The following is a 427,352-nucleotide window of genomic DNA, read 5'->3' on the forward strand; positions in this document are numbered from 1 at the left end:
CGGCTGCCCAGGGCCAGGGCGAGCCTGAGCCCGAACTCCACCGCCTTCTTATTGGGCACGGGCAGGGCCCCGGGTAACCCCAGGCACACGGGGCAGGTATGGGTGTTGGGCGGGGCGCCGAAATAATCGGCCTGGCACCCGCAGAAGGCCTTGGTCCGGGTCTTTAAGTGCAGGTGGACCTCGAGGCCGATGGCCGCCTCATACATGGCCTAGAGTTTACCAAGCCCCATGGGTGCTTAAGGGCGCTTGCTCCCCTCCTGCACCCCGGCCAGGCGCATGAACTCCTTGGGGTCCACCGCCCGGGAGAGGCCCAGCTCGTAGGTGATGAGCTTGCGCCGGTAGAGGTCGGCCAGGCAGGCGTCCATGGTGATCATCCCGTACTGGCCGCCCGTCTGGATGACGCTCCTAAGCTGGTGGCTCTTGCCCTCCCGGATCAAAGCCCTTACCGCAGGGGTGGCGATCATGAGCTCGTAGGCCAGCACCCGACCGCCCCCGAAGGCCTTGGGCAGGAGCTGCTGGGTGAGGACGGCCACCAGGTTGTTGGAAAGCTGCACCCGCACCTGCTCTTGCTGATTTTCCGGGAAGACGTCGATGATGCGGTCGATGGTCTCCGGGGCGGAGTTGGTGTGCAGGGTGCCCATGACCAGGTGCCCGGTCTCCGCGGCGGTGATGGCGGCGGCGATGGTTTCGTAGTCCCGCATCTCCCCCACCAGGATCACGTCTGGGGCCTGGCGGAGAACGCTTCTAAGCGCCTTGTGGAAGCCGTGGGTGTCGGAGCCGATTTCCCGCTGGTTGACGATGGCCTTCTTGTGCTTGTGGAAGAACTCTATGGGATCCTCGATGGTCACGATGTGCACCGGCTTGCGCTCGTTGATGTAGTCGATCATGGAGGCTAAGGTGGTGCTCTTCCCCGACCCGGTGGGCCCCGTGACCAGGACCAGGCCCCGGGGGCTTAGGGCGATCTCGGCGATGTTCTTGGGCAGGCCCAGCTCCTCAAAGCCCTTGATGGTGGCGGGCACCACCCTTAAGACCCCTCCCACGCTTCCCCGTTGCAGGAAGACGTTCACCCGGTAGCGCCCTTTTCCCGGGAGGCTGAAGGAGAAGTCCAGCTCCTTTTCCTCCTCAAAGATCCGCTGCTGCTTCTCGTCCATGAGGGCGTACATCAGCCGGCGGGTGTCCTGGGGGGAGAGGGTCTCGTACTCCGTGGGGTGGAACTCCCCGTCCACCTTGATCATGGGGGGAAGGCCCACGGTGATCACCAGGTCGCTGGCCCCCCGCTCCGCCGCCAGGGTCAGAAGATCCACGATATCCAGTGCTTTGGCCATAGCTGACTCCTTTACTCAATGGTACGCGCCAGGACCTCTTCCAGGGTGGTGATTCCCTGGAAGGCCTTGTAGATGCCGTCTTCCCGCAGGGTTTTCATACCCTTTTTCCTGGCGATCTCCTTGATCTCGGTGGCCGACTTGCCGGCCACGATGGCGTGGCGGATCTCGTCGTCCACCACCAGGAGTTCGTGGATGGCGTAGCGTCCCTTGTAGCCGGTGCCCCCGCAGCGCTCGCATCCCATCCCCTTGTAGAGCTTGGCCCCTTGGATCTCCTCCTGGGAAAGGCCCAGGCGCCGCAGGACCTCGGGGTCGGGTCTCACCTCCACCTTGCAGTGGTCGCAGATCCTCCGCACCAGCCGCTGGGAAAGAACCCCGATGAGGGCGGCGGAGATGTTGAAGAGCTCCACCCCCATCTCGTCCAGGCGGGTGATGGCTTGGGCGGCGTCGTTGGTGTGTAGGGTGGCGATGACCAGGTGGCCGGTCAGGGCGGCCTCGGTGGCGATCTTGGCGGTTTCCGAGTCCCGGATCTCCCCCACCATGATGATGTCCGGGTCCTGCCTGAGGAAGGCCCTGAGGGCCCGGGCGAAGGTGAGCCCCGCCTGCGGGTTCACCTGGGTCTGGTTGATGCCGGGGATCTCGTACTCCACGGGATCCTCGATGGTCTGGGTGTTCTTGTCGGGGGTGGCGATGCGCTTGAGGATGGAGAAGGTGGTAAAGCTTTTGCCGCTTCCGGTGGGCCCGGTGATGAGGAAGATGCCATAAGGCTTTTGGATCACCTCCTGGAAGCGCTCAAAGACCCCGGGGGCGAAGCCCAGGCCTTCGATCTCGGGGATGTCGGCGGCCTTCTTCAGAAGGCGCATCACCGCCTTTTCCCCGTAGACCGTGGGCAGGGTGGAGAGGCGCAGGTCCACGTCGATGGCCCCTTCCCGGTAACGCACCCGGCCGTCCTGGGGCAGGCGCCTTTCCGCGATGTTGAGGCCGCCCATGATCTTGACCACGCTGATAATGGAGTTTAGGGCCCCCTTGGACAGGGTGGTGTACTGGCGCAGGGTGCCGTCGATGCGGAGGCGCACCAGCACATCGAACTGCCGGGGTTCGATGTGGATGTCGGAGGCATCCTGCAGGTAGGCCTCCCGGATCACCTGCTTGACGAACTTCTGGGCGGCGCTTTCGTCCAGCTCAGGGGTGACGGCCTCCTCCTCCTGGTACCCCTTGGAAAGCTCCTTGGCAATCTCGCCCAGCTCCTCCTTGCCGTAAAAGCGTTCGATGAGCTTGGTGATGGCGGCCTCCGTGGCCACCGCGGGCGCCACCTCATAGGCCAGGCCCTTGCGCTTGAGGGCCAAGCGCACGTCGTCCAGGGCTAGGATGTTCCTGGGGTCTTTCATAAGGAGAACCAGGGTCTTGCCGTTTTCCACATGGTGGGGGAAGACCCCGTACCGCCGGGCCAGGTCTTCGGGGAGGAGGAGGGCGGCCCCGGGGTCCGGGGGGTTCTCCTCGGGGTTGATGTAGGGGTAGCCCAGCTGGGCGGCCACCGCCTGGGCTAAGGCCTCGGGTTTGAGCTTGCCCGAGGCCACCAGGGTGTCCTCGAGGCGGCCCCCACCCTGGCGTTGCTTCCTCAAGGCCTCCTCCACGTCCTCGGGCCGGGCCAAGCCCAGCTCCACCAGGATCTCTCCCAGGGGCTTGGCCTTGGGCAGGCGCCTTTGCACCTCGAGGGCCTCCCTTAAGTCCTCGCGGCTCAGGCGCCCCTCCTGGACCAGGACCTCCCCCAGGCGGCTTTTTTCCGGGTAGGCCTGGTGGAAAAGGGCTTCCCACTCCTTGGGAAGGGTGAGGAAGAAACGGGTGGGGCGCCCAAGGAGCTCCGCCACCGCCTCCTTGTGCCGGGGATCGGCAAGGACCACCTCCACCTCCCCGTTTCTGAACCCCACGGGCACGGCGCTATAGCGCAGGGCATCCGAGCGCAGGAGAAGGTTGGTGGCGGCGGGGTCGGGGGATAGGCCCTGGGTGGAGGGGAGAAACTCCATTCCCTTCTGCTCGGCCAAAACCCGGTAGAGGACCTCCTCGGGTAGCCCCTTGCGCACCAGGATGCGGCCCAGGAGATCCCCGGTCTTTTCCTGCTCCACCAGGGCTTCCTCCAGGGTGTTCCGGTCCAGGAGGCCCTTCTCCACCAGAAGCTCGCCCACCTTCAGCTCCTCCCGGCTGGGGCCGCTGGGGGGAGGGGGTAGGGGCAGGTTGAGTTCGGGGTAGTTCTTGGCTAGGGCATAGAGGAAGGCGCTTTTGGTGGCCTGGTAGGGTTCCACCACCATCCCGGTGAGGTCCTCCACCTCCTCGAGGGCCAAGGTGTCCAGGGGGTTCACGAAGGCCACCCGCACCACCCCTGCCTCCTCGTCCAGGGCAAAGGGGATGGCCTGGAGCTCCTTGGCCTTCTCCGCCGGCAGGAGGGCCTTCACCTTGGGAGGGATCTCCAAGGTGTGAAGCTCCACCAGGGGGATGCCGAAGTGGTCCTCGATGGCCTGGGCGATCCGCCGTTCCGAAAGCAGCCCCGAGTCCACGATGACCTCGGCCAAGGAACCCCCCACCTCCCGGTGTTTCTCCAGGGCCATCTGCAGCTCCTCGTCGGTGAGGAGGCCGGCATCCAATAGGATGGCACCTAGCCGTTTGTCCCCGATGGTAAGCACGCTCATCCCAATCCTCCCCATGGCCTTCTGAATGGAGTCTCCAGCATCCGTATGAAACGGGTGTAAAAGAATTCCCTCTCCCGCAAGGGGGGTACCAAAACGGTGTAGGCTCCCACCAGGTTGCCCCCCAGCACGTCGGTGAAGATCTGGTCTCCCACCACCGCCACCTGCTGCGCCGGGAGGCCCAGGGCTTTTAAGGCCCTGCGGAAGCCCAGCCAAGGCTTGAGGGCAGGGGCGTGGCCAGGGAGGCCCACCCTTTCCTGGATCCGGGCGAAGCGGTCGGGGAGGGCGTTGGAGAGGAGGTAGACAGGAACCTCAGCCTTTAGGGCCTCCAGCCAGGCTTGGAACTCGGGCAGGGGTTCCTCCTCCCCGTAGGGCAAGAGGGTGTTGTCCAGGTCCAGGATCACTCCCCGAAGGCCTCGCTCCTCGAGCCACTTCGGGGTTAGGTGGAGGAGGGAGGGCAGGACCGCTCGGGGGAAGAGCATAGCCTTACCCTATTGTGGCATGGTGGTATGAACAAGCCCCTAACGGGGGAGCATGACGAGCCCCCACATCCGTCCCGTTTTCCCCCGGTCACGGCGGTGGGAGAAGAGGGTGGGTTCGCAGTGGGTGCAAAGGCCTACCCGGTAGATCCTTTCCCGGGAAAGCCCCGCCCTTTCCGCCTGGAGAAGAAGGGCCCTTTCCAGGTCTAAAAGGTACTTACCCGGGGCTTTGGGATCTGGGGTAAGGGTATTTAGGCCCGCTTGGGCAAACCTCGTTGCCACCTCCTCTCCCACCTGGTAGCACCGGCCCCCGATGCCGGGGCCAATGGCCAGGTGGACCCCCTTGGGATCCAGGCCCAAGCTTTCCAGCCGCTCCAAGGCCCGGGGGAGGATCCCCCCACCACTCCCCGCCAGCCCGCATGGAGGGCCGCCACCGCCCCCTCGGGGTGGTAAAGCAAAAGGGGGTAGCAGTCCGCCACCCCCACCCGCAGGAGGAGGCCCGGCGTGCGGGTGAGGAGGCCATCCCCTTCCCAAACCCCAGGGCCTTCCACCAGGCGGATTTCCGTGCCGTGCACCTGCTTGAGCCCCGCCACGGGGGGGTGGCCGAAGGCGGCCAGCACCCTTCGTTGGTTTTCCTCCACCCGCTTGGGGTCGTCCCCGGTGGCGGCGGAGAGGTTGAGGCTGGCGAAGGGGCCTTCCGAGACCCCGCCCAGACGGGTGGTGAAGCCGTGGGGCACCGGGAGGGGAGTGGTGAGGAGGGGAACCATGCCTCTATTGTGCCCTGGGGTTCCGCAAAACGTGCCCTTACCCCTATTCTTCACAGACTCAGGTGTATATCATAGCCTCATGAAGACGGACCGGAACCAGCTCCGCTTCAACCAGGTTCTCCTCACCCTTCTTCTCCCCCTGGCGGCGCTTTGGGACCTACCCCTTCTGGTCTATCTCCTCTTCCTCCTCATGGTGAGCCAGCACACCTCTTGGGATCTGATGGTGGCCCTGAAGCGGGCCCTAGGCATCCCGGCCAGGCTGGTGGAGGAGGACCCCAGGCCCCACCGCTTCGCCCGCACCTTGGGGGCGGTGTTTTTGGGGCTTGCCTCCCTCTTCCTCCTTCTCGGGCTCAAGGGGGTGGGGTACGCCTTGGCCCTGTTGGTGGCCCTATTGGCCTTCATTAACCTGGCCTTCGGCTTCTGCCTGGGTTGCTTCCTCTACCTGCACCTGCGTTACGCCCGGGCCCTTATCACCGGGAAATAGCCTCGAGAAGGCGCACCATCTCGATGGCGGTGAACACCGCCTCGGCTCCCTTGTTCCCCGCCTTACCTCCGGCCCTTTCCTGGGCTTCCTCCGGGGTGTTGGTGGTGAGGACGCCGAAGACGATGGGCTTTTCCGTTTGCAGCATGGCCTGCATGAGGCCAGAAGCGGCCTGGGCGGCCACGTACTCGAAATGGGGGGTTTCCCCCCGCACCACAGCCCCCAAGGCCACCACCGCATCCACATCGGGGCGCAGGGCCAGGCGCTTGGCCACCAGGGGTAGCTCAAAGGAACCCGGTACCCAGGCCACCAGAACCTCGGCGGGGTCCCCGCCCAGGCGGGCGTAGGCCTCGAGGGCCCCTTCCAGGAGAAGCTTGGTCACCCGTTCGTTGAAGCGGCCCACGGCGATGGCCAAGCGCACCCCTTTGGCGGTGAGGATGGGGGAGAGGATCTTGGGCTTCATGGTCCCAATATACTTTGGGGGTGGAGCGGTATCTCCTGGTGGCCTTGGGTGGGGCCTTGGGCTCCGCCTTGCGCTACGGGCTTGGGGCCTGGGTGCAGGCCCTTACCGGGCCCAGCTTTCCCTATAGCACCCTCTTGATCAACGCTTTGGGCAGTTTCCTCATCGGTGTGGTGATCCGCCTATCCCTGGAGGGGGCCCTGTCTGGGGAGGGGCGCCTCTTCCTGGCGGTGGGGGTGTTGGGGGGGTTTACCACCTTTTCCACCTTTAGCTACGAGACCTTAGCCCTCATCCAGGACGGCGAGGCGTGGAGGGCCTTTTTATACGTCTTTTTCAGCGTCTTCCTGGGCCTTTTCCTGGTGCTTCTGGGCTACCGCCTGGGCGGGGTCCTGGTAGCCTAGGGGTATGAAGCTGGAAGGGGAGGCCAAGCTCCTGCGCATCTTTGTGGGGGAGTCGGACCGGCACGGGGGGAGGCCCCTCTATGAAGCCCTCGTCCTCGAGGCCAAGCGCCAGGGCCTAGCCGGGGCCACGGTGTTCAAGGGCTTCATGGGCTTCGGTGCCCACTCCCGCATCCACACCGCCAAGGTGCTCCAGCTCTCCGAGGACCTGCCCGTCATGATCGAGATTGTGGACACCGAGGAGAAGATCCGGGCTTTTCTTCCTGTTTTGGATGGCCTGCTTAAGGAAGGGCTGGTCACCTTGGAGAAGGTGGAGGTCATCCGCTACCGAAGCCGGTGATCCAGGGCGCTTTCTTTCCCCGGGGGCTGGTCTAGCCTAAAGGCATGGAGAGGATTCCCCCGGGCCAGGTGGTCACGGAGCGGTTCCCCATCCTCACCTATGGGGAGGAGCCCAGGGTTTCCCCCGAGGAGTGGCGGTTTTCCCTCTTCGGCCTGGTGGAGGAGCCCTTTACCCTCACCTTCCAGGAGCTCCTCCGCCTGCCCCAGGTGGAAGTGGTGCGGGACTTCCACTGCGTGACCCGCTGGAGCCGCCTGGATGTGGCCTGGCGGGGGGTGCGGGTGAAGGACCTTTTGCTGAGGGGCAAGCCCAAGCCCCAGGCGGTGGCCGCCTTGGTCCACAGCTACGGGGGCTACACCACCAACCTCTTCCTGGAGGATCTCCTGCGGGAGGAGGTCCTCCTCGCCCACACCCTTTTCGACAAGTCCTTGCCTGTGGAGCGGGGTGGGCCGGTGCGCCTGGTAGTGCCCCACCTCTACGCCTGGAAAAGCGCCAAGTGGGTGCGGGGCATTGAGCTTCTGGACCACTTGGAGCTGGGGTTTTGGGAAAAGCTGGGCTACCACTTCCGGGGCGACCCCTGGCGGGAGGAGCGCTTTCAGGAGGGTCCCATCCCCGCCGCAAGCCTGCGGTTCCAAAGCCGGAAAGGAGGGAGGGAAGGATGACGGCTCTAGAGCAAGCCCGCCTGGATGTGGAGGAGGCCTTGCGCCGCTACTGGGAGTGCCTGAAGGCGGAAGAGGAGGAGTACGCCGAGGACTACGAGCGGGTCACCTTCATGGAGTACGAAGCCCCTGCCCCCGATCCCTGCGCCGAGGCCTTTTCCCGGCTGGTGGCGGCGGTGCGAGCCTACGAGAAGGCCTCGGGGCGGCGGGAAGACCTGGACCTGGGGGCGTTGCGGAACCAAGTCTACGAGGCCCTAGATAAGGGGTAGGCTTGGGCCTTGCCTCCTTGGAAGTAGTGGGCCTCTTGGTATCCGAGGTTGAGGAGAAGATCCACCGCCTCCTTGAAGGCATACCCCACTTGGGGGGGCTGGTGGGCGTCGGAGCCCAGGACCACCCCGATCCCGAGCTCCCGGGCCCGCCGTAGGAGGGCGGGGGCCGGGTAGATCTCCTGGGCCGGGTTCCGGAGCCCGGCGGTGTTCACGTCCAGGAGAAGCCCCTCCTCCGCTATAGCCCCAAGGGCGGGTTCGGCCAGCTCCACGAGGGCTTCCTCCGGAAGGCGGTGGCCGAACTTCTTGGGCAGATCCAGGTGGCCGATGGCGTGGAAGAGGCCGCTTTTTGCGGCCTTTTCTACCTCCTGGAAGTAGGCCTGGAAGATTCCCTTCAGGTCTCGCCAGGTGTACTCCTCCTGGTGGTCGGGATGGTCCAGGGGCCAGGCCCCCAGGTAGTGGACGCTGCCGATCACGTAGTCGAAGGGGTAGCCCTTAAGCAGGGTCCGCACGAACTCCTCCGTGCCCTCGTGGAAGTCCGCCTCGAGGCCGATGCCCACGTAAAGATCCGGGTGATCCTCCCGGATTTTCTCCAGGGCTAGGAGGTAGAAGGGCAGGGCCTCGAGGCCCATGCGGCTCATGGGATCGTACCAGGAGGGCATGGGGCTGTGGTCGGTGAAAACCAGGCCCTTCAACCCCGCTTTCCGGGCGTAAAACAGGTACTCCCCCGGGGCCCCCTGGGCATGGCCGCAAAGGGGGGTGTGGACGTGGCTATCCACCATGTACCGATTCTATCCGAAGAAGGGCTCCTTCCCAGGTGTAGGCGACCACCCTTTGCCCCAGGGCCTGGGACAGGTCCAGGGAGAGGAAGGGATCCTCCAGGAGCCCTCCTTCCAGCGGAGGGAGGGTGGTCACCTCCTGCACCAGAACGGTCAGGGCTGGAGGAAAAAGGGCGGGATAGCGTTCCAGGATGGCTTCCACCCGGAAGGCTTCAGCCCAAAGCCGCTTCAAGGCGAAAAGGGCCTCCTGTGGATTCCAGGCCAGGCGGTAGGTTCCCTCCCCTGCCCGGCGGACGAGGAAGGGCCCCTTGCCCTCGAGGGTTTCCAGGAAGGCCTCAGCCCGCTCGGGGAGGAGGTAGCTTTCCCGCACCGCTCGTTCCGCCTCCTCTGCCGCCAGCCGCAACCTTTCCTCGTCTATGCGCACGCCAAAGACTCCCTGAAAAAGCCTCCCGATGCGTTCGGCAAGGTTGTTGAGGCGGGCAAACTCCTCCCAAAGCCCCCCTACCCAGGTTCCCCCCACGGGGAAACCCAGCTCCTGGGCCTGCCTCAGGAGGAGAACCTCCCCCTGGCCTTCCGCCTGGGCCAAGGGGATTAGTCCAGGGTTCGCCATAGGTACCAAGCCAGATGGCTACGGTAGGGCCGGAAGGGCTCACCAAAAGCCGGAAGCCCCAGGGCTTCCACAGCGAAGAGGGCCTTGGCTGCCCGGCGTAGACCCAGGTCCACCACAGGCCAGACGTCGGGCCGCCTCAGGCCGAACATGAGGAACATATCCACCGTCCAGGGGCCTATGCCTCGTACCTGTAGAAGCCTCTCCTTTACCGCTTCGTCCTCCAGGGAGTCCAACCCAACCAAAAGCCCTTCCAGGCTCCTGGCGGCCAGGTCCCGAAGGGCCCGGACCTTGGCGTGGGAGAGCCCCACCTGACGGAGGATGGTGGGGGGTACCTGGAGGAGGGCTTCGGGATAGGGCTTTACCCTGGACCAGAGCCGGGCGCTGATGGCGGCGGCCGCTTTGCCCGAAAGCTGCTGGGCCACGATGCTTTCCGCCAACACCTTGAAGGGTTCTTCCCGGGGTGCCCCATGGGGTAGGAAGGGGGCAGGGCCGAAGCGGCCGTAGAACTCCGCCAGGACCGGATGCTCAAACAAAGCGCACCCCTTCGGCCCGGGTCACCTTGCCCTGGTAGAGGAAGGTGATCTGGCGCAAGGCCGCCTGAAGGTCGAAGGGGGTAAGGGCGCTGGTGGCGTCCTCCGGGAGGACCACCCGGTACCAGCGAAGGGCGGCGGAGCCTGCGGTGTGGAGCACGCAGATGTTGGCCACGGTGCCCGTCACCACCACGTGCTTTACCCCCCAAAGGTGCAGGTAGTGGTCCAGGGGGGTGCCGTAGAAGGCGTCGTAGCGCACCTTCTGGATGATCAGGTCCCCCGGCTCGGGGCGGAGGTCCTCCAGGATCTCCGCCCCCCAGGTGCCCGCCACCGCATGCCGGGGCCAGATCTGGAACTCGGGGTCGTCCTCCCGGTGCCAGTCCTGGGTGTAGACCACCCTTGCTCCTGCCTGCCGCGCCCTTTCCAGGAGGAGCCGGATGGCCGGGACGCTTTTGGGGGCATCGGGCACGAACAGGGCGCCTTGAGGGTGGGCGAAGTCGTTTTGCATGTCCACCACGATCAAGGCGGTTTCCCTGGCGGGAAGCTCCAGGCCTTCCACCTTGGGGACTTCCGGAACCTCTACCATACCCTTATTTTGCCACCTTGACCAGGGGGAGGGGAGGGGCTACACTCTAGCGCATGAAAATACGGGACCTCCTAAAGGCGCGCAAGGGGCCCCTTTTCTCCTTTGAGTTCTTCCCCCCCAAGACCCCGGAAGGGGAGGAGGCCCTTTTCCGCACCATGGAGGAGCTCAAGGTTTTCCGGCCCGCCTTCGTTTCCATCACCTACGGGGCCATGGGGAGTACCCGGGAAAGGAGTGTCCTCTGGGCGAAGCGGATCCTGGGCCTAAAGCTAAACGCCCTCGCCCACCTCACCGTGGCCGGGCAAAGCCGGAAGGAGGTGGCGGAGGTCCTGGACCGCTTCGTGGAGGCGGGGGTGGAGAACATCCTGGCCCTTAGAGGCGATCCCCCCAAGGGGAACGGGCCTTTAGACCCCATCCCGAGGGGTTCCGCTACGCTTCCGAGCTGGTGGCCCATATTCGCGCCCGCTACGGGGAGGGGCTCTCCGTGGGCGGGGCCGCCTACCCCGAGGGGCATCCGGAAAGCGAGAGCCTCGAGGCCGACCTGCGCCATTTCAAGGCCAAGGTGGAAGCGGGGTTGGACTTCGCCATCACCCAGCTTTTCTTCAACAACGCCCACTACTTTGGTTTCCTGGAAAGGGCCAGGAGGATGGGCATAGAAATCCCCATCCTCCCCGGCATCATGCCCATCACCAGCTACACCCAGCTCCGCCGCTTCACCGAGGTCTGCGGGGCCAGCATCCCCGGGCCCCTTCTTTCCCGGCTGGAAAGGTATCAGGAGGATCCCAAGGCCATCCTGGAGATCGGGGTGGAACACGCCACCCGCCAGGTGGCGGAGCTTTTGGAGGCTGGGGTGGAGGGAGTACACTTTTACACCCTAAATAAAAGCCCGGCCACCCGCATGGTTCTGGAGCGCCTGGGGTTCCGGCCCTGGGCCGATAAGTCGGAGGGCGAGAGCCCCGGAGGGCCTTAAGACGGTGTGCCTAGACCTCCACCCCCTCTCCCAGGGTGGCCAGGCCCACCTCCTGGCCCCTTAGGGCGAGGAGCTTGCCCAGCTCCAAAAGCTTCTCTTCCTCCCCGTGTACCAAAAGCACCCGGGGCTGGCCCTCGAGCCAGTCCAAGAGCTCGTCCTGCCCCGCATGCCCCGAGAAGCCGCCCAGGGTGTGGACGCTGGCCTTTAAGGGCACCTCCTGCCCCAGGAGGCGGATGCGCTCGGGCCTTTGGATGATCTCAGCTCCCAGGCCCCCTCGAGGCTGGTAGCCCACGAAGACCAAGGCGTTCTTGGGATCGGAAAGGCCGTGCTTCAGGTGGTGGAGGATCCGTCCCCCGGTGAGCATGCCGCTTCCCGCGATGATCACCATGGGGCCGGGCTCGCGGTTTAAGGCCTTGGATTCCTCCACGCTTTCCACCACCCGAAGCCCCCGGGGACGGAAGGGATTCTTCCCCGCCAGGAAGTAGGCCTGCACCTCCTCGCTAAAGTAGCGCACCAGCCGGGGATAAAGGTCAAGGACCCGCTCGGCCATGGGGGAGTCCAGGTAGATGGGGACCTCGGGCAGGCGGTGGCCGTTTTCGTAGAGGAGGAAGAGGATTTCCTGGGCGCGCTCCACGGCAAAGGAGGGGATGAACACCTTGCCGCTTTGGCTCAGGGTTCCTTCTAGGACTTCCAAAAACTCCTGCACCGTGGCGGCAAAGGAGCGGTGGGGCCGGTCCCCGTAGGTGCCCTCGCAGAGGATCAGATCCGCCCTGGGAGGCAGGGAGGGATCGGGGAGGACGGTCTTTTGCCTGTTACCCAGGTCCCCGCTATAGACCAGGGTCTTCCCCTCCCCCTGGGCCACCACGAAGGCGCTTCCCGGAAGGTGTCCCGCCTGGCCGAAGGTAAGGGTAAGGTCCCCCAGCCTGAGCCATTCCCCAAACTCCAGGAGGCGGATGTGGCGGAGGGCTTCCGCCACATCTTCCTCGTCGAAAAAGGGGGTTTCCATGACCTTTAGGGCGTCCTGGAGGACGATCTGCATCAACAAGAAGGTGGCCTGGGTGGCGTAGACCGGCCCCCGATACCCCTCCCGGAAAAGCTTGGGGAGACGGCCCACGTGGTCCAGGTGGGCGTGGGTGAGGACCACGGCGTCCACCGCCTGGGGGTCAAAGCCTAAGGGGGCGTGGTTCTTCTCTTCCTCACGCCCCTGGAACATGCCGCAGTCCAGGAGGACCCGCCTGCCCTCGGCCAAGAGGAGGTGGCAGCTTCCCGTGACCTCCCGCGCGGCCCCAAAAGGTACGATGCGCATGCCTTTATCTTGACACTCACCTGTGGGTGTGCTAGCCTATTCCCTCGGACAGGGTCCTATCCCCCGTCCTGCCACCCTAGCTCAATAGGCAGAGCACCCGACTTGTAATCGGGGGGTTGGGGGTTCAACTCCCCTGGGTGGCTCCAAGCGGGCGTGGGCAGGTGCCCGAGCGGCCAAAGGGGACGGTCTGTAAAACCGTTGGCGCACGCCTTCGCTGGTTCGAATCCAGCCCTGCCCACCAAAGGTGTGCCCAGCACACCCCCATGCGGGAGTAGCTCAGTTGGTAGAGCATCGGCTTCCCAAGCCGAGGGTCGCGGGTTCGAGTCCCGTCTCCCGCTCCACGAGCTCGCGTAGCTCAGCAGGTAGAGCACACCCTTGGTAAGGGTGAGGTCGCCGGTTCGAGCCCGGCCGCGAGCTCCATCTTTTTGTCTGCCCTGGGCTTAAGGCCCCCAGGGCGGCTTTTGCGTGCAAGAAAGAAGGAGGAACCATGGCCAAGGGCGAGTTTATCCGTACGAAGCCTCACGTGAACGTGGGGACGATTGGGCACGTGGACCACGGGAAGACGACGCTGACGGCGGCGTTGACGTTTGTAGCGGCGGCGGAGAACCCGAATGTAGAGGTTAAGGACTACGGGGAGATTGACAAGGCGCCGGAGGAGCGTGCGCGGGGGATTACCATCAACACGGCGCACGTGGAGTACGAGACGGCGAAGCGGCACTATTCCCACGTGGATTGTCCTGGGCACGCGGACTACATCAAGAACATGATCACGGGTGCGGCGCAGATGGACGGGGCGATTTTGGTGGTATCGGCGGCGGACGGGCCGATGCCCCAGACGCGGGAGCACATTTTGCTGGCCCGGCAGGTGGGGGTGCCGTACATTGTGGTGTTCATGAACAAGGTGGATATGGTGGACGATCCCGAGCTGTTGGATTTGGTGGAGATGGAGGTTCGGGATTTGTTGAACCAGTACGAATTTCCTGGGGACGAGGTGCCGGTGATTCGCGGGAGCGCGTTGTTGGCGCTGGAGCAGATGCACAAGAATCCCCAGACGAAGCGCGGGGAGAACGAGTGGGTGGACAAGATTTGGGAGTTGTTGGACGCGGTGGACGAGTACATACCGACGCCGGTGCGGGACGTGGACAAGCCGTTCTTGATGCCGGTGGAGGACGTGTTTACGATCACGGGTCGTGGGACGGTGGCGACGGGACGGATTGAGCGTGGGAAGGTGAAGGTTGGGGACGAGGTGGAGATTGTGGGTTTGGCTCCTGAGACGCGGAAGACGGTGGTGACGGGAGTGGAGATGCACCGTAAGACGCTGCAGGAGGGGATAGCTGGGGACAACGTGGGTTTGTTGTTGCGGGGCGTAGGGCGGGACGAGGTGGAGCGGGGGCAGGTGTTGGCGAAGCCTGGGAGCATTACGCCGCACACGAAGTTTGAGGCCTCGGTGTACGTGTTGAAGAAGGAGGAGGGTGGGCGGCACACGGGATTTTTTTCTGGGTACCGTCCGCAGTTTTACTTTCGGACGACGGATGTGACGGGGGTGGTGGAGTTGCCCCAGGGGGTGGAGATGGTGATGCCTGGGGACAACGTGACGTTTACGGTGGAGCTGATCAAGCCGGTGGCGTTGGAGGAGGGTCTCAGGTTTGCCATTCGTGAGGGTGGCAGGACCGTGGGGGCCGGCGTGGTCACCAAGATCCTGGAGTAGGCTTGGGGGCAGCTAGCCGCCCCTCGGGGAAAGGAGGTGAGCCATGGCCAGCGAAGTCCGCATCAAAATCCTCCTGGAGTGCACCGAGTGTAAGCGCCGCAACTACGCCACCGAGAAGAACAAGCGCAACACCACCACCAAGCTGGAGCTGAAGAAGTACTGCCCCTGGTGCGATAAGCACACGGTGCACAAGGAAGTGAAGGTCTGATGTTTACCCGGATTGTTCGCTACTTCCAGGAGGCCCGGGCCGAGCTCGCCCGGGTCACCTGGCCCACCCGGGAACAGATCGTGGAGGGTACCCAGGCCATCCTGGTCTTTACCGTGGTGGCCATGGTGATCTTGGGGTTCTACGATCTTGTCTTCCGGTTCCTGATAGGGCTTGTGCGATGAGCATTGAATGGTACGCGGTCCACACCTACGTGGGGCAGGAGGAGAAGGCCAAGGCCAACCTGGAGAAGCGGGTTAGGGCCTTTGGCATGGAGGACAAGATCTTCCAGGTCCTCATCCCCACGGAGGAGGTGGTGGAGCTCCGCGAGGGGGGCAAGAAGGAAGTCGTCAAGAAGAAGCTCTTCCCCGGATACCTTTTCGTGCAGATGGACCTGGGGGACGAGGAGGAGCCCAACGAAGCCTGGGAGGTGGTGCGGGGCACCCCGGGTATCACCGGCTTCGTGGGGGCGGGCACCCGCCCCGTGCCCCTCTCCCCGGACGAGGTGCGGCACATCCTGGAGGTTTCCGGCCTTTTGGGGAAGCGGGAGGCCCCCAAGGCCCAAGTGGCCTTCCGGGAGGGCGACCAGGTCCGGGTGGTCTCCGGCCCCTTCGCGGACTTTACCGGCACCGTGACCGAGATCAACCCGGAGAAGGGGAAGGTCAAGGTCATGGTCACCATCTTCGGGCGCGAGACCCCTGTGGAGCTGGACTTCTCCCAGGTGGTCAAGGCCTAAAAGGCGTCTGTACCCCCAACTTGGGGGGAGCCTAGGAGGGAAAAATGAAGAAAGTCGTTGCCGTAGTCAAGCTGCAGCTGCCCGCGGGCAAGGCCACGCCCGCGCCCCCCGTGGGCCCGGCCTTGGGCCAGCACGGGGCCAACATCATGGAGTTCGTGAAGGCCTTCAACGCGGCCACCGCCAACATGGGGGACGCCATCGTCCCCGTGGAGATCACCATCTACGCGGACCGCTCCTTCACCTTCATCACCAAGACCCCGCCCGCCAGCTACCTCATCCGCAAGGCCGCGGGCCTGGAGAAGGGGGCCCACAAGGCGGGTCGGGAGAAGGTGGGCAAGATCACTTGGCAGCAGGTGGTGGAGATCGCCAAGCAGAAGCTTCCCGACATGAACACCACCGACCTCGAGGCCGCCGCCCGCATGATCGCGGGCTCGGCCCGCTCCATGGGGGTGGAGGTGGTGGGCGCGCCGGAGGTGAAGGATGCCTAAGCACGGCAAGCGCTACCGCGCCCTTTTGGAGAAGGTGGACCCCACCCGGATCTACGCCATTGATGAGGCCGCTCGGCTGGTGAAGGAGCTGGCCACGGCCAAGTTCGACGAAACCGTGGAGGTCCACGCCAAGCTGGGCATTGACCCCCGCAAGTCCGACCAGAACGTGCGCGGCACGGTTTCCCTCCCCCACGGCCTGGGCAAGCAGGTGCGGGTTCTGGCCATCGCCAAGGGGGAGAAGATCAAGGAGGCCGAGGAGGCCGGGGCCGACTACGTGGGCGGGGAGGAGATCATCCAGAAGATCCTGGATGGCTGGATGGACTTCGACGCCGTGGTGGCCACCCCGGACGTGATGGGGGCGGTGGGCTCCAAGCTGGGCCGGATCCTCGGTCCCAGGGGCCTCCTCCCCAACCCCAAGGCGGGCACCGTGGGCTTCAACATCGGGGAGATCATCCGCGAGATCAAGGCGGGCCGCATCGAGTTCCGCAACGACAAGACCGGGGCCATCCACGCCCCCGTGGGCAAGGTGAGCTTCCCGGAGGAGAAGATCGCCGAGAACATCCGGGCCTTCCTCCGGGCCCTCGAGGCCAGCAAGCCCGAGGCGGCCAAGGGTACCTTCTTGCGCTCGGTCTACGTGACCAGCACCATGGGGCCCAGCATCCGCATCAACCCTCACTCCTAAGCGCTTTTAGGCCAAGGGCCAGGGGCCAGCTTGACCCCTGGCCCTTGGCCCTTTAAACTCAGTTATGGCACCCCGGGCGCCTAAGCGCCCAGGCCAAAGACAGCGGGGGGCTAAAGGCCTTAAACATCCCGCCGAGGCGCTTGCAGGGGGAGCGTTTCTCGATAAGCCCAAACAAGTCGGCCGGGGTTCCCCTGCCCCGAAAGGGAGGAAGGCGTGCCAAACAAGCGCAACGTTGAGCTTCTTGCCGCCCTCAAGGAGAACCTTGAGCGGGCCCGTGGCTCCTTCTTCCTGGTGAACTACCAGGGGCTCTCCGCCAAGGAGACCCACGCCCTGCGCCAGGCCCTCAAGGAGAAGGGGGCCCGGCTTTTCGTGGCCAAGAACACCCTGATCCGCATCGCCCTCAAGGAGCTTGGCCTGCCCGAGCTGGATGGCCTCCAGGGCCCAAGCGCCGTGGTCTTTTATGGGGACCCGGTGGCCGCGGCCAAGGCCCTTTCGGAGTTCTCCAAGAAGAACCCCAAGGGCATCCCCGAGGCCAAGGGCGGGCTTCTGCAGGGCCAGGTGCTCACGGCCAAGGACGTGGCCGCGCTGGCGGAGCTCCCCACCATGGACGAGCTCCGGGCGGAGCTCGTGGGCGTGTTGCAGGCCCCCATGGCGGAGCTTGTGGGGATCTTGGGCGGTGTGGCCCGCGAGCTGGTAGGCATCTTGGAAGCGTACGCGGAGAAGAAGGCGGCGTAGGAGGTAGAAGATGGCTTTGGACATTGAACGCATCAAGGAAGAGCTTTCTCAGGCTACGGTTTTGGAACTCAAGCAGCTCATCGACGTCCTCAAGGAGACCTGGGGCGTGACCGCGGCGGCCCCCGTGGCCGTGGCCGCGGCGCCTGCGGCGGCGGCTGCGGCGGCTCCCGTGGAGGAGAAGACCGAGTTTGACGTGATCCTCAAGGACGCGGGGGCCAAGAAGCTGGAGGTCATCAAGGAGCTTCGCGCCATCACCGGCCTGGGCCTCAAGGAGGCCAAGGACCTGGCGGAGAAGGGCGGCCCCGTCAAGGAGGGGATCGCCAAGGCCGAGGCTGAGGAGATCAAGAAGAAGCTCGAGGCCGTGGGCGCGGTGGTGGAGCTGAAGTAAGCCCCCGCCCCACGGGGTGCCCCCCAGGCCCCTTGGGCCTGGGGTTTTGTTTCGGGGTTACAGGGTGCGGGCGGGGACCGGGGTAGCATGGGGCTCATGAACGGGCTTCCCCGGGTGGTGGTGGGCCTTACGGGGGCCAGCGGCATGCCCTACGCCCTGGACCTCCTCGAGGCCCTAAGGGGCCTGGCGGAGGTGCACCTGGTGGTTTCCCAGGGGGCCAAAAGGGTCTTGTGGGAAGAGATGGGGCTTAGCCCCAAGGACCTCTACCCCTTGGCGAGCCGGGTCTACAAGGACAGCGACCTGGGGGCCCCCATCGCTTCGGGCTCCTTCCCCACCCGGGGGATGGTGGTGGTGCCCTGCTCGGCCACCACCTTGGGCAAGGTGGCCCTAGGCTTGGCGGACACCCTCCTCACCCGGGCGGCTTACGTGCACCTGAAGGAACGGCGCCCCCTGATCCTGGTGCCCCGGGAAACCCCCCTGCCCCTGCCCACCTTGAGGGCCATGGTGGCGGTGGCCGAGGCGGGGGCGGTGGTTCTGCCCGCAAGCCCTGGCTTCTACCACCGGCCCAGGGAGATCCGGGACCTTTTGGGCTTCATCACCCAGCGCATCCTGGACCACCTGGGCTTAAGGGGCCACCGGGCTCCCCGCTGGGGAGAGGGGGACTAGGTTCCGTCTGCCAAAACCCGGCGGAACAGTCGGGCCGAGGCTGGGCAGGCCCCTTGGAATTCTTGGGAGACAAGCAAAGGCGGAGGAGCTTTTTGGCGCGGCACCTCGACAGAGCCTTCCCGAATAAGCAGTACGGGGATAGTTTGGGTAAGGGCGTAGGCTTCCTTAAAGCCCCTCTTCTTCACCTCATTGATCGCAAAGCGGAGAAGGCACAGCCCTAGTCCCTGTCCTCGGAACTCCTTGGCAACCCCTAAGGACCGGAGGAGGGCGAAGGGAGGGTAGCCCTCATAGCCCACAAGGCCCAGGGGGTGTCCCTCCTCCTCCAGGAGGAAGAGGCGGGTTGCTTCCAAGCCTTCCAAGGGGAGGTGGGCTTCTTGGAGAAGGGCCCGGGCTGTTGCCCACTCTCCAGGAAGAAGTGGGCGGATCATGGTTCCTCCTTAAGGGCCAAGTCTTTTAGGTACTGGGCCAAGGCCAAGACGGACTCTTGATTCAGGCGGTAAAAGACATGCCGCCCTCGTTTTTCTGCCCGCACCAGCCCAGATTGAACCAGCCTGGCCATGTGGTGGCTCACGGTGGGTTGGCTAAGCTGGAGGTAGGCCTCGAGGTCGCAGGCGCATACCTCTCCTGGCAGGCGGCAGCAGCTGGGTTCAGGATTGCGTAGGAAAGCCAGGATGCGCAGGCGCACCTCGTCGGCCAAGGCCTTGAAGGCCTGGGCCAAAGACCCTTCGCTAGGAGGATGAGCCGTCATGGTTTCACCGCTCGGACCACAGCTGGGTAGAATCCTCCCAAAGCTCCAGGGGGTTCCAGGGGATCAACTGAAATCTCGATGAAACCGGCTCTTTCCAGGAGGCTTTGGTAAACGGCCCAGACTTCTGCACCATCCCGACAGGCGGCCCAGCCTTCCTTGGAGAAGCCTTGGAGCCGGGAGCCGTGGCGTAGGACATCGGCCAGGACTAGGTGTCCCCCCTGCCGTAGCACCCGGAAGGCCTCGGTGAAAACCCGGGCCTTGTCTTGGGAGAGGTTCACCGCGCAGTTGGAGATCACCCGGTCCACGCTAAGGTCAGGAAGAGGTAGAGCTTCCATCTTGGCTAAGTGGAATTCCGCCCAGTGTATTCCCTGGGCTGCTGTTTGGGCGCGGGCATGGGCCACCATGGTCGGGGTCAAGTCCACCCCGATAGCGCGCCCTGTAGGCCCTACCGCCTTGGCAGCGGCCAGGGTCTCGTAACCGGGCCCCGAACCCAGATCCAGCACCACAAGACCCGGAGCCAAATCCACGTGGGGCAAAAGATGGCCGCAACCCAAGCCCTGGGAGCCGCAACAGCCCTGGGAGCTGCAACACCCGCCTTCTTCCAGTTGCCGGGTGTAGTAATCGATGAGGTAGCGTTCCAGTTCCATATCCAATCCTTACCTTTCCTAGGGGCAGCAGGCCGCACGGGCAGGGCAGCAGGGAGCGGGCAAGGCCGGCTCACCAGGGAGCTCGCGCAGGGATTCTTGGGCCTCTTTAAGAAGCCGGGCCTGGGTTGCCTCCTCCTGAAGGATCTTGATCCGCCTCTGGGCCTCTAAAAGGAGCAGGTCGCCGTTCAAAGGGTAGTGCATAGGCCTTCCTTTCCGTCCCCTTTGGGGACCTTTTCACCCTACCATATAAATCGAAACATGTCAATATCTCGATGAAAAGGACGACGGAGGGGTTGCGGATTGTATATGACGTTTTCCTGCATGCCTGCAGTGTTACGATAAAGAAGATGGTGACTACCCCTGAACAAAAGTTGGTGCTGGACACCGTGCGCCAGGTGGCCAAGGAGGTTCTCTACCCCCTAGCCCCGGAGTACGACCGGACAGGGGAATACCCCTGGCCCCAGCTTAGGGCCCTGGCGGAGCTGGGCTTTTTGGGCATGACCACCCCGGAGGAATGGGGAGGGGCGGGCCTGGACTCCGTAACCTGGGCCTTGGCCCTCGAGGAGATCGCCGCCGCCGATCCCAGCGTGGCCGTGGTGCTTTCGGTGACCAGCGGCCTTCCCCAGTACATGCTCCTTCGCTTCGGCACCGAGGCGCAAAAAAGGAGGTACCTGGTGCCCCTGGCCCGGGGGGAGTGGATCGGGGCCTTCTGCCTCACCGAGCCCCAGGCGGGTTCCGATGCCGCCAGCATCCGCACGGAGGCCAGGAGGGTGCCTGGAGGATTCGTGCTGAACGGCCTGAAAAGCTGGATCACCTCCGCAGGCCAGGCCCACCTCTACGTGGTTATGGCCAGGGGCGAAAAGGGCATCAGCGCCTTCCTGGTGGAGAAGGGCACCCCCGGTCTCTCTTTTGGTCCTCCGGAGGCGAAGATGGGTCTCCACGCCGCCCATACCGCCGAGGTTCGCCTCGAGGGGGTCTTCGTGCCCGAGGAAAACCTTCTGGGGGAGGAGGGGCGGGGCTTGGCCTACGCCCTGGCGGGCCTGGATTCGGGAAGGGTCGGGGTGGCGGCCCAGGCGGTGGGCATCACCCGGGGGGCCTTTGAGATCGCCAAGGCCTATGCCGATGAGAGGGAGCAATTTGGGAAGAAGCTCCGCGAACACCAGGCCATCGCCTTCAAGATCGCCGACATGCACGTGAAAATCGCTGCCGCCCGGGCCCTGGTCCTCGAGGCCGCCCGCAAGAAGGACCAAGGGGAGCGGTTCACCCTGGAGGCCAGCGCCGCCAAGCTCTTTGCGAGCCAAGTGGCGGTGGAGGTGACCCGGGAGGCGGTGCAGGTGCTTGGGGGGTATGGCTACCACCGGGACTACCGGGTGGAGCGCTACTACCGGGACGCCAAGGTGACGGAGATTTACGAGGGCACCTCGGAGATCCAGCGCCACATCATCGCCCGGGAGCTTTATCGGTAGTTGGCCTAGGGCCTTCCCTTTCTCATCCTCCCGCCTTAGGGTGGAAAGGGTATGGTTCGCCGCCTCCTTTCCCTCTCCCGGCCCCTCTACTGGCTTTACGAAAAGCGCCTCCTTAAGGAGGTGAAAGGAGGCCCAGTTCCCAGGCACCTGGGCCTTATCCTGGACGGGAACCGCCGCTACGCCAGGGCCTTGGGGTTATCCCCCGTGAAGGGGCACGAGTTCGGGGTCCAGAAGGCCTACGAGGTCCTGGAATGGTGCCTGGAGATGGGCATTAAAACCGTGACGGTCTGGGTCTTCTCCACGGACAACTTCAGGCGCCCCCCCGAGGAGGTGGAAACCCTCATGCGCCTCTTCGTGCGGGAGGCGGAAAGGATGGCAGATGACCACCGCATCCTGGAGCACCAGGTGAGGGTGCGTTTCATCGGGCGGCGGGAGGGATTCTCCGAGGAGGTACTGAGGGCCCTGGAGCGCCTCGAGGCCAAGACCCAGCACCACCAGGGCATGGTGTTGAACATCGCCTTGGGCTACGGGGGGCGGGAGGAGATCGTGGACGCGGTGAAAAGGCTCCTTCTGGAGGCTTGGGAAAGAGGCCTTTCCCCTAAGGAACTTGCGGAGAGGCTTACCCCTGAGGACATCGCCCGCCACCTCTACACCGCAGGCCTTCCCGACCCCGACTTCATCATCCGCACCTCGGGGGAGATAAGGCTTTCCGGCTTCCTCCTTTGGCAGTCGGCCTACTCCGAGTTCTACTTCGCCGACGTGCTCTGGCCGGAGTTCCGGAAGATCGACTTCTTGAGGGCTCTCAGGAGCTACCAGGCCCGCGAAAGGCGGTTTGGGCGTTGACAAAAAGGAGGGTTTCGTATACCCTTACAGGCAAGATGCTGGCCCTTGAGAAAAAACTCGGCCGCCGGGGGGTAGGGTAGCCCCAGAGGGTTCCTTATCCCCCGGCCCGAGTTCGGGCCGGTTTTCTTTTTGGGGAGGAGCGCATGCGGGAATGGAAGATTATAGATTCCACCTTAAGGGAAGGAGAGCAGTTTGAAAGGGCCGACTTTTCCACCCAGGAGAAGATTGAGATCGCCAAGGCCCTGGACGAGTTCGGTGTGGAGTACCTCGAGGTCACCACCCCCATGGCCTCCCCCCAGTCCCGTAAGGATGCGGAGGTCCTGGCCTCCTTGGGCCTGAAGGCCAAGGTGGTGACCCACATCCAGACCCGGTTGGATGCGGCCAAGGTGGCGGTGGAAACCGGGGTGCAGGGCATAGACCTCCTCTTTGGCACCAGCAAGTACCTTAGGGCGGCCCACGGGCGGGATATCCCCCGGATCATCGAGGAAGCCCGGGAGGTCATTGGCTACATCCGCGAGAAGGCTCCCCACGTGGAGGTGCGCTTCTCCGCCGAGGACACCTTCCGCTCCGATGAGCACGACCTTTTGGAGATTTACCAGGCCATCGCCCCCTATGTGGACCGGGTGGGTCTGGCGGATACCGTGGGCATCGCCACCCCCAGGCAGGTCTTCGCCCTGGTGCGGGAGGTCAGGCGGGTGGTGGGCCCCCACGTGGACATAGAGTTCCACGGGCACAACGACACGGGCTGCGCCATTGCCAATGCCTTTGAGGCCATAGAGGCGGGGGCCACCCATGTGGACACCACCATCCTGGGGATCGGGGAGCGGAACGGGATCACCCCTTTAGGGGGCTTCCTGGCCCGCATGTACACCCTGCAACCCGAATACGTGCGCCGGAAGTACAAGCTGGAGATGCTTCCCGAGCTGGACCGCATGGTGGCCCGGATGGTGGGGATAGAGATTCCCTTCAACAACTACATCACCGGGGAAACGGCCTTCAGCCACAAGGCGGGGATGCACCTCAAGGCCATCTACATCAACCCCGAGTCCTACGAGCCCTATCCGCCGGAGGTCTTTGGGGTGAAGCGCAAGCTCATCATTGCCTCCAAGCTCACGGGCCGGCATGCCATAAAGGCGCGGGCGGAGGAGCTTGGCCTGCACTACGGGGAGGAGGAACTCCACCGCATCACCCAGCACATCAAGGCTTTGGCGGATCAGGGACAGCTTACCCTCGAGGAGCTGGACCGGATTCTCAGGGAGTGGATCACGGCATGAGGCTAGAGGTTGTGGAACTCCTCTTCGCTGATGCCGGCTTGCTTCAGGATTTTGCGGAAAGTGCCCTTGGGAAGCTCCCCGCTGTGGAAGGGCACCACCACGATCCGGCCATCGGGGTGGGTGTAGAGGCAGTGACCGCCTTTGGCCATGCGTTCCGTGAACCCCAGGCGCTGGAGCTTTCGGGCTACTTCTTCCGGTCTAGGCGGCATCCACCCTCACCCCCACGGCCCGGACGTCTGGAGGCCAGGGACGGCCGGTTTCCCGCAGATGGGCGAGGACAAGTTCTAAAGCTTCTTTGGCATGGGCCAGGGCTTCCTCAGGGCTTCGCCCGAAGGAGTGGGCCTCGGGGATGGCGGGGAACTCCGCGATCCAGGTGCCCGGGGTTGCGGGGTCCTCATACACCAGGGCGGTGTAGGTCATACCCCCATTATAGGAGGCAAGGATGGGCCTGACCTTGGCAGAAAAGATTCTTTCTAAGAAGGTGGGCAGGGAAGTGCGGGCGGGGGAGCTCGTGGTGGTGGAGGTGGACCAGGTGATGGTGGTGGACTCCATCGCCGGGAGCTTCTTCAAGCGCCTGGCCTACCTGGAGGCTACCCCCCGGTACCCGGAAAGGGTTTCCATCGTCATCGACCACGTGGCCCCGGCGGCCAACCTCGAGGTGGCCAAGGCCCAAAAGGAGATCCGGGAATGGGGAAGGAAGCACGGCATCCGTGTCTTTGACGTGGGAAGAGGGGTCTGCCACCAGGTGCTCATTGAGGAGGGCCTGGCTCAGCCGGGCTGGATCGTGGTGGGCTCGGATTCCCACTCCACCACCTACGGGGCGGTGGGGGCCTTCGGCACGGGGATGGGGGCCACGGACATCGCCTTGGCGGCCGCATCGGGGCGCACCTGGCTGAGGGTGCCGGAAAGCGTCAAGGTGACCTTCCGGGGAAGGCTTCCTAAGGGGGTTACCGCCAAGGATGCCGCCCTCGAGATGGTGCGCCTCCTCACCGCCGAGGGCGCCACCTATATGGCGGTGGAGATCCACCTGCAAGAGGGGGCCGAGGCCCTGAGCCGGGGTGAGCGCATGACCCTGGCCAACCTCACCGTGGAGGCGGGGGCCAAGGTGGGGCTGGTGGTGCCCTCGGGGGAGATCCTGGATCTCTACCAGGTGCCCGACTGGTTCTACCCCGACCCCGACGCCCGGTACGTGCGGGAGGTGGAGATTGACCTCTCCCGCCTCACCCCCCGGGTTTCCGTGCCCTTTTACGTGGATAACGTCCACGAGGTGGCCGAGGTCCGGGGCAAGCGGGTGGACCAGGTCTTCATCGGCACCTGCACCAATGGGCGCCTCGAGGACCTGAGGGCGGCCGCCGAGGTGTTAAGGGGGAAGAGGGTGGCCCCCGGGGTGCGCCTTTTGGTGATTCCCGCAAGCTCCCAGGTTTTGGAGGAGGCCACCCGGGATGGCACCCTCCTCACCCTGCTGGAGGCCGGGGCCACCATCGGCACCCCTGGGTGCGGTCCTTGCATGGGGCGGCACATGGGGGTTCTGGCCCCAGGGGAGGTGTGCGTGTCCACCAGCAACCGCAACTTCCGGGGGCGCATGGGGGCTCCCGATGCCGAGATCTACCTGGCAAGCCCCCGTGTGGCGGCGGCCAGCGCCGTGGCCGGGTATATCGCCACCCCCGAGGACCTAGCCTCTTCGCCCCAGGAGGAAGCCCATGCCTAGGGTTTGGAAGTTTGGCGACCATATCAACACCGACGACATCCTTCCCGGCAAGTACGCTCCTTTCATGGTGGGGGAGGACCGGTTCCACACCTTCGCCTTCGCCCACCTGCGGCCCGAGTTTGCCCAGGAGGTGAAACCCGGGGACATCCTGGTTTTCGGAAGGAATGCCGGGCTTGGCTCTAGCCGGGAGTACGCCCCCGAGGCCCTGAAGCGCCTGGGCATCCGGGCGGTCATCGCCAAGAGCTACGCCCGCATCTTCTTCCGCAACCTGGTGAACCTGGGGATCGTCCCTTTTGAATCGGAGGAGGTGGTGGATGCGCTAGAGGACGGGGATAGGGTGGAGCTGGATCTGGAAACGGGGGTTCTGGTGCGGGGAGGGGAGCGCTTTGCCCTTCGTCCCCCGCCGCCTTTTCTCTTGGAGGCCTTGAGGGAGGGTTCCCTTTTGGACTACTACAAGAAGCATGGCCGCTTCCCGGGGGAGTAGACTGGGGTTTATGGAGGACCTGGAGATCACCTGCCCGGTGTGCGGCGAGGTCAGCGTGGTGCTGGCCGAGGATATGGAGACCCTGGAAGTAGGGGACGTGCTGGAGTGCGAAGCTTGCGGGGCCTTTTTGGAGGTGGTCTCCCTGGATCCCCTCGAGGTGGAGGTGACGGAGGAAGGCCTCGAGGCCTTCTTCGTGGACTGCCCCCGTTGCGGCTACACCTTTGAGGTATCCGAGGAGGATCAAGGCCAAGAGGTGGAGTGCCCGGAGTGCGGCTTCCGGTTCGTCCCTGACTGGAGCGAAGTGGACGAGGAGGACGAGGAATGGTAGCCACTTGCCCTGAATGCGGTGCTGAACTCAACCTGGAGAACCCCGAGCTGGGAGAGCTTGTGGTCTGCGAGGACTGCGGCGCGGAGCTGGAGGTGGTGGGGCTGGACCCCCTTCGCCTGGAGCCCGCCCCGGAGGAGGCGGAGGACTGGGGAGAGTGAGGCCATCCCCTTAGGGTAGGGAGCCTCGCGGCCCTGGGCCGGGCTTGGGCCCGGTCCGGGGGTTCCTGGAAGGGGGAAGAGCCATCGCCATGCTGGCCATCCTGTACGACCGCATCCGCCCCGACGAGAGGATGCTCTTCGAAAGGGCTGAGGCCCTGGGCATCCCCTACAAGAAGGTCTACGTTCCCGCCTTGCGCATGGTCCTGGGGGAGAGGCCCAAGGAGCTAGCGGGGGTCACGGTGGCCCTGGAGCGCTGTGTGAGCCAGACCCGGGGTCTGGCCGTGGCCCGTTACCTCACCGCCTTGGGCATTCCCGTGGTGAACCGGCCGGAGGTCATGGAAACCTGCGGGGACAAGTGGGCCACCAGCGTGGCCCTGGAGCGGGCCGGGCTTCCCCAGCCCAAGACCGCCCTCCTCACCGATGCGGAGGAGGCCCTGAGGCTCATGGAGGAATGGGGCTATCCCGTGGTGCTGAAGCCGGTGATCGGGAGCTGGGGAAGGCTTCTCGCCAAGATTACTGACCGGGAGGCCGCCGAGGCCATCCTGGAGCACAAGGAGGTTCTAGGAGGCTTCCAGCACCAGCTTTTATACCTCCAGGAGTACGTAAGGAAGCCCGGGCGGGACATCCGGGTCTTCGTGGTGGGGGATCGGGCCATCGCCGCCATCTACCGCCGCAGCCAGCACTGGATCACCAACACCGCCCGGGGCGGGCAGGCGGAAAACTGCCCCGTAACCCCGGAGATCGCCGAGCTCTCCGTGCGGGCGGCCCAGGCGGTGGGGGGCGGGGTGGTGGCCATCGACCTCTTTGAGTCGGAGCGGGGCCTTTTGGTGAACGAGGTGAACCACACCATGGAGTTCAAGAACTCCGTGCACACCACGGGGGTGGATATCCCGGGAGAAATCCTCCGGTACACCTGGGAGCAGGGGGGGACGGCTTCATGAGCGCCGAGAAAAAGACCTTGTCCATCGTGGGGGCCTCGGGGTATGCGGGAGGGGAGTTTTTGCGCCTGGCTCTTTCCCACCCCCACCTCGAGGTGAAGCAGGTGACCTCGAGGCGCTTCGCCGGGGAGCCCGTGGCCTTCGTCCACCCCAACCTGCGGGGCAGAACAAACCTAAAGTTTGTCCCTCCGGAGAGGCTGGAGCCCGTGGACATCCTGGTTCTCTCCCTGCCCCATGGGGTCTTGGCCCGGGAGTGGGACCGCTACGCTGGCTTGGCCCCTATCCTCATCGACCTCTCCGCCGACTTCCGCCTCAAAGACCTCGAGCTTTACCGCAAGTACTACGGGGAGCACCCTCGGCCCGAGCTCCTGGGCCGCTTCGTCTACGCCCTGCCCGAGCTCTACCGGGACCGCTTGCGGGAAGCGGACTGGATGGCGGGGGCGGGGTGCAACGCCACCGCCACCATCCTGGGGCTCTACCCCCTCCTCCGCGGGGGCGTGCTCAAGCCAGGGCCCATCTTCGTCACCCTCCTCATCTCCACCTCGGCGGCGGGGGCCGAGCCCAGCCCCGCCAGCCACCACCCCGAGCGGGCGGGCTCCCTCCGGGTCTACAAGCCCACGGGCCACCGCCACACCGCCGAGGTGGTGGAGCACCTGCCCGGCCGCCCTGAGGTCCACCTCACGGCCATCGCCACCGACCGGGTGCGGGGCATCCTCATGACCGCTCAGGCCTTTCTCCTGGACGGCTGGAGCGAGCGGGACGTGTGGCAGGCCTACCGGGAGGCCTACGGGGGGAGCCTTTCATCCGCATCGTCAAGCAGAAAAAGGGCGTGCACCGCTACCCGGACCCCCGGTTCGTCCAGGGCACCAACTACGCGGACATCGGCTTCGAGCTGGAGGAGGACACCGGGCGCCTGGTGGTCATGGCGGCCATCGACAACCTGGTGAAGGGCACCGCCGGCCACGCCCTGCAGGCCCTCAATATCCGCATGGGCTGGCCCGAGACCCTGGGGCTGGAGTTTCCCGGGCTCCATCCTTGAGGCTGGGGCAGAGTAGGTGCTAGCATATACGCCATGAAGCGGACCACCCTCTACTTGCCCGAGGAGCTGGACCTTCTCCTTTCCCAGCTGGCCCGGCGGGAGGGGCGTTCCAAGGCCCAGCTGATCCGTGAAGCTTTGGAGCGCTTCGCCGAGGCCAAGAGGGAGGGGGTCCTTCCCTCGTGGGTGGGGGTGGGGGAGAGTAGGGATCCGGGCTACATTGACCGGGACGAGGAGGAGCTCCTTCGAGCCCTGGAGGAGGAGGCTTGAGCCTCCTTTTGGACACCAGCGGCATCTTGGTGCTTCTGGACCGGAGGCATCCCTTACACCAGGTGGCGCGGGGGTTGCTCCGAGGGCAGCTTCTGGTGCCCATCACCGTGCTTCCCGAGGTGGATCATCTGGCTAGGAAGCACCTGGGGCCAGGCCCGGTGGAGCGTTTTCTCCAAGGCCTTTTGCGGGGAGAAGGCGTGCTCCTTCCTCTAGGTATGCCCGAGCTGGAGCGGACTTTGGAACTCATGGTCGCTCATCCCGAAGTGGGTTTCGTGGACGCTAGCCTGGTGGCCCTGGCCGAACGGCACCGGGTGCGGCGGGTGCTGACCCTGGACCGCAGGCACTTTCTGCGTTTTCGGCCCAAGGGGCTAGAGTACCTGGAGGTATTGCCGTGATCGTGGTGAAAGTGGGCGGTGCCGAGGGCATCGATTACGGGGCGGTGGCCAAAGACGCCGCTGCTTTGTGGAAGGAAGGGGTGAGGCTCCTCTTGGTCCACGGGGGAAGCGCCCTCACCAACCGGGTGGCGGAGGCCCTGGGCCACCCGCCCCGCTTCCTCACCCACCCTGGGGGGCAGGTGAGCCGCCTCACGGACAAGGAAACCCTGGACATCTTCCTCATGGTCTACTGCGGCCTCACCAACAAGCGGTTGGTGGAGCTGTTGCAGAAGGAAGGGGTGAACGCCCTCGGGCTTTCCGGGGTGGACGGGAGGCTTTTGGAAGGGCGCAGGAAGACCGCGGTGAAGTACGTGGAAGACGGCAAGGTGAAGATCCACCGCGGGGACTACACGGGCACCGTGGAGCGGGTGAACCGGGCCCTTTTGGACCTCCTCCTCGAGGCGGGCTACCTGCCCGTAATCACCCCTCCCGCCATCAGCTACGAGGGGGAGGCCATCAACACCGATGGGGACCAGGTGGCGGCCCTCTTGGCTACCGCCTATGGGGCCGAGGCCTTGGTCTACCTTTCCAACGTGCCCGGCCTTTTGGCCAACTATCCCGACGAGGCCAGCCTGGTGCGGGAGATCCCCGTGGACCGGGTGGAGGCCCCCGAGTACCTGGCCCTGGCCCAGGGGCGGATGAAGCGCAAGGTGATGGGGGCGGTGGAGGCGGTGCGGGGTGGGGTCAAGCGGGTGATCTTCGCCGACGCCCGGGTGGAAAACCCCATCAGGCGGGCCCTGGCCGGGGAGGGCACCGTGGTACGCTAGACCCATGGCGCGCTTCGCCCTGGTCCTCCACGCCCACCTCCCCTATGTGCGGGCCCACGGGATGTGGCCCTTTGGGGAGGAGACCCTGTACGAGGCCATGGCCGAGACCTACCTGCCCCTCCTGCGGGCCTTGGAGAGGCTTCACCAGGAGGGGGTGGAGGCCCGCTTCACCCTGGGCATCACCCCCATCCTGGCGGAGCAGCTGGCCGACGGCCGGATCAAGGAGGGCTTCCGCGCCTACGCCAAGGACCGCCTGGAGCGGGCCCAGGGCGACTACCTGCGTTACCAGGGGACAGACCTCGAGGCCAGCGCCCGCCACCAGGTGGCCTTTTGGGAACTTACCCTGGATCACTTCCACCACCTGAAGGGGGACCTCCTTGCCGCCTTCCGCCGGGCCCAGGACCGGGTCCAGGTGGAGCTCCTCACCAGTAGCGCCACCCACGGCTACTCCCCCCTTTTGGGCTACGACGAGGCCCTTTGGGCCCAGATCAAGACCGGGGTGGCCACCTACCGCCGCCACTTCGCCAAGGATCCCACGGGCTACTGGCTTCCCGAGATGGCCTACCGGCCCAGGGGCCCCTGGAAGCCCCCTGTGGAGGGGGCTCCGGAAGGGATCAGGCCGGGGGTGGACGAGTTTCTCATGCGGGCGGGGATCCGTTACACCTTTGTGGACGCCCACCTGGTCCAGGGGGGAAGGCCCCTGTCCCCTTATGGGGAGGCTTCCTTGCAGGTGGAAAGCGCTGAGGCCACCTACTACGTCCACGAGCTGGAGTCGGGCCTGAGGGTTTTGGCCCGCAACCTGGAAACCTCCTTGCAGGTGTGGAGCGCCGACTATGGCTACCCGGGGGAGGGGCTTTACCGGGAGTTCCACCGCAAGGACCCCATCTCCGGCCTCCACCACTGGCGGGTGACCCACCGGCAGGCGGACCTCTCGGCCAAGGCGCCCTACGATCCCGAGGCGGCCTTTCTCAAGGTGAAGGAGCATGCCGTTCACTTCGTGGATTTGGTGGAGCGGCTTTCCCAGGAGCACCCGGATGGGGTGATCCTGGCCCCTTACGACGCCGAGCTCTTCGGCCACTGGTGGTACGAGGGGGTGGCCTGGCTGGAGGAGGTGCTGCGGCTTCTTGCCCAAGGGAGAGGGGTGCGGGCGGTGACCGCTAAGGAGGCGGTGCAGGGCAAGGCCGTGCGCTCTGCCCTGCCCGAGGGTTCCTGGGGCCGGGGCGGGGACCACCGGGTTTGGCTCAACGAGGCCACCTGGGATTACTGGCGCACGGTGTACCGGGCGGAAGGGGCCATGCGGGAGGCGGTGCGCCACGGCAACCTGCCCTCCAGGGTGCTCCAACAGGCCATGCGGGAGCTTCTCCTCCTCGAGGCCTCCGACTGGCCCTTTTTGGTGGACACCGGGCAGGCGGTGGACTATGCCAAGGAACGCTACCGGGGGCACGCCGAGGCCTTCTTTCAGCTCCTCCGAGGGGTTTCCCTCGAGGAGCTTAAGGCCTTGGAGGAGCGGGATAACCCCTTCCCGGAGGCGGATCCCAGGCTTTACCTGGAGCCCAGCGCGGCGGTTCATGGGGGTGTAGGCTAGATCCGTGATCCGGCACGCCGTCTTGCAGTTTCGTCCGGAGAAGGCCAGGGTTAAGGAGAACCTGGACCGCTTGGCGGAGCGCCTCGAGGCCCTCCGTTCCCATGCCCCCGAGGTGGTGATCCTTCCCGAGGCCGCCCTGACGGGATATTTCCTGCAGGGAGGGGTGCGGGAGCTGGCCCTGACCCGCCACGAGCTTTTGGAGCTCCTTTCCGAGGTGCACCGGGCCGTGGGGTGGGAGGGGCTTTTGGACGTGGTGGTGGGCTTCTATGAGCGGGACGAGGGGGCCTATTACAACAGCGCCGCCTACCTCGAGCTTCCCCACCGCGTGGTTCACGTGCACCGCAAGGTCTTCCTGCCCACCTACGGGGTTTTTGACGAGGAGCGCTACCTGGCCCGGGGCCGGCGGGTGGAGGCTTTTAACACCCGTTTCGGCCGGGGGGCCATCCTCATCTGCGAGGACTTCTGGCACTCCATCACCGCGGCCATCGCCGCCTTGGACGGGGCCGAGGTCCTCTACGTGCCGGCGGCCAGCCCGGCCCGGGGTTTCCAGGGGGAACGCCCGGAGAACGTGGAGCGCTGGCGCACCCTGGCCCGGGCGGTGGCGGCAGAGCACGGGGTTTATGTGGTGCTCTCCAGCTTGGTGGGGTTTGAGGCGGGGAAGGGGATGAGTGGGGGAAGCCTGGCGGTGGGTCCGGAAGGGCGGATTCTGGCGGAGGCTCCTCTCTTTGAGGAGGCGGCCTTGCTCTTCGACCTGGACCCCGGGCGCATCCCCCCGGTGCGCTACGATAGCCCCCTGCTCTCGGACCTCGAGGCGGCCCTTCCCCTTCTTCTCCCGGACCTGGAGAGGGTGCTTGGAAAGGGGGGAGGATGAGGATCGTTCAGGCGCCCAAGGCCCAGGAAAGCCTGGAGCTCAACTGGCCCCTGGTGGCGGACTTCCTCACCCGCTTTATCCGGGAGGAGCTGGCCTGGCGGGGCTACGAGAAGGCCATCGTGGCGGTATCCGGAGGGGTGGACTCCGCCACCACCTTAGCCCTGGCGGTGCGGGCTTTGGGGCGGGAGGGGGTACACGCCCTCTTTCTGCCCCACCGGGACTCCAGCCCCCTTTCCCGGGAGCACGCCTACCTGGTGGGGGAAACCTTCGGGGTGGACCTAGAGGAGGTGGACATCACCCCCATGGTGGAGGGCTACGCCGCTCAAACCCCAGACCTCACCCCCCACCGCAAGGGCAACCTCATGGCCCGGGCGCGGATGATGGTGCTCTTTGACAAATCCCAGGCCTACCAGGCGTTGCCCCTGGGTACGGGCAACAAGACCGAGAGGCTTTTCGGCTACTTCACCTGGCACGGGGACGACACGCCCCCGGTAAACCCCTTGGGGGACCTCTACAAGACCCAGGTCTGGGGCCTGGCCCGCTTTCTTGGGGTGCCTGGGGCGGTGGTGGAAAAGGTGCCCACCGCAGACCTCATCCCAGGCCAGACGGATGAGGGGGACCTGGGAGTGCGCTACCTGCGGGCTGACGTCATCCTGGAGCACTACCTGAAGGGCTACCCCGATGCCTACATAGAGGGCCTGGGCTACACCCAGGAGGAGATAGGGCGGGTCAAGGAGCGGGTAAACCGCACCCACTGGAAGCGGGCCCTTCCCACCGTGGCCCTCCTTTCCTCCACGGCCATCGGGGAGTTTTACCTGAGACCCTTGGACTACCGGCCATGACCGACCTGGAGCTCAAGGCCTACCTGGAAAAGGCCCGGACCATCGCCGTTCTCGGGGCCCACAAGGATCCTTCCCGCCCCGCCCACTACGTGCCCCGTTACCTCTGGGAGAAGGGGTACCGCATCCTGCCCGTTAACCCTCGCTTTGCCGGGGAGGAGCTTTTCGGGATTCGGGCGGTGGCGAGCCTCGAGGAGATCGCCGAGCCCGTGGATATCCTGGATGTGTTCCGTCCCTCAGGGGCCCTTCTTGGCCACCTGCCGGAGGTCTTGGCCCTGAGGCCGGGCCTGGTGTGGCTGCAGACCGGCATCCGCCATTCGGGCTTTGAAGAGGCGTTAAAGGAAGCGGGCATACCCGTGGTGGCCGATCGTTGTCTCATGGTGGAGCACCGAAGGCTTTTCGGGGTCCGCTGATTATGGAGAAGTTTCAGGAAGCGCTGCTCGCCTGGTACCGGGAAAACTTCCGCTCCCTTCCCTGGCGGGGGGAGAAGGATCCCTACCGCGTCCTGGTGGCCGAGGTGCTCCTCCAACAAACCCGCACCGCCCAGGCCATCCCCTACTACCACCGCTTCCTCGCCCGTTTCCCTACCCTAAAGGCCTTGCGGGAGGCTTCCTTGGAAGAGGTGCTTAAGGCCTGGCAGGGAGCGGGCTACTACCGCCGGGCCCTTCACCTCCACCGCCTGGCCCAGGAGGTGGAGGCCCTGCCCCGAAGCTACGCCGAGCTTCTTAAGCTTCCCGGCCTGGGTCCGTACACGGCGGCGGCGGTGGCCTCCCTGGCCTTTGGGGAAAGGGTAGCGGCGGTGGACGGCAACGTGAGGCGGGTGCTTTCCCGGGTTTTTGCCCTGGAAAACCCTGCCCCCAGGCTGCTTCGAAACCTGGCCCAAGGCCTCCTGCCCCAAGGGGAAGCCCCGGGGGAGTGGAACCAAGCCCTCATGGACCTGGGGGCCACGGTGTGCCTACCCCGGAGGCCCCTTTGTCCCAAGTGCCCCATCGCCCCCTTGTGCCAGGGGCGGGCGGACCCGGGGCGTTACCCAGGGGCCAGGAGGCGAAAAGTGCGGGAGGAAGCCCTGGCGGCCCTGGTCCTTTGGGGGCGGGAAGGGGTTTACCTGGAGAGGCTGGAGGGGCGTTTCGCCGGGTTTTACGGGGTGCCCCTGTTCCCCCAGGAGGAACTTCCCCACAGGGTGCAAAGCTTTGGGGTGAACCCCCGCTTCGCTGGGGAGGTGCGCCACACCCTCACCCACCGCAGGCTGCGGGTGGGGGTGTACGTGGCTCCTTGGGATGGGGAAGGGGGGGCTTTCCGAAGGGAACGGCTGGTGGATCCGGGGGAAAAACCCCTACCCAAGCTCATGGAAAAGGTGCTCCGCCAGGCGCAGGCCTTCTTGGCTCATGAGGGCATACTCCCCTTCCCGCACGCAAAGGCCCACGGCGTAAAGCCCTTCCAGCCTGGTTAGACGGAAGGTGGCCTCCTCCCATTCCTCCGGATGGAAGGCGTGGTAGCTGACGGTGTAGCCAGGGGTTCCCGGGGTTTTGGGTACCTCCCTTTCTCGCTTCAGGAAGCGGAAGCCTAGGGCCTGGAGGTGGAGGAAGAGGTCCGGGTAGCTGGCCTCGGAGAGCCGGCCCGCCTCCTCCTCCACCTCGCCCATGCGGAGCCTGGCCCCGAGAAAGCTTCCCACCGCCAGCACCACATGGAGGGCCCTGGCCGGGGGGCCCTCCCACGTACCCACCCCCACCACCCTTCTCCCCTCGAGGAGGAGTTCCGTGGCGGTGGCCTGGAAAAGATGCAGGTTGGGCTGGTTTTCCAGGAGGTACTTGGCCCGGGCGTGGAAGGCCCAAAGCCGGGGATCGGCCGGGTCGTAGGCCTGGGCTAGGAGGCTCCCTTCTGGAAAAGGGGGCTTTGGGGGCAAAAAGGGCATCATCACCGAGTCCAGGCTCTGGGTGAGGAGGCCCACCCGCACCCCCCTTTGCGCCAAACGGTAGGCGGCCTCGCTCCCCGCGAAGCCCGCCCCCACGATGAGCACCTGGTAATCCTGCATGGCAGGCGAAAGGATTTAAAAAAGGCCCTCGAGGGGCCTTAAACCTAGCCCTTTGGGCTAGCGTGGCGGGCCGTGAAGGACTCGAACCTCCAACCCCCGGTTTTGGAGACCGGTGCTCTGCCAGTTGAGCTAACGGCCCCCGCCTTCCGGGATTGTAGCACACCCTCGGGAAAAGGCCAAGGGGCGCTTCCTGTAGAATGGGGCCATGCCCCGCAGGCTGGCCCTGGCAGTCCTATGTTTGCTTTTCCCCTGGACCCTGGCCCAGGTAAGCTCTCCCCAAGGGGGTTCTTTGGAAGGGCCTGCCCTCTCGCACACCGTGGCTCCAGGGGATACCCTGTTCTCCATCGCCCGGCGCTACGGCACCACGGTGGAGGAGCTCATGCGCCTCAATGGCCTGGATACCTTTCTCATCCAGCCAGGGCAGGTGCTCAGGCTTCCCCAAGGGGGGGAGCGCATCCACGTGGTGGCCCCCGGGGATACCCTTTTCTCCCTGGCGCGCCGCTATGGGACCACGGTGGAAGACCTCATGCGCCTCAACGGGCTTTCCACGCCGGGGCTTAAGGTGGGCCAGACCCTAAAGATCCCAGCCCCCAGGGGGAGGATGGATCCAGAGAGAAAGCCTCCCCGGAATCCCCTCCCTCGTCCCAGGGTGGAGGCCATGCCCGTGACCCGGGGGAGGTGGGCGAGGATTACGACCCGGAAAGCCCGCTTCTCAAAATCGTCCTCCGCTACCTGGGGGTACCCTACAAGTATGGGGCCAACTCGCCCACCTCCCTGGACTGCTCCGCCTTTGTAGCCCAGGTGTACGCCGAGCTGGGCATAGCCCTGCCCCGCACCACCCGGGAGCAGTTTCAGGCGCTTCCCGCCGCCGAGGCGTTGCGCCCGGGGGACCTGGTCTTCTTCAGCTTCGGGGGACGGGAGGTGGACCATGTGGGCATCTACCTGGGCCGGGCCCTTTTCGCCCACGCCTCTAGCTACGGGAGCCGGGTGGTGATCGAGAGCCTCGAGGCCCCCTTCTACCAAAAGGTCTATCGGGGTGCCCGGAGGGTGGCGCAAGAAGCCAGAAAATAGCCCTTAGGGCCAGTCCTTTATCTCCCCCCGGGCCTTCCGCAGGGCGGTGAGGAGGGCTTCTCCCGGGTTTCCTTCCCCTCGGAAGGCCTCGGTTTCCCGTTCCAGCCAGGCCTCCCCTTCCCGGAAAAGCACCCCCGGGCCTCCTTCAGGGCTTCTTGTAGGAGGGCCCCCAGGGAGTAGAAAGGGGCGCCTTGGGGCAGGTCGGGGTCGAAGCCCTGCCGGGAGAGGGCCCGGCCATAGGGCTCCTCCCTCTCCTCCATGGTTCCGCCCTGGGCGAAGTACCGCCGCAAAACCCTTCCCCAGTCCCCCACGCGGCTGTAGGGGGCCATGGCCTGGAAGGCGGCCTCGAGGTCTTCCGGGCTGTAGGGCCGGTAGCGGTTTTCGTGCACCACCAGGCTCCTCGGAAGCCGGGGCCTGGGGGGGCCTTCCTCATCCGGAACGCCCACCGCCAGGCCCACCGCGGGGATGACCCCTCTGGGAAGCTCCAGGAGGTGGATGAGCTCCTCCACCCCGTTCAGCACCCCTCCGATGAAGCAGACCCCGTAGCCCAGGGCCTCGGCGGTAAGGGCCAGGTAGCTGGCGGCTAGCCCTGCGTCCAAGAGGGCGAAGTGCAAGGCGGTTTTGGGCCAGAAGGCCATCCTTTCCCCCCGATGGGCGAGAAGCCTCTCCAGACGATGCACATCCGCCAGGAAAACGAAGAACTCCGCCGCCTTTTGGATGTGCTCCTGATTCCCGGAAAGCCTCGCCACCTCTTCCCTAAGCCCGGGGTCCGTGATCCGGATGGCGCTGTAAAGCTGGGCGCTGGCGTCGGTGGGGGCTCTTTGCAGGGCGAAGAGGAGCTTCTCTAAGTCTTCCTCGGGTATGGGCACCGGCTTAAAGCGGCGCACGCTGCGCCTCTGGGCCAGGATGGGAAGAAGGTCCACCGCCATCCTCCCCACTATAGGCCTAGCCAGGCCATGTACGCCCGCCAAAGGGCCTCCCCGAAGAAGAAGGCCACCACCCCTCCCAAGGCCAGGTAGGGGCCGAAGGGGATTTTCCGTTGCCGGAAAGCCAGGCCCACCAGGGCTCCGGCGAAGACCCCCAGGAACAGGGCCAGGAGGCTATAAAGCCCAAGCCAGGCTCCCAGCGCCCCCAAAAGCTTCACATCCCCATAGCCCATGGCCACGGGATCGGTTTCCTCCCCCTCCTCGTTTAGGGGTTTGAAGGCCCAGTAAAGCCCCCCTGCCAGGGCCAACCCCCCTGCCGCCAGGAGGGACTCTTTCAAGGTGCTCAGGAGGTCGGCCCCCAGGTAGGGGGCCAGGATCCAGGCCAGGGGCAGGAGGGAAAGGGTAATCCGGTCGGGAAGCACCACGGGTTTTCCCGTGCGCCCCGAAAGGGCCCAGGTGAGGAAGGCCAGGGCCATGCCCACCCCTGGGCCCAGGAGGGCCCCGAAAAGGGCCGCCATGTGCACCTGGTGGGGCCCCACGGGCACCTCCGCCCTGGCCTCGCGGAAGCGCCTCAGGAAAAGCCCTCCGTACCCCGCCACCAGCCCCAGGACCCCGGCGGCGATCAAGGCCCCGTCCAGGGCCTCGGCGAAGGGGCGGGGGAAGGAAAGAAGGTAGGCGGAAAGGAGCCCCAGGAAGAGAAGGCCGTAGGTGAGGGAATCGGGAAGCTCATAGGTGTCCAGGTCTATGAAGGAAAGGGCCACCAGGAGGGCCAGGAAGGCGAAGGTGAGGAAAGCCTGGGGCGAGGGAGGGTAAAAGAGGGCGGCCAGGGCAAAAAGCAGGCCCGTGAGGGCCTCCACCAGGGGATAGCGGGGGGATATGGGGCTATGGCAATAGCGGCACCGCCCCTTAAGGGCCAGGTAGGAGAACACGGGAACCAGGTCCCTAGGGGCCAGGCGATGCCCGCAATGGGGGCAGCGGGAGGGTGGGAAGACGATGGACTCCCCTTTGGGCAGGCGGTGGATGACCACGTTCAGGAAGGAGCCCACCACCAGGCCGAGGAGCAGGGCAACAAAGGGCCACATGGGGGCATTTTAAGGCCCGAACCCCGGGCCACCGACAACAGGCCCTGGGTTCCATTCCTGCCTACGGGGTTTTGCCGATCCCTTCACGCTCGGCCAAGGCCCTTCCGCAAGCTCCCTCCTGGGGAAGCCTGGGGGCACGGAAGGGCATTAGGCCTGCGGAGAGAGGTTTTCTGGCTCACCTGGGCGGTCGGTATCGTCAAAGAGAAGGGCGAAGAGGAAGAAGAGGAGTACCCCCAGCAAGGACCAGGCCCCGCCAAGGCCGAAGAGCCCCACGGCCAAAAGCCCCATCCCAAGGGTCAGGACCAATCTCATAAGGGTATTTTAACATACCAACACTATAGATAAGCAAAATCTTCATTTTGTGGGGAGGGCTGAGCCTAGGAGAAGTTTCATGGGCCTTTAACACCCTGAGGGGTAAGATGCTTTCGTGAAACCTGAAGCGGCCTATCAGCAGCTTTTGGAGTTTCAAAGGGAAACCGCCTACCTGGCTTCCCTGGGGGCCCTGGCGGCTTGGGACCAGCGCACCATGATCCCGAAGAAGGGGCACGAGCACCGGGCCAGGCAGATGGCCGCCCTGGCCCGCCTCCTCCACCAGCGGGCCACCGACCCCAGGGTTGGGGAGTGGCTTTCGGCGGTGGAAGGCTCCCACCTGGTGCAGGATCCCCTATCCGACGCGGCGGTCAACGTCCGGGAGTGGCGGCAAGCCTACGAGCGCACCCGGGCCATTCCCGAGCGGCTGGCGGTGGAGCTGGCCCAGGCGCAAAGCGAGGGGGAAAGCTATTGGGAGGAAGCCCGCCCCAGGGATGACTGGCAGGGCTTCTTGCCCTACCTGAGGCGCATCTTCCAGCTCACCAAGGAGAGGGCGGAGATCCTTGCCGCCCTTCCCGTGCCCCAAGGGGACCCGCCTTACGGGGAACTTTACGACGCCCTCCTGGACGGGTACGAGCCGGGGATGCGGGCGGCGGAACTGCAGCCCCTTTTCCAGGAGCTGAGGGAGGGGCTTCAGGAGCTTTTGGACCGGATCCAGGGTAGCAGCCGAAAACCCGACACCACCATCCTGCACCGCCCCTACCCCAAGGAGGCCCAGCGGGCCTTTGCCCTCGAGCTTCTTTCTGCCTGCGGTTACGACCTCGAGGCCGGCCGCCTGGACCCCACCGCCCATCCCTTTGAGATCTCCATCGGGCCCGGGGACGTGCGCATCACCACCCGTTACTTCGAGGACTTCTTCAACGCGGGTATCTTCGGCACCCTGCACGAGATGGGCCATGCCCTCTACGAGCAGGGCCTGCCCAAGGAGCACTGGGGCACGCCAAGGGGGGAGGCGGTCTCCTTAGGGGTGCACGAGTCGCAAAGCCGCACCTGGGAGAACCTGGTGGGCCGCTCCTTAGGCTTCTGGGAGCGCTTCTTCCCCCGGGCTAAGGAACTTTTCCCGAGCCTTCAGGACGTGGCCCTGGAGGACTTTCACCGGGCGGTGAACGCCGTGGCGCCCTCCCTCATCCGGGTGGAGGCGGACGAGGTCACCTATAACCTCCACATCCTGGTGCGCCTGGAACTGGAGCTTGCCCTCTTCCGGGGGGAGCTTGCCCTGGAGGACCTCCCCGGGGCCTGGGCGGAGCGGTACCGGGCCTACCTGGGGGTGGCCCCCAGGGACTTCAAGGACGGGGTGATGCAGGACGTGCACTGGTCCGGGGGGCTTTTCGGCTACTTCCCCACCTACACCCTGGGCAACCTCTACGCCGCCCAGTTCTTCCAAAAGGCCCAGGAGGAGCTTGGGGACCTCGAGGGCCAGTTCCGCCGGGGGGAGTTCCGGCCCTTCCTGGACTGGACCCGTAGAAACATCCACGCCGAGGGGAGCCGCTTCCGCCCCAAGGCCTTGGTGGAGCGGGTGACCGGCACGCCCCCCGGTGCCCGGCCCTTTTTGGCCTACCTGGAGAGGAAGTACCAGGCCCTTTACGGTTTCTGAGGGCGGGACCAGGTGGGGAGGAGGGCCAGGAAGAGGAGGACGCTGGCCGCCCAAAGCGCCCCCTCCCCTCGCCCCGCCATCTCCGCAAAGAACCCGGCCACGGCAGGTCCCACCGCCTGCCCTAGGGCGAAGGCGGCTGTGGAAAGCCCCATGGCCCGGGGCCAGGCGGAAGGGGGAAGGAGGGTGCGGAAGGCCTGGGTGAGGGCGGTGATCACCCCCAAGAAGGAGAGGCCGAAGAGGAGGGCGCTTAGGGCGGGAAGGTGCAGGGCCAGGGGTGGAAGGCTTCCCAGGAAGAGCACCAGAAGCACGTGGAAAAGCCCTTTTCTCCCCCCTACCCGCTCCACCCAGGGCCCCCAGACGGGTCCGGTCAGGAGGGCTCCCAGGCCCAGGAGGCCGAAGAGGACGAGGGAGTCCCCCACCACCGCCGCCACGAAGGTCATGTAGCCGATGTACCCCGCCCCGTAAAGGCCGTAGGCCAGGAGTAGGGGAAGGATGGGCCCCAGGCTTCCCTCGCCCTGGACGGGGGGTGGGGGTTCTTTCAGAAGAGGCCAGGCGAGGAGGGCGGGCAGGCCCAGCAGGAGGCTATACAGGCCCAGCCTGGCCCAGGCTCCCGTGGGCTCGGCGGCTCCCCATAGGAGCCACGGGGCCAGAAGAAGCCCCAGGCCCACGCCCCCATAGTAGATCCCCAGGGTTCGCCCGGAGCTGCCCAGGGCCATGAGGAGGGCCGCCCCTCCCACGAAGACTAAGGCGCCCAGAAAACCCTGGAGAAACCGCAGGCTGAAGACCAGGGGGAGGCTTTCCATCCCCGTGAGGGCCAGGATGGGGCCCTGAAGGAGAAGGGCCAGAAAGAACCCTTTCCGGTAGCCCATCCGGCCCAGGAGGCGGTGGCTGAAAAAGGCCCCCACCAGGTAGCCCAGGGTGTTGGCGCTTCCCAGGATCCCCGCTTGGGCGTAGGAGAGCCCCCAGGCGTTTTGCATGAGGGGCAGGACCAGGGCGTAGGCGAACCGCCCCAGGCCCAGGGCCAGGGCGGGTCCCAAGGCAAGGAGGACGAGCCTAATAGCCATGCAAAAGCCCCAGCTTTTTGGCCCGATGTACGGCCAGTTTGAAGAGGAAAAGCCCCAGGCCCAGGTAGAGGAGGCCGTTCAGGACGGCCAGAAGCAGGAACAGGGGGTCCAGGGGCGCTCCTTCCGCCAGCATGCTCCGGGCTAAGGCGGCCCCGGGAGCCATGGGCAAGAGGAGAAAAAGCTCTTGGCCCGGGGCTTGCAGGAGAAAGAGCAAGAGGAACTGGGAAAGGCCCAGAAGCTGGCCAATGCGCTTGTATACAAGGGCCAGGCTTCCCATGGCAAACCCGAGGCCATACCCCCCCAAGAGAACGGCCAGGAAGGGGAGAACCACCCAGGGATTAAAGGAGAGCTGGGCTCCCGTGAGGGCCATGAGCACCAAGGCGATGAGAACGACCAGGAGCCCCTGGATGAGGAGTCCGGAGAGGTTCCGCACCAGAAAAAGGGGAATCGGCCCATAGGGGGTAAGGAAGACCTGCTCCAGGGTGCCTGTCTGGGCCTCCTCGGTGAGGCCGAAGGAGAGGCTGCTATAGGAAAGCAGGGTGAAGGACCAGAGCAAGTAGCCCACTAGGACGGCTTCCAGCCTGCCTCCGAACTCCGCCCCCGGCCCGGCCAGAAACCGCGCCCCCAGGAAGAGGAGGTAGAAGATGAGGCTTAGGCTGACCACCGCTCCCAAAAGTTCCAGGGGGTAGCGGCGCAGGGCCAGGAGGTGCCGCCAAGACTCCGCCAGGAACAGGTCAAACATGGCTCACCACCTTCAGGAAAACTTCCAGGAGATCCGCCTCGGCCTTGGCCACCCGTTTCAGGGGGAGAGGCTTTACCGCTTCCAAAACCCGCCAGATGGCCTCCCCGTCGCCGCGGAAGAAAAAGGGGTTTTCGCCCTCTATGCCCAAGGCCCACAGGTGCTGGAGCACCTCGAGGGGGGGTGGTTTTTCCAGCTCCAACACGTAGTATTCCCCGGAGAAACGGGCAAGGAGGCGCTCCTTGGTCTCCTCCAGGATCACCTCGCCCCGGTGGATGATGGCCACCCGGTCGGCCAGGGCTTCGGCCACCTCCATCTGGTGGGTGGTAAGGAGGATGGCCTTGCCCGCCCGGGCCAGGGCCCGGATCTTTTGCTGCATCAGCAGGGCGGTTTCCACATCCAGGCCCAGGGTGGGTTCATCCAGCAGGAGCACCTCAGGGTCGTGGACCAGGGCTTGCAGGAGGGCCAGTTTCTGCTGCATCCCCCGGGAGAGGTGGCGCACCTCCGTGTGGGCTTTTTCCAGGAGTGCATACTCCTCCAGGAGTTTCAAGGCCCGCTTCCTGGTGGCGGCAAGGCGGAGGCCCCGGGCCACCCCGAAGTAGACCAGGTTTTCCAGGGGGGTAAGCCGCCAGTAGGTGTTGCGGTTCCCCTCCAGGACCGCTCCCAGGTGCTTCAAAGCGAGAGGTTCCCGGAAGGGGTTCTTCCTCAAAAGGCGCACCTCTCCCTCATCGGGAAGGAGAAGGCCCGCCAGCATCTTCACCGTGGTGCTTTTGCCCGCCCCGTTTTTCCCCAAGAAGGCCAGGATCTCGCCAGGGCGTAGGGTAAGGTGGACGTTTTTTACGGCCTCGAGGGTCCCGAAGCGCTTGTGCAGGCCCTGGGCTTCCAGGAAGGGGCGCTCCATCTTAGCCTCCTTTCCGGGTCCAGCGCTCCCCGTCCCGGTCCCGGTACTTGGCCATGGCCTTGAGGAAGGCTTCCTCCAGGTCGATGCCCTCCCGGTTGGCCAGGGAGATGAGGACGAAGAGGAGGTCGGCGAGCTCCATGGCCAGATCCCCTTCCTCCTCCCCTGGCTTGGGCTTCTTCCCATGGCGGTGGGCCAGGACCCGGGCCACCTCCCCGAGTTCCTCCGTGAGGCGGGCCAGCATCAGGAGGGGCGGAAAGTAGCCCTCCTTGAACTGGCTGATCCAGGCGTCCACCTGCCTTTGGGCCTCCTTAAGGGTGAGGGCCTCCATGGAAAGGAGCATACAATGGCCCCATGAAGGCCTTGGCCCTCATCGCCCACGATGCCAAAAAGGACGATATGGTGGCCTTTTGCCAACGGCACCGGGAGCTTCTTTCCCGCTTCCCCCTCCTGGCCACGGGCACCACGGGGAAACGCATCCAGGAGGCCACCGGCCTCGAGGTGGAGCGGGTTCTTTCTGGTCCCCTGGGAGGAGATATGCAGATCGGGTCCAGGGTCGCTGAGGGAAAGGTGCTTTGCGTGCTCTTTTTCCAGGATCCCCTCACCCCCAAGCCCCACGAGCCCGATGTGCAGGCCCTCATGCGGGTGTGCAACGTGCACGGGGTGCCCTTGGCCACCAACCTCGAGGCGGCGGAGGCCCTTGTTCCCTGGCTTGCTGCCCAGGCAGGCTAAAGGGTTTTGCGGTAGGCCAAGGCCTCGGCCACGTGGTTTTCCTCCACGCTCTCCGCTCCCTGCAGGTCAGCGATGGTGCGGGCCACCCGGAGGAGGCGGTCGTAGCTCCTGGCGGAAAGGAGCATCCGCTTGGCCGCTGCCTGGAGAAGGTGTTCCGCCCCAGAGGTTAAGCACACGTGCTCCCTTAGGGCCTTTCCCGCAAGCTCCCCGTTGGGCCTCCCCTGGCGGGCCAGCATCCTCTCCCGGGCCTTAAGGACCCGTTCCCGCACCGCCAGGGTGCTTTCCCCCTCGGGGGCGCGGGCGAGCTCAGCGGGGGTAAGGCGGGGCACCTCCACCACCAGGTCAAACCGGTCCAGGAGGGGCCCAGAGATCTTCCCCATGTAGCGCCCGCGGCTTGCCGGGGTGCAGGTGCAGGCCCTTTCGGGGTCCCCGTACCAGCCGCAGGGGCAGGGGTTCATGGCCGCCACCAGGAGGAAGTGGGCGGGGAAGGTGAGGCTGGCCCGGGCCCGGGAGACGGTCACCACCCCGTCCTCGAGGGGCTGGCGGAGGGCTTCTAAGGCGTCCCGGGAAAACTCGGGGAACTCGTCCAGGAAGAGCACCCCCCGGTGGGCCAGGGAGACCTCCCCCGGCTTGGGGATGGCCCCGCCCCCGATGAGGCCCGCGTAGCTCACCGTGTGGTGGGGGGCGCGGAAAGGGGGGGTGCGGAGGAGGCCCTTCAGGGCCTGCCCGGCGGCGGAGTGGATGCGGCTCACCTCCAGGGCCGCCTCCTGGGAGAGGGGGGGTAGGAGAAAAGGGAGGCGCCTCGCCAGCATGGTCTTTCCCGAGCCCGGGCTTCCCACCATGAGGAGGTGGTGGTAACCGGCGGCGGCGATCTCTAAGGCGCGCTTGGCCTTGGCCTGGCCCTTCACGTCCCGGAGGTCCAGGACCTCGAGGAGGGCCACGGGATCGTCGGGTTCCACCCTCCTGGGCTCCTCTTCTCCCCTCAGGTAAGCCACCGCCTGAAGGAGGGTTTCCACCCCGTAGACCTCCACCCCCTCCACCAAAGCGGCCTCCTTGGCGCTTTCTAAGGGCAGGAGGAGCCTTTTCCCCTCCACCAAAGCGCCCAGGGCCAGGTTCACCGCCCCTGGCACCGGGCGCAGGCTCCCGTCCAGGCCCAGCTCCCCGGCCACGGCCAAGCCGGAGAGGGCCTCGAGGGGCACCACCCCTTGGGCCGCAAGAAGCCCTAGGGCGATGGGCAGGTCGAAGTGGCTCCCCTCCTTCCTGAGCTCCGCCGGGGCCAGGTTCACCACCACCCGCGCCTGGGGGTAGGGGAAGCCCGCGTTCTTGAGGGCGGCCCGCACCCTTTCCCGGCTTTCCTCCACCGCCTTATCCGGCAGGCCCACCAGGGCGTAGCTGGGAAGCCCAGGACTGACGTCCACCTCCACGGTGACGGGAACCGCGTCCAGGCCGAAGAGGGCGTAGCTTCTGACCTGGGCTAGCATGGAAGGAGTTTACCACCTGGAGCGAAGGAGGGGCAGGTAGAGAAGAAGGGCCAGGAGAAGGAGCCCCAGAAGCCCCCCGAAGGCCCACCCGTAACCCCAGGCCCCCACCGCCACCCCCACCCCCCACTGTAGGAGGAAGGTGCCCCCGATGCCGAAGAGGTTCACCAGGGTGGTGCCGCGACCCACCAGGTGGCCTGGGACCAGGTCCCGGGCCTGGGTGAGGGTGAGGATGTTGAAGGCTCCGAAGAAGCCCAAGAGGAAGTAGGCGGGAAAGAGGAGTTTCAAGAGGAGAAGCACCAGTCCCAGGCCAAAGAGGGAGGCCGAGAGCACCAGCACCCGGGGGGTGCCGAAGCGGTCTGCCAGGTAGCCTGAGATCAGGAAGCCCAGAACCGCCATCCCCGAGTAGAGGAAAAGGAAGTTGCCCACCTGCACCGCGGAAAGGCCCAGGGTGTAGGCGTAGGCCCCGGCCCAAAGGGTCTGTAGGGCCAGGAAGCTTCCGGTGAACGCCAAGCCTAAAAAGGCCACCCGGAGGAGCCGGGTGTTGCCCAAGACTTCCCCTAGGCTACCCACCCCTTGGCCCCGGGGCCAGGGCACCCCCGGGGGGGTGTTCCGCACCCCCAGGTAGAGGAGAAGGGCCACCAGCACCACCACCCCCGCCCCCGCCAAGAAGACCCCTCTCCATCCCAAGACCTCCTTCAAAAGGGCCAGGGGCGTGGCTGCCAGAAGCCCTCCCGTGGCCCCTAGGCCCACCAGCAGCGTGGATACCGTGGCGTAGTTTTTGGGGAACCAGAGGCTGAAGGCCTTTAGGGAGCCCATGAGGGCCGCGGCCATCCCCACGCCGATCAGGGCCCGGCCCAGGGCCAGGGTGGGGAAGTTGGGTGCCAGCCCAAACACCACGCTCCCCAAGGCCGCCACCAAAAGGAGGGCTGGGGTGATGATCCGGGGGCCGTACCGGTCCAGGAGGCTTCCCAGGGGGAGTTGTACCGTGGCGAAGGAGAGGTAGAAGAGGCTGGTCATCAACCCCAGCTCCGCCGGACCCAGGCCCAGGTCCTGGGACAGGTCCTTAGCCAGCACCGCATTGGCTGACCGATAGAAGTAGGAGAGGAAGTAGCCTAGGGTGAAGAGGAGAAAAATCCGTGCTGCCATATCACCTCCGGTTCAGAGCCACTCCCAAGAGAATGAGGGTACCGCCCAGAAGGCCCTCGAGGCTCAAGGGCTCTCCTGCTAAGGGCCAGGCGAAGACCGCCCCCGCCACGGGCTCCAGCATGGCGGTTAGGGTGGCGCTCCGGGCGGGTACCGTGCGCACCCCCAGGAGGAAGAGCCCAAAGGGCACCACCGTGCCCAAGACCACCAAATAGGCCACCGCCCCCCAGTCCCCTGGGTCTAAGGTCCAAACCCGGGGAAGGTTGCCCAGGAGGATGGGGAGGGAGAGGAGGCTTCCCACCCCCGTGGCTACCCCCAGGCTCACCAGGGGAGGGGTCTTGAGCCCGTGGGAGAAGGCAGCGTAAAGGGCGAAGGAAAGGGCGGAGAGGAGTCCGTAGGCCACCCCTACGGGGTTGGCTGTGAAACCCTTGGGCCCCACCAGCACGTAGGCTCCCAAAAGGGCCACGGCCACCCCCAAAAGGGCCTTACCAGGAAGCTTTTCCCCCTTTAGCAGGGCGTAGAGGGTGAGGAGGGCGGGGGCCAGGTACTGGAGGAAGATCCCGGTGGCCACGGTGGTGGCGTGGATGGCCAGGTAGTAGAAGGCCTGGGCCCCGGAGAGGGCGAGCCCCACCCGGAGGAGCCGGGGCCACTCCTTGGTGGCCGGGGGAAAGCGGAGCACCAGGGGGAGAAGGAGAAAGAAGCTCAGGAGAAAGCGCAAGGGGATGAGGACCGAGGGGGAAATCTCCCCCATGAACCGCCCGGCCAGGGCCCCGCCCAGGCCCCAAAGGAGTGCGGCCAGGGCCACGTAGATCATCGCCGTGCCCCCACTACGGCCATACCCACCCCGATGAGGAGGACCAGGGCTCCCAGGAGCACCTGAACCCCGGGAAGCTCCCCAAAGAGGAGAAAGGCCAGGAGACTTGCCCCCACCGGTTCAAAGAGGATGGCCAGGGTGACCAGGACCGGGGGGATGTGCCGGGTGGCCCAGTTGAAGCTGGTGTGGCCCAAAAGCTGCGGCAAAAGGGCCATGAGGAGGATGTAGCCGTAGACCGCGAGAGGGTAACCCCCGTACCCTCCACCAAAGAGGTAGGGAAGAGGGAGGAGGAGGAGGGCTGCGGTGGTGTAGGCTACCCGCACATACTCCAGGATGGATAGGCCCCGCCTCTGGGCTTCCCGCCCCAGGAGGAAGTAAAGGGAGGCGGCCACCGCTCCTAAGAGGGCCAGGAGGTCCCCGAGGAGGGGATTGGTTCCCCCACCCCCTTGGGCATCCCCCAGGCCGATCAAAAGCCCACCCCAAAGGGCTATCCCAATCCCCAGCAAGGTCAGGCCGGAGGGAATCTCCCGGAAGAAAAGCCAGCCGAAGAGGGTAACCCAGACCGGGTTGGTGGTGACCAAGGCGGTGCTGGCCGCTACCGAGGTATAGGAGAGGGAGGTGATCCAAAGGGCAAAGTGCAGGGCCAGCGAAGCCCCGGCGGCCACCGCGTAGGAAAGCCCCCTTCGGCTGGCCAGAGGTCTTCGCCAGTCGGGGAGGAGGAGCAGGGCCGCAAGGCCCATCCGCCCTGCGCTCATCACCAGACTGAAGGCTAGGCTCCGGTCCCCGGAGGCCGCCAGGGCCAGGCGCACCAGGATGCTGCCGAAGCTGATGGCGAAGATGCCCAGGAGCAGTACGGAGGCGAGCTTGAGCCCGGAGGGCCGCATGGAGGCATTCTTCCATAAGGACTCGCTTCTGACCAGTGGGTCACCCTCGAGGCCAAGGACAGATGCCCGTGGCCCCATTGGTATACTGGCGCGGAAGGAGGTCCTATGGTGACCGTAGCGGTTCCCAAGGAAAGGGCTCCAGGGGAAAGAAGGGTGGCCCTGGTGCCCGAGGTGGTGGCCCGCCTGGTGAAGCAGGGGGCCAGGGTGCGGGTAGAGAAGGGTGCCGGGGAAGGTGCCTACTACCCCGACACCGCCTACCAGGAAGTTGGGGCAGAGGTGGTGGAGCGAGGAGAGCTCCTGAAGGATGCCAACCTGCTTTTCACCGTCCAGCCGCCTCCTGAGGACCTGATTGGGGCCTTGGAGCCCGGGGCCATCGTGGTGGGGTTTGTCCAGGCCCACAAGAACCTGGACCTGGTGAAGGCCCTAGCCGCCAAGAAGGCCACGGTCATCGCCATGGAGCTCATCCCCCGCATCACCCGGGCCCAGAGCATGGACGCCCTTTCCAGCCAGGCCACGGTGGCGGGGTACCTGGCGGCCATCCACGCCGCAAGGCTATCCCCCCGCTTCTTCCCCATGCTCACCACCGCCGCGGGCACCATCCGCCCCGCCAAGGTGATGGTCATGGGGGTGGGGGTGGCGGGCCTCATGGCCATCGCCACCGTCAAGCGCTTGGGAGCCCAGGTCTTCGCCTACGACGTGCGTAAGGCGGCGGTGGAGCAGGCCCTCTCCCTGGGGGCCAAGCCCATTGAGCTTCCCATCAGTGCGGAAGGGGAGGGTGGCTACGCCCGGGAGCTCACCGAGGAGGAGAAGCGCATCCAGCACGAGGCCCTTAGGGAGCATGTGGCGGGGATGGATGCCATCATCACCACCGCCCAGGTGCCGGGCCGCCGGGCCCCCATCCTTCTCACCGAGGACATGGTGGAGCGCCTGAAGCCGGGCACGGTGGTGGTGGACCTGGCGGCGGAATCGGGGGGCAACTGCGTGCTCACCCGGCCCGGGGAGGTGGTGGAGGTGAAGGGCGTGAGGATCTTTGGCCCCTTGAATCTGCCCAGCGAACTCGCCGTCCACGCCTCGGAAATGTACGCCAAAAACCTTTTGAACCTTTCCAGCCTGCTCATGGAGAAGGGTGAGTTCGCTCCCAAGTGGGAGGACGAGATCATCCAGGGGGCGCTTCTCATGAAGGAAGGCGAGATCCTGCACGGGCCCACCAAGGCCCTCGTGGGAGGTGCATGATGGAGTTTGGTTTCTGGTCGGCCCTGTACATCTTCGTGCTCACGGCCTTTTTGGGTTACGAGCTCATCACCCGGGTGCCTGTGATCCTCCACACCCCCTTGATGTCCGGGTCCAACTTCATCCACGGGGTGGTGGTGGTGGGGGCCATGGTGGTCCTAGGCCATGCGGATACCGGCTTGGAAAAGGCCATCGGCTTCCTGGGGGTGATCCTGGGGGCGGCCAACGCTGCCGGGGGGTATGCGGTTACGGTGCGCATGCTGGAGATGTTTGAGAGGCGGCCAGGCAAGGGGGGTGGTCAGTGATGGATCTCATCCAGGCGGCCTACTTCGTGGTGGCCATCCTCTTCATTGTGGGCCTAAAGCGCATGGCCCACCCCACCACCGCCAAAAGCGGCATCGTCTGGGCTGGGTGGGGTATGGCCTTGGCGGTTCTGGCCACCTTCTTCTGGCCGGGAATGCAGAACTTTAGCCTCATGCTCATCGCTCTTCTGGTGGGCTCTGTGATCGCCTGGTGGGCGGCCATCAAGGTGGCCATGACCGACATGCCCCAGATGGTGGCCATCTACAACGGCATGGGTGGGGGTGCGGCCGCCACCATCGCCGCGGTGGAGCTCCTGAAGGGAGCCTTTGACAACTTGGGCCTCATGGCCTTGGCCATCCTTGGAGGCCTCATCGGTAGCGTGGCCTTCACGGGAAGCCTCATCGCCTTCGCCAAGCTCCAGGGCATCATGAAAAGCCGACCCATCCTCTTCCCCGGGCAGAAGGTGGTGAACGCCCTGGTGCTTCTCATCACGGTGCTTTTGGGCTTCTCCCTGCTTTGGAACGATCCCACCTTAAGCATCGTCTTCTTCTTCCTCCTGGCCCTTCTTTTCGGCATTCTCATGACCTTGCCCATCGGCGGGGGAGACATGCCCGTGGCCATCTCCTTCTACAACGCCTTCACCGGTATGGCCGTGGGCTTTGAGGGCTTCGCTGTGGGGAACCCGGCCTTGATGGTGGCGGGGACCCTGGTGGGGGCGGCGGGTACCCTCCTCACCGTGCTCATGGCCAGGGCCATGAACCGCTCCGTGTGGAGCGTGCTGGTGGGGGGATTCGGCGTGGAGCAGGAGGCGGGGGAGGTCAAGGGAAGCCTCAAGCCCATCGACGTGGAGGATGCCGCCGTCATGCTGGCCTACGCGGGCAAGGTGGTCTTCGTGCCCGGATACGGCATGGCCCTCTCCCAGGCCCAGCACAAGGTGAAGGAGCTTGCGGACCTCCTAGAGAGCAAAGGGGTTGAGGTGAAGTTCGCCATCCACCCGGTGGCGGGGCGGATGCCCGGGCACATGAACGTGCTCCTGGCTGAGGCGGGGGTGGAGTACGACAAGCTCAAGGACCTCGAGGAGATCAACCCCGAGTTCCCCACCGTGGACGTGGCGGTGGTCATCGGGGCCAACGACGTGGTGAACCCCGCTGCCCGGCGCCCAGGAAGCCCCCTTTACGGCATGCCCATCCTGGACGTGGATAAGGCCAAGAACGTGATCGTCATCAAGCGCGGCCAGGGCAAGGGTTTCGCCGGGGTGGAGAACGAGCTCTTCTACGCCGACAACACCCGGATGCTCTATGGGGATGCGCAAAACGTCCTCACCCAGCTCACCCAGGCCCTGAAGAAGCTTTAGGAGTCCTTGGCCGGACCCCGGGGAAACTCCCCGGGGCTTTTCTTCTTGACGCTTCCCCGGGCCTCCTGCTATAGTGCCTAGTGCGGTCGGTCCGCGGTAGCTCAGCTGGTAGAGCGGCCGGCTGTTAACCGGTTGGTCGCAGGTTCGAGTCCTGCCCGCGGAGCCAGATGGGGGCCTCAGGGCCCCCTGGGTCTTTTATTTGGGGAGGGAAGAGGGTATAATCAGCCCTCGTGCGGCCTGCCGGGCCCGGAGAGGAGGTGGAGATGCGCAAGTACGAGGTGAACATCATCCTGAGCCCCAACCTGGACCAGAGCCAGCTCGCCCTGGAGAAGGAGATCATTGGGAAGGCCCTCGAGGCCTTCGGGGCCAGGGTGGAGAAGGTGGAGGAGTGGGGCCTTCGCCGCTTGGCCTACCCCATCGTCAAGGACACCCAGGGCTACTTCCTCTGGTATCAGGTGGAGATGCCCGAAGATCGGGTGAACAACCTGGCCCGGGAGCTTCGCCTGCGCGATAACGTGCGCCGGGTCATGGTGGTGAAAACCCAGGAGCCCCTTCTCACCAAGGCGTAGACTGTTCCCATGGCAAGAGGCCTGAACCGCGTTTTCCTTATCGGTACCCTTACCGCCCGTCCGGACATGCGCTACACCCCGGGGGGGATGGCCATTCTGGACCTGAACCTGGCGGGTCAGGATGCTCTCCTGGATGCTTCCGGCCAGGAGCGGGAGGTGCCCTGGTACCACCGGGTGCGCCTTTTGGGCCGGCAGGCGGAGATGTGGGGGGACATCCTGGAAAGGGGCCAGCTGATTTTTGTAGAAGGCCGGCTGGAGTACCGGCAGTGGGAGCGGGAAGGGGAGAAGCGGAGCGAGGTCCAGATCCGGGCGGATTTCCTCGACCCCTTGGAGGGGCGGGGCCGCGAGACCCTCGAGGACGCCCGGGGCCAGCCTAGGCTTCGCCACGCCCTGAACCAGGTGATCCTCATGGGCAACCTCACCCGCGATCCCGATCTGCGCTACACCCCCCAGGGCACGGCGGTGGTCCGGCTGGGCTTAGCCATCAACGAGCGTCGCCCGGGCCAGGGGCCGGACGGGGAGAGGACCCACTTCATCGAGGTTCAGGCCTGGCGCGACCTGGCCGAGTGGGCCGGGGAACTCAAGCGGGGCGAGGGGCTTTTGGTGATCGGCCGTTTGGTGAACGACTCCTGGACGAGCTCCACCGGGGAAAGGCGCTTCCAGACCCGTGTGGAAGCCCTCAGGTTGGAGCGACCCACCCGTGGGCCTGAAAGGACCGGCGGAGGCAGGCCCCAAGAGCCAGAGCGCTCTGTCCAGACGGGTGGGGTGGACATCGAGGAAGGACTGGAAGACTTCCCGCCGGAGGAGGATTTGCCGTTTTGAGCACGAAGAACGCTAAACCTAAGAAGGAGGCGCCGAAGCGCCCTTCCCGGAAGGCCAAGGTCAAGGCCAGCCTGGGGGAGTTTGACCTTAAGGATTACCGCAACGTGGAGGTGCTGAAGCGGTTCTTGTCGGAGACGGGGAAGATTCTTCCCCGCCGCCGCACGGGGCTTACCGCCAAGGAGCAGCGCATCCTGGCCCGCACCATCAAGCGGGCGAGGATTCTTGGGCTTCTTCCCTTCACGGAGAAGCTGGTGCGCAAGTAGGGGGTGGACATGAAGGTCATCCTGCTTGAACCCCTGGAGAACCTGGGCGATGTGGGCCAGGTGGTGAACGTGAAGCCCGGCTACGCCAGGAACTACCTCCTGCCCCGGGGCCTGGCGGTCTTGGCCACGGAGAGCAACCTGAAGGCCCTCGAGGCCAAGATCCGGGCCCAAGCCAAGCGCCTGGCGGAAAGGAAGGCGGAGGCGGAGCGCCTCAAGGAGATCCTGGAGAACCTCACCCTCACCATTCCGGTGCGGGCGGGGGAGACCAAGATCTACGGCTCCGTGACCGCCAAGGACGTGGCCGAAGCCCTTTCGCGCCAGCACGGCATCACCATCGATCCCAAGCGCCTGGTGCTGGAAAAGCCCATCAAGGAGCTGGGGGAGTACGTTCTCACCTACAAGCCCCACCCCGAGGTGCCCATCCAGGTGAGGGTGAGCGTGGTGGCCCAGTAGGTGGCTTGCCCGGCAGGCCGCCCCTAGGAGGCGAGGAGGTGGGGTCCCACCTCCTCTAAGCTTTTCACCCCTAAGAGGGCCAGGGTGAGCTCCAGCTCGGCCAGGAAATGGTCCAAGACCGCCCCCACCCCTTCCTCCCCTCGGAGGGCCAAGCCATAGACGTAGGGCCGCCCCAGCCCCACCGCCTTGGCCCCCAGGGCCAGGGCCTTGACCGCATCGGCCCCGGTGCGGACCCCGCTGTCCAGGAGCACCGGGACCCGGCCCCCACGGCCTCCACCACCCCGGGGAGGGCCTCGAGGGCCGCCACCTCCCCGTCCACCTGCCGGCCCCCGTGGTTGGAGACGTAGACCCCGTCCACCCCCAGCGCCACCGCCTGGGCCGCGTCCTCGGGGTGGAGGAGGCCCTTGAGGAGGAGGGGCAAGGGGGTGGTCTCCCGCACCCGCCGCACCTCCTCCCAGGAAAGCTCAGGGAAGGAATAGGTGGCCACGAAGCGGCGCACCCCTTTAAGAAGACGGGAAAGCTCCCGTACCCCTACTCTTGCTCCGGCCCGGCGCAGGGCTAGGAGGGCGCGGAGGAGGGCAAGGCTCGGGCGGGGGCGCAGGGTGGGCCCCTCCACCGGCTCCTCCAGGCTGGCCAGGAAGGCGGGGTCGCTCAGGTACTGGGCCAGGCCCTGCCCCTTGAGGAAGGGCAGGTGGCCCAGGTCCAGGTCCCGGGGCCGCCAGCCGAGTTGCACCGTGTCCACGGTGAGGACCACCCCCGCGCACCCCGCGGCCTCCGCCCGGCGGAGGAAGCTTCCCACCACCCGGGGATCGCTGGAGTGGTAGAGCTGGAAGAAGACGGCCGCTTCCGGGTTCGCCGAACGGGCCGCCTCCACCACCTGCTCCAGGGGGTAGGAGCTCTGGTTGGAAACCATGAAGGGAAGGCCCCTCTGAGCCGCAGCCCGGACCGCGGCCAGCTCCGCCCGGGGGTGGGCCAGCTCCAGGACCCCGATGGGGGCCAGGAACAGGGGGGCGGCCCAGCCCCTTCCCCAGAGGGCGACCTCGAGGGCCGGGGGCTTTGCCCCGCGGAGCATGCGGGGGAGGAAGCGGTAACGGTCAAAGGCCCTGCGGTTCGCCGCCATGGTGCGCTCCAAGCCCGCTCCGCCCGCCACGTAGGCCCAGGCCTCGGGGGACATCCGCCTGCGCGCCGCCTCCTCTAAGCCCTGTGGGTGGACGGGTACCGGGGGCCTCCCGCCCCAAAGCCCTTCCAGGTAGATCCGCTGCTGCACCCTTCTCCCGATCATGCTGCCCCCTTGGGATTTCGGGGAGATTCTACCCGCTTGGGCCGGAGATTGTAAACTGGGTGCAAATGGCCGGGAGCGTCCTCATCACCGGGGCCGGGAGCGGCATCGGCCTGGCCACGGCAGGCCTCCTTGCCGCTAGGGGGTACCGGGTTTACGGCGGGGTGCGCAAGGAGGAGGACGCAGAGCGCCTAAGGGCCCTGGGGGTGGAGCCTCTCCTCCTGGACGTGACCCGGGAGGAAGACCTTCTCCGAGCGCGGGAAGCCCTGCGGGAAGAGGGGCTTTTCGGCCTGGTGGCCAATGCGGGGGTGGCGGTGGCGGGGCCCTTGGAGCTGGTACCCCCCTCCGCCTTCCGGCAGGCCTTGGAGGTGAACCTCTTGGGGGTGCACGCCACGGTGCAGGCTTGCCTGCCCCTCCTGCGGGGGGGCCGGGGGCGGGTGGTCCTCATGGGCTCGGTCTCTGGCCTCTTGGCCCTCCCCCTCATGGGGCCCTACGCCGCCAGCAAGTTCGCCCTCGAGGCCCTGGCCGACGCCCTTCGGGTGGAGCTAAAGCCCTTTGGGGTACGGGTGATCCTTATCGAGCCCGGCTCCGTGGCCACCCCCATCTGGGAGCGCTCGGAACGGGCGGCGGAGGGCTACCTGCTCCCACCCCCTTCCGATACGGAGGAGGTCTACGGGCGCTACCTGGAGGTGGCCCGGAGGATGGCCCGGAGGAACGCGAGGCGGGGACTTCCCCCGGAAAGGGTGGCGGAGGCGGTGCTCCACGCCCTGGAAAGCCCAAGGCCCCGGGCCCGCTACCTGGTGGCGGGGCGGGAAAGGGCCTGGCAGACCCTTTTTCTGCGCCTGCTCCCCACCCCCTTGCGGGACCGGCTTCTGGCCCGGGCCTTAGGGGTCTGAGTACCCCGCCGTGGCTTGCGCCACCACGGGGGCCCCAGAAAGGCCCTAAGCCTCGCCTTTCCTCCTTATCCGCCGGGGTAACCCCCTGCCTTCTTAGGAGGCGAGCTCCGCGGCGGCCAGGAGCACCACGTGGCCGCCCCGCCGCTCCAAGCGGGCCTCGAGTGCCCGCACCGGGAGGTGTTGGCGCAGCACCTCCAGCACCTCGTCCAGTAGGCGCTCGGCCAGGGCGGGATCCATGGCCTCCGGCTCCAGTTCCAGGAGCATGTGCAGGCGGTTTTCCGTGCCCATGCTCCCCATCCTGCTCCCTGCAGGTCAGGGGCGGGTCAAGGGGCTTTGTGGCTCTTTCCAGACCCTGCTCGCCTGGGTGGCGTATGCTAAAGGACGTGGAGTTCTGGGTGGAGGACCTGGGCCTTTTGCCCTACCCCCAAGCCTGGGAGTACCAGAAAAGGGTGCACAAGGAGGTGGTGCGGGGCGAGCGCCCCCCCACCCTCCTCCTCCTGGAGCACCCCCGGGTGATCACCCTGGGCCGGAAGGCCACGGGGGAGAACCTGCTCTTCCCCGAGAGCTGGTACCGGGAGAATGGCTTTGAGCTCTTTTGGGTGGAGCGGGGTGGGGACGTCACCTACCACGGCCCTGGGCAGCTGGTGGGCTACCCCATCTTTCCCGTGGGCCGGGAGGTGCGCCGCTTCCTTCGGCAGATAGAGGAGGCCATCGTCAAGGTGGCGGCCAGTTACGGCCTAGAGGCCTACCCCACCCCGGGGTACGCGGGGGTCTGGGTGGGGGAGGACAAGCTCTGTGCCATCGGGGTGGCGGTGAAGGAGGAGGTCAGCTTCCACGGCTTTGCCCTCAACGTGAACACCGACTTAAACGACTTCTCCGTCATCATCCCCTGCGGGCTAAAGGGGAAAGGGGTTACCTCTCTGGAACGGCTTTTGGGCCGCAAGGTTCCCATGCCGGAGGTGAAGGACAGGGTGGTGCGGGCCTTCGCCGAGGTTTTCGGAATGGAGCCCCGTGTAAAGGAGGATCATCGTGAAGCCCAAGTTTGAAACCGTGGAGCTCCTTGCCCCCACCGGGGAGGTGGTGGAGCTCAAGGTGGTGAAGCATGGCCTAGCCCAGGCCCGGCCCGAGCCTGTGGACCGGAATAAGCCCGCCTGGCTCAGGGCCACCCTGCCCACGGGGGCCAAGTACCAGGCCCTGAAGGCCACGGTGAACGAGCTCAAGCTCCACACCGTCTGCCAGGAGGCCCTCTGCCCCAACGTGGGGGAGTGCTGGAGCCACGGCACCCTCACGGTGATGCTCCTGGGGAGCGTCTGCACAAGGGCCTGCAAATTCTGCGCCGTGGACACGGGGAACCCCAAGGGGATCGTGGACCCCGAGGAGCCCCAGCGGGTGGCCGAGGCCATCCGCAGGCTCCATATCCGCTACGTGGTCCTCACCAGCGTGGACCGGGACGACCTTCCCGATGGCGGGGCGGCCCACTTCGCCGCCACCATAAGGGCCATCAAGGAAAAGGCCCCTGGGGTCTTGGTGGAGGCCCTCACCCCCGACTTTCAAGGGGACCTGAAGGCGGTGGAGACGGTTTTGGACGCGGGTCCGGAGGTCTACGCCCAGAACCTGGAGACCGTGCGCCGCCTGACCCCCAGGGTAAGGGACCCCCGGGCGGGGTACGATCAGACCCTTAGGGTCCTGGCCCACGCCAAGCGCTACCGGCCCGACGTGCTTACCAAAAGCAGCCTCATGCTGGGTCTGGGGGAAACGGAGGAGGAGATCCTCGAGGCCATGCGGGACCTCCGGGCAGCCGGGGTGGACATCCTCACCCTGGGCCAGTACCTGCGCCCCACCCCGGCCCACCTGCCGGTGGCGCGCTACGTGCCCCCCGAGGACTTCAAAAAGTACGAGGCCTGGGGGTACGAGCTGGGCTTTAGAGAGGTCTTTGCCGGGCCCCTGGTGCGGAGCTCCTACCGGGCGGACCGGGTCTTCCTGGAGGCTACCTCCCGTCCATGAGCCGCCTCTTCCTCCTGGACCTTCTGGCCCTCCTCCTCTTCGCTGGAGCGGGGCTTCTTTCCCATGGCCTTTCCATCACCCTGGAGGGCCTGGCCCGGAACGTCCTTCCTATCCTCTTCGTCTGGCTTCTCCTTGCCCCCTTCCTCGGCACCTACCGCAGGCCCACCTGGGCTAACCTCCTCCTCCTCCTCACCTGGGCCCTCGCCTTCCCCGCGGGGCTTTGGCTTAGGCAGATGGTCCTGGGCGGGGGCTTTGGGGTGGGGTTTTTCGTCTTCCTGGGCGTGGCCATGGCCTTTGGCCTTCTCTTCCTCCTCCTCTTTCGGGGCCTCGCCAAGCTTTTGAAGTTCTGGTAAAACGGGAACATGGAGAAACTGGCCTTCCTCGGTCTTGGGGCCATGGGCTACCCCATGGCCGGCCATCTGGCCAAAAGGTTTCCCACCCTGGTCTGGAACCGCACCTTCGCCAAGGCCCTAAGGCACCAAGGGGAGTTCGGTTCCAAGGCGGTGCCCCTGGAAGGGGTGGCGGAGGCCAAGGTGATCTTCACCTGCCTCCCCACCACCAAGGAGGTGGCCGAGGTGGCGGAGGCCCTCCTGCCCCACCTGAGGCCCGGCACCTACTGGGTGGACGCCACCAGTGGCGAGCCCGAGGGAAGCCGGCTTCTGGCGGAGCGCCTTTTGGAACGGGGCGTGGTCTACCTGGACGCCCCGGTTTCCGGCGGGACGATAGGGGCAGAGAAGGGCACCCTCACGGTGATGCTGGGGGGGCCGGAGGCGGCAGTGGAGGCCGTGAAGCCCTACCTGGCCTATGCCCAAAAGGTGGTCCACGTGGGGCCCGTGGGGGCGGGGCATGCGGTGAAGGCCATCAACAACGCCCTCCTGGCGGTGAACCTCTGGGCGGCGGGGGAGGGGCTTTTGGCCCTGGTGCGGCAGGGGGTGTCCGCGGAGAAGGCCCTCGAGGTCATCAACGCCTCCAGCGGCCGCTCCAACGCCACGGAGAACCTGATTCCCCAAAGGGTGGTCACCCGGGCCTTTCCCAAGACCTTCGCCCTGGGCCTTTTGGTGAAGGACCTGGGTATCGCCATGGGCGTCTTGGACGGGGAAAAGGCCCCAAGCCCCCTCCTCCGCCTCACCCGGGAGGTGTATGAGATGGCCAAAAGGGAACTCGGCCCCGAGGCCGACCACGTGGAGGCCCTGAAGCTCTTGGAGCGCTGGAGCGGGGTGGAGATCCGGTAGGGATGAAGGAAGGCCTGCAGGCTGCTTGGCCCATTGCCCTGGGCTACTTCCCCGTGGCTGTGGCCTTCGGCGCCCTGGGGGCCCAGGCGGGGCTTGGCTACCTTTGGATTCAGCTCACCTCCCTCCTGGTCTTCGCCGGGGCCAGCCAGTTCGCCTTGGTGGGGCTTCTGGCCCAGGGGGCGCCGCCCCTTTTGGCGGCCTCCCTGGGTCTTCTCCTTAACCTGCGCCACGCCTTCTACGGCCCGGCCCTCAGGCCCCACCTTAAAGGAGGTCCCCTGGAAGCCTTCCTCCTCACCGACGAGGTCTTCGCCCTGGCCCTAAGGGCTCTCCCCGGCCTCCCCCCGGGGGAGCGGCGGGGCTACTTCCTGGGCCTGGGCTTAGGGGCCTACCTTTCCTGGAACCTGGGCACCTTCCTGGGGGCCTTGGGGGGGCAGGGGCTTCTCGCCTGGCCCGGAGTGGGGGAGGCTCTCGCCTTCGCCCTTCCTGCCCTGTTTCTTCTCCTGGCCCTGCCCCACCTGAAAAACCCCGCGGCCCTTCTCGCGGGCGGGGCGGCTTGGTCCCTCCACCTCCTGGGGCAGACCGCCTGGGGGCTCTTCCTGGCGGGGGTCATCGGGTTCTTCTGGCCGGGGAAGGGGGGAGGCCATGACCCTGGCCCTCCTCCTCCTGGCCCTGGGCACCTTCCTCCTGCGCTTCCTGCCCTGGCGGGGGGAGAGGAGGGTGCCGGCGGGCCAGGCGGGACCCGCCCTGGTGGTGGCCCTTTTCCTGGTTTCCGCCTTCTCCCCCCCGACTTCCCCGGAGTGGCTTCGGGCGGGGCTTGCCCTCCTAGGCACTTATCTGGGGCTTAGGCTCACCGGGAACCTGGGCGTGGCCGTCTTCCTGGGGGCAGGGCTTTACGGGCTTCTCGGGGCCCTGGGCTTTTAAAGGTCCGGTGGGGCTTCTGCCCCACCGGGAACGCCCAGGGACTCTGGGTTGGGTCAACGGTTCAGGATGTGGATGGCCTGCTTGTGGAGGGCCTCCGCCGCCTCCATGAGCCCCTCGGAGAGGGTGGGGTGGGGGTGGACGGTGAGGGCGAGGTCGGAAACCGTGGCCCCCATCTCCAGGGCCAAGGTGGCCTCGGCGATGAGCTCTCCCGCCTGGGGCCCCACGAGGAAGACCCCAAGAAGGAGGTCGGTTTCCTCATCCCCCACCACCTTGATAAGGCCCTCCGCCCCCCCTAGGGTAAGGGCCCGGCCGCTGGCGGAAAGGGGGAACTTCCCCACCTTCACCTTATAGCCCGCCTTCCTGGCCTCCTCCTCCGTGAGCCCCACCCCGGCCCATTCGGGTCCGGTGTAGACCACGCTGGGTACCTGGAAGTCGAAGAGGGCGTTTTTCCCGGCGGCGTTCTCGGCGGCCACCAGGCCCTCCCGCATGGCCTTGTGGGCGAGGAGGGGGGGACGGGCCACGTCCCCGATGGCGTAGACCCCGGGGGCCGAGGTTTCCATGCGGGCGTTCACCTGGATGAAGCCCCGTTCGTCCACCTTTACCCCGGCCTTCTCCAGGCCCAAGCCCTCGGTGCGGGGTTTGCGGCCCACGGCCACCAGGATTTTGTCCACCACGATCTCCTCTTGGTTTCCCCCCTGGGCGGGCTCCAGGAGCACGTGGAGGCCATCCCCCTTCTTCTCGTAGCCCACGGCCTTGGTGCCGGTGCGCACCCTAATGCCCTCCTTCTCCAGGGCCTTGCGCAGGAGGGCGGCGGTTTCCGGGTCCCCTGCGGGGAGGATTTCCGGCATGTACTCAATGAGGGTCACCTCCGCGCCCAGGCGGTGGTAGACCTGGCCCAGCTCGAGGCCCACCGCCCCGCCCCCGATCACCAAAAGGCGCCCTGGGATCCCCTCCTCCACCCTCAAGGCCCGGGTGGAGTCCCAGACCTCCTCGCCGAAGGGGAAGCCCTTAAGCTCCACGGGCTCGCTCCCCGTGGCGAGGATGAGGCTTTTCCCCCCGTAGCGCTCCCCGTTGACCTCGATCTCCCGGGGCCCGGCGAAGCGGGCGAAGCCCCGCACGAGCTCCACCTTGTTGCCCTTCAAAAGCCCGGCCACGCCCCCGGTGAGCCGCTTCACCACACCCTCCCGCCAGGCGCCGAGCTTGTTGAAATCCAGTTCGGGCTTAGCCTTCAGGCCAAAGTCCTTGGCTACATGCAGGTGGTGCATGGTTTCTGCGGCGTGCAAAAGCGCCTTGGTGGGGATGCAGCCCACGTTCAGGCACACGCCCCCCACCTCGGCGGCCTCCACTGCCAGAACCTTAAGCCCAAGCTGCGCCCCCCGGATGGCGGCGTGGTAGCCCCCAGGTCCGGTGCCAATCACGATGAGGTCGTAGGTCTTCATGGGGTCCATCCTACATTTCCAGAAGGAGGAGGTCGGGGTTCTCCAAAAGCCGGATCACATCCCGGGTGAAGGAGGCCGCCTCGGCCCCGTCCACCAGGCGGTGGTCAAAGGAAAGGGAGAGGTACATAATATCCCGGGCCTGGATGGAACCATCCGGCATTACCCAGGGCCGCTTCCGGATGGAGTGTACCCCCAGGATGGCGGCCTCGGGGACGTTGATGATGGGAAAGCTCATGAGGGCCCCCACGGAGCCGATGTTGGTGATGGTGAAGGTGGAACCCGTGACCTCCTCGGGGGAGAGCTTGCCTTCCCGGGCCCGGGCGGAAAGCTCGGCGATCTCTTGGGCCAGTTCCAGGATGTTTTTGCGGTCCACATCCCGCACCACGGGCACAATGAGCCCCCTTTCCGTGGCCACCGCCAGGCCCAGGTGGTAGTAGCGCTTGTAGACGATCTCCTGGCGCTCCTCGTCCAGGCTGGTACTCAGCATGGGGTACTTCTTCAAAGCCCGCACCACCGCCTTGAAGATGAAGGGGAGGTAGGTGAGCTTCACCCCCTGGCGCTCGGCCTCGGGTTTCAGGCGCTCCCGGAGGGCCACCAGTTCCGTGAGGTCGGCCTCGTCCACGTTCAAGGTGCGCACGGTGTAGAGGTGGCTTTGCCAGAGCCCCTGGGCGATGGTGCGGCGGATGCCCCTTAGAGGGATGCGCTCCTCCAGGTGCTCGTAGCCCTTGGGGGGGATGTAGCGGGGTGGGGGCGGGAAGCCCGAGGGAAGGGGTGCTGGGGCCTCCTTGGGGCTTAGGGGCGGGGGTGCGGCTTGGGCCTTAAGCTGTTCGGCATAGGCCCGCACGTCCTCCACCCGGATGCGGCCCATGGGGCCGGAGCCAGGGATGGCCTCGAGGGGAATCCCCAGTTCCCGGGCCAGCTTCCGGGCGGCGGGCACCGCCAGCACCCGGCCTGCCCTTCCCTCCTGGGGTCCCCGCCCGGGCTGTGGCCCGGGCGGGGTGCTTAGGAAGGGGTTCTTCACCGCCACCTGGGTGGTGTCCGGCTTGAAGAGGGAGAGATCCTCCTTTTCCTCCTTTGGGGGAAGCCCGGGCTCCACGATGGAGCGCTCCTCCACCGCTTGCACGGGCGGAGCCTCCTTTACCTCTTTCACCTCTTTTACCCCGGCCACGGCCTCCCCGGGTTCCGCCAGGAGGGCGATGGGGGCGTGGACCTTCACCACCTCCCCCTCCTTGGCCAGCTTTTTCAGGAGCACCCCCTCGTAGGGGGAGGGGAGCTCTACGGTGACCTTGTCGGTCATCACCTCCACGAAGGGCTGGTCCTTCTTGAGGTAGTCCCCCTCCTCCACCAGCCACTTGAGGATCTCGCCTTCCACCACGCTTTCCGCCAGTTCGGGCATGAGGATTTCCTTGGGCATAGGCCTCCTAGATCAGATCTGAAAATTCCTCGAGGGAAATCTGCGCATCTTTGAGAATGTGGGCTAGGGTGGAGGGCTTTATGGGGATGTGCGCAGGCACGATGACAATGATTCGCTTTTCTCCCAGCTGCCTCTCCATCCGGATATGGCTCCCCCGTTGGCGCACCACCCGAAAGCCCGCCTTTTCTAAAGCCTTGACCACCCGCTTGTAGGACAAGGAGGGGACCTTCAAATCTCTACCTCGGCCAGCTCAGCGTTCTCTGGCAGCTTTTCCTCTAGCGGTTCCAGGTAGAGGGCGATGGCCTCGCGGATGTTGGCTAAAGCTTCTTCCAAGGTGTCCCCCTCGCTAATACAACCGGGAAGGGCAGGCACGTAGACGGTGTACCCTCCCTCCTCGCTCTTTTCCAGGACCACCTTTAGCCGCATAAAACCTCCCTTCAGTCAGTAGTCTAACGCCCGTTTGGCGGCGTTCAGGATACGGGTGACGGTGGGCAGGTAGAGCTTGTCCTGGGCGTAGGGGTAGGGGGTGTCGAAGCCCGTCACCCGGATGGGAGGAGCGAGAAGCATGTCCAGGATGTCCTCGGCGAGGGTGGCCGCCACCTCGCTCACGAAGCTCGCGTGCCGGGGGGCATCGGAGACCAGCACGGCCCTTCCCGTTTTGGCCACGGAGTTCATCACCGCCTCGTAATCCCAGGGCATGAGGGTGCGGAGGTCTAGAACCTCGGCGGAAACCCCTGCCTTCTCCAGCTCCTCTGCCGCCTGGAGCACCTCGGGCATTACCGTGCCATAGCCGATTAGGGTAAGGTCCTTCCCCTCCCGCCTGATGGCGGCCTTGCCCAGGGGCAGGACGTAGTCCTCCTCCGGCACCTCCTCCTTCACCGAGCGGTAAAGCCTTTTGGGCTCCAGGAAGACCACGGGGTCCTCGTCGCGGATGGCGGCCTTCAGGAGGCCCTTGGCGTCGTAGGGGGTGGAAACCGCCACCACCTTGAGCCCGGCGGTGTGCACGAAATGGGCCTCGGGGCTTTGGGAATGGTGGTGCCCCCCCTTGACCCCGCCCCCAGAGGGCATGCGCACCACCAGGGGGGCGGTGAACTGCCCGCCGGAGCGGTAGCGGAGCTTGGCCACCTGGCTCACCAGCTGGTCGAAGCCGGGGAAGATGTAGTCGGCGAACTGGATCTCGGCCACAGGCTTTAGGCCGTGGGCGGCCATGCCCAGGGCGGCTCCCACGATGGCCGCCTCGGAAAGGGGGGTATCCATGACCCGATCGGGGCCGTACTTCTGCAAAAGCCCCTCCGTCACCAGGAAGACCCCGCCCCTCTTGCCCACGTCCTCTCCCAGGACCACCACCCGGGGGTCCTTGGCCATTTCCTCGTCCAGGGCCCGGTTCAGGGCCTGCACCATGGTCATGACGGCCATAACCCACCCCTTTAGAGCTCCTCCTTGAGGAGGGCCTCCTGGCGGGCCAGGTGCCAGGGTTTCTCGGCCAGGACGTCTTCGAACATCCATTCCGGGGGCACCGCTCCGGCCTCCTCGGCTTCCTTCAAGGCCCTTTCCAGCTCGGCGCGGATCTCCGCCTTCAGGTCCTCCTCCCACTCCAGGTTCCAAAGGCCCCGCTCCTCCAGGAAGCGCTGGAAGCGGAGGATGGGGTCGCGCTTGCGCCAGGCTTCCACCTCCTCCTTGGGGCGGTAGCGGCTGTCGTCGTCGGCGGAGGAGTGGGGGCCGTAGCGGTAGACCCTGAGCTCCACCAGGCTGGGGCCCTCCCCCATGCGGGCCCGTTCCACCGCTTCCCGCACCACGTAGTAGGAGGCCAGGACGTCCATCCCGTCCACCAGGTAGCCAGGGATGCCGAAGGCGTGGGCTTTTTCGGCGATGGTAGGGCTATGGGTCTGGCGGCGGTAGTCCACGCTGATGGCGTAGAAGTTGTTTTCAGCGATGAAGACGGCAGGGGCGCCCTGCACGGCGGCAAAGTTGATCCCTGCATACCAGTCCCCTTCGCTCGTAGCCCCGTCCCCGAAGGTGCAGACCGCCACCTGGCCCGTGCCCTGGAGCTTCATGCTGATGGCCGCCCCGGCGGCGGGAGGTACGTGGGAGGCGATGGGGCTGGCCACGGTGAAGTAATTGAGGGCCTTGGACCCCGGGTGCTCGGGCATCTGCCGGCCCTTGTTGGGGTCAGCCCGGGTGGCCAGCATCTGGCTGAAAAGCTCCTTGGGGGGGATGCCCAGGGCCAGGGCCAGGCCGTGGTCCCGGTAGTAGGGGAAGACCCAGTCAAAGCCAGGGCGGATGGCGTGGGCAATGCCCACCTGGGCGGCCTCGTGCCCGGCGGCGGGGGCGATGAAGCTGGTCTTGCCGGTGCGGATGAGGATGGTGTAGCGCTCGTCCAGCATCCGGGCCGCCAGCATGTCCCGGTAGAGGCGCTTAAGCTTCTCCTCGTCCAGATCCAAGGGGAAATCCCCCAGCCACTCTCCCTTTTCCCCGATGAGCCTTATGGGCTCAGGGGTGAAGGGCTGAAACCGGTGGGTGTCCTTTACCATAAACCCTCCTTTTCCGGCGCTTTTGGCGCCCTTAGAGCCTGCCCTGGGTAAGGGCCTGGGGCTCCTTTATCGGGGTGGGTGAGGTCCCACTTTCCCTTCGCCCTGAGTATACCCTGGCCCTAAAATGGGGAGGTGCGCCTTAGGGTGGTGGCGGTGGGCAAACCCAGGCTGGTTTACGCCCGGCTGGGGGTGGAAGAGTATGCGATGCGCATCCGGAAATATGCCCCCCTCGAGGTCCACTTCGTTAAAGAGGCCCAGGACCTCCTGCCCAAGGCGGAAGGCCACCGCAAGGTGGTCCTGGATGAAAGGGGAAAGCTCTTTACCACGGAAGGGCTTCTGGAGGAGTTGAGGCGCTGGGAGGGGGAACGGGTGGCCTTTTTGGTGGGGGGTGCCGAGGGGTACCCTAAGGGGGTACGTGAGGGGGCCGACCTCCTCCTTTCCCTTTCCCCCCTTACCCTGCAGCACGAGCTGGCCCTTTTGGTCCTGATGGAGCAGCTCTACCGGATCCTCACCCTGAGGGCCGGGCATCCCTACCATCGGCCATGACCTACGAGGCCTTTGTGGCGCTGGTGGAAAGGCTTTGGGCGGAGATCCCCGAGGCCTTCAAACGGGAGCTTCAGGGGGTGCACGTCCTTCCCCAGGCCAAGCCGGAGCCCGGGCTGAAGGGGGTGTGGCGGCTTGGGGAGTATCTGGACCCCGGTCCCCCTTCCACCTTCCTGGGGTTTGAGGGGCTCGGACGGCACATCGCCCTCTACTACGGTTCCTTCCAGAAGGTGGCGGGGCCAGGGTTTGACTGGGAGGAAGAGGTCTGGGAAACCCTCCTTCACGAATTAAGGCACCACCTGGAGTCCCTGGCGGGCCGGGACGACCTGGTGCGGGAAGACCTTAGGCGCCTGGCCGAGTTTCGCCGGGGCGGGAGGCCTGGGGGAGAAGGCCGCTAGCCTCTGCCTTTAAGGGGCGCCGCTCGGCAAACCCCCCCGCCAGGGGGTGGTAGTGGGCCACCTCGGGTTCCCCTTCCTGCCAGCAGAGAAAGACCACCTCTCCGCCCACCCGGCTGGGGAAGTCCACCAGACCCCGGTCCAAGTCCTTGAGGAACACCCCCAGGGAGGCCAGGTAACGGGTGTCGGCTTCCAAGGAGCCCAGGAGGAAGCGGGCCTCCTCCTCCAAGGCCCTTCGTTCCAGCCCGCGGGCCTCGGGAAGCCGGGCCTGCACCTCGGAGAGCTCCTGCCGGGTCCGCCGCATCTGGGAGAGGACCCGCTGGATCTCGGGCAAGAGGGCATCGGCCTCTTCCTTGGTGAAGATGCGGGCAAACATACCTAGCCTTATCTTATCACAAATGCTTTGGAAAATCTAAGCCTGAAATACTCAAGGATCGGACTCCTTGGTCCGGAAGGGGGACACGAGGGCCACCTCGCCCGCGCCGATCCTGACCCCCTCCACCTGGAGGCTGCCGTCGGGGAGGATGGCCTCCGCCACCCCCTCCACCACTCCCTTGGGGGTTTTGACCCGCACCCTTCGGCCTAAGGTGTAGGAGGCCTCCCGGTAGAGGGAGAGGAGGGTTTCTGGGCTTTCCAGAAGGGGGAAGAGGTTTTCCAGGTGGAGGAGGAAGCCCGAAAGCACCTCCCGTCGGGAAAGGGGGGAGAACTCCCTCAAGGCGGCGGCGCCCTCGGGGGCCCAGTCCACGTTCACCCCCACTCCCAGGAGGACGTAGGCCACTTCCTCCCCCTCGGCCTTGGCCTCCAGAAGGACCCCGGCCAGTTTCCGACCATCGGGGGCCAGAAGGTCGTTGGGCCACTTGAGCCCCCCCACCCCCACCGCCCGCCAAAGGGCCAGGCCGGCAAGAAGGGGAAGGAGACCCATGGAGGAGAGGGGAAGGGTGGGGCGGAGGAGGAGGGAGAAGGTGAGGCTTTCCCCTGGGCGGCTTTCCCAGGGCCTTCCCCGCCTGCCGCGGCCCCTTTCCTGCACCTCGGCCAGGACCAGGGCTCCCCCCTCGGCTCCTTCCTCCGCCCAGGCCCTTAGGACATCCTGGGTGCTGCCCACCCGCCCCAGGTAGCGGTAGGGCCGGCCGAGCCGCCCTTGGGGGTGGAAGAGGGGGGGAAGGGGAGTGCCGGGCCGGATGCGGTAGCCCTTTCGGGTCATCTCCACGGGGAAGCCCTCGGCAAGGAGCCTTTTCACCTCCTTGGAAACCGCCTGGCGGCTTACCTTTAGGCGTCGGGCCAGGGCCTCGCCGCTTTGGTAGTCCTCGGTGAGGAGGTCCAGAAGCCGGGCCATGGGGGTGGTCTTCAGGCCAGCTCCACCTGGGAGAGGTCCCCCAGGATCAGGCGGTGGGCCCGGGGGAGGCCATCGCGGTTTTTCACCTGGGCCCCCACCCCCAGGATGCTTTCCTGCAGGCGTAAGGCCACGTCTTCCAGGATGGCGTGGTCCTCGAGGATGGAGTACTCCACCTCCGAGCGCACCACCTTGGCCCCGGGCCCTAAGGAGGTGAAGGGCCCGATGTAGGCTCCTTCCACCACCGCTTCCTCCCCGATGAAGGCCGGGCCGATGATGGTGCTTTTCCGCACCCTGGCCCCCTTCTCCACCACCACCCGCCCGGTGAGCTGGCTTTCCCCCACCTCCCCCTCCACCCGGGGTTCCAGTTCTTCCAGGATGAGGCGGTTGGCGTCCAAAAGGTCCTGGGGGCGGCCGGTGTCCTTCCACCAGCCCTCCACCTCCACCCCCACCACCCTCTTCCCCCGGTCGATGAGGCCCTGGATGGCGTCGGTGATCTCGTACTCCCCCCGGGCGGAGGGCTTGAGCCCCTCGATGACCTCGAGCACCTCCGGGGTGAAGACATAGACCCCGGCCACAGCCAGATTTGAGGGCGGCTCCTTGGGTTTCTCCAGAAGGCGCACGATCCTTTCCCCTTCCAGCACCGCCACCCCGAACTGGCTGGGGTTTTCCACCCGCACCAGGGCGATCACCGCGCTCACCCCTGGGGTGAAGGCCTGGAGAAAGCGGGCGATTCCCTTCTGGAAGAGGTTGTCCCCCAGGTAGAGGACGAAGGGGCTTTGCCCCAGGAAGCCCCTGGCCACCGCCACCGCATGGGCCAGGCCCTGGGGCTCTTCTTGCAAGATGTAGCGCACCCGGTAGCCCGCAAGGGCCTCGCGGATGTCCTTCTCCGTTTCTGGGGAAACCACCACCCCGATCTCCTCTATCCCCGCTTGCAGGAGGTTTTCCAGACCGTAGTGGAGGATGGGCCTTCCCGCCACCCGGATCACGGGTTTGGGCCGGGTGTGGGTCAGGGGGCGAAGCCTCGTGCCCCGTCCGGCAGCCAGAATGAGTCCTTTCACGCTGCGAAGTATACCCCGTAAAATGGGGAAGGATGCCCAAGGCCTCCGTGCGTATGGCCTACGCCTACGACCGCCTCCGGGCCTACCCCCCGGAGGTGGCGGGCCGCATCGCCACCGCCATAGGGAATGCCCTAGGGGTGCGGGGGGAGGAGGCGGCGCTTTTGGAGCTTGGGGTGGGTACCGGGCGCATCGCCCTGCCCCTCATCGCCCGGGGATACCGCTACCTGGCCCTGGACAAGGATCCCGCCATGCTGGAGGTCTTCCGCCAAAAGGCGGCGGGAGTTATGCGCAAGGTGCGCCTCATAGAGGCCGATGTCCGGGCCATTCCCCTGCCCGACGAGAGCGTGCACGGGGTGATCGTGGTCCACCTCTGGCACCTCCTCCCCGACTGGCCCAAGGCCCTGGCGGAGGCCCTGAGGGTGCTGAAGCCAGGAGGGGTCCTTTTGGAGGGCTGGGATGAGATGGAGGCGGAGGAGGAGCGCCTGATCCAGGAAAGGTGGCGCTCCCTAGTGGAGGCGGAGGGCGTGGGGGTGGTGCGGGGCTTGCACAGAAGGCGGCTAGAAGAGGTGGAGGAAGCCCTAAAGCGGCTTGGCCTCAGGCCCAAGACCAAGCAGGTGGTCCAGTGGCGGGAGGCGCGCACCCTGCGCCAGGCCCTCGAGGCCCTGGAGGAAAGGCTTTACTCCTTCACCCAGCTGGTTCCCGAAGAGGTACACGAGCGCATCATGCCAAGGCTTTGGGCCTGGGCCGAAGGGGAGTTCGGCGATTTGGACCGCTCCTTCACCCTGGAACGGAGCTTTACCCTGCGGGCCACCCGCATGGCCTGATACCACCCCATCCCGGCAGGGCCACGCTTAAGCCCCTTCTTAAGGGATTTGCCTTCGTGGCCTGCTAGGCTTGAAGGATGAAGACCATCCGCATCCCCACCCCCAAGGAAGGTTTGGTGAACATCACCCGCCAGGTGGAGGAGGTCTTGGCCGGGCACACCGGCTTGGTCTACCTCTTCGTTCCCCACACCACCTGTGGCCTCACCGTGCAGGAGGGGGCGGACCCCGATGTGGCCCACGACCTTCTCGCCCGCCTGGAGGAGCTGGCCCCCAGGGTGCATCCCAAGGACCGGCATGCGGAAGGAAACTCCCACGCCCACCTGAAAAGCCTCCTCACCGGGGTGCACCTCCTCCTTCCCGCCGAGGGAGGGAGGCTTAGGCTTGGCCGCTGGCAGCAGGTTTTCCTAGCGGAGTTCGACGGACCGAGGATGCGGGAGGTGTGGGTCAAGCTCCTCTAGCCGGGCCCGCCTAGACCCAGCGCACCTCCTGCACGCTTTTCACGCCCTTTATGGCTTGGACCAGGGAGTCCCGTTCCCCGTCCTGCACGGTCAAGCGGAGGCGGATGCGGGCCAGGGGGCCCAGGATGCGGGTTTCCGAGCCCAAGGCGCTCTTGCCCGCTTCGGCCACCACCTGCATCACGTCCCTCAGGAGCCCGGCCCGGTCCTGGGCCAGGACCTCGAGGGTGGCCACCTTCCCCCCCACCCCCTCCCAGTAGGCCCCGATGACCCGGTCCGCCTCCGGTCCCTGGAGGATCCGGCGCAGGTTGGGGCAGTCCGCCCGGTGGATGGTGACCCCCCGGCCCCGGGTGACGAAGCCCAAGATGGCGTCCCCCTTCATGGGCTCGCAGCAGGAGGCCAGGCGGATGGGGGCCTGGAGGTCCTGCTCCAGGCGGATCCCCCACTCGTTCCTGGGGGGTGCCTTGGGCTTTTCCGGCTTGAGGAGCGCCTTGGGGTAAAGCTTTTCCGCCACCTGCTTGGGGGTGAGGCGGTTTAGGGCCAGGGCCAGGTAGAGCTCCTCGGGGGAGGGGGTGAGGCCCAGCTTCTTCGCCGCCTCCTCCAGCTGGCTGTCGCTGGGCTTGGGGAGGCTACGGCGCTTCAGGTAGCGCTCCAGGAGGTTCTGCCCCCTCTCCAGGGTTTCCTGGCGCTCCTGGGTGCGGAAGTACTGGCGGATCTTGCTCTTGGCGCTCCGGGTCTTGGCGAACTCCAACCAGTCCTTGGAGGGGTGGGCGTTTTTGGCGGTGAGGATCTCCACGATCTCCCCGTTTTGTAGCTCGTAGGAGAGGGGGACGATGCGCCCATTGACCTTGGCCCCCACCATGTGGTGCCCCACCTCGGTGTGGATGTGGTAGGCGAAGTCCACGGGGGTAGCTCCCTTGGGCAGGTTGATGATCCGCCCCTTGGGGGTGAAGACGAAGACCCTGCCCCCCAGCAGGTCCCGGGTCACCGCCTCCACGAACTCCCGGGAGCTAGAAAACTCCTGCTGCCACTCCTGGATGCTTTTAAGCCAGGAAACCCGCCTTTTTAGCTCCTCGGGGTCGGTGAGGCCCTCCTTGTAAAGCCAGTGGGCGGCGATCCCGTACTCGGCGATGCGGTGCATCTTTTGGGTCCGGATCTGCACCTCCAAGGGAAGCCCCTCCAGGGCGATGACCGTGGTGTGGAGGCTTTGGTAGCCGTTCGGCTTGGGCACGGCGATGTAGTCCTTAACCCGGCCGGGGATGGGCTGCCAGAGGGCGTGGACCAGCCCCAGGACGTGGTAGCAGACCTGCTTTTCCCTCAAGGCCCTTCCTTCCTCCGTGGGGGCGGGCTTGGGATCCAGGACGACCCGGACCGCCAAGAGGTCGTAGATCTGTTCCAGAGCCTTCCCCTCCCGTTCCATCTTCTTCCAGATGGAGTAGAGGTGCTTGGGGCGGCCCGTCACCTCCAGGCCTTGAAGCTGGGCCTGGAGGAGCTCATCCTTCCTCAGGGCTTCCTCCAGGGCCGCTATGGCTTTTCGGATGATCTGTTCCCGGGCCTCCTGGGTTTCCTGGATGCGGGAAAGAAGGGCGTGGTAGGCCTCGGGGTGGAGGTAGCGGAAGGAAAGGTCCTCCAGCTCCCACTTGAGCTGCCCCATTCCCAGGCGGTGGGCCAGGGGGGCGTAGATCTCCAGGGTTTCCTGGGCGATGCGCCTTTGCTTCTCGGGGGGCATGTGCTCCAGAGTGCGGAGGTTGTGAAGGCGGTCCGCCAGCTTCACGATGATGATGCGTACGTCCTCCGCCATGGCGATGAACATCTGGCGGAGGTCCTCGGCCCGCTTTTCCTCCCCCTCGAGGTTGGCCAGCTTGTAGAGCTTGCTGACCTTGGTCTCCCCCTCCACCAGCTTGCGCACCCCGGGGCCAAAGCGCCTTTCCAGCTCCTCCCCGCTTACCCCGCAGTCCTCCAGGGTGTCGTGGAGGAGGCCCGCCATCACGGTATCCGCATCCACGTGCAGGGAGGCCAGGATCTCCGCCACCGCCACCGGGTGGGTGATATAGGGTTCCCCGCTTCGCCTGAGCTGGCCCCGGTGGGCCTCCTCGGCGAAGAGGTAGGCCTCCCGCACCTTTTCCCGCTCCCCTGCCGGGAGGTAGTCTAAAAGGGGTGCAAGCTTTTCCCAAAGAGCCGAGACGGATACCACCCTTTTTCAGTGTAGCACCCCTAGGAGGTGAGCTCCAGGAGGAAGGCGGAGAGGCTGGTTTTTTCCAGCAAGGCCACCAGGGTGCGGCCCTTGCGGGGGGCCAGGACCAAGGCCTTTTCCTTAAGGAGGATGGCCGCAGGCCCCCGGGTCTGGCCCAGGCTTTTATCCAGCTGGTCCAGGGCCTGGACCAGGGCTTCCAGGGGTTCCCTGGGCAGGGGCAAAGCCTCCCCCAGGTAGCCCAGCACCTCCACCCCAGGCAGGCGCAAGGGGGAGAGTTCCGCCCCCAGCTCCTCTGGGGAAGCTACCTGGGACCCGGATGGCGTGGCCTGGGCTTGGGCCCTTCCTTGGTCGAAGACCCCCAGGAGGGCCTCGAGGTCCTCGCCTCTGATCTCCTGGAGCACGGCCTTGGCGGCTTCCCGCTCCTTTTCCAGCTCCCGCAGAAGGGCTTCCGCCTGGCCCAGGGTCTTCTCCACCTGGAGGAGGCCTTGGGGGCCCAGGCGGGGAAGCTTTTCCTGGGCGCTTTTCAGCACCGGCAAAAGGGCCTTTAGGCGGCGATTCGTTTCGCTCTGGAACCCCTCGAGGCGGGCGTAAGCCTGGAAGAAGGCGGTGAGGCGGGTGGTGAGCTCCTCCCGCTTCACCTCCATCCGCCGCTTTAAGGCCTCCAGGGCCCGGGCGATGGGGCTGGGGTCGGGGAGGGGCTTGCCCTTTTCCTCGGCGATGGCCCGCAAGACCCCCTCCCCCCCAAAGCCCCGGAAGCGCTCCGCCAGGGCCTGGAGGCGGGAGAGCTCCAGAAGGGCTTCCTGCCGGGCCTGGGCCTTGGCGTCCTCCAGGCTTTTCCGTAAGGATCCCAGGTCGGGAAGGCCTCCCTGGGCCAAAAGGGCCTCCGCCTCGGCCACCTTCTCCTTTAGGCCCAGGGCCAGGGCCTCGGGCTTTAGAGCCTCCAGGGCCTTGGCCGCCTCGGCGAGCTTGGCCCTTAGGGCGGCTTCCTCCCCCTGGGCCCTAAGGAGTTCGGCGTACCGGGCCCGCACCTCGGGAAGCCTCTGGGGAAGGGCTTCCATGGGGAGGGCCTGCAGTTCCTCCAGAAGGGGGCGGAAGGCCCCGCCCTTCTCCTTGAGCTCCTCCACCAGGGCTTCCTTTTCCTGGAGGAGGCGCTTTTCCTCCTCCGCCTTGCGCCGGGCCTCCGCCTCGAGGCGCCGGAGCTCCTCCTCCAGGGGAAGGAGGTCGGGGTAGCCTCCCTCCTCCAGGGTTTCCTCCGCCAGCTGCAAGGCCCGTTGCAGGGGGAGCTTGGCTTCCTCGGGCAGGGGAAGGAGGCGCAGGGCCTCCTCTAGCTGGATCAGGCGGGCCCGCTTCTCCGCCTTAAGGTTCCGCTCGGCCTCCTGGAAGGCCTCCTCCAGGGCTTTGAGCTTTTCCCCCACGGAGGTGCCCGTCTCCAGGAGGGCCTGGACCTCGGCGAGAAGGGGGCTTACCGTGGCCCTTTCCACCAGGGGAGCGAAGCGGCGTAGGAGCTCCTCCAGCCTGCGCCGCTCCTCCTCCACCTCCAGGGCCAGGATCCGCTGGCTGGCCTCCTGGGATAGGGCCTCGAGGTCCACCAGTAGCTCCCCTTCCAGCTCGGAAGCCTCCTCCACGGTGAGGAAGACGTCGGTGGGATGGGAGGGTGTTTCCACCCGGGGCGGGGTTTCTGAGGGGGTTTCCTGAGTTTCAAAGACGATCTCCGGCAGGGTAGGGGCCTTGACGGCGCTGGACTCCAGAAACTTCCGTAGCTCCAGGGCCAGGCTCCGGGCCCGCTCCACCTCCGCCTGGGCCAGGATGCCCTCCTCTTGCGCCCGGCGGAGGGTTTCCACCAGGCTCTCCAAACGCCGCACCTTGGGCCCTCCCAGGTGGTGCACCCGTTCCAGGGTCTCCTCCAGGTGGGCCAGGTCCTTGGCCTGGCGCAGGAGGGCCTCCTCCAGCTTCTCCTCCAGGGCCTCCAAAAGCTGCTCCCCCTCCGCCAAAAGCCCGGCGTCCGGGGTCTGGCGCAGGCGGTTGACCAGGGCCCGGAGGCGGGCCACCTCCGGCCAGTCCACATAGAGCCCGAAGCGCCTCAAGCCTTGTTCCAGCTTGGCCAGCCTGGCCCCCTGCCCTTCCATTTGGGCCAGGATGTCCTCCACCAGCCGCCTGGCCTCCTCCGGGCGCATGCGGGCCTGGAGCTCGCGGTAGACCAGGCCCTTCAGGAGGTGGGCCCCGTCCGCAGGGGTGAGCTCGGAAGGCCGTTTGCCCAGGCGCTTTAGCCCCTCCTCCAGCACCGCCTCGGCCCTGGTGCCCAGATGGGGGCGGATAGCCTCCAGGATGGTTTGGTAGACGTCCGGCATCCTTACGCTCCCTTCTCCAGCCTAAGGGGTTCGCCGAAGTAGAGCTTCTGGTGGGGATAGGGGATCTCTATGCCCTCACGGTCCAGGCGGTTTTTGATGCGGCGGCGGAACTCCCGGGCCACCGCCCATTGCTGGGCGGGCCTGGTGTTGAAGAGGACCCGGATGACCACGGCGCTTTGGTCCAGGTTCTGCACCCCCAGGACCTCCGGGGGTTCGGTGAACCGGTCCTGCCACTCCGGATCCTGGTGGAAGCGAGCCACCTCGTCTTGGAACACCGCCAAAACCCGGTCCAGGTCCTCCTTGTAGGCCACCCCCACGTCCACCACCGCCCGGCTCCACTCCTGGGTGAGGACCGTCACCTGGCGCACCTCGGAGTTGGGGATGAAGTGGACCCGGCCCTCCAGATCCCGGAGGACGGTGAGGCGCAGGTTGAAGCGCTCCACCTGCCCCCCCACCCCGTTGAGAAGCACGATATCCCCCACCCCGTACTGGTCCTCCAGGAGGATGAAAAACCCGTTGATGAAGTCCCGGATCAGGTTCTGGGCGGCGAAGCTGATGGCCAACCCCGCCACCCCCGCCCCCGCCAGGAGGGCGGTGACGTTGAAGCCCAGGTTGGAAAGGAGGAAGAGCCCCCCCAGGGTGAGGATGGCTATCTTCAGCACGGAATCCGCCACGGTCCTCAGGGTTCGGCGCCGTACCGCTTCCCGGGTGAGCTCCCCTTCGGGCTCGGGAAGCCTTGCGAGGAGGAGGGGCGCCAGGCGGTAGGCCACAAAGGTAAGGCCCACCACCGCTAAGACGGTTAGGCCCCGGCTTCCCAGCCACTGGGCGAGGGCCTTCCCCCAGGTGGCCAGGGGTTCCAGGGGCCAGGCGAGGGCGTGGGCCAGGTAGCTCAGGGCCAGGAGGACCACCACCCCCCACCAGAGGAAGCCCAGGGCCTGGAAGAAGCGGTCGTCCCGCTCCGTGGGGGTGAGGCGCCCCAGGGCGTTCAGGGCCCTGGCTCCGTAGAGGGCTAAAAGCCAGGCCAGAAGGAGGGCGAGGGCTGCGTGTAGGGCCACCATGGTGGGAGTATATCCCCGGGTATATTGGGGGCATGGGAGGTTACATTCCTGAGCCCACCTTCACCCTCGAGGGCTGGCACATCCTTCACGACTTCCGCCGCCTGGACCATGCCGCCTGGTTCGCCGCCCCCAAGGAGGAACGGCAGGCCGCCTGGGAGGAGCTTTCGGAAATCCTGGGGGAGTGGGAAAAGGTGGAGGCGGAGGGCAAGGGGTCCTTCGGCGTGTACCAGGTGATCACCCCCAAGGCCGACCTCCTCTTCCTGAACCTGAGGGAGAACCTGGACGCCCTCCTGGAGGTGGAGGCCAGGCTCAACAAGAGCCTCTTTGCCCGCTATCTAAGCCCCGCCTACGGGTTTTACTCGGTGGTGGAGCTGGGAAGCCAGACCGGGCCCCTGGACCCCGAGGCCCCCTACATCAAGCCCCGCCTGACCCCCAGGGTGCCCAAGACGGGCTACGTCTGCTTCTACCCCATGAACAAGCGCCGCCAGGGCCAGGATAACTGGTACCTGCTCCCCGCCAAGGAGCGGGCGGAGCTCATGAAGGCCCACGGGGAGACCGGGAGGAAGTACCAGGGCAAGGTCTTGCAGGTGATCAGCGGGGCCCAGGGCCTGGACGACTGGGAGTGGGGGGTGGACCTCTTCAGCGAGGACCCCATCCAGTTCAAGAAGATCGTGTACGAGATGCGCTTTGACGAGGTATCCGCCCGCTTTGGCGAGTTCGGGCCCTTCTACGTGGGCAAGCGCCTCAGCCAAGAGGCCCTGGCCCGCTTCCTGAAGGTGGGGTGAGGTATGCCGCACCTTTGGGGGTTTAGCCTCTACAGGCTTTTGCCGGAGTTCCGCCGCCTCGAGGCCGAGCATCAGGAACACCTGAAGGAGGAGTTCGCCCAGTTCCTAACCCGCTGGCAGGAAAAGGAGGGCTTCCTCCAGGTCTACAGCCTGGTGGGGCTTTCCCCCGAGGCCGATTTCCTCCTCTGGCAGGGGGCCTCGCACCCCAAGGCCCTCCAGGCCCTGAGGCGGGAGATGCACCGCACCCGCCTCATGGGGTTCCTGGAGCCCGTGGCCCTTTACCTGGGCCAAGGGGAAGGGGAGCCCTCGGGGGAGTTTTTGGCCCTTTTCCACTTTGGCCTGGAGGGAGGCCCGCCCGAGGGGGCGAGGACCTTCCAGGGGGAGGGGCTTTTGGCCCTCGAGGGGCCCTGGGAAGTGCTCTTCCCCCTGGCCCTGCGGGAAGGGGGGTACCTTGCCGCCCGGCGCACCCCCAGGGAGCTTTTGGACGAGCTTTAAAGGGAGGCCCAGAGGGCCAGGCCCCCGAAAAGGAGAAGGCCCAGAAGCAGGGTGAGGAGGGCCGGACGCCGGGTTTTGCGCAGGAAGAGGCTCAGGAGCAGGCCGGTGAGGCTCACCAGGGCCAGGAAGAGAGCGGAAAGGTCTATGACCCATTTCCAGGCTCCTGGGGTATCCCGGCCCTTGTGCAGGTCGTTGAGGGCCGCCACCAGACCGGCCTCCGTGAGGCTTAGGGTGTACGCCCCCGTCTTCAGGTCCACCTGGGCATCGGCTCCGTAGCCGGGGGCCCGGAAGGAAAGCCAGGCCTGGCCCCCGCTTTGGCCGTACTCGGAAACCCGCCCCTTAAGCCCGAGGGCCCGGAGGTCCTCGGAAAGCCTCAGCCAGTCCACGGCCTCTCCCTGCAGGTAAGGGGCACCGGGCAGGGTTCCGGTGAGCTTCCTCACCCGCCCTTCCCCGAACCACTCGGGGTGGTTCAGGGTGAGGCCGGTGAGGGCGAAGAAGAGGACCGCCATCAGGGCCAGCATGGAAAGGTAGAGGTGAAGGACCCGGGCCCAGGCGTAAAGGCGGGCCCTGAGGGGGCTGGCCCCGCTTTTAGGCTTTCCTGCGGTAATCAAGGCTCACCTCCCTAAGCTCCCCCCTTAAGGGGTAGGTTTTCTGGAAGGGCTTCTCCCCGATCTCCACCCTTTCCCGGAAGAGCTCGTAGGGGCCATGCTCCCGGGCGTATTCCACGCACACGTAATAGCCCCCCTGGGGCACGGCGCGGCCCCGGTCGTCCAGACCATTCCAGGCCAGGGTGTACTGCCCTGGGGGGCGGGTGGGGCCGGAAAGGGTGCGCATGGCCTCGAGGCTCCCCAGGGTGAAGTAGCGCCGGAGGGCGTTCCACCACCGCTCCCCCTTCCCCGGCATGAGGAAAAGCCCCAGGGTGCGGACCAGGTTCCCCTTCTCGTCCTCCACGTACACGGCCACGTAAGGGGCCCGGTAGCGGAACCCTCCTCCCTCGTAGGTGAAGCTGACCCTGAGCTCCATCCCTTGCGGCCAGGCCTTGCCTTGGGCCCTGGCCAACCCCAGGGCCAGGGCTCCGCCCAACACCCTTCGGAAAAAGCTTCTGCGGCTGTAATAGCGCTTAAGCATCCTTCCCTCCCCTAAGTCCGGGGCTCGGCACGGGGCCATCCGGGGTGAAGAGGATTCCCTCGGCTCCAAAGCGCCTGAGCACGGGAAACCCCTCCTTCCCCAGGAGGAAGAGGGCCTTGGTGAGGCCGTCGGCCAGGAGGGCGCTGGGGGCCATCACCGTGGCCTGGAGGGCCGTTGGGGGACTTGCCGGGGCTTTCCGGCGGGGGTCCAGGAGGTGGAGCCCCTTATGCCGTAGCCCGCTGGTGGCCACGCCCCCTTCCCTCAGGGACAGGATCCAGGCGGGCTTGGCGTTGTCGGGGCCCAAGGGGTCTTCCACCCCCACCTCCGCCCGCCCCGGCCCTTTGCGGGCCAGGTCCCCGCCCAGGTTCACCAGGGCGGCCCAGGCCCCCGCCCTAAGGGCGGCCGCTGCGGCCCGGTCGGCGATGTAGCCCTTGGCCAGGCCGTCCAGGTCCAGGGGGGCCAGGACCTCCACCTCCTCCCCGTGGAGGCGCAGGGCTTCCCCCCCGTGCCGGGGGGCGGGGTGAAAGGCCCCGCCCGTGGCTTCCTGGAGCCTGAGGGCCCAGGTGAGAACCTCCCGCACCTCCGGGCTTGGCCGGCCTCCCCCCTGGCGCACCAGGCGGGTGAGCTCGCTATCCCGGTGGCGGCTTAAGAGGCCCTCCAGCCTGGCCACCTCCTGCACCACCGCCGGGAAGACCCTGCGGACCCGCCAGGGCGGGGCGAGGACCTGGACCTCCAGGAAGCTTCCCAGAACGCCCTCCCATCTGGCCCCGTGCCGGCCCATGCCCTAAAGGGTAGGGGAGGGTGGTTAGGTGGGGGTTAGCCCAGCCCATAACCCCCGCCTAACCCATAGGGGGCATACTGGAGGCGTGCAGGTGCTCCTCCTCGAGGACGAGCCCCGCCTGGGCCGGGCGGTGGAAGGGGCGCTCTTGGCCCAGGGCTACGGGGTGCGCTGGGCCAAGGGGTTGGAGGAGGCCAGGGAGGCCTTCTTAGAGCTGGAGCCCGACCTCATGGTCCTGGACGTGCGTCTGCCCGAGGACCCGGATGGGGGCTTCCGCTTCGCGGAGGAGGTGCGGGGGGCGGGCTACCGGGGGCCCATCCTCTTCCTCACCGCTAGGGACAGCCTGGAGGACCGGGTTCTGGGCCTAGACCTGGGCGGGGACGACTACCTGGTGAAGCCCTTCCACCTGGAGGAGCTCCTGGCCCGGGTGCGGGCCCTGTTGCGCCGGGGGGCGGAGGCCAAGGGGAGCCGGGTGCGCCTGGGGCCCCTGGAGGCCGACCTGGCGGGGCGGGCGGTCCTTTACGGGGGCCAGCGGGTGGACCTCTCCTTGAAGGAGTTTGCCCTCCTGGAGGTCTTTCTCCTGCATCCGGGCCGGGTCTTCGCCCCGGAGGAGCTGGCGGAAAAGGTCTTTGGGGATGCGGAGAAGGTGGGGGCGGTGAAGGTGTACATCCACTACCTGAGGCAGAAGATGCATCCGCAGGTCATACGCACCGTCCCCGGGGGGTACCGGCTTGGCCATGAGCCTTAGGGCGCGGCTGGCCCTCTTCCTGGCCCTTTCCATCGGGGCCGCCCTCCTCTTCCAGGGGGGCTTGAGCTACCTGACCTTCCGGCGCCTCGTGGAGGCCGACCTGGACCGCTCCCTTCTCTTCTACGTGGGCACCCTTTCCGAGGGCAGGAGGCCCCCAAGGGGGGAGTTCGCCTTCCGGCTGGCCCAGGGGGAAGAGGTGCAGCAGAGCCCTAACTTTCCCCCCCTTCCTGCCCTCCCCCCTGGGGCCTACTGGCGGGAGGGGTGGCGGATCCTGGTCTTGGAGGTACCGGGAGGCACCCTCACCGTGGCCCGCTACGACCCGGGGGCGGTGGCCGCCCTGCGCAACTTCCGCCTGGCCCTCCTGGGAACCGGGGCCCTCCTCACCCTCCTCTTCGCCCTCCTGGCCTCGAGGCTGGCGGGGGCTGCCCTCCGCCCCCTTTCCCGCCTCACCGAGGTAGCCCAAAAGGTGGCGGACTCCGGGGACCTCTCCCACCGGGTGGAGGCCGGAGGCAGCGGGGAGCTGAAAGCGTTGGCGGAGAGCTTCAACCACATGCTGGAGCGGCTCCAGGCCTTCCTGGACCGGGAGCGCCGTTTCACCCGGGACGCGGCCCACGAGCTCCGTACCCCGGTGGCCGCCGCCTTGGCCCAGGTGGAGGGGGCGGAGGCGGGCTACCTGGACCAAGAGGAGGCCCTACAGGCGGCCAAGGAGGAGCTTCTGCGCATGAAGCGCCTGGTGGAAGCCCTTCTGGTCCTGGCCCGGGAGGGGCGGGTGGAGCGGGTAGGGCTGGACCTGGCGGCCCTGGCCCGGCAAGAGGCGGAGGCCTTCCGCGTGCCCTACCGGGGGCCGGAGGCCCTGCCCTTCTTTGGGGACCCCCTCCTCCTTTCCCAGGCCCTGAGGAACCTCCTGCAGAACGCCCGCCTCCACGGGGAGGGGCAGGGGGTGGAGGTGGTCCTCCGAGAAGAGGGGCAGGAGGCGGTCCTGGAGGTGCGGGACCAGGGTCCGGGGATGCCGGAAGGGGCCCTGGAGGAGGCGGGCAGGCCCTTCTTCCGGGCCTCGAGGCAGCCCGGGGAAGGGCTTGGCCTCTCCGTGGCCAAGAAGGTGGCCGAGGCCCACGGGGGGCGGCTGGAGCTTCTCCCCAACCGCCCCTCCGGCCTGGTGGCCCGCCTGCGGCTGCCCCTCTAGCCCTCCCGCAGGGCCGCGGGCACCTCCGGCAGGGGCCGGTTCCGCTCGAAGAGGTAGAAGGCCGCGGGCACCACGAAGAAGGTGAGCAGGGCCGAAACCAGGATCCCCCCGAACATCACCACCCCCAGCCCCTGCCCGAACTCCGCCCCAGCGCCCCGCCCCAGGAGGAGGGGCAGGCTGATGACGAAGACCGTGAGGGTGGTCATGACGATGGGCCGGAAGCGCAGGCGGGCGGACTCCACCAGGGCCTCCTGGAGGGGCATGCGGTGGATGCGCTCCATGACGAAGTCCAGGTAGAGGATGGCGTTCTTGGCCGAGAGGCCGATGAGCATGAGGAAGCCCAGGATGCCAAAGATGTCCAGGCTGCCCCCGCTCAGGAAGACGAAGAGGATAGCCCCGGCGATGGCGAAGGGTACCGGCAGGAGCAGGTACAGGGGGTAGCGGAAGGAGTTGAACTGGGCCCCCATGACCAGGTAGGCCATGAAGAAGGCCAGGAAGAAGAGAAAGGGCCCCTGCCCCTGGAGCTGGCGGGCCAGGGCCGCCTGGCCGAAGGCCGAGGCCTCCGTGAGCACCACTTGGCTGTCCAGGACCCCTGCCTCCCGCAGGCGCTCCGAGAGGCGTTCCAGGAGGACCGCCGCCGGTGGGGCCGTGGGGGCGGGGCTTAGGGTCAGCTGGGCCACGTAGAGCCGGTTCTGGCGCTGGATGGACACCGGGGACTGGGTGGGCACCAGGGTGCCCAGCTGGCCCACGGTCACCAGGCCGTTGCCTGCAGGGATGGGCAGGCTCAGGAGGGCCTGGGGGTCGGAGAGGAAGACCGGGTCCACCTGGACCTGGATGGGGTAGCTGATCCCCCCTAGCTGCACCTGCCCCGCCTGGCTCCCCTGCACCGCCACCTGCAGGGCCTGGGCCACCTGGCTGGCGGTGAGGCCCGTGCCCGCTAGCCGGGCGGACTGGGGGTAGAAGTTGAGCTGGAGCCCAGAGGCTGCGCTGACCGGGACCACCCCCAGCACCTCCGGGTCCTGCCCCAGCACCGCTAGGGCCTGGTTCAGCCGTTGCTGGAGCAGGGCCTGGTTGACCGAGGCCAGGTTGAGGCTCAGGTTGGTCCCCTGGAACCCGCCTCCACCCCCGCCCCCGGCCCCGAAGATCACGAAGCGCACCGAGGGCTGGTCGGCCAGGAGGGCGCGGATCTCCGCCTGGAACTGGGGCAGGAGCTGGAAGACGCTGGGCCTTTCCCCAAAGGGCTTCAGGCCGATGACCATCTGCGCCTGGTTCCCGGAGACCACGGTCTGCACGGTGTTCACCGCCGGCTGGGCCAGGAGGTAGCGCTCCACGCGGCCCGCCAGCTCGTTGGCCAGGCTCATGGAGGCCTGGGCGGGGAGGTTGAGCTGGGTGCGCACGTAGCCGGAGTCGCTCTGGGGCACGAAGTTGAAGGGCACCCTGGGGAGGAGGAGGAAGACCACCCCCAGGAAGAGGGCTAGGCTCCCCAGGAGGATCCAGGGGGCCCGTTCCAGGACCCCAGGGAGGGCGCGGGCGTAGGCCGAGCGCACCCGCTCCATCCCCGCCTCGGTGGCCCGGTGGAGGGAGAAGGTGAGGGCTTCCAGGAGGCCCAGGAGGGCCACCAGCAGGTAGCGTCCGAGCCCCAGGGCCAGGGGATAGAGGAGGAGGAGGGGAAGCCAGGCGGGGTGGGTCCGCAGGAGGAAGAGCCCCACCAGGACCAGGAGGGCCAGCCACGCCCCCTGTCGGAAGGCCCGGAAGCCGTAGCGCAGGTTCTCGGGCAGCTCCAGGAGGCGCCTTAGGGCCCCCCGCCAGGTGAGGGGTTCCGCGTCTGGGGTGTAGGCCATGCGCACGGTGAGGAAGAGGAGGGCCTCGAGCCAGGACATGGCCACCGCCGCCGCCAACCCCAGGGCGAACTGTTCCACGTACCGGCCGGCAAAGCCCCCGATGAAGCTCACCGGGAGGAGGACAGAGAGGAGGGAGAGGCTGGCCGCGGCCACCGCGGAGAAGACCTCACTGGCCCCCACCAGCACCGCCCGCACCCGGTCCAGGCCCAGGGCCCGGTGCCGCTCCACGTTCTCCGCCACCACGATGGAGTCGTCCACCACGATGCCGATGGCCACAATGAGGGCTAGGAGGGAAACCAGGTTGAAGCTGAACCCCAGGAGCTGGTACAGGATGGGGGCGGCCGAGAGGGAGATGGGGATGGCCAGGATCACGGTGAAGGCGGTGTTGAGCCGACCCAAGAAGAGAAGCACCACCACCGCCACCACTGCAGCGGTGAGGAAGAGCTCCCGGTAGGTGCGCTCCACCGAGGCCCGGATGGGCAGGGTGGTGTCGTTGCCGAAAAGGACCTGGTACCCGGGGGGCAGGCCCGCCTGGCGCAGGGCCTGCCGCACCCCGTCCACCACCGCCACCGCGTTGCTCCCCGAGGCCTGCTGCACCGAGACCAGGATCACCGGCTGGCCGTTGATGCGGGCGTACTGGCCCGCCTGGGCGTTCACCTCCACCCGCCCCAGGTCCCTCACCCGGATGCCCCGAGCCGCGTCCACCAGGAGTTCCCCCACCGCGGCGGGGCTTTGCGGCACGTTCTGGGTGGAGAGGCTCAGGGTGGTGTTCTGCCGGGTGATGCTGCCGATGGGGCTCAGGACCACCGCCCCGCTCAGGGCCTGGACCACCTGGCTCGGAGAGATGCGGTAGTAGGCCAGGCGGGTGGGGTCCAGGTAGACCCACACCCCCTGCTGAGGGCCCCCTTGCAGGCTCACATTGGCCACCCCGGCGACCTGCTGTAGCCGGGGGACCAGGACGTTTTGTGCGTAGGTGTAGACCTCCCCCAGGTCCCGGCCTGGGGCGTAGAGGCCGAACTCCACCACCGGCTGGGCGTTGGGGTCAAAGCTCTGCACCGCGGGGGCCGAGGCCCCGCTAGGCAGGAGCCGGGCGGCGGCGGACACCTGGGCCGCCACCTGGTTGGCGGCGCTTACCCGGTCGATGTCGGGGCCGAAGGCCACCACGATCCGGCTGAAGCCCAGGCTGCTGGTGGAGCTGATCTGGCTCACCCCGGCGATGCGGCTGATGGCGTTTTCCAGCACCTGGGTGATCTGCTGGTCCACGGTCTGGGGGGTAGCCCCCGGATACTGGACGCTCACCGCCACCACCGGCACGTTTACCGCTGGGAGGAGGTCCACCCCTAGGTTGCGGGTGGCCAGGAAGCCGAAGACCACCACTGCCCCGAAGATGCCGATGGAGAAGACGTAGCGGGCCACGGAGAAGCGCACTAGGGGGTTGATGCGGACCATCCTTCACCTCCCTCCGGGCTGGGGCCGGGACCCAGGGCGGCGGGGTGGGGCGGAGGAGCCTTCCCGGGTCTGCGGGCTTGGGGAGGCGGCTCCCACCACCGGGGTGCCGTCCAAGAGCCCGGGAGGTGGGTTGACCACCACCTGGGTCCCAGCGGCCAAGCCCGCCACCGCCACCCGGTCCCCCGCCTGGGCCAAGACCTGTACCGCCTGGCGCCGGGCTACTCCCTCCTCCACCTGGTACACGAAGAGTTGGGAGCCGTCGGACTGCAAGGCGTTCACCGGGATCAGGGGCCCCCGGGCCAAGGCCACGGTGTAGCTCACCAAACCCACCGTGTTTAGAGGCAAGTGAACCCCTTCTGGGGGCCGGGCCAGCAGGAGGACCAGGCCCCCGGAGGCCGTGCCCCCGGGATTTTGCTCCACCTTCAGGAGATAGGTCTGGGCCCCCAAGGTGAAGCGCACCTCGCTCCCCACCGGCAGCAGGTGGACCTCCTCCGGGGGCACGCCGAACTGGACCCGCAGGCCCTGGGCCAGGACGAAGGCCGTGGCCCCGGGGGCCAGGTAGGCGCCGGGGGTGGCGCTCACCGCCAGGAGGCTCCCAGCGAAGGGGGCGCGCAGGGTGGCGTTTTGCAGGTTGAGTTCCGCTTGAGCCACCTGGTTTCGGGCCTGCTCCACCGCCACCCGCAGGGCGGCCAGGGTTTCCTGCTCCGCCCGCAGGTTGTCCGCCAAGGCGCTTTGGGCGGCCTCGAGGTTGGCCTGGGCCTGGGCCAAGGCGGCCTGGGCCTGGGCCAGCTCGGTGTCCGAGGCTCCGCCCAGGGCCTTCACCCGCTGGGTGGCCTGGTAGTTCTGCTGCGCAGCCTGGAGGGCGGCCTGGGCTGAACGCACCTGGGCCTCGAGGCGGCTTCGGGCCTCCAGGGTGGTACGGGTCTGGGTGGCCAGGTTGATCTCTGCGGCCCGCAGGGCGGCCCGGGCGTTGGCCAGGGCCAGCTGCAGCGCCTGGGTGTCCAGCTGCACCACCGCCTCCCCCTGCGCCACCGTGTCACCCGGGTTTTTCAGCACCCGCACCACCGCTCCCCCCACCTGGGCGGGGACGTTGGCCTGCACCGCGGGCACCACCGTGCCCCCCACCTGCCGGGTGGCCTCCAGGGTGCCCGCCTCCACCAGGGCCAGCTGAACGGGCAGGGGCTGGCCGCTACCCGGGGCCCCCCGGGCGGCGAAGCCCCCCGGCCGCCCCTGGGCCGGGAAGGCGGGGTTGGGGGTGAGCCCAGGGGTGCTGGGGCCTCGAGGGGTTCCCTGAGCGGGGCCGGCTGCGGTTCCGGGGGCGGTGATCCGGCCCACCAGGATCCCTAGGGCCAGGACCAGGAGGATGAGGATCGCCGAACGGGCCATGGCTCACCTCAGCAGGCCGGTGAGGTCCTGCCCCGCGGCCAGGGAAAGGGCGATGAGGGCCCGCCAGTAACCGTCCTTGGCCTGCAGCAGGTTGTACTGGGCGGTGAGGACGGAAACCCGGTCGCTCTCCACTTGCAGGGCGGAGACCGTGCCCGCCCGGTAGGCCGCCTGGTCCTGTTCCAGCACCTTGAGGGCGTTGCTGAGGCTTTGCTGGGCCAGGGCGATCCCCCCGTAGGCCGCCTGGGCGGCCTGGTAGGCGTTGCGCAGGCTGGTGAGGGCGTTGCGCTGGGCCAGCTCGGAGGCCTTACGGTCGTTTTCCAGGGTGAGCTGGGCGGTCTTTAGGGTGAGGGCCGGGGTGTAGTCGTTGTCGGAGAGCTGGACCAGGAGCTGGTCGTACTCCACCGCCTGGGCCAGTTGGAGCACCTGGGGTAGCCGGAGGAAAAGGTCCTTCTCCAGGGCCTCTGGCTGGGCTTGGAGGATTGGGGGATCGGGGGGGTCGGCCAGGAGGACCGGTCCCAGGTCGGAAAGCCCTAGCTGGACGGCCAACTGGGCGGAGAGGACCAAGGTTTGGCCCTGGGCGGTGGCTAGGTTCTGCCGGGCGCTGTCCAGGGCGGCCTGGGCCCGGGCCACGTCCAAGGAGGTGGCGTTGCCCAGGGCCTGGCGGGACTTGGCCACCTCCAGGTTCCGCTCCGCCAGGGCCACCTGGGCCTTCAGCACCTCGATGTTCCTTTGGTTCTCGTAAAGGGCCAGGTAGGCGCTTACGGTGTTCTGCAGCACCTGCAGGCGGGTGTAGGCCAGGCTGGCTTTGGCCAGAGCCAGGGCCTGCCGGGCCTTGGTGAGGTCCAGGATTAGGGTATTGGGGTCCTGTTCCTTGGCCTGGAGCTGGACCTCGGCGTTCTGCAGGACGATCTGGGCAGCCTGTAGGCTGGGGTTGGCCTTGAGGGCCATCCCCAAGGCACCCTCCAAGGTGAGGGTGGGGGGCGGCCCGCCCTGGGCCAGGGCCCAGGCGCCAAGGGCCAAGACTGCCAAGAGCCGGGGGAGCGGGAAAACCTGCTTCATGGGGCTACCTCCTTCGCGTACGTTTCCAGGGTGAGCTGGGCCAGGGAACGCCGCAGGGCCAGGTAGGCCAGGTAGGCGTTCACCTGGGCGCTGGTCAGGCCATAGGCCGCCTGCAGCCGGTTGAGCTCCGCCTGGGCCAGATCCAGGGGGGCGATGAGCCCCGCTTCCAGGCGCTTGCGGGCGTCGCTCAAGGCCTGGTCTGCGGCCTCCAGCCCCTTTTGGGCGGCCTCCACCTGGGCCAAGGCGGCCAGGTAGGCTCCGTGGCGGGCGCGCACGTCCGCCTCCGCAGCGGCCAGGGTGGAGGCCAGGTTGGCCTGCTGGTAGGCCAGGTTCGCCCGGGCCGCCGCCACCTGGGCCTCCAGGTCCGGGGCCAGGAGGGGCAGGCTCAAGCTGAGGGAGGCTCCAAGCCCCTGGGCCCCGCTGGCCCCCGGCGCGTAGGTGGCGGAACCGCTCACCTGGCCCGTGCCCAGGTTGAGGTTGAGCCCCAGGCTGGAGCCGGGGTTGGCGGCGCTCACCTGGCCGTAGCTCAGGCTCAGGGTGCCTTGCGGGAGGAACCGGGCGGCCTCCGCGTAGGCCAGGACCTGGTGGGCATCCTCCAGGGCGTTTTGGGCCCGCAGGACCTCAGGCCGCTCGGCCACCGCCCGCAGGGCCTCCTCCAAGGGGGTGGAGGGGGAGGGGTAGGGGGAAGGAGGTCCTGGGGGGTGGGGGACCGGGAGCCTGGCCCAGGGTGGCGTAGAGGGCGGTCCGGGCCGCGGCCTCCTGGGTCTGGGCCTGGACCAAGGCCGCCTGGGCCTGGGCCAAGGCCTGGGCCGCCTGCTTGAGCCCCGTTTCGGAGAGGAGGCCCTGTAGGCGTTTGGCCTGGGCTACCCGATAGGCCTCCTGGGCTACGGCTAAGGCCCGTTGGGCCACCTCCAGGTTCTTTTCCGCCAGGTAGGCACCCCAGTACTGCTGGAGGAGGGTAAAAAGGAGGTCCATCTCCCCCGAGCGGCGGCTGAGGTCGGCCCGCAGGAGGGCCATGCGGGCCTGGCGGGCGCTTTCCTGGGCTGGGCCGTAGGGAAGGGCCAGGAGGTTGGCGCTCAGGCTTAGGCTCTCCCGGGTATTGGCCTGGCCCTGGAGGCTCTGGTAGGCCAGCCCCCCGCTCGCGGCCACCTTGAGGCCTAGGGCCGCCAGGGCCGCCTGGTAGCTGGCCTGGGCCTGGGCGTACTGGGCCTCGAGGGCCTGCCAGCCGGGGGATTGGGGAAGGAGCCGGAGGAGGGTGGCCAGGTCCAGCCCCTGTCCCCAGGCCAGGCCGATAAGGGGGACGAGGGTCCATAGAGCGCGCATACTTGCCCCCAGTCTAGTCGCTGCCGGTTAGCCAAGGGTTATACCACCCCACCCCGGCTTCGCCAGGGTGGGGCCCCGGTAGACCCCTTACCCGGGCCACCCCCCTTGGATCCTTAGGGGGCACGGTATAGCGGGAGAGGGTATTCGCCTCCTACCGCAGCCGTCTCAGGGCCTCCTTGATGAGCTCCTGGGCATTGGCCGAGGGGTGCTTGGCCAGGAGGTCCAGGACCACCCCCCGGGCCTGGCCCTCCTTAAAGCCCAAGGCGGTTAGGGCCAGGATGGCCTCCTCCGCCGCCTGGCTTTCCACCTTTTGCCCGGTGAGGAGGCTTGGGGGCACCTTGCCCTTGAGCTCCAAGGCGATGCGCTCGGCGAGCCTTCTTCCCACCCCGCTCGCTGCGGTGAGGAGGCGCAGGTCCCCCTGGGCCAGGGCCTGGGCCAGAAGCCTGGGGGTGAGGGCGGAGAGGAGGGAGAGGGCCACCTTGGGCCCCACCCCGCTCACGGAAAGGAGGAGCTCAAAGAGGAGGAGGCTTTCCTCGTCGGGAAAGCCATAGAGAAAGAGGCCTTCCTCCCGAAGCTGGAGGTGGGTGTGGACGCCTACCTCCTGGCCTTCTTTGAGGCTTTGCAGAAAGGTCTGGGGGGCCTGCACCAGGAAGCCCACCCCATGCACCAGAAGGAGAAACCCCCCTTCCTCCCTCTTCAGGACCGTGCCCCTGAGGTAGCGGATCATCGGCCCTGGAACCTAGGGGGGCGCTTCTCCCGGAAGGCCCTTACCCCCTCCTCGTGGTCCTGGGTGCGCCCGGCCTCCCCCTGGAGGATGGCCTCGAGGGCCAGGGCTTCCGTGAGGGAAAGCCGGTAGGTTTCCAAAAGGAGCTTCCGGGTGAGGGCGTAGGCCCGGGTGGGCCCCTGGGCCAGCTCCCGCGCCACCGCTAGGGCCTCCTCCAGAAGCCTTTCCCCCGGCACCACCCGGTGCACCAGGCCCAGGGCTTGGGCCTCCTCGGCGGAAAGCTTAGGGGAGAGGAGGAGGAGTTCCTGGGCCTTGGCCAGGCCCACGAGGCGCGGGAGGAGGAAGCTCATCCCCGAGTCCGGCACCAGGCCGATGCGGGTGAAGGCGGTGGCGAAGCTGGCCTCCTCCGCCGCCAGCCGGTAATCCCCCCAAAGGGCCAGGCTCATCCCCGCTCCCGCCGCCACCCCGTTCACCGCCACCACCAGGGGCTTCTCCAGCCCCGCCAGGGCCTCCACCACCCGGTTGTAGCGGCGGAGGTGGGCCTCGTAGTCGGGCTTTTGCTCCCCGAACTCCCCCAGGTCCTGCCCTGCGCTGAAGGCCCGCCCGGCCCCCGTGAGGAGGAGGACCCGGACCGCGGGGGTTTCCTGGGCCTCCTTTAGGGCCTGGTAGAGTTCGTCCAGCAGGGCACCGGTTAGGGCGTTCAGCTTTTCCGGCCGGTTCAGGGTGAGGATAAGGACGCCTTCCTGTCTCTCCTTCAGGACCATGGCCCCATTGTAAAGGTCCTAAAGCACCTACACCGCTTTTTGGTGTAGCGTAGATGAAGGGGGTATAGGCCCCCCTCTTGGGAGGTAGGATGGAGCTCACGTTGGAAAGCCAAGGCTACCTGGAGGCCCTCTACCGGGCCTATCTGGAGGATCCCTTCTCCCTGCCGGAGGAGTGGCGCCGCTACTTTTCCGCCCTCGCCCTGGAGGGGTCCCGAAGAGAACCCCTCGAGGATGGCCGACGAACCATCCCCGCTCCCCTGGCCGAGGCGGTGGACCTGGCCTTCCTCCTCAAGGTGGAGCGCCTGGTCCAGGCCTACCGGGAACTTGGGCACCAGTCGGCCCGCATCGATCCCTTAGGGCGGGAGCGGCCGAGGCCCAAGGAGCTTTCCCTGGAGGCCCACGGCCTTTCCCGGGAGGATCTCTTTAGGTCCCTTCCCCCCTTCTTCGGCGCCCCCACCCTGGGGGACCTCCTGGGCCGCCTGGAGGAGGTTTACCTGGGCCCGGTGGGGTTTGAGGTGGTCCATACCGAGCCCGAGGAGCGGGCCTGGCTTCTCTCCCGCATCGAGGCCCCCTGGCCCAAGCCTCCCCGCGAGGTGCGCCGGCGCATGCTGGAGCGCCTCCAGCAGGCGAGCCTCTTTGAGGCCTTCCTGCAACGCAAGTACCTGGGGGCCAAGACCTTCAGCCTCGAGGGCCTGGAAGGCCTGGTCCCCCTCCTCTTGGAGGCGGTGGAGGAGGCCGCCCGCCACGGGGTCAGGGAGGTGGTCCTGGGCATGGCCCACCGGGGGCGGCTCAACGTGCTGGCCCACGTGGTGGGCAAGCCTTTTGAGCGCATCTTCCGCGAGTTCGAGGAGATCTTTCCCGAGGGCTACTCGGGGGATGTGAAGTACCACCTGGGCTTCTCCAACGACCTCACCACCCCCTACGGGAAGGTCCACGTTTCCCTCAACTTCAACCCCAGCCACCTGGAGTTCGTGAACCCCGTGACCCTGGGCCGCCTTCGGGCCAAGCAGGACCGCTTCGGCGACCGGGAGCGGAAAAGGGGCCTGGCCATCCTGGTCCACGGGGACTCGGCCTTCATCGGCGAGGGCATCGTCCAGGAAACCTTTAACCTCTCCCAGCTCCCCGGCTACCGGGTGGGGGGGACCCTGCACGTGGTGGCCAACAACCAGCTGGGCTTCACCACCAACCCCGAGGAGTACACCTCCTGCCGCTACCCCACGGACATCGCCAAGATGGTGGGGGCTCCCGTCTTCCACGTGAACGCCGAGGCCCTGGACGAGCTCTGGTTCGTGCTGGGCCTGGCCCTGGAGTACCGCCAGCGCTTCGGCAAGGACGTGGTCATCGACCTGGTGGGCTACCGCCGCCGGGGCCACAACGAAACGGACGAGCCCACCTTCACCCAACCCCCCATGTACGCCCTCATCGCCAAGAAGCCCGAGCCCTGGAGGGTTTATGCGGAGAGGCTCCTTGCCGAAGGGGTGATGGCGGAGGGGGAGCTCAAAGCCAAGGAGGAAGCCTACCTGGCGAACCTGGAGAGCGAGTTCGCCCGGGTCAAGGCGGAGCCGGGCCCTGTGGTGCCCCACGGCCTTTCCGGTATCTGGCAGGGGTACGTGGGCGGGCCCGACCACCTGGTGCCCGAAGTGGACACCGGGGTGCCCCTGAAAGCGCTAAAGGAACTCCTTCTCCGCTTGAGCACCGTGCCCGAGGGCTTCCAGGTGCATCCCAAGCTGAAGCGGTTCCTCGAGGCCAGGAAGGAGATGGCCGAGAAAGGGCGCCCCCTGGACTGGGCGGCGGTGGAGGCCCTGGCCTTCGCCTCCCTGGCCGCGGAGGGGCACCGGGTGCGCCTCACGGGGCAAGATGCCCTAAGGGGCACCTTCACCCAACGCCACGCCGCCCTTTACGACTACCAGACGGGAAGGCCGTACATCTCCCTGCAACACCTGGCCGAGGGCCAGGCGGAGGTGGAGGTCTACAACTCCCCCCTCTCCGAGGCCGGGGTGCTGGGGTTTGAGTACGGGTATAGCCTGGACTACCCCGAAGCCTTGGTCCTCTGGGAGGCCCAGTTCGGGGACTTCGTCAACGTGGCCCAGGTCTACATCGACCAGTTCCTGGCCAGCGCCGAGGCCAAGTGGAACCGGCTTTCCGGCCTAGTCCTCCTCCTGCCCCACGGCCTCGAGGGCCAGGGCCCCGAGCACTCCTCCGCCCGGCTGGAGCGCTTCTTGCAACTCGGGGCTAAGGATAACCTCCAGGTGGCCTACCCCACCACCCCCGCCCAGTTCTTCCACCTCCTGCGCCGCCAGGTGAAGCGCCCCCTGCGCAAGCCCCTCGTGGTCCTCACCCCCAAAAGCCTCCTCCGCCACCCCGAGGTGGTGTCCAGCCTGGAGGAGCTGGCCCAGGGGCGCTTCCAGAAGGTGATCCCGGAAAGGGTCAAGGGGGCGAGGAAGGTCCTCCTCACCTCGGGGAAGGTCTACTACGACCTCCTGCAAAAGCGGAGGGAGCTGGGGGCGGAGGACGTGGCCATCATCCGGCTTGAGCTCCTCTACCCCTTCCCCGAGGAGGAGCTTAAGGAGGCCCTGGGTTTCTACCCCAAGAAGACCCCGGTGGTCTACGTCCAGGAGGAGCCGGTGAACCAGGGGGCCTGGTGGTACCTCTCCGCCCGCTTCTGCGGGGAGATCTACGGCCACCCCTTCGGCGTGGTGGCCCGGCCCGAGTCCCCAAGCCCCGCGGTGGGTTCCTCCAAGGTGCACAAGCTGGAACAGGAAAGGCTTTTGGAAGAGGCCTTCAAGTGAGGAGGTAAGCGGTGCAAGAGCTGAAAGTGCCCTCCGTGGGCGAGTCCATTGTGGAAGTGGAAATCGGCGCTTGGCTGAAGCGGGAAGGGGAGAGCTTTGCCCAGGACGAGCCCCTGGTGGAGCTCATCACCGACAAGGCCACCCTCGAGCTCCCCGCCCCCTTTGCGGGAACCCTCACCAAGATCCTGAAGCGCACCGGGGAGACGGCCCGGGTGGGGGAGGCTATCGCCCTCCTGGAAGCGGGGGCGCAGGTTGCTGCTCCAGCCCCCCAGGCCCCGGCGGAGGCGGCCAAGGCCCCCGAGTCCCTGGCCATGCCCGCCGCGGAGCGCCTCCTGCGGGAGGCGGGGGTGGCCCCCGAGGCGGTCCAGGGTACGGGCCTGGGGGGGCGCATCCTCAAGGAGGACGTGCTCCGCCACCTGGAGGCCCAGGCGGCTCCCGCCCCCGCGCCCACGCCGCCTCCTGCCCCCGCCCCCGCATCTGCTCCGGCGGCCCAGCCCCCCGCCGACCGCCCCTGGCGGGTAAGCGAGGCGGTGCCCATGACCCCTTTGCGCCGCCGCATCGCCGAGAGGCTCCTTTTGGCCCGGCAGACCACGGCCATGCTCACCACCTTCAACGAGGCGGACATGTCCCAGATCATCGCCCTCAGGAAGGAGCTGGGCGAGGCCTTCCAGAAGAAGCACGGGGTGAAGCTCGGCTTCATGAGCTTCTTCGTGAAGGCCGTGGTCCAGGCCCTGAAGGAGATCCCCGAGCTGAACGCCGAGATCCGGGATAACGCCATCCTCTACCACCGCTACTACGACATCGGGGTGGCCGTGGGCGGGGGCGAGGGACTGGTGGTGCCCGTCCTGCGGGACGCCGACCGCCTCTCCTTTGCCGAGATTGAGAAGCAGATCGCCGAGTTTGCCGAAAAGGCCCGCACCCGGAAGCTCAAGCCCGAGGAGCTCATGGGGGGCACCTTCACCATCACCAACGGCGGGGTCTACGGCTCCCTGAACTCCACCCCCCTCCTCAACCCGCCCCAGGTGGGCATCCTGGGCATGCACGCCATCCAGGAGCGCCCCGTGGCCCGGGATGGGCAGGTGGTGATAAGGCCCATGATGTACCTGGCCCTCTCCTACGACCACCGCATCGTGGACGGGCGGGAGGCGGTCACCTTCCTGCGCCGGGTGAAGGAGCTGGTGGAAAACCCGGTGCGTCTCCTCTTGGAGGTCTAACGTGGAGGCCTACGATCTTTTGGTGATCGGGGCGGGCCCCGGGGGGTACGTGGCCGCCATAAGGGCGGCCCAGCTGGGCCTCAAGGTGGGGGTGGTGGAGAAGGAAAAGGCCCTAGGGGGCACCTGCCTGCGGGTGGGGTGCATCCCCTCCAAGGCCCTTCTGGAAACCACCGAGCGCATCTACGAGGCCAAAAAGGGCCTCATCGGGGCCAGGGTGGAGGGCCTAACCCTGGACCTCCCCGCCCTCATGGCCCACAAGGACAAGGTGGTCCAGGCCAACACCCAGGGCATCGAGTTCCTCTTCAAGAAAAACGGCATCGCCCGCCACCAGGGAAGGGCCCGCTTCCTCTCCGAGCGCAAGGTCTTGGTGGAGGAAACGGGGGAAGAGCTTTCCGCCCGCTACTTCCTCATCGCCACGGGGAGCGCCCCCCTCCTCCCCCCTTGGGCGGAGGTGGACTTTGAGCGGGTGGTGACCTCCACCGAGGCCCTAAGCTTCCCTGAGGTGCCGGAAAGGCTCATCGTGGTGGGGGGCGGGGTGATTGGCCTCGAGCTCGGGGTGGTCTGGCACCGCCTGGGGGCTAAGGTTACCGTGCTGGAGTACCTGGACCGCATCCTCCCCACCATGGATGCCGAGCTTTCCCGGGCGGCGGAGCGGGTCTTCCGCAAGGAGGGGCTGGAGATCCGCACCCGGGTGAGGGTACAGGCGGTGCGCCCGGAGGGGAAGGGGGCCCGGGTGGAGCTCGAAGGGGGCGAGGTCCTCGAGGCGGACCGGGTGCTCCTGGCCGTGGGCCGCAGGCCCTACACCGAGGGGCTTTCCCTGGAAAGCGCTGGGCTGGCCACCGACGAGCGGGGCCGCATCCCCGTGGACGAGCACCTCCGCACCCGGGTGCCCCACATCTACGCCATCGGGGACGTGGTGCGGGGGCCCATGCTGGCCCACAAGGCCAGCGAGGAGGGCATCGCCGCGGTGGAGCACATGGTGCGAGGCTATGGCCATGTAGACTATTTGGCCATCCCCAGCGTGGTCTACACCCACCCCGAGGTGGCGGGGGTGGGCTACACCGAGGAAGAGCTCAAGGAGCGGGGCATCCCCTATAAGGTGGGGAAGTTCCCCTACTCCGCTTCGGGACGCGCCCGGGCCATGGGGGAGACCGAGGGCTTTGTTAAGGTCCTGGCCCATGCCCAGACGGACCGCATCCTGGGGGTCCACGGCCTCGGGGCCCGGGTGGGGGACATCCTGGCTGAGGCCGCCCTGGCCCTTTTCTTCAAGGCCAGCGCCGAGGACGTAGGCCGGGCCCCCCACGCCCACCCCTCCCTCTCCGAGATCCTCAAGGAGGCGGCCCTGGGGGCCTGGGAGCGGCCCATCCACCTTTAGGGGAGGGCTACCCTGACCTCGAGGTGGTAAGGCCCCAGGGTCCAAGTGCCTAGGGCTTGGTCCAAGGGTATCTGTAGGCAGAAACCTCCCCCGGCGTCCCGGAGAATGAGGAGCAGGCTCCGCAACGGCCGGAGTAGGGGTAGGGAGGCTTCCCCTTTCCCATCGGTCCACCGGACCAGGCCCTTACCGTTGGGTAGCCCGTTGGCAGCTACCGGCTGCAAGGTCACCCAGACTCCGGGTAGGGGGCGCTCTTCTTTCAGGACCTGGACCTGCACGATGCCATAAGCTACCGGTTCCCCAGGGGGTGTGGGTCTAGGTATCTGGCCCCATGCTACGGTCTGGAGGAGCAGTAGGGACAGCAACAGCGCTTTCTTGTTCATTCAACCTCTTGTAAGCCTGCCCGGGCCCCTTAGGGGCCCGGGTGAAGGTCTGCGTCTTATCTGCCTAAAAGGGCGTTCAAGCTGGCCGCCGCGTCCACCAACCCGTAGCCGTACTGCCCACCGGCCGCGTAATCGGGTTTGGCCGCCTGCCCGGTGAGGGTGGCGTTGGCTCCCCGCTCCAAGGCCAGGCGGATCTCCTCGGGGCTGGCTCCTGGTTTGGCCGAGAGGAGGAGAGCCACCACTCCGGTCACGTGGGGGGCAGCCATGGAGGTGCCTTGCAGGAAGGCATAGGGATCGCTGGGATTTTGCGCCACGGGCACCGTGGAGAGGATGGCGGCCCCAGGGGCGGCCACGGTTACGTAGGGACCGGTGTCCGAGAACCCCGCCCGCCGATTGTCGTTGCTGGTAGCCCCCACGCCGATCACCCCGGGGAGGAGGGTGCTGTAAAAGACGGGATACGAGGGTCGGTTACCGGACCGATAGGAGTTGCCCGCCGAGAACACGTAGACCACGCCCTTCTGGGTGCCGTATTCCAGGACGTCTAGGAAAGCCTTGCTCCTGGCCCCAGAACCCCAGGAGTTGTTCACCACCTTGGCCCCGCAGTCGGCGGCGTACTTGAGGGCCCGCACCAGCATGTAGTTGGTCCCGCCGAAGTACCCCAGGGCCCGTAGGGCCATGAGCTTGGCTTCGGGGGCTACGCCCACCACCCCTATGCCGTTGACGGCGGCGGCGATGGTGCCCGCCACGTGGGTGCCGTGCCCCCCGGAATCGGAGGGATTGGTGTCGTCGTCGACGAAATCGTAGCCGTTGGCCCCTGGGCAAGAGGGGTTGTTGGGGTTGGGGTTTTGCCAGAGGTTGGCGGCCAGGTCAGGGTGGGTGAGGTCGATGCCCTCGTCCACCACGGCCACCACCACCCCCTGGCCGCGGTATCCCTGGTTCCACACCTGCGGGGCGTTCACCCGGTACACGCCCCAAAGGTAGGGCACATTCTGGTAGCGGGTACCGTCCGGGCCCTGGGCCTGGAGGGGGTCTCCAGGCGGCACCTGCACGAAGTAGGGATCGGTGATGCTGCCGGTGTAATCCAGGGGGCGGAGACCCTGGGGGCCAGGCATCCCCAAGGTGCGGGCCATCTCCCGGCCCGGGTTTTCCACCCAGTAGTTGGGTTCGGCGTAGGCTACCCCCTCGAGGGCCGCATAGGCGGAGGCGTACTGGGCTTCCTGCCCCTCGGGAACCTTTATGCGGACCAAGGTGCCCCAGCCGGGGTCGGCGATCCGGTCCAAGACCTGGCTTTCCCCCAGGACCTGGAGGCCTTGGGTCTGGAGGCCCCCGGAGCGGTACTTGACCAGGATTTCCCCGGCCACGGCGGTCTGCCCCTGGATCTGGGTAAGGGTGGGTCCCGGGGTGGGGCGTTGGCCGGTGGGGTTGTTCTGGCCGCAGGCGGCCAGGAGAAGGGCGAACAGGGTTAGCTTCCAGATGCGCATGCCTCCTCCTGTATCACTGGACCGAGAAGGTGCGGGTTTCGCTCACGGATTGGCGGTAGCCCCTCTGGAGGAGGTTTTGGTAAGCCCCCTGGGGTACGTACCCTAGCCCTTCCAGGAAGGCTTGGGCCATGCGCCCCCGGGCTTGGTGGATGGTGCTTCCCCTGAAGCCTTTCAGCTTTGGGTAGTGAGCGAAGTCCACGTAAAGCCGGGCCTGGAGGGCGCTGGGATCCATGCCGATGTACTCCAGGATCCCCGTTTGGTCATCGGTGCTCACGTCCCAGGAGTAGACCCCCCCGCTGGACAGAGGGATAGGCAAGGCAATTTCGGTCTTGGGGGTGTAGCCAACCCAGACCAAGCTACCGCCTTGATCGTAGACCGAGACCACGTACACCTGTCCTCCAGGGACCGGGCTCCAGGAGAGGGTAGGGTTTGGCCCCAGGGTGGCCCCATCGTTGACCGCCAGTTTGGGGGTGTCCAGGAAGGAGGCGGTGAGGGCCTGGTTCAAGTTGGTCCCATCCCGCCACTGCTGGACCGAGGAAAGGTCCAGAACGCTCCCCGCGCTCGAGAGCCGCACCGCGAAGCTTTGCACCATGATCTGTTGGGACACATCGGTGGAGGGTAGGGCAAGGACCCGGAGGTTCTTGGTGGTTTGCCCTAGGAAGTAGTACTGACCCAGCTCGATGTCCCCCGAATGGATGGCGTGGGTGAAGGAGGCTGTGCTAAAGGAGAGGGCGTTCCAGCTAGGGCTCGTGGGGTTGAAGTTGAACCCGGTCAGGGCCCCATAGTCGTGGCTCACGGCCAAGGCGGTGACCTTAGGGTTGCTCTGGGGATCGAAGGCCTCGAGGGCCACGTTTTGGCCGGTGCTGGTCCCGTTCAAATAGACCCGCACCTCGGGGATGAGCTGGAACTGAGCCCAGAAGTATTCCGTGGCCATTTGACAGTTCCCGGTGTCCGTGCCCGTGTAGTTTCCAGCCCATAGGCTTCCCGAGGCGGCGTACAGGTTGTTGGTGGAGGTCACGGGGATTTGGTAGTCCCCCGAAGCATTGGTGGTCACCGTGCGCCCGCCGCCGTAGACCACCAGGCCGTCCTCGCAGGGCTGGGGAGGGTCGAAGAGCTGGGTGGGGCCCCTCGGGGTGGAGCTCACCACGGGTTGGTTGTTGAAGGTGACGTTGCCCGTGATGTGGCCCGTGCGGGCGGTATAGCCCGGAAGGGTTTTGGAGGCCGGGGCAGGGAGGTAAATGTTCATCTCCGAGGCGGCCCCATACGGGGAGCGGTAGGCGCTTAAAGGGACCTCCGCGAAGGTCAAGGCGGCCATACCCTGGCCTGCAGGGGGAATGACGGTGAGGGTGAAGGTCTGGGCGTTACCGGGTATTTGCAGGGAGAAGTGCCCATCCAGGCTGGTGGTGGTTTCCACCCTCCGGCTTCCCACCTGGGCAATTACCCTGGCCCCGTGAACGGGCTGCCCCCCGGCGCTGGGGCTGGTGAAGACATTTCCCTGAAGGCCCTGGGGCGGTGGCGTACAGGCCCAAAGGCCCAGCAAGCCTATGCCTATGGCTAAGAACCCGAGTTTTTTCATAATCTCTCCTTTCTTTACGGGGCAAACTTACCCGGACCGGGATGGCCTGTCAAGGAGGAGGTGCGGAGCCAGACGGGTTCCTGTATACTTATGCATGCCCCCCTCGAGGGGGTAGACTAGGGGTTGGCATGAAGATCGTCCTGGCATACTCCGGCGGGCTGGATACCAGCATCATCCTCAAGTGGCTCAAGGAAACCTACGGGGCCGAGGTCATCGCCTTCACCGCGGACATCGGCCAGGGGGAGGAGGTGGCGGAGGCCCGGGAAAAGGCCCTGAGGACCGGGGCCTCCAAGGCCATCGCCCTGGACCTGAGGGAAGAGTTCGTGCGGGACTTCGTCTTCCCCATGTTCCGCGCGGGAGCGGTGTACGAGGGGTACTACCTCCTGGGCACCGCCATCGCCCGGCCCCTCATCGCCAAGTACCTGGTGAAAATCGCCGAGGAGGAGGGCGCCGAGGCCGTGGCCCACGGGGCCACGGGCAAGGGCAACGACCAGGTGCGCTTTGAGCTCACCGCCTACGCCCTGAAGCCCAACATCCGGGTCATCGCCCCCTGGCGGGAGTGGCACTTTAAGGGCCGGCAGGAGATGATCGCCTACGCGGAGGCCCACGGCATCCCCGTGCCCGTGACCCAGGAGAAGCCCTACTCCATGGACGCCAACCTTCTGCATATTTCCTACGAGGGGGGGGTGCTGGAAGACCCCTGGGCCGAGCCCCCCAAGGGGATGTTCCGCATGACCCTGGACCCCGAGGAGGCCCCCGACGCCCCCGAGTACGTGGAGGTGGAGTTCCACCGGGGGGACCCGGTGGCGGTGAACGGGGAAAGGCTTTCCCCGGCGGCCCTTTTGCAAAGGCTCAACGAGATCGGGGGGCGGCACGGGGTGGGCCGGGTGGACCTGGTGGAGAACCGCTTCGTGGGCATGAAGTCCCGGGGGGTCTACGAAACCCCGGGGGGGACCCTCCTTTACCACGCCCGGCGGGCGGTGGAAAGCCTCACCCTGGACCGGGAGGTGCTCCACCAGCGGGACCAGCTCGCCCCCAAGTACGCGGAGCTCGTCTACTACGGCTTCTGGTACGCCCCCGAGCGGGAGGCCCTCCAAGCCTACTTTGACCACGTGGCCCAGGCGGTCACCGGGGTGGCAAGGCTCAAGCTCTACAAGGGGAACGTCTACGTGGTGGGGCGCAAAGCGCCCAAGAGCCTCTACCAGAAGGACCTGGTCTCCTTTGACGAGCTTGGGGGCTACGACCAGAAGGACGCCGAGGGCTTCATCCGGATCCACGCCCTGCGCCTTAGGGTGCGGGCCATGGCGGAGAAGGGGAAGGGGGAGCATGGCGCATAGGACCTGGGGGGGCCGCTTCGCCGAGGGGCCGGATGCGCTGGCGGCCCGCTTCAACGCCTCCTTGCCCTTCGACCGGGCCCTTTGGCGGGAGGACCTCTGGCAGAACCGGGTCCACGCCCGCATGCTCAAGGAGGTGGGCCTCCTCAGCGAGGAGGAGCTAAGGGCCATCCTCGAGGGCCTGGACCGCATCGAGGAGGAGATCCGGGCGGGCACCTTCCCCTGGCGGGAGGAGCTGGAGGACGTGCACATGAACCTGGAAGCCCGCCTCATGGAGCTCGTCGGCCCCCCTGGGGGCAAGCTCCACACCGCCCGTAGCCGCAACGACCAGGTGGCCACCGACCTGAGGCTCTTCCTCCGGGGCGCCCTGGACGAGCTCTTGGCCCTGCTCCTGGACCTGCGCCGGGTGCTGGTACAGGAGGCGGAAAAGCACCTGGAGCCCCTTTACGTCCTCCCCGGCTACACCCACCTGCAACGGGCCCAGCCCATCCTCCTTGCCCACTGGTTCCTGGCCTACCACGAGATGCTTTCCCGGGATGAGGGAAGGCTAAAGGACGCCCGGGAGCGCCTCAACGAAAGCCCCTTAGGGGCGGCGGCCCTGGCGGGGACGGGCTTTCCCATCGACCGCCACTACACCGCCAAGGAGCTTGGCTTCGCTAGGCCCATGCGCAACTCCCTGGACGCGGTGGCTAGCCGCGACTTCGCCCTCGAGGTCCTCTCCGCCCTCAACATCGGCATGCTCCACCTCTCCCGGATGGCGGAGGAGCTTGTCCTTTACAGCACCGAGGAGTTCGCCTTCGTGGAGGTGCCGGACGCCTTCGCCACGGGAAGCTCCATCATGCCCCAGAAGAAGAACCCGGACACCCTGGAGCTCATCCGGGCCAAGGCGGGAAGGGTCTTGGGGGCCCTGGTGGCCCTGTCCACCGTGGTGAAGGGCCTGCCTCTCGCCTACAACAAGGACCTGCAGGAGGACAAGGAGCCCCTTTTGGACGCCCTGGCCACCTACCGGGATAGCCTCAAGCTCTTCGCCGCCCTCCTCCCCGGCCTCAGGTGGCGGCGGGAGAGGATGTGGCAGGCAGCGGAGGGAGGCTACGCCTTGGCCACGGAGCTCGCCGACTACCTGGCGGAAAAGGGCCTGCCCTTCCGGGCGGCCCACCACGTGGTGGGCCGCCTGGTGCGCAGGCTGGCGGAGGAGGGAAGGCCCCTCAAGGACCTGACCCTGGAGGAGCTCAAGGCCCACCACCCCCTCTTCGCCGAAGACGCCCTGCCCCTCCTCCGCCTGGAAACCGCCATCCACCGCCGCAGGTCCTACGGGGGCACGGCCCCTGAGGCGGTGCGGGCAAGGCTTCTGGAGGCCAAGAAGGAGGTGGGCCTTGACTGAGGTGAAAGGACTCGAGCTCTCCACGGCGGCCCTGCCCGAGGTGCGCCCCAACGCGGGGGTGGAGCTCAGGAAGGCCAGGCTTTCCGATGTGGAGGCCATCTACTGGCTCATCCGCTATTGGGCGGAGAAGGGCCTGATGCTGGTGCGGAGCCACAGCCACCTCTACGAGAACATCCGCGACTTCCAGGTCCTCGAGGACGAGGACGGGCAGATCGTGGGCACCGTGGCCCTGCACGTCCTCTGGCGGGACCTGGCGGAGATTAGGGGCCTGGCGGTGCACCCCCAGAGGCAGGGCCAGGGCCTGGGGCGCTGGCTGGTCTTGGGGGCGGAGCGGGAGGCCCGGGACCTGGGGCTCCCCCGGGTCTTCGCCTGGACGCTGCAGGTGGGCTTTTTCCGCTCCCTGGGTTACCAGGTGACCACCCGGGAGGCCTTGCCCCCCAAGGTGTGGAGCGAGTGCAACGCCTGCCCCTTCTACGAGAACTGCCGGGAGATCGCCGTCATCAAGGGGCTTTCCCGGGGGGCCTTCGGGGGCTAGAATGGGTGGGATGGGCACGCTGACCCGCTACCTGGCGGAGGCCATGGCCCGGGCCCGCTACGAGCTCATTGAGGACGAGGAGCCCTACTACGGGGAGATCCCGGGCCTCCTAGGGGTCTGGGCCACGGGGAAGACCCTGCGGGAGTGCGAGGCCAACCTCCAGGCGGCCCTCGAGGACTGGCTCCTCTTCCTCCTCTCCCGGGGCGAGGCCCCGCCCCCCTTGGGGGAGGTGCGCATTGAACTTCCTCATGGCGAAGCGGCTTAGGCCCCTTTCCCGTAGGGAGCTTATCGCCCGGCTTCGGGCCTTAGGGTTCGCGGGGCCCTTTGCCGGGGGCAGGCACGAGTTCATGGTGCGCGGGGAGGTGCGGCTGGTCCTTCCCAACCCCCACCGGGGCGAGATCGGGGTGGATCTCCTGAAGCGCCTCCTAAGGCAGGCGGGCATCAAGGAGGAGGAATGGCCGGAGTGAGGGAGCGCGCGGTTTTGGTCCTGGAGGACGGCACCGTCTATCACGGCTACGCCTTCGGGGCCCGGGGGAAGACGGTGGGGGAGGTGGTCTTCAACACCGCCCAGACCGGCTACCAGGAGATCATGACCGACCCCAGCTACCACGGGCAGATCGTGGTCATGACCTACCCCCACCAGGGCAACTACGGGGTGAACGTCTACGACATGCAGTCCAACCGCCCCTGGGTGAAGGGGTTCGTGGCCAAGGAGTTCAGCCGCATCGCCTCCAACCCCAGGGCCCAGCAGACCCTAGGGGAGTTCATGGAGTTCTACGGGGTGGTGGGCCTCGAGGGCATCGACACCCGGGCCCTGGTGCGCAAGATCCGCGAGGGGGGGGTGCTGAAGGGCGCCATCGCCCACGCCTCCCTCTACGGGGAGCCGGACCACGCCTTCACCCCCGAGGAGCTTTTGGCCCTGCGCCAGGAGGCCAAGGCTTGGACGGACATCGACGGCCGGGACATGACCCCCGAGGTCTCCACCCCTCTGCCCTACGCCTGGCCCACCCTGCGGTCGGGGCGGCGCATCGTGGTCATGGACTTCGGCATCAAACACGCCATCGTGGAGAACCTGGCCCAGCTGGGGTTTGAGATCCTCGTGGTCCCGGGCAAGACCCCTGCCAGCCAGATCATGGCCCTGGAGCCCCACGGCCTTTTCATCAGCAACGGCCCTGGCGACCCCTCCATGCCCCGCTACGCCCACGAGACCATCTGGAAGCTCATGGGGCTTTTGCCCACCTTCGGCATCTGCCTGGGCCACCAGCTTTTGGCCCTGGCGGCGGGCGGGCGCACCTACAAGATGAAGTTCGGCCACCGGGGGGCCAACCACCCGGTGAAGAACCTCCTCACGGGGAAGATCGAGATCACCAGCCAGAACCACGGCTATGCGGTGGACATCGACTCCCTGAAGGAGTTCAGGCCCACCCACATCAACCTCAACGACGGCACCCTCGAGGGCATGGCCCATGCCCGCTACCCCGTCTTCTCCGTGCAGTACCACCCCGAGGCCGCCCCCGGCCCCCACGACGCCCTCTACCTCTTCCGCCGCTTCCTGGAGGAGGTGGAGGCCTTCCACGGGGTCACGGGGCTGCCCGTGGAGAAGCAAAGGGCAGACGGGCACGGAATCTAAACCACCCCACCCGGACGAAGTCCGGGTGGGGACCCCGGGAAAAGGGCGAGCCCAGCTTCTCCCTAAGCGGTTCGGGGGGGCAACCCTTTCCCTGGCAGGGGCCTTGGGTATCCTTTCGTCGGGGCCCCCACGCGGACTTTGTCCGCGTGGGGTGCTATCAGTAGTCCATCCCTCGGATGTTTCCCTCCTCGTCCACGTCGATCCCCAGAGCCTGGGGCACCTTGGGGAGGCCGGGCAGGGTTTCGATCCCGCCCATGTAGACCACCACGAAGCCCGCCCCAAACCGGCACCTCAGGTCCGTGACCCGCACCCTAAAGCCCAGGGGCCTTCCCCGAAGCTTGGGGTTGTCGGAGAGGGAGGTGGCTGCCTTGGCCATGACCACGGGGAGGGTCTCGCACCCCTCCTTCTTGGCGGCCTTGAGGGCCTTCTTAGCCTCCTCGCTCCACTCCACCCCCTCCGCCCCGTAGACCTTCTGGGCGATGGTGGCCACCTTTTCCTCCAGAGGGGCCTCGAGGGGGTAGAGGGGGCGGTAGGCGTGGGGAAGCTCCAGGGCGTGGAGCACCTGTTCCGCCAATTCCAGGCCCCCTTCCCCGCCCCTGGCGTAGACCTCGCTCACGGCAAAGGGCAGGCCCCGCTCCTGGGCGAAGGCCTGCACCAAAGCGATCTCCTCGAGGGCGTCCGTGGGGAAGCGGTTTAAGGCGATCACGGGCTTATAGCCGAAAAGCTCCACGTTCTCCACATGCTTTTCCAGGTTGGCTAGGCCCCGCTGCACCGCCTCCACGTCCGGCATCTCGTAGGCGTCCTGCCCCCCGTGGTAGCGGAGGGCTCGGATGGTAGCCACCAGCACCACCGCCTCGGGGACCAGCCCTGTAGTGCGGGCCACCACGTTCATGAACTTCTCCATGCCCAGATCCGTGGCAAACCCCGCCTCCTGCACCACGTAGTCCGCGAGGCCTAAGGCGAAGAGGCTGGCCCTCAGGGAGTTGGTGCCGTGGGCGATGTTGCCGAAGGGCCCCATGTGGACGAAGGCGGGGTTGCCCTCCGCCGTCTGCACCAGGTTGGGGAGAAAGGCCTGCCTGAGGAGGGCCGCCATGGCGCCCACCGCCCCCAGGTCCTCGGCGTAGACGGGTTTGCCCTCGTAGGTGAAGCCCACGCGGATCTTGCCCAGGCGGCGCTTCAGGTCCTTGAAGTCCCGGGAGAGGGCCATGAGGGCCATGACCTCGCTGGCCACGGTGAGCTCGAAGCTTCCTTCCCGCGGCACCCCGTGGGCCTTCCCCCCAGGCCCAGGACGATGTGCCTTAGGGCCCGGTCGTTCATGTCGATGGCCCGCTTGAGTTCGATGCGCCGGGGGTCAATCCCGAGGGCGTTCCCCTGGTGCAGGTGGTTGTCCAAAAGGGCGTTCAGGAGGTTCACCGCGCTGGTCACCGCGTGGAAGTCCCCGGTGAAGTGGAGGTTGATCTCGTGCCGGGGCTCCACCCGCGCCCTTCCGCCTCCCGTGGCCCCGCCTTTCACCCCGAAGACCGGGCCCAAGGAGGGTTCCCTTAGGGCCAAGGCTGCCTTCTTCCCCAGCCGCCAGAGGGCGTCCACTAGCCCGATGGCCGTGGTGGTCTTGCCCTCCCCCGCCGGGGTGGGGGTGATGGCCGTGACCAGGATGAGCCGACCCTTGGCCTTAGGGGGCTCCCCCAGCACCTTGGCCATGTAGGGGCCGTAGGGGTAGAGCCGGTCCTTGCCCAATCCCAGCTTGGCCGCCACTTCCTCAATGGGTAGGAGCGCTTCCTTGACGATCACGGGGTAAGCTTACTCCGCCTTTCCAGGGAAAGAAGTCCCGCCTTGCAGGCTCAGGTTCCAAAGCCTTTGCATCAGCTGGGGCAAGGGGACAGCCAGGACGTCCGGGGAAAGCGGATAGGCTTCCTCCCCGGGGTAGACCACAAAGGCCGCCTGGGGCCTGAGGTCCATCAGGGCCTGATGGAAGCCCCGGGAGGGCTTGGGTACCAGGCTGCGCTTTACCTCCACGGCCCACAGGGTCCCCGTGGGGCAGAGGAGGAGAAGGTCGATTTCCGCCCCCGCATGGGTGCGGTAGAAAAAGCCTAGGGCCCCTTCCGGTGCTACCCGCAGCAGGTTTTCCACCACGAAACCTTCCCAGCTGGCCCCCACCACGGGATGGCCCAGGAGGATCTCCCGGTCGTGGATGCCGAGGAGGGCGTGGACCAGGCCGCTATCCCGGAGGTAAAGCTTAGGGCTTTTTACCAGCCGTTTGCCCACATTGGCCTCGTAAGGGGGAAGCCTCCTTAAGAGGTAGAGATCCACCAGGTGGTCCAGGTAGCGGCTTACGGTTCTGCCATCCAGCCCCAGGTTGCCCGCCAGGCGGGAGAGGTGGAGGGTTTCCCCCTGCAGGTGGGCCAGCATGGTGAGGAGCCGGCGTAGGGTTTCTGTCGGCAACCTGCCGCCCAAGGCGGGGATTTCCCGTTCCATGTAGGTGCGGAGGAAATCCTGCCGCCAGCGAAGGCTTTGGACGTCGCTGGGTGCCAAGAAGCTTTCCGGGAACCCCCCCCGGAGCCAGAGGCGCTCCAGCTCCTTGGGGTCTACCTCTAAGGGATCCAGGGGGGAGAGCTCCAGGTAGCTGGCCCGGCCCGCGAGGCTCTCACCCGCTTGGCGGGACACTTCGGGGGATACAGACCCCAGGAGGAGGTAAAGGCCGGATTTCCTCCCGGCTCGCCTTGCCCGGTCCACCAGGCCCCTGAGAACGGGGAAAAGCTCAGGCATCCGGTGCACCTCGTCCAGGATGACCAGGCGGTCCAGATGGTCCTCGAGGTAGAGCTCCGGGGCCGCAAGCTTCCCCCTATCCCTTTCCGACTCGAGGTCCAGGTACAAGGCTCCAAGCCGATCCCCCACCGCCAAAGCCAGGGTGGTCTTTCCCACCTGCCTGGCTCCCGTGAGCACCACCACGGGTACCTGGCCTAGGCGCTCCTCGAGGACCGGTTGCAGGCGGCGGGGGATCACCCTTGAAAATATAGCATCGTAATGTCAAATTTTCAAGGATAAGCCTGCCCTAGGGGAGGGCGGGAAACCCGCGGTTGCCTCCCGAAAGGAGAAGGGCCAGAACCTGAGGGAGCCTTTCCCCATGCTCCAGCACCGCCGCCAGGGGCAGGGCCCCGGTGGGCTCCACCACCTGCTTGGTGCGGGTGAAGAGGAGGCCCTCGGCTTCCAGGATGGCCGCCTCGCTCACGGCGAGGATGGCGTCCACCTTCTCCTTCAGGATGGGAAAGGTGCGCTGTCCCAAGGCCAGGGTCCTTACCCCGTCCGCCCGGGTCCTGGGGGCCCCGGGCAGGCGCACGATCTTGCCTTCTTCCAAGCTCCTTCTGGCGTCGTCCGCACCCTCGGGCTCCACCCCCAGGACCAGGGTGCTTGGGGAGAAGGCCTTCACCGCGGTGGCCACCCCGGCGAGGAGCCCCCCTCCCCCCACGGGGACCAGGACGGCCTCCGGGAAAAGGCCCATCTCCCCCGCCTGGGCCATGAGCTCCAGCCCGGCGGTGCCCTGGCCGGCCACCACCAGGGGGTCGTCAAAGGGGTGGATGAAGGCGTAGCCGGTTTCCTCCTGGAGGGCTCTCGCCACCTCCTCCCGGTTTTCCACCGTGACCCCCTGGTCCACCACCTCCGCCCCGTAGGCCCGGGCCGCCTCCTTCTTGTAGGGGCTTGCCTCCTCGGGCATGACGAGGAGGGCCTTCACCCCCAGGATCCGGGCGGCGTAGGCCACCCCTTGGGCATGGTTGCCGCTACTCACCGCAAGAAGCCCCTTGGGGTTTTCCAGGGTGAAGGCCTTGGAAAGCGCCCCCCGGGCCTTGAAGCTTCCGGTCTTTTGCAGGTGCTCGGCCTTGAGGAGGAGGCGCTTGCCCAGTAGCTCATCCAAGAGCCTCGAGGTGAGGAGGGGCGTGCGGTGGATGTGGGGGCGGATGCGCCGGTAGGCGGCATGGATCTCGGCAAGCTCCACACCTCTTTATACCGCGCCCGGGTGGACACGCCCTTCGCCCCGCGCTAAAGTGGTAGGGGTATGGACTTCCTTTACACCTTGGTCATCCTTCTTTACCTGGGCGTGGCGGGGCTTTTGGTCTACCTGGTCCTGGTGCAGGAGCCCAAGCAAGGCGCCGGGGACCTCATGGGGGCTTCTGCGGACCTCTTCTCCGCCCGCGGGGTCACGGGTGGTCTCTACCGCCTGACCATCCTCCTAGGGGTCATCTTCGTGGCCTTGGCTCTCCTCATCGGCCTCTGGCCCCGTTGACAAAAGCCTTCCCCCTCGGTACCATAGGCGTTGCCTGGGGCCGTGGCGCAGTTGGGAGCGCGCCTCAATGGCATTGAGGAGGTCAGGGGTTCGAATCCCCTCGGCTCCACCAGGAACCCCCTGGGGAAACCCAGGGGGTCAGGCTTTTAACGGAGGGCCCGCAGGCCCAGGAGGAGGAAAAGGAGGTTCGCCCCCCAGGCCCCCAGCTCTGGGGGGAGGACCCCTATCCCCGCCAAGGAGCGGCCCAGGAAGAAGGCCCCGTAGTAGGCCAGGGCCAGCACCACGCTTAAGCCCAGGGCGAGCCCGGTGCTCCGCCCATACCTGAGGGCCATGGCCGCGGCCAGGAGGACCAGGACCAGGTTGGCCAGGGGCAGGGCCAGCTTGGAGTGGAACTCCAGCCGGGCCCGCCACTTCTCCAGGGGGGCGAGGAAGGGGTCTTGCATCTTGGCCCAGGCCTGGGAAAGGCTGTCCTGTCCGAAGCTGAAGGTGTCGGCGTAGTCGGCGATGGCCCGGGCCCGGGAGAGGTCCGACTCCACCTCCAGGACCTTCCCCCGGCTCACCGCCCGGAAGACCTTCCGGGTCTGGGCCAACAGGTCCTTGGCGGTTTCCAGCCCCGGCACCGCCTGGAAGTCCACCCGGTAGAGGCGGTAATCCTTTAGGGTGATCACCCGGTCCTCCCAGCTTCCCCGTTCGGCGAAGAGGAAGGTGCCCTCCTCCCCCTGGAAGGAGGCGATGCGCACCCCCACCATCTCCTTCCGCTCCATGTCGAAGTCCTCGAAGTAGAGGCTCCGCCCCTTGCCGATGGGGATCTGTAGGCCCTTGAGGCGAAAAAGCCCAGCCCCTTGAGTGTGGATCTCGTCCCACCAGGCCACCCGCACCTTTTCGTTGTAGTGGGGGACCAGCCTCTCCTGGAGGTAAAGGGCTACCCCGCTCAGCAAAGCGCCTATTCCAACTAGGGGCAGGGCCGCCCGCCAAAGGGGAATCCCCCCGGAGAGGAGGGCGAACTGGGCCCCTTCCGCGGAGAGCCTGCCGAAGACCAGGACCGTGGTGGTGACCAGGGCGATGGGGAAGACCTGCACCAGAACCCCGGGCACGTGGTAGGAGAGCCAACGGGCCACCTTGGGAAGGGGCACCCCCTCCAGCCACCGGGCCCCGGCGTAGAAGAAGCCAAAGAGGTAGACGGCGGTGAGGAAGAGGAGGGCCAAAAGGAGAACCGGGAGGCTTTCCTTCAGGATGTGGCGGTAAAGGGTCATGGAAGGCGGCTGGCGTACTGGGCTAGGGGGCTGGCGTTAGGGGACACCTTGGTGCTGGCCTGGACCTTCCCCGAGGCGAAGCGCAGGTAGAGGCGGGCGCTGGGTCCTTGGCCCCTCAGGGTGGCCTTCCCCTCCTGGTAGGTGAAGCTTCCCAGGGCCAGGGCTTCCCGGTCCTTCAGGTTCACCACCAGGGTCTCCGCCTGGAGCCTGGGGCTTTCCGCCTGCACCCGGCCCTTCAGGACCACCACCTCCTCGGCGAAGAGGGCCAGGGCCTTTTCCGCCTTCAAGCCCCTGAAGTCGGGGTTGCTGAAGGTGAGGCCGGTAAAGCGGGCTTCCTGCTTGGGGATGTCGTGTTCCAGGGACTGGGCCAGAAAGGTTTCCTTCTCCGAAAGGAGCTCGGCTCCCCGGGCCCGCACGAAGCTTCCCTCTTTGTACTCAATATAGGCGGCCTTTAGGCGCAAGCCGTTTTCGTTGTCCACCAGGATCCCACCCTGGGGCAGGGTGGTGACCCCGGTGTCCAGGTTCACCCGCTGGGCCCCGAAGGGCTCCACGCTAAAGGCGGCGAAGCGGGCTCCCAAGGAAAAGCCCAGGAAAAGACCCAGGGCCAGAAGGAGGCGGTTACGGCCCTTCATAAGGGGCAATTTACCAGAGGATTTTGAGGAGCGGCTTAGGGTTTCCTTGGCGTATATTGTTCCCCGTGCGCTGGTTGCTCTGGGCCCTGGCCTTGGCCCCTCTTTTCCCGCCCCTGGCCCTTTTGGCCCCCTTATGCGTGGGGTACCTCAGGCGGCTACCCCCTTGGGCCCTGGGCCTTTTGGCTGTCTATGCCCTTTCCCTCCTCCTTCCTGCCGTCTTTGCCCCAGAGCCCCTGGCCTTCCCCTTGGCCTTGGGCCGGGTCCTCTACGTCCTGGGGCTGGTGGGGGCGGGGGTGGCCCTTTTCCGCCAGCTCAGGGAGCCCTCCCGGGCCCTCCTGCCCTTGGGCTACGGGCTTTTCCTCCTCTATGGGAGCGCCTTCTTGGCCTCCTACCTGGCCTTTGGGGACCAGGCGGTGGGGCAGAGGCTCATGCACCCCTTCCACAACCCTGTGGGTTTGGGATTCTTGGGCGCCTTGGGTGTGCTTCTTGCCGTATACGTGCGCTACCCTTGGCCCTTCCGCCTCCTCCTAAGCCTTTTGGGGGGTGCGGTCCTCCTCCTTTCGGGAAGCCGCGGGGGGATGCTGGCCCTCCTTTTAGGGAGTGCGGGGGGGCTTCTTTTCCGGGGGCGGGGGCTTTGGGCTTTGGGGCTGGCGGGGTTCCTCCTCTTCGCCGCCCTTTCCCTGGACACCCCCATCTCCGAGCGCTTCTTCCAGGCCCACCTCTCGGGGCGGGAGGGGCTTTGGCTTCGGGCCTACGAGGTCTTCCAGGCCCACCCTTGGACGGGGGTGGGGCCTTATGTGCTGGGGGATTACCTGAAGGGGACGCTTTTTGGGGACTGCTTCCTCTTTCCCCTCATCGAGGCCAAAGGCCTCGCCTGCCCGGACTGGCTCAGGCCCCTTGGGGGTCTTTGGACCTTCGCCCACAACCACCTCCTCCAGGCCCTGGGGGAAAGCGGGGTCCTGGGGGCGGTGGGCCTCCTCCTCCTGGTGGGGGGTTTTTGGCGGGGGCCTGGGGGGAGGGGCTCCTCTTCTCCCTCCTCCTGGCCTTTGCCGCCATGGGGATGACCGACAACCCCTTCAGCGTCCCCAGCCCTTTCCGGGGGGAGATCTTCTTCTTGGTGGGGGGGATGGCCCTGGCCCGGGGGGTGCGCCTTCCCGCCGCCTTGGGCTTCGCTGGGGCGGTGGCCCTCCTCTGGGCCTTGCCCTTCCTCTACCTGGCCACCCGGCCCCCGCTGCCCCCTCCTGCCCTCCTCTACGCCGCCATCCCGCCTGGGGAGGGGATGGGCTTCCTGCGCCTTGCGGGGGCCGAGGGGTACCGGGTGCAGGTGTGGCTCTGCAGGGAGAAAGCCTGCCAGCGCCTGGGGTGGGAGTGGCCGGGGGAGCAGGTGGTGGGCTTTCCCTTCCCCAAGGATCTTCCTTCGGGAAAGTACCGGCTTCGGGTCCTCCTCTTCAGCCAGCACCGCCTGGCCCAGCGGCCTCTTTACCTTTGGGAAAAGGAGGTGGTGCGGTGAAGCCCTTAGCGCTGGTGGGCGGCGGATTCCTCTTCGCCTTGGGGGTGGGCCTTGCCCTGTGGAGTCTTTCCCAAGCCTTTTCTGTAAGGCCTATAGAGGGCGAAGCTTGCGTGCCGGGTCCTCTGCCAGAAAGGGGGGAACTTTGGTCCAACGGGGTGTTGGAGATTCCCCTTTGCCGCGAAGCGCAGGTGGGGCTTCTCCTCGAGGGCACCCTGGCCCAGGGGAAGGGGCCCTACGCCCTGGTGGTGGAGGGGAGCCGGGTGCTCTGGCAGGGGGAGGTGCGGGGGGTAGAGGAGGTCTGGGTGAGGACCACCGGGAAGGGCACCCTGGCCTTGGCCTTCACCAACGACTTTTACCAGCCCCCCGAGGACCGGAACCTCTTCCTGCGGGCCTTGCGGGTGGAGCCTTAGCGGAGAAGGGTCAGCAGGGCCAACACCACCTAGCCCCCCCACCTCGGGCATGGCCTCGGTCTACCGTAAGGAAAGACCAAAGGAGAGGCTCTGCCCCGTGGCCTCATCGTACTGTCCCCGGAGGACGTTCTGCCAGCGCACCTCGTAGGCGAAGCAGCCGTCGTAGAGGCGGAGGGTGAGGCCCAGGCGGGTGAGGCCCTCTCCATTGATCCCCACCTCGGGGGCGAGCCAGAGGGCCTGGCAGCAGGCCCGGTCGGGGAGGGGCATGGCGTAGGAAAGGCGCACCTCCTCCAGGCTCCCCCGCACGTAGGCCAGGCGGAAGTTCCCCAGGGCCTCGTCCCGGTAGCTCCCCTCCAGGCGGTCCAGGCGGTTCCCCAGGGGGTTTTCCAGGGTGTAGCCCAGGCCCCAGGGGCCTAAGGCCCCCTCCAGCCGGAGGCGCTGGAACTCGTCCCGGTTCTCCCAGGTGAAGGGCGGGGTGGGGGTGAGGGGCTCCAGGCGTCCGGCGTAGCCCGCCCGCAGGAGGAAGTCCCCCTCCCGGTAGGAGGCCTCCAGGCTTCCTCCCACCGCTAGGTAGGGGCTGTACCCGGCGAAGGGGTAGAGGGCCAGGAGGGCCTCGGGCTGCAGGGTGAGGGCCCAGGGGCCCTCCCTCAGGGTGTGGCGGTAGGCCCCTTCCAGGCCCAGGGTGAAGCCCTGGCTCCTTCCCGTTTCCGCGTAGCGCAGGAAGGGCCTTAGGGTGAGGTCCTCCAGGCGGAGGGTGGGGGCGTAGCGGGCCTCGAGGCGGGGGGTGTCCGCATCCGGGGGGCTTGGGCTATAGCCCAGGAAGAGGTCCTCCGCCCAGGCCCAGACGCCCGGGGCGTAGCCCAGCTGGAATGCCGCCCCCACCCGGCCCTCCCGAAGGCCCAGGCGCAAGGCCTCCTGGGGCGACCCCAAGCCCGTGGCCAGGAGGGTGAGCCGCCTTTCCCAGCGGCCGATCTCCTCCCCCGGCCGGGGCAGGGGGAAGTCCTGGAGGCCCACCGTCCAGCCCCCGGCCTCCGAGCTGGAAAGGACCAGGGGGCTTTGTAGCTCTGGCCGGTGGTTGGCGTTGGCGGTGGCCTCCCCCAAGGGGACCTCGAGGGCCCAAAGCCCCAAGGTGGCCTCCCCCCTAAGCTCCCCCGTGGCCACCCGGAAGGTGGCCTCCTCCATGCGGAGGCGCACGTCCTCCCCGCAGGGGCAGGGGGTGGCGAGGAAGCCCCTCAGCCTGGCCTCCTCCCGGGTGAAGGTGGCTTCCGCCGCCCGCACCCGGTAGGCGGGGCTTTCCAGGAGGACGCCCTCCCCCTTGAGGGGGGTCTCCAGGCTAAGCCGCCGCACCTCCGCCTTGAGCCTCCCCTGGCTCAGGCGCACCCCCTGGAGGGCCTTCCCCTGCAGGGCCTCCGCCTCCACCCGCCAGCCCTCAGCCTCTCCTCGTAGACCCTCCGCCTGGAGGCTTCCCTCCGCCTCCAGGTACCGGATGGCGGGGGCTTCCAGGTAAAGCCCCTCCCTTTCCAGGCAGGCCCGGCCCTCAAAGACCAGGACCTCGCCGTCGTAGCTCATCTCCTCCCCGCCCAAGAGGCCCTCCTCCGTTTCCAGGGTGTAGGGCCTCTGCCCGCAAGGGCCTGCCAGGGTAAGGCCTAGACCCAAGGCTAGGACGAAAAGTCGCTCCCTCATCACAGGATGAGTTTAGTGGGGGGTTCTTCCTGGGACGAACGGGTATGGGTATCATATGTTTGGGTGAGGGGGTGGAATGGGGTCGCAGATGGGTATAACGCAGGGCCTAATAGGGGGGTTTCGTACCCGGGAAGCGGTAGCGGAAGTAATCGGTCGAGATTGTATGGACCTTTCTTTTACGGTCAGGGAATCCAGAGGCCCTGTGCTACTTAGAGCTTTCTGATGGAGAAAACAGGGGTCGAGGTTGGGAAATTGCGTCTCAAATTTTGGAGCACCGGTGCTGTTGTCCGCGACGCAATTAGCCTGTATGCGCTATTGTTGTTTAATTTCGTAATTCCCTTAATTACTTTACCGTATCTGTCCAGAGTGCTTGGGCCTCAGGTATTTGGGTTACTTACCTTTTTTCAGGCTTTTGCTCTATGGGCCTCTGTAGTGATTGAGTATGGTTTAAACTTATGGGGAGTAAGAGAGGGAGGCAAGGCAAGGGAAGATAGCGCTGAGTTAGGTCGGTTAGCTGCTGGTATTTTGGCGGCGAGATTGGTTTTATTGGCTGGTGTACTCACTATTTCCATCCCAGTTGCATTTTTTATCCCAATTTTTAAAGATAATCTCGTATACGTCATTTGGTCTCTGATTCAGGCGATTGCCTTTGGTTTTAGTCCGTTTTGGTATTTCCAAAGTACGGGAAAGATAACGCAGGCAGTAGCATTGGAATTTTGTTTCCGTTTGATAGCGACTACTATGGTTCTTCTGTTCGTAGACGCGCCACAGAAAGGATGGTTGGTTTTGGCGCTACAGGGAGGTTTTGGAATGGTAACGACTCTTATACAGTTGGCTTGGGTACACCGTGAAGTAAAATTGCCCATCCTTTTTTCGTTATTTGGCCTCTCTCTACAAATCCTGGCGAAAGGTCGGGGTGTATTTTTGCTAAGGTTGCTGCAAGTTATCTATAGTTCGAATCCTGTTTTTCTACTGGGTATTACCGCCGACCCCTTGGTTTTAGGCTATTATGGGGGAGCCGATAAGCTTTATAAGGCCCTTTTGAGTGTGCTAACACCCGTTGTTCAAGCAGTATATCCACGAGTCGCAGACTTCACATATAGCAACCCAGGGAAAAATCATGTGATCCTTAGACAAACCAAATGGTTACTAGGCATGGCTAGTTTTGTTTTGGCTGGAATAGTTTTGGCCAATGCACACTTGCTGATAGCTGTTTTCTTGGGTCACGCTTATATGCCCTCCATAGCAATTCTTCGGATTTTATCGCTTAGTATACCTTTAAATGCTTTTAATAGCGCATTAATGATGTTTCATCTTTTGCCACATGGGATGGAAGTCATGGGTGTGCGTGCCTTACTCCTCGGAGTGGTGGTGCATGTAATCGGGATACTTGGCCTTGGATCCTTGTATGCGGGGGTAGGCGCAGCATGTACTGTCGTGAGCGCTGAGTTACTTGTTTTTACCACTTTATGGCTTTGCTTGATTAAACGACGTTGTATGAGATGAGGAGGTGAGTCATTGTACGGCGTCTTTGTTCGTTGGCTGTTTGGTGTATGGGTCCTCCTTTTGCTGCAAGCGGACCTCAAGGTGACGGTGCATCCTTATATTCATTGGTGGGCATCAATAGTGATCTTGCTGCTCGCGCTTCCATTACTTGTTAGATTGCCCTATGCCCTACGTCACTGGATAAAGATCTTTGCTATATCTTGGGCCGGGTTTCTTATCCTTAGTGTTTTTTTGTCAAGCCTTGTTTCTGACGAGCTCTTGTATGGCTTAGTCCAGGCTATAAAGCTTACTACTATACTGATGTTTGCATTCCCGCTATTTTTGGGAAATGAGGGGCTGTGGCGAATAGGCATTTCTGTTTTCCCAATAGCGGTAATGACTAATCTTCTGTTTATTGTGCTTGGCTTAACGTTAAGTCCTGAGTTTGCAGGAGTTATGACGGGGGACGGCCGCTGGGGTACATTGCTGAACTATCCAGGTTCTCTGTGGCGAGTTGGAATGCTAGTTATTGTATGGGCCATGTATGAGGTATGGAATGGTCAAAAGAAGCTCTACTGGGGGCTCGTTCTCCTCGGGGCTTTAGCCCTTATTTATCTGGATAATTCACGCACTGGGGCGATTTTGGCTATCTTGGCTTTTTTATACACGATTTTCGTGCTTTCTTTGGAGAGGAAAACGCCAGGCACTGGGCTTGTTTTCGGCGTATTGATAGGTGTGAGTTTGCTTACCTGGAGCATAGCAAGTAGGGAACTTGGGGTAAGCGGACTATTGTTGCAGCGTGCGGCTGAATCGTTGAATATCGCTCTGTCTAGGGGCTTTGAAGATGTTGATCCGACCCGGTACAAGATGATCCAGGTAGCACTTCAGCGAATAAAGGAAACCGGCTTGCTGGGAGGGGGGATTGGGACTACTCGTGCGGAAACAGATGAGGGTCCCATGGTGGTCCACAATACGTACTTGCAGGTCTGGGCAGATTTGGGCTTGATGGGATTCTTATCATATGTGGGATTAGTAGTTGGCTGGATCTTGTGGATTCCTCACTTCTTTATACGTGTACAGGCGATCCCCAATATTTCCGACAGAGCAGTAATGTATAATGCCCTGTTCCTCCTTCTGTTTTATGCGATATCGGGGCTATTTCACCCTTTGAGCACTGAGTGGTCAGAGTGGATCACGTTTATCCTGCCCTATGCGGCCTTTGCCACCATATTTGAAAAGAGAGGAGGCAGAACATGAGAGGCACTGTGCCCTTTAGCGTTGTTATTACAACATATAATCGCTCCCGTTTAGTTAGCCGTGCGATCCGATCTGTCATTGAGCAAGGCTATACATCGGTAGAAATTCTTGTAGTGGATGATGGGTCGACCGATGAAACACCCAAGCTACTGAAAGAAAGTTTTCCACAAGTTAAATACTTTAGACAACAACCAAATCAAGGGCCGGGACCTGCGCGAAATCGGGGTATAAGGGAGGCAACGAATCCTTGGGTGATCATCCTGGATGACGACGATGAGCTTCTAGCGGGAGCACTTTTTTCGGTAGAAGCAACGCTAATGGCCTATAAGTTTGTGGACGATGTACATGCTTTTCCTGTTTTACAGTTCGCTTGCAGTAATGGGTGGATTGATGAACCATTTAGGCTAATAACGCTTGATGATTATCTTAAAGAGCGTATCAAGGGTGATTTTGTGCCGGTGATAAATCGTAAACGCTTCCTTTCACTTGAACTCGCGTATCCCTCATTGAGGATCGGAGGTGAACATCTTTTGTGGTGGCGTATTGCCAAGGAATACGGAATTCCTACTTGGAGTTTAGCAATTGTTAGAGTGAATGCAGATGCTGATCTGCGCCTTACTTCGCCTCATAATCAAATTTCTCGTGCTATAGAGTATGGACAGTTGCAAGAGATGACCCTGTCACAATTTGGAGAGGAGTTGCTGAGCAGGTCCCCTAATATGTATTACCGCAAAATTCTCGGGGCGGCGACTTATTTTCTCCTTGCCGAAAATAGAGCTTTAGCACGAACTTACTTGAAACGGGCCTGGTCCCTTAAGCCTGGTCTTAAGGCGATTGCTTTGTGGCTTCTCACCTTTGCTCCAATAAACCTTGTGCGAGGGATATTCGTTGCATACAAAAATAAGGGAGGGATTAAGTGAGAGTGTTACATGTTATTAACTCGTTGCAGATAGGTGGGGCCGAAGCCTTACTTGTGGAGCTTGCTTCACGGTTCCGGAAACGCGGGATAGAGGTGGATTTATATGCGCTAACTGTAACCGGGAGTTTCCTTGAGAAAAGAGCCGAGCAGCTGGGGCTTCCAACCTACTTTTCTCCCGTTTCATCTGTGTATTCACCCCAACAAGTAGTGGCCTTAGCTAAGCATCTACAATTTCAAAAATATGATTTGGTCCACGCCCATCTTTTCCCTGCTCAGTTGTGGGTATCTGTTTTATGGAAATGGATGGCAAATGCTCCTTTGATTACTACTGAACATAGCACTTACAATCGGCGCAGAAAGTATGGTTTCTTTCGTCTGATGGACAGGTGGATGTACCAACCATATAGGGCTATTGTGGCTGTAAGTCAAGCCACCGCGAACAACTTGTCCAAATGGGTACCCGAAATAGCTCACAAAATACGTGTTATATATAATGGTATAGACACTTCTCATTTTTTAGCTACAGAACCGGCGGATTTGCAAGCCCTAGGTGTGAAGCGACCAGTCATAATCTGCGTAGGGCGCTTGGAACGGCAAAAAGATCAAGCCACTCTGTTAAAGGCTCTAACACGCATGGATAAAGTGCATCTTCTTTTAGTGGGAGATGGTTATATGAAGGATGAACTTCAAGCTCTCACAAGGCGTCTTGGCATCAACCATAGAGTGCACATCGTGGGTAGGCGAGGAGACGTTGCTGCTCTGTTGAGGTCTTCCGACGTTTATGTACAACCCTCTCAATGGGAAGGTTTTGGTTTAGCTACAATAGAAGCTATGGCTGCAGGGACACCGGTCATTGTCAGCAATGTTGAGGGTCTCAGGGAGGTTGTTGGTAATGCCGGCTTGTACTTTGAGCCAGGAGATGTACAAGGTTTAGCGGAAAGAATAGCGCTCGTTCTAAATGACCCCGCTTTCCGTCGTGAGTTATCGACTCGCGGAAGAGAGAGGGCTAAACTTTTTGACATAGACAGTACTGCTGAGCAATACAGCAAACTCTATCACGATCTCGTAGAAAGTTATTTGTGATCCAATTACTCAAAACTTGCACCTCCCGAATACCCTGCATGAACACCCCCTTCCCCCCGCAGGCGGGGGCCAAAGACCCAAAGCTCCCAGCTCGGCCATGAGGACCCGCAAGACCACCTCCGGCAGCAGCAGGCGCGCCGCTGCCCACCCAGCCTCCCGCCAAGAAAGACCTCTCCCGTCTGGAGCTAGCCTCACCCAGTGGGCCAGCAGGTAAGCCAGGAAGGACAGCACCAGAAACCGATGCACCCCCAAGGCCGTCCGCTGCCCAAAACGCCCCAGGGAAAACTCGCTCTTTACCGTGCGGAAGAAGTGCTCAATGGTAAACCGCCGCCGCCCCCACACCAGCACAGTCCGTGGCCCCGCAGGAAAGGTGGCCACCACGTACCGCCACTCCCACCCTCCCCCGGGTAAGGGATAGCGGTACCAGCTCACCCACACGGGAAAGGGAAGTCCCCGCAGATGCACCCGACTCCCCTGCCGTCTGAGCCCAAAGAGGGGAAGCCCCTCCCGCGTCTTTCGGTCCCGCCGCATCCCCACCACCGCTTCCAGACCCAACCCCCGCACCCCCACAAGAAACCGGGCGGTGCCGAAGGCAGCATCGGCCACCACCCGAAGGTGGAAGGACTTGCGCATCCAGGGGGGCAGGGAGGCCAGAAGACGCAGGGCAAGGAGGGAAAGGGCCTTCTCCCCCTTCCCCCGCCACACCCGGTAGGCCCAGGGGATGCGCAGCTCTCCCAGCACCAGATAGAGCACCACCAGGTGGAGCCCCCACTTGCCGTGGAAAAAGGAGAGGGGCAAGGCGGGGAAGAGGCCCCGCTTCTCCAGGGTGACCAGGTCCAGGACCACCAGGAGCCTGGGCTTGGGCCCCCGCCTGGGCCTGGCCCGGTGGAGGGTTTCCTGGGCCTTCTTGCGAGCCAGGCGGATGAGGGCGCGGGTGGGCCAGGGATAGCGGTTGAGGAAGCGGGAGAGGGCGGAAGGGGACTTGGTCTTGCTGTGCTGGGGCCTGGCCTTGCCGTGGCCGGTGAGAAGGAGGAGAAGAAGCGCTTTGAGGGATTCGCGGAGGTGGGGGGTTGGCAGGAGGGCCAGGAGGGTCCAGAGTAGAGAATGGGCCGTTTGGGTCATGGCACCCTTCATCCGAAGGGAACCCGGCGGCCCTTTTCAAGTGGTCCCCTGGCGCATGGGTATGCGGGGGGTGGATAAGTGCAAGTTTTGAGATTAGCTACCTAAGCGATTTGCTCTGTGATGCCTGGGACACGCGCCCTCTAGACTAGGCACCTAGCAGATGTTAGGCTGGAGGCCAAAGGGGAACAAGATGAAGAGGGCCAAACCACTACCGCCGCAAGTAAAGTTTCAGATCGCCCTGGAAGTCGTGAAAGGGAAGAAAAGTGCGGTGGAGATCGCTCGCGCATACGGCATCCACCCCAACACCGTCTACAAGTACCGGGGTCACGGGCAAAGCCCGTAGCTTGTTGAGCTCATGGCCAAAGGAGCCTCTCTCTTTTCCGAGAAGACCCCGGAGAAGGAGTACGAGAAGAAGATCCGCGAGCTGGGTCAGCCCCGAAGGGGCTATCTTGGGCAGTTGATCGGCAATCCACATTCCGCACCCCTCCCACCTTCCCGTAGGATTTCGGGGTGGCAGAGACTCCCGACCTGCACGTGTACGACCTCGGCCACCTGGGCTTGGTGGCCGGCATCCTGGACCGCATCGGACTGGTATCCCTGGTGGACAGGCGGGTAGGTCCCCGCCCGGGGGAGAAGGTGAGCACGGGGGTTGCCCTGAAGGCCGCGGTCCTCAACGCCCTGGGCTTCCTCTCCTCCCCCCTTTACCTCTTCGGCCACTTCTGGGAGGGCAAGCCCACGGAGTGGCTCTTGGGGAAGGGCATCACCCCGGACCTCCTCAACGACGACCGCATGGGGCGGATGCTGGACAGCCTGTATGCGGTGGGGGTGACGGAGCTCTTCCTGGAGGTGGCCAAGGAGGCCCACCGGGCCTTTGCCTTCCCGGTGCGGGCCTTGCACGTGGACACCACCAGCTTCCACGTGCACGGGCGGTATGAGGGAACGGGGGAGGAGGAGGCTATCCACCTGGTGCGGGGGTACAGCCGGGACCACCGGCCGGACCTCAGGCAGTGGGTGATGGGCCTGGTGTGCGCGGACACGGGGGGCATCCCCCTGCTCTTTGCTCCTGAGGACGGGAACGCTGCGGACCGCAAGACCCTGGTGGACCTGGTGTCCCGGTACCGGGAGGCCTTGGACCTGGGGGAGGTGGTGGTCCTGGACGGGGCGGGCTACACCCGGGAGAACCTGAAGGCCCTGGGGTCTTTCCCTTGGATCCTGCGGGTGCCGGCCACGTTGCGGGAGGCCAAGGCCTTGCTTGGGGAGGAGTTTCCGGAGGGGGCGTGGGTTTCCCTGGACCCGGGGTACCGGGGGCTGGAGGTGGAGAGGACCTACGGGGGCGTACGGCAGCGGTGGGTGTTGGTGGAGAGCGCGGCGCGGGGGGAAGAGGAGAGGGGCAGGCTGGAGGAGCGGATAGGGCGGGCGCAAAGGGAGGCGGAAGGGGTCCTGCGGAGGCTTTTGGCGCGGCGGTTTGCCTGCGATAGGGATGCCCGGCGGGCTTTGGAGGAGGCGAGCCGGGGGCTGGCCTACCACCGCCGGGTGTACCTGGGGGTGCGGGAGGAGCGGCGGAGGGGAAAGGTGGGGCGCCCCCGGAAGGGGGAAAGCCCTTTGGGGGTGGGGTACCGCCTTTGGGCGCGGGTGGAGCGGGACGAGGGGAAGGTGGCGAAGGCGAAGCGGGGGCTGGGGAGGTTTCTCCTGGCCACCAACGTGCTGGAGCGGGAGAGGCTCCCTTTGGGGGAGGTGCTTGAGCGGTACAAGGGGCAGACGCGCACGGTGGAGCGGGGGTTCCGCTTTCTAAAAGACCCCATGTTCTTCACGGGGAGCACCTTTTTGAAGCGGCCGGAGCGGGTGATGGCTTTGGGGATGGTGATGGCCCTGGCGCTGCTGGTGTACGCCTTGGGGGAGTGGGAGCTGCGGCGGAGGCTTGAGGAGGAGGGGGAGGGGGTGCCGGACCAGAAGGGGAAGTCCACGGCGAGGCCCACCTTGCGGTGGGTGTTCCAGCTCTTTTTTTGGTTGCGTCTGGTGGTCCTGGAAGGACGGGTGGCGGTGCTGAACCTCAAGCCCCATCACGAGCGGGTGGTGCGCCTCTTGGGGGTGGAGCGATATTACCTCCTGCAGTGAGAGGGGTGCGGAATGTGGGGAAAGGGAACCCAAGCCCTTTGAGCTGCAGAACCTACGCTTCGCGTGACGTACGCCGACTTCACCCTGCTTCCTTACGGGGGCGGCAGGGTGTGGTTCCTGCCCATCCTGGGTCAGCCGTAGGCTACTTTGCCCATGCCACCCACGCGGTCCTAGCCTGGGGGATGGGGCCTTCCCCTACGGCGGCCCTGGCCCTGGGGGTGTGGGAGGGGGCCAAGGAGTGGATCCGGGGGAAACGGGCCGGGAGCCCCGGGCTCTCATCCAACACGACCAGGGGGGCGTTTCTGAGCCATGAGTGGGTGGGGAAGCTTCTTTTGGAGGACGGGCAGAGGGTGTCTTAGAGGCTGTCGTAAAAGTCTCCCACCTCCCCTTACGCGGCCCTCGCCAGCCGCTTCACCAGCAAGCGTAGCATGCCCAAGTACAACCACGCCTCGCTGACGGAAGGATGCTGCTCGTAATCCTTGCTCAACCTCCGGTTCCTCCCCAACCACGCAAACGTCCGCTCCACCACCCACCGCTTGGGCAACGGCTTAAAGCCCTCTACCCGGGGAAGCTCCGGCACCTCCTCCCCCTCCCGCACCCACACCCCCCGCACCCCGGCGTAAGGATGGGCCACCACCTCCAGCTCTAACCCCAGGGCCTCCAAAAAGCCCCTTAGGCCCCGGTAGCCCCAGTCCCCATACACCTTCCTCACCCTCGGCCACAGACCAAGGTCCATCCCCTCCAAAACCGCTTTCCCACCCCACTTGTCGTACCCAAGATTCGCCCCTTCGGGGCGGACCGTTGGCCGGGTGAACGTATGCCCGGAGCATCCTCCCCCCGGTATCCACCACCACTTGGCGTTTCCGCCCCTTCACCCTCTTGGCCCCGTCGTTGCCTCGGGGCCCCCCTTTTCCGTGGTCTTCACCGATTGGCTGTCCACCACCAGGGCGCTGGGAGAGGCATACCGCCTTTCTCTTTCCCGGTCCCGCCGGACCAGGGCCTGAGCTGCCCTCTCCCAAACCCTTTCTTTCTGCCACTTGCGGAAGTAGTGGTAGACCGTGGACCAGTGGGGTAGGTCATGGGGCATGGCACGCCACTTAATGCCGTTTTCCAGAACATACAGGATAGCGTTGACGATTTCTCGGCGAGGCACCTTGGCGGGGCGACCCCCGGGCTTGGGGGCGGGGATCAGGGGCTCAAGGATGGCCCATTCCTCATCGCTGAGGTCGCTGGGGTAAGATGTGCGTGTCCTCTGCACCCTTCAAGGATACAAGACTTTTACGACAGCCTCTTATAGCCTGATGGGGCCACGGGGGAACCCGGTGGTGGAGTTCTTTTTCTCCCGCTTTAAGGGGAGAACCGGGACCTCTTCCTGGGGCTCGAACACTTGAGGAGCTGAGGGGGGTGATAGCGGCGCGGATCAGGTATTACCACGAGGGGCGGCTGCACTCGGGGCTGGGGTACCGGATCCCGGGGGAGGCCTTGCGGGAGGCTCTGGGGGCTTCACGTGGCAAAGAGGCAGGAAGTGCTCAAGATTAGGGGCGCAATTCACAGCCGAAGGCTAGGTTTTTGGGGAGGGTGAGGAACTGGATAGAGACGCGTTTCAGCGTGATGGTGCGTTCCCTGGGGCTTGGCCGGGTTGAGGCTCGCTCCTACTGGGGGCTGGTGGCGAGGGTGAACCTCATCCGCTTTGGGGTCCCTACACCCCAAATGAACACCCTGGCCCACAACCTCATCCGGAGTCGGGTTCTGCTCAAGGTGGCAGGGGTGGAGCTTTGAGGTAGCAAACGGAGGGATGGGGCTTGGTATTATTTACGTGGTCACCCTTGCCCTTCGTGAGGGTCGAGGAGTGCCATCCAAGGAATCCAAACACTCGCAAGCGCAAGCAGGGAGCGCATAAAACGGCAAATTTGACCTGGTGGGCGGCGTGTCATGGTAGCTGAAAAGAATCTGCTCCTGACCCTAGCTTTGGTTAACTCTTATACCCCCTCCCTTCTCCGCTTCCGGGGTCCCCTACTTCGGGAGTTAGTTCGCCGGGGGGTTAAGGTGTGGGCTCTGGGACCGGACTACACCCCGGAGGCCAGGGCAGGGGTGGAGGCTTTGGGGGTGTTGCCCGTGGATTATCCCCTGAGCCGCACGGGGTTGAGCCCCCTCGAAGACCTCCGCTCTTTTCTGTCCCTCCTCCGCTTTTTCCGCCGGGAGCGTCCGGAGGCGGTTCTCACCTGGCAGGCCAAGCCCAATGCCTACGGCATCCCGGCTGCAGCCTTGGCCGGGGTCCCCCATAGGGCGGCGGTGGTGGAGGGCTTGGGGTATGCCTTCACCCCGGGCGAGGAGAACTTCAAGAAGCGGCTTCTGCGGGAGGTGCTTTCGGTTCTTTACCGCATCAGCTTTGCCCTGGCCCACAAGGTGTTCTTCCTCAACCCGGACGACCTCGAGGAGTTCGTGGCCCGGGGCCTGGTGCGTAGGGAAAAGGCGGTCCTCCTGGGGGGGATCGGCGTTCCCCTGGAGGAGTGGCCACCGGCCCCGCCCCACCTGTATCCCCCCACCTTTACCCTCATTGCCCGTCTCCTGAAGGAAAAGGGGGTGCGGGAATTCGCCGAGGCGGCCCGCAGGATGAAGGCCAGACACCTGAACCCGGAGGCGCGCTTCCTGCTCATCGGCCCTCTGAACACCATCCCTGGGGCTATCCCAGGATATTCAAGAGGAAGATTCCAAGGGTGGTAAGGCTGGAAAAGGAGCTAAGGCGAAATCAACGCTATGAGGTTGCTTTATGTCGTCACGCGACCTGAGCCCGGGGGAGCCCAGGTGCACCTCCTAGAGCTTCTGAGAGCTTTCCGTGATATGGCGGAGCTGCACCTGGGTGTGGGGGTAGAAGGGAATGATTTTTTGGTACGGAAGGCCCGGGAGCTTGGGGTGGAGGTGCATCCCTTGCGGCACATGGTGCAGCCCATACGGCCCGATAGGGACGCACTGGCCTTCCACGAGGTGGTGAGCCTGGTTCGCCGCCTACGTCCCAACCTCCTCCACGCCCACTCCTCCAAGGCGGGGTTCCTGGGCCGGCTAGCCGCGCGGGCGGTGGGCGTGAAAAGCGTGTTTACTGCCCACGGCTGGGCTTTTACCGAGGGGGTGAGCCCTGGGCGGAGGGTGCTGGCCCTTACCCTAGAGAGGGTGGCCGGGAGGGCAACAGACATGGTGATCGCCGTATCCGATCGGGACCGCGAGCTGGCTCTGAGGTACCGGGTGGTGCCCCCGGAGCGGATCCAGGTTATCTGGAATGGGGTACCGGACTCGCCCTTAAGGGCGGACCCTGCCCGCGAGCCCCCAAGGGTGGTGATGGTGGCCCGTTTTGCTCCCCCAAAGGACCACGCCCTGCTCCTTCGGGCCCTTTCTGATCTTCGGCACCTGCCCTGGGCCTTGGACCTGGTGGGGGATGGGCCGCTTCTTCCCCAGGTGCAGAAGCTTGCCCAGGAGCTGGGTCTTGGCGAAAGGGTGCGGTTTTGGGGTAGCCGGCCGGATGTGGACCGCTTGCTCGCCGAGGCGCAGATCTTCGTGCTGGCCTCCCATTGGGAGGGGCTACCCCTTTCGGTCCTCGAGGGCATGCGGGCTGGGCTTCCCGTGGTGGCCTCGGACGTGGGGGGGGTTCGGGAAGCGGTGGTGCACGGCGAAACGGGTTTCTTGGTGGAGCGGGGTAGCCGGAACCAGCTTAAGGCACGGCTGGAAGCCTTGTTCTCCGACCCAGCCTTGCGGGTGCGTATGGGGTCCGCAGGCCGGGCCCGCTACGAGGCCCATTTCCGCTTGGAGAAGATGCTGGAGCGCACCTGGAGGGTCTACGTTCAGGTGTTGGGGCATGGTGGGGATCTTTGAGTTAGGGTGAAATCTATGAGCGTGTTGGAGCTTTCCTTATCGCGCAGGGGTTCTACGGCGGCAAGTGGGCTTGTGTGGCCATGGGTCCTGGCCTTGGCCCTTGTTCCCTCGGGGCTGGCCGCTTTGCTCGTCTTCGGCTTGCCCCCGTGGCCAGGGGAAATAGGGGTGCAGGTCGGCCTCGCCTACCTGGCCCATGCTTTGGCCTTCAGCGCTACCGTGCGCACCCTTCGCTACCCTGGCCGGGAGGAGTGGGGGGTGGCGGCCTTGTACCTCTTGCTCTTTTCCTTGGCCCTCCTGGGGGTTTTGGCCATGGGCAGGCTGTACTACTCCCGGAGCTTTATCCTGCTCTCCACCGGGCTAGCCTTCGGGGTCCTACTTCCTTACCTCCGCTACCTGCCCCCTCGGCGGCTGGCCTTGGTGCCCGGGGGGTGGCGGATGTTTTACCTCAGGTAGCAGCTGGGGACGTGAGGCCGATTCCCCAGCTGGACTGGGAGAGGGTGGAGGCGGTGGTGGCGGATCTTCACCGCCTCTCCCCTGCGGCCTTGCCCCTTTTGGGGGAGGCGGCCTTGAGGGGCATTCCCATCCTGCATGCGGCCCCGGTGTACGAGGGGTATACGGGAAGGGTTCTTTTGGAGGCTCCGTATGCGGAGGCGTTGGCGGCGGGTGGGCCTCGGGGGTTCTACCCCCTCTTCAAACGCATCTGGGAGCTTGGTGCGGTGTTGCTCTTTTCTCCCTTGATCCTCCTTGGCTTGCTCCTGGTGGGCCTCCTCGTCTATTGGGACTTGGGGCGCCCTATCCTTTTTGCCCAAGAACGCGTGGGGTTAGGGGGGAGGCCCTTTAGGGCCTACAAGTTCCGCACCATGAAAGGGGCACCGCGGCAAGGAGTGTATGCAGGGGAGGAGGCCAGCCGCATCACCCCTTTGGGGCGGATTTTGCGCAGATACCGCTTGGATGAGCTTCCCCAGCTTTGGAACGTCGTAAGGGGGGAGATGAGCCTCATTGGCCCACGGCCCGAGCAGAAGGTGTTGGCAGAGGCCTATGCCAGGGAAATCCCCCTCTATGCCCTACGCCATGCTGTTCGTCCTGGCCTTACCGGATGGGCTCAGGTACACCATGGGTACGCGGAGGGGTTGGAGGGGGCGAGGGAGAAGCTGAGCTATGACTTGTACTACATCAAACACCTCTCCTTTTGGCTTGATATGCGCATCGTGGTCCGCACCCTTTGGGTGCTCCTCACGGGCTTTGGGGCCAAGTAGGGTATATTGGGGCCGTTATGACGGAGGCGTCTACCCAGGAGCTTTCCCTTAGGGACATTGTAGAAACCCTGAAGCGTAACCGGGTTTGGATTCTATCCTTACCCGTGATTTTTGGAGCGTTAGCCCTCATCTACGCCTTCTTCATCGCCGAGCCCCGCTACGCCTCCACCGCCACGGTGAACGTGGCCCCAGTGCAGGTGCAGGCCCAGCTGGAGCAGCGCATCCAGGTGCAGGGGCAAAACCTCCTCACCTTTGAGGGCCTAAGGGCTTTGGCCTTCTCCGAGGAGGTGACCAAAGAGGTGTGGGAGGCCCTGAAGCGGGAGGGCAAGCTCCCCACTGCCTGGCAGGACCAGGGGGGCACCCCAGGCCTAGAGCGGATGGTGAAGGACTTCAAGATCAAGAATGAGTCCGCCAGGCAGCAGGTGGCACCCCAGGGCCAGGTGCCCCCGGTGGTGGCCTCCCTCACGGTGGAGGCCCCCGCCCCCGAGGTGGCAGCCCGGGCGGCCAACCTTTGGGCGGAGGCGGTGACCAAGCGGGTGAACCGTAGCTTGCCTTCCAGGCTGGAAGAGAGTCTCCGGACTCTGGAAGAACAAGTCGCCTCAGCGGAAAGGGTTTATCGGGAGGCGCAGGCCCGTTGGGAGGCTTTTCAACGGGGGAATACCTTAGAACAAGACATGGCTGAGCTTTATTTCTTGCAGGGTTTAGCACCCTCTGGACAAACGTTAATTTTGCTGAATAGCCAGCTTTATGGGGAACGCTTGCGCCTTCAGAGAGATTTGAACGATCTTGAGATTGAGTTAAGGGTGGCAAAAGATGTGGAGCGGCCTGGGCTGCTTGCAAGAAAATCGGCCCTTCAAGATCGCCTTGCCCAGGTGGAAAGCCGGATCAATCTCCTCAAGGAGCGGGTGGCCCGGGCCCAGGTGGAGCAGGACCGGCTCAGCCAGGCCTTGGAGCTGGCCAAGAACGCCTACCTGGCCCTCGCCCAGAAGAAAACCGACCTGCAGATCGAGCTGGCGAGCTCCCAGAACTCCTTGGCCCAGGTCATCGCCCCGGCCTATCCGGTCTACGAAAAGGTGGCTCCCAAGCGGGGCCTCATCTTGGCCTTGGCGGTGGCCCTGGGGCTCATGCTGGGGGTGATGGCGGCCTTCGTGGCGGAAGCCCTGAGAGCGCCCAAGCCGGAGGCGGCGGGGTAGCCTGGGGGGCCTTGCTTGAAGGAAGGCCCAGGGTTGGGTATAGTGGAAAGCCGGTAGCCCCTTCGGGGGCTTTTGGGAAGGGGAAGCCATGTTCGCGATCGTCAAGACCGGCGGCAAGCAGTACCGGGTGGAGCCCGGGCTGAGGCTTCGGGTGGAGAAGCTCGAGGCCGAGCCCGGAAGCGAGGTCACGCTTCCCGTCCTCCTCCTGGGGGGCGAGAAGGCGGCGGTGGGGGCTCCCGTGGTGGAGGGGGCCAAGGTGGTGGCCGAGGTCCTGGGCCACGGCAAGGGCAAGAAGGTGACCATCTCCCGCTTCAAGGCCAAGGTGCAGTACCGCAGGAAGAAGGGGCACCGCCAGCCCTACACGGAGATCCTCATCAAGGAGATCCAGGGGTGAGCCATGGCACATAAAAAGGGTTTGGGTTCCACCAAGAACGGCCGCGACTCCCAGGCCAAGCGCCTCGGGGTCAAGCGCTACGGGGGCCAGGTGGTGAAGGCCGGGAACATCCTGGTCCGCCAGCGGGGCACCCAGTTCAAGCCCGGGAAGAACGTGGGCATGGGCCGGGACTTTACCCTCTTCGCCCTGGTGGACGGGGTGGTGGAGTTCCAGGACAAGGGGCGGCTAGGCCGCTACGTGCACGTGCGTCCCTTGGCGTAGGCCCAAGGGGCGGTCTGGATGTTCCGGGATGTCCTGACGATCACCGTCGCCGCCGGAAGGGGTGGCGACGGTGCCGTTTCCTTCCGGCGGGAGAAGTTCGTGCCCAAGGGGGGCCCGGACGGAGGGGATGGGGGGCGGGGGGGGAGCGTCTACCTCCGGGCCAAGGGGAGCGTGGACTCCCTTTCCGAGCTTTCCAAGCGCACCTATAGGGCCGAGGACGGGGAGCACGGCAAGGGAAGCGAGCGGCACGGACGGGCCGGGCAAGACCTTTACATAGAGGTGCCCCGGGGAACCCGGGTCTTCGATGCGGACACCGGAGAGCTTCTTGGGGACCTCACGGAGGAGGGCCAGGTCCTCCTGGTGGCCAAGGGGGGGGAGGGAGGCCGGGGGAACCCGCACTTCGTCACCCCTACCCGCCAGGCCCCCCGCTTTGCGGAGGCGGGGGAAGAAGGAGAGAGGCGCCGTTTGCGGCTGGAGCTCATGCTCATCGCCGACGTGGGTCTGGTGGGCTACCCCAACGCGGGCAAGTCCAGCCTTCTCGCCGCCACCACCCGGGCCCATCCCAAGATCGCCCCTTACCCCTTCACCACCCTCTCCCCCCACCTGGGGGTGGTGGAGGTGGGGGGAGAGGAGGGGGAGCGCTTCACCCTGGCGGATATCCCCGGGATCATCGAGGGGGCCAGCCAGGGGAAGGGCCTGGGCCTGGAGTTCTTGCGCCACATCGCCCGCACCCGGGTGTTGCTCTACGTTCTGGACGCCGCCGAGGAGCCCTTAAAAACCTTCCGCACCCTGCGCAAGGAAATGGAGGCCTACGACCCCGCCCTCCTCAGGCGGCCCGGCCTCATCGCCCTGAACAAGGTGGACCTCCTCACCCCCAAGGAGGTGGAGGAGCGGGTGGCGAAGCTGGCCCAGGAGGGGCTTCCCGTCCTCCCGGTGAGTGCCCTCACGGGGGAGGGTTTGGCGGCGCTGAAGGAAGCCCTTTTGAGTCTGGTGAAGGCCACCCCGGCTCCCGAGCTTCCCAGGCCGGCCCCCAGGGCTTTTGTGGAGGCCGGGGTGGAGGTGGTGCCCTTGGAGGAGGGGGTGTACGAGGTGCGCTCCCCCGCCTTGGAGCGGTACCTGGGTCGGCTCAAGGGGGATCTTTCCGAGGCGGCGGGTTACCTGCAGGAGGTCTTTCGGCGCCAGGGGGTGGAGGCGGCCCTTAAGGCCAAGGGGGTGCGGGCGGGGGATATCGTGCGGATTGCGGGGCGGGAGTTTGAGTACATCCCGGGGTAAAGGCGGCTTGACGATGGGGGTTGAACCTTGCGCATAGGCCTTTTTGGCGGGAGCTTTGATCCCATCCACCTGGGGCACCTTTTGGCGGCGGCGGAGGCCCGGGCGGCCTTGGGGCTGGACCTGGTCCTCTTCGTGGTGGCGGCCCGCCCCCCCCACAAGACCCCGGTGGCCCCGGCGGAGGCCCGCTACGAGATGGTCCTCCTGGCCACGGCGGAGGAAAAGGGGTTTTGGGCCTCGAGGCTGGAGCTGGACCGGCCGGGCCCAAGCTACACCGTGGACACCCTAAGGGAGGCCAGGAGGCTTTTCCCGGAGGATGAGCTCTTCTTCATTACCGGGGCCGATGCCTACCGGGATATCCTCACCTGGAAGGAGGGGGGGAGGCTTCCCGAGCTGGCCACCCTGGTGGCGGTGGCCCGGCCCGGCTACCCCCTCGAGGGGATGCCGGTGCCCGTGGTGCCTTTGCTGGTGCCCGAGGTGGGGATATCCAGCACGGAGATCCGGAGGCGGATCCGGCAAGGAGAGAGCATCCGCTTTTGGGTGCCCAGGCCCGTGGAGGTGTACCTTGAACGGCACGGACTCTACCGCTGAGCTGGAGGAGAGGGTAAAGGCCCTGGTCCGACTGGAAAGGTGGGCGCACATCCAGAGGGTGGCGGCCCTGGCCCGGGAGATCGCCCTTAAAAACGGTCTGGATGGGGAGCGGGCTTACCTGGCGGGGCTTCTCCACGACGCCGCCCGGGACCTGGGGGAGGAGGAGCTCCTTAGGCTGGCCCCCCCGGAGAACGAGGTGGAAAGGGCCCATCCCCTTTCCCTCCACGGCCGGGCGGCCCGGGTTTTGGCCGAGGCCTGGGGGGTAAAGGACGAGGAGGTTCTGGAGGCGGTGGAGGGGCACGTGTACGGGGTGGACCCCCAAAACGGCCTGGGCATGGCCCTCTACATCGCCGACATCTCCGAGCCCGGCCGGGGGGTGAACGGGGAGATCCGGGAGCTGGCCCTTTCGGGGAGGCTCCTCGAGGCGTACCGGCTGGCGGTGGGGAACAAGGTGGCCTACCTCACCGCCAAGGGCATCCCCCTGCACCCCAAGACCCTGGCCGTGTACCGCCGTTTGCAGGATGCGCCCTAGGCTTTCCCTCCTCCTCCTTTCCCTGGCCCTGTTCGCCCTCGGGGGGTGCTCTCCTGGCCGCGGCCAGGGGAGGAGGAGGGAATGCGGCCCAGGAGGGCTGGGACCTTGCCCGAGATGGGGGTGGTGGTGGCGGCCCGGGACATCGAGTACTGCGGCTACCACACCCCATGCGGCCCCGGAAGCCGTACGGACACCATCTTCTACGTGCGCCTAAGGGGAGGGGAGGCCCGGGCCTTGGCCATTCCCCGGGACCTCTATAGCCCTCTGGTGGGGGGCAAGATCAACGCCGCTTACGCCCGAGGCGGGGCGGAGCTTTTGAAGCAGGCGGTGGCGGAGGCCATGGGCCTGGTGGTGGAAAGGCACCTCATCCTCACCCTGGAAAGCGTGGCCCGGGTGGTGGACGCCGTGGGGGGAGTGGAGGTCTACCTGGAGCGCCCCATGCGCTACACCGACCGGGCAGCGAGGCTTTTCATTGACTTCCCTGCGGGAAGGCTTCACCTAAACGGGGAGGAGGCGGTGAAGTACATGCGCTTCCGCCACGACGCCCTGGGGGATTACGCTCGGTTGGACCGCATCAAGGGGGTGGTTTCCCAGGTGCTCAAGAAGGCCCAGAACCCCCGCACCTGGCCGGCCTTGGCCTTGGCCTTGCGGGAGGCCTGGCGGGAGCTGGACACCGATCTGTCCCTGGAGGAGGTTATGGCTCAACTTCCGGGGGTCCAGGGCCTGCGGCTTTCCGTGGCCACCCTGCCCACCCGGGAGGGGAAGGGGACCTTCCTCCTGGTGGATGAGGAGGCCCGGGCCCAGGTCCTGGCCCAATGGATGGGGATGGCCCCGCCCTCCTCCCCGCCTCAGGTTCCCGTGCGCCTGAGGGGGGAAAGGAGCCTGGTCCTTTGGGGCCAAACCCTTCTCGCCCGGGAGGGGATTGAGGCCCAGGTGGAGGAGGCGGAGGTGGCGCAGAGCGCGGTCTACACCAAGGACCTCGAGGCCGGAAGCTACTTCGCCGAGCTCTTCCACCTGCCCCTTCTGGCGCCCCACGGGCCGGTTCCCGGGGTGGTGGTGGAGCTCGGGCGGGACCTGGTACAATAGGGCTAGATGGTAAAGACCCTCGAGGCAGTGGAGTTGGTAGCGAGGATCAAGGATCTCCTTTGGGAAAAGAAAGCGGAAAGGGTGGTGGCCCTGGACCTCCGGGCGGTGTCCGAGAGCCTGGATTACTTCGTTCTGGCCAGTGCCACCAGCACCCCCCACCTCCAGGCCCTGGAGCGCCACCTCCAGGAGAAGCTGGAGGCGGAGGGGCTTCGCCCCAGGCCCACGGAGGGGCAGAGCCCCCGCTGGGTGGTCCTGGACTATGGGGAGGTGGTGGTCCACCTCATGACCCCCGAGGCCCGGGAGTATTACGACCTGGAAGGGTTCTGGGCCGACGCGGAGCGGGTGTAGCTACACCTTCGGCGGGGCCAGGGGCCCCATGATGAACCGCTGGAAGGCCAGGTAGAAGCCCAGGTACACCAGGAGCTGGAACCAGAAGCTCTGGGCCACGCTCAGGCCCAAGGCTCCCGCCAGGAGGATCAGGGCCACCGCCGCCATCATCACCAAGGTGGTGCGGAGGAAGACCCCGGGAAAGTATTTAAGGGCCTCTCGAAAGGTCTTGGGCCGCCTTTCCTCCCATTCCTTCAGGGCTTTCTTCTTGAGCTTTTCCTCTCGCCGTTTCTTGCCCACGGGGAAAGTATACTGAGCCCCGTGAAGGTGGCGCACACCGTGGCCGAGCTAAGGCAGGCCCTTCCCCGGGAAGGGGTGGGGTTTGTCCCCACCATGGGCTACCTCCACCGGGGGCACCTGGCCCTGGTGGAAAGGGCCCGAAGGGAGAACCCCTTTGTGGTAGTCTCCATCTTCGTGAATCCCCTGCAGTTTGGCCCGGGGGAGGACTACCACCGCTACCCCCGGGACCTGGAGCGGGACCGGGCCCTTTTGGAAGCGGCGGGGGTGGACCTCCTTTTTGCTCCCAGCGTGGAGGAGATGTACCCTAGGGGCTTTGCCACCCGGGTTTCCGTGGAGGGGCCCCTCACCGCCTTGTGGGAAGGGGAGGTGCGCCCCGGCCACTTCCAAGGGGTGGCCACGGTGGTGGCCCGCCTCTTCCTCCTCGTGCGCCCGGAGCGGACCTACTTCGGGGAGAAGGACTACCAGCAGCTTCTGGTGATCCGCAGGATGGTGCGGGACCTGGGGTTCTCCCTCGAGGTGGTGGGGGTACCCACGGTGCGGGAGGAGGACGGCCTGGCTCTTTCCAGCCGCAACGTCTACCTCTCCCCGGAGGAGCGCGGGAAGGCCAACCTCCTCTACCGGGCCCTTTTGGCCATGCGGGAGGTGGCCCGGGCGGGCGGGAGCGTGGCCGAGGCCCTGCGGGCCGGAGAGGGGGTTTTGGCCGAGGTGCCCGAGTTCCGCAAGGACTACCTGGCCCTGGTGCACCCGGAAACCCTCCTTCCCCTTTCCGACTGGATGCCGGGGGCCCGGGGGATCGTTGCCGGGCGTTTTCCCCAGGTGCGCCTCATCGACAACCTGGAGGTCCATCCATGAGCGAGGCGTCTGCGTCCGAGGGCAAGCAGAGCCTTTTGGAGATGCTCAAGGCCATGGTGCAGGCCCGGGCCTCGGACATCCACCTGCAGGCGGGGGCCCCGCCCGTGATCCGGGTGGACGGAAAGCTCCGCCCCTTCGGCAACCGCCCCCTCACCCCCAAGGACACCGAGGCCATCGCCAAGGTCCTCCTCACCCCGGAGCAGCTGGAGGAGCTGGAGTACCGCAAGGAGATGGACTTCGCCTACACCATCCCCGGGGTGGCCCGCTTCCGCTGCAACCTTATGCGGCAAAGGGGGAGCTTCGGCCTGGTCATGCGGGTGGTGGCGGAGGTCATTCCCAGCTTTGAGGCCCTGGGCCTTCCCCGGGAGGTGATGGAGGGGCTGGCGGGTAAGGAGCGGGGCCTGATCCTGGTCACCGGGCCCACGGGGAGCGGCAAGAGCACCACCCTGGCGGCCCTCATCGACCACATCAACCTGCACTACGCCAAGAACATCATCACCATCGAGGACCCCATCGAGTTCCTGCACCGGCACAAGAAGAGCCTGGTGGTGCAGCGGGAGGTGGGGCTGGACACGGATAGCTTCTACTCCGGGGTCAAGTACGCCATGCGCCAGGACCCGGACGTGATCCTCATCGGGGAGATGCGGGACAAGGAGACGGTGGAGGCCGCCCTCATGGCCGCCCAGACCGGGCACCTGGTCCTCTCCACCCTGCACACCCTGGACGCCTGGCGCACCATCAACCGCATCATCGAGTTCTTCCCCCTGCACGAGCACCAGCAGGTGCGCATCCTCCTGGCGGAGTCCTTGCTTGGCATCCTTTCCCAGCGCCTTCTTCCCCGGGCGGACGGGGCGGGGCGGGTCTTGGCCCTCGAGGTCCTCATCGCCACCCCCTACGTGCGGGAGCTCATCAAGGACGAGGACAAGACCCCCCAGATCAAGGAGGCCATGATGGAGGGCTCCATCCACGGCATGCGCACCTTCGACCAGCACCTGGTGGAGCTCTACACCGGGGGGCTCATCTCCCTGGAGGACGCCCTTTCCTCCGCCACCAGCCCCCACGAGTTCCGCCTCCTCCTCACCAAGGCCACGGGCCAGGCCTACTGAGGCCGCTTTGGGGCCTGGGCGATGGCTTGCCCTTTCCGGAGCTTCCGCCCTGGCGCAGGCCGCGGCGACCCACTTGGGCGGGGTAGGTGGGGCTTTCCATGTTTCCATGAGCGGCCGGGGTAGAATCCCGGGCGGAGGCGCTTGTGTTGGTGACCGGTTTGGAAATCCTGAAGCCCACATTCCGCACCCCTCTCACTCCAGGAGGTAATATCGCTCCACCCCCAAGAGGCGCACCACCCGCTCGTGATGGGGCTTGAGGTTCAGCACCGCCACCCGTCCTTCCAGGACCACCAGACGCAACCAAAAAAAGAGCTGGAACACCCACCGCAAGGTGGGCCTCGCCGTGGACTTCCCCTTCTGGTCCGGCACCCCCTCCCCCTCCTCCTCAAGCCTCCGCCGCAGCTCCCACTCCCCCAAGGCGTACACCAGCAGCGCCAGGGCCATCACCATCCCCAAAGCCATCACCCGCTCCGGCCGCTTCAAAAAGGTGCTCCCCGTGAAGAACATGGGGTCTTTTAGAAAGCGGAACCCCCGCTCCACCGTGCGCGTCTGCCCCTTGTACCGCTCAAGCACCTCCCCCAAAGGGAGCCTCTCCCGCTCCAGCACGTTGGTGGCCAGGAGAAACCTCCCCAGCCCCCGCTTCGCCTTCGCCACCTTCCCCTCGTCCCGCTCCACCCGCGCCCAAAGGCGGTACCCCACCCCCAAAGGGCTTTCCCCCTTCCGGGGGCGCCCCACCTTTCCCCTCCGCCGCTCCTCCCGCACCCCCAGGTACACCCGGCGGTGGTAGGCCAGCCCCCGGCTCGCCTCCTCCAAAGCCCGCCGGGCATCCCTATCGCAGGCAAACCGCCGCGCCAAAAGCCTCCGCAGGACCCCTTCCGCCTCCCTTTGCGCCCGCCCTATCCGCTCCTCCAGCCTGCCCCTCTCCTCTTCCCCCCGCGCCGCGCTCTCCACCAACACCCACCGCTGCCGTACGCCCCCGTAGGTCCTCTCCACCTCCAGCCCCCGGTACCCCGGGTCCAGGGAAACCCACGCCCCCTCCGGAAACTCCTCCCCAAGCAAGGCCTTGGCCTCCCGCAACGTGGCCGGCACCCGCAGGATCCAAGGGAAAGACCCCAGGGCCTTCAGGTTCTCCCGGGTGTAGCCCGCCCCGTCCAGGACCACCACCTCCCCCAGGTCCAAGGCCTCCCGGTACCGGGACACCAGGTCCACCAGGGTCTTGCGGTCCGCAGCGTTCCCGTCCTCAGGAGCAAAGAGCAGGGGGATGCCCCCCGTGTCCGCGCACACCAGGCCCATCACCCACTGCCTGAGGTCCGGCCGGTGGTCCCGGCTGTACCCCCGCACCAGGTGGATAGCCTCCTCCTCCCCCGTTCCCTCATACCGCCCGTGCACGTGGAAGCTGGTGGTGTCCACGTGCAAGGCCCGCACCGGGAAGGCAAAGGCCCGGTGGGCCTCCTTGGCCACCTCCAGGAAGAGCTCCGTCACCCCCACCGCATACAGGCTGTCCAGCATCCGCCCCATGCGGTCGTCGTTGAGGAGGTCCGGGGTGATGCCCTTCCCCAAGAGCCACTCCGTGGGCTTGCCCTCCCAGAAGTGGCCGAAGAGGTAAAGGGGGGAGGAGAGGAAGCCCAGGGCGTTGAGGACCGCGGCCTTCAGGGCAACCCCCGTGCTCACCTTCTCCCCCGGGCGGGGACCTACCCGCCTGTCCACCAGGGATACCAGTCCGATGCGGTCCAGGATGCCGGCCACCAAGCCCAGGTGGCCGAGGTCGTACACGTGCAGGTCGGGAGTCTCTGCCACCCCGAAATCCTACGGGAAGGTGGGAGGGGTGCGGAATGTGGGCTGAAGAAGGCGCGGGCGGAAGGCTACGGCGTGGGGGCCTTCAACACCAACAACATGGAGCTCACCCAGGCCATCCTCGAGGCCGCCGAGGAGGTGGCAAACAGTTGACTTTTTACCTTAACTCAAGTTGCCACCCATTCCTTGCCCGAGACTTGGGGACTCGGAAAAAATAGTGGCCGCTATGCTGCAACAGGCTATAGCGGCCTTCTGCATTATAGGTCAGCCCGCAGGGCTACCTTGCTGACGCGCTCAAGGCCATAGGGCACAAAGATGACCCCCAGACCAAGGTGCCCACCAGCGCCATCCTCACCCTAGCCATCCTGGCCGCCTTGGAACTAGGCGGCAAGCACAACAAAGCCCTGGCCTTGGCCAAGGAGCTCCGTCTCTTCAGCCATATCCCCTCCCCCAGCCGCTGGAACGTAGCCTTACGGCTGACCAACCGCCGCCTCCATCGGGCAAAGGTCTATCTCCTCCCTCTCCTCCACCTGCTGTCCCAGGTTTGGAAAAGGCTCCATACCGCCCAGAGCTATGCCTTGGATACCTTCCCCCTCCCCGTCTGCGAAAACATCCGAGCCCCGAGGTCCCGCTTGGCCCCGGGGAAGGTCTACCGGGGCTACATCCCCAGCAAGCGGGTCTACTTCCACGGCTATAAGCTCCACCTCCTGGTGGACGACGGCAAGTTTGTCCATGAGGTGAACCTGACCCCGGGAAGCCTTCACGACCTCGTCTCCCTACTCCTCCTTCCCCTGGATCTTCCCCAGGGAGCGGAGCTCTACTTGGACCGGGGGTACGAGAGCCACCTCTATGAAGACCTCCTCCGGGAGGCGCAGGGGGTGGTTCCCATGGTGATCCACAGGAGGAACAGCCGGCGGTACGTGCCCTGGTTGCAGTACCTGGCCATCGTGGGGCGGAGGGTGGTGGAGACGGTGGGCAGCATGCTCCACCATCTCTTTCCCCGCCGCATCCATGCCGTCACCCCGGAGGGCTTTGTCCTGAAGGTCTTCCTCTTCGTCCTGGCTCACAACCTCAGGCTCATCGCACAGAAAATCGCCTAGGTGGCAACTTGGGTTACCTTACTTAGGCTACATTCGCCTTAGCCTTGGAGCCAATACTCCTCACACCCCTCCAGGTCTACAGGCTTTACGGCATCCATCAAAACACCCTCCTCAAGTGGGAGCGCCACGGGCTCATCCGCCCCCTGCGCACCCCAGGAGGCCGGAGGCGCTACCGCCGAGAGGACGTGGAAGGCCTTCTGGGCCTAGAGGAAGCGCGCCGTCTGGCTCCCCAGGTGGTGCTCTATGCTCGGGTGTCCACCCGCAAGCAGGAAGCCTACCTCCAGAACCAGATCGCCCGACTGGAAGCCTGGGCCAAAGGCCAGGGCTTGCGCTACGAGGTGGTGGCCGAGGTGGCCAGCGGGGTAAACGAGAAGCGCCGGGGGCTTCTCAAGGTGTTGAACCGGGTGAAGCGGGGCGAGGTGGAGGCGGTGGTGGTGGAGTACGAGGACCGTCTGGCCCGGTTTGGGCTGGAGTACCTGAGGCTCTACTTGGAAGCCTTTGGGGCCCGGCTGGTAGTGCTGAACGGGGAGGAGCGCCCTGAGGATCTCCAGCGGGAGCTGGCCGAGGACCTGGTGGCCATCGTTTCCTCTTTTGCGGCCCGGGTGTATGGGCGTAGGGGCTCGGTGTCGCGGATGCGAGCGGGGAGGAAGCGCCGTGAGGGAGAAAGGTGACGACTCCCCGCTCTGAAGAGCGGGGCTTCTCGGTTCTCATGGAACGGCCCTCGCCGTATCCATCCCCGAAGGCTCCGCCCGAGCCCTGGCCAGGATGTTCTGTGCGGCGGCCACGTCCCGATGCAGGGGAGTCCCACAGGCGGAACAGGTATACTCCCTGACCCACAGGGGCCTCTTCTCCCGGTGGCCGCACACCGGACAGTCCTGGCTCGTATACTTGGGGTCTACCCCCACGACCCGCCTACCAGCCTCTTCCGCTTTGTAGGCGAGGACAGAGAGGAACTGTGCCCAGCCCGCATCCAGCACCCCCTTGGCGGTGTGGCTTCGGGCCAGGCCGAGAACGTTCAGATCCTCGTGAACAATGGTGCCATATCGGTTGACCAGCCCCCTGGCCACCTTGTGGTGGAAGTCCTTGCGCTGGTTGGCGATCTTGCGGTGAAGCTTGGCCAGTTCCCTCTTCGCCTTCCTCCAGCGGGAGCTGCCCCTCTTTTTCCTGGAGAGCCCCCTTTGCTTACGGGCAAGCTTCGCCTGGGCCTTCTGGTAGTGCCTGGGCGCTTCCACCATTTCGCCCTCGGAGGTAACGAGGAAGTAAGGGTTGGTACCAAGGTCTATCCCGATGGCCGTGTGGTTTTCAGGAAGCGGTTGCGGCTCCACTTCGGAGACGAAGATTATGTACCAATGTTCCCCTTCCCGCTTGACCGTGGCGGTCTTGAGCCTCCCCTCCAGCGGGCGGTGAAGTTTCACCTTCACCGAGCCGATGCCGTGAATGAACACCCGCTTCCCGCCCTCCTGCACCTTGACCCCAGTACTCCCGGCCTGGGGGAAGGTAAAGCTGTCGTAGCGCCCCTTCCCCTTGAAGCGGGGATAGCTCAAAACTTGCACTTATCCACCCCCCGCATACCCATGCGCCAGGGGACCACTTGAAAAGGGCCGCCGGGTTCCCTTCGGATGAAGGGTGCCATGACCCAAACGGCCCATTCTCTACTCTGGACCCTCCTGGCCCTCCTGCCAACCCCCCACCTCCGCGAATCCCTCAAAGCGCTTCTTCTCCTCCTTCTCACCGGCCACGGCAAGGCCAGGCCCCAGCACAGCAAGACCAAGTCCCCTTCCGCCCTCTCCCGCTTCCTCAACCGCTATCCCTGGCCCACCCGCGCCCTCATCCGCCTGGCTCGCAAGAAGGCCCAGGAAACCCTCCACCGGGCCAGGCCCAGGCGGGGGCCCAAGCCCAGGCTCCTGGTGGTCCTGGACCTGGTCACCCTGGAGAAGCGGGGCCTCTTCCCCGCCTTGCCCCTCTCCTTTTTCCACGGCAAGTGGGGGCTCCACCTGGTGGTGCTCTATCTGGTGCTGGGAGAGCTGCGCATCCCCTGGGCCTACCGGGTGTGGCGGGGGAAGGGGGAGAAGGCCCTTTCCCTCCTTGCCCTGCGTCTTCTGGCCTCCCTGCCCCCCTGGATGCGCAAGTCCTTCCACCTTCGGGTGGTGGCCGATGCTGCCTTCGGCACCGCCCGGTTTCTTGTGGGGGTGCGGGGGTTGGGTCTGGAAGCGGTGGTGGGGATGCGGCGGGACCGAAAGACGCGGGAGGGGCTTCCCCTCTTTGGGCTCAGACGGCAGGGGAGTCGGGTGCATCTGCGGGGACTTCCCTTTCCCGTGTGGGTGAGCTGGTACCGCTATCCCTTACCCGGGGGAGGGTGGGAGTGGCGGTACGTGGTGGCCACCTTTCCTGCGGGGCCACGGACTGTGCTGGTGTGGGGGCGGCGGCGGTTTACCATTGAGCACTTCTTCCGCACGGTAAAGAGCGAGTTTTCCCTGGGGCGTTTTGGGCAGCGGACGGCCTTGGGGGTGCATCGGTTTCTGGTGCTGTCCTTCCTGGCTTACCTGCTGGCCCACTGGGTGAGGCTAGCTCCAGACGGGAGAGGTCTTTCTTGGCGGGAGGCTGGGTGGGCAGCGGCGCGCCTGCTGCTGCCGGAGGTGGTCTTGCGGGTCCTCATGGCCGAGCTGGGAGCTTTGGGTCTTTGGCCCCCGCCTGCGGGGGGAAGGGGGTGTTCATGCAGGGTATTCGGGAGGTGCAAGTTTTGAGATAGCCGGGCTTCTGTCCCTGTTTTACCCGCCGGAAGAACCCCTGGAAGGCCCTGTCCACCCGCTGGATCACCTCCTGGAGAACCTGGGAGTGGATGCCTTTGTACTCCGGCAGGTCCCTGCGGATCACGGGAAGATGGCGCTTCTGCTCGTAGAAGCCCACCGCCTTGCCCGCCTTGCGGTAGGCATCCCTACGTTCCTGCAAGGCGGCGTTGTAGAGCTGGCGGCAGAGCTCCAGGGTGCGCTCCAGGTCCCGGGCCTGGGGCCTGGTGGGGTAGAGGCGGTACTTGAAGGCTTTAAGCATCGTCGCCCTGGTGTTTGCGCTGGGACTCGATGTAGCGCTCTATCACCGTAGCCGAGATGTTCCCGGCGCTGCCCACGTAAAAGGAAGGCGTCCACAAATGACCGCCGCCCTCGCCCCGTCGCAGCTTCGGAAACTCCTTCAGGATGCGCCGAGCCGATACGCCTTTCAGAATCTTCGCCACGTCCGAGGGCGACCACTTGGGCGGTGCGGACACGAAGATGTGGACGTGGTCGGGCATGATCTCCATTCCCAGCACTATCCAGTCCCGCTCGGCGCAGATTTCCCGCAATACCTGCATCAGCCTTTCGCGCACCTCGCCAAAGAAGACCTGCCTGCGATACTTGGGGGTGAACACCAGATGGTAGTTCAGATTGTAATGCGAATGGCGTGTGGTGCGTTCTTCAGGCACGTGTATATGATAGCACATCCGCAATTATGCTATGTCCGCCTCCGGCGGACGTGGGGGAGTCCATGTATCCCCGGTTTGAAAACCGGGGGATTATAGCTCCCCCACGCCCCCTCTTTTCTCTAAGGACGTCTACACCGGCCTGGAGGCCCTTCTCGTCTTCCCCGACCACGGGGACTACGTGGCCACCCTCGACCTCATGCGCCGCTTCTCCTCGGCGGTGCGCTACGGGTACAAGAGGCTCCTTGAAGGTGAGGACCGCAAGGAGCTCAAGCGGGAAGATGGCCCCCTGTGCACCCTCTTCCACCTCAACACCCGCTACGCCGACGACGCCCTCCTGAAGGCCCAGGCCCTCCTCACCGCCCAAAGGGAGCTGGGGGAGAACCCCCGCAAGGTGGTCTTCGGGGGGAGGAGGCTCTTTACAGACCTGGCCCGCCTCAAGCGGAGCAACCTCCCGCTCTATGAGCGGAAGAAGGCGGAGTGGAGGGAAAGGCGCAAGGGCACCCTCTACGCCCGTGGGGACCGGAGCAAGGGCGGCAACCTCAACCTCCGCCTCGTGGTGCGGGAGGGAAGCCTTTGGCTCCGGGTCAACCTGGGAGACCGCTACGCCTGGGCCCTGGTGAAGACCTCCCACCCTAGGCTCCAAGAGCTTCTGTCCCGGGTGTATGCGGAGCAGTCCTACAACGTGGAGCTTTCCTTGCGGGAGGGGAAGGTCTACGCCCTCTTCTCCTGGGAGGAGGAGCTTCCCCCCCTCTCCCTCACCCCTGAGGGGGGCGTCCTGGCCCTGGACGTCAACGCCGACCCCTACGGGCTGGCCCTGGCGGTGGTGAACCCGGACGGGAGCCTGAGAAGGCACCTCACCCTGTCCCTGGAGGGAGTAGACCAAGCCCCCAACCGGGGGGCCAAGGAGATCTTCCTCTGGCGGATGGCCCACCAAATCGTCTCCCTGGCCCAGGAGGAGGGGGTAGCGATCGCCACGGAACGGCTGAAGCATCTCCCCAAAGGGAGAAGAGGGGACGGCTCCGGCAGAAGATTCCGCCGCCAAGCCCACCGCTTCGCCTACCGCTCCCTCCTGGGGAAGGTGCACGCCTTGGCCCGGAAGCGGGGCATCCAGAGCCTGGAGGTGAACCCCCAGGACACCTCCACCATTGGGATGCTGAAGTATGCCCCCCTCCTGTCCTTGTCCAAGGACGTGGCCGCGGCCTACGTGATTGGCCGGAGGGCCTTGGGGTTCAAGGAGGAGATCCCCAAACCCCTGAAAGCCCTCCTCCAGGACCCCTCCTTTCACGACCGCACCCGCCGCTTCTACGAGGGGCGGATAGCCCAGCTCAAGGAGCGGTACCGTGAGGAGAAGAACCCCTACCTCAAGCGCAGGCTCGGGCGGGAGCTTGCCCAGATGAAGAGAGCTCTCACCACCCTTCCAAGCCTTCAGGGTGGGCCAGGCGGCCCTGTGGGGGCTACCGCGGGAAGGAACCCCCAGGGCATCCACGCCTGGCGAGCCCTGAGGGTAGGCCTTTTCCTTCCCCTCCTTGGGCAGAAGGTACCGAGGGATCTCTCCCCTCTCAAGCCCATCCTGTTGGGATCGTGGGAGGGGTGGAAGGGAGGCTCAGACCCTCATCCTGGTGGGGGGTCGGCTGCTGCGGATGCCCACCTACGTGTGGGGGTGGGTAGTGGTGGCTAGAGTTGACCAGGTGAGGAGCCCGGTGATCCTGGCCCTCTCCGAGGGGGCCATGAAGTACGGGGGCCGGGCCCTGACCCGCATGGTGGTGGCCCTGGCCCAGGAGGCCCGGGTGTCCGTGGCGGTCCACCTGGACCATGGCTCGGGCTACGAGAGCGTGCTAAAGGCCCTCCGGGAGGGCTTCACCAGCGTCATGATCGACAAGTCCCACGAGGACCTTGAGACCAACGTTCGGGAGACCCGGCGGGTGGTGGAGGCGGCCCAGGCGGTGGGGGTCACGGTGGCGGCGGAGCTTGGCCGTCTGGCCGGCATCGAGGAGCACGTGGCCGTGGATGAGAAGGACGCCCTCCTCACCAACCCCGAGGAGGCCCGCCTCTTCATGGAGCGCACCGGGGCACACTACCTGGCGGTGGCCATCGGCACCAGCCACGGGGCCTACAAGGGGAAGGGGCGGCCCTTCATCGACTTCCCCCGCCTGGAGCGGATTGCCGGGCTGGTGGAGGCCCCCCTGGTCCTGCACGGGGCAAGCTCCGTGCCCCCTGAGCTCATCGAGCGCTTCCGCGCCGCCGGGGGGGAGATCGGGGAGGCAGCGGGCATCCACCCCGAGGACATAAGGAAGGCCATCGCCATGGGCATCGCCAAGATCAACACCGACACCGACCTACGCCTGACCTTCACCGTCCTCATCCGGGAGGGCCTCCAGAAGAACCCCAAGGAGTTTGACCCCAGGAAGTACTGGGCCCGGCCCGGGAGGCGGTGAAGGAGGTGGTGAAAAGCCGCATGGAGCTCTTCGGCTCCGCGGGGAAGGCGTAGCCGCTAGGGCCAGGCCACCCGCACCCCGGGGAAGTGAAGGGGCTCCGCCTCCTCCCCGGGGAGGAGCACCCGGTGTTCCGTGTAGAGGCCCTCTTTGGGGGCGCGGAAGATATGGAGGCGATTTCCCTGGAGGTCCAGAAGCCACACCTCGGGGATGCCCGCTTGGGCGTAGAGGGGGAGCTTCACCTCCCGGTCGTACTCCAGGCTGGCATCGGCCACCTCCACCAGGAGGAGGACGTCCTCAGGGGTGGGAAGGCTTTCCCAGTAGTCCTTGGGCTTGAGAAGGGCGATATCGGGCTGGGGCTCGGAGCCCGGGGGCAGGCGCACGGGATTTTGCGGCCAGACGCGGGCTTGATCCCCCAGGGCCTGGGCGAACCGGGTCACCAAACGGGCTACCACCTCGGCGTGCCTAGGACCAATAGGGCTCATCTGGTACACCTCCCCATCCAGAAGCTCCACCCCCGCGACCCCTTGGAAGAGGCGCTCGAACTCCTCGATGCCAAAGCGGTACCGCTGGGCCATGGCCTTAGCGTAGCATGGGCCCATGAACCCCGTTTTCTTCATCCGGGAAAAGCGCGAAGGGGGAAAGCATCGCCGGGAGGACCTCGAGGCCTTCCTCCTGGGCTACCTGCGGGAGGAGGTGCCGGACTACCAGGTGGCGGCCTGGCTCATGGCGGCCTTTTTGCGGGGCCTGGACCCGGAGGAAACCCTCTGGCTCACGGAGACCCTGGCCTACTCCGGGAAGGTGCTGGACCTCTCGGGCCTGCCCCACCCCGTGGACAAGCACTCCTCGGGAGGGGTGGGGGACAAGGTGAGCCTGGTGGTGGGGCCCATCCTGGCGGCCAGCGGGTGCACGGTGGCCAAGATGTCGGGCCGGGGCCTGGCCCACACCGGCGGCACCATCGACAAGCTGGAGTCGGTGCCGGGCTGGCGGGGGGAGATGACCGAGGCGGAGTTTTTGGCGCGCGCCCGGCGGGTGGGCCTGGTCATCGCCGCCCAAAGCCCCGACTTGGCCCCCCTAGACGGGAAGCTCTACGCCCTCAGGGACGTGACCGCCACGGTGGAGAGCATCCCCCTCATCGCCAGCTCCATCATGAGCAAAAAGCTGGCCGCTGGGGCGAGGAGCATCGTCTTGGACGTGAAGGTGGGCCGGGGGGCCTTCATGAAGACCCTGGAAGAAGCCCGCCTCCTGGCCAAGACCATGGTGGAGATCGGCCGGGGGGCGGACAGGCGGGTCCGGGCGGTGCTCACCAGCATGGAGGCCCCCTTGGGCCGGGCGGTGGGGAACGCCATAGAGGTCCGGGAGGCCATAGAGACCCTTAAGGGGAAGGGGCCGCAAGACCTCCTGGAGGTGGCCCTGCGCCTTGCGGAGGAGGCCCTTAGGCTGGAAGGCTTGGACCCGGGCCTGGCCCGGGAGGCCCTGGAGAGCGGGAGGGCGTTGGAGCGGTTCCGGGCGTTCCTCGAGGCCCAGGGGGGGGACGGGCGGGTGGTGGAGGACCTTTCCCTTTTGCCCCTGGCGGAGGAACACCCCTTCCTGGCAGAGGACGAGGGCGTGGTGGTGGAGGTGGACGCCTACCGGGTGGGCCTGGCCGTCTTGGCCCTGGGGGGCGGGCGGAGGAAGAAGGGGGAGGCCATCGACCACGGGGTGGGGGTCTACCTCCTGAAGCGGCCCGGGGACCGGGTGGCCAGGGGCGAGCCCCTGGCCCTGGTCTACCACCGAAGCCGGGGCTTGCAGGAGGCGTTGGACCACCTGCGCGCCGCCTTCCGCCTGGGGGCGGAGGCCAGGCCCCTGCCCCTGATCCTGGACGTGGTCTGAAGGCCCCCCTGGTATACTCCTCAGGATGAAGCGGCGGCCCGTGCGCTACACCCTCCTCCTGGCCCGAAGCGGCGGGGGGAGCCGCGCCCTTTCCCTGCCGGGGTGGGCCCTTCTCCTCCTCCTCGCCCTCCTGGGCTTGTGGACCGGGGCCAACCTCTACTTTTGGCAAAAGAGCCGGGAGGCCCGGGCCCTCGAGGCCCGCCTCCAGGCCCTTTCCCAAGAGGCCCGGAGGCTTTCCCTGGCCCTGGAGGCGGAGAGGGCCAAAAACGGCACCCTCACCGAGGAGGCCAGGCGCACCCAAAAGGAGCTGGAGGCCCTCAAAAAGGCCATCGAAGAGCTCCGCCGCCGGGCGGGGCTTTCTCCCCTAAATGCCCTTCCTGTGCGCTACCAGGAGGGCGGGAAGGGAGGGGCTTCCTCCCCAGAGGAGGCCCTGGCCCTCTGGGGGGAGGTGCGGGCGGGGGTTCTGGACCTGCAGCACCAGCTTAAGGAGGTGGCCCCCGCCCTGGAGCGGACCCTGGAGGTGGAGCAAAGCCTCCCCCGGGGCCTGCCCCTAAGGGGGTACGAGGGGATCACCTCCTTCTTCGGCATGCGGAAAAACCCCTTCGGCCTGGGGTACGAGTTCCACGACGGCCTGGACTTCGCCGCCCCCTACGGGGCCCCCGTCTACGCCACGGGAAGCGGGGTGGTGGCCCGGACGGGGTGGATGGGGGCCTACGGCCTGGCGGTCCTCCTGGACCACGCGGAAGGCTACCAGACCCTCTACGGCCACCTCTCCCGGCTGGCGGTGCGCCCGGGGGAGCGGGTGGAGCGGGGGCAGGTCCTGGGCTACGTGGGTTCCACGGGCCGCTCCACGGGGCCGCACCTGCACTACAGCGTCTATCGCCAAGGCATTCACGTGGACCCCAGGCCCTACCTTTCCCCTTCCTGGGCCTCCCGGTAAAATGGGGCGGATGTTTGGCCGCAAGCAGGGGGGAACCCTCACCTATCTGGGGCCGGACACCGAGGTCCTGGGGGACCTGAAGGCCAAGGGCCAGGTGCGCATCGATGGCCTGGTGAAGGGCTCGGTTTACGTGGAAGGGGAGCTGGAGGTGGGCCGCACCGGCCGGGTGGAGGGAGAAAGGGTGGAGGCCCAAAGCGTCCAGATCCACGGGGAGGTGAAGGCCGACCTGGTGGCGGAGAAGGTGGGCCTTTCCAAGACGGCCCGCTTCACCGGCACCGTGCGGGCCCAGGCCCTGGACGTGGAGGCGGGGGCGGTCTTCATCGGCCAGAGCCTGGCGGGGGAGACCAAGGCCCTCGAGGCTCCCAAGGAGGTGTAGCGTGGCCCTAGAGCGGCTTTTCCGAAGAAAAAGGCCCAGCGGGGGAAACCGGGACGTCCCCGAGCTCTGGACCAAATGCGAGGCCTGCGGGGCCCAGCTCTACAAGAAGGAGTTCCGGGAAAACCTCTACGTCTGCCCCAAGTGCGGCCACCACCACCGCATGCCCACTTCCGAGCGGGTGGCGATGCTGGCCGATGCCGGCACCTTCCAGGAGACCACGGGGCTTAAACCCCTGGACCCCTTAGGCTTCGTGGACACCAAGCCCTATGCGGAAAGGCTCAAGGCCTACCAGGAGGAAACCGGCCGCCAGGACGCCATCCTGGGGGGTACCTGCGCCATCGGCGGGGTGCCGGCGGTCCTGCTGGTCATGGACTACGCCTTCGCCGGCGGGTCCATGGGGAGCGTGGTGGGGGAGGAGATCGCCCGGGGGGCGGAGCGGGCGGCGGAGGAGGGAAGGGCCTTGGTGATCGTGGCCGCCTCGGGCGGGGCCAGGATGCAGGAGGCGGCCCTTTCCCTCATGCAGATGGCCAAGACGGTGATGAGCCTGGACCGCCTTTGGGCAAAGCGCCTTCCCTACGTTTCCATCCTCACCGACCCCACCACCGGGGGGGTTACCGCCAGCTTCGCCGCCTTGGCCGACGTGATCTTCGCCGAGCCGGGGGCCCTCATCGGCTTTGCCGGGCCCCGGGTCATCCGCCAGACCATCCGCCAGGAGCTTCCCGAGGGCTTCCAGCGCGCAGAGTTTTTGCTGAAGCACGGCATGGTGGACCGGGTCACGGACCGCAGGCGGCTCAAGGCCGAGCTGGTCCGGGTTCTCCGCCACCTGCACCCTGGGGTACCCTATGGCGCTGGAGTTTGAGAAGCCCATTCTGGAGCTGGAAAGGCGCATCGCCGAGCTCAAGGAGACCGCCCGGTCCACGGGGGTGGACCTCGAGGCGGAGATCCGCCTCCTGGAGGAGCGCCTGGCCCGGCTCAAGCAGGAGATCTACGGCAACCTCACCGCCTGGCAGAGGGTACAACTGGCCCGCGCCCCTGGACGGCCCACCACCTTAGACGTCCTGGAGAAGGCCTTCCAGGACTTTTTAGAGCTCCACGGGGACCGGGCCTTCGCCGACGATCCCGCCATCGTGGGGGGGCTCGCCTATTTGGAGGGGCAGAAGGTGGTGGTGGTGGGCCACCAGAAGGGGCGGGACACCAAGGAAAACCTCTACCGCAACTTCGGCATGCCTCACCCCGAGGGCTACCGCAAGGCCATGCGCCTCATGGACCTGGCGGACCGGTTCGGTTATCCTTTCCTCTCCTTCATCGACACGCCGGGGGCCTACCCGGGAGTTTCCGCGGAGGAGCGGGGCCAGGCCTGGGTCATCGCCCAGAGCCTCCAGCGCATGAGCCGCCTTAAGGTGCCCGCCATCGCCCTCATCCTGGGGGAGGGGGGCAGCGGGGGGGCCCTGGCCATCGGGGTGGCCAACCGGGTCCTCATCATGGAAAACGCCTGGTACTCGGTGATCAGCCCCGAGTCCTGCGCCGCCATCCTCTGGCGGGATGCCAAGGAGGCCCCCAAGGCCGCGGAGGCCTTGAAGCTCACCGCAAGGGACCTCCTGGCCCAGAAGGTGGTGGACGCCATCATCCCCGAGCCCGAGGGCGGGGCCCACAAGGACCCCCTTAGGGCCATCCAGAACATCAAGGAAGCCCTTCTCAAGACCCTCGAGGAGCTCAAAGGGCTTTCCCCAGAGGCGCTCTACCAGGACCGCTACCGCCGCTTCCGCACCCTTGGGGCCTACGCCGAGTCTTAAGGGGCCTTGTCCCTTTTCCCTCAGGCTTTTCACAGGGAAGCTTTAGCCTGAGGGCGGAGGTGAGGAGCATGCGGAAACTCCTTTTGGCCATCCTGGGTTTGGGGGCGGTTTTAGCCCAGCAGATAAGCCCCCAGGGGATCATCGTGAATCCCGTGCCCACCGACCTGCAGGTCAAGGTCTGGGTGGACAAGGACCCCGGGAAACGGGGAGGGGCGGTTTATCAGATCGGTGAGCCCATCTTCATCTACGTGAACGTGAACCAGGATGCCTACGTCTACCTTTTCAACATCAACGCCGACGGCAAGATCGACCCCATCCTGCCCAACGCCTTCGAACGGGGTAACTTCCTCCGGGCCGGGGAAACCCGGCGCTTTCCCCCGGAAGGGGCCCGCTACCGCTACACGGTGACGGGTCCCGAGGGTGAGGACCGCATCCTGGCGGTGGCGAGCAAGCGCCCCCTTTCCCTGGGGGAGATCCTGGATGTGGAGCGCAACCAGGTGCGGGTCCAGGGGGCGGAGGGCTTAGCCCGGGCGCTTTCCATCGTGATTGAGCCCATCCCCGACAAGGACTGGGTCACAGACGTGGCCCGCTACTTTGTGGGCCGGGTCACGGCTCCCCCTCCCACCCCGGCTGCGGCCACCCTGGTGGTGGACTCGAGGCCTGCCGGCGCCGAGGTCTACCTGGATGGGCGGCTTTCCGGGCGCACCCCCGTTAGCCTCCAGGTGAACCCGGGCCGGCACGAGGTGGAGCTTAGGCTTTCCGGCTACCAGCCCTACCGGGTCACGGTGAATCCCAGGCCTGGGGAAAGGGTCCAGGTCTTCGCCCAGCTGGTGTCGGAGCCCAGGCAGGGGACCCTGGCCGTTACCTCCAGCCCTTCCGGGGCGGAGGTGTACGTGGAAGGAGCCCTCAGGGGCCGCACGCCCCTTTCCTTAAGCCTGCCCGAGGGGCGGTATGCGGTGGAGCTTAGGCTTTCCGGCTACGAGCCCTACCAGGCCACGGTCCAGGTGCGAAGGGGCGAGACCACCCGGCTGGACGTGCGCCTTAACCCTATCTCTCGCACCGGCACCCTTCTTCTTGAGTCCAGCCCCACAGGAGCCGAGGCCTACGTGAACGGCGCTTTCCGGGGCCGCACTCCCTTAAGGGTTACCCTCGAGGCCGGTCTCCATGAGGTGCGGGTCCTGGCCCCCGGCTACGGGGAGTACCGGGCCCAGGTGGAGGTGCGCCCCGGGGAGTCCGTGAGGCTTTACGTGGAGCTCGTGCCGGTGCGGGCGGTGTTGGAGCTTTACCTGAACGTGGAGGCCCGGGTCTTCCTGGATGGGGAGGAGGTGGGGGTGGCCAAGGGGGGCTACCTGCGCCTCGAGGCGCCCTTCGGCGAACACGAGCTCACCCTGGTGGCCCCCGGCTACCGCACCCTGGTGCAGGAGATCCGCGTCACGGGCAATCAGGTGCTGCGGCTTACCCTCAGGCCCCTTTAGGGCCGGGGGGTGGCGATGCCGAAGGCAGGGTAGGGGCCCTGGGGGGTCATCCCCCCTAGGCCCCTTTCCACCGGGCCAGGTAGGAGAAGAGGACCAGGTACACCCCCACGGCCAGAAGGGCGGCCAACCAAACCCAAAGCCAGCCTCCCCCCAGAAGGGCCGCCAGCCAGGCCAGAAGGCCCAAGAGGGCGAAGGCCAAGCCCGCCTGGCGATGGACCCTCTGCCACACCTCCGGGTCTTCCAGGGTCCAGGGGGTGCGCACCCCGGCCAGGTGGTTGGGGGGCAGGCGGGGAAGGAGGAGGCCCAGGACGAGAAAGACCAGGCCCACCGCCCCCAGGAGGGCCCGCGCCACGGGGAAGGGGCGGCCCTGGGCGTGGCTCCAGGCGGCGTAGAGGAAAGCCCCTTGCAGGAGGGTGAAGGTCCAGACCACCGCCGCCAGAAGCCAGGGCCAGACCTTGGGGGCTTGTCCTCGGAGCTTGGGGTCTAGCCTCGGGGCCAGGGCCAGGAAGGGGTAGAGGAGGGTGAGCACGAGGGGGAGGAGGAAGACCTCCATCCGGCTTCCGTAGCGGGTCACCTCCCCCTGAGCGTTCCAATGGGCGGGGATCCTCTCCGGGAGCTGCGAATAGACAAAAAGGGTGAGGGCCCAGATGAGGAGGAGGCCCAGGGGAGCAAGCCATTTGGCCATGCCCTCAGGGTAGCATGGGGGGGTGGAAGCCATCGTCCTGGGAGGCGGCGAGGAGGCTTGGGCACGGAAGTACGGGGTCCGGAGCAAGGCCCTGGTGCCCTACCGGGGAAGGCCCCTGGCGGAGTGGGTGCTTTCCGCCTTGAAGGAGGCGGGGCTTTCCGTGGTCTACGTGGGGAAGAACCCGGGGCTAAACCCCTCTCCTCGCTTGACCTTGCCGGACAGGGGAAGCCTGCTTGGGAACCTGGAGGCAGCCTTAGAGCAGGTGGAGGGACGGGTCCTGGTGGCCACCGCCGACCTTCCCCACCTCACCCCGGAGGCGGTGCGCTTCGTCTTGGAGAAAGCCCCGGAGGCCGCCTTGGTCTACCCCATCGTGCCCAAGGAGGCGGTGGAGGCCCGCTTTCCCCACACCCGGCGCACCTACGCCCGCTTGCGGGAGGGGGTGTTCACCGGGGGGAACCTCGTCCTTCTGGACAAGGGGCTTTTCTACCAGGCCCTGCCCCTGGCCAAAAAGGTGGTGGCCCTGAGGAAAAGCCCCTTGGCCCTGGCACGGCTCATCGGTCTGGATATCCTTTTTAAGCTTCTCCTGGGGCGGCTTTCCCTCCCCGAGCTGGAGGCGCGGGCGAAGAGGATTTTGGGGGTGGAGGCCAGGGCCCTCCTCACCCCCTATCCCGAGGTGGGGGTGGATGTGGACCGGGAGGAGGAACTGGTAAGCTAAGCCCATGCGCACGGTGAAGGAACTCCGGCTGGCCGGGCTTTTCGCTTATCTGGCCGCCTTGGTGCTGGGCCTTCTCTTCTCCTACCTCCTGCACTCCCTTCTCGGGGGTGGGGGCAGGCTGGGGTGGGAGAACTTTAACTTTACCGGCCTCCTGGAGGGGCTGGGGTTTCTCCTCTTCTTCACCTTCGCCCTCTATGTGGCCAAGAAGGCGGTGCGGGTGCCCTGCACCACCCTGCTCACCGCCGGCCTCCTCTGGCCCATCCCGGCCCGCCTTCTGGCGAGGCCCCTGCCCCGGGTGGAAGCCCTCGAGGCCTACGAGGGCCGGGGGGTGGCCCTGCTGGTGCACGAGGGGCGGCCGGTGGGGCTGCTGGGCCTCTCCGACCACATCCTTCCCCTGGAGGAGGTGCCCAGCGTGGAGGCCGAGGTGGCGGTGAGCGAGCTTTCCCCCCTCTTCCTGCGGCAGCCCTTGGTTCTGGTGGTCAAGGGGGAGGAGGTGGTGGGGGCCATCTCCCGGGAGGCCTTCTTCCGGCACCTGGGGGCCTAGAGAAAAGAGGGGCGTGGGGGGGCTATAATCCCCCGGTTTTCAAACCGGGGATACATGGACTCCCCCACGTCCGCCGGAGGCGGACATAGCATAGTGGGCTGCGGATGCGCTAGCATATACACGTGCCTGAAGAACGCACAGCTTACGGGGATGGCGCCGAGAATGCGTAAGGCTTTCAAGTACCGCCTCTACCTCAAAACTTGCACTTATCCACCCCCCGCATACCCATGCGCCAGGGGACCACTTGAAAAGGGCCGCCCGGTTCCCTTCGGATGAAGGGTGCCATGCACCAGACGGCCCAAGCTCTACTCTGGACCCTCCTGGCCCTCCTGCCAACCCCCCACCTCCGGGAGTCCCTCAAAGCGCTTCTTCTCCTCCTTCTCACCGGCCACGGCAAGGCCAGGCCCCAGCACAGCAAGACCAAGTCCCCTTCCGCCCTCTCCCGCTTCCTCAACCGCTATCCCTGGCCCACCCGCGCCCTCATCCGCCTGGCTCGCAAGAAGGCCCAGGAAACCCTCCACCGGGCCAGGCCCAGGCGGGGGCCCAAGCCCAGGCTCCTGGTGGTCCTGGACCTGGTCACCCTGGAGAAGCGGGGCCTCTTCCCCGCCTTGCCCCTCTCCTTTTTCCACGGCAAGTGGGGGCTCCACCTGGTGGTGCTCTATCTGGTGCTGGGAGAGCTGCGCATCCCCTGGGCCTACCGGGTGTGGCGGGGGAAGGGGGAGAAGGCCCTTTCCCTCCTTGCCCTGCGTCTTCTGGCCTCCCTGCCCCCCTGGATGCGCAAGTCCTTCCACCTTCGGGTGGTGGCCGATGCTGCCTTCGGCACCGCCCGGTTTCTTGTGGGGGTGCGGGGGTTGGGTCTGGAAGCGGTGGTGGGGATGCGGCGGGACCGAAAGACGCGGGAGGGGCTTCCCCTCTTTGGACTCAGACGGCAGGGGAGCCGGGTGCACCTGCGGGGACTTCCCTTTCCCGTGTGGGTGAGCTGGTACCGCTATCCCTTACCCGGGGGAGGGTGGGAGTGGCGGTACGTGGTGGCCACCTTTCCTGCGGGGCCACGGACTGTGCTGGTGTGGGGGCGGCGGCGGTTTACCATTGAGCACTTCTTCCGCACGGTAAAGAGCGAGTTTTCCCTGGGGCGTTTTGGGCAGCGGACGGCCTTGGGGGTGCATCGGTTTCTGGTGTTGTCCTTCCTGGCTTACCTGCTGGCCCACTGGGTGAGGCTAGCTCCAGACGGGAGAGGTCTTTCTTGGCGGGAGGCTGGGTGGGCAGCGGTGCGCCTGCTTCTGCCGGAGGTGGTCTTGCGGGTCCTTATGGCCGAGCTGGGGGCTTTGGGTCTTTGGCCTCCGCCTGCGGGGGGAAGGGGGTGTTCATGCAGGGTATTCGGGAGGTGCAAGTTTTGAGCTACCCCACCAGGCCCCAGGCCCGGGACCTGGAGCGCACCCTGGAGCTTTGCCGCCAGCTCTACAACGCCGCCTTGCAGGAACGCAGGGATGCCTACCGCAAGGTGGGCAAGGCGGTGGGCTTCTACGAGCAGAAGCGCCATCTTCCCGTGATCCGCAGGGACCTGCCGGAGTACAAAGGCATCCACTCCCAGGTTCTCCAGGAGGTGATCCAGCGGGTGGACAGGGCCTTCCAGGGGTTCTTCCGGCGGGTAAAACAGGGACAGAAGCCCGGCTATCCCCGCTTCAAGGGGAGGAATCGCTACGACAGCTTTACCTTCCCCCAGGCCGGGAGTACTGGGGTCAAGGTGCAGGAGGGCGGGAAGCGGGTGTTCATTCACGGCATCGGCTCGGTGAAGGTGAAACTTCACCGCCCGCTGGAGGGGAGGCTCAAGACCGCCACGGTCAAGCGGGAAGGGGAACATTGGTACATAATCTTCGTCTCCGAAGTGGAGCCGCAACCGCTTCCTGAAAACCACACGGCCATCGGGATAGACCTTGGTACCAACCCTTACTTCCTCGTTACCTCCGAGGGCGAAATGGTGGAAGCGCCCAGGCACTACCAGAAGGCCCAGGCGAAGCTTGCCCGTAAGCAAAGGGGGCTCTCCAGGAAAAAGAGGGGCAGCTCCCGCTGGAGGAAGGCGAAGAGGGAACTGGCCAAGCTTCACCGCAAGATCGCCAACCAGCGCAAGGACTTCCACCACAAGGTGGCCAGGGGGCTGGTCAACCGATATGGCACCATTGTTCACGAGGATCTGAACGTTCTCGGCCTGGCCCGAAGCCACACCGCCAAGGGGGTGCTGGATGCGGGCTGGGCACAGTTCCTCTCTGTCCTCGCCTACAAAGCGGAAGAGGCTGGTAGGCGGGTCGTGGGGGTAGACCCCAAGTATACGAGCCAGGACTGTCCGGTGTGCGGCCACCGGGAGAAGAGGCCCCTGTGGGTCAGGGAGTATACCTGTTCCGCCTGTGGGACTCCCCTGCATCGGGACGTGGCCGCCGCACAGAACATCCTGGCCAGGGCTCGGGCGGAGCCTTCGGGGATGGATACGGCGAGGGCCGTTCCATGAGAACCGAGAAGCCCCGCTCTGAAGAGCGGGGAGTCGTCACGCGGTTGACAAAGGGCTTTCTCCCCTAAAATAGGGGGGAGCGGTAGCTCGGGAGGTGAAGGATGCCGCACGTGATCTGTGAACCCTGCATCGGCGTAAAGGACCAGTCCTGCGTGGAGGTCTGCCCCGTGGAGTGCATCTACGACGGGGGGGATCAGTTCTACATCCACCCCGAGGAGTGCATCGACTGCGGGGCCTGCGTACCCGCCTGCCCGGTGAACGCCATCTTCCCCGAGGAGGATGTTCCCGAGCAGTGGAAGTCTTACATTGAGAAGAACCGCAAGCTGGCCGGCTTGGGCTAGGGGCTTGGGTCCAAAATGGGCTTAGGGTTTGGGTGCGCCCCGCCTGGGCTCTCGCCCGGGCGGGGCGCTAGGTTATAGCTCCCGCACGTACCAGCTCAGGGTGGGGCCCCCGTCCTTCACGTGACGGAAACCCTGGGCCTGGAAGAAGGCCTTGGCCCGGGCGTTGTTGCCGTAGACCACCGCATAAAGCCGCTCGGCCCCCGTCAGGTGGTGGAGGAGGTGTTCCAGGGTCCTTCGCCCCAGGCCCTGTCCCTGGCGGTCTTCCCGGATGAGGAGGAGGCTTAGGGTGGCGTCCTCAGGCTCAGGGTAGCGGAGCTTGTAGTCCAGGTAGCCCACCGCCTCCTCCTCCAGGAAGAGAAGGAAGGCCCGGCGGCGCTCGTCCTTCTCCAGGGTGGCCAGGTCCCGGGCCACGTCCTCGAGGGTCGGGGGTTCCATACCGATCAGGGCGAAGTACCCGGGGCTTCGCAGGAAGAGCTGGTGCAGGAGGGGAGCATCCTCTGGGAGCACCGGGTGTAGGCTCAGGTTAAGGGTCCGCATCCCTCCCATGCTACCGGCTGGGGTCTGAGAAAGAGGTGATAGGTTCCCCAAAAGGAAACCGCCGTGGGGGGGACCCACGGCGGTCCGGGTTGCCCTTTACCTGCGGGCCGGCTCCACCACGGTGACGTTCACCGCCTGGGGGCCCTTGCCGTTCTTGCCCGGCTCCACGTCAAAGGTGACGATGTCGCCCTCGTTCAGGGTGCGGAACCCCTTGGCGTTGATGGCGCTGAAGTGGACGAACACGTCCGTGTCGCCCTCGCGCTCAATGAAGCCGTAGCCCTTCTCCGCATTGAACCACTTTACCCGACCCTTCTGCATACCGCTCCTTCTCTTCCGAGCCCCAAGGGCTCGTATCCGGGGCCTTAGGGGTTGCTTTAGACCCAAGGGGCCACCCTATAGCGACCCGGAATGCTTCACTATACCACGAGGGACCTACTTGCGGAAGAACCCCCGTAACCTTTCAAAGAAGCCTTCGGGAGCTACTTCCTCCCCCACCTCCTTGGCGTAGGCCCTGAGGAGCTCCTTGGCCTTGGAGCTTAGGTGTTGGGGCACGGAAAGTTCCACCACCACCCGAAGGGCTCCCCGCCTGGCCTCCCCCGGGTAGGGAAGGCCTTCCCCGGGAAGCTCAAAGACCTCCCCGTGTCCGGTGCCCGGGGGGATCTCCAGGGGGATGGGACCCGAGAGCCCCGGGATCTCCACCCTAGCACCCAAGGCCGCTTGGGCCAGGCCGAGCTTGAGCCGGTAGACCAGATCCGCTCCTTCCCGCTCCAGGTGGGGGTGGGGGCGAACCTTCAAGCGCACGTACAGGTCCCCGGGCCCACCGGGCCCCAGGTTGCCGTAGCCCGGTACCCGCAGGAGGTGATTCTCGTCCATGCCCGGGGGGATCCTGACCCGGGTTCTTTCCTCCCGCGCTACCCGGCCCCGGCCCCGGCAGACGGGGCAGGTTTCCGCCAGGAGGTGGCCCTGCCCCTTGCAGTGGGGGCAGGTGGAGCGGGTGACGAAGGCTCCGAAGAGACCCTGGCGGTAGCTTTCCAACACCCCTTTTCCCCCGCAGGTGGGGCAGACCACACGCTTCCCTCCTTGGCCGCCGCAGGCCTCGCAGGGAATGAGGCGGGCGTAGGCCACCTCCACCTCCTTCCCCTTGAGGAGGTCTTCCAGGTCCACCTCCACCTGGGCCTCGAGGTCCTCCCCCCTGGGGGCGGTGCGCCCCGTGCGGAAGCCAAAGACCTGGGCGAAGAGGTCAAAGAGGTCCTCGGTGCGGAGCTCCGGTGCCCCTAAAAGCCCCCTGTCGTACTGGGCCCGTTTCTCAGGGTCGGAGAGGACGGCATAGGCCTCGTTGATCTCCTTGAAGCGCTCCTCCGCCTCCTTGTCCCCGGGGTTGCGGTCGGGGTGGTACTGGAGGGCAAGGCGGCGGTAGGCTTTCTTGATCTCCTCCTGGGTGGCCTCCCGGCCCACCCCCAGGATGGCGTAGTAGTCCTTCATCCAGGTAGCACTTTACAAGGAAAGGGGCCTTGGGCTAAAGTGGGCCTCAATGAGGCTCCTGCGAGCTATCCGGTAGGGGGCCCCTTCCTTCGGGAAGGGCCCCCCCGGTATCGCCGCGGGGGTTTTTCTTATGCCCGCTTCTGGCGGGAGTAGAGGAGGCAAGATGCTGCTTCTGACCCCTGGACCCACCCCCATCCCTGAGCGCGTGCAAAAGGCTCTCCTGAGGCCCATGCGGGGCCACCTGGACCCCGAGGTGCTGGCGGTGAACCGGGCCATACAGGAGAGGCTTGCCCGGCTCTTTGACCCTGGGGAAGGCGCCCTGCTGGCGGCTTTGGCGGGCTCGGGGAGCCTGGGCATGGAGGCCGGCCTCGCCAACCTGGACCGGGGCCCAGTCCTGGTGCTGGTGAACGGGGCCTTCTCCCAGAGGGTGGCGGAGATGGCTCAGGTGCACGGCCTGGAGCCCACGGTTTTGGAGTTCCCTCCGGGCGAGCCCGTGGACCCGGAAGCGGTGGCCAAGGCCCTAAAGGCCAGGCGCTACCGCATGGTGGCCCTGGTCCACGGGGAGACCTCCACCGGGGTGCTGAACCCGGCCCAGGAGATCGGGGCCCTGGCCCAGGAGGCCGGGGCCCTTTTCTTCCTGGATGCCGTCACCACCTTGGGGATGCTTCCCTTCTCCATGCGGGCCATGGGGGTGGACTACGCCTTCACGGGTAGCCAGAAGTGCCTCTCCGCTCCCCCGGGCTTGGCCCCCATTGCCGTGAGCCTCGAGGCCCGTAAGGCCTTCACCGGCAAAAGGGGCTGGTACCTGGACCTTGCCCGGGTGGCGGAGCACTGGGAGTGGGGCGGCTACCACCACACCACCCCGGTCCTCCTGCACTACGCCTTGTTGGAGGCTCTGGACCTGGCCCTGGAGGAAGGGGTGGAGGCCCGGGAGCGAAGGGCGAAGGAGGTTTACGCCTGGCTTCTTGGAGAGCTAAGAGAACGGGACTTCCGCCCCTACCCCAAGGCCAGCCCCCTGCCCACGGTGCTGGTGGTGCGCCCTCCTGAGGGGGTGGAGGCGGACCGCCTGGTCAGGGCCCTTTACGCCCAGGGGGTGGCGGTGGCCGGGGGAATCGGGCCCACCCGGGGGCAGGTCTTGCGCCTCGGCCTCATGGGGGAGGGAGCCCGGCGGGAGAACTATCAGGTGTTCTTGGAAACCCTGGATAGGGTTCTGGCCCTAGCGTAGGAAAAAGTAGGCGTAGACCAGGGCCAGGGCCATACGGTAGTAGGCGAAGGGTCTGAAGCCGTGGCGCTCCACGAAGGAAAGCATCCAGCGCACGGTGAGGAGGGCGGTGACCAGAGCGGCGAAAAAGCCTACCCCAAGGAGCGCCCCTCCTTCTTGGGAAATCGCCGGAGCGCTTTTCAGGAGGTCGTAGCCCACGGCGGCCAGCATGGTGGGAAGGGCCAAAAGGAAGCTGAACTCCGCCGCCGCCTTGCGCCTCAAGCCCAGGAGGAGGCCCCCCAGGATGGTGGCCCCGCTCCGGCTGGTGCCGGGGAAGAGGGCCGCCAACCCCTGGAAGACCCCAATCCAGGCCACCCGGGAAAGGGGTAGCTCCAGCACGTCTCCATGGCGGGCCCTTTCCGCCAGGCGGTCGGCCAGGAGGAGGACCAGGCCCACGGAGAACAGAAAGAAGACCACGATGCCATCGTTTCCCAGGATCCTCCCCTTGATGAGGGGGTAGAGGAGGAAGCCCATGACCGCGGTGGGCAGGAAGGCTACCCCGATCCTAAGCCAGAGGGCCCGGTCCACCGCGAAGCGCCTTCCGTAAAGGAGGAGGATGGCTAGGATGGCCCCCAGCTGGATGGCGATGAGGAAGGTCTTGAGGAAGGGATCCTCTTGAATGGGCAGACCCAGGAGGTGGAAGAGGAGGGTCAGGTGGCCGGTGGAGGAGACGGGCAAAAACTCCGTGAGCCCCTCCACCACTCCTAAGAGAAGGGCTTCCCAAAGGCTCATGGGGCCCATGCTACCATGGGAACCGTGGAGGTTTCCGTCCTAATCCCCGCCGCCGGCAACGGGGAGCGGCTGGGCCTTGGGCCCAAGGCCTTCCTGCGGGTGGGGGGGAAGACCCTCCTGGAGTGGGCCGTGGATGCCTTCCGGGAGGCGGCGGAGGTCCTGGTGGCCCTGCCCCCAGGGGCTGAGGCCCCCAAGGGGCTTCGCGCCACCTTTTTGGAGGGGGGCAGAAGCCGGCAGGAGTCGGTTTCCCGCCTCCTGGAGGCGGCGAGCCTCCCCTTGGTCTTGGTCCACGACGTGGCCCGGCCCTTCGTGAGCCAGGGGCTGGTGGGGCGGGTCCTCGAGGCCACCCGGACCACGGGGGCGGCGGTGCCGGTTCTGCCCCTTCCCGACACCCTCATTCGGCCGGAAGGGGAGGGGTATGGGGAGGTGGTGCCCCGGGAGGCCCTGCGCCTGGTCCAGACCCCCCAGGGCTTCTTCACCGCCCTCCTCCGCGAGGCCCACGCCTACGCCAGGAAGCGGGGGCTTTCCGCCACCGACGACGCCCAGCTGGTGCGGGCTCTGGGATACCCCGTAGCCCTGGTGGAGGGGGAGAGGGCCGCTTTCAAGATCACCTACCCCGAGGACCTGCCTCTGGCAGAGGCTCTGGCGAGGGTATGGAACGCCTAGCGGTGGCCAAGGTGAACCTGGGCCTCTCCCTCCTGGGGAGGCGGCCGGATGGCTACCACGAGCTCCACACCCTCTTCGCCAGCCTATCCTTCGGGGACTGGCTTTTCCTGGAGCCCATCCCCGAGGGAATCGAGTTCCACGGGCGGTATGGGCGAAGGAACCTAGCCTACCGGGCGGCAGCGGCCTACCTGGAGGCGGCGGGCTGGCCTGGGGGGGTGCGCATCGTCCTGGAGAAAGCCTTGCCCGAGGGGGCGGGTCTTGGCGGGGGGAGTTCGGATGCCGCCCAGGTGCTTCTGGGCCTCAAGGAGCTCTATCCGGCGGAGGTGGACCTTTTTGCCCTGGCCCCTTCCCTGGGGGCCGATGTGCCCTTCTTCCTCCAAGGGGGGGTGGCGGAGGCCCGGGGGGTGGGGGAGAGGCTTAGGCCCCTTTCCCTTCCCCCTTTGCCGGTGGTGGTCTTCTCCTTGGGCCTGCGCCTTCCCACCCCCAGGGTGTATGCGGAGGTGAAGCCCCACGATTTCGGGCCCGAGCTTCCGGTTTCGGAGATCCTCGAGGCCCTGGAGAAGGGGGAGGAGCCACCCTATTGGAATAGCCTCGAGGGCCCTGCCTTCCGCCTTCATCCGGAGCTGAGGGAGGTGAAGGCCCGGCTTAAGGCCTTAGGCTTGAGGGGGGTTTTGATGTCGGGCTCGGGGAGTGCCTTCTTCGGCCTGGCGGAGGACGAGGCCCAGGCCAAGAAGGCGGTGGAGGCCCTGCGGCATAGCGGTTATGCCCGGCACGGAGTTCTGGGGGGAGGGTATGGGGTTATTTAGGGAGCTTTTTGGGTGTTGCCCGGATGCCTTGGAGGAGATCAAGTCCTTGCCCCTCCGCTGGGACGAGGAGCGGTTCAGCTTCTGGCTTAAGCAGGATTTCCCCTTCGTGGAAGCCCTGTACCGCCTTCAGGTGGGGCTTCTTAAGGAGGCGCCCCATCCCCACCGGGCTCCTTTGGTCCAGGCCCTCATGGCCACGGTGGAGGAGCTGGACTGGCTTCTTTCCCAGGGGGCGGATCCCAGGGAGCCGGTCCACCCGGTGCGGCAGGAGTACATCGCCCTGCTCCAGGAGATGGAGGGGTTTCCCTACCCTTACCGCCTGGTATTCTTCTACTTCCTGAACCGCCTATTCCTGGAGGCCTGGAACGCCCACGTGGAGAGGGATGGACCCTGGCAGGAGCTTGCCGAGCATTGGTCGGCCCCTGAGTTCCAGGCGGTGCTTTTCGACCTGGAGGTCATGGCCCAGGGCCAGGTGGAGGGGCTGGATCCAGGGGTCCTGGAGCATTACCTGGCCCGCATCCTGGAGATGGAGAAGAAAACCTGGAGCCTATTGCTGTGAAAAGGGCGTTCCCGGGGCTCCCACCCTGGCAAGGCCAGGGTGGGGTGGTGTTAGTTCAGCTCTTCGCCCCAGGCCTCCTCGAAGAGGCGCTTAGCCTCCTGCACGGTGATCTCCAGGGTCTGGGAAACCTCCTCCGCCAAAAGGTAGATGGCCCGCCTGAGGGCCTGGCGGTCCAGGTCCGGTAGGCCCCGTTCCAGCTCCCAAGCCCTGAGCTGCCCGGCCATCTGGGCGATGCGGTAGGGGTTCCCGTCCGCCAGGATCTCGCTGGTCTTGCGGTGCCGGGCGGCCCACTGTTTGGGCAGGGGCATGCGCCCGTTCTTTAGGAGGTCTAGGATGACCGGCACCTCCTCCGGGGCTAGGGCCTTGCGCATGCCCACGCTTTGGGGAGCCTCCACGGGTACGTAGGCCTTGGAGCGGGAACCGGGAAAGTCCACCTGGTAGTAGGCCCGGCTGATGCCGCTCACGCTTCGCTGGGCTATGCCCGCCACCACGCCGACCCCGTAAGGGGGCAAGACCACCTTGTCGCCGGGACGGAACTCTTTCACGGCGCGACTCCTTTCCGGAACACCTCCATGAGGTGCTCCAAATAAGCCTCCACCTCCAGCTGGGGAGTGCACCCCAAGGCCGCGATCACGTGGGCGGTGGCCCTGGGGGAAAGCTCGGGGCGCACGGCCCCTTCTTCCTGGCCGCTTCGCACCAGCTTCTCCAAGAGGTCCAGGTAGTGCTGGTGAAGCCCCTTGAGCCAGGGGGTGGGGTCCTCCATGGCCTCCCGGGCTACCGCCGCCCACAGGCCCCGCCACTCGGCGATCCAGGCCAGGCGCTTCTTCAGGAGCTCCTCGAGGCGCACAAAAAAGGGCGCCTCTTGGCGCACCACCTCCTCCACCTCCCGGTAAAAGGCCCAGGTGCGTTCCTCCACCAGGCTTTTCAAGAGGTCTTTCTTGTCGCGGAAGTAGAGGTAGATGGTACCCTTACCCACCTCCGCCCGCCGGGCCACCTCCTCCATTTTCAGCCCGGAAAGCCCCATCTCCCGGAGGATTTCCAAGGTGGCCTCGAGGATGGCCCTCTTTTTATCCTTGGAGAGCGCCCCCGGGGGGATACCATCGCGGCCACGCCCTTAAGTCTACCACACCACCCTTTTCCTTTCATGAGGAGGGGATTACCCTAAAGGTATAGGAGGTCAGGTATGCGTCAGGGCTTTTTCGCCTTGCTGACCGCCGATCCCCTTCGGGGGGCCTTGCGCCCGGTGGAGGCCAGGCTCCTGGAAGAGGCCCGCGGGGAGGCCCTTTTTCTCGTGCCCTATCCTCTGCGGGACCTGGCGGAGGCCTGGCGGCTGGCCTACCGGAGCCTGGGCCTGAGGCGGGGGAGGGTCCTCTACCTCAGGCGGCGGGAGGAGGCCTTTGACCCCAAGATAGCCCAGGCGGTGGCGGCGAGCCCCCTGGTGCTTCTGGCCGCCGAGGGGTTGCCGGAGTTTTTGGATCTCATCCGGGGAAGCCTCCTTCTCCAGGCCCTTTTGGAGGTCCACCGCCAGGGGGAGGGGTGGTGGCCTTGGGGGAGGCGGCGGGTCTTTTGGGCGAGGCGGCCTTTTACTCCCTGGAGGGGGAGGTCAAGGCCGCCTTGGGCCTGGCCCTCTTGAGGGGTCTGGTCTTCCTTCCCCGGGTGGAGGAACGGGGGCGGTTCCTGGCCCTTTCCCGCCTGGTGGCCGACAACCCCGACCTGGTGGGGTTAGGCCTTCTGGAGAACACCGCTCTCCGCCTCCTAAAGGGCCTGGGAGAGGTCTGGATGGGGGGGGTGACCCTGGTGGATGCCGGAGGGGCGGAGTACACGGGCCGGGGGGTGAAGGGGCTCAAGGTGGACGTGCTCTCGGCGGGGGAGCGTTTTTCGCTTCCGGCCCTTTAAGATAACCCTATGCCCTCGGGGCGGGTGCACGAGGCCATAAACCTGACGGCCCTGGGCGGGGGGGCGGTGGTCTTCCTGGCCTATGGGGGCTCCCCGGAGGACCCCCGGGGTTTGGCCTTCGCCCTGGCCTATCTGGTGGGCACCTTCCTCCTTTCCCCCGACCTGGACCTGGCGGAGAAGGGCTCGCGGTCCCAGCGCCGCTGGGGCCTTTTGGGCCTTTTCTGGCGTCCTTACGGCTGGCTTTTCCGCCACCGGGGGCTTTCCCATACCTGGGTGCTGGGGCCCTTGACCCGCCTGGGGTACCTGGCGGGGCTCCTTTTGGCCCTGGGGTACCTGGCCCAGGGGCTGGCCCAATACCTGGGGATGGGGTTTTCCTTTAAGCTTCCCTCCTGGCCCTGGGAGGTCTGGGGGTTGGCCCTTTTGGGCTACTACCTTTCCCAGTGGCTCCACCTGGTGGCGGACGGCATCTGGCCCGACCACGACCTTAAGCGCTTGCGGCGGCCAAGGTGAGGTGGTTTACATACCCATCCCCGCTAGGGTAAACAATGGAAGCATGCTAAGGCGATGGATGGGGTACCTTTTGCTTTTGGGCCTGGTCCTTGCGGTGCAGCCGGGCCAGCGCATGCCCGAGTTCGCCCTTCTGGATCCCAAGGGTAACCTCGTCACCCCCGCCACCATGAAGAAGCCTGCGGTCATCGTCTTCTGGGCCAGCTGGTGCCCAGTGTGCAAGGCGGAGTTTCCGGGGCTTCACCGGGTGGCGGAGGAGACCCGGGTGCCCTTTTACGTGATCAGCCGGGAGCCCAAGGACACCAAGGAGGTGGTGCTGGAGTACATGAAGGCCTTTCCCCGGTTCATTCCCTTGCTGGCCTCGGATAGGGACAAGCCCCACGAGGTGGCCAACCGCTTCAAGGTCCTAGGCCAGCCCTGGACCTTCGTGGTGGATGCCGAAGGCAAGGTGGTGGCCCTATTCGCCGGGCGGGCCGGGCAGGAGGCCCTGCTGGATGCCCTCCTCCTGGCCGGGGTGGAGCTGCCATAGCTCCGCCCGGCGCACCTCCCCTTGGGGGCTGAGGCGCAGGAGGAAATCGGCCTCGAGGAGCCCGGGGTCCCCCCACTCCGCCAGGAGGAGGCGGGCTTCCTCCCGGGCCGCCTCCAGCTGGGGCAGCAGGGCTCTTTGGTCCTTCAGGCGGTAGAGGTCGGCGTGGACCAAGGGGCCTTCCGGGGTGGGGTAGGTGTGGATGAGGGTGTAGCTGGGGCTGGTCACCCTTCCCTTGAAGCCCAAGGCCTCGGCCAGAAAGCGGACGAAGGTGGTCTTGCCCGCACCCAAGGGCCCCTCCAGGATCACCAGGGCCCCTGGGGGGAAAAGGGCCAGGGCTTCCCGGGCCAGGGCCTGGGTGTCCTCGAGGGTCTTGAGGGTGCGCTCTAGGAGAAGCCGCATAAAGGAAAAAGGCCCCGCAGGGCCTCTTTGGTGCCGGGAGCGGGACTTGAACCCGCACGCCCTTGCGGGCACCACCCCCTCAAGATGGCGTGTCTACCAGTTCCACCATCCCGGCAGGGTGCGCCTTACGCGCAAGCCTTAGTTTAGCAAAAGCCTTCTCCTTGTCAAGGTTTGCCGGGGTTTGGGACATTTGTCCCTTCCCCTTTCCGCTAGTGTACCCATGAGAAGACCTTGCTAAAGGGTAGGCACGGGTAGGGCCCATTCGCTTATGAAAAAACCCACGCCCCTTGATTGACCCCTTGCTCCTTTGCCCGTAGCCTTGGCCCTTAAGACCGGAGGTGGCATGCGGCGGCGCAACCGATGGGTAAAAACCTTCTTCTGGGGAACGGTTCTGGGGGTGTTCGCGCTACTGGTGGTGGTGTTTTCCGGGGTGGCGGTGGGGGCCTTTGAGTACCGCACCTTTCCCGTGGAGCAGCCCGTGCCCTTCAGCCATGCCGTCCACGCTGGAGGGTTAGGGCTCTCCTGCCGCTACTGCCACTCGGCCGTGGAACACGCCGCCTACGCCGGGCTTCCCCCCACGGAAACCTGCATGACCTGCCACACCTTCATCAGGCCCGATAGCCCCAACCTGGCCCTGGTGCGGCGGAGCTGGGAAACCGGGGAGCCCGTGCGCTGGAACCGGGTCATCAACCTTCCGGACTTCGTCTATTTCAACCACGGAGCCCATGTGGCCAAGGGGGTGGGGTGCGCCGAGTGCCACGGACGGGTGGACCAGATGGCGGTGGTCCGCCAGCCCCAGGCCTTCACCATGAAGTTCTGCCTGGATTGCCACCGCCAGCCCGAAGCCCGCCTGAGGCCCAAGGAACAGGTTTTCAACATGGCCTACACCCTGGATCCCGGGCTGGGCAAGAAGCTGAAGGAGATCTACCAGGTGCGTTCGGCCGAGGCCCTTACCAGCTGCAACACCTGTCACCGCTAGGAGGCTTCATGAAGGAACGGCGCGGTTATGAGGAAGCTTTGGAGCTGGAGCTCTTCCGTGAGGAGTTTCCCTTTGGTCCCGTAACCCGGCGGGGATTCTTGGCCTTGGGGCTTTTGTCCCTTGCGGCCTGTACCCCGGTGGTGCGGCGGAAGGGGACACCCTACGTGCGCCAGCCGGAATGGGTGGTGGAAGGAGGAGAAGCGGAGTTCGTCACCGCCATCGCCCATGCCGGTTTTGTCGAGCCGGTGCGGGTAAAGGTCTACCAGGAAAGGCCCCTCTTCCTGGCGCCTTTGGAAAGGGCCATGAGCCCCTACCCCCTGGCGGGTCTTTACGCCCTATACGACCCGGCCCGCCGGGGCAAGGCCCCGGACTGGGATGGGTTTTATGCCGCCTGGCGGCGGGCTTTGGCGGAGGGGGAAACCCTTCTGGTCCTGCCCCGCACCACCTCCCCCAGGCTCGAGGGCCTATTGGAAAAAGCCCAACTCCGTTTCCCCAACCTGCGGGTGGCCCGGTTTGAGGCCTGGAGCCTGGAGAACCTCTACCTGGGTGCGGAGGTGGCCTTCGGGCAAAGGGCCTGGCCCGTCTACGCCCCGGAGAAGGCGGAAACCGTACTCCTCCTGGACGTGGAGGCGCACGAGCATCCGGCGGGATACCTCTGGTGGGAGGCCTTAAGCCGCAGGCGCCTTCCACCCATGAACCGCATCTATGCGGTGGAAAGCGGGGCCAGCCTTCTGGGAAGCATGGCCGACCACCGCCTGGCCTTGAAGCCCAGCCAGGTGGAGGCGTTTATCCTGGCCCTGGCCCAGACCCTGGGGGTGGTTCAGGGAAGTCCGGCCTCGGACTACGGAGGATTCCTTTCCGCCCTGGCGGAGGACCTTAAACGGGGTGGGGTGGTCCTGGCTGGGCCCCAGCTCTCCCCGGGGGCTCAGGCCCTGGTCATGGCCATCAACCGGGCCCTTAAGGCCCCGGTGCGCCATGTGGAGCCTCCGGAGAAGGAGGCGGCCGCGCCCAAAGCCTTTCAGCAGGCCGAGGGGGCCGAGCGCCTGGTGTGGGCGGCGGAGGGTCCCTTGCCCAGCCTCTCGGGCAAGGCCTTTGCTGCGGCGCTTTCCTTGTATCCCGTCAAGGCTGCCTTCTGGAGCCTTCCCTTGGCCCATCCCCTCGAGGCCTCGGGCCAGCACCGGGATGCCGAGGGCCGGCTCTGGCCCAGCCAGGCCCTCATCCAGCCCCTGTGGGGTGGGAAAACCCTGGAGGAGGTGCTGGCGGGGCTCTTGGGGGAGGAGCTTTCCGCCCTTTCCCCCGAGGAGAAGCGGGCCCTGGCGGAGGGGGGGCCCTTGGCGGAGGCCCGGGAGGTGTCCGTGGAGGTGCGCCCCGGCCTGGAAGGCCGCCTTCCCCCTTTGCGGAAAGAGGCTCCTTGGGAACTCACCCTCCGCCCCGACGCCAGCCTTTACGACGGGCGCTACCGGGACAACCCCTATTTGCAGGAGCTTCCCAGGCCCCTAAGCCGCCTGGTCTGGGACGGGGCGGTGCTCTTAAGCGAGGAGGATGCCGAGGCCCTGGGCCTTCTTGCGGACATCCGGGCCCGGGAGCGGCGGGCGGATCCCAAAAGGCCCCTCCTACGGGTTAAGGCTGGGGAAAAGGAGGCCCTCCTTCCCCTCTGGCCCCTTCCCGGCCTGCCCCAGGGGAGCGGGGTGGCTTCCCTTTCCCACTTCTTCCACCCCGAGGGGGTGGTCTGGCCCATGGAGGTTTCCCCCACGGGCCGGGATTACCCCTTGGTTTCCACCCAGTACCACGGGTACCTGGGGGAGGTGGAGGCGGTGAAGGTGATGGAGGAGGCCCAGGCCCTCGAGGCCGAGCCGGAGAAGGAGAAGCGGATCTCCTTCTACCCCCCCTGGCCCCAAGGGGAACACGCCTGGGCCATGACCGTGGACCTAAGCCGGTGCCTGGGGTGCGGGCTTTGCACCCTGGCCTGCCAGGTGGAGAACAACATCCCCGTGGTGGGCAAGGAGGAGGTCGGAAAGGGTCGGGAGATGCACTGGATCCGCATCGACCGCTACTTCGCCGAGGAGGGGGTGGTGCACCAGCCCGTGATGTGCCAGCACTGCGAGAAGGCTCCCTGCGAGGCGGTCTGTCCGGTGGCGGCCACGGAGCACTCCGACGAGGGGCTGAACCTCATGGTCTACAACCGCTGCGTGGGCACCAAGTACTGCTCCGCCAACTGCCCCTACAAGGCGAGGCGCTTCAACTTCTTCCCCTATGGGGAAGCCTTCGTGGGCAAGGGGGACCCCAAAAGAGCCCAGGAAAGCCCCCTGGCCCTCCTCATGAACCCCGAGGTGACGGTGCGGAGCCGCGGGGTGATGGAGAAGTGCACCTACTGCGTGCAACGCATCGAAAGCACCCGGGCCAAGGCGGCCATGGAGGGGCGGAAGATTCGCACCGGGGAGATCCAGACCGCCTGCCAGGAGGTCTGCCCGGGGAAGGCCATCCACTTCGGGGACCTTTTGGACCCTGAAGACCCCATCCAAGCCCACCGGAAGGAGGGGCGGCACTACGCCCTTTTGGAGGAGGCCAACACCTGGCCCCGCACCACCTACCTGGCCCACCTGAAAAACCCCAATCCCAAGCTGAAGGAGGGGAAGCATGGCGCATAAGGAACCCCATCCCGACCACGACCTGATCCAGGGGGAGTGGACGGAGAAGACCTTGGTGGAAAAGCTTCTGGAGCCGGTGGAGAAGCCAGCCCCCAGGCCCTGGAGGGTGGTCTTGGCCGTGGGGGGGGCCTTGACCCTGGCCTGGCTCTACGCCATCTTCGTCACCTTCGTCCGGGGCCTTGGCACCTGGGGCATCAACCAGCCCGTGGCCTGGGGGTTTGACATCGTGCACTTCGTCTGGTGGATCGGCATCGGCCACGCCGGAACCCTGATCAGCGCCATTCTGGTCCTCATGCGCCAGAACTGGCGGGACTCCTTGAACCGGGTCACCGAGGCCATGACCCTGTTTGCCGTGCTGGCGGCGGCCACCTACCCCCTCATCCACATGGGCCGGCCCCAGCTCTTCTACTGGGTCATGCCCTACCCCACCCACATGGCCCTCTGGCCCCAGTACAAGAGCCCCCTTTCCTGGGACGTGCTGGCCATCATGACTTACCTCACCATCTCCACCCTCTTCCTCTACCTGGGCTTGATCCCGGACCTGGCCCTTTTGCGGGAGAGGAGCAAGGGCTGGCGGCGGAAGCTGTACGGCTGGCTCTCCCTGGGCTGGACGGGGAATGCCGTCCACTGGCAGCGCTATAGGGCGGTCTATGTGCTCCTGGCGGGCCTCGCTACCCCGGTGGTGATCTCCGTGCACTCGGTGGTGAGCATGGACTTCGCCTATGGGCTGGTGCCGGGCTGGCACCTCACGGTCTTCCCCCCCTTCTTCGCCGCCGGGGCCATCTACTCGGGCTTCGCCATGGCCCTTACCCTGATCATCCCCCTCAGGAAGTGGTACCGGCTGGAGGGGGTGATCACCGACCGCCACCTGGACTGGATGGCCAAGGTGACCCTGGCCTCGGGCCTCGGCGTGGCCTACATCTACCTCCTGGAGATCTTCATCGCCTGGTACGCGGGGGAGCCCGCAGAGTGGGCCCAGCAGCTTTGGCGCATGACCGGCCCCTACGCTCCCTACTACTGGGCCATGATGCTCATCAACGTGGTCCTTCTCCAGACCCTCTGGTTCCCCCGCTTCCGAAAAAACCTCACCTGGCTTTTTATCTTCTCCATCCTGGCCAACGTGGGCATGTGGCTGGAGCGCTTCGTGATCGTCATCATCAGCCTGTCCCACGACTTTTTGCCCGGGAACTTCCACCTTTACTACCCCACCTGGGTGGACTGGACCCTCTTCCTCGGGACCATCGGCTTCTTCCTCTTCGGCCTTTCCCTTTTCATCCGCATCTTCCCCCCCATCGCCGTGGCGGAGATGGTCCACCTGTTCCACCGCCTGAGAAAGCACTAGGAGGGGCCCATGCTGTATGGACTCATGGCCTACTTTGACTCGGCGGAAAGGCTTTTAGAGGCCTTAAGGGTGCTCAAGGGAAGGGGATACCGCCACCTCGAGGCCCTCACCCCTAACCCCGTGGAGGGGATCGAGGAGGTCCTGGGGGGGGATGGGCGTATACCCTGGATCGCCTTCGGCCTAGGGGTTTTGGGGGTAGGCCTGGGGCTTTTCCTCCAGATCTACACCACCCTGGACTATCCCCACAACGCCGGGGGCAAGTCCCTTTTGGGCTGGCCCGCCTTCATCCCCGTGACCTTTGAGCTCACCATCCTCACCATCACCGTGGGAATCTTTCTCTTCCTCCTCTACATGAACGGCCTTCCCCTGGCCGCCCATCCCGCGGTGAAGGCCAAGGAGTACGTGCGGGTCCTTCTGGACGAGTACGGGGTCTTCGTTTACGCCACGGACCCCCGGTTCGACCTGGAGAGCACCAGGGCCCTGCTTCGGGAACTGGGGGCGGAGGTGGAGGAGGTGCGGCGTGACTAGGTGGCTTCTTCTCCTGCTCCCCCTCCTTTCCGCCTGCGGCTGGATGTGGAACCAACCCAAGGTGAAGCCGTTTCGGGAAGCACCCCTCCAGGTCCAGGTAGCCCCGGAACGGGTGCGCTTCGGGGAGAACCTGAACCTGGAGGTGCGCACCGGGCTCAAGCCCGAAGGGGGGTTCGCCGACAATCCCTACGCCTTCACGGACGGGGAGCTTTTGCGGGGCAAGGTCCTCTACCGTTCCTTCTGTGCCATCTGCCACGGGCTGAACGGGGAAGGGGATGGGCGGGTGATCCCCTTGGGGATGCCCAAGCCCCGCTCCTTCCTGGACCCGGCAGTGAAGGCCATGCCCGAGGGCTACTTTTACTTTGCGGCCACCAACGGCTTTGGCCGCATGCTCTCCTACAAAAGCCGTATCCCGGAGAGGGAACGCTGGCTCATCGCCCGCTACATCAAGCGGTGCCTGCAGGAGGAGGCCTGCCCTCTGGAGGTGATCCATGCAGAGGTCTATTGAGGCAAGCCGTTCGGGTTTCCTGTTCCTGGGCCTGGTTCTTTACGCTTTAGCCTTTTTCTTTGGGGCTCCGGCCGCTTACTTTCCCTTCGCCTTCTTCCTTCTCCTTTCCTTGGGGGCGCTTCTGGTGCTCCTCCTGCACAACGCCCTTACGAGCCGCTGGGGCGTGCCCCTGGAGCCTTACCTGTACCCCTTAGCCCGCCTCCTTCCCCTCATGGGGCTTCTGGGCCTGCCCTTCTTCCTCTTCCTGCCGGACCTTTTCCCCTGGGCCCGGCCCGGGGCCGCGTTGGATCCCATTCTGGCCCACCGCTCGGGGTACTTGAACGCCCCTTTCATGCTCCTTCGCTACGTCCTCTTCTTCACCCTCTTTTCCTGGATCCTCCTGAAGCTGAAACCCGGGGAGCACCGGGCGGAGGTGGGGGCCTGGGGGCTGCCCTTGGCCTTTGCCGCCGCCACCTTCCTCACCTATGACCTCTTCATGGCCCTGGAGGCCCATTTCTACTCCGCCTCCTTTGGGGCCATCCTCCTTCTTTCCGCAGCGGTTTTGGCCCTGGCCGTGGCCGTGGCCCTGGCGGCCCGCAGGGGAACGCCCGCCCTCATGGGCCAGGCCCAGAACCACACCAACCTCCTTCTTGCCCTTTCCATCATCTGGATCTACGTGGAGGCCACCACCTTGATCATCATCTGGGGAGGGGACCTGCCCCATGAGGTGGAGTTCTACCTGAAGCGCCTGGAAGGCCCTTGGGGCACGGTGGCCGCCCTGTGGGCGGTGGGGGGGTTCTTCCTGCCCTTCCTTTACCTGCTCACCAACCTGCCCAAGCGGGAGGCCCGGTATCTCCTGCCCGTGGCCCTTTGGATCCCCCTCTTCCGCCTTCTCCACCTGGCCTGGTACGTGCTCCCCGCCCTGGGGCGGGGGGTGGGGATCGGGGAGGTGCTGGGCTTCCTGGGTCTTGGCCTCTTCGTCCTCCAGCGCCTGCGGAACCCCTCCTGAGGATGCTCTAAGCTAGGGATGCCCTTGCCTGCGAGGACGGGGCATTTGCACCTACCTTCACAAAAGGGATGGGTGCATCTTGGACTTAGGGGTACACGGTAAGGGTACCCGGGAGGTGGAAGATGGCGACGAAGGTTCTGGTTCTGGGAGGCGGCTCGGGTGGCCTGGTGGCGGCCAACAAGGTGAAGAGGCTCCTGGGGAGGGAGGTGGAGGTCACCCTGGTGGACAAGAGCGCCTACCACGAGTTCATGCCCGCCTACCCCTGGGTGGCCTTCGGCATGCGGGAGCCTGAGCAGGTGCGTAGGCCCCTGGCCAACCTGGAAAAGCGGGGTATTACCTACCTGCAGGCCACGGTGGAGGCTTTAGACCCCGCCAACAACCGGGTGAAGACCAGCGCCGGGGAGCTTTCCTACGACTACCTGATCGTTTCCCTTGGGGCGGAGGCATTGCCCTCTCCCGCCCAGGATGGCCACGCTCCCTGGAGCCTCGAGGGGGCCTTGAAGCTGAGGGAGGCCCTCAAGAACTTCAGGGGGGGCCGGGTGGTGGTGGGGGTTTCCTCCCCCTACTACCCTTGCCCTCCCGCGCCCTATGAGGTGGCCGGGCAGGTGGAGTTCGCCCTCAAGGTCAAGGGGATCCGGGATAAGAGCACGGTGGAAGTCTTCCACCTAAACCCCCTGCCCCTGGCGGGCATGGGTCCGGTGATCTCGGGGAAGGTTATGGAGATCCTCCGCTCCAAGGGCATCGCCTTCCACGGGGAGTTTGAACCCGTTTCCTTTGAAGGGGGCAAGGTTAAGGCCAAGGACGGGCGGGAGCTTTCTTACGACCTCCTTATCCTCACGCCTCCTTTCGCCCCCAACCGGGTGGTGCGGGAATCCCCCCTGGCGGGGCCCCAGGGCTTCCCCGAGGTGAACAAGATGACCTTCCGCTCCACCCGGTTCGCCAACGTCTTCGTCATCGGGGACACGGTGAACCCCTCCCTCATGCTGCCCCCCGCTGGGGTGGTGGCCCACTTCCAGGGGGAGTACGTGGCCGGGGTCATCGCCTCTGACCTCAAGGGAGCCTATATCGGCGAGCCCTTCAACCCCGTGGCCATGTGCATCATGGACTTCGGGGATAACGCCCTTCTGCCCCAGTGCTCCTTTGAAAAGCTTCTGGCGGGCACGGGGATGCCCTCCTGCGGCGTGATGGCCGTGGGCAAGTGGGTCCGGATCACCAAGATGCTCTTTGAGGGCTTCTGGTTCGCCACCTTGATCGAGTAGGAGGGGCCATGGAGAAGACGTTTACGGTGGAAGAAAGGCTGGCCCGCATAGAGGAGGTCCTGGAGAAGAGCGGCCTCTCCCTCCTGGCCCAGGTGGGGGCCGGGGAGACCCTGGCGGAGAACCTGGGCCTCCTCATGGAGCCCAAGAACCTGCAGCTGGTTTCCCTGCTGGCCCGCTTCCTGGATCAGGCGGAGGCCTTGGAGCGGCTGGCGGATACCCTGGAGAAGCTGGAACAATCCGGGGCCTTGGCCTTTTTAGGCCACCTCTCCGAGAACTTCGGGGAGGGCTTGGGGATGCTCATGGAGCCCCAGGTGCTCAGGCTTTTCTCCCACGGGGCCAATGTTCTGGACATCCTTTCCCGGATAGAGCCCGCCGCCATCGGCATGATGGCCTCGGCCTTGCAACGGGGCCTGGGAGAGACCTTTACCCCCGAGGTGATGCGGGATCCACCCCGGGTGGGCTTGGCGGGGATTCTGAAGCAGCTTTCCGACCCGGAGGTGCAGAAGGCCCTGGGGGTGCTTTTCCTCCTTCTCAAGGCCCTGGGCAAGGCCTTCGGACACCTGAACGAGGACATGAAGGCCCTGGAAGGCCTCATGGCCAAGATGATGCCCAAGAAGTAAGGACAAAGTGGGCATCGGTCGGCTCCTTGGGGTCCCCCTTGCGGCGCAAGCCGCAAGGGGGTGTTAGGCCAGGGTCACCCGGTCCCGGCCCGCTTCCTTAGCCCGCAGGAGGGCGTAATCGGCCTTGAGGATCCAATCCTCCAGCTGGGTTTTCCCTTCCGGCACCTCCCCCCCAGCGACCCCTGCAGAGAGGGTGAGTGGGTAAGGGATGGGTTCTACCCTTTCCCCGCGGAAGCGCTGGCGGATGCGCTCCACCACCTCCTTGGCCGCCTCGCGGTCGGCTCCGTAAAGGAGAAGCAGGAACTCTTCCCCACCATAGCGCACCGCCAGGTCCTCCCGGCGCACGCTGGCCAGGAGGATGCGGCCTAGGAGCCTGAGCACCTCGTCCCCCACGGGGTGGCCGTAGGTGTCGTTCACCCGCTTGAACCGGTCGATGTCCAGCATGACCACGCTCACCGGGGCCTGGTAGCGCCGGGCCAGGGCCAGGAGCTTGGGGAGCTCCGCCTCGAGGCCCCTGCGGTTCAAAAGCCCGGTGAGGGGATCCGTGAGGGCCAGGGTGCCCCACTCCACCTGGCGCAGGACTTGCCGGATCCGCTCCCCCAGGAGGGAGAGGAAGCCGGGGGGCACGGATTCCTCCAAAGGACTTTGCAGGTAGAGGTAGGCGGTGTCCCCGTTTAAGGGGATGGCCAGGGAATGGGGGGTGCGCTCCCCCACCAGGCCCCGCCTTCCCCGCACCTCCAGGCCCACGGCCTGGGGCAGGAGGTGGCGGGTGGCTTCGAGGGCCCCCATCAGCACGGCTTCCGGGCTTAGGGTCTGGGTCACCCGGGGGGAAAGGCGGGCGAGCTCCTCCAAAAAGCGGGTCCAGCGGAGCCTTTTTTCCTCCGTGCGGCGCCACCCCAGGTGGTTGGCGTAAAGGAGGCCCAGGCTTCCCACCAACCCTCCGTAGAGGGCCATGACCCACACCCCCCACGGGGTGGGATCGTTGAGGAGAAGGGCGGGCATCAGGAAAAGCCCCCCCAGGGCCAGGGCCTGTCCCAGGAAGGGGGTCTTTTCCGACATTTCCTCCATCACCCCAAGGGCCAGGAGGAGGTAGCCCAAGGTCCAGAGGAGGTGGACAGGGTGGCCGGTGGGGTAGGTTCCTTCCGCCTTCAGGAAGGCGTAGGCCATGTCCACCACCAGGAAGAGGAGAAGCCCCACTCCCCAGAGGGCCCGTCCCCCCAGAAGGCGTTCCCGGAACAGGGTTTCCAGCCTGGGCAGAAGGAGAAGGAGGAGGAGGGCATCCCACACGGTGCAGATCCGGTCTATGCCCAGTTCCGGCTTCAAAGCAGAGGCCAGGCCCAAAAGGGCCAGGGGCACCAGAAGGAGGCTTAGCCGGGGTTTCTCCCCCGGGATCTTGAGAAGAGCCCAGGTTAAGGCGGCATAGCCCACCAGGTAGGGAAACTCCAGGTACAGGCCCCGGGGTAGGCTCTTCAGATCCTCCAGGGTCCAAGCCAGGTCCCCTAGGCCAAGGAAAAGAAGCCCTAGGCCCCAGGATTCCTGCCGGTGCCTGAGAAGGAAAACCCCCCCTCCCAGGGCCACCAAGGGGGTGAGGAAGCGCTCGCTCCAGGGGGCGGTGGGGGGGAATAGACCAAGGAATAAAAGGAGAGCAAGAAGCCCTAACCCATAGGCGGCCACGGCCCCAGTTTAGCCCAAGGCTGGTTCAGGCGGGTGCGCTTTGGCCAGGGCCTCGAGGGCTTCCCTAAGCGCCTCTATCCCTTTCAGGAACTCTTCCACCTCTATGTGCTCGTGGGGGGTGTGGTCCAGGGTGGAGTCCCCGGGGCCGTAGGCCACCATGGGTACCTTCCAGTGGGGGGCCAGGACGTTCATGTCGCTGGTCCCGGTCTTCAGCTTGAAGACGGGTTTTCCCCCAGCCTTGCGAATCCCTTGCCTTAGGGCCCGGGTAAGGGGGGTGTCCTTGGGGCCCAGGTAGGGTACTTCCCGGCCGAAGAACTCCAGCTCAATGGTGGGGGGGGCGTAGGCGCTGAGGTGGCGGATGGCCTCCTCCGGAGGGAGTCTCGGGGGGAGGCGCAGGTCGAAGAACAGCTCCGCCACCTGCTTGAGCTCTGCGGGCTGGATACGGAAATCCCTTAGGGTGTACTGCACCTGGTCAAAGGCCTTTTGCCCCACGTTCATGGCCTCCGCCCAGGCCTTGATGGCCACGAAGTAGCTGATGAGCTCCTCCGCCGCGTTGGGCTCGTGGTAAGCGGAGTGGAAGTTGTCCTTTTCCCGCCTGGCCTTCACCAGAAGCCTTCCCTTGTAGCCCAGGGTGATGCCCTCCCAGCCCGAGGGTTCCCCGATGATGACGTAGTGGGGCTTGAGCCTGGGGGCCACGAAGCGGGCCCCCTTGGAGCTAGGGGCCTCCTCCTCCGTGGCCCCCACCAGGTGCACGGTGAGGTGTTCCCTTGCTTCCTCGGAAAGCCCGGCGGCGGCGAGGATCATGGCCACAAAGGGGCCCTTGGCGTCCACCGCTCCCCGGCCGAAGAGCTTGCTGCCCTCCAGCCTGACGGGCACCACCCCGGGCACGGTGTCGATGTGCCCCAGGAGGACCACCTGGATGGGGCCAAGGCCCACCTGGCCCCGGGCGTTGTCCGCCTCGTCCACGAAGGCCTTGAGGCCCAGCGCCTCCATTCCCTCCGCCAGATACTCCGCCACCAGGCGCTCCTGCCCTGAAGGGGAGGGGATCTCCAGGGCCCCTTTGAGGAACTCAACGGGGTCCAAGGCGTTTGCGCTCATGTCATTGGGTTAGCACCGCCCGCACCGCCTCCACCACCCGTTCCAGGTCGGCCTTCTCAATCACCAAGGGAGGCAGGAAGCGGATCACCGTGGGTCCGGCTTGCAGGGTGAGCACCCGGTGTTCCTTCTCCAGGCGCTCGATGTAGGGGGCGGCCTTTTCCTTGAGCTCGAGGCCCACCATGAGCCCAAGCCCCCGCACCTCGCGGATCTTGGGGGAGGGGATCTCCCTCAGCTTTTCCATGAACCAGGGGCCGAGCTCGGCGGCCCTCTCCCATAGCCGGGTGCGCTCCAGGTAGCGCAGGGCAGCCACTCCGGCGGCCATGGCCAGGGGGTTCCCCCCGAAGGTGGTGCCGTGGCCCCCCTTGGGCATGCTTTTCGCCACTTCCTCCCGCATCACCGCCGCCCCGATGGGCACCCCACCTCCAAGGGCTTTGGCCAGGGTGAGGATGTCGGGCACCACCCCGTAGTGCTCAAAGGCGAAGCGCCTGCCCGTGCGCCCCATGCCGGTCTGGATCTCGTCCAGGATCAGCAGGGCCCCTTTTTCCCGGGTAACCTCCCGGGCAGCCTCCAGAAACTCCTGGGTGGCGGGGCGCACCCCTCCTTCCCCTTGCACGGGCTCGAGGATCACCGCTGCGGTTTCCTCGTCCACCGCCTTCCTCAGGGCCTCCACATCGTTAAAGGGGATGAACTCCACGGGGCCCAAGAGGGGCAGGAAGGGTTCCCGGTACTTGGGCTCCCAGGTGACGGAAAGGCTTCCCAGGGTGCGCCCGGAGAAGCCCCGCATGGCGGCCACCAGCTTGCGCCTTCCCGTGTGGGCCCAGGCGAACTTGATGGCCGCCTCGTTGGCCTCGGTGCCGGAGTTGGTGGGGAAAACCCGATTGAGCTCGGGGGGAAGGAGGCTTACCAGGGTGCGGTAGAACTCCCCCCGGGTGGGGGTGGGCAGGGTCTGGGGCATGGAGAGGAGGGTTTCCGCCTGCTTCTTGATGGCCTCCACCACCTCGGGGTTGGCATGGCCCAGGTTGGCCACCCCGTAGCCCCCCACGCAGTCGAGGTACTCGTGGCCCTCGGCATCCCAGACCCGAGCCCCCTGCCCCCGTACCAGAAGGAGGTCGTGCTTGGTGTAGACCCCGGAGTCCAGGGCCTTCTCCGCCTCCAAAAGCGCCCGCCAGTCTTCCTTGACCATGCTCCCTCCCAAAAAAAAGCCCCCGGGCGGGCCCGGGAAGCCAGGCTTCCCAGGCCCCATCAGGTTTTGCCCCGGGCGGCCATCTCCCCTTCAGGGTAGGGGGGCGGGACCACCTTGTCAACGGATAGACTGGGGAGGTGCTGGCCTATGTGGGCTTGGGTTCCAACCTGGGGGACCGGGCGGGCTACCTCCTGCAGGCCCTTTCCCTCCTTTCCCGGCTCCCCGAGACTCGGTTTTTGCGCCTTTCCCCCGTGTACGAAACCGAGCCCGTGGGCCCACCCCAACCCCCCTACCTGAACCTGGTGGCGGAGGTGGACACGGGGCTCTCCCCACGGGCTTTCCTGGAGGGCCTCCTGGGGATAGAGCAAAGCCTGGGGCGGGAGCGGAAGGAGCGCTGGGGCCCGAGGACCATAGACCTGGACCTCCTGCTCTACGGGGACCTGGTCCTGAAGGAAGTGGGCCTCGAGGTGCCCCATCCCAGGCTCCACCAGCGGGCCTTCGTCCTGGTGCCCCTCTGCGACCTTGTCCCGGAAGGGCACCACCCGGTGCTCGGGCGCACCTTTGCCGAGCTCCTCGCCCCCCTGGACCGAAAGGGGGTGCGCCCCTTTGTGCTATAGTGGGGGCATCGCGGATCCAAGCCGCGCAAAGGGAGAAGGAAAGTGGAGCTAGAAGCAGGAAGTGTGGTAGAGGGCCGCGTGGTGCGGGTTACGGATTTTGGTGCCTTCGTGGAGCTCCCGGGGGGCGAGCAAGGCCTGGTGCACATCTCCCAGATCGCCCACGAGTTTGTGAGGAACGTGCGGGACTTCCTCAACGAGGGGGATATCGTCCAGGTGATGGTGAAGGGCCGGGACGCCAAGGGGCGCTTGGACCTTTCCATCAAGGACCTCACCCCCGCCCCGGAAGGGGCTCCGCCCCCCAGGCCCCGGCGCCTGCCCAAGCAGTCCCCCGAGTTTGAGAACAAGCTCAAAAGCTTCCTCCGGGGCACCGGGGGTTTCGGCGGCAAGGGGGGCAAGAAGGGCGGCAAGAAAAAGCGTTAACCCCAAAGGGTTCCCCCGGGGGTGTATGCTCCCGGGGTTTTGCTTTAAAGTGGTGGGGTATGGCGAAGCCCGTAGAGGTTACCGACGCCAACTTTGACCAGACCCTAGGCGGACACCCCTTGGTCCTGGTGGACTTCTGGGCGGAGTGGTGCGCCCCGTGCCGCATGATTGCGCCCATCCTGGAGGAGCTGGCCAGGGAGTACGAGGGGAAGCTCTTGGTGGCCAAGCTGGACGTGGACGAAAACCCCAAGACGGCCATGCGCTATCGGGTCATGAGCATTCCCACGGTGATCCTCTTCAAGAACGGCCAGCCCGTGGAGGTCCTGGTGGGGGCCCAGCCCAAGCGCAACTTTGAGGCCAAGATCCAGAAGCACCTGCCCCCCAGCGCATGAGAATTGCCCTGGATGCCATGGGGGGGGACCGGGCCCCCGAGGTCACGGTCCAGGGTGCCCTCTTGGCGGCCCATGAGGGGGTGGAGGTCCTCCTGGTGGGGGAGGAGTCCCGTTTGCAGGAGGAGCTCGCCCGCCACCGCGCCTCCCTCCCCATCCACCACGCCCCCGACTGGATCCGCATGGCGGAGCACGCCACCGAGGTGAGGAAGCGCCGGGAAAGCTCCATCATGGTGGCCATGGACCTCCTGAAGCGGGGCGAGGTGGGGGCGGTGGTGTCCATGGGCCACACCGGGGCCACCATGGCCGCGGCCCTCTTTACTCTGGGGCGGGTCAAGGGGGTGGAAAGACCTGCCCTCTTGGTGGAGTTCCCCAGCCAAAGGGGACGCACCTTCCTCCTGGACGGGGGGGCCAACGCCGACTGCCGCCCTTCCTTTTTGGTGCAGTTCGCCGCCATGGGCCTGGCCTACGCCGAGGCCAGCGGCCTTAAGGACCCTAAGGTGGGCCTCCTTTCCATCGGGGAGGAGGAGGGGAAGGGCAACGCCCTGGTGCTGGAAGCCTATCCCCTCCTGAAGGCCGCGTTGGGGGAGCGTTTTTACGGGAATGTGGAGGGGCGGGACATTTTCTTGGGTACCGCGGAGGTGGTGGTCACCGACGGCTTCACCGGAAATGTGGCGCTGAAGCTCGCCGAGGGGGAGGCCAAGGTGCTCCTCGGCTGGATCAAGGAGGCCCTCACCTCCAGTCCCTGGGCCAAGCTGGGGGCGCTTCTGGCCAAGGGGGCCCTGCGCAAGGTAAGGGAACGGGTGGACCCCGCCCAGTACGGGGCCATGCCCCTTCTGGGGGTGGAGGGAGCGGTCTTCATCGGCCACGGCTCCGCGGATGCCCTGGCGGTCAAAAACGCCCTCCTCCGGGCCAAGCGCCTGGTGGAAGGGGGCCTTATGGATCGGGTGCGGGGCGCTTTGGCCGCCCTACACGTCTAGGATCACCTGGGCCTTCCATACCCCGTTTTCCCGGCTCACCTGCAGGCCGTGGAAGGTGGCGCTTTTCACCTCCCCCTGGAAGCCAAACCTTTCCTGGAAAGGCTCCCCCCAGAGGGTGGCGGAAAGGCGGTAGCCTCTGGCCTCCCTGTGCACCCGTACCCGCGCCCTCCCGGGCACGAAGCCTTTGGTTTGAATCAGGTAGATGAGCTCATTCAGGAAGCGCACTAGGAGGGTTTCCAAGTCCTCCGCCTCCAGGGAAAGGCGCCTGCGCCGGCTTCCCCCTTCTGGGGGAAAGAGGAACATCACCTGGAGAAGCCCTTTCAGGGCGGCTTGGAAGAGACCCTCGAGGCTTTCCGCCTCCAGAAGGAAGCCCACGTCGGCGGTGTGGTCAAGAGGCTTCACCACCATGGCCCCTCCTGGGTGCCTTTCGTTCCGGGTAGGTGGAAGGTTTCCGTCCAGAGCCTTTCTGGATGCCTTTCCATGAAATCCAGCAGGGACAGGGCCTGGGTCCGGTGCTGGGCCAGGGCCTTGAGCTTTCGGGCTAGGGCCCATTCGGGCAGGCGCAGGCGGTGGGTCACGGGCCAGGGGCCTTCGGGCCGCACAAAGTACACCACCTGGCCTAGGCCCTCCGCCGCCCTGGTGGCGTAGCGGCTTGCCGCCACGTGGTCGGGGTGGCCGTTGATGCCGTCAGGGGGAAAGGTGAGGACATAGCGGGGCCTTTGGGCAAGAAGCCTTTCCCGGATGGCCGCTTCCGCCTCGGGATGGTCAAGGAGGCCTTTTCCCGAGGCTAGGCCGCGGGGCCCCTTCGCTGCCTCTTTAGGGCCCTCGTGCCCCAAGGGAGCCGCCTGGGGTAGGGCGTTGGGGAAGGAGAGGACCTCGAGGAAGTCCACCTCCAGGATCTCCGCTGCCCGCTCAAGCTCTCGGGTCCGCACCCGGGGCAGTTCCTCAGGGAGGCAAAGCCCCAGGGTTCTCCCGGCCTCCCCTCGGGTGAGGGTGAGGATTCCCGTCCTGAGGCCAGCCCTTTTGGCAATAAGAAGTACCCCACCGGCACCAAAGCTCTCGTCGTCGGGATGGGGGACCACCACCAAGAGGTCCAGCATGCCCCCATCTTGACAGAAATGCCCCCACCTGGTACATTCGATGTTGCGCCGGTTGGACCGGCGGGGGATCTTGAAAGCGCAGGAACAGGGCAAGGCACGAAATTCAACGCCTTCGGGCGTTAATTTTAGTTGGAGAGTTTGATCCTGGCTCAGGGTGAACGCTGGCGGCGTGCCTAAGACATGCAAGTCGAGCGGGCCGTGGGTTTGCTCACGGCCAGCGGCGGACGGGTGAGTAACGCGTGGGTGACCTACCTGGAAGAGGCGGACAACCTGGGGAAACCCAGGCTAATCCGCCATGTGGTCCTGTTCTGTGGGGCAGGACTAAAGGGGCGACCTGCTTCCGGATGGGCCCGCGTCCCATCAGCTAGTTGGTGGGGTAAGAGCCCACCAAGGCGACGACGGGTAGCCGGTCTGAGAGGATGGCCGGCCACAGGGGCACTGAGACACGGGCCCCACTCCTACGGGAGGCAGCAGTTAGGAATATTCCGCAATGGACGGAAGTCTGACGGAGCGACGCCGCTTGGAGGAGGAAGCCCTTCGGGGTGTAAACTCCTGAACTGGGGGCGAAAGCCCTGTGTAGGGGGATGACGGTACCCAGGTAATAGCGCCGGCCAACTCCGTGCCAGCAGCCGCGGTAATACGGAGGGCGCGAGCGTTACCCGGATTTACTGGGCGTAAAGGGCGTGTAGGCGGTTTGGGGCGTCCCATGTGAAAGGCCACGGCTCAACTGTGGAGGAGCGTGGGATACGCTCAAGCTAGAGGGTGGGAGAGGGTGGTGGAATTCCCGGAGTAGCGGTGAAATGCGCAGATACCGGGAGGAACGCCGATGGCGAAGGCAGCCACCTGGTCCATTTCTGACGCTGAGGCGCGAGAGCGTGGGGAGCAAACCGGATTAGATACCCGGGTAGTCCACGCCCTAAACGATGCGCGCTAGGTCTTTGGGGTATACCTGAGGGCCGAAGCCAACGCGATAAGCGCGCCGCCTGGGGAGTACGGCCGCAAGGCTGAAACTCAAAGGAATTGACGGGGGCCCGCACAAGCGGTGGAGCATGTGGTTTAATTCGAAGCAACGCGAAGAACCTTACCAGGCCTTGACATGCTAGGGAACCTAGGTGAAAGCCTGGGGTGCCCTGTGAGGGGAGCCTTAGCGCAGGTGCTGCATGGCCGTCGTCAGCTCGTGTCGTGAGATGTTGGGTTAAGTCCCGCAACGAGCGCAACCCCTGCCCTTAGTTGCCAGCGGGTTAGGCCGGGCACTCTAAGGGGACTGCCTGCGAAAGCGGGAGGAAGGCGGGGACGACGTCTGGTCATCATGGCCCTTACGGCCTGGGCGACACACGTGCTACAATGCCTACTACAGAGCGATGCGACCCAGTGATGGGGGGCGAATCGCGGAAAGGTGGGCGTAGTTCGGATTGGGGTCTGCAACCCGACCCCATGAAGCCGGAATCGCTAGTAATCGCGGATCAGCCATGCCGCGGTGAATACGTTCCCGGGCCTTGTACACACCGCCCGTCACGCCATGGGAGCGGGTTCTACCCGAAGTCGCTGGGAGCCATAGGGCAGGCGCCGAGGGTAGGGCTCGTGACTGGGGCGAAGTCGTAACAAGGTAGCTGTACCGGAAGGTGCGGCTGGATCACCTCCTTTCTAAGGAGCATGAAGCCCGTTCCTGCGCTTTCAAGACCCCGCGGTCCAAGCCGGTGCAACCCCCTACGGGGGGTTTTCTTTTTTTCCAGGAAAAAAACCGGCCCCCGCCCTAAGGCGGGGGGTTTTCGGGGAGAGGCTAGAATCCCCTCACGTTCAGGAAGGGCTCGGGGTGCGGATTCCCCGAGGTGTTTTGCCAGCTGGCGGTGCTTTCGGCGTTCTGGAGAAGGGCCTGCTTCACCTGGGCCGGGGTGTAGTTGGGGTAGCGGGAAAGCACCAAGGCGGCGGCCCCGGCCACATGGGGGCTGGCCATGGAGGTGCCGCTGATGGTGTTGTAGCTGGTGGTGGAGGAGTTCCAGGTGGAGAGGATGGAAACCCCGGGGGCGGCGAGGTCCACATCGGGGCCGTAGTTGGACCAGGAGGGCCAGTCGTCCTGGCTGTTGGTGGCGCTTACGGTGATGACCTCGTCGTAAGCGGCGGGGGTGTGGTTGGCGGCGTTGTCGCCCTCGTTGCCGGCGGCCACCACCACGGTGATCCGGTAGTCGCACACCGCCTTCTGGATGACGTTGTGGAAGGCGTTGGTGGAGCGGGTGCTGGGGCAGTACTGGCCATCCTGGTCGTCGGTGCCGCTTCCCCCAAGGCTCATGTTGATCACCTTGGGCTTGCCCCCGTTGTTGTGGCCGATCACCCAGTTGATGCCCTGGACGATACCGCTGGTGGAGCCGGACCCTGAGCCGGAGAGAACCTTCACTGCCCATAGCTCGGCGACGGGGGCCACCCCCAAGACGCCCACGCTGTTGTTCACCGCGGCCACCGTGCCCGCCACATGGGTGCCGTGGCCGTTGTCATCGTCGTAGGCCGTGCGGCACTTACCCCGGCACTTCACCACCGCATACCCCCCCATCAGGTTGGTGAGGTCCTCATGCCCCACCTTGATGCCGGTGTCCACCACGTACACGGAAACGTTGGCTCCTTTGGCGGTGGTGGTGGGGGCGCCGATGCGGTCCACCCCCCAGGGGATGGTCTGGGCGTAGGCTTTCACCTCCTGATCCGGGGTCAGGGCGTAGACCCTGGGGTCCTGGGCCAGGCGCTGGGCCTGGGCGGGGGTGAGGTTGCGGAGAATGACGGCCCCCAGGGCCTCGAGGCGGTCCTCCACGGGGATGGAAAGGCCGTGGGCCCTTTCCAAAACGGCAAGGCGTTCGGAGAAACGAGCGGGAAGCGTGGGCGAGGCCGTGGGCTCCAGGATGGCGATGTAGGTCTGGCCCGCTTCTCTAAGGGCCTGGGGTTGCACCGTGGCCTGCTGCTGGCAGGCGGCCAGAACCAGAAGGCTTAAAGCCAGGATGAGCTTCTTCATACTCCCTCCTTGCGGTACGCTGGCAACTCTATGCCCCGAGGCCTGGGGTTGTCAAGGCCTATAGTGGAAGGCATGGACTTTCTCCTGGCCCTTTCCCGCCCCCCTTTGGTCCTCGGGGTGGATCCCAGGCCCGAGCTTCACGGGCGTGAGCCCGTTGCCCACTTGAAGCGGTACACGGTGGAGCTTCTCGAGGCCCTGGCTCCCAGATTGGCTGCGGTTAAGTTCCAGCTGGCCTTCTTTGAGGTCCTGGGCCCGGAGGGGCTCGGGCTTCTTTTTGAGCTGGCCAGCGCCGCACGGGTCATGGGCCTGCCCGTGATCTTTGACGGGAAGCGGGGGGATATCGGTTCCACCGCCGAGGCTTACGCCCGAGCCTACCTCCTGCGCTTTCCCGGAAGCGCCCTCACCGTGAACCCCTACCTGGGCCTGGATACCCTTACGCCCTTCTTCCAGGCGGCCAGGCAAAGCCAGGGGGCGGTCTTCGTCCTGGTCAAGACCTCAAACCCAGGATCAGGGTTTTTGCAGGATCTTCTGGTGGAGGGAAGGCCCCTTTACCTCCACCTGGCGGAGGCCCTGGCCCGGGAGGGGGAGGGATACCGGGAAGGGGAGTGGAGCCGCGTTGGCATGGTGGTGGGGGCCACCTACCCGGAGGTGGTCTTGACGGTGCGGGAACAGGCTCCCCACGCTCCCTTCCTCCTCCCCGGCGTAGGGGCCCAAGGGGGAAGGCCCTTGAAGGGCCCTGGCCTTTTGAACACCGCAAGCCGCGCCCTTTTCTATCCGGGGGGCAGGCCGGATCTGGAGGGAGCCTTGCAGGCGGCGGAGGACTTCCATAGGGCTTTGGTAGAGTAGGGGGGATGGATGTCCTGGAGCTCTACCGCAGGACGGGGGCCCTTCTGGAAGGGCACTTCCTCCTGCGCTCGGGGTTGCACTCGCCCATCTTCCTGCAGTCCGCTGCCCTCCTGCAGCACCCCCTCTACGCGGAGGCGGTGGGGGAGGCCCTGGGCAAGCTATTTGAAGACGAGAAGGTGGATTTCGTCATCGGCCCGGCCCTAGGGGGGTGGTGCTCTCCTTCGTGGTGGCCAAGGCCCTGGGGGCCCGGGCCCTCTTCGCCGAGAAGGATGGGCAAGGGGGCATGACCCTGCGCCGGGGCCTCACCGTGAACCCGGGGGAGCGCTTTTTGGCGGTGGAGGACGTGGTGACCACGGGGGAAAGCGTGCGCAAGGCCATTCGGGCAGCGGAGGCCAGGGGAGGGGTTTTGGTGGGCGTGGGGGCCATCGTGGACCGGAGCGGGGGAAAGGCGGCCTTTGGGGTGCCCTTCCGGGCCCTCCTGAAGCTGGAGGTGCCCCAGTACTTCCCAGAGGCTTGCCCCTTGTGCCGGGAGGGGCTGCCCTTGGAGGAGGTTTGAGCGGTGAGGGCCTGGATGGCGCTTTGGGGACTCACCTTCCTCCTCGCCTGGGCCCAAGGGGCCCCGGAGGAGACGGCGCGGCGGGCGGTGGAGGGCTGGCTTAGGGGGGAGCTTTCCCCAAGGCTAGAGGAGGTTTTTAGGGCCCCTCCTGAAGAAGCCTCCAGGCTTCTGGAGCGCTACGCCCTTTTCCCCCCGCCTCCCAGAGGGCTTTCCGTGAACCTGGATAGCCCCCGGGTGGAGGGGAACCGGGTTCTCTTCCCCGCAGCCGTGGGAGAGGAGGTGGGGGAGGTGGTGGTGGTCCTGGAGGGGGGGAGGCCAAGCGGGTTTACTTCCGCCCTGAGGGGCTTGCCCTGCCCGGCTACCTCCTCACCCCTCTGGCGGGGTGGGGGTTCTTGCTCTTGAGCCTCTTTTGGCTCTTCCTCCTCTTCCAGCCCTCCCCCTTCCGGGCTTGGCTTCTGGAGGCTCTGGCCCTGATTCGGGTCCACCGGGGGCTTTACCTCTTCACCAACCTTCTCCTCTACGGCCTCTTCGCCCTGGGGGCCCTCTTGGCCTACGGGATGCCGGAGCTCGCCCAGGCCCTCCAGGCCCTCTTCGGGGGGGCCCTCGAGGCCATCGGCTTGGAAGGGGCGGTGGAGAAGGGCGTTCTGGTCCTCGCCGGGGTCATCTTCCACTGGAACTTCAGCCAGGGCCTCTTCCTCACCGGGTTGCTGCCCGCCCTCCTCCTGGGGGTTCCAGTCCTCCTCCTGAACGCTGGGCGCTACTTTGTCTTCGGCTTCGCCCTGTCCCCGGCGCTTCTAGGCACCGCCTTCTTGGTTCACCTCCCCACCCTTCTCCTGGAGCTCCAGGCCTACATCCTGGTCACCTTCGGGGGGCTTGTGCTCCTGGCCAAGACGGCGGGAGGGGAGGGGTATAGGAAGGGGCTTAGGGCCTTGCTCCTCACCTTCTACCTGGGGGCTCTATTTCTGCTTTTGGCGGCCTGGTATGAGGCCTGGGAGGTGCGCTTCCTGCTATGAAGGTGGCCATCCTGGGCGCTGGGGCCTGGGGCACCGCCCTTGGGGTGCTCCTGGCCTCCAAGGGCATACCCACGGCCCTCCTGGCCCGTAGGAAGGAGCAGGCGGAGGCCCTGCGGGCCATGCGGGAAAACCGGGACTACCTGCCCGGGGTGGCCCTCCCCGCTTACCTTTACCCCACCGCCGACCCGGAGGAGGCCTTGGAGGGAGTGGAGCTGGTCGTGGTGGCCCTGCCCTCCAAGGCCCTGGAGGACACCTTAAGGGCTCTGCCCCAGGCCCCGTGGTACCTTTCCGCCACCAAGGGGCTTTTCTTCAAGGAGGGAAGGCTTCACACCCCCAGCGAGGTGCTGGAGGCCTTGACCGGCAGGCCCGTGGCTGCCCTTTCCGGCCCCAACCACGCGGAGGAGGTGGCCCGCTTTCTCCCCACGGCCAGCGTGGCGGCGGGTCCCTTGGAGCTGGCCAAAAGGGTGCAGGCGCTTTTCTCCGGGCCCACCTTCCGGGTCTACACCAGCCAAGACCGGCGGGGGGTGGAGCTGGGTGGGGCCCTCAAGAACGTCCTGGCCCTGGCGGCGGGGATGGTGGACGGGCTTCGCCTGGGGGATAATGCCAAGGCGGCCCTGCTCACCCGGGGCCTGAGGGAGATGGTGCGCTTCGGCACCGCCCTGGGGGGGGAGGAGGCCACCTTCTACGGGCTTTCCGGCCTGGGCGACCTCCTGGCCACCGCCTACAGCCTCCACTCCCGCAACCGCGGGGCGGGGGAGAGGTTGGTGCGGGGGGAGGCCCTGGAGCGCCTCGAGGACCGGGGGGTGGTGGAGGGGCTTTATGCGGTCAAAGCCCTCATGGCCTGGCGGGAGCGGGCGGGGCTTGAGCTTCCCATCGCCGAGGCGGTGTACCGGGTGGTCTACGAGGGGCTGGATCCCTTGAAGGCCCTTTCCTCCCTCATGGCCCGGGAGCCCAAGGCGGAATAGCCGGCTTGGACCGCCCTGCCTGGCCTTGGGACCCTGGAAAATCTCTTTCGCAAGCCTCCTTTTTGGCCTGGTCAAAGGGCGGGGCTGGCGAGAAACCGTAGAATGGAATTGGGAATGTTAGCCCCCAAGCTTCCTAAAGCTCTGGAAGCCTACCTGGAGGAGGAGGCCCAGTCCTCGGTGAAGCGGGAGTACTTGCGGGGGCGCCTTTACGCCATGGCGGGGGCCAGCGCCCTCCATAACCGGGTGGCCCTCAACATCGCCGCCCGGTTTCTGGAGGCGGCCAGGCCCAGGGGGTGCCGGGTGTACATGAGCGACATGAAGCTTCGGATCCGGGATGAAGCCGTCTACTACCCCGACGTGATGGTGGTGTGCCAACCCGGGCCTCCCCACCCTTACTACGAGGAGGCTCCTTGCGCCGTGGTGGAGGTTCTTTCGCCCGCCACCGAGGTTCAGGACCGCCGGGAAAAACGGGCCCTTTATGAAACCCTGGACAGCTTGGAGGTCTACCTTCTGGTGGACCCCGAGGCCCGCCGCTTCACCCTCTACCGCAGGACCCCTGAGGGCTTTGCGGAGGAGGAAGGGGAAGAGGCCTTGATCCCCTGCCTGGACCTCGTGTTGCGGGCCGAGGAGGCCTTTCGCCTTTAGAGCACCTCGGCCAAAAAGCCCAGAAGGGCCGTGCGGAAGGCCTTGGGGTTTTCCAGGTTGGCCAGGTGCCCGGCCTCGGGAAGGATGAGCAGGCGGGCGTCGGGCAGGGCCCTGGCCATTCGCTTGGCCTCCTCCGGGGGGTTAGGGTGTCCTCCTCCCCCACCAGGACCAGGGCCGGGCGGCGCATCCCAGGGAGAAGGGGGGTGGAGTCGGGGCGCTCCGCCAGGGCCAGGAGGCTATGCGCCACCGCCTCGGGGCTGGCCTCCAGGATGAGGGCTTTGGCCCTCGCCACCACCTCGGGCTTCTCCTCCCGGGTGGTCTTGCCCAGGTGGCTTGGGAGAAGGGCCTCGGGGAGGAAGCCCACCCCTTCCGCCAGAACCCTTTCCTTTAGGGCATGGCGGTTCTTCCGGCCCTCCTCGGTGTCGGCTCCCGCGCGGGTATCCGCCAGCACCAGGCCCAGGAAGCGCTCGGGGGCCCTGCGCCAAAGTTCAAAGATGAGGTAGCCCCCCATGGAAAGCCCCACGAAGACGGCCTCCTCGAGGCCCGCCTCATCCATCTCCCCCAGCACCTTATCCGCTGCCTGGGAAAGGGATAGCCCTAGGTAATGGGGGGCCAGGACGGGAAGCCGCCCCCGAAAGTAGCCCATCTCCTCCTCCCACATCCGGGGGTTGTAGGGGAAAGCGTGCAGAAACACCACGCCTCGCATCTAGGCCTCCTTCACCGGTTCCCCCTCGAGGCCTAAAGCCTTGAGCCGGGCGATGAGGCTTGGGTCCTCCACCACCACATAGTTGCGCCCATCCTGGCTCTCCGCCCTAAGGAGCCCAGCCTTGGCAGCCTCCTTCCAGGCCTCCATGAGGTCGGGGTACTGGACCAGCAAGGGGGTCACCTTGTGGGCGGGGTAACGCCTCACCTTAAGGCCTCCTCGAGGGCGTGCCAGGCCAAGGTGGCGCACTTCACCCGCGCCGGGAGCTTGGCCACCCCCTGGAGGGCCAGGAGGTCCCCCAGGGCGGGGTCCGGGGGGGCTCCCTCCACCACCATGGCCTGGAACTTCCGGGAAAGCTCCAAAGCCTCCGCCACCTTCTTCCCCTTCACCAGCTCGGTCATGAGGGAGGCGCTGGCGGTGCTGATGGCGCACCCTTGACCCTGGAAGCGGATGTCGGCGATAGTGTCCCCTTCCAGGCGCACCATCACCTCCACCTGGTCCCCGCAGGAGGGGTTCATGCCCCCCGCCACCTTGGTGGCCCCGGGCAGGGGGCCGAAGTTCTTGGGGTTTTGATAGTGCTTGAGGAGGATCTCCCGGTAGAGCTCGTCAAGGACGCTCATGGATTCCCCCATTATAGCCAGGCCCGGTACTTTCCGTGGATGCGGAGAAGGGCCTCCACGAAGCGGTCCACCTCCTCAAAGGTGTTGTAGAGATAAAAGCTCGCCCGGGCCGTAGCCGCCAGGCCCAGCCTGCGGTGCAAGGGCTGGGCGCAGTGGTGCCCGGCCCTGACCGCAATCCCCTCCCCGTCCAGGAGGGTGGCCAGGTCGTGGGCGTGAAGCCGCCCCAGGGTGAAGGGGATGACCCCGCCCCGGTCCGGTCCCCTGGGCCCATAGACCTCGAGGCCCGGCACCTCCTCAAGCCGCTTTAGGGCGTAATCCAAAAGGGCCCGGTCGTGGGCGAACACCCGCTCCATGCCGATCTCCATGAGGTATTGGGCCGCCTCCCCCAGGGCGATGGCCTCGGCGATGGGGGGGGTGCCGGCTTCAAAGCGCTGGGGAGGGGGGGCGTAGGTGGAGCGGTCCACATAGACCTCGCGGATCATCTCCCCACCCCCCAGGAAAGGCATCATCCCCTCTAGGGCCTCGTAACGCCCCCAAAGCGCCCCGGCCCCCGTAGGCCCCAGCATCTTGTGTCCGGAGAGGGCGAAGAAGTCCGCTCCCAGGGCCTTCATGTCCACGGGCAGGTGGGGGGCGCTTTGCGCCCCGTCCACCACCACCAGGGCCCCAGTCTCCTTCGCCTTTTTGGCGATCTCCGCCACGGGGTTGATGGTGCCTAAGACGTTGGACATGTGCACCACGGAGACCACCTTGACCCTTTCCGTGAGGAGGGTATCCAGGGCGGAAAGGTCCAAGCGGCCCTCCTCGGTGAGGGGGATGGCCTTGATGCGGGCCCCCGTTAGCCCCGCCACCAGGTGCCAGGGCACGAGCCCTGCGTGGTGCTCCATCTCCGTGACCAGGATCTCATCCCCTTCCTTGAGGTTCCGTAGGCCCCAGGCGTAGGCCACCAGGTTCAGGGCCTCGGTGGTGTTGCGCACAAAGACGATCTCCCGTTCCTCCGCCCCCAGGAAGCGGGCCAGGCGGCGCCGGGCCTCCTCATAGGCCTCGGTGGCGGCCACGGAAAGGCGGTAGGCCCCCCGGTGGACGTTGGCGTTGAGTTCCCGGTAGTAGCGCTCCAGGGCTTCCAGAACCCGCCTGGGCTTCTGGCTGGTGGCGGCGGAGTCCAGGTAGACCAGATCCGGCCGCCCTGTGATCAAGGGAAAGTCCTCCCTTAGGGTGGTGAAGTCCATGCCTCCAGTCTAGTCCTAGGCGCCCAGGCGTGCCCGCCTTAAGAGAAGGACGTTGAAGGCCACCACCACGGTGGAGAGGCTCATGAAGAGGGCTCCGAGGGCCGGCGGGAAGAGGAGACCGAAGGGGTAGGCTACGCCCGCAGCCAGGGGCAGGGCGATGGCGTTGTACCCCGTGGCCCCGGTGAACAGGACCTCCATGCCCCTAGCCTAGGGGCTTGCCCCCGGAGGAAGGGTGGCCGGGGAGGGGGTTTCCCAACAGGACCACCCCCTCCCGGGCTGCCTCCCCCACCCCCCGATCTCCCCTTGCCGGGCTGCCCCTTCCTCGGGGGTGAGGGCCACGTACTCCACGTGGCGGAGGGGAAGGGCGCGGTGGAGGAGAAGCCTTTCCAGGTAGTCCATGTCCCGAGGCCGGGGAAACCACCAGGAGGTCCCAGTCGCTTTCCAGTAAGGCCTCCCCCCGGGCCCGGGAACCAAAGAGGAGGGCCAGGGTGATGGGCAGGGGGGCCTGGGCCAGGGGCTCTTGAAGAGACACCTGGGCTGGGGTCAGGTCCTTGCGGGCCTGCGCCAGGAGCCCTTCCGCCTCGAGCCGCATCCTACCCATCTTAGCCTGGGCCAAGGTCGGCCCGTTCCCCTCCGGATACCCTGGGTCCCGTGCGCGCGGTGGTGGTGGGGGCGGGGATCGGGGGGCTGGTGGCGGCCAGGCTCCTGCAAAGGGCGGGCCTGGAGGTGGTGGTCCTCGAGGCCCACACCTACCCCGGGGGCCTGGCGGGAGACTTCTGGCACCGGGGCTTCCGCTTCCCCGTGGAGCCCTACCCCGAGGGCTTCCCCCTCCTGGAGGTCCTCCTCCCCAGGGGGAGGCTCCTCCGCCCCGTGGGGCGGGATAGGGAGCGGGAGGCGCAAGGGGAGTTCTTCGGACCCCAGGTCCTCCCCTTCTGGCGCTGGCAGGGGGAGCGGGCGGAAAGGCTCAAGGCCCTGGCCCCCCGCCTTCCCTGGCCCCCGGAGGGGGAGGAGCTCGCCGCCCTTTTCCGCCTCCTCCCCGGGCTGTTTCCCCTCCTCCCCGACCTCTTCCGGCGGGTCTCCCGCCTGGCCCCCCCGGACTCCGATTTCCGCCTATTCCTCCAGGCCCAGCTCCTCATCGCCGCCCAGACGGAGGACCCCTACGCCCTCTACGCCGCCCTGGCCCTGGACCTGCCCCACCTGGGCCCCGTGCGGGTGCCGGGCGGGGTGGGGGCCCTGGCCCGGGCCCTGGCGGAAGGCCTCGAGGTGCGCTACCGGGCCCGGGCCACCCGGCTCCTCCTCCGGGGAGGGCGGGCCCACAGGGTGGAGGTGGCCTACGGGGGGAGGAGGCGGGGGGAGAAGGAGGTGCTCCGGGGGGACTTCTTCCTCCTCAACGTGCCCCCGGAGCACCTCCTCGGCCTCCCCGAGCGCGTTCCCAAGGACGCCTGGGGGGCTTTTGCCCTCTACGGGGTCCTGCCCTTCCGGGCGGCGCCCCCCTACTACCGGCAAAACGCCCGGGAGCGGCCCTTCGCCTTCCTCTCCCTCTTCCCGGAAGGGGAGAGAACCCTTTTCTCCCTCTCCCTCCACACCCCCCTGGCCCTCTGGGAGGACCTCGAGGGGGAGGCGTACCGGGCCCTCAAGGCCCGCTGGCAGGAGCGGGCCCTGGCCTTGGGGGAGGCGCTTCTCCCGGGCCTTAGGGAGGTGGAGCCCCTCTTCGCCGCCACCCCCCGCACCTACCGCCGCTTTGCGGGGCGGGCCTGGGTGGGGGGCTACCCCCAGACCCATCCTTTCCGCTTCCCCCGGGTGCGCCTCCTGGCCAACGTCCTCCGGGTGGGGGAGGGGGTCTTCCCGGGGCAGAGCCTGCCCGCGGCGGCCCTTTCCGGCCTGCGGGCGGCGCGCCTCCTCCTCCGGGCCCTGGGCCTGGGGGGCGAATGTGAGCTGGCTCCTGGTGCATCTCCCGGGGAACCTACCTACTGGTAGGTATGGACACCCGATCCCGGATCCTCCAGGCGGCCCGCCGGGCCTTCGCCGAACGGGGCTACGCCGCCACCCGCCTGGACGATCTGGCGGCGGAACTCGGGCTTACCAAGGGGGCCTTTTACCATCATTTTCCCAGCAAGCGGGCCCTTTTGGAGGCCCTTCTGGAAGACTCCCGCACTCGCGCGCAAGCGGCCCTGCAGGCACCTGGAAGCCTGGAGGAGCGCCTCCTCCGCTACGCCCTGGCTTACCGGGAGGGGGTGGAGCCCCTGGCGGCCCTGGCCACTGCTCACGGGGGGCGGGGAGGGGAGGAGGAGGCCCGCTTCCTGGCCCAGGAGGCCATGCGTCGGGAAATGGCCCACCTGGATGCCTTCTTCGAGGACCTGTATCCCGGGCAGGGGCGTTCCCTGGCGGCCCTCTTCAGCTCCCTGGTCCACGGAGCCCACATGCTGGAGAGGCACGTGGGCGGTTACCGTGCGGAGGAACTCTTGCGGGACTGGGTCCGGGTGTTTGTGAAAGGTCTGCCAAAAAGGGAGGGAGAGGTATGAGGAAGCTTTTGGCGCTCGCGGCGACGTTGGGTCTAGCCTTGGCCTTGAGCCCAGAGGAGGTGTGGCAGGCCCTACAGGTTCATGCCAAGGTGGCGGGCTATCTGGCCCAGGTTCGCCAAGGCCCGGTGGTGTATCAGGTGGCCTTCCGGCGCCCATGGGTGCGGATCGACTGGCTGGAGGGGCCGGACTACCTGAAGGGAAGCGCCCTCATCTCCGACGGCCAGCGGGCCTGGAGCCGTGCCCCTAAGGGGCCTTGGCAGGAAACCAAGGCCACGCCTCCCGATGATCCCCTCCAGCTCCTCTTCACCGGCTTCCCGGAGGTACAGCGGGACTACGCGGTACAGGACCCCAAGGAGGAAGGGGGCCTCTGGCGCTTCCTCTTGGTCAAGAAGACCCCCCCCAAGGACGACCGCCAGCCCGCGGCCTGGCGCATCGCCGTGAACCCTAAAGGGCACCTTCCCTTCCGTTATGAGGTCCTCTCCCCCTCGGGCAAGGTGCTGGCCCAAGCGGAGTACCTCAAGCTGGACCCCACCCCTCCGCCCCAGAGCCTCTTTGAGGTGAAGCCATGAGCGGCAGGCTCCTCCTGGCCCTCATGCTGGGCGTTTTCATGGGCGCCCTGGACAACGCCATCCTGGCCCCGGCCCTCCCTGCCATCGCCCAGGACCTGGGCACCGGGGTGGACCGGATCACCCTGGCCTTCTCCATCTACTCGGTGTTCTACGCGGTGGCCGTGCCTATCCTGGGAAGGCTTTCCGACCTCTTGGGCTACGGCCGGGTATATGGGGTGTCCATGGCCCTCTTCGCGGGGGGGAGCGCGCTGGCGGCCCTTTCCCAGAGCCTGGAGATGCTGGTGGCCGCCAGGGTGGTCCAGGCGGTGGGCGCGGGCGGGCTCTTCCCCGTGGCCCAGGCCATCGTGGGGGTGGTGGCCCCGGAGAAGCAGCGCGGGGCTTACCTGGGGCAGATCCTGGGGGTTTTCGCCCTGGGCAACGTCCTGGGCCCCAACCTGGGTGGGTTCATCGTGGAGCGGGCCACCTGGCACTGGGTCTTCTGGATCAACGTGCCCATCGGCTTTCTGGGGGTCCTCCTCCTCTCCGGGGCCGCCCTGCCCCGCCCCGCCGGGCGGGCCCCGCTGGACCTGGGGGGTGGGGTTCTGGTGGCCCTCACCTTTGGCAGCTTGGTGTTGGCCATCCAGGGCTTAGAGCGGCTGGACGAGCTGGGTTTCTTCTCCCTTCGCATCGGCGGGCTTTTCCTCCTGGCCTTGCTCTCGGGCTTGGCCCTTCTCCTCTACGAGCGGCGCCACCCGGCTCCCCTCCTGGACGTGCGCCTGGCCATGGCACCGGCCTTCTTGCCCCTCTGGCTCGTGTCCACCCTGGTGGGCTACGCCCTCTTGGGGGGTATCGTCTTCGCTCCCCTCTATGGCCAGGTGGCCTTCTATCTCTCCCCCTTCGCCTCGGGGGCTATCCTGAACGCCCTGGCCCTGGCCCTGGGGGCGGTGAGCGGGGCCGCGGGGGCCCTGGTGGGCCGGGTGGGGGGCAAGCGTCTGGTGGTGCTGGGGATGGGCCTCACCGCCTTGGGCCTCTTTGTGATGGCCTACCTGGCAAACGCCCTCTGGCTTCTCCTTCTCGGGCTCTTCCTCCTGGGCACGGGGCTGGGTTTGGTGCAAGGGCCCCTTTCCTACCTGGCCCTGGGCCTGGCCCCCGCGGGGAGCCAGGGCCAGGTGTCCAGCCTGGTGTCCCTTACCCGTAGCCTGGGGGCGGCGGCGGGGATCACCGTTTCCGGGGTCCTCCTCTCCCGGGGGAGCCGGGAGCTGGCCGCCCTGAGCGCGGGGAGCCCGGTGGGGTTCTCGGGGGGGACCGGGAACCTGGCCGAGGCCCCGGCCTTTGTGAAAAGCCTCCTGCAGAACACCCTAGGGGTAGGCGTTCTGGAGGGTTGGCGGCTGGCCTTCTTGGCCGCCCTCCTGGGCTTTTTGGCTGCGTTCTGGTTGAAGGAGAGGGCCCGGGGGGCTCCTGGGGGCAGGCCCGAGCCGGTGGGTTAGGGGGTGGCCATGCGGACCCTTGCCCGAGGCGCTGCCGTGTACCGTTCGGGGGACGGGGGGGATACCCTCTACCGCCTGGAGTCGGGGCTGGTGCGGGTGGTGGAGCTGTTGGCGGACGGCCGCTTCCTCACCCTACGGCACGTGCTACCGGGGGACAACTTCGGGGAGGAGGCGTTGGAGGGGAAGCGGTACCGCTACGCTGCCGAGGCCATGACGGAGGCGGGGGTGCGGGGGTACGACCCACAGGGGATGGGGCCCGAGGAGCTCCGGCAGGTGGCGCGGAACCTGGCCCGGCAGATGCGGCGGGTGCAGGCGTACGAGACCCACCTGCAGACGGGGGAGCTTCGGGCGCGGATTGCCCGGTACCTGCTCTTCCTGGTGGACACCCCGGCCTGCTTCCGGGACCAAGGGGGGCTTTATGTGGTGGTTTCCCACGAGGCCATCGCCCAGGCCACCGCTTCCACCCGGGAGTCGGTGTCCAAGGTGTTGTCCGACCTGCGGCAGGAGGGGCTCATCGCCACCGCCTACCGCAAGGTGTACTTGCTTCGGCTTGGAGCCCTCGAGGAGGAGGCCCAAGGCGCCTTGGAGGCCGCCTAGCGCCCCTCCAGGTAGTCCAAGAGGGCCCGGGCGGTCCGCCCCTCCCGTTCCGTGAGGAGGTCCAGGTGGGTGAGGTTGGGCAGGATTGCCGCGCGGGCGGGGGTGTTGGGGAAGGTTGCCCCCAGGCGGAAGTCCTCGGGCCGTGTCAGGAGCCCCCGCCCCGCCCCCAGGGCCAGGACGGGGTAGGGGAGGGGCCTGGGCTTGAGGTCTTCGGCCACCAAGGGGTAGCCCGCCACCTCCAGGAGGAGCCGGTAGGGGAAGTACCACTCGGAAAACCCGGTCTCCGGCCGGGCGAAGGCCAAGAGGAAGGCCCTGGGGTCCGTGGCCTCCCCCGTGTCCCACCACTCCACCAGCCTGCCCCTGGGCCCCCGCACGGTGAGGACCGGCCGCCCCTGGAGGAGGCCCAGGAGGCTAAACCCCTCCCGGGCCCAGGCCCGGCCCACGCTCACGCTGAAGATGGGGAAGAGGCTGTAGTGGTCGTCTACCCGCAGGAGGGCCCGGGCCTCCCGGGTGGCCCGGTAGGGGCCGAAGGGTACGGGCTCCAGGGGGCGCTTGGCCGCCAGGAAGGCCTCGGCCTCCGCCAGGGCCAGGTCCTGGGGCCCCAGGAAGGGCAGGCGGAAGACGGGGTCAGCCCGGCCCTGGAGGAGGTCCTCCAGCCCGGGGAAGCGGCCAAAGGGGGTGGAAAGCCCCCTCGCCAGGGTCTCCCGGTCCACCTCCCGGCCGATGGCCCCCTGGGCGAGCCGCAGGCTCCCGTCCAGGAGGACAAGGCCCCGGAGCTTCTCCCCGTGGCGGAAGGCGTAGAGGGTGGCGAGGCTCGCCCCCAGGGAGTGCCCCGCCAGGACCACGGGGGCCCGCTTGCGGGCGGCCTCCACCGCCAGGTCCAGGTCCTTCAGGTGCACCTCCAGGCCCCAGTCCCGGAGGGGGGAGAGGTCGGGCTCGGGGAGGCTTTGGTAGTAGGCCAGGGGGTCTTGGGCCAGGAAGCCCCGGCGGTCCTCGAGGCCGTTGGCCCGCCGTTCCCAGGCCCAGACCTCCAGCCAGGGGGCTTCCCGCCGCAGGTGCTCGGCCAGAAGGGCGAAGTTGGTGCTCCCCCCCAAAAGGCCCGGCACCAGGAGGAGCACCGCCTTCGGGGCCTCCGCCTCGTAGACCAGGGCGTAGCTCTGGTCCAGTTTCGGCCAGCCCGTGGGGGCTCCCGAGAGGGCCCGGTACTCCTGGGCCAGGGCCAGGCCCAGGGAGAGGAGGAGGGCGAGGGCCCGCATGCTCCCATCTTGCCAGAGGGGGCGGGAGGGGTTTGCGGGGGGGCTTACAGGCCCGAAAGGGCCCGGACTCCTAGGGTCCTGGCCCGCTCCAGGACCCGCAGCCGGTGCTGAAGCTGCCCCGAGGCGTAGGCGAAGAACTCCTCCGGGGTAAGCCCCAGGGGGGCCCCGTCGGGGTAAGCGGCGAAGAGCTCCCCCACCACCCCCATGGCCTCGGGGAGGAGGAGGGCCAGGCGGCCTTCCACCACCTCCCAAAGCCCGGGGTCTGCCTCCAAGTGGCGGGCGATGAGGTAGAGGCCGTAGGCGATGTGCCGGCTTTCGTCCTCCCTCACCCGGGCGATACCCTCCAGGGTCGCGGGCATGGCCCGCTCCGCCTCCCCAAGCCGTTCCGCCAGGCGGGAGAAACCCTGGTAGCCGGTTTCCGCCAATACCCCCTCCACCACCACGTTGTAGGTGAGGGCCGCCGTCACCTGGGCCTCGGGGTTCCCATCCTCCCAGAGGCGCTCCATGGCCTCGGGGAGGAGTTCGCCGAAGAGGCGGCGGTAGTGGGGACCGTGGTAGCGGGCCAGGCTTCCCTTGCGCCCCGCCACCTCCTCTAAGAAGCGGGCGAAGAACTCCACGTGCTTGGCCTCTTCCAGGAGGAAGGTGGTCAGGTACATCTCTTCCTCCAGCCGCCCTTCCCGGGCTATCGCCCCCAGGAGGGGCAGGAGGTCCAGGGTCACCGCCTCCTCTCCCCCTAGGAACAGGCTTGCCAGGCGCAAGAGGAGGTCCTGGCCCTCAGGAGGGAGCTGCAGGAAGGTCCTCCGGTCCTCTTGGAAGTCCAAGGCGGCAGGGTCCCAGAAGCGCCGTTTGGCCTTGTGGTAGAGGCGCAGGGGAAACCCCGCCTCGAGGCCCCTTTCCACCGCGCGGAAACCGACACGCATGCTTGCCTCCTTGGCCTCAGCTTACCTCGGCCTGCAAAAGGGCCAGGGCCCCCCGCCGCTCCAGGCGGGGGTGGAAACCTACCCCTTCCAAGAGGCCGAGGAGCGCTGCCTCCCCGGGGCGGAACAGGCCGAGGGTGGGTCCCGGGCCCAGGAGGAGCATCCCGAAAAGCCGCCCCCCCGGCCGGAGCACCCGCCGGGCTTCCCGGGCCGCCTCCAGGGGGTCTAGGAACTCGTTCCAGGTGGGGCCGATGGCCACCCCTCCGAAGACCCCTTCCCAAAAGGGGAGCCGCTCCCCGTGGCCCAGGAGGTAGGCCCCAGGCCGCCGCCACCGGGCCACCCGCAGGAAGGCGGGGGAGGGGTCCAGGCCCACCGCCTTTTCCCCCAGGGCCTCCCGGTAGACCCCGGTGCCCGTGCCCACGTCCAGGAAGGGCCCCCCGGTGGGCCCAAGCCAGTCCCGGAGCCGGGCGAGCTCCTCCCGGAAGGAAATCCTGCCCCCGGAGAGGAGGCCGGTGGAGCGCCGGCGCCAGGCGTCGTAGAAGAGGGGGATGGGGGGAAGGCGGTTGACGAGCCAGAGGTGGGGCCGTTCCCGCCCCGCGCGGAGGTCCAGGAAGCCTCCCCGGAAGGGGTAGCGGGCCCCGCAGGCGGGGCAGCGGGCCTCCCGCCCCACCTCCAGCCCGCCCCGGCACCGGGGGCAGGCCAGAAGGGGGCAGAGCCAGGGGGGAAGGGGTTCCATGGGACAAGAGGAAGTCCCCCGGAGGGCCCGGGGGACCAGCGGCCTCTGCTTAGCGGTTCCCGCCCAGGGTGGCCGCGTCCACCACCGGCACCACGGTGAGGGTGCCCCCCTGGACGCTCCCCACCGCGAAGACGGTGTAGGTCTTGCCGCTTTCCAGCACCACCCCGGGAAGCTCCAGGGCCACGGTGGTGGTCCCCGCCACCCGGACCTCGAGGTCGTACCGCCCCGCGGGCACCACCAGGTACTGGCCCGCCCGGGGGAAGGGGAGGTTGCTGAAGAGCACCGGACCCCCCTTCACCGCCACGTCCACCGCCGGGACATCGGGGGAGGTGTGCACCACCCTAACCCGAGCGTAGCCCGCCCGGGGGAAGAGGCCGGCTAGGGCGTCCGTGTAGACTTGGGGCCGGATCTGGGCCAGGAACCCGATGGCGGCCACGGTGTAATAGGCCCCATCCTTCAGGTCCAACTCGGCGTCGATCACCACCGGGGCGTCCTGTCCTGCAGGCACCACCTGCACCCGCACCTTGGCCGCGGGCAGGAGGAGGTAGGGGGTTACCTGTTTGAAGGCCAGGTTGGTGATGGCCCGCTGGCCGTTCACCAGGATGTCCACCGCTGGGGCGTCGGGGGAAAGGTGGGCTACCCGCACCATCGCCCCTTGGGCCAAGGCCAAGCCACCAACCGCGAGCGTTAGCAAAAAGCCGAGAAATCTTTTCATGCTTTACCTCCCGCTTTAAGTTTAGAGAGGGTTTGCCTGTGGAAATTTTGTCCAGCATACGAATATCCGGTTCCAAGGGGGGCAGTGGCCGAGGGGCCGTCCTCCAGTTCGTCCTCCACTAAAGGAGCCATTCCCCTCAAGCCGCCCTTTTCCCACGCTCATAAAGGGACGAGGCCTCCTTAAGGGAACCCTGCAGGAAGGGCAGTTCCCGCCTTGCGGTCAGCCCCTCCGGGGTGAGTACCAGGGCCTCCACGGGCACGGGTGCCTTTCTACTGGGCAGAAGCTTTTGGGAGTGGTAACAGATGTGGTTCACGAGGGGACATTTGGGGTAGGGGCCCCAAAGAGGCCAACCTTGGCTGGCGGGGAGGTAGGAGGTGGAGACGGTCTTTGGTGTGCTGAAGGCCGATGGGGTTGGTGGAGGCGGTGAGGAGACGCCCCCGTCCTGCCCGGGTGGAAGGCGGTCCGGAAAGGAGCGTGGGCTCATAGGCTTTTCCATCCCGAGCGCTGCCTCTACGGGTTCTTCCTTTTGTGAACCTCGAGGCGATTGGCCTTACCATGAGGGCATGACCGGGGTGGAAATGGACTACTGGACCAAGTGGGCTTTGGCCCTGGCGTACCCCTTGGCCTTCCTCCTTTTCGCCTCCAGCCTGGCGGAGTTCTGGGCCTGGCTGGACGAGAGGGAGCGCCGGGGGCGTTGAGGGAGAAGCGGGTTCTCTGGCCTAGAGCCCAGGTCCACAAGTGGCGGAGGAGGCCCTCTAGGCCTCACCAGGTTTTGGAAGACCCGTGGGCTCTGGTTCTCCTGCGCCGGGTGCTGGGGTTTTCCACCTCCTGGGGCAGCATTGCATCTTACCCGAGTCCGAGGTGCTCCCGGAGGCGGGCATCAAGGGCCTTCTTGAGGTGAGGGGGTAGGCTGCCCAAACCCCGCAGGATGCGCCTGCGGTGGATATGCCTCAGAAGCTGCACCTGGGCTTTGCTGTCTCGATCCAACCCCGTCTCTTGGGCGGGAAGGAAAAGCTCAAAGGGATACACCCGGATCACGTTGGAGGTAAGAGGCACCACCACTACCACGGGGGAAAGGGCATTGGCGATGTCGTTGGTCACCAGAATGGCCGGGCGAACCTTGGCCGCCTCTCCCGGCCTTCCTGGATCAAAATCCACCAGGAGGATATCGCCCCGTCTCAGCTCCAAGGAGATTCCTCCAAGGTTTCCCGCAGGCCCGAATCTATCCAGGGGTCTTCTTGGAAGTCGGGATCCTCAGCCAAGGCCCGGTAGCCTTCCCTTAGTTCGGACTCGCGCAGGCGCTTCAGGGCCAGGGCGAAGACCTCGCTCCGGGAAATGCCCAGTCGCTGGCGCACCTCCTCAGCGTATTGGGCCAGTTCTGGGCTCAGGCTCACCGTGAATCGCGCCAAAGTCTTCATACCAATCATCTTACTTCAAGAGCAACTGGACTTTCCCCTAACACCCTCGCTTCCCTTGTGAAAGTTGCTAGCCTGAGAAGAGGCTCGCATGGCCCTAGAGGAGCAAGATCTTCTCGAAGAATCGCATACCCATTGCAGGATCCAAGGTGACCCCGCGAGGGCGGAGGGTGCCCATGGCCTGGCCAACCGGTGCGCAAAGCTTAGTAGCATAGGGCCATGATCCTGACCACCACTTCCCTGGTTGAGGGGCGGCGCGTGGAGCACTACCTGGGCATCGTCTTTGGGGAGGCCATTGTGGGGGCCAATATCTTCCGGGACCTCTTCGCTTCCATCCGGGACATCGTGGGTGGGCGGAGCGGGGCCTACGAGGCGGAGCTTCGCCGGGCCCGGGAGCTGGCCCTGGAGGAGTTGGCGGAGAATGCCCGCCGCCTGGGGGCGGATGCGGTGCTCGGCATCGACGTGGATTACGAGGTGCTGGGCCAGGGGAACTCCATGCTCATGGTGACGGCAAGCGGTACAGCCGTAAAGCTGGCGCCGTGATCGTGGCGGTTGGTGAGGTTTGGCCTACAAAGCCAGGGGCAACGCCCCTGGCTTGCGGTTCCACGTGAAGAACAACCTAGCGACGGGGGCTCACCTTGCTGTTTAACCCTGTATTGCTGACCTGGAGTTTGCGGTTGCTCGCTCCTTGCCGCCGGGTGACCGTGTTCATAGCCCCCGTGACCACGATGTGCCTGACGCTTTGAATGTCCACCACGTTGCCTACGCCCCTGATCTCCACCCGCCCTGGGACTTCCCACCTCCCAGGAAGCGATCCCGGAACATCTCCGGGGTATGGCCCGCATGCCGGTCATGGGCCTGGGAGGGGGAGGCGGGGGGAGGATGGGGATGGGGGTGCATTAGCCCACCTCCAGCACCCCCATCATGCCCCGGTCCTCGTGCTCCACGATGTGGCAGTGGAAGACGGTCTTCCCGGGAAGGTTCCGAAGGGGAACCAGAAGGCGCACCACCTCCTTGGCCTTCAGGTTGACCACGTCCTTGAGGGCGCGGTAAGGAAGGGGCTTCCCGTTCACCGAGAGGACCTGGAAGGGGTGGGTGTGGAGGTGGAAGGGGTGGTCCATGTCCCCTTGGTTGTCCACCTCCCAGACCTCGAGGTCCCCCGCCCGTCCCTGGAAGTCCACCCTAAGGTGATCAAAGGTTCGGCCGTTGATGAAGAACTCCCCGGCCATCATGTCCTCCGTGAGGGTGAGGCGCCGGGTCGCCCTGGCCTGGTTGGGGTTGAGGGCGGGCAGTTTGGCCAAGGCCTTGGGCAGGGGGAGGGGTTTGGGGCGGGGCGGGGCCACCAGGGTGAGGAGGGTTTGCGGGCCGCTGGGGCTTGCCCCCATGGACATCCCCCCGTGGCCCATGTGCTCCATCCCGCCCATCATGTGGACCCCGCGCTCGTAGGGCAGGGCGAGGAGGCGGAAGGCCCCCTCCTTCTGGAAGCGCACCAGCACCTCCGCCCGTTCCCCGGGGGCCAGAAGGAGTTCGGGGACCTCATAGGGTTCCTCCAGGAAGCCCCCGTCGCTGGTGATGAGGTAAAGGGGGTGCCCCTCCAACTGGAGCCGGAAGTAGCGGGCGTTGCTGGCGTTCAGGAGGCGGAGACGCAAGGTGGCCTTGCCGGTCCGCAAGGTGGGGCGGGAGGCCCCGTTAACCAGGAGGAGGTTGCCCTCCTTGCCGTTGATCCAGTCCATGGGGGCATGAGGCGCAGGCCGGCCTCCCACAAGTTCCAGGTCCTTTAGCACCAGAAGGTGCTCCTCGGCTTCCCTTAGCTCAGGGATCCCGTCCAGCGGGCTTTCCACCAGGATGGCCCCCGCCAGGCCGGCGAAGAGCTGGGGGGCCACCCGCCCGTGCAGGTGGGGGTGGTACCAAAAGGTGCCCGCCAGGTCCTGAGGGACGGTGAAGGCGTAGCTCCAGGTCTCCTTGGGCGGGATCTCCAATAAGGGGTCGTCCACCTTGGGGGAGATGGGAAGCCCGTGCCAGTGCAGGTTCGTGGGCTCGGGGAGGAGGTTTTCCAGCTCGAGGCGAACCGTATCCCCGGGGCGTACCCGAAGGGTAGGCCCCGGGAAGCTGCCCCCGTAGGTCCAAAGCTGGGCCTCCCGTCCCAGCAGGGAAAGGGGAGTGAGGGCGGCCCTCAAGCGCACCTGCAAAAGGCTGTCCCGGCTTCGGAGCACCGGGGGCTCGGGAAAGGGAGCCTGGCCCCTGGCCAGGGGGGAGAGGAGGAGGCCTGCGGTGAGTTTTAAAAGGGTTCGGCGGTCCGCGTTCATACCTCCAGAGGGTAGGGGAGGTTTGTAAAGGAAGTATAAAGGTCCCTTTTGAACCCCCTAGAGTTTGGCCAGGGCTTTCTCCAGCCGGCTTCTGGCCTCTTCCACCACCGGTTTCAGGGCCTCCTGCTTTTCCTGAGAAAGGACCTGGAACATGCCCTTGGGGTCCTGGAGGAGGATTTCCACGCCTTCCCCGCCTTCCCTGAGCACGGCGTTGCAGGGGAGGAGGAGGCCGAGGTCGGGTTCGGCCTCGAGGGCCTTGGCGGCGAGGCTCGGGTTACAGGCTCCCAGGATCAGGTAAGGAGGCCTTTCCAGGCCCAGGCGGGCCTTAAGGGTGGCGGCCACGTCGATTTCCGTGAGGATGCCAAAGCCTTCCTCCTTCAAGGCGGCTTCTAGCCAGGCCCGGGCCTCGGCCAGGCTGGCCTTCAGGGTTTTCCTCAAGTCCGTCATGGTACCCTCCCTACCTAAAGTGTAGCGGAGCCCAAGAGAAAAGGCTTTTCGTGAAAGACATATTGAGCGGTTTATGGGGGTATGGGAGGTCCTAGGCCCCTGCCCGGGGCGAAGGCTGCGGGCAGGGGCCCCCTAGCCTTACTCCCCGAGGAAGAAGCCGTGCCAGGTGTGGACCCAGACCTCCCCCGTGTAGGCGTTCACGGAGAGCATGCCCTCCACCTCCTTGCGCCCGAAGTCAAAGGTGTAGTACCCGGGGAAAGCCCCGGCTTCCAGCACCTGGGCACCCGGGAGGTAGCCTTTCAGGAAGGTCTCGGCCAGCTTCCTGGCTTCCGTCAAGGGGAAGCGGACAGGAGGCTGCACGGGCCCGCCCATCATGCTGTAGCGGGTGTTCCACATCATGTTGGGGCCAGGTTCTGGGGAAACCACCCCCGTGTAGCGATCGGCGATGAGCTCAAAGAGCCCCTGCCCCTTCTCGTCCACCACCTGGGCGTAGTAGTTTTGGCTGAAGGCCATGAAGTCCTTAAGGCGTGCCCCCGGGTAGATGCGCCTGGCGTAGGCTTCCATCCGCGCTTTGGCCTCTTTCTGGGGGATGGGCCGGGCCTCCGGAGGGTAGACCCCCATCATGCCCATCATCCCCTGGCCGCCCATCATGCCGTAGCCCATCATTCCCGGACCGTACTGCGAGCCATAGCCCATCATCCCCGGACCAAAACCCCCCATCATGCCCTGGGTGAGGGCAAGGCCTAGAAGCATAAGGGCCAGAACTCCTAAAGTTAAACCGTAGCGTTTCATGCTCCACCTCCCTTTTCCAGTTCCTTGCGTAACCTTTTGTAGGTTTCCTCGTCCAGCTCGCCCCTGGCGTACCGGAGGCGCAGGGCTTCCAGAGCCGCATCCTTTCTCGGCTCCCCGCTTCCCCGTTCCCAGGCCCGAAGGCCCAGGTACAGGAGAAGCCCCAAGAGAGCCAGCACCAGGAGCATGTTGAGAAGCCCGAAGAACCACCCGAAACCCATGCTGCCCCAACCCATCATGCCCACGATCCACCTCCACCTGTACCCTAGGCCGGTATTGTTAAGCTGGCATAAAGGGGTTTTACCGGCGCTTAACGTTTGGCCCTTAAGCTGGTGGGCATGCGAAGAGGGCTGCTGGCGCTTGGTCTTGCTGTCCTAGGCCTGGTGGGGTTGGCCCTGGGAAGCGGGCTGCTGGAGGAGGTTTCCCGAAGCCTTTACCGAACGGCCAACACCCTGTACGCTCTCTTGGCTCCCTGGGTGGATGGCCTGAGGCGGGAGGTGGGGGTTCCTTGGCTTTCCGCTTTCCTACTGGGGGTCTTGGCGGCCTTTGCTCCCTGCCAGATCACCACTGGGGCCAGCGCCCTGGCCTACTTGGTTCCAGCCGCCCTCGAGGGAAGGGTCTGGCTCAGGTTTCTGGCCTTTCTTCTGGGGAAGGCCTTCACCTACCTGGTGCTCGCCGGGGTGGTTCTCTTCGTTTTGGGCGGGACCCTGGCCAACCCCGAGGCCATCTTCCGCCCGGTGCGGCTGGCCCTGGGGCCCTTTATGGTCCTGGTAGGCCTGGGTCTTTTGGGGGTGGTGCGCTGGCCCCTGGCCTGGGCAGCACCGGAGGACTGGGCGGCCCGGGTGGGGGCGTGAGGTGGGCTTCTGGGGCCCCTGGCCCTGGGTGGGGTTTACGGCTTGGCCTTCTGCCCTACCCTCTTCTGGCTTTTCTTCGGGCTTCTACTCCCTTTGGCCCTGGCTTCTTCCTTTGGGTTTCTCTTTCCCCTTCTCTTCGCCCTGGGGACGGGCTTTCCCCTGGGTTTTCTGCTCCTCCTTTTCACCCGCATGGGCCGGGGCCGGGCCCTCAAGGGGATGCGCCAAGTGAGAAGCCATCTTCTAAGGGGTGCAGGGGCAGTCTTCGTGGCCCTGGGGATTTTGGACACGGTGCTTTACTGGAACCTCTAGCATGGGAGGGTGCGAACAGTTGACCCCCAGCCCCCCTTTCCCCACCCCACACCAAACCCCGCTCCCAAATCCCGCCATTCCCTACAACCTCCCTTCGTACAGGGCAAAAGGCTTAGCCCCCTAGAATGTTCCCCAGGGGTCTAGACGTGAAGGGGAAGAAACGCAAAGGCAAGGGCAAAGGACCCCAGTCCTTCGTCGGCCTGGAAGCCCTCCTCGTTTTTCCTGACCACGGGGACCATGTGGCCACCCTGGACCTCATGCGTCGCTTCTCCGCCGCCTTCCGCTTCGCCTACAACAGGCTTCTGGAGGGAGAAAAGCGGGAGGATCTGAAAAAGGAAGACGGCCCCCTCTGCACCCTCCTCGGCCTCAACACCCGCTACGCAGATGACGCCATCCTCAAGGCCAAGGCCCTCCTGGCCTCCCAGAAGGAGCTTGGGGAAAACCCCCGCAAGGTGGTGTTCGGGGGCAGGAAGCTTTTCCGGCAACTCTCCCGGCTCAAGAAGAGCAACCTGCCCCTTTACGAACGCCGCAAACGGGAGTGGCGGGAAAGGCGCAAGGGGATGCTCTACGCCCGCGGGGACCGGAGCAAGGGGGGCAACCTCAACCTCCGCCTCCTGGTGCGGGATGGGGCTTTGTGGCTCCGCATCAACCTGGTACACCGCCCTGCCTGGGCCCTGGTGAAGGCCTCCCACCCCCGCCTTCACGAACTCCTCTCCCGGGTCTACGCCGGGGAGCCCTACAATGTGGAGCTCACCCTGCGGGAGGGGAAGGTGTATGCCCTCTTCACCTGGGAGGAGGAGCTTCCTCCCCTGGTGGTCAACGCCCAAAGCGGGGTTCTGGCCCTGGACGTGAACGCCGACCCCTACCACCTGGCCCTGGCCATCGTGAACCCGGATGGGAGCCTGCGGCGCTACCTGACCCTCTCCCTGGAGGGGGTGGACCGGGCCCCCAACAAGGGGGCCAAGGAACTTCTCCTGTGGCAAATGGCCCACCAGGTTGTTTCCCTGGCCTGGGAGGAGGGGGTAGCCCTGGCCACGGAGAGGCTGAAGCACCTGCCCAAAGGGAAACGGGGAGATGGTTCTGGCAAAACCTTCCGCCGCAACGCCCACCGCTTCGCCTACCGCTCCCTCCTGGGGAAGGTGCACGCCTTGGCCCGGAGGCGGGGCATCCAAAGCCTGGAGGTGAACCCCCAGGACACCTCCACCATCGGGATGCTGAAGTACGCCCCCCTTCTCTCCCTTTCCAAGGACGTGGCCGCGGCCTATGTCATTGGCAGGCGGGCCCTGGGGTTCAAGGAGGAAATTCCCAAACACCTCAAGGCCCTCCTCCAGGACCCTTCCTTCCACGAACACACCCGGCGCTTCTACGAGGGGAGGATTGCCGAGCTAAGGACGAGGAGCCGTCAGGAGAGGAACCGCTACCTCAAGAAAAAACTTGGGCGGGAGCTTGCCCAAGCGAGGAAGGCTCTCGCCACCCTGCAAAGCCCACAGGGTGAGCCTGGGAGCCCCGAGGGGTCCACCGGGGGAAGGAACCCCCGGGGCGGCAATCCCTGGCGAGCCCTGCGGGTAGGCCTTTTCCTTCCCCTCCTCGGGCGTAGGGTGCCGAGGGACCTCTCGGCCCTGAAGCCCATCCTGCATGGATCGTGGGAGGGGTGGAGGGGAGGCTTAGACCCCCATCCTGGTAGAGGGTCGGCCGCTGCGACTCCATTCCCACATGTAGAAGGGGGTAGTGGTGGCTAGGGTTGACCAGGCAAGGGGATGAAGAAGGGTTTAAGGGCTCGATTGTTCGCCGCCCTCCTTCCCCCCCTTTTCCGGGGGCACGTGGGCTTGAGCGAACCCTGGCGGAAGAAACTCCTGGGAAGCTTGGCGGGGAAGGTTTTGGAGATCGGCCCGGGGACGGGGGTTAACCTGGCCTATCTGCCGGATGGCGTCCACTGGATTGGCCTCGAGCCCAATCCCTACTTCCACCCTCACCTCCGGCGGGCCCTGAGCCTCAGGGGGCTTCCCGGGGAGGTTCTTTGGGGCCAGGCGGAGGCCATCCCCCTGCCGGAAGAGAGCGTGGAGGCCGTGGTGGCCACCCTGGTCCTCTGCTCGGTGGCGGATCCCAGGCGGGCTTTGGCGGAGATCCGGAGGGTGCTGAAGCCCGGGGGGCGCTTCGTCTTCCTGGAGCACGTGGCCGCCCCCCGGGGCTCCCCCTGCGCCGGGCCCAGGACCTCCTCTGCCCCTTATGGGGGGTTTTGGGGGACGGCTGCCACCCCAACCGGGAAACCCTGGCCCTCATCCAGGAAGCTGGGTTTGCCCGGGTGGAGGCGGAGGCCTTCGCCCTGCCGCTTCCCCTGGTGGCCCCTCATGTGGCCGGGGCGGCCTGGAAGGCTAAGGCGCCCTAAGGCGGAAGGTGGTGAGGCAGGTGGGGCTATTCCGGAAGGTGGTGATGGGGCCCGTGGCCAGCAGATCCCCCCGGCGGACCTCGAGGGTGTAGCGGCGGTTCCGGGGCAACCAGAGCTCAAAGAACCCGTCCTTCCCCGATCTGACCCGGGTCTTGAGCACCTCCTTCTCCCCCTCCAGCACCCGAACCTCCAAGACCTCCTCCTGCAGTTCCCCGGTGCAGCTGGAAAAGTAGTGGACCTGGCAGGGGTGGGTCCGGCTCACGTAGGGGGCCACCGCCAGGAGGAAGCGGTCCTTGAGGGCCACCTGGGCCTTGCGGCCATCCGGGAACTCGAAGAAGAAGGCCTCGGGGGTTACGTAGCTCACCACCCTTTGCCCTTCCTCCCGCCACCGCTTGGCCAGGGCCAGGGTCTCCTCAGGCCCCAGGCCTTTGAGGGCCTCGGGGCTAGGAGCCTGGGCCAGGCCTAAAGCCACGCCAAGGGCAAGCGCCAGAAGCTTCTTCATGGCTCCCACCCTAAGCCTTTCCCGTTAAGCCTGTGTAAAGGGGCAGGGTGAAGCGGAAAACGCTTCCCCGGCCCAGCTGGCTTTCCACCCAGATCCTTCCCCCCATCGCTTCCACCAGGCTCTTGGCGATGGTGAGGCCCACTCCGGTTCCCCCGTCCTGACGGCTGCGGGAAGGGTCTATGCGGTAGAAGCGCTCAAAGATGCGGGGAAGGTGTTCCTCGGGAATGCCGGGCCCGGTGTCCTCCACGCTGAAGACCACTGCCTGGCCTGTCCTTTCCGCTCCAAGCCTCACCCTTCCTCCCTCTGGGGTGTGGCGAAGGGCGTTGGAAAGCAGGTTGGCGAGCACCTGGAGGGTCCGTTCCGCATCGGCCCAGACCCGGGGGAAAAAGGAGGGGGCCGCCACTTCCAGGGCCACTCCCTTGGCCTGGAAGGCGGGGCGGAAGCGTTCCGCCGCCTGTTCCAGGAGGCCTTTGGGATCCAGGGGCTCGGGGTGAAGCTCCACAGCCCCCGATTCCACCTGGGAAACCAGGGAGAGATCCCGGATCAGCCGGCTCATGGCCCGCACTTCCTGCTGGATCCTTTCCGCTGCTTTTTCGGGCTCCATGACCCCGTCCGCCAGGGCCTCGGCGTAGGCTTGCAGGGCCGACAGCGGAGTCCTGAGTTCGTGGGCCACGGTGCCGATGAGCCCCACCCGGCTTTGTTCCACCCGTTCCAGGGCTTCGGCCAGGCGGTTGAAGTGAAGGGCCACCTCGCCGAGCTCGTCCCGTTCCAGGGAGGGAAGGCGCACCCGGTACTCCCCCTGGGCCATGCGGCGGCTTCCCTCGGCCAGAAGCCTGGCGGTGCGGGAGAAGCGCAGGCTGGCGAAGGAGGCGGAGAGGGCGGCCCCGGCCACGGAGAGGGGAAGGGCGGCGAGGAGGGCGGTGGTGAGGGTGGAGCGGAGGCCTTCCTCGAGGTCCCGCCTTAAGGCCTCGCCCATCATGAGTCCGCCCATCATGGATAGGGCGTGGTACATGCGTTCCACATGCCCCCGGTAGAAGGAGGGGGCCAGGGTCTCCGCCAGCAGGAAGAAGAGGAACAGGGCCAGGAGGGCCACCAGAAGGTGGCTGAGGAAGAGCTTAGCGAAGAGGCGCATCGCCTTCCCGGAAGCGGTACCCCACCCCCCGTACCGTTTCGATGAACCGGGGGTTTTCCGGATCGTCCATGAGCCTCTTTCTTAGGGCGACGATGTGCACGTCCACCACCCGGTCTATGCCCGGGAAGTCCGGTCCCCACACCTTTTCCAAGAGCCTTTCCCGGGTGAAGACCATGCCCGGGTGCTGGGCCAGGGTGAGGAGGAGGTCAAACTCCAGCTGGGAAAGGGGAAGGGGTTTGCCCTCCAGGTAGGCCTGCCGCTCCTTGGGAAGAAGGCGCAAGGGGCCATAGCTGAGTTCCTCCTTGAGGCCGGCCCGCCTTAGGAGGGCCTTGACCCGGGCCACCACCTCCTTGGGGCTGAAGGGCTTGACCACGTAGTCGTCGGCCCCTAGCTCCAGCCCCTTAACCCTTTCCTCCTCCTCCCCCCTGGCGGTCAGCATGAGGATGGGAAGCTCGGGCCTTTCCCGGCGCACCTCCTCCAGGACCTTGAAGCCGTCCAGCTTGGGCAGCATGAGGTCCAGGATAACGAGATCGGCCCGGGGAAAAAGCTCCAGGGCCTTTTCCCCATCCTTGGCCTCCAACACCTCAAACCCAGCCCCCCTCAGGTAGGCCCCCAAGACCTCGAGGAGGGCTGGGTCGTCGTCCACCAGGAGGACCCTCATGAGAGGTCGCGTTTCATGCGCTCGAAGGTTTCCCTGTCGATCTCCCCCCGGGCGTACCGCTCTTTTAGGATATCCAGGGCCTTGTCCCGTCTTTCCGGCACCAGGCTCCGGACCAGCCAGTAGACGAAGAGGCCCAGGAGGACGAACCAGAGAAGCCCGAAAAGGGGCCCCCACCAACCCATGTACCCCCAGTTGCCGCACCACCACATACCCATCACCTCCCGTTTCACCTTAGCCGGAGCCGGTTAAGCTCCGGTTAAGCTTTTCGGTGGGAATCTCCTCAGCCTCAAGGAGTTGGTGAGCACGAAGAGGCTGGAGAGGCTCATGGCCCCGGCCGCCAGCATGGGGTTCAGAAGAAGCCCGGTGAAGGGGTAAAGCGCCCCGGCCGCCACGGGGATGAGGAGGAGGTTGTAGGCGTAAGCCCAGAAGAAGTTGAGGTAGATGGTCCTTAGGGTGCGCCGGGAGAGGAGGATGGCGTGCACCAACCCCTCCAGGCTCGGCGAAAGCAGGATCACATCCCCGGCCTCCACCGCGATGTCCGTGCCCGTGGCCAGGGGGATGCCCACGTCGGCTTGAGCCAAGGCGGCGGCGTCGTTGATGCCGTCCCCCACGAAGATCACCTTCCGCCCCTGGGCCTGGAGTTGCCGTATGGCCTCCACCTTACCCTCAGGGCGTACCCCGGCCAGCACCTCCTCTATGCCCAAGGCTTCGGCCACCTGCCTGGCCGGGATGGGATGGTCCCCGGTGAGGAGGACGGGCTTGAGGCCCAGGGCCTTTAAAGCGGCCACCACCCTTGGCGCCTCCGGCCTCGGGGGGTCAAAGACCCCGAAGGCGGCCCAAAGCCTCTCCCCATCCGCCAGGTAAAGGGGAGTGTAGCCCTTTTGGGAAAGCTCCTGGGCCTCTTGGGGAAGGGGCACCCCAAGCCGCTCCATGAGGGCTGGACCCCCCAGGTAAAGCCTTCTCCCCTCCACCACTCCCTCGAGGCCTTCCCCGGGCAGGGCCCGCACCCCTTCGGCCTCAGGCAGGCTGAGATCCCTGGCTGCCTCCAGAACCGCCTTGGCGATGGGGTGTTCGCTTCCCCTTTCCAAGGCAGCGGCAAGCTTCAGGGCCTCCTTCTTTCCCAGGCCAAAGGGCAGGACCTCGGTGAGGGTAGGGTGCCCCCGGGTGAGGGTTCCCGTCTTGTCCAAGACCACGGTGTCCGCGCGGGCCAGGGCCTCGAGGGCCGTCCCCTTGCGGAAGAGGAGGCCTAACTGGGCTGCCCTCCCCGTGGCCACGGCGATGGCCGCCGGGGTGGCCAGGCCCATGGCGCAGGGGCAGGCGATAAGGAGCACGGAAAGAAGGGCCACGAAGGCGTAGGAGAGGCCAGGCCCCAAAAGGAGCCAGAGGCCGAAGGTGAAAAGGCCGATGAGGAGCACGATGGGCACAAAGATGCTGGCGATGCGGTCCGCCACCTCCTGCACCCGGGGTTTGTATCCCTGGGCTTCCTCCACCAGGCGGGCCATCTGGGCTAGGACCGTGGCTTCCCCCACCCGGCTTACCCGGATGAGGAGGGGGCCTTCCCCGTTCACCGTTCCCCCCACCACCTCATCCCCGGGCTTCTTGGCCTTGGGGATGGGCTCCCCGGTGAGCATGGCCTCGTCCACATGGCTCTGGCCCTCCAGCACCACCCCGTCCACGGGGATGCGCTCCCCAGGAAGCACCCGCACCCGGTCCCCGGGAATGAGGGCCTCGGCGGGGATCTCCTTTTCCTCTCCCCCCTGGACCACTCGGGCGGTCTTGGGCCTCAAGGAGAGGAGCTTGCGGATGGCCTCCGAGGCCTTCCCCTTGGCTTTTTCCTCCAGGTGCTTGCCCAAAAGGATCAGGGCCAGGATCACCGCCCCCGCCTCGAGGTAGAGATGGCGGCCCTCCTCGGGGAAAAGGGCGGGAAAGAGCAGGACCAAAAAGGAGTAAAGGTAAGCGCTTCCTGCCCCTAGGGCCACCAGGGTGCTCATGCCCAGAGAACGGTGCCGGATCTCCGCCAGGGCCTGGCGGAAGAAGCGCCGGCCGGCGTAGAGGACGGGGAGGGCGGTGAGGGCCTGGAGAAGGGGAGGGAAGTGGGGAAGGGGAAGAAGCATAGGTCCCATGGCCAGGAGAAGGGTGAGGAAGGCAAAGGGCAGGGCGATGAGGAGGTCCGTGGGGTAAGCGGGGGCCCGTTTTTCCTCCTGGGCTACCTCCAGGGGCTCGTAGCCCGCCTCCCGGATGGCCTGGCGCAGGCGGGGGAGGGTCACGGTGTCCGGAAGGTACTCCACAAAAGCCTTCTCCGTGGCCAGGTTTACCTGGGCAGAAAGCACGCCGGGAAGCTTTTTCAAGGCCCTTTCCACCCGGGTCACGCAGGCGGCGCAGGTCATGCCCTTTACCGGTATCTCCGCCTTGGCCACCACGGGCTCGTAGCCGGCTTCCTCCACCTGCTTCAGGACCTCTTTGAGGTCTATGCCTTCCTGGAGGCGCAAAAAGGCTTCCTCGGTGGTGAGGTTGACCCGGGCTTCCTCCACCCCGGGGGCGCGCTTGAGCGCCCTTTCCACTCGCACCACGCACGAGGCACAGGTCATGCCTTTTACCCCTACCTTCACTTCCAATGCCATAGCTTCCCCCCTAGCGGAAACCCGTTGCTTTCCACGGGCTGGTGCGTCCTTGGGCCTCTGCCCCGCCCTGGACCGGGTGGGATTAACGGTACTTCAGGGCCTCCATCAGCTCCTCCACGATTTCCTCCACGTCCCCCCGCTCATGGGCGGTGGCCACGTGGTCCCGGAGGTGGGCCCTTAGGACCATCTCCCCCACCCGGTCCAGGGCACCTTCCACCGCCTTAAGCTGCTTCAGCACGTCCACGCAGTACACGTGGGGATCCTCCAGCATGCGCAGGATGCCCTCGAGGTGGCCCTTGGCGGAGAGGAGGCGCCTTTGGGTCTCCTCCCGCACCTTGGGGTCCAGGTGAAGGGGGTGGCGGGGCACAAGGCCTCCTTAGCCCGCCAGGGCGGCCCGGTAGCCTTCCTCTTCCACGGCCCGGATCAGGGCCTCGAGGTCCGCCTGGCCCTCCACCAGGGCCTCGGCCCGTTCCAGGCTCACCTCGGCCTTCTCCACCCCAGGCACCTTCATGAGGGCCTTCTTGACCGCCATCACGCAGTGGTTGCAGGTCATGCCTTCTACCTTGAGCTTCAGCATCCCTTACCTCCCCCCACCCCTGGTGGGGTGGGTACTTTCACCCTAGCGCTTCTTCCGCCTGCCGTCAAGGATAAAGGCCCCAAGTCTTCCTTGGGGCCTGGTGGATGGGGTGGAGGTTTAGAGGTCCAGAAGGATGGTATCCCCCTCCAGCCTGGCGGGGAAGACCTTCACCGGTTTGGGAGCGGGGAGGGTTTGCCGGCCCGTCCTCAGGTCGAAGCGGGCCCCGTGCCGGGGGCAGACGATCTGGCCGTCTTCCACCTCCCCCTCGTGGAGGGGGCCGTCGTCGTGGGTGCAGATGTCCTCCAGGGCGAAGACCTCCTCCCCGGTGTAGAGGAGGAGGATGGGCTTCCGGTGCTCGGGCCTTTTGACGACCAGCCTGCCATTTTCCAGATCGCTCAGCTTGGCCACCGGGGTCCACATGGCCTTTAGATTCTAACCTTTTCCTCTATTACCGCCTCGAGGTGGGCCCTTAAGGCCTTGAGAGGAATGCGGCTCAAGACGTCCGCCAGGTGGGCCTTGACCAAAAGCTCCTGGGCCAGGGTGCGGGGCAGGCCCCGAGACTGCAGGTAGAAGAGCTGCATCTCGTCCACGGGGGCGGTGGTGCTTCCGTGGGTGCAGCGCACGTCGTTGGCCCCGATCTCCAGCTGGGGGATGGAGTCCACCCGGGCGGTGGGGGAGAGGATGAGGTTGCGGTTGGCCTGGTAGGCGTCGGTCTTCTGGGCTCCCCGCTCCAGCCGGATGAGGCCGGAAAAGACCGCCCGGGCCTCGTCCTTCACCGCTCCCTTGTAGAGGAGGTCCGAACGGGTGTGGTGCTCCACGTGGTGCTGCAGGGTGTAATGGTCGAAGTGCTGGAGGCCGTGGCCGAAGTAAAGCCCCAGCATCTCGCTTTCCGCTCCCGGGCCCAAGAGCTCCGAGGCCACCTCGCTCCGGGCGTAGCGCCCGCCCAGGTTCACCACCAGGTCGTTTAAGGCGGCATCCCGCTCCAAAAGGGCCCGCTGGCGGTGGAAGTGCCACACCCCCTTGCCGAAGGTCTGCACGTGGGCGTGGCGGAGCCGGGCTCCAGGCCGCAAGACCATCTCCGTGGCGGAGAGGTGCAGGGTAGGGGGGAGGTCTAAGGAGAGGTACTCCTCGATGTAGGCGGCCTTGGCGTTGTCCTCCAAGAAGATGAGGCTCCGGCCCGCTGAGGCCTTGCCCCCTTCCAGCACCTTGAAGACCCCCAGGGGCTTTTCCACCTCCAGCCCTGCGGGCACGTAGAGGAAGGCCCCGTGGGTGAAGAAGGCGGCGTTTTCCGCGGCGAACTTGTCCTCCACGTAGACCCCCCGGAAGAGGGTGGCCTCCACCTTGCTGGGGTGGGTTTTCAGGGCCTCGGCCAGGCTGGTAAAGACCAGGCCCTTGGCGGAAAGCTCCTCCGGCACCTCGGCGTAAACCAGATCCGGGCCCACGAAGACCAGGAAGCCGGAAACGTCGGTCTTCTCCAGGCGGCGCTTCACCGGTTCGGGAAGCCCGTCCCGGGAGAGGCTAAGCCCCTTGGGGGCCTCCACTTCCTGCTCCAGGGGAGCCTCGGAGAGGTCCGTGTAGCGCCAGGCCTCGTCCTTCTTGCTGGGATAGGGGAGGCGGGCGAAGGCCTCGAGGGCTTTTAGCCTTTTCTCCAGCACCCAGGCGGGCTCGCTCAAGGCCCGGGAGATGGCTTCCACCTGCGTTTTGTCCAGTACCTGCATGAATCCTCCTAGCGCAAAGGTTAAGACCCTTGACGGAAGCCCTTAGCCTACGGAGCCCTCCATTTCCAGCTCGATGAGCCGGTTCAGCTCCACCGCATACTCCAGGGGCAGTTCCTTGGCAATGGGTTCGATGAAGCCCCGCACGATGAGGGCTGCGGCCTCGTCCTCCTTGAGGCCCCGGCTCTGCAGGTAGAAGATCTGCTCGTCGTTGATCTTGGACACCGTGGCCTCGTGGCCCACGTGGGCGGTGTCCTCCTCGATCTCGATGTAGGGGTAGGTGTCGGTGCGGCTCTCCGGGTCGATGAGAAGGGCGTCGCACTCCACGTTGGCCTTGGCTCCCCTGGCCCCTTCCAGCACCTTCACCAGGCCCCGGTAACTGGCCCGACCCTCCCCTTTGGAGATGCTCTTGGAAACGATGGTCCCCGAGGTGTGGGGGGCTCCCAGGATGATCTTGGCTCCGGTGTCCTGGTGTTGGCCGGTCTTGGCGAAGGCGATGGAGAGGATCTCCGTGCGGGCCCCGGGCTCCAGGAGGTAGCTGGAGGGGTACTTCATGGTGACCTTGGAGCCCAGGTTGCCGTCCAGCCACTCGTGGAAGGCATCCCCGTAGACCAGGGCCCGTTGGGTCACCAGGTTGTACATGTTGGTGGACCAGTTCTGGATGGTGGTGTAGCGGCTCCGGGCTCCCCGCTTCACCACGATCTCGATGACCCCGGTGTGCAGGCTTTCCGTGGAGTACATGGGGGCGGTGCAGCCCTCAATGTAGTGCACCTCGGCCCCCTCGTCCACGATGATCAGGGTGCGCTCAAACTGGCCGAACTCGGGGGTGTTGACCCGGAAGTAGGCCTGCAGGGGAAGCTCCACCTTCACCCCCGGGGGGATGTAGACAAAGGAGCCCCCGGACCAGGCGGCGGAGTTCAGGGCGGCGAACTTGTTGTCCTCTGGGGGGACCACCTTGGCGAAGTACTCCTTGAAGAGGTCCTCGTACTTCTTCATCCCCTCCTCGATGGCCACGAAGATGACCCCCTGCCGCTCCAGCTCCTCCTTCACCCGGTGGTAGACCATCTCCGAGTCGTACTGGGCCCCCACCCCGGCCAGCACCTTGCGCTCGGCCTCGGGGATGCCCAGGCGCTCGTAGGTCCGGCGGATCTCCTCGGGGATCTCCTCCCAGCTCTTGGCGTCCCGGGTTTCCGCGGGCTTCACGTAGTAGACCAGGTTGTCCAGGTCCAGGCCCGAGAGGTCCGGGCCCCAGGTGGGCATGGGCTTCTTCTGGAAGATCTCCAGAGCCCGCAGGCGGAACCGCAGCATCCACTCGGGCTCCCCCTTGTGGTAGCTGATGGCCTCGATCACCCTCCGGGTGAGGCCCCGCTCGGCCACAAAGACCGGCTTGACCTCGTCCACGAAGTGGTACTTGTACTCTTCGCCCAGGGTCTTCAGGTCCACCTCGCTCATGCTTCCTCCTTCACCCTTTCCCGGAGCCACTCGTAACCCTTGGCCTCCAGCTCCAAGGCCAGCTCGGGGCCGCCCTCCGCCACCACGCGCCCGTCCATCATCACGTGCACCCGGTCGGGGACGATGTAGTTCAGAAGGCGCTGGTAGTGGGTGATGACCAGGGCGCCGAAGCCAGGCCCTCGCATGGCGTTCACCCCCCGGGCCACTACCTTGAGGGCGTCGATATCCAGGCCGGAGTCGGTCTCGTCCAAGACGGCGTAGGTGGGTTCCAACACCAGAAGCTGCAGGATCTCGTTGCGCTTCTTCTCCCCGCCGGAGAAGCCCTCGTTGAGGTAGCGGGAGAGGTAGCCCTCGTCCCAGTCCAGAAGCTCCAGGGCCCGCTTCACCTTAGCCCAGAACTCCGCCACCCCCACCTCCCGGCCAAGCCTCGCCTGCAGGGCCAAGCGCAGGAAGTTGGCGATGGTGACCCCCGGCACCTCCACGGGGTACTGGAAGGCCAGGAAGAGGCCCTTCCTCGCCCGCTCGTCCGGGGAGAGATCCAGGATGCTTTCCCCGTCCAGGAGAATATCCCCCCGTTCCACCGTGTACTCGGGGTCCCCGGCCAGGATCTTACCCAGGGTGCTCTTCCCGGCCCCGTTGGGGCCCATGAGGGCGTGCACCTGGCCCTTGGGGACCACCAGGTTCACACCCTTAAGGATGGTCTCGCCGTCAATGGAAGCCCAGAGGTCGCGGATTTCCAGCTGGTTCATCGTTCTGCCTCCTGATGCCGGGTCGGGTTCTTACTGCGACCCATTCGCAGCAAGAGTATAACCCCTCCACCCCCTAAAGTATAGTGATTTAGTCGGGATTTGCCAGGTGGAAGCCCAGGGCCTCGGGGAGGGCCAGGGGAGTGGAGGGAAGGCGCCTTTGCAGCTCGGGGCAGAAGCGGCCCAAAGCCCGGCCCAGCTGGAAGCGGAAGGGCTTGGGGAGAAGGCTTTTCCTCATCTCCGAAAGCTTTTGCCAGGCGGCCTCCTTCTCCCCCAGGCCCAGCAGGGCCAGCACCTCCACCGCCCGGGCCTGGGCTAAAAGGCCGGGGTCCTCCAGGGGAGGCAGGGCCACCACCTGGGCCAGGGCCTCCCCCAGGTTGCCCTCGCGGACCAGGGCTTCGGCGTAGCTCAGGCGGGCCTGGGCCCTGAGGTAGGGGTTTTCCACATCCAAAAGGGGCTTCAGGAGGGCCTTTCCCTCGGCGGGGGAAAGGAGGAGGGCCAGGAGGCTTGCGGTGTCCAGCCTTAGGGCGGTGTAGCGATCCGTGGCCTCCCAGGGGATTTGCTCCAGGAGGTCCTCGAGGAGACGCTGGGCCGTGGGGGCGTGAAGCCCCCCCAGGAAGGGGGCCCGGTAGGGCTGCCCTGCCTCCAAAAGGAGGTAGGTGGCCCCCAGGCGGAAGAGGGTGCGCAGATGGCGGTAGCGGGCTTCCTTGGGCCTCTCCTCCGTGGAGCGGAAGTAGGCCTCGGCGGGGACCAAAAGGTTTAGGGCGGCAAAGGGACGGCCGCGGGCCGCCTCGAGGATCCCGGCCTCGCTTTCCACCCGAGCCCGGGTGAAGGGGTCCTCCGCCTCGGAAAGGGCCTTCTCAATGGCCTTCCCTGCCTCCTCGTACAGGCCCAGGCGCCGGAGGAGGGTGGCGTAGCGGGCCCGCACCCGGGCCACCTCGTCCTTGGGGGCACCCCCCTCCTCCAGGGCCTTGAGGCCCTCCTCCATGCGCCCCTTGGCCTCCAGGCTTCCTAAGCGCATGAGGAGGTCCCCCATCTGGTAGCGGGCCCTCCCCAGGAGGAGGGGGTCATGGCCCACCCGGGAGAGGGCCTCTAGGGCCTCCCCATAGCGGCCCAGATCCTTGGCCACCAGGCCCCGCCACAGGTACACCCGGTCCTGCAGGAAGGGGGCCACGGGAAGCCCCTGCGCTTCCTCCACAAAGCGGGCCGCCTTCTCGTAATCCCCTTTCCAGCGCTCCACCGCCGCCATGACCAAAAGCCCCTCCGCCTGGGCGGTATCGTCCAGGAGCTTGAGGTCCTCCTTGGGGGGAGGAGTTCTTCCGCCTCCCGGTACAAGGCGGCGTCCGCCTTGGCCTCCGCCCCCTTGATGCGGGCCCAGGTGCGCAAGGAAGGGTTTTGCGCTTCTGAGAGCACCCTGAGGGCTTCCTCCGCCTCGGGGTGGGCGTACTGGCCCAAGACGGCCCGGTAGCGCACCACCACCGCCGCCAGGGCCTCGAGGTCCTGCCGGGGCCAGGCTTTGGCCTCCTCCCAAAGGCCGGGGAGGAGGGCTAGGCGGGCGGGATCTTCCTGGAGGAGAGCCAGGAGCACCCTGGTCTCCCCCGCCTTCCGGGCGTGGTAGAGCTTGCGGAAGAGGTTTTCCTTGGGAAAGAACTCCAGGGCGAGGCGGTGGAGTTCCTTGGGAGCCTCCTCGGGGAGAAGGCTTCGGAGGGAGGGGCGCACCAGGCCTTCCCCTACCCAGTCCAAAAGGGCCCGCTCGGCTTGGGAAAGCCTTTCCAGGGGCCTGCCCAGCGCCTTTTCCAGGAGTTCCAGGGGGAAGGCGGGGTCGGCTTCAGGGCTGAAGGCGGAGAGGGCCAGGACCAAGGGCCTCAAGGCGGGGTCGTCCTGGAGTGGGGTTTTGGGGTCGTGTTTGGCGGCTTCCAGGAGGACCAGGCGGGAAAGCTCCCCGAAGTTGCGCCCCGCCTGGTTCACCAGGGCCTCCAGCCTTTCCGGGGGCAGGTGGGGGAGCCTCTCCCGCACGAAGCGCCGGGCCTCCTCGCGGCTTGGGGGGAGAGGGGCTGGTAGGGCAGGGTGGGGGGCGGCTCGCTCAAAGCGGCCAGGTAGGGGATGCTGAGCCCCTTCAAAAAAGGCTCCAGCCAGGCGGCGAGGCCCTTGTGCGTGCCGTCCGGACCCCTTAAGGGAAGGCCCTCGATGGTTCCCTCCACCTCGGCCCGGAGGAGGAGGGGGCGGCCTTCCCGGTTCAGGGCCTTGGCCAGGAGGGTGAGCGCCTCTCCTTCCAAGGCCCCCTGCAGGATGTAGGGCTGGGTGGGGGAAAGCTGGGCCAAAAGCGCCCGCACCTCCTCCGCCACCCCTAGGGCTTCCGCCAGGGGGATGAGGGCCTGGGCCAGCTCCCCTCCCAGGTTGAGGAGAAAGGGCTCCTTGCCCGGCAGGGCGGAGAGGGCCCGGGAGAGGGCGGAGAGGAGGACGCCCTTGCCTGTGGCGGGCCCCCCCACCACCACCATCCGGGGGCGTCCCCCGCTTTCCAGCTCTTTGAGGAAGCGGCGGAAGATGCGGCGCTTGTCCCGGCCCAGGGCTTTCCGGGCGCTCTCTAGGAAAAGCTCCGCCGGCGGGGGCGGGGGGGTGAGCCCCGCTTCCCGGTAAAGGTCGGCGATGACCCCGTAAAGGCGCTCCTTCTCCTCGGGGCTTCCCAGATCCTTGTAGAGGATGTTGCGCACCGTGCCCGCACGCCCGCCCCGCTCGGCCATGAGGGCTTCCAGCCAGCGCAGCGAGCCCCGCTTGCCCCGGTGGTCCCGTCCCCGCAGGTGGGGCCGGAGGCCCTCCAGGTAGCGAAGCCAGGGTGTAGTGCCCTCAGACATATGCACTACACTATATCGCTTTGGTGTGGGATATGTCTACATAGAAAAAGCGGGGCAAATGGAAAACCGCCCCCGGTTTCCGGGGGCGGTAGGGGAAGAGGCTCAGTGCACGGGTTCGTTGAACTGGGCCTCCTCGGTGGAGCCCTTGAGGGCCAGGGTGGAGGCCTCCCCTTGGGTAAGGGCCAGGACCACCTCGTCGAAGTAGCCCGCCCCCACCTCCCGCTGGTGCTTCACCGCGGTGAAGCCCTGGGCCTGGGCCAGGAACTCCTTCTCTTGGAGCTCCACGAAGGCGGGCATGCCCCGGGCCTTGTAGCCCTTGGCCAGCTCCCAGGTGTAGTAGTTGAGGGTGTGCCAGCCCGCCAGGGTGATGAACTGGAACTTGTACCCCATCGCCCCCAGCTCCCGGTTGAACTTGGCGATGGTTTCGTCGTCCAGGAACTTCTTCCAGTTGAAGGAGGGGGAGAGGTTGTAGGCGAGGAGCTTATCCGGGAACTCCCGCTTCACCGCCTCGGCGAACTTCTTGGCCTCCTCCAGGTCGGGCTTGGAGGTTTCCATCCAGATGACATCGGCGTAGGGGGCGTAGGCCAGGGCCCGGGCGATCCCCGCCTCAATCCCGTTCCGGACCCGGTAGAAGCCCTCGGGGGTGCGTTCCCCGGGCAGGATGAAGGGCCGATCCCGCTCGTCGATGTCGCTGGTGATGAGGGTGGCGGCCTCGGCATCCGTGCGGGCGATGATCACCGTGGGCACCCCCAGGATGTCCGCCGCCAGCCGGGCGGCCTGCAGGGTGCGGATGTGCTGGGCGGTGGGCACCAGAACCTTGCCCCCCAGGTGGCCGCACTTCTTCTCGGAGGCCAGCTGGTCCTCGTAGTGGATGCCGGCGGCCCCCGCCTCGATCATGGCCTTGGTGAGCTCAAAGACGTTCAGGGCTCCTCCGAAGCCCGCCTCGGCATCGGCCACGATGGGCACGTACCAGTCCCGGGTCACCTTGCCCTCGGAGCGCTCGATCTGGTCGGCGCGCATCAGGGCGTTGTTGATGCGCTTCACGATCTGGGGCACGGAGTTGTAGGGGTAGAGGGACTGGTCGGGGTAGGTCTCGTAGGCCAGGTTGGCGTCGGCGGCCACCTGCCAGCCGGAGAGGTAGATGGCTTCCAGGCCGGCCCGCACCATCTCCACCGCCATGGCCCCGGTGTAGGCCCCGAAGGTGTGCACGTAGGGTCGCTCGTGCAGAAGCTGCCAGAGCTTCTCCGCTCCTCGCTTGGCCAAGGTGTGCTCCACCCTCACGCTGGGGCGAAGCCGGACCACGTCCTCAGGCCGGTAGTCCCGCTTCACTCCCTCCCACCGGGGGTTGGTGGCCCAATCCCGCCGAAGCTCCTCCGCCTCCTGCCGCATCTCTGGGGTCAGCACACTTAAGGGATCCATCCCTCACCTCCCAAGCCCAGTCTGGAGCCAGGAGGGATTACAGTGTAGGGTGTAAGGCAAGGGGCTTAACACCCCTTGCCGGTGTGTTCCTCCCCTAACTACACTGCTTCACTTCACCTGCTGGGCGGCGATGAGGAGGGGGTCCCAGACGGGGCTGTAGGGTGGGGCGTAGGCCAGATCCAGGCTCAGGAGGTCCTCCACCGTGCCCCCCTGGTGCAGGAGGGCGGCCAGGGCGTCAATGCGCAAGGCCCCGTGCCCATGGGCCACCACCGCTCCGCCCAGGAGCCTTCCCGTCCCTTCCTCGTAGACCATCTCCACCCAGAGGGGCTGGCTTCCCGGGTAGTAGTGGGCCCCGTCCCGGCTTTGGATGAAGACCTTCCTGGCCTGGAAGCCCTCCCTTAAGGCCGCTTCCTGGGAAAGCCCGGTGGTGGCCACCGCCAGACCGAAGGCCTTGAAGATGGCGGTGCCCACCACTCCGGAGAAGCGGGCCTCCTTCCCAGCGATAACGCTTCCGGCGGTGCGGCCGTGCTTGTTGGCCACGTCCCCCAGGGGAAGCCAGTAGGGGCGCTTCAGCACCTGGTGGAAGCTTTCCGCCACATCCCCGGCGGCATAGACTCCTTCCAGGTTGGTATGCATCCTCTCATCGGTGGCGATGGCCCCTGTGGGGCCTAGGGCTACCCCCATGGCCTGGGCCAAAGGGGTGTTGGGCTTGATCCCCGTGGCCACCAGCACCAGGTCGGCAGGCACCACGCCTTCCGAGGTCTCCACCGCCTCCACCCGGCCCTGGCCCCTTAGGGCCTTTACCTCCACCCCGGTCCAGACCTCCACCCCGTGCCGCTCCAGCTCCTCCTTAAGGAGGTTCCCCACCTCCTGGTCCCAGTGGGGTAGGGGACGGTCCTTGAGTTCCAGGAGGGTCACCTCCAGGCTCCGTTTGCGGAAGGCCTCGGCCACCTCGAGGCCGATGTACCCGGCCCCCAGGATGGCGGCCCTTTGGGCTCCTTCCAGGGCCTTGAGGAGGCTTTCCCCATCCTCCATGCTCCTTAAGGTGTAAACCCCTTCCTGCTCCGTGCCCGGGATGGGGGGAAGGCTCGGCCTGGCCCCCGTGGCCAAGACCAGGTAGTCGTACCGGTCCTGGAGGGTGCGTCGCTCTCGGTGGTCAAAGATGGTAAGGGTCCTGAGCTCCGGGTCCACGTCCACCACCTCGTGGTGGGTGCGGATCTGGATGCCTTGCTTGTGAAATTCCTCCGGGGTCCGGGCCACCAGCTTTTCCAGACGGGGGATCTCCCCGGAAAGCACGTAGGGCAGGCCGCAGGCCCCATAGGAGACCCAGCCCGATTTCTCGTAGACCACCACCTCGAGGTCCGGGTTTTCCCGCTTGGCCTTGGCGGCGGCAGAGGCCCCCCCCGCCACGCCACCCACAACCACCATGCGCTTGCCCATGGGGGGTATTTTGCCACAGGTAGGGTGGGCAGGATGTCCCGGGGGAAGGGCAGGGGCTACCGCGAGGCCTTAGGTATCTCCTGCCGCACCAACCGGCCGCCTTTGAGGTACAGGATCCGCTCCGCCCGGCTGGCCAACTCCAGGTCGTGGGTGACGAGGATTAAGGTCCGCTCCCGTCCCGCCTCAAAGAGGAGGGAGGCCACCTGCTCCCGGGACTCCGCGTCCAGGTTGCCCGTGGGCTCGTCGGCGAAGAGTACGGGCGGGTTTAGGGCCAGGGCCCGGGCCAGGGCCACCCGTTGTTGTTCCCCGCCGGAAAGGCGGCTGGGCAGGTGGTGGGCCCTTGCCAGAAGCCCTACCCGTTCCAGGAGCCCCAAGGCCCTTTCCTTGCGGGCTTTGGGGGGAAGGCCTGCCAGGAGGAGGGGGAAGGCCACGTTTTCCCAGGCGGTAAGGGTGGGGATCAGGTTCCACTGCTGGAAGACGAAGCCCATGTGCCTGAGGCGCACCTCCGCCCGCGCGTCTTCGGAGAGGCGGTGGAGAGGGGTTTCCTCCATGTAGACCCCGCCCTCCGTGGGCAGGTCAAAGCCCGCCAGGAGGTTTAGCAGGGTGGTTTTGCCGCTGCCCGAGGGACCCACCACCGCGGTGGCCCCGGGGGGAAAGGCGTAGGTGAACCCCTCGAGGGCCACCACTTCCCTATCCCCTTGGCGGTAGCGCTTGGCAAGGTTTTCCGCTCTCAGCATGGACACCCCCTACACCCGCCCCAGGGCTTCCACCACCGGGATACGGCTGGCGTGGTGGGCGGGAAGGAGGCCGGCGAAAAGCCCTAGGCTCAGGGCCACCAAGAGGGAGAACAGGGCAAGCCTAGGGGTGACCGCAGAGAGGGCCAGGCCCACCTGGTCCAGGGTGTAGAGGTTGATGGCGTAGGACACCGCCCCGCCCAGGGCCAGGCCTCCCAGGCCGCCCAGGAGGGCCAGCAAGAGGGCCTCGAGGACCACCAGCCGGAAGATGAAGCCCCGCTTGGCCCCAAGGGCCCGCATCACCCCGAACTCCCGCGTGCGCTCGTACACGGACATCATCACCGTGTTGGCCACCAGAAGCCCCCCCACGATGAGGGCCACCAGGCTGATGCCGAAGCGCACCAGGTCGCTGATGCGCAAGGCCCTTTCCGCAAAGCGCATCACGTCCCCCGTGGTCTGGGCCTTGAGACCGGGGACCGCCTTTTCCAGTTCCCTGGCTACCTCCTCGGCCTTTTGGCCGGGGTTGAGGGCCACCAGGACGGCGCTGTAGTTCTCCGTACCCAGCACCGCCTGCAGGGCGGAGAGCGGCACGAAGATCAGGTTGTCCGCCAGCCCCCCGCTTTCCTCCAGGACGCCTTCCACCTCGAGGGTGACCTTGGGGGAGAGGCGCAGGGGGTTACCCAAGGCCAGCTGGCTCCGCTTGGCCACCTTCCCGCCCACCACCGCCCCCTTTGGGGTGGGTACCAGGCGGCCTTCCTTGGCCTTCACCCCAGGGTAGAGGAGGTCCGGCCCCACCCCTTGGGGCAGGCCCTGGAAGAAGAAGGAGGTCTGGGGGTCAAACCCGCCCCGGCTTAGGAAGAGGGTGGGCACCAAGGCCCTTACCCCTAAGGCCCGGCCCGCTTCCTCCAGGGCTTGGAGCTGCGCAGGGGTGATCTCCGGGTAGGCCCCGAAACCCAGGCCCTCCGTGCCCTCAGGTACCACCTGGATGGCAGGGCCCACCCGGGAAAGCTCTTGGAATAAAGAGCGCCTTAAACCCTCCCCGAAGGAGAGGAAGAGAACCATGCTGCTGGTGGCGATGAGGACTCCAAGGAAGGTGAGGAGGCTCCGCACCGGGCGGGCTAAGAGGTTGCGTAGGACCAGGTGGAAGATCTCCACGAGCCCAAGCTTACCCTTTGGGTACCGCTTGGGTGTGGGGGAGGCCACAGGTGAAGCCACTCCTCCGGGCGCAGTCCGGTGGGGAAGCTGGCAACGGCATACCCCACTTCCCCTGGCCCAAGGAGGCCAAGAGAAGAGGGGCTTCCGCTTGGGGCACTAGAGGAGCCGTTCCACGAAGCGGGTTTCGATCTCTTCGATGAATACCCTAGGGTCCACCTTCTTCCTTTCCGGGTGCTCGTAGTAGGCCTTCTCCGCTTCGGCGAAGTTCTCGTGCCCCACGAACCAGAGGAAATCCCGGTCCGAGAGCCAGTAGGCCCCGAGCACCTCAAAGCCCGTGATGCGGCGCAAAGGGACGATAGCCTCTAGGAACACCTTTTGAAAGGCTTCCCTTGCACCTTCCTTAAGCCGGTAACGGCGCATCTGGACGGTCATGAGTTCAGTCTACCGCCTATAATCAAAAGCATGCGTACGGCGGAGATTCGGGAGAAGTACCTATCTTTTTTTGAGGGCAAAGGGCACCTGCGCCTGCCCTCCTTCAGCCTTATCCCCGAGAACGACCCTTCCCTCCTCTTCACCTCAGCGGGCATGGCCCCCCTAAAGCCCTACTTCCTGGGGGCTAGGCCCATCTTCGGGGGCAAGGAGTGGCGAAGGATCACCACCTGCCAGAAGTGCCTTAGGGTGGGGGATATCGAGAACGTGGGCCGCACGGGGCGGCACAACACCTTCTTTGAGATGCTGGGCAACTTCTCCTTCGGGGACTACTTCAAGAAGGAGGCCATCCTCTGGGCCTGGGAGTTCCTCACCGACCCCAAGTGGCTGGGCTTGGACCCGGAGAGGCTCTGGGTCACGGTCTACGAGGACGACGACGAGGCCTATGCCATCTGGCGGGACCTGGTGGGGGTGCCGGAGGAGCGGATCGGCCGCTTCGGGGAGGACGAGAACTACTGGCCGGGCGGGGCCATCACCCACGGGCCCAACGGGCCCTCGGGCCCTTGCTCGGAGATCTTCTACGACCGGGGGCCCGCCTTCGGCACCCCGGACGAGACCGGGCCCAACACGGGAAGCGGGGACCGGTTCGTGGAGATCTGGAACCTGGTCTTCACCCAGTACGACCGCCAGGGGCCCATCCCCGGTCCCGGCATCCTCAAGCCCCTGCCCCAGAAGAACATCGACACCGGCATGGGGCTTTACCGGGTGGCAGCCATCCTGCAGGATGCGGAGGACTTCTACCGCACGGACACCTTCTACCCGATTATCGAAAGGGTGGCCCTCTATAGCGGTAGGCCCTACGAAGGCAAAGCCTCGGTGAGCCACCGGGTGATCGCCGACCACATCCGGGCGGTGGTGGCGGCCCTTTCCGATGGGGTTACCTTCTCCAACACCGGCCGGGGGTACGTGATCCGCAGGTTGCTTCGCCGGGCTCTCCGCCACGGCTACCTTTTGGGCCTTCAGGAACCCTTCCTCCACCGCCTGGCCCCGGTGGTGGCGGAGCTTCTTGGGGACTTTTACCCGGAGATGCGGGAGAACCTCCCTGCGGTGGAGAGGCAGATCCGCCTCGAGGAGGAGCGCTTTCTGGAGACCCTGGAGGGGGGGCTTAGGCGGCTTGATGCCCTGCTTTCGGACCTTAGGCCCGGGGAGGTGCTTCCGGGGCAGGAGGCCTTCCGCCTCTACGACACCTACGGTTTCCCCCTGGACCTCACGGTGGAGATCGCCGCGGAAAGGGGCTTTGGGGTGGACACCGAGGGCTTCCAAAGGGCCATGGAGGAGCAACAGGAGCGTTCCCGGGCGGCCATGGCCTTTGAGCGGGAGATCTTCAAGAAGAGCGCCCAGGTCCTGGAGGAGCTCTATGCCGAAAGGGGGGCCACGGAGTTCTTGGGCTACGGGACCCTGGAGGCGGAGGGCACCGTCTTGGCCCTTCTGGCGGGGGACCAAAGCCTGGAGGAGGCAGGCCCTGGGACCGAGGTCCAGGTGGTCTTGGACCGGACCCCCTTCTATGCGGAAGGAGGGGGGCAGATCGGGGACTTCGGCCACCTGGAGTGGCCCTCGGGCCGGGCCAGGGTGGAGACCACCCTCAAGACGGAAAAGGGGATCTTCCTGCACCGGGCTAAGGTGGAGGAGGGCAGCTTGCGGGTAGGGGAAAGGGTGCGGGCGGTGGTGGACCCCGCCCGGCGGGACACGGAGCGCCACCACACCGCCACCCACCTCCTGCACGCCGCTTTAAGGGCGGTCTTGGGCCCCCACGTGCGCCAGGCGGGGAGCCTGGTGGCCCCGGACCGCCTGCGCTTCGACTTCACCCACCCCGAGGCCCTCACCCCGGAGGAGCTGGAGCGGATCGAGCTTTTGGTGAACCGCTGGATCCTGGCCGATTTCCCCGTCACCTGGCGCTACCTGCCCCTGGAGGAGGCCAAGCGGGAAGGGGCCATGGCCCTCTTCGGGGAGAAGTACGGGGAGGTGGTGCGGGTGGTGCGGGTGGAGGGAAGCCCCCTGCCTGGGGTGGAGTCCAAGGAGCTTTGCGGGGGTACCCACGTGCGGCGCACGGGAGAGATCGGGGCCTTCCTCATTCAGAAGGAGGAAGCGGTTTCGGCTGGGGTGCGTCGGATTGAGGCGGTGGCCGGGGAGTGGGCCGTGCGCTTCGCCCGCGGGGCTTTGAACCGCATAAGGGCTTTGGCCGAGAGGCTTTCCGTGGGCGAGGCCAACCTGGAGGAGCGGTTGGAGAGGCTCTTGCAGGAGCTCAGGGCCAAGGAGAAGGAGGTGGAAAGCCTCAAGGCCCGCCTGGTGCAGGCGGAGCTTAAGAGGGAGGTCGCCCTCTCGGAGAAGGGGGGCTTGCGCTACGGGGTGCTGGAGCTTTCCGGGGTGGATATGGCCGCCTTGCGCCAGGCGACGGACGACCTGGTGCAGCGGGGAGCGGATGTGGCCCTGGTCCTGAGCGGGGGACAGGCGGTGCTGAAGCTTTCCCCAAAAGCCCAGGAAAGGGGCCTCGAGGCGGGAACCCTCTTCCGGGCCCTCACCGAGCGGGCGGGAGGCCGGGGGGGCGGAAAGGGAGCCCTGGCCCAGGGGGCGGGGCTTTCCCCAGAAAAGGCCCGGGCGGCCCTTCCCGACCTCCTCCCTTGAGGGAGGCCCCTGGCCTCGCCAGGGCGTCTGGCGGGGGACACCCTCCCCCGGTAAAATGAGCCCATGGCCATGTTGCTGAGCTTGGTGGCGGTGGCCCTTTCCTGGGCCCTTTTCGGTCTTACCTTGGGGCGGTACCGGGGGCGCCCTTCCCTTCACAACGCTCTCTACTCCCTGGGCCTCCTTCTCTTTGCCCTGGCGGTTTCCGCCGAGTTTCTGTCCAAGCTTCTGGGTGCCTGGAATCCCTTCCTCTATCGGCTTTGGTACCTCACCGGGGCCATGCACGGGGTCACCTTTTTGGGACTGGGAAGTCTGGCCCTTCTGAACCCTAAGGCGGCCCGGGGGCTTCTTTGGGTGCTCCTGCCCTTTATCCTCTATGGGTTTTATCTGGTGGCCTCAGCGCCTTTGGACTTCTCTCAGCTTCCTGCGCCCTACGCTCCCTCGGGCAAGGCCTTCCCCGAGCCGAGCCTCGCTTCGCCCAGGCTTTGGACCATTCCCTTTAACCTCCTGGGCACGGCGCTGATGGCTGGGGTGGCCCTCTACACCACCCTCCTCTTCTGGCGGAAGAACCCCTTGCGGGCCCAGGGCACGGCCCTCATCTTCCTGGCGGCCCTGGTGTTGGCCTCCACCAGCACCCTAAACCGCTTTGGGGTGGTGGGCCTTGAGGAGGCGGGAAGGGCCGTTGGAGTTGCCCTGCTCTACCTGGGGGTAGTCCTGGCGGACCGCAGCGTGCAGTATGCGTCTGGGCGCGCTTGACGTGGGAGAGGCCAGGATCGGCCTGGCGGTGGGGGAGGAGGGAAGCCCCTTCGCTTTCGGCCGGGGTTATCTGGTGCGGAAGAGCCTAGAGGAGGACGTGGCCGCCCTCCTGGACTTCGTGCGCCGGGAGGGGTTAGGGAAGCTTCTGGTGGGCCTTCCCTTGCGCACCGACCTCAAGGAAAGCGCCCAGGCCCAGAGGGTCCTGCCCCTGGTGGAGGCGCTTAGGGCCAAGGGAGTGGAGGTGGAGCTCCTAGACGAGCGCTACACCACCCAGGCGGCGGCCCGGCGCCTGAAACACGCCCCCAAACGGGTCCGCCGGGAGAAGGGCCGGCTGGACGAAATGAGCGCGGTGATCCTGTTGGAGGGCTACCTTGCGGGAAGGCTCTAGGCGCTGGCTCTGGCGGGGGGTGGTGGCCCTTTTCGTCACCTTCGCCCTTCTGCTCTTCTACGCCCTCTGGCTTTTGGGCCCCACGGGGAAGGAGGCCACGGTGCGCATTCCCCGGGGGGCCACGGGTCAGGAGGTAGCCAGGATCCTGGAGGAGGCCGGGCTTTTGCGCTCTGGTTACCTCTTTTCCGCCTATCTGCGTTTCTCCGGCAGGGCCAAGAGGCTGGTTCCTGGGGTCTATCGCCTAAAGGGGGACGGGGCCTTCCGCCTGGCTAGGGCCCTTACCGGAGGAGAGAAGCCCCTCACGGTCACCCTCACCTTCCCCGAAGGGGAAAGGGCGGTGGACTACGCCAAAAGGCTTTCCCAGGCGGGCCTGGATGGGGAGGGTTTTTTAAGGATTGTCCAGGAGCCTGGTGCCCTGCGCCCCCCGTACGTGGAGGGCAGGTCCCTGGAGGGCTACCTCTTCCCCGCCACCTACACCTTTGACCTCCTGGTTGCCCCCGAGGAGGTGGTGCGGGCCCTCCTGGGCCGCTTTGAGGCCGAGCTCACCCCCCCGGTGAGGCGCCTTTTGGAGGAGCGGGGGCTTTCCGTCCACGCCTGGGTGACCCTGGCCTCCATCGTCCAGGCGGAGGCAGGAAGCCAGAAGGAGATGCCCTACATCGCCGGGGTTTTCCTGAACCGCCTGGAAAGGGGCATGCCCCTCCAGGCCGACCCCACGGTGGCCTACGCCTTGGGCAAGCGCCTGCCTGAGCTTTCCCGCAAGGCGGGGGACTTCGGGGTAGACTCCCCCTACAACACCTACCGCTACGGGGGACTCCCCCCAGGCCCCATCGGCAACCCTGGGCGGGCGGCCCTTTTCGCTGTGCTTCATCCCGTGCGCACCGACCCCAAGGGACGCCCCTACCTTTACTTTTTCCACGCCAAGGGGCAGCTTTTTCTCAACACCTCTTTCGAGGCCCACCTCGAGGACCTCCGCCTGCACCGCTATTCCTCCCCGTGACGCAAAAGCCTGAGCTGGGCGTAGGCGAAGAGGAGGGTGAGGAGGAGGATGACCACGGTGATGGCGGCGGCGTATCCCAGCCGGAAGTTTTCGAACCCCGACTCGTAAAGGTAGTAGCCCAGGACCCGGGTGGCCCCATAGGGCCCGCCCCGGGTGAGGAGGAAGACGGCAGAGTAGGACTGCAGGGAGAGAATGGTGCCCACCACCACCAAAAACGCCACCGCCGGGCGCATGAGGGGAAGGACTACGTAGCGGAAGGCTTCCAAGGGGCCTGCCCCGTCCACATAGGCGGCCTCCAGAAGGGACTTGGGGATGGCCTTAAGCCGGGCCGAGGCCACCAGGACCCCATACCCCAGGTGCCGCCACAGGGTGAAGAGGACCACCATGACCAAAGCCCAAAACCCCTCCCGGTCCCAGGGGGGGATGGGCAGGAACTGGGCCAGGGCCCCGTACTCGGGGGTGAAGAGGGTGTACCAGCTCAGGGTGGCCCCCCCCAGGGTGACGAGCCCGGGCAAGAAGAGAAGGCTTTTGGCAAAGCGCTCGTAGGGTGCCTCTTCCAGGGCCACCGCCAGGGCGATGGAAAGCCCCACGAAAAGGGGCAGGGCCAGGAGCATGAACTTCAAGGTCACCCAGAGGCTTCCCCAGAAGGCGGGATCTTGGAAAAGATCCCGGTAGTTTTTGAGCCCCACCGGCTTGGGTTCGGAAAGTCCCGACCAATCCCAGGTGGAAAAGCGAATCACATCCAAAAAGGGGTAGAGGATGAAGACCCCCAGGGTGAGGAGGGCGGGAAGGGAGAAGAGGAAAAGGGGAAGGCGCTGCACGGGTTACCAGAGGTAAAGAAGGCTCAGTAGGAAGGGATACCGGTCGGAGGCGGAAACCTCCAGGGCCAGAGGTTCCAGGTAGAGCCTGAACCCGGCTCCCCAGGCCAGGTGGAACCCGTTTTGGTACCCCAGGCCCAGGGTGCCCGACAGGACTCCGCCGGGCACCTCCACGCTGGCCACGGGCCCTAGATGCACCCCAAAGGGATACCTCAGGTCCAGGCCCAGACCCACCGAGGTGTAGAGGTCGGCCAGGACTAGCCCAGGGAAGAGGTTGGCCTTGAAGAAGGTGAAGACCTCAGGGTTCTGGGAGACGAGGGCCTGCAGCTCCAGCCCGGTGTCGATCCCCAAGGGGCTAAAGGGCAAAAGGGCGCTTCCTTGCAGGTAGACGCCCTTATCGGGGGCATACCCCAGGCCCAGGGTGTTTTCCGGGTAGGCGGGGACCTGGGCCAGGGAGAGGCCAAGAAGCAAGGCCAGAAGAGCTAGGGTGCGCTTCATACCCCTTCCATCCTAGCAGAGGCCGGTTAGCATGGTGTCATGCTCGTGGGCTTTTCCCTGGGCGGGGAAGAGGGTTTGCTTCCCATTCGGGAGACTCCCCTCCTCATCCTGGTGGGCCTCACCGGGGTGGGGAAAAGCACCCTAGTGGAGGCCCTGGGCCTACCCCGCCTCCCCGACCGCCGGGAACTGGTGGACCTTTACGTTCTTCCCCGCTACGGGGCCAAGCCCCCCATCCCCCGGGAGGTGCGCTTCCAGCTCACCCGCCGCTTCCGGGAGGAGTTCCCTGGGGGGGTGGCGGAGGTCCTGGCCCGGGGGTTTGTGGAGCCCCGCTTCCCGCTCCTCTTTGATGGGCTAAGGGGGGAGGCGGAGGTGGCCTATGCGTTAGAGCATCTGCCCAAGGCGCTTTTCGTGGTCCTTCAAGCCCGGGAGGCCACCCGGCTCAAAAGGCTTCTTTCCCGCCAGGATGCCTTTGACCGGGTGGAGCTACGCCCGGAGGAGAGGGCGGAGCTCGAGGCCCTGGCGGAAGGGGTTTTGTCCCCGGAAGAGCTGGAGGAAGCCTTGGCCCTGGCCCCTTGGGAGGAGGTCTTGGCCAAGCTGAAGATCGTGGCTGAGGAAAAGCGGAACTACGATCCCTTAGGTCCCTTGCGCCTCCTTGAGAACCATCCCCAGGCCCTCATTCTGGACACGGAGAGGCTTTCCCTGTCGGAAGAGGTGGAGGCGGTTAAGGGCTTCCTCAGGCAGCTTGGCCTCTAAAATGGCCTCATGGCGACCATCCGCAACCTCAGGCTGGTTCCTTTCCGCATCCCCTTAAGGGCCCCCTTGCGCTGGGGTAAGGCCTCGGAAATGGAGGCCATCGAGCATGCCCTTGTGCAGGTGGAGCTCAGCGATGGTTCCCTGGGCCGAGCGGAGGTGGCCATACGGCCCACCATCTACGGGGAGACCTTGGGGAGCGTAAGGGCGGGGCTAGAGTACCTGAAGCCCAGGCTTCTGGGCCTCGAGGCCGACGACCAGGAGGGGATTCGGGGCGTGCTGGAGGCCTTCCCCTGCAACCTGGGGCTGAAGGGAGCCTTAGACATGGCCATCTGGGAAGCCTGGGCGAGAAGCGAGGGGGAGGAGCTTTCCCAGGTGCTGAAGCCCGCCAAGCACCGGGTGCGGGTTTCCTACATTCTGGGCATGGCTTCCGAGGAGGAGATGCTTTCCGATGCCCGCCTGGCCTACGAGGCGGGGGTGCGGGTCTTCAAGGTGAAGGTGGGCCGGGACCTCGAGGGGGATACCCGCAGGATCGCCCGCCTCAAGGAGGCTTTCCCCGACGCCGAGCTTTACGCCGACGCCAACGAGACCCTCTCCCCCAAGGATGCGGAAGCCTACCTTCTCGCCTGGAAGGAGATGGGCCTCCTCTACGTGGAAGAGCCCCTGCCCACCGAGGAGGTGGAGGCCAGGAGGAAGCTAAGGGAGAAGAAAATCCTCCCCCTCATCGCCGATGATTCGGCCATGACCCCCAAGGACCTCCGCCGGGAGCTCACCTTGGACACCTTTGACGTCCTGAACCTCAAGCCCGCCCGCACCGGCATCACCTGGACCCTGGAGATGCTTTCCCTGGTCCGGGAAAAGGGCAAGCGGGCCATGGTGGGCAGCCAGGCGCAGAGCTCCTTTGGCGCCTACCAGTCCGCCCTCCTGGCCTTCCAGCAAGGGGTGACCGAGCCCAATGAGCTGGCCTTCCACCTGAAGGCGGAAGGGGGCTTCTTTCCCTTCCCTCCCTTCCGCGAGGGCTGGCTCTACTTTGAGGATCTGGTGGAGGGGCGCTTTGACGAGGAGGCCTTCCGCCGCTACGCCCTAAAGGAGCTCTAGGGCCTCCTGGAAATCCCGTAAAATGCCCTGTGCCCCTGCTGCAAGAAGAGTTTCCCCCCCATGCCCCGTGAGAAGGGCGTAGGTGGGGATCCCCGCCCCCACGGCGCTCCTCACCCCGGAAGGGGAGTCCTCGAAGGCCAGGGCCTCCTCAGGAGCGATTCCCAACCGTTCCAGGGCCACCCGGTAGGGGAGAGGGTCGGGCTTACCCCGGCCCACCTCCTCCGCCAGGACCAGGAGGGGCGGGTGGAGGCCTAGGGCCTCCAGCACGTGGTGGGCGTTGGCCTTGGGGGCGTTGGTCACCACGCCCCAGGCGAGGCCCTTAGCCTCAGCCTTGGCCAGGAGCTCGTGAAGCCCGGGGGTGGGCTTCAGGTTCTGGGCCAAATCCCGGAAGCGGGCCTCCTTGGCCTCGATGAGCTTCTCCGCCGCCTTCCCTTCCAGCCCCAAGAGTTCGCGGACGATCTCGGGGTTAAGCCGGCCCGAGATGCGCTCGCGGTAGAACCCGGGGCCCACTTCAAGGCCGTAAGGGGCCAGGACCTCCCGCCAGGCCAGGAGGTGGAGGGGGTCGGTGTCGGCCAGGGTGCCGTCCAGGTCAAAAAGCAGGGCTTTAGGCATGCACTGCCCTCCGCTCCAGGCCCGAGATCAAGAGGAAAAGGGCCGAGGCCAGAAGGAGAAGTCCATAGGGAATCCCCGCCGTGGGCAAAAGGGCAAACAAGGCGGGAATCAGGGTGCTACCCGTGGCCCCCGCATAGAGCAACCCGCCCAGGGCCCGGTGGCCGAAGCGGGCCTGCACCAGGGCGAAGAGGGTGGAGAAAAGGGGGCCCAGGAGGAAGCCCACCAGGGGAAAGAGGAGGGCAGTCGGGGGTAAGAGGTTGAGGAAAAGGAGGACAAGGACCCCAAGGAGTAGGGTTCTTAGGGCCACCAGGGGATTCCCTGCCACCCGCTTGGCCAGAAAGAAACGGCCCAGGGCCAGAAAGAGCCAGTACAGGGAAAGGAGCACCCCACCCAAGGCCGTGGGATGGCCCAGGTGCTCCAAATAGACCCGGTTCCAGGCGGCCAGAGCTCCTTCTAGGCCCGTGTAGACCGCCACCAACAGGAGGAAAGGCCAAAGCCCTCGCCCGCGTTCCTTAGGTGCCTGGGTTACTGCTGGCGCCTGCCAAAGGAGGAGGGCACCCACCCAGGCCAGAAGGCCCGCCAGGGTGAGGACCCCAGCATAGGGCAATAGGGTGAGGGCAAAGGGGGTGAAGACCGCTCCCAGGCCGAAGGCCACGTTCACCCGGTTCAGGAGTCCCACTCGCCTCCTGGGGTCAAGCTCCCCCACCAGGCTGTTCCCGTGGACGTTCATCACCCCTTCCCCCAGGCCCAGGAGGCAGGCCAAGGCGATCACCCAAGGGAAAGACGGGGCGAAGGCCACCCCCAGGAGGGCCAGGCCCACCAGGAGGAGGGCGGCGGGGAAGAGGGGGTGGCGCCTTTCCCCTTGGGCCAGGCGCACCCCCAGGAGGAGGCCCAGGAGGAGGGCGGCGAAGAACCAGGAAACCTCCCCCTCTACCCCGTACCGCTCCCGCCACACGGGCAGGGCCGCCCCGGGCAGGGCCACGATGACCCCCACCAGGAAAAGCGCCAGGAAGGAGCCCCAGAAAAAGCGCACGTCCGTTATTCTTCTCCTAACTGACCCTTTGGTCAATAATGGAGAGGATGGAGGAGGCCCTGGAAAAGGCTTTGGCGGGCGAGGGGTACTTTGCCTTTCCTGGCCTTCTGCTGGTGCGGGGGCCCGACGCTCTTTCCTTCCTTCAAGGCCAGGTTACCCGGGATCTCAGAAGGCTTTCTGGACCCATGGGGGCTTTGTTCCTCAACCACCGGGGGCAGATAGAGGAGGCGGCCACGGTGTTTTCGCACCCGGAAGGCTTTCTTCTGGCTCCCTGGGGTACCTTGGAGGGCTTAAAGGCCCGGCTGAAGCGTTACATCGTCTTTGACCAGGTGGAGCTTCTGGAACTCCCCCTTTACCGGCGCCTCCATGCCGATGGGCGGGAGGAGGTGACGGAGGGCGGGGAAGGGGCCTACCCCCTGGAGCTTTACCCCCTCTACACCCTCCTAAAGGGCCTTCCCCTCCTCTCCGACATCCGCGGGGAGCTGCCCCAGAGCGTGGGGCTTCTCCACCTGGTGGACTACGGCAAGGGGTGCTACGTGGGCCAGGAGATCATGGCCCGCCTCGAGGGGAAGGAGGTGCACCATTGCCTTGTGGGCCTAAGGGGGCTTTCCCCTGCCCAAGAAGCCCCCTTTGACCTCCTGCTGGAGGGGCGCACGGTGGGGGAGGCCAAGCGGGTGATGGAAACCCCCTTCGGGGTTTTGGGCCTTGCCGTGATGCGCAAGGAGGTGCCCCTAGGGGCGGTGGTGGAAGGAGGTGGGGGACGCTTTCTCCTGGAGCCCCTGCCCTTCAAGGAGGCCACATGGAGCGGGCGGAGATCATCGGGGTAGGCACGGAGCTCATCTACGGGGAAACCCTGGACACCAACACGGCGGAGATCGCCAGGAGCCTCGAGGCCTACGCCCTCAAGGTGGAAAGGACTCTTAGGGTGGTGGACGAGCCCCTTCCCTTGGCCCGGGAGGTGGGCCAGGCTTGGGAACGGGCGAGGCTTTTGGTGCTTTCCGGGGGCCTGGGCCCCACCCCTGACGACGTGACCCGGGAGGCGGTGGCCGAGGCCTTAGGGGAGCCCTTGGTGTTGGACGAGGAGATGCTTTCGGAGATTGAGGCCATCTTCCGGGCCCGGGGGCGGAGCATGCCCGAGGCCAACCGCAAGCAAGCCTTGAGGATCCCCTCGGCCACCTGGCTTAAAAACCCCAGGGGCACCGCTCCCGGCTGGTGGGTGCGGAAGGAAGGGAAAGACCTAATTCTCCTGCCTGGGCCTCCCCCTGAGTGGCGGCCTATGTGGCAGGAGGTCCTGCCCAGGCTGAACCTCCCCCGCCGCCCCTACGCCAAGCGGGTCCTGAAGACCTGGGGCATCGGGGAGTCCGAGATCGTGGAAAGGCTCGGGGAGCTCTTCCAGCGGGAGGCAGAGGTGGAGGTGGGCACCTACCCCAAGCTCCAGGGGGTGGAGGTGGTGATCCGGGGCCGGGAGGATCTGGTGGCGGATCTTTCGGAGAAGATCAGGAAGCGCCTTTTGAAGGAAGTCTGGGGCGAAGGGGAGCTCACCCTGGCGGAAGCGGCCAAGCGCCGTTTGGAGCTGGAAGGGGCCACCCTTGCCACCATGGAAAGCCTCACCGGGGGGCTTCTGGGGGCGGAGATCACCCGGGTGCCGGGGGCGAGCCGCTTCTATTTGGGGGGCGTGGTATCCTATTCCGTAGGGGCCAAGGCCCGCTTCGGTGTGCCGGAGGAACTCCTCGCCAAGACGGTTTCCGCCGAAACGGCCAAGGCCATGGCGGAGGCCGCCCGGGGGCTTTTCGGGTCCACCTATGCCCTTTCCACCACCGGGGTGGCGGGGCCGGACCCCTTGGAAGGCGAACCTGTGGGCACGGTCTACGTGGCCCTGGCGGGGCCTAAGGGGACGGAGGTGCGCCGCTACCGCTTCCCCGGGGACCGAGAGGTGGTGCGGCTCCGAAGCGTTTATGCCGCCTTGGCTTTACTCCTAACATGAGGCTCTTCTACGCGATCTTCCTTCCTGAAGAGGTGAAGCGGGCCTTGGTGGAGGCTCAGGAGCGGGTGGCCCGCTACAAGGGGTGGAAGGAGGTGGCCCCCCACCAGCTCCACCTCACCCTGCTTTTCCTGGGGGAAAGGCCAGAGGAGGACCTGGAGGACCTTTTGGCCCTGGGGCACCGCCTTGGTCGGCTTTTTTCCCCCTTCACCGCCCGCATCCGGGGCACGGGTTACTTCCCCAACGAGGGCACCCCGAGGGTCTGGTTCGCCAAGGCGGAAGGGGAGGGATTTGCCCCCTTGGCGGAAGGGCTTCGGGAAGGGGTACGGGAACTCCTGGGGGAGGAGGCGCTTCTGGCAGGGGGGGATAAGCCCTTCAAACCCCACATCACCCTGGCCCGGCGCAAGGCCCCGGCCCCACGGGTGCCCCCGGTGGTCTTCGGCGTGGAGTGGCCGGTGGCGGAGTTCGCCCTGGTGCGCTCGGAGCTTAAGCCCAAGGGGCCCGTCTATACCATTTTGGAAAAGTTCCCTTTGCGAGGTGACCATGGACGAGAACAAGAGGAAAGCGCTGGAAAACGCTCTTAAAACCATTGAGAAGGAGTTCGGTAAGGGCGCGGTCATGCGCCTAGGGGAGATGCCCAAGCTCCAGGTGGATGTGATCCCCACGGGCTCCTTGGGCCTGGACCTGGCCCTGGGCATCGGGGGTATTCCCCGGGGAAGGGTGATCGAGATCTACGGCCCCGAGTCCGGAGGGAAAACCACTTTGGCCCTCACCATCATCGCCCAGGCCCAGAAGCAGGGGGGTGTGGCGGCCTTCGTGGATGCGGAGCACGCCCTGGACCCCCTCTACGCCCAAAAGCTCGGGGTGAGGGTGGAGGACCTTCTGGTCTCCCAGCCGGACACCGGGGAGCAGGCCCTGGAGATCGTGGAGCTTTTGGCCCGCTCGGGAGCGGTGGATGTCATCGTGGTGGACTCCGTGGCCGCTTTGGTGCCCAAGGCGGAGATCGAAGGGGAGATGGGGGACCAGCACGTGGGCTTGCAGGCCAGGCTTATGAGCCAGGCCCTGCGCAAGCTCACCGCAGTCCTTTCCAAGAGCAACACCGCCGCCATCTTCATCAACCAGGTGCGGGAGAAGGTGGGGGTGATGTACGGCAACCCCGAGACTACCCCCGGCGGCCGGGCCCTCAAGTTCTACGCCAGCGTGCGCCTGGATGTGCGCAAAAGCGGTCAGCCCATCAAGGTGGGGAACGAGGCGGTGGGGATCAAGGTCAAGGTGAAGGTGGTGAAGAACAAACTGGCCCCGCCCTTCCGCGAGGCGGAGTTGGAGATCTATTTCGGCAAGGGCCTGGACCCGGTGATGGACCTGGTGAACGTGGCCGTGGCGGCCAACGTGATCGAGAAGGCGGGAAGCTGGTTCTCCTATGGGGAAACCCGCCTGGGCCAGGGCAAGGAGAAAGCGGCGGACTACCTCAGGGAGCGCCCCGAGCTTTTGGAGGAGATTCGGGCCAAGGTCCTGGAGAGGGCCCACGAGGTGGTGCTCGCGGGAAGCGAGGAAGGGGAGGAGTAGATGACCCTGACCCTTTTGGACCTGGGGCTTCTCCTCCTGGTCTTGGTCCTCTTGGGGGCCCTGTTCCTTCGGCGCAAGGGGGAGGACCGCACGGGGGAGGAGGCCAAGAGGCTCCTGGAGGCCGCCCGGGGGGAGGCCAGGGAGGCCCTCGAGGCGGCCCGCAAGGAGGCCCGGGAGATCCTGGAGGCCGCCCGGGCCGAGGCTCGGGCCCTGCGCCAGGAGGCCGAGGAGCGGGTCAAAGCCTTGCGCCAGGAGCTGGAGGCGGAGCTTAAGCATCGCTCGGAGGCCCTGGAGGCTGAGGCCAAAAAGCGCTTGCAGGGGGCGGAGGAGCGCCTTAAGAGCGAGCGGGAGGAGCTTAAGGCCGAGCGGGAGAGGCTTAGGGCCTTGCAGGAGGAGCTGAAGGCGGAGAGGGAGCGCCTCAAGGGGGAGCGGGAGGAGCTCCGGCGGGAGGCCGAGAGGCTATCCAAGAGGGGCGAGGCCTTGGACGCCCGGGCCCTCAAGCTGGACGCCCTAGAGGAGGCCCTTGCCAAGCGGGAGGAGGCCCTTAAGGCCCAGGAAACCCTTCTGCAGGAGAAGGAACGCGAGGTGGAAAGGAGGCTTCACGAGGTGGCAGGCCTCTCCCCGGAAGAGGCGAGGCGCCTCATCCTGGAGAAGCTGGACCGGGAGCTGGAGGAGGAGAAGGCCCAGAGGGTGCGGGCGGCCTTGGAAAGGGCGCGCCTCGAGGCCCGCAAGGAGGCCCAGAAGATCCTGGCCCAGGCCATGCAACGCCAGGCCTCGGAGACCGCGGCCCAGCTGGCGGTCTCCGTGGTGCCCATCCCCTCGGATGCCATGAAGGGGCGCATCATCGGGCGGGAGGGGCGGAACATCCGCACCTTTGAGGCCTTGACGGGCGTGGACCTCATCATCGACGACACCCCGGAGGCGGTTCTCCTCTCCTCCTTCAACCCCATCCGCCGGGAGATCGCCCGCATGGCCCTGGAGGAGCTCTTGAAGGACGGGCGCATCCACCCAAGCCGCATCGAGGAGGTGGTGGAGAAGGCCAAGCAGGAGATGAAGACCTTCATCTACGAAAGGGGGGAGGAGGCGGCCCTGGAAGCCGGGGTGGTCGGCCTGAAGCCTGGCCTCATCCAGCTTTTGGGGCGGCTCCACTTCCGCTCCAGCTATGGCCAGAACGTGCTCAAGCACTCCATCCAGGTGGCCCACCTCACGGGGATCATGGCTGCGGAGCTGGGCCTGGATGTCGCCTTGGCCCGGCGCGCCGGGCTCCTCCACGACATCGGCAAGAGCGTGGACCGGGAGGTGGAGGGAAGCCACGTGGAGATCGGTATCGCCCTGGCCCGCCGCTTCGGGGAGCCCGCAGAGGTTATAGACGGCATCGCCCACCACCACGACCCGGAGAACGCCGAGACCGTGTATGCGGTTTTGGTGGCGGCCGCTGACGCCCTTTCCGCCGCGAGGCCCGGGGCCAGGCGGGAGAGCCTGGAGGAGTACCTGCAGCGCCTGGAGGCCCTGGAGCGCATCGCCCTTTCCTTCCCCGGGGTGGAGACGGCCTTCGCGGTGCAGGCGGGGCGGGAGGTTCGGGTCATCGTCAAGCCGGACAAGATCACCGACGCCAAGGCCACCCTCTTGGCCCGGGAAATCGCTAACCGCATCGAGCGGGAGATGAACTACCCCGGCCAGGTGCAGGTGACCGTGGTGCGGGAGACCCGGGCGGTGGAGTACGCCCGGTAGGCTAGAATGGGGCGATATGCTGAGGGGCGAGGACATCGGGATCGATCTGGGAACGGCGAGCGTTCTCATTTACGTGCGGGGGAAGGGCATCGTCCTGCGGGAGCCCTCCGTGATCGCGGTGGTGCAGGGGAAGCGGGAGGTCAAGGCGGTGGGGGCCGAGGCCTACCGCATGCTGGGGCGCACCCCGGGAAACATCGTGGCGGTGAGACCCTTAAAGGACGGGGTTATCGCCGACTACGCCCTCACGGAGCGCATGCTCCTCCTCTTCCTGCAGAAGGTGCTTTCCCCCATGAGCCGCTTCTTCCGGCCGCGGGTCATGGTGGGGGTCCCCTCCGGGGTCACGGACGTGGAACGGCGGGCGGTGGTGCAGGCGGTTTCCGCCATGGCCCACAAGGTCTACCTCATCGAGGAGCCCCTGGCGGCGGCCATCGGGGCGGGGATCAACGTGGCCGAGCCCACAGGGAGCATGGTGGTGGACATCGGGGGTGGCTCCACGGACATCGCCGTGATCTCCCTGGGGGGGATCGTGCGCTCGGAGAGCCTGCGCATCGCCGGCAACGAGATGGACCAGGCCATCATCCGCTACGTGCGGCAAAAGTACAACCTCCTCATCGGGGAGCGCACCGCGGAGGAGCTCAAGATCCAGCTGGGCCGGGCCAAAATCCTTCCCGGGGAGGAGAAGGAGGTGGCCGAGGTGCGGGGCCGGGACCTCATCACCGGCCTTCCCCGCACGGCGGAGATCCCCGCCGAGGACGTGGCCGAGGCCTTGAAGGAGCCTTTGGATAAGATCTTCCAGGGGGTGAAGGCGGTTTTGGAAACCACGCCGCCTGAGCTGGCCTCGGACATTTACGAGAGGGGCATTCTTCTAACCGGCGGCGGTGCCCTTCTAAAGAACCTGGACGTGGCCCTGCAGGAGGCCACGGGGGTGCCCGTGGTGGTGGCGGAAAACCCCATAGAGGCGGTGGCCCTGGGCACGGGTAAGGCCTTGGAGATGCTCCACGTGCTGGAGGACACCATCCTGTCTTCGGACGACGTCCTGAAGAGGTGAGCCGTGGAGATCGGGGAGATCCTTGCCCTCCTGCCCCATCGCTATCCCTTTTTGCTCATCGACCGGGTCCTTCACGCCGACGAGAAAACCTTCCGGGCCCTGAAGAACGTCACCTTTAACGAACCCCACTTCCAGGGGCATTTTCCCGGTTACCCCATCATGCCGGGGGTGTTGATCCTCGAGGCCATGGCCCAGGCGGCGGTGGGCACCATCGCCCGGCAGCCGGGCTTCCAGCCGGGGGGGCTGGTCTTCCTGGTGGGGGTGGAGGAAGCCCGCTTCAAAAAGCCCGTGGTGCCGGGGGACACCCTGATTTTGGAGGGGGAGCTTCTCCTCTTCCGCCGGGGCCTGGGCAAGGTGGCGGTCAGGGCCTTGGTGGAGGGAGAGGAAAGGGCCAGCGCCCGGCTAAGCTTCGTGGTCCGGGAGGGATAGGTGGCGGACCTCTCCTCCTACCTCAAGCGGGCCCGGGGCGGGCGGGTGGTGCAGACCGGCTTCCTGGACCTCGAGGCCCAAGCCCTTCTGGAGGAGGCGGCCCGCGCCGAGGGGTTTAGGGTGGCCTTCTTCGGGGGCTTCCCTTTGGCGGAGCGGAAGGTGGCCGTGCTCTACCCGGCGGAGGTCCCCTCCGTCTACGACCCGGTGGAGGTGGTCTTCCTGGAGCGGGAGCCCCCGGACCTGGGGGAGGCCATGGGGGACCTGGAGCCGTGGGAGGGGGGGTTTCTGGTGGCCCTCATCCCCCAGGGCAAGAAGGCGCTCCAAGAAGCCGGCTTTACCCTCCTCCCCCCGCCGGAAGGGGCTTTGAAGGCCAAGAGCGAGCGGGTGCGCACCCTGGTGGTGCCCTCCTTGCGGGTGGATGCCGTGGGGGCTAAGGGCTTCGGGGTTTCCCGCAGCTACTTCGTCCAGGGGGTGAAGGCGGGGAAGGTGCGTCTCAAAGGCCGGCTCGCCTCCCCCAAGGAGGAGATGGCCCCCGGGGACACCCTTTTGGCGGAAGGCTTGGGAAGCCTGAGGCTTGTGGAAGTACTTGGCGAAACCAGGCGGGGAAACTATAAAATCAAGGTGGAGGTGGAACGGTAGGAGCAAAAGGAGAAGGGTCGGGGTAGGCTTGACGGCTTAAGGGATTGCCCTATAAGCTAAGGTTTGTGCTCTTTGGTCGGGCCAAGGGAGCACGGTAAGAGCCAGCCGCCGCGGGGCGCGAGGTCCCGCGGAAGAACCCTGTTAGCTTACCTCGGGCGGCCCGCTTTCCCATCCTTGAGGTGACGCATGGAGATCAAGCGGTTCGGTCGCATCCGAGAGGTTATACCCCTTCCCCCCCTGACAGAAATCCAGGTGGAATCCTACAAGAGGGCCCTTCAGGCCGATGTCCCCCCGGATAAGCGGGAGGACGTGGGCATTCAGGCGGCCTTCAAGGAGACTTTCCCCGTGGAGGAGGGGGACAAGGGCAAGGGCGGTATGGTCCTGGACTTCCTGGAGTACCGCATCGGGGAGCCCCCCTTTTCCCAGGACGAGTGCCGGGAGAAGGATCTGACCTACCAGGCTCCCCTCTATGCCCGCCTCCAGCTCATCCACAAGGACACGGGCCTCATCAAGGAGGACGAGGTCTTCCTGGGCCACATCCCCCTCATGACCGAGGACGGCTCCTTCATCATCAATGGGGCCGACCGGGTGATCGTTTCCCAGATCCACCGCTCCCCGGGGGTCTACTTCACCCCCGACCCCGCCCGCCCCGGGCGGTTTGTGGCCAGCATCATCCCCTTGCCCAAACGGGGACCCTGGATTGACCTGGAGGTGGAGCAAAACGGCACCGTCTCCATGAAGGTCAACAAGCGCAAGTTCCCCCTCATCCTCCTCCTCAGGGTCCTGGGCTACGACGCCGAGACCCTGAACCGGGAGCTTGGGGCCTACGGGGCGCTCGTGGGGGGCCTTCTGGACGAGGCGGTGCTGGCCATGCGCCCGGAGGAGGCCCTGGTGCGCCTCTTCACTCTGCTCCGTCCCGGCGATCCCCCCAAGAAGGACAAGGCCCTGGCCTACCTCTTTGGCCTTTTGGCCGACCCAAGGCGGTACGACCTGGGGGAGGCGGGGCAGTACAAGGCGGAGGAAAAGCTGGGCGTGCGTCTTTCCGGGCGCACCCTGGTGCGTTTTGAGGACGGGGAGTTCAAGGACGAGATCTTCCTGCCCACCCTGCGCTACCTCTTTGCCCTCACGGCTGGGGTTCCTGGGCACGAGGTGGACGACATCGACCACCTGGGCAACCGCCGCATCCGCACCGTGGGGGAGCTCATGGCCGACCAGTTCCGGGTGGGCTTAAGCCGCTTGGCCCGGGGGGTACGGGAGAGGATGGTGATGGGCTCTGCGGATACCCTGACCCCGGCCAAGCTGGTGAACAACCGACCCCTCGAGGCGGCCATCCGGGAGTTCTTCAGCCGTAGCCAGCTCTCCCAGTTCAAGGACGAGACCAACCCCCTCTCCTCCCTGCGTCACAAGCGCCGCATCTCCGCCCTGGGCCCTGGGGGCCTCACCCGGGAGCGGGCGGGGTTTGACGTGCGCGACGTGCACCGCACCCACTACGGCCGCATCTGCCCGGTGGAAACCCCGGAAGGCGCCAACATCGGCCTCATCACCTCCTTGGCCGCCTACGCCCGGGTGGACGGGCTGGGCTTCATCCGCACCCCCTACCGCCGGGTGAGGAGCGGGGTGGTCACCGACGAGGTGGCCTACATGACCGCCACCGAGGAGGACCGGTACACCATCGCCCAGGCCAACACTCCCCTCGAGGGGAACCGCATCGCCACCGACCGGGTGGTGGCAAGGCGCCGGGGAGAGCCGGTGATCGTGGGCCCGGAGGAGGTGGAGTTCATGGACGTTTCTCCCAAACAGGTCTTTTCCGTGAACACCAACCTCATCCCCTTCCTGGAGCACGACGACGCCAACCGGGCCCTCATGGGTTCCAACATGCAGACCCAGGCGGTGCCCCTCATCCGGGCCCAGGCCCCGGTGGTGATGACCGGCCTGGAAGAAAGGGTGGTGCGGGACTCCCTGGCCGCGGTCTACGCGGAGGAGGACGGGGAGGTGGTGGCGGTGGACGGCCGCCGCATCGCCGTGCGCTACGCGGATGGCCGCCTGGTGGAGCACACCCTGCGCCGCTATGTGCGCTCCAACCAGGGCACCGCCTTGGACCAGAGGCCCCGGGTGGTGGTGGGCCAAAAGGTGAAGAAGGGGGACCTTCTGGCGGATGGCCCCGCCTCCGAGGGGGGCTTCCTGGCCCTGGGGCAGAACGTCCTGGTGGCCATCATGCCCTTTGACGGGTACAACTTTGAGGACGCCATCGTCATCAGCGAGGAGCTTTTAAAGCGGGACTTCTACACCTCCATCCACATCGAGCGCTACGAGATCGAGGCCCGGGACACCAAGCTGGGCCCAGAGCGCATCACCCGGGACATCCCCCACCTCTCCGAGGCGGCCCTGCGGGATCTGGACGAGGAGGGGGTGGTGAGGATCGGGGCCGAGGTGAAGCCCGGCGATATCCTGGTGGGCCGCACCAGCTTCAAGGGGGAGCAGGAGCCTTCCCCTGAGGAAAGGCTTCTGCGCTCCATCTTCGGGGATAAGGCCCGGGATGTGAAGGACACCTCCCTCCGGGTGCCCCCGGGCGAGGGGGGCATCGTGGTGGGTACCCTGCGCCTGCGCCGTGGGGACCCCGGGGTGGAGCTCAAGCCCGGGGTGCGGGAGGTGGTGCGGGTTTACGTGGCGCAAAAGCGCAAGCTCCAGGTGGGGGACAAGCTGGCCAACCGCCACGGGAACAAGGGGGTGGTGGCCAAGATCCTTCCCGTGGAGGACATGCCCCACCTGCCCGATGGCACCCCGGTGGACATCCTCCTGAACCCCTTGGGCGTTCCTAGCCGCATGAACCTGGGCCAGATCCTGGAAACCCATCTGGGCCTGGTAGGGTTCTTCCTGGGCCAGCGCTACATTTCCCCGGTCTTCGACGGGGCGCGGGAGCCCGAGATCAAGGCCCTTTTGGCCGAGGCCTTCGACCTCTACTTCGGCCGGCGCAAGGAGGAGGGCTTCGGGGTGGACAAGCGGGAACTGGAGGTTCTGGCCCGGGCGGAGAAGCTGGGCCTGGTGAGCCCCGGCAAGAGCCCGGAGGAGCAGCTTAAGGAGCTCTTCCTCCAGGGCAAGGTGGTTCTCTACGACGGCCGCTCCGGCGAGCCCATCGAGGGCCCCATCGTGGTGGGGCAGATGTTCATCATGAAGCTCTACCACATGGTGGAGGACAAGATGCACGCCCGCTCCACCGGCCCCTACTCCCTCATCACCCAGCAGCCTTTGGGCGGAAAGGCCCAGTTCGGCGGGCAGCGCTTCGGGGAGATGGAGGTGTGGGCCCTCGAGGCCTACGGGGCCGCCCACACCCTGCAGGAAATGCTCACCTTGAAGTCCGACGACATCGAGGGCCGCAACGCCGCCTACGAGGCCATCATCAAGGGGGAGGACGTCCCCGAGCCCAGCGTGCCCGAGTCCTTCCGGGTCTTGGTAAAGGAGCTTCAGGCCCTGGCCCTGGACGTGCAGACCTTGGACGAGCGGGACAACCCCGTGGACATCTTTGAGGGCCTGGCCTCCAAGCGGTAAGCCGCACCGCGGAAACGGGATTGCTCTTAAGTGGAGGAGGAATGAAAAAGGAAGTTCGCAAGGTTCGCATCGCCCTGGCCTCTCCGGAAAAGATCCGCTCCTGGAGCTACGGGGAGGTGGAGAAGCCCGAAACCATCAACTACCGCACCCTGAAGCCCGAGCGGGATGGGCTTTTCGACGAGCGCATCTTTGGCCCCACCAAGGACTACGAGTGCGCCTGCGGCAAGTACAAGCGGCAGCGCTTTGAGGGCAAGGTGTGCGAGCGCTGCGGGGTGGAGGTCACCAAGAGCATCGTGCGCCGCTACCGCATGGGGCACATCGAGCTGGCCACCCCGGCGGCCCACATCTGGTTCGTGAAGGATGTGCCCTCCAAGATCGGCACCCTCCTGGACCTCTCCGCCACCGAGCTGGAACAGGTTCTCTACTTCAGCAAGTACATCGTCCTGGACCCCAAGGGGGCGGTGCTGGATGGGGTACCCGTGCAGAAGCGCCAGCTCCTCACCGACGAGGAGTACCGGGAGCTCCGCTACGGCAAGCAGGAAACCTACCCCCTGCCTGCCGGGGTGGACGCCCTGGTCAAGGACGGGGAGGAGGTGGTGAAGGGGCAGGAGCTGGCCCCCGGGGTGACAAGCCGCATGGACGGGGTGGCCCTCTACCGTTTCCCCCGGCGGGTGCGGATCGACTACCTGCGCAGGGAGCGGGCGGGCCTTCGCCTTCCCCTCTCCGCCTGGGTGGAACGGGAGGCCTACAGGCCAGGTGAGGTCTTGGCGGAACTTCCTGAGCCCTACCTCTTCCGGGCGGAGGAGGAGGGGGTGGTGGAGCTCAAGGAGCTCGAGGAGGGCCACCTCCTCACCCTCCTCAAGGACGACGAGGCCGTGGCCCGCTACTTCCTGCCCGTGGGCCTTACCCCCCTGGTGGTCCAGGGGGAGGTGGTGGAAAAGGGCCAGCCCTTGGCCGAGGGCCGGGGCCTTCTGCGCATGCCCCGGCACATGGCCGCCAAGGAGGTGGAGGCGGAGGAGGAAGGGGATACCGTCTACCTCACCTTCTTCCTGGAGTGGACGGAGCCCAAGGACTACGGGGTGGCCCCCCACATGAACGTGGTGGTGCCGGAAGGAGCCCACGTCCGGGCGGGGGAGAAGGTGGTGGCGGCCATCGACCCCGAGGAGGAGGTGATCGCCGAGGCCGAGGGCATCGTCCACCTGCACGAGCCCGCCAGCATCGTGGTGATGAAAGCCCGCCTCTACCCCTTTGAGGAGGACGTGGAGGTCACCACCGGGGACCGGGTGGCCCCTGGGGACGTGCTGGCGGATGGGGGCAAGGTCAAGAGCGAGATCTACGGCCGGGTGGAGGTGGACCTGGTCCGGAACGTGGTGCGGGTGGTGGAATCCTACGATATCGACGCCCGCATGGGGGCCGAGGCCATCCAGGCCCTCTTGAAGGAGCTGGACCTGGAGAAGTTGGAGGCCGAGCTTCTGGAGGAGATGCGGCATCCCTCCCGGGCCCGGCGGGCCAAGGCAAGGAAGCGCCTCGAGGTGGTGCGGGCCTTCCTGGACTCTGGCAACCGCCCGGAGTGGATGATCCTCGAGGCGGTACCCGTGCTGCCCCCCGACCTCCGCCCCATGGTCCAGGTGGACGGGGGCCGCTTCGCCACCAGCGACCTCAACGACCTCTACCGCCGCCTCATCAACCGCAACAACCGCTTGAAGAAGCTCCTGGCCCAGGGGGCTCCGGAGATCATCATCCGCAACGAGAAGCGCATGCTCCAGGAGGCGGTGGATGCGGTCATCGACAACGGCCGCCGCGGCTCCCCCGTCACCAACCCGGGCTCCGAAAGACCTCTCAGGAGCCTCACCGACATCCTCTCCGGCAAGCAGGGCCGCTTCCGCCAGAACCTCTTGGGCAAGCGGGTGGACTACTCGGGGCGGAGCGTGATCGTGGTGGGGCCCCAGCTCAAGCTCCACCAGTGCGGCCTGCCCAAGCGCATGGCCCTGGAGCTCTTCAAGCCCTTCCTCCTTAAGAAGATGGAGGAAAAGGGCATTGCCCCCAACGTGAAGGCCGCCCGGCGCATGCTGGAGCGCCAGCGGGACATCAAGGACGAGGTGTGGGATGCCCTGGAGGAGGTCATCCACGGCAAGGTGGTCCTCCTGAACCGCGCCCCCACCCTCCACCGCCTGGGCATCCAGGCCTTCCAGCCGGTTTTGGTGGAAGGCCAGTCCATCCAGCTCCACCCCCTGGTGTGCGAGGCCTTCAACGCCGACTTCGACGGAGACCAGATGGCGGTGCACGTGCCCCTTTCCTCCTTCGCCCAGGCGGAGGCCCGCGTCCAGATGCTCTCCGCCCACAACCTCCTCTCCCCGGCCTCCGGGGAGCCTTTGGCCAAGCCCAGCCGGGACATCATCCTGGGGCTTTACTACATCACCCAGGTGCGCCGGGAGAAGAAGGGCGCAGGCAGGGAGTTCGCCACGCCAGAGGAGGCCCTAGCCGCCCACGACCGGGGCGAGGTGGCCTTGAACGCCCCCATCCGGGTGGCGGGCAAGGAAACCAGCGTGGGCCGGTTGAAGTTCGTCTTCGCCAGCCCCGATGAGGCCCTTCTGGCGGTGGCCCATGGCCTACTGGACCTGCAGGACGTGGTGACGGTGCGCTACCTGGGCAAGCGCCTGGAAACCAGCCCGGGCCGAGTCCTCTTCGCCCGCATCGTGGGTGAGGCGGTGGGGGATGAGCGGGTAGCCCAGGAGCTTCTCCAGATGGACGTGCCCCAGGAGAAGAACTCCCTCAAGGACCTGGTCTACCAGTCCTTCCTGCGCCTGGGGATTGAGAAGACCGCAAGGCTTCTGGACGCCCTCAAGTACTACGGCTTCACCCTGTCCACCACCAGCGGGATCACCATCGGCATCGACGATGCCGTCATCCCCCCTGAGAAGCAGAAGTACCTGGAGGAAGCCGACAAGAAGCTTAGGCAGATCGAGCAGGCCTACGAGATGGGCTTCCTCACCGACCGGGAGCGCTACGACCAGGTGATCCAGCTCTGGACCGAAACCACGGAGAAGGTCACCCAGGCCGTCTTCAAGAACTTTGAGGAGAACTACCCCTTCAACCCCCTCTACGTGATGGCCCAGTCCGGGGCCCGGGGTAACCCCCAGCAGATCCGCCAGCTTTGCGGCATGCGGGGCCTCATGCAAAAGCCCTCGGGGGAGACCTTCGAGGTGCCGGTGCGCTCCTCCTTCCGGGAAGGCCTCACCGTGCTGGAGTACTTCATCTCCAGCCACGGGGCCCGGAAGGGTGGGGCGGACACCGCCCTCCGCACCGCGGACTCCGGCTACCTCACCAGGAAGCTGGTGGACGTGGCCCACGAGATCGTGGTGCGGGAGGCGGACTGCGGCACCACCAACTTCATCTCCGTCCCCCTCTTCCAGCCCGACGAGGTGACCCGCTCCTTGCGCCTCAGGAAGCGCTCGGACATCGAGTCCGGCCTCTACGGCCGCGTTCTGGCCCGGGAGGTGGAGGTGCTGGGCCAGCGCCTGGAGGAAGGGCGCTACCTGACCCTCGAGGACGTGGGGCTCCTCATCAAGGCGGCGGAGGCCGGGGAGATCCGGGAGGTGCCCGTGCGGAGCCCCCTCACCTGCCAGACCCGCTACGGGGTGTGCCAGAAGTGCTACGGCTACGACCTCTCCATGGCCAGGCCCGTGTCCATCGGGGAAGCGGTGGGGGTGGTGGCGGCGGAGTCCATCGGCGAGCCCGGCACCCAGCTCACCATGCGCACCTTCCACACGGGCGGCGTGGCGGTGGGCACCGACATCACCCAGGGTCTGCCCCGGGTCATTGAGCTCTTTGAGGCCCGGCGCCCCAAGGCCAAGGCGGTGATCTCCGAGATCGACGGGGTGGTGCGCATCGAGGAAACCGAGGAGAAGCTCTCCGTCTTCGTGGAGTCCGAGGGCTTCTCCAAGGAGTACAAGTTGCCCAAGGATGCCCGCCTGGTGGTGAAGGATGGGGATTATGTGGAGGCGGGCCAGCCTTTGACCCGCGGGGCCGTGGATCCCCACCAGCTTCTGGAAGCCAAGGGTCCTGAGGCAGTGGAGCGCTACCTGGTGGACGAGATCCAGAAGGTCTACCGGGCCCAGGGGGTGAAGCTCCACGACAAGCACATCGAGATCGTGGTGCGGCAGATGCTCAAGTACGTGGAGGTCACCGATCCCGGGGATAGCCGCCTGCTGGAGGGCCAGGTCCTGGAGCGGTGGGACGTGGAGGCCTTGAACGAGCGGCTCATCGCCGAGGGCAAGACCCCGGTGGCCTGGAAGCCCCTCCTCATGGGGGTTACCAAGAGCGCCCTTTCCACCAAGAGCTGGCTCTCCGCTGCCAGCTTCCAGAACACCACCCACGTGCTCACCGAGGCGGCCATCGCCGGGAAGAAGGACGAGCTCATCGGCCTCAAGGAAAACGTCATCCTGGGCCGCCTGATCCCCGCGGGGACCGGAAACGACTTCGTGCGCTTCACCCAGGTGGTGGACCGGAAGACCCTCAAGGCCATCGAGGAGGCCAGGAAGGAGGCGGTGGAGGCCAAGGAGAAGGAGCCCGCTCTCCGCCGCCCTGGCCGCCGCGAGCAGCCTGGGAAGCAGGCCTAAGGCCACCCCACCATGGCTATGCCGGGGTGGGGGTTCCTGGCACCGCCCCAAGGGGTTTTACGCCATAATGGGCCCATGCTAGCGCGGATCTACACCGCCTTTCGCCAGGTGGGGGAGGATCTTTTTCACCATAGGCTCATCTCCGCCACCGCGGGCAACTTTTCCGTGCGCACCAAGGAGGGCTTTCTCATCACCCGAAGCGGGGTGCAGAAGGCCCGCCTCTCCCCGGAGGATCTGGTGGAGGTGCCCCTCGAGGGCCCTTTCCCGGAGGGGGCCAGCGTGGAGAGCGTGATCCACCGGGAGGTCTACCGCAAGACCCCGGCCCGGGCCATCGTCCACGCCCATCCCCGGGTGGCGGTGGCTCTCTCCTTGCATTTGGACCGGATTGTTCCCCTGGACCTCGAGGGCCAGTACTACCTGAAAGCAGTGCCGGTGCTTGCTCCCCAAACCGTGAGCGCCACCCTTGAGGCCGCCCTGGCCGTGGCAGAGGGCCTTAAGGAGCACCGGGCCTGCCTCCTCCGGGGCCACGGGGCCTTCGCCATAGGGCTTAAGGAGAAGCCGGAGGAAGCCCTTCTGGAGGCCTATAGCCTCCTCACCACCTTGGAGGAAAGCGCGGAGATCCTCTTCTATCACCGCCTTTGGGGGAAGGGATGAGGGTGGTCTTTGTGGAGGGTAAGGCAAAGGAGGCCCTTTTGGACTTGGCCCGGGAGCTTCCCCATCCCTACTGGCTTCTTGCGGGGGAAGGGGTGTGGCTTTTGGAGGTGTTCGGCGCCAGCGACGAGGCCTTGGCCAAGGCCAGGGCCCTGCCCGGGGTTAAGGTTTGGGCCTTTACCCTGGAGGATGGGGTAGTCTATAGGGGATGCGGGAAGAAATCGGCTACATCCCCGTAGGGGAGGCGGAGCTTTACGTGGAGGACGTGGGGGACGAACAGGCCCCGGCCCTCCTGGTCCTCCACGGGGGGCCTGGGGGGAACGCCTACGCCCTCAGGGAAGGGCTTCAGGACTACCTGGAAGGGTTCAGGGTCATCTACTTCGACCAGCGGGGTTCCGGCCGGAGCCTGGAGCTTCCCCAGGACCCCAGGCTTTTCACCATAGATGCTTTGGTGGAGGATACTGTGGCCCTGGCCGAGGCCCTGGGGCTGGAGCAGTTTCATCTTCTGGCCCACGGCTTCGGGGCCCTGGTGGCCCTGGAGCTCCTCCGCCGCTACCCGGGGGTCCTGGGGGCGGTGCTCCTTTCCCCCTGGGTGAGCTTCCCCTGGCTTTCCGCAAGGCTTGCGGAGGCTGCGGGGCTCGAGTCTCTTCCCGATCCGGAGCAAAACCTTAAGGTTGCCCTAGAGAAGGCCGAACCCAAGGTCCTCTTTGACCGCCTCATGTTCCCCACCCCCCATGGCCGCCTGGAGTACGAGTGGGTGGCGGAGGGCTCGGGCATCCTGGGGCCGGATACTCCGGCCTTGGCCTTTTGGAAAAACGGCCTCTGGCGGCTGGACTACACCCCCTACCTTTCCCCAAGCCGCAAACCGGTGGCCCTGGTGGTGGGGGAGAAGGACGGCACCAGCTATCCCTATGCCGAGGAGGTGGCGGAGCGCCTCAAAGCTCCCATCCGGGTGATACCCGGGGCCGGGCACTACCCCTGGATCGATCAGCCGGAGGCTTTTGGCGAGGCCTTCCGGGAAGTCCTCGAGGGCCTGCTGGCTCCCTGGAAGGTGTGAGGGATGCCCTTCCAGGGCCAGGAAGGGTGGTAAACTCAGGGCGTCACCGGGGGTGCCCTTTTGTGGGGCTGAGAGATACCCTTGGAACCTGATCCGGGTAATGCCGGCGTAGGGAAGGTGACCAAGGCCCCTCCCGGTGACAAGGAGGGGTTTTATGTTAAGGATCTTTGCCCTGCTGGTCCTTTTGGCCTTCGGCTTTGCCCAGGAGATCACCGTCCTCACCCACGCAAGCTTTTCCCTGGATAAGGGGCTCATCGCCCGGTTTGAGCGGGAAACCGGCCTGAAGCTCCGCTTCCTCAAAGGAGGGGATGCCGGGGAGACCCTGAACCGGGCCATCCTCACCAAGGGAGCCCCCATCGCCGACGTGATCTACGGCTTCGACAACACCTTCTTGTCCCGGGCCCTGGAGGCGGACATCCTTTTGCCCTACCGGAGCCCCGCGATCCAGAATCTGAAGGCCACCTTGCTCCTGGACCCCACCTTTCGCGCCCTTCCCGTGGACTACGGTTGGGTGAGCCTCAACTACGATCGGGCCTACTTCAAGGACCGTCCCCTGCCCAAGGCCCCCGCGGACCTGGCCCGTCCCGAGTACGCCCGGCTCCTGGTGGTGCAAAACCCTGCCACCAGCTCCCCAGGCCTGGCCTTCCTCATGGCCACGGTGGCCCGCTTCGGCGAGGATGGCTACCTGGACTTCTGGGCCAGGCTCCGGGACGGGGGCGTGCGGGTGGCCAAGGGCTGGAGCGAGGCTTACTACACCCACTTCACCCTTTACAAGGGGGATAGGCCCCTGGTGGTTTCCTACACCACCAGCCCTGCCGCCGAGGTCTACTACTCCGAGGGCAAGTACCAAGAGCCCCCCACGGGGAACCTCTTTCCGGAACTCGCCTTCTTCCAGGTGGAGTTCGTGGGCATCCTGAAGGGGACCAAGAACCTGGAAGGGGCCAAGAGGGTGGTGGACTGGCTCCTCTCCAAGCCCGTGCAGGAGAACATCCCCACGGAGATGTGGATGTACCCGGCCCGCCGGGACGCCGCTTTGCCCCCGGTGTTCCGCTTCGCCCCGGAACCCTTGGGCAGCGTGCGCCTGGACCCCAAGGTCATGGCCCAGAACCGGGAGCGCTGGATCGAGGAGTGGACCAAGGTGGTCCTTCAGGGGCAAAGCCCCGAGGCGGTGCGCCAGGGCAGGCGGTAGCGCCTCCCTCAGGCTGGGAAGGCCCTGGGCCTTGGGGGTTAGGCTTAGGGGGATGGCCTACGGAGGCTTTTTCGTCCTCCTCTTCCTGGGCCTGGCCCTCTTCTACCCCCTTCTCCGCATCCTGGCCCTGGGAGTAGGGGAGGGGTTTGCCCGGGCCCTGGCGAACCCCTACTACTGGGAGCGCTACCTCTGGAGCCTGGAGTACGGGTTTCTCTCCGCCCTCTTCACCTTGTCCCTGGCCCTGCCCCTGGCCTTTCTCTTCCGCCGCCGCTTTCCCTTTAGGGGGGGTTTCCTGGCTCTTTCCACCTTGCCTTTTGTCCTCCCCACCCCGGTGGTGGCCCTGGGATTTCTGGCCCTTTTGGGGCCGAAGGGGGTCTTGGGGGTGGACCTTTACGGTACCCAAGCCCTCCTTTTTCTGGCGGCCATCTTTTACAACCTGGGCCTTGCCCTCAGGATCCTCCTGCCCGTGGCCTTGAACCTGGAAGGCCCCTTGCAGGCGGCCCGGGTCCTGGGGGCCTCGAGTCCCAGGGCTTTTCTAAGGGTAGGGCTTCCCCTCCTCCTCCCCGCCTTGGCTTCCGCGGGGCTTTTGGTGTTCATCTACGCCTTTTCCGCCTTCGGGGTCCCTCTCCTTCTGGGAGGGCCCAGGTACGCCACCCTCGAGGTGGAGGTCTACACCCTCTTGGCCTACCGCCTGGCCTTTCCCGAGGCCAGCGCCCTCATGCTCCTGGAGATCCTCACCCTGGGCCTAGCCGTGGCCCTCTACCTGCGCCTCCGGCCCTATCCCCTGCCCCCCGGAGGGCTTCTTCCCCCTCCCCCTTGGGCCTATACCCTGGGCCTAGGCGTCCTCTTTCTCCTCCTTTTTGCCCCCTTGTGGGGGCTGTTTCTGCGCCTGGACCCTAAGGCCCTCGCTTCCGCCTGGGCCTCACAGGACTTCACTCCCCTTTCCGTGGCCTTGGGGAATAGCCTCCGCTTCACCCTCTTGGCCTTGGCCCTAGCCCTTCCTTTGGGAGTGGCTTATGCCGCAGCGGCCCGCCGGAGCCCCCTCATGGACCTCTTAGGGCTTTTCCCCCTCATGGTGAGCCCGGTGGCCGTGGGCCTCGGCTACCTTCTCGCCTACCCCCACCTTCGGGGCTCCTTGGCCCTGCTTCTCGCTGCCTACGCCCTCTTGGCCTACCCCCTCCTTGCCCGGGCCCTCCTGCCTGCCTTAAGAAGCCTTTCCCCAAGCCTCCTCGAGGCGGCCCGGGTCCTGGGGGCCACGCCCCTTAGGGCCTTCCTCCGGGTGGAGCTTCCCCTGGTACTCCCTGCTCTTACCTCAGGACTCGCCCTGGCCCTGGCGGCCATCCTGGGGGAGTTTGGAGCCAGCCTGGTGCTCTGGCGGCCCGAGTGGACCACCCTCACCTTGGCCATCTACGAGCGCCTGGGGAGGCCCGGGGAAGGCCCCTTTAAGGAAGCTATCGCCTTGGCCGCCCTTCTGGCCCTTCTTTCCGGGCTCCTCTTTTACCTCTTGGACCGGGGCCGGGGCCGGTGGGGCTAACGCCCCCCAAAGGCCTTCCTTCGTGTAGGGCATAACTTTGGGGGCAAGCCCCGATGGGGCCCTTAAGTCTGGCACCAGGGGCAGAAGTGGGTGCCCCTTCCTGCCACCACCGCCCGGGCCACCGCCTCCCCGCACCGGGGGCAGGGGAGGCCCTGCCGCCCATAAACGGCGTGGCGCTCCTGGAAGCCTCCGGGGAGGCCGTCGGGTTGCTGGTAGGTGTGGTCGGAGAGGGTGCTTCCCCCGAAGGCCACGGCCTCGCCCAGGACCTCACGGATGGCGAAGAAGAGCCTCCTGGCCTCCTCCTCGTTCACTTTTTTGCCCGGGCGGAGGGGGGAGAGGCCTGCCCGGAAGAGGGCCTCGTCGGCGTAGATGTTTCCCACCCCGGCGGCGAGGTGCTGGTCCAGGAGCAAGGCCTTGAGGGGCTTGGCGCTTTTTCGCAGGCCCTCGAGGAACTCCGGGAAGCGGAAAGCCTCGGAAAGGGGCTCGGGGCCCAGGCGGGAGAGAAGGGGGATCTCGCGGTAATCTCCCCGCTCCACCACCCAGATGCGCCCGAAGCGCCGGGGGTCGTGGAAGAAGAGCTCGCTTTGGTCCAGGCGGAAGGCCACCCGGGTGTGGGGCGTGACCTGCAGGCGGAACCCCCCGGTCATGCCCAGGTGGACCACCATCTCCAGACCCTTCGAAAGCCCTAGGAGGAGAAACTTGCCCCGCCGCCCCACGCCCTCAACCTCCCTACCCAGGGCCTTTTCCGTGTGGCGGTAGCGCCTGGGGTCCTGGTGGCTGATTTCCAGGAAGCGCCGCCCGAGGAGAAGGGGCTCGAGGCCCCGCCTGGTGGTTTCCACCTCGGGCAGCTCAGGCACGGGGCCTCCTTTCCGCTAGGGCGCGGTAGAGCCTGGGCCCCAGGCCGAAGGCCAGGCCCAGGAGGAGAAGGGGGTAAAGGGGCCAGAGGAGGGGTAGCCTTCGGACCAAGGCCATAAGGGCCCGGTAGCCCCGGTGGACCCTTTCCCCCTCCAGGACGTGGAGTTCCTGGAGAAGGGCCTCTTGGTCCAACCCCTGGGCCTCCTGCAGGGGCTCTATCCGGAGGCTTCCCCCAAGGTCCAGGGCCTTCAGGGCCCGGCCCAAGGCCCGGCAGTAGGGGCAGGATGCGTCAGTCAGCACCCGCATGCTCCTCCACCGGCACAGGCTGGCCCCGCTCGTTCACCGCCACGTAGGTGAGCTCCCCCCGGGTGGCCAGGACCCGGCCGTCCTCCTGGCCGAAGCGCTCCTTGTAGACCTCCACCTCCACGGTCAAGGAGGTGCGCCCCACCCGCACCACCTTGGCCACTACCTCCAGGAGGTCGCCGGTGCGGATGGGCACCTTGAACTCCACGCTGCTCACCGCCACGGTCACCACGGGCTTCTTGGCCCTGCGGGCGGCGGCGTAGGAACCTACCTTGTCCATGAGGCCCAGCACGAAGCCGCCAAAGGCGGCGCCCAGGGGGTTGGTGTGCTCGGGGAAGACGAGCTCTAAGGTGCGCGCCTCCATACCTCTCCCAGGCTACCCCAGAAGGAGGTCGGTGAGGCGGGCCATCTCCCGGTCTTTCTCGGTGATGCCACCGGCGTTATGGGTCCACCACTCCACGGTCACCCGCCCCCACTCCACGGTGAGGCGGGGGTGGTGGCCCTTGGCCTCGGCCAACTCGGCCACCCTGTTGGCAAAGGCCATCGCCTCTTGGAAGTTGGCAAAGCGGAAGGTTTTGAACAGGCGCTCGGGGTTTTGCCGGGTTTCCCAGTCCATGCCCCAAGGGTAAGGGAAAACCCCGGGCGCCCATGTGCCCGGGGTTTCGTTTGGTTGCGGGGGCGGGATTTGAACCCGCGACCTTCGGGTTATGAGCCCGACGAGCTACCAGGCTGCTCCACCCCGCGTCGCCATCCTTAACTATAGCGGGAAGAAGGGGGTGTGTCAAGCACCTTGCCTGGGTTCAGGAGCCCCTCGGGGTCAAGGAGGTCCTTTAGTTTTCGCATCCATTCCAGAGCAGGCCCATGTTCTAAGGGTAGATACTTTTTCTTCCTCAGGCCCACCCCGTGCTCAGCGGTGCAGGTGCCTCCCAGCTCCAAGGCCCTTCGCACCAGGGCTTCGGCGTAGGCCTCCGCCTTGGGGTAGTCCTGGGGCAGGATGGGGACCAGGGTGTGGAAGTTCCCATCCCCCACGTGGCCCAGGATGTTTCCGGTAAGGCCCATTTTCTCAAGAAGCCCCTGGGCGTAGCGCACCATCTCCGGTAAACGGGACAGGGGAACGGCCACGTCGGTGATCACGAAGCGGTGTCCGGGGAAGAGGTGCACCAGGGCCCAGTAGGCCTGGTGGCGGGCTTCCCACTGGCGCTTGCGCTCTTCCTCGGTCTTGGCGGCTTCCACCTGCAAGGCCCCGGCCTCCCGCATGAGCTCCAGGGCCAGGGCGCTCTCCGCTTCCAGGGCCTCCCTTGTGGAGGAGTGGAACTCCAGAAAGAGGGCCGGGCGCTCCGGGAAGCCCGCTTGAAGGTAGCGGTTTAGGGCCCTTAGGGCCAGTTCGTCCAAAAGCTCCAGCCGGGCCACGGGCAGGCCGCTGGCCATCACCCTATAGCTCGCCTCCGCCGCCTCCTCCACCCGGGGGAAGAAGACCCTTAAGGTGTGCACGTGCTCGGGGAGGGGGTGGAGTCGCAGGGTGAGGCGGGTGATGACCCCCAGGGTGCCCTCCGAACCGATGAAGAGGTCCTTGAGGTCGTAGCCCGCGCTGGTCTTGCGCACAGGCCGCCCCAGCTCCAGTACCTCTCCATTGGCCAAAACCACCTGCAGGGCCAGGACGTTCTGCCGCATCCCTCCGTAGCGCACCGTGGTGGTGCCGCTGGCGTTGGTGGCGGCCATGCCGCCTAGGGTGGCGTCCGCCCCCGGGTCCACGGGGAAGAAGAGGCCGGTGCCCTTCAGGGCTTCGTTTAGCGCCTTGCGGGTGAGGCCGGGTTCCACCACGCAGAGGAAGTCCTCCGGCCGGACCTCCAGGACCCGGTTCATGTGGCTGAAATCCAGGCTGATGGCCTCCCCCAAGGGAAGGAGGTGCCCCTCGAGGCTGGTCCCCGCCCCGAAGGGGATGACCGCCACCCGGTGTTCCCGGGCCCAAAGGAGGGCCTTTTGCACGTCCTCCACGCCCTCCGGGTAGACCACCGCCAGCACCTCTCCTTCCTCGGGGTAGCCCTCGTCCCGCCCGTGGCGGCGGCGCTCGGAGGGGGAGGTATCCACCTTTCCAGGGAGGAGGCGCTTTAGGGCTTCCAGCTTCCCCATGGGGAAAGTTTAGTCCGGCTTGGCGTCGGGGAGAAGGGTTTCCGCCTCCCGCACCTTGGGGAAAAGGTATCCGGATAGCCCCCACGCCACCCCCAGGCCGCCGAAGATCAGCAGCATGAGGGCGATACCCTCCTCCGGGCCGTACCGGGGGGCGAAGACCCGGTCGGCCAAGGGCCCGGAGAGGAGCATGGCTAAGGGATTGGCGAACCAGGCGATCATCCGCCTGGCGGCGAAGACCTTTCCCTGCACCTCGAGGGGCACCTTGCTTTGCCAGATGGCCTGGTTGGAACCGTTCAGCAAAGGGATAAAGAAACTTTCCAAAAAAGCCAGCGTTGCCCAAGCCTGGGGACCTTCCACCACGCCCATAAGGGCTAGGGCCAAGCTGGAGAGGGCCATGCCCAGGAATACCCCGTGCACCCGCTTTCCAGGGCCACCCCAAAGGGAAAGGAAGAGCCCTCCGGCCACGCCACCCAGGCCCGAGGCCGAGCGTACCAAGGCCAAAGCGGTTTCGGAGAGGGCGGTCTTGGCCAGAACCATGGCGGGGAGGACGGTGGCCGCCAGGGTGGTGAGGAAATTGATCCCGAAGAACATGAGCTGGAGGCCCAGGAGGGGCGGCCTTTCCAGGATGAAGCGGAAGCCGAAGAGGGCTTCCTCCAGGAGGGAGGCCCGCTTTCCTGCCGGCGGCCTGGGGTTGGGGATGGGCACCAGGAGGAGGGTGAGGACCGCGGCGCTGGCCCCCAGGAGGTCCAGGGTGAAGATGCCCCAAAGGCCCAAGGGCTTCAGGAGGGCCGCGGCCAGGATGGGGGCCCCCACCCCCGCTAAGGACTCCGCCAGGCTCATCATGCCGCTGGCCCGGGCGTAGTCCTTTTTTTCCAGCATGGCGGATAGGGCGGCGGAGAGGGCGGGCCAGTGGAGGCTGGAAAGGGCCCCGGTAAAGGCGGAGACCAGGTAGAGGTGGCCCACCTCCAGCTTCCCCAGGAGGAGCATAAAGAGGAGGAAGCCCGTGGCCAGCCCTCCTCCCAGGTCCGCGGCCAGCATGGCCCACCGCCTGGGGTAGCGGTCCACCAGGGCCCCCGCCAGGGGGGAAAGGAGGATGAGGGGCAGGAAGTGGAAGAAGCCCAGGAGGGAGAGGGTGGTAGCCAAACCCGTTTTCTGGTAGGCGTAGAGGGTGAGGGCGAACCAGGTCATCTCCCGGCCCACCAGGGCCAGGGCCTGGCCCATCCAAAGGAGGCGGAAGGCGGCAAAGCCCTGCACAACGCTCACTTTCCCCTCCCCTTTACTCCAGACGCAAGCGGGCCTTTAGAGTAAAGCCATGCCCTTTCCCGTGGAAAACCCTCTGGCGGCCCGCCTCCTGGCGGACCCGGACATGGCCGTGGCCTTGAAACCCTTTATGAAGGGCCCGGCCAGCGTGAAGAACCTGGCCCTGGCCCAGGGGCTTTCCCTGCAGCAGGCCCATTACCGGGTGGGCCTCTTCCTGCGGGCGGGGCTTTTGGTGTCCGCCGGAACCCTGCGCAGGCGGGGGCGGCCTGTGCGGCTTTACCGGGCGGTGGACACCGACTTCCGCATCCCCCGCAAGCTGGTGCCGGAAAGGATCCTGAGGGCCCTCGAGGGGGCCCGAAGCTGGCAGGAGGAGTGGGCGAAGGCCCTCGAGGCCCACGACCCGGGCTACGGGGCCGTCCTGCGGGTTTTCCTGAACGAGGAGGGCCTTCTGGAGTTTGGGGGAGAAGGCGAGCCCGACATCCTGGCGGAGTCGTTTCCCCCCTTTGTGAACCTCTGGAGCGCGGGGCTCCACTTAAGCCGGGAGGAGGCCAAAGCCTTCCAGAGGGAGCTTCTTGCCCTCTACCACCGCTACGCGCCCTTGTCCTCGGCGCGACAGGCAGAGGGCCAGCCCCGGTACCTGGTTCACCTGGGGCTGGCCCCGGCACCGAAATAGGCTTTCCTTACGCCTCGCCCTTCAGGATGGCCTCGATGCGCTCTAGGGCCTCCTTGGGCAGGTCCACCCCCGCGGCCCCCAGGCTCTCCCGGATCTGCTCGGGGCGGGTGGCCCCGGTGATGGCGCTGGAGATGCCGGGAAGCCTAAGCACCCAGGCCAAGGCCAGCTGGGTGCGGGTCAGGCCCAGCTCGTCCGCCACCTCCTTGAGCTTCAGCACCTTCTTCCGGTTTTCCTCCGTGAGGAAGCGCTCGGCGAACTGGGGGTAGCGGGCGAAGCGGCTGTCCTCGGGGATTCCCTGGTCGTACCGCCCGGTGAGCATGCCCATGGCCAAGGGGCTCCAGACCACCAGGCCCAGGCCGAAGCGCTCCGCCTCGGGGAGGATCTCCCCCTCCACCCGCTCCCGGTAGAGCATGGAGTACTGGGGTTGCTCCACCACGGGCGGGTGGAGGCCGTTTTCCCGGGCAAAGGCCACCGCTTCGGCGATCCTGGCCGCGGGCCACTCCGAGGTACCCCAGTAGAGGGCGTAGCCCTTCTCCACGATGGTGTGCATGGCGTAGACGATCTCCTCCATGGGCACCTCGGGGTCATAGCGGTGGACGAAGAAGAGGTCCACGTAGTCGGTCTTTAGCCGCTTCAGGCTTTGGGTGATGCTCTCCAGGAGGTGTTTCCGGCTTAGTCCCCGGTCGTTGGGGTCCTCCGACATGGGCCAGTAGGCCTTGGTGGAGAGGACCAGGGTGTGCCGGGGAAACTCCCTGAGCACCTCGCCCATGACCTCCTCCGCCAGGCCCTTGGCGTAGACGTCGGCGTTGTCGAAGAAGTTGACTCCGCCCTCGTAGGCGATCCTGACGATCTCCCGGATGGTTTCCTTGTCCTTCACCACATCCCCGAAGGTAACCCAGGCTCCCAGGGAGATCTCCGAGACCTTAAGCCCCCATTTGCCCAGTTTCCGGTAGCGCATCTCGCCCATAGCCCCCGGAGTTTACTCCGGTTGCCCGGAACTGACCAGTAGGTCAGTCCCCTTCCACTTCCAGCGTCCCGCCCGGGGCTTGGAAGCCGATCCGCTTGTGGGTGCCGTCGCAGAAGGGCTTGTTCCCCGATCCCCCACAGCGGCAAAGGGAAACCCTTCCTTCCCGAACCTCCTCCCGTTCCCCGATGCGCACCACAATGCGCTGGCCTTCCAAGCGGATGGGCCCGTTTTCCACGAACACCAGTCTCATGGTTTCTATGATAGTGGTATACTCGGTCCAACGATGAAACGCCTTTTACGGGTTTTCGCCTGGCTTCTGGGTCTGGCCATCCTGGCGGCTTTGGGGGTGGTCCTGGCGGCCTATGTCACCCTGCGGGCTTCCCTACCCCAGGTGGAAGGGCGAATGGTTCTGAAGGGGCTTTCCGCGCCCGTGGAGGTGGGGCGAGATGCCCAGGGGGTGGTGCGGATCCAGGCCCAGACCCTAAAGGATCTCCTCTTCGCCCAGGGCTTCGTCCACGCCCAGGAGAGGCTTTGGCAGATGGAGTTTCAGCGGCGGGTGGGCCAGGGAAGGCTTTCCGAGGTGCTGGGGGAGGCGGCGCTTCCCCAGGACCGCTTCCTGCGCACCTGGGGGTTTTACCAGGCGGCCAAGAGCGCCTACGCGCGGCTTTACCCTGAGGAGAAAGAGGCGATGGATGCCTACGTGGCCGGGGTGAACGCCTTCCTGGCAAGCGGGGCTCCTCTGCCCCCGGAGTTCCGCCTCCTCGGCTTCCGCCCCGAGCCCTGGACAGGCCCGGACGTCCTGGTCTGGGCCAAGATGATGAGCTTTGACCTTTCCGGGAACTGGGAGGAGGAGCTTCTCCGCCACCGCCTCCTGGCCCGGGGGATCAGTAAGGAAAGGCTTCTGGAGCTCATTCCCCCTTACCCGGAAGACGCCCCCACCATCATGCAAGGGGAAGACCTGGACCTGCCCCTGAAGCGGGAGGAAGCCCCGGCCGCCCTGCTTAGGATGGCCCCGCCCCGTTTCCTGGAGGCCAGCAACAACTGGGTGGTTGCGGGAAGCCGCACGGTCACGGGAAAGCCCTTCCTGGCCAACGACCCCCACCTGCGCCTGCAGGCCCCGAGCCTCTGGTTCCTCATGGCCCTCGAGGCCCCCGGCTACCGGGTCGTGGGGGCCAGCCTCCCCGGGGTGCCCGGCATCGTCATCGGCCGGAACAACCGCATCGCCTGGGGGGTGACCAACGTGGGGGCGGATGTGCAAGACCTCTACCTTCTGGAGGACGTGGGGGGCAGGGGCTACCGCTACAAAGGCCAGGTGGTGCCCTACCGGGTGCGGGAGGAGAGGATCCGGGTGAAGGGGGGCAAGGAGGAGGTCCTCCGGGTGCGAGAAACCCTCTACGGACCGGTGATCACCGACGCCCTGCAAGACCCCCCCAAGACCCCCATGGCCCTCCGCTGGGTGAGCCTGGATCCCGAGGACCATATCCTCATGGCCTATCTGGGGATCAACCGGGCTGGGAACTGGCAGGAGTTCGTGGCCGCCCTAAACCACTACTCCGCCCCCAGCCAGAACTTCGTCTACGCCGATGTGGAGGGCAATATCGGCTACATCGCCCCCGGGAAGTTTCCCATCCGCAGGGAAGGACACACGGGCATGGTGCCGGTGCCGGGGAACGGGGAATGGGATTGGCAGGGCTACCGCAAGCCGGAGGACTGGCCCAGGGTGCTGAACCCCAAGGAGGGCTTTGTGGTCACCGCCAACAACAAGGTGACCCCTGAGGGCTTCCCCTACGCCCTCACCTACGATTGGGCCGAACCCTACCGGGCGGAGCGCATCCGGGAGCTCCTCCTGGCCAAGGAGAAGCTCTCCTTGGAGGACATGAAGGCCATCCAGCTGGACCAGAAAAGCCTTCTCTACCGGGATTTCCGCCCTATCTTGGAGCTTTTGAACCCCCTTTCCGAGCGGAGCCGGGCTTGGCGGGAGCGGCTCCTTGCCTGGGATGGGACCATGGCCAAGGGCTCGGAGGAAGCCCTGGTCTTCGCCCTGTGGTACACGGAGCTCACCCGCTTGCCCGCTAGAGAGGTGGGGGAGGCGTTTTGGGACGAGCCCCGCTACCTCCTGAAGGCCCTCAAGGAGGGGGACAAAAACTGTGACCAACCCGACACCGAGTACCGGGAGAGCTGCCTGGACTTCGCCGCCCTGGCCCTGGAGAGGGCCTTGGACCGGAAGGAGGCCTTGAGGGTACGCTCCTGGGGCGAGGTGCACCGGGCCACCTTCCCCCATGCGGTCCTCACCCATACCCCCTTGAAGCGGTTTACGGACCGGAGGGTTCCCTTTGGCGGGGACCGGTACACGGTGAACGTAGGTCCCTTTGACCCTGAAACCCTCCTCATGTCCCACGGGCCCAGCTATCGGCAAATCGTGGACCTGGCCCATCCGGAAGCCTCCCTCTTTATCCACCCCATGGGCCAGTCCGGGCACTTCCTCTCCCCCCATTACGCCGACCTCCTACCCCTTTGGGCCGAGGGGGCCTACCTGCCCATGCGCCTGGAGCCGGCTAGGGGCCAGATCTTGCTCCTGGAGCCCGGGCGCTAGTCACCTCGAGGTCCTCGGAGAGGGCGATCTTCTCCGGGCGGCTTTTGGCCAGGGTGGAGGCCAGGCTGGCCAGGCGGATGAGGTCGTCGGCGGTGGCCCTGGGGTTTCCCGGCCGCTTCCTACGCCGCCTTCCCCCCGAAACCCCCAGGGAAAAGTCCACCCCCACCTCCTCCACCCGCAAAGGGGGCTCCAGGAGGTCGGGCAGGTGGGGGAGAAGCCCTTGGCGCAGGCGGGGGAAAAGGAGGGCGAACTCATCCCCCCCATAGCGGTAGGCCTCCCCCCGGTGGCGCTGGGCGAAGGCGGAGAGCCTCTCGGCCACCGCCCTTAGGACCTGGTCGCCGAAGGTGTGGCCCAGGCGCTTGTTGAGCTTGCCGAAGTCGTCCAAATCCACGAAGACCAAGGTGGGGTCCAGGCCCCGCCGCAGGTGGCGCTCCAGCTCGTCCCGCAGAAGGTCGGCCCGGGGCAGGCCGGTGAGGGGGTCGAACTGCTGCCCCAAAGCGAAAGCCAGGTTGCGTTTGGTGAGGAGGCCCAGGAGCCTCCCCTCCTTGACCACCAGGAGCCTTTCTACCCCCTTCTCCTCCATGAGGGCGCGGGCCTCGAGGAGGCTGGCCTCAGGGGAGATGCAGAGAGGAGGCCCTTTGAGCACGTCCAAGACCACCCGGTTGGGGTGGACCCCCCTTAGGTCCCGGCTGGTGATCACCCCCAGGAGGGTGCTGTTTTCCAGCACCGGCAAGCTACCCACCCCATGCTGGGCCATGAGGCGGGCGGCCTCCCGCACGCTGGCCCAGGGTCCCACGGTGACGGGGGCTCGGGTCATGATTTCCCGGACCTGGGCCATGGTGCAGGTTTATTCTAACCGGATGGTCCTCCCCGCATGCAACACCACCTCCACCTGGGCCCGCACCACCTGGTCCTCTCCCAGCAAGGGGGCCAGCTCCTCCAGGAGGAGCTCGGCCAGGACCTCGGCCTCGAGGGCCTTCAAGAGGTTCTTGCGCACCAAAAGGGCCTCCACCGGGGCCTTCTGCACCCGCACCAGTTCGAACTGGCCGGGGGCCAGGCTCTCCGCCATGCGCTTGGCGGCCTCGGGGCCGATGGGGGCCTGGTGGCCGATGAGGAGCACGTCCCAAAGGGGTGGGATCTCGAAAGCTTGCCCGCTCAGCCGTAGCTCCAGCTGTTTCCTGGAGGGGGTTTCGCGCCGCTTGGCCATGGTTACATTTTAAGCATCGGTCTTTTCCTCCCCGTTTTCCAAGCTCTGGAAGCGGGCGAGCACCTCCCGCACCTTGTCGTGCACCCAGTAGGCCTTGCGGCCAAAGAGAAGCTCTATGGCTTGGTCCACCTCCTCCACCGCGTAGAGGTGGAAGCGTCCCTTCTCCACCGCTTCCACCACCTCTTGGCGCAGGGTCAGGTGGGGGAGGTTGGACTTGGGAAGCACCACCCCTTGGCTTCCCGTGAGCCCCAGGGTCTGGCAGACCCGGAAGAATCCCTCCACCTTCTCCGCTACCCGGCCCACGGCCAAAACCCTTCCCGTCTGGTCTATAGCCCCGGTGACCGCCAGGTCCTGCCTTAGGGGCAGGCCCGAGAGGGCGGAGAGCACCGCCAAAAGCTCCGCAAGCCCCGCCGAATCCCCCTCTATGCCCCCGTAGCTTTGCTCAAAGACCAGGCTCACCGTGGCGGAAAGGACTCCCAGGCTGGCGTAGGTGCCCCTGAGGTAGCCGGCCAGGGTGAGGACAGCCTTGTGGAAGACCTGGCCTCCCAGGCCCACCTCCCGGTCTATGGAGAGGATGCCCTCCCTACCTGGGCCCGCCTGGGCGGTGATGCGCACCGGCCGTCCCCGGGGCAGGGGGCCTTCCACCACCACCAGGCCGTTGATCTCCCCCACCCGCATACCCTGGACCTCGAGGGCCACCACCCCCTCTTCCAGGTCCTTCAGGTACAGTTCCTCCTCCAGGCCGAACCGCTCCTCCCTTGCCAGGAGGGCTTTTTCCACCGCCTCCCGGTCCAGGGGGTGCTTGAGGGCCAAAGCCTCCCGGGCCAGGTCCAAGAGGCGGTAGAGCCTGGCGTCCAGGCGCTCCTTATGCCCGGCCCAGCGCCGGGCTTCGTCCGCCAGGGCGGAAAGGCCCTCAGGGGTCAGGGCCACCCCCTCGGCTTGCAAAAACCCCCCCAGATAGGCCACGTTTTCCTTGGTGTAGGGGATTTCCGGGCTGAACTCCACCCGGAAGGGGAAAAGCTCCAGGAATTCCTCGTCCTCCTCCAGGAAGGCCATCACCTCCGGGGGGCCCACCAGGAAGACCTGGGCCTTTAGGGGGGCGGGCTTGATCCGGGGGCCCTTGACCTCGGGCCGGGGGGAGAGGGGCTCCACCTCCCCCGTGGCCAGGGCCCGCTTCAGGGGGGCATAGCTCCCCAGCTCCCACACCCGGTGGGCCTCGAGGACCAAGACCCCTCCCGTGGCCCGGTGCAGGGCCCCGGGGCGCAAAAGCCCCAGGTGGGTGGAGAGAAGGCCCTCTTGCATCTCGTACTCCAGGTGGCCAAAAAGCCTTTCCGGGCTGGGGTTGGGCTCATAGACCACCCGGTCCCCTCCCTCCACCAGAAGCCGGGGCAGGAGCTTTTCCAGCTTGAGGGCTTCCTCCAAAGCGGCGGCCCGCAACAGGGTTTCCGTGATCCAGTCCAGGTAGCGGCCCGCCTGGGGGAAGCGCCTTTTGAGCTCCTGGGCCTTGGGCAGGAGGAAGCGTTCGGCAAAGCCCCGCCTCAAGGCGGCCACCTCCGCCTCCGCCCGCTGCCGCACGTCCACGTAGGCCAAGACGGTTTCCTCCAGCTTGGCGGAAAGCTCCGGGGGCATGGGACCCTTCCCCGATAGCCTAAGGCCCTCTTCCCCCTCCAAAAGGGCAAACCCGTAGCCCTCCGCCTCCTGGGCCAGGGCTTTCAGGAGGGCTTCGGCCTCCTTCTCGTGGCGGGATTCCACCAGGCTCTTGGCATAGAGGAAGCCCTTTTCCCGGAAGAGGGCGGGGGTGAACTCGGCGAGGAGGGCCTCCACCCCTTCCACCAGGGCCCGGCCTTGCCCCTCGGGGAGGAGAAGGGGAAAGGCCTCTTCCCCCAGGGGAAGGTAGACCAGCTCCTCCTTGGGGAAGGGGCGGTCCTGCAGGTAGGCGAGGAGGCGTTTTCTTTTGCCAAGGCCGCTTGGCCCCACCAAATAGCCGTGCCCTCCCTGACGGAAGGCGGCCTCGAGGGCCTTTAAAGCCCGCTCCTGGCCGAAGAAGGGAGGGGCGGGTTGGGCTTCCGTGGGTGGGGTGGACCAAGAAAGAGCGCTAACCCGCATCGGGCTCACTATACCCGGACCCACGCCCTGAGGGGCCTGGGGTAAACTAGCGGACAAAGGAGGGATTTCATGGTTAAGGTGGAGGTTCTGGGCATGATCCTGGCAGGGGGGCAGGGAAGCCGCCTCTACCCCCTCACCGCCAAGCGGACCAAGCCCGCGGTCCCCTTTGGGGCCAAGTATCGGATCATCGACTTCGTCCTGAACAACTTCGTGAACTCCGGCATCTACTCCATCTACGTCCTCACCCAGTTCAAGGCCCAGTCCCTCACCGAGCACATCCAGCGCTACTGGCGCTTCGGGGCTTTCCTGGAGGACCATTTCATCCTCCTGGTGCCCGCCCAGATGTACCGCTACGAGGAGCTGGGCCCCGTGTGGTACCGGGGTACCGCCGACGCCATCTACCAGAACCTGCACCTGGTGCACAACCACGCCCCCATGGCCGTGGCCGTCTTCGGGGGCGACCACATTTTCAAAATGAACATCCGCCACATGGTGGAGTACCACTATGAAAAGCGGGCCGACATCACCATCGCCGCCTACCCCGTGCCGGTGGAGGAGGCCCGGCGCTTTGGGGTTTTGCAGGTGGACGAGGAGTGGCGCATCACCGAGTTCCAGGAAAAGCCCCAGAACCCCAAGCCCATTCCCCGCAAGCCCCACCTGGCCCTGGCCTCCATGGGCAACTACATCTTCCGCACCGAGGCCCTCTTTGAGCTCCTGGAGGCCGACGCCAAGGAAAGCACCTCCAGCCACGACTTCGGCAAGGACGTGATCCCAAGGGCCCTCAAGGAGGGCTACCGGGTCTTCGCCTACGACTTTCACCGCAACCCCATTCCCGGCCAGGAAGGTCCCAACCTGTACTGGCGGGACGTGGGCACCCTGGACGCCTACTTTGAGGCCAGCATGGACCTGGTGAAGGTGGTTCCCGAGTTTGACCTCTTCAACCCCGAGTGGCCCCTTAGGACCGCCAACCTTTTCAGCCCCCCCGCCAAGTTCGTCCACGAGACGGGGGAACGGATAGGGCGGGCGCTGAACAGCCTTCTGGCCGGGGGGGTCATTGTGAGCGGGGGAACGGTGCGGGAGTCGGTCCTCTTCCGGCGGGTACGGGTGAACTCCTACAGCCTGGTGGAGCGCTCCGTCCTCTTCGACGACGTGGAGGTGGGCCGCTACTGCAGGATCCGCAACGCCATCATCGATAAGGACGTGAAGATCCCTCCCCATACCGAGATCGGCTACGACCTCGAGGCCGACCGGGCCCGGGGCTTCACCGTGACCCCGGAAGGGGTGGTGGTGGTGCCCAAGGGGTACCGCTTCTAGCCATGGAAAAGCATCCGGGTAAGCTTTTCTATCGCCTTTCCCGCTTGAGCCAGGGGGAGGAGCTTCCCCTTAAGCGGAAGCCCAAGGCCAAGGTCTACGCCAATCCCCTGGAAACCCAGGTCCTGCCCCCCTTCCGGGAGGAGGGAGGGCCACCCTTGTTCCGGGTTCTTTCCCAGCTCAGACCCCTTTTGCCCGAGGTGGGCTCGGCCCTGACCCTGAAGGATCTCTCCCAGGTTCTCTATCCCCTGGCGGAGCGCTCGGGGAAGCGGGGCTTCCCCTCGGCGGGGGAGGCTTATCCCGTGGAGGCCTACCTGGTGGTGCGCCGGGTGGAAGGGGTTTTCCCGGGGGTTTACCACTACTTCCCCAAGGAACACCAGCTCTTCCAGATCGCCGCCAAGGTGGAGGAGGCCTCCTGGTCGGAGGCGCTTTTGGGGCTTGGCCTTGAACAGGTGGCGGCCCTTTTGGTCCTCACCCTGGTTCCGGAAAGGAGCGAGGCCCTTTTCGGCCTCCGGGGATACCGGTATGCCCTCCTCGAGGCGGGCTACGCTGCGGGCTTGGTGTTCCTTTCCGCCATCGGCCAGGGGCTGGCCGTATACCCAGCCGAAACCTTTTATGATGAGATGGTGGCCCACCTCCTGCGGTTGCCCGAGGGGGAATACCCTGGGGTGGTGGTGATTTTGGGACGCTAAAGGTATTTGGGGAAGGATTTATGGCACGGATTCTCTTGGTGGAGGACGATCCCCAGGTGGCGGAGCTGGTCAAGAGGTTTCTGCAAAAAGAGGGGCTTTTGGTGGTGTGGGCCCGCACGGGGAGGGAGGCTTTGCAGCAAGCCTGGGAGGGGGCCAAGCCGGACCTGGTGGTTCTGGACCGGGGACTTCCCGACCTGGAGGGCCTCGAGGTCCTCAAATCCTTGCGGGAGCTGGATCCTTTGCTCCCAGTCTTGCTCCTCACCGGTAGGGCGGATGAGGATAGCCGGGTGGAGGGGCTTTTGGAGGGGGCGGACGACTATCTGGGCAAGCCCTTTTCCCTCAAGGAACTTTTAGCCCGCATCAAGGCCCTCCTGCGGCGAAGCGGAAAGGAAGGGAGGCGGTCGTTCGGTCCCCTGGAGCTGGACCTGGAGGCCAGGAAGGCCTACCTGGACGGTCAGCCCTTGAAGCTTTCCGCCACCGAAGCCAACCTCCTCTTCGTCCTGGCCCAGACCCCGGGAAGGGTGTACACCCGGGAGGAACTTGTGGAAAGGGTTTGGGGGCCCGAGTTCGAGGGTTCGGAGCGGGTGGTGGATGCCTATGTCCGCCTTCTCCGCAAAAAGCTCAAGGACGATCCCCAGGCTCCCCGGTTTATTGAAACCGTGGTGGGGGTGGGGTACCGCTTCGTGAGCGAGTGATGGAGCGGGTGTTCGTCTACGGAACCCTGAAGCCAGGGGAAAGGAATTACCCTTTGGTGGAAAGACGGGTGGTGAGGGTCCTGCCTGGGTACGTGGAGGGGTATCGCCTCTTCCACCTGGCCGAGGGGCCGGGCCGTCCTTACCCTTATCCCGGCATGGTTCCCGGGGAGGGAAGGGTCTACGGGGAGGTCCTTTTTTTGCCGGAGGAGGCCCTCTCCCTATTGGATGAGCTGGAGGAGGAGGGAGTGGAGTACCGGCGGGTTAAGGTCCTGGTGGAAACGGAGGAGGGCCCCCTTTGCGCCTGGACCTACCTCTACCAGGGGGACCTCGAGGGGGCGGTTTGGCTGCGCCAAGGGGTGTGGCCGGCCTAGGCTTCCCCCGGGTCGGGAAGGACGGGAAACCCCTCCCGAAGGGCCGCTCCTGCCAAGCGCGCATCCAGGGTGACAACGGGAAGGTCCTGGGGCCGGCCCCGGCTGGCCACCCAGGCGGCGGCTAGCTGGAGGGCAACCGAGGTTCGCAAGGGGTGAGCGAGGAGGAGGCGGCGTGCGGTTTTCTGCACCTCCTCCCCCGGCAACACCTCGCATCAGGCTCTTTGTACATTTTCCAAGCGGGGCTGGGAAAGGTGGGCTCTGGCCTCGCTCACCGGCGCTTTAAGAATAGAATCGTTATAATTTACTATAATGTGACCATGAAGGTCCTTATGGTGGCCCCCGAGGCCTATCCCCTGGTGAAGGTGGGGGGGCTTGCCGACGTGGTGGGGGCCCTGCCCAAGGCCTTAAGGCCCCTGGGGGTGGAGGCCACGGTGCTTCTTCCCTGGCACCGCTTTGTGAAGGCGCAGAGGGTAGGGGAGGTGGCCTATGCCTTCGCCGGACAGGAGGAAAGGGCTCCCCTGGGGGAACGGTGGGAGGGAGGGGTGCGGTTTCTCCTTCTGGGCGTGCCCGGGTTTGAACGGGACCGGGTCTACGGTTACCCCGACGACGTGGAGCGCTACCTCCGCTTTGCCGTGGCGGCGGGCCGGGTGGCCCTGGGGTTTGACCTGGTCCACGCCCACGACTGGACTGCGGCCCTCTTGGCCCTTACCGCCAGGGTGCCCGCCGTCTACACCATCCACAACCTGGCCCACCAGGGCCTGGTGGACCCTGCCCTCTTCTTCCACTGGACGGGACTTCCCTGGAACCTCTTCCACATGGAGGCCCTGGAGTTCTACGGCCAGGTGAACCTGATGAAGGGGGGTATCGTCTTCGCCCGGGCCGTGACCGCGGTGAGCCCCTCGTATGCGGAGGAGATCCAAACCCCGGAGTTCGGCATGGGACTGGATGGGGTGCTGAGGCGCCACGCGGGCAAGCTCTTCGGCATCCTGAACGGGCTGGACCTCGAGGTCTTTGACCCGGCCAAGGACCCTCACCTTCCCGCCCCCTACTCCCGGGAGGACCTAGAGGGTAAGGCCCTGGCGCAAAAGGCCCTCCGGGAGCGCACGGGGCTTAAGGGGCCCCTCCTCGCCTACGTGGGCCGGCTGGACGGGCAAAAGGGCCTGGACCTTATCCTGAAGGCTATCCCCCGTTTGAGGGAGCTGGGCTTTTACCTCCTGGTCCAGGGGGTGGGGGACGAGGGCATGGCGCAGGCCCTGAGGCAGGCGGATAGGGAAAACCCCGGCTTCGTGCGCTTTGTGGAGGCCTACGACGAGGCCTTGGCTCGTCTGGCCTATGCAGGGGCGGACGCCCTTTTGGTGCCGAGCCGCTTTGAACCCTGCGGCCTGGTGCAGATGATTGCCCAGCGCTACGGCACCCCGCCCGTGGCCCGGGCGGTGGGGGGGCTGAAGGACACGGTGGAGGATGGCAGAACGGGGGTGCTTTTCCAGAGCTACCATCCGGAAGGGCTTCTCTATGGGGTGTTGCGCCTCTTCCGCCTGGGTCCGGAGCGGCTGGGGCTTGCGGGCATGGGGAAGGACTTTTCCTGGAACCGGAGCGCCCCCTTGTACCTGGAGGTCTACCGCCGGGCTCTGGGCTAGGATGGGGGGGATGGTGCCGGACCTGAAGGCCAAGGCCCTGGCCGGGGACGGGGAGGCCCAGGCCCTCCTCCACTTCCTCCGCCTCCTGCGGGCCAAGGACTACCGGGCAGCCGGGGAGTACGCGGAGGGCTTTCCCGAGGCGCTGAAGGGGAGGCTTCTGGCGGGGCTGAACCTGCTGGTGGAAGCCCCTGAGCGCCTGGAGGACCCCTTGTTCGCCGCGGAGCGGGAGGTGCTTTTGGGGGTGAGGGCGGTGAGCGAGGGGAGGCGAGAGGAGGCCGAGGCCCACTTTCAAAGGGCGCTGTCCCTGGATCCCGAGCACCACCGGGCCCTCACCAACCTGGGCAACCTGCGCTTGGAGAGGGGGGAGGTGGAGGCAGCCCTGGAGCTCTATCAGCAAGCTCTAAGGCTGGCTCCTGACGACCCTTTGCTCCACGAGAACCTGGCGGCCCTCTACAAGAAGAGGGGGGACCTGGACCGGATGGTGGCCCACATGAAGCGGGCCACCCGGCTCAAGATGCGCCCTTCTGCCCCCCTAGACCCCCTCACGGGCAAGGCCCAGCGCCGCCTGCGGGTGCCCCTTTGGGCCTGGGTCTTCCTTCTCACCCTCCTCGCCTACCTTCTCCTGAAGAAGCCCTAGGGCCTCGTCCAAGGCCGGGAGGGAGCGCCCTTCCGTGAGGAGCCGCCGCCAAAGCCGCCCTCCCGGCTGCCCGCGGAAAAGGTTCAGCATGTGGCGGAGAACGGCCCAGGGGGGCGTGCCCTTCCCCACCTCCTCCTCCAGGTAGCTCCGCATGCGCCGGGCCACCTCCAGGCGGCTGGGTTTCCGGTCCAGGCCAAAGACCTTGCGGTCGGCTTCCCCCAGGACGAAAGGGTCCTCGTACACCGCCCGGCCCATCATCACCCCGTCCACCCCCCCAGGTGGGGCAGGGCTTCCTCCAGGGTGCGTATCCCTCCGTTCAAGACGAAGGTCAGCTGGGGGAAGGCTTCCTTGAGCCGGTGGACCCATTCGTGCCGCAGGGGGGGCACCTCCAGGTTTTTCCGGGTGGAGAGGTGGAGGAGGGCCGTCCGGGCGTGGACGATAAAGACCCGCACCCCGGTTTCGGCGAAGCGCTCCACCATATGGGCCAGGTGGGGGTAGGTTTCCTGGCCCTCGAGGCCCAGGCGCAGCTTCACGGAAACCGGCACCCGCACCGCCGCCACCATGGCCTTCAGGATTTCCGCCACCCGTTTGGGGTCTTGGAGGAGGCAGGCCCCGAAGCCCCCTTCCTGGGCCTTTTCCGAGGGGCAGCCCAGGTTGAGGTTCACCTCGTCGTACCCCCAGGCTTCCCCAATGCGGGCCGCCTCGGCCAGGCTCCCGGGATCCGAGCCCGCAAGCTGCAGGGCGATGGGGTGTTCCTCGGGGTGGAAGGCGAGAAGCCGTTCCCGCTTCCCCCGCAGCACCGCCTGGTCCACGGTCATCTCCGTGTAAAGCCGCACCCCCCGGCTCACCTGGCGGACCAGGAAACGGAAGTGCCGGTCCGTGCGGTCCACCATGGGGGCCACGGACAGCCGGAAGTCAGACACCGCCCAAGACCTCCGCTGGGGAAAGGGGCCTAGGCTCCCGGAAGGCGATCTCCTCCCATTCCCCTTCCTCCACCACCTCCAGCCCTGGGTTCTTGGCCTTCAGGAGGGCCACCAGCTCCTGCACCAGGTCCTCGGGGGTGCTGGCGGCGGAGGTGATGCCCACGCTTTTGGCCCCCCAAAGCCACTCCTCCTCGAGGTCTTGGGCGGTTTCCAAGCGGTAAGCCCTGCCGGTGAGGCTTTGCGCCAGCTCCAAGAGGCGCATCCCGTTGGAGGAGTGGGGACTGGTAAGGACCAGGAAGACGTCCACATGGGGGGCGATGCGCTTCACCGCCTCCTGACGGTTTTGGGTGGCGTAGCAAAGGTCCTTCCTTTTGGGCACCACCAGCTTGGGGAAGCGCCTTTTCAGGATCTCAATGGTGGCCAAGGTGTCGTCCACGCTGAGGGTGGTCTGGGTGAGGACCACCACCCTCTCGGGGTCCGGCACCTCCACGCTCTGGGGATCGGCCAGGCGGGGGTCTTTGCCCACGTGGGTGTGCACCGCCACCAGGATGGTCCTCTCCGGGGCCTCCCCAAAGGTTCCCTTTACCTCCTGATGGTCGGCGGAGTCCCCGATGAGGAGGATCCAGTACCCCTCCTGGGCGTAGCGCCGGGCCTCGGTGTGCACCTTGGTCACCAGGGGGCAGGTGGCGTCTAGAACGTTTAGTCCCATGGCCGCGGCCTGGCGCCGTACCTGGGGCGGATGGCCGTGGGCGGAGAAGACCAAGGTACCCGCGAGCTTCCTTTCTTGGCGCAACCTCTCCACCTCGGCCAGATCTTCCACGAAGTGCACCCCCTTGGCCTGGAGGCGCTCCACCACGGAGCGGTTGTGGACGATTTCGTGGTAGACCACAAGCTCCCCCTGCTCCTTCAGGGCCTCCGCCCAGCGTTCCACCGCCTCAATGGCCATCACCACCCCGGCGCAAAAGCCCCTGGGCCGGGCCAGGTAGAGGCGCTTTAGCCCCTGCTCCATGCCCTCCATTCTAGGCGTCCGCCTCCTGTTCCTTTGTGTCCTGGGGGAGGAGCCTTTCCGCTATCTCCCGGGCGAAGGGGGTCTTGGCCCTTTCCAGGGCCTTTCGGGCGGTTTCCCCGCCCTTGCCCCCGGGGCGGAATCCCTCCTGGGCTAAAGCCAAAAGGGCGAGGGCCGTGGCGGGAAAGGCAAGCCCTTCCTTTTCCAAAAGCCCAAGGCCCTCCCCATAGCGGTGGAGGGCTTCCCGGTACGCACCCCTTAGGAGGGCTTGGCTTCCCTCCTGGAAGAGGCGGGCCACCTGCAGGAGGCCGTCCCCGGCCACCAAGGCTTCCCCCGCTTCGGCGGAGCGGTGGGCGGCCTCGAGGAGCTTCTCCAAGGCCAGGGTTCGCTCCTCCTCGGGCAGAAGGGGGGAGTATGCCCGCTGGAAAAGGGGGGCGAACCAGGAGAGGCGGAGGGGTTTCCGCAGACCAAAGGTTTCTCCCTGGGCTTCCACCTCCTGGTCCAAGGCCTTGAGCAAGGGAACCAGCTTGGGGAAGCGGGCCCGCACCTCCTCCCGCTTGGCTTCTCCCCTTAGGGCCAGGAAGAAGAGAAAGGCCTCTACTCCTTCCACGCCTCCACTTCCTTGTAGTGCACCAAGGCGGCGAAGAGGGGAGAGGACCCCTCGGCCACGGAGAACTTCACCTCCACCAGGACCACGTCCTCGGGAAGCTCCTCCACGAAGCGGTTGAGCCTTTCCTGAAAGATATCGGGATCGTTGGCGGTGATGACCTTAAAGCGCACCCCCTGCATGGCCCCATTATGCCCTGCGTTCCACCAAGGCGATGAGGAGGTTTCGCAAATGGGAGGCGGCCTCCCGTCCGGGGAGGGTGTCCAGGTAGGGGATAAGGGCGCCCAGGCCCTCTTGGGCAAGTTTCTTGGCCTCCTCCTTGGCCCAGGCCACGGCTCCGGAGGCCAGAAGCCTCTCCCAAAGCCAGCGCACCTCGGCCTCGGGCTTGGCCTCGCGGGGAAGGCTTAAGAGGGCCTCGGCCCGGCTGTGCTCCTCCTTGGGGGCTTCCTGGAGGTAGCGGATCAGGATCAGGGTGCGCTTGCCCTCATAGAGGTCCCCGGCGAGCTCCTTGCCGTAAGCCTCGTCCCCCTCGAGGTTGAGGACGTCGTCCATGATCTGGAAGGCTATCCCCAGCTTTAGCCCCGCTTCCTCGTAGAGAGCGGGGGGCGTTTTCCCGGAAAGCAGAGCTCCAAGCCTCAAAGGAGCCACGGCGGTGTAGTAGGCGGCCTTATGGGCCACCATGCGGAGGTAATCCTCCGGGGTCAGGTCCAGGCGGCCGGAAAGGGTCCAGAGGAGGTCCAGGTGTTGCCCGTAAGCGGTGCGGCGCACCCCCTGATGGAACTCGGCCAGCACCTCCGGTCCAAAGAGGCTTTCGTTCAAACCCCGGGTCAAAAGCCCCCACATCTCCCCGTGCAGGGCATCCCCGGCGTTCAAGGCCAGGGGCATGGGGTAAAGGTGGTGCAGGGCGGGCTTTCCCCGGCGTTCCTCGGAGCCATCTTCAATGTCGTCGTGGATGAGCACCCAGTTTTGGAAAAGCTCCAGGGCAGTCCCTGCCCAAAGGCTGGCCTCGAGGGTCGCCCCATGGGCCAGCCCCGCATAGACCACCAAAAGTCCCCGGAGCATCTTTCCGCCTCGGGATGGATACTCCTGAAGGAGCGCCTGGTAAACGGGATCGGGATGGACCAGGTGGCCCAGGAGCCTTTCGTGGAGAGCATCCTTCACTTCCTGTGGGGAGGGCACCATGCTATACACTTTAGGCCATGCGCGGCTACACCTTAGGCCTCCTGGCCCTCAACCTCCTCACCCTTCTTTGGGGCACCACCTTTGTGGTGGTCAAGGGGGCGGTGGGGGAGATGGCCCCAAGCCTCCTGGTTTTCCTGCGCTTCCTTCTGGCCAGCCTCTTCTTTTTGCCTTGGGCCTGGCGCCTCCCCAAAGGGGTGTGGGGGCCAGGGATGGAGCTGGCCTTTTGGTTGCTTCTGGGCTACGCCTCCCAGGCTGTCGGCCTCATGTACACCTCGGCGAGCCGCAGCGCTTTTATCACGGCCCTGAACGTGGTCTTGGTGCCCTTGATCCTGGGCTTGGTGGGCCGGAGGCTTGGGGGTGTGTGGCTGGCGGCCCTTTTGGCCTTTTTGGGCGTGGGGCTTCTTTCCTACGATCCCCAGCAGCCTCCCTTGAACGTGGGGGATCTCTGGACCCTCCTCACTGCGTTTACCTACGCTCTGTACATCGTGCGCCTCGAGGTGCACGCCAAGGCCTTCCCCTCCTTGCCCCTCACGGCGGTTCAGATCTTCGGCACGGCACTTCTTGCCCTGCCCTGGGCCCTTTGGGAGGGGGTGAGGTGGGAAGGGATACCCTGGGGTGCGGTTTTCTACCTAGGGGTGGTGGCCACGGCCCTCACCACCTGGCTCCAGACCTGGGGGCAGCGGTACGTGCCCGCACCCCAGGCAGCCATCCTTTACACCATGGAACCCGTCTGGGCTACTCTTTTTGCCTTTGCCGTCTTGGGAGAGCGGCTGGGCTTTCTGGGGGGTCTTGGGGCCTTTCTGGTGGTCCTGGCCACCTTCCAGGCTATCCGCCGATCCCCAGCATGACCCGCTTTCTAAGGGTGGGTAGGGTGTTGCCGAAAGCAGGCTTGCGGTTGGTGGCGATGAGGATGGCGTCCACCAGGGCTTCCACCGGTTCCTCCGCAGCAAAGGCCCAGGAAATATCCATCTCCAAGTCAGTGAGAAGGCAGGGCCTTAGCTTTTTGTCGGAGGTGAGGCGAAGCCGGGAACAGTTGGAGCAAAAGGGCTCGGTGACGGGATTGATGAATCCCAAAGTGCCCTGGGCCCCAGGGATCCGAAAAACCCGGGCCGGGGAGGTGGGGTCATGGGGGACGGGTTCCAAGGGGCCAAAGACCGCCTCGATCCGCGCCCGGATCTCTTTCCCGGGTACAAAGCGGCGTCGGTACTCCTCGGGGTCGGAGTTGTCCAGGTGCATGTACTCGATGTAGCGCATGTGCAAGGGGCGGTCCAGGGAAAGCCGGGCTAGGGGCACCACCTCTTCCTCGTTCATCCCCCGGATGACCACGGCGTTGAGCTTTACCGGGTGGAGGCCCAGTTCCAGGGCGGTTTCTATGGCCTCCAAAACCCGCTCCACCTTCCCGCCCCGGGTGATGCGGGTGAAGACCTCGGGGGTGATGGCGTCCAAGGAGATGTTCACCCGATTCAGGCCTGCTTGCACCAGCTCCTTGGCCCTTTTGGCGAAGAGGAGGCCGTTGGTGGTGATGGCCACGTCCTCGAGGCCCTCCTTGCTCCGGGCCCGCTCGATCATCTGGGGAAGCTCCTTGCGCACCAAGGGTTCCCCACCCGTGAAGCGCACGGCGGAAAGACCAAGAAGGGAGGCGGCCTCGAGGAAGTGGTCCACCTCCTGCACCGTGAGGGTGCCTGGGGGTTCGGCCATCTCCAGCCCCAGGGGATGGCAGTAAAGGCAGTGCAGGTTGCATCGGGGGGTGACGGAGATGCGAAGGTCTTTGATAACACGCCCGTAGTTGTCCAGTAGCTTCATGCCTTTCCCCCTTTGGGCCACCATACTACGCCCTAGGCCGGAGGGCAAGGGATAAAAAAACAAACCCCCAGGCCTATGCCTGGGGGTAATATGTGGAGCGGGAGACGGGACTTGAACCCGCGACCCCGACCTTGGCAAGGTCGTGCTCTACCAACTGAGCTACTCCCGCGCGCGCCACACGGGGCGCGTAGAAAAAATCCCCCGCACCGACCTACTCTCCCAGGACCCTGCGGTCCCAGTACCATCGGCGCTGGCGCGTTTCACTTCCGTGTTCGGAATGGGAACGGGTGGTTCCACGCCGCTAGGGGCACGGGGGATTCTCGTGTTTTGCCTTTCAAAATCCCACGCCGCCCACGAGCGGCAGGGGATCCAAGCTGGGGTGGTCATCAGGGCAAAAAGGGTCAAGACCTCGGACGATTGGGACCGGTCAGCTCAACGCCTCGCGGCGCTTACACCCCCGGCCCATCCACCGGGTCGTCTTCCCGGGTCCTTACCGGCTCAAGCCGTGGGAGGCCTCATCTTGGGGCGGGTTTCCCGCTTAGATGCTTTCAGCGGTTATCCCTCCCGCACATGGCTACCCAGCCTATGCCCCTGGAGGGACAGCTGGGAAACCAGAGGTGCGTCCCTTCCGGTCCTCTCGTACTAGGAAGAGCCCCCCTCAAGCCTCCTGCGCCCGTGGCGGATAGAGACCGAACTGTCTCACGACGTTCTGAACCCAGCTCGCGTGCCGCTTTAATGGGCGAACAGCCCAACCCTTGGGACCTTCTTCAGCCCCAGGATGCGACGAGCCGACATCGAGGTGCCAAACCTCCCCGCCGCTGTGGACGCTCGGGGGAGATCAGCCTGTTATCCCCGGGGTAACTTTTATCCGTTGATCGATGGCCCTTCCACACGGGACCACCGGTTCACTAGGCCCGGCTTTCGCCCCTGCTCGGCTTGCAGGCCTCACAGTCAGGCTCCCTTCTACCCTTGCGCTCTCCGGCGGATTTCCGTCCCGCCTGAGGGAACCTTTGGGCGCCTCCGTTACCCTTTAGGAGGCGACCACCCCAGTCAAACTGCCCGCCAAGCGCTGTCCCCAATCCCTTGGGTTAGGCCCCCAGCCGCATCAGGGTGGTATTTCACCGGCGCCTCCACCGCCCCCGAAAGGGCGGCTTCCCAGGCTCCCACCTATCCTACGCAGACGCGACCAAGAGCCAACACCAGGCTGCAGTAAAGCTCCACGGGGTCTTTTCGTCCTGCCACGGGTAGGCCGCATCTTCACGGCCAGTTCAATTTCACCGGGTCCCTCGCCGAGACAGCGCTCCGGTCGTTACGCTTTTCGTGCAGGTCGGAACTTACCCGACAAGGAATTTCGCTACCTTAGGACCGTTATAGTTACGGCCGCCGTTCACCGGGGCTTCGGTTCAGGGCTTGCACCCCTCCCCTTGACCTTCCGGCACCGGGCAAGCGTCGCTCCCTATACCTCCTCTTACGAGTTCGCAGAGAGCTGGGTTTTTGGTAAACAGTCGCCAGAGCCTGTTCACTGCGGCTCCCCTCGCGGGGAGCACCCCTTCTCCCGAAGTTACGGGGCTAACTTGCAAAGTTCCTTGGCGAGGGTTATCCCGCGCGCCTGAGTGCTCTCGCACCCGCCCACCTGTGTCGGTTTCCGGTACGGGTTCCCATGGGTTGTGCTTAGAGGCTTTTCTCGGCTCCCTGGCTTCGGGGGGTTGTCACCCTCACGGGCTTCCCCACCACGCAGAGCTCACGGGAGGCGGATTTGCCTACCTCCCACCCTGCGCTTCTGGCCGGGCTCGTCCATGGCTCCGGTCCCCCTAGCCTAGAGCGTCCCCCCATCGCACCCATGGGAAGGGCCGGAATATTAACCGGCTGCCCTTCGGCTACGCCCCTCGGCCTCACCTTAGGCCCCGCCTAACCCTACGCTGACGACCATTGCGTAGGAACCCTTGGGCTTACGGCGACAGGGATTCTCACCCTGTTTATCGTTACTCATGCCGGCATTCGCACTTCCCTTACCTCCAGCCGCCCTCGCGGACGACCTTCCTCGGCATCGGGAACGCTCCCCTACCGCCCGGGGGATTAACCCCCAGACCCGCAGCTTCGGCGCTGGGCTTAAGCCCCGATCATTTTCGGCGCAGCGTCACTCGACCAGTGAGCTATTACGCACTCTTTAAAGGATGGCTGCTTCTAAGCCAACCTCCTGGCTGTCTCAGCAACGCCACATCCTTTCCCACTTAGCCCAGACTTCGGGACCTTAGCTGGCGGTCTCGGTTGTTCCCGCGCTTGGACACGGACGTTATCGCTCGCGCCCTCACTCCCAGGCTCCACCTGGGACCCTTCGGAGTTTGACAGGGTTTGGTAGGCTGGTGGGCCCCCTAGCCCTATCAGGGCTCTACAGGCCCCAGTCAGCACCTGAGGCTGACCCTAAAGTCATTTCGGGGAGAACCAGCTATCTCCGGGTTCGGTTAGCTTTTCACTCCTAACCCCAGCTCATCCGAGGGGTTTGCATCCCCCACCGGTTCGGGCCTCCACTGGGCTTCACCCCAGCTTCACCCTGGCCAGGGCTAGCTCACCCGGTTTCGGGTCCACGGCCGCGGACTAACGCCCTCTTCGGACTCGGTTTCCCTACGCCTCCGCCTCCACGGCTTAAGCTCGCCCACGACCGTGAGTCGCCGGCTCATGCTTCAATAGGCACGCCGCAACCCCTTTAGGGGCCGCGACTGCTTGTAAGCCCACGGTTTCAGGCTCTATTTCACTCCCCTCCCGGGGTTCTTTTCACCTTTCCCTCACGGTACTGGTCCACTATCGGTCACCCGGAGTACTTAGCCTTAGGCGGTGGTCCGCCCAGATTCCCCCATGGCTCCACGAACCACAGGGTACTCGGGTACCCTCACCTATCCCCTCCCCTTTCGCCTACAGGGCTTTCACCTTCTCCGGCGCTGCTTCCCAACAGCTTCGGCTAGAGTCGGGGATTCGGTATCCGAGGGCCCCACGACCCCGCCCGGACAAGCCGGACGGTTTAGGCTCTTCCCCTTTCGCTCGCCGCTACTCAGGGAGTCGCTTTCGCTTTCCTCTCCTCTGGGTACTGAGATGTTTCAGTTCCCCAGGTTCCCCCCGCCAACAGGCGGTGACCCGTGTTCCCACAGGTCGGGTTCCCCCATTCGGACATCCAGGGATCCACGCCCGCTACCGGCTCCCCCTGGCTTATCGCAGGTAGCCACGTCCTTCATCGGCTCGGGTGCCAAGGCATCCACCGTGGGCCCTTAGCATCTTGACCCTGCAAGACCGCTCATCACGGCCTCTAACTACCTATCCTCCACCCCAGCTTTCAAGATCCCCCGCCGCCCCTTCAGGCAGCGCAAAGAAAAAACTACCAGACCCGAGAAGCTATGTCAAGGGGGTGGAGGCTGAGCTCCCCCTTTGAGTTCAGACAAAATGGGGCTGTATGAGGAGCTTGCCGTTTGGACCGGAGGCTTTACGCCCCTTCGTGAGCCCTCTGCTGGATGCCTGGCTGGAGCGCCACGAGGAGAAGGTAGCCCGGTTGCTCTGGGCCATCCTGGCCTCAGGTTCTGCCCGCAAGAGCGATTGGGCCAGGGCCTACCGCCAAGAGGCCACGGAGGAAGCCAACTACAAGGCCATTGACCGACTCCTTCCCCTCCTGGAACCCCAGCGCTACCTCCTGCGCCTCCTGGACCCCAAGACCCCCTTCCTCCTGGTGGACCCCACGGAGGTACCCCGTCCCCAGGCGAAACGGACCCCCTACGTGGGCCGGCTTTCCGACGGCAAGACCCTGGGCTTTTGGGCGGTGGTGTTGGCCCAACCCTACGAGGGCCGGGCGGTGCCGGTGTACGTGGGGAGCTACTGGGAGGGGAAGCCGGAGGGGAGGAACCGGACGTGGGAGGATTGGGTGGAGGCGGTGCGGGAATACGTGGAGGAGGAGACGGTGTGGGTATTTGACCGGGAGTTCTCCTTTGCGGGGTGGCTGGAGGTGCTGGAGCGGGCGGGGGTGAGGTATGCGGTGCGGTTGAACCTGGGGACGAGGCCGCGGTTGGAATGGAGAGGGGAGCGGTTGGTGCCCTGGGTGGATCGGGGGCGGGAGGTGAGGTACGAGGGGGTGAGGTACCGGGGGGAGGTGGAGGTGAACCTGGTGGGGGTGTGGCGGGAGGGGATGCGGGAGGCGCTTTGGGTGATGGGGAACCTGCCTCCGGAGGAGCTTCTTGGGGTGTACGAGGAAAGGATGAAGATTGAGGAGGGGTTCAGGGACCTGAAGGGGCACATGGGGTTTGCTGGGGTGATGAGCAAGGGGTGGGAAGCGATGGAGAAGACGCTGGCCCTGGTGGCGTTGGCCTACGGGGTGGGGCTTTTGGTGGGGGAGGAGGCGCGGAGGCGCCTGAAAGGGGGGGCGCGAAGGGAAGGCGGAAGTGGGGGGTATACTCGGGGCTCTTTGTCCTCTTGAGAGGGCCTGTGCGCTTTTCCCGGGAAGAATGGGAAGGGATCCTGCGCCAAGCCTTGGAGGTCTGGTGGCACAGGCTATTTCCTGTTCCCCCTCATCCCCAGGAGGTAAAGGATGTCCGAACTTAGAGGGGGAGCTCAGGGTGGAGGAGGTCTCGGGGCGGTCATCTGAACCTGGACAGACACATGTGAGACGCTGAATGGGATAAAAAGATGGGGAACCGACCCTGTAGCGGAGGTTCCCCATATGCAGCTTACCTCGTTTGGCCGAGCGATAGGGCAAGGGGCTAGCCAAGGGACAAGACTGGCCGAAGCGGGGGCAGGCGACCCGGATGTCCAGGAACGCCTTCGCAAGGTGAAGTTGGTGAAAGCCCTGCGGGAGAGCAAGCGGAGCTGGGAAGAGATTCGGGAGTTTTTAGGCATCAGCCGGGCCACCTACTACCGTTGGGAAAGGGCTTTGAGGGAGAAGGGGCTAGCCGGACTCAAGCCCAAGTCCCGCCGCCCCCGGCGCCTGCGGGGAAAGGTGCACTGGAGGCCCGAGCTTCTTTCGCGGGTGGAGGAGCTGAGGAGGGAGAACCCCACCTGGGGGCGGTGGCCCATCTGGCTCACCTTGCGCCAGGAGGGCTTCCGGCTAGGGGAACGGACGGTGGGCCGGATTCTGGCCTATTTGGAGGGGAGGGGACGGGTGGAGAGGGTGGCCTGCTTTCTGGCCCGGAGGGGGAGAGGGAAGGCCAGGGGAAGACCTAGGAGACCCTACGCCCGGGGTAAGCCCCGGGGATACGAAGCTCAAGCCCCTGGGGACCTGGTACAGGTGGACACCTTGATAGTGAGCCTGGGACCGGGGGAGGTGGTGCGGCACTTTTCGGCGGTGGACCTCTTTACCCGCTATGCCCTGGGGGAGGTGCACAGCCGGGCCACGGCGAGGCTAGCGGGGGAGTTTCTGTCCCGACTGGTGGCCCAGGCGCCTTTCCCCATCCGGGCGGTACAGGTGGATGGGGGTAGCGAGTTCATGGCGGAGTTTGAGGAGACATGCCGACGTTTGGGGGTTGCTCTTTTCGTGCTGCCTCCCCGGAGCCCCAAGCTCAACGGGCACGTGGAGCGGTTGCAACGGACTTTTAGGGAGGAGTTTTATACCCGAGCTTTGCCCACGAGGGTGAGCGAACTACAGGCGGAGCTCAATGCCTACCTTGACCACTACAACCGCAGAAGGCCCCACAGGGCCTTGGGTGGCCTTGCTCCCTTGGAGTTCCTGGCTAAGATATGGGGGGAGTCGGTTCCCCAAGGTGTCTCAAATGTGGTGGCCAATTACATCATCTTGACGGGAGGCGGACTCCTAGCTAAGCTATCTTTTGCGTGCGGGGGCGATTAGCTCAGCTGGTCAGAGCGCACGCCTGATAAGCGTGAGGTCGGTGGTTCAAGTCCACCATCGCCCACCACGATGAGAAAGGCAAATCCCCGGGGTTGCGAACGCCCCGGGGAATGCCTTTTGACACCTACACGACACCTAATAGCCCGTTGTTAGGTGGTACACCAAATAACCCACCGCCCCGCCTAGGAGGGCGGCCATGACCCCCGCCCACCAGGGATGCTTCCGCGCCCAAGCCAAAAACTGCCCCGAGATGGTGAGCCCCGTGCGGCGAACGGCCCACAGCTCCACCACTCCAAGCCAGAGGACCAGCCCGCCCCAAAAGAGCAGCCACCACCAAAGGCCCGCGAGCGCAAAGGCGACAGCTAGTGTCGCAAACATGAGCAGGATGCCCCAAGGAAGGTCCCTCATACCTTCAGCTCCGTGTAGAGGTTGGCCCGGTTAATGACGGCGCACGCGTACTTCGGGTTCCGCTTGCCCTGGCGGAAAGCGGTGGGGCCCACGTTGTAGGCCTGGAGGAGCTCGTACCACGATGCTCCAGGGAACTGCCCCCTAAGCCACTCCAGATACGCCAAGCCCGCCCCTACCGCGTACCAGATGCGCCCAGTCATGTCCATACCGAGGAGCTTCTGCGGGTCCTGTTTCACCTGGCAGAACGCTGCGGGCTTCACCTGCAGGGGGCCGATCTCGGTTCCCGCCGCGGCGGTGCACCGCCCCTTGGCCAAGGCCGCACGGATGCGGTCGGTTTCCAGGTACAGGCCGAAGCCGCTTTCCTGCCAGGCGAGCGCGGTGGCGATGTCTGGCGGTATGCCGTAGTTGGTGGAAGTGGCCAGGACCGAGGCCAGCACCATGGTGCAGGGGGTTCCCGCGGAGGGGATGCATGTCCCCAGGTTGGGCCGCACCTCACGAATGCGCTCGTGGATGCGGTAGATGAGCTCCTGGTAGCTCTTGGACAGGCCGCTTCCGGGCTGGTACTGGCACGTGGTCGGGGTGGGTGAGGGGTTGGGCGCAGGCTGGGAAGCGGGGCGGGGCCGAACGAGAAGCCAGGCGGCCACCGCCCCCAACGCCAGCACGCCCCAGTTAGCCCCTCCGGTGCGCAACGTCTTCCACCCCCCTGGCCGTGCGCCGAATCCGCTTCATGCCGCGGTTCAGGGTCAACATGCCTCCCGCGTGGTACCAGACGAAGGCTTGCAGGTCCCAGTAACGTGCAATCCCACCCTTAGCCTCCGCACCCGGCACATGCCGCCCGTCCCGGCGGGCTAGAGGGAAAATCCCCACGCCCAGAAGAGGCACCTCTACGATATAGGGCATCACCACAGGTCTGTTGGCCCAACCATTAGGAATCATCACGGCCCCCAGGTGAGTGTCCATTCGCCGATGGTGAGCTTGTAGAGGTTGGTCTTGGTGAACTCCTGCCCATCAGAAAAAACTACATAGAATGACGGTATTATGTAAGGGTCGCATGGTACCCCTAAGACGGCCCCGCGAATGGTAAAGTTAGCCTCGTTGCTACCCCAGGTCATCGCCGGAATAAGGCGGGTTCTGCTCCCTGGCGTATATGGCACGAATGCACTTACGTTTTTTGCAGCAACACTACTGCTCCCTGTGTGCAGCGACATGTATGTTGTATACTCAGGCACAAAGCTCGCTCCGCTAAACAGGGCCATCCTTACTGGGTACGGCCAGGCTCCGTTGCCCCTAGCGAAGTTGTCAACGGTTGTCAAATCCGCCGTCCCGTCGCACAGCCCCCCTCTACTAACGCACACAAACCCAGTCCTAGTCCCTATACCGTCAATGGTTATAGAGTGTGCCGTCGCCGTAACTGGCGTTATGGACACCAAGATTTTGTAAATCAAACGCAGCCTTTGGTCAGAAGCCGGTGTGATAACAACCGGATTGCCGTTGCCATCACGGAAAAGTTCACGGCTCATCAGGTTGTTGCCGCTCGTACTTACTGGGGAAAACCCCCATTCAGTAAGGTTAGTGTTGCCTACTTCGGCCTCCGTAAACTCGCGTACCACCCGAATCTCGTACGCGCCATCAGACACCCGAGTAATGGTCCTGGTGCCGCTGGTATTGCCGGTTTCGTCGCGTATTGTGCGCCTAACCTCGTTGGCAAGGCCGGTTTGCGTAGCGGCCGGTGGCGTGGAACCGGTACCAACAACAGCGTAGTTATTGAGGGCTACAAAGCCATGCTGGGCAATCAAGGTATCATAAGCTTGGTCCAGGACCAAGTTGTGTTGCTCAGCTTCTTGGTCAACCACCCACCGCCTGCGCCGCCCACGCCCTCCAGGGCCGAAGCTCAAATCCTCCACATAGCGCCCCAGTTGCCAATGCATGTGCTGGGGTTGGAGCCTGGCTCCTATCTGTGGAGGCGGCGGCAACAGGGGGCGCACCCTGATAATGCGCCCGGCATTGTCTGGTGTCCAAATCTTGCTCATCTTCCATCCCCCTCATGCAAGTTCGTAGGCCCCTGTAGTGGGGGCAGACAAGGTTGCAGTACCTAGGACATCCGGGCTGGTGTAGCCCGGTTGCGTTGTGGTGTCTACAACGACGACCACAAGAGCGTAAGCGCCGGTAGTTGGGGCGGAAAGTTGCGCTTGCCCGAGGACATCCATACCAAGGTCGGAAACAAGAACCACAGGCACATAGGCCCCAGTAGTGGGTGCGGCAAGTTGGGCCTGGCCCACGGCCTCCGTACCGAGGTCAAGGACGATGACGACGGGAATATAGGCTCCGGAGGAAGGGGCGCTTAGGGTAGCTTGGCCCAAAACGTCTATGCCCAGGTCAAGGACGATGACGATGGGAATATAGGCCCCGGAGGAAGGAGCGCTTAGGGTAGCTTGGCCCAAGGCGTCCGAAAGGTAAACGGGGTAAAGTTGCGAACGCAGAACGTAGCCCGTGGCATCGATGGTGCTCAGCAGGCTTCCAAGAAGTTCTATCTGGTAAGGCAGGGCCACCGCCTGGTCCAGGACCACAGGCTCCGCGAAGGTCTGCACCACGTGGGCGGTAGCGTAAAGGTGCCTTTGCGCCCGCTGGAGCAGGGTGGTGCGGTCAGGGCTGAGGTGCCAGACCAGAACGTCCGAATCGGGAGGGAAGTAGCCCACCACAGCATCGTTTAGGACCACGGGGTCTACCCCTGGGAAGGGGCCCCGCATCACGTAGACCTGGCTAACGGGGTCCCATTGGCGGATCCAGACTTGCCCTTGGTATTCATAGACCACCACATGGCGCGCGGCCTGGTCAAAGGCCAGGCCCATGTGGGCGATTTCCTGCACGGGGTGGGGGAGGGCGGGCACCTCCACTTCTACCCACACGGCCACCTCGGGCCCACGGGGATCGTTGAGGGCCCACGGACCTTCCCCAGGTACCTGGGCCTGGAAGAGGCGGAAGCGGCGCTCCACCCGGTCCAGCACCGCCGCCCATGCGTAGCCAAAAAGGGTGGTGTAGCTGCCATCCCCCGTATCCCCCATGGCCCGAGGTCCCGGGGCAAGGCGAACCTCGGGAGCATAGGTCCTGCCACGCTTGTAGCTTTTGGCCTTGGCCGTCATTGGAAGAGGAACTGCACGGAAGCGGGCCCCTCTCCCGCGTCCGAAACTTCCAGCACCTCCAGCGCAAAGCTCAACTCCACCGCGGCCGCGGGCAGGAGGATATAGGGGCCCACCCGCTGGGGGCCAAAGGTAAACCAGAGCCGAGCTTTGGCATCCCCAATGTTCACAATGTGCCCCCGGGTAGCGGGCTTGCCGAGAAGGCCCGTCACATCGATGCGGCGGGCTTCCCCTTCCACCTGCACCTGGGCGATGAGGGGCATGCGGGCCGGATCGTGGCCCTGCAGGTCCCGCCGGGGCCGGCCAAACTCGTACTCTAGGGTGCGCTGCACCGCGCCTAGCTGGTCCTTCAGGCAGGCCATATCCTCCCGAAGCGCGGCCAAGGCCTCTTGCAGGCGTCCGGGAAGGTTGGCCAAATCCTCCTGCTTCAAACCCAAGAGGTTGAGCATGCACCACCTCCTTTAGGTGGACTCTGGCTGGGCGCGCCCAGATTTTCAAGCGCGGGGCGCACCACAAAGGCCCCAATCAGGATGAGGGCTACCAGGTAGATGGTGAGAAGCCCGAGGCCCACCCCCAACCCCTGCTTGTAGGACTGCCAGAAGGTTCTTTCCTCCACAGCTACTCCTTCTTGACGCCCAAAAGGGCCCCGATGATGGCCAGGATGAGGGCCAGGCCGATCCACACCAAGAGGGCTCCCACCACAAAGCCAGCACCTAGCTCTACGCCATCCTGGAAGCTCATCTCCCACCTCCTGTTTTCTGCTCCATGCCCATGGCCCGGATACGGGCCAGGGCGGCTTCAATCTGCTTTTCTGCGATGGTCCGGCTAAGCCCGGGAGCCAGCTCCTGAAGGGTGCTAATGGCCTCCTCCAGCTTGCGGGCGGCCCGCTCCTGGGGCGGGAGGTCGCTTTTGCGGTAGCTCAAAACTTGCACCTCCCGAATACCCTGCATGAACACCCCCTTCCCCCCGCAGGCGGAGGCCAAAGACCCAAAGCTCCCAGCTCGGCCATGAGGACCCGCAAGACCACCTCCGGCAGCAGCAGGCGCGCCGCTGCCCACCCAGCCTCCCGCCAAGAAAGACCTCTCCCGTCTGGAGCTAGCCTCACCCAGTGGGCCAGCAGGTAAGCCAGGAAGGACAGCACCAGAAACCGATGCACCCCCAAGGCCGTCCGCTGCCCAAAACGCCCCAGGGAAAACTCGCTCTTTACCGTGCGGAAGAAGTGCTCAATGGTAAACCGCCGCCGCCCCCACACCAGCACAGTCCGTGGCCCCGCAGGAAAGGTGGCCACCACGTACCGCCACTCCCACCCTCCCCCGGGTAAGGGATAGCGGTACCAGCTCACCCACACGGGAAAGGGAAGTCCCCGCAGATGCACCCGACTCCCCTGCCGTCTGAGCCCAAAGAGGGGAAGCCCCTCCCGCGTCTTTCGGTCCCGCCGCATCCCCACCACCGCTTCCAGACCCAACCCCCGCACCCCCACAAGAAACCGGGCGGTGCCGAAGGCAGCATCGGCCACCACCCGAAGGTGGAAGGACTTGCGCATCCAGGGGGGCAGGGAGGCCAGAAGACGCAGGGCAAGGAGGGAAAGGGCCTTCTCCCCCTTCCCCCGCCACACCCGGTAGGCCCAGGGGATGCGCAGCTCTCCCAGCACCAGATAGAGCACCACCAGGTGGAGCCCCCACTTGCCGTGGAAAAAGGAGAGGGGCAAGGCGGGGAAGAGGCCCCGCTTCTCCAGGGTGACCAGGTCCAGGACCACCAGGAGCCTGGGCTTGGGCCCCCGCCTGGGCCTGGCCCGGTGGAGGGTTTCCTGGGCCTTCTTGCGAGCCAGGCGGATGAGGGCGCGGGTGGGCCAGGGATAGCGGTTGAGGAAGCGGGAGAGGGCGGAAGGGGACTTGGTCTTGCTGTGCTGGGGCCTGGCCTTGCCGTGGCCGGTGAGAAGGAGGAGAAGAAGCGCTTTGAGGGATTCGCGGAGGTGGGGGTTGGCAGGAGGGCCAGGAGGGTCCAGAGTAGAGCTTGGGCCGTCTGGTGCATGGCACCCTTCATCCGAAGGGAACCGGGCGGCCCTTTTCAAGTGGTCCCCTGGCGCATGGGTATGCGGGGGGTGGATAAGTGCAAGTTTTGAGGTAGCGCTCCTCTACCGCTAGCACGGCCTGCTCCGCCAACCGGGGAACCCTTTCCGCAAGCCAGCGCTCGTAGTTGGACGCCAGCATGCGGATGAGCCCCGCCAGTACAGGCCCCACCACGGGGATGCCGCCTACCAGGCGCACCAGTAGGCCTGCCAGGAGGGCCACCGCACCCAGGGCCACCAGGGCCTGCACCGCCCACGCTCCCCAAACGCTTGCGGGAGGGACAAGGTCCGTCCAGCTCATAGCGCACCCCCGAGACTAGCTACCCCGCCCCGGCTAGCGCAATCGCAGGGCGTGGGGGCCACGGATCCGTCCTTGCAGGTGGCGATCACCTGGGGGCACATGGTGGTTTCGGAGTAGCCGGAAGAACGGTCTTCCCAGCGCACCGTGCCCCTGCCAGAGCTAGGGGTGTTGGATGGAGCAGGGGAGGCCACCTTTTCCTTCCGGGACCACCACACTCCCAATAGGGCTCCCCCTGCCATAGCCGCCGCTACCCAGAAGGCCTTCATCCCCACCTCCTACCAGAGGAGCTGTCCGGGTACAGGCCGGGGAACAAAAGCAGGGTTGTACCAGGAACACAGGCTGGGGGCTACGCGGCAGAGGGCATCTTGGCCGAGTTCGCCTAGACCGAAACCTGGCAAGCCACCAACATTCTGCCCGTAGTCCACTACCGCGGGGGGCAAGGCTTGCTCCCCTCCTTCCCCCGCCGTTGACGCGGGCGCGCCTGTGCTGCCCCCTTTCGCCAAGGAGTAGGCCAGGTACGCGGCCACCCCGCCGCCGATGAGCATCAAAAGCACGGTCTTCCCATCCATTCAGGCCTCCTTTTCTTTCCTCAAGCGGACCCCCTGGCGGTAGGCCAGGGCCTCCGTGGCGTTGGTCAGGCGATTGAGGAGGTGGGTCTGCTCCCGCTGGCCTTCCTCCATCCGGGCCAGGCGGGCCTTCATTTCGGCCACATCGACGAAGACCATCCGCAGGAATGCCGCAAAGGCCGCCACGGCCAGGCCGGAGTCCAGAAGGTCCTTCCACTCCATCAGCAGAACACCCCCTGAGCTTCCAGATCCGCAATCTGCTTGCGCAAGCGAGCTATCTGCGATCTGGCCTCGTCGGCTTCCTTCTGCATTTGGACATACTGCTGCCGCAAAGCCTGAATCTGACGCAGGGCCTGAGCGATGTTGGCGTTCATCCTGCGCAAATCGTCCCAGGTGTCGTCCCAGTTATCCCCAGGGCGAAGCTCGTGCTCCCGGGGAGCCAGTTCCCCCCCTAAGCGGACGTAGCTTGTGCACAAGGAGTAGGCGGCGCTGTCGGTTTCCTGCCCGCTAACGGTGTACCAGTGACTCCAATGGCAGATTGGAAAGCCGTTGCAGTGGTATTGGAACACTGGGTTTGCCGCGTAGATTCGGCACAGGGATTCGGCCTCCCGCTCGATGCGCCGCATCTGCGCTTCAGCGTTGGCAAGCAGGTCTTCCTGCTTTTTCAAATCGCTGCGGTATGCGGTCAACAGTTGGCAGTACGTGGCTCGGTTATCCTGCACCCCGGGATGGGTAGGCACCACCCCCGCGGCTGGCACTACCGGGGATGCTCCCATTTCCACTCGCCGCTCCTCCGCCTTGGGCCGCGAGCGCACCATGTACCCTACGCCCACAATGCCCAGCCCGACTCCCCCCGCAATGGCAGCTACCGCTAAACCCTTCACTCTTTCACCCCCAGGTAAACGCCCAGGGCTATCAAGCCTGCCCCCGCTGCCAGAAGAGCAATGCCTTGGGCGGACTGCACCGCTTTGAAGTTGTAGTAGATGCGCGTTCGCTGGGTGGCTTGCTGCCAGTACACGGCATCGCGCGCCGCCCCCTGCTGGACTTCCGCCATTCGTCCGAGTTCATGCCACTGAACGATAACCGCATCCACCAGGTTTCTAACGGACCGCTCGCGCGAGCGCGCGATTTCCTCGGCAGCTTCTGCCTGGCGGCTGACCCCCAAAAAGGAGAACACGCCGCCAACAACGCTGCCAAGGAAGCCGAGTACCGGGTCCATATCAGTCCCTCAGCAACACGGCCAGCAGGAGCACCGCCAGAACGGCTGCTAGCAAAGCCCAGACCCAGGGAGAGAACGTAGGTGCGACAGGCTCGATCCGGATGCCAGCTTGGCGGGCCTTCTCCCGTTCCGCCTCCAGGCGCAAGCGTTCTAGTTCCATTTGAGCCCGCTCCTGTTCCGTGAAGATGTAGGGATCGAGGACGGAACCAATCTGGCGGGCTCCGTACAGCAACTGAAGCCAAATGGGATCATCAGGACCAGGAGCAGGAAGGGGAGTGTAGCCCCCGGCGGGATTGAGGTAGGTGTTGGTGATGCTGAACTCCCCCATCCTTCACCTCCTCACAGCCCACCGCGGGCTTCCAGCTCCGCCAAACGCTGCAGCCTGCCCTTGTCCAGCACCTCGATGCGCCGCCCCATGGCGGCAATCTGGATGTAGTGCCCGGCCCGCTCGTTCCACACGATGGGCGTGTTCTGCGTGAAGACCTCCAGGACCAAGCGGGTTCCGGGCACCAGCTCCACCTGCTGGGGCCAGGCGATCATGGTCTCCATGTTGTTCTGGTCAATGGCGTGCATGGTGGCGAAGGACTGGTTGAAGACGGTGGCGGCGCTGTCGTCCACCCCGCCCACATCCCTGGCCACCCGAAGGCGGAACTGGCCGTCCCCGTGGACGTAGTAGACCTCGATGTCCTCCGGACCGGTCACCCCAGCAGGCTCCACAAAGGTGATCTGCCCCGTGGCGTAGTTAACGCCCACAATGGGGCACTGCTGCCATACCCCGCCCACCTTGGCCCACACGGCTACTTCGGGGTGGTAGACGCTGGGCAGGGTGGGCTTGGCCTGCGGGGTTTCCACCAACCCGCTCACCGTCACGGTGCGGTTCTGGGGCGAAGCCAGGTTCTGCCCCCCAAAGACCTTCAACCCCTTGATGTAAATGCGCAGGCGCCGCTCCTGGGCCAGGATGCGGAAGTGGGCGGTCTCCGGGGTGCGCATCTGGGCCACAGGGAAGTACTCGTTGGGCCGGTAGGCCAGGCCTGTGGCGTCGAAATCCTCGTTGTCGATCCAGGCGAAGCCCCAGCCCCCCACCTGCACCGCCGCCGGGGGAGGCGGGGGAGGGGCTACGGGGGCCTGGGCGGGCTCCGCCCGGGGCATATCCCCGCGGAAGGCGTCCAAGCCCCGTCCGAAGGCCTGGCCCACGCCCTGACGGATCCGTTCAAGGAAGCTCATGGCACCTCCTCACAGGGTGGGGTTGGAGTTGTCCACGCCCACCGGGAGCTCGATACGGGTCCTGGGATCGTTGAGGTTCACCGTGACGCCCGCGGGGGCCTCCACGTAGACTTCCAGCGTGTCCCCTTCCCGGAAGACCAAACCCGTGGGGGGCGTGGGGGCCCGCAGGGGGGATGCGGTCTGCAGGATGTTCTGGTAGAACTTCGCATCCCTCAGCTGGGCCTCGGTTAGGTCGTAGTAGCTGGCGTACTGGGCCTTGATGAGGAACTCGGGGAAGTCAAAACCCTTGGTGCGCTTGGCGAAGAAGACATCCGTGGTGTGGGGAAGCTGGTTGCCTGCGGTGTCGTAAAGCTTGAGGATGATGGGCACAGGGTTGGGCACCACCCAGGCCGCCCCCGCGGGCACCACGAACTCGCCCACCTTCACCCGCTGCGTGCCGCTGTAGGTCTGAAACTCGGGGCCGGACCGCAGGATGGTCACGGGCCGCGCCCCAGGCCGAAGTGCCTTGATCCGATTGAACGCCTCCTGCATCTTTTCCTCCTTAGTCGATGTTCAAAATCGCCATGATGAGGTTCGCAAAGGAACCTGCCGCCACGCCCAAGCCGATGTAGTCCACCATCGGGTCTTCGGTCAGCTTGTTGTTGATCAGCAAGGAGCCCAGGATCACCCCGCCCAGGTTCAGCAAGATGCGGTTGGTATAGGCGTTGCTGACCTCTTTGGTGGTATCGGGTTTGCCGTCAGGGCCTACCTGGTAGTAGTGGATGCGCCCATCCGGCCCCTTGGCCGCCCACCCGAAGAGGTCCCTGCGGGAGGTGTAGAGGCTTTTCCTAATCAGGTAGGCCCCCAGCACCCCCAGGCTCACCGAGACCACAATGGGGTTCTGCACGACCTCCAACGGGTTGGAGGTCTGGGCCAGCTTGCGCATATCCTGCGCCGCGATTGCCGCCGTATCCGCCATTCGCCCTCCTTACGAGGGCCATGGTGGGCGGGATGGAATGGCGCGGAAAAGCGCGTAGCGGTGCGCTCAGCTGGAGGTGCGGGGCGGAGATGCGGGACGAACCAAGGTGCGAGGCGGAGGTGCGCCGCGCACCTCCGCCTCGGAGAAAAGGCGACTAGGACGCTACAGGAACATACACCCGCCGCCTGGGGTCCCTGGGGTCCCGCAGGACCAGACCGGCCCGGTCCCGGTCCAGGTCCTTCACGCCGTACTCGGGAGGCAGGCCTCCTTCGGGGCGCTTGAGCCCGGCCACCCGCTCCCCCAGTTCAGGGAACATCTCCGCCACCGCCTGCACCTCGTTGGGCTCAGACACCCGGAAGGCCACGAGATGGCTGGCCTGGCGGCGCACCCCAGGGTCAATGCCCCCCACCGCTCCTCTCATCATCTGGGTTATGAAGATGACGTTATGGCCGGCTTCCCGTCCCCCCGTCAGGACCTCGAAGAGGCCCTTGGGCACCTGCCCCCGGGGGAAGAACTGGTGGGCCTCATCCACCACCAGGAGGACGTCCTTCAGGCGCATAATCTCCTGGCCCAGGGCGTCTAGGAAGGGCCTGGGGTCGTAGCCCGTCACGTGGAAGTGCACCCGGGCGTGGTGCTTCAGCGCGGCCTTGGGGTCCCCCTCTTCCCCCACCCGGAAGCGCCCCTCGGCTAGCTCCCAGAACTCGGTCTTGCGGTTGACGATCACCAGGCGGCGGAAGCGGCCCTCCATAGCCCGCACGATCTCTCGGGCCAGGGTGCTTTTGCCCGAGCCCGACTTACCGATGATGAGGATGCGGAAGGTCTGCCTACCGCCCATAATCTCGCCAGTTTCGCACTTTTACCCAGGGGAAACTAGAAAAATCGTCTACGTTTTCCGTTAGGAGGATGCGCCCGTGAGCCCAAGCCGTGGCCGCAATCATGAGGTCAAAGAGCTTGCGATGGGGGTTAGGGAGTTTGGGCAGGTTGAGCTTGGCCGCCTCTCGAAGGGCTTTTTGGACTGCCCTTCCCTCGAAAGGCAAAACGGAAAACTTGGAGAACATCTCCTTCACGCTACGTTCTTGCCTCGGGTCAATCACGAACTCCCCTGTGGCATACTCCACCTGAACGAGAGCCGATGTGACCAGTTGATCTGAAGATAACCGCGAAAGTAAACGTAAAGCCTCCGGCTCGCGACGCCGGAGGGATATGAAAAAGTTGGTGTCAAGAAGAACGCGTCGCGGCAACCGCATGCCGCTTGACCTTTCCCACGCGGTGACGGCGGCCTGTCACCTTTTCGATGGCCTTAACCATCCGCTCCGCGTCTTCGTCCGTAAGAGGGGGCATGGACTGGATGATATCGTAGACCTGCCTGGCCTTTTCGGACTTGAAGGTCAGCCTCTCCATCGCCATGCTTTTATGGTACCTCAACTCTCAAAACAGGCAAGTTATGCCTCCACTCTGGGGCTTACCGCTCCTGATACGCCTTCCACAGCTCCCACCCGGCCCAGGCGGCCAAGGCGAAAGCCACTACCGCCTGGGCGGTCTCGCACTTGGGACAGCCCTTGCTCTCCTGTAGGTTCTTCACCCTACCCAGGCCCAGGTAAAGCCCCCCGGCCAGGACGGCCAGGGGAAAGGCGTTTTCCTTGGCAAACTCCATCGTCTCCTCCTATGCGCTCCAGTGCGGGGGCTCAAAGAGCCGTCCCGCCTGAGCCTGCTTGGCCAAGAAGGCCTCCGGATCTACGCAGTAGGTGAACACCTTCTGCCTGGCCTCCTCTCCCCCACGTGGGAAGAAGCCCCACAGGCCCTCGCTGGCCGGGGGCTGCCTATAGAAAACGTCGAAGTGCAGATGGCAGAAGCCCCCCGTGGTCATCTTGCCCACGGTGCCGATGACCTCCCCCGCCTGCACCACCTGCCGGAGACTCACCCGGATGTCCCGCAAGTGGCCGTAGCGGGTCCAGACCCCAGCATGGGGGTGCCTCAGCACCACCACCCCGCCCCACACGGGCAGGCGGCCAGCGAAGGCCACGTACCCATCCGTCATGGCGTGCACGGGCTGACCGCAATCGGAATCACCTCCACCAGGGTGGTTCAGGTCTATGCCCGTATGCCAGTACCCTGGCGGCACCAACCAACTTCCATCCGGACGCCTCACCCCCTGGTAATACTGGGGGTCCAGGAAGCGCACGTCGGGGCGCGGCTTCCTGGGGTTCATGGGCCAGTAGTACCGCCCCGAGCGGGGCACCTCAGGCTCCCTCACGATCCGCCTCCCCAGCCCCGCCAGGCCCAGCAGGCCCAGCGCGGCTAGCACGAACTTCCATAGCTGCACGCACACCTCCGTACGCCGCCATCGCCAGGACCGCCCCGCCCAGGGCTACCCGCACCCAGGGGGGCAGGTTTTCCGCCCGGCCCATGCCCGGAAGGCGGTTCTTGCCAATCCCGTAAGCGGCGAGGGCCTCTCCCACCTTGAGCATGTCCAGCACCTGGGCCGGGGGAAGGAAGGTCGTGGCCTGAAAGGCACCTTTGAAGGCCTCCACTTCCTCGGGGGACTGGAGCCTGAGCCCCAGCATGAGGAGCATGGCTGTGCCGTTGGCCAGCTCCTCCCCCGTAAAGGGGATGACGGGCTCCACCACCGGGGCCGGGGGGAGGTCCTCGAAGTTGGGCTCCCCGGAAACCTCCGTGTCGTCCAAGGACCGAAAGTTCGGCTCACTCCCAGAGTCTGGGGCCGAGGGTGCCCCCGGGGTTGCCGGCCCCGGAGGCATGCCCTGCTCCGGCGTGGGTTCCGCTACCGCTTCCACTCCCTCCTCCCTTCATGCCCAAGGCCACCCCCAGGAGCACCGCCATCCCGGCCCCCAGGGCCGCCAGGAACCCCAGGGGGGTTTTCTTGGCGGGGGGTGTAGCCGCCAGAGGTGAAGTTTGCTCCTGGACGGGTTTACCCCCCTCCTGTGGGTTGCCGAAGGCCTCCCTGGATCCCGCGGATACCCCCCCTCCCACCATGGGCTGGGACTCCACGGCCTCCTCCAGAACGGGGTCCAAGGGGCCTTCCAAGGGGATGGCCCGCACTTCCTGGCTTGGGGACGCTTCTGAGCCTTCCAAAACGGCCTTCTCTCCCAAAAGCTCCTCCGGCAAGCGGAGCTTCAGCATGGGCTACCTCCGGGAGCGTTTGGCCTTCTTCTTCCTACTCTTCTTCCGCTTAGGCATACCTTCTCCTCCTCCTTCCGCCGCCCACCAGGGCCAAGGCCACCACGCCCAAGGCGGCCAGGCCCATGGCGCCAGCACCTATCCCCGCCCCCGCCACGGCGATGCCCCGTGCAGGGGCGGGCACCAGCTCCACCGCCTCCTTCAACTCGGAGACGATCCGCCACACCAGGTAGAGCACCGCCGCCACCGCCGCCGCGGTAAGCACCAGGGGGAGCACCGCGGGGTAGATGTACGCCTCCGTGCCTCCGTACCAGACCATGGGCTGGGGGCACTGCGTGGACCCGCACCCCCCGCCTCCGTAGGCCGGGGGTGTGGAAGTTTGTTGCGTGGAGGCCTCCACCCTGAGGCGGATCACCAGGTCAGCTCCCCGTTTGCCCCAGTCCAGCACCCGCACTCCAGGGCCATACCGCTGCTGGAGGGCTTTCTCCAGGCCTGAACGGGTCACGCGGGAGATGTCCCCGCCCTTGTGGGCCAGGACCAGCTCGTAAAGCTTCCCCGGCTTCAAGGGGGTGTCCTTGCCCACGGGCACCCGTTGGTACTCGGCCATGTCCCCATCCTGGACGGGCGAAAGGGCTGTAAAAAGCCCGCCCCGAAGGTGCGGGGCGGAGAAGCGTATGGGAGGTGCGTGCCGGAGATGCGTTTCGGAGATTAGCGCTTCTGCACGAGCCTGCGGATGATTTCCACCAGGGCCACCAGCTTGCCCACCGTGCCCTGGCCCACGCCGGGAAGGGCCTCCAAGTCCCTCACGTCCCAGTTGTGGATGTTGCGGATATCACCGTTTAGAGCCTCCGCAATGGCCTCCGCCGCCCGTTGGTTGCCCAGCAGGGAGTAGAGGAGTTCGGCTAAGGACATCGCTTCAGGGCGGATGGGATCGCGCTTGCGGCTAGCCAGCTCCACCAGGCGCTTTGAGGGGCGGCCTTTTTTGAGTACCATCACCCGCATCATAGCACGCTTCTAGGTGTCAAGGCGCTTTTACCCATGGGCAGGCATCTAGTGCGATCTGCACCTCCGAGAGGCCAGGCCGCGGCAACACCAAGCGGCACTCCGTGCCGGTGCAGACGTCGTTTATGCGGGCTAGGTACTGCCCGGAGGGCCACCGCGCACGTAAGGCTTCGGCTTCCCCTTCGTAAGCAAACCGCACCTCTTCACCTCCGCGCGTCAGCCACGTGATTCGTGCGCGGCAGAGGTCCGGGACGACCTGGGGTGCGCCCTGCTCTTCCGAAGCGGCGGTTTGCGTCCCCGGGCCCACTCCGCCGCTCTGCACCTCCGGGGCGGAGGGCCGGGGCGCATCTCCGGGGCGCATCTGGGCCAGGAAGTAAAGCCCAATGGCGGCCAGGATGACCAGGCTTATGGCGGTGTTTCGGGTCATGGTACCTCCGACATGCGGCGCATTTCCTCTTCCGTTCGGGCGCGGTCTTGGGCCACAAGTTGCCTCAGGTACTCGCTGATGGTCAAGCCCCTTCTGGCCGCCTCATGGCGGATGAAGGCGGCTTCGGAGGGGTGTAGGCTCAAGCTCGTCATGACACGCCGTTCCTCTGGGGGCTTTGGTGGTCTGCCCTTACCCATGCTTGGGCACCTCTTCGGTAAGGTAAAGCCCTTTAGTCTGGGCCTCGTTTTTCTTTATGAGCACCCGCCTCCAAGCTTGTATTAACCCCGCTACACCAAGCAGAAGCCAAGTGGACCGCTCATAGAACTCTTGCCAAGACTCGGGAGGGGTCTCTGCAAGCTGACTGAACTCATAGGAGCTTTCGGGTTCCCTTAGCAATGACTGCCATTCCTGAGTACGCGCTAGGTAAAGGCTGACAGCCTGCCGGATTAGTTCGGACAATCCAATCCCCCTCTTTGCGGCCTCCTGCTTAATGAGGACTTGCATCTCTGGGTCCATGTAGACGCTTATGTAGGGAGTTCTCGGTTTAAGCCGCTTGCCCATCTTCGCTCCCTCCCTCCCATACGGCGGGGTCCAGCCTGCACCGGGCCACCAGGTAGCTCCTCCGGCCTAGGAAGCCGGGGCGCATTTGCTTGCCCTTGGCGTGGTAGGGCTCCCCTTGGATCACCAGGCCCATGGCCTGGGCCAGGGCCACCACCTCCCTGGGGTCCTCCTTGCCCCCAGGACGGCGGATGGCCAAGGAAATGCCCCCCTGCCCCGCCCGCACGAACACCTGCACCCCGTCCGCCGGGCTCGTGGGCAGGGCCATGCGCACCACTTTCCCCGGCTCCATTAGAGCCTCCTGCACCATAGCCCGCAGGATGTCCGAAACTGCCCGCAGGTTCACCCGATCCAGCCTCATGCCACCACCCCCACCTTGAAGGCCCGGAAGGGATTGACCAGGTCCCAGTACCCTTCCCGCCGGAGGAGGCCTTGGGCGTAGGCTCCTGGGCTACGGGCGAAGCCGTCGTCCTTGGCCTCCTGGGCCATGTAGACCACCCGGGCCAGGACCCTGAGGGCCCCTTCCCCCCCGCCGAACAGGACTGCCTTCAGGGCCGCCCAGACCACCCGGAGCCAGAAGCGCCAGCTTTTGGCGTCCCCCAGGGCGGCGCTGATGGCCGTGGCCACGTCCTGCGCCCACCGCCGCCTGCCCTCGCGGCCCTTGGGGATGCTGGCCGCCCGAAGGAGGGCCCGCAGGTTCCGGGCAGTGTCGGGATATAAGGGAAGTAACGGGTTTTGTTTTTGAACCAGGGTGGCTAACGGCGCACCTACTACCCCTTGGAGGGTTATTCCCTGTCCTAGAAGAAGACCCTCTTTATATCCCGACATTGAGTCCGGGGCGCTCAGGACCCTTGCGGTTTTGCCCTTGGCCTTGTCCTCCTTCAGGTCCCGCCAGGGGAAGCGCAGGTAGGGGGCCAGGACCTTCAGGCCCCTATCGCGGAAGACGGGCCGCACCCGGACCCGCCAGAGGGTGCCCCCTCGGACAGCGTGGGCCTTCTCGAGGGCCTCCCCGTCCGTGTACCAGGTTTCCCAAGCGATCCACATGCGGGCCGCTTGGCGGTAGCGCTCGTACCGGGGGTCGTGGAGCCAGCGCTCCACCGTGCGCTCGGACACCCCCAACATGGCCGCCAGCTCCCATTGGGCTAGGAAGACGTGGGCCTCCCGGCTGGGGTCCTGGCGGGCCCCGAGGCGGATGGCGTGGGCTACCAGGAGGCGGACCATGGGGGCCAGGGGGCCCAGGAGCTTCCAGTGGCCCCAGCGGGCCAACTCTGCCTCGGCCTTGGCCAGGAGGTCCTGCCACTCAAAGCGGTGCACCTCCTTCCAGTCGGTTTCCGCCAGGGTGGGCCTGGAAGGCCCCTCAGAGGCCGGGGCAGGGGAGGGGGGGCTACTTGGGTACCCCTCTTCTTCCCGAGGGGCCTTATCGGCGGTTTTAGGGCCGCTATCCTCCGTGGAAGTATTGGGGGACGCCACCCTAGGCTGCCCCTCCTTAGCCTCCCGCTCCCGCTTGGCCCGCCAGGCGGCCAGGACCGCCTCGGCGAAGCGGGGGTTTTTGCTGGCCAGGGCCTCCACCTGGGCCCGGATGTCCTCGGGCAGGTCGGGGGGAAGGGTCATGAGGGCACCTCCACCTGGGTCATGCCCAGCAGGGCTTCCAGGGCCTCCCGTTCTGTGCGGCCCCTAACCGTCCAGAGGGTGCGTTGCTCGCGGTCGATGCCGTGCGCGATCCATCCAGGGCCGTCAGGGTCCTGGTACACCTGCAGGTTGGCGAACCGCAACCGGGCCATCTCCTTCAGCGCCTTGAGCTTTTGGCGCTTCATGCCCCCACCTCCCCCACCAAGTCCCGCAGGGCGTCCTCCTGGGTGTCCCCGAAGCCGTAGGCCACCACGTGGCCCTCGTAAAAGGCCACGGCGATCCAGCCCACTTCCCCATCCCTGGGGCCGATATCGGGGTAGATGTGAACCTCGTACCCCAGGGCCTCCAAGCGGGCCAGGGCCTCTTCCTCCTTGCCTTTGGCTGTAGACCGCACCCGCACGTGCTGGATGCCAGCCTGGCGTTCCAGGTCCTCAATGGTGTTCACCAGGCGGTAGACGTCCTGAAGCTGCGTCTGACCGGCATACGCTATTGCGCCCAGCCGGTCTAAGGCTATCTGCAGCGCCCTTTCGTACCTCTGAAGCTCCTTCACCGCGCACCTCCCGCTCGCTTCTCCGGACCTTCCTTCACCAACCGCTTCAAGTCCTTGCTGTCCCTCCACTCCAACACCTGCACCCGGCGCACCTCTGCGTCGGAGCGCATGCGCTCAAGCCACTCCTCCACCCACTCCTCCCGGGTGGCCACCGTGCCCTTGCGGTTCAGGACCACGTGGGGCAGATGCCGAGGATCGGTAGGCACCGCCTTCGTGGCATCCCGCAGGATGTGGATGGGGATGCCGTAGCGCTCGGACACCTCCTTGAGCCGCAAAAGCCGCATGGCTACCACCCCTCCGGCACGCGGGCGAACATGAGGGCCAGGCCCAGGATGAGGCCCAAAAGGAGGCCTCCAAGGAGGTCCAGCCCCCAGCGCCAAAGCCAGGTGTCTTTTGAGGGCCAAGTCGGAGGTCCTTCTGGCTCAGAATGTTTGGGCCAGGCCATCAGCCTTCACCCCCCGGCTCGTTAGCGCTCAAAAGCTTCCGAAGCGCGTCCTTTGCCCTCCGATAGGCCGAAGAGCTGACCACGTACCCCTCATGAATGAAGGCCATGTCCCGCCCCTCGGCCTTCTGACGGGATGCCAGCACCGCATCCCCCACGTCTGGGTCCTCCAAAAGGAGCTCAAGTAGAAGCGCCTTGAAGGCCTCCCGGTTCACCTTCCACCTCCCACCGCCACCACCACCGCCAGGGCCACCGCCAGGAGCCCGGCCCCCAGGGCCATGAGGACCACCAGGAAGGGGCCGGGTTCCCCGTAGCGGGCCCGGACGTAATGGGCCAGCACGGCGTAAAGGAAAATGGCCGCCAAAAGGTAGGCGGCCAGCAACTCAACCACGGTGCACCTCCATGAGCGTGACGACAAAGAGCCGCACCGCGGACGAGAGACCGAAGAGCGCTTCAGGCTTAGGCATGGTTCTCCTCCTTCGAGGGCTGATTTGTCGGTACCGATATATCGGTATCCAGGCCCAAAAAAAGAGCAAGGTCCTTCTCTAATACCCTCCACTCTCGTCCGACCTTAACCGCCTTTAAGCGCCCAGAGCGGATTTCTCGCCTGACCCACAGCACACTTTTCTTGAGCAACGTTGCTACTTCTTGGCTAGTTAAGAGCTTCATCTTGGGTGGCATCTTAGCCTAAAGCTCAAGGTTTAGTCAAGTATCGGTAGCGACTAACGGGTAACACTACAATGCGTGGCGGTCTATTTTAGTGATGTGGCGGTCAAGAGGGGAGCAGAAACCCTCCTTGAAAAGCCTAGTTGGGGTCAGGCAATCAAGGCGAGGCGTCAAGCTTTAGGCCTGACTCAGGAAGATATTGAGGCAATAACGCAAGATGCCATCTCTCAAAAAACTGTGTCCGACTTGGAAGTTGGCAGAGTCCACCCGCTAAAACTTGGCGCAGAAAAGTTTTTGGCCCTTCTTAGCGCCCTTCGCTGGACCCCCGAAGAGTTCGCCCAGGCCACGGGCCTCGAGGTGCCCTTGGTCTACCGCCCCTCGGGGGAACCCCGGGAGGATGTGGTTTGGCTTCGCGTGGTAGCCTCGGGGACCGCGGGCCGCCCTTGGCCGGAGGCCGGGGTCCTGCCCGTGCCCAAGGAGTTTGTCCGCCCGGGCTCCATGCTCATCCGCGTGGAAGGGGACAGCATGGACACCGGGGACGATGATGGGCTCAGGGACGGGGACCTGGTCCTCGTGGACCAAAACCTCCGGGATCTCCGCCCCGGGAAGGTCTTCGCCCTAGAAATCCTGGGGGACGGCATCACCATCAAGCGGGCCAAGAAGACCAAGAGGGGCTGGGTCTTCGTCTCCGACAACCCCGCAGGCCCCGTCCTGGAACCCGACGAAGTGAATGTGCTGGGGGAGGTTTACCGCAAGATCAGCATCCGGGAGGTGAAGTAATGATCAAGCTTCGCTATAACGCTAGCGAAGTTAAGATCGATATGACATCTTCCTGGCTGATCTTGGATACGCCAGACACCCGTGTTGCACTTCATAAGGGTGCTATAGCCGGATTTACCCTCACTGTTGGTGTATATTGGAGCCTTTTCTTTTCTGGACTTTTGCTTCTAGCTGCAGCTTTGGGCGCTTGGCGTGTTTTGTTTGATGCCACGCTAGCGCTTATTGTGGGAAGTTTGGGTGTAGCGTCCATTTTTGCTTTTGTTTTTTACCGACCAGCTAGCCTGCGGATTTACCACACTGGCGGTGAAGCTCTTAGTCTAGAGGGTCCCGGGATTTACAAAAACCTCTACAACTTGCTTGAAAAGCTCTTGCTGTGGAGGGGCCAATGAAGAAAAAGATTCTTCTGTACATCAGCTTCCTTCTTGCCCTTGCAAACGCCCAATCCGGTTCCGCTGATGACCCCTTGTTTCAGGTGTACTTTGCGCGCCCGGTAGTTTCGGCCGCCTGCGTGAACGAACGGCTCCAAAAAGGGCTTGCCGAGGGGCTAAACACCTGTGTTTTGACCGTTCTTCCTCCAACCGGCGCCGTGGATGCTTACCAAGTAGAATACGAAGTTACGCTCAGCTACTGGTATACCCTTGGTACCGAACCCTATTGGCAAGTGGTTGAGGGGATTGAAGGGCCCTGGCGCTATGTAGCCCCGGTCCAATACGGACAAAGAAGAGTGGAGGTGTTTAGGGTTCTGAGGCCTTTTCGCGAAGCCGTGATACCCGCTTTACAAAGGTGGTTTGACTACAACAAGGCCGCAAACTACATGGACGCAACGGCAGCTGCAGTTTATACTGGCGTGCCGGTTTCTATTCAGGAAACTTCTCAATCAGTCTTGTTCATACCTTTGCTGAATGCCCAAAGGCAACATGCCCGACCCGGCGGAACGTTGCAACTAACCATTCGCGTGCGCGTATGCGGTGCTTATCACTGCACACCTAGTGTCCCGATTCGGTTTTAGGAGAAGGCCAGATGGTCAACGCCTACCTGCAATAGGATGCACGGAAGCGGTGAGGAGGCCTCCATGCCTGATCCCAACCTTGACCAACCCCAGCCCCCGGTTCAACGCCAGGCAGACCCGTACCGCATAGCCCCCATCTTCGTTACCAGCCTTGCCGTGAACGTCTATGAGGGGCAAGTGGCCGTCATCACCTTCTTCTCGGGGATCCCCACAGACATCGCAACCGGGCTGATCTCTGAAGTGGGGATGGGCTCCTTTGCCCTAACCAAAACGCAGGCCCGGCTTTTAGGGGAAACCCTCTTGCGGTTTGCGGGGGAGGAAGGCAATGAGGGCTAAAATGCTTGCCAGATTCGAACCCGAGCGACAAAGCCTTTTGACCAAAAGCTTCCGGGGTGAACTTCTGCTCAAACCTAAAGAGGCCAGGGCGAAGATCCTCACCAACGTACCCGTAGAAGTGAGGTACCCTTTAGAGATGATTAGCCTGGCCCCTAATCCGGAGGCTGCTCTCCAGGAAGGCATCAAGCTCACCCAACGCCTTCTTCGGGATCGGCTTTATGGCAGGGGCAAGGTTTTGGGTTGGCGGAAGAGCCTTGAAGGGGGGGACTACGCTATCTACGTAGAAGTGCCGCTCGACGTTTATCAAAATATTGACCTCACCTTAGAAATCGGAGCGGAGGTTCTTGCCCTGAGCGATCGGCTGGGCATCCCCTTCTTTGTCTATTTCGTACCCCCAAAGGATGTCGTCTAAGCGCGTGACTCCCCCGGAGCCCGGTTTCTTGCAGCACCGGGAGCAAGCTCTTCACAACGAAGCCCTTCTCAATGGATCATCTTTGCCTTCGGACTGGGAAGTGACGGTGCGCTTTTACGCTACCGCTCATTGGGTTAGGGCCTACCTGAAGAAGTACCTCAACGTTTCTTCCATCTCAAGCCACGAAGAGGCCGATCGTCTGCTAGAACGAGCCAAGGTGCAAAGGGAACTACGCCAGCTTTTCAAGGAGCTTCGCTGGGCTAGCGAAGATGCTCGGTATTATTGCGTGCATCCCTCTTCGGCCCAGCTTTACCGCTGCCGACAAGCCCACAACCGCCTTAGGGGCTTCTTTGAACCAAAGATCACGCCATGAACCGCCGGGGTAGGGGAGAGGGCTCCATCTTCCGCCGCAAGGACGGGCGTTGGGCGGGCTTTGTCACCCTGGGCCGCCGCCCCGATGGCCGTCAGGTCAAACGGTGGGTCTATGGACGCACCCGCCAGGAGGTGGCGGAAAAGCTGGCCCGCCTTCTCCCCCAGGCCTGGACCGGCACCATTCCGGACGCGGGCAGGCTGAAGCTGGGTGATTGGCTCCTCTACTGGATCGAGGAGCGCACTACCCGCAAGGGCCTCCGGCCCACCACCGTGCGCAACTACCGGGTCTACTTAGGCCACCTGGACCCCATCCTCCACACCCCCCTTTCTCGCCTCACCGCCCTGCAGCTTCGCGCCCTCTTCCAAGGCATGGCCCATCTTTCCCCTTCCCACCGACGCCACATTTACCAGTTCCTAAGGGCGGCTCTACGGGATGCGGTGCGGGCCGATCTCATCCCCTCTAACCCCATGGACGCCGTGGATCCTCCCGAAGGCGGGACCGTGCGCCCCGCCAGAGCGTGGAGCCCCGAAGAAGTGGCCCGCTTCCTGGAGGTTTCCGAGGGGCACCGCCTCTTCCCCCTCTTCGCCCTCATGCTGGCCACCGGCCTGCGGATAGGGGAGGCCTTAGCCCTCCGCTGGGAAGACTGGGAAGGGGAACGCCTTTGGGTTCGCCATACTCTCCGCCGGGACGGGACGCTGGGCCCTCCTAAGACGGCCAACTCCCACGGCTACCTTTACCTAGACCCCAGCACTCAGGCCCTCCTGGCGGATTGGCACACCCGCCTCGAAGAGGAGAAGGCCCAGGCTGGGGATGATTGGGAGGAACACGGCCTCATCTTCCCCTCCCGCCGGGGGACGCCCCTCCAGTACCGCAACGTGATGCGCACCTTCCAGGAACTTCAGGCCAAAGCAGGGGTGAGCCCCCTCAACCTTCACGGCCTGCGGCATACCTACACCTCCCTGGCCCTCCGGGCCGGCCTCCCGCCCAAGGTGGTAGCCGCCCGCCTGCGGCATAAAGACGTGAAGCTCACCCTCCAGGTCTACCAGCAGCTTATGGACCAAGACCTTAAAGAAGCGGCCCTCCCCCTTGACACCTTGCTACACCTTCAGAACCGCAACCAACCGGCACAAACCGCCCCCAAACCAAAGCGAAAGAAGGCCGTTCAGTAAACATCATTTGCCACTTTTGCCCTTCCTCAAGGGCCTGACCTTTTAGTGCTGATAAGCGTGAGGTCGGTGGTTCAAGTCCACCATCGCCCACCAAGGAAGGTCCCCCGGGAATCTTCCCGGGGGTTCTTTTTGGAGCACTTCCTGGAGCGTCCGTTAGCTTACGAAGTCTACCCCTCACCTTGGCCTTTTCCAAGATTTAAAGAGAAGCTCCACCCCTAAAAGAAAGCCAAAGGCCACGAGACCACCGTAGAGGAAGGCTCCACCAGGGAAGTGGGTTTCCAACCATCCTGCAACGGGATAGGCCAGAACCCACCAGAGGTGGCTCCAGGCAAAGTGGGCTCCGTAAACCCGCCCCTGGAGGACCTCAGGGGTACGGTCAGCGATCAGGGCTTGTGTGGGCAGGTTAACCCAGTTTTGGCCTGCACCAGCCAGAATCCAGAGGAAAAGGAGCAGGTTCAGGGAGGCCCAGTCAGCGGGCAGGACCGCCAGGCTGGAAACCATAGCACCTAAGAAGACAAAGGTGGTACGGGGGATGCGGTTTTCCCAAGCGCCCATGGACAAAGCAGCCAAGGTGGCCCCAATGCCAAAGCCAGCCATAGTCCAGCCGTATTCCAACGCGTCTAGCCCTAACTTTCCCCGGATCAAACCCACGGTGCCCACCAATACCAGGGCCCCGGACACCGCGGCCGAAAGCTCTAGGAGCAGGGCGTAGCGCAGGGGGCCGTCCCGCCACAACCAGAGGGTTCCCTCCCGAATATCGCCCAGGGGGCTGGTGGGAGTGTTTTCCCGTTCCACCCGGAGACTTACCGGCAGGGTAAGGATGAGCAGGGCGGAGAACATAAAGGTTATCCCGTTTAGCAGGAAAAGGTTCCGCGCTCCAAGGAGGCCCGCCAGGGCCCCGGCTATCCCGGGGCCCAGCACTCCCAGAACCTCGTAAGTGGCTCCGGATAGGGCAATGGCCTGGGCATAGTCTTTCTGTTTCATCACCTGGGGCAGCGCTGCCTGGTAGGCGGGGGTGAAGAAGGCGGTGAGGGCGTTGAGGAGGAACATCAGGGTGTAGATCTGCCATACCTCGCCTACCCAGGGCATAAGCCCTACCACCCCCATTCGGCCTAGGTCCGCACCTGCCATCAGCTTCCTCCGGTCCACCCGGTCGGCCAGGATCCCAGCCCACGGGGAGAGAAGGACAAAGGCCGTGACCCGCAGGGTCAGGGCTCCGGCCAGGATACTTGCTGACTTTGTCCCACCCACCTCAAAGGCCAGAAGAGCTAGGGCGACCCAGGTGAAGGCATCGCCTAGAAGGCTGGTGGTCTGGGCGGCGTACAGGCGGGCAAAGAGGGGGTTACGCAGGCTCTGGAGAAGGCGGGGAAGGGTTCTCATGGCTTGGCTCCGTGGTCCGGGAGGCCCAGGCGCTGGTGCTCGGCGTGGGCGAAGGCTTGGATGAGGAGGTCCGCAACATGGCTTTTGAGGCGGTAAAACACCTGGGTGCCCTGCCGGCGGGCGGCCACCACCCCCGCTCCCCGCAAAACCGCCAGGTGCCTCGAGGTGGTGCTTTGGGGAAGCCGTAAGCGCTGGGCCAAGCGGCCCACGCTTTCCTCGCCTTCCAGAAGACCTAAAGCGATGCGCAGGCGGGTGGCCTCCGCCAGGGCGGAGAAGATCCTCAGGACGTGCTCGAGGTCTTCCGCCGGGAGCCGGCTTTCCCGTGGGGCTTCGTGGCGCTCCATGAGCTGATTATATCGGTATCCGGATAAACGGATAAAGTGGTTCCCCGAAGGAATGGGACTTTTGCATGGGGTGGACTTCGGAGTCTTGGCCCTAGACGGGAGGGGAGGGGGGCGTATAGCCTGAAGGACATGTACGAGGGTAAGATCCTCTACGAAGGCCTCACCTTTGACGATGTTCTTCTCCTCCCTGGGTACTCGGAAGTGTTGCCCAGGGAGGTATCGGTGCGGACGCGGCTTACCAAGAGGCTTCACCTCAACATCCCCATCCTTTCTGCGGCCATGGACACGGTGACCGAGGCGGAGATGGCCATCGCCATGGCCCGGGAAGGGGGGCTGGGGGTGATTCACAAGAACCTCAGCGTTGAGGCCCAGGCCAGCATGGTGCGCAAGGTGAAGCGCTCCGAGGCGGGGATGATCCAGGACCCTGTGACCCTCCCCCCACCGCCACCCTCGAGGACGCCGAGCGCCTCATGCGGGAGTACCGCATCGGAGGGCTTCCCGTGGTGGACCTCTACGGGAAGCTCCTGGGCCTGGTGACCAACCGCGACCTGCGCTTTGAACGCAACCTGAAGCGACCCGTCACCGAGGTCATGACCCCTTTGGAGCGCCTCATCACCGCCCCCCCCGGCACCACTCTGGAGGAGGCAGAGGGGATCCTGCGCAAGCACAAGGTGGAGAAACTTCCCCTGGTAGACGAAATGGGTAGGCTCAAGGGGCTTCTTACCCTCAAGGACATCGTGAAGCGCAAGCAGTACCCCAACGCGGCCAAGGACGCCCTGGGCCGCCTTCTGGTGGGGGCGGCGGTGGGGGCCAGCAAGGACCTCCCCGAACGCGCTCAGGCCCTGGTGGAGGCCGGGGTGGACGTCCTGGTCCTGGACTCGGCCCACGGGCACTCCAAGGGGATCCTGGAGGCCCTCAGTTACCTGAAGGAGACCTTTGGGGACAAGGTGGAGGTCATCGCCGGCAACGTGGCCACCCGGGAGGGGGCCCGGGCCCTGGCGGAACGGGGGGCGGACGCGGTGAAGGTGGGCATTGGTCCCGGCTCCATCTGCACCACCCGGGTGGTGACCGGGGTGGGGGTGCCGCAGATCTCGGCCATCCTCGAGGCGGTGGCGGGGGTAAAGGACCTGGATGTGCCCATCATCGCCGATGGGGGCATCAAGTACACCGGCGATGTGGCCAAGGCCCTGGCGGCGGGGGCCCATTCGGTGATGCTGGGAAGCATGCTGGCGGGCACCGACGAGGCCCCGGGGGAGGAGGTGCTGAAGGATGGGCGCCGCTACAAGCTCTACCGGGGGATGGGCTCCCTGGGAGCCATGAGGCAGGGCTCCGCTGACCGCTACTTCCAGGAGCCGGGTAGGGGAGGGGAGACCGAGGCCAAGAAGCTGGTGCCCGAGGGGATCGAGGGCATGGTGCCCTACAAGGGCCCCGTGGCCGATGTCCTCTACCAGATCGTGGGGGGCCTGAGGAGCGCCATGGGTTACGTGGGGGCCCCGGATATAGAAACCTTCCGGCAGAAAGCCCGCTTCGTGCGCATGACCATGGCGGGCCTCATCGAAAGCCACCCCCACGACGTGGTGGTCATCAAGGAGGCCCCCAACTACTCCCGCTAAGGTTCCCCACCCTTTCCGGGCTAGTCTCCGAAAAGTTTTTCAAAGGCCTCTCCGCTTCCCTTCTTGCGGGCCAGGCGGTAGGTGCCTTCTTTTTCCTCCAGCCTTCCCTCCGCTACCAGGGCCTTCAGGGTGTCCTCCAACTCCTTTTTGGAAAAGGCTTCCCCCTCTTCGTCCAGGTAGCGCTGGATCTCCTTGAAGGTGGCAAAGCGCAATGCCTCTACCGCTCGCATGACCCATGCCTTGCGATCCATGCCACCATCCTATCCCCTTTCCCCGTGGCATCCTGGACGCGTGGACCCCTATCGGGAGTACCAGGACTACGTGGTGGCCTCGAGGCTCCTGGTGGCCCTGGGGCTTTCCCGGGAGGTGCTTTCCCTGGCCCAGTATGCCCGGTTTCGCCTCAAGCGTATGGAGCTGGTCCAGAAGGGAGAGTTCGGCCGCCTGGAAAGCTTGGATGAGCGGCTGCGGTATGGTTTCTTCAGCAATCCCTTAAAGCTCAAGGAGTTCCTGGAGCGCACCGCCCACGCCCCCTTTTGGGCCTCCCCCTTGGCCTTTGAGGCCCTGCTATTTCCCGAGGAGCAGGCCCGCCTTGTCTACCCAGGGCAGGCAGGGGAGTACTACCTGGGCTGGCTCAGGCTACCCCATCTCCTCATGGCTCCCGACGCCTTCGAGGAGGCCCTGAGGGAGCAGGAGGCCCGGGCCCAGGCCCTTCCCCTCTTCCTCAACGCCTTCCACCGGGTACCCGGCCCTTGATGCCTTTCGTCCTCGCCCCTGGCCCTAGGCTTCTTCCTCGAGAAGGGGCAGGCGCACCCGGAAGAGGGTCAGGCCGGGCTGGCTTTCCACAGTGATCTCCCCCCCGTGGCCCCTGGCGATGGCCTGGGCAATGGCCAGGCCAAGGCCTGTGCCTCCTCCGGGGCCCCGGGCGAAGCGCTCAAAGAGGCGGGGAAGGAGGTCTTCGGGGATTCCCGGGCCGTGGTCCTCCACCTCCAAGAGGGCGTTTTCCCCTTCCCGCTTGAGGCGCACCTGGACCCTTTCCCTTCCTGCGGCCCGAACGGCGTTGGCGATCAGGTTCCTGAGCATCTGCAAAAGCCGGTCTGGGTCCCCTAGCACCTCCAGGGACTCCCCCTGGAAGGCCACCCCGTACTCCCGGACGGCCTCCTCGGCTAAGGCCTTCAGGTCCACGATGTGGGGGTTTAAAGTGCGCTCCGCCTCCCCCCGGGCCAGGGAGAGGAGGTCTTCCACCAGGCGGCGCATCCGCTCCGCGGTGGCCTCCATGGTGCGGAGGGCCTCGAGGTCCAGGGGGTTCCTCCGCAGGCGGTCCAGGTGGCCCAGGAGCACGGTGAGGGGGGTCCTGAGCTCGTGGCTGGCCTCGGCCAGAAAGGCCCGCTCCTTTTCCTGGGCCTCCTTGAGGGCAAGGAGGAGGCCGTTTACCGCCTCCACCATGCGGCCGAACTCGTCCTTGGGGAGGTGGAGGGGGACCGGGTCCAGGCGCTTGGGGTTGCGCCGGGCGATCTCCTCGGCGGCTTCCTCCAGGGGTCTGGCGGTTAGGCGGGCGGTGAGGTAGACCAAGGCCGTGCCCAGGGGGAAAAGGAGGAAAAAGGCCTCGAGGAGGGCCTGCCTCAAGGCCCTTTGCGCCAGGTCTATGGGGGCGGTGTCCTGGGTGAGGGCGAGAAGGCCCAAGGGGGTGCGCACCAAAGCGGCGGCGAAGCCTCCTTGCCAGATGACCTTAGGGACCTTCCCCACCTCCTTTAGGGCCTCCGGGGGGAGACGGTGGGCCTCCTGGGTCAGGACCAGGACCTCCCCGTCCTCCGTGTAGAGGTGCAGGTAGACGCCTCCCGTGGTGAGGAGGGTCCCCGTCTGCCCCTTGCGGTAAGCCTCTGCCGCCCGTTTGGCATCCTCCAGGAGGGTGGCCTCGAGGTGGCCTCTAAGGGCTTGCTCCACCCCCTGTCCCGCCAGGTACAGGGCCCCCACCAAAAAGAGGAGCCAGAGGAGGCTGAAGGAGAGGAAAAGCCGAAGCCGGAAGGACATGGGGCCGGGCTAGGTTTCCTCCTCGCCTCTTCCCGGGCGCACCGCATACCCCAGGCCCCGCACCGTGCGCAGGTAGCCGTAGGCCCCGGCCTCGCGGAGCTTGGCCCGGAGGTTGGCCACGTGGACGTCCAGGACGTTGGAATCCCGGCCCAAGGGTTTGCCCCAGACCTTCTCCTCGATCTCCTGCCGGGGAAACACCCGTCCCGGTCGGCTCATGAGCAGGTGGAGGAGTTCAAACTCCTTGGGAGAAAGCCGCACCTCTTTTTCCCCAAAGAAAACCTGTCGCCTCTTGGAGTAGAGCTCCAGCCGCCCCACGGAGAGAACCTCGCTTCCCTCCTTGTGCCTCAGTTGCACCTGGATCCGGGCCAGGAGCTCGGCGGGGTGAAAGGGTTTCACCAGGTAGTCGTCGGCCCCGTCGGAGAGGAGGCCCACCTTGCGCTCCACCGCATCCTGGGCGGTGAGGACCAGGATGGGGGTGTCGTCGGTGGCCCGGATCCGCCGGGCCACCTCGGCCCCATCCAGGTCGGGAAGGCCGAGGTCCAAGACCACCAGGTCTGGCTTCCTTTCCCGGTGCTTCACCAGGCCTTCCATGCCGCTTTTAGCCCACTCCACGGTGAAGCCCGCCTCCTTGAGCTCCAGCTCCACCAGGCGGGCCACCTCCGCATCGTCCTCGATGAGCAGGATGCGCTTCATGGCCAGAGCCTTTCCGGAGGGGCGAGGCCGTAAACCTCCTTGAGGAGCCTAAGGAGGCTCACCCGCTCCTTGTCCTGCAGGAGGGCCACATCCCCGCGATCGGCCACCCCGGGGAAGGTGCGGGGCTTCTCCCCCGGGAGTACCAGAAGGAGTTGCACCTCCTGGCCCGGCCTAGGGGGCACGGGGGCGGAGAGGGGGATCAGCCTCTTGCCCTCCACCCGCCAAGCCCCATGCAGGATGCGCAGGTCCTGGGAGAAAAGCCTTAGCTCCGTGCCCGGGGGGAGGCTAGGCCCCAGGAGGGGAGGAAGGGCGGCCAGGACCGTCCCCAAGAAAAGGAGGAGGGCCAGAGGGCGCATCGCCTCCCATTCTACGCCCCAGGCTCAGCCCTTTGTGGGAGGGAGGTTAAGGATCCTGAAGGTTTTTCCGGGAGGAGGAAGCCTGCGGAAACCACGTACTTGAGGGCATCCTCCACGCTGATCTCCAAGGGGATGACCTCCTCTGTGGGCACCAGGATGACCATGCCGCTGGCGGGCACAGGGCTCGTGGGGACCAAGACGGCGGTGTATCCCTCGGGCAGGGGGGGGAGCCGGCCGTTCACCGGCTGCACCACGAAGCAGAGGGTGTAAAGCCCTCTCCGGGGGTACTCGATGACCGCAGCCCGGCTGAACTTCACCTCCTGGTGGCCGAAGAGGGTGTGGGTGATCTGCTGCACCGCCTTGTAGATGTCCCGCACGATAGGGAAGAGGAGAAGGGAGCGCTCCAAGGAGCCAATGAGCCTGCGGCCCAGGTAGTTCTCCGTCACGGTGCCCACCAGGTAGATGAGCACCCCCGCCAGGAAGAGACCCGCAAAGGGTAGGAGGGGCTGGTAGGTTCGGGGCACCTCGAGGTTCAGGAGGCGCAGAAAGCTCTGGATGTAGCCCCCGGAATAGGTGTAGACCCAGACCAGAAAGTAGAGGGTGACCAGAAGGGGAAGAAGGGTAACCAGCCCGGTGAGGAACCTCTGGCGCAGGCGCATGGCTTTCAGTTTACGGGAAAACCCCTATCAGGGGCGCCCCCTTTTGGGAAATGGGCTTCCAAACTCCCCAGGGGCACCGCCTTGGGTCAATGCCCGGTAGGGGGAAGGCCACGCCCGGGGCCCCCGCCGCGGCGCAGGCCACGGCGGGGCACTCCTCAGCGCCCGTCCCCGCGGCTTTGGGCCAGTTCCTTGAGGCCCTTGATGTCCTTCAGGATGATCTTGCCGTAGCCGGAGCGGATGTAGCCTTCCCGGGTGAGCTCCCCGATAACCTTGGTCACGGTTTCCCGCACGCTCCCCACCGCTGCGGCCAGCTCGTCATGGGTGGCGCGGAGGACCAAGCCCTCCGCTTCCTCGTGGGCCAAGGGGGTTTCCGAAAGCTCCAGGATGGCGGCGGCCATGCGGTTTTTCAGGCGCTGGGTGGCCAGGCGCTCAATGCGCCGGTAGGACTCGGAAAGGGCCTGGGCCAGGCTCAGGAGCACCTGGCGGATCTCCTCGGGATGGGGTTCCTTGGGGAGGGGTTCTGCCACCACCTCGGTCACCGCCTCGGCGAAGTAGGTCCGCTCCATGCCCGCCAAGGCCTCCTCGCCGAAGTACCCCCCGGGGCGAACCAGGCGCAGGGTGAGGGCATTCCCCTCTTCATCCACCGCCTCGAGGCGCACCAGCCCCTCGAGGACCCGGTAGACCCGGTCCCGGGGCCCTGGCACCCCCGGGTACAGGATGACCTCGCCGGGCTTGAAGGTTACGGTTTCGCGGGTCTGGGTCATGGCTGCCTCCTTGCCCCTAGGCTAGCACGCCCAAGGGGTTTTGTAAACCTATGGGTTGCAAAAATAGCGCCGGGGCTACCTGGGCTCCAAGGGGCGCTTGCGGGCCACGGAAAGGAGGCGGTCGGTGGAAAGCTCCGCCTCCTCCCCCCGCCGCCTCGCCTCTTCCCGCTCCATCTCCGCCCAGAAGAGGGCCATCTCCCAGACCGCCCGTAGGCGCTCTTCCAGGGGCACCCCCTCCCACTCCTTTCGGTCGTCCGGGGGGTGGTCCAAGGGGAACCTGCGGGCCACAGGCCGTATCGTTCTCATGGCTCCTCGAGGTCCCTCAGGTCCAAGGGCTGGCCGAAGGCCCGCGGAAGCGGGCCCCTGCCCGGTGCAGGGCCCGGAGGAAGTCCAGCATGTCCTCGGTCATCCCACGTTCTCCCGTAGCCAGTCCAGGTAAGCCTGGTGCCCTTCGGCCACGGGCAGGGCCAGGATCTCGGGCACCCTATAGGGGTGGAGGGCAAGCACCCGTTTCTTCAGCCTGGAGAAGGCGAAGGTGGTGGTCTTGACGATGAGGAGGACCTCCCGGTCCTCCACCACCTCCCCCTGCCAGCGGTAGATGGAGGTGAGGCCCGGCACCAGGTTCACGCAGGCGGCCAGGCCCTCCTCCACCAGGGTGCGGGCCAGGGTGCGGCCCACCTCCTCGCTGGGGGCGGTGATCAGGACCACCTCCTCCATCACTGCTCCTCCTCCACGGCGAAGGCGCTCACCACCTCGTCGTCCTCGGGGAGGTTCATCACCTTGACCCCGGCGGTGTCCCGGGAGTACTGGCGGATATCGGCCACGGGGGTGCGGATGGCCAGGCCCTTCTTGGAAAGGACCAGGAGGTCCTCCGTGCCCCGCACCTTGAGGAGGGCGGCCAGGCGGCCTACCTTGGTGGAAACCTTATAAGTGATCACCCCCATTCCCCCACGGCCCTGCAGGGGGTACTCGGCGAGAGGGGTGCGCTTGCCGTAGCCCCGGGTGCTCACCGCCAGGAGGTCCACCATCTCCCCGGGCTTCACCGTGACGAGGGAGACCACCCGGTCGCCCGGCTTCTTGAAGCGGATCCCCGTCACCCCCTGGCTGTCCCGGCCCGTGGCCCTCACCTCCTCTAAGGGGAAGCGGATGGCCTGCCCCTCCTCCGTGGCCAGGATGGCCTCGTCCTCGGGGTCGGAAAGGGCCACCCCGATCAGCCGATCCCCTTCCAGGAGGCGGATGGCGATGAGCCCCGCCGCCCCCAGGTTCTGGTACTCCCTTAAGGCGGTGCGCTTCACCAGGCCCCGTTCCGTGGCGAAGACCAGGTAGCCCTCCCCGTCCAGGCCCCTTACGGAAAGCAGGGCGGCCACCTCCTCCTCCTCGGCCAGGGGAAGAAGGGTTTTCACGTGCACCCCCCGGGCCTGGCGGCCCATCTCCGGTAGCTCGTAGACCTTCAGGCGGTAGACCCGGCCCCGGTTGGTGAAAAGGAGGAGGTCCTCATGGGCCTGGGCCACGAAAACCTGGATGGCCTCGTCCTCCTCCTTGGTCTTGCCGGCGATCAGCCCTTTCCCCCCCGCCCCTGGGCCCGGTAGCTCTCCAGGGGAAGGCGCTTTAGGAAGCCCTGGGCGGTGAGGGTGATGACCATGGGCTCGTCCTCGATGAGGTCTTCGGGGTTGAAGCTTTCCTCGAACTCGGTGATTACCGTGCGCCGGGCATCCCCGTACTTCTCCTTGACCCTAAGGAGGTCCTTCTTGACCTCGGCCCAAAGCCGCCCTTCCTCCTCGAGGATGGCCTTAAGCCGGGCGATCTCCTCCATGAGTTCCCGATACTCCTCCAAGAGCTTTTCCCGTTCCAGGGCCACCAGGCGTTGCAGGCGCATGTCCAGGATGGCCTGGGCCTGGATTTCGCTGAGGCCGAAGCGCTCCATGAGCCCTTTTCGGGCCTCCTGGGCGTCCTGGGAGCCGCGGATGAGAGCGATGACCTCGTCGATGTGGTCCAAGGCGATGAGGAGGCCCTCCAGCACGTGGGCCCGCTCCTGGGCCTTCTTGAGGTCAAAGAGGCTTCGCCGACGCACCACCTCCTTGCGGTGGTCCAGGTATTGGCGCATGAGGGAGAGGAGGGGGAGGACCTTGGGCTCCCCGTTCACGATGGCCAGGAGGTTCACCGTGAAGGAGGTCTGCAGGGCGGTGTGCTTGTAGAGCTGGTTCAGGACCACCTGGGGGTTGGCCCCCCGTTTGAGCTCTATGGCGATGCGCAGGCCCTGGCGGTCGGACTCGTCCCGGAGGGCCACGATGTCCTCAATCTTCTTGGCCTTGACCAGGGTGGCGATCTGGGCGATGAGGCCTGCTTTGTTCACCTGGTAAGGGATTTCCGTGACCACCAGCATGGGCCTTTGGCCCTTCTCCTCAATGCGCACCTTGGCCCGCACCTTGAGGCTGCCCCGTCCCGTGGCGTAGGCCTCCTGGATGCCTTTACGGGAAAGCTTCCCCCCGGTGGGGAAGTCGGGGCCGGGGAGGTAGCGCATGACCTCCTCGAGGGTGATCCCGGGGTTCTCAATCATGGCCACCAGGGCGTCCACCACCTCGGAGAGGTTGTGGGGGGGAAGGCTGGTGGCCATGCCCACGGCGATGCCGCTTGAGCCGTTTACCAGGAGGTTAGGGATGGCGGAGGGGAGGACCTCGGGCTCCTTCAGGGAGCCGTCGTAGTTGGGGCGGAAATCCACGGTCTCCTTGTCGATGTCCAGAAGCATCTCCGCCCCCAGAGGGGAAAGGCGGGCCTCGGTGTAGCGCTGGGCCGCCGGAGGGTCCCCGTCTAAGGAGCCGAAGTTCCCCTGGCCATCCACCAGGGGATAGCGCAGGTTCCAGGGCTGGGCCAGACGGGCCAAGGCGTCGTAGATGGCGGCGTCCCCGTGGGGGTGGTACTTACCCATGACCTCGCCCACGATCTTGGCGCTTTTCACGTGCTTCCGGCCCGGAAGCACCCCCTCCTGGTAGGCGCCGAAGAGGATCCGCCTCTGGACCGGCTTGAGCCCGTCCCGCACATCGGGCAGGGCCCGGTCCACGATGACGGACATGGCGTAGTTGATGAAACTCTGTTTAAGTTCCTCGGTGATCTCTACAGGCAGAACCTGAGACATAGCGCTCCTTGGGCGTTTCCGCCTTCTTTAAGTATAGCAACTTCTCCGCCGGGGCCTTCCCCGGCCAGGAGGGCGTGGAGCCCTAGGGAGCCCCCACCTCCAGGACCTCCGCCAGGTAGACCAGGGCCAGCTTGTAGGAGAGGGGACCGAAGCCGGAGATGATTCCCCGGCAGGCCCCCGCGGTGACGGAGTGCTGGCGGAAGGGCTCGCGGGCGTGGAGGTTGGAGAGGTGCACCTCCACCACGGGAAGGGGCTGAGCCCGTATGGCGTCCAGAAGGGCGTAGGAGTAGTGGGTGAGGGCTCCGGGGTTAAGGACGATGGCCAGGAACCCCTCCCGATGGGCTTGCTGTACCCATTCGATCAGCTGACCCTCGTAGTTGCTCTGGCGGAAGGCCACCCCCAGGCCCAGCTCCGCTCCCCAGGCCTCGCAGAGGGCTTCCAGCTCCTCGAGGGTGGTGCGCCCGTACACCTCGGGCTCCCGCTGGCCCAGAAGGTTCAGGTTGGGTCCGTTTAGGATCAGCACCATAGAGGCTCCTTTCCCCTAGGATAAGGGCATGCCCTGGCTACTGGCCCTCCTCCTGGCCTTACCCGCCTTGGCCCAGACCCACACCGTAGCCCCTGGGGAAACGCTTTTTTCCATCGCCCGCCGCTACGGGACCACGGTGGAGGCCCTGGCCCGGCTCAATGGGCTTCAGGATCCCAACCGCATCCGGGTGGGGCAGGTCCTGCGGGTGCGCCCTGGGGGGGAGGTGGCCCTGCCCAGGGGAAGCCTGGTTTATTTCCCCCCGATCCAGGGCCGGGCCTTTGCCCTACGGGTGGAAGGGTACCGGGAGGGGTGGGTGGAGTTTTTGGGGGTGCGCTACCCTCTCCTTTCCGGGGAGGGGGGGCTTTGGGCCCTCCTGGCGGTGGGGGCGATGCAACCCCCAGAGGTCTACCCTTTGCGCCTCCATCTGGATGGGGAGGAGACGGTCCTCCCTCTGAGGGTGCTGGCAGGGGGCTACGCCAAGGAGACCCTAGTCCTTTCCCCTTCTCTGGAGAAGCTCCTCGAGGACCCTGGCCTAAAGGCGGAGCGGGAGAAGGTGGTGCAGGCCTGCCCTAGGGAGGGGCCCTTGACCTTTTCCCGCTTCCTGAAGCCCCTGGAGGGTGGGCGCATCACCAGCGCTTTTGGTACCCGTCGGCGCTACGGCACCCTCTTCACCTCCTACCACGAGGGCCTGGACTTCGCCGCCCCACCCGGCACCCCGGTGCGGGCGGTGGCTGAGGGGGTGGTGGTGCTTTCCGAAAGGCTCAAGGTACGGGGGGAGGCGGTGGTGGTGGCCCACGGGATGGGCCTTTGCACGGGGTACTGGCACCTTTCGGAAAGGAGGGTGAGGGTGGGAGAGAGGGTGAAAGGGGGCCAGGTCATCGGCCTTTTGGGGAGCACGGGGCTTTCCACCGGGCCCCATCTGCACCTGGAGGTGCGCCTTTTCGGCATCCCCGTGGACCCCGCGCCCTTCTTCCAGGGCCTTCCCTCACCCTAGCCGCAGGAGCGAGAGAACCTCCACGTGGTGGGTGAAGGGGAAGAAGTCGTAGGGCCGGGCGAAGGCCAGCTGGTAGCCACCCCCCACCAGCTCCCCCACGTCCCTGGCCCAGGTGGCGGGGTCGCAGGCCACGTAGAGGACCTCCTTGGGCTGGGACTCCAAAAGGTAGGCCCTCACCTCCGGGGAAAGGCCGGTGCGGGGTGGGTCCAGGACCACCAGGTCAAAGCCGCCGAGATTCCTGGCCTCCTTGGCGTCCCCCCGGTGGAAGCGCACGTTTTCTATGCCAAGCCGCCTCCTATCCGCCTCTCCCCGGCGCACGGCTTCCTTGCTGATCTCCACCGCCACCACCTCCTGGAAACGGGGGGCCAGGAGGAGGGAGAAAAGGCCGCTTCCCGCATAGAGCTCCAGGGCCCGCTTTCCGCCGGAAACCAGGTTCAGGGCCTCCTCCAGGAGTTCCCCCATGGCCAAGGGGTTCACCTGACTGAAGCTTTCCACGCTCACGGTGGCGGTGAGGGGGCCGAACCGCTCCAGTAGGGTCCTTCCCCCGTAAAGGGGCTGGACCCTTCCCCGGAAGCGGCCCTTGGGGGAGGGTTCGGCCCAGACCACCCCGGCGAAGCCCTCCCGCACCAGGGCCCTGGCGGGGCGCTTCAGAGCCTCCGGGCTTCCCCCGATGAGGCCGAGGAGCACCCGGCCCTCGTGGAGGCTTCCCCTCAAGGCCACCTCCTCCACCGGTAAGGGCCAGGCCTTGAGAAGGGCGAAGGCCCAGGCTAGGGGCTCGGCCAAAAGGGGGTCCTCCTCCAGCCGGAAAAGTTCCTGGGTTTCCGGCAGGCGGTAGGCCAGGCCCCCAGGGGATGGCGGGCGTACTGGGCGGCGGTACGGTAGCCCAGGGGCCTGGGGGAGGGGCGAATGGGGGCCAGGGGAAGGGAAAGCCTGGCGATGCGCATGAGGGCATCTCGCACCAGATCTTCCTTCAGGGGAAGCTGGCTTTCGTATAGAAGGGGCAGGTCAGCGGAAGGGGGAAGAGGGTGGGGGTAGCGGTCGGGACGGGGGGTGAGCACCTCCACCTCCTCCAGGAAAAGGGTTCCCTTGCGGCGCACGGGTTTTCCCCGCACCGCCTCCCCCGGCAGGGCCCCCTTGATGAGGACGGCCCCTTCCCCGGTGCGGGCGAGGCCATAGCCCCCCGGCACCAGCTTCTCCACGGTGAGAACCTTCACCCTTCCACCCTACACCAAGCCCGTCAGCGCTAAGATGGAGGGGTGATTCGGGTACTGTTAGCGGACGATCATGCCCTCTTCCGCCAGGGGCTCAAAAGTCTGTTGGAGGCGGAAGGGGATTTCCGGGTGGTGGGCGAGGCCAAGGACGGTTGGGAGGCGCTAAGGCATGCCCTCGAGGCCAGGCCGGATGTCATCCTCATGGACATCCAGATGCCGAACCTGGATGGGGTGCAGGCCACCCAGGCCATCCTCAAGGAGTGGCCCGAGGCCAGGGTGATCATCCTCACCATGTACCGCCAGGACGCTTACGTCTTCGAGGCGGTGAAGGCGGGGGCCCGGGGCTACCTCCTCAAGGACACGGATGCCAGCGAACTCATCGGGGCCATCCGCCGGGTGCACGCCGGGGAGGTGCTCTTGGATGCCGATCTGGCCGGGCGGATCATCCAGGACTTCCGGGTCAAGAAGGAGTCTAGCCTTCCCCTTCATGCCGAGCTTTCCGAGAGGGAGATTCAGATCCTCAAGCTGGTGGCCCAGGGCTACACCAACCTGGAGATCGCCGCCGAGCTTCAGCTCTCCGAGAAAACGGTGCGCAACCGCCTCTCCGAGATCTTCCAAAAACTCCACCTGAACAACCGCACCCAGGCGGCCCTTTACGCCATCCGGGAGGGGCTGGCCGGACCTGAGCCTCAGGAGTAGTGGACCCGGTACGGTTCCTCTTAGAACTCTCCCCCCTGGTGGGAGAAGCGGCCCGTGGGGATTTCGTGGCTGCCCACTTGCCCAGGGCGCAAAGAGACGGCCTGGGGAACGTGTGGGCGGGGGAGGGGCGGGTGTTGCTCCTCGCCCATCTGGACACGGTGTTGCCGCCTAAGCCCCCGAAGCGGGTGGGGGAGAGGCTCTATGGCCCTGGGGTGGGGGACAACTCGGGCGGGGTGGCCGTCCTCCTCTCTCTTCCCGAAATGCCCGGGGTGGTGCGGGCCTTCACCGTGGGGGAGGAGGGTCTGGGGAACCTCAAGGGGGCTAGGGCCTTGGTGGAAACCCTGGCTCCGGAGGTGGTGGTGGCGGTGGATGGGTATCTGCCGGGGGTGGTGGACCGGGCCTTGGGCTCGCTCCGCTTCCGGATCACCCTTCTGGGCCGGGGAGGCCACGCCTGGGGGGACAGGGGGACCCCTAACCCCGTGTTCGCCCTGGCGGAAGGGCTCTCCCGGTTACACGCCCTCTTTAAGGAAATGGGGGGCGAGGCCAGCCTGAACGCCAGCGGCCTCCGGGGGGGCGAGGCGGTAAACGCCATCCCCAAGGAGGCCTCGGCCTTGCTGGAGATCCGCGCCTTGGAGGAGGAGGCGCTTCGCGCCCTCTACCACAAGGCCCAGGAGGTCCTGGAGGAGGCGGCCCAACTCCATGGAGTGGAGGTTTCCCTGGAGGTCCTGGGGACGAGGCCTGCGGGGAGCACCGCCACGCCTAAGCTTCTGCAGGCGGCGGAGATGGCGCTGGCCAAGATCGGGGAGAGGCCCCAGTTCCAGCCGGGTTCCACCGATGCCAGCGCCGCCATCGAGCGGGGCATCCCCGCCTTGGCCCTGGGGGTGTACCGGGGGGGTGGGGCCCACACCCCGGAGGAATGGGTGCTTCCCCAAAGCCTTTGGGAGGGGCGGGAGGTGCTTCTGGCCTTTTTAAAGGCCCTTGGCGTAGGATAGGGCGTATGCGCGTGGGTGTCCTGAGGGCCTTCCTGTCCCGGCGATACCTGGGCTTCTGGGAAGCGTATTTAAAGGCCTTGGGGGTGGAGGTGGTGCGGGTGGAGGTGCCGCCTGCCCGCCACCAGCCCTACTGCCTGCCGGTGCAGGAGCTTTTGGCCCAGGTGGAGGCCCTGAAAGCCGAAGGGGTGGACTACCTCCTCCTTCCCGACCTCCAGGGGGCGGTGGAGTCGGAAAAGGGCGGGGGGCAGTGCCCCTGGCTTTTGGACCTCGAGGCCACCCTCCTCCGCTACTTTCCGGGGCTTCCCCCGGTGCTCAAGGTGCCCGCCGAGCTCTCCGAGCGGGTCCTGGGCCGGGCGGGGGAGGTGGGCCACCTCCTCACCCAGAACCCCATGCTGGTGGGGCGGGCTCTGGACCGGGTGCGGGGGCTTTTGAAACCTCCTCCTCCCCTCAAGACCCCTCCGGGAAGCGTGGGGGTGGTGGCCCAGCCCTACCTCCTCGAGGACGAGTCCTTCCGCAAGGCGGTGGAGGAGGCCCTGGCCCGGGAGGGGCTTATCCCCTACTTCCCCGACCTGCCCCCGGAGAAGCTCAGGGAGGAGGGGGATAGGCTCCTCCCCATGGACCTTCCCACCGACCGGGAACTGGTGGGCATGGTTCATTACCTCCACCGCCTGGGCCGGGTGAAGGGCCTTTTGCTGGTGGTTTCCTACGCATGCCCTCCCATCCCTGGTCTCTTGCAGAAGGCGGCCCGGCGGCTCCGCAAGCCCTACCGCCTCCTCACCTTGGGGGAGGACTGGGGCGAGGCCCTGAGGGGACTCAAGGAAGAGCTGCTCGGTGCGTGAGCCAGGCCCCCTTCCCCGGGGAAGGATGGGGTAGACTGTGGGCTATGACCGGTCGGTCAGTCCTGTTGCGCCGCCTCCTCCCCTACCTGGCCCGCTACCGGACCCAGTACCTCCTGGGGGTGCTCTCCGGCCTGGCCTCCATCTTCTTCTTCGTCCTCTCCCCGTACTTCCTGCGCAAGACCATCGACGCCGTGGGGCATGGGGGCCCCTACGGGCTCTACGTCCTCTGGCTCCTCCTCTCCGCCGCGGCCACTGCCCTTCTGGCCTACCTCATGCGCCGCCTCTCGGTGGCCGCCAGCCGCCAGGTGGAGTACGACCTCAGGAGGGACCTCTTCCGCCACCTCCTCCGCCTGGACCGGGGCTTTTACCAAGAGACCCGGGTGGGCGACCTCATGAACCGCCTGAACACCGACCTCTCCGCGGTGCGGGAGATGGTGGGGCCGGGGATCATGATGGGCAGCCGCCTCTCCTTTCTCGTTCTCCTGGCCTTTGCCTTCATGTACGCGGTTAACCTGCGCCTGGCCCTCTACCTGACCCTTCTTCTCCCCGCCATCGCCGGGGTGATGTTCTACCTCCTCCGCCTGGTGGACCGCCGCTATCGGGAGGCCCAGGAGGCCTTCGACCAGATCAGCACCCTGGCCCAGGAGGCCTTCAGCGGGGTCCGGGTGGTCAAGGGGTACGCCCTCGAGGAGCGGATGCTCAGCCGCTTCCGCCGCCTCAACCAGGCCTACATGGCCAAGAGCCTGGCCCTGGCCCGGGTGGAAGGGCCCATGCAAGCCCTTTTGGGGTTCCTCATGGGCTTTGCCTTCCTCACTGTGCTTTGGGCGGGCGGGGACATGGTCATCCGGGGTAGGCTCACCGTGGGGGAGCTGGTCCAGTTCAACGCCTACCTGGCCCAGCTCACCTGGCCCATCCTGGGCCTGGGCTGGGTGATGGCCATGTACCAGCGGGGCCTCACCAGTCTGGGGCGGCTTCTTGAGCTTTTGGACAGGAAGCCCGCCGTGCAGGACCAGAACCCCCTCCTCTTGGGCCTCCAGGACCTCTCCGGGGAGGTGCGCTTCGAGAAGGTGAGCCTTTACGCCGGGGGGCGTTGGCTTCTCAAGGACATCACCCTCACCGTCCCCAGCGGCATGACCCTGGGCATCACCGGGCCCACCGGCTCCGGCAAGAGCCTTCTCATGGCCCTGGTGCCCCGCCTCCTGGACCCCACGGAGGGGCGGGTGTACGTGGGGGGGTATGAGGTGCGCCGCATCCCCCTCCCCCTCCTGCGCCAGGCGGTGGGGGTGGCCCCACAGGAGCCCTTTCTCTTCAGCGAGACCCTCCTTGAGAACATCGCCTTTGGCCTGGACACCCCGGACCGGGAGCGAGTGGAATGGGCGGCGAGGCTTGCGGGCATCCACGAGGAGATCCTCTCCTTCCCCAAGGGCTACGAAACGGTGCTAGGCGAGCGGGGGGTGACCCTCTCCGGGGGCCAGCGCCAGCGGGTGGCCCTGGCCCGGGCCCTGGCCAAAGGACCCAAGATCCTCATCCTGGACGAGGCCTTAAGCGCCGTGGACACCGAGACCGAGGCCCGCATCCTCCAGGGGCTCAAGACCGTCTTGGGCCGCCAGACCACCTTCCTCATCTCCCACCGCACCGCCACCCTGCGCCATGCGGACTGGATCATTGTCCTGGAGGAGGGGCGCATCGTGGAGGAGGGCACCCATGAGAGCCTCCTCGAGGCCGGAGGTCTCTATGCCGAGCTGGATCGCATCCAGCGCATGGAGCGGGAGGTGGAGGGGTAATGCACGAGGACGCCTACAGCAAAGCCTTTGACCGGGTGCTCTTCGCCCGCATCCTGGCCTACGTGAGGCCTTACCGCCTCCAGGTGGGCTTAGCCCTCCTCTTCCTCCTCCTCACCACCCTCACCGCCGCCGCCACCCCTCTCTTCTTCAAGTGGGCCATCGACGGGGCCCTGGTGCCCAAGGAACCCAAGCCCCTACCTGAGCGCTACGCCCTCCTCGTCTGGGTGAGCCTGGGCTTCCTTTTGGTGCGCTTCCTCAACTTCGTTGCCACCTACGGCCAGACCTACCTCATCCAGTGGGTGGGGCAGCGGGTTCTCTTTGACCTGCGGAGCGCCCTTTTCGCCAAGCTCATGCGCCTGCACCCGGGCTTCTACGACAAAAACCCCGTGGGCCGCCTCATGACCCGGGTCACCTCGGACGTGGACGCCATCAACCAGTTCATCACCGGGGGGCTGGTGGGGGTCATCGCCGACTTCTTCACCATCTTCGGCCTTCTGGCCTTCATGCTGGTCCTAAGCCCCAAGCTCACCCTGGTGGTCCTTCTGGTGGTGCCCATCCTCCTCTGGGTCACGGCCTGGGTTCGAAACGGCATGCGCACCGCTTACCGGGAGATGCGCCTGCGCCTGGCCCGCTTGAACGCTGCCCTGCAGGAAAACCTTTCCGGGGTGGAAACCATCCAGCTTTTCGTGAAGGAGAAGGAACGGGAGGAGAAGTTTGACCGCCTGAGCCGGGACCTGCTTAGGGCCTGGGTGGAGATCGTGCGCTGGTTCGCCCTCTTCTTCCCCGTGGTGGGCTTCCTGGGGGACTTGGCGGTGGCGGGCCTCCTCTTCTACGGCGGGGGCGAGGTGGTGCGGGGGGTGGCCACCTTGGGGCTTCTGGTGGCCTTCGTGGACTACACCCGCCAGCTTTTCCAGCCCCTCCAGGATCTTTCGGATAAGTTCAACCTCTTTCAGGGGGCCATGGCCAGCGCCGAGCGCATCTTCGGGGTTTTGGACACGGTGGAGGAGCTCAAGGACCCGGAAAACCCCAAGCCCATCGCCCGCTTCCGGGGGGAGGTGGAGTTTAGGGACGTCTGGTTGGCCTACACCCCCAAGGGGGTGGAGCCGGGGGAGAGGGACTGGGTCTTGAAGGGGGTTTCCTTCCACATCCGCCCGGGGGAGAAGGTGGCCCTGGTGGGGGCCACGGGGGCGGGGAAGACCAGCGTGGTGAGCCTCATCGCTCGCTTCTACGACCCCAAAGGGGCCAGGTGCTCATCGATGGGGAGGATGTGCGGAACTACCGCCAGGAGGATTTAAGGCGGCACGTGGGCATCGTCCTCCAGGACCCCTTCCTTTTTTCCGGCACGATTCTGGATAACCTACGCCTTTTTGACGAGACCATCCCCGAGGAGAAGGTGGTGGAGGTGGCTCGGTTTCTGGGGGTACACGAGGCCATCCTGCGCCTGCCCCAGGGCTACCACACCCGGGTGGGCGAGCGGGGGGCGGGGCTTTCCACGGGGGAGAAGCAGCTTCTGGCCCTGGTGCGGGCGCTTCTAGCCAGCCCCGACATCCTCCTTATCCTGGACGAGGCCACGGCCAACGTGGACTCAGAAACAGAGAAGAGGCTCCAGGAGGCCCTCTACAAGGCCATGGAGGGGAGGACCTCCATCATCATCGCCCACCGCCTCTCCACCATTCGCCGGGTGGACCGTATCCTGGTCTTCAGGAAGGGGCGGCTTGTGGAAGAGGGGACTCATGAGGCGCTCTTGGAGCGGGGGGGCTACTACGCCACCCTCTACCGCCTCCAGTACGCGGAGGGGTGATGTACCGGGAGGCCTTGGACTGGCTCTTCGCCCAGCGCCGCCAAGGGGCGCGGGGTCTGGGCCGGGTGCGGGCCCTTTTGGAGCGCCTGGGGCACCCGGAGGCGGCCTTTCAGGCGGTGCACGTGCTGGGCACGAACGGCAAGGGGAGCGTGGTGGCCTACCTCGAGGCCGCCTTCCGCGCCCGAGGCCTCCCCTTTGGGGCCTACACCAGCCCCCACCTCCTGGACTTTCGGGAGAGGATCCGCACCCACCGAGGCCTCATCCCCGAGGCGGCGGTGGCGCGCTTTGTGGCCTGGGCCCAGGGGCAAAGCTGGCCTGAGCCCCCGGGGTTTTTTGACCTGGCCACCGCCTTGGCCTTTCACCACTTCCGGGAGGAGGGGGTGGCCCTGGCGGTGGTGGAGGCGGGGGTGGGGGGGGAGAAGGACGCCACGAACGTCCTTTCCCACGTGGTCCTCACCGTGCTGACCCACGTGGGGGAGGACCACCTGGAGGCCCTGGGGGGGAGCCTCGAGGCCGTGGCCTGGGAGAAGGCGGGAGCCTTCCGCCCAGGGGTCCCCGTGGTCACGGGGGCGGAAGGGGTGGGCCTTAGGGTGGCCCGGCAGGTGGCGGCGGCGCGGGGGTGCCCCCTCCATGTCCTGGACCCGGAAGACCCCCTCTTCGCCCTCCCCGTGGCCCCCGCCCTGAAGGGGGCCTTCCAGGAGCAAAACGCCCGGCTCGCCGCGGCGGCCTTAAGGCTTCTCGGCTTCCCCGAGGAGGCCATCCGGCGGGGCCTGCAGGAGGCCCGGCACCCGGGGAGGCTGGAGCGCTTTCCCCTAGGGGGGGTGGAGGTCTACCTGGACGGGGCCCACAACCCCCCGGCGGCCCAGGCCCTGGCCCGGGAGTTTCCCGCCTACCACATGGTCTTTGGGGCCTTTCCCCGCAAGGACGTGCGAAGGATGCTGGCCCACCTCCTCCCCAAGGCCAAGAGCGTCCGCTACACCCGGGCCGGGGAGGGGGCCTTGGGGGAGGAGCTGGGCGGGCCCTTCTTTGAGGAGCCCTGGGAGGCCCTGCATCACGCGGTGGAGGCCGCGCGGGTGGACGGCCTCCCCGTCCTGGCCACGGGCTCCTTGTACCTGGTGGGGGCCCTAAGGGGAAGGTTCCTTAGGAACCTCCCGGCCGAAGAGCCTTAGGAAGACGGTCTCCAGGCTGGGCTCCCCCCGGGAGACCTCCAGCACCTCCACGGGCACCCGGGGCAGGGCCTCCTTGAGGGCCGCCCACTCCCCCAGGAAGACCAAGCGGTCCTTCCCCTCCGCCAGCCACCCCGGGCCCAGGGCCTCCGCCAGGGCCTCGGCCACGGGCTCGGCCAGGCGGAGGAGGTACCCTTCCCCCGCCCACTCCCGCAGGAGGGCCCGGGTGGGTCCTTCCCGAAGGAGCCTTCCCCCCTTGAGGAAGGCCACCCGGTCGCTCACCCGCTCCACCGTGGCCAGGTCGTGGGAGGTGAGGAGGATGCCGATCCCCTCCCCCTTGAGGCTCAGGAGGATGGCCTCCAGCTCCCCCCGGCTCACCGGGTCCAAGCCCAGGGTGGGCTCGTCCAGGAGGAGGAAGCGGGGCCTTAGGGCGAGGGCCAGGGCCAAGGCGGCCTTCTGTTGCATGCCCCGGGAGAGGGAGGCCAAAGGGGCATGGAGGCGCTCCTTCAGGCCAAAGCGCTCCAGCCAGTGGAGGAAGCGGGGGCGCACCTCCTTGGGGCTGAGCCCCCGGATGCCTCCGAAGTAAAGGGCGTTGGCCAGGAGGGGGAGGTTGAGGTAGAGGTTGCGGCTCCCCTCCAGGAGGACCCCGAACTCGTGCCCCTGGGGCCTGCGCCGCCTGCCCTCCTCCTCCAGGTAGACCTCCCCCTCCTCCGGCAGGAGGAGGCCCAGGATCACCTTCACCAGGGTGGTCTTGCCCGCCCCGTTGGGGCCCAAGAGGCCCAGGACCTCCCCCGCCCCTAGCTCCAGGCTCACCCCGGCCAGGGCCTGCACCGGGCCGAAGCGCTTGTGGACTCCTTGCACCAGAAGGCGCATCAGTACCTCCCCAAAAGGCCCCGCAAGCGGACCAATCGGTACATGAAGCTTAAAGCCAGGAAGCCAGTTCCCAGAAGGAGCAGGCTTTGGACGAGGGCGAAGAAGGCCACCTCACCCCTCCACACCCCTCCCGTGAGGCTTTGAGAAAGCAGGTGGGCTGCCGGGGCCAGGGGGAGGTAGACCATGTGGTCTTGCCAGTTGACCACAGAGAAGAAGTAGAGGAGAAGACCAAACTGGATGATTATGAAAAAACTAAGAATGCGCTTAAAGTAAAGAGCTAGGGCCGCCATGATAAGAGAAAACCCAAGCGCTCCTAACGCTAGCAAGCCGATAGCTACTGGCCAAAAAGTCTTGGGGTCCAAGGGGATGCCTGTTATCAAGGCCAACACCCCCTATGAGGATGCCTGTTCTGAACAGGTTGAAGAGTGTATCTGCAAATCCTCTTAGAAGGAGCTGGATCAAGAGACCCCCTCGGGCAAGGGCCAAGTGTTCCAAAGTGCCACGATCCGCTTCCTGTGAAACGGCGAAGGCCAGGGCCTGAAACGTCCCAACCACGATATTGAATGCAGCGTACATTAGGAGAATATTTCCCCCGTGACCCACAGATGGACGTGTGTCTGAAGGAGAAAGGGAGTTTGGGGCCATCCATATAGCATAGAAAAAGACCGCATCCGCAAAAAGACCTGCCAACTGGTTGGGCAGGTAAACCCTTGCGGCATTCAGGGTTAGCCGGACCTCAGCCAGGAGTTGATAGGCGAGTTTCACAATGTACCTCCTCTAGAGAATCCCCAAGATGAGCCCGGGCTCATCTTGGGGGTCGCTGGATAGGCTCTACAGGGCTGGAATTGCTTCCGTAGAAAAAGACGATGCACCCTAGAGGCTTAGCAGACCTGGTTGGTTTGACAATGTACCGCATCCCTCACCTCCTTTCCCTAGCCCGTGCAGGGCTTGGCCGGGCCCATAGCCTCACCTTCCCTGTACAGGACGGCAAGAGCACTGAAAAGGGCATTGTAGGCCAGCTTTCCCCCCGAGGAGAGGGTGTGGAAGTGGTGGTAGCGGCTCGGGCGGTACCGTTGGATCTCCGGCGCTTCCAGGGTAACTGGCACCTTCTCGTAAGCTTTCCCTTCTATTCCATGTGCTTCCTCCAACCCTTTGAGGTCAGAATACAGGGGGGAAGGTAACCACCGTCTAACTCATCAGACTCTCATAAACCTCTTTAGGCGTTACGCGGCGGTTGCGTTCCCCGGGGTGGCTTGGGAGCATGCGGGTTCTCCTCAAAATGGTGCTCCTCCTGGGCTTTGCCTTGGGGGAGTGGAGGGCGGTCCCGGGTTCCCGCCGCCTGCCATCGGTCCAGGCCTTGAGCTCCCTAAAGTTCCCATTCCTGCCTAAGCCGCCCCACCCGGGCCAGGACCCCGGGGCGCCGGGGGTCTTCGGGGGGGAGGCGCTCCAGCAGGGCCTCCCAGAGATCCAGGTCGTCCTCGAGCCGCTCCGCCAGGGTGTAAAAGGCCTCGAGGCTTCCCCGGCCCAGGACAGCCCTCCTTAGGGTTTCCTCCAGCTCCCACCGCAAGGCCTCCACCCCCGGGGCCTGGCTCTCGGGGAGGAGGGGGCCCCGGTACAGGTGGAGGGCCCGGGGGAGGTCCCCCTGCTCCAGGGCTTGTCTCACCTCCAGGAAGTCCGCCCGCAAGGGGGAGGAGGCGGTAGGGGCGGCCCGCTATCGCCAGGCCCCGCGCCCGCAGGCGGTGGAGCTCCATGCGCAGGGCAGGGGTGTTCCCTTCCCCGTAGAGGGCCTGGGCCAGGGCCTCCCCCCGCCACCCCTCGGGCCGGGCCAGGAGGAGGACCAGAAGCTCCGCTTGCCGCAAGGGAAGGGGCTTCCCGAAAAGCCGCGCCTCCCCCAGGGCCTGGAGGTGGGGTCCTGGCCTTCCCCAGGGGATAGGCCAGAGGAGCCGCCCTCCCCTCCTGGAAAGCTCTCCCAGGGCAGGGGCGTCCTCCCCCAGGAAGAGGCAGGCCCGGAAGGCCTCCTCCCCGGCTCCCTCCCGCAAAAGGAGGGGAAGAACCTCCCGCACCCCTTCGCCGTCTTCCCATAGCAGGGCCTCCCCCAGGAGGACCAGGGCCTTGGGGAGAGGGTCCTGGGCCCAGGGCCGGGCGGCTTGCAGGAGAGGGGGGGCCCCCTGGCCCAGGAGGCGCACCCCGGCGGGGGCCAGGTAGGGGAGGGCTGTGGGGGGCGCTTCCTCCAGGGCCTTTTGCCAGCAGGCCCGGGCGGCCTCCTCCTCCCCCTGGAGGAGGCGGAGGTGAGCCATGAGGAAGCGGGCGTAGAGGCCGGGCCCCGGCTCCAGGGCCAAGGGCTCCACCTCCTGGAGGAGGTCGGGGAGGGATGGCTCCTCTTCGGCCAGGAGGGTGAGCCAGGCCCACTCCAGGGTGGTAAAAGCCCCCGGGGCCTTGAGGCGGGCCAGGGCGGCGTGGGCCAAGGCCTCCCGCAGGCGGCCTAGGCGCCGTTTCGTGCGGGCCAGGGCCAGGGTGAGTAGGCCTTGGTCCTTAGGGCTTTGGGTGCGGTGGAGGGCCTCCTCCAGGGCCACCACCCCTTCCCGCGGGGGCAAGGCGAGGCCCAGATGGTAGAGGGTAAGGGAGGTCTGGGCCCTCCTGGCGGCCTCCAGGGCGAGCCTCCGGTACCCCTGGAGGTCCCCCCGGCGGGCCTTGGCGAAGCCCAGGAGGGCCAGGCGCTCGGCCTCCTCAGGGCCCTTTCCCTTCCAGGCCTTTAGGAGGGCCTCCGCCTCCCCCTCCCGCCCCGCCTCCAGGAGGGCCCGGGCCTGGGCCAGGGGGGCTTCCTTCCCCCAAGGGGCCAGGGTGCCCAGGCTTTCTCCTTCCATGGAAGCAGTATAGAGGAAAAGCTAAGTACCCGCACGCAAAGCTCGCCCCCTCGGCCAAAGCCAAAGCGGCTTGCTCATGGCCTCTTTGGGGCCACCGTAGTGGCGCAAGCCACGACGGGGTACTTAGCCTCACTCCCTGGCCTCCGCCAGCACCCGCCCCGAGGGGTCGGCGAAGACTACCCGGTTCACCCTTTCCAGCTCCAGGATCACATAGGGGCTCGTCAGGGCCTGGGTGACGATGGCCCCGGGCCGTGGGCTTTGCAGGTTCAGGATGACCCGGGCGGTTCCGCCCGCATAGGTAACCCCAATCACCTCGAGGCCATACCCCCCGGTGGGCTTTAAGCCCCAGAAAAAGGCGGCCACGCTCCTCGTGCGGAAGTCCACGCTAGGGGCGGGTGGGCGGGGGATGCGGTTGGCCACCACCAGATTCCAAACCTCGGCGAAGCGGGTGGGGTTGTTGGCCAGGAAGGCCCTGGCCTCGGTTTCCCCGTAGGCGGCGTTGCTGCCCCGGTCCAGGATCCGGTAAGGGGGAGAGGGGGGCGTCACCACCTCCACTCTAAGCCCGTACTGCACCTGGAGGGCCCCCACCCGGTAGCCGTCGGGGATGGGGTCCAAGGCCAGGGGCTTCAGGACGGGCTCGGAAAGCTCAAACAACACCACTTGCCTCCCTCCCCGCCGGGCCAGGATCTCCCGAAGGAGGACCTGGGTTTCCGGCCCGGTGAAGGCGTAGAGGTCTGGGGTCTGGTACTGGGCGGGCTGGACCAGGCTCCGGCTTTCCCCTTCCCTCAGGCTCCCCGTGAGCCGGACCCAGCCCACCCCGTCGTAAAACCAGGTGGCCCGGAGGTTGGCCTGGGCCCGGACCTCGAGGAGGCTCCCCTGGATTCCCCGCACCGCCTCGGCCAGGGGGCGGAGGGCAGGCCCCACCTCCCTGAGCACGGGATTTCCCCCCACCCAAAGGGCTCCCGGCACCGCCCAGAGGCTTTCTCCCGAGGCCTTTCCCAGGCGGAGGACCTGGGTGCCGAGCCGGACCTCCCGGGGCTCCCCGTAGAAGTAGGTCCAGCGCTCCGTGGCCTCGGGGAAGAGGAGCTGGGCCTCGACCACCCGGTAACCCGTGCCTTCCAGAAGCTGGCAGGCGCTGAGGAGAGGCAAAAAAAGCAGGAGAAAGAGGAGGCCTTTTCTCATGGTTCCATGATACCCCTTTGGGGCTTGCCTCCTTCTTAAGGCCGCCTTTAGCCTTTAGCGGCTTCTCGGGTCCAGGGCGTCCCTGAGGCCATCCCCCAGGAGGTTGAAGGCCAAAACGGTGAGCATGATGAAAAGCCCCGGGAAGATCATGGTCCAGGGGGCGTTCATGGCGTAGCCTCCCTTGAAGCTGTCGGCGATCATGGCCCCCCACTCGGGGGCAGGAGGCTGGGCCCCAAGGCCCAGAAAGCCCAAGGCGGCCGCCTCGAGGGTAGCGGTGCCAATGGATAAGGTAGCCTGCACCACCAGGGGGGCCAGGGTACCCGGGAGGATGTGGCGAAAGAGGATCCGTCTATTCCCCGCCCCCAGGGCGATGGCCGCCTGAACGAAGTCCAGCTCCCTTAAGGAGAGGACCATGGAGCGGGCCAGGCGGATGTAGACGGGCACCTGCACGATGCCGATGGCCAGCATGGCGTTTTGCAGGCTGGGGCCGGAAACGGCTACGATGGCGATGGCCAAAAGGGTTCCCGGAAAAGCCAGGAGCAGGTCGGCAAGCCAGCCGATGAGAAGCTCGGTCCTTCCCCGGTAGAACCCGGCCAAGAGGCCCAGGAGGGTACCCAGGAAAAGGCCGATGCTTACCGAGATCACGCCCACCTGGAGGGAGATGCGGCTTCCGTGGAGGACCCGGGTGAAGACATCTCGCCCCAGGTGGTCGGTCCCGAAGGGGTGTTCCAGGGTGGGGGGCTTGAGCCGGTTCAGGTAGTCCCGGTCGGTGGTGGGGTCATAGGGCTTGAGCAAGGGGATGAACAGGGCCAGGAGGACCAGGAAGAGGGTCAGGACCAGGCCCACCTTGCCGGAAGGCGATTTCAGGAAACGCCGAAGAGCTTGACGAGTGGGGGTTTCCATGGGTTCACCTGTACTGGATGCGAGGGTCCAAAAGGGCGTAGGAGAGGTCCACCAGGAGGTTGACCAGGACGAAGACCGTAGCCACCACCAACACCCCAGCCTGGACCACGGGATAGTCGCGGTTGAGGATGCCCTCGTAGATGTAGGAGCCGATGCCCGGCCAGGAGAAGATGGTTTCCGTGAGGATAGCCCCGCCCAGGAGGGTGCCAAACTGGAGGCCAATGATGGTGACCACGGGCAGGAGGGCGTTTTTCAGGGCGTGCTTCAGGATCACCTGGCGCTCCGCCAAGCCCTTGGCCCTGGCGGTGCGCACGTAATCCTGGGAGAGCACCTCCAGCATGGCGCTACGGGTGATGCGGGTGAGGATGGCCAGGGGAATGGTGCCCAGGGTGAGGGCGGGGAGGATCAGATGTCGTAGGGCATCCGCCAACACCTCTAGCCTTCGGGTTAGAAGCCCGTCCAGCACCAAAAAACCGGTGAGAGGCCGAAAGTCTATCGCTAAATCGGTGCTGAGCCTTCCCCCTGTGGGCAGCCAGTGCAGGTTCACGGCAAAGAGGTAGACCAGGAGGAGGCCCAGCCAGAAAACCGGCATGGAGACCCCCACCAGGGAGAGGCTCATGGAAAGGGTGTCTAGGATGCTGTTTTTTCGTACCGCCGCCACGATGCCCACGGGAATTCCCAAGACCACCGCCACCAAGGTGGCGGCCAAGGCCAGCTCAAAGGTAGCGGGCCAGCGCCTTTTTAACTCCTCGGCCACGGGAATGGTGGACACGGCGCTGGTGCCCAGGTCCCCGGTGAGGATGTTCTTGACAAAGGTGAGGTACTGAACGTATAAGGGCTTGTTGAGCCCGAGCTTTTCCCGGAGGGCGGCAAGCTGCTCCGGGGTGCCCCGCTCCCCCAGAATGGCCTGGGCGGGGTCGCCGGGGATGAGCTGCAGGAACAGAAAGACCAAAAGGGTGATCCCGAAGAGGACGGGGACCAGGCCCAGCAGGCGTCGCAGAACATAGCTCCACATTTGTCCGCCTCAAAAAGCCCGGACCCCCCGCAGGGGGTCCGGGGCGGAAGCGCTTAGCGCTTCTCTATGCTCTCAAAGGACTCGGAACCCAAGGGGCTCGGCACCCAGCCGGAGATGTTCTTGCGCTTGGCCAGGAGGGGCTGGGAGTGGACGATGGGGATGCGCAGGGCCAGGTTGAAGGTGACCTCGTCCGCCTGCTGGTAGAGGCGCTTGCGCTCCTCGAGGTTGGGGGTGGTGGCGGCCTTGGTGAGGATGTCGCCCAGTTCTTTCACGCAAAGGGGCTTGCCTGCGCTGTCGAAGAGGTCGGCGATGGGGCAGGCGAAGTGCGGGTCGTAGAAGTTCTGCGGGTCGCCGTAGTCCCCGGTCCAGCCCAGCATGTAGGCCTGGAAGCCAGGGGCCTTCTTGCGGTCCGCCAGGTAGCTGGCCCAGTCCTTGGTCTGGAGCTTGACCCGGATGCCGATGGCGGAGAGGTCAGCGGCCATGGCCTCGGCGATCTCCTTGGGGGTGGGGAAGTAGGGCCGGGAGACGGGCATGTACCAAAGCTCCAGGTCAAACCCGTTGGGGTAGCCCGCCTCGGCCAGGAGCGCTTTGGCCTTCTGGGGGTTGAACTCGTAGTCCGTGACCTTAGGGGATTGCGAGGCTTTCATGGAGGGCGGGGTGAAGTGGCCGTCGGTGAGCCCCAGCTTGCCCCAGAAGGCTTGGACGATGGCCTTCTTGTTCACCGCCATGGCGATGGCCTGCCTGACCCGGGGATCGGAGAGGGGTTTGTGGGAGGGGTTCAGGGCCAGGTAGCCCACGTTGAAGGAGGGACGGAAGACGGCGTCCAGGTTGCGGTCGGCCTCGACGTCCTTGAGGTTAGCGGGAGGGATGTCGGTGGTGAAGTCAATGGTGCCCGCCTTCAGAGCCGCCAAGCGGGCGGCGGGGTCCTTGATGACCCGGAAGACCACCCGGTCCACCTTGGGGAAGCCTTTCTTCCAATAGGTGGGGTTCTTTTCCAGGACCACCTGCTCCCCGGGGCGCCACTCCACCAGACGGAAGGGGCCGGTGCCCACGGCGCTTCCCGTGGGGGAGCCGTACTTGGCCCCATCCTTCTTGATGGCGGCGGGGCTGGCGATGCCGAAGTAGCCCGAGCCGATGGCGGCAGGGAAAGCAGGGAAGGGCTGGTTAAGGATGAAGCGGATGGTGTACTTGTCCACCACCTGGATATCCTTCAGGATGGAGCCGGGATCCCCTTTGAACCCTCCGAAGAGCTCAGGCCAGATCTCGTAGCGGGCGGCGGCGTCGATGCGGGTGGGGTTCTTGGGGTCCCACCAGCGCTCGATGTTGAACTTGACCGCCTCCGCATCCAGCTCGGTGCCGTCCTGGAACTTGACCCCCTGGCGCAGGCGGAAGGTCCAGACCTTGCCATCCGGGGAGCTGAACCAGCTGGTGGCCAGCCCAGCGGTCACCTCGGTGGAGCCGGGCTTAAAGTCCACCAGGGTGTCGTAGATCTGCCGTTGCACATAGATGGAGATGCCGTCGGTGATGTTGCCGGGCTCGAGGCTCACCGGCTCCCCATTGGACCCGAAGACCAGGGTCTTTTGGGCAAGCCCTAGGCCCAGAGCGACCACAAGGCCGAGAAGGATTTTCCTCTTCATACCTCTCCTTTCCGGGGTATTCCCCTTTGATCCGGACCAAGTATAAAGCGCTCCCATAAGGGAGCGCAAGCCTGGGTATAAGGCAAGGGATGCGGTCTAACCTTCTCCCAGGTAGGCCTTCTGCACCTCGGGGTTCTGGGCCAGATCGCGGGCCGGGCCTTCCAAGGTGATCTCCCCCGTGGCCAAGACGTAGCCCCGGTGGGCGATCTGCAGGGCCAAGCGGGCGTTTTGCTCCACCAGGAGGATGGTGCGCCCCTCCCGGTTGAGCTTTTGGATGATCTCGAAGATGAAGTCCACCAGGACCGGGGCCAGGCCCATGGAGGGCTCGTCCATGAGGAGGATCCTGGGGTTTTGCATCAGGGCCCGACCGATGGCCAGCATCTGCTGCTCCCCGCCCGAAAGGGTGCCTCCCTTCTGCGCCCGGCGCTCGTAGAGGCGGGGGAAGAGGGCAAACACCTCCTCCTTGCGCTTCTGCACCACCTTGCGATCGTTTTCCAGGTAGGCCCCGATCTCCAGGTTCTCCTCCACGGTGAGGCGGGGGAAAATCTTCCGCCCCTCGGGCACGTGACCTACCCCCAGGGCCACGATCTGGTGGGCGGGGAGGCGGTGGATGGGTCTGCCCTGGAAGAGGACCTCCCCCTGTCGGGGCTTGACCAGGCCGCTGATGGTGCGCAGGGTGGTGCTCTTGCCCGCCCCGTTGGAGCCGATGAGGGTCACGATCTCCCCCTCCTCCACCCTCAGGGAGATGCCCTTGAGGGCGTGGATGTGGCCGTAGTAGGTGTGGACGTCCCTAAGCTCCAGAAGGCTCATGCCGCACCTCCCGCAGCCCCCTTGCCCAGGTAAGCCTCGATGACCCTGGGGTTGGTACGCACCTCTTCCGGGGTCCCCTCGGCGATCTTGGAGCCGTACTCCAGCACGGCGATGCGGTCAGAGATGCGCATGACCAGGCGCATATCGTGCTCGATGAGAACGATGGTGATCCCAAGCTCCTCCCTGAGGCGCTGGATGAAGGCCTGGAGCTCCTCGGTTTCCCGGGGGTTCATGCCCGCCGCGGGCTCGTCCAAGAGGAGGAGCCGAGGCTTTAGGGCTAGGGCCCGGGCGATCTCCAGCTTCCGTTGCTCCCCGTAGGGCAGGTTCTTGGCCAGCTCGTCCTTGCGGTGGAGGAGGCCCACGTACTCCAATAGCCTCTTGGCCTCCTCCTCGGCCCGCTTTTCCTCCTTGCGGGCCAGGGGGGTGCGGAATACCGCATGGAAGTAGGGGACGTGGATGTGGATGTGCATGCCCACCAGGAGGTTTTCCAGCACGGTCATGGCCCCGAAGAGGCGGATGTTTTGGAAGGTGCGCCCTACCCCTTCCTTGGCGATCCGGTCCGGGGGTAGGCCGGTCACGTCCTTCCCGAAGAGGAGGATTCTTCCCTCATCGGGAGGGTAGATGCCGGTGAGGAGGTTGAAGAAGGTGGTCTTGCCCGCCCCGTTGGGGCCGATGACGGAGAAGATCTCCCCCTGATTCACCGTAAGGCTCACCCCGTTCACCGCCACGAGCCCGCCGAAACGCTTGGTGGCCTGGGTGACCTCGAGGGCCTTCATGCTTCCTCCATCTCTGCCCGATGCCGCTTCTCAGGGATGAGGCCTTCTGGGCGGAAGATCATCATCAGCACCAGGATAAGGCCGAAGACCAGCCTTTCGTACTTGGCGGGATCCACCTGGTTGGGGATCTGGGGCAGGCTGGTGCGCACGAACTCGCTGAAGGTCTTAAGGATGTCCAGGTTGAGGATGGTGAGGGCTGCGGCCCCCAGGATGGCCCCGGGGATGGAGCCCATGCCCCCCAGGATCACCATGCCCAGGATGGTGATGGAGGCGAGAAGGGTGAAAGACTCGGGGGAGACGAAGGTGCGCTGGGCGGCGAAGATCACCCCCATGACCCCGGAGAAGGCGGCTCCGGTCATGAAGGCCAGGAGCTTGGTGGGCAGGAGGGGGATGCCCATGGAGCGGGCGGCGATTTCGTCCTCGCGGATGGCCACCCAGGCCCGGCCGAAGCGGGAGTTGGCCAGGTTCAGGTTCACCAGCACCACCAGCCCGATCATGAGGAGGACGAGGAAGTAAAAGAAAAGCTGGTAATCGGTGGTCCGGTCCAGGTGTACCCCCAGGGTGGCCATCAGCTGCCGAAACCAGCCGATGGGGGGGCGCTCGATGGGGGTGATGCCCTGGGGGCCGTTGGTGAAGTTGATGGGATGGTCCAGGTTGTTGGCCAGGATCCGCACCACCTCCCCCAGGCCCAAGGTGACGATGGCCAGGTAGTCCCCGCGAAGCCTTAGGGCGGGAAGGCCGATGAGCAAGCCGGTAAAGGCGGTGGTGACGATAGCGATAACCATAAAGAGGTACATGAATTCCCCGGGAAGGGGGAAGGGACCCTGCAGGAAGTTCTTGGCCTGCTCGCTGCCGAAGATGGCCCAGGTGTAGGCCCCCACGGCGAAGAAGGCGGCGTAGCCCAGGTCCAGAAGCCCCGCCATGCCCACCACCACGTTGAGCCCCAGGGCCATGGCGGCGTAGATGCCGATCTGGATGCCGAGCTCGAAGACGAAGGTGTTGGCGAAGCCCGCCAGGGGCACGGAAAGGAGGAGGATGGCCAGGGCCAGGAGCACGCGGATGCCCGTGGGGATGCGGGACAGGGTGGTGAGGGCCACCAGGATTCCCACCAGGCCGATGAGGCCCAGGGTGTTGCCTGAGCGCATGAGGCCCACGGTGAAGGCCAGGGTGAGGAGGGCTAGGTTCAGGATCCGCCAGGTGGGGGAAAGCCGCAGGGAGGCGGTAACCCCTAAGGCCGCCAGACCGAAGAGGTGGCTTACCGGGCTTGGAGCCAGGAAGGCGAGGCCTAGGTAGGCCAGGCTGAGAAGGAAGGAGAGGGCGTTCATACTTTCTCCTTGACCACCTGTCCCAGAAGGCCTTGGGGCCGGACCAGGAGGATGAAGATCAGGATGAGGAAGGCCACCACGTCCTTATACTCGGTGCCGAAGTTGCCGTTTGTGAGGATGGGAAGGTAGGTGCCGAAGAAGTTTTCCAGCTGCCCCAGCACAAGCCCGCCCAGCATGGCCCCCGGGATGTTGCCGATACCCCCCAGCACCGCCGCGGTGAAGGCCTTGATGCCGGGCAGAAACCCCACGTAGGGGGTGATGGTGGTGTACTGCAGGGCGAAGAGCACCCCGGCCACACCTCCCAAGGATCCCCCGATAAGGAAGGTGCGGGAGATGATGCGGTCTGGGTCGATGCCCATGAGGCTTGCGGTGTGGAGGTCCTGGGCCACGGCGCGGATGGCCACCCCCAGCTTGGTGCGGTTCACCAGGTAGGTGAGGCCCACCAGCATGAGGATGGAAACCCCCATGAGGGTGAAGGACTTGGTCTGGGCAAAGATGGCCCCGCCAAAGAGGCTCACCGAGCCCTCGAGGTCCTCCACGGTGCGCATGCGCAGGAAGAACTCGTTGTGCCAGAGGCCTTCGATGAGGCGCACCAGGTCCTGCAGGATGAAGGAAACCCCAATGGCCGTGATGAGGGGGACCAAGCGGTTCGTGGTTCCCCGCTTGCGCAAGGGGCGGTAGGCAAAGCGCTCCACCAGGATGGCGGTGATCCCCGCCACCACCCCACCCAGGATCAGGGCGAGAAGGAGAAGAAGGAAACCGCTTTCCACCTGGGGAGCCAGGTAGCGGAAGACCTCCACCCCCACCACCGCCCCGATCATAAAGATCTCGGAGTGGGCGAAGTTGATGAGCTCCAAGACGCCGTAGACCATGGTGTACCCCAGGGCCACCATGGCGTAGACGAAGCCCAGGATGAACCCATCAAAGATCACCTGGGGCAGTAGGGCTAGGATTTGCTCCAGCAAGGTGCCTCCTTTCTCCGGGCCAAGGGGGTGGCCTTCAGGCCACCCCCTCGAGGCTTCTCGCCGGTTTACCTGGAACCTGGGGCCGCCATCTCGATCACGCGGATCAGCTTGTTGTCGGCCCAGTTGCCGGTGGAGGCCACCTGCATGACGAAGTACTTGGCCTTCTTGTTGTCGCCCTTGTCGTCAAACTCGATGGTGCCGGTCAGGCCTTCCATCTTCACCTGGCGCACCGCCTGAGCCACCTGCTCCCGGGTGGGCTTCTTGCCCCCCGCAGCCTTGATGGCGGCCTCGAGGCCAGCCAGGATCACGTTGGCGGAGTCGTAGGCGTAGATGCCGAAGCCCTCCATGTCCTTGCCGTACTTCTGCTTGAAGCGCTGGGCCACGGCCTTGGCCTTGGGGAAGGCGGATACCGGGCCGGCCACGGTGGTGTAGTAGGTGCCGGCGGCGTTCTCCTTACCCGCCAGGCGGACGAACTCGCTGGAGTCCAGCCCGTCCCCGCCCATGAGCCTCGTTTTCAGGCCGCGCTCCCGAAGCTGCTTCACGAAGGGGCCGATCTGGCTGTAAATCCCACCGAAGTAGATGAGTTCGGGCACGGGCCGGGCCGCGCGGATCTGGTTGATGATGGGCACAAAGTTGGAGGTCTCCTCCGTGCCCACGAAGGCCACCGCCTTGCCCCCCAGGGCCTCGAGGCGCTTCCTGAACTCCTCCGCCAGGCCCTGGCCGTAGGCGGTCTTGTCGTGGATGACAAAGACGTTCTTCACCTTCAGGTTGTTGAAGGCGTACTCGGCACCCACGGGCCCCTGGACATCGTCGCGCCCGCAGATGCGGTTCACGTTGGGGAGCCTGCGGTCCGTGACCCGAGGGTTGGTGTTGGCGGGGGAGACCATCACCAGGTTCACCCGGGCGTAGACCTCGCTGGAGGGGATGGCCACGCCGGAGTTCAGGTGGCCCACCACCCCTAGGATGTCGGGGTCGTTGATGATGCGGTTGGCGTTGGCCACGCCCACGTCGGGGTTGGCCTGGTCGTCGTAGGGCACCAGAACTAGGTCGAAGCCCAGGGCCTTGAACTTGGCCTTGGCCTCCTCGATGGCCAGCTCGGCTCCCAGCTTAATCTGCTCCCCAAGAGCGGCTTGGGGGCCGGAGAGGGGGGACTGGGTGGCGATCTTGATCACGTTGGCCTGGCCTAGGGCCATGCCCAGGGCGGCTACACCTGCTACCAGCAAGCCGATTTTCCTCATAAGCACCTCCTTAAGAGCACGCGTTCGCGTTGCGGCCCCATTCTAAGGGGGGGGTACCGGTTCTTGTCAATGCCCCCTCGTAAGTTTATGCCCGACCCACGGGTCAGCCCCTCCTCCCGGAGGAGGAGAGGCGCCATACCCACCCTCAGTACGTAGCCAGGTACTGGTCCAGCTCCCACTGGTGGACCGTGACCCGGTAGTCGTCCCACTCCATCTGCTTGGCCTGGAGGAAGTGGGTATAGACGTGTTCGCCCAGGGCCTCGCGGATCACCGGGTCCTTCTTTAGGGCCTCGAGGGCCTCCCGAAGCGTGCCCGGAAGCTCGCGGATCTTGTGCTTGCGCCGTTCCCGCACGCTCATGTGGTAGATGTTTCGCTGGATGGGGGGCGGGGGGAGGAGCTTGCGCTCGATCCCGTCGATGGCCGCCGCGGCCATCACCGCCAGGGCCAGGTAGGGGTTGGAGGAGGGGTCGGGCATCCTGAGCTCGGCCCGGGTGCCCACGCCCCGGCGGGCAGGGATGCGAATCATGGCCGAGCGGTTGGCCGCCGACCAGGCGATGTTGGTGGGGGCTTCGTACCCGGGGGTGAGGCGCTTGTAGGAGTTCACCAAGGGGTTGGTGATGGCCACCATGCCCTCGGCGTGCTCCAGAAGGCCGGCGATGAAGTGGAGGGCGGTCTTGGAAAGCTGGTACTCGGCCTTGGGGTCGAAGAAGGCGTTCTCCCCGTTCTTGAAGAGGGAGAGGTGGGTGTGCATGCCGCTCCCGTTGATGCCCTGGATGGGCTTGGGGAGGAAGGTGGCGTGGAGGCCATGGTTCAGGGCCACCTTCTTCACCACCCATTTGAAGGTGGCGATGTTATCGGCGGTGGTGAGGGCATCCGCATACTTGAAGTCGATCTCGTGTTGGCCCGGGGCCACCTCGTGGTGGGAGGCTTCGATCTCAAAGCCCATGGCCACCAGGACGTTCACCATGTCCCGCCGGGCTTCCTCCCCCTTGTCGATGGGGGCCAGGTCGAAGTAGCCCGCCCGGTCGTGGGTCTCCACGGTGGGAAGGCCCTCGGGGGTCCTGAGGAAGAGGAAGAACTCCGGCTCGGGGCCCGCATACATGTTGTCAAAGCCCAGCTTCTTAAGCCGCTCCACTTGGCGCTTCAACACGTACCGCGGGTCCCCCTCGAAGGGACGGCCATCGGGGTAGGTCACATCGCAGATGAGCCGGGCCACCCGGCCCCGCCCGGGATCCTCCAGGGCCTCGGGCAGGATCACGAAGGTGTTGTAGTCGGGCTTGAGGAGCATGTCCGACTCCTCGATGCGGGTGAAGCCCTCGATGGAGGAGCCGTCGAACATGATCTCCCCGTCCAGGGCCTTCTCAAACTGGGATTCGGGGACCTCCACGTTCTTCACCACGCCCAGAATGTCGATGATCTGGAGCCTGAGGAATTTGACCTTCTCCGCCTTGAGCGCCTTGAGGATTTCCGCCTTGGTGTACGCCATTTTTTGACCCCCTTGACCTGCTGAGGCCGGGCATTTACCCTTTTCCCCAGCAGATTGCGCAAAGTGTACAGCAAATATATGCACACTGTCAAGCCTTAGGTCGTCATCCGTCAAGCCGGGTCCAGCCTCGAGGTCCCTGACCCTAAGCTGACCTGGCCTTGGGTAGACTGAAACCTGGAGGTTGGGTATGTATAAGCGGCGCGAGGTATTGAAGGCAGGAGCAGCTTTAGGTTTGGCGGGCCTGGGCTTGGGGCGGGCCCAAGGAGGGTTTACCCTCACCCTGGTGCACACCAACGACACCCATGCGCACCTGGAGCCCATGGAGCTCACCCTTTCCGGCAACAAGGTGAGGGTGGGGGGTGTGGCCCAGCGCATCGCCTTCTTTGACCGGCTTAGGGCCAGTCGGAAAAACCTCCTCTTCCTGGACGCCGGGGACGTTTTCCAGGGCACCCTGTACTTCAACCAGTACCGGGGCCTGGCGGACCGGTTTTTCATGCACCGGGCCCTTTACCGGGTCATGGCCCTGGGCAACCACGAGTTCGACCTGGGGCCTGGGCCCTTGGCGGAGTTTTTGAAGGGAGCCCGGTTCAAGGTGGTGTCCGCCAACGTGGGGGTGGAGCGGGAGCCCAGGCTCAAGGGGCTCTTTACCCCCTATGCCGTGGTGTCGGTGGGCGGGGAAAGGGTGGGGGTGATCGGCCTCACCACCCCGGACACCCGGGAGATCGCCAACCCAGGGCCCACCGTGGACTTCCTGGATCCCTATGAAACCGCCCAGAAGGCAGTGTACGAGCTCTTAAAAAAGGGGGTGAACAAGATCGTGGTCCTCTCCCACCTGGGCTACGGGGAGGACCTGAAGCTGGCCAGGAGGCTCGTGGGCGTGCAGGTGATCGTGGGCGGCCATTCCCATACCCTCTTAGGGAGCTTTCCCCACAAGGAGCTCGCCCCGGCGGGGCCCTACCCCACGGTGGTGAAGAACCCGGAGGGCAAGGACGTGTTGGTGGTGCAGGCCTGGGAGTGGGGGAAGGTGGTGGGCCTCCTGGAGGTCACCTTCAACGAGAAAGGGGAGGTTGTGGCCTACAAGGGCGAGCCCTTCCTCATGACCCCCGAGGTGGCCCCGGAGGACTTCTTCGCCAAGGAGGCCCTTCTGGCCTACGCCCAGCCGGTCATGGCCCTCATGGGCCAGGTGATCGCCCAGGCCAAGGTGGACCTCATCGGCGAAAGGGCCATTGTGCGCAAGCGGGAGAGCAACCTGGGCAACCTCATCGCCGACGGCATGGTGTGGAAGACCAAAAACGCCGGGGTGCAGATCGCCCTGCAAAACGGCGGGGGGATCCGCACCACCATCCCCAAGGGACCCATCACGGTGGGCAAGGTCTATGAGGTCCTGCCCTTTGGTAACACCTTGGTGGTCATGGACCTCAAGGGCAAGGAGATCAAGGCGGCCCTGGAGAACGGGGTTTCCCAGTGGGAGCAGGGTGCGGGCCGCTTCCTTCAGGTTTCCGGCCTGCGCTATGCCTTTGACCTCGCCCGCCCCGCGGGGGACCGGGTGGTGCGGGTGGAGGTGAAGACGGAGAAGGGCTTCGTGCCCCTGGACCTCGAGGCCACCTACCGGGTGGTGGTGAACAACTTCATCGCCGCCGGGGGCGACGGCTTCACCGTTTTGAAGGAGGCCCAGGGCTACCGGGTGGACACCGGCTTCAGCGATGCGGAAAGCTTCATGGACTACCTCAAGGAGCTCAAGGAGGTGGAGGCGGGCCTCGAGGGGCGGATCGAGGTCCTGAACGAGCCCAAGGGGGAGCGTCCCGCCTACTGGGCCTTCCGGGTGCCAGGCCTGGTGGGGGCCTGAGGCCCTAGAAGTCCAAAGCCCCGGGGGTCCCCCGGGGCTTTTCTCTTCCCTTGCGGGGGCTAGGGGGCTTCCACCAGCACCCTGACCGGGTCCCCCAGCCGCACCAGGCCCCCCTCGAGGACCCGGGCGTAAACGCCCCGGCCTTCATAGAGGAGCTTGGGAAGCCTAAGGTCAAACTGGGAGAGGCTGGAGCAGACCGTGCACACATAGGAGAACTTCAAAAGGGCTTCCCCCACCCTTAGCCGGGTACCTGGGGGAAGCGCATGGGGGTCAAGGTCCAGAAGGAGGTTTTCCCCCAAGGCCCCGAAGGGGAGTTCAATGCCCGACTCCCTAGCCTTCTCGTAAGCGGGAAGCCCGGCCACCAATACGGCCCGCTCGGGGTCCTTGCCCGCATGCCGGTCCCCTTTGGCCCCGAAGCCGGCGATGAGTTCCAAAACCTCCACCTGGGGCTTGGGAAGCCCCGAGCCCAGGCCCAGGTGGAGGGAGAGCACCTTTCCCCTCATGGTAGCGGGAGCTCCTTTCTGATTTTCAGGACCTCTTCCGGACCAAGGGGCTTGGCCCGGGCCGCCTCCACCTCATCGGGGGTGAAGGGCTTGAACCCCTGCGGGGCCCCCCAGGCCGCCAGGTAGTTGAGCACCAGGGCCAACTCCTCATCGGAAAGCCAGGCGAAGCCCGGCATGACGCCGGCATACTTCTGCCCGGAGATCTGGATCTCTCCTTGCAGGCCGTGAAGCACGGCCAGGAGGAGGTACTCCCGGCCGCCCCTCGCCTTGAGGAGGTTCTCCACATGCCCTTTGAGGGGTGGGAAAGCAGGGGGGTTGCCTTCCCCTTGGGGCCCGTGGCACCCCTGGCAGTTGGCGTAGACCTGGGCCCCGGTCTTGGGGCTGGCGATTTGGGCTGGGGCGGGCGAGGGTTCGGTGCCCAAATAGGTGGCCAGGTAGTCCAGGATCACGGCGCGTTCCTCTGGGGTCACCTGTAGCCCCCGCATGACCATCTCGCTCAAGATGGCGTCCCAGCGCTCCCGGGAGAGGCTCTCCCGGGCCACAAAGCCGATGTCGTGGCAGGTCTGGCACTTGGCCAAGACCAGGTCCTTGCCGGGGCCTTCGGGCAGAGTGTACTGGCTTAGGGCCAGGTAGCCCGCAAGGCTGAGGCCAAAAACGGCGAGGGTGAGGAGGTAGGGCTTTTTCATGTCGACAAACTAGATCCCCTTCACTTAGGGTTTTGCAGGCTCGGACACAAAAGCCCCCGGAAGGGGACCGGGGGCTTCCCGAGGCTTCAGGCCACCGTGAACTTCACCCGCATCACGCCGCTGTACTCGTACCCGCGCTCGTTCCAGGCGATGTTGCCGTCTATGGGTTGGCTGCGGCCCGCAGCGTCCCAAGCCCGGGCCATGACCTCGCGTTCCCCAGGGCGCAGGTACACGGTGGCCCGCCAACGCACCCAGCCAAAGCTCTTCTCCTTGCGCTCCAGCTCGGCCTGGTGCCAGGTCCGTCCCCCGTTCGTGGAAACCTCCACGCTCACGATGGGGACGATGCCATCGTTGAAGGCCACGCCTTCTATCCGCACATAGGGACCTTCCACCGTCTGGCCCTCGAGGGGGGCGAAGATAAAGCTGTTGAGGGTCACCAGCCAGTTGGGGCGGGAGTTTTGGAAGCCGTAGGGGTAGGTCTTGCCCGGTTCCTGGGGCAGGAAGGGAAGATGGGTATTGGGGATCGCAGGCACCCGGTAGCGGGGCATTTGCTCGGCGGTGGTGTTCTCCGCTTCCGTAAACTCAATCTTCTCCACCCACTTCACGTTGTTTACCTCGAAGTACCCGGGGAAGACCAAGCGTACCGGCCCGCCGTGTACGGCAGGCAGGGGTTCCCCGTTCATGGAAAGGGCTAGGAGAGCGTTTTCCAGGGCCTGGATAGGCACGGAGCGCACAAACTCGGGGGCATTCCCCTGGCGGCTGGCATGGGCGGTGATGAAGTACGCCTTATCCCCAAGCTTCACCCCTCTGGCTGACAGCAGATCCTTGAGGCGTATGCCCCGGAACGTCACATTGCCCACACCGCCCCGCTTCCAAGGGTTGCCGGATGTGCGGGGCTGGTATAGGGAGCGCCCATTGCCCGAGCATTGGAGGACCATGGTGACCTCGTGCTGGGGGAGGGAGAGAAGCTCTTTGGCCTCGAAGGTGAAGGGCTTGTCCACCAATCCCCCCACCTCTACCTGCCAGCCGTCCAGGCTGGTTCCCTCCACGGTGTTGTAGCCGGGGAGGTCTACGTTGTTGCGGATGTAGAGGATTTCCTTAGAGGTGCGCTCCGGGTTGCTGGCCAAAAGGTCATAGGGGGTTTCCAGGACGATAGGGCGCTGAGAAAGGACGATGAGCTTGGGGTTCTTCCCCTTCACCAGCTGGTCGGCGGTGGGGGCTTGCTGCGCCAGGCTTCTTCCGCCCGTAACCAAGAGGGCTGCTCCCATGCCCATGAGCTTTAGCGTGGTGCGACGGTTCACCTTTTCCATCACGCTATCCCCTCCTCGGAGTCCGGGGGGACATTTGTCCCCATTTTCCGGTTGTCCCCAATTTAGACAAGGTACCCTACCCGTGTCAAGGAAGGGGTACTGAGCTCCCCCTCTAAGTTCGGACATCCTTTACCTCCTGGGGATGAGGGGGAACAGGAAATAGCCTGTGCCACCAGACCTCCAAGGCTTGGCGCAGGATCCCTTCCCATTCTTCCCGGGAAAAGCGCACAGGCCCTCTCAAGAGGACAAAGAGCCCCGAGTATACCCCCCACTTCCGCCTTCCCTTCGCGCCCCCCCTTTCAGGCGCCTCCGCGCCTCCTCCCCCACCAAAAGCCCCACCCCGTAGGCCAACGCCACCAGGGCCAGCGTCTTCTCCATCGCTTCCCACCCCTTGCTCATCACCCCAGCAAACCCCATGTGCCCCTTCAGGTCCCTGAACCCCTCCTCCATCTTCATCCTCTCCTCGTACACCCCAAGAAGCTCCTCCGGAGGCAGGTTCCCCATCACCCAAAGCGCCTCCCGCATCCCCTCCCGCCACACCCCCACCAGGTTCACCTCCACCTCCCCCCGGTACCTCACCCCCTCGTACCTCACCTCCCGCCCCCGATCCACCCAGGGCACCAACCGCTCCCCTCTCCATTCCAACCGCGGCCTCGTCCCCAGGTTCAACCGCACCGCATACCTCACCCCCGCCCGCTCCAGCACCTCCAGCCACCCCGCAAAGGAGAACTCCCGGTCAAATACCCACACCGTCTCCTCCTCCACGTATTCCCGCACCGCCTCCACCCAATCCTCCCACGTCCGGTTCCTCCCCTCCGGCTTCCCCTCCCAGTAGCTCCCCACGTACACCGGCACCGCCCGGCCCTCGTAGGGTTGGGCCAACACCACCGCCCAAAAGCCCAGGGTCTTGCCGTCGGAAAGCCGGCCCACGTAGGGGGTCCGTTTCGCCTGGGGACGGGGTACCTCCGTGGGGTCCACCAGGAGGAAGGGGGTCTTGGGGTCCAGGAGGCGCAGGAGGTAGCGCTGGGGTTCCAGAAGGGGAAGGAGTCGGTCAATGGCCTTGTAGTTGGCTTCCTCCGTGGCCTCTTGGCGGTAGGCTCTGGCCCAATCGCTCTTGCGGGCAGAACCTGAGGCCAGGATCGCCCAGAGCAACCGGGCTACCTTCTCCTCGTGGCGCTCCAGCCAGGCATCCAGCAGAGGGCTCACGAAGGGGCGTAAAGCCTCCGGTCCAAACGGCAAGCTCCTCATACAGCCCCATTTTGTCTGAACTCAAAGGGGGAGCTCAGAGGGGTACCCTTGTTGAGCCCTACGAGGAAGGGGTTATCCGGGCAGCTTATGGGAGGGGTATGGCAGGGGTTAAGATAAGGGCCATGCTCAAGGGCGAAGGCCCAGGCCCCTTACCCCCTCTTCTCCAGCAGTATGTGGAGCTAAGGGACCGCTACCCCGACTACCTCCTCCTCTTCCAGGTGGGGGACTTCTACGAGTGCTTCGGGGAGGATGCGGAAAGGCTGGCCCGGGCTTTAGGGTTGGTGCTGACCCACAAGTCCAGCAAGGATTTCACCACCCCCATGGCGGGGATACCCATCCGGGCCTTTGACGCCTATGCGGAAAGGCTTTTGAAAATGGGTTTCCGCCTGGCGGTGGCGGACCAGGTGGAACCGGCGGAGGAGGCTGAGGGTCTGGTGCGGCGGGAGGTGACCCAGCTCCTCACCCCCGGAACCCTGGTACAGGAGACCCTCCTTTCCAAGGAGGCCAATTACCTGGCGGCCATCGCCACCGGGGATGGTTTCGGGGTAGCCTTTTTGGATGTATCCACTGGGGAGTTCAAAGGCACCTTGCTTAAGAGCAAAAGCGCCCTCTACGATGAGCTATTCCGTCACCGGCCCGCGGAGGTGCTCCTGGCCCCAGAGCTCAGGGAAAACCAGAAGTTTGTAGAAGAATTCCAGAAGCGCTTTCCCGTTATGCTTTCGGAGGCTCCCTTTGAACCGGTAGGGGAAGGGCCCTTGGCCTTGCGCCGGGTCCAGGGGGCGCTCCTTTGGTATGCCCGCTGGACCCAAGGGGAGGGGTTCAGCCCCAGGCCCTTCCGCCCCTACGATCCCGGGGCCTTCATGCACCTGCCCGAGGCCACCTTAAGGGCCCTCGAGGTCTTCGAGCCCATCCGGGGCCAGGACACCCTCTTCGGCGTTTTGGACGAAACCCGCACCGCTTTTGGTCGCAGGTTGTTGCAAAGCTGGCTGCGCCATCCCTTGCTGGAGGCGGGTCCCTTGGAGGCCCGGCTGGACCGGGTGGAGCGCTTGGTGAGGGAAGGGGCCCTGCGGGAAGGGGTGAGGCGGCTCCTCTTCCGCCTGGCGGACCTGGAAAGGCTGGCCACCCGCCTGGAGATGGGGCGGGCGTCTCCGCGGGACCTGGGTTCCTTGCGCCGGAGCCTGGAGATCCTGCCCGAGCTCCGGGCCCTCTTGGGGGAGGAGGTGGCCCTTCCCGATCTGGGTTCCCTCCTGGAGGAGTTGAGGGCGGCCTTGGAGGAGGAACTTCCCCTGAAACTTTCCGAGGGAGGGCTGATCCGCCAGGGCTACGATCCCCATCTGGACGCCCTGCGGCAGGCCCACCGGGAGGGGGTGGCCTATTTCTTGGAGCTGGAGGAGCGGGAGAAGGCCAGAACCGGCATCCCTACCCTGAAGGTGGGCTATAACGCCGTTTTCGGCTACTACCTGGAGGTGACCCGACCCTACTACGAAAGGGTTCCCCCGGAGTACAGGGCCATCCAGACCCTGAAGGACCGGCAGCGCTACACCCTGCCGGAGATCAGGGAGAGGGAAAGGGAACTCTACCGCCTCGAGGCCCAGATCCGCCGCCGGGAGGAGGAGGTCTTCCTGGAGCTCAGGGAGAAGGCCAGGAAGGAGGCGGAGGCCCTCCGGGAGGCGGCCAGGGTCCTGGCGGAGCTGGACGTCTATGCCGCCTTGGCGGAGGTGGCGGTGCGCTACGGCTACGTGAGGCCCCGCTTTGGCGATCGGCTTCAGATCCGCGGGGGACGCCACCCGGTGGTGGAAAGGCGTACCAGCTTTGTCCCCAACGACCTGGAGATGGCCCACGGGCTCGTCCTGGTCACCGGGCCCAACATGGCGGGGAAGAGCACCTACCTGCGCCAGACGGCCCTCATCGCTCTTCTGGCCCAGATTGGAAGCTTTGTGCCGGCGGAGGAGGCCATCCTCCCCCTCTTTGACCGGATCCTTACCCGGATCGGGGCCTCCGATGACTTGGCAGGGGGGCGGAGCACCTTCATGGTGGAGATGGAGGAGGTGGCCCTGATCCTCAAGGAGGCCACGGAGAGAAGTCTGGTCCTTCTGGACGAGGTGGGCCGGGGGACGAGCTCCTTGGATGGGGTGGCCATCGCCACCGCCGTGGCCGAGGCCCTTCACGAGAGGCGGTGCTACACCCTTTTCGCCACCCACTACTTTGAGCTCACCGCCCTGCCCCTGCCTCGACTGAAAAACCTGCACGTGGCCGCCAAGGAGGAGGAAGGGGGGCTGACCTTCTACCACCAGGTGCTGCCCGGGCCCGCCTCCAAGAGCTACGGGGTGGAGGTGGCCAGAATGGGCGGGCTTCCCGAGGAGGTGGTGGAACGGGCCAAGGCCCTCCTCCAGGTCCTCACGGCCCGCAGGGAGGGGGTGGCGGAGGCGGTATTGGAGAAGCTCATCTCCCTGGATCCCAACACCCTGACCCCCCTCGAGGCCCTCCGCTTCCTGCATGAGCTCAAGGCCTTGGCCCTAGGGACTCCCCTGGATACCATAAAGGGGTGATCCGCCCGCTTCCTGAGGAGCTCCGGGGGCTCCTGGCCCGGGGCGAGGTGGTCTTTTCCCTCAGAGACGTGGTGCGGGAGCTTTTGGAAAATGCCCTGGACGCAGGGGCCAAGAGGGTGCGGGTGGAGCTTTATGGCGGGGGACGGGAGAGGATTGCGGTGGAGGACGATGGCCAGGGGATTCCCTTGGCCGAGCTTCCCTTGGCGGTGGAACCCTTCGCCACCAGCAAGCTTCTGGACCCGGGGAGGATCACCACCCTGGGCTTTCGCGGCCAGGCCCTTTACGCCCTAAGGCAGGCAGCCCTCCTCAGGATCCGCTCCCGGCCCCGCTTTCAGGTGGGCGGGGGGCTCCTCCTGGCCCAGGGGGAGCGGGTGGAGGTTAGGGAGGTACCCGCTCCCCCTGGGACCCGGGTGGAGGTGGTGGGGTGGGAAGGGGAAGGCTCGGAGCGGGAGGTGGCGGAGCTTTTAAGGCGCTACCTCCTCCACTACCCTTGGCTTTCCCTGGCCTTTTTCGCAGGGGGGGAGGCCCGGCTCCTCTTCCCGGGTGCGGGGCTTAAGGAGGCCGCTCGGCTGGCCTTTGGCCGGGTCCTGGCGGAAAGGCTCTTGCCCCTGGAGCGGGAGGCTGGGGGCATGCGCCTTCAGGGCTTACTTTCCGGACCTCAGGCCTCTCGCACGCGGCCCGACCTTCTCTTCCTGGCCATTAACGGCCGCCCCGTGGCTTGGCCGGAGGGTTTGCTGAAAACCCTGCGCCGGGCCTACCGGGAGCTTCTTCCCGAGGGGCATTTTCCCGTGGGTGTCCTGAACCTCGCTCTGCCCCTCGAGGCCTTCCGCCTGCGGCTGGATGCCAGGAAGGAGGAGGTGGCGGTCTTGGAGGGGGTGGAGGCCTTTGTGGAGGAAGGTCTGAGGGAGGCCTTCCAAAGGCATAACCTGGCCCGTAGCCTCCCCGAACCTAGGCCCCTCATGCCCTTAAGCCCGCCCACGCCTTCAGGGCTTCCCCCTGTGCGGTACCTGGGGCAGTTCCGGGGCAGCTATCTTCTGGCGGAGGCGGGGGATACCCTCTACCTGGTGGACCAGCATGCCGCCCACGAGCGGGTCCTCTATGAGGAGTTTCAAAGGCGCCTTAGGGACGAGGGGTTAAGGGAGCTTCTCTATCCGGTTCTGGTGGAGCTTTCCCCTGCGGAGGAGGTGCTTTTGCCGGAAAGGCAGGAGGCCTTGGCCTCCCTCTTTGCCCTCGAGGCCTTTGGCCCAGGCAGGGTCAGGCTCCTGGCGGCCCCCTCCTTTCTCCATCCCTATCCCCTCCTCCTTCCGGAGATCTTCCGCGAGGCCCTGAGGGGAGAGGGGAAAAGCCTCACGGAGCTTCTGGCCCGCCTGGCCTGCCTGCCGGCGGTGAAGGCAGGGCACCCCCTGTCCCGGGCCGAGGGCCAGGCCCTCCTGGATGCCCTCCTCCAGTGCCAAACCCCTTGGGTCTGCCCTCATGGCCGGCCCACCCTGCTGGCCCTTAAAGAGGAGGACCTCATACGGCGCTTTGGACGCCGCTCTGGGGCGAGGGCAGGAGAAGAATCCCGTCCTCGTCAGCCAGAAGAAGGTTTCCCGGAAGAACCCTGGCCCAGGGGAGGCTAAGGGGTACGTCCACCTCTCCCAGGCCCTCCTTGGCGCTTTTCCTGGGAGTGGCCGCCAGGGCCAGGATGCCGATGGGCACTTCCCTGAGCTCCTCGGTATCCCGCACGGCCCCGTGGATCACCACCCCGGCCCAGCCCCGCTCCCAGGCCAGCCGGGCCAGGTTGCCCCCCAAAAGGGCGGTCTTCAGGGAGCCTCCCCCGTCCACCACCAGCACCTGGCCTCGGCCTTCCTCCTCCAGCACCCTTCGCACCAGGGCGTTGTCCTGGAAGACCTTCAGGGTGCGCACCCGCCCTTGGAAGCGGGTCTTGCCGCCGAAGCTCCTGAAGACCATGGGCAGGGTTACCGCCTCGGGATGGGCGTCCGATAGGTCGGTGGTTCGCCAGTCCATTGGGGATATAGTAGCGCCTATGGAAGAGGCGCGGCTCCTCATCACCTGCCCGGACCGGCCCGGGATCGTGGCCGCGGTTTCCGGGTTCCTGTACGCCCATGGGGCCAACATCACCGATTTGCAGCAGTATTCCACCGATCCCGAAGGCGGAACCTTTTTCATGCGCCTGGCCTTCACCACCCCTCACCTGGACCTTTCCCGCCCTGCCCTGGAAAGGGCCTTCCAGGATGTGGTGGCAAGCCGCTTCCAGATGGAGTGGCGCCTGGCCTATGCCTCGGAAAGAAAGCGAGTGGCCATTTTAGTCTCCAAGCCGGCCCATGCCCTTTTGGAACTCCTCTGGCGCTACCGGGTGGGGGAGCTTTCCATGGACCTCCGGATGGTGATCTCCAACCACCCCCACCACCAGGAGGAAGTGGAGCGCTTCGGTATCCCCTACCACCACGTGCCGGTGGAGAAGGGAAGGAAAGAGGATGCGGAGGAAAGGATCCTGGCCCTTCTGGAGGAGGAGAGGGTGGAACTGGTGGTTCTGGCCCGCTACATGCAGATTCTCTCCCCCGGTTTCGTGGCCCGCTACCCCATGCGCATCATCAACATCCACCATTCCTTCCTGCCGGCCTTTGCCGGGGCCGACCCCTACCGCCAGGCCCACGAGCGGGGGGTGAAGCTCATCGGGGCCACCGCCCACTATGTCACCGAGGAGCTGGACCAAGGGCCCATCATCGAGCAGGACGTAGTGCGGGTATCCCACCGCCAAGGGGTGGCGGAGATGCGGCGGCTTGGGCAGGAATTGGAACGCACCGTCTTGGCCCGGGCGGTACGCTGGCACCTCGAGGACCGCATCCTCGTCCACGGCAACAAGACCGTGGTCTTCGTCTAATCGGTGCCTAACCGGGAAGGCGTAAGGTAAGTTCGGGAGGTAGTGTATGAACCTAGCCCGTTCCTTTGTGGGTTTTCTGGTGCTTTCCCTGATGGCGGGGGCTGTGCTCTGGTGGGGGTTGAGCAACGGCCAGACCCAGCGCTCCCAGCCTACTCCCGCACCTGCCGAGACAGGGCTTTTGGAGTACGAGCGCAACACCGTGGAGATCGTGGAGAAGTACGGGGACGGGGTGGTCTACGTGGGGGTGGTGACCCGCCCCCAGAACGTCCAGCTTCCCCCCGGATTTGAGTTTTTTGCTCCGTTTTTGCAAATGCCCCCGCAGGAGGGCACGGGCTCGGGCTTCGTGATCGATAAGGAGGGGTACATCCTCACCAACTACCACGTGGTGGAGGGAGCCAGCCGCATCACCGTGAAGTTCCACAACGACCCCAAGGAGTACCAGGCCCGCCTGGTGGGGGCGGCCCCGCCTTTGGATCTGGCCCTCCTCAAGGTGGAGGCGCCCAAGGAAAAGCTGGTGCCCCTGGTTCTGGGGGATTCCGACCGCATTAGGGTGGGACAGAAGGCCATCGCCATGGGGAACCCCTTCGGGCTGGAGTTCACCGTGACCCAGGGGATCGTATCCGCCATCCGGGAAAACCCCGGGGCCATCGGGGACGAGTCGGGTCTGGTGCCCCAGGTGATCCAGACGGATGCTGCCATCAACCCTGGCAACTCCGGCGGGCCCCTCCTCAACTCCCGCGGAGAGGTAATCGGCATCAACACCGCCATCTTCACCCCTACGGGCCAGTTCGGGGCCGCCCAGTTCGCCGGGGTGGGGTTTGCCCTGCCCATCAACCTGGTGAAGCAGTACCTGCCCGAGCTGAAGGCGGGGAAGACCCTCAGCGCCGAGGAGATCGTCAAGAACCGCCCCCGGCTTGGGGTGTCCCTCATCCCCCTTTCCCTCTACCCAGAGAGGCTTCGCCAGCAGTACGGGCTTCCCGCCTCCGGCCTCATGGTGCAGGAGGTGGAGCGGAATAGCCCCGCCCAGCGGGCGGGGCTAAGGGCCCCAAGCCGCTTCGCCTACATCCAGCTCCCCACCGGGGAGACCCTGCAGGTGGGGGTGGACGGGGACGTCCTCCTAAAGGCCGATGGGGTAACCCTCTCTTCCATCGTCCAGCTCCGCCAGGTGCTCTACAGCAAGAAGCCAGGGGAGGCGGTGAGCCTCGAGGTCTGGCGCCAGGGCCGCACCCTCACCCTGAAGGTGGTCCCCCAGGTCCTCCGTTAAGGAGGCCAGAGGAGGCGGAGGCGAAGGCACCCCTTTTCCACGCGGAACCAGGTACCTCCCAGCTTTAAGGCCAGGCCCACCTCGGAGCAGTAGGCCAGGGTTTTTCGCCTCTCCCTGGCTAGCGCCTGGTTCCAGGGGTATTCGCCTGCGGTGTAATAGGCTTCCGTTTCCGGGTCGGTGAAGGCCCGGAAGCCCTGGAAGGCCCAGGGCAGGTGGAACTCCAAGAGGACGGGCTTCCCCGTCACCGAGTTGACGAACTCCACCCGTCCCTGTTCCCAGGCGCTCAGGAAGAGGTACCACGTTTTCTGTCCGTCCTCCACCACCACCACCCGGACCAGGCCAAGAAGGACTAGGGTCAGCCAAAAGGCCCAGCTCCTAGGGAGCTGGGCCAGCTTGGTGCGGAAAATGGCGGGTTTCACCGGCCTACTTCAGGGCCCCGGCTTCCCGGAAGTAGCGCAGGGCCCCCTCGTGGTAGGGGATGGTGCCCCCCACGAAGCGGACGGCGTTTTCCAAGGTGGTGTCCCGGGCGGCGGTCACCGCCTGGCGCAGGGTGGCCAGGTTCTCAAAGGTGGCCTTGGTTAAGGCATACGCAGCCTCTTCGGGTAGGCTTTGCGGACAGACGAAGAGGTTCCAGAAGGTGAGGGTGGGGGTGTCGGCCCGGGCCCCGTAGACCGCCTTGGGGATCCCCCCAGGGCCGGCGAGGCCGGGAAAGCGCTTCTGGAAGGTCTGCACCACGGTGCTCTTGGGGTCTAAGGGAACCAAGTGAATCCTCTGCCCCTTTCGGGCCAGGGCGGCGGAAAGCTCGGTGATGGCCCCGGTGGGGAGGCCCCCCGACCAGAAGAAGGCGTCGATATTGCCCTCGGCTAGGGCGTTGGCGCTTTCCTGGGCCCCCAGACGCTCCTGCTTGGCGAAGTCCTTGGGGGAGATCCCAGCGGCCTGCAGGACCAGCAAGGCCTCCACCTCCGTGCCCGAACCCGGAGCCCCGGTGGACACCCGCTTCCCCTTCAGATCCTGCACCACCCGGATGCCTGTTCCCTCCCGGGTGACGATGTGCAGGAAGTTGGGGTACATGGCGAAGAGGATGCGCACGTTTTTGGCAGGTTTGTCCTTAAAGCGGTCGTGCTGACCGGTGTAGGCCAGGTAGGCGGAATCGGGCAACACGGTGCCGCAGTAGTAGGTGCCTCCGCCTGTGCGGTTTTCCAAAAGGAGCAGGTTGTCAATGGAAGCCGCAGTCTGGATGGCCTGGGCCTCGGCTACCCCGGCTTTGTTCCAGATTTCCGCCAGTGTGGTGCCGTAGTAGAAGTAAACCCCTCCCACACCCCCGGTGGCGATCACCACCTTGGGCTTCTGGGCCAACCCCAAACCCGCCAAGGCCAAGAGGATCAACAGGGCTCTCTTCATAGCCTTACCTCCTTTCCTTCGGCCTTACCCTAAGGCTTCCCGCGTGCTCCCGTCAACCCTTTGCGGAAGAAGGGAAGCCCGAGCAGGAAGGCTGCCAGGTTCAGGGGTCCGTAGGGCACGAAGAGGAAAACCGCCAGGATGCCCAAAGCCCAGGCCTCCCAGCGCGCCAGGGGCCTGCGGGTATACCCTGCGGCGGAGGCCGAAAGGTAGACGATGCCGATGGCCACGGAAAAGAAGCGCTCCAGGATCATGCCCCAGGCCTCGCCGGCAGGGGAGTTCTCCAACACGGGCACGATGAGGAGGGCGGTGCCCGAGTAGGAGAGCAGGAAGAAGAAGCCCACCAGGTATTTGGCGAGGGCCACCCGGGCGGCATAGACCCCGGTGAGCAGGGGGTTGGTGCCGAAGACGCTGGCTGAGGCATAGGCGGAAAGGGCCACGGGCGGGGTTACGTCGGCCAGGACCGCGTAGTAGAAGAGGAACATGTGGGTGGCGAGGATGGCGGCGGAGTCGGGGATGCCGTTTTGCTTGGCCAGGGCGATGATGGCCGGGGCGGTGAGGGCTGAGGTGAGCACGTAAGTGGCGGTGGGGGGCACCCCCATGCCCAGGATCAGGCTGAAGAGGGCGGTAATGAGGGTGGCGAGAAGGAGGCTTTCCCCCGATACCTGCTGGAGAAGCTGGCTGAACTTCGAAGGAAGGCCGCTGATCACCATCATGGCGAAGATGAGGTTGGCGGCGGTCACCGCCGTGCCGATGGGCAAGAGGGTGCGGAAGCCCTCGGAAAGCCCCTGGAAGATGGGGGCCAGGTTCTTAGGCCTCAGGGTGGGGTCCAGATAAGTGAGAAGGATGAAGAAGAGGAGGGCCAGGCTGGCAGCGGTGCGCACCTCGTAGCCCATGTAGAGCATGGCGACGATGAGGAGGATAGGCAAAAACAGGGTGCTGTAGCGGAGGATATAGGCCCTCCGGCTCATGCCCAGCTCCGCTCCCACGGGGGGAAGGCCGGCCTTGCGAGAGTAGAACTCGTTGAAGGCTAAAACGGCGGTCAGGTAAAGCAAGGCCGGCCCCAGGGCCATGATGATCACCTTCAGGTAGGGGATCTGGAGGATCTCCACCATGATGAAGGCGATGGAGCCCATGACCGGGGGGGTGATGAGGGCGATGGTGCCTGCGGTGGCCACCAGACCCGCGGCCACCAGGCGATCGTAGTTGGCCCTCTCGTAAAGGGGCTTGGTGAGGGCGGCCACAAACTGGGTGTCCGCGGCCCCAGAGCCGGAGAACATCCCCATGAACACGCTGGCCAGGCCGGTAACCCGTCCAGGGGTGGCGGGGTGCTTGCCCACCAGGGCCAGGGCCAGGTTGGCCACCACTTTCCCCAGGCCCAAGGCCCCGATCATGCCGGAAAGCAAGGTGAAGTAGACCAGGTACTTGGCGGAGACCCCGGTGATGAGGCCGTAGATGCCGGCCTCGGTTTCGTTGAAGGTTTTGCCCAGAAGGAGGTCTATTCCCTGGCGGCTTCCCCTGAAGGCCCCGGGGAAGAGGTCGGCATAGAGGTTGTAGCTGAAGAAGAAGAGGACCAAGACCGGCATCACCGGCCCCAGAAGGCGGTAGACCAGGCCCAGGACCAGCATGATGAGCCCGAAGGACATGGCCATGTCCCAGGGCTGGGGCAGGACCGCCCGGTAGACCAGCTCCTCAAAGAAGCGGAGCTGATAGAGGGTGGGGAAGAGGGCCAGGAGAGCCGCCAGGAGGTCGGCGGGCGGTTTTAAGCGCGGAAAGATGGTGGGCAGGGCCGCCACCGCCCAGTACAGGAGGCCCACCGCCTTGGCCTCCCACGGCAGGTTTACCCCGGGGACGCTGGGGAAAAGAAAGTTATATAGGGGGATCAAGGTGAAGACAAAGTACACCCACGCTCCGAGGGTACGCTTCCGGGGGAGGTAGAAAGAAACCAGGTAGCCTCCCAGCAGGAGGAAGAGCACGTGGGTGCTCCGCTGAAGCTGTACGATGTCCAGGATGGGAATCTCCGCCCTGGCCAAGGGGGTGAAAGGATGAAGGACCAAGTAGAGGCTATAAAGGGCCCCCAGGATCAGGATCCAGTTGGTCAGCCGGGTCAGAGGGGTGGATGGGGTCTTGGGATGTTCCAGCTCCATGGCTTCCTCCAAAAAAGCCCGGGGCCTGGAGGGTTCCAGGGCACCCGGGCTAAGGCATGGCTTACTTGATGAGGCCTTTCTCCTTCAGGTACCGCTCGGCTCCCGGGTGGAAGGGGATGGGGAGCCTGCCATGCAGCCTGGCGGTGGCCTCGAGGCTGGTGTCCTTGGCGGCAGCCACGGCGGTGCGGAGGGTGTCCAGGTTCTCGAAGACGGCCTTCACGATGGCATAGCCGGCCTCCGCGGGGAGGGTGTCCGGGCAGACCACGATGTTGCCCGTGGCCAGGCCGCGCACGTCGGTGCGGGTGTTGTAGACGCTCTTGGGCACGGTGTAGGGGTCCACCAAGCCCGGGAACTTCTTCATGGCCACTTGGGCGGTGGTGCTCTTGGGGTCGATGGGCACCAGGTAGATGCGATCTCCCTTACGGGAGAGGGTCTGGGAGAGCTCCACGATGGAGCTGGTGGGCACGCCTCCCACCCAGAAGAAGGCGTCCAGGGTGCCCTCGGCCAGGGCCTTGGCCCCCTCGGCCACGGGCAGGCGCTCCCGCTTGGCGAAGCTTTCGGGCTTCACCCCCGCTCCTTGGAGCACCAGGAGGGCCAGGTTTTCCGTGCTGGAGCCGGGCTGGCCGGTGGAGACCCGCTTCCCCTTAAGGTCCTGCACCACCTTGATGCCAGACTTTTCCGTGGTCACCAGGTGGATGAAGGAGGGGTACATGTAGAAGAGGACCCGCTGGTTTTTGGCCGGCTTGTCCTTAAAGCGGGGCTCCTCCCCAGTGTAGGCCACATAGGCGGAATCGGTGGTGGTGAGGGCGCAGTAGTAGGTGCCACCCCCGGTGCGGTCCCGGAGGAGCTGGAGGTTGTCGTAGGAGCCCCCGGTCTGCACCGGCTGGGCCTCGGCCACCCCGGCCTTGTTGAGGATGTCGGCCAGGGCGGTGCCGTAGTAGAAGAATACGCCGCCGGTACTCCCCGTACCTATCACCACCTTGGGCTTCTGCGCCAGGCCTAGGCCTAGGGCTGCCAGACCGATGAGGATAAAGACTCTCTTCATGGTCGCCTCCCGTATACTTTTGCGCCCCTAACCTACCCCACCCTTCGGTAACTGTCAAGGTGAGGGATGCCCCAGCATCCGCACCTGGAAGGCCCTTAGGAGATCGGTTTTGCTGAGGATGCCGAGGAGCTGGTCCCCTTCCATGACCAAGGCCCGGACATACCCCCGTTCGGCCATCCGCTCCAGGGCAGCAAGGGCCTCCTCCTCCGGGGAGAGGATCAGGGGTTCTTTTAGGTAGTGAGCCACGGGGGCCATGGGGTCGGCGCCCTCCAACCCCTCGAGGCCCACCACCCCCAGGACCCGCCCCTCCTCCACCACGGGGAAGCCGGAAACCTTGTGGGCTAAGGCCAGGCCCAAGACTTCCTGGACCGTAAGCTTTGGGGGGATAACCAGGGGGTTTGGGGTCATGAGGTCCTTGGCCTTCAACCCGCTTAAGGCCTGGGCCAGCAGAGTGCCCTCTACCTCGGCCCTCGAGGCCATGTACACGAAAAAAGCGATGAGGACCAGGAAGGGATTGAAGGCCAGAAATCCGAACAGCCCCAAGGCCCAAGCCAGGGCCTGGCTCAGGGCCAAGGCCTGCCGGGTGGCCTGGAGGTAGGGCTTGCGCAGGGCCAAAAGCGCCCGGTAGACCCGGCCTCCATCCAAGGGCAGGGCAGGGAGGAGGTTGAATAGCCCCAGCATCAGGTTGACCAAGGCCAAATAGTGGGTGAGAAACCCCAAGGCCCCGGATTCCGCCTGCACCAAACGGAAGAAGAGGGCCAGGGCAAAGCTCACCGCTGGGCCCGCCAGGGCGATCCAGAGTTCCTTTTGGGGTTCCCTGGGGATCCTTTCCATCTGGGCTACCCCGCCCAGGAGCCACAGGGTGATCCGCTTGGTCTCCACGCCGAAGCGCCGGGCCACCAGGGCATGCCCTAGCTCGTGTAAAAGCACAGAGGCGAAAAGCCCTAGGGCCGCGGAAAGTCCCAGGAGGAAGGGCAGGGTGCCCTGGAGCAGGGAGGGGTCCTGGGGAAGTCCAAATAGTTCCAGATAAAGGGGAAGGTTGTTACCGATGAGAAAGGCTAGAAGGGGGAGAATTAAGAGAAAGGAAAGGTCCAGGTAGAGGGGTATCCCCAGAACGCGGAACAAGGGAAAGCCGCGCTGGAGCATGCCTCAGTATAGCCGCAGTATAGCCGTAGACCGGGGATAGGGTTGGTAATGACCGGTCAGTCAGCCGTAGGATAAAGGGGTGCTGGCCTTGGCCCTCCTGAAAGACCCTCTTTATCGTTCTTACTGGCTCGCCCTTTTCACCTCCCAGATGGGCACCTGGATGCAGTCGGCAGCCCAGGGATGGCTGGTCCTCCTCCTTACGGGAAGCGCGGAGAGGCTTGGGCTGGTGGTGGCCCTGCAGTTCCTGCCCTCCTTGCTCTTCTCCCTCCCCGCCGGGGTGCTGGCCGACCGTTACCCCAAGCGGAACCTTCTTCTTTTTACCCAGGGGGGCATGATGGCTCTGGCCTTCCTCATGGCCTTCCTCATCCTCACCGGGCAGGTGCGCTACGGTCACGTGCTCCTCTTCGCCTTCCTCTATGGGGCCCTCAACGCCATGGACCTGCCGGTGCGCCAGAGCTTCACCGTGGAGCTGGCGGGAAGGGAGCGCTACCCTGGGGCGATCGCCCTCAACTCCTTTGGTTTTAACACGAGCCGCCTCCTGGGCCCGGCTGTTTCCGGTGTGCTGATCGCCCTTTTCGGGGTGGGGGTGGCCTATTTGGCCAATGCCCTCTCCTTTCTGCCCCTTCTCCTCGTCCTCCGAGGCCTGCCTCCGGGGCCCGGAGGCGAGGGGAACGGGCGCTGGTGGGGGGAGGCCCAGGAAGGGGTGCGGTTTGTCCTCGAGCATCCCGTGGTGCGCCGGGTGGTGGGGTTGGTTCTCTTCGCTAGCCTCTTGGGCATGAACTTCCAGACCCTGGTGCCGGCTTACGCCCGCCTGGTTCTTGCCCTCTCCGCCGCTGGCTACGGGTTTCTGATGTCCAGTGTGGGGCTTGGGGCCTTAGGGGCGGCCTTGGTCATGGCCTTCACGGGGAGGCCTAAGCCCTCTCGCCTCCTCCTCGGGGTTTTCTCCTTGGCTCTGGCCCACCTGGGCCTTTTCCTTCCCATCTCGCCCCTGGTGCCTCTCTTCCTGGCCTTTGGGGGCTTTGGCATGATCTCCGTGCTCATCAACGCCAACACCCTGGTGCAGCTCGCCGTGCCCGACCGCCTCAGGGGACGGGTCATGGCGGTCTACAGCCTGGTGATGCTGGGCACGGGGCCCCTGGGGGCCTACCTTACTGGTTTTCTCTTTCAACTTCTCGGCGGGCGCCTGGCTGCCTTGGTCCTGGGAGGGGCGGTGCTGATGGTGGGGCTTTACCAGCTGCGCTCCTGGCCTAAGGAACCCAGTCCTCCGGCCTAGGCCCTAGGCCAAGCCGCCAGACCACTCCCTGGGCCACCCGAATCCCCGCCTTCCCATCCCCGTAGGGGTTCTTGGCCTGGCGCATGCGCTCAAGCTCCTCAGGGTTTTCCAGTAGCGCCTTCACCGTGCGGTAAACCCTTTCGGGTTCGGTGCCCGCCAGCTTGAGGATGCCCGCCTCGAGGCCCTCCGGCCTTTCCGTGACGTTCCTGAGTACCACCACCGGCACCCCCAGGGCCGCTCCTTCCTCCTGAAGCCCCCCGGAGTCGGTGATGAGGAGAAGGCTTTCCCGCATCAAGGCGGCCATGGGCCCGTAGTCTAGGGGATCCAGGAGGAGAAAGTTCTTCACCCCTTTGAGCACGGGGAAGACCGCCTCCCGCACCACGGGGTTCAGGTGCACGGGGTAGACGAAGGTGAGGTGGGGAAAGGCTTCCGCCACCCGCTTTAGGGCCCGGGCCAGCTCGGAGAGGATGGGCCAGTTTTCCCGCCGGTGCATGGTAACGGTCACGTAGGGGCCAGGGGGAAGCCCCTCGGGAAGCTGGCCCAGCCGGGAGGCCAGGAGCACGGCGTCCACCCCCGTCTGGCCGGTGACCAGGATGGTTTCCGCCTTCTTGCCCTCCCTTAGGAGGTTCTCCTTGGCCAGAGGGGTGGGGGCGAAGTCCAGGTCGGTGAGCGCGTCGGTGAGGCGGCGGTTGGCCTCCTCGGGGAAGGGTTCTTTGAGGTTGCCGCTTCTTAGGCCTGCCTCCACGTGCCCCACGGGAAGCCCCACCAGAAAGGCGGCCCAGGCCACGGCGAAGGTGGTGAGGGTGTCCCCGTGGACCAGCACGTAGTCCGCCCGCATCTCCTCGAGGGCCCTGGCCGCCTGGGGCAGGATGCGGGCCGCCAGGTCGGGAAGGGCCTGGCGCTCTTGCATCACGTCCAGGTTCCGGTCCTCTTGGATGCCGAAAAGCCCCAGGGCCTGCCTTAGCTGTTCCCGGTGCTGGCCGGTGAGGAGGATGAGGGGCTTTATGTGGGGATGCTCCTTCAAGGCCAGGTAGACCGGAGCCATCTTGGTGGCCTCGGGCCGGGTACCGAAGGCTAGAACCACCCGCTTCATGCTATTCTGCCCCCCTCCAAAGGGCCCTGAGGCGGCGGTAGGTCACCCACCCCAGGCCGGAAACCGTGGCGAAAAAGCTTGCCAGGATGGCCTCCTTGGGCATGCCCAGGTAGGCCATGGCCAGAAGGTTAAAGAGGAGGGCCAGCCCCCACAGGAGGAAGGCCACCCGCCTTTGGGAAAGTCCCCGGGCGAGAAGGCGGTGGTGGATGTGGTCCTTGCCGGGGGTGGAAAGGGGGTTTTGCCCCCGCAATAGCCTTCGCACCACCACCTGGGTGGTGTCCAGGATGGGGAGGAGGAGAAAAAGGGCCGGGGGCAGGAGGCCCAAAAAGGTGGTGAGCTTCAGGTTGCCAAGAAGGGAGGTGGCCGCCAGGGTGAAGCCCAGGAAGTAAGCCCCCGCATCCCCCAGGATGATGCGGCTCGGGTGGAGGTTGTGCCGCAAGAAGCCCAGGGCTGCCCCGGCTAGGGCCGCCAGGACCAGGGTGCCTGCCGCCCAGTAGGGAAACTGGGCGCTCACGAAGAGGAGGCTCATGGCGCTGATGTACGCCACCCCGCCCGCCAGCCCATCCAGGCCGTCCATGAGGTTCAGGGCGTTGGTAATGCCCACCACCCAGAGCCAGGTGAGGAAAAACCCCAAGACGGGATCCAGGGGGGTGCCGAAGGCGGCTTCGAACCGCACCCCCACGGCCATCAGGAGGAGGGCGGCGAGGGTCTGGACGAAGAGGCGGAAGAGGGGGGGGAGGCCGAACTGGTCGTCGATGAAGCCCACCAGCACCAGCCAGGCCCCGCCCAGGAGGATGGCGAGGACCTGGATAAGAACGTGCTCCACCAGGATGGGCCTTAGGAAGGCGGCCACCACCAGGGCCAGCACCACCCCGGCGTACACCGCCAGGCCCCCGGCGTTGGGCAGGGGCTCCCGGTTGAGGCGCCTTTCGTTGGGCATGTCCGCCCAGCCCACCTTGAGGGCGAAGCGGCGCACATGGGGCAGGAAGCGCCAGGTGAAGAAAAGGGCCACCAGGAAGGCGAAGACCACGGTAAGCCAGCCTGTGCCCGTGGGTTCAGCGATGCCTATCTTCTTCAGAAGCTCGGTCATTTGGTCCCGTAGATCCGGTCTCCGGCGTCTCCCAGGCCGGGAACGATGTAACCGTGGTCGTTCAGGCGCTCGTCGATGGCCGCCACCACCACCTCCGTGTCGGGGTGGTCCTGGGCGATGCGCTCCAGGCCCTCGGGGGCGGTGATGAGGCACATGAGCTTAATCCCCGTGGCCCCCTTCTCCTTAAGAAGGGTAAGGGCGTGGCTGGCGCTTCCGCCCGTGGCCAACATGGGGTCCAGGAGGAAGACCCGGCGCTCGTGGATGTCCGGAGGTAGCTTGGCGTAGTACTGAACGGGCTTTAGGGACTCGGGGTCACGGTAGAGGCCAATGTGCCCCACCCGGGCATGGGGCACCAGCTTGAGGATGCCCTCGACCATGACCAGTCCAGCCCGCAAGATAGCCACCAGGGCCAGTTTCTTGCCGGAAAGCACCTTCACCCTCGCGGGGGCCACGGGGGTTTCCACGGTGGTTTCGGTAAGCTCCAGGTCCCGCATGGCCTCGTAGGCCATGAGGAGGGAGAGCTCTTCTGCTAGCTCCCGGAAGTCCTTGGCGCCGGTGCGCTTGTCCCGCAGGTGGGCCAGCTTGTGCTGGACCAAGGGGTGGTCCACCAGGGTGATCCTCATCCCCCAAAGCCTAACACGTCCGGTTTCGTGGGGGAAAGCAGTCTTGGAAAAAGCCCAGGGCCCGGGGGAGCTTGTCCGCCAGGGCCTCGAGGAAGCCCTCGGGCTTTTTCGTGCGGAACCAGTGGAGGTCGTGGAGGTAGGTGAGGGGGACGTAAAAGGCCAGGCGCTCCCGCACCTCTTTGGGGTAGAACTGCACCAGGCGGAAAAGGGTCTCCCGGGCCCTTTCTTCCCCCAGAAGGTCCAGGCTTCCCGTCTTGAGGAGGGCGAGGTCGCGGGCAGGATCGTCCCCCCCAGCGCGGACCCAGTCCACCAGGATCACCTCCGGGTCCTCACGGGAGGGGTTTCCCTGGGTTTTAAGCAGGAGGTTCCCCGCCCAGGCGTCCCGGTGGCAGAAGCGCTTTTCCACCCCCGCCACCCAGGCCACCTCCCGCATGAGTGCTTTGATGAGGCTTGAGGCCTCGGGCACAGAGCCCAGGCTTTCCGCGAAGCGCTCTAGCCTCTCCAAAAGCTCTTCCCGCTCCACATACCCCGGCTCGGGGAGGCGGTGGAGGGAGAGGAAGAGGTGGGAAAGGGCGGCGAGGGCCTTGGGGGTGAAGGCTTCGGGGCGGAAGGGCCTTCCGGGAAAATGGCGGATGACCAGGACCCCTTGTCCCTCCACCTGGGCCACCCCAAGGACGAAGCTTCCCAAGCCGGCGCGGGCCATCCTTTCCGCCTCGAGGGCCGCTAGGTGGGCCTCGCCAGGCCGGTAGACCTTGTAGACCCTTTCCCCATCCGTGTACACCCGGGCTTCAAAGCCGCCCAGGGGGGTAAGGCGAGAGAGGGTATCGGGGGAGAGGAGGCCCTTCAGGGCCGAGAGCACCACGGGGCTTATTCTAAGGGCCTCGAGGGGGAGGAAATGCCCCGTGAGCATGGCTTTGAATAGGACCCCATTCCCGGGAGCGCGTAACCTAAGGGCGTGGAGCTTTTGCGGCCGGAGGCCACAGTCCTTTCCCTGGGGGACAGGGTCCTTTCCTTTGACCGGGAGGGTCGGCCTTACCACTACTTCCGCCAGGGGCTCACCTACAAGAGGGCCCTGGACGGGAGCCTGCACCTGCGCTACCGGGAGGGGGAGAGGAGGAGGCGACGCCTGGTGGAGGCGGAGGCCCTGGAGGTCTACCGCGAGATCCTGGGCATAGCGGAGGTCCATCTCCAGGATCCCGGACGCCGGGAGGAGGTGCTTCGCTGGACCCCGGAGGCCCTTTCCGACCCCACCCCCTATCGCCGGGCCTACGCCTGGCCCGTGAGCATTCTTCCTCCGGATGCCTACCTTTCCGTGGTCCTCCAGGCCACCACGGGATGCACCTGGAACCGGTGCGCCTTTTGCTCCTTCTACCAGGACCGCCCCTTTCGGAAGCGCAGTCCCGACGCCTTCCGGGAGCATGTGGAACGGGTTTTGGAGCTTTTGGGGAGGGGAAGGCTTTTAAGGAGGGGGGTTTTTCTGGGAGATGGCAACGCCTTGGCCTTGGGCGAGCCCCTTCTTCCCCTTCTGGAAGAGGTCCGGCTGGCCTTTCCCGGGGAGCCCATCCTGGGCTTTTTGGACCTCTTTACCGGGTTGAAGAAGGAGGCGGCTTGGTGGGGAAGGCTTAGGGACTTGGGGGTTAGGCGGGTTTACATTGGCCTCGAGACCGGGCATGCTCCGTTGCTTGCCCTCCTGAACAAGCCCGGGCACCCCTGGGAGGCCTTACCCCTGGTGAACGCTTTAAAGGAAGCGGGGCTTTCCTTGGGGGTAATCCTCATGATGGGGGCTGGGGGCCTAACCTACGCCGAGGCCCACCGCCGGGAGAGCCTGGCCCTTTTGGCCGAGCTCCCCTTAGGGAAAGAGGATGTGGTTTACCTATCCCCTTTTCAGGAGGAGCCGGGTACCCCCTACGCCCTCCTGGGCCTAAAGCCTCTTCCCGATGTGGAGGGGGAACTTGCCGCTTGGGCCAGGGAGCTCCGCCGCTTGGGCCTGCGGGTGGCCCGGTACGACATCCGGGAATTCCTCTATTAGGGCCAGCGTGCCCTAGCCTCCTGGTATACTCGGGCCATGAGCGCCTCGCACGAACGGGAACTCTATGAGGCCTGGGTGGAGCTCCTTTCCTGGATGCGGGAATACGCCAGAGAGAAGGGGGTCCGGTTCGAGAAGGAGGCGGACTTCCCCGATTTCATCTACCGCATGGAGCGCCCCTACGATCTTCCCACCACCATCATGACCGCTTCCCTCTCCGATGCCCTGGGGGAGCCCTTCCTCCTGGCGGACGTTTCCCCTCGCCACGCAAAGCTGAAGCGCATCGGCCTTCGCCTTCCCCGGGCCCACATCCACCTGCACGCCCACTACGAGCCAGGGAAAGGCTTGGTGACGGGGAAAATCCCCCTTACCAAGGAGCGCTTCTTCGCCCTGGCCGACCGGGCGCGGGAGGCCTTGGCCTTCGCCTAGACCTTGGCGGTGGCCTCTCGTCTCGAGGCCGTCCGCCGGGGTTCAGGTTCCTCGTTCCTCGTCGGTGCCAACCCGGCCATGGACCTCCAGGGGTTCCATGGCCTCCCAAAGCTTCAGCACCACTCCGTGGAGCACCGGAAACGCATGGCGGGTGGGTCTAAGGCGGCGGCCTTCCACCGTCAGGTAGCCTTCTTGCGCCAGGGCCTCTGCCGGGCTTTCCAGGAGGGGCCAAAGGCTTAGGCCCGTCCGCCTCTCCAGGGCCTCCACGTCCACCCCTTCCCGCAGGCGTAGGCCCAGCATGAGGCTTTCCTTGGCGTGCTCTAGGGGGGAGATGGCTTCCTCCTGCGGGGGTTCCCCCAGGAGCCAGCGGGGGAGGGGAGGGTTGGTGCGGCGGAGGGCGTACACCGGTCCCGTGCCCGGGTACTGGCCTGCGGCGCTGGGACCCAGGGCCAGCCAAAAGCCATTCCGCCAGTAGGCTAGGTTGTGGCGGGCCTCCTCGCCGGGCCTTGCGAAGTTGGATATTTCGTAGCGCACAAGGCCAGCACCCTTCAGGATCTCTTCCGCCTTCCCCATGGCCCAGGCTTCCCGTTCCGGATCCTCCTTCAGGCCCGAAAGGGCGAAGGGGGTACCCTTTTCCACCTGCAGGATGTAGGCGGATACATGCCCTATTCCTAGGGAGGCGGCTTCCTTTAGATCCTTCTCCACCTCCTGCATGGGCAGGCCCAGGATGAGGTCTAGGGAAACCCGGAAGCCTTCTTCCAAGGCCATCTCCACTGCCTTCAAGGCTCCCTTGCGCCCATGGGCCCTTCCCAGGAACCGAAGGACGGGGTCCTGGAAGCTTTGCACCCCCAGGGAGAGGCGGTTCACCCCTAAGTCCTTGAGAAGGGCAAGCCTTTCCCGGTTGAGGGTGCCGGGGTTGGCCTCGAGGGTCACCTCTGCCCCCCGTTCCAGCCTCCAGGGGAGGGCCTGGAAAAGGGCCACCAGCTCCCGGTCCCGCAGAAAGCTGGGGGTGCCCCCGCCCAGGTAGAGGGTGGCGAGGGGCTCGGGATAGCTTAGGTGAAGCCCTTGGGCTTCTTCCCTCAGGCGCCCCAGGTAGGCCTCCACCCAGCCCGGGGCCCGGCGCACCACGTGGAAGTCGCAGTAGGGGCACAGGGTGGGGCAGAAGGGGACGTGGACGTAGAGGCTAGCCATGGCCTTGGGACAGGAGGGCTTCCACCCAGGCCACCACCCGCCTGGCCAGCGCTAGGGCCTCTTCCCATTCCTCCCGGGTGAGCTCGGGAAGCCCCGCGGGGTAGCGGCCCCTGAGGGTGTACTCCATGAGGAGGGTGGCCTCCTTTATGGCGTCGGGAACAGGGAAGCCTGCGCCTTCCAAAAGCTCCAGGAGGTAGTCCAGATTATGGGTTTTGGGAAAGGGGATGCCCTTGCTCACGAGGAGAGCCTTTAGGGCTTTCTCCGCCGCCTGCTCTGCCAGGAAGGCGGAGGGCTCGAACAGGGCTTCTTTAGGCGTTTGGGTGGCGTAGGCCAGATCGCTTCGGGCAAGGCGTAGCCAGGACCAGGGGTCCGTGGGTTCAAGCGGCATAAAGGGTTCTCCCCTCCCTTAGGGCTTGGGGATAGATGGTCATCCAGGCATCCTTGTACCTTTCCAGGTCCTCTGGATGGGCTACCACCAGGTCCACGGCAAAACCCTTGCGTACCTTGGCTAGGGCAAGGTAAAGGGATCGCGCCGCCGAGCGCTTGTCCACTTCCCGAGGCACCACCACGAGAAGGTCGTAGTCGCTTTCCGGGCGGGCCTCTCCCCGGGCCCGGCTGCCGAAGAGGATGATCTTCCGCGCCGGGACAGCTTTGAGGATGGCCTCGAGGACCGGGGCCAGCTCCGGGTACTCCACCTTCTCAGTCTACAAAGAGGAGGCGGAAGTCGTTGAGGTTGGTGCCGGTAGGACCGGTTGTTAGGAGGGTTCCCGCCCGTTCAAAGAAGCCGTAGCTGTCGTTGGCTTCCAGGAAGGGCCTGGGGTCCAGGCCCAGGGCCCAGACCTCCGGGGTGAGGAGGGCCCCCGCCGCCCCCGAAGGCCCGTCCAGCCCGTCGGAATCCGCGGCCAGGGCGTAGAGGGGGGCCTTCAGGTGGGCGTAGAGGGCCAGGAGGAACTCCAGGTTCCTTCCCCCAAGGCCCCTTCCCTCCACCCGCACCTGGGCTTCGCCCCCGGAGAGGAGGAAAAGGGGCTTTTTGAAGGGAAGGCCATGGGCGCGGAGGGTTTCCACCAGCTCCGCATGGAAGCGGGCCAGGGCCCGGGCCTCGCCGCCGAAGCGGTCGGAGAGGATCACCGCCCGGTAGCCTTGCCGCCTTAAGAACCCTTGGGCGGCCTTCAGGAGGTCCAGGTTGCCCCCGGCCATCCGCCAGGAAAGCCGCCTTAGGGCGGGGTGGCCCGGCTTGAGGGTCTCCGGGAGCTCCCCCCTGGCCCCCCGCTCCAGCGCCCGCCGGGCCCCCTCGAGGTCCAGGCGGTAGCGGTCCAGGATGGCCAGGGCATCGGCGTAGGTGGTGGGGTCGGGGTGGAAGGGCCCCGAGGCAACGACGCTGGGGTCGTCCCCCGGCACGTCGGAGAGGAGGAGGACGTGGACCCTGGCCCTGGTGGCCAGGAGGAGCCTTCCCCCTTTCACCCGGGAAAGGTGCTTGCGCACCGCGTTCACCTCCCCGATGCTGGCCCCGCTTTTGAGGAGGTCCTGCGTGAGGGCCTGCTTCTCCTCCAGGGAGATCCCCAGGGGCAGGCACCAGAGGGCGCTTCCGCCTCCCGAGATCAGGGCCAGGACCCGGGCCCTGGGGGAAGCTCCTGGAGGAGCCCCAGCACCTCCTGGGCGGCCCTCAAGCTTTCCCCATCGGGAAGGGGATGGCTGGCGAAAATCGCCCTCAGGCCCAGGGTGTCTTGGCCCTTGGGCAGGGTGAGGTGGTAGGGCACCTCCCCATAGCGGTCCAAAGCGGCCCGGAGCATCCAGGCCGCCCCCTTGCCCACCGAAAGAATCAGGTCCGGTTTCCAGGAAGGAAGTGCCCTTTGCGTGAGGCGGTAGGGGTGGGCGGTCCGCAGGGCCTCGAGGAAGGCAGCCTCCAGAAGCCTCTTCATCCGTTCCCCAGGTCCGTTTTGCGGAAGTCCCCCCCTTTGTAGAGCAAGGGTTCCCCCTCGACCCGAGCCACAGCGTAGCTCAGGCAGTCCCCTAGGTTGAGCCCGGCGGGGTGGCGGCCCTTGCCGTAGCGGGCGTAGGCCCTCACCGCTTCCCGGTAGTGCTCCTTGGTGAAGGGCAGGACCTCGAGGCCCAGCTCCTCCACCAGCCTCTCCACCAGATGGGTCTGCTCAAAGCCTACCCGGCGGCCAAAGACCACTGCGGTTTCCACCAAGGTGGGCGCGCCCAAAGCGGCTTTGGGAGCTCCCTGGATGGCCTGGAGAAGGGCCTCGTACCCCTCTTCTTGGAAGAGGATGGCCAGGAGGACGGAGGAATCCACCACCATCTAGCCCTCCCAGAGCTCGTCCATCTCCTCCTTGCTGACCCCCTTTCCCAAAAGCTCAGGAGGGATTCGAGGCCACACCTCCTCCTCCAAAAAGCGAAGCACCCGATCAGGGCGCCGCTTACGGGTCAGCTCGGCCAGGCGGAGCTCCAAGGCCTTACGCACCGCCTCGGTCTTGGTTTCGCCCGTCAGGCGGGCCACCTCGCTGGCCAAACGTTCTACTTCCCGGTTGCGGATGGTGAGGGGCATGGTTTCAGCATAGATGCATACTTTTCATTACGTCAATCCACGGAGTCCCTTCCTTCGTAGAGCAACTCCAGGAACTCCGCGGTGTGTAACACGGGGATGCCCTGGTCCAAATAGGCCTGGATCTGGGTGAGGCAGCCGATGTTGCCCGTGACCACCAGTTCGGGCTGGGTGGCCTGAAGATTTTCCGCCTTTCTCCTGCCCAAAACCTCGGCGATCTCGGGCTGGAAGAGGTTGTAGGTGCCGGCGCTACCGCAGCAGATCTCCCACTCCTTGGGCTCCAGCACCTCCATCCCAGAGGCCTTAAGGATCCTCCTTGGGGCTTCCCGCACCCCCTGGGCGTGGGCCAGGTGGCAGGCATCGTGGTAGGCCACCCTGAGGGGCCTTGGGGGCGGGGAAGGGGGGATGAAGCCCAGCTCGTCCAGGATAACGGTGAGGTCCTTCACCTTGACGGCCAGGGCCTTGGCTTCTTCCTCCTCGGGTTCCCCCAGGAAGAGAAGAGGGTATTCCTTCATCCCCGAGCCGCACCCGGCGGCGTTGGTGACAACGAAGTCCACGTCTTGGAAGACCCGCATGTTCTGCCGGGCCAAGCGCCTTGCCCCCTCCTTGTCCCCCGCGTGCAGGTTCAGGGCTCCGCAGCAGACCTGTTCCTTGGCAGCTATCACCTCCACCCCGTTTTCCTGGAGGACCCGGATGGTGGCCCGGTTGATGGAGGGCCTCAGAACCTGCTGGGCGCAGCCCAGGAGGATGCCCACCCTGGCCCGCCTTTGGCCCTTGGCGGGGTAGACCTCCTGGTAGGATTCCCTGCCCGGTAGGCGGTCCGGGAGCAGGGCGATGGGAGCCTTAAGGGCCTTGGGCAGGGGAAGGGGCTTGAGGAGGGGTTTTAGCCGGCTTCCCAGCTCGACTAAGGGCCGGAAGCGTTCCGGGTAGGGAAGGATACGGAGGAGGGACTGGCGATAGACCAGTTCCAGGGGGTAGCGGTGGCGCTTGCTCTCGGTGTGCAGGCGGAAGGTGGCGATGAGCTCGCCATAGGGGACGCCGCTTGGGCAGGCGGTGACGCAGGCCTGGCAGGCCAGGCAGCGGTCCAGGTAGGGGAGGGCCTCCTCTAGGGGGAGGTTTCCCTCCAGCACCTCCTTCATGAGGAAGATGCGCCCCCGGGGGGAGTCCATCTCCTCCTGCAGGACCAAATAGGTGGGGCAGGTGGGGAGGCAGAAGCCGCAATGGACGCAAGCCTCGATGGCGTGGGCCATCACCTCCCCTTCCTTGCCCAGGGTTTCCACGGGTATGCGGTGCTGCATGCTCTCACCCTAAGGGAAAACGGCTCCTAGGGTCCAGGGCCAGCTTAAGCTGGCGGAAAAAGGCCTCGGGCGGGTGGGGGAAGAGGGCATCCCCGGCGCCCTTTAGGACCAGGTGGGGAATCCCTGCCTGCCTAAGGGATGCCAGTCCCTTGGCCTCCATCCCGGCGTAGAGGAGTTCCCCTCCCGCCAGGTACCGCCTAGGACCTAGGGGCAGGTCTTCCAGCTTGGGTACCCAGGCGGGGGTGGAGGGAACCTTGACCCAGATGGGGGCCTCCTCCAGGAAGCGGAGGTTCCGCACCCCTTCCCAGTGGGCTTCGTCCTCCGCCAGCACCTCGCCTTCTTTTTGCAGGATTTCCTGTAGTCGCTTTAGCCTTTTTCCCAGGCTTTCGGGGAACCCCCCTAGGCGGATCTCCAGGGTGGCGGGGGGAATAAGGTCCAGGGCCAGAAGATCCAGGGGAAGCACCCGGAGGCGTTCCATAGCGGCAAGGGCTTCCGCTAGGTTCCCATAGGTGAGCCGCAAGGTTTGGGTGGCCCTGGGGGAGGGGAAGACCTTGAAGGAAAGCTCCACCATGACCCCGAAGGCTCCCAGGGAACCTACCATGAGGCGGTGGAAGGGGAAACCGGCGGCGTTTTTCACCACCTGGCCCCCGCCCCGCACCACCCTTCCTTCCCCATCCACGAAGCGCACCCCCAGGAGGAAGTCCCTCAGGCCCCCAAACCGTTCCCGCATGGGGCCGGAAAGCCCCGCGGCCACCGTGCCCCCTAAGGTGGCCCCCCGGCCTGCCAGGGGCGGGTGGAAGGGGAGGTACTGGCCGTGGGCCCTTAGGACCTCTTCCACCTCCTTGACCGGGGTGCCCGCGTAGGCGGTGAAGACGAACTCCTCGGGCTCGTACTGGAGGAGGCCCCGGAGGCCCGAGAGGTCCAGGACCACCTCCCCCTCCCGGGGGGCGGAGAGGGCGGGCTTGGTCCCCGCGCCCTTGGGGCGCAGGCGGGGGTGGAGGCGCACCGCCTCCTGCACCTCCAATAGGCTGGTGGGGCGCACCTCAGCCATGGGCCCCCTCGAGGCAGGGGTCCACCACCCCCTCCGGCAGGACCTTACCCCGGTTGGCAAGGCCCTTGGGGTCCAGGGCCTCCTTGACCCGTTCCATGGCCAGGAGGTCTTCCGGGGCGAACATCTCCGGCATGTAAGCCTTCTTCTCCACCCCGATGCCGTGCTCCCCCGTCAAAGAGCCCCCCAGGCGTACGCAGAGCCTGAGGATTTCCCCCGCCAGCTCCTCGGCCCGCTCCAGCTCCCTGGGTTTTTTGCCGTCGTAGAGGACCAGGGGGTGGAGGTTCCCGTCCCCCGCGTGGAAGACGTTGGCCACCCTAAGGCCGTATTCCTGGGAAAGCCTTCCGATCTCCTTCAGGGCCTCCCCCAGGCGGCTTCGGGGCACTACCCCATCCTGGACGATGTAATCCGGGGAAAGCCTTCCCACGGCGCTGAAGGCCGCCTTGCGCCCCTTCCAGATGGCCTGGCGCTCGGCCTCGCTTTGGGCGATGCGCACCTCCAAGGCCCCGCTTTCTTCAATCACCTGGGCCAGGAGTTTGGCTTCCTCCTCCACCTCCTCCTTGGGGCCTTCCAGCTCCACGATGAGGAGGGCCTCGGCTGGGGGGTAACCGGCCTTCACCGCGGCCTCGGCGGCTTCTATGGCCAGGCGGTCCATGATCTCCATGGCCCCGGGGAGAAGCCCACTGCGGATCACCTGGCTCACGGCGTTACCGGCGGCCTCGAGGCTCCCGTAGGCGGCCAGCAGGGTATGGTAGGCCTCGGGCCTGGGGAGAAGCCTTAGGGTGATTTCCAGGGTCACTCCCAAAAGCCCCTCGGTGCCCACGAAAAAGCCGTGGAGGTCGGGGCCCACACCCTCTAGGCTCTCCCCGCCCAGGCGCACCACCTCCCCCGTGGGGGTGACCACCTCGAGGGCCAGCACGTGGCCGGCCGTCATCCCGTACTTCAGGCAGTGGGCCCCGCCGGAGTTAAAGGCCACGTTCCCGCCAATGGTGGAGATGGGCTGGCTGGAGGGATCGGGGGCGTAATAGAGGCCAAAAGGGGCCGCCTGCCGGGAAACCTCCAGGTTTACCACCCCGGGCTCCACCACGGCGATCTTGGCCTTGGGGTCCAGGCGCAGGATGCGGTTCATGCGATTGAGGGCGATGACCAGGCCCCCTTCCACGGGCAAGGAGCCTCCCGAGAGGCTGGTGCCGCTTCCCCGGGCCACAAAGGGCACCCCGTGGCGATAGCAGAGCCTGACCGCCTCCACCACCTCCTCCTTCCGCTCGGGAAGCACCACCGCCAGGGGGCGCTTGCGGTAGGCCGTGAGGGCGTCGGACTCGTAGGGAGCCAGCTCCGCCCCCTTGCTCAGCAACCTCCCCGGGGGAAAGAGGGCCCTAAGCTCTTCCAGGAACCCCATTGCCACCTCCTATCCCACTTTACCGGAAGGGGTGGGTGGCCTGTCCCATCCCTTCCTAGCCCGGATCCTTTTGACCTCAGTCCAGGTAATCGTAGGCCACCAGGGTCAGGAACTCGATGAACTCCTCCGAGAGGACCAGCTTATCCAGGATCTCCTCAGCCTCCTTATAGCGGCCCACCTCCCGTCCTCCCAGCTTGGCGAGCTCCTCTTCCTTGATCTTTTGGTAAAGCTCGGCGGTGACCGGGCGGCCGTCCTCCAAGGTGGCCTGCCGGTGCACCCATTGCCAAAGCTGCGCCCTGCTGATCTCCGCGGTGGCGGCATCCTCCATGAGGTTGAAGATGGCGGCGGCCCCGTTGCCGAGAAGCCACTGGTTCAGGTACTGGAGGGCCACGGAGATGTTGTTGCGAAGGCCTGCCTCCGTCACCTTGCCCCCTGGGACCTCAAAGCTCAGAAGGTCTTCCGCCCTCACCTGGACGTCCTCCCGCTTCACGTGCTTCTGGTGGGGCTTGTCCCCCAGGTGGCGATCAAAAACCTCCATGGCCACGGGCACCAGGTCGGGGTGGGCCACCCAGGTGCCGTCAAATCCCTGGGAGGCTTCCCTTTCCTTGTCGGCCCGCACCTGCTGAAAGGCCTTTTCGTTCACCTCGGGGTCCTTACGGCTGGGGATGAAGGCGGCCATACCCCCGATGGCGTGAGCCTCATGGATATGGCAGGACTTGACCAGAAGCTCGGTGTAGGCCTTCATGAAGGGTACGGTCATGGTCACCTGGGCCCGGTCGGGGAAGATGGGGGCGGTGGTGGCGAACTTCTTGATGCAGCTGAAGATGTAGTCCCAGCGGCCGGCGTTGAGCCCGGCGGCGTGCTCTTTAAGCTCGTAGAGGATCTCCTCCATCTCAAAGGCCGCCAGGATGGTTTCAATGAGTACCGTGGCCCGGATGGTACCCCGGGGGATGCCCAGGTAGTCCTGGGCGAAGTTGAAGACCTGGTTCCAAAGCCGGGCCTCCAGGTGGCTTTCCAGCTTGGGCAGGTAGAAGTAGGGGCCGCTGCCCCGCCTTAGGAGCTCGTGGGCGTTGTGGAAGAAGTAAAGGCCAAAGTCAAAGAGGCTTGCGGAGATGGGCTCCCCGTCCACCCGCACATGCTTTTCCACCAGGTGCCAGCCCCGGGGCCGGACCACCAGGGTGGCCACCTTTTCCTTCAGCTTGTACTCCTTCCCCTCGGGGCTTACAAAGTCAATCTGGCGGCGGACGGCGTCATAGAGGTTCTTCTGCCCCTGGATCACGTTGTCCCAGGTGGGGGAGAGGGCGTCTTCAAAGTCCGCCATGAAGACCTTGGCCCCGGAGTTCAGGGCGTTCACCACCATCTTGCGGTCCGTGGGGCCGGTGATCTCCACCCGGCGGTCCAAAAGGTCGGGTGGTGCCTCCGCCACCTGCCAGGACCCGCCCCGCACGAAGGCGGTTTCCTCAAGAAAGTCCGGCTTTTCCCCGGCCTTGTACCTTTCCCAGAGGGTTTTCCTGCGCTCCAAAAGCGCCTTGCGCACGGGGTTGAACTCCCGTTGCAGGGCCACCACGAACCTCAGGGCCTCTTCCGTGAGCACCTCTCCCAAGAGGGGATGGTCATTGAGGATCTCCACGCCTTTCATGGTGGTTTGAGCCTAAGGGAAGGGATGGGGATTTGTCAAGAAGCAAAATGATTTTTTGTTATTTGAAAAACAACCCAGCGGGTGCTAGCCTGGAGCCTATGCCACGACCCAGGAGGAAAGGAGCCGAGGAGGTGAAGACCTTGGAGCGGGGCCTAAGTGTCCTCGAGGCCCTGGCGGAGCTTAAGGAGGCTGGGCTTTCCCCCCTGGCGGAGCGGACGGGGCTTACCAAGAGCACCCTTTACCGCCTCCTCCAGACCCTGGTTCGCCACGGCTTCGTGGAGGAGGAAAGGGGCCTTTACCGGGTGGGTCCCAAGGCCTTCGCTGTGGGCCAGGTTTATCCCAGGCAGAACCTGCTTCTTGCGGCGCATCCGGAGATGGAGGCCCTGGCGGCGGAAACGGGGGAGAGCGTGAACCTGGCGGTGCTGGCGGGAAGGGAGGCCCTCTATCTGGACCAGGCGGAGGGGGCCAGGTTGGTCCGGCTCTTCACCGCCCCAGGCTCCCGGGCTCCCCTGCACGCCACGGGGGTGGGGAAGGTCCTCCTCGCCTTCCGGGGCCTTCCCGAGGGGCTTTCCCTGGTGCCCTACACGCCCTTTACCCTGACCCGCCTCGAGGACCTGAAGCGGGAGCTGGAAACCGTGCGCCAGAAGGGCTACGCCCTGGACAACGAGGAGAGGGAGCTGGGAGTGCGCTGTGTGGCCGCTCCCGTCTTCGGCCCCGGGGGAGAGGTGGTGGCCGCCTTGTCCCTCTCCGCTCCCGCCAGCCGCCTTTCCCTAGAGGAGGCCCACCGCCTGGCTCCCCGGGTGGTGGAGGCGGCCAGAAAAGCTTCCTTGCGCCTAGGCTTCGTGTCCGCCTTATAATGACATTGGTTAGGAGGGTTTAGCGGAGGGAGCTAAAGGCCATGAACAAGGACCGTCCCGTGTACGTGATCTCGGTGGCGGCGGAGCTTTTGGAGATGCACCCGCAGACCCTAAGGCTTTACGAGCGGAAGGGTTTAATTAAGCCGAAGCGGTCTGGGGGGAAGACCCGGCTTTACTCGGAGCGGGACATTGAGAAGCTCCGGGAGATCCGCCGCTTGACGCAGGAGCTTGGGGTGAACCTGGCGGGGGTGGAGGAGATCATGCGGCTTCGCTCGGAGCTGGAGGCCCTGCAGGCCCGTTTTGAGGCCGAGGTGGCCCGGCTGAAGGAGGAGATCGGGGCCCGTTTTGCGGAGCTGGAACGCCCGGCCCTTCCCCCTCCCGGGGCCACGGCCAGGCCCTCCCCCAAGGACCGTCCCGTGTACGTGATCTCGGTGGCGGCGGAGCTTTTGGAGATGCACCCGCAGACCCTAAGGCTTTACGAGCGGAAGGGTTTAATTAAGCCGAAGCGGTCTGGGGGGAAGACCCGGCTTTACTCGGAGCGGGACATTGAGAAGCTCCGGGAGATCCGCCGCTTGACGCAGGAGCTTGGGGTGAACCTGGCGGGGGTGGAGGAGATCATGCGGCTTCGCTCGGAGCTGGAGGCCCTGCAGGCCCGTTTTGAGGCCGAGGTGGCCCGGCTGAAGCTCCTTCTCTTGGAAGAGGGCAAGACCCTTCCCGAAGGGAGTAGCATGGGGGCGTGAGCGCGTTAGAGCCCCTTTTGGAGTTCCTCTCCATCCCCTCCGTATCCACCGACCCGGCCCACAAGGAAGACGTTCGCAAGGCGGCCCTCTGGCTTGCGGAGAGGCTGAGGGAGCGGGGTTTCCGCACGGAGCTCCACGAGACCCCGCTGCACCCCATCCTCTACGCGGAGCGCCTCCTGGATCCCAAGGCCCCCACGGTCCTGGTCTACGGCCACTACGACGTCCAGCCCCCAGATCCCTTGGAGCTTTGGGAAACCCCCCCTTTCGTTCCCACGGTGCGGGAGGGAAGGGTCTACGCCCGGGGAGCCTCCGACGACAAGGGGCAGCTTTGGGCCCATGTGGCGGCCCTCGAGGGCCTGCCCGCCCGGGTGAACGTGAAGTTCCTGGTGGAGGGGGAGGAGGAGATCGGAAGCCCGAGCCTTCTGCCCTTCGTGCGGGAGCACCGGGAGAAGCTCCAAACCGACGTGGTCCTCATCTCCGATGGCGCCATGTTCGCTCCCCTCACCCCTACCCTCACCTATGGCCTGAGGGGCCTGGCCTATTTGGAGGTGCGCCTGAAGGGGGCCCGTCGGGACCTCCACTCCGGAAGTTTCGGTGGTGTGGCTCCGAACCCCATCCAGGCCATGGGATGGATTCTCTCCAAGCTAAAGGACGAGAAAACCGGGAGGATCCTGGTTCCCGGCCTTTACGACCGGGTGCGGCCGGTTTCGGAGGAGGAAAGGAAGCTCTGGCCCTCCTTGGACGAGGAGGCCTTGAGACAGGAGCTCGGGGTGGAGGTGCTGCCCGGGGAGGAGGGCTATAGCCTCCTGGAAAGGCTATGGGCCCGGCCCACCCTGGACCCCAACGGCATTTGGGGAGGGTACCAGGGGGAGGGCTCCAAGACGGTGATCCCCGCTGAGGCGGGCTTCAAGGTTTCCTTGCGCCTGGTGCCGGACCAGGACCCCGAGGAGGTGGCCAGCCAGGTGGAGGCTTACCTGCGGGAGATCTGCCCGCCCGGCTACACCATGGAGATCCTCCGCCTTCACGGGGGCAGGCCCGTCCTCACCGATCCCCATAGCCCCCCCATGCGCCTCATGGCCAAGGCCCTGGAGGAGGTCTGGGGCAGCCCCCCCGTGTACACCCGGGAGGGAGGGACCATCCCGGTGGTGGCGGAGTTCCAGGATGCCCTTCATGCGCCTGTGGTCCTCCTGGGCCTAGGGCTTCCTGACGACAACCTCCACGCCCCCAACGAGAAGTTGGACCTGATTAACCTGGAGAAGGGCATCGCTACCCTGAGGCGCTTCTACGAGCTCCTGGCGGAGGCTTAGGCCAAGGGTGTCGGCCCTGGAGCATTTCCAGTTGCCCCTGTACCTGTTGGCGGCCCTTTTGGGGGCGGGGCTTGGCTTTTGGGCTCCGGGGCTTTCCCCGTGGGGGGAGGTCCTGCTCTGGCCTGTCCTCATGGTTCTCCTCTTCGCCACCTTTCTCCAGGTGCCCCTCCTCGCCCTGCGGCGAGCTTTCCGCGACCGGGCCTTCCTCCTTGCCGGGCTGGTGGGCAACTTCTTCCTCGTGCCCCTTCTCGTCTACGCCCTTCTCCAGCTCCTCCCTCCGGAGCCGGGCCTCCGGCTTGGGGTGGCCCTGGTCCTCCTTGTGCCCTGCACGGACTGGTTTCTGGCCTTCGCCCACCTGGGCCGGGGGGACATGGCCCGGGCCCTGGCCCTTACCCCCCTAAACCTCTTCCTGCAGCTTCCCCTCCTGCCCCTTTACCTCCTCCTCCTGGGAGGACGCGTGGGTGGCCTCCCTTCCGAGGCCCTGGTTCAAGCGGCCTTGGTGGTCCTGACGCCCCTCCTCTTGGCCCCCTTCCTCCAGGCCCGCTCCCTAGGGCCAACCCTCGCCGCTAGGACCGTCTCCTGGCCGGTTCCCCTTCTGGCCCTGGTGGTCTTTCTGGTAGCCCTAGGGTACGCGGGCCACGTGGGCGGGTTCCAGGTCCACCTTTGGGGCCTTGTGGGGGTCTTCGCCCTTTTCCTCCTCCTGGCCCTGGGCCTGGCCTGGGTTCTGGCCCGCCTCTTCCGCCTCGAGGCCAAGACGGGGCGGACCCTCGCCTTCAGCCTGGGCACCCGCAACTCCTTTTTGGTCCTGCCCCTGGCCCTAGCCCTTCCGGAAGGGATGGCCCTTGCGCCTTTGGCCGTCGTCCTTCAAGCCTTGGTGGAGCTCTTGGGGATGGGGGTGGCGGTTCGGCTCGTCCCCAGGCTCTTCCCTAGCCCGCTTGACCCGGGTGGGCCCTCTTGAAGATGAGGGCCTCTCCCACCCGGCCCGTGAGGGTGGGGACCACGGCGCTTTTGGCCACCTGGGCGCAGAAGGGTACATCGGCCTCGAGGCCCATACCTTTCAGGGCGGTGGCGGCGGCGGAGAGGGAGAGGGCTTCCAAGGGGTCCTGGTAGTTCCGCTTCACCGCCAAAGCGATCCTGGCCCCATCCTCGGGCTCCACCTCCCCCAAAAGGCCCAGGTACTCCGCCAGGACCCCGGCGGTGTAGAGGTCGTCCAGGCCCACCCGCCCCTCCTTGCCGGCGGCCAGAATGGCCACTTCCTCTGTGGCCAGCTCCCGGGCCAGGCGGGCGGCCGCGTGGGCGTTGAAGAGGGAGGCCAAAAGCACGTGCTTGGCGGTCCTGGCGGCCACATGGGCGGCCTTGGTGCCGTTGGTGGTGCTCATCACCACGGTCTTGCCGCCCACAGGGGCCTCGAGGGCCTCCCGGGGGGAGTTGCCCAGGTCGAACCCCGGGGGTTTTAACCCCCCCACCTCCCCTGCCAGGAGCACGTCCCGGTCCTTGAAGGCCCGGGCGGCCTCGAGGCTTGGGACCCAGTACAGGGCCTCGGCCCCCGCCTCCAGGAAGGCAACCGCGGTGGTGGTGGAGCGGATCACGTCCACCACCAACACCACATCGGGGTAGACCAGCTCCTCCGCGGGGAGAACATCCACCTTCAAGCGCATGGAAGGCCCTCCGATTGGGTTTCTTCAAACCAGGCCAAAGGCCACCTCCTCCAAAAGCCTGGGGTCCACCACCTCCACCACCCCTGAAAAAAGCCGCAGGACGCCTTGGTCTTTGAGCTCGTGGAGGACCCGGGTGGTGGTTTCCCGGCTCACCCCGGCCAGGGCGGCCAGGTCCTGGTGGCGGAGCTGGAAGTGGGGCCCATATCCTTGGCGAAGGAGCTTTAAGAGGGCGTAGGCTACCCGGCTTCTTGCCTCCTCAAAGGCCAGAAGGTCCAGCTCCAGGTTGAGTTCCCGCAGGCGGTGGGCCAGGATGCGGGCCAGGTTGTGGGCAAAAAGGGGCAGGCGGCGGATGAGCCCAAAGTAGGCTTCCCGGTAGAGGGCAAGGAGAAGGGTTTCCTCCTCCGCCAGGGCGCTGGCGCTTCGTTCCCTCCCGTCCAAAAGGCTCATCTCCCCAAAAACCTCCCCAGGCCCCAGGAACCCCAGGATCTTTTCCTGGCCTCCCAGGTGGGTGCGGTAGAGGCGCACCCGACCCTCCTCCACCAGGTAAAGGGCCTGGCCCAGATCCCCCTGGTGGAAGATGGCTTTGCCCTTGGGGTAGCTCAGGGGCTGGAAGTAGGAGCGGGCCAGGCGGGTTTCCTCCGGACCCATATCCTGGAAGAGGGGGGATGCCGGCATCGGCCTTACTCTAACCGAGGCTTCATCTTTTGCCTAGAGGATGAGAGGGTGAACCCGGTTTTGGAGGCCATAGACCTGGGATTCTCCTACGGGAACGGCTACCTCTTCCGGGGGGTTTCCTTAAGGCTCTGCCCCGGGGAGGCCCTGGCCATCCTAGGGCCCTCGGGAAGCGGCAAGACCACCCTCCTCCACCTCCTGGCGGGCCTTCTTCCCTTGCAGGAGGGTGAGGTGTACTGGGAGGGAATCCCCATCCGGGGCCTTCCTGAGGGGGTTTTGGCCAGGAGGCGGCTTCGCTTTATGGGTCTTGTCTTCCAGCACCACTTTCTTTTCCCGGAGCTCACCGCCTTGGAAAACGTCCTGGCCCCCGGCTACCTGGCGGGCCGGGTGGACCGGACCCCTGCCCTTGGGCTCCTTTCCCGGTTGGGCCTCAGGGAAAGGGCGGATTTTCTTCCTCAAAGGCTTTCGGGTGGGGAGCGGCAGCGGGTGGCGGTGGCCCGGGCCCTGTACCTTCGCCCTAGGCTTCTTTTGGCCGATGAGCCCACGGCCAGCCTGGACCGTGCCCAGGCCAGGGAGGTGCTCAGGCTCATGCGGGAGTTGGCGGGGGAGGTGGGGGCGGCCCTTCTCCTCGCCACCCACGACGAGGCCTTGGTGGAAGGGCTTCCCGCCTTGCGGCTTTAAAATGGGGCGGTATGAGTCCCATCCACGTGCGGGGCAAGAAGGGAGAGGTGGCGGAAAGGGTGCTCCTGCCCGGGGATCCGGGCCGGGCGGAGTGGATCGCCACCACCTTCCTCGAGGAATCCAGGCTCTACACCTCCTACCGGGGCCTTTGGGGCTTCACCGGCCGGTACCGGGGGGTGCCGGTTTCCGTGCAGACCACGGGCATGGGGGCCCCTTCGGCCAGCATCGTGGCGGAGGAGCTGGTGAGCCTTGGGGCCAGGGTTCTTCTCCGGGTGGGAACCTGTGGGGCGGTGGACGAGGGCCTTTCCCCTGGGGACCTGGTCATCGCCCAGGGGGCGGTGCCCTTGGACGGGGCTACCCGGCAGTACCTGGAAGGCCGTCCCTATGCTCCTGTGCCCGATGCCGAGCTCTTCCGTGCCCTCTGGAAGCAGGCGGAGCAAAGAGGCTACCCGCACCATGTGGGCCTGGTGGCCACCGAGGATGCCTTCTACGCCACCACCCCCGAAGGGGCGAAGGCCTGGGCCCGGTTTGGCCTGCTGGCCTTTGAGATGGAGGCCAGCGCCCTCTTCCTCCTGGGTAAGATGCGGAAGGTGCGGGCGGGGGCCATCCTCACGGTTTCCAACCGCATCGGCGATCCGGAGCTGGCTCCGCCTGAGGTTTTGCAAGAAGGCGTAAGGCGGATGGTGGAGGTGGCCCTCGAGGCCCTTTTGGAGGTGTAGCATGGCCCACGAGCACGAACACGAGCACGAGTTCATCCTGGAGATCCCCGAGTTTGAGCACCTTTCCTACGAGGTGGAGGAGGGCATCGCCCTGGTTACCTTAAGGCGGCCCGAGGCCCTAAACGCCCTCTCCCAGGACCTCCTCAGGGAGCTGGCCGAGGTGGCCGAGGTCATCCATCAGGATCCCGAGGTCCGGGTGGCCATCTTCACCGGGGAGGGCAAGGCCTTTGCTGCCGGGGCGGATCTCAAGGAGATCGCTGCCCTGAAGGATCCCTTCATGGCCCGGGAGTATGCCCTTTTGGGGCAGCAGGTCTTCGCCGAGATCGCCGCCTTGCCCCTTCCCACCATCGCCGCCATCAACGGGTATGCCCTGGGAGGAGGGCTGGAGCTAGCCCTGGCCTGCGACCTGAGGGTGGCCTCCAGGGAGGCCAAGCTGGGGCTGCCCGAGGTGGGGCTTGGCTTGATCCCGGGCTTTGGCGGCACCCAGAGGCTTCCCCGCCTCATCGGGCGGGGTCGGGCCTTGGACCTCATCTTTACCGGGCGCCATGTGTCCGCCGAGGAGGCCTTAAGCCTGGGTCTGGTGAACCGGGTGGGGGAGGATGCCCTGGAGGAGGCCAAGAAGCTGGCCCAGAAGATCCTGAAAAATGCGCCCATCGCCCTAGCCCTGGCCAAGGAAAGCGTGGTGCGGGGCGAGGGGCTGGACCTGGCGGAGGCTTTGGAGATCGAGGCCGACCTTTTCGGCTATGCCTCCGCCACGGAGGACATGAAGGAGGGGGTGCGGGCCTTCCTGGAAAAGCGGGCACCTAACTTCAAGGGGGAGTAAAGGCCGGGCTAAAGCCTTTTTCCTAATAGGAGGGACTTGGCCCTACCTTCGCCTGGGGGTCTGGGATAGTGGCCCTAACCCTCAAGATGTGGTGTAATGTGGAGTTGCCCATGACGGGAGAGCGCATCGTCCACGTTGCCAGCCCCAAGGCCAAGCTATACGCCGAGGCCGACCAGGCCATTCGCGAGCGTCTAAAGGCCTTTCCTAAGGCCCTTAAGGCCTACGAGCTCCTCATCCAAGACCCCGAGGCCAGGGCTGGGTGGAACATGGCCAACTACATCACCATGCGCAAGCTGGGCTACAACGACCACGGCCGGGTCCACGCCCTCCTCACCGGGGCGGCCAGCGTGGCCATCCTGGCCCTCTTGGCCGAGGCAGGGGTGCGCCTGGACACGGTGGAGTCGGGGGCCGGGGAGCTGGAGGATGCCTATGTGGTGGTCCTCCTTGCCACCATGCTCCATGACCTGGGCAACCAGGTACATCGGGACCATCACGAGGCCTTTGGTGTTACCCTGTCCCTGCCCATCCTGAACCGAATCCTGGAGAAGATCTACCCTGATCCCGAGCAACGCACCGCCCTTAGGGCCCTCATCCTTCACGGTATCTATAGCCATGACCTCTCCCCGGAGCCCTTAACCATTGAGGCAGGGGTCACCGCCGTGGCCGACGGCACCGACATCACCAAGGGCCGGGGGCGGAAGGCCTTTGCCCTGGGGAGTATTGACATCCACTCCATCAGCGCCCTGGCGGTGGACGAGGTGCGCATCCTCAAAGGGGAAAAGGTGCCCGTGGAGATCCAGGTGACCATGAACAACTCCGCCGGCATCTTCCAGGTGGAGGAAACCCTCACCAAGAAGGTGCTCCGTAGCCCCTTAAGGCCTTACGTGAGCGTGGTGGCCATGACCGAGGGGGACGGGGACCAGGACCAGCGCATCGTCCACCGGGTGCGCCTTCACGAAAGCGAGGACCGCTTTGTGCTGGACTGAGGCTCCTGACCCGATCAGCCCTGGGGCCAAAGCTCGCGGATTTCCTTGGGGAGCAGGTTCAGCACATCCCGGATCTCCCCTTGGGAAACCTTTTGGGAAAGCACCTTGAACACCGCCCGGGTGGCGGCCTCGGGGTCCAAGGCGGGTCCCGAAGGTGTTTTGAGCTCCCGGGCCACATGGGCCAGGAAGGCTTCCTTGTGCCGCTCCTTAAGGGGCTTGCCCGTGGGGGCCCAGCCCTCGTAGAAGAGGCCCCGGATCAGCATGGGAAGCTCGGCGGCCAGCTGGGCGGTTTCCTCCACGGTGAGGCGATCCCTTAAGGCATGGAGCACGGCCCGCAGGGCCATGTACGCCCGGTGGCGGTCCTCTATGCCCAGGGTTTCCATGATCTCCTTCAACCAGCTGTGGGTCTTGTGGATGGTGGTGTCAAAGACCTCGAGGCCTGTGGCGCTCATACCTACTCCTCCTTTCCTTCACTTACCATCATATATCTTGAGTATGCTGTTGTAAAGGTGCAGGATGCCCCCGGTCCGGGTTGGACGCGGAGGGCTTTCCTTGGCCTGCTTCCCTGGGGCTAGCGCTTGGCCGCCATTTCCTTGGTCAGCTCGCGCTTGAGGATCTTCCCCACGCTGGTTTTGGGCAGGCTGTCCCGGAACTCAATGATGCGGGGGACCTTGTAGGCGGCGAGGTTTTGCCGGCAGAAGGCTTCGATGTCCTTTTCCGTGACCTTGCCCTTATACCCTTCCTTGAGGACGATGAAGGCGGCCACGGTTTCCCCGCGGTAGGGGTCGGGCACGCCCACCACGGCGGCTTCCTGGACGGCTTCGTGCTGGTAGAGGACCTCTTCCACCTCGCGGGGGTAGATGTTGTAGCCTCCGGCGATGATCATGTCCTTTTTGCGGTCCACGATGTAGAAGTAGCCGTCTTGGTCCATTTTGGCCATGTCCCCGGTGAAGAGCCAGCCGTCCTTAAGGGCCTTTTGGGTTTCCTCGGGGCGGTCCCAGTAGCCCTTCATGACGTTGGGGCCTCGGACGACGAGTTCGCCCACCTCGCCTGGGGGCACCTCCTTGCCCTCCTCGTCCACCACCTTGGCCTCCACTCCGGGAAAGGGTAGGCCCACGCTCCCCAGCTTGCGGACGCCATGGAGGGGGTTGCAGTGGGTCACGGGGCTTGCCTCGGTGAGGCCGTAGCCCTCCACCAGCTTGGCCCCGGTGAGCCGTTCAAAGCGGTCGGCCACCTCCAGGGGCAAGGGAGCCGAGCCCGAGATGCAAGCCCGTATGCTCCTTAGATTTCGCTTTTCAATTCCCGGGAAGTGGTTGAAGGCCACGTAGAGGGTGGGCACCCCGGGGAAGAGGGTGACCCGGTGCTTTTCAATGGCTTCCACGATGGGTTTGATCTCCGGCCGGGGCAGAAGGACCAGTTTGGCCGCTCCCAAGAGGGCCAGGTTCATGGCCACGGTCATGCCGTAGACGTGGAAGAAGGGAATGGCCCCCAGCACCACCTCTTCCCCCTCCTGAAAATCGGGGATCCAGGAGCGGACCTGGAGGGCGTTGCTGGAGAGATTCCGGTGGGTGAGCATGGCCCCCTTGGCCACACCCGTGGTCCCTCCCGTGTACTGCAAAAGAGCGAGATCGTCTAGGTCTAAAGGGACGGGCTGGGGATTACCCGGCTTGAGGAAGGTACGCCAGGGGATGCCCTCGAGGCTCCTCGGGGCTTGGCCTTTCCGTTTGAGCATCAGGGGGTAGAGGAGATTCTTGGGGAAGGGCAGGTAGTCCTGAATGCCGGTGCGCACCAGGACCTCTACCGGGGCCTCTGCCTTCACCTCCTGGTAGCGGGGAAGAAGAAGGTCCAGGATGACCAGGACCCTGGCCTCCGAGTCCCTGAGCTGGTGCCGCAGTTCCCGGGGGGTGTACATGGGGTTGGTGTTCACCGCCACGCCTCCCGCCAGAAGGGTGCCGTAGAAGGCGATGACGAACTGGGGGGAGTTGGGGAGCATGAGGGCCACCCGGTCCCCGGGTTTCAGGCCGGCCTCCTGGAGGCCTTTGGCGAAGGCCTCCACCTGCTGCCAAAGGCTTTGGTAGCTAAAGACTTCGCCCCAGGAACTCCAAGGCCACCTTGTGGGGATAGCGGCGGGTGTTTTCCCTTAGAAGGTCGGTGAGCAACCAGGGCCTGGGGGCCTCCTTGGGGACCCCGGGATCGTAGTGGGTGTACCAGGGATGCATGGCACCTCCTTGAACCGGGTCAAAGTTTACCCCTCCTCCCCACCCGGGGCAAGGGGCCTTAGGCCCGGAAGTAGCGGTAGGGGGGGCCTTCCCGGTCCACCTGGCCCTCCTGGCGCAGGTACTCCAGGTGGGCCAGGGTTTCGGCGAAGGCGAAGCGCCTGCCGGGGGCGTCCAGCTCCTGGGGGAAGAGCCTTAGGGAAAGCTCCCAGGCGGTCATGGGAGCTTGAAGAAAGCCGAGCAGGGCCTCCAGGCGCTCCTGGTGGTGGGCGATGAGCTCTTGGGCCCGCTTCTTCACCTCGAGGATGGGGCCGAAGTGCCCCGCATACGCCACCTTGGCTGGAAGCTCCATAAGGCGCTCTAAGGACGCCAGAAAGTCCTTTAGGGGGTTTTCCCGGGTGTAGGCCCAAAGGCCCACGTTGGGGGATACCCGTTCCAAGAGGGCGTCCCCCACCAGGAGGATTCCTTCCTCCTCCAGATAGAAGGCCACGTGCCCGTCCGCGTGTCCCGGCGTCCAGATGGCCCTGAGCTTCTTACCGGCCACCTCCAGCACCTCCCCGTCCTTCAGGGGCGTGGGGTTTTGGGGAGGATGGACCCGCTCCCGGGTTTTGGCCATGGTTTCCCGGATGCCCCAAAGGGCCTCCTCCGGGGTGCCGTGGTCCAGGAAAAGCCGCCAGCTGGCTTCCTCAAAGGCCTCTGGCCGAAGCCAGAAGAGGTGGCCCCGTTCGACCTCCTCCTCGTGCAGCCATACCTGGGCTCCAAGCCCTTCAAAAAAGCCCGCCAGGCCGTAGTGGTCCGGGTGGTGGTGGGTGAGGAGGACGGTCCTGACGTCGGTAAAGCAAAGGCCGAGCTCCGCCAGGCTGAGCTCCAGGGTGCCCCGGGCCGTCTTGGTGTCCAGGGCGGTGTCCAGGAGGGCCACTTCCCCGTTCCCCCGGAGGAGGTAGAGGTTCACCGTCTTCAAGGGGTAGGGGATGGGCACAGGGAGGAGGTAGAGGCCTGGGAGAAGCTCCCTCATAGGAGGACCCCTAGGAGGAAGAGGGTGGCCAGGAAAGGATCCTTTTCCGGAAGGTGCCAGGGGAAAAGGTAGCCTCCCTCGCCATCCGCCCGGACCTCCCTTCCTCCCAGGGCCTGTCTAAGTTTTTCCAGGACTTCCTCCTGGGAGATCAGCTCCCCGCCGGGCAGGACCACGGCCAGGCGGTCCGCATCCCCATCCAGGGCAAAGCCCACCGCCGGGGGTTCCACCGCCTTCATGAGGGCGAGGAGGGTGGGGAGGTTTTCCGGCTTGGGGTCGGGGTCCACCCCGTAGAAGAGGGGGTGGGGGAGGGGGTGGAGTTCCCTAAGCTCCGCCTCGAGGCCCAAGAGCTTGAAGGCACCGGGCAACACCCCTCCACCCGCTCCCCCTAGGGTGTCCAGGTAGACCACCCCCTTTTTCCCCTGGGTTCCCTGACCGGCGCTCCCTGCCAGGTGCTCCAGGTAGGCCTTTTTCCGTTCCAGGACCTGGAAGCTTCCCCGCTTTTGCGGGGCCTCCTGGGGAAGGGTCATCCCTTCCGGGGAAAGGGGTTTCCCCGGGCCCAGGCGGAGCTTCACCCCTTGGTAGCGGGCGGGCTTGCGGCTTCCGGTGAGGTAAAACCCGGCTGCCCCCAGTTCCTTTAAGGCGAAGCCGAAAAGGGGCAGCGGGGAAGAACCTTTCAGGAGGAAGGTTTCCAGGCCCATTCCCCCCAGGATCCCCGCCGCTTCCTCCGCCATCTCCTGGGCCAGGAAGCGGGTGTCGTGGGCCACCACCACCTGGGTTATCCCCTCTGCCTTAACCCTTTCGCCAAACCCTGCGGCCACCCGGGCCAACTGGGCGAAGGTGAACCCCTTGGCGATCTCTCCCAGGAAGCCATCTTGGGTAGGGTAGAGCTCCATGCCTTAAAGTCTACCCCGTGGTACACTCTCCCCCGTGGAGCCAGAGGGTCAGCGCATTTCCTCGAGGATGCAGGGGCCTCCAAGCAGCCATCTTGAAGACGAGCTCCTTCGCTCCCTGAACGAGGCCCAGCGCCAGGCGGTCTTGCACTTTGAGGGGCCAGCCCTGGTGGTGGCGGGAGCGGGCAGCGGCAAGACCCGCACCGTGGTCCACCGGGTGGCCTACCTCATCGCCAAGAGGGGCGTCTTCCCCTCGGAGATCCTGGCGGTCACCTTCACCAACAAGGCCGCCGAGGAGATGAAGGAGCGCCTTAGGCGCATGGTGAAGGGGGCGGGGGAGCTTTGGGTTTCCACCTTCCACTCCGCTGCCCTGCGCATCCTGAGGGTTTACGGGGAGAGGGTGGGGCTTAGGCCAGGGTTCGTGGTCTACGACGAGGACGACCAGACCGCCCTCCTCAGGGAGGTGTTGAAGGAACTTGGGCTTGCCGCCCGCCCCGGGCCCATCAAGGCCCTCTTGGATCGGGCCAAGAACCGGGGGGAGGCCCCCGAGTCCCTGCTTTCGGAGCTTCCCGAGTACTACGCGGGCTTGAGCCGGGGAAGGCTTTTGGATGTGCTGAAGCGCTACGAGGAGGCCCTTAGGGCCCAGGGGGCCTTGGACTTTGGGGACATCCTCCTTTACGCTCTGCGCCTCCTGGAAGGGGACCAGGAGGTCTTGAAGCGGGTCAGGAGGCGGGCCCGCTTCATCCACGTGGACGAGTACCAGGACACCAACCCCGTGCAGTACCGCTTCACCAAGCTTTTGGCGGGAGAGGAGGCCAACCTCATGGCCGTGGGGGACCCGGACCAGGGGATTTATTCCTTCCGCGCCGCGGACATCAAGAACATCCTGGAGTTCACCCGGGACTTCCCCGGGGCCAAGGTGTACCGCCTCGAGGAGAACTACCGCTCCACCGAGGCCATCCTGCGCTTTGCCAACGCCCTCATCGTGAACAATGCCTTGCGCCTGGAAAAGACTTTGAGGCCGGTGAAGCCTGGGGGGGAGCCCGTGCGCCTCTATAGGGCCAAGGATGCCCGGGATGAAGCCCGCTTCGTGGCCGAAGAGATCCTGCGTTTGGGCCCTCCCTTTGACCGGGTAGCGGTCCTCTACCGCACCAACGCCCAAAGCCGCCTCCTGGAGCAGGCCCTGGCCTCCCGGGGGGTTCCGGCCCGGGTGGTGGGTGGGGTGGGGTTCTTTGAACGGGCGGAGGTGAAGGACCTTCTGGCCTATGCCCGCCTCAGCCTGAACCCCCTGGACGCCGTGAGCCTCAAGCGGGTGCTGAACACCCCTCCCCGGGGCATCGGCCCCGCCACGGTGGAGAAGGTGGAGGCCCTCGCCAGGGAAAAGGGGCTTCCCCTCCTCGAGGCCCTCAAGGTGGCGGCAGAGGTTCTGCCCCGCCCTGCTCCCTTACGCCACTTCCTGGCCCTGATGGAGGAGCTCCAGGAACTGGCCTTTGGCCCTGCGGAAGGGTTTTTCCGCCACCTCCTCGAGGCCACGGATTACCCCGCTTACCTGCGGGAAGCTTATCCTGAGGATCACGAGGACCGCCTGGAGAACGTGGAGGAACTTCTCCGGGCGGCCAAGGAGGCGGAGGGTCTTATGGAGTTTCTGGACAAGGTGGCCCTTACCGCCCGGGCGGAGGAGCCGGGGGAGCCTTCGGGCAAGGTGGCCCTCATGACCCTGCACAACGCCAAGGGGTTGGAGTTTCCGGTGGTCTTCGTGGTGGGGGTGGAGGAGGGGTTATTGCCCCACCGCTCCTCCTTGAGCACCCTGGAGGGCCTCGAGGAGGAGCGCCGCCTCTTCTACGTGGGGGTGACCCGGGCCCAGGAAAGGCTTTACCTCTCCCATGCGGAGGAAAGGGAGGTGTATGGGCGCACCGAAGCTTCCCGGCCAAGCCGCTTCCTGGAGGAGGTGGACGGGGGGCTTTATGAGGAGTACGACCCTTACCGGGTTCCTGTCAAGGCCCCCCCGGCCCACCGGCCCAAACCCGGGGCCTTTAAGGGCGGGGAGAAGGTGGTTCACCCCCGTTTTGGTCCGGGCACGGTGGTGGCGGCCATGGGGGACGAGGTGACGGTGCACTTTGAGGGGGTGGGCCTGAAGCGGCTTTCCCTGAAGTATGCGGACCTGAGGCCCTTGGGGTGAAGCCATGCGGCCCGAGTACCACAGGACCCGTCCTTTGGCTTTTCTCTACCGGGCCCCTTCCCCCCTCTTTGACCGGCTGGTGGCGGAGGTGGCCACCGCCAGGCTTCCCCTTTTCCTTTATCCCGTGGAGGCCCAGGATCCCTTTGCCCTCCTCCCCTGCCTGGCTTCTCTGGGCCTGGCCGGGGCGGTGCTGGCGGAGGCCCTGCCCCCTCCCAAGGACTTAGCCCCAAGCCTTTCCCTGGAGGCGGAGGCCCGGGAGGCAGGGCTTTTGGACCTGGTGGTGCCCCGGGTGGGGGGCTTTTGGGGCAGTACACGGAAGGGATAGCCCTGGAGCGGTTTCTCTCCGCCCACTTCCCCGGGGCCAGGGGGCTATGGCTTGGGCCTTTACGGCTCTCCCTGGTCCCTTTTCTCAGGTCCCTGGGCCAGGTTTCCGTGGTGGCCGGGAGCTTTGCCGAAGGGGATAGCTTTCTGGCCCGCCTACCAGAAAGGGCCCGGGGGCACGTGGCCTTAAGGCCGGAGGAGGCCAAGGGCCTCTCCTTGAAGGCGGATGTCCTCCTTTATGCGGGAGGGCGGCTTAGCCTGGATTTGCTCCAGCCCTTCCACGCCCTGGTGGCCCTGGTACCGGTGGAGAAGGGGGTCTGGGAAAGGGTGCAGGTGGTCTACCCCCCGGAGGACCTTCTGGGCTATAGGGTGAGGGCGGTCCTCGAGGGGCTCGGCTACCCCCTTTGACGGGCCTCTCGGGCCAAAAGCCCCATGCTGAGGGCGATGAGGGCGAAGGCGATCAGGGCCTGCAAGGGGATGGGGAACTGGGGGATGTACTCCACCGAGCAGGGCACCGGGGGCTTGCAGGCCAGGGTGAAGAGGTCGGGGAACTTTTGCTCCAAGAGATGCAGGGCGCTGAGGCTTCCCCCGATGAGGGAAAGGGCCAGGCTGTAAGGCCAGACCCGGAGGTCCTGCCGCCATAAGGCTAGCCCTAAGATCACCGCTTGGGGGTACATGAAGATGCGCTGGTACCAGCAGAGTTCGCAGGGCAGGAAAAGCCGCACCTCGGAGTAGTACAGGCTTCCCAAGGTGGCCACCAGGGCCACCAACCAGGCGAAGGCGAGGAGAAGGGGAGCGCGGTTCATGGGGAGAGCATACCGTCTGCCCACTTCGGTGCCTAGGAGGAAGTCCTTTCTCAGGTAGCGCCTTCCTGCAGGTAGGCGGGCTTGGGGAAGGAGATTTTCACCGGCTGGCGGAAGGTGGCGTGGCTAAGAATCAATTCGCCTTTTTGCAAACGGGATATGTTGGCCTTGATGGCGGGGTCTAGGAAGCGATAGACGGGAGAGGAAAGCTCGGCGGAGCCGCTTCGCCCCAGGACCAAGGTGGAGGAGTTGCCCGCTACACGCTCGTGCACAGCGCTCATGAACTGCTCTGCTCCAAACAGGACCACCCCCAAGGACCGGCCCCGTTCAGCGATGTCCAGGACCTGTTCCAGGATTGGCGATTCCTTCTCTCGTGCAGGGGCGTACTTGTTGAGCTCGTCCACGAAGATGATGACCTTTTCCGGCAAATCCTCGCGCTCGCTACCCTCCTCCGCATAGAGGTTGTAGATGGTGCGCAGGATATCGCCAAAGACCAGGGTCTGCTCATCATCCGCCAAGCGGGCGATGTCCACCACAATGGTTTCCCCACCCCGGATCCTGGCGATTTCCTCGCTTAGGTTTTTGACGTGCTTTGGGCGCTGGGAAATGAAAATTCCTGTTTGACGGGTCTGGACGATGCGGCGGAGTAGCCGCCTAAACCGGGCTACAGATTGGGCGCGTACGTCTCCTACCGCCTGGGCTTGGCCGTCTTTAACTAGGGGTTCACCGTTGAGCAGGGTTTGCCAGTCATGTACTCCCTTCCACTTGCCTGAGGGTCCCCATTGCCCCGTTTTGGGGTCGGAAAGGCCTTGGGTAATCTCCCCGATGAGGGCGCCCACGGTGTCCCAGGGATCGGGGATGTTGGAAAGGAGAAGGTCCAGCTTGTTGTAGGTGTCCTGCAAGGAGTAAGCGTACGTGAACCAGTTGCGTTCGGGAAGGCGGAAGCTGTTGGGTCGGCCTGTGGTGTAGGTGTCTTTGCCGTAGGGAAGAAGGTAGCGTACGTTGCTGAAGGGTTTGGGAGTGAGGCCAAGCTTTTCCCAAAGCTCGTGCTGTTCGGGATCGAGGCCCCTTGGGGGAGGCTGGTCTATGGAAAGAAGGTCGCCGTGCTTGACGTTAAGGATGATGACCCCTATCCGGTCTCGGTTTTCCACCTTTTGCAGGATGGACTGGATGAGGAAGATGGCGTAGGAGGTTTTGGTGGCTAGGCCCGAGATGCCGCTTATGTTCACGTGCGCACCTTCAGGCCCCAGGATGTAGCGGCTATCCAGATAAACCACCGCCTGGGTGCCGTTAGACATCGCGATGAGCCCAGCGGGAACCCGGTAGCGCTCCGGCACCTGGTCTATGCCCAGGGCAACATGGATCCCTTTTTCGTCGGCAAAGCGTACGGGTCGGTCGTTCATCACCGGCATGTAGATGTCCTGATCGTTGGAGAGGACGGCCACGCGGGCCACGGTGGTGCCTTGGCGAAGGGTGTTGGGTTCCGTGGATACTTGCCCAAAGTCGTTGGAGATGAAGTTGGAAAGGTGGCTGGGGGCGTCCGTGGAATGCTCGAGGGTGGTCACAATCCCAAAGGTGTGGCTTTTTTCGCCCCCAGGGGCTACTTGCTCGGCTTCCACGATGTCAAAGGGGTTGACGATCACCTCCGGTGCCAGCCAGAAGTGAAACTCGTCGGAGGAGTTGGGCTGGTTGGCAGTGGCCGAGGAAAGGCCTATTACCGGGCGCTCGGTGGACTCAGACATGGTTCACCTCCATTTCAAAAACTGTTGCACCACTTCTCGGGACACCAGGCTTTCCTTGATCGCCCTTTCCGCCAGGAAGATGGGGTAAAGGTGGGCGTGCCAGCGGCGGTCTTGTCCATGAGGGGTGACGCTTCTTTCCGCCACCAGGGCGCGGGAGAGGAGGTCGATGAGCTCCGAGGGTACCGCTTCTAGCGAGGGGTTGACCAGCTCGGCTTTGACCACGCCCATTAGGGGGTAGTCCACCTGGGTCTGCTCCCGAAGGCGGACGTACCAGAAAACCAGTTTTCCTTGCCGGGCGCCAAAGGCGGCGGTGCGGTGATAGGGCTTCAGATCGGCAAGGAGTTTGTAGATGGAGCGGCGCTCGGCCCGCGGCCCACGACCGAAGACAAATTGGGGATCTTTACGAAAGTTCTTGGCCACCCCTAAGACGGGTTTAATAATCTCGCTCTGCTCCAGATCGCTAAGGGTCGGTTGGAACTGAAGGGAACCGTCCACCACCAACCACTGGTCCAACCCCAGTTTAGGTAAAACCCGCCTGATGAGCTCCGCTTCCAGGTTGTGCATCTCGAACCGGACTTTGCCCGCAGCCTTGTTGCGGAGGTCAAAATCGGAGAGTACGCCGGATACGATGTCCCGTTCTTCCAGATCCACAAGCCTTATATCCGCCATCGTGGCGACGTTTTCCAATTTGCTCCACAGCTCAGAAGAAAGGCGCTTTCTACCCGCAAGGAGCAGGTTTCGTATTTCTAAAACTTCCCGCCGCACCGAGCCATTATCCTCGCGGCGGAGCACGCAGGCCCCGATTTGGGCAAAGTGAACGGGGGTTTCCCGCTCGTGCTCGAGGAGAGTGCCCAGGAAGTAGGAACGGAAGGAGCCATCCAAGAAGTAACGGAAAAGGTGCCTTTTGCTTCGGGTCAGGGGCGGGGTGGGCCGATAGAGGCTGGGCCTGGTTCCGTCCGTGCTTCTCTCAACGATTGTTTCGAAAACCCGTTCCTCTTCGTTGAGGGCCTGGTCCTCTCGCTCCTCAAAGTCGGGCCGCTCCAGGTCCTCCACCGCTCCGCCGACGGCGGGGAGCACCTCCACGCCCTGGGCGATGGTTTCGAGGATATGGCGCAGGTTTCGCAATGCCTGCACAGGTTATCGCCTCCTTCATCGGGCAACAGTAGGGGCGACCCTACGTGTCCCCGTTCCCGGCCAATTCGGCCAAACTGCGTTGGATCTCACGCAATTCCTCCTCGGTCAAGCCCCACAGCTTCGCCGCCTGCTGGTCGATCTCCGCCTCAATGTGACGCAACGCCGTTGTATCCCCCTGCCGCGCCGCCTCGTGTGCCGCTTCCGATAACTCCGCCAGTCGCCGATGCACCGGGTTGGTCGGATCATAACGCGGGATGCGGATGTGCTCGAGGATATGTGGATCAGGGTGGAGGACTATGTAGGACTGGACAGTGAGGCGAGTGCAGGAGCTATTAAGAACGCTGCAGAGATAATGAGCGGCATCTTTGGATGCACACCCCACACTAACGAGGGTGTGAGCAGGAATGGTGGGTTTGCCTTCTTTGGGAGGTACAACAGTCGCATCGAGGGTATGCGCAACCTCACGCCACACCACCTTCCATGGGGCAAAGGTGTAGGGACCGACGGCGCCGTAAAAGTAAAAAGGTTCTCCTCGAGCAATAGCACTCTTAACCATCGCATCAGCTCGTTTGCGAAGAACCTCCTCAAACCTCTCAAAATATCCATAGGTTTTAGGATATAGATGTTGCATTTGGTGCATCGGGATAGTGCGCCCAGGCTTCTCTGGGTACTTGGGAACGATAATCCACGCTGAGGGTTCCGCCCGCCAACGTTGTACATCCCGCCCGCGGATGAGTGGGTAAAGCAGATCAGGCTCAATGGTTTCGGTCACCTCTTTTACCTTAACCTTGGCTCCCTCAGTAAGATTGCGTACCACCCAAAGCCTGTTAGGGCGCTTTAGTACAAGCCCAACCCAGTAGACGGCGTTAGCACCACCGGTATTAACCCCTTCGTGGGCTTTGTAGTCGGACCGACCCAAGATTTTGTGCATCGCTTGGAGTGCTTTCGGGCGGGCGGTGAGCCAGGGGGAGGTGAGGTCCTTGGGGTCTACGGGTTCAGCAACGAAGTTGAGCCGTTTTGTAGCCGCTATTACTTCCTCCAAGGTGCTTTCGTAGGTGAAGCGAGCACCCCTCTTCTTGCGCCAAACAGTGTAGGGTACGGGATACTGAGTTGGACTGCCCTTTTCCAGTATCAACACGGCCGTGCGGTTGGAGGCGCCCTCAAAGGGGTTAAGGTCCACCATATCATCCACGTGCAGGATGCGGAGAGGAATTTCCTCGCCGTTTCCTGTGGGGATGCTTAGCCGCCGGAATCCGGCGCCGGCTCCCGCTGTTTTGAAAAGTGATTGCGTGATGACGAAGCCGAGCCTGCCGCTGTCTCTGAGCAGCCTGTCGGCTACAGTGTGGGTCATGAGGGCGGAGATGTCCACCTTGACTGCTCCTAAGCGTGGCCGCCCGCCTTTGAAGGTGCCGGCTATGCGGTAGCGGAGCCAGAGGTCTTTGATGCTCTCGCGGTATCCATCGGGCAGGTGCTCCCAGTTCACCCATGGTGGATTGCCGACGATATAGTCAAACTGCCCCACGGTGAGAGGGGCGAAGTTGTTCTTGAGGAGCCTTGCCCAAAGGCCGTTGAGGCCCTTGCGGTGAAGGTCTAAGAGCCTTTCGTAGAGGCCTTTGGCCAGCTCTTGGGCGTGGTCATCCCATTCTTTCGCTACCAGACTCCATTCTCGGCGGGTCCTTTCCAGGAAGGCCTTGGCATCCACCTCGGAGCGTATGCTGTCCTCCAGAATCTCACAAAAGCGGTCGAAGCGTTTTGGGGTAGCGACCAGCGCCGCTGGCACTTGGAACTCCCCCACGGCGGTGGGGAAGATGTAGATACCCTGGTTGAAAAGGTCCTGCCCCTCGGCGGGCGTGCGGACAGAGTCAGCCAAGTAAATGGGTATGGTGATATCCCCTTGCCGGTACTGGAGGAGGTTGGCGATGGCCAGCAGGTAGTTAACCCGGGCTGTGAGGACGGCAAGGGGGTTAAGGTCAAAGCCCACCACATTCGTTAGGATGGCCTCCAAAAGTTCTTTTTCTGGAACCATGAGTAAGCGCCCCAGCTCCAACATTCTTCCAATGACCAGGACCAGGAAGGTGGCGGAGCCGCAAGCAGGGTCCAAAAAACGGGTCTGGAGAAGTTTTTGGCGCATTTCCTCGTTGTGAGGCGAAGGGGTCCCGGTGAAGAAGCGGTTATCGAGCTGTACCAGAAGGCGCCACGCCAGCCAGTCTGGTGTGTAGTACTCCCCAAGGTTGTGGCGTATTTCCCGGGGTAAGAGGTAGTGATAGAGCTTTTTGAAAAGGTCCCGGGTTTCTTCGGGGAAGAGGGATAGGGTGGTGGGGTCGTACTCGTCCAGGCGTTCGATGAGGGTGCGAAGGCCCTGCTCCACCTCTTCGTTCCAGGCGTGGAGGTACCAGGCGAAGAAGTCGCCCTCCAAAAGGTTGAGGATCCCATACTGGCGGAAGATGCCTCCGGATTCCATCTCCCCCAGCCTTTTCCGCAGGGTGTCCCCGTCTGCCGAGGCCAGGACGGAAAACTGGGGTGCCCCTAGCTTAACCCCCATGTGGCGGGAAAGGGCCAGCCAAGCGAGAAGCTTGGCTAGGAGAGCGAAGTACGTGTGGAGGACAAAGAAGAAGCGCTCGGCTTCTTCTGGGGTTTGGATGTCCAGGCCAGCCTTGCGCACCCATTTCTTAAGCGGCTCCAACTTGCGCCCACCAAAGGCTTCGGAATAATCTATGGATTCGCTGAAAAAGGTGCGCCACTGTGCAAAGAGTTTACGGGCCAGACCTTCCTCCGCCAATGCTTTTCCCAAGGCTTGATAGAGGCTTCGAAGGATGGTCTGGGTGCGAAGCTGCTCTATGTTAAAGTCCCGGTTGAGGTTTTCCGGTGTTAGGGCAATCCCTGAAGCCAAGCCTGCAAGCCAGGTGAGAAATCGCTTGAGCGAGAGGGGGTTTGCCTCCAGGGGAGGTTCTTCCACCCACCTTCCCCCCAAGTGCCGGACAAAGATGAGATAGCGCCCGTCAAAGGCCACACCCGCCAGGCGCTCCTTGGCGTGGCGATCCTTTTGGGCAATACCGGCAAGGTAATCCTTCACCTGTTGCACCGCATGCCGGGTGGCGGCGTCTGGCTTGGGCTTGAGGACGCCGGGGCGCTCGTACTCGATGACGAGGCGGTTAAAGATGGCATCGGCCCGTCCTTGTGCTAAGGTGTACTCCGCTCGGGCTAGGGGCTGGAGGTCCATTTCTTCCAAGAACTCTGCCAATACAGGCTCCACCGCCCGGCGGAACTCCGCCTCGTTGGGGTTTTGGCTTAGGCTCTGTTTTATAACTTGGTCGAGCTTGGCCGCGTAGGTGGCAAGGATGGCTTCCCTATCATGAGGGCTCATTTGCCATCATTATAGTTTGTGGCCGGGAATCCCTAGATGGGGCTTTGGCCTAGCCCTCTAGCAACGCCTCCACAAAGGCCTCGGCGTCAAAGGGCTGGAGGTCGTCTGGGCCTTCCCCCACCCCGATGAAGCGGATGGGCACCTTAAGGGTGCGCACGATGGGAATGAGGACTCCGCCCTTGGCGGTGCCGTCCAGCTTGGTGACGATGACCCCGGTGAGCCCCACCGCCTCGTGGAAGCGCTTGGCCTGCTCCAGGCCGTTTTGCCCGGTGACGGCGTCCAGCACCAGCCAGACCTCCTTGGGCTCCTCGGGATCGGCCTTGGCGATGGCCCGCTTCACCTTCTTCAGCTCCTCCATCAGGTTGTGCTTGGTGTGGAGGCGGCCTGCGGTGTCCACCAGGAGGAGGTCGTAGCCCCTGGCTTTCCGGGCGCTTGCCGCATCAAAGGCCAAAGCGGCGGGGTCGGCCCCTTCTGGCCCTTGGATCACGGGGATGTCCAAGCGTTTCCCCCACTCGGAAAGCTGGGCTCCCCCGGCCGCGCGGAAGGTGTCCCCGGCGCAGAACATCACCTTCTTGCCCAGGTTCCGGTAGTAGCGTCCCAGCTTGGCGATGGTGGTGGTCTTGCCCACCCCGTTTACCCCCACCACCAGAACCACGTGGCCCTGGGGTTCCACGGGCTTAGGGGTTTGCGGGCGGAAGCCGAGTTTCCTCAAGGTGGCCCGGCGCTCGTCCGGCTCCAGCATCTGGACGAGCTTCTCCTTTACGGCCTCCTTCAGGTCTTTCCGTCCCGAAGCCCGTACCTCGGCCAGGAGCTCCTCGGTGGCCTCGAGGCCCACGTCGGCGGCGAGGAGGGCCATTTCCAGCTCCTCCAGGACCTCCTCGGGGCTTCCGCCCCAGGGGATGGCCTTGAGGAGGGTTTCTCGCGTCTTGGCGAGGCCGGCTTTCAGTCGGTCAAAGAAGCCCATCGTCCCCCTATTTTGCAGCCCCCGCACCCCGCCTTGGGGCCTTTAGCGGAAACTTACCCCCAGGGTGAAGTGCCAGACCTTGGGGAAGTTGGCGAAGCCGTACACGTAGGTGGCCTCGGCAAAAAGGCCCGTGTAGGGGTCCAGAAGGCCCTCCATCCCCCCGGTGAAGCTCACCCCGGCGGTGAGGCTTGGCCCCATCACGGCGCTGAGCCCCCCGCCGAAATAGGGGAGGAGGCCCTTTAGGCTGGGGTCGTACTGGCCCAGGTCGGGTTTGAAGAGGAGGATGCCCTCCAGGGCCACCCCCGGCGCCGCCGGGGCCAGCATGGCGGAAAGCCGGCCCGAGAGGTTCTGCCTCAGGCGGTTTTCCAGCCCCGCCCCGAAGGTAAGCCCCAGGCTTTCCCCATAGCCAAACCGCATTTGAATGGCGCTCTGGGCGCTGGCCATTCCCAAAACAAGAAGAAGAGCAAGGAGAACCCGCCTCATGGCTCCAGTATACCCCGGCTTGTGGAGTGCTTCACGAAGTTCCTCCCGCCAGGGCCCGGGCCAGCCGGGCGAGGACCCGTTCCTTGCCGAGAAGGGCCATGATCTCGAAAAGCCCCGGGGTTTCCAGGCTTCCCGTGAGGGCGGCCCTTAAGGGCTGGGCCACCTGGCCGAGCTTCAGGCCCCGCTCCTGGGCGAAGCCCCGGAGGAGGGCGTCCAGGGCGGCCTCGCTCCAGTCCTCCTGGGCCCGGAGGAGGGGCTCCACCTCGCGAAGCACGGGAAGGCCTTCCCTCAGTTTTTCCAGGGCTTTTTCCCCGAAGGGGTAGTCCTCGCTGAAAAGGTAGAGGGCCTTTTCCGGAAGCTCCTTGAGGGTGTCAAACCGGGGGCGCATGAGTTCCACCGCCCGCCTCAAGTAGGCCTCGCTGGGCCAGGAAAGCCCAGCCGCTTGCAAAAAGGGCTTCGCCCGCTCCGCCACCTCCTCGAGGGGAAGGACCTCGCGGATGTACTTGCCATTGAGCCAGCGGAGCTTCTCCAGGTCAAAGACCGGGCCTCCCAGGGAAACCCGCTCCCAGGTGAAGGCCTCGATGAGCTCCTCGAGGGTGAAGATCTCCCGCCCGTCGGGCATGGAAAAGCCCATGAGGGCCAGGTAGTTGCGCAGGGCCTCGGGTAAGAACCCCTCGGCCCGGTACCACTCCAAGGAGGTGTGGCTCTTCCGCTTGCTGATCTTGGTCTTGTCGGGGTTTCTAAGGAGGGGCATGTGGTAGAACTTGGGCACCTCCCAGCCGAAGGCCCGGTAGAGGAGGACGTGGATGGGGGTGGAAACCAGCCACTCCTCGGCCCGTATCACATCCGTTACCCCCATGAGGTGGTCATCCACCACGTTGGCCAGGTGGTAGGTGGGGTAGCCGTCCGACTTCAAGAGGACCACATCGGGGATCTCCTGGTTATCGTAGACCACCACCCCCCTGAGCTCGTCCCTCACCTCGGTGGTACCGGGCCTCGGCACCTTCAGGCGGATCACGTGGGGCTCGCCCCTTTTTGCCCTTTCCTCAGCTTCCTCGGGAGGGATGTTGCGGGCCCGACCATCGTAGCCACCCTTCTCCTTGCGGATCCTCTCCAACTCCTCCGGCGTTTCGAAGGCCCGGTAGGCCCACCCCCGCCTGAGGAGTTCCTCGGCGTGCTTTTGGTAGAGGGGTAGCCGTTCCGACTGCCGGTAAGGGGCGTGGGGCCCGCCGATATCGGGCCCCTCGTCGTAGGAGATGCCGAGCCACCTCAAAGCGGCCAGGATGCGCTCCTCCGCCCCCGGCACATAGCGGGTGCGGTCGGTGTCCTCGATGCGCACCAGGAAGCGCCCCCCGTTCTTCCTGGCCCAGACGTGGTTGAAAAGGGCGATATACGCCGTCCCCACATGGGGGTCCCCCGTGGGGCTTGGGGCGATGCGGGTCACCACCATACCTCGCCCATTATCTCACCCGGGACTAAAGGTTGGGGCTTAGGCTTTAGGGTAATGGACGGGGAACTTCTGGCAGAAGGGTTGCGCAAGCGCTACGGCCCCAGGGAGGTGGTGCGGGGGGTGGACCTCTACCTCAAGCGCGGGGAGATCGTGGCCCTCTTCGGCCCCAACGGGGCGGGGAAGACCACCACCTTTTACATGATGGTGGGTTTCATAAGGCCCACGGGGGGGCGGATCTTCCTTAAGGGGCGGGAAATAAGCCAGCTTCCCATGTACCGCCGGGCCCGGTTGGGTTTGGGTTACCTGCCCCAGGAGCCTTCCGCCTTCCGCCGGATGACGGTGCTGGAAAACCTCCTGGCCGTCTTGGAGTTCCAGCCCCTTTCCCGGGCGGAGCGCCTGGAGAAGGCCAAGGCCCTTTTGGAGGAACTGGCCATCTACCACCTCAAGGACCAGATGGCCTACGCCCTTTCCGGTGGGGAAAGGAGGCGGCTGGAGATGGCGCGGGCCCTTTGCACCAACCCCGATTTTATCCTTCTGGACGAGCCCTTCACCGGAGTGGACCCCAAGAACGTGAAGGAGATCCAGAAGGTCATCGCCGACTTGCGGGAAAGGCGGGGGGTGGGGGTTTTCATCACCGACCATTCCGTACGGGAGACCCTGGCCATCACTGACCGGGTCTATGTGATGTATGACGGGGAGATCCTCTTCCACGGGGATCCCGAGACCTTTGCCCGGGATCAGGGGGTAAGGCGGCACTACCTGGGAGAGGACTACGAGCTTTAGGCCATGACCTTCTGGGCCCTCCTCATCCTGATCCTCCTCCTGGCCGCTTTGGTGGCCTATTTGGGGGATAAGGTGGCCAAGTGGGCGGGGAAACGGCACTACCGCCTTTTTGGCCTCAGGCCCCGGCAGACGGCCACCCTGGTGGCGGTGTTCACGGGGGTAGGGATCGCCCTCTTCAGCTACCTGGGGTTCCTCCTGGTGTTCCGGGAGGCCAGGGAGGTGATCCTGGAGGCCCAGGCCATCCGGGCTGAGCGGGACCAGCTTAGGAAGGAGCGGCAGGCCCTCCTGGAGGCCAAGGCGGCCATGGAGGCCGAGGCCAGCAGGACCCTGGCGGAGCTCAATGTCCTGCGAGAGGAGCGAAGGGATCTCTCCCGGGCCCTGGAGCAGGCCACCGAGGTGAGGAAGCGCCTGGAGGAAGAGGCCAAGGCCCTGGCCTCCCAGGTGCAGGCCCTGGGAGGGGAGCGGGCTACCCTCGAGGCGGAGCGCCAGGCTCTTTCCCAGCTTCTTGAGGAAAAGAACCGGGCGCTATCCGAGAGGACCGGGGAGCTCAAGGCCCTGGAGAGCCACCTCCGCGCCCTGCAGCAGGCGGCGGAGCGGGCGGAAGGGGAAAAGGCCAGGCTTCTGGCGGAGAGGAAGCGCCTTCAGGAGGAGGTGCTGGGGGCTCTTGCCCGCCTCGAGGAAACCCGGCGGCAACGCCAAACCCTGGCCCAGGAGGCGGAGGTTTTAAAGGCCAGCCTAGCCAAGGCCCGGGAGGAGCTCCGCCAGACGGAGGAACGGGTGAGAAGCCTCCTGATGCAGGCGGAGGTGCTCCAGGGGGAAAGGGGCCAGCTGGCCCAAAGTCTGGTGCGTTTGAGCCAGGGCCTCTACCTGGGGGAGGTGCGCCTGGGGGCGGAGGAGGGGAGGGAGGCCTTGGAGCAGGTGGCCGAGCGCCGGGCCTTTCTCCAGGGCTTCCGGGGGGTGGAGCTTTTGGATGCGCCCCTCGGCCCAGGCTTGGCGGTGCTGGAGGGGGCGGGGTACCGGGAGGATAGGCTCTTGGTGCGGGTGCGCTTCTACCCGGAGCGCAAGGCCTTCGCTGCCGGGGAGGTTCTGGCCGCCCGCACCTTCCGCCTCTCCACCCAAGCCCGCAACCAGGAGGCCCTCGAGGGCCTGGGGGAGGCCGTGCGGCAACGGCTTTTGCAGGCAGGGTATGCCCCGGAGTACGCCACCTTTCCCTCGCCGGAGGAGCTGGCCCGCGGCCTCACCCTTCTTCAGGGGAGACGGGGGGTGGTGCGGGTGGGGGTGGTGGCGGCCAAGGAGCTATGGACCACGGAGAGGCCCCTTCTCTCCTTCCAGCTCCTGGGAGGGCCTCCGGGCCCGGAGGTACCGGTCCCGACCCGCCAAATCCCTTAGCACTTCCACTCCTTCCCAGCCCATGGCCTGTAGCTCCTGGGCTAGGAGCCCCACGTTTTCCGGGGCAAGCTCCAGGAGGAGGAACCCACCGGGCTTGAGGGCCTTCCCGGCCTCCTGGGCCAGGGGCCGGGCCACATCCAGCCCTTCCCTTCCCGCGTAAAGGGCCTGGGGGTTTTCAAAGGCCAGCTCCCCGGGAGCCAGGGACCGGTAGGCCTCGGGGAGGTAGGGGGGGTTGGAAACGATCAGGTCCAGATCCTTCACCCCGCCGGTGAGGGGAGCCTGGAGAAAGATTACCTCTAGCCCCAGCCTGCGGGCGTTCTCCCGGGCCAAGGCCAGGGCCTTAGAATCGGTATCCGTGGCCCACACCTGGGCCTCCGGGAGATGCTTTTTTAGGGCCAGGGCGATGGCCCCGGTGCCCGTGCCCGCGTCCAGGATACGGGGAGCCTGGGGCAGGGGAAGCCCCAGGGCGAGCTCCACCAGGCCCTCCGTCTCGGGCCTGGGGATGAGGATGCCCTCATGCACCTTTAGGGGGAGGCCGAAGAACTCCACCTCCCCCAGGAGGTACTGCAAGGGATAGCCCCCAAGGCGCTTTTCCAGGAGGGCCAGGGCCCTGGCTTCCGTCCCTGGGGGCGGGGTCCGGGATAGGCCGAGGAGGAGATCCTTTCGGGAAAGACCCGAGGCCAAGGCCAGAAGGTCCCAGGCCTCCTTTTCCGGGAGCCCTTTAGCCTTAAGCCTCCTTTCCAGTTCCCGAAGGAGTCTGATCACGAGGATAGACCACTACGTGCCTTTCCTCCCCCTCCCCCTGGCTTTCCGTGGTCACCTGGGGGTGGTTTTTGAGGAGCATGTGGACGATGCGCCTCTCGGAGGGACGCATGGGGGGGAGGTGGAGGGGTTCCTTGGTCATGGCCACGGTGAGGGCAGCCTCCTCGGCGATCTTGCGGATCTTTTCCTCCTGGCGCTTGCGGTAGCCAGCGGCGTCCAAGACCACGCGGTAGGCCCCGCCGAAGTGCTTGGCTAGCACCACCCCGGCCAGGTACTCCACGGCCTTTAGGGTGCGCCCCTCCTTGCCGATGAAGCGCCCCAGGTCCCCGCCCTTGACCTCCGCCTTGAGGAGGTTTCCCTCCTGGTGAATCTCCACGTAGTGGGCGGGGTCCAGGCGCAGCAAAAGGCCCACCAGGAAGCTCTCCAGCACCTCCTTGGGCCCCTTTTGCGTGGCGCCGGCCTTCCCGGCTTCTTTTAACTCCACCCCCACCGGGGCTTCCTCCAGCACCCCCAGGTCGGAGAGGAGGTCGTCGATGCTCTTTTTCTTCTCGTCCATGCCCTCAGTTTACGCCGCCAGGGGCTTGAGGCTTTTGTTGATCAGCCACTGCTGCACCAGGCCGATGAGGTTGGAGAGCACCCAGTAGAGGGTCACCCCTGAGGGGAACTGCAGGACCAGGAAGATGAAGATCAGGTTCATGAAGAGGCTTTGCCGGATGAGGTCCTTGTTCCCGTGGGCGGAAAGCCAGGTGGAGAGGAAGGTGGAGGCCACGTAGAGGGCGGGGAGGATGTAGAAGGGGTCGGGGAGGGAGAGGTCTGGGATCCAGAGGAGGCCCTGGCCAAACTCGTAGTTGGCGATGACCTTCCACAGGATGAAGAGGATGGGCATCTGGATGAAAAGGGGCAGGCAGCCGGCGGCGGGGTTCACCTTGTGCTCCTGGTAGAGCTTCATGGTGGCCTCCGCCCGCTTGTTGGGATCGTCCTTGTACTTCTCGTTGATCTTCTGGATGAGGGGCTGGAGGCGTTGCATCTCCGCCATGCTCTTGAACTGCTGGTGCATGAGGGGCCAAAGGAGGAGGCGCACCACCAGGGTCAGGAAGAGGATGGCCAGACCCCAGCTACCCGTGTAGCGGAAGGCCACCTCCATGAGCCAGAGAAGCCCCAAGGAAAGCTGCCCCCAGATGTTGGGGGAAAAGAGGCCGGGAAGGGCGAGAAGGCCCTCCACGTGGAAGCGCACCAGCTCGTTCTGGCCCCCGTAGACCTTGAGGGTTTCCCCGGGAGCCAGGGTAAGGGTGGCCTCCTTGCCCACCAGCTTCCCCGAAAAGGGCCTTTGGGCGAAGGCCACCAGGGCATAGCCCGCCTGGGGCTTGGTCTGCCAGGCCAGATAGGCCAGCTGGCCCTCCCCGCTCGGGGTGGGTTCCTTTTGCCCTTCCAGGAGCACCTTGGGGTTTCCTTGCGCGGAAAGCCTCAGGGTGAGGGGGAAGTCGGCGCTGATCTGGACGGTGTACCGCCCCTTTTCGATGCGGTAGGTGAGGGTGCCCTCCTGACCCTGGAAGCGGGCCAGGAGGCGGCCGTCCTCCACCCGGTACTCCGCCTTTTCCGGGGTAAAGCCCACCGGGGCCACCACGGGGCCGTTGCCGCTCAGGTTGGGGGCGCGGGTGTAGTCGTTGAAGGCCGTGCCCTTGTAGGTCTTCACGTACCAGCCCACCACCTGGCCCTTCTGGTCAAAGGCCAGATCCATGAGGTTGGTGACGGCGATCTTCTCCGGCACCCCGTCTCCGTTTACGTCCTGGTCCTTGAAGCCCGCCTCGAGGGCTAGGGCGCTCAAGCCCAGCAGGAAAAGGAGGGGTAAAAGCCTTTTCATCGTGCCTCCTTGTGGGTCTTAACGGTTCTCCTGGGTGGGAAGACCAGGGGCACCGGGTCCAGTCCCCCGGGGTGCAGGGGATGGCATTTCAGGATGCGCCTGGCGGCCAGATAGCTACCCCATAGGGCCCCGTGGCGCTCCAGGGCCTCGAGGGCATAAGCGGAACAGGTGGGGTGGAAGCGGCAGGTCTTGGGTTTTAGGGGGGAGATGAACCTGCGGTATGCCTTGACCAGAAGGATCAGTAAGCCGCGCACGCCGCCTATTGTATCAGCCCGCTCTTCCTGAGGGCGCGGATGAGGTCTTGGAAGAGCTCGGCGTAGGTGGCCTCCCGGGCCTCGGGGCTTGCGATCACCAGGAGGTGGGCCTTGGGGAGGTGGAGGCGGCGGAGGATCTCCCTTAGGCGGCGCTTGATGCGGTTGCGCACCACCGCCTTGCCCACCTTCTTGGACACCACGATCCCCACCCTGAGCTCGGAGGCGGGGAGCCACTTCACGTTCAAAAAACGGCCCCGCCCCATGCGTCCTTGGCGGAGCCTTTGGAATGCCCGGTCGCCCTTTAGGGAAAGGAGTTTACCCCCCGCCGCAGGGGGGGGTTGGCTCAGGCGTTCACCCTGGGGGTGAGGCGCCAGCGGCCCTTCTGCCTTCTCCGCTTCAACACCTTCCTGCCGCCTGGGGTCCTCATGCGGGCCCGGAAGCCGTGGGTCTTGGCCCGCTTCCTCCGGTTGGGTTGCCAGGTCCTTTTCATCCATTTCCCTCCCTGGGGCCTTGGCCCCCGATGCCTTAAAGAGTGTAGCATAAGAAGGGCGGTACAGGGTCTAACGGTTTTTTACACTAGGGCAAGAGAACGTTGACATTCCTCTCGCCTTCCCCTTATACTTCCCCCCAAACGGCTGTTAGGGAGGAGGTCCGTGGCCCAGCTTCTGGCGGAGAACATCACCCTGACCTTTGGCGGCGTGGCTGCTCTTTCGGCGGTTTCCCTGGCGGTGGAAGAGGGGGAGCTGGTTTCCGTCATCGGCCCCAACGGGGCGGGGAAGACCAGTCTGTTAAACTGCATATCCGGCTTCTACCACCCCCAGCGAGGTCGCATCCTCTTTGAGGGGCACGAGATCACCCGTGCAAGCCCCCATGAGGTGACCCGTCTGGGCATCGCCCGCGCCTTCCAGAACATAGAGCTCTTCTCTGGCCTCACGGTGCTGGAAAACCTTATGCTGGCCCGGCACACCCACTTGGGCTACAACCTTGTTCAGGCCGGGGTCTTTTACGGCAAGGCTTTGGCCAAGGAGGTGGAAAACCGCCGGGTGGTGGAGGAGGTCATCGACTTCATGGAGCTGGAACCCTACCGCAAGGCTTTGGTGGGGAACCTTCCTTACGGGGTCAGGAAGCGGGTGGAGGTGGCCCGGGCCCTTTCTCTTTCCCCCAGGCTCCTTCTTCTGGATGAGCCCATGGCGGGAATGACCCTCGAGGAGAAGGAGGACATGGTGCGCTTCATCCTGGAGATCCGGGCCCAGGGCACCACGGTGATCCTCATCGAGCACGACCTGGGGGTGGTCATGGACATCTCCGACCGGGTGTATGTGCTGGACTTCGGCCAGGTGATCGCGGAAGGGGCCCCGGAGGAGGTGGCCAGGAATCCGCGGGTGCAGGAGGCCTACCTGGGAGTGGAGGCATGAAGGCCCTAAGGCCCTCCTACGAGATGAAGCGCTACACCCTGCCCCAGCTTCTGCGCCTCAGGGCGGAGCAGGAGGGGGACAGGGTGGCCTTGAGGGAAAAGGACTACGGCATCTGGAACGAGATCACCTATGCTGAGTACTACGAAAAGGTTCTTCTCTTCGCCCACGGCCTTCTCTCTTTGGATTTTGAACCGGGGGAGAGGCTGGCCATCATCGCCGACAACATCCCGGAGTGGCTCTATGCGGAGCTCGGCACCCAGGCGGTCCGGGGGATCAGCGTGGGGGTGTACCAGAGTAGCCTTCCCGCCGAGATCGCCTACATGCTTCAGTACACGGGGGCCAGCATCGTGCTCGCCGAGGACCAGGAACAGGTGGACAAGCTCTACGAGATCCGAAGCGAGATCCCGAAGGTCCGCCACGTGATCTACGAGGATCCCAAGGGCATGCGGAGCTACCGGGACCCCTGGCTCCTTTCCTTTGAAGAGGTGCTGGAGCGGGGCCGGGAGCACCGAAAGAAATACCCGGACGCCGTGGAGAAGCTCCTCCTCGAGGCGAGCCCCGAGGAGGTCTGTCACCTCTCCTCCACCTCCGGCACCACGGGAAGGCCTAAGGCGGCCATGCTCCGCCACCGCAACCTCATCCACATGGGGGTGGCCCTGCAGGAGGTGGACCCCCTCTTGCCCACGGACGATTACCTCTCCTTCCTTCCCCTGGCCTGGATCGGGGAGCAGATGATGTCGGTGGCCATGGCCCTCACCGGGGGCTTCGCCGTGAACCTTCCCGAGGCGGTGGAGACCGCCATGCAGGACCTCAAGGAGATCGGTCCCCACGTGATGTTCAGCCCTCCCAGGGTCTGGGAGAGCATCCAAAGCGGCATCTGGGTGCGGATGTCCGAGAGCTATGCCTTCAACCGCTTCGTGTACGAGAGGCTTCTCCGGGTAGGCTACCGGGCGGCGGACTACCGCATGCGGGGGAAGCCCATGCCTTTCGGGCTACGCCTGGCCTACTGGCTGGCGGACCAGGTGCTCTTCAAGCCCTTGCGCGACCAGTTGGGCTTCCTGCGCCTTAGGCGGGCCTATACGGGGGGTGCTGCCCTAGGCCCCGATGTCTTTCGCTTCTTCCACGCCATCGGGGTAAACCTGAAGCAGATCTACGGCCAGACCGAGATCATCGGCATCGCCTTCGTCCACCGGGATGGGGACGTGCGCCACGATACCGTGGGCCTGCCCATCCCCGGCACCGAGGTCCGGATCAGCGAGGAGGGGGAGATCCTCTGCCGCTCCGATGCGGTCTGCGCCGGGTACTGGGAACGCCCCGAGGCCACGGCGGAAGCTTTCCGGGATGGCTGGCTCCACACGGGGGATGCCGGCTACCTCACGGAGGACGGGCACCTGGTGGTCATCGACCGGCTTTCCGACGTGATGCGCACGGAGAAGGGCACGGTCTTCAGCCCCCAGTTTGTGGAGAACAAGCTGAAGTTCTCCCCTTTCATCAAGGAGGCGGTGGTCTTCGGGGACCGCAAGCCCTACCTGGCGGCCTTGATCAACGTAGATCCCCAGACGGTGGGCAAGTGGGCGGAGGACCGGGGGTTGGCCTACACCACCTACCTGGACCTCTCCTTGAAGCCCGAGGTGGCCGAACTCGTCCGCAAAGAGGTGGAGAAGGTGAACCAGGAGCTTCCCGAGGACCTCAAGATCCGGCGCTTTGTCCTGCTCTACAAACTTCTGGATGCCGACGATGAGGAGCTCACCCGCACCGGCAAGGTGCGCCGGGGCCTCATCGCCAAGAAGTATGCGCCCTTGGTGGAGGCCTTGTATTCCCAGGCCGAGGCGGTGGAGGTGGAGGCGGAATACCGCTACCAGGACGGGACCGTCCAGCGGGTGCGGGCCCAGGTACCGGTTTTGGACCTGCGGGAGGAGGTGGCGGTGTGAGCTTCTTCTTGCAGCTTCTGTTTTCCGGCATCGTCCTGGGCCTGGTCTACGCCCTGGCAGCTTTGGGCTTTGTGCTCATCTACAAGGCCAGCCGGGTGGTGAACTTCGCCCAGGGGCAGTTCATCGCCATAGGGGCCTTTCTGGCCTACTGGGCCATGGTGTCCCTGGGGGCACCCTTCCTCCTGGCGGCGGCCTTGGCCCTGGCCCTGACCGCCCTCTTGGGCTTTGGGGTGGAGCGGGTTTTCCTCAAGCGGCTGGTGGGCCAGCCCATCATCTCGGTCATCATGGCCACCATCGGCTTGGCCTCCCTGCTGGACGGCCTCATCCACCTCACCCCCTACGGGGCGGGGAACTTTAGCTACCCCAGCTTCCTTCCTGCTGGGGGCCTCACCCTTTTGGGCGTCCAGATCTCGTACGCTCAGCTTCTTGCCGTGGCCTTCACCTTGCTTTTCCTCCTGGCCTTCACTTGGTTTTTCCAGCGTTCCACCCTGGGCGTGGCCATGCGCAGCGTGGCCGACGACCAGATGGCGGCCCTGAGCCTAGGCGTATCCGTGGAGAAGGTTTTCGCCCTGGCCTGGGCGGCGGCAGGGCTTACAGCGGCGGCGGCGGGCATGGTGGTGGGGACCATCTCCGGGCTCAACCTGGACGGCCTGGTGCACATCGGCCTTCGCGTTTTTCCTGTGGTGATTCTGGGAGGGCTGGATTCCATCCCGGGGGCGGTGGTGGCGGGGATCCTCATTGGGGTCTTGGAAAACCTGGCCGCGGGCTTCCTGGACCCCTTTATCCCCGGTGGGGGCACCCGGGATGTCTTCCCCTTCCTGGTTTTGCTTTTGGTCCTTTGGTTCAAACCCCATGGCCTTTTTGGCACGGAGGAGATCGAGCGCGTATGAGAAACCCCTGGGCCCAGACTGGAAACTACCGCACCTCGTACCGACAGGACACCAGCATCTTTGCCACCCATCGGGAGCTGGTTTCCCTTCTTCTCTTCCTGGGCTTCCTCCTGGTTCTGCCCCTGTTTCTTTCCCGCACCCAGGTCTTCATCCTGGACCTGATCCTGGTCTACAGCATCGCGGTTTTGGGCCTGAACATCACCACCGGTTACGCCGGCCTCATCAACATCGGCCAGGCGGCCTTTATGGGGGTGGGGGCCTACACGGCGGCCCTTCTTGCCCCCCAGGGGCTCCCCTTTTGGCTGGCGGTTCCCTTGGGCGGGTTGGTGGCGGCCTTTTTCGGCTTCCTGGTGGGCATCCCTTCCTTGCGGGTGAAGCACCTGTATTTGGCCCTGGCCACCCTGGCCTTCCAAGTGGTCTTTGAGTGGACCGTGGGCCACATGCCCCTTCTAAAGCAGGGCGGGGCCATGGACATGCCCCGGGCCAGCTTTTTGGGGTACGAGGCGGGCTTTCGCAACCACTTCCACTTCTGGTACTACGTTTCCCTGGTGGTTTTGGTCCTTCTTGCGGTCTTCTTCCGCAACCTCCTGCGTACCCGCTACGGGAGGGCCTTGGTGGCGGTGAGGGATAACGACCGGGCGGCGGACGCCATGGGCATGGACCCGGGGCGCACCAAGCTCTTCGCCTTCGCCCTGGGGGCCTTTTACGCCGGGGTGGCGGGGGTGCTTTACGCCTACCTCTCCCGGGCCGTGGTCATAGAGGACTACACCTTTGCCGTGTCCATCAAGCTCTTGGCCATGTCCATCGTGGGGGGGTTGGGTACCCTGGTGGGGAGTTTCCTGGGGCCGGCTTTTCTGGAGCTTTTGGATGTCAACATGGAGGTGCTTTCCAACTTTATTAAGGCCCTGGGGTTCAGCGTGGCCGGGGTGGACGTGGCCAGCGCCTTAAGACCCTTGGCCTTTGGTCTCATCATCGTGCTCTTCCTGATGTTTGAGCCCAGGGGGCTTTACAACTGGTGGCGGATCGTGCGAAGCTACTTCCGCACCTGGCCCTTCAAGTACTAGGCAACCCCCCTTATGGGGTTGGCAATGGGAGGTGAGGCAGATGCGAAAACTCTGGTTCGGTCTACTGGCGACGGCGGGGCTGGCCTTGGGCCAGCAGCAGGTGACCATCCTGTGGTCGGGGGCCATCACCGGCCCCACCTCGGACGCGGGGGCTCCTTACGGGGCAGCGGTGGAGGACTACTGCAAGTACGCCAACGAGAGGAAGCTGATCCCGGGGGTAGTTCTAAACTGCCTGGTGCGGGACGACCAGTACAACAACGCCAATACCCAGCGCTTCTTTGAGGAGGCCCTGGACCGCTTCAAGATACCCGTGTTCCTTTCCTACGCCACCGGGGCCAACCTGCAACTCAAGTCCCTGATCCAGGAGGTGAAGGTACCCACGATCCCCGCCTCCATGCACGTGGAACTCATCGACCCTCCCAACAACGACTACTTCTTCATCCCCACCTCCACTTACTCCGAGCAGGTGGTGGCCCTTCTGGAGTACATCGCCAAGCAGAAGAAGGGGGCTAAGGTGGCCTTGGTGGTCCACCCCTCCCCCTTCGGCCGGGCCCCGGTGGCGGACGCCCGCAAGGCGGCGGCGCAGCTGGGCCTGCAGATCGTGGACGTGCAGGAGGTGGGGGCGGGCAACCTGGATAACACCGCCTTGCTCAAGCGCTTCGAGGCGGCGGGGGTGGAGTACATCGTCCACCAGAACGTGGCCGGTCCCGTGGCCAACATCCTGAAGGATGCCAAGCGCCTGGGTCTGGATAAGAAGATAAAGCAGCTTGGGGCGCACTACACCGGTGGTCCCGACCTGATCAAGCTGGCCGGGGATGCGGCGGAGGGGTTCCTTTGGGCTACCAGCTTCTACATGTTCCACGAGGATGCCCCGGGTATCCGCCTGCAGAAGGAGCTCGGGCAGAAGTACGGGCGGCCGCAGGCTATCGTGGAGAGCGTGAACTACACCAACGGCATGCTGGCCGCCGCCATCGCGGTGGAGGCCATGCGCCGGGCCCAGGAGCGGTTCAAGCGCATCACGGCGGAAACCATCTACCAGGCCATCATCGGGATGAACGGGCCTAACGCCTACAAGCCAGGGTTTGCCGTCTCCACCAAGCAAGGTATTGAGATTGACTTCACCAAGAGCGAGCACACCGGGGCGGAGGGCTTGAGGATCCTCGAGGCCAAGGGAGACCGCTTCGTGCCCGTGACCGAACCCTTCACCTCGGCCCTCTTCCGCAAGGTGCACTACGGCAAGTAAGACGTTCGGCCCGGGGGAACTCCCCCGGGCCTTCCTTACGCCATGAGCCTAAACCCCACGCGCCCCGAAGACTTAGGCCCCATCCTCCTTTTGGTCAACAACATCGAGGTGGTCTACCACGACATTATCCAGGTCCTGCGCGGGGTTTCCCTGAAGGTTCCCGAGGGGCGCATCACCGCCCTCTTGGGCCCGAACGGGGCCGGGAAGACCACCACGCTCCGGGCCATCTCCGGCCTCCTCATCCCTGAGGACGGGGAGGTGGTGAGGGGAGAGATCCTCTACCAGGGAAAGCCCATCCATAATCGCTCCCCCGAGGAGATCGTAAGGATGGGCATCGTCCAGGTGCTGGAAGGCCGGCGGGTTTTCAAGCACCTCACGGTGGAGGAAAACCTGCGGGTGGGCACCTTGACCCGTAAGGACAGCCATCTTAAGGAGGATCTGGAGCGCATCTACCATTACTTCCCCCGCCTGGCCGAACTCAGGAACCGCCTGGCCGGGTACTGCTCGGGGGGAGAGCAGCAGATGATCGCCATTGGCCGGGCCCTCCTGGCCAGACCCCGGCTTCTCCTCCTGGACGAGCCCTCCTTGGGCCTGGCTCCTCTTTTGGTGCGGGAGATCTTCGACATCGTGGCCCGGGTGAACGCCGAGGAGGGGGTCACGGTCCTGGTGGTGGAGCAGAACGCCCGGGTGGCGCTTTCCATCGCCCATTACGGGTACATCATGGAAACGGGACGGATCGTCCTGGAGGGGGATCGGGACTACCTTCTGGAAAACCCCGACGTGCAGGAGTTCTACCTGGGGGTGGCCAAAGGGGGTGGGCGCAAGAGCTTCAAGGAGGTCAAGGCCTACAAGAGGCGGAAGCGGTTCATGTAGCCCCTCGCAGGGCCCCGGTGTGGCGAGGCCCACGCCGGGGTTCGTATCATGGAGAGCGTGGTGCGCTTTCGCATGGGAGGGGTGCGCCTGGACCAGGCGGTGGCCGAGGCCTGCGGGGTAAGCCGCAGCCGGGCCCAGGAATGGATCGCCCAGGGCCGGGTCCAAGTGGGGGAAAGGGTGGTGGAAAAGCCCTCCTACCGCCTCAAGGGGGAAGAGGTGGTGGTGCTTCCCCCGGAGGAAAGGCCCTTCGTGGCTCCCCAGGACCTGGCCATCCCGGTGCTCTACGAGGACGAGGACCTCCTGGTCCTCAACAAGCCTGCGGGGCTTCTTACCCATCCGGCTCCCGGGGTATACACGGGCACCGTGGTCAACGCCCTGGTGGGGCGGTACTTCCCTCTCCAGGAGGCCGAGCGGCCCGAGGAGGTGCGTCCCGGCATCGTGCACCGCCTGGACAAGGACACCAGCGGGGTCCTGGTGGTGGCCAAGCATGGAGGGGCCCTCGAGGCCCTGGCCCGGGCCTTCCGCGACAGGCTGGTGATGAAGCGCTACCTGGCCATCACCGAGGGGCACCCCAAGGAGGGCACCCTCATCGCCCCCATCGGCCGCCACCCGGTGGAGCGGCACAAGATGCACGTGGGGGGGATTGCGCCCCGCCATGCGGAAACCGAGTTCCGCATTCTCGCCACCGCCGGGCCCTACGCCTTGGTGGAGGCCCGGCCCCACACCGGCCGTACCCACCAGATCCGGGTCCACCTCAAGCACTTGAAGGCCCCTATCCTGGGGGATGGGGTTTATGGGCGGGAAAGCCCCCACATCGGGCGTCAAGCCCTCCACGCCTACGAGCTCCGCATTTCCCATCCCCGCACCGGGCGGATTCTGGAGTTCCTGGCCCCGGTGCCCGGGGATATGGTCCAGGCCTGGGAGGCCCTGGGGGGGCGGTGGCCGGAAGATGTGCTCCGGGAGGTTCCCTCGTATACTGAGGCCCAATGAGTCCTAACCCTCTTCTTGCCCTGGACCAAGAGGAACTTGGCGTGCCGAGCGAAGGTTCTTCCTTTCCCTCCACGGCCCACCGCCTTCTGGTGGGGGATGCTCGGGAGGTCCTGAAGCGCCTTCCCGAAGCTTCGGTGCATTTGGTCCTCACCTCGCCCCCTTACTGGACCCTGAAGCGGTACGAGGACACGCCGGGGCAACTCGGGCACGTGGAGGACTACGAGGCCTTTTTGGACGAGCTGGATAGGGTTTGGCAGGAGGTCTTTCGGGTGCTGGTTCCGGGGGGACGGCTCATCGTGGTGGTGGGGGATGTGGCTGTGGCTCGGAGGAAGTTTGGCCGCCACCTGGTCTTCCCCCTTCATGCCGATATCCAGGTCCGTTGCCGCAAAATCGGCTTTGACAACCTCAACCCTATCCTCTGGCACAAGCACACCAATGCGGCCCTCGAGGCCCAGCGGCCTGGCTTCTTCCTGGGCAAGCCTTACGAGCCCGGGGCCATCATCAAGACCGAGGTGGAGTACATCCTGATGCAAAGGAAACCCGGGGGCTATCGCAAACCCACCCCGGAGCAACGGGAGCTGAGCCGCCTCCCTAAGGAGCTCTTCGCCCGCTGGTTCCGCCAGATCTGGGACGACATCCCCGGGGAGAGCACCAAGGCCCATCCCGCTCCCTTCCCCTTGGAGCTGGCGGAGAGACTGGTGCGCATGTTCAGCTTTGTGGGGGACACGGTGCTGGACCCCTTCGCGGGCACCGGCACCACCCTCATCGCCGCCGCCCGGCACAGGCGGAACTCCATCGGGGTGGAGTTGGTACCTCGGTACGCGGAGCTGGCCCGTAGGCGTTTCCAGCGGGAAGTAGAAGGCCACTTCCTCGCAACGGAGGGGGTTTAATGGAGCACGAGGAATGGATCGAAGACCTGGAGAGGGCGTTGTGGGAGGTTTTGCAGGCTTCCTCTCGGGATAGCGGGCGGCAGAACCCCGTGGCCGACTACCTCATAGGCCGCCTGCGCACCCGCCTTCCACCCCACCTCTGGCCCCACCTGCAGCGCGAAGCCCTGGTGCCGGGTCTGGCCCGGGAGAAGTCCTGGGATGTGGGCCTAGTCTACCCCGAGGGACCTGAGCTTCCCCCAAAGCCTCGGCTCCTCCTTTCCCTGAAGTCCATCCTGCGCAACCCAAGCGGCTCCTGGCCCAACCGCCTGGACGACCTGGTGGGCGAAGTTTCCTCCGTTCAAGTCCTTTTCCCTGAAGTGGTGGTGGGGTACGTGGTGGTCCTGGACTATGGGGCACCCACCAAGCGAAAGGGGGTGGAGCAGTACCCGGAAGGGGACGAGCTTTCCCCCCTGTATGACCGCTTCAAAGCGGGCCTAAAAGCCCTCTCCCAGAGGCAGCCTCCCCTCTGGGCCCAGGGTCTGGTGGAGGGGCACTGGGTCATAGAGGTGGACTCTCGAAAAACCCCCCTCCTGCGCGATCCCGTGAGAACCCTTCAGGAGGGCGAGGCCTTTCTGGATGCCTTGGTGGAAGCCCTGCGTCAGAGGGAGCCCTTGCTCTTTCTAGGCCAGGGTCAGTAGCCCCTTCAGGGCCTTGGCGAGCCGCCTTACCCCTTCGGCGATCCCCTCAGGGCCCATGGTGGCGTAGGAGAGCCTCAAGGTGTTCTCCCCGCCCCCGTTGGCAAAGAAGGGGCCTCCGGGCACGAAGGCCACGTTCTCCTCGAGGGCCTGCTGGAAAAGGGCCTCGGCGGAAAGCCCCTCGGGGAGGGTCATCCAGACGAACATCCCTCCCTTGGGCCGGGTATAGGCCACCTCCTTGGGCATCTCCCGGTCCAGGGCCTCCAGCATGGCCTGGGCCTTGGCCTTGTAGGTGGTGCGGATCCTTTCCAGGCGGTCCGGGAAGCCTTCCTTCACCAGCTCGTGCACCAGGATCTGGTTGAGGACCGGGGTGTGCAGGTCCACCCCTTGCTTGGCCTGGGTGAGCTTGAGGATGACCTCGGGCCGGGCCACCACGAAGGCCACCCTCAGGCCCGGGGCCAGCACCTTGGAGAAGCTACTCAGGTAGATAACACCAGGGTAGCCTGCCTCCCGGGCCAGCTCAAAAAGGCTTGGCAGGCGGCTTTCCCCAAAGTAGAGCTCCCGGTAGGCGTCATCCTCCACCACCACCAACCCCCGTTCCATCGCCATTTCCAGAAGGTGCCTGCGGGCTTCCAGGGGCATGAGCCCCCCGGAGGGGTTCTGGAAGGAGGGGATGAGGTAGAGCAAACGGGGGCGCTCCTGCTTGAGGACCTCCTCCAAGGCGTCCAGGTCCGGCCCCTCTTCCCCGGCCGGCACCGTGAGGAAACGGGGGCCGTAGGCCCGGAAGGCCTGGATGGCCCCCATGTAGCTGGGGGCCTCCAATAGAACCGGGCTTCCCTCGTCCAAAAAGACCTTCCCCAGAAGGTCCAGGGCCTGCTGGCTTCCCGTGGTGATGAGGACCTCTTCCGGGCTCACCCCAAGCCACTCCGCCACCCAGGCCCTTAAGGGGAAATAGCCTTCCGTGGGCCCGTACTGCAGGGCCACCTCCCCCTTTTGCCTTAGGATCTCGGCTGCCTTGGCCGCCGCCTCCTCCTTGGGGAAAAGCTCGGGGGCGGGAAGGCCCCCGGCGAAGCTGAGGACGCCGGGGCGCTGGGTGAGCTTTAAAAGCTCCCGGATGGTGGAGGCCTGGATGCGCCTAGCCTGCGCGCCAAAAAGGGTATTCCAGTCCAGGGTTTTCACCTACCCATTTTATCCCTCGCCCCTTCGGGTTTCAGGGAAAGAGCTTCCGATAGGCCTCGAGGGCGTACCGGTCCGTCATCCCGGCGATGTAGTCGCACACGGCCCGCTCCACCCCCTCCTCGGGGATCCGGGCCTGGACCTCCCTGGGCAGGATTGCAGGGTACTGGGTGTAGGTGTGGAAAAGATTCTCCAGAACGATTTCCGCCTTACGCCTCTCCCTCAGAACCTCGGGATGGCGGTAAAAGCGCTCCATGAGAAAGGCCTTGAGTTCCCGGTGGGCCCGCTCGGCCTCAGGGGTAAGGGCGGCCAGGCGTTCAGGATGCCGGCGCACCTCCTCCGGGCTTTTCACCCCGGCCCCTTCCACCCTTTGGTGGGTGGCCTCTATGGCGGCGGTGATGAAAAAGCCCAGGAGCTGGCGCACCAGGATCCGGCGGGAAAGCTCGTTTAGTTCCGCGAGGTCTAGGCCTTCTTCCCGGGCCAGCTCCGCCAGGAAGGGCACCTCGGTGAGCTCTTGGGGGCGAAGGAGGCCGCTACGGAGGCCGTCGTCCAGGTCGTGGGCCGCATAGGCGATGGCGTCGGAGAGGTCCACCACCTGGGCCTCGAGGGTGCCCCTGCCCTCGTATTCCGGCTTGAAGCCCGGGGCGTAAGCGGCCTCGTGGGTGGCGATTCCCTCCAGGACCTCGTGGGTGAGGTTTAAACCCTTGAAACCGGGGTAGCGCACCTCCAGCTGGGTGAGGATCCTCAGGGCCTGGGCGTTGTGCTCAAACCCCCCGTGGTCCTGCATGAGCTCGTTCAGCACCTTCTCCCCCGTGTGGCCGAAGGGGGGGTGGCCCAGGTCGTGGGAAAGGGCGATGGCCTCGGTGAGGTCCTCGTTGAGGCCCAGGGCGCGGGCGATGGAGCGGGCCACCTGGACCACCTCGAGGGTGTGGGTAAGGCGGGTGCGGTAGTAATCCCCCGCCCAGTTGGGGAAGACCTGGGTCTTGTACTCCAGGCGCCGGAAGGCGGTGGTGTGAAGGATGCGGTCCCGGTCCTTCTGGAAGGGCGTGCGGTAGGGGGACTCGGGCTCCGGGTATTCCCGCCCCTGGGTGTCCCGGGCCTTCTGGGCGTAGGGTGCCAGCCTTTCCGCCTCCAGATCCAGAAGCCTATCCCTGGAGTAGAGCATCCCCTAGACCCGTTTGAAGAGGAGCACGGCGTTCTGGCCCCCGAAGGCGAAGGAGTTGGAGAGGGCGTAGTCCACCCGGGCCTCCCTTGGCTCGGGCACGAAGTCCAGGTCCAGCTCAGGGTCGGGGTCCTCGAGGTTGATGGTGGGGGGGATGACCCCGTGGTAGAGGGCCTGCACCGTGGCGATGGCCTCAATGCCCCCGGCGGCCCCCAGAAGGTGGCCGGTCATGCTCTTGGTGCTGGAAACCATGAGCCTCTTGGCGTGCTCTCCAAAGACCTCCTTGATGGCCAGGACCTCGGCCCGGTCCCCCACGGGGGTGGAGGTGCCGTGGGCGTTGATGTAGCCCACCGCCTCGGGGTTAACTTTGGCGTCCAAAAGGGCGCGGCGCATGGCCAAGGCGGCCCCTTTGCCCTCGGGGTGAGGCTCGGTGATGTGGTGGGCGTCGGCGCTCCGGCCAAAGCCCACCACCTCCGCGTAGATGCGGGCCCCCCGCCTCCTGGCGTGCTCGTACTCCTCCAGGACCAAGACCCCAGCTCCTTCCCCCATCACGAAGCCATCCCGGCTTAGGGTGAAAGGGCGGCTGGCCTTGGTGGGCTCCTCGTTCCGGGTGGAAAGGGCCCGCATCACGGCGAAAGCCCCGATGGCCATGGGAGTGATGGCGGCCTCCGTCCCTCCGGCCAGCACCACATCCGCTTCCCCTAGCTGAACCATGCGGAAGGCGCTCCCGATGGCGTCCGTGCCCGTGGCGCAGGCGGTGACCGCGGTGGAGCTGGGTCCCATGAAGCCGTAGCGCATGGCGATGTGGGCCGAGGCCATGTTGGCGATCATCATGGGGATAAAGAAGGGGCTGATCCGGTTTGGGCCCCGCTCCAGGAAGACCTTGCTCTGGGCCTCCCAGGTTTCCATGCCCCCGATGCCCGTGCCCACCAGGGTGCCCACCCGCTCGGGGTCCAGGGCGCTGGGCTCCAGCCCCGCATCCTTCAGGGCCAGCTCGGCGGCGATCAGGGCATACTGGACAAAGCGGTCCAGGCGCCTCAGTTCTTTTTTGTCAATGAACTCCTCCGGATTGACGTCCACCTCGGCGGCGATGCGCACCGGCAGGGCCGAGGCGTCAAAGCGGGTGATGGGGCGCACCCCGCTTTTCCCGGCGAGCTGGGCCTTATGGTAGGCTTCTGCCCCCACGCCGATGGGGGTGAGGGCTCCTAGGCCGGTAACCACCACGCGTCGCATGGGGGTAGTATACTGGGAAAAGCCCTGGGGAAAAGAAAAGGGGCGCGGGAAGCGCCCCTTAAAAGCCCTAAGCCCTAGCCCAGCTTGGCCTGGATGTAGGCCACCGCATCCTTCACCGTGCGGATCTTTTCGGCCTCCTCGTCGGAGATCTCCAGGCCGAACTCGTCCTCGAGGCCCATGATGAGCTCCACGGTATCCAGGCTGTCCGCCCCCAGGTCCTCGATGAAGCGGGCCTCGAGGGTGATCTTCTCCGGTTCCACCGAGAGCTTGTCCGCAATAACCGCCTTAACCTTTTCAAAGATCTCCTGCTCCGTCATGAAAACCTCCCTTGGGGATTTTACCACGGGGCTTAACCCCGGGCCTGGCCCCCTCAGTGGGGGGTGAGCCCCCCGTCCACGCACAGGGTCTGGCCGGTGATGTAACCCGCAGCCTCCGAGACCAAGAAGGCCACCGCCTCGGCCACGTCCTCCGGCCGGCCAAAGCGGCCTGCGGGGATGCTCTTCAGGTAGGCCTCCCGCACCTCGGGCGGGAGCTTTTCCGTCATCTCCGTTTCGATAAACCCAGGGGCCACGGCGTTCACCGTGATTCCCCTGGCGGCGTACTCCTTGGCCACCGCCCGGGTGAAGCCGATGAGCCCCGCCTTGGAGGCCACGTAGTTGGCCTGGCCGGGGTTGCCCAGGAGGCCCACCACGCTGGTGATGTTCACGATGCGCCCGAAGCGGGCCTTCATCATGAGCTTGATGGCCTCCCGGGTGGTGCGGAAGACGGCGGAGAGATTGGCTTCCAGCACGGCCTCCCAGTCCTCATCCTTCATGCGGACGAGGAGGGTGTCCCGGGTGATGCCGGCGTTGTTCACCAGGGTGTCCAGGCCCCCCAGGATCTCCGCCGCCCCGTGCACCAGGCCCGTGGCGGCCTCCGCCTCCAGGAGGTTGGCCCCCAAAAGCCCCACCAGGGGGCTTCCCAGCCTCCTGGCCTCCTCCGCCACCTCCTCCGCCTTCTCCCGGTTCTGCCCGTAGTGGATCACCAGGGCGTAGCCCTCTCGGGCGAGCCTCAAGGCGATGGCCCGGCCGATGCCCCGGCTGGCCCCCGTCACCAGTGCCTTACGCATCCTCCACCTCCAACGCCTTCCTTACCCCTTCCGGGTCCCCCACGGAAAGGGCGTGCGCTTCCTTCAGGGTACGGGCCACCAGGCCTTTAAGCACCTCCCCGCTTCCGAACTCCAGGAAGCGCCTTATGCCCCGCTCTTCCATGTCCTGGAGGATCTCCACCCAGCGCACGGGGGCGGTGATTTGCTCCAGGAGAAGCTCACGGATGCGGCCAGGATCCTCCTCAGCCTCAGGTTTTGCGGTCACGTTGGAGTAAACAGGGAAGCGGGGCTTTCTCAGGGTTACCTGGGCCAGGTCCCGGGCCAGGCGCTCCCGGGCCGGGGCCATGAGGGAGGAGTGGAAGGGGGCGGAAACCGGGAGGAAGACAATGCGGGCCCGTTTTTCCTTTAGCCTTTCCGCTGCCTCTTCCACCGCCTCCTTCCTGCCGGAGATCACCGTCTGCTCGGGGCTATTGAGGTTGGCGATCTCCACGCCCTCTAGCCCCGCCAAAGCCTCCTGGATGGCCTCGAGGGGAAGCTTCAGGATGGCGGCCATGGCCCCTTCCCCTGGGGGCACGGCCTCCTGCATGTACCGGCCCCGGAGGCGCACCAGCCGGAGGGCGTCCTCCAGCTCCAGGGTGCCCGCGGCCACATGGGCGGTCCATTCCCCCAGGGAGTGCCCGGCGGCCAGGGAGGGTTCGGTTCCCCCTTCCGCTAAGAAGGCCCGGTAGGCGGCATAGCCCACCGCTAGAAGGGCGGGTTGCTGGTTCTCCGTGAGGGTGAGGGTTTCCTCGGGTCCTTCCCACATGAGCTTAAGGAGGCCGGGCAGGGTAGCCTCGGCCCGTTCCAGCACCTCGCGGGCGGCGGGGGAGGCCTCGTAGAGGGCTTTGCCCATCCCTACCCGCTGGGAGCCCTGTCCCGGGAAAAGGGCGGCGTACATCAGGCCCCTCCCCAGGTGAGGACGGCCGCGGCCCAGGTGAGCCCAGCCCCGAAGGACACCAGAAGCACGTGGTCCCCTTCCCTTATGCGCCCTTCGTCCACCGCTTCCTTGAGGGCCAGGGGGATGGAGGCGGTGGAGGTGTTGCCGTAGCGGTCCACGTTCACCACCACCCGCTCCCAGGGAAGGCCCAGGCGCTCCCGGGCGGCGTCGATGATGCGGAGGTTCGCCTGGTGGGGCACGAAGACCTTGATGTCCTCCGGGGTGAGGCCGGCTTTTTCTATGGCCTCGAGGGTGGCGGTGTTCATCACCCGCACCGCGAACTTGAAGACCTCCCGCCCGTTCATGTAGAGGCGGTTGCGCATGGAGGTTCCATCGGGAAGTCTGGGGGCCACACAGGCGTGGTAGAGCTCCTTGGCCCCGGTGCCGTCGGCCCCCAGCACGAAGGAGCGGAAGCCGAAGCCCTCCCGCACCCTTCCCACCACCGCCGCTCCCCCGGCGTCCCCGAAGAGGACCGCGGTGGCCCGGTCGTTCCAGTCCAGGATCTTGGAGAGGGCCTCCGCCCCCACCACCAGGACCTTGCGGGCCAGGCCCGCCTCCACCAGGGCGTGGCCCTGGGCCAGGCCGTAAAGCCACCCGGGGCATCCCGCTAGAAGATCGTAGGCGAAGGCGTTGAGACCGAAGCGGGCCTGCACCAAGGCGGCGGTGTCGGGGAAGAGGGCGTCGGGGGTGTTGGTGGCCACGATGACCCCGTCCACCTCTTCCAGGGCCCCCGGGTGGCGCCTAAGCAGGTCCTCCACCGCCTTGAAGGCCAGGTCCGAGGTGTACTCGTCCTCGGCGGCGATGCGCCGTTCCCGGATGCCCGTGCGGGTCACGATCCACTCGTCCGAGGTGTCCAGGTAGGCCTCGAATTCCTCGTTCCTCATGACCCTCTCGGGGGCATAAGCCCCCAGGGCCAGGATGCCGCTCATGCCTGACCTCCCGTCATGGGCTCCACTATACCGGCCCATGGCGCAAAAAGTTGAGACCCCGGAGGCCGGGGTCCCTTAAGTCTTGACCGGGTCTAGACTTCTAGAACCTTGCGCCCATCGTAGTAGCCGCACTCCGGGCAGACGGTGTGCGGGGGCTTCATCGCCTTGCACTCGGGGCAGGGGACCAGGGTCGGGGGGGTCAGGGCATGGTGGCTCCTGCGGGCATCGCGCCGCGCCTTAGAGGTCTTCTTCTTGGGTACAGGGTGCTTGGCCATCTCCAATCCTCCAGGGGGGCTTGGCCCCCGCTAAACCCCTGGTAGTATAGCAGACCTGCTAGAGTTCGGGAAGGAGGTCCTTAAGGCCGAGGAAGGGGTGGTGGGCCTCCGGCTCGTGGCCGCAGTCCACCAGGTTGCGATCCGCCCCGCAGACCGGGCAGAGGCCCTTGCACCCTTCCTCGCAGAGGACGGTGTAGGGCATCTCCGTCACGAACGCCTCGGTGAGGAAGGGGAGAAGGTCCAGGTCGGGCTCGCCAAAGGCGTAGTACTCCTCCTCTTTCTCCTCGTGGAAAACCACCTCTTCTAGGCCTTGCTGGTAGCGGAGAAGGTGCTGGAAGTGGGCATGGATGGGGGTGGGGGTGGGCTTGAGGCAGCGGCGGCACTCCATGAGGACCACGCCCTCCACCTCGCCCGAAAGCCAATACTCGTTGCCGCCCACCGAAGAAACGGCCACCTTCCAGGAAGCCTCCCCCGCCAGGGGGAAGCGTTCCTCCCCCACCCAAAATGCTTCCCGCACCACGCCTGCGGCGCGGGCCGTACCTCCTTCCCGCAAGAGGCGGGCCAGGTTGATGCTTGCCACCTCGCGGTGTTCCATCCTTTTAAGTATAGCGCCGAAAGCCCTTTCCTCCTAGGGGGTCGGCATAAAGTTCCCAAGCGGTGTATGGGGTTTTCTGCTAGCATGCCCCCCATGGAGCGGGTGGTCATCCTGGGGGTGCCCATGGACTTGGGAGCAGGCCGGCGCGGGGTGGACATGGGGCCTTCCGCCTTGCGCTACGCCCGGCTTCTGGAGGAGCTCGAGGCCCTGGGTTGGGCGGTGGAGGACCTCGGGGACGTGCGGGTACCCGTGGCGGAAACCCTCAGGCGAAAAGGCTTGCGCTTGGGCGGGGAAAACTACTTGGAGGAGATCCGCCAGGTGGCCCTCGAGCTCAAGGAACGGCTCCGTTCCCTGCCGGATGGGGTGCTTCCCATCGTGCTGGGCGGGGACCATTCCCTGAGCATGGGTTCGGTGAGCGGGGTGGCTCGGGAGCCCTTGGGGGTGGTCTGGGTGGATGCTCATGGGGACTTCAACACCCCCGAAACCAGCCCTTCCGGCAACATCCACGGCATGCCCTTGGCGGTGCTTTGCGGGCTTGGGCACCCTCGCCTCACCGAGGCCTTTCAGGCAGTGGATCCCAAGAGGGTGGTCCTGGTGGGGGTGCGGAGCCTGGACCCTGGGGAGAGGCGGCTTCTCAAGGAAGCGGGGGTTGCCGTCTACACCATGCACGAGGTGGACCGCCTGGGGGTGGCCAGGATCGCCGAGGAGGTTTTGGAGAGACTTGCGGGCTTGCCCCTCCACATCTCCCTGGACGCCGACGTCCTGGACCCCACCCTGGCTCCCGGGGTGGGGACCCCCGTGCCCGGTGGCCTTTCCTATCGGGAGGCCCACTTGCTCATGGAGATCCTGGCCCAGTCGGGCCGGGTGCGGAGCCTGGACCTGGTGGAGGTGAACCCTATTCTGGACGAGCGTAACCGCACCGCGGAGATGATGGTGGGGTTGGCCTCGAGCCTCCTGGGCAAGCGTATTCTTTAAGGATTGACGCCAAGGTTTGCACTGTCTAGAGTATCCCCATGAAAGCTCGCTGGTGGGTGGGGATCCTTCTCCGCTGCCATGGCTAAGCAGCTGGAGAAGGCCCAGGACAACCCTTTTGCGGCTTTGGGTCGCTCTTTGCCGGGAGCTTGATCCAGGCCTGGGTGGATGCCCTGCTTACGCTTGAGGGTCGTGCCAGCTTGGGCACGGGGAAAGACCCCGAGGAGGCCAGTCTGGAGGAGGTACGCCAATGGCGGCTCAAACGGCAGGGGCTTTCACGGGTTTTTGTTTACCGTGGGGTTTACCATGGGAATGACCGGCAAACCTGTTTGGTGATGGAGCGCCAGGGGTTAAGGTGGCGGGTGGTACGGATGGCGCTTAACCCCTAGCCTGGCTCCGCAGGTACCGTCCTAGCTTCTGCCCCCCATGGAAGGTCAGGGCGAGGCTTTCCCAGGGAGGTTCCTTCTTGCGGTGAAGAAGGGGGTCCAGGGCCTCCCTGGCCCACTCGCTCACCAGTACGGGGAAGTCCAGCCCCGTTTCCAGGAAGTACTCCTCCGCCTCCCGCCAGGCTCCCTCGCTCCGGCGAAAGAAGGCGGAAAAATCCTTGGGCGCAGGGGCTTCCGGCCAGAGGAAGCCGCTCACCACCCCTAGGAGCCAGGCCCCCCGGAGGTCCTTGGGCAGGGCCTGGGCCCCCGGGCCACGTAGCCCAGGGGATCCTTGTGCAAAAGCTCCCGCGGCAGATGGGCCAGGGGGTCCTCCATGCTTTGAGTGTAAACCTGAGGTGGGGAAAAAAACGGGCCCCGGGGTACCTTCCGTGCCCCAGGGCCCGAAAGAAGGCCCCGGGCTTAGCCCGCGGCCAGGGCGGGGAGGACCGCTCCAGGGATAAGGCCCAGCAGGAGGAGGAGAAGGGCCACTCCCAGGGCCACGCTCCGGGCCAAGGGACGGGGGTGGGCCTCGGCTGCCCCCTTCTGGAACACCGCCAAGCCCAGGGCCAGGTAGTAGTAGGCGCTTACGGCGCTGGTGACCAGGGCCAGGACCAGTAGTCCCCACGCCCCCGCCTTGGCGGCTTCGCTGAAGACCAGGTACTTGCCCCAGAACCCCGCCAAGGGGGGCAGGCCCAGAAGGGAGAGGGAGGAGACGAAGAGGCCAAGGCCCAGGAGGGGGTCTTGGTGGAAGAGGCCTTTTACCCTCTCCAGGGGCACGCGGTCGGGGGAGACCTCCGAAAGCACGGCGAAGGCCAGCCCCGTGGCCAGGACGTAGGTGAGGAGGTAGAAGCCCAGGGCCTGCAAGTTCCCCGTGTAAAGGGCCAAGGCCATGTACCCCGCATGGGCGATGGAGGAGTAGGCGAGAAGCCTTTTGGCCTCCTTTTGCGTGAGGGCGGCGAGGTTCCCGATCAAAACCGAGAGGGCGATGAGGAGAGAAAGGGCCTCGGGCGCTCCAGGCGTCACCACCCGCAGGAGGGCGGCGAAGGCCGCGGCCTTCACCCCCGTGGCCATGAAGAGCACCACCGGCGTGGGGCTACCCTGGTAGACATCCGGGGTCCAGAAGTGGAAGGGGGCTAGGGCCACCTTGAAGCCAAGCCCCACCAAAAGGAGGCCCAGGGCCAAGGCGTAAAGCGGACCTTCGCCAGGGGTTCCCGCCAGCAGGCTTCCCGTGGCCCCGTAGTGGAGGGCGGTGCCGTAGAGGAAGAAGGCGGCCGCCAGGGCCCCCAGAAGGAAGTACTTCAAGGCGGCTTCCAGGCCTTCTCCCCGCCGCCAGGTGGCCAGGGCGTAAAGGGGCAGGGAGAGGGCCTCGAGGGCCACCAGCATCAGGATGAGGTTCTTGGTGGAGGCGAGAAGGTGCATGCCCAGGGCGGCGTAGAGGACCAGGAGGTAGAACTCAAACCGCCGGGTGCGCACCAGCCCCACGGTCCAGAGAGCTCCCAAAAGGGCGAGCAGGGTGAAGACCTGGGAGATGCCGTCCACCTGGTACGGGCCAAAGGCGAAGGGCTTTCCCCAGGTGAAGAGGAGGGAGAGCAGGGCCAGGGAGAGCCCCAGGATGGTGAGGCGCTTGAAAAGGGGCACGGAAACGAAGAAGCCCACAAGGGTGAGGGCTACGGCAAAGGAGCTCAGCACCAGAAGGGTCATGCGCCACCTCCAAGGATCTTGGCGAAGGCCTCCGCCAGGGGCTCAAGGCCTTTTACGAAGAACCCGGGGAAGACCCCCATGAGGACCAAAGCGGCCACCGCCAGGAAGGCGAAAGGCCATTCCGCTCCCTTGAGGTCCTCCGCTCCCCTTTGGCCTTCCTCCCAGAAGACCTTCTGGAAGGCGGTAAGGGCGTAGGCGGCCCCGGCAATCACCGAGAGGAAGGCGATGGCGGTGAGCCAGGGGCTGGCCTTGTAGGCGCCGAGGAGGGTCATAAGCTCCCCGGGGAAGCCGGAAAGCCCGGGAAGCCCCACCATGGCCAGGAAGAGGAAGAGGGCCAGGGCGGCTAGGCCAGGGGCGCTCGCCGCCAGGCCCCGGTAGCGGCCGATCTCCAGGGTGTGGAGGCGCTCGTAAAGCCTGCCTGCCAGGAGGAAGAGGCCCCCCGTGTAGACGCCGCTCGCCGCCAGGAGGTAAAGCCCGCCCAAGGCCCCTTCCGGGGTCCCGGAGAAGACCCCCAAGGCCGCCACCCCCATGTGGGAGACCCCGGCGTAGGCCAATAGACTCTTGAAGTCCTTGGCGGAGAAGGCCACCCAGGCCCCGTAGAGGGCGGAGAGGGCCGCCAGGAAGAGGAGAAGCCCCTGAAGCTCATAGAAGCCTTCCGGGGCCAAGGGGATGGCGAAGCGGAAGAAGGCGAAGACCCCCACCTTGTAGAGGGTGCCCAGGGCGTCCGCCAGGCCCGAGGGGTGGTTTTCCTGGTGGAAGAGGGGGAGCCAGGCGTGCACGGGGAAGAGGGGGGTCTTGACGGCGAAGGCCAGGGCGAAGCCCAGGAAGACCCAGAAGGCCGCCTGTCCCTTCACCGGGTGGGCCAGGAGGTCCTCGAGGAGGAAGGTGGGGCTACCCCCTAACGCCTTCACCGCCAGGATGGCGGCCAACATGGGTAAGGAGCCCGCTAGGGTGAAGAGGAGGAAGGTGTAGATGGCCCTAAGCCGCCTTTCCCCGCCGTAGAAGAAGAGCATGAGGAGGGCAGGGATTAGGGCCGCTTCGAAGAAGAGGTAGAAGACCAAGAGGTCCCGGGCGGCGAAAAGCCCCAGGAGGAGGCCCTCCATGAGCAGGGCCAGCCCCAAAAACCGCCCCTCCGCCTGGGCCACCAGGGCCCCCAGGAAGACGGTGAGGCCGATGGTGAGGAAGAAGAGGGCGGAAAGGCCATCCAAGCCGAAGGCCCAGTAGACCCCGGCCCCCGGCAACAGGGGGGCCTGGACCCCGTGGGCCACCCCGCCCGGGTGGGAGAGGAAGAGGTAGAGGTTTAAAAGAAAGCTCAGGCCCGCTCCCAAGACCCCAAGGGCGCGGGGAAGGCCCAGGAGGAGGAGAAGGCCGAAGAGGATGGGTAGGAGGATCGCCAGGACTACCACCGCATCACCCCCAGCAACACCAGAACGCCCAGCACGAAAAGCAGGGCATAGACCCTTAGATAGCCGGTCTGCAGGCGGGCAATACCCTGTCCCAGGGTCCGCACCGTCCCGCCCAGGCCAAAGTAGCCGCGAAGGAGGCTGCCGTCCCCGTAGAAGAGGGCTTCCGCTAAGGCCTTCAAGGGGTTGACGAGGAGGGCGTTGTAGACCCGATCCATGTAGAAGCCTTCCCGGCTCCAGGCCTCAAAGGCCAGGTACCAGGCGGGAAGGGCCTTGCGCTGGAAGAAGGTGTAGCCTACCCAGAGCCCCAGGAGGGCCACCGCCCCCGAGAGGGCGATGAGGCCCCACTCCGCTCCCAGGGAGGGGTGGTGGGCTTCCACCTCTGCCAGGGCGGGCTTCAGGAAAGGCTCCAGCAGGTTGGGCAAGGGATGGGGCAGGGCCAGGTACCCCGCCAGCACCGAGCCCAGGGCCAGGAGGTGGTTGGGCCAAAGCATCACCGCAGGAGCCTCGTGGGGGTGATGGTGGTGGCCCCGCTCCTCGCCCAGGAAGACCAGGACAAACCAGCGCATGGCGTACATGGCGGTGAGGACCGCCACGAGGAGCGCCCCCAGGTAGAAGCCGAGGCTGCCGAAGGGGTAGGTGAGGGTGGCGGTGAGGATGGCGTCCTTGGACCAGAAGCCGGAGAGGAGGGGAAGGCCCCCTAAGGCCAGGGCCCCGATGAGCCCGTGCCAGCGGGTATAGGGCAGGTGTTTCCAGAGCCCGCCCATCTTCCGCACGTCCTGCTCCCCGCCCAGGGCATGGATCACGCTGCCCGAGGCCAGGAAGAGGAGGGCCTTGAAGAAGGCGTGGGTGAAGACGTGGAAAAGGGCCACCCAGTAGGCTCCCACCCCGGCGGCCAGGAACATGTAGCCCAGCTGGCTGATGGTCGAGTAGGCCACAATCCTTTTGATGTCGTTCTGGCCAAAAGCGGAAAGAGCCCCGTAGGCCGCGGTGAGGAGGCCGATGACGGCGATGGTGTAGGAAACATCGGGAAGGTTAGCGTAGAGGAAGGAGCTACGGGCAATGAGGTAAACCCCGGCGGTCACCATGGTGGCCGCGTGGATCAGGGCGGAAACGGGGGTGGGGCCGGCCATGGCGTCGGGAAGCCAGACCATGAGGGGCACCTGGGCGCTTTTCCCCACCGCCCCTAGGAAGAGGAGGAGGCCCGCCAGGGCCAGGAGGCTGGGGTTCTTCAAGGGGCCTTCCAGAGCCTCCTTGAGCTCGCTGATGGAGAGGGTGCCGTAAAGGGCCCAGAGGATGGCCATGCCCAGCAGGAAGCCCAGGTCGCCGATCCGGTTCACGATGAAAGCCTTGCGGGCGGAATCCGCGTACTGGGCGTTTTGATACCAGAAGCCGATGAGAAGGAAGCTGGCCAGGCCCACCCCCTCCCAGCCGATAAACATCACCGGGTAGCTGTCGGCCAGGACCAGGGTGAGCATCATGGCGATGAAGAAGTTGAAATAGGCGAAAAAGCGGCTATTGCCCGCATCCCCGGCCATGTAGCCGATGGCGTACACGTGGATGAGGAACCCCACCCCAGTGACGATGATCAGCATGAAGCCGGAGAGGTTGTCCAGAACGAGGCTAAAGGGGATCCCGGGAAGCCACTCCGCCTGGAAGCGGCCCCCGCCTTGGGCGAGGAGGCCTACCCCCAGGAGGAAGGAGGCCAGGACCAAAGCCGAGGCCAGGACCCCGGGCAGGGGTTCCTTAAGCTTTTTGCCGAAAAGCCCCAGAAGGGCAAAGCCCAAGAGGGGAAAGAGGATGGTCAGAAGGAGCATGTTCACCCCCTAAGCTCCGAGAGGTCGTCCACCGCGGTGCTCTCCCGCTGGCGGAAGATGGCCACGATGAGGCCCAGACCCACCGCCACCTCGGCGGCGGCGATGGCGATGACCATGAGGGCGGCCACCTGGCCTTCCAGGCCAAAGGCCCGGGCGAAGCCCACCAGGGAGAGGTTGGCGGCGTTCAGCATGAGCTCGATGGAGAGAAAGACCAGGATGGCGGTCCTGCGGGTCAAAACCCCATAGACCCCCAGGGCGAAGAGGAGGGCCGAGGCAAACAGGTAGCTCACCGCACCACCTCCTTTTCCTCCTTGCGCTCCTCAGGGCGCAGGGCGTCCAGGGGGCGGGCAGGTTGCACCAGGGCCACCGCCACCACCGTGGCCGCCATGAGGAGGAAGCCCACCGTCAGGAGGACAAAGAGCCAGTCCCCGTACAGGAGGGGCCCGAGGGCCTGGGGCAGGCCCCCCTTCAGGTCCTGGGTGAAGGCTAGGTTTAGCCCCCAAAGCCCCGAGAGGAGGACCAGGGCCACCCCCAGGGCCAGGAGGG

The 427,352-nt window shown here is 65.7% G+C and carries 457 protein-coding genes, 11 tRNA genes, 3 rRNA genes, 28 pseudogenes and 1 riboswitch (2 of these 500 running past the window's edge); of the genes and pseudogenes, 228 read left to right on the forward strand and 271 right to left on the reverse strand.

Annotated features, from left to right (window positions below):
* The 5 genes and pseudogenes from gatB to pgeF form a co-directional block, all read right to left on the reverse strand.
* Nucleotides 1-206 carry the 5' end (the start) of an Asp-tRNA(Asn)/Glu-tRNA(Gln) amidotransferase subunit GatB gene (gatB, locus tag EBI04_RS10300; protein ID WP_135257378.1) on the reverse strand. Its footprint begins 1,204 nt before the window's first position, so 206 of the gene's 1,410 nt are visible here — the first part of the coding sequence; its start codon is at nt 204-206; the stop codon falls past the left edge of the window.
* Nucleotides 207-236: 30 nt separating this feature from the next.
* The gene (locus EBI04_RS10305; protein ID WP_135257379.1) at nt 237-1,325 is read right to left on the reverse strand and encodes a type IV pilus twitching motility protein PilT; all 1,089 of its coding nucleotides are present in this window, start codon (nt 1,323-1,325) and stop codon (nt 237-239) included.
* Between the two features lie 11 nt (nt 1,326-1,336).
* Nucleotides 1,337-4,006, reverse strand: coding sequence for a type IV pilus assembly ATPase PilB (pilB, locus tag EBI04_RS10310; RefSeq protein ID WP_135257380.1), 2,670 nt, complete (start codon nt 4,004-4,006; stop codon nt 1,337-1,339).
* Complete coding sequence (locus EBI04_RS10315) at nt 4,003-4,485, reverse strand: YqeG family HAD IIIA-type phosphatase (protein ID WP_135257381.1); 483 nt, start codon at nt 4,483-4,485, stop codon at nt 4,003-4,005. Before EBI04_RS10315 ends, pilB begins: the two co-directional genes overlap by 4 nt.
* 39 nt (nt 4,486-4,524) lie before the next feature.
* Nucleotides 4,525-5,249 (reverse strand): annotated as a pseudogene (pgeF, locus tag EBI04_RS10320) (peptidoglycan editing factor PgeF).
* Nucleotides 5,250-5,328: 79 nt separating this feature from the next.
* Here pgeF and EBI04_RS10325 point away from each other — a divergent pair.
* Entirely contained in the window at nt 5,329-5,733 is a 405-nt protein-coding gene (locus EBI04_RS10325; protein ID WP_135257382.1) for a DUF4395 family protein, read from the forward strand.
* On the opposite strand, the gene ribH is transcribed toward EBI04_RS10325, so the two are convergent.
* Complete coding sequence (ribH, locus tag EBI04_RS10330; protein ID WP_135257383.1) at nt 5,720-6,193, reverse strand: 6,7-dimethyl-8-ribityllumazine synthase; 474 nt, start codon at nt 6,191-6,193, stop codon at nt 5,720-5,722. The two genes, EBI04_RS10325 and ribH, sit on opposite strands and share 14 nt — an antisense overlap.
* A 20-nt stretch (nt 6,194-6,213) precedes the next feature.
* On the opposite strand from ribH, the gene crcB reads away from it, so the two are divergent.
* Genes crcB through EBI04_RS10350 form a run of 4 tightly spaced genes read left to right on the forward strand, consistent with a single transcriptional unit; the run spans nt 6,214 to nt 7,853 of the window.
* A complete protein-coding gene (crcB, locus tag EBI04_RS10335; protein ID WP_038071939.1) occupies nt 6,214-6,591 on the forward strand; it encodes a fluoride efflux transporter CrcB in 378 nt (125 codons plus the stop codon).
* Between the two features lie 4 nt (nt 6,592-6,595).
* The gene (locus tag EBI04_RS10340) at nt 6,596-6,928 is read left to right on the forward strand and encodes a DUF190 domain-containing protein (RefSeq protein ID WP_135257384.1); all 333 of its coding nucleotides are present in this window, start codon (nt 6,596-6,598) and stop codon (nt 6,926-6,928) included.
* A gap of 44 nt (nt 6,929-6,972) precedes the next feature.
* Nucleotides 6,973-7,587, forward strand: coding sequence for a sulfite oxidase-like oxidoreductase (locus EBI04_RS10345; RefSeq protein ID WP_135257385.1), 615 nt, complete (start codon nt 6,973-6,975; stop codon nt 7,585-7,587).
* Nucleotides 7,584-7,853 carry a hypothetical protein gene (locus EBI04_RS10350; RefSeq protein ID WP_135257386.1) on the forward strand — a complete coding sequence of 90 codons (270 nt, stop codon included), beginning with the start codon at nt 7,584-7,586 and terminating at the stop codon, nt 7,851-7,853. Before EBI04_RS10345 ends, EBI04_RS10350 begins: the two co-directional genes overlap by 4 nt.
* On the opposite strand, the gene EBI04_RS10355 is transcribed toward EBI04_RS10350, so the two are convergent.
* Genes EBI04_RS10355 through EBI04_RS10370 form a run of 4 tightly spaced genes read right to left on the reverse strand, consistent with a single transcriptional unit; the run spans nt 7,829 to nt 10,355 of the window.
* On the reverse strand, nt 7,829-8,632 hold the full coding sequence (locus tag EBI04_RS10355; protein ID WP_135257387.1) for a histidinol-phosphatase HisJ family protein: 804 nt from the start codon (nt 8,630-8,632) through the stop codon (nt 7,829-7,831). The two genes, EBI04_RS10350 and EBI04_RS10355, sit on opposite strands and share 25 nt — an antisense overlap.
* Nucleotides 8,622-9,239 (reverse strand): hypothetical protein, encoded by a 618-nt coding sequence (locus tag EBI04_RS10360; RefSeq protein WP_135257388.1) that lies wholly within the window; start codon nt 9,237-9,239, stop codon nt 8,622-8,624. The genes EBI04_RS10355 and EBI04_RS10360 overlap by 11 nt, the downstream gene beginning before the upstream one ends.
* On the reverse strand, nt 9,221-9,772 hold the full coding sequence (locus tag EBI04_RS10365) for a DNA-3-methyladenine glycosylase family protein (RefSeq protein WP_135257389.1): 552 nt from the start codon (nt 9,770-9,772) through the stop codon (nt 9,221-9,223). The genes EBI04_RS10360 and EBI04_RS10365 overlap by 19 nt, the downstream gene beginning before the upstream one ends.
* Nucleotides 9,765-10,355 (reverse strand): nicotinamidase, encoded by a 591-nt coding sequence (locus tag EBI04_RS10370; protein WP_135257390.1) that lies wholly within the window; start codon nt 10,353-10,355, stop codon nt 9,765-9,767. Before EBI04_RS10370 ends, EBI04_RS10365 begins: the two co-directional genes overlap by 8 nt.
* Nucleotides 10,356-10,408: 53 nt before the next feature.
* Here EBI04_RS10370 and metF point away from each other — a divergent pair.
* Nucleotides 10,409-11,322 (forward strand): annotated as a pseudogene (gene metF / locus EBI04_RS10375) (methylenetetrahydrofolate reductase [NAD(P)H]).
* A gap of 10 nt (nt 11,323-11,332) precedes the next feature.
* Here metF and EBI04_RS10380 read toward each other — a convergent pair.
* Nucleotides 11,333-12,628, reverse strand: a complete 1,296-nt coding sequence (locus EBI04_RS10380; RefSeq protein WP_135257391.1) for an MBL fold metallo-hydrolase — start codon at nt 12,626-12,628, stop codon at nt 11,333-11,335.
* Nucleotides 12,629-12,698: 70 nt separating this feature from the next.
* On the opposite strand from EBI04_RS10380, the gene EBI04_RS10385 reads away from it, so the two are divergent.
* The 13 genes from EBI04_RS10385 (at nt 12,699) to EBI04_RS10445 (ending at nt 18,236) form a co-directional block, all read left to right on the forward strand.
* Nucleotides 12,699-12,774, forward strand: a tRNA-Thr gene (locus EBI04_RS10385).
* Nucleotides 12,775-12,783: 9 nt separating this feature from the next.
* Nucleotides 12,784-12,869 (forward strand) — tRNA-Tyr (locus tag EBI04_RS10390).
* Nucleotides 12,870-12,893: 24 nt separating this feature from the next.
* Nucleotides 12,894-12,969 (forward strand) — tRNA-Gly (locus tag EBI04_RS10395).
* 3 nt (nt 12,970-12,972) lie between these two features.
* Nucleotides 12,973-13,048, forward strand: a tRNA-Thr gene (locus EBI04_RS10400).
* A gap of 67 nt (nt 13,049-13,115) precedes the next feature.
* On the forward strand, nt 13,116-14,336 hold the full coding sequence (tuf, locus tag EBI04_RS10405; RefSeq protein ID WP_135257392.1) for an elongation factor Tu: 1,221 nt from the start codon (nt 13,116-13,118) through the stop codon (nt 14,334-14,336).
* A 43-nt stretch (nt 14,337-14,379) separates the two neighbouring features.
* Nucleotides 14,380-14,544, forward strand: a complete 165-nt coding sequence (gene rpmG / locus EBI04_RS10410) for a 50S ribosomal protein L33 (RefSeq protein WP_015716105.1) — start codon at nt 14,380-14,382, stop codon at nt 14,542-14,544.
* Nucleotides 14,544-14,726, forward strand: coding sequence for a preprotein translocase subunit SecE (gene secE, locus EBI04_RS10415; RefSeq protein ID WP_015716106.1), 183 nt, complete (start codon nt 14,544-14,546; stop codon nt 14,724-14,726). The genes rpmG and secE overlap by 1 nt, the downstream gene beginning before the upstream one ends.
* Nucleotides 14,723-15,277 (forward strand): transcription termination/antitermination protein NusG, encoded by a 555-nt coding sequence (gene nusG / locus EBI04_RS10420; protein ID WP_038048827.1) that lies wholly within the window; start codon nt 14,723-14,725, stop codon nt 15,275-15,277. Before secE ends, nusG begins: the two co-directional genes overlap by 4 nt.
* A gap of 44 nt (nt 15,278-15,321) precedes the next feature.
* On the forward strand, nt 15,322-15,765 hold the full coding sequence (gene rplK, locus EBI04_RS10425) for a 50S ribosomal protein L11 (protein ID WP_135257393.1): 444 nt from the start codon (nt 15,322-15,324) through the stop codon (nt 15,763-15,765).
* Nucleotides 15,758-16,447: a 50S ribosomal protein L1 gene (rplA, locus tag EBI04_RS10430; protein WP_135257394.1), complete on the forward strand. Its 690-nt coding sequence runs from the start codon at nt 15,758-15,760 to the stop codon at nt 16,445-16,447. Before rplK ends, rplA begins: the two co-directional genes overlap by 8 nt.
* A gap of 213 nt (nt 16,448-16,660) precedes the next feature.
* The gene (gene rplJ, locus EBI04_RS10435) at nt 16,661-17,182 is read left to right on the forward strand and encodes a 50S ribosomal protein L10 (protein WP_135257395.1); all 522 of its coding nucleotides are present in this window, start codon (nt 16,661-16,663) and stop codon (nt 17,180-17,182) included.
* Between the two features lie 10 nt (nt 17,183-17,192).
* Nucleotides 17,193-17,570 carry a 50S ribosomal protein L7/L12 gene (gene rplL / locus EBI04_RS10440; protein WP_038048835.1) on the forward strand — a complete coding sequence of 126 codons (378 nt, stop codon included), beginning with the start codon at nt 17,193-17,195 and terminating at the stop codon, nt 17,568-17,570.
* Nucleotides 17,571-17,657: 87 nt separating this feature from the next.
* Nucleotides 17,658-18,236, forward strand: a complete 579-nt coding sequence (locus EBI04_RS10445; RefSeq protein ID WP_373277603.1) for a UbiX family flavin prenyltransferase — start codon at nt 17,658-17,660, stop codon at nt 18,234-18,236.
* On the opposite strand, the gene EBI04_RS14010 is transcribed toward EBI04_RS10445, so the two are convergent.
* From EBI04_RS14010 to EBI04_RS10465, 4 genes are read right to left on the reverse strand one after another with little or no spacing between them, the layout of a single operon-like run.
* The gene (locus tag EBI04_RS14010) at nt 18,233-18,664 is read right to left on the reverse strand and encodes a GNAT family N-acetyltransferase (protein WP_135257397.1); all 432 of its coding nucleotides are present in this window, start codon (nt 18,662-18,664) and stop codon (nt 18,233-18,235) included. The genes EBI04_RS10445 and EBI04_RS14010 overlap by 4 nt on opposite strands.
* A complete protein-coding gene (locus EBI04_RS10455; RefSeq protein ID WP_240695285.1) occupies nt 18,661-18,954 on the reverse strand; it encodes an ArsR/SmtB family transcription factor in 294 nt (97 codons plus the stop codon). The genes EBI04_RS14010 and EBI04_RS10455 overlap by 4 nt, the downstream gene beginning before the upstream one ends.
* A 26-nt stretch (nt 18,955-18,980) precedes the next feature.
* On the reverse strand, nt 18,981-19,631 hold the full coding sequence (locus tag EBI04_RS10460; protein ID WP_135257399.1) for a methyltransferase domain-containing protein: 651 nt from the start codon (nt 19,629-19,631) through the stop codon (nt 18,981-18,983).
* An 18-nt stretch (nt 19,632-19,649) separates the two neighbouring features.
* Nucleotides 19,650-19,832, reverse strand: coding sequence for a hypothetical protein (locus tag EBI04_RS10465; protein ID WP_135257400.1), 183 nt, complete (start codon nt 19,830-19,832; stop codon nt 19,650-19,652).
* A 146-nt stretch (nt 19,833-19,978) separates the two neighbouring features.
* Between EBI04_RS10465 and EBI04_RS10470 the strand changes: the two genes are divergently transcribed.
* From EBI04_RS10470 to lysS, 3 genes are all read left to right on the forward strand, one after another.
* Entirely contained in the window at nt 19,979-21,097 is a 1,119-nt protein-coding gene (locus tag EBI04_RS10470) for an acyl-CoA dehydrogenase family protein (RefSeq protein WP_135257401.1), read from the forward strand.
* Nucleotides 21,098-21,148: 51 nt separating this feature from the next.
* Nucleotides 21,149-21,940 carry an isoprenyl transferase gene (locus tag EBI04_RS10475; protein WP_135257402.1) on the forward strand — a complete coding sequence of 264 codons (792 nt, stop codon included), beginning with the start codon at nt 21,149-21,151 and terminating at the stop codon, nt 21,938-21,940.
* Nucleotides 21,941-22,083: 143 nt separating this feature from the next.
* Nucleotides 22,084-23,214: a homocitrate synthase gene (gene lysS, locus EBI04_RS10480; protein WP_135257403.1), complete on the forward strand. Its 1,131-nt coding sequence runs from the start codon at nt 22,084-22,086 to the stop codon at nt 23,212-23,214.
* A gap of 2 nt (nt 23,215-23,216) precedes the next feature.
* On the opposite strand, the gene EBI04_RS10485 is transcribed toward lysS, so the two are convergent.
* Nucleotides 23,217-23,423, reverse strand: coding sequence for a type II toxin-antitoxin system HicA family toxin (locus EBI04_RS10485; RefSeq protein ID WP_135257404.1), 207 nt, complete (start codon nt 23,421-23,423; stop codon nt 23,217-23,219).
* Nucleotides 23,413-23,634 carry a type II toxin-antitoxin system HicB family antitoxin gene (locus EBI04_RS10490; protein ID WP_135257405.1) on the reverse strand — a complete coding sequence of 74 codons (222 nt, stop codon included), beginning with the start codon at nt 23,632-23,634 and terminating at the stop codon, nt 23,413-23,415. Before EBI04_RS10490 ends, EBI04_RS10485 begins: the two co-directional genes overlap by 11 nt.
* Nucleotides 23,635-23,656: 22 nt before the next feature.
* On the opposite strand from EBI04_RS10490, the gene EBI04_RS10495 reads away from it, so the two are divergent.
* From EBI04_RS10495 to EBI04_RS10560, 14 genes and pseudogenes are all read left to right on the forward strand, one after another.
* On the forward strand, nt 23,657-24,922 hold the full coding sequence (locus EBI04_RS10495) for a 3-isopropylmalate dehydratase large subunit (RefSeq protein ID WP_135257406.1): 1,266 nt from the start codon (nt 23,657-23,659) through the stop codon (nt 24,920-24,922).
* On the forward strand, nt 24,915-25,406 hold the full coding sequence (locus EBI04_RS10500) for a LeuD/DmdB family oxidoreductase small subunit (RefSeq protein ID WP_135257407.1): 492 nt from the start codon (nt 24,915-24,917) through the stop codon (nt 25,404-25,406). Before EBI04_RS10495 ends, EBI04_RS10500 begins: the two co-directional genes overlap by 8 nt.
* A gap of 10 nt (nt 25,407-25,416) precedes the next feature.
* Entirely contained in the window at nt 25,417-25,734 is a 318-nt protein-coding gene (locus tag EBI04_RS10505; RefSeq protein ID WP_135257408.1) for a paraquat-inducible protein A, read from the forward strand.
* Nucleotides 25,728-25,892: a lysine biosynthesis protein LysW gene (gene lysW, locus EBI04_RS10510; protein WP_135257409.1), complete on the forward strand. Its 165-nt coding sequence runs from the start codon at nt 25,728-25,730 to the stop codon at nt 25,890-25,892. Before EBI04_RS10505 ends, lysW begins: the two co-directional genes overlap by 7 nt.
* Before the next feature lie 89 nt (nt 25,893-25,981).
* Nucleotides 25,982-26,833, forward strand: coding sequence for a lysine biosynthesis protein LysX (gene lysX, locus EBI04_RS10515; protein WP_135257410.1), 852 nt, complete (start codon nt 25,982-25,984; stop codon nt 26,831-26,833).
* Nucleotides 26,830-27,869, forward strand: a pseudogene (argC, locus tag EBI04_RS10520) (N-acetyl-gamma-glutamyl-phosphate reductase). Before lysX ends, argC begins: the two are co-directional and overlap by 4 nt.
* A gap of 33 nt (nt 27,870-27,902) precedes the next feature.
* Complete coding sequence (locus tag EBI04_RS10525) at nt 27,903-28,136, forward strand: ribbon-helix-helix domain-containing protein (RefSeq protein WP_135257411.1); 234 nt, start codon at nt 27,903-27,905, stop codon at nt 28,134-28,136.
* Entirely contained in the window at nt 28,133-28,531 is a 399-nt protein-coding gene (locus EBI04_RS10530) for a type II toxin-antitoxin system VapC family toxin (RefSeq protein ID WP_135257412.1), read from the forward strand. Before EBI04_RS10525 ends, EBI04_RS10530 begins: the two co-directional genes overlap by 4 nt.
* Nucleotides 28,528-29,337, forward strand: coding sequence for a [LysW]-aminoadipate kinase (locus tag EBI04_RS10535; protein ID WP_135257413.1), 810 nt, complete (start codon nt 28,528-28,530; stop codon nt 29,335-29,337). Before EBI04_RS10530 ends, EBI04_RS10535 begins: the two co-directional genes overlap by 4 nt.
* A 4-nt stretch (nt 29,338-29,341) precedes the next feature.
* Nucleotides 29,342-30,922 (forward strand): 1,4-alpha-glucan branching protein, encoded by a 1,581-nt coding sequence (locus EBI04_RS10540; protein ID WP_135257414.1) that lies wholly within the window; start codon nt 29,342-29,344, stop codon nt 30,920-30,922.
* A gap of 4 nt (nt 30,923-30,926) precedes the next feature.
* Nucleotides 30,927-31,793 (forward strand): nitrilase-related carbon-nitrogen hydrolase, encoded by an 867-nt coding sequence (locus EBI04_RS10545; protein WP_135257415.1) that lies wholly within the window; start codon nt 30,927-30,929, stop codon nt 31,791-31,793.
* Nucleotides 31,790-32,635, forward strand: coding sequence for an NAD+ synthase (locus tag EBI04_RS10550; RefSeq protein WP_135257416.1), 846 nt, complete (start codon nt 31,790-31,792; stop codon nt 32,633-32,635). The genes EBI04_RS10545 and EBI04_RS10550 overlap by 4 nt, the downstream gene beginning before the upstream one ends.
* Nucleotides 32,632-33,045: a CoA-binding protein gene (locus EBI04_RS10555; protein ID WP_135257417.1), complete on the forward strand. Its 414-nt coding sequence runs from the start codon at nt 32,632-32,634 to the stop codon at nt 33,043-33,045. The genes EBI04_RS10550 and EBI04_RS10555 overlap by 4 nt, the downstream gene beginning before the upstream one ends.
* Before the next feature lie 2 nt (nt 33,046-33,047).
* The gene (locus tag EBI04_RS10560; RefSeq protein ID WP_135257418.1) at nt 33,048-34,082 is read left to right on the forward strand and encodes an A/G-specific adenine glycosylase; all 1,035 of its coding nucleotides are present in this window, start codon (nt 33,048-33,050) and stop codon (nt 34,080-34,082) included.
* Here EBI04_RS10560 and EBI04_RS10565 read toward each other — a convergent pair.
* A complete protein-coding gene (locus EBI04_RS10565) occupies nt 33,966-34,664 on the reverse strand; it encodes an FAD-dependent oxidoreductase (protein ID WP_135257419.1) in 699 nt (232 codons plus the stop codon). The genes EBI04_RS10560 and EBI04_RS10565 overlap by 117 nt on opposite strands.
* A gap of 63 nt (nt 34,665-34,727) precedes the next feature.
* Nucleotides 34,728-34,803 (reverse strand) — tRNA-Trp (locus EBI04_RS10570).
* A gap of 66 nt (nt 34,804-34,869) precedes the next feature.
* Here EBI04_RS10570 and EBI04_RS10575 point away from each other — a divergent pair.
* A pseudogene (locus EBI04_RS10575) lies at nt 34,870-35,735 on the forward strand (C40 family peptidase).
* A 3-nt stretch (nt 35,736-35,738) separates the two neighbouring features.
* Here the strand turns inward: EBI04_RS10575 and EBI04_RS10580 are convergent.
* From EBI04_RS10580 to EBI04_RS13250, 3 genes and pseudogenes are all read right to left on the reverse strand, one after another.
* Nucleotides 35,739-36,664, reverse strand: a pseudogene (locus EBI04_RS10580) (nitroreductase family protein).
* An 8-nt stretch (nt 36,665-36,672) separates the two neighbouring features.
* The gene (locus EBI04_RS10585) at nt 36,673-37,743 is read right to left on the reverse strand and encodes a prepilin peptidase (RefSeq protein WP_135257420.1); all 1,071 of its coding nucleotides are present in this window, start codon (nt 37,741-37,743) and stop codon (nt 36,673-36,675) included.
* Nucleotides 37,744-37,890: 147 nt separating this feature from the next.
* Nucleotides 37,891-38,055 carry a hypothetical protein gene (locus EBI04_RS13250; RefSeq protein ID WP_158305225.1) on the reverse strand — a complete coding sequence of 55 codons (165 nt, stop codon included), beginning with the start codon at nt 38,053-38,055 and terminating at the stop codon, nt 37,891-37,893.
* Between the two features lie 115 nt (nt 38,056-38,170).
* Between EBI04_RS13250 and EBI04_RS10590 the strand changes: the two genes are divergently transcribed.
* Nucleotides 38,171-39,706, forward strand: coding sequence for a carboxypeptidase M32 (locus EBI04_RS10590; protein ID WP_135257421.1), 1,536 nt, complete (start codon nt 38,171-38,173; stop codon nt 39,704-39,706).
* On the opposite strand, the gene EBI04_RS10595 is transcribed toward EBI04_RS10590, so the two are convergent.
* The 4 genes from EBI04_RS10595 to EBI04_RS10610 are packed head-to-tail and all read right to left on the reverse strand — an operon-like array spanning nt 39,694 to nt 42,750.
* Nucleotides 39,694-40,770: a YbfB/YjiJ family MFS transporter gene (locus EBI04_RS10595; RefSeq protein ID WP_135257422.1), complete on the reverse strand. Its 1,077-nt coding sequence runs from the start codon at nt 40,768-40,770 to the stop codon at nt 39,694-39,696. The genes EBI04_RS10590 and EBI04_RS10595 overlap by 13 nt on opposite strands.
* Entirely contained in the window at nt 40,760-41,512 is a 753-nt protein-coding gene (locus EBI04_RS10600) for an ABC transporter permease (RefSeq protein ID WP_135257423.1), read from the reverse strand. Before EBI04_RS10600 ends, EBI04_RS10595 begins: the two co-directional genes overlap by 11 nt.
* A complete protein-coding gene (locus EBI04_RS10605; RefSeq protein ID WP_135257424.1) occupies nt 41,505-42,410 on the reverse strand; it encodes an ABC transporter ATP-binding protein in 906 nt (301 codons plus the stop codon). The genes EBI04_RS10600 and EBI04_RS10605 overlap by 8 nt, the downstream gene beginning before the upstream one ends.
* Nucleotide 42,411: 1 nt before the next feature.
* Nucleotides 42,412-42,750 (reverse strand): nucleotide pyrophosphohydrolase, encoded by a 339-nt coding sequence (locus EBI04_RS10610; RefSeq protein WP_240695286.1) that lies wholly within the window; start codon nt 42,748-42,750, stop codon nt 42,412-42,414.
* 11 nt (nt 42,751-42,761) lie between these two features.
* On the opposite strand from EBI04_RS10610, the gene mgsA reads away from it, so the two are divergent.
* Nucleotides 42,762-43,139 carry a methylglyoxal synthase gene (gene mgsA, locus EBI04_RS10615; protein WP_135257425.1) on the forward strand — a complete coding sequence of 126 codons (378 nt, stop codon included), beginning with the start codon at nt 42,762-42,764 and terminating at the stop codon, nt 43,137-43,139.
* Here the strand turns inward: mgsA and EBI04_RS10620 are convergent.
* Genes EBI04_RS10620 through EBI04_RS10635 form a run of 4 tightly spaced genes read right to left on the reverse strand, consistent with a single transcriptional unit; the run spans nt 43,136 to nt 47,461 of the window.
* Nucleotides 43,136-44,620: a YifB family Mg chelatase-like AAA ATPase gene (locus EBI04_RS10620; RefSeq protein WP_135257426.1), complete on the reverse strand. Its 1,485-nt coding sequence runs from the start codon at nt 44,618-44,620 to the stop codon at nt 43,136-43,138. The two genes, mgsA and EBI04_RS10620, sit on opposite strands and share 4 nt — an antisense overlap.
* A 9-nt stretch (nt 44,621-44,629) precedes the next feature.
* Nucleotides 44,630-45,766, reverse strand: a complete 1,137-nt coding sequence (locus tag EBI04_RS10625; RefSeq protein ID WP_135257427.1) for an MFS transporter — start codon at nt 45,764-45,766, stop codon at nt 44,630-44,632.
* A gap of 1 nt (nt 45,767) precedes the next feature.
* Nucleotides 45,768-46,577, reverse strand: a complete 810-nt coding sequence (locus EBI04_RS10630) for an EamA family transporter (RefSeq protein WP_135257428.1) — start codon at nt 46,575-46,577, stop codon at nt 45,768-45,770.
* Entirely contained in the window at nt 46,574-47,461 is an 888-nt protein-coding gene (locus EBI04_RS10635) for a DMT family transporter (protein WP_135257429.1), read from the reverse strand. The genes EBI04_RS10630 and EBI04_RS10635 overlap by 4 nt, the downstream gene beginning before the upstream one ends.
* 105 nt (nt 47,462-47,566) lie before the next feature.
* Here EBI04_RS10635 and EBI04_RS10640 point away from each other — a divergent pair, with 105 nt between their 5' ends.
* The 8 genes from EBI04_RS10640 (at nt 47,567) to rplI (ending at nt 52,455) form a co-directional block, all read left to right on the forward strand.
* Nucleotides 47,567-48,694 carry an NAD(P) transhydrogenase subunit alpha gene (locus tag EBI04_RS10640; RefSeq protein WP_135257430.1) on the forward strand — a complete coding sequence of 376 codons (1,128 nt, stop codon included), beginning with the start codon at nt 47,567-47,569 and terminating at the stop codon, nt 48,692-48,694.
* The gene (locus EBI04_RS10645) at nt 48,694-48,996 is read left to right on the forward strand and encodes a proton-translocating transhydrogenase family protein (RefSeq protein ID WP_135257942.1); all 303 of its coding nucleotides are present in this window, start codon (nt 48,694-48,696) and stop codon (nt 48,994-48,996) included. Before EBI04_RS10640 ends, EBI04_RS10645 begins: the two co-directional genes overlap by 1 nt.
* Entirely contained in the window at nt 48,996-50,348 is a 1,353-nt protein-coding gene (locus EBI04_RS10650; protein ID WP_135257431.1) for an NAD(P)(+) transhydrogenase (Re/Si-specific) subunit beta, read from the forward strand. The genes EBI04_RS10645 and EBI04_RS10650 overlap by 1 nt, the downstream gene beginning before the upstream one ends.
* Nucleotides 50,349-50,438: 90 nt before the next feature.
* A tRNA-Asn gene (locus EBI04_RS10655) sits at nt 50,439-50,514 on the forward strand.
* A 97-nt stretch (nt 50,515-50,611) separates the two neighbouring features.
* Nucleotides 50,612-50,917 carry a 30S ribosomal protein S6 gene (gene rpsF / locus EBI04_RS10660; RefSeq protein ID WP_135257943.1) on the forward strand — a complete coding sequence of 102 codons (306 nt, stop codon included), beginning with the start codon at nt 50,612-50,614 and terminating at the stop codon, nt 50,915-50,917.
* Between the two features lie 9 nt (nt 50,918-50,926).
* A complete protein-coding gene (locus EBI04_RS10665) occupies nt 50,927-51,739 on the forward strand; it encodes a single-stranded DNA-binding protein (protein ID WP_135257432.1) in 813 nt (270 codons plus the stop codon).
* Nucleotides 51,736-52,002, forward strand: coding sequence for a 30S ribosomal protein S18 (gene rpsR, locus EBI04_RS10670; RefSeq protein ID WP_135257433.1), 267 nt, complete (start codon nt 51,736-51,738; stop codon nt 52,000-52,002). The genes EBI04_RS10665 and rpsR overlap by 4 nt, the downstream gene beginning before the upstream one ends.
* Before the next feature lie 9 nt (nt 52,003-52,011).
* Nucleotides 52,012-52,455: a 50S ribosomal protein L9 gene (gene rplI / locus EBI04_RS10675; RefSeq protein WP_135257434.1), complete on the forward strand. Its 444-nt coding sequence runs from the start codon at nt 52,012-52,014 to the stop codon at nt 52,453-52,455.
* Between the two features lie 23 nt (nt 52,456-52,478).
* Here the strand turns inward: rplI and EBI04_RS10680 are convergent.
* Nucleotides 52,479-53,737 (reverse strand): annotated as a pseudogene (locus EBI04_RS10680) (alpha-hydroxy-acid oxidizing protein).
* Between the two features lie 65 nt (nt 53,738-53,802).
* On the opposite strand from EBI04_RS10680, the gene EBI04_RS10685 reads away from it, so the two are divergent.
* Complete coding sequence (locus EBI04_RS10685) at nt 53,803-54,630, forward strand: SDR family oxidoreductase (RefSeq protein ID WP_135257435.1); 828 nt, start codon at nt 53,803-53,805, stop codon at nt 54,628-54,630.
* 93 nt (nt 54,631-54,723) lie between these two features.
* Here the strand turns inward: EBI04_RS10685 and EBI04_RS10690 are convergent, their stop codons facing one another.
* Entirely contained in the window at nt 54,724-54,918 is a 195-nt protein-coding gene (locus EBI04_RS10690; protein WP_135257436.1) for a hypothetical protein, read from the reverse strand.
* A gap of 95 nt (nt 54,919-55,013) precedes the next feature.
* Here EBI04_RS10690 and lipB point away from each other — a divergent pair, with 95 nt between their 5' ends.
* The 5 genes and pseudogenes from lipB to EBI04_RS10715 form a co-directional block, all read left to right on the forward strand.
* Nucleotides 55,014-55,676, forward strand: coding sequence for a lipoyl(octanoyl) transferase LipB (gene lipB / locus EBI04_RS10695; RefSeq protein WP_135257944.1), 663 nt, complete (start codon nt 55,014-55,016; stop codon nt 55,674-55,676).
* The gene (lipA, locus tag EBI04_RS10700; protein WP_135257437.1) at nt 55,660-56,634 is read left to right on the forward strand and encodes a lipoyl synthase; all 975 of its coding nucleotides are present in this window, start codon (nt 55,660-55,662) and stop codon (nt 56,632-56,634) included. The genes lipB and lipA overlap by 17 nt, the downstream gene beginning before the upstream one ends.
* Complete coding sequence (locus EBI04_RS10705) at nt 56,631-56,987, forward strand: DUF3054 family protein (protein ID WP_135257438.1); 357 nt, start codon at nt 56,631-56,633, stop codon at nt 56,985-56,987. Before lipA ends, EBI04_RS10705 begins: the two co-directional genes overlap by 4 nt.
* Before the next feature lie 9 nt (nt 56,988-56,996).
* Complete coding sequence (locus tag EBI04_RS10710; RefSeq protein ID WP_135257439.1) at nt 56,997-57,866, forward strand: NAD(P)-dependent oxidoreductase; 870 nt, start codon at nt 56,997-56,999, stop codon at nt 57,864-57,866.
* A 2-nt stretch (nt 57,867-57,868) separates the two neighbouring features.
* Nucleotides 57,869-58,516, forward strand: a pseudogene (locus EBI04_RS10715) (AzlC family ABC transporter permease); the annotation flags it as partial.
* A 324-nt stretch (nt 58,517-58,840) separates the two neighbouring features.
* Here the strand turns inward: EBI04_RS10715 and lpdA (EBI04_RS10725) are convergent.
* From lpdA (EBI04_RS10725) to EBI04_RS10750, 6 genes are read right to left on the reverse strand one after another with little or no spacing between them, the layout of a single operon-like run.
* Nucleotides 58,841-60,226 (reverse strand): dihydrolipoyl dehydrogenase, encoded by a 1,386-nt coding sequence (gene lpdA / locus EBI04_RS10725; protein ID WP_167481942.1) that lies wholly within the window; start codon nt 60,224-60,226, stop codon nt 58,841-58,843.
* Between the two features lie 10 nt (nt 60,227-60,236).
* Nucleotides 60,237-61,640, reverse strand: a complete 1,404-nt coding sequence (locus EBI04_RS10730) for a dihydrolipoamide acetyltransferase family protein (RefSeq protein WP_135257442.1) — start codon at nt 61,638-61,640, stop codon at nt 60,237-60,239.
* Between the two features lie 7 nt (nt 61,641-61,647).
* Complete coding sequence (locus EBI04_RS10735) at nt 61,648-61,857, reverse strand: type II toxin-antitoxin system HicA family toxin (RefSeq protein WP_240695289.1); 210 nt, start codon at nt 61,855-61,857, stop codon at nt 61,648-61,650.
* 11 nt (nt 61,858-61,868) lie between these two features.
* Complete coding sequence (locus EBI04_RS10740; RefSeq protein ID WP_135257444.1) at nt 61,869-62,066, reverse strand: type II toxin-antitoxin system HicB family antitoxin; 198 nt, start codon at nt 62,064-62,066, stop codon at nt 61,869-61,871.
* Between the two features lie 15 nt (nt 62,067-62,081).
* Nucleotides 62,082-63,056, reverse strand: coding sequence for an alpha-ketoacid dehydrogenase subunit beta (locus EBI04_RS10745; RefSeq protein ID WP_135257445.1), 975 nt, complete (start codon nt 63,054-63,056; stop codon nt 62,082-62,084).
* Between the two features lie 11 nt (nt 63,057-63,067).
* Nucleotides 63,068-64,171, reverse strand: coding sequence for a thiamine pyrophosphate-dependent dehydrogenase E1 component subunit alpha (locus EBI04_RS10750; protein WP_135257446.1), 1,104 nt, complete (start codon nt 64,169-64,171; stop codon nt 63,068-63,070).
* A 132-nt stretch (nt 64,172-64,303) separates the two neighbouring features.
* Here EBI04_RS10750 and EBI04_RS10755 point away from each other — a divergent pair, with 132 nt between their 5' ends.
* Together EBI04_RS10755 and EBI04_RS10760 are read left to right on the forward strand one after the other, a co-directional pair.
* Nucleotides 64,304-64,717 carry a 23S rRNA (pseudouridine(1915)-N(3))-methyltransferase RlmH gene (locus EBI04_RS10755; RefSeq protein ID WP_135257447.1) on the forward strand — a complete coding sequence of 138 codons (414 nt, stop codon included), beginning with the start codon at nt 64,304-64,306 and terminating at the stop codon, nt 64,715-64,717.
* Nucleotides 64,714-65,112 (forward strand): metallopeptidase family protein, encoded by a 399-nt coding sequence (locus EBI04_RS10760; RefSeq protein ID WP_135257448.1) that lies wholly within the window; start codon nt 64,714-64,716, stop codon nt 65,110-65,112. The genes EBI04_RS10755 and EBI04_RS10760 overlap by 4 nt, the downstream gene beginning before the upstream one ends.
* On the opposite strand, the gene EBI04_RS10765 is transcribed toward EBI04_RS10760, so the two are convergent.
* Genes EBI04_RS10765 through EBI04_RS10775 form a run of 3 tightly spaced genes read right to left on the reverse strand, consistent with a single transcriptional unit; the run spans nt 65,057 to nt 67,500 of the window.
* The gene (locus EBI04_RS10765) at nt 65,057-65,485 is read right to left on the reverse strand and encodes a DUF2203 domain-containing protein (protein WP_135257449.1); all 429 of its coding nucleotides are present in this window, start codon (nt 65,483-65,485) and stop codon (nt 65,057-65,059) included. The two genes, EBI04_RS10760 and EBI04_RS10765, sit on opposite strands and share 56 nt — an antisense overlap.
* A gap of 51 nt (nt 65,486-65,536) precedes the next feature.
* Nucleotides 65,537-66,442, reverse strand: coding sequence for a biotin--[acetyl-CoA-carboxylase] ligase (locus tag EBI04_RS10770; RefSeq protein ID WP_135257450.1), 906 nt, complete (start codon nt 66,440-66,442; stop codon nt 65,537-65,539).
* A gap of 11 nt (nt 66,443-66,453) precedes the next feature.
* Nucleotides 66,454-67,500, reverse strand: a complete 1,047-nt coding sequence (locus EBI04_RS10775; RefSeq protein WP_135257451.1) for a glucose-1-phosphate thymidylyltransferase — start codon at nt 67,498-67,500, stop codon at nt 66,454-66,456.
* Between the two features lie 32 nt (nt 67,501-67,532).
* Here EBI04_RS10775 and EBI04_RS10780 point away from each other — a divergent pair, with 32 nt between their 5' ends.
* Both EBI04_RS10780 and EBI04_RS10785 read left to right on the forward strand, forming a co-directional pair.
* Nucleotides 67,533-68,324, forward strand: coding sequence for a class I SAM-dependent methyltransferase (locus EBI04_RS10780; protein ID WP_135257452.1), 792 nt, complete (start codon nt 67,533-67,535; stop codon nt 68,322-68,324).
* Nucleotides 68,325-68,401: 77 nt separating this feature from the next.
* Nucleotides 68,402-68,782, forward strand: coding sequence for a secondary thiamine-phosphate synthase enzyme YjbQ (locus EBI04_RS10785; protein ID WP_135257453.1), 381 nt, complete (start codon nt 68,402-68,404; stop codon nt 68,780-68,782).
* A 10-nt stretch (nt 68,783-68,792) separates the two neighbouring features.
* On the opposite strand, the gene EBI04_RS10790 is transcribed toward EBI04_RS10785, so the two are convergent.
* The 3 genes from EBI04_RS10790 to EBI04_RS10800 are packed head-to-tail and all read right to left on the reverse strand — an operon-like array spanning nt 68,793 to nt 74,379.
* Nucleotides 68,793-70,973 (reverse strand): RelA/SpoT family protein, encoded by a 2,181-nt coding sequence (locus EBI04_RS10790; protein ID WP_135257454.1) that lies wholly within the window; start codon nt 70,971-70,973, stop codon nt 68,793-68,795.
* A gap of 20 nt (nt 70,974-70,993) precedes the next feature.
* Nucleotides 70,994-73,321: a coiled-coil domain-containing protein gene (locus EBI04_RS10795; RefSeq protein ID WP_135257455.1), complete on the reverse strand. Its 2,328-nt coding sequence runs from the start codon at nt 73,319-73,321 to the stop codon at nt 70,994-70,996.
* Nucleotides 73,322-73,323: 2 nt separating this feature from the next.
* Nucleotides 73,324-74,379: a mechanosensitive ion channel family protein gene (locus tag EBI04_RS10800; protein ID WP_135257456.1), complete on the reverse strand. Its 1,056-nt coding sequence runs from the start codon at nt 74,377-74,379 to the stop codon at nt 73,324-73,326.
* 32 nt (nt 74,380-74,411) lie between these two features.
* Between EBI04_RS10800 and hemQ the strand changes: the two genes are divergently transcribed.
* Nucleotides 74,412-75,164 carry a hydrogen peroxide-dependent heme synthase gene (hemQ, locus tag EBI04_RS10805; protein ID WP_135257457.1) on the forward strand — a complete coding sequence of 251 codons (753 nt, stop codon included), beginning with the start codon at nt 74,412-74,414 and terminating at the stop codon, nt 75,162-75,164.
* 3 nt (nt 75,165-75,167) lie between these two features.
* Nucleotides 75,168-75,659: a chlorite dismutase family protein gene (locus EBI04_RS10810; protein WP_135257458.1), complete on the forward strand. Its 492-nt coding sequence runs from the start codon at nt 75,168-75,170 to the stop codon at nt 75,657-75,659.
* Here EBI04_RS10810 and EBI04_RS10815 read toward each other — a convergent pair.
* The 3 genes from EBI04_RS10815 to EBI04_RS10825 are packed head-to-tail and all read right to left on the reverse strand — an operon-like array spanning nt 75,656 to nt 77,568.
* Complete coding sequence (locus tag EBI04_RS10815; protein WP_135257459.1) at nt 75,656-76,270, reverse strand: PepSY-associated TM helix domain-containing protein; 615 nt, start codon at nt 76,268-76,270, stop codon at nt 75,656-75,658. The two genes, EBI04_RS10810 and EBI04_RS10815, sit on opposite strands and share 4 nt — an antisense overlap.
* Nucleotides 76,248-76,787: a DUF2271 domain-containing protein gene (locus EBI04_RS10820; protein ID WP_135257460.1), complete on the reverse strand. Its 540-nt coding sequence runs from the start codon at nt 76,785-76,787 to the stop codon at nt 76,248-76,250. Before EBI04_RS10820 ends, EBI04_RS10815 begins: the two co-directional genes overlap by 23 nt.
* Nucleotides 76,780-77,568 (reverse strand): FAD:protein FMN transferase, encoded by a 789-nt coding sequence (locus EBI04_RS10825; protein WP_135257461.1) that lies wholly within the window; start codon nt 77,566-77,568, stop codon nt 76,780-76,782. The genes EBI04_RS10820 and EBI04_RS10825 overlap by 8 nt, the downstream gene beginning before the upstream one ends.
* An 85-nt stretch (nt 77,569-77,653) precedes the next feature.
* Here EBI04_RS10825 and EBI04_RS10830 point away from each other — a divergent pair, with 85 nt between their 5' ends.
* Together EBI04_RS10830 and EBI04_RS10835 are read left to right on the forward strand one after the other, a co-directional pair.
* Complete coding sequence (locus EBI04_RS10830; protein WP_167481943.1) at nt 77,654-78,313, forward strand: response regulator transcription factor; 660 nt, start codon at nt 77,654-77,656, stop codon at nt 78,311-78,313.
* Nucleotides 78,303-79,496, forward strand: coding sequence for a sensor histidine kinase (locus tag EBI04_RS10835; RefSeq protein ID WP_135257463.1), 1,194 nt, complete (start codon nt 78,303-78,305; stop codon nt 79,494-79,496). The genes EBI04_RS10830 and EBI04_RS10835 overlap by 11 nt, the downstream gene beginning before the upstream one ends.
* Here the strand turns inward: EBI04_RS10835 and EBI04_RS10840 are convergent.
* The 7 genes from EBI04_RS10840 to EBI04_RS10870 form a co-directional block, all read right to left on the reverse strand.
* A complete protein-coding gene (locus tag EBI04_RS10840) occupies nt 79,493-82,786 on the reverse strand; it encodes an efflux RND transporter permease subunit (protein WP_135257464.1) in 3,294 nt (1,097 codons plus the stop codon). The genes EBI04_RS10835 and EBI04_RS10840 overlap by 4 nt on opposite strands.
* 3 nt (nt 82,787-82,789) lie before the next feature.
* Nucleotides 82,790-84,172 (reverse strand): efflux RND transporter periplasmic adaptor subunit, encoded by a 1,383-nt coding sequence (locus EBI04_RS10845; protein WP_135257465.1) that lies wholly within the window; start codon nt 84,170-84,172, stop codon nt 82,790-82,792.
* A 3-nt stretch (nt 84,173-84,175) separates the two neighbouring features.
* Nucleotides 84,176-85,231, reverse strand: a complete 1,056-nt coding sequence (locus EBI04_RS10850; RefSeq protein ID WP_135257466.1) for a TolC family protein — start codon at nt 85,229-85,231, stop codon at nt 84,176-84,178.
* Complete coding sequence (locus EBI04_RS10855; RefSeq protein ID WP_167481944.1) at nt 85,228-85,869, reverse strand: TolC family protein; 642 nt, start codon at nt 85,867-85,869, stop codon at nt 85,228-85,230. The genes EBI04_RS10850 and EBI04_RS10855 overlap by 4 nt, the downstream gene beginning before the upstream one ends.
* Nucleotides 85,853-86,554 carry a TolC family protein gene (locus tag EBI04_RS10860; RefSeq protein WP_135257468.1) on the reverse strand — a complete coding sequence of 234 codons (702 nt, stop codon included), beginning with the start codon at nt 86,552-86,554 and terminating at the stop codon, nt 85,853-85,855. The genes EBI04_RS10855 and EBI04_RS10860 overlap by 17 nt, the downstream gene beginning before the upstream one ends.
* Before the next feature lie 151 nt (nt 86,555-86,705).
* Entirely contained in the window at nt 86,706-87,281 is a 576-nt protein-coding gene (gene ruvA, locus EBI04_RS10865; RefSeq protein ID WP_135257469.1) for a Holliday junction branch migration protein RuvA, read from the reverse strand.
* Complete coding sequence (locus EBI04_RS10870) at nt 87,278-88,042, reverse strand: enoyl-CoA hydratase/isomerase family protein (protein ID WP_135257470.1); 765 nt, start codon at nt 88,040-88,042, stop codon at nt 87,278-87,280. The genes ruvA and EBI04_RS10870 overlap by 4 nt, the downstream gene beginning before the upstream one ends.
* An 89-nt stretch (nt 88,043-88,131) precedes the next feature.
* Here EBI04_RS10870 and EBI04_RS10875 point away from each other — a divergent pair, with 89 nt between their 5' ends.
* The 3 genes from EBI04_RS10875 to lpdA (EBI04_RS10885) are packed head-to-tail and all read left to right on the forward strand — an operon-like array spanning nt 88,132 to nt 93,420.
* Entirely contained in the window at nt 88,132-90,831 is a 2,700-nt protein-coding gene (locus EBI04_RS10875) for a 2-oxoglutarate dehydrogenase E1 component (RefSeq protein WP_135257471.1), read from the forward strand.
* 11 nt (nt 90,832-90,842) lie between these two features.
* Nucleotides 90,843-92,045, forward strand: a complete 1,203-nt coding sequence (odhB, locus tag EBI04_RS10880; RefSeq protein ID WP_135257472.1) for a 2-oxoglutarate dehydrogenase complex dihydrolipoyllysine-residue succinyltransferase — start codon at nt 90,843-90,845, stop codon at nt 92,043-92,045.
* Nucleotide 92,046: 1 nt separating this feature from the next.
* Nucleotides 92,047-93,420 (forward strand): dihydrolipoyl dehydrogenase, encoded by a 1,374-nt coding sequence (gene lpdA / locus EBI04_RS10885; RefSeq protein ID WP_135257473.1) that lies wholly within the window; start codon nt 92,047-92,049, stop codon nt 93,418-93,420.
* A gap of 436 nt (nt 93,421-93,856) precedes the next feature.
* On the opposite strand, the gene EBI04_RS10890 is transcribed toward lpdA (EBI04_RS10885), so the two are convergent.
* On the reverse strand, nt 93,857-95,281 hold the full coding sequence (locus EBI04_RS10890) for a S8 family peptidase (RefSeq protein WP_135257474.1): 1,425 nt from the start codon (nt 95,279-95,281) through the stop codon (nt 93,857-93,859).
* Between the two features lie 13 nt (nt 95,282-95,294).
* Nucleotides 95,295-96,857 carry a hypothetical protein gene (locus EBI04_RS10895; RefSeq protein WP_135257475.1) on the reverse strand — a complete coding sequence of 521 codons (1,563 nt, stop codon included), beginning with the start codon at nt 96,855-96,857 and terminating at the stop codon, nt 95,295-95,297.
* Nucleotides 96,858-96,985: 128 nt separating this feature from the next.
* Between EBI04_RS10895 and EBI04_RS10900 the strand changes: the two genes are divergently transcribed.
* The 6 genes from EBI04_RS10900 to carA are packed head-to-tail and all read left to right on the forward strand — an operon-like array spanning nt 96,986 to nt 101,737.
* On the forward strand, nt 96,986-98,194 hold the full coding sequence (locus tag EBI04_RS10900) for an argininosuccinate synthase (RefSeq protein ID WP_135257476.1): 1,209 nt from the start codon (nt 96,986-96,988) through the stop codon (nt 98,192-98,194).
* Entirely contained in the window at nt 98,184-99,572 is a 1,389-nt protein-coding gene (argH, locus tag EBI04_RS10905) for an argininosuccinate lyase (protein WP_135257477.1), read from the forward strand. The genes EBI04_RS10900 and argH overlap by 11 nt, the downstream gene beginning before the upstream one ends.
* A gap of 1 nt (nt 99,573) precedes the next feature.
* Nucleotides 99,574-100,107 carry an N-acetyltransferase gene (locus EBI04_RS10910; RefSeq protein ID WP_135257945.1) on the forward strand — a complete coding sequence of 178 codons (534 nt, stop codon included), beginning with the start codon at nt 99,574-99,576 and terminating at the stop codon, nt 100,105-100,107.
* Nucleotide 100,108: 1 nt separating this feature from the next.
* The gene (locus tag EBI04_RS10915) at nt 100,109-100,372 is read left to right on the forward strand and encodes a type II toxin-antitoxin system HicB family antitoxin (RefSeq protein ID WP_135257478.1); all 264 of its coding nucleotides are present in this window, start codon (nt 100,109-100,111) and stop codon (nt 100,370-100,372) included.
* Nucleotides 100,356-100,574 (forward strand): type II toxin-antitoxin system HicA family toxin, encoded by a 219-nt coding sequence (locus EBI04_RS10920; protein WP_135257479.1) that lies wholly within the window; start codon nt 100,356-100,358, stop codon nt 100,572-100,574. The genes EBI04_RS10915 and EBI04_RS10920 overlap by 17 nt, the downstream gene beginning before the upstream one ends.
* On the forward strand, nt 100,562-101,737 hold the full coding sequence (gene carA, locus EBI04_RS10925; protein ID WP_135257480.1) for a glutamine-hydrolyzing carbamoyl-phosphate synthase small subunit: 1,176 nt from the start codon (nt 100,562-100,564) through the stop codon (nt 101,735-101,737). The genes EBI04_RS10920 and carA overlap by 13 nt, the downstream gene beginning before the upstream one ends.
* A gap of 226 nt (nt 101,738-101,963) precedes the next feature.
* On the opposite strand, the pseudogene EBI04_RS10930 reads toward carA, so the two are convergent.
* The 3 genes and pseudogenes from EBI04_RS10930 to EBI04_RS10940 all read right to left on the reverse strand — a co-directional run.
* Nucleotides 101,964-103,525 (reverse strand): annotated as a pseudogene (locus EBI04_RS10930) (formate--tetrahydrofolate ligase); the annotation flags it as partial.
* Between the two features lie 9 nt (nt 103,526-103,534).
* A complete protein-coding gene (locus EBI04_RS10935; RefSeq protein ID WP_135257481.1) occupies nt 103,535-104,737 on the reverse strand; it encodes an ATP-binding protein in 1,203 nt (400 codons plus the stop codon).
* Nucleotides 104,738-104,786: 49 nt separating this feature from the next.
* Entirely contained in the window at nt 104,787-105,725 is a 939-nt protein-coding gene (locus EBI04_RS10940; protein WP_135257482.1) for a threonine/serine dehydratase family protein, read from the reverse strand.
* 60 nt (nt 105,726-105,785) lie between these two features.
* Between EBI04_RS10940 and secG the strand changes: the two genes are divergently transcribed.
* Both secG and EBI04_RS10950 read left to right on the forward strand, forming a co-directional pair.
* Nucleotides 105,786-106,013: a preprotein translocase subunit SecG gene (gene secG / locus EBI04_RS10945; protein ID WP_135257483.1), complete on the forward strand. Its 228-nt coding sequence runs from the start codon at nt 105,786-105,788 to the stop codon at nt 106,011-106,013.
* Nucleotides 106,014-106,049: 36 nt separating this feature from the next.
* Nucleotides 106,050-106,125: transfer RNA gene (locus EBI04_RS10950), tRNA-Ala, on the forward strand.
* 34 nt (nt 106,126-106,159) lie between these two features.
* On the opposite strand, the gene EBI04_RS10955 is transcribed toward EBI04_RS10950, so the two are convergent.
* On the reverse strand, nt 106,160-107,266 hold the full coding sequence (locus EBI04_RS10955) for an LptF/LptG family permease (protein WP_135257484.1): 1,107 nt from the start codon (nt 107,264-107,266) through the stop codon (nt 106,160-106,162).
* Nucleotides 107,263-107,898: a hypothetical protein gene (locus EBI04_RS10960; RefSeq protein ID WP_135257485.1), complete on the reverse strand. Its 636-nt coding sequence runs from the start codon at nt 107,896-107,898 to the stop codon at nt 107,263-107,265. The genes EBI04_RS10955 and EBI04_RS10960 overlap by 4 nt, the downstream gene beginning before the upstream one ends.
* 65 nt (nt 107,899-107,963) lie before the next feature.
* Here EBI04_RS10960 and EBI04_RS10965 point away from each other — a divergent pair, with 65 nt between their 5' ends.
* The 3 genes from EBI04_RS10965 to EBI04_RS10970 are packed head-to-tail and all read left to right on the forward strand — an operon-like array spanning nt 107,964 to nt 109,818.
* Nucleotides 107,964-108,962, forward strand: coding sequence for an O-antigen ligase family protein (locus EBI04_RS10965; RefSeq protein ID WP_240695291.1), 999 nt, complete (start codon nt 107,964-107,966; stop codon nt 108,960-108,962).
* Nucleotides 108,896-109,408 carry a hypothetical protein gene (locus EBI04_RS13605; RefSeq protein WP_240695292.1) on the forward strand — a complete coding sequence of 171 codons (513 nt, stop codon included), beginning with the start codon at nt 108,896-108,898 and terminating at the stop codon, nt 109,406-109,408. The genes EBI04_RS10965 and EBI04_RS13605 overlap by 67 nt, the downstream gene beginning before the upstream one ends.
* Complete coding sequence (locus tag EBI04_RS10970; protein WP_135257486.1) at nt 109,405-109,818, forward strand: hypothetical protein; 414 nt, start codon at nt 109,405-109,407, stop codon at nt 109,816-109,818. The genes EBI04_RS13605 and EBI04_RS10970 overlap by 4 nt, the downstream gene beginning before the upstream one ends.
* A gap of 60 nt (nt 109,819-109,878) precedes the next feature.
* Here the strand turns inward: EBI04_RS10970 and EBI04_RS10975 are convergent, their stop codons facing one another.
* Nucleotides 109,879-111,501 carry a hypothetical protein gene (locus tag EBI04_RS10975; RefSeq protein ID WP_135257487.1) on the reverse strand — a complete coding sequence of 541 codons (1,623 nt, stop codon included), beginning with the start codon at nt 111,499-111,501 and terminating at the stop codon, nt 109,879-109,881.
* 222 nt (nt 111,502-111,723) lie between these two features.
* Here EBI04_RS10975 and EBI04_RS10980 point away from each other — a divergent pair, with 222 nt between their 5' ends.
* The 4 genes from EBI04_RS10980 to EBI04_RS10995 are packed head-to-tail and all read left to right on the forward strand — an operon-like array spanning nt 111,724 to nt 116,245.
* Nucleotides 111,724-113,007: an oligosaccharide flippase family protein gene (locus EBI04_RS10980; RefSeq protein WP_135257488.1), complete on the forward strand. Its 1,284-nt coding sequence runs from the start codon at nt 111,724-111,726 to the stop codon at nt 113,005-113,007.
* Nucleotides 113,008-113,019: 12 nt separating this feature from the next.
* Entirely contained in the window at nt 113,020-114,243 is a 1,224-nt protein-coding gene (locus tag EBI04_RS10985) for an O-antigen ligase family protein (RefSeq protein ID WP_135257489.1), read from the forward strand.
* Nucleotides 114,240-115,163 (forward strand): glycosyltransferase family 2 protein, encoded by a 924-nt coding sequence (locus EBI04_RS10990; RefSeq protein WP_135257490.1) that lies wholly within the window; start codon nt 114,240-114,242, stop codon nt 115,161-115,163. The genes EBI04_RS10985 and EBI04_RS10990 overlap by 4 nt, the downstream gene beginning before the upstream one ends.
* Nucleotides 115,160-116,245: a glycosyltransferase gene (locus EBI04_RS10995; protein ID WP_135257491.1), complete on the forward strand. Its 1,086-nt coding sequence runs from the start codon at nt 115,160-115,162 to the stop codon at nt 116,243-116,245. The genes EBI04_RS10990 and EBI04_RS10995 overlap by 4 nt, the downstream gene beginning before the upstream one ends.
* A 9-nt stretch (nt 116,246-116,254) precedes the next feature.
* Here EBI04_RS10995 and EBI04_RS11000 read toward each other — a convergent pair whose 3' ends face one another.
* Nucleotides 116,255-117,379, reverse strand: coding sequence for a transposase (locus EBI04_RS11000; protein WP_444545749.1), 1,125 nt, complete (start codon nt 117,377-117,379; stop codon nt 116,255-116,257).
* 498 nt (nt 117,380-117,877) lie between these two features.
* Between EBI04_RS11000 and EBI04_RS11010 the strand changes: the two genes are divergently transcribed.
* Nucleotides 117,878-119,482: an IS1634 family transposase gene (locus EBI04_RS11010; RefSeq protein ID WP_135257493.1), complete on the forward strand. Its 1,605-nt coding sequence runs from the start codon at nt 117,878-117,880 to the stop codon at nt 119,480-119,482.
* A 388-nt stretch (nt 119,483-119,870) separates the two neighbouring features.
* On the opposite strand, the gene EBI04_RS13315 is transcribed toward EBI04_RS11010, so the two are convergent.
* Together EBI04_RS13315 and EBI04_RS13320 are read right to left on the reverse strand one after the other, a co-directional pair.
* Complete coding sequence (locus EBI04_RS13315) at nt 119,871-120,218, reverse strand: transposase (protein WP_206202033.1); 348 nt, start codon at nt 120,216-120,218, stop codon at nt 119,871-119,873.
* Nucleotides 120,219-120,353: 135 nt separating this feature from the next.
* Entirely contained in the window at nt 120,354-120,740 is a 387-nt protein-coding gene (locus tag EBI04_RS13320; RefSeq protein ID WP_038045814.1) for an IS5 family transposase, read from the reverse strand.
* Between the two features lie 308 nt (nt 120,741-121,048).
* Between EBI04_RS13320 and EBI04_RS11020 the strand changes: the two are divergent.
* The 13 genes and pseudogenes from EBI04_RS11020 to rsfS form a co-directional block, all read left to right on the forward strand.
* Nucleotides 121,049-121,261: pseudogene (locus EBI04_RS11020) on the forward strand (hypothetical protein); the annotation flags it as partial.
* 267 nt (nt 121,262-121,528) lie between these two features.
* On the forward strand, nt 121,529-122,206 hold the full coding sequence (locus tag EBI04_RS11025) for a glycosyltransferase (RefSeq protein ID WP_240695295.1): 678 nt from the start codon (nt 121,529-121,531) through the stop codon (nt 122,204-122,206).
* A 117-nt stretch (nt 122,207-122,323) separates the two neighbouring features.
* Nucleotides 122,324-123,346: a glycosyltransferase family 4 protein gene (locus EBI04_RS11030; RefSeq protein WP_240695296.1), complete on the forward strand. Its 1,023-nt coding sequence runs from the start codon at nt 122,324-122,326 to the stop codon at nt 123,344-123,346.
* Between the two features lie 15 nt (nt 123,347-123,361).
* Entirely contained in the window at nt 123,362-123,799 is a 438-nt protein-coding gene (locus EBI04_RS13615; RefSeq protein ID WP_240695297.1) for a hypothetical protein, read from the forward strand.
* Nucleotides 123,800-123,810: 11 nt separating this feature from the next.
* Nucleotides 123,811-124,602 carry a sugar transferase gene (locus EBI04_RS13620; protein WP_240695298.1) on the forward strand — a complete coding sequence of 264 codons (792 nt, stop codon included), beginning with the start codon at nt 123,811-123,813 and terminating at the stop codon, nt 124,600-124,602.
* A gap of 17 nt (nt 124,603-124,619) precedes the next feature.
* On the forward strand, nt 124,620-125,795 hold the full coding sequence (locus EBI04_RS11040; RefSeq protein ID WP_135257497.1) for a Wzz/FepE/Etk N-terminal domain-containing protein: 1,176 nt from the start codon (nt 124,620-124,622) through the stop codon (nt 125,793-125,795).
* A gap of 88 nt (nt 125,796-125,883) precedes the next feature.
* Nucleotides 125,884-126,189, forward strand: coding sequence for a 50S ribosomal protein L21 (gene rplU / locus EBI04_RS11045; protein WP_135257498.1), 306 nt, complete (start codon nt 125,884-125,886; stop codon nt 126,187-126,189).
* A 3-nt stretch (nt 126,190-126,192) separates the two neighbouring features.
* Nucleotides 126,193-126,450, forward strand: coding sequence for a 50S ribosomal protein L27 (gene rpmA, locus EBI04_RS11050; protein WP_114313514.1), 258 nt, complete (start codon nt 126,193-126,195; stop codon nt 126,448-126,450).
* Between the two features lie 18 nt (nt 126,451-126,468).
* A complete protein-coding gene (gene obgE / locus EBI04_RS11055; RefSeq protein ID WP_135257499.1) occupies nt 126,469-127,722 on the forward strand; it encodes a GTPase ObgE in 1,254 nt (417 codons plus the stop codon).
* Between the two features lie 27 nt (nt 127,723-127,749).
* Nucleotides 127,750-128,310 carry a nicotinate-nucleotide adenylyltransferase gene (gene nadD, locus EBI04_RS11060; RefSeq protein WP_135257500.1) on the forward strand — a complete coding sequence of 187 codons (561 nt, stop codon included), beginning with the start codon at nt 127,750-127,752 and terminating at the stop codon, nt 128,308-128,310.
* Complete coding sequence (yqeK, locus tag EBI04_RS11065) at nt 128,285-128,842, forward strand: bis(5'-nucleosyl)-tetraphosphatase (symmetrical) YqeK (RefSeq protein ID WP_135257501.1); 558 nt, start codon at nt 128,285-128,287, stop codon at nt 128,840-128,842. Before nadD ends, yqeK begins: the two co-directional genes overlap by 26 nt.
* Nucleotides 128,832-129,928: pseudogene (locus EBI04_RS11070) on the forward strand (LCP family protein). The gene yqeK and the pseudogene EBI04_RS11070 overlap by 11 nt, the downstream one beginning before the upstream one ends.
* 6 nt (nt 129,929-129,934) lie before the next feature.
* Nucleotides 129,935-130,276, forward strand: a complete 342-nt coding sequence (gene rsfS, locus EBI04_RS11075; protein WP_135257502.1) for a ribosome silencing factor — start codon at nt 129,935-129,937, stop codon at nt 130,274-130,276.
* Here rsfS and EBI04_RS11080 read toward each other — a convergent pair whose 3' ends face one another.
* The gene (locus EBI04_RS11080) at nt 130,277-130,555 is read right to left on the reverse strand and encodes a hypothetical protein (RefSeq protein ID WP_135257503.1); all 279 of its coding nucleotides are present in this window, start codon (nt 130,553-130,555) and stop codon (nt 130,277-130,279) included. It lies immediately after the preceding gene.
* A 21-nt stretch (nt 130,556-130,576) separates the two neighbouring features.
* On the opposite strand from EBI04_RS11080, the gene panC reads away from it, so the two are divergent.
* Both panC and EBI04_RS11090 read left to right on the forward strand, forming a co-directional pair.
* On the forward strand, nt 130,577-131,407 hold the full coding sequence (panC, locus tag EBI04_RS11085) for a pantoate--beta-alanine ligase (protein WP_135257504.1): 831 nt from the start codon (nt 130,577-130,579) through the stop codon (nt 131,405-131,407).
* Complete coding sequence (locus tag EBI04_RS11090) at nt 131,404-132,513, forward strand: type IV pilus twitching motility protein PilT (protein ID WP_135257505.1); 1,110 nt, start codon at nt 131,404-131,406, stop codon at nt 132,511-132,513. Before panC ends, EBI04_RS11090 begins: the two co-directional genes overlap by 4 nt.
* A 192-nt stretch (nt 132,514-132,705) precedes the next feature.
* Here EBI04_RS11090 and EBI04_RS11095 read toward each other — a convergent pair whose 3' ends face one another.
* The gene (locus tag EBI04_RS11095) at nt 132,706-134,310 is read right to left on the reverse strand and encodes an IS1634 family transposase (RefSeq protein WP_135257506.1); all 1,605 of its coding nucleotides are present in this window, start codon (nt 134,308-134,310) and stop codon (nt 132,706-132,708) included.
* A 42-nt stretch (nt 134,311-134,352) separates the two neighbouring features.
* Between EBI04_RS11095 and EBI04_RS11100 the strand changes: the two are divergent.
* The 3 genes and pseudogenes from EBI04_RS11100 to EBI04_RS11110 form a co-directional block, all read left to right on the forward strand.
* A pseudogene (locus EBI04_RS11100) lies at nt 134,353-134,445 on the forward strand (class II fructose-bisphosphate aldolase); the annotation flags it as partial.
* Between the two features lie 164 nt (nt 134,446-134,609).
* Nucleotides 134,610-135,407 (forward strand): transposase, encoded by a 798-nt coding sequence (locus EBI04_RS11105; RefSeq protein ID WP_135257507.1) that lies wholly within the window; start codon nt 134,610-134,612, stop codon nt 135,405-135,407.
* Nucleotides 135,408-135,460: 53 nt separating this feature from the next.
* Nucleotides 135,461-136,078, forward strand: a complete 618-nt coding sequence (locus EBI04_RS11110; RefSeq protein WP_135257946.1) for an IS607 family transposase — start codon at nt 135,461-135,463, stop codon at nt 136,076-136,078.
* Between the two features lie 36 nt (nt 136,079-136,114).
* Here EBI04_RS11110 and EBI04_RS11115 read toward each other — a convergent pair whose 3' ends face one another.
* Nucleotides 136,115-136,951, reverse strand: a complete 837-nt coding sequence (locus tag EBI04_RS11115) for an RNA-guided endonuclease InsQ/TnpB family protein (protein WP_240695301.1) — start codon at nt 136,949-136,951, stop codon at nt 136,115-136,117.
* A gap of 75 nt (nt 136,952-137,026) precedes the next feature.
* Here EBI04_RS11115 and EBI04_RS11120 point away from each other — a divergent pair, with 75 nt between their 5' ends.
* Nucleotides 137,027-138,151: a transposase gene (locus EBI04_RS11120; protein WP_444545749.1), complete on the forward strand. Its 1,125-nt coding sequence runs from the start codon at nt 137,027-137,029 to the stop codon at nt 138,149-138,151.
* Here the strand turns inward: EBI04_RS11120 and EBI04_RS11125 are convergent.
* Nucleotides 138,060-138,455 carry an RNA-guided endonuclease InsQ/TnpB family protein gene (locus EBI04_RS11125; protein ID WP_240695302.1) on the reverse strand — a complete coding sequence of 132 codons (396 nt, stop codon included), beginning with the start codon at nt 138,453-138,455 and terminating at the stop codon, nt 138,060-138,062. The two genes, EBI04_RS11120 and EBI04_RS11125, sit on opposite strands and share 92 nt — an antisense overlap.
* Complete coding sequence (tnpA, locus tag EBI04_RS11130) at nt 138,448-138,864, reverse strand: IS200/IS605 family transposase (protein WP_135257508.1); 417 nt, start codon at nt 138,862-138,864, stop codon at nt 138,448-138,450. The genes EBI04_RS11125 and tnpA overlap by 8 nt, the downstream gene beginning before the upstream one ends.
* Before the next feature lie 178 nt (nt 138,865-139,042).
* Between tnpA and EBI04_RS11135 the strand changes: the two genes are divergently transcribed.
* Together EBI04_RS11135 and EBI04_RS11140 are read left to right on the forward strand one after the other, a co-directional pair.
* On the forward strand, nt 139,043-140,542 hold the full coding sequence (locus EBI04_RS11135) for an SSO2105 N-terminal domain-containing protein (protein WP_373277607.1): 1,500 nt from the start codon (nt 139,043-139,045) through the stop codon (nt 140,540-140,542).
* Nucleotides 140,543-140,552: 10 nt separating this feature from the next.
* A pseudogene (locus EBI04_RS11140) lies at nt 140,553-141,352 on the forward strand (class II fructose-bisphosphate aldolase); the annotation flags it as partial.
* A gap of 3 nt (nt 141,353-141,355) precedes the next feature.
* On the opposite strand, the gene EBI04_RS11145 reads toward EBI04_RS11140, so the two are convergent.
* A complete protein-coding gene (locus tag EBI04_RS11145) occupies nt 141,356-141,874 on the reverse strand; it encodes a Uma2 family endonuclease (protein ID WP_135257510.1) in 519 nt (172 codons plus the stop codon).
* 22 nt (nt 141,875-141,896) lie between these two features.
* Between EBI04_RS11145 and EBI04_RS11150 the strand changes: the two genes are divergently transcribed.
* The 6 genes from EBI04_RS11150 (at nt 141,897) to EBI04_RS11175 (ending at nt 147,752) form a co-directional block, all read left to right on the forward strand.
* Nucleotides 141,897-143,168 carry a thymidine phosphorylase gene (locus EBI04_RS11150; RefSeq protein WP_135257511.1) on the forward strand — a complete coding sequence of 424 codons (1,272 nt, stop codon included), beginning with the start codon at nt 141,897-141,899 and terminating at the stop codon, nt 143,166-143,168.
* Nucleotides 143,169-143,193: 25 nt separating this feature from the next.
* A complete protein-coding gene (locus EBI04_RS11155) occupies nt 143,194-144,108 on the forward strand; it encodes a M23 family metallopeptidase (RefSeq protein WP_135257512.1) in 915 nt (304 codons plus the stop codon).
* A 10-nt stretch (nt 144,109-144,118) separates the two neighbouring features.
* Nucleotides 144,119-144,484 (forward strand): bactofilin family protein, encoded by a 366-nt coding sequence (locus tag EBI04_RS11160; RefSeq protein WP_167481946.1) that lies wholly within the window; start codon nt 144,119-144,121, stop codon nt 144,482-144,484.
* A 1-nt stretch (nt 144,485) separates the two neighbouring features.
* Complete coding sequence (gene accD / locus EBI04_RS11165; RefSeq protein WP_135257514.1) at nt 144,486-145,343, forward strand: acetyl-CoA carboxylase, carboxyltransferase subunit beta; 858 nt, start codon at nt 144,486-144,488, stop codon at nt 145,341-145,343.
* Nucleotides 145,327-146,277, forward strand: coding sequence for an acetyl-CoA carboxylase carboxyltransferase subunit alpha (locus tag EBI04_RS11170; protein WP_135257515.1), 951 nt, complete (start codon nt 145,327-145,329; stop codon nt 146,275-146,277). The genes accD and EBI04_RS11170 overlap by 17 nt, the downstream gene beginning before the upstream one ends.
* A gap of 68 nt (nt 146,278-146,345) precedes the next feature.
* Nucleotides 146,346-147,752: a PEGA domain-containing protein gene (locus tag EBI04_RS11175; protein WP_135257516.1), complete on the forward strand. Its 1,407-nt coding sequence runs from the start codon at nt 146,346-146,348 to the stop codon at nt 147,750-147,752.
* Between the two features lie 55 nt (nt 147,753-147,807).
* Here the strand turns inward: EBI04_RS11175 and EBI04_RS11180 are convergent, their stop codons facing one another.
* A complete protein-coding gene (locus EBI04_RS11180) occupies nt 147,808-148,437 on the reverse strand; it encodes a DUF1648 domain-containing protein (RefSeq protein WP_135257517.1) in 630 nt (209 codons plus the stop codon).
* A 22-nt stretch (nt 148,438-148,459) separates the two neighbouring features.
* On the opposite strand from EBI04_RS11180, the gene EBI04_RS11185 reads away from it, so the two are divergent.
* From EBI04_RS11185 to EBI04_RS11205, 5 genes are all read left to right on the forward strand, one after another.
* Complete coding sequence (locus EBI04_RS11185; RefSeq protein ID WP_135257518.1) at nt 148,460-149,152, forward strand: NTP transferase domain-containing protein; 693 nt, start codon at nt 148,460-148,462, stop codon at nt 149,150-149,152.
* 4 nt (nt 149,153-149,156) lie between these two features.
* Nucleotides 149,157-149,696 (forward strand): CBS domain-containing protein, encoded by a 540-nt coding sequence (locus tag EBI04_RS11190; RefSeq protein WP_135257519.1) that lies wholly within the window; start codon nt 149,157-149,159, stop codon nt 149,694-149,696.
* A 284-nt stretch (nt 149,697-149,980) separates the two neighbouring features.
* On the forward strand, nt 149,981-151,093 hold the full coding sequence (locus tag EBI04_RS11195; RefSeq protein ID WP_135257947.1) for a transposase: 1,113 nt from the start codon (nt 149,981-149,983) through the stop codon (nt 151,091-151,093).
* Complete coding sequence (locus EBI04_RS11200) at nt 151,090-152,199, forward strand: RNA-guided endonuclease InsQ/TnpB family protein (protein ID WP_240695304.1); 1,110 nt, start codon at nt 151,090-151,092, stop codon at nt 152,197-152,199. The genes EBI04_RS11195 and EBI04_RS11200 overlap by 4 nt, the downstream gene beginning before the upstream one ends.
* Before the next feature lie 101 nt (nt 152,200-152,300).
* On the forward strand, nt 152,301-152,540 hold the full coding sequence (locus tag EBI04_RS11205; RefSeq protein WP_015716251.1) for a ferredoxin: 240 nt from the start codon (nt 152,301-152,303) through the stop codon (nt 152,538-152,540).
* Nucleotides 152,541-152,612: 72 nt separating this feature from the next.
* On the opposite strand, the gene EBI04_RS11210 is transcribed toward EBI04_RS11205, so the two are convergent.
* From EBI04_RS11210 to EBI04_RS11220, 3 genes are all read right to left on the reverse strand, one after another.
* Entirely contained in the window at nt 152,613-153,086 is a 474-nt protein-coding gene (locus EBI04_RS11210) for a GNAT family N-acetyltransferase (RefSeq protein WP_135257521.1), read from the reverse strand.
* 87 nt (nt 153,087-153,173) lie between these two features.
* On the reverse strand, nt 153,174-153,395 hold the full coding sequence (locus EBI04_RS11215; RefSeq protein ID WP_014516375.1) for a cold-shock protein: 222 nt from the start codon (nt 153,393-153,395) through the stop codon (nt 153,174-153,176).
* Between the two features lie 114 nt (nt 153,396-153,509).
* Nucleotides 153,510-154,559, reverse strand: coding sequence for a DnaJ C-terminal domain-containing protein (locus EBI04_RS11220; RefSeq protein WP_135257522.1), 1,050 nt, complete (start codon nt 154,557-154,559; stop codon nt 153,510-153,512).
* 163 nt (nt 154,560-154,722) lie between these two features.
* Between EBI04_RS11220 and EBI04_RS11225 the strand changes: the two genes are divergently transcribed.
* The gene (locus tag EBI04_RS11225; RefSeq protein WP_135257523.1) at nt 154,723-155,784 is read left to right on the forward strand and encodes an aminotransferase class V-fold PLP-dependent enzyme; all 1,062 of its coding nucleotides are present in this window, start codon (nt 154,723-154,725) and stop codon (nt 155,782-155,784) included.
* On the opposite strand, the gene EBI04_RS11230 is transcribed toward EBI04_RS11225, so the two are convergent.
* Complete coding sequence (locus EBI04_RS11230) at nt 155,776-156,552, reverse strand: undecaprenyl-diphosphate phosphatase (RefSeq protein ID WP_506016864.1); 777 nt, start codon at nt 156,550-156,552, stop codon at nt 155,776-155,778. The two genes, EBI04_RS11225 and EBI04_RS11230, sit on opposite strands and share 9 nt — an antisense overlap.
* Before the next feature lie 15 nt (nt 156,553-156,567).
* On the opposite strand from EBI04_RS11230, the gene ispD reads away from it, so the two are divergent.
* Genes ispD through EBI04_RS11245 form a run of 3 tightly spaced genes read left to right on the forward strand, consistent with a single transcriptional unit; the run spans nt 156,568 to nt 158,580 of the window.
* A complete protein-coding gene (gene ispD / locus EBI04_RS11235) occupies nt 156,568-157,218 on the forward strand; it encodes a 2-C-methyl-D-erythritol 4-phosphate cytidylyltransferase (protein ID WP_167481947.1) in 651 nt (216 codons plus the stop codon).
* Nucleotides 157,206-158,024: a 4-(cytidine 5'-diphospho)-2-C-methyl-D-erythritol kinase gene (gene ispE / locus EBI04_RS11240; RefSeq protein ID WP_135257526.1), complete on the forward strand. Its 819-nt coding sequence runs from the start codon at nt 157,206-157,208 to the stop codon at nt 158,022-158,024. Before ispD ends, ispE begins: the two co-directional genes overlap by 13 nt.
* A complete protein-coding gene (locus EBI04_RS11245) occupies nt 158,011-158,580 on the forward strand; it encodes a TenA family protein (protein ID WP_206202034.1) in 570 nt (189 codons plus the stop codon). Before ispE ends, EBI04_RS11245 begins: the two co-directional genes overlap by 14 nt.
* Nucleotides 158,581-158,630: 50 nt before the next feature.
* Here the strand turns inward: EBI04_RS11245 and EBI04_RS11250 are convergent, their stop codons facing one another.
* A complete protein-coding gene (locus EBI04_RS11250; RefSeq protein ID WP_015716260.1) occupies nt 158,631-159,125 on the reverse strand; it encodes a CarD family transcriptional regulator in 495 nt (164 codons plus the stop codon).
* Nucleotides 159,122-159,676, reverse strand: coding sequence for a TetR/AcrR family transcriptional regulator (locus tag EBI04_RS11255; protein ID WP_135257528.1), 555 nt, complete (start codon nt 159,674-159,676; stop codon nt 159,122-159,124). Before EBI04_RS11255 ends, EBI04_RS11250 begins: the two co-directional genes overlap by 4 nt.
* 87 nt (nt 159,677-159,763) lie before the next feature.
* Here EBI04_RS11255 and EBI04_RS13910 point away from each other — a divergent pair.
* The 3 genes and pseudogenes from EBI04_RS13910 to EBI04_RS11270 all read left to right on the forward strand — a co-directional run bounded on the left by EBI04_RS13910 (nt 159,764) and on the right by EBI04_RS11270 (nt 161,512).
* Nucleotides 159,764-160,476, forward strand: a pseudogene (locus EBI04_RS13910) (cyanophycinase).
* A 9-nt stretch (nt 160,477-160,485) separates the two neighbouring features.
* Nucleotides 160,486-160,986 (forward strand): metal-binding protein, encoded by a 501-nt coding sequence (locus EBI04_RS11265; RefSeq protein ID WP_135257529.1) that lies wholly within the window; start codon nt 160,486-160,488, stop codon nt 160,984-160,986.
* Between the two features lie 43 nt (nt 160,987-161,029).
* Nucleotides 161,030-161,512 (forward strand): TlpA family protein disulfide reductase, encoded by a 483-nt coding sequence (locus EBI04_RS11270; RefSeq protein ID WP_135257530.1) that lies wholly within the window; start codon nt 161,030-161,032, stop codon nt 161,510-161,512.
* Here EBI04_RS11270 and tsaE read toward each other — a convergent pair.
* Together tsaE and EBI04_RS11280 are read right to left on the reverse strand one after the other, a co-directional pair.
* A complete protein-coding gene (gene tsaE / locus EBI04_RS11275) occupies nt 161,441-161,911 on the reverse strand; it encodes a tRNA (adenosine(37)-N6)-threonylcarbamoyltransferase complex ATPase subunit type 1 TsaE (protein ID WP_135257531.1) in 471 nt (156 codons plus the stop codon). The two genes, EBI04_RS11270 and tsaE, sit on opposite strands and share 72 nt — an antisense overlap.
* Before the next feature lie 28 nt (nt 161,912-161,939).
* A tRNA-Leu gene (locus EBI04_RS11280) sits at nt 161,940-162,026 on the reverse strand.
* Nucleotides 162,027-162,254: 228 nt separating this feature from the next.
* Between EBI04_RS11280 and EBI04_RS11285 the strand changes: the two genes are divergently transcribed.
* From EBI04_RS11285 to EBI04_RS13255, 8 genes are all read left to right on the forward strand, one after another.
* Complete coding sequence (locus EBI04_RS11285; protein WP_135257532.1) at nt 162,255-162,890, forward strand: ammonia-forming cytochrome c nitrite reductase subunit c552; 636 nt, start codon at nt 162,255-162,257, stop codon at nt 162,888-162,890.
* Nucleotides 162,891-162,898: 8 nt separating this feature from the next.
* Nucleotides 162,899-165,538, forward strand: coding sequence for a 4Fe-4S dicluster domain-containing protein (locus EBI04_RS11290; RefSeq protein WP_135257533.1), 2,640 nt, complete (start codon nt 162,899-162,901; stop codon nt 165,536-165,538).
* A complete protein-coding gene (nrfD, locus tag EBI04_RS11295) occupies nt 165,528-166,880 on the forward strand; it encodes an NrfD/PsrC family molybdoenzyme membrane anchor subunit (RefSeq protein WP_135257534.1) in 1,353 nt (450 codons plus the stop codon). The genes EBI04_RS11290 and nrfD overlap by 11 nt, the downstream gene beginning before the upstream one ends.
* A gap of 9 nt (nt 166,881-166,889) precedes the next feature.
* Nucleotides 166,890-167,408, forward strand: coding sequence for a DUF3341 domain-containing protein (locus EBI04_RS11300; protein WP_135257535.1), 519 nt, complete (start codon nt 166,890-166,892; stop codon nt 167,406-167,408).
* On the forward strand, nt 167,401-167,916 hold the full coding sequence (locus tag EBI04_RS11305) for a c-type cytochrome (protein ID WP_167481948.1): 516 nt from the start codon (nt 167,401-167,403) through the stop codon (nt 167,914-167,916). Before EBI04_RS11300 ends, EBI04_RS11305 begins: the two co-directional genes overlap by 8 nt.
* On the forward strand, nt 167,900-168,904 hold the full coding sequence (locus EBI04_RS11310) for a hypothetical protein (protein ID WP_135257536.1): 1,005 nt from the start codon (nt 167,900-167,902) through the stop codon (nt 168,902-168,904). Before EBI04_RS11305 ends, EBI04_RS11310 begins: the two co-directional genes overlap by 17 nt.
* 122 nt (nt 168,905-169,026) lie before the next feature.
* Nucleotides 169,027-170,163: an NAD(P)/FAD-dependent oxidoreductase gene (locus EBI04_RS11315; protein ID WP_135257537.1), complete on the forward strand. Its 1,137-nt coding sequence runs from the start codon at nt 169,027-169,029 to the stop codon at nt 170,161-170,163.
* Between the two features lie 8 nt (nt 170,164-170,171).
* Nucleotides 170,172-170,783: a helical membrane plugin domain-containing protein gene (locus EBI04_RS13255; protein ID WP_167481949.1), complete on the forward strand. Its 612-nt coding sequence runs from the start codon at nt 170,172-170,174 to the stop codon at nt 170,781-170,783.
* Nucleotides 170,784-170,846: 63 nt separating this feature from the next.
* On the opposite strand, the gene EBI04_RS11325 is transcribed toward EBI04_RS13255, so the two are convergent.
* Genes EBI04_RS11325 through lysJ form a run of 3 tightly spaced genes read right to left on the reverse strand, consistent with a single transcriptional unit; the run spans nt 170,847 to nt 174,738 of the window.
* Entirely contained in the window at nt 170,847-172,457 is a 1,611-nt protein-coding gene (locus EBI04_RS11325) for a GGDEF domain-containing protein (RefSeq protein ID WP_135257538.1), read from the reverse strand.
* A gap of 9 nt (nt 172,458-172,466) precedes the next feature.
* Nucleotides 172,467-173,555 carry a [LysW]-lysine hydrolase gene (locus EBI04_RS11330; RefSeq protein WP_135257539.1) on the reverse strand — a complete coding sequence of 363 codons (1,089 nt, stop codon included), beginning with the start codon at nt 173,553-173,555 and terminating at the stop codon, nt 172,467-172,469.
* A gap of 1 nt (nt 173,556) precedes the next feature.
* Complete coding sequence (gene lysJ / locus EBI04_RS11335; RefSeq protein ID WP_135257540.1) at nt 173,557-174,738, reverse strand: [LysW]-aminoadipate semialdehyde transaminase LysJ; 1,182 nt, start codon at nt 174,736-174,738, stop codon at nt 173,557-173,559.
* Nucleotides 174,739-174,875: 137 nt separating this feature from the next.
* Here lysJ and folK point away from each other — a divergent pair, with 137 nt between their 5' ends.
* Genes folK through plsX form a run of 4 tightly spaced genes read left to right on the forward strand, consistent with a single transcriptional unit; the run spans nt 174,876 to nt 177,144 of the window.
* Nucleotides 174,876-175,355: a 2-amino-4-hydroxy-6-hydroxymethyldihydropteridine diphosphokinase gene (gene folK / locus EBI04_RS11340; RefSeq protein ID WP_135257541.1), complete on the forward strand. Its 480-nt coding sequence runs from the start codon at nt 174,876-174,878 to the stop codon at nt 175,353-175,355.
* A 42-nt stretch (nt 175,356-175,397) separates the two neighbouring features.
* Nucleotides 175,398-175,775, forward strand: coding sequence for an RNA-binding protein S1 (locus EBI04_RS11345; RefSeq protein ID WP_015716279.1), 378 nt, complete (start codon nt 175,398-175,400; stop codon nt 175,773-175,775).
* Nucleotides 175,776-175,834: 59 nt separating this feature from the next.
* Complete coding sequence (gene trxA, locus EBI04_RS11350) at nt 175,835-176,167, forward strand: thioredoxin (protein ID WP_135257542.1); 333 nt, start codon at nt 175,835-175,837, stop codon at nt 176,165-176,167.
* Nucleotides 176,164-177,144 carry a phosphate acyltransferase PlsX gene (gene plsX, locus EBI04_RS11355; RefSeq protein ID WP_135257543.1) on the forward strand — a complete coding sequence of 327 codons (981 nt, stop codon included), beginning with the start codon at nt 176,164-176,166 and terminating at the stop codon, nt 177,142-177,144. The genes trxA and plsX overlap by 4 nt, the downstream gene beginning before the upstream one ends.
* Here plsX and EBI04_RS11360 read toward each other — a convergent pair.
* Nucleotides 177,133-177,552 (reverse strand): archease, encoded by a 420-nt coding sequence (locus EBI04_RS11360; RefSeq protein ID WP_135257544.1) that lies wholly within the window; start codon nt 177,550-177,552, stop codon nt 177,133-177,135. The two genes, plsX and EBI04_RS11360, sit on opposite strands and share 12 nt — an antisense overlap.
* A complete protein-coding gene (locus EBI04_RS11365; RefSeq protein ID WP_167481950.1) occupies nt 177,543-178,244 on the reverse strand; it encodes a PIG-L deacetylase family protein in 702 nt (233 codons plus the stop codon). Before EBI04_RS11365 ends, EBI04_RS11360 begins: the two co-directional genes overlap by 10 nt.
* A 126-nt stretch (nt 178,245-178,370) precedes the next feature.
* Between EBI04_RS11365 and EBI04_RS11370 the strand changes: the two genes are divergently transcribed.
* Nucleotides 178,371-179,888: ribosomal RNA gene (locus EBI04_RS11370) — 16S ribosomal RNA — on the forward strand.
* 136 nt (nt 179,889-180,024) lie between these two features.
* On the opposite strand, the gene EBI04_RS11375 is transcribed toward EBI04_RS11370, so the two are convergent.
* A complete protein-coding gene (locus tag EBI04_RS11375; RefSeq protein ID WP_135257545.1) occupies nt 180,025-181,239 on the reverse strand; it encodes a S8 family peptidase in 1,215 nt (404 codons plus the stop codon).
* A gap of 72 nt (nt 181,240-181,311) precedes the next feature.
* Here EBI04_RS11375 and pyrF point away from each other — a divergent pair, with 72 nt between their 5' ends.
* The 5 genes and pseudogenes from pyrF (at nt 181,312) to EBI04_RS11400 (ending at nt 185,264) form a co-directional block, all read left to right on the forward strand.
* Complete coding sequence (gene pyrF, locus EBI04_RS11380; RefSeq protein WP_135257546.1) at nt 181,312-182,085, forward strand: orotidine-5'-phosphate decarboxylase; 774 nt, start codon at nt 181,312-181,314, stop codon at nt 182,083-182,085.
* A 5-nt stretch (nt 182,086-182,090) separates the two neighbouring features.
* Nucleotides 182,091-182,641 (forward strand): annotated as a pseudogene (gene pyrE / locus EBI04_RS11385) (orotate phosphoribosyltransferase).
* A gap of 15 nt (nt 182,642-182,656) precedes the next feature.
* A pseudogene (locus EBI04_RS11390) lies at nt 182,657-183,654 on the forward strand (hypothetical protein).
* Nucleotides 183,651-184,619 carry an NAD(P)H-dependent glycerol-3-phosphate dehydrogenase gene (locus tag EBI04_RS11395; RefSeq protein ID WP_135257547.1) on the forward strand — a complete coding sequence of 323 codons (969 nt, stop codon included), beginning with the start codon at nt 183,651-183,653 and terminating at the stop codon, nt 184,617-184,619. The pseudogene EBI04_RS11390 and the gene EBI04_RS11395 overlap by 4 nt, the downstream one beginning before the upstream one ends.
* Nucleotides 184,620-184,733: 114 nt before the next feature.
* Entirely contained in the window at nt 184,734-185,264 is a 531-nt protein-coding gene (locus tag EBI04_RS11400) for a Uma2 family endonuclease (protein ID WP_373277609.1), read from the forward strand.
* On the opposite strand, the pseudogene EBI04_RS11405 reads toward EBI04_RS11400, so the two are convergent.
* The 7 genes and pseudogenes from EBI04_RS11405 to EBI04_RS14015 form a co-directional block, all read right to left on the reverse strand.
* A pseudogene (locus EBI04_RS11405) lies at nt 185,261-185,970 on the reverse strand (alpha/beta fold hydrolase). The gene EBI04_RS11400 and the pseudogene EBI04_RS11405 overlap by 4 nt on opposite strands.
* A complete protein-coding gene (locus EBI04_RS11410; RefSeq protein WP_015716291.1) occupies nt 185,971-186,174 on the reverse strand; it encodes a hypothetical protein in 204 nt (67 codons plus the stop codon).
* The gene (gene sufU / locus EBI04_RS11415; RefSeq protein ID WP_135257549.1) at nt 186,171-186,587 is read right to left on the reverse strand and encodes a Fe-S cluster assembly sulfur transfer protein SufU; all 417 of its coding nucleotides are present in this window, start codon (nt 186,585-186,587) and stop codon (nt 186,171-186,173) included. Before sufU ends, EBI04_RS11410 begins: the two co-directional genes overlap by 4 nt.
* Before the next feature lie 11 nt (nt 186,588-186,598).
* Nucleotides 186,599-187,813 carry a cysteine desulfurase gene (locus EBI04_RS11420; RefSeq protein ID WP_135257550.1) on the reverse strand — a complete coding sequence of 405 codons (1,215 nt, stop codon included), beginning with the start codon at nt 187,811-187,813 and terminating at the stop codon, nt 186,599-186,601.
* Between the two features lie 15 nt (nt 187,814-187,828).
* Nucleotides 187,829-188,011 carry a hypothetical protein gene (locus EBI04_RS11425; RefSeq protein ID WP_373277660.1) on the reverse strand — a complete coding sequence of 61 codons (183 nt, stop codon included), beginning with the start codon at nt 188,009-188,011 and terminating at the stop codon, nt 187,829-187,831.
* Between the two features lie 9 nt (nt 188,012-188,020).
* A complete protein-coding gene (locus EBI04_RS13635; protein WP_240695305.1) occupies nt 188,021-188,212 on the reverse strand; it encodes a hypothetical protein in 192 nt (63 codons plus the stop codon).
* Between the two features lie 46 nt (nt 188,213-188,258).
* Nucleotides 188,259-188,414 (reverse strand): annotated as a pseudogene (locus tag EBI04_RS14015) (hypothetical protein); the annotation flags it as partial.
* A gap of 50 nt (nt 188,415-188,464) precedes the next feature.
* On the opposite strand from EBI04_RS14015, the gene EBI04_RS11435 reads away from it, so the two are divergent.
* Genes EBI04_RS11435 through ldrP form a run of 5 tightly spaced genes read left to right on the forward strand, consistent with a single transcriptional unit; the run spans nt 188,465 to nt 192,967 of the window.
* The gene (locus EBI04_RS11435; RefSeq protein WP_135257552.1) at nt 188,465-189,790 is read left to right on the forward strand and encodes a phytoene desaturase family protein; all 1,326 of its coding nucleotides are present in this window, start codon (nt 188,465-188,467) and stop codon (nt 189,788-189,790) included.
* A 2-nt stretch (nt 189,791-189,792) separates the two neighbouring features.
* Complete coding sequence (locus tag EBI04_RS11440) at nt 189,793-190,335, forward strand: TetR/AcrR family transcriptional regulator (protein WP_135257553.1); 543 nt, start codon at nt 189,793-189,795, stop codon at nt 190,333-190,335.
* The gene (locus EBI04_RS11445) at nt 190,332-190,904 is read left to right on the forward strand and encodes a LolA family protein (protein ID WP_135257554.1); all 573 of its coding nucleotides are present in this window, start codon (nt 190,332-190,334) and stop codon (nt 190,902-190,904) included. The genes EBI04_RS11440 and EBI04_RS11445 overlap by 4 nt, the downstream gene beginning before the upstream one ends.
* The gene (locus EBI04_RS11450) at nt 190,901-192,370 is read left to right on the forward strand and encodes an MFS transporter (RefSeq protein WP_135257555.1); all 1,470 of its coding nucleotides are present in this window, start codon (nt 190,901-190,903) and stop codon (nt 192,368-192,370) included. Before EBI04_RS11445 ends, EBI04_RS11450 begins: the two co-directional genes overlap by 4 nt.
* A gap of 9 nt (nt 192,371-192,379) precedes the next feature.
* Nucleotides 192,380-192,967, forward strand: a complete 588-nt coding sequence (gene ldrP / locus EBI04_RS11455) for a transcriptional regulator LdrP (RefSeq protein ID WP_135257556.1) — start codon at nt 192,380-192,382, stop codon at nt 192,965-192,967.
* Here ldrP and EBI04_RS11460 read toward each other — a convergent pair.
* From EBI04_RS11460 to EBI04_RS11475, 4 genes are read right to left on the reverse strand one after another with little or no spacing between them, the layout of a single operon-like run.
* Nucleotides 192,964-194,223: an alpha/beta hydrolase gene (locus tag EBI04_RS11460; protein WP_135257557.1), complete on the reverse strand. Its 1,260-nt coding sequence runs from the start codon at nt 194,221-194,223 to the stop codon at nt 192,964-192,966. The two genes, ldrP and EBI04_RS11460, sit on opposite strands and share 4 nt — an antisense overlap.
* A 44-nt stretch (nt 194,224-194,267) precedes the next feature.
* Nucleotides 194,268-195,143: a R2-like ligand-binding oxidase gene (locus tag EBI04_RS11465; RefSeq protein WP_135257558.1), complete on the reverse strand. Its 876-nt coding sequence runs from the start codon at nt 195,141-195,143 to the stop codon at nt 194,268-194,270.
* 16 nt (nt 195,144-195,159) lie between these two features.
* Entirely contained in the window at nt 195,160-195,876 is a 717-nt protein-coding gene (locus EBI04_RS11470; RefSeq protein WP_135257559.1) for a class I SAM-dependent methyltransferase, read from the reverse strand.
* Between the two features lie 49 nt (nt 195,877-195,925).
* Nucleotides 195,926-196,591, reverse strand: a complete 666-nt coding sequence (locus EBI04_RS11475) for a DUF4397 domain-containing protein (RefSeq protein ID WP_135257560.1) — start codon at nt 196,589-196,591, stop codon at nt 195,926-195,928.
* Nucleotides 196,592-197,154: 563 nt separating this feature from the next.
* On the opposite strand from EBI04_RS11475, the gene EBI04_RS13855 reads away from it, so the two are divergent.
* Complete coding sequence (locus EBI04_RS13855) at nt 197,155-197,289, forward strand: hypothetical protein (protein ID WP_276605483.1); 135 nt, start codon at nt 197,155-197,157, stop codon at nt 197,287-197,289.
* Between the two features lie 148 nt (nt 197,290-197,437).
* Here the strand turns inward: EBI04_RS13855 and EBI04_RS11485 are convergent, their stop codons facing one another.
* Both EBI04_RS11485 and EBI04_RS11490 read right to left on the reverse strand, forming a co-directional pair.
* Nucleotides 197,438-197,779: a type II toxin-antitoxin system PemK/MazF family toxin gene (locus EBI04_RS11485; RefSeq protein WP_135257561.1), complete on the reverse strand. Its 342-nt coding sequence runs from the start codon at nt 197,777-197,779 to the stop codon at nt 197,438-197,440.
* Nucleotides 197,770-198,009 (reverse strand): ribbon-helix-helix domain-containing protein, encoded by a 240-nt coding sequence (locus tag EBI04_RS11490; RefSeq protein ID WP_135257562.1) that lies wholly within the window; start codon nt 198,007-198,009, stop codon nt 197,770-197,772. Before EBI04_RS11490 ends, EBI04_RS11485 begins: the two co-directional genes overlap by 10 nt.
* A gap of 216 nt (nt 198,010-198,225) precedes the next feature.
* Between EBI04_RS11490 and EBI04_RS11495 the strand changes: the two genes are divergently transcribed.
* On the forward strand, nt 198,226-198,549 hold the full coding sequence (locus tag EBI04_RS11495) for a heavy metal-binding domain-containing protein (protein WP_135257563.1): 324 nt from the start codon (nt 198,226-198,228) through the stop codon (nt 198,547-198,549).
* A 76-nt stretch (nt 198,550-198,625) separates the two neighbouring features.
* Here the strand turns inward: EBI04_RS11495 and EBI04_RS14020 are convergent, their stop codons facing one another.
* From EBI04_RS14020 to EBI04_RS11520, 5 genes are all read right to left on the reverse strand, one after another.
* Nucleotides 198,626-198,787, reverse strand: a complete 162-nt coding sequence (locus EBI04_RS14020) for a DUF3060 domain-containing protein (RefSeq protein ID WP_135257564.1) — start codon at nt 198,785-198,787, stop codon at nt 198,626-198,628.
* A 118-nt stretch (nt 198,788-198,905) separates the two neighbouring features.
* Nucleotides 198,906-200,312 (reverse strand): multicopper oxidase family protein, encoded by a 1,407-nt coding sequence (locus EBI04_RS11505; RefSeq protein ID WP_135257565.1) that lies wholly within the window; start codon nt 200,310-200,312, stop codon nt 198,906-198,908.
* A 57-nt stretch (nt 200,313-200,369) separates the two neighbouring features.
* A complete protein-coding gene (locus EBI04_RS11510; RefSeq protein WP_135257566.1) occupies nt 200,370-200,759 on the reverse strand; it encodes a DUF302 domain-containing protein in 390 nt (129 codons plus the stop codon).
* Between the two features lie 138 nt (nt 200,760-200,897).
* On the reverse strand, nt 200,898-201,551 hold the full coding sequence (locus EBI04_RS11515) for a peptidase M4 (RefSeq protein ID WP_135257567.1): 654 nt from the start codon (nt 201,549-201,551) through the stop codon (nt 200,898-200,900).
* Nucleotides 201,548-201,787 (reverse strand): SHOCT domain-containing protein, encoded by a 240-nt coding sequence (locus tag EBI04_RS11520; protein WP_135257568.1) that lies wholly within the window; start codon nt 201,785-201,787, stop codon nt 201,548-201,550. The genes EBI04_RS11515 and EBI04_RS11520 overlap by 4 nt, the downstream gene beginning before the upstream one ends.
* A 99-nt stretch (nt 201,788-201,886) precedes the next feature.
* Here EBI04_RS11520 and EBI04_RS13640 point away from each other — a divergent pair, with 99 nt between their 5' ends.
* The 4 genes and pseudogenes from EBI04_RS13640 (at nt 201,887) to EBI04_RS11535 (ending at nt 205,097) form a co-directional block, all read left to right on the forward strand.
* Entirely contained in the window at nt 201,887-202,402 is a 516-nt protein-coding gene (locus tag EBI04_RS13640) for an urease accessory protein UreH domain-containing protein (RefSeq protein ID WP_276605484.1), read from the forward strand.
* Between the two features lie 42 nt (nt 202,403-202,444).
* On the forward strand, nt 202,445-202,711 hold the full coding sequence (locus tag EBI04_RS13645) for a hypothetical protein (RefSeq protein WP_240695306.1): 267 nt from the start codon (nt 202,445-202,447) through the stop codon (nt 202,709-202,711).
* 125 nt (nt 202,712-202,836) lie between these two features.
* Nucleotides 202,837-204,450 carry an SSO2105 N-terminal domain-containing protein gene (locus EBI04_RS11530; protein WP_135257569.1) on the forward strand — a complete coding sequence of 538 codons (1,614 nt, stop codon included), beginning with the start codon at nt 202,837-202,839 and terminating at the stop codon, nt 204,448-204,450.
* Nucleotides 204,451-204,468: 18 nt separating this feature from the next.
* A pseudogene (locus EBI04_RS11535) lies at nt 204,469-205,097 on the forward strand (class I SAM-dependent methyltransferase).
* On the opposite strand, the gene EBI04_RS11540 reads toward EBI04_RS11535, so the two are convergent.
* The 17 genes and pseudogenes from EBI04_RS11540 to EBI04_RS11620 all read right to left on the reverse strand — a co-directional run bounded on the left by EBI04_RS11540 (nt 205,084) and on the right by EBI04_RS11620 (nt 222,535).
* Nucleotides 205,084-205,599 carry a CueP family metal-binding protein gene (locus EBI04_RS11540; protein WP_135257570.1) on the reverse strand — a complete coding sequence of 172 codons (516 nt, stop codon included), beginning with the start codon at nt 205,597-205,599 and terminating at the stop codon, nt 205,084-205,086. The pseudogene EBI04_RS11535 and the gene EBI04_RS11540 overlap by 14 nt on opposite strands.
* Nucleotides 205,600-205,609: 10 nt before the next feature.
* Nucleotides 205,610-206,731 (reverse strand): sensor histidine kinase, encoded by a 1,122-nt coding sequence (locus tag EBI04_RS11545; protein ID WP_135257571.1) that lies wholly within the window; start codon nt 206,729-206,731, stop codon nt 205,610-205,612.
* Entirely contained in the window at nt 206,715-207,392 is a 678-nt protein-coding gene (locus EBI04_RS11550) for a response regulator (RefSeq protein WP_135257572.1), read from the reverse strand. The genes EBI04_RS11545 and EBI04_RS11550 overlap by 17 nt, the downstream gene beginning before the upstream one ends.
* Nucleotides 207,389-207,601 (reverse strand): SHOCT domain-containing protein, encoded by a 213-nt coding sequence (locus EBI04_RS11555; RefSeq protein WP_135257951.1) that lies wholly within the window; start codon nt 207,599-207,601, stop codon nt 207,389-207,391. The genes EBI04_RS11550 and EBI04_RS11555 overlap by 4 nt, the downstream gene beginning before the upstream one ends.
* Nucleotides 207,602-207,637: 36 nt before the next feature.
* Nucleotides 207,638-210,013 (reverse strand): heavy metal translocating P-type ATPase, encoded by a 2,376-nt coding sequence (locus EBI04_RS11560; protein ID WP_135257573.1) that lies wholly within the window; start codon nt 210,011-210,013, stop codon nt 207,638-207,640.
* Nucleotides 210,014-210,095: 82 nt separating this feature from the next.
* Nucleotides 210,096-210,380, reverse strand: coding sequence for a metal-sensitive transcriptional regulator (locus EBI04_RS11565; RefSeq protein ID WP_135257574.1), 285 nt, complete (start codon nt 210,378-210,380; stop codon nt 210,096-210,098).
* Nucleotides 210,381-210,389: 9 nt separating this feature from the next.
* Nucleotides 210,390-210,590, reverse strand: a complete 201-nt coding sequence (locus tag EBI04_RS11570; protein WP_135257575.1) for a CopZ family metallochaperone — start codon at nt 210,588-210,590, stop codon at nt 210,390-210,392.
* A gap of 117 nt (nt 210,591-210,707) precedes the next feature.
* Nucleotides 210,708-211,010 carry a Rieske (2Fe-2S) protein gene (locus EBI04_RS11575; RefSeq protein WP_135257576.1) on the reverse strand — a complete coding sequence of 101 codons (303 nt, stop codon included), beginning with the start codon at nt 211,008-211,010 and terminating at the stop codon, nt 210,708-210,710.
* A 5-nt stretch (nt 211,011-211,015) separates the two neighbouring features.
* On the reverse strand, nt 211,016-212,308 hold the full coding sequence (gene sufD, locus EBI04_RS11580; protein ID WP_135257577.1) for a Fe-S cluster assembly protein SufD: 1,293 nt from the start codon (nt 212,306-212,308) through the stop codon (nt 211,016-211,018).
* Nucleotides 212,309-212,350: 42 nt separating this feature from the next.
* Nucleotides 212,351-213,757, reverse strand: a complete 1,407-nt coding sequence (gene sufB / locus EBI04_RS11585) for a Fe-S cluster assembly protein SufB (protein ID WP_135257578.1) — start codon at nt 213,755-213,757, stop codon at nt 212,351-212,353.
* A complete protein-coding gene (sufC, locus tag EBI04_RS11590; RefSeq protein WP_135257579.1) occupies nt 213,754-214,506 on the reverse strand; it encodes a Fe-S cluster assembly ATPase SufC in 753 nt (250 codons plus the stop codon). The genes sufB and sufC overlap by 4 nt, the downstream gene beginning before the upstream one ends.
* 88 nt (nt 214,507-214,594) lie before the next feature.
* Nucleotides 214,595-217,355: pseudogene (locus EBI04_RS13860) on the reverse strand (hypothetical protein).
* A gap of 102 nt (nt 217,356-217,457) precedes the next feature.
* The gene (aceA, locus tag EBI04_RS11600; protein ID WP_135257580.1) at nt 217,458-218,774 is read right to left on the reverse strand and encodes an isocitrate lyase; all 1,317 of its coding nucleotides are present in this window, start codon (nt 218,772-218,774) and stop codon (nt 217,458-217,460) included.
* Nucleotides 218,775-218,882: 108 nt separating this feature from the next.
* Entirely contained in the window at nt 218,883-220,214 is a 1,332-nt protein-coding gene (locus EBI04_RS11605; RefSeq protein ID WP_135257581.1) for an FAD-dependent oxidoreductase, read from the reverse strand.
* Between the two features lie 56 nt (nt 220,215-220,270).
* On the reverse strand, nt 220,271-220,951 hold the full coding sequence (locus tag EBI04_RS11610; protein ID WP_135257582.1) for an ABC transporter ATP-binding protein: 681 nt from the start codon (nt 220,949-220,951) through the stop codon (nt 220,271-220,273).
* A gap of 9 nt (nt 220,952-220,960) precedes the next feature.
* Nucleotides 220,961-222,103, reverse strand: coding sequence for an ABC transporter permease (locus EBI04_RS11615; protein ID WP_135257583.1), 1,143 nt, complete (start codon nt 222,101-222,103; stop codon nt 220,961-220,963).
* A 156-nt stretch (nt 222,104-222,259) separates the two neighbouring features.
* Complete coding sequence (locus tag EBI04_RS11620) at nt 222,260-222,535, reverse strand: NIPSNAP family protein (RefSeq protein ID WP_135257584.1); 276 nt, start codon at nt 222,533-222,535, stop codon at nt 222,260-222,262.
* 30 nt (nt 222,536-222,565) lie between these two features.
* On the opposite strand from EBI04_RS11620, the gene alaS reads away from it, so the two are divergent.
* The 4 genes from alaS (at nt 222,566) to mltG (ending at nt 227,352) form a co-directional block, all read left to right on the forward strand.
* On the forward strand, nt 222,566-225,214 hold the full coding sequence (gene alaS / locus EBI04_RS11625) for an alanine--tRNA ligase (protein WP_135257585.1): 2,649 nt from the start codon (nt 222,566-222,568) through the stop codon (nt 225,212-225,214).
* 69 nt (nt 225,215-225,283) lie between these two features.
* Nucleotides 225,284-225,967 (forward strand): hypothetical protein, encoded by a 684-nt coding sequence (locus EBI04_RS11630; RefSeq protein WP_135257953.1) that lies wholly within the window; start codon nt 225,284-225,286, stop codon nt 225,965-225,967.
* Entirely contained in the window at nt 225,948-226,355 is a 408-nt protein-coding gene (ruvX, locus tag EBI04_RS11635) for a Holliday junction resolvase RuvX (protein WP_135257586.1), read from the forward strand. The genes EBI04_RS11630 and ruvX overlap by 20 nt, the downstream gene beginning before the upstream one ends.
* Nucleotides 226,339-227,352, forward strand: coding sequence for an endolytic transglycosylase MltG (mltG, locus tag EBI04_RS11640; protein ID WP_167481954.1), 1,014 nt, complete (start codon nt 226,339-226,341; stop codon nt 227,350-227,352). Before ruvX ends, mltG begins: the two co-directional genes overlap by 17 nt.
* Here the strand turns inward: mltG and EBI04_RS11645 are convergent.
* Both EBI04_RS11645 and EBI04_RS11650 read right to left on the reverse strand, forming a co-directional pair.
* The gene (locus EBI04_RS11645; protein ID WP_135257587.1) at nt 227,337-228,173 is read right to left on the reverse strand and encodes a carbohydrate ABC transporter permease; all 837 of its coding nucleotides are present in this window, start codon (nt 228,171-228,173) and stop codon (nt 227,337-227,339) included. The two genes, mltG and EBI04_RS11645, sit on opposite strands and share 16 nt — an antisense overlap.
* Nucleotides 228,174-228,176: 3 nt before the next feature.
* Nucleotides 228,177-228,668 carry a bioflim formation protein gene (locus tag EBI04_RS11650; RefSeq protein ID WP_135257588.1) on the reverse strand — a complete coding sequence of 164 codons (492 nt, stop codon included), beginning with the start codon at nt 228,666-228,668 and terminating at the stop codon, nt 228,177-228,179.
* Between the two features lie 39 nt (nt 228,669-228,707).
* On the opposite strand from EBI04_RS11650, the gene EBI04_RS11655 reads away from it, so the two are divergent.
* Both EBI04_RS11655 and EBI04_RS11660 read left to right on the forward strand, forming a co-directional pair.
* Nucleotides 228,708-229,421 (forward strand): DEAD/DEAH box helicase family protein, encoded by a 714-nt coding sequence (locus EBI04_RS11655; RefSeq protein ID WP_135257589.1) that lies wholly within the window; start codon nt 228,708-228,710, stop codon nt 229,419-229,421.
* Nucleotides 229,422-229,430: 9 nt separating this feature from the next.
* Entirely contained in the window at nt 229,431-230,516 is a 1,086-nt protein-coding gene (locus EBI04_RS11660; RefSeq protein WP_135257590.1) for an enolase C-terminal domain-like protein, read from the forward strand.
* Here the strand turns inward: EBI04_RS11660 and EBI04_RS11665 are convergent.
* Nucleotides 230,502-231,128 (reverse strand): HAD family hydrolase, encoded by a 627-nt coding sequence (locus tag EBI04_RS11665; RefSeq protein WP_135257591.1) that lies wholly within the window; start codon nt 231,126-231,128, stop codon nt 230,502-230,504. The two genes, EBI04_RS11660 and EBI04_RS11665, sit on opposite strands and share 15 nt — an antisense overlap.
* Nucleotides 231,121-232,170, reverse strand: a complete 1,050-nt coding sequence (locus EBI04_RS11670; RefSeq protein ID WP_135257954.1) for an MFS transporter — start codon at nt 232,168-232,170, stop codon at nt 231,121-231,123. Before EBI04_RS11670 ends, EBI04_RS11665 begins: the two co-directional genes overlap by 8 nt.
* A gap of 38 nt (nt 232,171-232,208) precedes the next feature.
* On the opposite strand from EBI04_RS11670, the gene EBI04_RS11675 reads away from it, so the two are divergent.
* The 15 genes from EBI04_RS11675 to EBI04_RS11745 all read left to right on the forward strand — a co-directional run bounded on the left by EBI04_RS11675 (nt 232,209) and on the right by EBI04_RS11745 (nt 252,151).
* Entirely contained in the window at nt 232,209-232,988 is a 780-nt protein-coding gene (locus tag EBI04_RS11675) for a YgfZ family protein (RefSeq protein WP_167481955.1), read from the forward strand.
* Nucleotides 232,961-234,145, forward strand: coding sequence for a CinA family nicotinamide mononucleotide deamidase-related protein (locus EBI04_RS11680; protein ID WP_135257593.1), 1,185 nt, complete (start codon nt 232,961-232,963; stop codon nt 234,143-234,145). The genes EBI04_RS11675 and EBI04_RS11680 overlap by 28 nt, the downstream gene beginning before the upstream one ends.
* Nucleotides 234,142-234,726 (forward strand): RNA 2',3'-cyclic phosphodiesterase, encoded by a 585-nt coding sequence (gene thpR, locus EBI04_RS11685; protein ID WP_135257594.1) that lies wholly within the window; start codon nt 234,142-234,144, stop codon nt 234,724-234,726. Before EBI04_RS11680 ends, thpR begins: the two co-directional genes overlap by 4 nt.
* Nucleotides 234,686-235,708: a recombinase RecA gene (gene recA / locus EBI04_RS11690; RefSeq protein WP_135257595.1), complete on the forward strand. Its 1,023-nt coding sequence runs from the start codon at nt 234,686-234,688 to the stop codon at nt 235,706-235,708. Before thpR ends, recA begins: the two co-directional genes overlap by 41 nt.
* 6 nt (nt 235,709-235,714) lie before the next feature.
* Complete coding sequence (gene rny, locus EBI04_RS11695; RefSeq protein WP_135257955.1) at nt 235,715-237,439, forward strand: ribonuclease Y; 1,725 nt, start codon at nt 235,715-235,717, stop codon at nt 237,437-237,439.
* A gap of 16 nt (nt 237,440-237,455) precedes the next feature.
* Complete coding sequence (locus EBI04_RS11700; RefSeq protein ID WP_028494043.1) at nt 237,456-238,487, forward strand: rod shape-determining protein; 1,032 nt, start codon at nt 237,456-237,458, stop codon at nt 238,485-238,487.
* Nucleotides 238,488-238,490: 3 nt separating this feature from the next.
* Nucleotides 238,491-238,916, forward strand: coding sequence for a 3-hydroxyacyl-ACP dehydratase FabZ (fabZ, locus tag EBI04_RS11705; protein WP_135257596.1), 426 nt, complete (start codon nt 238,491-238,493; stop codon nt 238,914-238,916).
* Nucleotides 238,917-239,555, forward strand: coding sequence for an RNA-binding protein (locus EBI04_RS11710; protein ID WP_135257597.1), 639 nt, complete (start codon nt 238,917-238,919; stop codon nt 239,553-239,555).
* Nucleotides 239,556-239,741: 186 nt separating this feature from the next.
* Nucleotides 239,742-243,101 (forward strand): DNA-directed RNA polymerase subunit beta, encoded by a 3,360-nt coding sequence (gene rpoB, locus EBI04_RS11715; protein WP_135257598.1) that lies wholly within the window; start codon nt 239,742-239,744, stop codon nt 243,099-243,101.
* Nucleotides 243,102-243,142: 41 nt separating this feature from the next.
* A complete protein-coding gene (gene rpoC / locus EBI04_RS11720; protein ID WP_135257599.1) occupies nt 243,143-247,720 on the forward strand; it encodes a DNA-directed RNA polymerase subunit beta' in 4,578 nt (1,525 codons plus the stop codon).
* Nucleotides 247,721-247,795: 75 nt separating this feature from the next.
* Entirely contained in the window at nt 247,796-248,374 is a 579-nt protein-coding gene (locus EBI04_RS11725) for a fuculose-1-phosphate aldolase (RefSeq protein ID WP_135257600.1), read from the forward strand.
* Nucleotides 248,371-248,610, forward strand: a complete 240-nt coding sequence (locus EBI04_RS11730; protein ID WP_135257601.1) for a hypothetical protein — start codon at nt 248,371-248,373, stop codon at nt 248,608-248,610. The genes EBI04_RS11725 and EBI04_RS11730 overlap by 4 nt, the downstream gene beginning before the upstream one ends.
* Complete coding sequence (locus EBI04_RS11735; RefSeq protein ID WP_135257602.1) at nt 248,580-249,428, forward strand: alpha/beta fold hydrolase; 849 nt, start codon at nt 248,580-248,582, stop codon at nt 249,426-249,428. Before EBI04_RS11730 ends, EBI04_RS11735 begins: the two co-directional genes overlap by 31 nt.
* 38 nt (nt 249,429-249,466) lie before the next feature.
* Nucleotides 249,467-249,561, forward strand: a riboswitch (TPP riboswitch).
* Between the two features lie 21 nt (nt 249,562-249,582).
* The gene (locus tag EBI04_RS11740; RefSeq protein ID WP_135257603.1) at nt 249,583-250,617 is read left to right on the forward strand and encodes a thiamine ABC transporter substrate-binding protein; all 1,035 of its coding nucleotides are present in this window, start codon (nt 249,583-249,585) and stop codon (nt 250,615-250,617) included.
* Between the two features lie 52 nt (nt 250,618-250,669).
* Nucleotides 250,670-252,151 (forward strand): ABC transporter permease, encoded by a 1,482-nt coding sequence (locus tag EBI04_RS11745; RefSeq protein WP_135257604.1) that lies wholly within the window; start codon nt 250,670-250,672, stop codon nt 252,149-252,151.
* A 62-nt stretch (nt 252,152-252,213) separates the two neighbouring features.
* Here the strand turns inward: EBI04_RS11745 and EBI04_RS11750 are convergent, their stop codons facing one another.
* The 7 genes from EBI04_RS11750 to EBI04_RS11780 form a co-directional block, all read right to left on the reverse strand.
* Nucleotides 252,214-253,008: a DNA-formamidopyrimidine glycosylase gene (locus EBI04_RS11750; protein ID WP_135257605.1), complete on the reverse strand. Its 795-nt coding sequence runs from the start codon at nt 253,006-253,008 to the stop codon at nt 252,214-252,216.
* Nucleotides 253,001-253,312, reverse strand: coding sequence for a DCC1-like thiol-disulfide oxidoreductase family protein (locus EBI04_RS11755; RefSeq protein WP_135257606.1), 312 nt, complete (start codon nt 253,310-253,312; stop codon nt 253,001-253,003). The genes EBI04_RS11750 and EBI04_RS11755 overlap by 8 nt, the downstream gene beginning before the upstream one ends.
* Entirely contained in the window at nt 253,296-253,673 is a 378-nt protein-coding gene (locus EBI04_RS11760; RefSeq protein WP_135257607.1) for an acyl-CoA thioesterase, read from the reverse strand. Before EBI04_RS11760 ends, EBI04_RS11755 begins: the two co-directional genes overlap by 17 nt.
* A gap of 12 nt (nt 253,674-253,685) precedes the next feature.
* Complete coding sequence (locus EBI04_RS11765; protein WP_135257608.1) at nt 253,686-253,925, reverse strand: 4a-hydroxytetrahydrobiopterin dehydratase; 240 nt, start codon at nt 253,923-253,925, stop codon at nt 253,686-253,688.
* A gap of 51 nt (nt 253,926-253,976) precedes the next feature.
* A tRNA-Met gene (locus tag EBI04_RS11770) sits at nt 253,977-254,053 on the reverse strand.
* Nucleotides 254,054-254,062: 9 nt separating this feature from the next.
* A complete protein-coding gene (locus EBI04_RS11775) occupies nt 254,063-255,439 on the reverse strand; it encodes an FAD-binding oxidoreductase (RefSeq protein WP_135257609.1) in 1,377 nt (458 codons plus the stop codon).
* A gap of 9 nt (nt 255,440-255,448) precedes the next feature.
* Complete coding sequence (locus tag EBI04_RS11780; RefSeq protein ID WP_135257956.1) at nt 255,449-256,693, reverse strand: MFS transporter; 1,245 nt, start codon at nt 256,691-256,693, stop codon at nt 255,449-255,451.
* A gap of 58 nt (nt 256,694-256,751) precedes the next feature.
* On the opposite strand from EBI04_RS11780, the gene EBI04_RS11785 reads away from it, so the two are divergent.
* Nucleotides 256,752-257,372, forward strand: coding sequence for a hypothetical protein (locus tag EBI04_RS11785; RefSeq protein WP_135257610.1), 621 nt, complete (start codon nt 256,752-256,754; stop codon nt 257,370-257,372).
* A gap of 7 nt (nt 257,373-257,379) precedes the next feature.
* Here the strand turns inward: EBI04_RS11785 and EBI04_RS11790 are convergent, their stop codons facing one another.
* Nucleotides 257,380-258,339, reverse strand: coding sequence for an aldo/keto reductase family protein (locus EBI04_RS11790; RefSeq protein ID WP_167481956.1), 960 nt, complete (start codon nt 258,337-258,339; stop codon nt 257,380-257,382).
* Between the two features lie 43 nt (nt 258,340-258,382).
* Nucleotides 258,383-258,589, reverse strand: coding sequence for a CDGSH iron-sulfur domain-containing protein (locus EBI04_RS11795; RefSeq protein WP_135257611.1), 207 nt, complete (start codon nt 258,587-258,589; stop codon nt 258,383-258,385).
* Nucleotides 258,590-258,622: 33 nt separating this feature from the next.
* Here EBI04_RS11795 and EBI04_RS11800 point away from each other — a divergent pair, with 33 nt between their 5' ends.
* Entirely contained in the window at nt 258,623-260,932 is a 2,310-nt protein-coding gene (locus tag EBI04_RS11800; RefSeq protein ID WP_167481957.1) for a penicillin acylase family protein, read from the forward strand.
* Here EBI04_RS11800 and EBI04_RS13865 read toward each other — a convergent pair.
* From EBI04_RS13865 to EBI04_RS11815, 3 genes are read right to left on the reverse strand one after another with little or no spacing between them, the layout of a single operon-like run.
* Nucleotides 260,895-261,770 (reverse strand): GGDEF domain-containing protein, encoded by an 876-nt coding sequence (locus EBI04_RS13865; protein ID WP_135257612.1) that lies wholly within the window; start codon nt 261,768-261,770, stop codon nt 260,895-260,897. The genes EBI04_RS11800 and EBI04_RS13865 overlap by 38 nt on opposite strands.
* Nucleotides 261,771-261,779: 9 nt before the next feature.
* Nucleotides 261,780-262,139 carry a hypothetical protein gene (locus EBI04_RS11810; RefSeq protein WP_135257613.1) on the reverse strand — a complete coding sequence of 120 codons (360 nt, stop codon included), beginning with the start codon at nt 262,137-262,139 and terminating at the stop codon, nt 261,780-261,782.
* A 9-nt stretch (nt 262,140-262,148) separates the two neighbouring features.
* Entirely contained in the window at nt 262,149-264,245 is a 2,097-nt protein-coding gene (locus EBI04_RS11815; RefSeq protein ID WP_135257614.1) for an AAA family ATPase, read from the reverse strand.
* Between the two features lie 69 nt (nt 264,246-264,314).
* On the opposite strand from EBI04_RS11815, the gene glgC reads away from it, so the two are divergent.
* From glgC to EBI04_RS11835, 4 genes are read left to right on the forward strand one after another with little or no spacing between them, the layout of a single operon-like run.
* Entirely contained in the window at nt 264,315-265,559 is a 1,245-nt protein-coding gene (gene glgC, locus EBI04_RS11820; protein ID WP_135257615.1) for a glucose-1-phosphate adenylyltransferase, read from the forward strand.
* A gap of 2 nt (nt 265,560-265,561) precedes the next feature.
* On the forward strand, nt 265,562-266,248 hold the full coding sequence (locus EBI04_RS11825; protein ID WP_135257616.1) for a SagB/ThcOx family dehydrogenase: 687 nt from the start codon (nt 265,562-265,564) through the stop codon (nt 266,246-266,248).
* A gap of 20 nt (nt 266,249-266,268) precedes the next feature.
* Nucleotides 266,269-266,943 (forward strand): response regulator transcription factor, encoded by a 675-nt coding sequence (locus EBI04_RS11830; RefSeq protein WP_135257617.1) that lies wholly within the window; start codon nt 266,269-266,271, stop codon nt 266,941-266,943.
* Entirely contained in the window at nt 266,943-267,314 is a 372-nt protein-coding gene (locus EBI04_RS11835; protein WP_135257618.1) for a gamma-glutamylcyclotransferase family protein, read from the forward strand. Before EBI04_RS11830 ends, EBI04_RS11835 begins: the two co-directional genes overlap by 1 nt.
* Here the strand turns inward: EBI04_RS11835 and EBI04_RS11840 are convergent.
* Nucleotides 267,311-267,502 carry a PIN domain-containing protein gene (locus tag EBI04_RS11840; RefSeq protein ID WP_135257619.1) on the reverse strand — a complete coding sequence of 64 codons (192 nt, stop codon included), beginning with the start codon at nt 267,500-267,502 and terminating at the stop codon, nt 267,311-267,313. The two genes, EBI04_RS11835 and EBI04_RS11840, sit on opposite strands and share 4 nt — an antisense overlap.
* Nucleotides 267,503-267,631: 129 nt before the next feature.
* Here EBI04_RS11840 and EBI04_RS11845 point away from each other — a divergent pair, with 129 nt between their 5' ends.
* Entirely contained in the window at nt 267,632-268,951 is a 1,320-nt protein-coding gene (locus tag EBI04_RS11845; protein ID WP_135257620.1) for a glycogen synthase, read from the forward strand.
* A gap of 10 nt (nt 268,952-268,961) precedes the next feature.
* Nucleotides 268,962-269,588 (forward strand): tetratricopeptide repeat protein, encoded by a 627-nt coding sequence (locus EBI04_RS11850; protein WP_240695311.1) that lies wholly within the window; start codon nt 268,962-268,964, stop codon nt 269,586-269,588.
* Here the strand turns inward: EBI04_RS11850 and dusA are convergent.
* From dusA to EBI04_RS11875, 5 genes and pseudogenes are all read right to left on the reverse strand, one after another.
* Nucleotides 269,484-270,511: pseudogene (gene dusA, locus EBI04_RS11855) on the reverse strand (tRNA dihydrouridine(20/20a) synthase DusA). The gene EBI04_RS11850 and the pseudogene dusA sit on opposite strands and share 105 nt — an antisense overlap.
* The gene (gene ispH / locus EBI04_RS11860) at nt 270,504-271,529 is read right to left on the reverse strand and encodes a 4-hydroxy-3-methylbut-2-enyl diphosphate reductase (protein ID WP_135257622.1); all 1,026 of its coding nucleotides are present in this window, start codon (nt 271,527-271,529) and stop codon (nt 270,504-270,506) included. Before ispH ends, dusA begins: the two are co-directional and overlap by 8 nt.
* A 1-nt stretch (nt 271,530) precedes the next feature.
* Nucleotides 271,531-272,127, reverse strand: a complete 597-nt coding sequence (locus EBI04_RS11865) for a hypothetical protein (protein ID WP_135257623.1) — start codon at nt 272,125-272,127, stop codon at nt 271,531-271,533.
* Nucleotides 272,115-272,306, reverse strand: a complete 192-nt coding sequence (locus EBI04_RS11870) for a hypothetical protein (RefSeq protein WP_015716379.1) — start codon at nt 272,304-272,306, stop codon at nt 272,115-272,117. The genes EBI04_RS11865 and EBI04_RS11870 overlap by 13 nt, the downstream gene beginning before the upstream one ends.
* 7 nt (nt 272,307-272,313) lie before the next feature.
* Nucleotides 272,314-273,306, reverse strand: coding sequence for a polyprenyl synthetase family protein (locus EBI04_RS11875; protein ID WP_135257624.1), 993 nt, complete (start codon nt 273,304-273,306; stop codon nt 272,314-272,316).
* Between the two features lie 17 nt (nt 273,307-273,323).
* Between EBI04_RS11875 and EBI04_RS11880 the strand changes: the two genes are divergently transcribed.
* The gene (locus EBI04_RS11880; protein ID WP_135257625.1) at nt 273,324-274,154 is read left to right on the forward strand and encodes a DMT family transporter; all 831 of its coding nucleotides are present in this window, start codon (nt 273,324-273,326) and stop codon (nt 274,152-274,154) included.
* On the opposite strand, the gene moaA is transcribed toward EBI04_RS11880, so the two are convergent.
* From moaA to EBI04_RS11900, 4 genes are all read right to left on the reverse strand, one after another.
* The gene (gene moaA, locus EBI04_RS11885; protein WP_135257626.1) at nt 274,132-275,109 is read right to left on the reverse strand and encodes a GTP 3',8-cyclase MoaA; all 978 of its coding nucleotides are present in this window, start codon (nt 275,107-275,109) and stop codon (nt 274,132-274,134) included. The genes EBI04_RS11880 and moaA overlap by 23 nt on opposite strands.
* Before the next feature lie 93 nt (nt 275,110-275,202).
* Nucleotides 275,203-275,278, reverse strand: a tRNA-Gly gene (locus EBI04_RS11890).
* A 29-nt stretch (nt 275,279-275,307) separates the two neighbouring features.
* A 5S ribosomal RNA gene (gene rrf / locus EBI04_RS11895) occupies nt 275,308-275,424 on the reverse strand.
* Nucleotides 275,425-275,506: 82 nt separating this feature from the next.
* Nucleotides 275,507-278,383: ribosomal RNA gene (locus EBI04_RS11900) — 23S ribosomal RNA — on the reverse strand.
* A gap of 168 nt (nt 278,384-278,551) precedes the next feature.
* Between EBI04_RS11900 and EBI04_RS11905 the strand changes: the two genes are divergently transcribed.
* The 3 genes from EBI04_RS11905 to EBI04_RS11915 all read left to right on the forward strand — a co-directional run bounded on the left by EBI04_RS11905 (nt 278,552) and on the right by EBI04_RS11915 (nt 280,994).
* The gene (locus EBI04_RS11905; protein WP_135257627.1) at nt 278,552-279,562 is read left to right on the forward strand and encodes a transposase; all 1,011 of its coding nucleotides are present in this window, start codon (nt 278,552-278,554) and stop codon (nt 279,560-279,562) included.
* 243 nt (nt 279,563-279,805) lie between these two features.
* The gene (locus EBI04_RS11910; protein WP_135257628.1) at nt 279,806-280,927 is read left to right on the forward strand and encodes an integrase core domain-containing protein; all 1,122 of its coding nucleotides are present in this window, start codon (nt 279,806-279,808) and stop codon (nt 280,925-280,927) included.
* Nucleotides 280,918-280,994 (forward strand) — tRNA-Ile (locus EBI04_RS11915). Before EBI04_RS11910 ends, EBI04_RS11915 begins: the two co-directional genes overlap by 10 nt.
* A 68-nt stretch (nt 280,995-281,062) precedes the next feature.
* On the opposite strand, the gene EBI04_RS11920 is transcribed toward EBI04_RS11915, so the two are convergent.
* The 38 genes and pseudogenes from EBI04_RS11920 to EBI04_RS12105 all read right to left on the reverse strand — a co-directional run bounded on the left by EBI04_RS11920 (nt 281,063) and on the right by EBI04_RS12105 (nt 299,232).
* A complete protein-coding gene (locus tag EBI04_RS11920) occupies nt 281,063-281,335 on the reverse strand; it encodes a hypothetical protein (protein ID WP_135257629.1) in 273 nt (90 codons plus the stop codon).
* On the reverse strand, nt 281,332-281,997 hold the full coding sequence (locus EBI04_RS11925) for a transglycosylase SLT domain-containing protein (RefSeq protein ID WP_206202035.1): 666 nt from the start codon (nt 281,995-281,997) through the stop codon (nt 281,332-281,334). Before EBI04_RS11925 ends, EBI04_RS11920 begins: the two co-directional genes overlap by 4 nt.
* Nucleotides 281,998-282,004: 7 nt before the next feature.
* Nucleotides 282,005-282,235 carry a hypothetical protein gene (locus EBI04_RS11930; protein WP_240695312.1) on the reverse strand — a complete coding sequence of 77 codons (231 nt, stop codon included), beginning with the start codon at nt 282,233-282,235 and terminating at the stop codon, nt 282,005-282,007.
* A gap of 35 nt (nt 282,236-282,270) precedes the next feature.
* The gene (locus EBI04_RS11935; protein WP_206202037.1) at nt 282,271-283,131 is read right to left on the reverse strand and encodes a hypothetical protein; all 861 of its coding nucleotides are present in this window, start codon (nt 283,129-283,131) and stop codon (nt 282,271-282,273) included.
* A gap of 246 nt (nt 283,132-283,377) precedes the next feature.
* Entirely contained in the window at nt 283,378-284,475 is a 1,098-nt protein-coding gene (locus EBI04_RS11940; RefSeq protein WP_206202038.1) for a hypothetical protein, read from the reverse strand.
* The gene (locus tag EBI04_RS11945) at nt 284,472-284,921 is read right to left on the reverse strand and encodes a hypothetical protein (protein ID WP_135257633.1); all 450 of its coding nucleotides are present in this window, start codon (nt 284,919-284,921) and stop codon (nt 284,472-284,474) included. The genes EBI04_RS11940 and EBI04_RS11945 overlap by 4 nt, the downstream gene beginning before the upstream one ends.
* A gap of 169 nt (nt 284,922-285,090) precedes the next feature.
* The gene (locus tag EBI04_RS13870) at nt 285,091-285,213 is read right to left on the reverse strand and encodes a hypothetical protein (protein ID WP_276605485.1); all 123 of its coding nucleotides are present in this window, start codon (nt 285,211-285,213) and stop codon (nt 285,091-285,093) included.
* On the reverse strand, nt 285,210-285,395 hold the full coding sequence (locus tag EBI04_RS11955) for a hypothetical protein (RefSeq protein ID WP_206202039.1): 186 nt from the start codon (nt 285,393-285,395) through the stop codon (nt 285,210-285,212). The genes EBI04_RS13870 and EBI04_RS11955 overlap by 4 nt, the downstream gene beginning before the upstream one ends.
* Nucleotides 285,392-286,503 (reverse strand): annotated as a pseudogene (locus EBI04_RS11960) (transposase). The gene EBI04_RS11955 and the pseudogene EBI04_RS11960 overlap by 4 nt, the downstream one beginning before the upstream one ends.
* Before the next feature lie 8 nt (nt 286,504-286,511).
* On the reverse strand, nt 286,512-286,841 hold the full coding sequence (locus EBI04_RS11965; protein ID WP_206202040.1) for a hypothetical protein: 330 nt from the start codon (nt 286,839-286,841) through the stop codon (nt 286,512-286,514).
* Nucleotides 286,842-287,410: 569 nt separating this feature from the next.
* On the reverse strand, nt 287,411-287,629 hold the full coding sequence (locus EBI04_RS11980; RefSeq protein ID WP_135257637.1) for a hypothetical protein: 219 nt from the start codon (nt 287,627-287,629) through the stop codon (nt 287,411-287,413).
* Complete coding sequence (locus EBI04_RS11985) at nt 287,629-288,291, reverse strand: DUF4200 domain-containing protein (protein WP_135257638.1); 663 nt, start codon at nt 288,289-288,291, stop codon at nt 287,629-287,631. The genes EBI04_RS11980 and EBI04_RS11985 overlap by 1 nt, the downstream gene beginning before the upstream one ends.
* Entirely contained in the window at nt 288,288-288,626 is a 339-nt protein-coding gene (locus tag EBI04_RS11990; RefSeq protein ID WP_135257639.1) for a hypothetical protein, read from the reverse strand. Before EBI04_RS11990 ends, EBI04_RS11985 begins: the two co-directional genes overlap by 4 nt.
* A 1-nt stretch (nt 288,627) precedes the next feature.
* Complete coding sequence (locus EBI04_RS11995) at nt 288,628-288,954, reverse strand: hypothetical protein (RefSeq protein ID WP_135257640.1); 327 nt, start codon at nt 288,952-288,954, stop codon at nt 288,628-288,630.
* An 11-nt stretch (nt 288,955-288,965) separates the two neighbouring features.
* Nucleotides 288,966-289,850: a hypothetical protein gene (locus EBI04_RS12000; RefSeq protein ID WP_135257641.1), complete on the reverse strand. Its 885-nt coding sequence runs from the start codon at nt 289,848-289,850 to the stop codon at nt 288,966-288,968.
* A 9-nt stretch (nt 289,851-289,859) separates the two neighbouring features.
* A complete protein-coding gene (locus EBI04_RS12005) occupies nt 289,860-290,330 on the reverse strand; it encodes a hypothetical protein (RefSeq protein ID WP_240695313.1) in 471 nt (156 codons plus the stop codon).
* A gap of 61 nt (nt 290,331-290,391) precedes the next feature.
* Nucleotides 290,392-290,808, reverse strand: a complete 417-nt coding sequence (locus EBI04_RS12010) for a hypothetical protein (RefSeq protein ID WP_135257643.1) — start codon at nt 290,806-290,808, stop codon at nt 290,392-290,394.
* A 154-nt stretch (nt 290,809-290,962) separates the two neighbouring features.
* On the reverse strand, nt 290,963-291,643 hold the full coding sequence (locus EBI04_RS12015) for an ATP-binding protein (RefSeq protein ID WP_135257644.1): 681 nt from the start codon (nt 291,641-291,643) through the stop codon (nt 290,963-290,965).
* Nucleotides 291,633-292,055, reverse strand: a complete 423-nt coding sequence (locus EBI04_RS12020; RefSeq protein WP_135257645.1) for a type II toxin-antitoxin system VapC family toxin — start codon at nt 292,053-292,055, stop codon at nt 291,633-291,635. The genes EBI04_RS12015 and EBI04_RS12020 overlap by 11 nt, the downstream gene beginning before the upstream one ends.
* Entirely contained in the window at nt 292,027-292,215 is a 189-nt protein-coding gene (locus tag EBI04_RS12025) for a hypothetical protein (RefSeq protein WP_135257646.1), read from the reverse strand. Before EBI04_RS12025 ends, EBI04_RS12020 begins: the two co-directional genes overlap by 29 nt.
* Nucleotides 292,216-292,270: 55 nt before the next feature.
* Nucleotides 292,271-292,462 (reverse strand): hypothetical protein, encoded by a 192-nt coding sequence (locus tag EBI04_RS12030; RefSeq protein ID WP_135257647.1) that lies wholly within the window; start codon nt 292,460-292,462, stop codon nt 292,271-292,273.
* Nucleotides 292,463-292,471: 9 nt separating this feature from the next.
* Nucleotides 292,472-293,062: a M23 family metallopeptidase gene (locus EBI04_RS12035; protein ID WP_206202041.1), complete on the reverse strand. Its 591-nt coding sequence runs from the start codon at nt 293,060-293,062 to the stop codon at nt 292,472-292,474.
* Nucleotides 293,049-293,492, reverse strand: a complete 444-nt coding sequence (locus EBI04_RS13325; protein ID WP_240695314.1) for a hypothetical protein — start codon at nt 293,490-293,492, stop codon at nt 293,049-293,051. Before EBI04_RS13325 ends, EBI04_RS12035 begins: the two co-directional genes overlap by 14 nt.
* A 16-nt stretch (nt 293,493-293,508) precedes the next feature.
* A complete protein-coding gene (locus EBI04_RS12045) occupies nt 293,509-293,946 on the reverse strand; it encodes a hypothetical protein (RefSeq protein WP_135257648.1) in 438 nt (145 codons plus the stop codon).
* A 49-nt stretch (nt 293,947-293,995) separates the two neighbouring features.
* Nucleotides 293,996-294,550 (reverse strand): hypothetical protein, encoded by a 555-nt coding sequence (locus tag EBI04_RS12050; RefSeq protein WP_135257649.1) that lies wholly within the window; start codon nt 294,548-294,550, stop codon nt 293,996-293,998.
* Nucleotides 294,551-294,651: 101 nt separating this feature from the next.
* Nucleotides 294,652-294,936: a JAB domain-containing protein gene (locus EBI04_RS12055; protein WP_240695315.1), complete on the reverse strand. Its 285-nt coding sequence runs from the start codon at nt 294,934-294,936 to the stop codon at nt 294,652-294,654.
* A gap of 28 nt (nt 294,937-294,964) precedes the next feature.
* The gene (locus EBI04_RS12060; protein WP_135257650.1) at nt 294,965-295,372 is read right to left on the reverse strand and encodes a hypothetical protein; all 408 of its coding nucleotides are present in this window, start codon (nt 295,370-295,372) and stop codon (nt 294,965-294,967) included.
* Nucleotides 295,369-295,524 (reverse strand): plasmid mobilization protein, encoded by a 156-nt coding sequence (locus tag EBI04_RS13265; RefSeq protein ID WP_167481958.1) that lies wholly within the window; start codon nt 295,522-295,524, stop codon nt 295,369-295,371. Before EBI04_RS13265 ends, EBI04_RS12060 begins: the two co-directional genes overlap by 4 nt.
* Nucleotides 295,525-295,561: 37 nt before the next feature.
* Nucleotides 295,562-295,933 (reverse strand): ribbon-helix-helix domain-containing protein, encoded by a 372-nt coding sequence (locus EBI04_RS12065; protein WP_135257651.1) that lies wholly within the window; start codon nt 295,931-295,933, stop codon nt 295,562-295,564.
* Complete coding sequence (locus EBI04_RS12070) at nt 295,917-296,291, reverse strand: hypothetical protein (RefSeq protein WP_135257652.1); 375 nt, start codon at nt 296,289-296,291, stop codon at nt 295,917-295,919. Before EBI04_RS12070 ends, EBI04_RS12065 begins: the two co-directional genes overlap by 17 nt.
* Nucleotides 296,288-297,541, reverse strand: coding sequence for a hypothetical protein (locus EBI04_RS12075; RefSeq protein ID WP_135257653.1), 1,254 nt, complete (start codon nt 297,539-297,541; stop codon nt 296,288-296,290). Before EBI04_RS12075 ends, EBI04_RS12070 begins: the two co-directional genes overlap by 4 nt.
* Nucleotides 297,538-297,744, reverse strand: a complete 207-nt coding sequence (locus EBI04_RS12080; protein ID WP_135257654.1) for a hypothetical protein — start codon at nt 297,742-297,744, stop codon at nt 297,538-297,540. Before EBI04_RS12080 ends, EBI04_RS12075 begins: the two co-directional genes overlap by 4 nt.
* Nucleotides 297,741-298,109, reverse strand: a complete 369-nt coding sequence (locus tag EBI04_RS12085) for a hypothetical protein (protein WP_240695316.1) — start codon at nt 298,107-298,109, stop codon at nt 297,741-297,743. The genes EBI04_RS12080 and EBI04_RS12085 overlap by 4 nt, the downstream gene beginning before the upstream one ends.
* Nucleotides 298,106-298,393 carry a hypothetical protein gene (locus EBI04_RS12090; protein ID WP_135257655.1) on the reverse strand — a complete coding sequence of 96 codons (288 nt, stop codon included), beginning with the start codon at nt 298,391-298,393 and terminating at the stop codon, nt 298,106-298,108. The genes EBI04_RS12085 and EBI04_RS12090 overlap by 4 nt, the downstream gene beginning before the upstream one ends.
* A 2-nt stretch (nt 298,394-298,395) precedes the next feature.
* Complete coding sequence (locus EBI04_RS13270) at nt 298,396-298,554, reverse strand: hypothetical protein (protein WP_167481959.1); 159 nt, start codon at nt 298,552-298,554, stop codon at nt 298,396-298,398.
* Entirely contained in the window at nt 298,554-298,766 is a 213-nt protein-coding gene (locus EBI04_RS12095; RefSeq protein ID WP_135257656.1) for a hypothetical protein, read from the reverse strand. Before EBI04_RS12095 ends, EBI04_RS13270 begins: the two co-directional genes overlap by 1 nt.
* Complete coding sequence (locus EBI04_RS12100) at nt 298,763-298,942, reverse strand: hypothetical protein (protein WP_135257657.1); 180 nt, start codon at nt 298,940-298,942, stop codon at nt 298,763-298,765. Before EBI04_RS12100 ends, EBI04_RS12095 begins: the two co-directional genes overlap by 4 nt.
* Nucleotides 298,943-299,010: 68 nt before the next feature.
* On the reverse strand, nt 299,011-299,232 hold the full coding sequence (locus tag EBI04_RS12105) for a helix-turn-helix domain-containing protein (protein ID WP_135257658.1): 222 nt from the start codon (nt 299,230-299,232) through the stop codon (nt 299,011-299,013).
* A 192-nt stretch (nt 299,233-299,424) separates the two neighbouring features.
* Between EBI04_RS12105 and EBI04_RS12110 the strand changes: the two genes are divergently transcribed.
* The 7 genes from EBI04_RS12110 to EBI04_RS12140 all read left to right on the forward strand — a co-directional run bounded on the left by EBI04_RS12110 (nt 299,425) and on the right by EBI04_RS12140 (nt 303,296).
* Nucleotides 299,425-299,997: a S24 family peptidase gene (locus tag EBI04_RS12110; RefSeq protein ID WP_240695419.1), complete on the forward strand. Its 573-nt coding sequence runs from the start codon at nt 299,425-299,427 to the stop codon at nt 299,995-299,997.
* Nucleotides 299,997-300,386, forward strand: a complete 390-nt coding sequence (locus EBI04_RS12115) for a hypothetical protein (protein WP_135257660.1) — start codon at nt 299,997-299,999, stop codon at nt 300,384-300,386. The genes EBI04_RS12110 and EBI04_RS12115 overlap by 1 nt, the downstream gene beginning before the upstream one ends.
* Complete coding sequence (locus tag EBI04_RS12120; RefSeq protein WP_135257661.1) at nt 300,383-301,006, forward strand: hypothetical protein; 624 nt, start codon at nt 300,383-300,385, stop codon at nt 301,004-301,006. Before EBI04_RS12115 ends, EBI04_RS12120 begins: the two co-directional genes overlap by 4 nt.
* Nucleotides 301,007-301,069: 63 nt before the next feature.
* The gene (locus tag EBI04_RS12125) at nt 301,070-301,342 is read left to right on the forward strand and encodes a hypothetical protein (protein WP_135257662.1); all 273 of its coding nucleotides are present in this window, start codon (nt 301,070-301,072) and stop codon (nt 301,340-301,342) included.
* A gap of 1 nt (nt 301,343) precedes the next feature.
* Nucleotides 301,344-301,754, forward strand: a complete 411-nt coding sequence (locus EBI04_RS12130) for a hypothetical protein (protein WP_135257663.1) — start codon at nt 301,344-301,346, stop codon at nt 301,752-301,754.
* Nucleotides 301,744-302,127, forward strand: coding sequence for a hypothetical protein (locus EBI04_RS12135; protein ID WP_135257664.1), 384 nt, complete (start codon nt 301,744-301,746; stop codon nt 302,125-302,127). Before EBI04_RS12130 ends, EBI04_RS12135 begins: the two co-directional genes overlap by 11 nt.
* Entirely contained in the window at nt 302,124-303,296 is a 1,173-nt protein-coding gene (locus tag EBI04_RS12140) for a tyrosine-type recombinase/integrase (protein WP_135257665.1), read from the forward strand. Before EBI04_RS12135 ends, EBI04_RS12140 begins: the two co-directional genes overlap by 4 nt.
* Nucleotides 303,297-303,470: 174 nt before the next feature.
* On the opposite strand, the gene EBI04_RS12145 is transcribed toward EBI04_RS12140, so the two are convergent.
* Nucleotides 303,471-304,676, reverse strand: a complete 1,206-nt coding sequence (locus EBI04_RS12145; protein WP_135257666.1) for an MFS transporter — start codon at nt 304,674-304,676, stop codon at nt 303,471-303,473.
* Entirely contained in the window at nt 304,673-305,020 is a 348-nt protein-coding gene (locus EBI04_RS12150; protein WP_135257667.1) for an ArsR/SmtB family transcription factor, read from the reverse strand. Before EBI04_RS12150 ends, EBI04_RS12145 begins: the two co-directional genes overlap by 4 nt.
* A gap of 129 nt (nt 305,021-305,149) precedes the next feature.
* On the opposite strand from EBI04_RS12150, the pseudogene guaB reads away from it, so the two are divergent.
* A pseudogene (guaB, locus tag EBI04_RS12155) lies at nt 305,150-306,633 on the forward strand (IMP dehydrogenase).
* 20 nt (nt 306,634-306,653) lie between these two features.
* Here the strand turns inward: guaB and EBI04_RS12160 are convergent.
* Nucleotides 306,654-306,884, reverse strand: coding sequence for a hypothetical protein (locus EBI04_RS12160; protein WP_135257668.1), 231 nt, complete (start codon nt 306,882-306,884; stop codon nt 306,654-306,656).
* Between the two features lie 40 nt (nt 306,885-306,924).
* Here EBI04_RS12160 and EBI04_RS12165 point away from each other — a divergent pair, with 40 nt between their 5' ends.
* Nucleotides 306,925-307,386: a hypothetical protein gene (locus EBI04_RS12165; RefSeq protein WP_135257669.1), complete on the forward strand. Its 462-nt coding sequence runs from the start codon at nt 306,925-306,927 to the stop codon at nt 307,384-307,386.
* A 24-nt stretch (nt 307,387-307,410) separates the two neighbouring features.
* Here EBI04_RS12165 and EBI04_RS12170 read toward each other — a convergent pair whose 3' ends face one another.
* The 9 genes and pseudogenes from EBI04_RS12170 to aroQ form a co-directional block, all read right to left on the reverse strand.
* Nucleotides 307,411-308,661, reverse strand: a complete 1,251-nt coding sequence (locus EBI04_RS12170; RefSeq protein ID WP_135257670.1) for a sensor histidine kinase — start codon at nt 308,659-308,661, stop codon at nt 307,411-307,413.
* A 9-nt stretch (nt 308,662-308,670) separates the two neighbouring features.
* Nucleotides 308,671-309,354, reverse strand: a complete 684-nt coding sequence (locus tag EBI04_RS12175; protein ID WP_135257671.1) for a response regulator transcription factor — start codon at nt 309,352-309,354, stop codon at nt 308,671-308,673.
* Nucleotides 309,351-309,710 carry a hypothetical protein gene (locus EBI04_RS12180; RefSeq protein ID WP_135257672.1) on the reverse strand — a complete coding sequence of 120 codons (360 nt, stop codon included), beginning with the start codon at nt 309,708-309,710 and terminating at the stop codon, nt 309,351-309,353. Before EBI04_RS12180 ends, EBI04_RS12175 begins: the two co-directional genes overlap by 4 nt.
* A gap of 11 nt (nt 309,711-309,721) precedes the next feature.
* Complete coding sequence (locus EBI04_RS12185) at nt 309,722-310,369, reverse strand: DUF502 domain-containing protein (protein ID WP_135257673.1); 648 nt, start codon at nt 310,367-310,369, stop codon at nt 309,722-309,724.
* Nucleotides 310,370-310,524: 155 nt separating this feature from the next.
* Nucleotides 310,525-311,133: a helix-turn-helix domain-containing protein gene (locus EBI04_RS12190; protein ID WP_135257674.1), complete on the reverse strand. Its 609-nt coding sequence runs from the start codon at nt 311,131-311,133 to the stop codon at nt 310,525-310,527.
* A gap of 75 nt (nt 311,134-311,208) precedes the next feature.
* Nucleotides 311,209-311,439 carry a hypothetical protein gene (locus EBI04_RS12195; protein WP_135257675.1) on the reverse strand — a complete coding sequence of 77 codons (231 nt, stop codon included), beginning with the start codon at nt 311,437-311,439 and terminating at the stop codon, nt 311,209-311,211.
* 99 nt (nt 311,440-311,538) lie between these two features.
* Nucleotides 311,539-311,850 carry a divalent-cation tolerance protein CutA gene (cutA, locus tag EBI04_RS12200; RefSeq protein ID WP_135257676.1) on the reverse strand — a complete coding sequence of 104 codons (312 nt, stop codon included), beginning with the start codon at nt 311,848-311,850 and terminating at the stop codon, nt 311,539-311,541.
* Nucleotides 311,850-314,266 (reverse strand): annotated as a pseudogene (gyrA, locus tag EBI04_RS12205) (DNA gyrase subunit A). Before gyrA ends, cutA begins: the two are co-directional and overlap by 1 nt.
* A gap of 82 nt (nt 314,267-314,348) precedes the next feature.
* Nucleotides 314,349-314,792: a type II 3-dehydroquinate dehydratase gene (gene aroQ, locus EBI04_RS12210; protein ID WP_135257677.1), complete on the reverse strand. Its 444-nt coding sequence runs from the start codon at nt 314,790-314,792 to the stop codon at nt 314,349-314,351.
* A gap of 28 nt (nt 314,793-314,820) precedes the next feature.
* On the opposite strand from aroQ, the gene EBI04_RS12215 reads away from it, so the two are divergent.
* Nucleotides 314,821-315,786: a LysM peptidoglycan-binding domain-containing M23 family metallopeptidase gene (locus tag EBI04_RS12215; RefSeq protein WP_135257678.1), complete on the forward strand. Its 966-nt coding sequence runs from the start codon at nt 314,821-314,823 to the stop codon at nt 315,784-315,786.
* Here the strand turns inward: EBI04_RS12215 and EBI04_RS12220 are convergent.
* Nucleotides 315,778-317,000: pseudogene (locus EBI04_RS12220) on the reverse strand (class I SAM-dependent RNA methyltransferase). The gene EBI04_RS12215 and the pseudogene EBI04_RS12220 sit on opposite strands and share 9 nt — an antisense overlap.
* Nucleotides 317,001-317,042: 42 nt before the next feature.
* On the opposite strand from EBI04_RS12220, the gene EBI04_RS12225 reads away from it, so the two are divergent.
* The 6 genes and pseudogenes from EBI04_RS12225 (at nt 317,043) to EBI04_RS12250 (ending at nt 324,281) form a co-directional block, all read left to right on the forward strand.
* Nucleotides 317,043-317,696 (forward strand): response regulator transcription factor, encoded by a 654-nt coding sequence (locus EBI04_RS12225; protein ID WP_135257679.1) that lies wholly within the window; start codon nt 317,043-317,045, stop codon nt 317,694-317,696.
* Nucleotides 317,696-318,688, forward strand: a complete 993-nt coding sequence (locus tag EBI04_RS12230; RefSeq protein ID WP_135257680.1) for a M20/M25/M40 family metallo-hydrolase — start codon at nt 317,696-317,698, stop codon at nt 318,686-318,688. Before EBI04_RS12225 ends, EBI04_RS12230 begins: the two co-directional genes overlap by 1 nt.
* Before the next feature lie 5 nt (nt 318,689-318,693).
* Nucleotides 318,694-319,527, forward strand: coding sequence for a hypothetical protein (locus EBI04_RS12235; protein WP_135257681.1), 834 nt, complete (start codon nt 318,694-318,696; stop codon nt 319,525-319,527).
* A gap of 44 nt (nt 319,528-319,571) precedes the next feature.
* Nucleotides 319,572-321,311 carry an ABC transporter ATP-binding protein gene (locus tag EBI04_RS12240; RefSeq protein WP_135257682.1) on the forward strand — a complete coding sequence of 580 codons (1,740 nt, stop codon included), beginning with the start codon at nt 319,572-319,574 and terminating at the stop codon, nt 321,309-321,311.
* Nucleotides 321,311-323,112: pseudogene (locus tag EBI04_RS12245) on the forward strand (ABC transporter ATP-binding protein). The gene EBI04_RS12240 and the pseudogene EBI04_RS12245 overlap by 1 nt, the downstream one beginning before the upstream one ends.
* Nucleotides 323,109-324,281, forward strand: coding sequence for a bifunctional folylpolyglutamate synthase/dihydrofolate synthase (locus tag EBI04_RS12250; protein WP_135257683.1), 1,173 nt, complete (start codon nt 323,109-323,111; stop codon nt 324,279-324,281). The pseudogene EBI04_RS12245 and the gene EBI04_RS12250 overlap by 4 nt, the downstream one beginning before the upstream one ends.
* Here the strand turns inward: EBI04_RS12250 and EBI04_RS12255 are convergent.
* From EBI04_RS12255 to glnA, 15 genes and pseudogenes are all read right to left on the reverse strand, one after another.
* On the reverse strand, nt 324,237-325,151 hold the full coding sequence (locus EBI04_RS12255; protein ID WP_135257684.1) for an ABC transporter ATP-binding protein: 915 nt from the start codon (nt 325,149-325,151) through the stop codon (nt 324,237-324,239). The genes EBI04_RS12250 and EBI04_RS12255 overlap by 45 nt on opposite strands.
* Complete coding sequence (locus tag EBI04_RS12260; protein WP_135257685.1) at nt 325,151-325,441, reverse strand: hypothetical protein; 291 nt, start codon at nt 325,439-325,441, stop codon at nt 325,151-325,153. Before EBI04_RS12260 ends, EBI04_RS12255 begins: the two co-directional genes overlap by 1 nt.
* The gene (locus EBI04_RS12265; protein ID WP_135257686.1) at nt 325,416-325,916 is read right to left on the reverse strand and encodes a hypothetical protein; all 501 of its coding nucleotides are present in this window, start codon (nt 325,914-325,916) and stop codon (nt 325,416-325,418) included. Before EBI04_RS12265 ends, EBI04_RS12260 begins: the two co-directional genes overlap by 26 nt.
* Nucleotides 325,917-326,083: 167 nt before the next feature.
* Nucleotides 326,084-326,299 carry a hypothetical protein gene (locus tag EBI04_RS12270; RefSeq protein ID WP_135257687.1) on the reverse strand — a complete coding sequence of 72 codons (216 nt, stop codon included), beginning with the start codon at nt 326,297-326,299 and terminating at the stop codon, nt 326,084-326,086.
* 218 nt (nt 326,300-326,517) lie between these two features.
* Nucleotides 326,518-328,015, reverse strand: a pseudogene (locus tag EBI04_RS12275) (hypothetical protein).
* A gap of 129 nt (nt 328,016-328,144) precedes the next feature.
* On the reverse strand, nt 328,145-329,197 hold the full coding sequence (locus EBI04_RS12280) for a protease complex subunit PrcB family protein (RefSeq protein ID WP_135257688.1): 1,053 nt from the start codon (nt 329,195-329,197) through the stop codon (nt 328,145-328,147).
* Nucleotides 329,198-329,251: 54 nt separating this feature from the next.
* Nucleotides 329,252-330,100 (reverse strand): ABC transporter permease, encoded by an 849-nt coding sequence (locus EBI04_RS12285; protein ID WP_135257689.1) that lies wholly within the window; start codon nt 330,098-330,100, stop codon nt 329,252-329,254.
* Between the two features lie 4 nt (nt 330,101-330,104).
* Nucleotides 330,105-331,115 (reverse strand): ABC transporter permease, encoded by a 1,011-nt coding sequence (locus EBI04_RS12290; RefSeq protein WP_135257690.1) that lies wholly within the window; start codon nt 331,113-331,115, stop codon nt 330,105-330,107.
* Between the two features lie 53 nt (nt 331,116-331,168).
* On the reverse strand, nt 331,169-332,752 hold the full coding sequence (locus tag EBI04_RS12295) for an ABC transporter substrate-binding protein (protein ID WP_135257691.1): 1,584 nt from the start codon (nt 332,750-332,752) through the stop codon (nt 331,169-331,171).
* Nucleotides 332,753-332,848: 96 nt separating this feature from the next.
* Nucleotides 332,849-333,562 carry an ABC transporter ATP-binding protein gene (locus tag EBI04_RS12300; RefSeq protein ID WP_135257692.1) on the reverse strand — a complete coding sequence of 238 codons (714 nt, stop codon included), beginning with the start codon at nt 333,560-333,562 and terminating at the stop codon, nt 332,849-332,851.
* Entirely contained in the window at nt 333,559-334,338 is a 780-nt protein-coding gene (locus tag EBI04_RS12305; RefSeq protein ID WP_135257693.1) for an ABC transporter ATP-binding protein, read from the reverse strand. The genes EBI04_RS12300 and EBI04_RS12305 overlap by 4 nt, the downstream gene beginning before the upstream one ends.
* Complete coding sequence (locus EBI04_RS12310) at nt 334,335-335,663, reverse strand: branched-chain amino acid ABC transporter permease (RefSeq protein WP_135257694.1); 1,329 nt, start codon at nt 335,661-335,663, stop codon at nt 334,335-334,337. Before EBI04_RS12310 ends, EBI04_RS12305 begins: the two co-directional genes overlap by 4 nt.
* A complete protein-coding gene (locus tag EBI04_RS12315; protein WP_135257695.1) occupies nt 335,660-336,628 on the reverse strand; it encodes a branched-chain amino acid ABC transporter permease in 969 nt (322 codons plus the stop codon). Before EBI04_RS12315 ends, EBI04_RS12310 begins: the two co-directional genes overlap by 4 nt.
* A gap of 65 nt (nt 336,629-336,693) precedes the next feature.
* Nucleotides 336,694-337,866, reverse strand: coding sequence for a branched-chain amino acid ABC transporter substrate-binding protein (locus tag EBI04_RS12320; RefSeq protein ID WP_135257696.1), 1,173 nt, complete (start codon nt 337,864-337,866; stop codon nt 336,694-336,696).
* Between the two features lie 145 nt (nt 337,867-338,011).
* The gene (gene glnA, locus EBI04_RS12325; protein ID WP_135257697.1) at nt 338,012-339,352 is read right to left on the reverse strand and encodes a type I glutamate--ammonia ligase; all 1,341 of its coding nucleotides are present in this window, start codon (nt 339,350-339,352) and stop codon (nt 338,012-338,014) included.
* Between the two features lie 187 nt (nt 339,353-339,539).
* Between glnA and EBI04_RS12330 the strand changes: the two genes are divergently transcribed.
* Complete coding sequence (locus tag EBI04_RS12330; protein WP_135257698.1) at nt 339,540-341,198, forward strand: bifunctional metallophosphatase/5'-nucleotidase; 1,659 nt, start codon at nt 339,540-339,542, stop codon at nt 341,196-341,198.
* A 59-nt stretch (nt 341,199-341,257) separates the two neighbouring features.
* On the opposite strand, the gene EBI04_RS12335 is transcribed toward EBI04_RS12330, so the two are convergent.
* The 4 genes from EBI04_RS12335 to EBI04_RS12350 all read right to left on the reverse strand — a co-directional run bounded on the left by EBI04_RS12335 (nt 341,258) and on the right by EBI04_RS12350 (nt 344,945).
* A complete protein-coding gene (locus tag EBI04_RS12335) occupies nt 341,258-341,701 on the reverse strand; it encodes an MOSC domain-containing protein (RefSeq protein ID WP_135257699.1) in 444 nt (147 codons plus the stop codon).
* Nucleotides 341,698-342,387: a c-type cytochrome gene (locus tag EBI04_RS12340; RefSeq protein ID WP_135257700.1), complete on the reverse strand. Its 690-nt coding sequence runs from the start codon at nt 342,385-342,387 to the stop codon at nt 341,698-341,700. The genes EBI04_RS12335 and EBI04_RS12340 overlap by 4 nt, the downstream gene beginning before the upstream one ends.
* A gap of 86 nt (nt 342,388-342,473) precedes the next feature.
* Nucleotides 342,474-343,697 (reverse strand): sulfite oxidase, encoded by a 1,224-nt coding sequence (locus EBI04_RS12345; RefSeq protein WP_135257701.1) that lies wholly within the window; start codon nt 343,695-343,697, stop codon nt 342,474-342,476.
* A gap of 237 nt (nt 343,698-343,934) precedes the next feature.
* Nucleotides 343,935-344,945: a transposase gene (locus EBI04_RS12350; protein ID WP_135256756.1), complete on the reverse strand. Its 1,011-nt coding sequence runs from the start codon at nt 344,943-344,945 to the stop codon at nt 343,935-343,937.
* 122 nt (nt 344,946-345,067) lie between these two features.
* On the opposite strand from EBI04_RS12350, the gene mutS reads away from it, so the two are divergent.
* Entirely contained in the window at nt 345,068-347,494 is a 2,427-nt protein-coding gene (gene mutS, locus EBI04_RS12355) for a DNA mismatch repair protein MutS (protein WP_135257702.1), read from the forward strand.
* Nucleotides 347,491-349,113 carry an ATP-binding protein gene (locus tag EBI04_RS12360; protein WP_135257703.1) on the forward strand — a complete coding sequence of 541 codons (1,623 nt, stop codon included), beginning with the start codon at nt 347,491-347,493 and terminating at the stop codon, nt 349,111-349,113. The genes mutS and EBI04_RS12360 overlap by 4 nt, the downstream gene beginning before the upstream one ends.
* Here the strand turns inward: EBI04_RS12360 and rraA are convergent.
* Nucleotides 349,007-349,501 carry a ribonuclease E activity regulator RraA gene (gene rraA / locus EBI04_RS12365; protein ID WP_135257704.1) on the reverse strand — a complete coding sequence of 165 codons (495 nt, stop codon included), beginning with the start codon at nt 349,499-349,501 and terminating at the stop codon, nt 349,007-349,009. The genes EBI04_RS12360 and rraA overlap by 107 nt on opposite strands.
* A 19-nt stretch (nt 349,502-349,520) precedes the next feature.
* Between rraA and purU the strand changes: the two genes are divergently transcribed.
* Together purU and EBI04_RS12375 are read left to right on the forward strand one after the other, a co-directional pair.
* Complete coding sequence (gene purU / locus EBI04_RS12370; RefSeq protein WP_135257705.1) at nt 349,521-350,378, forward strand: formyltetrahydrofolate deformylase; 858 nt, start codon at nt 349,521-349,523, stop codon at nt 350,376-350,378.
* A gap of 46 nt (nt 350,379-350,424) precedes the next feature.
* Nucleotides 350,425-351,642 carry a S1C family serine protease gene (locus tag EBI04_RS12375; RefSeq protein WP_135257706.1) on the forward strand — a complete coding sequence of 406 codons (1,218 nt, stop codon included), beginning with the start codon at nt 350,425-350,427 and terminating at the stop codon, nt 351,640-351,642.
* Here EBI04_RS12375 and EBI04_RS12380 read toward each other — a convergent pair.
* The 5 genes from EBI04_RS12380 to EBI04_RS12400 all read right to left on the reverse strand — a co-directional run bounded on the left by EBI04_RS12380 (nt 351,639) and on the right by EBI04_RS12400 (nt 357,378).
* On the reverse strand, nt 351,639-352,061 hold the full coding sequence (locus tag EBI04_RS12380; protein WP_135257707.1) for a hypothetical protein: 423 nt from the start codon (nt 352,059-352,061) through the stop codon (nt 351,639-351,641). The two genes, EBI04_RS12375 and EBI04_RS12380, sit on opposite strands and share 4 nt — an antisense overlap.
* A 4-nt stretch (nt 352,062-352,065) precedes the next feature.
* On the reverse strand, nt 352,066-353,043 hold the full coding sequence (locus EBI04_RS12385; RefSeq protein ID WP_135257708.1) for a TAXI family TRAP transporter solute-binding subunit: 978 nt from the start codon (nt 353,041-353,043) through the stop codon (nt 352,066-352,068).
* A gap of 29 nt (nt 353,044-353,072) precedes the next feature.
* On the reverse strand, nt 353,073-355,187 hold the full coding sequence (locus EBI04_RS12390; RefSeq protein ID WP_135257709.1) for a TRAP transporter permease: 2,115 nt from the start codon (nt 355,185-355,187) through the stop codon (nt 353,073-353,075).
* A gap of 61 nt (nt 355,188-355,248) precedes the next feature.
* On the reverse strand, nt 355,249-356,232 hold the full coding sequence (locus EBI04_RS12395) for a TAXI family TRAP transporter solute-binding subunit (RefSeq protein WP_135257710.1): 984 nt from the start codon (nt 356,230-356,232) through the stop codon (nt 355,249-355,251).
* 54 nt (nt 356,233-356,286) lie between these two features.
* Nucleotides 356,287-357,378, reverse strand: coding sequence for a site-2 protease family protein (locus tag EBI04_RS12400; RefSeq protein ID WP_135257711.1), 1,092 nt, complete (start codon nt 357,376-357,378; stop codon nt 356,287-356,289).
* A 79-nt stretch (nt 357,379-357,457) separates the two neighbouring features.
* Between EBI04_RS12400 and EBI04_RS12405 the strand changes: the two genes are divergently transcribed.
* Nucleotides 357,458-358,651: an MFS transporter gene (locus tag EBI04_RS12405; protein WP_135257712.1), complete on the forward strand. Its 1,194-nt coding sequence runs from the start codon at nt 357,458-357,460 to the stop codon at nt 358,649-358,651.
* On the opposite strand, the gene wecB is transcribed toward EBI04_RS12405, so the two are convergent.
* From wecB to EBI04_RS12425, 4 genes are read right to left on the reverse strand one after another with little or no spacing between them, the layout of a single operon-like run.
* Nucleotides 358,626-359,744 (reverse strand): non-hydrolyzing UDP-N-acetylglucosamine 2-epimerase, encoded by a 1,119-nt coding sequence (gene wecB, locus EBI04_RS12410; RefSeq protein WP_135257713.1) that lies wholly within the window; start codon nt 359,742-359,744, stop codon nt 358,626-358,628. The two genes, EBI04_RS12405 and wecB, sit on opposite strands and share 26 nt — an antisense overlap.
* Before the next feature lies 1 nt (nt 359,745).
* On the reverse strand, nt 359,746-360,834 hold the full coding sequence (locus EBI04_RS12415) for an MraY family glycosyltransferase (protein WP_135257714.1): 1,089 nt from the start codon (nt 360,832-360,834) through the stop codon (nt 359,746-359,748).
* Nucleotides 360,831-361,457, reverse strand: a complete 627-nt coding sequence (gene upp / locus EBI04_RS12420) for a uracil phosphoribosyltransferase (protein ID WP_135257715.1) — start codon at nt 361,455-361,457, stop codon at nt 360,831-360,833. Before upp ends, EBI04_RS12415 begins: the two co-directional genes overlap by 4 nt.
* A 10-nt stretch (nt 361,458-361,467) precedes the next feature.
* Complete coding sequence (locus EBI04_RS12425) at nt 361,468-362,319, reverse strand: aminoglycoside phosphotransferase family protein (protein WP_135257965.1); 852 nt, start codon at nt 362,317-362,319, stop codon at nt 361,468-361,470.
* Between the two features lie 93 nt (nt 362,320-362,412).
* On the opposite strand from EBI04_RS12425, the gene EBI04_RS12430 reads away from it, so the two are divergent.
* Together EBI04_RS12430 and EBI04_RS12435 are read left to right on the forward strand one after the other, a co-directional pair.
* The gene (locus EBI04_RS12430) at nt 362,413-363,486 is read left to right on the forward strand and encodes a radical SAM protein (RefSeq protein ID WP_135257716.1); all 1,074 of its coding nucleotides are present in this window, start codon (nt 362,413-362,415) and stop codon (nt 363,484-363,486) included.
* A gap of 36 nt (nt 363,487-363,522) precedes the next feature.
* A complete protein-coding gene (locus EBI04_RS12435; protein ID WP_135257717.1) occupies nt 363,523-363,912 on the forward strand; it encodes an NADH-quinone oxidoreductase subunit 15 in 390 nt (129 codons plus the stop codon).
* 42 nt (nt 363,913-363,954) lie between these two features.
* Here the strand turns inward: EBI04_RS12435 and hemW are convergent, their stop codons facing one another.
* The 10 genes and pseudogenes from hemW to aceB all read right to left on the reverse strand — a co-directional run bounded on the left by hemW (nt 363,955) and on the right by aceB (nt 373,032).
* Entirely contained in the window at nt 363,955-365,103 is a 1,149-nt protein-coding gene (gene hemW, locus EBI04_RS12440; RefSeq protein ID WP_135257718.1) for a radical SAM family heme chaperone HemW, read from the reverse strand.
* Nucleotides 365,096-365,491: a HEPN domain-containing protein gene (locus EBI04_RS12445; RefSeq protein WP_135257719.1), complete on the reverse strand. Its 396-nt coding sequence runs from the start codon at nt 365,489-365,491 to the stop codon at nt 365,096-365,098. Before EBI04_RS12445 ends, hemW begins: the two co-directional genes overlap by 8 nt.
* A complete protein-coding gene (locus EBI04_RS12450; protein ID WP_130842725.1) occupies nt 365,481-365,798 on the reverse strand; it encodes a nucleotidyltransferase domain-containing protein in 318 nt (105 codons plus the stop codon). Before EBI04_RS12450 ends, EBI04_RS12445 begins: the two co-directional genes overlap by 11 nt.
* Nucleotides 365,799-365,802: 4 nt before the next feature.
* Nucleotides 365,803-367,022 (reverse strand): annotated as a pseudogene (locus EBI04_RS12455) (glycerate kinase type-2 family protein).
* Nucleotides 367,019-367,405 carry a type II toxin-antitoxin system VapC family toxin gene (locus tag EBI04_RS12460; protein ID WP_135257720.1) on the reverse strand — a complete coding sequence of 129 codons (387 nt, stop codon included), beginning with the start codon at nt 367,403-367,405 and terminating at the stop codon, nt 367,019-367,021. Before EBI04_RS12460 ends, EBI04_RS12455 begins: the two are co-directional and overlap by 4 nt.
* Entirely contained in the window at nt 367,406-367,651 is a 246-nt protein-coding gene (locus tag EBI04_RS12465; protein ID WP_130842728.1) for a type II toxin-antitoxin system VapB family antitoxin, read from the reverse strand.
* 32 nt (nt 367,652-367,683) lie between these two features.
* Nucleotides 367,684-368,946 carry a glycolate oxidase subunit GlcF gene (glcF, locus tag EBI04_RS12470; RefSeq protein ID WP_135257721.1) on the reverse strand — a complete coding sequence of 421 codons (1,263 nt, stop codon included), beginning with the start codon at nt 368,944-368,946 and terminating at the stop codon, nt 367,684-367,686.
* 4 nt (nt 368,947-368,950) lie between these two features.
* Nucleotides 368,951-369,997 carry an FAD-binding protein gene (locus EBI04_RS12475; protein ID WP_135257722.1) on the reverse strand — a complete coding sequence of 349 codons (1,047 nt, stop codon included), beginning with the start codon at nt 369,995-369,997 and terminating at the stop codon, nt 368,951-368,953.
* Nucleotides 369,990-371,393, reverse strand: a complete 1,404-nt coding sequence (locus EBI04_RS12480; RefSeq protein ID WP_135257723.1) for an FAD-linked oxidase C-terminal domain-containing protein — start codon at nt 371,391-371,393, stop codon at nt 369,990-369,992. The genes EBI04_RS12475 and EBI04_RS12480 overlap by 8 nt, the downstream gene beginning before the upstream one ends.
* A 76-nt stretch (nt 371,394-371,469) precedes the next feature.
* On the reverse strand, nt 371,470-373,032 hold the full coding sequence (aceB, locus tag EBI04_RS12485; protein ID WP_135257724.1) for a malate synthase A: 1,563 nt from the start codon (nt 373,030-373,032) through the stop codon (nt 371,470-371,472).
* Between the two features lie 98 nt (nt 373,033-373,130).
* Between aceB and EBI04_RS12490 the strand changes: the two genes are divergently transcribed.
* From EBI04_RS12490 to EBI04_RS12505, 4 genes are read left to right on the forward strand one after another with little or no spacing between them, the layout of a single operon-like run.
* Nucleotides 373,131-373,889: an IclR family transcriptional regulator gene (locus EBI04_RS12490; RefSeq protein WP_167481960.1), complete on the forward strand. Its 759-nt coding sequence runs from the start codon at nt 373,131-373,133 to the stop codon at nt 373,887-373,889.
* A gap of 41 nt (nt 373,890-373,930) precedes the next feature.
* Nucleotides 373,931-374,629, forward strand: coding sequence for a heat shock protein transcriptional repressor HspR, fused homodimer type (hspR, locus tag EBI04_RS12495; protein ID WP_135257726.1), 699 nt, complete (start codon nt 373,931-373,933; stop codon nt 374,627-374,629).
* On the forward strand, nt 374,626-375,936 hold the full coding sequence (locus tag EBI04_RS12500; RefSeq protein WP_135257727.1) for a dipeptidase: 1,311 nt from the start codon (nt 374,626-374,628) through the stop codon (nt 375,934-375,936). Before hspR ends, EBI04_RS12500 begins: the two co-directional genes overlap by 4 nt.
* A 31-nt stretch (nt 375,937-375,967) precedes the next feature.
* Entirely contained in the window at nt 375,968-376,894 is a 927-nt protein-coding gene (locus tag EBI04_RS12505) for a hypothetical protein (protein WP_206202043.1), read from the forward strand.
* On the opposite strand, the gene EBI04_RS12510 is transcribed toward EBI04_RS12505, so the two are convergent.
* Both EBI04_RS12510 and EBI04_RS12515 read right to left on the reverse strand, forming a co-directional pair.
* Complete coding sequence (locus EBI04_RS12510) at nt 376,863-377,594, reverse strand: 2-phosphosulfolactate phosphatase (RefSeq protein WP_135257729.1); 732 nt, start codon at nt 377,592-377,594, stop codon at nt 376,863-376,865. The two genes, EBI04_RS12505 and EBI04_RS12510, sit on opposite strands and share 32 nt — an antisense overlap.
* A 24-nt stretch (nt 377,595-377,618) precedes the next feature.
* Nucleotides 377,619-378,269 carry a Crp/Fnr family transcriptional regulator gene (locus EBI04_RS12515; RefSeq protein ID WP_135257730.1) on the reverse strand — a complete coding sequence of 217 codons (651 nt, stop codon included), beginning with the start codon at nt 378,267-378,269 and terminating at the stop codon, nt 377,619-377,621.
* Between the two features lie 48 nt (nt 378,270-378,317).
* Between EBI04_RS12515 and EBI04_RS12520 the strand changes: the two genes are divergently transcribed.
* From EBI04_RS12520 to EBI04_RS12535, 4 genes are all read left to right on the forward strand, one after another.
* Complete coding sequence (locus EBI04_RS12520; protein ID WP_135257731.1) at nt 378,318-378,947, forward strand: ABC transporter ATP-binding protein; 630 nt, start codon at nt 378,318-378,320, stop codon at nt 378,945-378,947.
* Between the two features lie 11 nt (nt 378,948-378,958).
* Nucleotides 378,959-379,666: a phosphorylase family protein gene (locus EBI04_RS12525; RefSeq protein ID WP_135257732.1), complete on the forward strand. Its 708-nt coding sequence runs from the start codon at nt 378,959-378,961 to the stop codon at nt 379,664-379,666.
* 1 nt (nt 379,667) lies between these two features.
* On the forward strand, nt 379,668-380,489 hold the full coding sequence (locus EBI04_RS12530; protein ID WP_135257733.1) for an enoyl-CoA hydratase/isomerase family protein: 822 nt from the start codon (nt 379,668-379,670) through the stop codon (nt 380,487-380,489).
* A gap of 110 nt (nt 380,490-380,599) precedes the next feature.
* On the forward strand, nt 380,600-381,475 hold the full coding sequence (locus EBI04_RS12535) for an HD domain-containing protein (RefSeq protein WP_135257734.1): 876 nt from the start codon (nt 380,600-380,602) through the stop codon (nt 381,473-381,475).
* A gap of 14 nt (nt 381,476-381,489) precedes the next feature.
* On the opposite strand, the gene EBI04_RS12540 is transcribed toward EBI04_RS12535, so the two are convergent.
* The 4 genes and pseudogenes from EBI04_RS12540 to EBI04_RS12555 all read right to left on the reverse strand — a co-directional run bounded on the left by EBI04_RS12540 (nt 381,490) and on the right by EBI04_RS12555 (nt 385,599).
* Nucleotides 381,490-381,927 (reverse strand): DUF2267 domain-containing protein, encoded by a 438-nt coding sequence (locus tag EBI04_RS12540; RefSeq protein WP_135257735.1) that lies wholly within the window; start codon nt 381,925-381,927, stop codon nt 381,490-381,492.
* A 119-nt stretch (nt 381,928-382,046) separates the two neighbouring features.
* Nucleotides 382,047-383,694: pseudogene (locus EBI04_RS12545) on the reverse strand (long-chain-fatty-acid--CoA ligase).
* A gap of 58 nt (nt 383,695-383,752) precedes the next feature.
* Nucleotides 383,753-384,706, reverse strand: a complete 954-nt coding sequence (locus tag EBI04_RS12550; RefSeq protein WP_135257736.1) for an MBL fold metallo-hydrolase — start codon at nt 384,704-384,706, stop codon at nt 383,753-383,755.
* Nucleotides 384,703-385,599: a phosphohexomutase domain-containing protein gene (locus EBI04_RS12555; protein WP_135257737.1), complete on the reverse strand. Its 897-nt coding sequence runs from the start codon at nt 385,597-385,599 to the stop codon at nt 384,703-384,705. Before EBI04_RS12555 ends, EBI04_RS12550 begins: the two co-directional genes overlap by 4 nt.
* Before the next feature lie 67 nt (nt 385,600-385,666).
* Between EBI04_RS12555 and EBI04_RS12560 the strand changes: the two genes are divergently transcribed.
* Genes EBI04_RS12560 through EBI04_RS14030 form a run of 3 tightly spaced genes read left to right on the forward strand, consistent with a single transcriptional unit; the run spans nt 385,667 to nt 388,504 of the window.
* Entirely contained in the window at nt 385,667-387,775 is a 2,109-nt protein-coding gene (locus EBI04_RS12560; protein ID WP_135257966.1) for an ATP-dependent helicase, read from the forward strand.
* Between the two features lie 4 nt (nt 387,776-387,779).
* Nucleotides 387,780-388,100: a hypothetical protein gene (locus EBI04_RS14025; protein ID WP_240695318.1), complete on the forward strand. Its 321-nt coding sequence runs from the start codon at nt 387,780-387,782 to the stop codon at nt 388,098-388,100.
* Nucleotides 388,076-388,504: a hypothetical protein gene (locus EBI04_RS14030; RefSeq protein WP_240695319.1), complete on the forward strand. Its 429-nt coding sequence runs from the start codon at nt 388,076-388,078 to the stop codon at nt 388,502-388,504. The genes EBI04_RS14025 and EBI04_RS14030 overlap by 25 nt, the downstream gene beginning before the upstream one ends.
* On the opposite strand, the gene EBI04_RS12570 is transcribed toward EBI04_RS14030, so the two are convergent.
* The 7 genes from EBI04_RS12570 to gltX form a co-directional block, all read right to left on the reverse strand.
* Nucleotides 388,492-388,902: a disulfide oxidoreductase gene (locus tag EBI04_RS12570; protein ID WP_135257738.1), complete on the reverse strand. Its 411-nt coding sequence runs from the start codon at nt 388,900-388,902 to the stop codon at nt 388,492-388,494. The two genes, EBI04_RS14030 and EBI04_RS12570, sit on opposite strands and share 13 nt — an antisense overlap.
* A gap of 50 nt (nt 388,903-388,952) precedes the next feature.
* Complete coding sequence (locus EBI04_RS12575; RefSeq protein WP_135257739.1) at nt 388,953-390,641, reverse strand: ATP-binding protein; 1,689 nt, start codon at nt 390,639-390,641, stop codon at nt 388,953-388,955.
* A 3-nt stretch (nt 390,642-390,644) separates the two neighbouring features.
* Complete coding sequence (locus tag EBI04_RS12580; RefSeq protein WP_135257740.1) at nt 390,645-391,775, reverse strand: hypothetical protein; 1,131 nt, start codon at nt 391,773-391,775, stop codon at nt 390,645-390,647.
* A gap of 40 nt (nt 391,776-391,815) precedes the next feature.
* Nucleotides 391,816-394,848, reverse strand: coding sequence for an Eco57I restriction-modification methylase domain-containing protein (locus tag EBI04_RS12585; protein WP_135257741.1), 3,033 nt, complete (start codon nt 394,846-394,848; stop codon nt 391,816-391,818).
* A 340-nt stretch (nt 394,849-395,188) separates the two neighbouring features.
* Nucleotides 395,189-396,103 carry a signal recognition particle-docking protein FtsY gene (gene ftsY / locus EBI04_RS12590; RefSeq protein ID WP_135257742.1) on the reverse strand — a complete coding sequence of 305 codons (915 nt, stop codon included), beginning with the start codon at nt 396,101-396,103 and terminating at the stop codon, nt 395,189-395,191.
* Nucleotides 396,104-396,145: 42 nt separating this feature from the next.
* On the reverse strand, nt 396,146-396,586 hold the full coding sequence (locus tag EBI04_RS12595; protein WP_135257743.1) for a hypothetical protein: 441 nt from the start codon (nt 396,584-396,586) through the stop codon (nt 396,146-396,148).
* Nucleotides 396,587-396,617: 31 nt separating this feature from the next.
* Entirely contained in the window at nt 396,618-398,036 is a 1,419-nt protein-coding gene (gltX, locus tag EBI04_RS12600; protein WP_135257744.1) for a glutamate--tRNA ligase, read from the reverse strand.
* A gap of 54 nt (nt 398,037-398,090) precedes the next feature.
* Between gltX and lptB the strand changes: the two genes are divergently transcribed.
* Both lptB and EBI04_RS12610 read left to right on the forward strand, forming a co-directional pair.
* Complete coding sequence (gene lptB, locus EBI04_RS12605) at nt 398,091-398,819, forward strand: LPS export ABC transporter ATP-binding protein (RefSeq protein ID WP_135257745.1); 729 nt, start codon at nt 398,091-398,093, stop codon at nt 398,817-398,819.
* 3 nt (nt 398,820-398,822) lie between these two features.
* Nucleotides 398,823-400,208 (forward strand): DUF3084 domain-containing protein, encoded by a 1,386-nt coding sequence (locus tag EBI04_RS12610; protein WP_135257746.1) that lies wholly within the window; start codon nt 398,823-398,825, stop codon nt 400,206-400,208.
* Here the strand turns inward: EBI04_RS12610 and prmC are convergent.
* The 6 genes from prmC to rpmH form a co-directional block, all read right to left on the reverse strand.
* A complete protein-coding gene (gene prmC / locus EBI04_RS12615; RefSeq protein WP_135257747.1) occupies nt 400,116-400,973 on the reverse strand; it encodes a peptide chain release factor N(5)-glutamine methyltransferase in 858 nt (285 codons plus the stop codon). The genes EBI04_RS12610 and prmC overlap by 93 nt on opposite strands.
* Complete coding sequence (locus EBI04_RS12620; protein WP_135257748.1) at nt 400,936-401,526, reverse strand: Jag family protein; 591 nt, start codon at nt 401,524-401,526, stop codon at nt 400,936-400,938. The genes prmC and EBI04_RS12620 overlap by 38 nt, the downstream gene beginning before the upstream one ends.
* A gap of 9 nt (nt 401,527-401,535) precedes the next feature.
* The gene (locus EBI04_RS12625) at nt 401,536-402,831 is read right to left on the reverse strand and encodes a YidC/Oxa1 family membrane protein insertase (protein WP_135257749.1); all 1,296 of its coding nucleotides are present in this window, start codon (nt 402,829-402,831) and stop codon (nt 401,536-401,538) included.
* Nucleotides 402,828-403,085, reverse strand: coding sequence for a membrane protein insertion efficiency factor YidD (yidD, locus tag EBI04_RS12630; protein ID WP_028494567.1), 258 nt, complete (start codon nt 403,083-403,085; stop codon nt 402,828-402,830). The genes EBI04_RS12625 and yidD overlap by 4 nt, the downstream gene beginning before the upstream one ends.
* 5 nt (nt 403,086-403,090) lie before the next feature.
* Entirely contained in the window at nt 403,091-403,348 is a 258-nt protein-coding gene (gene rnpA, locus EBI04_RS12635; RefSeq protein WP_240695320.1) for a ribonuclease P protein component, read from the reverse strand.
* An 80-nt stretch (nt 403,349-403,428) separates the two neighbouring features.
* Complete coding sequence (rpmH, locus tag EBI04_RS12640; RefSeq protein WP_015716485.1) at nt 403,429-403,575, reverse strand: 50S ribosomal protein L34; 147 nt, start codon at nt 403,573-403,575, stop codon at nt 403,429-403,431.
* Between the two features lie 163 nt (nt 403,576-403,738).
* Here rpmH and EBI04_RS12645 point away from each other — a divergent pair, with 163 nt between their 5' ends.
* The 9 genes from EBI04_RS12645 to EBI04_RS12685 are packed head-to-tail and all read left to right on the forward strand — an operon-like array spanning nt 403,739 to nt 413,058.
* A complete protein-coding gene (locus EBI04_RS12645; RefSeq protein ID WP_135257750.1) occupies nt 403,739-404,500 on the forward strand; it encodes an ABC transporter ATP-binding protein in 762 nt (253 codons plus the stop codon).
* The gene (locus EBI04_RS12650) at nt 404,497-406,431 is read left to right on the forward strand and encodes a long-chain fatty acid--CoA ligase (RefSeq protein WP_135257751.1); all 1,935 of its coding nucleotides are present in this window, start codon (nt 404,497-404,499) and stop codon (nt 406,429-406,431) included. Before EBI04_RS12645 ends, EBI04_RS12650 begins: the two co-directional genes overlap by 4 nt.
* Nucleotides 406,428-407,321 carry a branched-chain amino acid ABC transporter permease gene (locus tag EBI04_RS12655; RefSeq protein WP_135257752.1) on the forward strand — a complete coding sequence of 298 codons (894 nt, stop codon included), beginning with the start codon at nt 406,428-406,430 and terminating at the stop codon, nt 407,319-407,321. Before EBI04_RS12650 ends, EBI04_RS12655 begins: the two co-directional genes overlap by 4 nt.
* Nucleotides 407,318-408,385, forward strand: coding sequence for a branched-chain amino acid ABC transporter permease (locus EBI04_RS12660; RefSeq protein ID WP_135257753.1), 1,068 nt, complete (start codon nt 407,318-407,320; stop codon nt 408,383-408,385). The genes EBI04_RS12655 and EBI04_RS12660 overlap by 4 nt, the downstream gene beginning before the upstream one ends.
* Before the next feature lie 40 nt (nt 408,386-408,425).
* Complete coding sequence (locus EBI04_RS12665) at nt 408,426-409,628, forward strand: ABC transporter substrate-binding protein (protein WP_135257754.1); 1,203 nt, start codon at nt 408,426-408,428, stop codon at nt 409,626-409,628.
* Nucleotides 409,629-409,670: 42 nt separating this feature from the next.
* A complete protein-coding gene (locus tag EBI04_RS12670; RefSeq protein WP_135257755.1) occupies nt 409,671-410,501 on the forward strand; it encodes an ABC transporter ATP-binding protein in 831 nt (276 codons plus the stop codon).
* 48 nt (nt 410,502-410,549) lie between these two features.
* Nucleotides 410,550-411,491, forward strand: a complete 942-nt coding sequence (locus EBI04_RS12675; RefSeq protein ID WP_167481961.1) for an RluA family pseudouridine synthase — start codon at nt 410,550-410,552, stop codon at nt 411,489-411,491.
* Nucleotides 411,488-412,381, forward strand: coding sequence for a DNA-methyltransferase (locus EBI04_RS12680; RefSeq protein WP_135257757.1), 894 nt, complete (start codon nt 411,488-411,490; stop codon nt 412,379-412,381). The genes EBI04_RS12675 and EBI04_RS12680 overlap by 4 nt, the downstream gene beginning before the upstream one ends.
* Nucleotides 412,381-413,058: a hypothetical protein gene (locus EBI04_RS12685; protein ID WP_135257758.1), complete on the forward strand. Its 678-nt coding sequence runs from the start codon at nt 412,381-412,383 to the stop codon at nt 413,056-413,058. Before EBI04_RS12680 ends, EBI04_RS12685 begins: the two co-directional genes overlap by 1 nt.
* Here EBI04_RS12685 and lysN read toward each other — a convergent pair.
* The 9 genes from lysN to EBI04_RS12730 form a co-directional block, all read right to left on the reverse strand.
* Nucleotides 413,041-414,234, reverse strand: coding sequence for a 2-aminoadipate transaminase (lysN, locus tag EBI04_RS12690; protein WP_135257759.1), 1,194 nt, complete (start codon nt 414,232-414,234; stop codon nt 413,041-413,043). The genes EBI04_RS12685 and lysN overlap by 18 nt on opposite strands.
* 31 nt (nt 414,235-414,265) lie before the next feature.
* Entirely contained in the window at nt 414,266-415,396 is a 1,131-nt protein-coding gene (locus EBI04_RS12695; protein ID WP_135257760.1) for a deoxyguanosinetriphosphate triphosphohydrolase, read from the reverse strand.
* 3 nt (nt 415,397-415,399) lie between these two features.
* Nucleotides 415,400-416,626 (reverse strand): beta-ketoacyl-ACP synthase II, encoded by a 1,227-nt coding sequence (fabF, locus tag EBI04_RS12700; protein WP_135257761.1) that lies wholly within the window; start codon nt 416,624-416,626, stop codon nt 415,400-415,402.
* 74 nt (nt 416,627-416,700) lie between these two features.
* On the reverse strand, nt 416,701-416,943 hold the full coding sequence (acpP, locus tag EBI04_RS12705; protein ID WP_015716498.1) for an acyl carrier protein: 243 nt from the start codon (nt 416,941-416,943) through the stop codon (nt 416,701-416,703).
* A 53-nt stretch (nt 416,944-416,996) separates the two neighbouring features.
* A complete protein-coding gene (gene fabG / locus EBI04_RS12710; protein ID WP_135257762.1) occupies nt 416,997-417,734 on the reverse strand; it encodes a 3-oxoacyl-[acyl-carrier-protein] reductase in 738 nt (245 codons plus the stop codon).
* Nucleotides 417,727-418,650 (reverse strand): ACP S-malonyltransferase, encoded by a 924-nt coding sequence (fabD, locus tag EBI04_RS12715; protein ID WP_135257763.1) that lies wholly within the window; start codon nt 418,648-418,650, stop codon nt 417,727-417,729. The genes fabG and fabD overlap by 8 nt, the downstream gene beginning before the upstream one ends.
* On the reverse strand, nt 418,650-419,618 hold the full coding sequence (locus EBI04_RS12720) for a beta-ketoacyl-ACP synthase III (protein ID WP_135257764.1): 969 nt from the start codon (nt 419,616-419,618) through the stop codon (nt 418,650-418,652). Before EBI04_RS12720 ends, fabD begins: the two co-directional genes overlap by 1 nt.
* A gap of 92 nt (nt 419,619-419,710) precedes the next feature.
* On the reverse strand, nt 419,711-419,893 hold the full coding sequence (gene rpmF / locus EBI04_RS12725; RefSeq protein WP_015716502.1) for a 50S ribosomal protein L32: 183 nt from the start codon (nt 419,891-419,893) through the stop codon (nt 419,711-419,713).
* Nucleotides 419,894-419,951: 58 nt separating this feature from the next.
* Nucleotides 419,952-420,488 carry a YceD family protein gene (locus tag EBI04_RS12730; protein WP_135257765.1) on the reverse strand — a complete coding sequence of 179 codons (537 nt, stop codon included), beginning with the start codon at nt 420,486-420,488 and terminating at the stop codon, nt 419,952-419,954.
* Nucleotides 420,489-420,572: 84 nt separating this feature from the next.
* Between EBI04_RS12730 and rocF the strand changes: the two genes are divergently transcribed.
* Nucleotides 420,573-421,463: an arginase gene (gene rocF, locus EBI04_RS12735; RefSeq protein WP_206202044.1), complete on the forward strand. Its 891-nt coding sequence runs from the start codon at nt 420,573-420,575 to the stop codon at nt 421,461-421,463.
* Nucleotides 421,464-421,838: 375 nt separating this feature from the next.
* On the opposite strand, the gene EBI04_RS12740 is transcribed toward rocF, so the two are convergent.
* From EBI04_RS12740 to EBI04_RS12765, 6 genes are all read right to left on the reverse strand, one after another.
* Nucleotides 421,839-422,102, reverse strand: a complete 264-nt coding sequence (locus tag EBI04_RS12740) for a hypothetical protein (RefSeq protein WP_240695321.1) — start codon at nt 422,100-422,102, stop codon at nt 421,839-421,841.
* A gap of 203 nt (nt 422,103-422,305) precedes the next feature.
* Nucleotides 422,306-423,586, reverse strand: coding sequence for an NADH-quinone oxidoreductase subunit N (locus tag EBI04_RS12745; RefSeq protein WP_135257767.1), 1,281 nt, complete (start codon nt 423,584-423,586; stop codon nt 422,306-422,308).
* Nucleotides 423,583-424,992 carry a complex I subunit 4 family protein gene (locus tag EBI04_RS12750; protein ID WP_135257768.1) on the reverse strand — a complete coding sequence of 470 codons (1,410 nt, stop codon included), beginning with the start codon at nt 424,990-424,992 and terminating at the stop codon, nt 423,583-423,585. The genes EBI04_RS12745 and EBI04_RS12750 overlap by 4 nt, the downstream gene beginning before the upstream one ends.
* The gene (gene nuoL, locus EBI04_RS12755) at nt 424,986-426,806 is read right to left on the reverse strand and encodes an NADH-quinone oxidoreductase subunit L (RefSeq protein WP_135257769.1); all 1,821 of its coding nucleotides are present in this window, start codon (nt 426,804-426,806) and stop codon (nt 424,986-424,988) included. The genes EBI04_RS12750 and nuoL overlap by 7 nt, the downstream gene beginning before the upstream one ends.
* A 2-nt stretch (nt 426,807-426,808) precedes the next feature.
* Nucleotides 426,809-427,096 carry an NADH-quinone oxidoreductase subunit NuoK gene (gene nuoK, locus EBI04_RS12760; RefSeq protein WP_135257770.1) on the reverse strand — a complete coding sequence of 96 codons (288 nt, stop codon included), beginning with the start codon at nt 427,094-427,096 and terminating at the stop codon, nt 426,809-426,811.
* Nucleotides 427,093-427,352: the end of an NADH-quinone oxidoreductase subunit J family protein gene (locus EBI04_RS12765; protein WP_135257771.1), read on the reverse strand. It continues 280 nt past the right edge of the window; the window shows 260 of its 540 coding nt (coding positions 281-540); its start codon lies beyond the right edge, outside the window; its stop codon occupies nt 427,093-427,095. Before EBI04_RS12765 ends, nuoK begins: the two co-directional genes overlap by 4 nt.

The organism is Thermus caldilimi (genome assembly GCF_004684245.1).
GTDB classification, from domain to species: Bacteria; Deinococcota; Deinococci; order Deinococcales; family Thermaceae; genus Thermus; species Thermus caldilimi.

What these genes read in the sequence shown, in the direction of transcription:
- EBI04_RS10305 (WP_135257379.1), bottom strand. Translation starts at nt 1,325, where the DNA reads ATGGCCAAAGCACTGGATATCGTGGATCTTCTGACCCTGGCGGCGGAG.
- pilB (WP_135257380.1), bottom strand. Translation starts at nt 4,006, where the DNA reads ATGAGCGTGCTTACCATCGGGGACAAACGGCTAGGTGCCATCCTATTG.
- EBI04_RS10315 (WP_135257381.1), bottom strand. Translation starts at nt 4,485, where the DNA reads ATGCTCTTCCCCCGAGCGGTCCTGCCCTCCCTCCTCCACCTAACCCCG.
- EBI04_RS10325 (WP_135257382.1), top strand. Translation starts at nt 5,329, where the DNA reads ATGAAGACGGACCGGAACCAGCTCCGCTTCAACCAGGTTCTCCTCACC.
- ribH (WP_135257383.1), bottom strand. Translation starts at nt 6,193, where the DNA reads ATGAAGCCCAAGATCCTCTCCCCCATCCTCACCGCCAAAGGGGTGCGC.
- EBI04_RS10340 (WP_135257384.1), top strand. Translation starts at nt 6,596, where the DNA reads ATGAAGCTGGAAGGGGAGGCCAAGCTCCTGCGCATCTTTGTGGGGGAG.
- EBI04_RS10345 (WP_135257385.1), top strand. Translation starts at nt 6,973, where the DNA reads ATGGAGAGGATTCCCCCGGGCCAGGTGGTCACGGAGCGGTTCCCCATC.
- EBI04_RS10350 (WP_135257386.1), top strand. Translation starts at nt 7,584, where the DNA reads ATGACGGCTCTAGAGCAAGCCCGCCTGGATGTGGAGGAGGCCTTGCGC.
- EBI04_RS10355 (WP_135257387.1), bottom strand. Translation starts at nt 8,632, where the DNA reads ATGGTGGATAGCCACGTCCACACCCCCCTTTGCGGCCATGCCCAGGGG.
- EBI04_RS10360 (WP_135257388.1), bottom strand. Translation starts at nt 9,239, where the DNA reads ATGGCGAACCCTGGACTAATCCCCTTGGCCCAGGCGGAAGGCCAGGGG.
- EBI04_RS10370 (WP_135257390.1), bottom strand. Translation starts at nt 10,355, where the DNA reads ATGGTAGAGGTTCCGGAAGTCCCCAAGGTGGAAGGCCTGGAGCTTCCC.
- EBI04_RS10380 (WP_135257391.1), bottom strand. Translation starts at nt 12,628, where the DNA reads ATGCGCATCGTACCTTTTGGGGCCGCGCGGGAGGTCACGGGAAGCTGC.
- tuf (WP_135257392.1), top strand. Translation starts at nt 13,116, where the DNA reads ATGGCCAAGGGCGAGTTTATCCGTACGAAGCCTCACGTGAACGTGGGG.
- rpmG (WP_015716105.1), top strand. Translation starts at nt 14,380, where the DNA reads ATGGCCAGCGAAGTCCGCATCAAAATCCTCCTGGAGTGCACCGAGTGT.
- secE (WP_015716106.1), top strand. Translation starts at nt 14,544, where the DNA reads ATGTTTACCCGGATTGTTCGCTACTTCCAGGAGGCCCGGGCCGAGCTC.
- nusG (WP_038048827.1), top strand. Translation starts at nt 14,723, where the DNA reads ATGAGCATTGAATGGTACGCGGTCCACACCTACGTGGGGCAGGAGGAG.
- rplK (WP_135257393.1), top strand. Translation starts at nt 15,322, where the DNA reads ATGAAGAAAGTCGTTGCCGTAGTCAAGCTGCAGCTGCCCGCGGGCAAG.
- rplA (WP_135257394.1), top strand. Translation starts at nt 15,758, where the DNA reads ATGCCTAAGCACGGCAAGCGCTACCGCGCCCTTTTGGAGAAGGTGGAC.
- rplL (WP_038048835.1), top strand. Translation starts at nt 17,193, where the DNA reads ATGGCTTTGGACATTGAACGCATCAAGGAAGAGCTTTCTCAGGCTACG.
- EBI04_RS10445 (WP_373277603.1), top strand. Translation starts at nt 17,658, where the DNA reads ATGGGGCTCATGAACGGGCTTCCCCGGGTGGTGGTGGGCCTTACGGGG.
- EBI04_RS14010 (WP_135257397.1), bottom strand. Translation starts at nt 18,664, where the DNA reads ATGATCCGCCCACTTCTTCCTGGAGAGTGGGCAACAGCCCGGGCCCTT.
- EBI04_RS10460 (WP_135257399.1), bottom strand. Translation starts at nt 19,631, where the DNA reads ATGGAACTGGAACGCTACCTCATCGATTACTACACCCGGCAACTGGAA.
- EBI04_RS10465 (WP_135257400.1), bottom strand. Translation starts at nt 19,832, where the DNA reads ATGCACTACCCTTTGAACGGCGACCTGCTCCTTTTAGAGGCCCAGAGG.
- EBI04_RS10470 (WP_135257401.1), top strand. Translation starts at nt 19,979, where the DNA reads ATGGTGACTACCCCTGAACAAAAGTTGGTGCTGGACACCGTGCGCCAG.
- EBI04_RS10475 (WP_135257402.1), top strand. Translation starts at nt 21,149, where the DNA reads ATGGTTCGCCGCCTCCTTTCCCTCTCCCGGCCCCTCTACTGGCTTTAC.
- lysS (WP_135257403.1), top strand. Translation starts at nt 22,084, where the DNA reads ATGCGGGAATGGAAGATTATAGATTCCACCTTAAGGGAAGGAGAGCAG.
- EBI04_RS10485 (WP_135257404.1), bottom strand. Translation starts at nt 23,423, where the DNA reads ATGCCGCCTAGACCGGAAGAAGTAGCCCGAAAGCTCCAGCGCCTGGGG.
- EBI04_RS10490 (WP_135257405.1), bottom strand. Translation starts at nt 23,634, where the DNA reads ATGACCTACACCGCCCTGGTGTATGAGGACCCCGCAACCCCGGGCACC.
- EBI04_RS10495 (WP_135257406.1), top strand. Translation starts at nt 23,657, where the DNA reads ATGGGCCTGACCTTGGCAGAAAAGATTCTTTCTAAGAAGGTGGGCAGG.
- EBI04_RS10500 (WP_135257407.1), top strand. Translation starts at nt 24,915, where the DNA reads ATGCCTAGGGTTTGGAAGTTTGGCGACCATATCAACACCGACGACATC.
- EBI04_RS10505 (WP_135257408.1), top strand. Translation starts at nt 25,417, where the DNA reads ATGGAGGACCTGGAGATCACCTGCCCGGTGTGCGGCGAGGTCAGCGTG.
- lysW (WP_135257409.1), top strand. Translation starts at nt 25,728, where the DNA reads ATGGTAGCCACTTGCCCTGAATGCGGTGCTGAACTCAACCTGGAGAAC.
- lysX (WP_135257410.1), top strand. Translation starts at nt 25,982, where the DNA reads ATGCTGGCCATCCTGTACGACCGCATCCGCCCCGACGAGAGGATGCTC.
- EBI04_RS10525 (WP_135257411.1), top strand. Translation starts at nt 27,903, where the DNA reads ATGAAGCGGACCACCCTCTACTTGCCCGAGGAGCTGGACCTTCTCCTT.
- EBI04_RS10540 (WP_135257414.1), top strand. Translation starts at nt 29,342, where the DNA reads ATGGCGCGCTTCGCCCTGGTCCTCCACGCCCACCTCCCCTATGTGCGG.
- EBI04_RS10550 (WP_135257416.1), top strand. Translation starts at nt 31,790, where the DNA reads ATGAGGATCGTTCAGGCGCCCAAGGCCCAGGAAAGCCTGGAGCTCAAC.
- EBI04_RS10555 (WP_135257417.1), top strand. Translation starts at nt 32,632, where the DNA reads ATGACCGACCTGGAGCTCAAGGCCTACCTGGAAAAGGCCCGGACCATC.
- EBI04_RS10560 (WP_135257418.1), top strand. Translation starts at nt 33,048, where the DNA reads ATGGAGAAGTTTCAGGAAGCGCTGCTCGCCTGGTACCGGGAAAACTTC.
- EBI04_RS10565 (WP_135257419.1), bottom strand. Translation starts at nt 34,664, where the DNA reads ATGCAGGATTACCAGGTGCTCATCGTGGGGGCGGGCTTCGCGGGGAGC.
- EBI04_RS10585 (WP_135257420.1), bottom strand. Translation starts at nt 37,743, where the DNA reads ATGTGGCCCTTTGTTGCCCTGCTCCTCGGCCTGGTGGTGGGCTCCTTC.
- EBI04_RS13250 (WP_158305225.1), bottom strand. Translation starts at nt 38,055, where the DNA reads ATGAGATTGGTCCTGACCCTTGGGATGGGGCTTTTGGCCGTGGGGCTC.
- EBI04_RS10595 (WP_135257422.1), bottom strand. Translation starts at nt 40,770, where the DNA reads ATGGCTATTAGGCTCGTCCTCCTTGCCTTGGGACCCGCCCTGGCCCTG.
- EBI04_RS10600 (WP_135257423.1), bottom strand. Translation starts at nt 41,512, where the DNA reads ATGTTTGACCTGTTCCTGGCGGAGTCTTGGCGGCACCTCCTGGCCCTG.
- EBI04_RS10605 (WP_135257424.1), bottom strand. Translation starts at nt 42,410, where the DNA reads ATGGAGCGCCCCTTCCTGGAAGCCCAGGGCCTGCACAAGCGCTTCGGG.
- EBI04_RS10610 (WP_240695286.1), bottom strand. Translation starts at nt 42,750, where the DNA reads ATGCTCCTTTCCATGGAGGCCCTCACCCTTAAGGAGGCCCAAAGGCAG.
- mgsA (WP_135257425.1), top strand. Translation starts at nt 42,762, where the DNA reads ATGAAGGCCTTGGCCCTCATCGCCCACGATGCCAAAAAGGACGATATG.
- EBI04_RS10620 (WP_135257426.1), bottom strand. Translation starts at nt 44,620, where the DNA reads ATGCTAGCCCAGGTCAGAAGCTACGCCCTCTTCGGCCTGGACGCGGTT.
- EBI04_RS10625 (WP_135257427.1), bottom strand. Translation starts at nt 45,766, where the DNA reads ATGGCAGCACGGATTTTTCTCCTCTTCACCCTAGGCTACTTCCTCTCC.
- EBI04_RS10630 (WP_135257428.1), bottom strand. Translation starts at nt 46,577, where the DNA reads ATGATCTACGTGGCCCTGGCCGCACTCCTTTGGGGCCTGGGCGGGGCC.
- EBI04_RS10635 (WP_135257429.1), bottom strand. Translation starts at nt 47,461, where the DNA reads ATGCGGCCCTCCGGGCTCAAGCTCGCCTCCGTACTGCTCCTGGGCATC.
- EBI04_RS10640 (WP_135257430.1), top strand. Translation starts at nt 47,567, where the DNA reads ATGGTGACCGTAGCGGTTCCCAAGGAAAGGGCTCCAGGGGAAAGAAGG.
- EBI04_RS10645 (WP_135257942.1), top strand. Translation starts at nt 48,694, where the DNA reads ATGGAGTTTGGTTTCTGGTCGGCCCTGTACATCTTCGTGCTCACGGCC.
- EBI04_RS10650 (WP_135257431.1), top strand. Translation starts at nt 48,996, where the DNA reads ATGGATCTCATCCAGGCGGCCTACTTCGTGGTGGCCATCCTCTTCATT.
- rpsF (WP_135257943.1), top strand. Translation starts at nt 50,612, where the DNA reads ATGCGCAAGTACGAGGTGAACATCATCCTGAGCCCCAACCTGGACCAG.
- EBI04_RS10665 (WP_135257432.1), top strand. Translation starts at nt 50,927, where the DNA reads ATGGCAAGAGGCCTGAACCGCGTTTTCCTTATCGGTACCCTTACCGCC.
- rplI (WP_135257434.1), top strand. Translation starts at nt 52,012, where the DNA reads ATGAAGGTCATCCTGCTTGAACCCCTGGAGAACCTGGGCGATGTGGGC.
- EBI04_RS10685 (WP_135257435.1), top strand. Translation starts at nt 53,803, where the DNA reads ATGGCCGGGAGCGTCCTCATCACCGGGGCCGGGAGCGGCATCGGCCTG.
- EBI04_RS10690 (WP_135257436.1), bottom strand. Translation starts at nt 54,918, where the DNA reads ATGGGCACGGAAAACCGCCTGCACATGCTCCTGGAACTGGAGCCGGAG.
- EBI04_RS10705 (WP_135257438.1), top strand. Translation starts at nt 56,631, where the DNA reads ATGAGCCGCCTCTTCCTCCTGGACCTTCTGGCCCTCCTCCTCTTCGCT.
- EBI04_RS10710 (WP_135257439.1), top strand. Translation starts at nt 56,997, where the DNA reads ATGGAGAAACTGGCCTTCCTCGGTCTTGGGGCCATGGGCTACCCCATG.
- lpdA (WP_167481942.1), bottom strand. Translation starts at nt 60,226, where the DNA reads ATGAAGACCTACGACCTCATCGTGATTGGCACCGGACCTGGGGGCTAC.
- EBI04_RS10730 (WP_135257442.1), bottom strand. Translation starts at nt 61,640, where the DNA reads ATGCCCAAGGAAATCCTCATGCCCGAACTGGCGGAAAGCGTGGTGGAA.
- EBI04_RS10740 (WP_135257444.1), bottom strand. Translation starts at nt 62,066, where the DNA reads ATGCGGCTAAAGGTGGTCCTGGAAAAGAGCGAGGAGGGAGGGTACACC.
- EBI04_RS10745 (WP_135257445.1), bottom strand. Translation starts at nt 63,056, where the DNA reads ATGGCCGTCATGACCATGGTGCAGGCCCTGAACCGGGCCCTGGACGAG.
- EBI04_RS10750 (WP_135257446.1), bottom strand. Translation starts at nt 64,171, where the DNA reads ATGGTAAAGGACACCCACCGGTTTCAGCCCTTCACCCCTGAGCCCATA.
- EBI04_RS10760 (WP_135257448.1), top strand. Translation starts at nt 64,714, where the DNA reads ATGACCTACGAGGCCTTTGTGGCGCTGGTGGAAAGGCTTTGGGCGGAG.
- EBI04_RS10765 (WP_135257449.1), bottom strand. Translation starts at nt 65,485, where the DNA reads ATGTTTGCCCGCATCTTCACCAAGGAAGAGGCCGATGCCCTCTTGCCC.
- EBI04_RS10770 (WP_135257450.1), bottom strand. Translation starts at nt 66,442, where the DNA reads ATGGCCCGGCTTCTGGACCTCCTCACCGAGGACTACCAAAGCGGCGAG.
- EBI04_RS10780 (WP_135257452.1), top strand. Translation starts at nt 67,533, where the DNA reads ATGCCCAAGGCCTCCGTGCGTATGGCCTACGCCTACGACCGCCTCCGG.
- EBI04_RS10785 (WP_135257453.1), top strand. Translation starts at nt 68,402, where the DNA reads ATGAAGACCATCCGCATCCCCACCCCCAAGGAAGGTTTGGTGAACATC.
- EBI04_RS10795 (WP_135257455.1), bottom strand. Translation starts at nt 73,321, where the DNA reads ATGCCGGACGTCTACCAAACCATCCTGGAGGCTATCCGCCCCCATCTG.
- EBI04_RS10800 (WP_135257456.1), bottom strand. Translation starts at nt 74,379, where the DNA reads ATGGTGGCCCTACACGCAGCCCTCGCCCTCCTTCTGGCCTGGCTTTTA.
- hemQ (WP_135257457.1), top strand. Translation starts at nt 74,412, where the DNA reads ATGGGAGGTTACATTCCTGAGCCCACCTTCACCCTCGAGGGCTGGCAC.
- EBI04_RS10810 (WP_135257458.1), top strand. Translation starts at nt 75,168, where the DNA reads ATGCCGCACCTTTGGGGGTTTAGCCTCTACAGGCTTTTGCCGGAGTTC.
- EBI04_RS10820 (WP_135257460.1), bottom strand. Translation starts at nt 76,787, where the DNA reads ATGCTTAAGCGCTATTACAGCCGCAGAAGCTTTTTCCGAAGGGTGTTG.
- EBI04_RS10825 (WP_135257461.1), bottom strand. Translation starts at nt 77,568, where the DNA reads ATGGGCCGGCACGGGGCCAGATGGGAGGGCGTTCTGGGAAGCTTCCTG.
- EBI04_RS10835 (WP_135257463.1), top strand. Translation starts at nt 78,303, where the DNA reads ATGAGCCTTAGGGCGCGGCTGGCCCTCTTCCTGGCCCTTTCCATCGGG.
- EBI04_RS10840 (WP_135257464.1), bottom strand. Translation starts at nt 82,786, where the DNA reads ATGGTCCGCATCAACCCCCTAGTGCGCTTCTCCGTGGCCCGCTACGTC.
- EBI04_RS10845 (WP_135257465.1), bottom strand. Translation starts at nt 84,172, where the DNA reads ATGGCCCGTTCGGCGATCCTCATCCTCCTGGTCCTGGCCCTAGGGATC.
- EBI04_RS10850 (WP_135257466.1), bottom strand. Translation starts at nt 85,231, where the DNA reads ATGAAGCAGGTTTTCCCGCTCCCCCGGCTCTTGGCAGTCTTGGCCCTT.
- EBI04_RS10860 (WP_135257468.1), bottom strand. Translation starts at nt 86,554, where the DNA reads ATGCGCGCTCTATGGACCCTCGTCCCCCTTATCGGCCTGGCCTGGGGA.
- ruvA (WP_135257469.1), bottom strand. Translation starts at nt 87,281, where the DNA reads ATGATCCGCTACCTCAGGGGCACGGTCCTGAAGAGGGAGGAAGGGGGG.
- EBI04_RS10870 (WP_135257470.1), bottom strand. Translation starts at nt 88,042, where the DNA reads ATGGTCCTGAAGGAGAGACAGGAAGGCGTCCTTATCCTCACCCTGAAC.
- EBI04_RS10875 (WP_135257471.1), top strand. Translation starts at nt 88,132, where the DNA reads ATGGAGCTCACGTTGGAAAGCCAAGGCTACCTGGAGGCCCTCTACCGG.
- EBI04_RS10890 (WP_135257474.1), bottom strand. Translation starts at nt 95,281, where the DNA reads ATGCGCATCTGGAAGCTAACCCTGTTCGCCCTTCTCCTGGCCGCCTGC.
- EBI04_RS10895 (WP_135257475.1), bottom strand. Translation starts at nt 96,857, where the DNA reads ATGAAAAAACTCGGGTTCTTAGCCATAGGCATAGGCTTGCTGGGCCTT.
- EBI04_RS10900 (WP_135257476.1), top strand. Translation starts at nt 96,986, where the DNA reads ATGAAGATCGTCCTGGCATACTCCGGCGGGCTGGATACCAGCATCATC.
- argH (WP_135257477.1), top strand. Translation starts at nt 98,184, where the DNA reads ATGGCGCATAGGACCTGGGGGGGCCGCTTCGCCGAGGGGCCGGATGCG.
- EBI04_RS10915 (WP_135257478.1), top strand. Translation starts at nt 100,109, where the DNA reads ATGGGTGGGATGGGCACGCTGACCCGCTACCTGGCGGAGGCCATGGCC.
- EBI04_RS10920 (WP_135257479.1), top strand. Translation starts at nt 100,356, where the DNA reads ATGGCGAAGCGGCTTAGGCCCCTTTCCCGTAGGGAGCTTATCGCCCGG.
- carA (WP_135257480.1), top strand. Translation starts at nt 100,562, where the DNA reads ATGGCCGGAGTGAGGGAGCGCGCGGTTTTGGTCCTGGAGGACGGCACC.
- secG (WP_135257483.1), top strand. Translation starts at nt 105,786, where the DNA reads ATGGACTTCCTTTACACCTTGGTCATCCTTCTTTACCTGGGCGTGGCG.
- EBI04_RS10955 (WP_135257484.1), bottom strand. Translation starts at nt 107,266, where the DNA reads ATGACCCTTTACCGCCACATCCTGAAGGAAAGCCTCCCGGTTCTCCTT.
- EBI04_RS10960 (WP_135257485.1), bottom strand. Translation starts at nt 107,898, where the DNA reads ATGAAGGGCCGTAACCGCCTCCTTCTGGCCCTGGGTCTTTTCCTGGGC.
- EBI04_RS10975 (WP_135257487.1), bottom strand. Translation starts at nt 111,501, where the DNA reads ATGAGGGAGCGACTTTTCGTCCTAGCCTTGGGTCTAGGCCTTACCCTG.
- EBI04_RS10980 (WP_135257488.1), top strand. Translation starts at nt 111,724, where the DNA reads ATGGAGAAAACAGGGGTCGAGGTTGGGAAATTGCGTCTCAAATTTTGG.
- EBI04_RS10990 (WP_135257490.1), top strand. Translation starts at nt 114,240, where the DNA reads ATGAGAGGCACTGTGCCCTTTAGCGTTGTTATTACAACATATAATCGC.
- EBI04_RS11000 (WP_444545749.1), bottom strand. Translation starts at nt 117,379, where the DNA reads ATGAAGGGTGCCATGACCCAAACGGCCCATTCTCTACTCTGGACCCTC.
- EBI04_RS13315 (WP_206202033.1), bottom strand. Translation starts at nt 120,218, where the DNA reads ATGGACCTTGGTCTGTGGCCGAGGGTGAGGAAGGTGTATGGGGACTGG.
- EBI04_RS11030 (WP_240695296.1), top strand. Translation starts at nt 122,324, where the DNA reads ATGGCGGAGCTGCACCTGGGTGTGGGGGTAGAAGGGAATGATTTTTTG.
- EBI04_RS13615 (WP_240695297.1), top strand. Translation starts at nt 123,362, where the DNA reads ATGAGCGTGTTGGAGCTTTCCTTATCGCGCAGGGGTTCTACGGCGGCA.
- EBI04_RS11040 (WP_135257497.1), top strand. Translation starts at nt 124,620, where the DNA reads ATGACGGAGGCGTCTACCCAGGAGCTTTCCCTTAGGGACATTGTAGAA.
- rplU (WP_135257498.1), top strand. Translation starts at nt 125,884, where the DNA reads ATGTTCGCGATCGTCAAGACCGGCGGCAAGCAGTACCGGGTGGAGCCC.
- rpmA (WP_114313514.1), top strand. Translation starts at nt 126,193, where the DNA reads ATGGCACATAAAAAGGGTTTGGGTTCCACCAAGAACGGCCGCGACTCC.
- obgE (WP_135257499.1), top strand. Translation starts at nt 126,469, where the DNA reads ATGTTCCGGGATGTCCTGACGATCACCGTCGCCGCCGGAAGGGGTGGC.
- rsfS (WP_135257502.1), top strand. Translation starts at nt 129,935, where the DNA reads ATGGTAAAGACCCTCGAGGCAGTGGAGTTGGTAGCGAGGATCAAGGAT.
- EBI04_RS11090 (WP_135257505.1), top strand. Translation starts at nt 131,404, where the DNA reads ATGAGCGAGGCGTCTGCGTCCGAGGGCAAGCAGAGCCTTTTGGAGATG.
- EBI04_RS11120 (WP_444545749.1), top strand. Translation starts at nt 137,027, where the DNA reads ATGAAGGGTGCCATGACCCAAACGGCCCATTCTCTACTCTGGACCCTC.
- EBI04_RS11125 (WP_240695302.1), bottom strand. Translation starts at nt 138,455, where the DNA reads ATGCTTAAAGCCTTCAAGTACCGCCTCTACCCCACCAGGCCCCAGGCC.
- EBI04_RS11145 (WP_135257510.1), bottom strand. Translation starts at nt 141,874, where the DNA reads ATGGCCCAGCGGTACCGCTTTGGCATCGAGGAGTTCGAGCGCCTCTTC.
- EBI04_RS11150 (WP_135257511.1), top strand. Translation starts at nt 141,897, where the DNA reads ATGAACCCCGTTTTCTTCATCCGGGAAAAGCGCGAAGGGGGAAAGCAT.
- EBI04_RS11155 (WP_135257512.1), top strand. Translation starts at nt 143,194, where the DNA reads ATGAAGCGGCGGCCCGTGCGCTACACCCTCCTCCTGGCCCGAAGCGGC.
- EBI04_RS11160 (WP_167481946.1), top strand. Translation starts at nt 144,119, where the DNA reads ATGTTTGGCCGCAAGCAGGGGGGAACCCTCACCTATCTGGGGCCGGAC.
- EBI04_RS11170 (WP_135257515.1), top strand. Translation starts at nt 145,327, where the DNA reads ATGGCGCTGGAGTTTGAGAAGCCCATTCTGGAGCTGGAAAGGCGCATC.
- EBI04_RS11175 (WP_135257516.1), top strand. Translation starts at nt 146,346, where the DNA reads ATGCGGAAACTCCTTTTGGCCATCCTGGGTTTGGGGGCGGTTTTAGCC.
- EBI04_RS11180 (WP_135257517.1), bottom strand. Translation starts at nt 148,437, where the DNA reads ATGGCCAAATGGCTTGCTCCCCTGGGCCTCCTCCTCATCTGGGCCCTC.
- EBI04_RS11190 (WP_135257519.1), top strand. Translation starts at nt 149,157, where the DNA reads ATGCGCACGGTGAAGGAACTCCGGCTGGCCGGGCTTTTCGCTTATCTG.
- EBI04_RS11195 (WP_135257947.1), top strand. Translation starts at nt 149,981, where the DNA reads ATGCACCAGACGGCCCAAGCTCTACTCTGGACCCTCCTGGCCCTCCTG.
- EBI04_RS11205 (WP_015716251.1), top strand. Translation starts at nt 152,301, where the DNA reads ATGCCGCACGTGATCTGTGAACCCTGCATCGGCGTAAAGGACCAGTCC.
- EBI04_RS11210 (WP_135257521.1), bottom strand. Translation starts at nt 153,086, where the DNA reads ATGGGAGGGATGCGGACCCTTAACCTGAGCCTACACCCGGTGCTCCCA.
- EBI04_RS11215 (WP_014516375.1), bottom strand. Translation starts at nt 153,395, where the DNA reads ATGCAGAAGGGTCGGGTAAAGTGGTTCAATGCGGAGAAGGGCTACGGC.
- EBI04_RS11220 (WP_135257522.1), bottom strand. Translation starts at nt 154,559, where the DNA reads ATGAAGGACTACTACGCCATCCTGGGGGTGGGCCGGGAGGCCACCCAG.
- EBI04_RS11225 (WP_135257523.1), top strand. Translation starts at nt 154,723, where the DNA reads ATGCTGCTTCTGACCCCTGGACCCACCCCCATCCCTGAGCGCGTGCAA.
- EBI04_RS11230 (WP_506016864.1), bottom strand. Translation starts at nt 156,552, where the DNA reads ATGAGCCTTTGGGAAGCCCTTCTCTTAGGAGTGGTGGAGGGGCTCACG.
- ispD (WP_167481947.1), top strand. Translation starts at nt 156,568, where the DNA reads ATGGGAACCGTGGAGGTTTCCGTCCTAATCCCCGCCGCCGGCAACGGG.
- ispE (WP_135257526.1), top strand. Translation starts at nt 157,206, where the DNA reads ATGGAACGCCTAGCGGTGGCCAAGGTGAACCTGGGCCTCTCCCTCCTG.
- EBI04_RS11245 (WP_206202034.1), top strand. Translation starts at nt 158,011, where the DNA reads ATGGGGTTATTTAGGGAGCTTTTTGGGTGTTGCCCGGATGCCTTGGAG.
- EBI04_RS11265 (WP_135257529.1), top strand. Translation starts at nt 160,486, where the DNA reads ATGCCCTCGGGGCGGGTGCACGAGGCCATAAACCTGACGGCCCTGGGC.
- EBI04_RS11270 (WP_135257530.1), top strand. Translation starts at nt 161,030, where the DNA reads ATGCTAAGGCGATGGATGGGGTACCTTTTGCTTTTGGGCCTGGTCCTT.
- tsaE (WP_135257531.1), bottom strand. Translation starts at nt 161,911, where the DNA reads ATGCGGCTTCTCCTAGAGCGCACCCTCAAGACCCTCGAGGACACCCAG.
- EBI04_RS11285 (WP_135257532.1), top strand. Translation starts at nt 162,255, where the DNA reads ATGCGGCGGCGCAACCGATGGGTAAAAACCTTCTTCTGGGGAACGGTT.
- EBI04_RS11290 (WP_135257533.1), top strand. Translation starts at nt 162,899, where the DNA reads ATGAAGGAACGGCGCGGTTATGAGGAAGCTTTGGAGCTGGAGCTCTTC.
- nrfD (WP_135257534.1), top strand. Translation starts at nt 165,528, where the DNA reads ATGGCGCATAAGGAACCCCATCCCGACCACGACCTGATCCAGGGGGAG.
- EBI04_RS11300 (WP_135257535.1), top strand. Translation starts at nt 166,890, where the DNA reads ATGCTGTATGGACTCATGGCCTACTTTGACTCGGCGGAAAGGCTTTTA.
- EBI04_RS11310 (WP_135257536.1), top strand. Translation starts at nt 167,900, where the DNA reads ATGCAGAGGTCTATTGAGGCAAGCCGTTCGGGTTTCCTGTTCCTGGGC.
- EBI04_RS11315 (WP_135257537.1), top strand. Translation starts at nt 169,027, where the DNA reads ATGGCGACGAAGGTTCTGGTTCTGGGAGGCGGCTCGGGTGGCCTGGTG.
- EBI04_RS13255 (WP_167481949.1), top strand. Translation starts at nt 170,172, where the DNA reads ATGGAGAAGACGTTTACGGTGGAAGAAAGGCTGGCCCGCATAGAGGAG.
- EBI04_RS11330 (WP_135257539.1), bottom strand. Translation starts at nt 173,555, where the DNA reads ATGAGCGCAAACGCCTTGGACCCCGTTGAGTTCCTCAAAGGGGCCCTG.
- lysJ (WP_135257540.1), bottom strand. Translation starts at nt 174,738, where the DNA reads ATGGTCAAGGAAGACTGGCGGGCGCTTTTGGAGGCGGAGAAGGCCCTG.
- trxA (WP_135257542.1), top strand. Translation starts at nt 175,835, where the DNA reads ATGGCGAAGCCCGTAGAGGTTACCGACGCCAACTTTGACCAGACCCTA.
- plsX (WP_135257543.1), top strand. Translation starts at nt 176,164, where the DNA reads ATGAGAATTGCCCTGGATGCCATGGGGGGGGACCGGGCCCCCGAGGTC.
- EBI04_RS11360 (WP_135257544.1), bottom strand. Translation starts at nt 177,552, where the DNA reads ATGGTGGTGAAGCCTCTTGACCACACCGCCGACGTGGGCTTCCTTCTG.
- EBI04_RS11365 (WP_167481950.1), bottom strand. Translation starts at nt 178,244, where the DNA reads ATGCTGGACCTCTTGGTGGTGGTCCCCCATCCCGACGACGAGAGCTTT.
- EBI04_RS11375 (WP_135257545.1), bottom strand. Translation starts at nt 181,239, where the DNA reads ATGAAGAAGCTCATCCTGGCTTTAAGCCTTCTGGTTCTGGCCGCCTGC.
- pyrF (WP_135257546.1), top strand. Translation starts at nt 181,312, where the DNA reads ATGGACTTTCTCCTGGCCCTTTCCCGCCCCCCTTTGGTCCTCGGGGTG.
- EBI04_RS11395 (WP_135257547.1), top strand. Translation starts at nt 183,651, where the DNA reads ATGAAGGTGGCCATCCTGGGCGCTGGGGCCTGGGGCACCGCCCTTGGG.
- EBI04_RS11400 (WP_373277609.1), top strand. Translation starts at nt 184,734, where the DNA reads ATGTTAGCCCCCAAGCTTCCTAAAGCTCTGGAAGCCTACCTGGAGGAG.
- sufU (WP_135257549.1), bottom strand. Translation starts at nt 186,587, where the DNA reads ATGAGCGTCCTTGACGAGCTCTACCGGGAGATCCTCCTCAAGCACTAT.
- EBI04_RS11420 (WP_135257550.1), bottom strand. Translation starts at nt 187,813, where the DNA reads ATGGACTTCACCACCCTAAGGGAGGACTTTCCCTTGATCACAGGGCGG.
- EBI04_RS11425 (WP_373277660.1), bottom strand. Translation starts at nt 188,011, where the DNA reads ATGGAGGTCCTGTTCACCGGGGCCACGGGGTACAACGCCATCGCCCTG.
- EBI04_RS13635 (WP_240695305.1), bottom strand. Translation starts at nt 188,212, where the DNA reads ATGGACTACCTGGAAAGGCTTCTCCTCCACCGCGCCCTTCCCCTCCGC.
- EBI04_RS11440 (WP_135257553.1), top strand. Translation starts at nt 189,793, where the DNA reads ATGGACACCCGATCCCGGATCCTCCAGGCGGCCCGCCGGGCCTTCGCC.
- EBI04_RS11445 (WP_135257554.1), top strand. Translation starts at nt 190,332, where the DNA reads ATGAGGAAGCTTTTGGCGCTCGCGGCGACGTTGGGTCTAGCCTTGGCC.
- EBI04_RS11450 (WP_135257555.1), top strand. Translation starts at nt 190,901, where the DNA reads ATGAGCGGCAGGCTCCTCCTGGCCCTCATGCTGGGCGTTTTCATGGGC.
- ldrP (WP_135257556.1), top strand. Translation starts at nt 192,380, where the DNA reads ATGCGGACCCTTGCCCGAGGCGCTGCCGTGTACCGTTCGGGGGACGGG.
- EBI04_RS11460 (WP_135257557.1), bottom strand. Translation starts at nt 194,223, where the DNA reads ATGCGGGCCCTCGCCCTCCTCCTCTCCCTGGGCCTGGCCCTGGCCCAG.
- EBI04_RS11465 (WP_135257558.1), bottom strand. Translation starts at nt 195,143, where the DNA reads ATGCGTGTCGGTTTCCGCGCGGTGGAAAGGGGCCTCGAGGCGGGGTTT.
- EBI04_RS11470 (WP_135257559.1), bottom strand. Translation starts at nt 195,876, where the DNA reads ATGGAACCCCTTCCCCCCTGGCTCTGCCCCCTTCTGGCCTGCCCCCGG.
- EBI04_RS11475 (WP_135257560.1), bottom strand. Translation starts at nt 196,591, where the DNA reads ATGAAAAGATTTCTCGGCTTTTTGCTAACGCTCGCGGTTGGTGGCTTG.
- EBI04_RS13855 (WP_276605483.1), top strand. Translation starts at nt 197,155, where the DNA reads ATGACCGGGGTGGAAATGGACTACTGGACCAAGTGGGCTTTGGCCCTG.
- EBI04_RS11490 (WP_135257562.1), bottom strand. Translation starts at nt 198,009, where the DNA reads ATGAAGACTTTGGCGCGATTCACGGTGAGCCTGAGCCCAGAACTGGCC.
- EBI04_RS11495 (WP_135257563.1), top strand. Translation starts at nt 198,226, where the DNA reads ATGATCCTGACCACCACTTCCCTGGTTGAGGGGCGGCGCGTGGAGCAC.
- EBI04_RS11505 (WP_135257565.1), bottom strand. Translation starts at nt 200,312, where the DNA reads ATGAACGCGGACCGCCGAACCCTTTTAAAACTCACCGCAGGCCTCCTC.
- EBI04_RS11510 (WP_135257566.1), bottom strand. Translation starts at nt 200,759, where the DNA reads ATGACGGACTTGAGGAAAACCCTGAAGGCCAGCCTGGCCGAGGCCCGG.
- EBI04_RS11515 (WP_135257567.1), bottom strand. Translation starts at nt 201,551, where the DNA reads ATGAAACGCTACGGTTTAACTTTAGGAGTTCTGGCCCTTATGCTTCTA.
- EBI04_RS11520 (WP_135257568.1), bottom strand. Translation starts at nt 201,787, where the DNA reads ATGATGGGTTGGGGCAGCATGGGTTTCGGGTGGTTCTTCGGGCTTCTC.
- EBI04_RS13640 (WP_276605484.1), top strand. Translation starts at nt 201,887, where the DNA reads ATGCGAAGAGGGCTGCTGGCGCTTGGTCTTGCTGTCCTAGGCCTGGTG.
- EBI04_RS11530 (WP_135257569.1), top strand. Translation starts at nt 202,837, where the DNA reads ATGTTCCCCAGGGGTCTAGACGTGAAGGGGAAGAAACGCAAAGGCAAG.
- EBI04_RS11540 (WP_135257570.1), bottom strand. Translation starts at nt 205,599, where the DNA reads ATGAAGAAGCTTCTGGCGCTTGCCCTTGGCGTGGCTTTAGGCCTGGCC.
- EBI04_RS11545 (WP_135257571.1), bottom strand. Translation starts at nt 206,731, where the DNA reads ATGCGCCTCTTCGCTAAGCTCTTCCTCAGCCACCTTCTGGTGGCCCTC.
- EBI04_RS11550 (WP_135257572.1), bottom strand. Translation starts at nt 207,392, where the DNA reads ATGAGGGTCCTCCTGGTGGACGACGACCCAGCCCTCCTCGAGGTCTTG.
- EBI04_RS11555 (WP_135257951.1), bottom strand. Translation starts at nt 207,601, where the DNA reads ATGTGGTGGTGCGGCAACTGGGGGTACATGGGTTGGTGGGGGCCCCTT.
- EBI04_RS11560 (WP_135257573.1), bottom strand. Translation starts at nt 210,013, where the DNA reads ATGGCATTGGAAGTGAAGGTAGGGGTAAAAGGCATGACCTGTGCCTCG.
- EBI04_RS11570 (WP_135257575.1), bottom strand. Translation starts at nt 210,590, where the DNA reads ATGCTGAAGCTCAAGGTAGAAGGCATGACCTGCAACCACTGCGTGATG.
- EBI04_RS11575 (WP_135257576.1), bottom strand. Translation starts at nt 211,010, where the DNA reads ATGTGGACCCCGGTGGCCAAGCTGAGCGATCTGGAAAATGGCAGGCTG.
- sufD (WP_135257577.1), bottom strand. Translation starts at nt 212,308, where the DNA reads ATGCAGGTACTGGACAAAACGCAGGTGGAAGCCATCTCCCGGGCCTTG.
- sufB (WP_135257578.1), bottom strand. Translation starts at nt 213,757, where the DNA reads ATGAGCGAGGTGGACCTGAAGACCCTGGGCGAAGAGTACAAGTACCAC.
- sufC (WP_135257579.1), bottom strand. Translation starts at nt 214,506, where the DNA reads ATGAACCAGCTGGAAATCCGCGACCTCTGGGCTTCCATTGACGGCGAG.
- aceA (WP_135257580.1), bottom strand. Translation starts at nt 218,774, where the DNA reads ATGGATCCCTTAAGTGTGCTGACCCCAGAGATGCGGCAGGAGGCGGAG.
- EBI04_RS11605 (WP_135257581.1), bottom strand. Translation starts at nt 220,214, where the DNA reads ATGGGCAAGCGCATGGTGGTTGTGGGTGGCGTGGCGGGGGGGGCCTCT.
- EBI04_RS11610 (WP_135257582.1), bottom strand. Translation starts at nt 220,951, where the DNA reads ATGCTGAGAGCGGAAAACCTTGCCAAGCGCTACCGCCAAGGGGATAGG.
- EBI04_RS11620 (WP_135257584.1), bottom strand. Translation starts at nt 222,535, where the DNA reads ATGACCGTCCAGATGCGCCGTTACCGGCTTAAGGAAGGTGCAAGGGAA.
- alaS (WP_135257585.1), top strand. Translation starts at nt 222,566, where the DNA reads ATGCGTACGGCGGAGATTCGGGAGAAGTACCTATCTTTTTTTGAGGGC.
- EBI04_RS11630 (WP_135257953.1), top strand. Translation starts at nt 225,284, where the DNA reads ATGTTGCTGAGCTTGGTGGCGGTGGCCCTTTCCTGGGCCCTTTTCGGT.
- ruvX (WP_135257586.1), top strand. Translation starts at nt 225,948, where the DNA reads ATGCGTCTGGGCGCGCTTGACGTGGGAGAGGCCAGGATCGGCCTGGCG.
- EBI04_RS11650 (WP_135257588.1), bottom strand. Translation starts at nt 228,668, where the DNA reads ATGAAGCGCACCCTAGCTCTTCTGGCCTTGCTTCTTGGCCTCTCCCTG.
- EBI04_RS11655 (WP_135257589.1), top strand. Translation starts at nt 228,708, where the DNA reads ATGCTCGTGGGCTTTTCCCTGGGCGGGGAAGAGGGTTTGCTTCCCATT.
- EBI04_RS11660 (WP_135257590.1), top strand. Translation starts at nt 229,431, where the DNA reads ATGGCGACCATCCGCAACCTCAGGCTGGTTCCTTTCCGCATCCCCTTA.
- EBI04_RS11665 (WP_135257591.1), bottom strand. Translation starts at nt 231,128, where the DNA reads ATGCCTAAAGCCCTGCTTTTTGACCTGGACGGCACCCTGGCCGACACC.
- EBI04_RS11675 (WP_167481955.1), top strand. Translation starts at nt 232,209, where the DNA reads ATGGAGGAGGCCCTGGAAAAGGCTTTGGCGGGCGAGGGGTACTTTGCC.
- EBI04_RS11680 (WP_135257593.1), top strand. Translation starts at nt 232,961, where the DNA reads ATGGAGCGGGCGGAGATCATCGGGGTAGGCACGGAGCTCATCTACGGG.
- thpR (WP_135257594.1), top strand. Translation starts at nt 234,142, where the DNA reads ATGAGGCTCTTCTACGCGATCTTCCTTCCTGAAGAGGTGAAGCGGGCC.
- recA (WP_135257595.1), top strand. Translation starts at nt 234,686, where the DNA reads ATGGACGAGAACAAGAGGAAAGCGCTGGAAAACGCTCTTAAAACCATT.
- EBI04_RS11700 (WP_028494043.1), top strand. Translation starts at nt 237,456, where the DNA reads ATGCTGAGGGGCGAGGACATCGGGATCGATCTGGGAACGGCGAGCGTT.
- rpoB (WP_135257598.1), top strand. Translation starts at nt 239,742, where the DNA reads ATGGAGATCAAGCGGTTCGGTCGCATCCGAGAGGTTATACCCCTTCCC.
- rpoC (WP_135257599.1), top strand. Translation starts at nt 243,143, where the DNA reads ATGAAAAAGGAAGTTCGCAAGGTTCGCATCGCCCTGGCCTCTCCGGAA.
- EBI04_RS11725 (WP_135257600.1), top strand. Translation starts at nt 247,796, where the DNA reads ATGCTAGCGCGGATCTACACCGCCTTTCGCCAGGTGGGGGAGGATCTT.
- EBI04_RS11730 (WP_135257601.1), top strand. Translation starts at nt 248,371, where the DNA reads ATGAGGGTGGTCTTTGTGGAGGGTAAGGCAAAGGAGGCCCTTTTGGAC.
- EBI04_RS11735 (WP_135257602.1), top strand. Translation starts at nt 248,580, where the DNA reads ATGCGGGAAGAAATCGGCTACATCCCCGTAGGGGAGGCGGAGCTTTAC.
- EBI04_RS11740 (WP_135257603.1), top strand. Translation starts at nt 249,583, where the DNA reads ATGTTAAGGATCTTTGCCCTGCTGGTCCTTTTGGCCTTCGGCTTTGCC.
- EBI04_RS11745 (WP_135257604.1), top strand. Translation starts at nt 250,670, where the DNA reads ATGGCCTACGGAGGCTTTTTCGTCCTCCTCTTCCTGGGCCTGGCCCTC.
- EBI04_RS11755 (WP_135257606.1), bottom strand. Translation starts at nt 253,312, where the DNA reads ATGCGGGTGCTGACTGACGCATCCTGCCCCTACTGCCGGGCCTTGGGC.
- EBI04_RS11760 (WP_135257607.1), bottom strand. Translation starts at nt 253,673, where the DNA reads ATGGAGGCGCGCACCTTAGAGCTCGTCTTCCCCGAGCACACCAACCCC.
- EBI04_RS11765 (WP_135257608.1), bottom strand. Translation starts at nt 253,925, where the DNA reads ATGGACTGGGAAACCCGGCAAAACCCCGAGCGCCTGTTCAAAACCTTC.
- EBI04_RS11775 (WP_135257609.1), bottom strand. Translation starts at nt 255,439, where the DNA reads ATGGGGAAGCTGGAAGCCCTAAAGCGCCTCCTCCCTGGAAAGGTGGAT.
- EBI04_RS11785 (WP_135257610.1), top strand. Translation starts at nt 256,752, where the DNA reads ATGCCCTTTCCCGTGGAAAACCCTCTGGCGGCCCGCCTCCTGGCGGAC.
- EBI04_RS11790 (WP_167481956.1), bottom strand. Translation starts at nt 258,339, where the DNA reads ATGGGCGAGATGCGCTACCGGAAACTGGGCAAATGGGGGCTTAAGGTC.
- EBI04_RS11795 (WP_135257611.1), bottom strand. Translation starts at nt 258,589, where the DNA reads ATGAGACTGGTGTTCGTGGAAAACGGGCCCATCCGCTTGGAAGGCCAG.
- EBI04_RS11800 (WP_167481957.1), top strand. Translation starts at nt 258,623, where the DNA reads ATGAAACGCCTTTTACGGGTTTTCGCCTGGCTTCTGGGTCTGGCCATC.
- EBI04_RS13865 (WP_135257612.1), bottom strand. Translation starts at nt 261,770, where the DNA reads ATGGCCCAGGTCCGGGAAATCATGACCCGAGCCCCCGTCACCGTGGGA.
- EBI04_RS11810 (WP_135257613.1), bottom strand. Translation starts at nt 262,139, where the DNA reads ATGGCCAAGCGGCGCGAAACCCCCTCCAGGAAACAGCTGGAGCTACGG.
- EBI04_RS11815 (WP_135257614.1), bottom strand. Translation starts at nt 264,245, where the DNA reads ATGCGGGTTAGCGCTCTTTCTTGGTCCACCCCACCCACGGAAGCCCAA.
- glgC (WP_135257615.1), top strand. Translation starts at nt 264,315, where the DNA reads ATGGTTAAGGTGGAGGTTCTGGGCATGATCCTGGCAGGGGGGCAGGGA.
- EBI04_RS11825 (WP_135257616.1), top strand. Translation starts at nt 265,562, where the DNA reads ATGGAAAAGCATCCGGGTAAGCTTTTCTATCGCCTTTCCCGCTTGAGC.
- EBI04_RS11830 (WP_135257617.1), top strand. Translation starts at nt 266,269, where the DNA reads ATGGCACGGATTCTCTTGGTGGAGGACGATCCCCAGGTGGCGGAGCTG.
- EBI04_RS11835 (WP_135257618.1), top strand. Translation starts at nt 266,943, where the DNA reads ATGGAGCGGGTGTTCGTCTACGGAACCCTGAAGCCAGGGGAAAGGAAT.
- EBI04_RS11845 (WP_135257620.1), top strand. Translation starts at nt 267,632, where the DNA reads ATGAAGGTCCTTATGGTGGCCCCCGAGGCCTATCCCCTGGTGAAGGTG.
- EBI04_RS11850 (WP_240695311.1), top strand. Translation starts at nt 268,962, where the DNA reads ATGGTGCCGGACCTGAAGGCCAAGGCCCTGGCCGGGGACGGGGAGGCC.
- ispH (WP_135257622.1), bottom strand. Translation starts at nt 271,529, where the DNA reads ATGGAGGGCATGGAGCAGGGGCTAAAGCGCCTCTACCTGGCCCGGCCC.
- EBI04_RS11870 (WP_015716379.1), bottom strand. Translation starts at nt 272,306, where the DNA reads ATGCAGGGGGTGCGCTTTAAGGTCATCACCGCCAACGATCCCGATATC.
- EBI04_RS11875 (WP_135257624.1), bottom strand. Translation starts at nt 273,306, where the DNA reads ATGGTGCCCTCCCCACAGGAAGTGAAGGATGCTCTCCACGAAAGGCTC.
- EBI04_RS11880 (WP_135257625.1), top strand. Translation starts at nt 273,324, where the DNA reads ATGCGCGGCTACACCTTAGGCCTCCTGGCCCTCAACCTCCTCACCCTT.
- moaA (WP_135257626.1), bottom strand. Translation starts at nt 275,109, where the DNA reads ATGAAGCTACTGGACAACTACGGGCGTGTTATCAAAGACCTTCGCATC.
- EBI04_RS11905 (WP_135257627.1), top strand. Translation starts at nt 278,552, where the DNA reads ATGAGGAGCTTGCCGTTTGGACCGGAGGCTTTACGCCCCTTCGTGAGC.
- EBI04_RS11910 (WP_135257628.1), top strand. Translation starts at nt 279,806, where the DNA reads ATGCAGCTTACCTCGTTTGGCCGAGCGATAGGGCAAGGGGCTAGCCAA.
- EBI04_RS11920 (WP_135257629.1), bottom strand. Translation starts at nt 281,335, where the DNA reads ATGAGGGACCTTCCTTGGGGCATCCTGCTCATGTTTGCGACACTAGCT.
- EBI04_RS11930 (WP_240695312.1), bottom strand. Translation starts at nt 282,235, where the DNA reads ATGCCCTATATCGTAGAGGTGCCTCTTCTGGGCGTGGGGATTTTCCCT.
- EBI04_RS11940 (WP_206202038.1), bottom strand. Translation starts at nt 284,475, where the DNA reads ATGACGGCCAAGGCCAAAAGCTACAAGCGTGGCAGGACCTATGCTCCC.
- EBI04_RS11945 (WP_135257633.1), bottom strand. Translation starts at nt 284,921, where the DNA reads ATGCTCAACCTCTTGGGTTTGAAGCAGGAGGATTTGGCCAACCTTCCC.
- EBI04_RS13870 (WP_276605485.1), bottom strand. Translation starts at nt 285,213, where the DNA reads ATGAGCTTCCAGGATGGCGTAGAGCTAGGTGCTGGCTTTGTGGTGGGA.
- EBI04_RS11965 (WP_206202040.1), bottom strand. Translation starts at nt 286,841, where the DNA reads ATGAGCTGGACGGACCTTGTCCCTCCCGCAAGCGTTTGGGGAGCGTGG.
- EBI04_RS11980 (WP_135257637.1), bottom strand. Translation starts at nt 287,629, where the DNA reads ATGGAGTGGAAGGACCTTCTGGACTCCGGCCTGGCCGTGGCGGCCTTT.
- EBI04_RS11990 (WP_135257639.1), bottom strand. Translation starts at nt 288,626, where the DNA reads ATGGACCCGGTACTCGGCTTCCTTGGCAGCGTTGTTGGCGGCGTGTTC.
- EBI04_RS11995 (WP_135257640.1), bottom strand. Translation starts at nt 288,954, where the DNA reads ATGGGGGAGTTCAGCATCACCAACACCTACCTCAATCCCGCCGGGGGC.
- EBI04_RS12000 (WP_135257641.1), bottom strand. Translation starts at nt 289,850, where the DNA reads ATGAGCTTCCTTGAACGGATCCGTCAGGGCGTGGGCCAGGCCTTCGGA.
- EBI04_RS12010 (WP_135257643.1), bottom strand. Translation starts at nt 290,808, where the DNA reads ATGGCGGATACGGCGGCAATCGCGGCGCAGGATATGCGCAAGCTGGCC.
- EBI04_RS12015 (WP_135257644.1), bottom strand. Translation starts at nt 291,643, where the DNA reads ATGGGCGGTAGGCAGACCTTCCGCATCCTCATCATCGGTAAGTCGGGC.
- EBI04_RS12020 (WP_135257645.1), bottom strand. Translation starts at nt 292,055, where the DNA reads ATGCGGTTGCCGCGACGCGTTCTTCTTGACACCAACTTTTTCATATCC.
- EBI04_RS12025 (WP_135257646.1), bottom strand. Translation starts at nt 292,215, where the DNA reads ATGGCGATGGAGAGGCTGACCTTCAAGTCCGAAAAGGCCAGGCAGGTC.
- EBI04_RS12030 (WP_135257647.1), bottom strand. Translation starts at nt 292,462, where the DNA reads ATGGAGTTTGCCAAGGAAAACGCCTTTCCCCTGGCCGTCCTGGCCGGG.
- EBI04_RS12045 (WP_135257648.1), bottom strand. Translation starts at nt 293,946, where the DNA reads ATGCTGAAGCTCCGCTTGCCGGAGGAGCTTTTGGGAGAGAAGGCCGTT.
- EBI04_RS12050 (WP_135257649.1), bottom strand. Translation starts at nt 294,550, where the DNA reads ATGGCCGAGTACCAACGGGTGCCCGTGGGCAAGGACACCCCCTTGAAG.
- EBI04_RS12055 (WP_240695315.1), bottom strand. Translation starts at nt 294,936, where the DNA reads ATGGTACTCAAAAAAGGCCGCCCCTCAAAGCGCCTGGTGGAGCTGGCT.
- EBI04_RS12060 (WP_135257650.1), bottom strand. Translation starts at nt 295,372, where the DNA reads ATGACCCGAAACACCGCCATAAGCCTGGTCATCCTGGCCGCCATTGGG.
- EBI04_RS13265 (WP_167481958.1), bottom strand. Translation starts at nt 295,524, where the DNA reads ATGACGAGCTTGAGCCTACACCCCTCCGAAGCCGCCTTCATCCGCCAT.
- EBI04_RS12065 (WP_135257651.1), bottom strand. Translation starts at nt 295,933, where the DNA reads ATGGGCAAGCGGCTTAAACCGAGAACTCCCTACATAAGCGTCTACATG.
- EBI04_RS12070 (WP_135257652.1), bottom strand. Translation starts at nt 296,291, where the DNA reads ATGAGGCTGGATCGGGTGAACCTGCGGGCAGTTTCGGACATCCTGCGG.
- EBI04_RS12075 (WP_135257653.1), bottom strand. Translation starts at nt 297,541, where the DNA reads ATGACCCTTCCCCCCGACCTGCCCGAGGACATCCGGGCCCAGGTGGAG.
- EBI04_RS12080 (WP_135257654.1), bottom strand. Translation starts at nt 297,744, where the DNA reads ATGAAGCGCCAAAAGCTCAAGGCGCTGAAGGAGATGGCCCGGTTGCGG.
- EBI04_RS12090 (WP_135257655.1), bottom strand. Translation starts at nt 298,393, where the DNA reads ATGCGGCTTTTGCGGCTCAAGGAGGTGTCCGAGCGCTACGGCATCCCC.
- EBI04_RS13270 (WP_167481959.1), bottom strand. Translation starts at nt 298,554, where the DNA reads ATGGCCTGGCCCAAACATTCTGAGCCAGAAGGACCTCCGACTTGGCCC.
- EBI04_RS12105 (WP_135257658.1), bottom strand. Translation starts at nt 299,232, where the DNA reads ATGCCACCCAAGATGAAGCTCTTAACTAGCCAAGAAGTAGCAACGTTG.
- EBI04_RS12115 (WP_135257660.1), top strand. Translation starts at nt 299,997, where the DNA reads ATGATCAAGCTTCGCTATAACGCTAGCGAAGTTAAGATCGATATGACA.
- EBI04_RS12120 (WP_135257661.1), top strand. Translation starts at nt 300,383, where the DNA reads ATGAAGAAAAAGATTCTTCTGTACATCAGCTTCCTTCTTGCCCTTGCA.
- EBI04_RS12125 (WP_135257662.1), top strand. Translation starts at nt 301,070, where the DNA reads ATGCCTGATCCCAACCTTGACCAACCCCAGCCCCCGGTTCAACGCCAG.
- EBI04_RS12130 (WP_135257663.1), top strand. Translation starts at nt 301,344, where the DNA reads ATGCTTGCCAGATTCGAACCCGAGCGACAAAGCCTTTTGACCAAAAGC.
- EBI04_RS12135 (WP_135257664.1), top strand. Translation starts at nt 301,744, where the DNA reads ATGTCGTCTAAGCGCGTGACTCCCCCGGAGCCCGGTTTCTTGCAGCAC.
- EBI04_RS12140 (WP_135257665.1), top strand. Translation starts at nt 302,124, where the DNA reads ATGAACCGCCGGGGTAGGGGAGAGGGCTCCATCTTCCGCCGCAAGGAC.
- EBI04_RS12145 (WP_135257666.1), bottom strand. Translation starts at nt 304,676, where the DNA reads ATGAGAACCCTTCCCCGCCTTCTCCAGAGCCTGCGTAACCCCCTCTTT.
- EBI04_RS12150 (WP_135257667.1), bottom strand. Translation starts at nt 305,020, where the DNA reads ATGGAGCGCCACGAAGCCCCACGGGAAAGCCGGCTCCCGGCGGAAGAC.
- EBI04_RS12160 (WP_135257668.1), bottom strand. Translation starts at nt 306,884, where the DNA reads ATGGATCGCAAGGCATGGGTCATGCGAGCGGTAGAGGCATTGCGCTTT.
- EBI04_RS12170 (WP_135257670.1), bottom strand. Translation starts at nt 308,661, where the DNA reads ATGTCCTTCCGGCTTCGGCTTTTCCTCTCCTTCAGCCTCCTCTGGCTC.
- EBI04_RS12175 (WP_135257671.1), bottom strand. Translation starts at nt 309,354, where the DNA reads ATGAAGCGCATCCTGCTCATCGAGGACGATGCGGAGGTGGCCCGCCTG.
- EBI04_RS12180 (WP_135257672.1), bottom strand. Translation starts at nt 309,710, where the DNA reads ATGCGCCCTCTGGCCCTCCTCCTTTTCTTGGGGACGGTCCTGGCCGCC.
- EBI04_RS12185 (WP_135257673.1), bottom strand. Translation starts at nt 310,369, where the DNA reads ATGCGCCTGCGCCAGAGGTTCCTCACCGGGCTGGTTACCCTTCTTCCC.
- EBI04_RS12190 (WP_135257674.1), bottom strand. Translation starts at nt 311,133, where the DNA reads ATGACCCAGACCCGCGAAACCGTAACCTTCAAGCCCGGCGAGGTCATC.
- EBI04_RS12195 (WP_135257675.1), bottom strand. Translation starts at nt 311,439, where the DNA reads ATGAGAACGATACGGCCTGTGGCCCGCAGGTTCCCCTTGGACCACCCC.
- cutA (WP_135257676.1), bottom strand. Translation starts at nt 311,850, where the DNA reads ATGGAGGAGGTGGTCCTGATCACCGCCCCCAGCGAGGAGGTGGGCCGC.
- aroQ (WP_135257677.1), bottom strand. Translation starts at nt 314,792, where the DNA reads ATGGTGCTGATCCTAAACGGACCCAACCTGAACCTTCTGGGCCAGCGG.
- EBI04_RS12215 (WP_135257678.1), top strand. Translation starts at nt 314,821, where the DNA reads ATGCCCTGGCTACTGGCCCTCCTCCTGGCCTTACCCGCCTTGGCCCAG.
- EBI04_RS12235 (WP_135257681.1), top strand. Translation starts at nt 318,694, where the DNA reads ATGCGCGTGGGTGTCCTGAGGGCCTTCCTGTCCCGGCGATACCTGGGC.
- EBI04_RS12240 (WP_135257682.1), top strand. Translation starts at nt 319,572, where the DNA reads ATGACCGGTCGGTCAGTCCTGTTGCGCCGCCTCCTCCCCTACCTGGCC.
- EBI04_RS12255 (WP_135257684.1), bottom strand. Translation starts at nt 325,151, where the DNA reads ATGCGCCTTCTGGTGCAAGGAGTCCACAAGCGCTTCGGCCCGGTGCAG.
- EBI04_RS12260 (WP_135257685.1), bottom strand. Translation starts at nt 325,441, where the DNA reads ATGGCGGCCCTAGCTCTTTACTTTAAGCGCATTCTTAGTTTTTTCATA.
- EBI04_RS12280 (WP_135257688.1), bottom strand. Translation starts at nt 329,197, where the DNA reads ATGAGAAAAGGCCTCCTCTTTCTCCTGCTTTTTTTGCCTCTCCTCAGC.
- EBI04_RS12285 (WP_135257689.1), bottom strand. Translation starts at nt 330,100, where the DNA reads ATGGAAACCCCCACTCGTCAAGCTCTTCGGCGTTTCCTGAAATCGCCT.
- EBI04_RS12290 (WP_135257690.1), bottom strand. Translation starts at nt 331,115, where the DNA reads ATGTGGAGCTATGTTCTGCGACGCCTGCTGGGCCTGGTCCCCGTCCTC.
- EBI04_RS12295 (WP_135257691.1), bottom strand. Translation starts at nt 332,752, where the DNA reads ATGAAGAGGAAAATCCTTCTCGGCCTTGTGGTCGCTCTGGGCCTAGGG.
- EBI04_RS12300 (WP_135257692.1), bottom strand. Translation starts at nt 333,562, where the DNA reads ATGAGCCTTCTGGAGCTTAGGGACGTCCACACCTACTACGGCCACATC.
- EBI04_RS12305 (WP_135257693.1), bottom strand. Translation starts at nt 334,338, where the DNA reads ATGAAGGCCCTCGAGGTCACCCAGGCCACCAAGCGTTTCGGCGGGCTC.
- EBI04_RS12310 (WP_135257694.1), bottom strand. Translation starts at nt 335,663, where the DNA reads ATGAACGCCCTCTCCTTCCTTCTCAGCCTGGCCTACCTAGGCCTCGCC.
- EBI04_RS12320 (WP_135257696.1), bottom strand. Translation starts at nt 337,866, where the DNA reads ATGAGGAAAATCGGCTTGCTGGTAGCAGGTGTAGCCGCCCTGGGCATG.
- glnA (WP_135257697.1), bottom strand. Translation starts at nt 339,352, where the DNA reads ATGGCGTACACCAAGGCGGAAATCCTCAAGGCGCTCAAGGCGGAGAAG.
- EBI04_RS12330 (WP_135257698.1), top strand. Translation starts at nt 339,540, where the DNA reads ATGTATAAGCGGCGCGAGGTATTGAAGGCAGGAGCAGCTTTAGGTTTG.
- EBI04_RS12335 (WP_135257699.1), bottom strand. Translation starts at nt 341,701, where the DNA reads ATGAGGGGAAAGGTGCTCTCCCTCCACCTGGGCCTGGGCTCGGGGCTT.
- EBI04_RS12340 (WP_135257700.1), bottom strand. Translation starts at nt 342,387, where the DNA reads ATGAAAAAGCCCTACCTCCTCACCCTCGCCGTTTTTGGCCTCAGCCTT.
- EBI04_RS12345 (WP_135257701.1), bottom strand. Translation starts at nt 343,697, where the DNA reads ATGGAAAAGGTGAACCGTCGCACCACGCTAAAGCTCATGGGCATGGGA.
- EBI04_RS12350 (WP_135256756.1), bottom strand. Translation starts at nt 344,945, where the DNA reads ATGAGGAGCTTGCCGTTTGGACCGGAGGCTTTACGCCCCTTCGTGAGC.
- mutS (WP_135257702.1), top strand. Translation starts at nt 345,068, where the DNA reads ATGCTCAAGGGCGAAGGCCCAGGCCCCTTACCCCCTCTTCTCCAGCAG.
- rraA (WP_135257704.1), bottom strand. Translation starts at nt 349,501, where the DNA reads ATGGACTGGCGAACCACCGACCTATCGGACGCCCATCCCGAGGCGGTA.
- purU (WP_135257705.1), top strand. Translation starts at nt 349,521, where the DNA reads ATGGAAGAGGCGCGGCTCCTCATCACCTGCCCGGACCGGCCCGGGATC.
- EBI04_RS12375 (WP_135257706.1), top strand. Translation starts at nt 350,425, where the DNA reads ATGAACCTAGCCCGTTCCTTTGTGGGTTTTCTGGTGCTTTCCCTGATG.
- EBI04_RS12385 (WP_135257708.1), bottom strand. Translation starts at nt 353,043, where the DNA reads ATGAAGAGAGCCCTGTTGATCCTCTTGGCCTTGGCGGGTTTGGGGTTG.
- EBI04_RS12390 (WP_135257709.1), bottom strand. Translation starts at nt 355,187, where the DNA reads ATGGAGCTGGAACATCCCAAGACCCCATCCACCCCTCTGACCCGGCTG.
- EBI04_RS12395 (WP_135257710.1), bottom strand. Translation starts at nt 356,232, where the DNA reads ATGAAGAGAGTCTTTATCCTCATCGGTCTGGCAGCCCTAGGCCTAGGC.
- EBI04_RS12400 (WP_135257711.1), bottom strand. Translation starts at nt 357,378, where the DNA reads ATGCTCCAGCGCGGCTTTCCCTTGTTCCGCGTTCTGGGGATACCCCTC.
- wecB (WP_135257713.1), bottom strand. Translation starts at nt 359,744, where the DNA reads ATGAAGCGGGTGGTTCTAGCCTTCGGTACCCGGCCCGAGGCCACCAAG.
- EBI04_RS12415 (WP_135257714.1), bottom strand. Translation starts at nt 360,834, where the DNA reads ATGACCGAGCTTCTGAAGAAGATAGGCATCGCTGAACCCACGGGCACA.
- upp (WP_135257715.1), bottom strand. Translation starts at nt 361,457, where the DNA reads ATGAGGATCACCCTGGTGGACCACCCCTTGGTCCAGCACAAGCTGGCC.
- EBI04_RS12435 (WP_135257717.1), top strand. Translation starts at nt 363,523, where the DNA reads ATGAGCGCCTCGCACGAACGGGAACTCTATGAGGCCTGGGTGGAGCTC.
- hemW (WP_135257718.1), bottom strand. Translation starts at nt 365,103, where the DNA reads ATGGCTAGCCTCTACGTCCACGTCCCCTTCTGCCCCACCCTGTGCCCC.
- EBI04_RS12445 (WP_135257719.1), bottom strand. Translation starts at nt 365,491, where the DNA reads ATGCCGCTTGAACCCACGGACCCCTGGTCCTGGCTACGCCTTGCCCGA.
- EBI04_RS12460 (WP_135257720.1), bottom strand. Translation starts at nt 367,405, where the DNA reads ATGGTGGTGGATTCCTCCGTCCTCCTGGCCATCCTCTTCCAAGAAGAG.
- EBI04_RS12465 (WP_130842728.1), bottom strand. Translation starts at nt 367,651, where the DNA reads ATGCCCCTCACCATCCGCAACCGGGAAGTAGAACGTTTGGCCAGCGAG.
- glcF (WP_135257721.1), bottom strand. Translation starts at nt 368,946, where the DNA reads ATGCAGCACCGCATACCCGTGGAAACCCTGGGCAAGGAAGGGGAGGTG.
- EBI04_RS12475 (WP_135257722.1), bottom strand. Translation starts at nt 369,997, where the DNA reads ATGGCTGAGGTGCGCCCCACCAGCCTATTGGAGGTGCAGGAGGCGGTG.
- EBI04_RS12480 (WP_135257723.1), bottom strand. Translation starts at nt 371,393, where the DNA reads ATGGGGTTCCTGGAAGAGCTTAGGGCCCTCTTTCCCCCGGGGAGGTTG.
- aceB (WP_135257724.1), bottom strand. Translation starts at nt 373,032, where the DNA reads ATGAAAGGCGTGGAGATCCTCAATGACCATCCCCTCTTGGGAGAGGTG.
- EBI04_RS12490 (WP_167481960.1), top strand. Translation starts at nt 373,131, where the DNA reads ATGCCACGACCCAGGAGGAAAGGAGCCGAGGAGGTGAAGACCTTGGAG.
- hspR (WP_135257726.1), top strand. Translation starts at nt 373,931, where the DNA reads ATGAACAAGGACCGTCCCGTGTACGTGATCTCGGTGGCGGCGGAGCTT.
- EBI04_RS12510 (WP_135257729.1), bottom strand. Translation starts at nt 377,594, where the DNA reads ATGCGCTTGAAGGTGGATGTTCTCCCCGCGGAGGAGCTGGTCTACCCC.
- EBI04_RS12515 (WP_135257730.1), bottom strand. Translation starts at nt 378,269, where the DNA reads ATGCCGGCATCCCCCCTCTTCCAGGATATGGGTCCGGAGGAAACCCGC.
- EBI04_RS12525 (WP_135257732.1), top strand. Translation starts at nt 378,959, where the DNA reads ATGAGTCCCATCCACGTGCGGGGCAAGAAGGGAGAGGTGGCGGAAAGG.
- EBI04_RS12530 (WP_135257733.1), top strand. Translation starts at nt 379,668, where the DNA reads ATGGCCCACGAGCACGAACACGAGCACGAGTTCATCCTGGAGATCCCC.
- EBI04_RS12535 (WP_135257734.1), top strand. Translation starts at nt 380,600, where the DNA reads ATGACGGGAGAGCGCATCGTCCACGTTGCCAGCCCCAAGGCCAAGCTA.
- EBI04_RS12540 (WP_135257735.1), bottom strand. Translation starts at nt 381,927, where the DNA reads ATGAGCGCCACAGGCCTCGAGGTCTTTGACACCACCATCCACAAGACC.
- EBI04_RS12550 (WP_135257736.1), bottom strand. Translation starts at nt 384,706, where the DNA reads ATGAGGGAGCTTCTCCCAGGCCTCTACCTCCTCCCTGTGCCCATCCCC.
- EBI04_RS12555 (WP_135257737.1), bottom strand. Translation starts at nt 385,599, where the DNA reads ATGGAGCTCTACCCTACCCAAGATGGCTTCCTGGGAGAGATCGCCAAG.
- EBI04_RS12560 (WP_135257966.1), top strand. Translation starts at nt 385,667, where the DNA reads ATGCAGGGGCCTCCAAGCAGCCATCTTGAAGACGAGCTCCTTCGCTCC.
- EBI04_RS14025 (WP_240695318.1), top strand. Translation starts at nt 387,780, where the DNA reads ATGCGGCCCGAGTACCACAGGACCCGTCCTTTGGCTTTTCTCTACCGG.
- EBI04_RS12570 (WP_135257738.1), bottom strand. Translation starts at nt 388,902, where the DNA reads ATGAACCGCGCTCCCCTTCTCCTCGCCTTCGCCTGGTTGGTGGCCCTG.
- EBI04_RS12575 (WP_135257739.1), bottom strand. Translation starts at nt 390,641, where the DNA reads ATGTCTGAGTCCACCGAGCGCCCGGTAATAGGCCTTTCCTCGGCCACT.
- ftsY (WP_135257742.1), bottom strand. Translation starts at nt 396,103, where the DNA reads ATGGGCTTCTTTGACCGACTGAAAGCCGGCCTCGCCAAGACGCGAGAA.
- EBI04_RS12595 (WP_135257743.1), bottom strand. Translation starts at nt 396,586, where the DNA reads ATGAGGCGGGTTCTCCTTGCTCTTCTTCTTGTTTTGGGAATGGCCAGC.
- gltX (WP_135257744.1), bottom strand. Translation starts at nt 398,036, where the DNA reads ATGGTGGTGACCCGCATCGCCCCAAGCCCCACGGGGGACCCCCATGTG.
- lptB (WP_135257745.1), top strand. Translation starts at nt 398,091, where the DNA reads ATGGACGGGGAACTTCTGGCAGAAGGGTTGCGCAAGCGCTACGGCCCC.
- EBI04_RS12610 (WP_135257746.1), top strand. Translation starts at nt 398,823, where the DNA reads ATGACCTTCTGGGCCCTCCTCATCCTGATCCTCCTCCTGGCCGCTTTG.
- EBI04_RS12620 (WP_135257748.1), bottom strand. Translation starts at nt 401,526, where the DNA reads ATGGACGAGAAGAAAAAGAGCATCGACGACCTCCTCTCCGACCTGGGG.
- EBI04_RS12625 (WP_135257749.1), bottom strand. Translation starts at nt 402,831, where the DNA reads ATGAAAAGGCTTTTACCCCTCCTTTTCCTGCTGGGCTTGAGCGCCCTA.
- rnpA (WP_240695320.1), bottom strand. Translation starts at nt 403,348, where the DNA reads ATGGGGCGGGGCCGTTTTTTGAACGTGAAGTGGCTCCCCGCCTCCGAG.
- rpmH (WP_015716485.1), bottom strand. Translation starts at nt 403,575, where the DNA reads ATGAAAAGGACCTGGCAACCCAACCGGAGGAAGCGGGCCAAGACCCAC.
- EBI04_RS12650 (WP_135257751.1), top strand. Translation starts at nt 404,497, where the DNA reads ATGAAGGCCCTAAGGCCCTCCTACGAGATGAAGCGCTACACCCTGCCC.
- EBI04_RS12660 (WP_135257753.1), top strand. Translation starts at nt 407,318, where the DNA reads ATGAGAAACCCCTGGGCCCAGACTGGAAACTACCGCACCTCGTACCGA.
- EBI04_RS12665 (WP_135257754.1), top strand. Translation starts at nt 408,426, where the DNA reads ATGCGAAAACTCTGGTTCGGTCTACTGGCGACGGCGGGGCTGGCCTTG.
- EBI04_RS12670 (WP_135257755.1), top strand. Translation starts at nt 409,671, where the DNA reads ATGAGCCTAAACCCCACGCGCCCCGAAGACTTAGGCCCCATCCTCCTT.
- EBI04_RS12675 (WP_167481961.1), top strand. Translation starts at nt 410,550, where the DNA reads ATGGAGAGCGTGGTGCGCTTTCGCATGGGAGGGGTGCGCCTGGACCAG.
- EBI04_RS12680 (WP_135257757.1), top strand. Translation starts at nt 411,488, where the DNA reads ATGAGTCCTAACCCTCTTCTTGCCCTGGACCAAGAGGAACTTGGCGTG.
- EBI04_RS12685 (WP_135257758.1), top strand. Translation starts at nt 412,381, where the DNA reads ATGGAGCACGAGGAATGGATCGAAGACCTGGAGAGGGCGTTGTGGGAG.
- EBI04_RS12695 (WP_135257760.1), bottom strand. Translation starts at nt 415,396, where the DNA reads ATGCTCTACTCCAGGGATAGGCTTCTGGATCTGGAGGCGGAAAGGCTG.
- fabF (WP_135257761.1), bottom strand. Translation starts at nt 416,626, where the DNA reads ATGCGACGCGTGGTGGTTACCGGCCTAGGAGCCCTCACCCCCATCGGC.
- acpP (WP_015716498.1), bottom strand. Translation starts at nt 416,943, where the DNA reads ATGACGGAGCAGGAGATCTTTGAAAAGGTTAAGGCGGTTATTGCGGAC.
- fabG (WP_135257762.1), bottom strand. Translation starts at nt 417,734, where the DNA reads ATGCGTAAGGCACTGGTGACGGGGGCCAGCCGGGGCATCGGCCGGGCC.
- fabD (WP_135257763.1), bottom strand. Translation starts at nt 418,650, where the DNA reads ATGTACGCCGCCCTTTTCCCGGGACAGGGCTCCCAGCGGGTAGGGATG.
- EBI04_RS12720 (WP_135257764.1), bottom strand. Translation starts at nt 419,618, where the DNA reads ATGAGCGGCATCCTGGCCCTGGGGGCTTATGCCCCCGAGAGGGTCATG.
- rpmF (WP_015716502.1), bottom strand. Translation starts at nt 419,893, where the DNA reads ATGGCCAAGCACCCTGTACCCAAGAAGAAGACCTCTAAGGCGCGGCGC.
- EBI04_RS12730 (WP_135257765.1), bottom strand. Translation starts at nt 420,488, where the DNA reads ATGGAACACCGCGAGGTGGCAAGCATCAACCTGGCCCGCCTCTTGCGG.
- rocF (WP_206202044.1), top strand. Translation starts at nt 420,573, where the DNA reads ATGCCCCCCATGGAGCGGGTGGTCATCCTGGGGGTGCCCATGGACTTG.
- EBI04_RS12745 (WP_135257767.1), bottom strand. Translation starts at nt 423,586, where the DNA reads ATGACCCTTCTGGTGCTGAGCTCCTTTGCCGTAGCCCTCACCCTTGTG.
- nuoL (WP_135257769.1), bottom strand. Translation starts at nt 426,806, where the DNA reads ATGCTCCTTCTGACCATCCTCTTTCCCCTCTTGGGCTTTGCCCTTCTG.